This is a genomic window from Acetobacter sp. KSO5 (assembly GCF_044094635.1).
GTDB lineage: Bacteria > Pseudomonadota > Alphaproteobacteria > Acetobacterales > Acetobacteraceae > Acetobacter > Acetobacter cerevisiae.
The window spans coordinates 57,672-385,000 of record NZ_CP172014.1; the positions used below are offsets into that span (position 1 = coordinate 57,672).

General features: G+C 58.6%; 290 protein-coding genes, 4 tRNA genes, 2 other RNA genes and 2 riboswitches (2 of these 298 cut by a window edge). Of the genes, 157 read left to right on the top strand and 139 right to left on the bottom strand.

What is annotated here, in order from left to right; all coding sequences use genetic code 11:
* The 4 genes from ACHQGU_RS00265 to ACHQGU_RS00280 form a co-directional block, all read right to left on the bottom strand.
* A protein-coding gene (locus tag ACHQGU_RS00265; protein ID WP_395495508.1) for an aldo/keto reductase crosses the window boundary here: on the bottom strand, positions 1-927 show its 5' portion. 27 nt of this gene lie to the left of the window's left edge; 927 of the gene's 954 nt are visible here — the first part of the coding sequence; it begins with the start codon at positions 925-927; its stop codon lies beyond the left edge, outside the window.
* A 93-nt stretch (positions 928-1,020) separates the two neighbouring features.
* Positions 1,021-2,082 carry an N-acetylglucosamine-6-phosphate deacetylase gene (gene nagA, locus ACHQGU_RS00270; RefSeq protein WP_395496454.1) on the bottom strand — a complete coding sequence of 354 codons (1,062 nt, stop codon included), beginning with the start codon at positions 2,080-2,082 and terminating at the stop codon, positions 1,021-1,023.
* A 190-nt stretch (positions 2,083-2,272) separates the two neighbouring features.
* Entirely contained in the window at positions 2,273-3,247 is a 975-nt protein-coding gene (locus ACHQGU_RS00275; protein WP_395495509.1) for a BadF/BadG/BcrA/BcrD ATPase family protein, read from the bottom strand.
* Between the two features lie 110 nt (positions 3,248-3,357).
* The gene (locus ACHQGU_RS00280) at positions 3,358-3,798 is read right to left on the bottom strand and encodes a hypothetical protein (protein WP_231866224.1); all 441 of its coding nucleotides are present in this window, start codon (positions 3,796-3,798) and stop codon (positions 3,358-3,360) included.
* 128 nt (positions 3,799-3,926) lie between these two features.
* Here ACHQGU_RS00280 and ffs point away from each other — a divergent pair.
* From ffs to folB, 6 genes are all read left to right on the top strand, one after another.
* Positions 3,927-4,024: signal recognition particle sRNA small type (gene ffs, locus ACHQGU_RS00285), an RNA gene on the top strand.
* Positions 4,025-4,081: 57 nt separating this feature from the next.
* Positions 4,082-6,103: a DNA polymerase III subunit gamma/tau gene (locus tag ACHQGU_RS00290; RefSeq protein ID WP_395495510.1), complete on the top strand. Its 2,022-nt coding sequence runs from the start codon at positions 4,082-4,084 to the stop codon at positions 6,101-6,103.
* A gap of 47 nt (positions 6,104-6,150) precedes the next feature.
* On the top strand, positions 6,151-6,474 hold the full coding sequence (locus ACHQGU_RS00295; RefSeq protein WP_043550420.1) for a YbaB/EbfC family nucleoid-associated protein: 324 nt from the start codon (positions 6,151-6,153) through the stop codon (positions 6,472-6,474).
* A gap of 16 nt (positions 6,475-6,490) precedes the next feature.
* A complete protein-coding gene (gene recR, locus ACHQGU_RS00300; RefSeq protein ID WP_062250342.1) occupies positions 6,491-7,087 on the top strand; it encodes a recombination mediator RecR in 597 nt (198 codons plus the stop codon).
* 23 nt (positions 7,088-7,110) lie between these two features.
* Complete coding sequence (locus ACHQGU_RS00305; RefSeq protein ID WP_395496345.1) at positions 7,111-7,911, top strand: SDR family oxidoreductase; 801 nt, start codon at positions 7,111-7,113, stop codon at positions 7,909-7,911.
* A gap of 5 nt (positions 7,912-7,916) precedes the next feature.
* Entirely contained in the window at positions 7,917-8,309 is a 393-nt protein-coding gene (gene folB, locus ACHQGU_RS00310) for a dihydroneopterin aldolase (RefSeq protein ID WP_043550422.1), read from the top strand.
* A 109-nt stretch (positions 8,310-8,418) separates the two neighbouring features.
* On the opposite strand, the gene ACHQGU_RS00315 is transcribed toward folB, so the two are convergent.
* Positions 8,419-8,748, bottom strand: coding sequence for a TIGR02300 family protein (locus ACHQGU_RS00315; RefSeq protein WP_062141136.1), 330 nt, complete (start codon positions 8,746-8,748; stop codon positions 8,419-8,421).
* A gap of 236 nt (positions 8,749-8,984) precedes the next feature.
* On the opposite strand from ACHQGU_RS00315, the gene aroA reads away from it, so the two are divergent.
* The 4 genes from aroA (at position 8,985) to ACHQGU_RS00335 (ending at position 14,628) form a co-directional block, all read left to right on the top strand.
* Positions 8,985-10,340 carry a 3-phosphoshikimate 1-carboxyvinyltransferase gene (aroA, locus tag ACHQGU_RS00320; protein WP_395495511.1) on the top strand — a complete coding sequence of 452 codons (1,356 nt, stop codon included), beginning with the start codon at positions 8,985-8,987 and terminating at the stop codon, positions 10,338-10,340.
* On the top strand, positions 10,337-10,990 hold the full coding sequence (locus ACHQGU_RS00325) for a d(CMP) kinase (protein WP_062272006.1): 654 nt from the start codon (positions 10,337-10,339) through the stop codon (positions 10,988-10,990). The genes aroA and ACHQGU_RS00325 overlap by 4 nt, the downstream gene beginning before the upstream one ends.
* Positions 10,991-11,271: 281 nt before the next feature.
* Complete coding sequence (gene rpsA / locus ACHQGU_RS00330; RefSeq protein ID WP_043550426.1) at positions 11,272-12,984, top strand: 30S ribosomal protein S1; 1,713 nt, start codon at positions 11,272-11,274, stop codon at positions 12,982-12,984.
* Positions 12,985-13,365: 381 nt separating this feature from the next.
* Positions 13,366-14,628: an L-dopachrome tautomerase-related protein gene (locus ACHQGU_RS00335; protein WP_395495512.1), complete on the top strand. Its 1,263-nt coding sequence runs from the start codon at positions 13,366-13,368 to the stop codon at positions 14,626-14,628.
* Between the two features lie 83 nt (positions 14,629-14,711).
* Here the strand turns inward: ACHQGU_RS00335 and mtnK are convergent, their stop codons facing one another.
* From mtnK to rph, 3 genes are all read right to left on the bottom strand, one after another.
* Complete coding sequence (mtnK, locus tag ACHQGU_RS00340; RefSeq protein WP_395495513.1) at positions 14,712-15,965, bottom strand: S-methyl-5-thioribose kinase; 1,254 nt, start codon at positions 15,963-15,965, stop codon at positions 14,712-14,714.
* 104 nt (positions 15,966-16,069) lie between these two features.
* Positions 16,070-16,669, bottom strand: coding sequence for an RdgB/HAM1 family non-canonical purine NTP pyrophosphatase (gene rdgB / locus ACHQGU_RS00345; RefSeq protein ID WP_395495514.1), 600 nt, complete (start codon positions 16,667-16,669; stop codon positions 16,070-16,072).
* Position 16,670: 1 nt separating this feature from the next.
* On the bottom strand, positions 16,671-17,399 hold the full coding sequence (gene rph, locus ACHQGU_RS00350) for a ribonuclease PH (protein WP_062141126.1): 729 nt from the start codon (positions 17,397-17,399) through the stop codon (positions 16,671-16,673).
* Between the two features lie 150 nt (positions 17,400-17,549).
* Between rph and hrcA the strand changes: the two genes are divergently transcribed.
* The 9 genes from hrcA (at position 17,550) to ACHQGU_RS00395 (ending at position 27,856) form a co-directional block, all read left to right on the top strand.
* Positions 17,550-18,623 carry a heat-inducible transcriptional repressor HrcA gene (gene hrcA, locus ACHQGU_RS00355; RefSeq protein ID WP_062250330.1) on the top strand — a complete coding sequence of 358 codons (1,074 nt, stop codon included), beginning with the start codon at positions 17,550-17,552 and terminating at the stop codon, positions 18,621-18,623.
* A gap of 79 nt (positions 18,624-18,702) precedes the next feature.
* Complete coding sequence (locus tag ACHQGU_RS00360; protein WP_395495515.1) at positions 18,703-21,471, top strand: penicillin-binding protein 1A; 2,769 nt, start codon at positions 18,703-18,705, stop codon at positions 21,469-21,471.
* Between the two features lie 50 nt (positions 21,472-21,521).
* A protein-coding gene (prfB, locus tag ACHQGU_RS00365; protein ID WP_156470181.1) for a peptide chain release factor 2 occupies positions 21,522-22,653 on the top strand; the annotation gives its coding sequence in 2 pieces (ribosomal slippage) (positions 21,522-21,590 and positions 21,592-22,653; 1,131 coding nt in all).
* A gap of 454 nt (positions 22,654-23,107) precedes the next feature.
* A complete protein-coding gene (locus ACHQGU_RS00370) occupies positions 23,108-23,818 on the top strand; it encodes an energy transducer TonB (RefSeq protein WP_086653725.1) in 711 nt (236 codons plus the stop codon).
* An 89-nt stretch (positions 23,819-23,907) separates the two neighbouring features.
* Positions 23,908-24,936 (top strand): MotA/TolQ/ExbB proton channel family protein, encoded by a 1,029-nt coding sequence (locus tag ACHQGU_RS00375; RefSeq protein WP_082779863.1) that lies wholly within the window; start codon positions 23,908-23,910, stop codon positions 24,934-24,936.
* 2 nt (positions 24,937-24,938) lie between these two features.
* Positions 24,939-25,364, top strand: coding sequence for a biopolymer transporter ExbD (locus ACHQGU_RS00380; protein ID WP_062141650.1), 426 nt, complete (start codon positions 24,939-24,941; stop codon positions 25,362-25,364).
* 120 nt (positions 25,365-25,484) lie between these two features.
* A complete protein-coding gene (locus ACHQGU_RS00385; protein WP_395495516.1) occupies positions 25,485-25,925 on the top strand; it encodes an ExbD/TolR family protein in 441 nt (146 codons plus the stop codon).
* A gap of 4 nt (positions 25,926-25,929) precedes the next feature.
* Positions 25,930-27,150: a tetratricopeptide repeat protein gene (locus ACHQGU_RS00390; protein WP_062250442.1), complete on the top strand. Its 1,221-nt coding sequence runs from the start codon at positions 25,930-25,932 to the stop codon at positions 27,148-27,150.
* A 154-nt stretch (positions 27,151-27,304) separates the two neighbouring features.
* Entirely contained in the window at positions 27,305-27,856 is a 552-nt protein-coding gene (locus tag ACHQGU_RS00395) for a GNAT family N-acetyltransferase (RefSeq protein ID WP_395495517.1), read from the top strand.
* A 9-nt stretch (positions 27,857-27,865) separates the two neighbouring features.
* Here ACHQGU_RS00395 and ACHQGU_RS00400 read toward each other — a convergent pair whose 3' ends face one another.
* The 11 genes from ACHQGU_RS00400 to ACHQGU_RS00450 all read right to left on the bottom strand — a co-directional run bounded on the left by ACHQGU_RS00400 (position 27,866) and on the right by ACHQGU_RS00450 (position 44,433).
* Positions 27,866-29,401 (bottom strand): efflux transporter outer membrane subunit, encoded by a 1,536-nt coding sequence (locus tag ACHQGU_RS00400; RefSeq protein WP_395495518.1) that lies wholly within the window; start codon positions 29,399-29,401, stop codon positions 27,866-27,868.
* 4 nt (positions 29,402-29,405) lie between these two features.
* Positions 29,406-32,561: an efflux RND transporter permease subunit gene (locus ACHQGU_RS00405; protein WP_395495519.1), complete on the bottom strand. Its 3,156-nt coding sequence runs from the start codon at positions 32,559-32,561 to the stop codon at positions 29,406-29,408.
* Positions 32,562-32,566: 5 nt separating this feature from the next.
* Positions 32,567-33,742: an efflux RND transporter periplasmic adaptor subunit gene (locus ACHQGU_RS00410; protein ID WP_062250448.1), complete on the bottom strand. Its 1,176-nt coding sequence runs from the start codon at positions 33,740-33,742 to the stop codon at positions 32,567-32,569.
* A gap of 226 nt (positions 33,743-33,968) precedes the next feature.
* Positions 33,969-35,366, bottom strand: coding sequence for a sugar porter family MFS transporter (locus ACHQGU_RS00415; protein WP_062250449.1), 1,398 nt, complete (start codon positions 35,364-35,366; stop codon positions 33,969-33,971).
* 154 nt (positions 35,367-35,520) lie between these two features.
* Complete coding sequence (gene rodA / locus ACHQGU_RS00420; protein WP_062141643.1) at positions 35,521-36,678, bottom strand: rod shape-determining protein RodA; 1,158 nt, start codon at positions 36,676-36,678, stop codon at positions 35,521-35,523.
* A 2-nt stretch (positions 36,679-36,680) separates the two neighbouring features.
* Positions 36,681-38,630 carry a penicillin-binding protein 2 gene (gene mrdA, locus ACHQGU_RS00425; protein WP_395495520.1) on the bottom strand — a complete coding sequence of 650 codons (1,950 nt, stop codon included), beginning with the start codon at positions 38,628-38,630 and terminating at the stop codon, positions 36,681-36,683.
* Positions 38,631-38,649: 19 nt separating this feature from the next.
* The gene (locus tag ACHQGU_RS00430; RefSeq protein ID WP_395495521.1) at positions 38,650-39,216 is read right to left on the bottom strand and encodes a rod shape-determining protein MreD; all 567 of its coding nucleotides are present in this window, start codon (positions 39,214-39,216) and stop codon (positions 38,650-38,652) included.
* Positions 39,217-39,228: 12 nt separating this feature from the next.
* Complete coding sequence (mreC, locus tag ACHQGU_RS00435; RefSeq protein WP_395495522.1) at positions 39,229-40,134, bottom strand: rod shape-determining protein MreC; 906 nt, start codon at positions 40,132-40,134, stop codon at positions 39,229-39,231.
* A gap of 142 nt (positions 40,135-40,276) precedes the next feature.
* Positions 40,277-41,323 carry a rod shape-determining protein gene (locus ACHQGU_RS00440; protein ID WP_043549245.1) on the bottom strand — a complete coding sequence of 349 codons (1,047 nt, stop codon included), beginning with the start codon at positions 41,321-41,323 and terminating at the stop codon, positions 40,277-40,279.
* Between the two features lie 198 nt (positions 41,324-41,521).
* Positions 41,522-43,111, bottom strand: a complete 1,590-nt coding sequence (locus tag ACHQGU_RS00445) for a 2-isopropylmalate synthase (protein ID WP_395495523.1) — start codon at positions 43,109-43,111, stop codon at positions 41,522-41,524.
* 275 nt (positions 43,112-43,386) lie between these two features.
* On the bottom strand, positions 43,387-44,433 hold the full coding sequence (locus ACHQGU_RS00450; protein WP_395496346.1) for a COX15/CtaA family protein: 1,047 nt from the start codon (positions 44,431-44,433) through the stop codon (positions 43,387-43,389).
* A gap of 120 nt (positions 44,434-44,553) precedes the next feature.
* Here ACHQGU_RS00450 and ACHQGU_RS00455 point away from each other — a divergent pair, with 120 nt between their 5' ends.
* The 8 genes from ACHQGU_RS00455 (at position 44,554) to ACHQGU_RS00490 (ending at position 55,396) form a co-directional block, all read left to right on the top strand.
* The gene (locus tag ACHQGU_RS00455) at positions 44,554-45,261 is read left to right on the top strand and encodes a TVP38/TMEM64 family protein (RefSeq protein ID WP_395495524.1); all 708 of its coding nucleotides are present in this window, start codon (positions 44,554-44,556) and stop codon (positions 45,259-45,261) included.
* Between the two features lie 128 nt (positions 45,262-45,389).
* Positions 45,390-46,673, top strand: a complete 1,284-nt coding sequence (locus ACHQGU_RS00460; protein WP_215754001.1) for a multidrug effflux MFS transporter — start codon at positions 45,390-45,392, stop codon at positions 46,671-46,673.
* A gap of 59 nt (positions 46,674-46,732) precedes the next feature.
* Complete coding sequence (locus tag ACHQGU_RS00465; protein WP_395495525.1) at positions 46,733-48,964, top strand: ATP-binding protein; 2,232 nt, start codon at positions 46,733-46,735, stop codon at positions 48,962-48,964.
* 82 nt (positions 48,965-49,046) lie between these two features.
* Entirely contained in the window at positions 49,047-49,580 is a 534-nt protein-coding gene (locus ACHQGU_RS00470) for an adenine phosphoribosyltransferase (RefSeq protein WP_062141636.1), read from the top strand.
* Between the two features lie 144 nt (positions 49,581-49,724).
* Positions 49,725-51,956, top strand: coding sequence for an FUSC family protein (locus ACHQGU_RS00475; protein ID WP_395495526.1), 2,232 nt, complete (start codon positions 49,725-49,727; stop codon positions 51,954-51,956).
* An 81-nt stretch (positions 51,957-52,037) separates the two neighbouring features.
* Positions 52,038-53,030: a quinolinate synthase NadA gene (nadA, locus tag ACHQGU_RS00480; protein WP_395495527.1), complete on the top strand. Its 993-nt coding sequence runs from the start codon at positions 52,038-52,040 to the stop codon at positions 53,028-53,030.
* A 45-nt stretch (positions 53,031-53,075) separates the two neighbouring features.
* Positions 53,076-53,933 carry a carboxylating nicotinate-nucleotide diphosphorylase gene (gene nadC / locus ACHQGU_RS00485; RefSeq protein ID WP_062141633.1) on the top strand — a complete coding sequence of 286 codons (858 nt, stop codon included), beginning with the start codon at positions 53,076-53,078 and terminating at the stop codon, positions 53,931-53,933.
* Positions 53,934-54,154: 221 nt separating this feature from the next.
* Complete coding sequence (locus ACHQGU_RS00490; RefSeq protein WP_395496347.1) at positions 54,155-55,396, top strand: glycerate kinase; 1,242 nt, start codon at positions 54,155-54,157, stop codon at positions 55,394-55,396.
* A gap of 16 nt (positions 55,397-55,412) precedes the next feature.
* Here ACHQGU_RS00490 and ACHQGU_RS00495 read toward each other — a convergent pair whose 3' ends face one another.
* From ACHQGU_RS00495 to ACHQGU_RS00510, 4 genes are all read right to left on the bottom strand, one after another.
* Entirely contained in the window at positions 55,413-56,054 is a 642-nt protein-coding gene (locus ACHQGU_RS00495) for a uracil-DNA glycosylase family protein (protein WP_395495528.1), read from the bottom strand.
* A gap of 146 nt (positions 56,055-56,200) precedes the next feature.
* A complete protein-coding gene (locus ACHQGU_RS00500; RefSeq protein WP_062141657.1) occupies positions 56,201-57,616 on the bottom strand; it encodes a cytochrome c in 1,416 nt (471 codons plus the stop codon).
* 56 nt (positions 57,617-57,672) lie between these two features.
* Positions 57,673-59,901 (bottom strand): PQQ-dependent dehydrogenase, methanol/ethanol family, encoded by a 2,229-nt coding sequence (locus tag ACHQGU_RS00505; RefSeq protein ID WP_062141631.1) that lies wholly within the window; start codon positions 59,899-59,901, stop codon positions 57,673-57,675.
* A gap of 233 nt (positions 59,902-60,134) precedes the next feature.
* The gene (locus ACHQGU_RS00510) at positions 60,135-60,710 is read right to left on the bottom strand and encodes a 2'-5' RNA ligase family protein (protein ID WP_395495529.1); all 576 of its coding nucleotides are present in this window, start codon (positions 60,708-60,710) and stop codon (positions 60,135-60,137) included.
* 86 nt (positions 60,711-60,796) lie between these two features.
* Here ACHQGU_RS00510 and ACHQGU_RS00515 point away from each other — a divergent pair, with 86 nt between their 5' ends.
* The 5 genes from ACHQGU_RS00515 (at position 60,797) to cyoD (ending at position 66,060) form a co-directional block, all read left to right on the top strand.
* Entirely contained in the window at positions 60,797-61,573 is a 777-nt protein-coding gene (locus ACHQGU_RS00515) for a Bax inhibitor-1/YccA family protein (protein ID WP_062141629.1), read from the top strand.
* A 629-nt stretch (positions 61,574-62,202) separates the two neighbouring features.
* Positions 62,203-63,126 carry a ubiquinol oxidase subunit II gene (cyoA, locus tag ACHQGU_RS00520; RefSeq protein WP_043549228.1) on the top strand — a complete coding sequence of 308 codons (924 nt, stop codon included), beginning with the start codon at positions 62,203-62,205 and terminating at the stop codon, positions 63,124-63,126.
* A gap of 5 nt (positions 63,127-63,131) precedes the next feature.
* Positions 63,132-65,123 carry a cytochrome o ubiquinol oxidase subunit I gene (gene cyoB / locus ACHQGU_RS00525; RefSeq protein ID WP_062141628.1) on the top strand — a complete coding sequence of 664 codons (1,992 nt, stop codon included), beginning with the start codon at positions 63,132-63,134 and terminating at the stop codon, positions 65,121-65,123.
* Positions 65,123-65,728: a cytochrome o ubiquinol oxidase subunit III gene (cyoC, locus tag ACHQGU_RS00530; protein WP_043549225.1), complete on the top strand. Its 606-nt coding sequence runs from the start codon at positions 65,123-65,125 to the stop codon at positions 65,726-65,728. Before cyoB ends, cyoC begins: the two co-directional genes overlap by 1 nt.
* Positions 65,728-66,060, top strand: coding sequence for a cytochrome o ubiquinol oxidase subunit IV (gene cyoD / locus ACHQGU_RS00535; protein WP_062250477.1), 333 nt, complete (start codon positions 65,728-65,730; stop codon positions 66,058-66,060). The genes cyoC and cyoD overlap by 1 nt, the downstream gene beginning before the upstream one ends.
* Before the next feature lie 197 nt (positions 66,061-66,257).
* Here cyoD and fdxA read toward each other — a convergent pair whose 3' ends face one another.
* Together fdxA and ACHQGU_RS00545 are read right to left on the bottom strand one after the other, a co-directional pair.
* Complete coding sequence (gene fdxA / locus ACHQGU_RS00540; RefSeq protein ID WP_025826541.1) at positions 66,258-66,590, bottom strand: ferredoxin FdxA; 333 nt, start codon at positions 66,588-66,590, stop codon at positions 66,258-66,260.
* Positions 66,591-66,758: 168 nt separating this feature from the next.
* Positions 66,759-69,353 carry a helicase-related protein gene (locus ACHQGU_RS00545; protein WP_395495530.1) on the bottom strand — a complete coding sequence of 865 codons (2,595 nt, stop codon included), beginning with the start codon at positions 69,351-69,353 and terminating at the stop codon, positions 66,759-66,761.
* Between the two features lie 106 nt (positions 69,354-69,459).
* Between ACHQGU_RS00545 and ACHQGU_RS00550 the strand changes: the two genes are divergently transcribed.
* The 3 genes from ACHQGU_RS00550 to ACHQGU_RS00560 all read left to right on the top strand — a co-directional run bounded on the left by ACHQGU_RS00550 (position 69,460) and on the right by ACHQGU_RS00560 (position 72,098).
* Positions 69,460-70,905: a leucyl aminopeptidase family protein gene (locus ACHQGU_RS00550; RefSeq protein WP_395495531.1), complete on the top strand. Its 1,446-nt coding sequence runs from the start codon at positions 69,460-69,462 to the stop codon at positions 70,903-70,905.
* Positions 70,906-71,064: 159 nt separating this feature from the next.
* Positions 71,065-71,478, top strand: a complete 414-nt coding sequence (locus ACHQGU_RS00555) for a MarR family transcriptional regulator (protein ID WP_062141624.1) — start codon at positions 71,065-71,067, stop codon at positions 71,476-71,478.
* Between the two features lie 170 nt (positions 71,479-71,648).
* Entirely contained in the window at positions 71,649-72,098 is a 450-nt protein-coding gene (locus ACHQGU_RS00560; protein ID WP_062250483.1) for a hypothetical protein, read from the top strand.
* Between the two features lie 26 nt (positions 72,099-72,124).
* Here ACHQGU_RS00560 and ACHQGU_RS00565 read toward each other — a convergent pair whose 3' ends face one another.
* Complete coding sequence (locus tag ACHQGU_RS00565) at positions 72,125-73,234, bottom strand: glycosyltransferase family 4 protein (protein WP_395495532.1); 1,110 nt, start codon at positions 73,232-73,234, stop codon at positions 72,125-72,127.
* Between ACHQGU_RS00565 and ACHQGU_RS00570 the strand changes: the two genes are divergently transcribed.
* From ACHQGU_RS00570 to ACHQGU_RS00580, 3 genes are read left to right on the top strand one after another with little or no spacing between them, the layout of a single operon-like run.
* A complete protein-coding gene (locus tag ACHQGU_RS00570) occupies positions 73,228-75,267 on the top strand; it encodes a polysaccharide biosynthesis protein (protein WP_395495533.1) in 2,040 nt (679 codons plus the stop codon). The two genes, ACHQGU_RS00565 and ACHQGU_RS00570, sit on opposite strands and share 7 nt — an antisense overlap.
* The gene (locus ACHQGU_RS00575) at positions 75,264-76,403 is read left to right on the top strand and encodes a DegT/DnrJ/EryC1/StrS family aminotransferase (RefSeq protein ID WP_395495534.1); all 1,140 of its coding nucleotides are present in this window, start codon (positions 75,264-75,266) and stop codon (positions 76,401-76,403) included. The genes ACHQGU_RS00570 and ACHQGU_RS00575 overlap by 4 nt, the downstream gene beginning before the upstream one ends.
* Before the next feature lie 14 nt (positions 76,404-76,417).
* A complete protein-coding gene (locus ACHQGU_RS00580; protein WP_062141619.1) occupies positions 76,418-76,882 on the top strand; it encodes a hypothetical protein in 465 nt (154 codons plus the stop codon).
* A gap of 83 nt (positions 76,883-76,965) precedes the next feature.
* Here ACHQGU_RS00580 and ACHQGU_RS00585 read toward each other — a convergent pair whose 3' ends face one another.
* The 4 genes from ACHQGU_RS00585 to ACHQGU_RS00600 all read right to left on the bottom strand — a co-directional run bounded on the left by ACHQGU_RS00585 (position 76,966) and on the right by ACHQGU_RS00600 (position 82,075).
* Positions 76,966-78,252 (bottom strand): Hsp70 family protein, encoded by a 1,287-nt coding sequence (locus ACHQGU_RS00585; RefSeq protein ID WP_395495535.1) that lies wholly within the window; start codon positions 78,250-78,252, stop codon positions 76,966-76,968.
* 3 nt (positions 78,253-78,255) lie between these two features.
* Complete coding sequence (locus ACHQGU_RS00590; protein WP_062250493.1) at positions 78,256-79,650, bottom strand: dihydroorotase; 1,395 nt, start codon at positions 79,648-79,650, stop codon at positions 78,256-78,258.
* An 81-nt stretch (positions 79,651-79,731) separates the two neighbouring features.
* Positions 79,732-81,129 (bottom strand): glutathione-disulfide reductase, encoded by a 1,398-nt coding sequence (gene gorA, locus ACHQGU_RS00595; RefSeq protein WP_395495536.1) that lies wholly within the window; start codon positions 81,127-81,129, stop codon positions 79,732-79,734.
* A 31-nt stretch (positions 81,130-81,160) separates the two neighbouring features.
* A complete protein-coding gene (locus tag ACHQGU_RS00600; protein ID WP_373270316.1) occupies positions 81,161-82,075 on the bottom strand; it encodes a ferredoxin--NADP reductase in 915 nt (304 codons plus the stop codon).
* A 241-nt stretch (positions 82,076-82,316) separates the two neighbouring features.
* On the opposite strand from ACHQGU_RS00600, the gene ACHQGU_RS00605 reads away from it, so the two are divergent.
* Positions 82,317-84,683: a helicase-related protein gene (locus ACHQGU_RS00605; protein WP_062141615.1), complete on the top strand. Its 2,367-nt coding sequence runs from the start codon at positions 82,317-82,319 to the stop codon at positions 84,681-84,683.
* A 10-nt stretch (positions 84,684-84,693) separates the two neighbouring features.
* Here the strand turns inward: ACHQGU_RS00605 and ACHQGU_RS00610 are convergent, their stop codons facing one another.
* Both ACHQGU_RS00610 and ACHQGU_RS00615 read right to left on the bottom strand, forming a co-directional pair.
* Complete coding sequence (locus ACHQGU_RS00610) at positions 84,694-85,644, bottom strand: SDR family oxidoreductase (RefSeq protein ID WP_253553810.1); 951 nt, start codon at positions 85,642-85,644, stop codon at positions 84,694-84,696.
* Positions 85,641-86,225: a DedA family protein gene (locus tag ACHQGU_RS00615; protein WP_197056165.1), complete on the bottom strand. Its 585-nt coding sequence runs from the start codon at positions 86,223-86,225 to the stop codon at positions 85,641-85,643. Before ACHQGU_RS00615 ends, ACHQGU_RS00610 begins: the two co-directional genes overlap by 4 nt.
* Before the next feature lie 269 nt (positions 86,226-86,494).
* Here ACHQGU_RS00615 and ACHQGU_RS00620 point away from each other — a divergent pair, with 269 nt between their 5' ends.
* The gene (locus ACHQGU_RS00620) at positions 86,495-88,462 is read left to right on the top strand and encodes a prolyl oligopeptidase family serine peptidase (protein ID WP_395495537.1); all 1,968 of its coding nucleotides are present in this window, start codon (positions 86,495-86,497) and stop codon (positions 88,460-88,462) included.
* A gap of 140 nt (positions 88,463-88,602) precedes the next feature.
* Here the strand turns inward: ACHQGU_RS00620 and ACHQGU_RS00625 are convergent, their stop codons facing one another.
* The 4 genes from ACHQGU_RS00625 to ACHQGU_RS00640 all read right to left on the bottom strand — a co-directional run bounded on the left by ACHQGU_RS00625 (position 88,603) and on the right by ACHQGU_RS00640 (position 91,485).
* The gene (locus ACHQGU_RS00625; RefSeq protein WP_043549210.1) at positions 88,603-90,237 is read right to left on the bottom strand and encodes an NAD-dependent malic enzyme; all 1,635 of its coding nucleotides are present in this window, start codon (positions 90,235-90,237) and stop codon (positions 88,603-88,605) included.
* Between the two features lie 324 nt (positions 90,238-90,561).
* Entirely contained in the window at positions 90,562-91,092 is a 531-nt protein-coding gene (gene nusG, locus ACHQGU_RS00630; protein ID WP_062250505.1) for a transcription termination/antitermination protein NusG, read from the bottom strand.
* Positions 91,093-91,101: 9 nt separating this feature from the next.
* The gene (gene secE / locus ACHQGU_RS00635) at positions 91,102-91,296 is read right to left on the bottom strand and encodes a preprotein translocase subunit SecE (RefSeq protein ID WP_025825930.1); all 195 of its coding nucleotides are present in this window, start codon (positions 91,294-91,296) and stop codon (positions 91,102-91,104) included.
* A gap of 112 nt (positions 91,297-91,408) precedes the next feature.
* Positions 91,409-91,485: transfer RNA gene (locus ACHQGU_RS00640), tRNA-Trp, on the bottom strand.
* Between the two features lie 220 nt (positions 91,486-91,705).
* Between ACHQGU_RS00640 and ACHQGU_RS00645 the strand changes: the two genes are divergently transcribed.
* The 6 genes from ACHQGU_RS00645 to atpC all read left to right on the top strand — a co-directional run bounded on the left by ACHQGU_RS00645 (position 91,706) and on the right by atpC (position 97,444).
* Positions 91,706-91,779 (top strand) — tRNA-Gly (locus tag ACHQGU_RS00645).
* Positions 91,780-92,465: 686 nt separating this feature from the next.
* Complete coding sequence (gene atpH / locus ACHQGU_RS00650; RefSeq protein WP_025825935.1) at positions 92,466-93,050, top strand: ATP synthase F1 subunit delta; 585 nt, start codon at positions 92,466-92,468, stop codon at positions 93,048-93,050.
* Positions 93,050-94,585 carry a F0F1 ATP synthase subunit alpha gene (gene atpA, locus ACHQGU_RS00655; RefSeq protein WP_215753984.1) on the top strand — a complete coding sequence of 512 codons (1,536 nt, stop codon included), beginning with the start codon at positions 93,050-93,052 and terminating at the stop codon, positions 94,583-94,585. The genes atpH and atpA overlap by 1 nt, the downstream gene beginning before the upstream one ends.
* A 16-nt stretch (positions 94,586-94,601) precedes the next feature.
* Positions 94,602-95,501: a F0F1 ATP synthase subunit gamma gene (locus ACHQGU_RS00660; RefSeq protein ID WP_062141606.1), complete on the top strand. Its 900-nt coding sequence runs from the start codon at positions 94,602-94,604 to the stop codon at positions 95,499-95,501.
* 31 nt (positions 95,502-95,532) lie between these two features.
* Positions 95,533-97,005, top strand: a complete 1,473-nt coding sequence (atpD, locus tag ACHQGU_RS00665; RefSeq protein ID WP_043549205.1) for a F0F1 ATP synthase subunit beta — start codon at positions 95,533-95,535, stop codon at positions 97,003-97,005.
* A 28-nt stretch (positions 97,006-97,033) separates the two neighbouring features.
* Entirely contained in the window at positions 97,034-97,444 is a 411-nt protein-coding gene (gene atpC / locus ACHQGU_RS00670; RefSeq protein WP_062141605.1) for an ATP synthase F1 subunit epsilon, read from the top strand.
* Positions 97,445-97,553: 109 nt separating this feature from the next.
* Here the strand turns inward: atpC and queF are convergent, their stop codons facing one another.
* A complete protein-coding gene (gene queF, locus ACHQGU_RS00675; protein ID WP_281701543.1) occupies positions 97,554-98,024 on the bottom strand; it encodes a preQ(1) synthase in 471 nt (156 codons plus the stop codon).
* A gap of 128 nt (positions 98,025-98,152) precedes the next feature.
* Here queF and rnd point away from each other — a divergent pair, with 128 nt between their 5' ends.
* Complete coding sequence (rnd, locus tag ACHQGU_RS00680; protein ID WP_395495538.1) at positions 98,153-99,340, top strand: ribonuclease D; 1,188 nt, start codon at positions 98,153-98,155, stop codon at positions 99,338-99,340.
* A 63-nt stretch (positions 99,341-99,403) separates the two neighbouring features.
* Here the strand turns inward: rnd and ACHQGU_RS00685 are convergent, their stop codons facing one another.
* Complete coding sequence (locus ACHQGU_RS00685) at positions 99,404-100,402, bottom strand: adenosine kinase (RefSeq protein ID WP_395495539.1); 999 nt, start codon at positions 100,400-100,402, stop codon at positions 99,404-99,406.
* A 275-nt stretch (positions 100,403-100,677) separates the two neighbouring features.
* On the bottom strand, positions 100,678-100,812 hold the full coding sequence (locus ACHQGU_RS00690; RefSeq protein ID WP_373320540.1) for a hypothetical protein: 135 nt from the start codon (positions 100,810-100,812) through the stop codon (positions 100,678-100,680).
* On the opposite strand from ACHQGU_RS00690, the gene ACHQGU_RS00695 reads away from it, so the two are divergent.
* Positions 100,811-101,317, top strand: coding sequence for a polymer-forming cytoskeletal protein (locus ACHQGU_RS00695; protein ID WP_062250515.1), 507 nt, complete (start codon positions 100,811-100,813; stop codon positions 101,315-101,317). The two genes, ACHQGU_RS00690 and ACHQGU_RS00695, sit on opposite strands and share 2 nt — an antisense overlap.
* Positions 101,318-101,429: 112 nt before the next feature.
* Here the strand turns inward: ACHQGU_RS00695 and ACHQGU_RS00700 are convergent, their stop codons facing one another.
* Both ACHQGU_RS00700 and ACHQGU_RS00705 read right to left on the bottom strand, forming a co-directional pair.
* On the bottom strand, positions 101,430-102,020 hold the full coding sequence (locus tag ACHQGU_RS00700) for a GcrA family cell cycle regulator (protein ID WP_062141600.1): 591 nt from the start codon (positions 102,018-102,020) through the stop codon (positions 101,430-101,432).
* 143 nt (positions 102,021-102,163) lie between these two features.
* A complete protein-coding gene (locus ACHQGU_RS00705) occupies positions 102,164-102,775 on the bottom strand; it encodes a LysE family translocator (protein ID WP_395495540.1) in 612 nt (203 codons plus the stop codon).
* A 626-nt stretch (positions 102,776-103,401) separates the two neighbouring features.
* On the opposite strand from ACHQGU_RS00705, the gene ACHQGU_RS00710 reads away from it, so the two are divergent.
* On the top strand, positions 103,402-104,517 hold the full coding sequence (locus ACHQGU_RS00710; protein WP_395495541.1) for an S-(hydroxymethyl)glutathione dehydrogenase/class III alcohol dehydrogenase: 1,116 nt from the start codon (positions 103,402-103,404) through the stop codon (positions 104,515-104,517).
* Between the two features lie 51 nt (positions 104,518-104,568).
* Here the strand turns inward: ACHQGU_RS00710 and arsC are convergent, their stop codons facing one another.
* Positions 104,569-104,919 (bottom strand): arsenate reductase (glutaredoxin), encoded by a 351-nt coding sequence (gene arsC, locus ACHQGU_RS00715; RefSeq protein WP_215753980.1) that lies wholly within the window; start codon positions 104,917-104,919, stop codon positions 104,569-104,571.
* 39 nt (positions 104,920-104,958) lie between these two features.
* Positions 104,959-105,420: an Lrp/AsnC family transcriptional regulator gene (locus ACHQGU_RS00720; RefSeq protein ID WP_086653232.1), complete on the bottom strand. Its 462-nt coding sequence runs from the start codon at positions 105,418-105,420 to the stop codon at positions 104,959-104,961.
* 116 nt (positions 105,421-105,536) lie between these two features.
* Here ACHQGU_RS00720 and ACHQGU_RS00725 point away from each other — a divergent pair, with 116 nt between their 5' ends.
* From ACHQGU_RS00725 to ACHQGU_RS00740, 4 genes are all read left to right on the top strand, one after another.
* Positions 105,537-107,009 carry an aminotransferase class V-fold PLP-dependent enzyme gene (locus tag ACHQGU_RS00725; RefSeq protein ID WP_395495542.1) on the top strand — a complete coding sequence of 491 codons (1,473 nt, stop codon included), beginning with the start codon at positions 105,537-105,539 and terminating at the stop codon, positions 107,007-107,009.
* Between the two features lie 196 nt (positions 107,010-107,205).
* Positions 107,206-108,000 carry an SDR family NAD(P)-dependent oxidoreductase gene (locus tag ACHQGU_RS00730; protein ID WP_395495543.1) on the top strand — a complete coding sequence of 265 codons (795 nt, stop codon included), beginning with the start codon at positions 107,206-107,208 and terminating at the stop codon, positions 107,998-108,000.
* Between the two features lie 269 nt (positions 108,001-108,269).
* Positions 108,270-108,656, top strand: coding sequence for a hypothetical protein (locus ACHQGU_RS00735; RefSeq protein WP_062141596.1), 387 nt, complete (start codon positions 108,270-108,272; stop codon positions 108,654-108,656).
* A 190-nt stretch (positions 108,657-108,846) separates the two neighbouring features.
* Positions 108,847-110,523, top strand: a complete 1,677-nt coding sequence (locus tag ACHQGU_RS00740; protein WP_395495544.1) for a SulP family inorganic anion transporter — start codon at positions 108,847-108,849, stop codon at positions 110,521-110,523.
* Positions 110,524-110,841: 318 nt separating this feature from the next.
* Here ACHQGU_RS00740 and ACHQGU_RS00745 read toward each other — a convergent pair whose 3' ends face one another.
* The 7 genes from ACHQGU_RS00745 to ACHQGU_RS00775 form a co-directional block, all read right to left on the bottom strand.
* Positions 110,842-111,045, bottom strand: a complete 204-nt coding sequence (locus ACHQGU_RS00745; RefSeq protein WP_062250524.1) for a hypothetical protein — start codon at positions 111,043-111,045, stop codon at positions 110,842-110,844.
* A 14-nt stretch (positions 111,046-111,059) separates the two neighbouring features.
* Positions 111,060-112,199: a cytochrome d ubiquinol oxidase subunit II gene (cydB, locus tag ACHQGU_RS00750; RefSeq protein ID WP_062250526.1), complete on the bottom strand. Its 1,140-nt coding sequence runs from the start codon at positions 112,197-112,199 to the stop codon at positions 111,060-111,062.
* 27 nt (positions 112,200-112,226) lie between these two features.
* Positions 112,227-113,843: a cytochrome ubiquinol oxidase subunit I gene (locus tag ACHQGU_RS00755; RefSeq protein WP_062250527.1), complete on the bottom strand. Its 1,617-nt coding sequence runs from the start codon at positions 113,841-113,843 to the stop codon at positions 112,227-112,229.
* 54 nt (positions 113,844-113,897) lie between these two features.
* Positions 113,898-115,589 (bottom strand): thiol reductant ABC exporter subunit CydC, encoded by a 1,692-nt coding sequence (gene cydC / locus ACHQGU_RS00760; RefSeq protein WP_395495545.1) that lies wholly within the window; start codon positions 115,587-115,589, stop codon positions 113,898-113,900.
* Positions 115,586-117,283 (bottom strand): thiol reductant ABC exporter subunit CydD, encoded by a 1,698-nt coding sequence (gene cydD, locus ACHQGU_RS00765; protein ID WP_395495546.1) that lies wholly within the window; start codon positions 117,281-117,283, stop codon positions 115,586-115,588. Before cydD ends, cydC begins: the two co-directional genes overlap by 4 nt.
* Positions 117,284-117,548: 265 nt before the next feature.
* Positions 117,549-118,331 carry a sulfite exporter TauE/SafE family protein gene (locus ACHQGU_RS00770; protein ID WP_061487395.1) on the bottom strand — a complete coding sequence of 261 codons (783 nt, stop codon included), beginning with the start codon at positions 118,329-118,331 and terminating at the stop codon, positions 117,549-117,551.
* A 53-nt stretch (positions 118,332-118,384) separates the two neighbouring features.
* Complete coding sequence (locus ACHQGU_RS00775) at positions 118,385-119,311, bottom strand: MBL fold metallo-hydrolase (RefSeq protein WP_395495547.1); 927 nt, start codon at positions 119,309-119,311, stop codon at positions 118,385-118,387.
* A 108-nt stretch (positions 119,312-119,419) separates the two neighbouring features.
* Here ACHQGU_RS00775 and ACHQGU_RS00780 point away from each other — a divergent pair, with 108 nt between their 5' ends.
* Together ACHQGU_RS00780 and ACHQGU_RS00785 are read left to right on the top strand one after the other, a co-directional pair.
* Positions 119,420-120,079 carry a peroxiredoxin gene (locus ACHQGU_RS00780; RefSeq protein ID WP_062141590.1) on the top strand — a complete coding sequence of 220 codons (660 nt, stop codon included), beginning with the start codon at positions 119,420-119,422 and terminating at the stop codon, positions 120,077-120,079.
* Entirely contained in the window at positions 120,076-120,498 is a 423-nt protein-coding gene (locus tag ACHQGU_RS00785) for a helix-turn-helix transcriptional regulator (RefSeq protein ID WP_062141589.1), read from the top strand. The genes ACHQGU_RS00780 and ACHQGU_RS00785 overlap by 4 nt, the downstream gene beginning before the upstream one ends.
* 80 nt (positions 120,499-120,578) lie before the next feature.
* Here ACHQGU_RS00785 and ACHQGU_RS00790 read toward each other — a convergent pair whose 3' ends face one another.
* Positions 120,579-121,799: a cation:proton antiporter gene (locus tag ACHQGU_RS00790; RefSeq protein WP_395495548.1), complete on the bottom strand. Its 1,221-nt coding sequence runs from the start codon at positions 121,797-121,799 to the stop codon at positions 120,579-120,581.
* A 531-nt stretch (positions 121,800-122,330) separates the two neighbouring features.
* Between ACHQGU_RS00790 and ACHQGU_RS00795 the strand changes: the two genes are divergently transcribed.
* From ACHQGU_RS00795 to ACHQGU_RS00815, 5 genes are all read left to right on the top strand, one after another.
* Positions 122,331-122,729 (top strand): hypothetical protein, encoded by a 399-nt coding sequence (locus tag ACHQGU_RS00795; protein ID WP_395495549.1) that lies wholly within the window; start codon positions 122,331-122,333, stop codon positions 122,727-122,729.
* 232 nt (positions 122,730-122,961) lie between these two features.
* Positions 122,962-124,152, top strand: coding sequence for a tyrosine-type recombinase/integrase (locus ACHQGU_RS00800; RefSeq protein WP_395495550.1), 1,191 nt, complete (start codon positions 122,962-122,964; stop codon positions 124,150-124,152).
* Between the two features lie 981 nt (positions 124,153-125,133).
* The gene (locus tag ACHQGU_RS00805; protein ID WP_070324723.1) at positions 125,134-125,364 is read left to right on the top strand and encodes a helix-turn-helix domain-containing protein; all 231 of its coding nucleotides are present in this window, start codon (positions 125,134-125,136) and stop codon (positions 125,362-125,364) included.
* 113 nt (positions 125,365-125,477) lie between these two features.
* Entirely contained in the window at positions 125,478-128,732 is a 3,255-nt protein-coding gene (locus ACHQGU_RS00810) for a plasmid replication protein, CyRepA1 family (RefSeq protein WP_395495551.1), read from the top strand.
* A gap of 73 nt (positions 128,733-128,805) precedes the next feature.
* A complete protein-coding gene (locus ACHQGU_RS00815) occupies positions 128,806-129,099 on the top strand; it encodes a hypothetical protein (RefSeq protein ID WP_395495552.1) in 294 nt (97 codons plus the stop codon).
* Between the two features lie 89 nt (positions 129,100-129,188).
* Here ACHQGU_RS00815 and ACHQGU_RS00820 read toward each other — a convergent pair whose 3' ends face one another.
* On the bottom strand, positions 129,189-129,860 hold the full coding sequence (locus tag ACHQGU_RS00820; RefSeq protein WP_395495553.1) for a hypothetical protein: 672 nt from the start codon (positions 129,858-129,860) through the stop codon (positions 129,189-129,191).
* 517 nt (positions 129,861-130,377) lie between these two features.
* Here ACHQGU_RS00820 and ACHQGU_RS00825 point away from each other — a divergent pair.
* The 7 genes from ACHQGU_RS00825 to ACHQGU_RS00855 all read left to right on the top strand — a co-directional run bounded on the left by ACHQGU_RS00825 (position 130,378) and on the right by ACHQGU_RS00855 (position 135,007).
* On the top strand, positions 130,378-130,713 hold the full coding sequence (locus tag ACHQGU_RS00825) for a hypothetical protein (protein ID WP_048835772.1): 336 nt from the start codon (positions 130,378-130,380) through the stop codon (positions 130,711-130,713).
* Positions 130,713-130,916 carry a hypothetical protein gene (locus tag ACHQGU_RS00830; RefSeq protein WP_395495554.1) on the top strand — a complete coding sequence of 68 codons (204 nt, stop codon included), beginning with the start codon at positions 130,713-130,715 and terminating at the stop codon, positions 130,914-130,916. The genes ACHQGU_RS00825 and ACHQGU_RS00830 overlap by 1 nt, the downstream gene beginning before the upstream one ends.
* Before the next feature lie 28 nt (positions 130,917-130,944).
* Positions 130,945-131,322, top strand: coding sequence for a hypothetical protein (locus ACHQGU_RS00835; protein WP_395495555.1), 378 nt, complete (start codon positions 130,945-130,947; stop codon positions 131,320-131,322).
* Entirely contained in the window at positions 131,319-131,957 is a 639-nt protein-coding gene (locus ACHQGU_RS00840) for a hypothetical protein (RefSeq protein ID WP_395495556.1), read from the top strand. The genes ACHQGU_RS00835 and ACHQGU_RS00840 overlap by 4 nt, the downstream gene beginning before the upstream one ends.
* Before the next feature lie 501 nt (positions 131,958-132,458).
* Positions 132,459-132,839, top strand: coding sequence for a LexA family protein (locus ACHQGU_RS00845; protein WP_395495557.1), 381 nt, complete (start codon positions 132,459-132,461; stop codon positions 132,837-132,839).
* Positions 132,836-134,095: a Y-family DNA polymerase gene (locus ACHQGU_RS00850; RefSeq protein WP_395495558.1), complete on the top strand. Its 1,260-nt coding sequence runs from the start codon at positions 132,836-132,838 to the stop codon at positions 134,093-134,095. The genes ACHQGU_RS00845 and ACHQGU_RS00850 overlap by 4 nt, the downstream gene beginning before the upstream one ends.
* Before the next feature lie 105 nt (positions 134,096-134,200).
* Complete coding sequence (locus ACHQGU_RS00855; RefSeq protein ID WP_395495559.1) at positions 134,201-135,007, top strand: hypothetical protein; 807 nt, start codon at positions 134,201-134,203, stop codon at positions 135,005-135,007.
* Positions 135,008-135,093: 86 nt separating this feature from the next.
* On the opposite strand, the gene ACHQGU_RS00860 is transcribed toward ACHQGU_RS00855, so the two are convergent.
* The 31 genes from ACHQGU_RS00860 to ACHQGU_RS01010 all read right to left on the bottom strand — a co-directional run bounded on the left by ACHQGU_RS00860 (position 135,094) and on the right by ACHQGU_RS01010 (position 162,443).
* Entirely contained in the window at positions 135,094-135,282 is a 189-nt protein-coding gene (locus tag ACHQGU_RS00860; RefSeq protein WP_395495560.1) for a hypothetical protein, read from the bottom strand.
* A gap of 69 nt (positions 135,283-135,351) precedes the next feature.
* The gene (locus tag ACHQGU_RS00865) at positions 135,352-135,708 is read right to left on the bottom strand and encodes a hypothetical protein (RefSeq protein ID WP_395495561.1); all 357 of its coding nucleotides are present in this window, start codon (positions 135,706-135,708) and stop codon (positions 135,352-135,354) included.
* Positions 135,709-135,795: 87 nt separating this feature from the next.
* Positions 135,796-136,173: a hypothetical protein gene (locus ACHQGU_RS00870; RefSeq protein ID WP_395495562.1), complete on the bottom strand. Its 378-nt coding sequence runs from the start codon at positions 136,171-136,173 to the stop codon at positions 135,796-135,798.
* The gene (locus tag ACHQGU_RS00875; protein WP_395495563.1) at positions 136,170-136,736 is read right to left on the bottom strand and encodes a lysozyme; all 567 of its coding nucleotides are present in this window, start codon (positions 136,734-136,736) and stop codon (positions 136,170-136,172) included. The genes ACHQGU_RS00870 and ACHQGU_RS00875 overlap by 4 nt, the downstream gene beginning before the upstream one ends.
* A 185-nt stretch (positions 136,737-136,921) precedes the next feature.
* Positions 136,922-137,206 (bottom strand): hypothetical protein, encoded by a 285-nt coding sequence (locus ACHQGU_RS00880; RefSeq protein ID WP_395495564.1) that lies wholly within the window; start codon positions 137,204-137,206, stop codon positions 136,922-136,924.
* Between the two features lie 32 nt (positions 137,207-137,238).
* Complete coding sequence (locus tag ACHQGU_RS00885) at positions 137,239-138,036, bottom strand: hypothetical protein (protein ID WP_395495565.1); 798 nt, start codon at positions 138,034-138,036, stop codon at positions 137,239-137,241.
* Positions 138,036-139,649, bottom strand: a complete 1,614-nt coding sequence (locus ACHQGU_RS00890; protein ID WP_395495566.1) for a hypothetical protein — start codon at positions 139,647-139,649, stop codon at positions 138,036-138,038. The genes ACHQGU_RS00885 and ACHQGU_RS00890 overlap by 1 nt, the downstream gene beginning before the upstream one ends.
* Before the next feature lie 15 nt (positions 139,650-139,664).
* A complete protein-coding gene (locus ACHQGU_RS00895) occupies positions 139,665-145,787 on the bottom strand; it encodes a phage tail protein (RefSeq protein WP_395495567.1) in 6,123 nt (2,040 codons plus the stop codon).
* Positions 145,788-145,793: 6 nt separating this feature from the next.
* On the bottom strand, positions 145,794-146,510 hold the full coding sequence (locus ACHQGU_RS00900; protein ID WP_395495568.1) for a hypothetical protein: 717 nt from the start codon (positions 146,508-146,510) through the stop codon (positions 145,794-145,796).
* Positions 146,510-146,785, bottom strand: coding sequence for a hypothetical protein (locus ACHQGU_RS00905; RefSeq protein ID WP_395495569.1), 276 nt, complete (start codon positions 146,783-146,785; stop codon positions 146,510-146,512). The genes ACHQGU_RS00900 and ACHQGU_RS00905 overlap by 1 nt, the downstream gene beginning before the upstream one ends.
* An 89-nt stretch (positions 146,786-146,874) precedes the next feature.
* Positions 146,875-147,288 (bottom strand): hypothetical protein, encoded by a 414-nt coding sequence (locus ACHQGU_RS00910; protein WP_395495570.1) that lies wholly within the window; start codon positions 147,286-147,288, stop codon positions 146,875-146,877.
* Positions 147,289-147,389: 101 nt separating this feature from the next.
* Positions 147,390-148,661, bottom strand: a complete 1,272-nt coding sequence (locus ACHQGU_RS00915; protein ID WP_395495571.1) for a phage tail tube protein — start codon at positions 148,659-148,661, stop codon at positions 147,390-147,392.
* 68 nt (positions 148,662-148,729) lie between these two features.
* On the bottom strand, positions 148,730-149,212 hold the full coding sequence (locus ACHQGU_RS00920) for a hypothetical protein (RefSeq protein WP_395495572.1): 483 nt from the start codon (positions 149,210-149,212) through the stop codon (positions 148,730-148,732).
* A complete protein-coding gene (locus ACHQGU_RS00925) occupies positions 149,209-149,619 on the bottom strand; it encodes a hypothetical protein (protein ID WP_395495573.1) in 411 nt (136 codons plus the stop codon). The genes ACHQGU_RS00920 and ACHQGU_RS00925 overlap by 4 nt, the downstream gene beginning before the upstream one ends.
* Positions 149,594-149,941, bottom strand: coding sequence for a hypothetical protein (locus ACHQGU_RS00930; RefSeq protein ID WP_395495574.1), 348 nt, complete (start codon positions 149,939-149,941; stop codon positions 149,594-149,596). The genes ACHQGU_RS00925 and ACHQGU_RS00930 overlap by 26 nt, the downstream gene beginning before the upstream one ends.
* Positions 149,941-150,618, bottom strand: coding sequence for a phage head-tail connector protein (locus ACHQGU_RS00935; RefSeq protein WP_395495575.1), 678 nt, complete (start codon positions 150,616-150,618; stop codon positions 149,941-149,943). The genes ACHQGU_RS00930 and ACHQGU_RS00935 overlap by 1 nt, the downstream gene beginning before the upstream one ends.
* A gap of 39 nt (positions 150,619-150,657) precedes the next feature.
* Positions 150,658-150,882 (bottom strand): hypothetical protein, encoded by a 225-nt coding sequence (locus ACHQGU_RS00940; protein WP_395495576.1) that lies wholly within the window; start codon positions 150,880-150,882, stop codon positions 150,658-150,660.
* Positions 150,883-150,886: 4 nt separating this feature from the next.
* On the bottom strand, positions 150,887-152,224 hold the full coding sequence (locus ACHQGU_RS00945; RefSeq protein WP_395495577.1) for a phage major capsid protein: 1,338 nt from the start codon (positions 152,222-152,224) through the stop codon (positions 150,887-150,889).
* A gap of 1 nt (position 152,225) precedes the next feature.
* Positions 152,226-153,182 (bottom strand): S49 family peptidase, encoded by a 957-nt coding sequence (locus ACHQGU_RS00950; RefSeq protein ID WP_395495578.1) that lies wholly within the window; start codon positions 153,180-153,182, stop codon positions 152,226-152,228.
* 2 nt (positions 153,183-153,184) lie between these two features.
* On the bottom strand, positions 153,185-154,462 hold the full coding sequence (locus ACHQGU_RS00955; protein ID WP_395495579.1) for a phage portal protein: 1,278 nt from the start codon (positions 154,460-154,462) through the stop codon (positions 153,185-153,187).
* 2 nt (positions 154,463-154,464) lie between these two features.
* Positions 154,465-156,189, bottom strand: a complete 1,725-nt coding sequence (locus tag ACHQGU_RS00960) for a terminase large subunit (RefSeq protein ID WP_395495580.1) — start codon at positions 156,187-156,189, stop codon at positions 154,465-154,467.
* Between the two features lie 7 nt (positions 156,190-156,196).
* Positions 156,197-156,670, bottom strand: coding sequence for a phage terminase small subunit P27 family (locus ACHQGU_RS00965; RefSeq protein WP_395495581.1), 474 nt, complete (start codon positions 156,668-156,670; stop codon positions 156,197-156,199).
* Between the two features lie 219 nt (positions 156,671-156,889).
* Complete coding sequence (locus tag ACHQGU_RS00970) at positions 156,890-157,210, bottom strand: HNH endonuclease signature motif containing protein (protein WP_395495582.1); 321 nt, start codon at positions 157,208-157,210, stop codon at positions 156,890-156,892.
* A 116-nt stretch (positions 157,211-157,326) separates the two neighbouring features.
* Positions 157,327-157,755 carry a DUF6362 family protein gene (locus tag ACHQGU_RS00975; RefSeq protein ID WP_395495583.1) on the bottom strand — a complete coding sequence of 143 codons (429 nt, stop codon included), beginning with the start codon at positions 157,753-157,755 and terminating at the stop codon, positions 157,327-157,329.
* Entirely contained in the window at positions 157,752-158,678 is a 927-nt protein-coding gene (locus ACHQGU_RS00980) for a hypothetical protein (protein ID WP_395495584.1), read from the bottom strand. Before ACHQGU_RS00980 ends, ACHQGU_RS00975 begins: the two co-directional genes overlap by 4 nt.
* Before the next feature lie 2 nt (positions 158,679-158,680).
* Positions 158,681-158,968: a hypothetical protein gene (locus tag ACHQGU_RS00985; protein WP_395495585.1), complete on the bottom strand. Its 288-nt coding sequence runs from the start codon at positions 158,966-158,968 to the stop codon at positions 158,681-158,683.
* On the bottom strand, positions 158,968-160,488 hold the full coding sequence (locus ACHQGU_RS00990; RefSeq protein ID WP_395495586.1) for a replicative DNA helicase: 1,521 nt from the start codon (positions 160,486-160,488) through the stop codon (positions 158,968-158,970). Before ACHQGU_RS00990 ends, ACHQGU_RS00985 begins: the two co-directional genes overlap by 1 nt.
* The gene (locus ACHQGU_RS00995) at positions 160,481-160,909 is read right to left on the bottom strand and encodes a hypothetical protein (RefSeq protein ID WP_395495587.1); all 429 of its coding nucleotides are present in this window, start codon (positions 160,907-160,909) and stop codon (positions 160,481-160,483) included. The genes ACHQGU_RS00990 and ACHQGU_RS00995 overlap by 8 nt, the downstream gene beginning before the upstream one ends.
* Positions 160,910-161,113: 204 nt before the next feature.
* Positions 161,114-161,287: a hypothetical protein gene (locus tag ACHQGU_RS01000; RefSeq protein WP_157762973.1), complete on the bottom strand. Its 174-nt coding sequence runs from the start codon at positions 161,285-161,287 to the stop codon at positions 161,114-161,116.
* Entirely contained in the window at positions 161,287-161,763 is a 477-nt protein-coding gene (locus ACHQGU_RS01005; RefSeq protein WP_395495588.1) for a hypothetical protein, read from the bottom strand. Before ACHQGU_RS01005 ends, ACHQGU_RS01000 begins: the two co-directional genes overlap by 1 nt.
* Entirely contained in the window at positions 161,763-162,443 is a 681-nt protein-coding gene (locus ACHQGU_RS01010; protein ID WP_395495589.1) for a hypothetical protein, read from the bottom strand. The genes ACHQGU_RS01005 and ACHQGU_RS01010 overlap by 1 nt, the downstream gene beginning before the upstream one ends.
* Positions 162,444-162,551: 108 nt before the next feature.
* On the opposite strand from ACHQGU_RS01010, the gene ACHQGU_RS01015 reads away from it, so the two are divergent.
* The gene (locus tag ACHQGU_RS01015; RefSeq protein ID WP_395495590.1) at positions 162,552-162,905 is read left to right on the top strand and encodes a hypothetical protein; all 354 of its coding nucleotides are present in this window, start codon (positions 162,552-162,554) and stop codon (positions 162,903-162,905) included.
* 546 nt (positions 162,906-163,451) lie between these two features.
* The gene (locus ACHQGU_RS01020) at positions 163,452-164,231 is read left to right on the top strand and encodes a LexA family transcriptional regulator (protein ID WP_395495591.1); all 780 of its coding nucleotides are present in this window, start codon (positions 163,452-163,454) and stop codon (positions 164,229-164,231) included.
* Here ACHQGU_RS01020 and ACHQGU_RS01025 read toward each other — a convergent pair whose 3' ends face one another.
* Complete coding sequence (locus ACHQGU_RS01025) at positions 164,232-164,765, bottom strand: hypothetical protein (RefSeq protein WP_395495592.1); 534 nt, start codon at positions 164,763-164,765, stop codon at positions 164,232-164,234.
* A gap of 122 nt (positions 164,766-164,887) precedes the next feature.
* On the opposite strand from ACHQGU_RS01025, the gene ACHQGU_RS01030 reads away from it, so the two are divergent.
* From ACHQGU_RS01030 to ACHQGU_RS01060, 7 genes are all read left to right on the top strand, one after another.
* Positions 164,888-165,412 (top strand): hypothetical protein, encoded by a 525-nt coding sequence (locus ACHQGU_RS01030; RefSeq protein ID WP_395495593.1) that lies wholly within the window; start codon positions 164,888-164,890, stop codon positions 165,410-165,412.
* An 18-nt stretch (positions 165,413-165,430) separates the two neighbouring features.
* Entirely contained in the window at positions 165,431-165,664 is a 234-nt protein-coding gene (locus tag ACHQGU_RS01035; protein ID WP_395495594.1) for a hypothetical protein, read from the top strand.
* Complete coding sequence (locus tag ACHQGU_RS01040; protein WP_395495595.1) at positions 165,661-165,915, top strand: helix-turn-helix transcriptional regulator; 255 nt, start codon at positions 165,661-165,663, stop codon at positions 165,913-165,915. The genes ACHQGU_RS01035 and ACHQGU_RS01040 overlap by 4 nt, the downstream gene beginning before the upstream one ends.
* A gap of 15 nt (positions 165,916-165,930) precedes the next feature.
* Entirely contained in the window at positions 165,931-166,275 is a 345-nt protein-coding gene (locus ACHQGU_RS01045; RefSeq protein WP_395495596.1) for a hypothetical protein, read from the top strand.
* A gap of 190 nt (positions 166,276-166,465) precedes the next feature.
* Complete coding sequence (locus ACHQGU_RS01050) at positions 166,466-166,825, top strand: hypothetical protein (RefSeq protein WP_395495597.1); 360 nt, start codon at positions 166,466-166,468, stop codon at positions 166,823-166,825.
* 107 nt (positions 166,826-166,932) lie between these two features.
* A complete protein-coding gene (locus ACHQGU_RS01055; RefSeq protein WP_395495598.1) occupies positions 166,933-167,184 on the top strand; it encodes a hypothetical protein in 252 nt (83 codons plus the stop codon).
* Positions 167,184-167,405, top strand: a complete 222-nt coding sequence (locus ACHQGU_RS01060; protein ID WP_395496348.1) for a helix-turn-helix transcriptional regulator — start codon at positions 167,184-167,186, stop codon at positions 167,403-167,405. The genes ACHQGU_RS01055 and ACHQGU_RS01060 overlap by 1 nt, the downstream gene beginning before the upstream one ends.
* Here ACHQGU_RS01060 and ACHQGU_RS01065 read toward each other — a convergent pair.
* From ACHQGU_RS01065 to ACHQGU_RS01095, 7 genes are all read right to left on the bottom strand, one after another.
* Positions 167,385-168,590, bottom strand: coding sequence for a tyrosine-type recombinase/integrase (locus ACHQGU_RS01065; RefSeq protein WP_395495599.1), 1,206 nt, complete (start codon positions 168,588-168,590; stop codon positions 167,385-167,387). The genes ACHQGU_RS01060 and ACHQGU_RS01065 overlap by 21 nt on opposite strands.
* 550 nt (positions 168,591-169,140) lie before the next feature.
* Positions 169,141-170,154 carry a DNA polymerase III subunit delta gene (gene holA, locus ACHQGU_RS01070; RefSeq protein WP_395495600.1) on the bottom strand — a complete coding sequence of 338 codons (1,014 nt, stop codon included), beginning with the start codon at positions 170,152-170,154 and terminating at the stop codon, positions 169,141-169,143.
* A gap of 24 nt (positions 170,155-170,178) precedes the next feature.
* Positions 170,179-170,877 (bottom strand): hypothetical protein, encoded by a 699-nt coding sequence (locus tag ACHQGU_RS01075; protein ID WP_395495601.1) that lies wholly within the window; start codon positions 170,875-170,877, stop codon positions 170,179-170,181.
* Positions 170,877-173,522, bottom strand: coding sequence for a leucine--tRNA ligase (gene leuS / locus ACHQGU_RS01080; protein WP_395495602.1), 2,646 nt, complete (start codon positions 173,520-173,522; stop codon positions 170,877-170,879). The genes ACHQGU_RS01075 and leuS overlap by 1 nt, the downstream gene beginning before the upstream one ends.
* 78 nt (positions 173,523-173,600) lie before the next feature.
* Positions 173,601-174,140 (bottom strand): DUF3576 domain-containing protein, encoded by a 540-nt coding sequence (locus tag ACHQGU_RS01085; RefSeq protein WP_052403647.1) that lies wholly within the window; start codon positions 174,138-174,140, stop codon positions 173,601-173,603.
* Between the two features lie 416 nt (positions 174,141-174,556).
* Entirely contained in the window at positions 174,557-175,705 is a 1,149-nt protein-coding gene (locus ACHQGU_RS01090; protein ID WP_395495603.1) for a transglycosylase SLT domain-containing protein, read from the bottom strand.
* 148 nt (positions 175,706-175,853) lie between these two features.
* The gene (locus tag ACHQGU_RS01095) at positions 175,854-178,295 is read right to left on the bottom strand and encodes a membrane-bound PQQ-dependent dehydrogenase, glucose/quinate/shikimate family (protein WP_062249529.1); all 2,442 of its coding nucleotides are present in this window, start codon (positions 178,293-178,295) and stop codon (positions 175,854-175,856) included.
* A 1,059-nt stretch (positions 178,296-179,354) separates the two neighbouring features.
* Here ACHQGU_RS01095 and ACHQGU_RS01100 point away from each other — a divergent pair.
* Complete coding sequence (locus ACHQGU_RS01100; RefSeq protein ID WP_395495604.1) at positions 179,355-181,034, top strand: carbohydrate porin; 1,680 nt, start codon at positions 179,355-179,357, stop codon at positions 181,032-181,034.
* Between the two features lie 10 nt (positions 181,035-181,044).
* On the opposite strand, the gene ACHQGU_RS01105 is transcribed toward ACHQGU_RS01100, so the two are convergent.
* Complete coding sequence (locus tag ACHQGU_RS01105; RefSeq protein ID WP_082779384.1) at positions 181,045-181,566, bottom strand: DUF721 domain-containing protein; 522 nt, start codon at positions 181,564-181,566, stop codon at positions 181,045-181,047.
* Positions 181,567-181,576: 10 nt separating this feature from the next.
* Between ACHQGU_RS01105 and mutY the strand changes: the two genes are divergently transcribed.
* Both mutY and hemH read left to right on the top strand, forming a co-directional pair.
* Positions 181,577-182,635 (top strand): A/G-specific adenine glycosylase, encoded by a 1,059-nt coding sequence (gene mutY / locus ACHQGU_RS01110; protein WP_253555790.1) that lies wholly within the window; start codon positions 181,577-181,579, stop codon positions 182,633-182,635.
* Between the two features lie 8 nt (positions 182,636-182,643).
* Positions 182,644-183,681 (top strand): ferrochelatase, encoded by a 1,038-nt coding sequence (gene hemH / locus ACHQGU_RS01115; protein ID WP_395495605.1) that lies wholly within the window; start codon positions 182,644-182,646, stop codon positions 183,679-183,681.
* Positions 183,682-183,719: 38 nt separating this feature from the next.
* Here hemH and nth read toward each other — a convergent pair whose 3' ends face one another.
* Positions 183,720-184,385: an endonuclease III gene (gene nth, locus ACHQGU_RS01120; protein WP_395496349.1), complete on the bottom strand. Its 666-nt coding sequence runs from the start codon at positions 184,383-184,385 to the stop codon at positions 183,720-183,722.
* A 304-nt stretch (positions 184,386-184,689) separates the two neighbouring features.
* Between nth and ACHQGU_RS01125 the strand changes: the two genes are divergently transcribed.
* Both ACHQGU_RS01125 and ACHQGU_RS01130 read left to right on the top strand, forming a co-directional pair.
* The gene (locus ACHQGU_RS01125; RefSeq protein ID WP_395495606.1) at positions 184,690-186,483 is read left to right on the top strand and encodes an ABC transporter ATP-binding protein; all 1,794 of its coding nucleotides are present in this window, start codon (positions 184,690-184,692) and stop codon (positions 186,481-186,483) included.
* A 411-nt stretch (positions 186,484-186,894) separates the two neighbouring features.
* The gene (locus ACHQGU_RS01130; RefSeq protein ID WP_395496350.1) at positions 186,895-189,363 is read left to right on the top strand and encodes a TonB-dependent receptor plug domain-containing protein; all 2,469 of its coding nucleotides are present in this window, start codon (positions 186,895-186,897) and stop codon (positions 189,361-189,363) included.
* A 207-nt stretch (positions 189,364-189,570) separates the two neighbouring features.
* Here the strand turns inward: ACHQGU_RS01130 and ACHQGU_RS01135 are convergent, their stop codons facing one another.
* Complete coding sequence (locus ACHQGU_RS01135; RefSeq protein WP_395495607.1) at positions 189,571-191,217, bottom strand: dihydroxyacetone kinase subunit DhaK; 1,647 nt, start codon at positions 191,215-191,217, stop codon at positions 189,571-189,573.
* A 206-nt stretch (positions 191,218-191,423) separates the two neighbouring features.
* Here ACHQGU_RS01135 and ACHQGU_RS01140 point away from each other — a divergent pair, with 206 nt between their 5' ends.
* Positions 191,424-192,926, top strand: a complete 1,503-nt coding sequence (locus ACHQGU_RS01140; RefSeq protein ID WP_395495608.1) for a CocE/NonD family hydrolase — start codon at positions 191,424-191,426, stop codon at positions 192,924-192,926.
* Between the two features lie 53 nt (positions 192,927-192,979).
* Here ACHQGU_RS01140 and thiC read toward each other — a convergent pair whose 3' ends face one another.
* Positions 192,980-194,854 (bottom strand): phosphomethylpyrimidine synthase ThiC, encoded by a 1,875-nt coding sequence (gene thiC / locus ACHQGU_RS01145; RefSeq protein WP_395495609.1) that lies wholly within the window; start codon positions 194,852-194,854, stop codon positions 192,980-192,982.
* An 82-nt stretch (positions 194,855-194,936) separates the two neighbouring features.
* A riboswitch (TPP riboswitch) is annotated at positions 194,937-195,084 on the bottom strand.
* A 221-nt stretch (positions 195,085-195,305) separates the two neighbouring features.
* On the opposite strand from thiC, the gene ACHQGU_RS01150 reads away from it, so the two are divergent.
* Complete coding sequence (locus ACHQGU_RS01150) at positions 195,306-196,799, top strand: sugar porter family MFS transporter (RefSeq protein WP_062249539.1); 1,494 nt, start codon at positions 195,306-195,308, stop codon at positions 196,797-196,799.
* Between the two features lie 90 nt (positions 196,800-196,889).
* On the opposite strand, the gene ACHQGU_RS01155 is transcribed toward ACHQGU_RS01150, so the two are convergent.
* The 4 genes from ACHQGU_RS01155 to aroQ all read right to left on the bottom strand — a co-directional run bounded on the left by ACHQGU_RS01155 (position 196,890) and on the right by aroQ (position 200,095).
* On the bottom strand, positions 196,890-197,681 hold the full coding sequence (locus ACHQGU_RS01155; RefSeq protein ID WP_395495610.1) for an acetoin reductase: 792 nt from the start codon (positions 197,679-197,681) through the stop codon (positions 196,890-196,892).
* Between the two features lie 154 nt (positions 197,682-197,835).
* A complete protein-coding gene (gene accC / locus ACHQGU_RS01160) occupies positions 197,836-199,179 on the bottom strand; it encodes an acetyl-CoA carboxylase biotin carboxylase subunit (RefSeq protein ID WP_062140967.1) in 1,344 nt (447 codons plus the stop codon).
* Positions 199,179-199,643, bottom strand: a complete 465-nt coding sequence (accB, locus tag ACHQGU_RS01165; protein ID WP_062140969.1) for an acetyl-CoA carboxylase biotin carboxyl carrier protein — start codon at positions 199,641-199,643, stop codon at positions 199,179-199,181. Before accB ends, accC begins: the two co-directional genes overlap by 1 nt.
* The gene (aroQ, locus tag ACHQGU_RS01170) at positions 199,640-200,095 is read right to left on the bottom strand and encodes a type II 3-dehydroquinate dehydratase (RefSeq protein WP_025829366.1); all 456 of its coding nucleotides are present in this window, start codon (positions 200,093-200,095) and stop codon (positions 199,640-199,642) included. Before aroQ ends, accB begins: the two co-directional genes overlap by 4 nt.
* Before the next feature lie 266 nt (positions 200,096-200,361).
* On the opposite strand from aroQ, the gene ACHQGU_RS01175 reads away from it, so the two are divergent.
* Positions 200,362-200,979 carry a septal ring lytic transglycosylase RlpA family protein gene (locus tag ACHQGU_RS01175; protein WP_253555760.1) on the top strand — a complete coding sequence of 206 codons (618 nt, stop codon included), beginning with the start codon at positions 200,362-200,364 and terminating at the stop codon, positions 200,977-200,979.
* A gap of 97 nt (positions 200,980-201,076) precedes the next feature.
* On the opposite strand, the gene ACHQGU_RS01180 is transcribed toward ACHQGU_RS01175, so the two are convergent.
* The gene (locus tag ACHQGU_RS01180) at positions 201,077-202,063 is read right to left on the bottom strand and encodes a YihY/virulence factor BrkB family protein (protein ID WP_395495611.1); all 987 of its coding nucleotides are present in this window, start codon (positions 202,061-202,063) and stop codon (positions 201,077-201,079) included.
* A 447-nt stretch (positions 202,064-202,510) separates the two neighbouring features.
* Here ACHQGU_RS01180 and ACHQGU_RS01185 point away from each other — a divergent pair, with 447 nt between their 5' ends.
* The 3 genes from ACHQGU_RS01185 to ACHQGU_RS01195 are packed head-to-tail and all read left to right on the top strand — an operon-like array spanning position 202,511 to position 204,529.
* On the top strand, positions 202,511-203,641 hold the full coding sequence (locus tag ACHQGU_RS01185) for a type III PLP-dependent enzyme (RefSeq protein ID WP_061490982.1): 1,131 nt from the start codon (positions 202,511-202,513) through the stop codon (positions 203,639-203,641).
* 1 nt (position 203,642) lies between these two features.
* Positions 203,643-203,816, top strand: coding sequence for a hypothetical protein (locus ACHQGU_RS01190; RefSeq protein ID WP_197463929.1), 174 nt, complete (start codon positions 203,643-203,645; stop codon positions 203,814-203,816).
* A complete protein-coding gene (locus ACHQGU_RS01195; RefSeq protein ID WP_215753952.1) occupies positions 203,813-204,529 on the top strand; it encodes a YfdX family protein in 717 nt (238 codons plus the stop codon). The genes ACHQGU_RS01190 and ACHQGU_RS01195 overlap by 4 nt, the downstream gene beginning before the upstream one ends.
* Positions 204,530-204,582: 53 nt before the next feature.
* On the opposite strand, the gene ACHQGU_RS01200 is transcribed toward ACHQGU_RS01195, so the two are convergent.
* Entirely contained in the window at positions 204,583-205,455 is an 873-nt protein-coding gene (locus tag ACHQGU_RS01200; protein WP_395496351.1) for a sulfurtransferase, read from the bottom strand.
* A 293-nt stretch (positions 205,456-205,748) separates the two neighbouring features.
* Here ACHQGU_RS01200 and ACHQGU_RS01205 point away from each other — a divergent pair, with 293 nt between their 5' ends.
* A complete protein-coding gene (locus tag ACHQGU_RS01205) occupies positions 205,749-206,795 on the top strand; it encodes an aldo/keto reductase (protein WP_395495612.1) in 1,047 nt (348 codons plus the stop codon).
* Between the two features lie 13 nt (positions 206,796-206,808).
* Here the strand turns inward: ACHQGU_RS01205 and ccmB are convergent, their stop codons facing one another.
* On the bottom strand, positions 206,809-207,477 hold the full coding sequence (gene ccmB / locus ACHQGU_RS01210) for a heme exporter protein CcmB (RefSeq protein WP_082779376.1): 669 nt from the start codon (positions 207,475-207,477) through the stop codon (positions 206,809-206,811).
* Positions 207,474-208,130: a heme ABC exporter ATP-binding protein CcmA gene (gene ccmA, locus ACHQGU_RS01215; RefSeq protein ID WP_082782806.1), complete on the bottom strand. Its 657-nt coding sequence runs from the start codon at positions 208,128-208,130 to the stop codon at positions 207,474-207,476. The genes ccmB and ccmA overlap by 4 nt, the downstream gene beginning before the upstream one ends.
* Before the next feature lie 263 nt (positions 208,131-208,393).
* On the opposite strand from ccmA, the gene acnA reads away from it, so the two are divergent.
* From acnA to ACHQGU_RS01235, 4 genes are all read left to right on the top strand, one after another.
* Positions 208,394-211,087: an aconitate hydratase AcnA gene (gene acnA, locus ACHQGU_RS01220; protein ID WP_062140981.1), complete on the top strand. Its 2,694-nt coding sequence runs from the start codon at positions 208,394-208,396 to the stop codon at positions 211,085-211,087.
* An 82-nt stretch (positions 211,088-211,169) separates the two neighbouring features.
* A complete protein-coding gene (locus tag ACHQGU_RS01225; protein ID WP_043549388.1) occupies positions 211,170-211,916 on the top strand; it encodes an amino acid ABC transporter ATP-binding protein in 747 nt (248 codons plus the stop codon).
* Positions 211,917-211,978: 62 nt separating this feature from the next.
* Complete coding sequence (locus ACHQGU_RS01230) at positions 211,979-213,475, top strand: ABC transporter substrate-binding protein/permease (protein ID WP_395496352.1); 1,497 nt, start codon at positions 211,979-211,981, stop codon at positions 213,473-213,475.
* A gap of 226 nt (positions 213,476-213,701) precedes the next feature.
* Positions 213,702-214,607 carry a LysR family transcriptional regulator gene (locus ACHQGU_RS01235; RefSeq protein ID WP_062140983.1) on the top strand — a complete coding sequence of 302 codons (906 nt, stop codon included), beginning with the start codon at positions 213,702-213,704 and terminating at the stop codon, positions 214,605-214,607.
* A 44-nt stretch (positions 214,608-214,651) separates the two neighbouring features.
* Here ACHQGU_RS01235 and ACHQGU_RS01240 read toward each other — a convergent pair whose 3' ends face one another.
* The 3 genes from ACHQGU_RS01240 to ACHQGU_RS01250 form a co-directional block, all read right to left on the bottom strand.
* Complete coding sequence (locus ACHQGU_RS01240; RefSeq protein WP_395495613.1) at positions 214,652-215,617, bottom strand: hypothetical protein; 966 nt, start codon at positions 215,615-215,617, stop codon at positions 214,652-214,654.
* A gap of 61 nt (positions 215,618-215,678) precedes the next feature.
* Complete coding sequence (locus tag ACHQGU_RS01245) at positions 215,679-216,962, bottom strand: AAA family ATPase (RefSeq protein WP_062249557.1); 1,284 nt, start codon at positions 216,960-216,962, stop codon at positions 215,679-215,681.
* Positions 216,959-217,552, bottom strand: a complete 594-nt coding sequence (locus tag ACHQGU_RS01250) for a hypothetical protein (RefSeq protein WP_215753948.1) — start codon at positions 217,550-217,552, stop codon at positions 216,959-216,961. Before ACHQGU_RS01250 ends, ACHQGU_RS01245 begins: the two co-directional genes overlap by 4 nt.
* Positions 217,553-217,777: 225 nt before the next feature.
* On the opposite strand from ACHQGU_RS01250, the gene rimP reads away from it, so the two are divergent.
* Genes rimP through rbfA form a run of 5 tightly spaced genes read left to right on the top strand, consistent with a single transcriptional unit; the run spans position 217,778 to position 223,740 of the window.
* Positions 217,778-218,362, top strand: a complete 585-nt coding sequence (rimP, locus tag ACHQGU_RS01255) for a ribosome maturation factor RimP (RefSeq protein WP_062140989.1) — start codon at positions 217,778-217,780, stop codon at positions 218,360-218,362.
* Between the two features lie 30 nt (positions 218,363-218,392).
* Positions 218,393-219,925: a transcription termination factor NusA gene (nusA, locus tag ACHQGU_RS01260; protein ID WP_062140991.1), complete on the top strand. Its 1,533-nt coding sequence runs from the start codon at positions 218,393-218,395 to the stop codon at positions 219,923-219,925.
* Positions 219,926-219,950: 25 nt separating this feature from the next.
* Positions 219,951-220,604 carry an RNA-binding protein gene (locus ACHQGU_RS01265; protein WP_062140993.1) on the top strand — a complete coding sequence of 218 codons (654 nt, stop codon included), beginning with the start codon at positions 219,951-219,953 and terminating at the stop codon, positions 220,602-220,604.
* A complete protein-coding gene (gene infB / locus ACHQGU_RS01270) occupies positions 220,601-223,273 on the top strand; it encodes a translation initiation factor IF-2 (protein WP_062271662.1) in 2,673 nt (890 codons plus the stop codon). The genes ACHQGU_RS01265 and infB overlap by 4 nt, the downstream gene beginning before the upstream one ends.
* The gene (gene rbfA / locus ACHQGU_RS01275) at positions 223,270-223,740 is read left to right on the top strand and encodes a 30S ribosome-binding factor RbfA (protein ID WP_062140997.1); all 471 of its coding nucleotides are present in this window, start codon (positions 223,270-223,272) and stop codon (positions 223,738-223,740) included. The genes infB and rbfA overlap by 4 nt, the downstream gene beginning before the upstream one ends.
* 22 nt (positions 223,741-223,762) lie before the next feature.
* Here the strand turns inward: rbfA and ACHQGU_RS01280 are convergent, their stop codons facing one another.
* The gene (locus tag ACHQGU_RS01280; RefSeq protein ID WP_061502361.1) at positions 223,763-224,215 is read right to left on the bottom strand and encodes an Lrp/AsnC family transcriptional regulator; all 453 of its coding nucleotides are present in this window, start codon (positions 224,213-224,215) and stop codon (positions 223,763-223,765) included.
* 117 nt (positions 224,216-224,332) lie between these two features.
* Between ACHQGU_RS01280 and alr the strand changes: the two genes are divergently transcribed.
* The 3 genes from alr (at position 224,333) to ACHQGU_RS01295 (ending at position 228,681) form a co-directional block, all read left to right on the top strand.
* Positions 224,333-225,496 carry an alanine racemase gene (gene alr / locus ACHQGU_RS01285; protein ID WP_395495614.1) on the top strand — a complete coding sequence of 388 codons (1,164 nt, stop codon included), beginning with the start codon at positions 224,333-224,335 and terminating at the stop codon, positions 225,494-225,496.
* Positions 225,497-225,524: 28 nt separating this feature from the next.
* Positions 225,525-226,784 (top strand): D-amino acid dehydrogenase, encoded by a 1,260-nt coding sequence (locus tag ACHQGU_RS01290; RefSeq protein WP_395495615.1) that lies wholly within the window; start codon positions 225,525-225,527, stop codon positions 226,782-226,784.
* Between the two features lie 385 nt (positions 226,785-227,169).
* Positions 227,170-228,681, top strand: a complete 1,512-nt coding sequence (locus tag ACHQGU_RS01295) for a glucoamylase family protein (RefSeq protein ID WP_395496353.1) — start codon at positions 227,170-227,172, stop codon at positions 228,679-228,681.
* 75 nt (positions 228,682-228,756) lie between these two features.
* Here the strand turns inward: ACHQGU_RS01295 and ACHQGU_RS01300 are convergent, their stop codons facing one another.
* The 5 genes from ACHQGU_RS01300 to ACHQGU_RS01320 all read right to left on the bottom strand — a co-directional run bounded on the left by ACHQGU_RS01300 (position 228,757) and on the right by ACHQGU_RS01320 (position 232,736).
* Entirely contained in the window at positions 228,757-229,149 is a 393-nt protein-coding gene (locus ACHQGU_RS01300) for a VOC family protein (RefSeq protein ID WP_043549369.1), read from the bottom strand.
* Between the two features lie 25 nt (positions 229,150-229,174).
* On the bottom strand, positions 229,175-230,830 hold the full coding sequence (locus tag ACHQGU_RS01305) for a fumarate hydratase (RefSeq protein WP_395495616.1): 1,656 nt from the start codon (positions 230,828-230,830) through the stop codon (positions 229,175-229,177).
* A gap of 42 nt (positions 230,831-230,872) precedes the next feature.
* Positions 230,873-231,421 carry an SspB family protein gene (locus ACHQGU_RS01310; protein WP_395495617.1) on the bottom strand — a complete coding sequence of 183 codons (549 nt, stop codon included), beginning with the start codon at positions 231,419-231,421 and terminating at the stop codon, positions 230,873-230,875.
* 243 nt (positions 231,422-231,664) lie between these two features.
* Positions 231,665-231,996: a transfer-messenger RNA gene (gene ssrA / locus ACHQGU_RS01315) on the bottom strand.
* A gap of 35 nt (positions 231,997-232,031) precedes the next feature.
* The gene (locus ACHQGU_RS01320; protein WP_395495618.1) at positions 232,032-232,736 is read right to left on the bottom strand and encodes an HPP family protein; all 705 of its coding nucleotides are present in this window, start codon (positions 232,734-232,736) and stop codon (positions 232,032-232,034) included.
* 217 nt (positions 232,737-232,953) lie between these two features.
* Between ACHQGU_RS01320 and thyX the strand changes: the two genes are divergently transcribed.
* The 3 genes from thyX (at position 232,954) to ACHQGU_RS01335 (ending at position 234,590) form a co-directional block, all read left to right on the top strand.
* Positions 232,954-233,865 (top strand): FAD-dependent thymidylate synthase, encoded by a 912-nt coding sequence (gene thyX, locus ACHQGU_RS01325; RefSeq protein ID WP_061507791.1) that lies wholly within the window; start codon positions 232,954-232,956, stop codon positions 233,863-233,865.
* A 10-nt stretch (positions 233,866-233,875) separates the two neighbouring features.
* Complete coding sequence (locus tag ACHQGU_RS01330; RefSeq protein ID WP_395495619.1) at positions 233,876-234,151, top strand: hypothetical protein; 276 nt, start codon at positions 233,876-233,878, stop codon at positions 234,149-234,151.
* 154 nt (positions 234,152-234,305) lie between these two features.
* Positions 234,306-234,590: a hypothetical protein gene (locus ACHQGU_RS01335; protein WP_062141009.1), complete on the top strand. Its 285-nt coding sequence runs from the start codon at positions 234,306-234,308 to the stop codon at positions 234,588-234,590.
* 39 nt (positions 234,591-234,629) lie between these two features.
* On the opposite strand, the gene ACHQGU_RS01340 is transcribed toward ACHQGU_RS01335, so the two are convergent.
* A complete protein-coding gene (locus ACHQGU_RS01340; protein ID WP_395495620.1) occupies positions 234,630-235,769 on the bottom strand; it encodes a P-loop NTPase in 1,140 nt (379 codons plus the stop codon).
* A gap of 255 nt (positions 235,770-236,024) precedes the next feature.
* On the opposite strand from ACHQGU_RS01340, the gene ACHQGU_RS01345 reads away from it, so the two are divergent.
* The 5 genes from ACHQGU_RS01345 to ACHQGU_RS01365 all read left to right on the top strand — a co-directional run bounded on the left by ACHQGU_RS01345 (position 236,025) and on the right by ACHQGU_RS01365 (position 242,284).
* Complete coding sequence (locus ACHQGU_RS01345) at positions 236,025-237,170, top strand: OpgC family protein (protein WP_395496354.1); 1,146 nt, start codon at positions 236,025-236,027, stop codon at positions 237,168-237,170.
* Between the two features lie 86 nt (positions 237,171-237,256).
* Positions 237,257-238,822 carry a DegQ family serine endoprotease gene (locus ACHQGU_RS01350; RefSeq protein WP_395495621.1) on the top strand — a complete coding sequence of 522 codons (1,566 nt, stop codon included), beginning with the start codon at positions 237,257-237,259 and terminating at the stop codon, positions 238,820-238,822.
* A gap of 49 nt (positions 238,823-238,871) precedes the next feature.
* Complete coding sequence (locus ACHQGU_RS01355) at positions 238,872-239,897, top strand: aromatic acid exporter family protein (protein WP_231866218.1); 1,026 nt, start codon at positions 238,872-238,874, stop codon at positions 239,895-239,897.
* Positions 239,898-239,983: 86 nt separating this feature from the next.
* Entirely contained in the window at positions 239,984-240,967 is a 984-nt protein-coding gene (locus ACHQGU_RS01360) for a quinone oxidoreductase family protein (RefSeq protein WP_395495622.1), read from the top strand.
* Between the two features lie 576 nt (positions 240,968-241,543).
* Complete coding sequence (locus ACHQGU_RS01365; RefSeq protein ID WP_395495623.1) at positions 241,544-242,284, top strand: hypothetical protein; 741 nt, start codon at positions 241,544-241,546, stop codon at positions 242,282-242,284.
* Between the two features lie 121 nt (positions 242,285-242,405).
* On the opposite strand, the gene ilvD is transcribed toward ACHQGU_RS01365, so the two are convergent.
* Positions 242,406-244,274, bottom strand: a complete 1,869-nt coding sequence (gene ilvD, locus ACHQGU_RS01370) for a dihydroxy-acid dehydratase (protein ID WP_062274259.1) — start codon at positions 244,272-244,274, stop codon at positions 242,406-242,408.
* A 269-nt stretch (positions 244,275-244,543) separates the two neighbouring features.
* On the opposite strand from ilvD, the gene pstC reads away from it, so the two are divergent.
* The 5 genes from pstC to ACHQGU_RS01395 all read left to right on the top strand — a co-directional run bounded on the left by pstC (position 244,544) and on the right by ACHQGU_RS01395 (position 249,114).
* Entirely contained in the window at positions 244,544-245,527 is a 984-nt protein-coding gene (pstC, locus tag ACHQGU_RS01375; RefSeq protein ID WP_062248988.1) for a phosphate ABC transporter permease subunit PstC, read from the top strand.
* Entirely contained in the window at positions 245,524-246,408 is an 885-nt protein-coding gene (pstA, locus tag ACHQGU_RS01380; RefSeq protein WP_062248986.1) for a phosphate ABC transporter permease PstA, read from the top strand. The genes pstC and pstA overlap by 4 nt, the downstream gene beginning before the upstream one ends.
* 11 nt (positions 246,409-246,419) lie before the next feature.
* Complete coding sequence (gene pstB, locus ACHQGU_RS01385; RefSeq protein WP_395496355.1) at positions 246,420-247,235, top strand: phosphate ABC transporter ATP-binding protein PstB; 816 nt, start codon at positions 246,420-246,422, stop codon at positions 247,233-247,235.
* 17 nt (positions 247,236-247,252) lie between these two features.
* Positions 247,253-247,957, top strand: a complete 705-nt coding sequence (gene phoU / locus ACHQGU_RS01390) for a phosphate signaling complex protein PhoU (RefSeq protein ID WP_062141024.1) — start codon at positions 247,253-247,255, stop codon at positions 247,955-247,957.
* A gap of 71 nt (positions 247,958-248,028) precedes the next feature.
* On the top strand, positions 248,029-249,114 hold the full coding sequence (locus tag ACHQGU_RS01395) for an aspartyl protease family protein (protein ID WP_395495624.1): 1,086 nt from the start codon (positions 248,029-248,031) through the stop codon (positions 249,112-249,114).
* A gap of 70 nt (positions 249,115-249,184) precedes the next feature.
* Here the strand turns inward: ACHQGU_RS01395 and ACHQGU_RS01400 are convergent, their stop codons facing one another.
* Positions 249,185-250,534 (bottom strand): hypothetical protein, encoded by a 1,350-nt coding sequence (locus ACHQGU_RS01400; protein WP_395495625.1) that lies wholly within the window; start codon positions 250,532-250,534, stop codon positions 249,185-249,187.
* Between the two features lie 221 nt (positions 250,535-250,755).
* On the opposite strand from ACHQGU_RS01400, the gene rplM reads away from it, so the two are divergent.
* Positions 250,756-251,232 carry a 50S ribosomal protein L13 gene (gene rplM, locus ACHQGU_RS01405; RefSeq protein ID WP_062141030.1) on the top strand — a complete coding sequence of 159 codons (477 nt, stop codon included), beginning with the start codon at positions 250,756-250,758 and terminating at the stop codon, positions 251,230-251,232.
* Between the two features lie 5 nt (positions 251,233-251,237).
* Entirely contained in the window at positions 251,238-251,723 is a 486-nt protein-coding gene (rpsI, locus tag ACHQGU_RS01410; protein WP_043549344.1) for a 30S ribosomal protein S9, read from the top strand.
* 98 nt (positions 251,724-251,821) lie between these two features.
* On the opposite strand, the gene ACHQGU_RS01415 is transcribed toward rpsI, so the two are convergent.
* On the bottom strand, positions 251,822-253,354 hold the full coding sequence (locus ACHQGU_RS01415) for a S10 family peptidase (protein WP_395495626.1): 1,533 nt from the start codon (positions 253,352-253,354) through the stop codon (positions 251,822-251,824).
* A gap of 181 nt (positions 253,355-253,535) precedes the next feature.
* Between ACHQGU_RS01415 and ACHQGU_RS01420 the strand changes: the two genes are divergently transcribed.
* Entirely contained in the window at positions 253,536-254,123 is a 588-nt protein-coding gene (locus ACHQGU_RS01420; RefSeq protein ID WP_062274246.1) for a hypothetical protein, read from the top strand.
* Between the two features lie 71 nt (positions 254,124-254,194).
* Here ACHQGU_RS01420 and ACHQGU_RS01425 read toward each other — a convergent pair whose 3' ends face one another.
* Together ACHQGU_RS01425 and ACHQGU_RS01430 are read right to left on the bottom strand one after the other, a co-directional pair.
* Entirely contained in the window at positions 254,195-255,955 is a 1,761-nt protein-coding gene (locus ACHQGU_RS01425; protein ID WP_062141036.1) for a DEAD/DEAH box helicase, read from the bottom strand.
* A gap of 115 nt (positions 255,956-256,070) precedes the next feature.
* Positions 256,071-258,023, bottom strand: coding sequence for a hypothetical protein (locus ACHQGU_RS01430; protein WP_253555677.1), 1,953 nt, complete (start codon positions 258,021-258,023; stop codon positions 256,071-256,073).
* A 163-nt stretch (positions 258,024-258,186) separates the two neighbouring features.
* On the opposite strand from ACHQGU_RS01430, the gene ACHQGU_RS01435 reads away from it, so the two are divergent.
* The 12 genes from ACHQGU_RS01435 (at position 258,187) to ACHQGU_RS01490 (ending at position 268,295) form a co-directional block, all read left to right on the top strand.
* Positions 258,187-258,588, top strand: coding sequence for a VOC family protein (locus ACHQGU_RS01435; RefSeq protein ID WP_086653239.1), 402 nt, complete (start codon positions 258,187-258,189; stop codon positions 258,586-258,588).
* A gap of 58 nt (positions 258,589-258,646) precedes the next feature.
* Complete coding sequence (dapF, locus tag ACHQGU_RS01440; RefSeq protein WP_395495627.1) at positions 258,647-259,459, top strand: diaminopimelate epimerase; 813 nt, start codon at positions 258,647-258,649, stop codon at positions 259,457-259,459.
* On the top strand, positions 259,456-260,700 hold the full coding sequence (mtaB, locus tag ACHQGU_RS01445) for a tRNA (N(6)-L-threonylcarbamoyladenosine(37)-C(2))-methylthiotransferase MtaB (protein WP_395495628.1): 1,245 nt from the start codon (positions 259,456-259,458) through the stop codon (positions 260,698-260,700). The genes dapF and mtaB overlap by 4 nt, the downstream gene beginning before the upstream one ends.
* 1 nt (position 260,701) lies before the next feature.
* Positions 260,702-261,646, top strand: a complete 945-nt coding sequence (gene ftsY / locus ACHQGU_RS01450; protein ID WP_062141109.1) for a signal recognition particle-docking protein FtsY — start codon at positions 260,702-260,704, stop codon at positions 261,644-261,646.
* Between the two features lie 134 nt (positions 261,647-261,780).
* Positions 261,781-262,080, top strand: coding sequence for an AtpZ/AtpI family protein (locus ACHQGU_RS01455; RefSeq protein ID WP_215755237.1), 300 nt, complete (start codon positions 261,781-261,783; stop codon positions 262,078-262,080).
* A 58-nt stretch (positions 262,081-262,138) separates the two neighbouring features.
* Complete coding sequence (locus ACHQGU_RS01460; RefSeq protein ID WP_061502640.1) at positions 262,139-262,888, top strand: F0F1 ATP synthase subunit A; 750 nt, start codon at positions 262,139-262,141, stop codon at positions 262,886-262,888.
* 53 nt (positions 262,889-262,941) lie between these two features.
* Positions 262,942-263,166 carry an ATP synthase subunit C family protein gene (locus tag ACHQGU_RS01465; RefSeq protein ID WP_003624142.1) on the top strand — a complete coding sequence of 75 codons (225 nt, stop codon included), beginning with the start codon at positions 262,942-262,944 and terminating at the stop codon, positions 263,164-263,166.
* 47 nt (positions 263,167-263,213) lie between these two features.
* The gene (locus ACHQGU_RS01470; RefSeq protein ID WP_081894059.1) at positions 263,214-263,795 is read left to right on the top strand and encodes a hypothetical protein; all 582 of its coding nucleotides are present in this window, start codon (positions 263,214-263,216) and stop codon (positions 263,793-263,795) included.
* 33 nt (positions 263,796-263,828) lie between these two features.
* Positions 263,829-264,323: a F0F1 ATP synthase subunit B gene (gene atpF / locus ACHQGU_RS01475; protein WP_215755250.1), complete on the top strand. Its 495-nt coding sequence runs from the start codon at positions 263,829-263,831 to the stop codon at positions 264,321-264,323.
* Between the two features lie 25 nt (positions 264,324-264,348).
* On the top strand, positions 264,349-265,104 hold the full coding sequence (locus tag ACHQGU_RS01480; protein ID WP_062141049.1) for a glycosyltransferase: 756 nt from the start codon (positions 264,349-264,351) through the stop codon (positions 265,102-265,104).
* The gene (locus tag ACHQGU_RS01485) at positions 265,098-266,777 is read left to right on the top strand and encodes an ArnT family glycosyltransferase (RefSeq protein ID WP_395495629.1); all 1,680 of its coding nucleotides are present in this window, start codon (positions 265,098-265,100) and stop codon (positions 266,775-266,777) included. Before ACHQGU_RS01480 ends, ACHQGU_RS01485 begins: the two co-directional genes overlap by 7 nt.
* Positions 266,778-266,867: 90 nt before the next feature.
* A complete protein-coding gene (locus ACHQGU_RS01490; RefSeq protein ID WP_395495630.1) occupies positions 266,868-268,295 on the top strand; it encodes a hypothetical protein in 1,428 nt (475 codons plus the stop codon).
* Between the two features lie 162 nt (positions 268,296-268,457).
* Here ACHQGU_RS01490 and ACHQGU_RS01495 read toward each other — a convergent pair.
* Positions 268,458-268,533, bottom strand: a tRNA-Thr gene (locus ACHQGU_RS01495).
* A gap of 171 nt (positions 268,534-268,704) precedes the next feature.
* Here ACHQGU_RS01495 and ACHQGU_RS01500 point away from each other — a divergent pair.
* The 3 genes from ACHQGU_RS01500 to ACHQGU_RS01510 are packed head-to-tail and all read left to right on the top strand — an operon-like array spanning position 268,705 to position 272,597.
* On the top strand, positions 268,705-270,186 hold the full coding sequence (locus ACHQGU_RS01500; protein WP_395495631.1) for a paraquat-inducible protein A: 1,482 nt from the start codon (positions 268,705-268,707) through the stop codon (positions 270,184-270,186).
* A 44-nt stretch (positions 270,187-270,230) separates the two neighbouring features.
* On the top strand, positions 270,231-271,886 hold the full coding sequence (locus ACHQGU_RS01505; RefSeq protein ID WP_252353990.1) for an intermembrane transport protein PqiB: 1,656 nt from the start codon (positions 270,231-270,233) through the stop codon (positions 271,884-271,886).
* A 3-nt stretch (positions 271,887-271,889) separates the two neighbouring features.
* On the top strand, positions 271,890-272,597 hold the full coding sequence (locus tag ACHQGU_RS01510) for a membrane integrity-associated transporter subunit PqiC (RefSeq protein WP_395495632.1): 708 nt from the start codon (positions 271,890-271,892) through the stop codon (positions 272,595-272,597).
* Positions 272,598-272,754: 157 nt separating this feature from the next.
* Here the strand turns inward: ACHQGU_RS01510 and purF are convergent, their stop codons facing one another.
* The 5 genes from purF to metH form a co-directional block, all read right to left on the bottom strand.
* Positions 272,755-274,233, bottom strand: a complete 1,479-nt coding sequence (gene purF / locus ACHQGU_RS01515; RefSeq protein ID WP_062141059.1) for an amidophosphoribosyltransferase — start codon at positions 274,231-274,233, stop codon at positions 272,755-272,757.
* 46 nt (positions 274,234-274,279) lie between these two features.
* Positions 274,280-274,804, bottom strand: a complete 525-nt coding sequence (locus ACHQGU_RS01520; protein ID WP_395495633.1) for a CvpA family protein — start codon at positions 274,802-274,804, stop codon at positions 274,280-274,282.
* A 15-nt stretch (positions 274,805-274,819) separates the two neighbouring features.
* Positions 274,820-275,224, bottom strand: coding sequence for a phosphoribosyl-ATP pyrophosphatase (locus ACHQGU_RS01525; protein ID WP_395495634.1), 405 nt, complete (start codon positions 275,222-275,224; stop codon positions 274,820-274,822).
* 32 nt (positions 275,225-275,256) lie between these two features.
* Positions 275,257-277,005, bottom strand: a complete 1,749-nt coding sequence (locus tag ACHQGU_RS01530; protein WP_395495635.1) for a Na/Pi cotransporter family protein — start codon at positions 277,003-277,005, stop codon at positions 275,257-275,259.
* A gap of 87 nt (positions 277,006-277,092) precedes the next feature.
* The gene (gene metH / locus ACHQGU_RS01535; protein ID WP_395495636.1) at positions 277,093-280,599 is read right to left on the bottom strand and encodes a methionine synthase; all 3,507 of its coding nucleotides are present in this window, start codon (positions 280,597-280,599) and stop codon (positions 277,093-277,095) included.
* An 88-nt stretch (positions 280,600-280,687) separates the two neighbouring features.
* On the opposite strand from metH, the gene ACHQGU_RS01540 reads away from it, so the two are divergent.
* The 7 genes from ACHQGU_RS01540 to ACHQGU_RS01570 all read left to right on the top strand — a co-directional run bounded on the left by ACHQGU_RS01540 (position 280,688) and on the right by ACHQGU_RS01570 (position 292,953).
* The gene (locus tag ACHQGU_RS01540; protein WP_395495637.1) at positions 280,688-281,110 is read left to right on the top strand and encodes a hypothetical protein; all 423 of its coding nucleotides are present in this window, start codon (positions 280,688-280,690) and stop codon (positions 281,108-281,110) included.
* Between the two features lie 141 nt (positions 281,111-281,251).
* A complete protein-coding gene (locus ACHQGU_RS01545) occupies positions 281,252-283,507 on the top strand; it encodes a peptidase domain-containing ABC transporter (protein ID WP_395495638.1) in 2,256 nt (751 codons plus the stop codon).
* A 3-nt stretch (positions 283,508-283,510) separates the two neighbouring features.
* A complete protein-coding gene (locus tag ACHQGU_RS01550; protein ID WP_395495639.1) occupies positions 283,511-284,965 on the top strand; it encodes an HlyD family type I secretion periplasmic adaptor subunit in 1,455 nt (484 codons plus the stop codon).
* A 45-nt stretch (positions 284,966-285,010) separates the two neighbouring features.
* Positions 285,011-286,798 carry a tetratricopeptide repeat protein gene (locus ACHQGU_RS01555; protein WP_395495640.1) on the top strand — a complete coding sequence of 596 codons (1,788 nt, stop codon included), beginning with the start codon at positions 285,011-285,013 and terminating at the stop codon, positions 286,796-286,798.
* Between the two features lie 49 nt (positions 286,799-286,847).
* Entirely contained in the window at positions 286,848-289,946 is a 3,099-nt protein-coding gene (locus tag ACHQGU_RS01560) for a glycosyltransferase (protein ID WP_395495641.1), read from the top strand.
* 86 nt (positions 289,947-290,032) lie between these two features.
* Positions 290,033-291,283: a hypothetical protein gene (locus tag ACHQGU_RS01565; protein ID WP_395495642.1), complete on the top strand. Its 1,251-nt coding sequence runs from the start codon at positions 290,033-290,035 to the stop codon at positions 291,281-291,283.
* A 74-nt stretch (positions 291,284-291,357) separates the two neighbouring features.
* Positions 291,358-292,953: a glycosyltransferase gene (locus ACHQGU_RS01570; RefSeq protein WP_395495643.1), complete on the top strand. Its 1,596-nt coding sequence runs from the start codon at positions 291,358-291,360 to the stop codon at positions 292,951-292,953.
* A gap of 29 nt (positions 292,954-292,982) precedes the next feature.
* On the opposite strand, the gene ACHQGU_RS01575 is transcribed toward ACHQGU_RS01570, so the two are convergent.
* Genes ACHQGU_RS01575 through ACHQGU_RS01590 form a run of 4 tightly spaced genes read right to left on the bottom strand, consistent with a single transcriptional unit; the run spans position 292,983 to position 296,490 of the window.
* Positions 292,983-293,576, bottom strand: coding sequence for a membrane integrity-associated transporter subunit PqiC (locus ACHQGU_RS01575; protein WP_062273041.1), 594 nt, complete (start codon positions 293,574-293,576; stop codon positions 292,983-292,985).
* Entirely contained in the window at positions 293,573-294,529 is a 957-nt protein-coding gene (locus tag ACHQGU_RS01580) for an MlaD family protein (RefSeq protein ID WP_062142219.1), read from the bottom strand. The genes ACHQGU_RS01575 and ACHQGU_RS01580 overlap by 4 nt, the downstream gene beginning before the upstream one ends.
* Before the next feature lie 6 nt (positions 294,530-294,535).
* Positions 294,536-295,318: an ABC transporter ATP-binding protein gene (locus ACHQGU_RS01585; RefSeq protein WP_395495644.1), complete on the bottom strand. Its 783-nt coding sequence runs from the start codon at positions 295,316-295,318 to the stop codon at positions 294,536-294,538.
* Positions 295,319-295,320: 2 nt separating this feature from the next.
* Positions 295,321-296,490 (bottom strand): ABC transporter permease, encoded by a 1,170-nt coding sequence (locus ACHQGU_RS01590; protein WP_062142225.1) that lies wholly within the window; start codon positions 296,488-296,490, stop codon positions 295,321-295,323.
* Positions 296,491-296,707: 217 nt separating this feature from the next.
* Here ACHQGU_RS01590 and truB point away from each other — a divergent pair, with 217 nt between their 5' ends.
* The 4 genes from truB to ACHQGU_RS01610 all read left to right on the top strand — a co-directional run bounded on the left by truB (position 296,708) and on the right by ACHQGU_RS01610 (position 301,830).
* Positions 296,708-297,625: a tRNA pseudouridine(55) synthase TruB gene (truB, locus tag ACHQGU_RS01595; RefSeq protein WP_043549312.1), complete on the top strand. Its 918-nt coding sequence runs from the start codon at positions 296,708-296,710 to the stop codon at positions 297,623-297,625.
* 24 nt (positions 297,626-297,649) lie between these two features.
* Entirely contained in the window at positions 297,650-297,919 is a 270-nt protein-coding gene (rpsO, locus tag ACHQGU_RS01600; protein WP_025825010.1) for a 30S ribosomal protein S15, read from the top strand.
* A gap of 306 nt (positions 297,920-298,225) precedes the next feature.
* Positions 298,226-300,376, top strand: a complete 2,151-nt coding sequence (pnp, locus tag ACHQGU_RS01605) for a polyribonucleotide nucleotidyltransferase (protein WP_062273037.1) — start codon at positions 298,226-298,228, stop codon at positions 300,374-300,376.
* A gap of 35 nt (positions 300,377-300,411) precedes the next feature.
* On the top strand, positions 300,412-301,830 hold the full coding sequence (locus ACHQGU_RS01610) for a nitronate monooxygenase family protein (RefSeq protein ID WP_062273035.1): 1,419 nt from the start codon (positions 300,412-300,414) through the stop codon (positions 301,828-301,830).
* Between the two features lie 141 nt (positions 301,831-301,971).
* On the opposite strand, the gene ACHQGU_RS01615 is transcribed toward ACHQGU_RS01610, so the two are convergent.
* On the bottom strand, positions 301,972-302,157 hold the full coding sequence (locus ACHQGU_RS01615) for a YqaE/Pmp3 family membrane protein (RefSeq protein WP_062142215.1): 186 nt from the start codon (positions 302,155-302,157) through the stop codon (positions 301,972-301,974).
* 209 nt (positions 302,158-302,366) lie between these two features.
* Between ACHQGU_RS01615 and gyrA the strand changes: the two genes are divergently transcribed.
* The 4 genes from gyrA (at position 302,367) to ACHQGU_RS01635 (ending at position 306,695) form a co-directional block, all read left to right on the top strand.
* A complete protein-coding gene (gene gyrA, locus ACHQGU_RS01620; RefSeq protein WP_395495645.1) occupies positions 302,367-305,210 on the top strand; it encodes a DNA gyrase subunit A in 2,844 nt (947 codons plus the stop codon).
* Positions 305,207-305,740 (top strand): pantetheine-phosphate adenylyltransferase, encoded by a 534-nt coding sequence (gene coaD, locus ACHQGU_RS01625; RefSeq protein ID WP_395495646.1) that lies wholly within the window; start codon positions 305,207-305,209, stop codon positions 305,738-305,740. The genes gyrA and coaD overlap by 4 nt, the downstream gene beginning before the upstream one ends.
* A gap of 44 nt (positions 305,741-305,784) precedes the next feature.
* Complete coding sequence (locus ACHQGU_RS01630; protein WP_025825020.1) at positions 305,785-306,279, top strand: peptidylprolyl isomerase; 495 nt, start codon at positions 305,785-305,787, stop codon at positions 306,277-306,279.
* 340 nt (positions 306,280-306,619) lie between these two features.
* A tRNA-Lys gene (locus ACHQGU_RS01635) sits at positions 306,620-306,695 on the top strand.
* 88 nt (positions 306,696-306,783) lie between these two features.
* On the opposite strand, the gene ACHQGU_RS01640 is transcribed toward ACHQGU_RS01635, so the two are convergent.
* A complete protein-coding gene (locus tag ACHQGU_RS01640; RefSeq protein WP_395495647.1) occupies positions 306,784-307,707 on the bottom strand; it encodes a LysR substrate-binding domain-containing protein in 924 nt (307 codons plus the stop codon).
* A gap of 141 nt (positions 307,708-307,848) precedes the next feature.
* Positions 307,849-308,004 (bottom strand): hypothetical protein, encoded by a 156-nt coding sequence (locus ACHQGU_RS01645; protein ID WP_395495648.1) that lies wholly within the window; start codon positions 308,002-308,004, stop codon positions 307,849-307,851.
* Between the two features lie 185 nt (positions 308,005-308,189).
* Here ACHQGU_RS01645 and ACHQGU_RS01650 point away from each other — a divergent pair, with 185 nt between their 5' ends.
* The 6 genes from ACHQGU_RS01650 to gcvP all read left to right on the top strand — a co-directional run bounded on the left by ACHQGU_RS01650 (position 308,190) and on the right by gcvP (position 316,986).
* Entirely contained in the window at positions 308,190-310,544 is a 2,355-nt protein-coding gene (locus ACHQGU_RS01650) for a hypothetical protein (RefSeq protein WP_395495649.1), read from the top strand.
* 157 nt (positions 310,545-310,701) lie between these two features.
* On the top strand, positions 310,702-311,166 hold the full coding sequence (speD, locus tag ACHQGU_RS01655) for an adenosylmethionine decarboxylase (protein ID WP_025825026.1): 465 nt from the start codon (positions 310,702-310,704) through the stop codon (positions 311,164-311,166).
* Between the two features lie 93 nt (positions 311,167-311,259).
* The gene (gene speE, locus ACHQGU_RS01660) at positions 311,260-312,132 is read left to right on the top strand and encodes a polyamine aminopropyltransferase (RefSeq protein ID WP_395495650.1); all 873 of its coding nucleotides are present in this window, start codon (positions 311,260-311,262) and stop codon (positions 312,130-312,132) included.
* A gap of 62 nt (positions 312,133-312,194) precedes the next feature.
* Positions 312,195-312,282: riboswitch (glycine riboswitch) on the top strand.
* Between the two features lie 171 nt (positions 312,283-312,453).
* Positions 312,454-313,587 carry a glycine cleavage system aminomethyltransferase GcvT gene (gcvT, locus tag ACHQGU_RS01665; protein ID WP_061491714.1) on the top strand — a complete coding sequence of 378 codons (1,134 nt, stop codon included), beginning with the start codon at positions 312,454-312,456 and terminating at the stop codon, positions 313,585-313,587.
* Positions 313,588-313,644: 57 nt separating this feature from the next.
* Complete coding sequence (gene gcvH, locus ACHQGU_RS01670) at positions 313,645-314,010, top strand: glycine cleavage system protein GcvH (protein WP_062142208.1); 366 nt, start codon at positions 313,645-313,647, stop codon at positions 314,008-314,010.
* A 57-nt stretch (positions 314,011-314,067) separates the two neighbouring features.
* A complete protein-coding gene (gene gcvP / locus ACHQGU_RS01675) occupies positions 314,068-316,986 on the top strand; it encodes an aminomethyl-transferring glycine dehydrogenase (protein ID WP_395495651.1) in 2,919 nt (972 codons plus the stop codon).
* Positions 316,987-317,069: 83 nt separating this feature from the next.
* Here the strand turns inward: gcvP and ACHQGU_RS01680 are convergent, their stop codons facing one another.
* Positions 317,070-318,023: an alpha/beta hydrolase gene (locus tag ACHQGU_RS01680; protein WP_395495652.1), complete on the bottom strand. Its 954-nt coding sequence runs from the start codon at positions 318,021-318,023 to the stop codon at positions 317,070-317,072.
* A 197-nt stretch (positions 318,024-318,220) separates the two neighbouring features.
* On the opposite strand from ACHQGU_RS01680, the gene ACHQGU_RS01685 reads away from it, so the two are divergent.
* Complete coding sequence (locus ACHQGU_RS01685) at positions 318,221-318,514, top strand: hypothetical protein (protein WP_395495653.1); 294 nt, start codon at positions 318,221-318,223, stop codon at positions 318,512-318,514.
* Positions 318,515-318,790: 276 nt separating this feature from the next.
* Here ACHQGU_RS01685 and ACHQGU_RS01690 read toward each other — a convergent pair whose 3' ends face one another.
* From ACHQGU_RS01690 to ACHQGU_RS01720, 7 genes are all read right to left on the bottom strand, one after another.
* Entirely contained in the window at positions 318,791-319,915 is a 1,125-nt protein-coding gene (locus tag ACHQGU_RS01690; protein WP_395495654.1) for a metallophosphoesterase, read from the bottom strand.
* Positions 319,916-319,957: 42 nt separating this feature from the next.
* Positions 319,958-320,527: a TetR/AcrR family transcriptional regulator gene (locus ACHQGU_RS01695; RefSeq protein ID WP_395495655.1), complete on the bottom strand. Its 570-nt coding sequence runs from the start codon at positions 320,525-320,527 to the stop codon at positions 319,958-319,960.
* Between the two features lie 5 nt (positions 320,528-320,532).
* The gene (locus ACHQGU_RS01700; RefSeq protein WP_062142204.1) at positions 320,533-320,997 is read right to left on the bottom strand and encodes a nuclear transport factor 2 family protein; all 465 of its coding nucleotides are present in this window, start codon (positions 320,995-320,997) and stop codon (positions 320,533-320,535) included.
* A gap of 136 nt (positions 320,998-321,133) precedes the next feature.
* Positions 321,134-321,910, bottom strand: coding sequence for a CHAP domain-containing protein (locus ACHQGU_RS01705; RefSeq protein ID WP_062142203.1), 777 nt, complete (start codon positions 321,908-321,910; stop codon positions 321,134-321,136).
* 302 nt (positions 321,911-322,212) lie between these two features.
* Positions 322,213-322,563 (bottom strand): RidA family protein, encoded by a 351-nt coding sequence (locus tag ACHQGU_RS01710; protein WP_395495656.1) that lies wholly within the window; start codon positions 322,561-322,563, stop codon positions 322,213-322,215.
* Positions 322,564-322,646: 83 nt separating this feature from the next.
* Complete coding sequence (locus ACHQGU_RS01715) at positions 322,647-323,288, bottom strand: NTP transferase domain-containing protein (protein WP_395495657.1); 642 nt, start codon at positions 323,286-323,288, stop codon at positions 322,647-322,649.
* The gene (locus ACHQGU_RS01720; RefSeq protein ID WP_395495658.1) at positions 323,282-324,376 is read right to left on the bottom strand and encodes an XdhC family protein; all 1,095 of its coding nucleotides are present in this window, start codon (positions 324,374-324,376) and stop codon (positions 323,282-323,284) included. Before ACHQGU_RS01720 ends, ACHQGU_RS01715 begins: the two co-directional genes overlap by 7 nt.
* A 162-nt stretch (positions 324,377-324,538) precedes the next feature.
* Here ACHQGU_RS01720 and ACHQGU_RS01725 point away from each other — a divergent pair, with 162 nt between their 5' ends.
* The 4 genes from ACHQGU_RS01725 to ACHQGU_RS01740 all read left to right on the top strand — a co-directional run.
* A complete protein-coding gene (locus ACHQGU_RS01725) occupies positions 324,539-324,952 on the top strand; it encodes a host attachment protein (RefSeq protein ID WP_062142200.1) in 414 nt (137 codons plus the stop codon).
* A 156-nt stretch (positions 324,953-325,108) separates the two neighbouring features.
* On the top strand, positions 325,109-325,783 hold the full coding sequence (locus ACHQGU_RS01730; RefSeq protein WP_082779499.1) for an MBL fold metallo-hydrolase: 675 nt from the start codon (positions 325,109-325,111) through the stop codon (positions 325,781-325,783).
* Between the two features lie 34 nt (positions 325,784-325,817).
* Positions 325,818-326,297, top strand: coding sequence for a DUF192 domain-containing protein (locus ACHQGU_RS01735; protein ID WP_062142198.1), 480 nt, complete (start codon positions 325,818-325,820; stop codon positions 326,295-326,297).
* A 52-nt stretch (positions 326,298-326,349) separates the two neighbouring features.
* Positions 326,350-327,329, top strand: partial view of an NAD-dependent epimerase/dehydratase family protein gene (locus tag ACHQGU_RS01740; protein WP_395495659.1) — the 5' portion only. Its footprint extends 1 nt past the window's final position; 980 of the gene's 981 nt are visible here — the first part of the coding sequence; the start codon lies at positions 326,350-326,352; the stop codon is cut by the window's right edge — 2 of its three bases fall inside, at positions 327,328-327,329.

Consider the following 327,329-nt stretch of genomic DNA (forward strand, 5'->3'; position numbering starts at 1 on the left):
ACGGTCTTCTGCCGAGAGGTTCAGCTGAACGGCTTTTGCAAAACTCTCGATATGTTCACGCCGGGTTGCGCTGGCGATGGGGGCTGTGACCCCTTCCCGTCCAATCAGCCAGGCCAGAGCGACTTCAGCCTGTTTGGCATCATGCCGGGCGGCAACGGCATCAAGGGCTGTCAGAATTTTCAGGCCACGTGGGTTGAGATATTTGCCAATGCCAGACCCGCGCGCGCTTTGGGAAAGATCATCCTGCGTGCGGTATTTTCCGGACAGGAAGCCCGATGCAAGGCTGTAATAGGGCACCACGCCGAGCTTCTCTTTGATGCACAGATCCCGCAAAGCGCCATCATAGGAATTGCGGTCATACAGGTTATATTCGGGCTGAATGACTTCATAGCGCGGCAGGTTGTGGGTTTTGGCTACATCCAGTGCTGAACTGAGCTGGCTGGCATCCAGATTGGATGCGCCAATGGCGCGGATTTTTCCGGCTTTCAAAAGTTTGTCAAAAGCGCCGAGCGTTTCTTCATAGGGCGTTTCCGGATCAGCCCGATGAGAGAAGTAGAGGTCAATCCGTTCAACGCCCAGACGTTTGAGTGAGCGTTCGGCCGCTTCCATAATCCAGCGCTCGGAAAGCCCCTTCTCGCCCGGCTTTTCCAAATCCCAGCCGACCTTTGTGAAAATGAAAACCTGATCCCGCTTGCCCGGATTGGCCTTGAGCCAGTTGCCAATAATGGTTTCAGACTCGCCGCCCTCGTTCCCCGGGGCCCAGACGGAATAGACGTCAGCTGTGTCGATGGCGTTAAAGCCGTGGTCAACAAATGCATCCAGAATGCTGAAGCTGGTTTTTTCATCAAGGGTCCAGCCGAACACATTGCCACCAAAAACAATGGGGGCAATCTGGAAGCCGGTGGTGCCGAGGGGGCGAAAATCCATGATTCAGTCTCTCTTTGTTTGTGTCAGGTGTCTGGGTATCTGCATAACGTAACACGCACGTTTCCTGTTCCCGGGGCGCAGGTCTGCGTGGCTTTAGTGAATGCGTTCCCCGCCCACCCAGACTTCCTCAACTATAAAGGTGGAATCCAGCACGACAAAATCAGCGCGCTTGCCTGATTCCAGTGCGCCCCGGTCTGTCAGGCCTAAATAGCGGGCCGGATTGGTGCTGAGCAGAGCAGCAGCTTCCTGCAAGGGTGTGCCAGCCTGAAGAGCGTTGCGCAGGGCCTGATCCAGCGTCAGCACGCTGCCTGCCAGACTGCCATCGGGCAGGCGGGCGGTGCCGTCTTTCACCATAACTTCCTGTCCACCCAACAGGCTGGGGCCTTCGGGCAGGCCGGTGGCCCGCATGGCGTCTGTGACAAAAACCAGCCTGCCTCCCATCACGCGATGCGCCAGCCGGAAGGTGGCGGGGTGAACATGATGGGTGTCAAAAATCATTTCGGCGTAAGCATCGCTGCACATCAGGGCCGTGACGGGGCCGGGCTTGCGGCTGGTAATGGGCGCCATGGCGTTGAACAGATGCGTGCCCCCGGCCACGCCACCCGCTGCGCAGATATGGCAAATGGCGGCATTGGCCTCTTCATAGTCCGCAACGGTATGACCAAGGCTGACGCGAACGCCTGCATCTGCAAATTGCTGAATGGCCGTTTGCGCGTGGGGGAGTTCAGGAGCAAGCGTCACAACACGCACGCACTCTGTGGCAAGTGCTTCAGCCACGCGGTCTGCTGTAGGGGGAATGGCGTAAGGCGGTTGAGCACCCAGCTTGTGCGGGCTGACAAACGGGCCTTCCAGATGCGCGCCATGCACAACCGGGCCGCCGGGGATTTGTGTGCGTACGACTTCTGCGACGGCACGCAGGGCCTCCATCACATCTGCCCAGGGGCGTGTAATGGTGGTGGGCAAAATGGTGGTGGTGCCGTGCTGCGCGTGAAAGCGGGAAAGGGTGTGAATGGCCTGCACACCATCCATAGTGTCCGCCCCGTTGCCGCCATGCACATGGCCATCGATAAAGCCCGGCAGAATATAGCGGTCTGGCACCGCGCTGCGGGCTTCAGTGCTCTCAATCTTTCCGGAAAAAGAGAGGCGTCCGGGCATGATCCGGTCAGGAAGAACAAGATGTCCGTCAAGGTCTGACATGGGTGAGGCTCCTGTTTGCAAAGATTTTATACGGGGGCAGGATTTTGTAGAAATTCTTTGAAGAAAGCGTGTTGTGCTGGTGCTCCTACTTCCGATGGGATGGTTTCCATAGTGTTTTATGAAAAATCAGGGAGTTTTTCTGGATTTGTTAAGTATCCAGCGCATGTGCAAGGCGTGCAATCCATGCGGCGTCAATTGGCCAGCCGGCCAGTCTGGCGGCTTGTATAATCCCTCCGCCAACAGGCGGCAGGCGCGGAGGCTGAGGGGCGCTGCATAACTCTGTCAAAGTGTCGCGCAGCAGGCGACTTTTGAAAACGCTCCCCGCATAACTCCAGGGCAGAGTGTGTTCAGAAAAGCGCGCCCGCGCTGTCCGGACAAGCGTGGCAAGATGCTGGGCAGCCTGCGTGATGAGGGCTCGGGCTTCCGGGCATCCGGCTACCGCCATCTCATCAATCAGGCGGGCGCAGTGGGCCACGGCGGGGCGGGGGCGTTCCTGCTGGCTGTACCAGCCAAGCAGGGCGTCGAGGGCTTCCGGATTTTCATCAGGCCAGTTCATGGTAGCGCAGATCTTCCGGGCAAAGTCTTTTGCGTCCGGGGCACGACCGTCCATGGCCTGACACACACGTTGCAGGGCTTTGCGGCCAATCCAGTAGGCGCTGCCTTCATCGCCAAAAACCGGCCCCCATCCCCCAACGCGGGCTGTCTGGCCTGCTCCATCTGACGCCCAGGCCATGGACCCCGTGCCGGAGAGCAGGAGAACACCAGCCTCGCCCGCAAAGGCACCGATGCAAGCCATATCAACATCATTGGTCAGGCTGAGCGGGGAGACGGGGCAGAGCTGGTGCACATGGGTGCGGAGCAGGCGGCCTGTCTCCCGGTTTTCACCATAGCCTGCAATCCCAAAGGCTGCGGCCTGTAAGCCAGTCGCAAGAGGTGTGACGAGGTTTGTAAGACTATTTTGCCAGTCGGGCTGATCAAACGGATTGCAGCCTTTGGTGATCTGCATTGCCTGAACGGTGGCATCCAGGCCAACACGCACGGCCAGCGTTTTTGTGCCGCCACCATCCACTGCCAGAATAGCCGGACCCTGCGGCAGGTGAGGGGGCACAAAAGGCTCAGGCATGGTCACGGGCTTTGGTCAAAAGGACGCTCTTTGCAAAAGGAAGCTGGTTGCAGAGCATTAAGATTATATCGTTTTCAAAACGTGCGCTATGGGCAAAACTCTACAGTGTGTCACTCGGCCGCAGAGGTGGACTGAGGGCCATCAGGAATACTGCCCAGCCGTTCACAGGCCAGTGCCAGCGTTTTTTCCGGGTTGGGTGTTTCACAAAGCTGCCGGACGTCGGGCGAGCAGAGTTCAATGGAATTTTCAAAATCGGATTCCAGCACGTCCTGCGCGATCGCCAGATCCTGATCATTCGTGCGGGTCTGTTCTTCCTGCAACTGGGCCTGTGTTTTGTGCAGTTCCTTCAGGGAGTCGATACAGGCGGGGCTGGCTGCCTCGGGCTTGTATTGCAGAACGGCCAGTTCCTTCTGGAGTTGTGCGTTCGGCACCGTGCTGCGCACGGAGGATTTGTCCTCTTCCTCGTCAGCATGAGCATACAGGGGGGCGACGGTCAGGGCGGAAGCCAGCAGGACCATGGCGGCATGGGGGAACAGGCTGAATTTGGACACGCTCAGACTCTCTGAAGGGGCAAGGAATGGCTCAGACCTTATACCTCCTAGCCCGGCCCTTCCCGCAAGGCAAAGAGGGAAAAGGGCAGGGTTGGCAGGCGTGGCGGTTTGGTGCTATCTCTCTCCTCGGAAAGTCGGCAGTGGACGAGCGCCTTGCTAACCTGGTCAGGTCCGGAAGGAAGCAGCCCTAGTGAGTTTCGAGCGGGTCATTGTTCGGCTTTCCACCTTTTTCCGCTCAGAGCCTCAGGCCACAGGAGCGTGAGTTTTTTTCCTCGGAACTGTCATGACCGATAAGACCGATGCGCACCACTCCCGGGATGACGGGCTGCCCGATCCTGTGATGGAAGGCCCCGGTCTGTTTGGCGACGCTGCTCCAGCCGTCCCTGCCCCGGCCTCTCCGCCTCAAAACACCTCTCCCTACCGCGTTCTGGCGCGCAAATATCGCCCCACGACGTTTGATGACCTGATTGGTCAGGAAGCCATGGTCCGCACTTTGCGGAACGCTTTCGCGCTTGGGCGCGTGGCGCATGCCTTCATGCTGACAGGCGTGCGCGGCGTTGGTAAAACCACCACCGCCCGTATTATTGCCCGTGCGCTCAACTGTATTGGCCCGGATGGCAACGGTGGCCCCACGGCAGACCCGTGCGGCGTGTGCGCCAACTGTGTGGCTATTCTGAATGACCGGCACCCCGACGTGCTGGAAATGGACGCAGCCTCCCGCACCGGCGTAGATGACGTGCGCGAGATTATTGAGGCCACGCGGTTCCGCCCCATGCAGGGCCGCATGAAAGTCTTCATCATTGATGAAGTGCACATGCTCTCGCGCAACGCCTTCAATGCGTTGCTCAAGACGCTGGAAGAGCCGCCGGCACAGGTCACGTTCATTTTTGCCACCACGGAACTGCGCAAGGTGCCGGTTACGGTGCTGTCGCGCTGCCAGCGGTTTGACCTGCGCCGTGTGCCGCAGGCGGATCTGGCCGCACTCTTTGCCCGTATTGCTGAAAAAGAACATGTCCGGCTGTCCGAAGATGCGCTGGCGCTGATTGCGCGTGCGGCGGATGGCTCCGTGCGTGATGGTCTGTCCCTGCTGGATCAGGCCATTGCACAGGGTGAGGATGAAGCCGAGATCGGCGCCTCCGTCGTCAGTGACATGCTGGGGCTGGCCGACCGGCAGGTGGTGTTTGACCTGCTGGACGCCGCCATGACCGGCAAGCCCGATCAGGCTCTGGCGCTGGCCGATGCGGCGCATGCTCGCGGGGCTGATCTGGGGTTGGTTCTGGGCGATATGCTGGATCTGATCCACACCATCTCCCGCCTGCGGGCCGTGCCGTCCCTGCGGGATTCGGCAGAAATGCCGGAAGCCGAGCGAGTGCGCGGCACCGAGATGGCCGAAGCTTTTCCCGTGCCGGTGCTGATGCGCGCCTGGCAGATGCTGGTGAAGGGCTTGAAGGAAGTGGAAATGGCACCAGACCGCCGGGCTGCGGCGGATATGGTGCTGATCCGGTTGTGTTACGTGGCGGATCTGCCCTCGCCGGAAGATCTGGTGCGGCGGCTGTCCGGGCAGGGGGGCGCTCCGGCTCCCTCTGGAGCCCAGGGCGGGGCTGCCGGGCCGGACGGGAATGCGCCCTCCGCTCTGAGTGAGGCCCGGTCTGACGGCGGCAGATCGGGCGGACAGGAAGGCCCGCCACCCCTGCGGATGGTCGCAGGAACATCCGTGGCGGCGAGCGCGCCCGCTGTTGCGTCTGCCGTTGCGGTGCAGGAACCGGTGGCTGACGCAGCGCCATCCCCCGAGCCGGAAGCTGTGGCCGCGCCGGAACCGCAAGGGCCGGTGGTGCCGCGCACATGGCGTGAGGCAGTTGCTTTGGTCAAAGACCGGCGCGAGGCCCTGCTCCACGGGAATTTGCGCAACGGCGTGCATGTGGTGTCCTTCGCGCCCGGTGCCATTACCATGCGGATGCAGCCCGGCCTGCCTGCGGATTTGCCGCGCCAGTTTCAGAAAGTGCTGGAAAGCGCGTCTGAGATGCCCTGGCGTATTCGCCTCTCTCAGGAGGAAGGCGAGCCGACGCTGGATGAGCAGGGCGCGGAAATTATCCAGTTCCAGCGGCGCACCGCACAGGCGCATCCGCTGGTAAAGGCCATTCTGGCCGTCTTCCCGGATGCTGAACTGGGAGACGTGCAGGATCATGCTCTGGATGAGTATGGTCTGCCGCCGGAAGAGCCCCCGGAACTTGTCTTTGCTCCGCTTGACGCTGAGCTGCTGGACGAGGATGAACGACCTTCCGACCCGGGGCTGTCGATAGACTAGACCGAACAAACAGGCTGCACTGGTGCAGCCAGATAAGGAGAGATGCTGTGAAAAATCTTGCCGGACTGATGAAGCAGGCCACTCAGATGCAGGCCAAAATGGAAGCCATGCAGAGCTCGCTGGAAGCCATGAACATTGAAGGCTCCGCAGGTGCGGGCATGGTGAAGGTTGTGCTGAGCGGCAAGGGCGACATGCGCTCCATCCAGATCGACCCCAAGCTGGCTGACCCGGCAGAAATGGAAATGCTGCAGGACCTGATTATGGCGGCCTGCGCTGATGCCCGCACCAAGCTTGACGCAACAGCAGCGGAAGAAATGCAGAAAGTCACCGGCGGCCTGAACCTGCCTGCTGGTATGAAACTGCCGTTCTGACCAGACGGAGCGCGGCATGGGCGGGCATGAAATAGAGCAGCTGATCAGGCTTTTGGGGCGGTTGCCGGGCTTTGGCCCGCGCTCTGCTCGCCGCATTGCCCTGTTTCTGCTGCGTGACCCGCAGGCGCGCCTTGTGCCGCTGGCCCGTGCGCTGGAGCGTGCGGGAGAGGCCGTAAAAACCTGTTCCACCTGCGGCAATCTGGACACGGTTGACCCCTGCCACATTTGCACGGACCCCTTGCGGGACCCGAGCGTGGTGTGTGTGGTGGAAACGGTGGGAGACCTCTGGGCGCTGGAGCGCGCGGGGGTGCATCGTGGCGTGTATCAGGTGCTGGGGGGCACGCTCTCCCCTCTGGCAGGGATCGGCCCGGAAGATCTGAATATCAGCCCGCTGCTGGAGCGGCTGGAGCAGGGCAGCGTGCGGGAAGTCATTCTCGCCCTTGGCGCGACAGTAGAGGGAGCGACAACCATGCACTGGCTGATGGATAAACTGGCCTTTTACGAGGGCGTGACCGTAAGCCGCGTGGCGCAGGGTATGCCAGTGGGTGGTGCGCTGGATGTGCTGGATGATGGCACGCTGGCCGCAGCCCTTGGCGCACGGAGGCCTGCATGAACGTGCCTGAGTCCAAAGCCTTTGTGCCGCTGAGCGTGTTCCCTATTTCCCCCGCCATGCCGCGCCGGGCTCTGGTGACGGGCGGCAAGGCGCGTCTGGGGCGGGCTATTGTGCTGGCTCTGGCTGAGGCCGGGTTTGATGTCGCCATCCATTACCGGGGAGACCGGGAGGGGGCGGAGGAAACGCTGAAAGCTGTCGAGGCCCGTGGGCGCAAAGGCTGCCTGCTGCAAGGCGATCTGGCGCGGGAGGAAGAGGTGACCCCACTGATCCCCGGCGCCATGGACGCTCTGGGTGGTCCGCTGGGTGTGCTGGTGAATAATGCCTCCACTTTTGAGCGCGATGAGTGGGACAACGCCACGCGGGAGAGCTGGGTAGGGCACATGAAGCCCAACCTGCGCGCGCCGTTTGTGCTGATGCAGGCTTTTGCCAAAGCCCTTCCGGCTCAGGCGGAGGGGATGATTCTGAACATGCTGGATGAGCGCGTGTGGTCTCTCACGCCGCATTTCATCAGCTATACTGTTTCCAAAAGCGCCTTGTGGACGTTGACGCAAACCATGGCGCTGGCGCTGGCGCCTAAAAAAATCCGGGTGAATGCCGTCGGCCCCGGCCCGGCGTTGCCCAGCCCGCGCCAGACCGAAGAACAGTTTGCAAAGCAATGCGCCTCGGTGCCGCTGGGGCACGGGACCTCACCGGAGGAAGTGGCGCGGGCGGCGCTGGCCCTGCTGGCCCTGCCGTCTGTCACCGGCCAGATGCTGGCGCTGGACGGCGGGCAGCATCTGCAATGGTCACCGGCTCTCCCGCCCGGTGCGGTGCTGGAAGAATAGGATACATGACAATTTTTGCTCCCTGGGCGGACCAGCCGCCGTTGCGCCATCTGTTTTTGAAAAACATGGTGCTGGATGCCCATATCGGCGTGTTCCCGCACGAGCAGGGGGTCACGCAGCGTATTCGCGTGTCCGTCTCCTTCGGTGTGGTGGACAGGAATGATCTGGAAGTCGGCGCAGACGACCTGAGTCGCACGGTTTCTTACGAGGACGTCGTGCTGCTGGTGCGTCGTATTGTGCAGGAAGGCCATGTGCAGCTGGTGGAAACGCTGGCTGAGCGTATTGCCGCAGGTGTGCTGGCGGATACCCGCGTGCGCGTTGTGCGTGTGCTGATTGAAAAGCTGGATGTGTTTGAAGAAATTGAAGCCGTGGGCGTGGAAATAGAACGCCGCGCGTAAAAGCCGGGCACAAAAAAAGCCCGGCAGAAGCGGGCTTTTAAAGGTACATCACGATAGCGTGATATCTGGCTGAGCAGGGGCCGGGGAATGCCCGACGCCCTGAGGCCAATCAGGAATCGTGTTCGTCCGAATCCGTGCTGACGTCGATGTCAGAGCTGATGTCATCATCATCATCGTCCAGATCGGACGTGTCTTCCATCACATCATCGCCATCGGTATCGGCATCTGTGTCGATATCGATATCTTCATCTTCTTTCTTGGCCGGAGCCGGTGTGTCTGCATGCGGTGTCAGACTGTCCGTGCTGCGACGCAGGCGGGAGACGAGTTCCGGCTGTTCCGTGCCACATTTCGGGCAAACGGCGGGAGACCTGTGCAGGTCATAGAAGCGGGCACCGCAGGACACGCAGACGCGTTTGGTGCCGAGATCGGGCTGGGACATCTTGCTACCTGTCGATCCTGGTCAGACATTGGGACAAAGCGTGTCCCGGAAAAGGACGATTCCCTTCAAACCGCGGCGCGGAAGGAAAACGATCCAGACGTATTAAGGCGAGGCCACATGCCATTGCACAGGTGTCCTGTCAAACCCTGAAGCACCGGTTACGCATATTTTTACGCAAAAAAGACGCCGTTTTCCCGCGAGCCGGATTGACTTACGGCAGGACAAGCCGGAATGAAATGACCATGACACAGCCTTCTGCTTCCCCCTCCAGCGCTCTGCGTGTTTCCCGCCCAGCTTCGTCCCTCAGCGGCAAAATTGCCGTACCGGGTGACAAATCCATCAGCCACCGTGCCCTGATGTTTGCAGCGCTTGCCAAAGGCGAGACACGCATTGTGGGCCTGCTGGAAGGCGAGGATGTGCTGCGCACTGCTGCCGCCATGCGGGCGCTTGGCGCACAAATTTCCCGGGAAGATGATGGCCGCTGGCATGTGCATGGCTGCGGGCTTGGTGAGTTGCAGGAACCCGCAGATGTGCTGGACATGGGCAATTCCGGCACGGCGGCGCGTCTGCTGTCCGGCCTGCTGGCCAGCCACGGCATTATGTCCGTCATGACCGGGGATGCCAGTCTCCGCCGCCGCCCGATGAAGCGCGTGATGGACCCGCTGGCAGGCACAGGGGCGACGTTCCTTGCGCGGGAAGGCGGGCGTCTGCCGCTGGCCATTCAGGGTAACGCGCAGCCGGCACCACTGTCCTACCGTCTGCCGGTAGCGTCCGCGCAGGTGAAATCTGCCGTTCTGCTGGCGGGCCTGAATGCGGAAGGTGTGACGCAGGTGGAAGAACCTGTGCCGACCCGTGATCATACCGAAAACATGCTGCGGCACTTTGGCGCGCACGTCACGGTGGACGAAATGCCGGACGGTGGGCGCATTATCCGGCTGGAAGGCAAGCCGCGTCTGGTGGCGCGGGATGTAACTGTGCCGGGTGACCCGTCTTCTGCCGCTTTTGTGCTGGTGGCGGCCTTGCTGGTGCCGGGGTCTGATGTGCTGATTTCCAATGTGGGCCTGAACCTGCTCCGCACCGGCCTGTTCACCACCTTGCGGGAAATGGGCGGGCGTCTGGATATTCTGGATGAGCGCACCGAGGGGGGCGAGCCGGTGGGTGACCTGCATGTGCGGGCCTCCTCGCTTCAGGCGGTAGATGTTCCGGCAGATCGCGCGCCGTCCATGATTGATGAATACCCCATTCTCGCCGTGGCCGCGGCGTATGCCTCGGGCATTTCCCGCCTGCGCGGGCTGGCTGAACTGCGGGTGAAGGAAAGCGACCGTCTGGCGTCCACGGTAGCGCTGCTGGAAAATAATGGCGTGCGCACCCGCATTGATGGCGATGACCTGATTATCCATGGCACAGGCGGCCATATTCCCGGCGGCGGTCTGGTGGAAACCCATATGGACCATCGTCTGGCCATGAGTGCCTCTGTGCTGGGACTGGTGACGGAAAAGCCGGTGGATATTGATGATACCGCGTTTATTGACACCAGCTTCCCCGGCTATTTCACGTTGATGAACAGTCTTGGTGCAGGGTTTTCAGCATGATGCGCGGCGGTCCGGTTCTTGCGGTTGATGGTCCGGCAGCGGCAGGTAAAGGCACGCTGGCCAAGCGTCTGGCAGCAGAACTGAACCTGCCTTATCTGGATACAGGCCTGCTCTATCGGGCTGTGGGGCGTCTGGTGCTGGATGCAGGGCAGGACCCGGCGGCTCCGGCAGAAGAGTTTGCCCGCACGCTGAAGGCGGAAGATACCCAGCGTAAAGACCTCCGCACGCAGGAAGTGGCTCGTGCCGCCAGTCAGGTTGCATCCCAGCCTGCAGTGCGTAGTGCACTGGTGGAAACGCAGCGGCGTTTTGCGCAGGCCCGGGGCGGGGTGCTGGATGGCCGGGATATTGGCACGGCCATTTTCCCGGATGCGGATGTCAAACTGTTCATCACGGCCTCTCCGGCTACGCGGGCGCTCCGTCGCTTTTTGCAGTTGGGGGAAGACCCGAAGACGGAGGGTGCGGAGGCACGTCTGGCCGAGATGGCAGCGGCTTTAAAAGCACGGGACGCGGCAGACGCCGGGCGCGAAGCGGCTCCCATGCAGGTGGCGGCCGATGCGGTGGTAATTGAGACCGACACACTCAGCGCGGATGCCGTTCTGGCTGAAGCGCTGCGGGTTGTGCGGGAGCGACTCGGCACCCACGCAGGCTGAGGTCTTGCGAGGGCTGCAAAAAGAAGTTCTCGCGAAATCAATAATTTTACCGCTACCCCCCATCAAAATCCGCCGGATTGTGTTGACAAGCCGCCGGTGGTGGGTGTCTCTGCCCTCAGATGCCTGTTGTTTGCAGCGGGTTTCCTTTTCAGTCAGGGTCGCGGGAGCCAGACGGGCCAGAGGGTCCGTTCCCTTTTCCGCGGCAAGTCGTGCTGCCGGCAGGCGGTGCGCAGGAAGTGTCGGCTGCATTTTTCGGGCCGACGCAGGATTTACAGTTACACATGGCTTCAGCCGCAACCCCGGCCACGGATCATTTCCGTGGCGAAGATTTTGCTTCCCTTCTTGACGAGACCCTCGGCCGCGATACCGGCTTTGACGGGTCCGTTGTGCGTGGGCGCATTGTCCGCCTGACCGACGAATTCGCGATTGTCGATGTTGGTCTGAAGAGCGAAGGCCGCGTTTCCCTGCGCGAATTTGCTCCTCAGGGTGTTACACCCGATGTCAAACCGGGTGACGTTGTTGAGCTGTATGTTGAGCGTTACGAAGACCGTGACGGCAGCATCGTGCTCTCTCGTGAAAAAGCCCGCCGTGAAGAAGCCTGGACGAACCTTGAAAAAGCGTTCGAAGCAAACCAGCGCGTCAACGGCACCATCTACGGCCGCGTTAAAGGTGGCTTCACGGTTGATCTGGGTGGCGCCATGGCGTTCCTGCCCGGCAGCCAGGTTGATATCCGCCCCGTGCGTGACGTCAGCCCGCTGATGGGTGTTCCGCAGCCGTTCCAGATCCTGAAAATGGATCGTGCACGTGGCAACATCGTTGTCTCCCGTCGTGCCGTTCTGGAAGAAACCCGCGCAGAACAGCGCAGCGAACTGATCCAGGGCCTGACTGAAGGCATGATCCTGGACGGCGTTGTGAAGAACATCACCGATTACGGTGCGTTCGTTGACCTCGGCGGCGTTGACGGCCTGCTGCATGTGACCGACATCGCATGGAAGCGCATTAACCACCCGTCTGAAGCTCTGCAGATCGGCCAGCCGGTACGCGTGCAGGTTATCCGCTTCAACCCGGACACGCAGCGCATCTCCCTGGGCATGAAGCAGCTTGAAGCTGATCCGTGGGAAAATGTTGCCCTGAAGTACCCGCCGGGTGCGCGTTACACGGGCCGCGTGACCAACATCACCGATTACGGCGCATTTGTTGAGCTGGAGCCGGGCGTTGAAGGTCTGGTGCACGTTTCCGAAATGTCCTGGACGAAGAAGAACGTCCATCCGGGCAAGATCGTTGCTACTTCTCAGGAAGTCGACGTGATGGTTCTGGATGTGGACAGCGCGAAGCGCCGCATCTCTCTGGGCCTCAAGCAGGTTCAGCGCAACCCGTGGGAGCAGTTCGCGGAAGAGCACAAGATCGGCTCCACCGTAGAAGGCGAAATCCGCAACATCACCGAGTTCGGTCTGTTTGTTGGTCTGTCTGCAGACATCGACGGCATGGTTCACATGTCCGACCTGTCCTGGGACGAAACCGGCGAAGAAGCCATGAAGCACTACGAAAAGGGCCAGGTTGTCAAAGCCAAGGTTCTGGACGTGGATGTCGAGAAAGAACGTATCTCTCTCGGTATCAAGCAGCTTCAGGAAGATCCGGCAGCTGACGTTCTGACGAGCGTTCAGAAAGGTGCCATCGTGACCTGCACCGTCACCGCAGTTCAGTCCAACGGGATTGAAGTGAAGGTTGACGACGTTCTGACCGGCTTCATCCGTCGTGCTGAACTGGCCCGTGACAAGGCTGAGCAGCGTCCGGAACGCTTTGCGGTTGGTGAACGCGTTGATGCGAAGGTGGTCTCTGTTGACCGTGCCGCTCGCAAGCTCGCGCTGACCATCAAAGGTCGCGAAGTTGAAGAAGACAAGCAGGCTATCAACGAATACGGCTCATCCGACAGCGGTGCGTCTCTCGGTGATATTCTGGGTGCGGCAATTCGTCGTCGTAACACGGATAGCTAAGACTTCTGGACCTGAGGACGGGGCGGCCTTCTGGCCCGCCTCGCCTGATGGAAGAGTGTTAAAGCAAGCCTCGAAAAAGGCGGTGTCGGAAACGACGCCGCCTTTTTTTGTGTTCTGCTGCCGGGGAGTGCTCATCCTCGGATTTGTGACTAGCGGGCACAGGAGACGGGGTTGTCTGCTTGGGGCGTGCATGAGAGCGTGGACCACCCTTCAGGCAGGAGTGATGCTTCCATGACGTCTCGCCCGTTTTCTGGCCCTTCTCTTCCCTCTTCTTCCTTGGCGCTTTCGGCGCGGAGTCCGACGCGTGACGCACAAAGCGCTGTGGGAAGAGAGTTGGATGGCGGAAAGAACTCTGGGTTGGAGCGGTCAGGAGGCTTTGAAATGGCAGGGCAGGGTGAGGGGCGGACTCTCAGACGCAGGCGGCTTTTACAGTCCGTAATGCTGGGTGGCTGCGCTCTTCCTGTTGCGGCAGGTCTGTTCCGCCCGTCTGCGGCGCGGGCTGCGCAGGAGGCAGGGAGCGGTGGCGGTACGCCAACAACCGGCGTGAATGGTGATCAGGGTTATGAACCTGCCGGGTCCTTTGAAATTGTCGCGGATTTTTACGGTCCGGGTCCGTCCGGTGTAGTGGTCACGGATTCCGGGCGCATTTTTGTGGGCTTTCCGCGCCATGCCGTGAACCATAAAGGGGCAACGCTGGGTGAACTGGTGCAGGGTCGTGTTGTGCCCTGGCCAGGCGCTGACCTCAGCCTGCCCTCAGCAGCGGCCCCGGCAGACCGGCTTATGTCGATCCATGGCATGACAATGGATACGCAAGGCCGCGTCTGGGCGATTGATGATGGCAAACTGGCTGGCCAGCCCTTGCAGCCGGGGGCGGCGAAACTGGTTTGCTTTGACCCGCAAACCAACCGGTTGGTGCATAAAATTGTGCTTACCGCTCCGGCTCTGCTGCCGGACAGTCATATGAATGATTTGCGCGTGGACATGACGCACGGGCAGGCAGGCACAGCCTATGTGACCGATAGCTCTTTTGGGCACAGTCCTGCGCTGGTGGTGGTGGATATCGCTTCGGGGCGTCAGCGCCGTGTGTTAGCGACGCATCCCTCCACGCAGGCGGAGCCGGGGTTCATGGCGGTCGTGGAAGGAGTGCCGCTGGTCTACACCCCGGGCAAGCCGCTGCGCTTTGTGGTGGGCGGGGCGGATGGCGTCACGCTCAGCCCGAACAGTGACCGCCTGTTTTACGCACCTCTTACCAGTCGTCGGCTGTATAGCCTGCCCACGGCTTTGCTGGCCGATCCGACGGTGAGCGAGGCCGCGCTGGCGGCAGCCGTCAAAGATGAAGGGGAGAAGGGCACAGCCGACGGGCTGGCGACCGATGCGCAGGGGCGGATTTACACGACCAATTTTGAGCAGGATTGTATCTTGCGGCGCAATACGGATGGCTCATTTGACCTGATGGTGCATGACCCGCGTATTCTCTCGCCCGATGGGATTTTCTGCACCAAAACGTATGTTTACTGCACCTTGGGGCAATGGAACCGTCTGGCCAGCTTTAACAGTGGGCAGGACAAAAGAAAGCCGCCCTACCACCTGATCCGTTTCCCGATTGAGCCTATCCCGGAGTATAACACAGAACAGAAAATCTGATTTCTTCCGATCAGTTCATCTGTTTGCGGTTTTGACTATGCCGGGTTTCAGAAATTCATTCCCGTGCCGCTTTGTTGTGCGGCTTACAGCGCGGACATGTGCAGGTAGAGAAGCTCAAGAAAATCTGCCAGAGATTTCAGGGGTTTTTTCTGTTCAAGGCAGTCTTTTGCAAAAAGGAGCGCTGCCTTCTGGCGTGTTGTGCGGGTTGGCTGGTCGGTCAGGACAGAGAAATCTGCAACATGCGCGTAGCCAATGCTGCGGCGGATGATTTCAGCGGCACAGAATCCTGCCATATCCTGAAAAACATTTTGGATAAAAAGAGATTTTTCAAAATTCTGTGTCGATTTGTCTGTGGTCGCGTAATAGAGGGTTGAACGATCCTCTGCCCATTCTCTCTCCTGCCATAAGGCAAGGAAGCGTTTTTTGAAACTTGTCCAGAAGGTCTGGATCATATCCAGATGCAAAGCCTGACCGGCACGGTCGGATGTGGCGAAAAGACTGAGAATAAGATTGCCGACAAACAGTCCCGCATCAAACCCGATAGGTCCATAGGTGGCAAATTCCCCGTCAATAATCCGGGTATCAGTGCCCGTCGTCATGATGGAGCCTGTATGCAGGTCCCCATGCAGCAGAGCCTGCGGAGTGCATAAAAAGCGCAGACGGAGACTATCAATACGGGCCTGCACTGCCGGACTGGTGCGCAGGGCGGCAACAATCGGGGTGAGTTGCGGGTCTGCCCAGTGATTGCGCGGGTGGTCGTGGTACGGGTCCGTCAGAACCAGATCGACCGTAATGCGTGTGAGAGTCTGGTTGCGGGCAAAACAGATCCGGCGGTCCATAATGCGTTCAAACGGTTCCGCCAGCAGGGATGTCGCGAACGTGCTGCGGGCGACAAAATCGCCAACCTGCGCCGCAACAGCAGGGTGATAATGTCCGGCCATCATGGCGGTCCGCATCACCGTATGTCCGGACAGGCTGGGGACAATCAGAATAAACTGTTCAGGGTCAAAATGCAGACACTCTGTGGTCAGGTCTGGCACATGTGGAAAGACGGCGCGCAGATAGGCGGCTTCAAAAAACGTACGGTCCAGCGGCATTTTCCAGGCCGGGTCAACCCGCACATGCGGCAAGGCCTGTTTGAGACAAACACCGCCCTCCGGACCTTCTGCCACAAACACCATGTTGAGGTTGCCATCACTGACTTCCCACACGCGCCATTCGGCTGGTGTGCCGCCAAGGCGCGCTGCAAGAGGGGGGAGGGAGGCAATAACCGTCCGGACGCCTTCAAGGTCCAGAGTGGTGTAGGGAGAAGCCTGCTGCAATTCTGGCGTCGTCATGATGACTCTGTTTTTCCGGGCTTAGTCATGCCGTGTGGGTGAAGGCTGCCCACACAGCAAAGGAAACGCACGGACAGGGCGTGTCACCCTGTCCGAAAAACACCTTAATCCAGACAGGCCTGTTTGAAAGCCTTAAACGCGTGCGCGCGGTGGCTGATGGCGTTTTTCTCGGCTTCTTCCATTTCGGCAAAGGTCCGGTTTTCACCCTTGGGGGTAAAAATCGGGTCATAGCCATGGCCTTTTTCACCGCGCGGTGGCCAGGTGATGCTGCCATCCACACGGCCTTCAAAGCTGCGGGTGGTGCCATCCGGCCAGGCAAGGCACAGCACGCAGATAAACCACGCATCGCGTTCGTCCGAGCCAATGCCCTCTTCAATACGGGCCATGGCGGCAGGGAAGTCCTTGTTCGGGCCTGCCCAGCGGGCGGAGTAAATGCCCGGAGCGCCGCCGAGTGCGCTGACGCACAGGCCGGAATCATCCGCCAGAGCGGGCAGGCCGGTGGCTTTGGCCGCAGCCAGAGCCTTAAGCGCCGCATTGCCGGCAAACGTGGTGGCGGTTTCTTCCGGTTCTGGCAGATTGAGGTCCCCGGCAGACAGCACGGTGACTCCAAAATCCGCCAGCAGCGTGGAAAACTCTGCCAGCTTGCCGGCATTATGGCTGGCCAGAACCAGTTTGCTGCCAGCCTCCAGTTTGCCGTGCGTCATGTTAGCGGTTCTCCGCCGTTTCAACGGCCAGTGTCTGGGCGTCAAACAGAACGGACACGCCGGTGCGGGCCAGAGCAAACAGCTCGTTGAAGGCATCTTCCGTGAAAGGTGCCTCTTCTGCGGTGCCCTGAATTTCCACAATGCGGCGGTCGGCGGTCAGCACGAAATTGGTGTCGGCTGCTGCTGCACTGTCTTCTTCATAATCCAGATCCAGCACTGGGCCGGCTTTGGTCAGACCGCAGGAGACGGCGGCAACCTGCCCGCGCAGCGGCATGTGGCTCAGCACGTTTTTGGCCACCAGCTGGCCAAGGGCCAGACGCAGGGCGACCCATGCGCCGGTAATGGAGGCGCAGCGCGTGCCGCCATCGGCGTTCAGCACGTCACAATCCAGCGTGATGCTCATTTCACCCAGAGCAGCCAGATCCACTACTGAGCGCAGGGAGCGGCCAATAAGGCGCTGGATTTCCTGCGTGCGGCCAGACTGCTTGCCCTTGGCGGCTTCACGGTTGCCACGGGTGTGGGTGGCGCGGGGCAGCATGCCGTATTCTGCCGTGACCCAGCCGGTGCCTTTGCCGCGCAGGAAGGGCGGAACCCGGCTTTCAACACTGGCGACGCAGAGAACTTCCGTCCCCCCGACGCGGATCAGCGCCGAGCCTTCCGCGTGGCGGGCAAAGCCGGTTTCAATGGTGACGGGGCGCATCTGGTTGGGCTGGCGGCCGGAGGGACGCATGGGAAGCTCCTTAAGAAAGATTATTCTCTGCACATAAAGTGCTTTTGGCGGGAGCGAAACCATGGAGCCGTTTCATTGTTTTTCTTGTCATGCAGGACGGAGATGCGCAGAAGCAGAAGAGTCCTGTTGTGAAGGAGGAGCCTGACCCTCATGAAACGTGGTCTGCGACCTGCAAAACCCGTTCTGCCGCCGGGGCTGGATTCCCGGTCCGCCACCATTCTGCGTGAAATTGTGGAGGAATATGTGGCCAGCGGGGAGCCTGTGGGCTCCCGCACGCTGTCCCGTCGGCTTGGGTTGCCGTTGTCTCCGGCCACCATTCGCAATGTCATGGCGTCTCTGACCGAAGCAGGCTTGCTGTTCTCCCCCCATACGTCCGCCGGACGCCTGCCGACGGAAGCCGGGCTGCGCCTGTTTGTGGATGGTTTGTTACAGTTTGGCAGCCTCTCGGAAGAGGAATGTCGCGCTATCGGGCAGTCGCTGGAAGCGCGGGGGCGGTCCTTGCAGGATACGCTGACGGAAGCATCCTCCCTGTTGTCCGGCATGTCTGATGCGGCCGGGCTGGTGATTGCGCCAAAAGGGGAGGGTGGCGTCAAACATATTGAATTTGTGGCGTTGGGCGGCAACAGGGCACTGGTGGTGCTGGTGGGCACGGATGGGCATGTGGAAAATCGGGTGATTGAAACGCCCGTTGGCATGCCGCCTTCTGCACTGGTGGAGGCCGCAAACTATCTGAATGCCCACACGATTGGGGCGACCCTCCCGGACCTGCGGGAGCGGGTCGGGGCGGATATTGCCGAAAATCGCAGCGCTTTGGATCAACTGACAGCCGACGTGGTGGAAAGCGGTCTGGCGATCTGGGGGGGCGGCGGAGATGAACGCGGCGGCACCCTGATTATTCGCGGGCAGGGCAAATTACTGTCGGATGTAGACGGGCAGGAGCGACTGCTGGCCATTCAGGCCTTGTTTGACCGGCTGGAGCGGCAGGAAACTATGCTGCGTCTGCTGGAATTAGCGGAACATTCAGAAGGTGTGCGTATCTTTATTGGTGCGGAAAGCGGGCTGTTTGGCGGCACCGGCATGTCCATGGTCGTGGCCCCGGCGCGGAATGAGGCCAACAGGATTGTCGGCGCGATTGGTGTCATTGGCCCCACACGCATCAATTACGGCCGGATTGTCCCGGTTGTGGATTATACGGCGCGTTTTTTGGGTGAAATGCTCGGTTAAGGGCAAAATTCGCCATCATCTGGTCAGGAAGGGCGACGAGACTGAAGACGGCAGCGCATGAGAATGGTAAAGGACCAGCATGACAAGAACTCCGTCTTCTGGTGAACCCGGGTCTTCTTCCAATAATAATGAGGGAAGAGACGCATCTTCCCGACATGGTCCCGCATGGCGCAGGCCGCGTTTCCGCCAGTGGCGGGGGCTGCTTGGTACCGTCGCGGCTCTGGCGCTGGTGGGCACCACGGGGGCGGTCGTCCTCATCTGGACCCAGTACGAAGGGATTGTGGCCGATCTGCCAACGGTTGAAGGGCTGCGCACCTATCAGCCGCCGGTGATGAGCCGCCTTTATGCGTCGGATGACCGGCTGATTGCCGAACTGGCGGATGAGCGCCGCGTGTTTGTGCCCTCCAGCGCCATCCCGGACCGGGTGAAGAACGCCTTTATTGCTGCGGAAGACCAGAAGTTCTGGACCCACAAGGGCGTGGACCCCATGGCCATTGCCCGTGCTGGTCTGACGGATCTGACGCGCGGCAAGGGACGCAGGCCGATTGGTGCGTCCACCATCACGCAGCAGGTGGCGCGTGTCATGCTGCTGGGCAGTAATGCTGTTTCCATGAAGCGAAAGGCCAAGGAAGCCTTCCTCGCCATGCGGATTGAGCAGGTTCTGCCCAAGGAAAAGATTCTCGAAATCTATCTGAATGAAATCTATCTGGGCAGCGGTGCTTACGGGATTGGCGCTGCGGCGCAGACCTACTTCAATAAACCGCTGGATCAGCTGGATGATGCGGAAGCGGCCTTCCTGGGTGCGCTGCCCAAATCGCCCACCAATTACAATCCGGTTCGTTTCCCTGAGGCCGCCCGTGGCCGGCGGAACTGGGTGCTGGAGCGTATGGCGGAAACCGGCGCGCTGACGCATGAAGCAGCACGCGCTGCCGAGGCTGAGCCGCTGATCCCGCATACGTTTGTGCGCCCCGGTCCGGCTCCCGGCTCCGAGTGGTTTGCTGAGGAAGTGCGCCGCCAGCTGCTGGAAAAATACGGTCAGGATATGACCATGCAGGGCGGGCTGGATGTGCATACCAGTCTGGACCCCGCCCTTCAGCTGACAGCGCAGACCGTGCTGCGGCAGGGGCTGATGGCGTATGACCGTGCGCATGGTGGCTGGCGTGGTCCGGTGAAGCACCTGCAAACCGTCAGTGCCTCTTCATCTGAGGCAGAATGGGTTGCTGCCCTGAATGCGGAAGCTGTGCCGCTGGGCATGCTGGATCAGTGGCGTCTGGCCGTCGTGCTGGACCCGGCACATGGTCGTGTTGGCTGGCTGGAAGGTGCTGTTGTGCGCCGTGGAGCCGCCATGCAGGGTGGCACACCGCAGACGGGTGCGATTCAGGATCGTGATCTGTCCTGGACCCGGCGTTTCAGGCTGCTGAAAGCGGGCGATCTGGTGATGATCGAACCGCAGGCCGGAAGCAGCCGCGTGGCCTTGATGCAGGTGCCGCATGTAGAAGGTGCCGTGGTGACGCTGAATGCCCGCACCGGGCGTGTTATGGCGCTGGTGGGCGGCTGGTCGTTCCAGACCTCGCAGTTTGATCGTGCCACGCAGGCGCTGCGTCAGCCCGGTTCGTCCTTCAAACCATTTGTGTATTTGCAGGCGATGGAGCAGGGTATTTCGCCCTCGCAGTCGTTTGATGATTCGCCGGTGTCGTATGGCACCTGGCACCCGAACAACTACGAGAAGGATTTCTGGGGGCCCACCTCTCTGCATGACGCCCTGCGGGAATCCCGCAATCTGGTGACTATCCGTCTGGCAGCCCATATCGGCATCAAGAATGTGGCGGATCTGGCGACCCGGATCGGGCTGGTGGATTCCATGCCGCACGTGCTGCCCGCAGCGCTGGGGGCTGTGGAAACCACCGTGCTGAAGGAAGCAGGAGCCTACGCTTCCCTTGCGGCAGGTGGCCGGAAAGTCACTCCTACCCTGATTGATGATGTGCAGGACCGTGAAGGCCATGTGATCTGGCGGCCGGAGGGCATTTCTCTGGTGTCCGCGTCTGCGCAGACAGGGGATGCTGCGGCCACGCCGCCCGTACCCGGCCAGCCTTCGGATGCCGATGCCATCTTCCCTGATGCGCCCAAGGGGCAGGACGCAGGCAAGGTTCCCGCACCGGCCGCAGCGCCTGTGCAGGATAATGCCGTCAAGATCATCATGCCGGGGCAGGATGAGATTCCGGAAGTGCAGGATAATCGCCCGCGTGTGGCCTCGGAGCAGAGCGCATTCCAGATTACGACCATGCTGCAGGACGTCATCCGGCGTGGAACCGGCGTGCAGGCCGGGAAGGGGATTGATAACCCCGTGGCTGGCAAAACCGGCACCAGCCAGAACTTTAATGACGCATGGTTTGCAGGTTATTCGCCTGATCTGGTGACGGTGGTGTGGATCGGATTTGATACGCCGGAGTCACTGGGTAAGAACGAAACCGGCGGGGCTATTGCCGGGCCGATCTGGAACAAGGTGATGAAAACAGCACTTGAAGGGCGGCCGAAGCTGGATTTTGCCGCGCCGGAGGGGGTCACGCTGGTGCGGTATGATACGGGTCGTGGTGTGGCGATTGATGCCTTTAAACCGGGCCAGATTCCGGGTGTGAGCGTCAGTCTGGCGGATAACGGCGCCTCGCATGAACTGACGGCGGCGGATACGGGCGCGGAAAACATGCCGGATTCGGAAAGTGATATGGCGGCCGGTGCCGGTCAGTCTGGCACAGGCGCCGCCAGCCCCGGTCAGACTGCAACACCGGGTGCAGCAAAAGCGCCCCCTGCCGCGTCCGGGGGTGACATTGGCATGGGCGGCCTTTATTGAGGCCGTTCACACGTAAGAATTTTATAAAGACCTGATGGAGAGACGGCCCGATGTCGGCTGAGACAGAAGCCCTTAATGACCAGATCAAGCAGTCGGTGGCACTGCTGAGGAGGCATCTTTAACTGGGATGTCGCCCAGGCTCGACTTGCCGAACTGAACAACCGGGCAGAAGACCCGGATTTGTGGAATGATTCCGACGCCGCCCAGAAGTTGATGCGTGAACGCACTCTGCTGGCCGGGCAGGTGGAAGGCGTGCAGAAGCTGGAAACCAGCGTGCAGGACGCCTGTGAACTGGTGGAACTGGCGGAAGCCGAAGGGGACGCGGAGATTGTGGCGGAAGCTACAGCAGCCCTGAAGGCTCTGGCGGAAGAAGCCAAACGCCGTGAGACCGAAAGCCTGTTGTCTGGCGAAGCGGATAGCAACGACTGCTATCTGGAAGTCAACGCCGGTGCAGGCGGGACGGAAGCGCAGGACTGGGCAGAAATGATGCTGCGCATGTACACCCGCTGGGCGGAAGCGCATGGGTATAAAGTAACGCTGATGGAAAGCTCGGAAGGTGAACAGGCTGGCTTGAAGTCTGCTACCATTCTGGTTTCCGGCCCGAATGCCTACGGCTGGCTGAAAACCGAGGCCGGGGTGCATCGTCTGGTGCGTATTTCCCCGTTTGATGCCGCGGCCCGCCGTCAGACGTCCTTTGCATCCGTCTGGGTCTATCCGGTGATTGACGATTCGATCGAGATCGAAGTGAACGATTCCGACCTTAAGGTGGATACGTTCCGGGCATCTGGTGCGGGTGGTCAGCACGTTAACAAGACCGATTCGGCCATTCGTATTACCCATATGCCCACGGGTATTGTGGTGGCGTGTCAGACCGACCGTTCCCAGCATCGCAACCGTGCAACGGCTATGCAGATGCTGCGGGCCCGTCTGTATGAGGCGGAACTGCAGAAGCGTGAGGCTGCGGCAGCGGCAACAGAAGCCGCCAAGACAGACATTGGCTGGGGGCATCAGATCCGCTCTTACGTTCTGGCCCCGTACCAGATGGTGAAGGATCTGCGCACCAACGTGGAAACAGGGAACCCCAGCGCTGTGCTGGATGGGGATCTGGATGCGTTCATGGCGGCGGCCCTTGCGGCCCGGGTTGGCGCAACGCGTTCTGAAGCGAGTGCTAACGCGCAATAAACTGCACGTTTATGAAGTGTTAAAAAACGGGCCTCTTCGGGGCCCGTTTTTTTATATTGCGCGGATATGGGGAACCACGACAGATTCATGAACGTTACAAAGAATTTTTTTTTAAATAAGACTGGGCTCAAAACAGGCAGAGAGGCGTCTGTTTTCGAGGCATCCTTACAGAAAGTGGCTTTTTTCTGCCGATTTGTGCGCGGTGCCTGTTTTATGAGCCTTCTGCTCCCAAACAAGGCAGCGTTCATTTTCGATCAAGAACATTCTTGACATATTTGCTGTCAAATTGCCCAATCAGGGTCAGGAAGATGGCAGCCATGCAGCTCTGTCAGTCTATTCCAGTGCTGAGGCACGAAATGTTGGTGCAGGGCCATCAGTTTTTGATGCCATAGATCAGGTGATGGCGCTGGCCAGTGTTTCTTTGGCTGGCGTGGAAGAAGGAGGATGTAGAAATATGAAGGACCACGCGCAACAGCAACAGAGTCCGGTGCGCTTTGTCATCGGAACAGGAGCTGTTGTCGGTGTTGTTGCTCTGCTGGTTGTGATTCTGCTGCATCTCTTGGCGGTTATGGGACTTATGTACGGCATGGGAACGTCTGCGAGCGTTCCGGTTACGCATCCGCCGATCAAGACCAGAATTCTGCCACCACCGCCACCACCACCGCCCCCACCGCCGCCGCCCCCGCCGCCGCCGGTCATGACGGTTCCGCCGCCGCCGTATATTCCTCCGCCGAAGATACAGCTGCCGCCGCCGCCTAAGCCGCCGATCAAGCATGTGGCCCGGACGCCGCCCAAACAGGCGACGCCTCCGCAGACGACAACGGCTCCGGCACCGCCCGTGTCAAGCGAACCGGCATCCACTGCGGCACCGTCCAACTCGCCGGATACTTCGGCTGGTACATCGCCGCTGAACAACGCCCGGCCCGTCTATCCGCCTGATATGGAGGAAGACAACATTGAAGGCCGTGTGACTGTTGCATGTGATGTGGAGACAACGGGGATGACGAGCAATTGTTCTGTTCAGTCCGTGCAGGGGGGACAATCCTTCGCGCAGGCTGCTCTGGATTACGTTCACAAGGCCCGGTATCGCCCGGCTATGAAGAACGGTGCGCCCGTCAAGGAGCTTCACAAGGTGTATGTGATCAGGTTCAGACTGGATGACTGATCCCGGCGTTTAGCCGAACTCTGCAGAAAACTGTCTGGTGCGGGGAGGCCCCCGTCACCAGGCCGACAAAGATAAGGATTTTTAGGTACATGATCAGACTGTCTCGTCTTCCAGTGTCGGGTCTCGCGGTTCCGGCCCTCGCGGTCATGCTGGGCACGGCGACACCGGTTCTGGCTCTGGCTCAGGATGCCTCTGCTCCTGCTGCATCAGCGCCTGCTGCTACGGATTCCACCACAGCACCTGCCGCTCCTGCCCCCGACGCCGCCGCTCCGGCTCCGACTGACACGGCTGCTCCTGCCGCCCCGACGCCTGACGCTTCCGCCCCGGCTGCCCCGGCAGCTGATGCGCCTGCTCCGGCTGCCGCTGCTCCGGCCACTAAAGAAGAAGCCAACCCGTATGGTCTTGGCGCTCTGTGGTCCAACGGTGACATCATCGCACGTGGCGTGCTGATGATCATGCTGATCATGTCCCTGGGCACCTGGTTCATCATGATCACCAAGTTCATCGAACAGGCTCGTCTGTTCGCTGCTGCTAAAGAAGCCACCAAACAGTTCTGGACGAAGAGCACCATTCAGGAAGGCGCTGCTGCCCTGAAGTCGACCTCTCCGTTCCGCTACATTGCTGACACCGGCATTGTTGCTGCTGAACACCATGAAGGCACGATGCAGGAATCCATCGACCTGAACAGCTGGACCTCCCTGTCCATTCAGCGTTCGGTGAACAACATCCAGAACAGCCTTCAGTCTGGTCTGGCCTTCCTGGGCACCGTGGGTTCCACGTCTCCGTTCATTGGTCTGTTCGGCACCGTCTGGGGTATTTACCACGCTCTGACCGCCATCGGCATTGCTGGTCAGGCTTCCATCGACAAGGTTGCTGGTCCGGTTGGTGAATCCCTGATCATGACGGCTATTGGTCTTGCGACCGCTGTTCCGGCCGTGCTGGGTTACAACCTGCTGGTGCGTCGTAACAAAGGGGCTATGGACCGCGTGCGTGACTTTGCGGCTGATCTGCAGTCCATCCTGATTGGTGGCGTGCGTCATGGCGCCGGTGCAGAAAGCATCGTTGTGCGTCCTGACAACTCCCCCACCACCTCAACTGTCTCTAACCGGGTAGGTTAATCATGGGTATGTCTGTCGGAGACAGCGGGGGCGAAGACGACGTCGTATCGGCGATCAACACAACTCCCCTCGTTGATGTCATGCTGGTGTTGCTGATCATCTTTCTGATCACAATTCCGGTTGCAACCCACACGGTCAAGGTAACTTTGCCGAAGGATATGAACCAGCCGACACAGACAAAGATGTCTAACGTCGTGCTTGCAGTGGCGGAAAACGGACAGGCATACTGGGACGAAACGCCGCTCAAGGGCCGGGCCGATCTTCTGGATCGGCTTGAAAAGGCGGCGGTCCAGAAACCGCAGCCGCAGATTCAGATCCGTGGGGATATCAAGACCCGCTATGAATCTGTCGGCAAGCTGGTCGAGGCCTGCCAGGAAGCTGGTATCTATCATATCGACTTCATTACCGAGCGGCCAAAAACCAACTGACCGAGCAGGGAGGTTCCGCCTTCTCTCCTTCGGGAGGGCAGGCGGGCTTCAGTCCACTATCCCGCGTCCGGCCTGGTTTGGACCGTGCCGTGGAACCAGAGTTTGAGAGAGTGACACCCCATGGGCATGAATGTCGGATCGGAAAGCACGACGGAAGACGAAGGCATTGTCGATATCAACACCACGCCGTTGATCGACGTGATGCTGGTTCTGCTGATCATGCTTATCATCACAATTCCGTTGCAGACCCAGGCCGTTTCCATTGACCTTCCGCAGGGCACCCCCCCGCCTTCCACGGTTGAATCCCCCGTGGTGACGCTGGCTGTCGATTTTGACAACAGCATTACCTGGAACGGTCAGCCGGTTACCAGTGAGGATGATCTGCAGGCCCGCCTGCGTGAAGCCGCCACCGGACCGGAAGACCAGCAGCCGGAAGTGCACCTGCAGCCAAACCGGCTGGCCGATTACAAAACGGTGGTGCATGTTATGGCAGACGCCCAGCGACTTGGCGTGACCAAGCTTGGTATCGTCGGGCAGGAACAATTCGCAGAAGGTCAGTGATCTGATGTCATCTCGTCTTTTACGCGTCGCGCTGTTCGCAAGCGCTGCATTCGCTCTCTCTTACCCCGCAGCTCAGGCTGAGGACGTGCTGGGGGCGGATGTTGGCAAGGCGCTGCAGCAGGCACAATCCGCTCTGTCCGCTCACGACTACACCAAGGCCATGGCCGCGGTGAATGCCGCTGACGCGGTAAAGGGCAAGAGTGACTACGAGTCCTACACCATTACCCAGATGCGCGCCGCTGTGGCGACACAGGGCGGCAATCTGGATGTGGCAACCCAGGCTTATGACAAGCTGATTGCCTCTCCGCGCACGCCCAAGGACACCAAGCACCAGATGCTGATGTCTGAAGCAACAATGGCCTACACCGCCAAGGACTACCCGCGCGCGGTTAAAGCCATTGAGCGCTACCAGAAGGAAGTTGGCTCCAATGCCACAATGGATACGCTTCTGGCGCAGTCCTACTACCTTCAGAAAGATTATCCGAATTCCGTTCGGGTGCTGAAGCAGCAGATCGATCAGGAAATCAAGGCGAAGAAAACGCCGGCAGAATCTCAGCTGCAAATGCTGGGCGCCAGTGCGACCGCCATGAAGGATTCTGCGACCACCACGCATGCGTATGTGCTGCTGGCCACCTATTATCCCAAGCAGGAATACTGGGCGCTGCTGCTGCACGAACTCATCGTGAACCCCAAGATTCCGACGTCACTCCAGCTGGACGTTTATCGTATCCGTCTGGCTGCCGGGAACGTGTCTCAGGCGCGTGACTTTATGGAAATGACGGAAATCGCCATGCAGTCCGGCATGCCGCAGCTGGCGCTGGACCTGATGAATCAGGGTTATCAGGCCAATGTGCTGGGGCAGGGCGCAGAAGCGCCGCGTCAGGCACGCCTGAAAGCCATGGTTGAGAAATCCGTTGCCGACAAAAAAGCCTCCATCGCGGCTGATGAAGCGGCAGCGCTCAAGCAGAAGACCGGTGATGACCTGCTGACGGTTGGCTATAACTACGTCACCTTCGGGCAGGCTGATAAAGGCCTCGGCCTGATGCAGCAGGCGATGAGCAAAGGTGTGACGGACATGAATGTGGCCCGTCTCCACTATGGTCTGGCCCAGCTTGCTGCCGGTAAAAAGGCAGATGCCATTGCCACGCTCAAAACCGTCGATGGCGGAGCTGGGGCGCAGGACATTGCTCAGCTCTGGGTTCTGAAACTCTCTGCGGCCAAATAAAAGAAGTTAACCCTCTCCGGGTGTGGAAAAGGTCGTCTCTTGAAGACGGCCTTTTTTATTGCCCGTAGCGTTTCAGGGAGCTGAGGCAGGCTGGCGGAGCTTTGCTGGCAGATTTCTCTTGTGAGAGCCGCCCCGCAGGTGGCAACAGCGGGGCATGTGTTCTTCTGTTTCTCTCCTTGGTGAAAAGCCTTCCCGTGTTTCAGTGCGTCTGGCACGGTATGAAGACGTCGTATTGCTGCCTGAGATTGAGCGTTCTGCGGCACAGAGCTTCCGCACGATCCCCGCGCTGGCATGGATTGCTGAGGGGGCGTGCCTTCCGATCGACACGCATCTGGCGAGTCTGGAGGCCGGGACGTGCTGGGTAGCCGTGACAGGGCAGGAACGCCCTCTCGGGTTTCTGACAGCCGAACGCGAGAAAGACCGGCTTCATATTCTGGAAGTATCGGTGGAGGCGCAGGCTCAGGGGCGCGGGGTAGGGAAAGCCCTGTTAGCGGCGGCATTTCAGGCGGCACAGCAGACGGGGTTGAAGCGTATCACGCTCACCACCTGTCGGGATGTGCCCTGGAACGCGCCCTTTTACCATAAAATCGGTTTTGACTATCTGGAGGAGGCCGCTCTGGACAGTGACCTGCGGGCTATTCTTGAGGAAGAAGAAGCCTGCGGTTTCCCGCCCGGCACGCGCTGCGCCATGCAACGCTGCCTTTAAGGGGTTTTGTCAGCCTGCGCCAGTCTGGCGCACAACACTGGTTGGCTGCTGGGCAGAGGCCTCCGTATGCTGCTTCCAGCCGCCCCCCAGAGCGCGATAGATGGTGATCAGATTCTGGTATTTGGAGACGGCCACCATAATCTGCATCTGCTGGGCCTGCAGGTAAGAGCGCTGTGATTCCAGTGTGGTCAGATAGGAATCAGACCCGGCGTTAAAGCGCATTTTTGCCAGGCGGAACGCATCGGCGGTGGAGACCACAAGGTCGTCTGCCTGTTTGTTCTCATCCAGATAGGCTTCACGTGCGGCCAGTGCGTCGGCCACTTCACGGAAGGCTGTCTGTACCGTCTTTTCATACGTGGCAATCTGGACGTCACGCGCGGCTTTAGAAGCTTTCAGGTTCCCGCTGTTCATGCCCCACGTCCAGAGCGGGATTTGCAGGGACGGATTGAGCCCCCACGTCGTGGCCGCTGCCGTAAACAGTTTATGGAACTGAAGGCTGGAAACGCCGTCGGATGCTGTCAGTGTCAGGCGCGGGAAGAAGGCCGCACGGGCCGCCCCGATATCGGCCTGAGCTGCCAGCAGGTTATGCTCGGCGGAAACAATGTCCGGCCGCCGTTCCAGCAGGTCTGAGGGCAAGCCTGCGGGCAGGTCTGCGAGAAGCGTCTGTTCCCCTAGAGAGCGGGCCGGGGGCAGGTCTGTCGGGATGGGCGCGCCAATAAGCAAGGCAATCAGGTTTTCGTCCTGCTCGACCTTCCGGCGAGAGTCGGCGCGGAGTGCCGCACTTTGCTGCACCTGCGTTTCCGCCTGACGGACGGTGAGCAGGTTTTCTTCCCCATGCTCATATTTTGTGCGGGTGAGGTTGAGGGTGTCCTGCTGGTTGGCCAGCGTTGTGTCCGCCAGAGCCAGCGTGTCCCGATCCCCTAACCATGTAACGTAAGCAGTGGCGACCTGTGAGATGATGCTGATGGCCATGCTGCGCAGGGAGGCTTCCTGAGCCAGTGCTTTTTCTGCAGAGGCCTGGGTCAGGCTGCGAATGCGGCCAAACAGGTCAATTTCGTATGAAGAAAAGCCGATTCCGCCCTGATAGTATTTAAAGACGCGACCCCCGCCAAAGGCTTCGTTGCTCTGGTTCTGTTCAAGACCCGGAGCAAAGCTGAGGCCCGATGCGCTGGCCGGCGCCTGATAAATAGGACCGCCTGTTGCAGAAATGGTGGGGAAGAGGCCCGCATGCTGCACATCATACTGCCCCTGTGCCTGCGCAATATTGGCTGCGGAGATGCGCAGATCCCGGTTTTCACGCAGGGCAATGGTGATCAGGGCTTTCAGCCGGGGGTCCGTAAAGAAATCCTGCCAGCCGATGTCTGAGGCCGCCCGTGCAAGGCGTGGATTCCCGGTAGCCTGATACGCGGGGTATGTGGTGGCCAGCGGCGGTGTAGGCCGCGTATATTTGGGAATCATGGTGCAGCCGGACAGCAGGCCAGCGGCCAGAGTCAGGCTCAGAGCACGGAAGCGGCGCGAGGAGTGTGAGGGGACGTGTGACGACATGCGCTTACTCGTTTCCGGGAACTGACGGGGCAGAAGACGGGGTTTCCTGACGTTCGCTGAGGCGACGGACCTTGAACAGACGCAGCACCACCACAAAGAAAACCGGCACAAAATAGACTGCCAGCAGGGTGGCCGTGGCCATACCGCCCACCACTGCGGTGCCAATGGCCACGCGGGAGGCGCTGCCCGCGCCGGTTGCGATGGCCAGCGGGAACACGCCGACGACCAGCGCAATGGAGGTCATCAGAATGGGGCGGAGACGTTCGCGAGCGGCCGTCAGCACCGCGTCACTCAGGGACTCGCCACGTTCAAAGGCCATTTTGGCAAATTCCACAATCAGAATGGCGTTTTTCACGGCCAGACCAACCGTGGTCAGCAGCCCCACCTGAAAGTAGACGTCGTTATCAAGGTTGCGCCACAGCGTTGCGGCAATGGCCCCCAGAACGCCCAGCGGAATGACCAGCATCACCGCCAGCGGGATGGCCCAGCTTTCATACAGAGCCGCCAGACAGAGCAGGATGACAACCAGCGCCAGCGCATAGAGCGGGCCGGTGGAGGAGCCGGACGCAACCTGTTCAAAGGACAGACCGGTCCACTCGTAGCCGACACCCGCCGGCAGCTTATTCAGAACGCCTTTAATGGCGTTGATGGAATCGCCCGAGCTGTAACCCGGCGCAGGCTGGCCCAGAATTTCAAAGGCATTCAGGCCGTTATAGTTTTCCACTTTCTGCGGGCCGACTTCCCAGTGCCCTGTTGCAAAGGCATTCAGCGGAGTGAGGGTCTGCAGAGCGTTGCGGATGTACCATTTGTCCAGATCGCTCGGCAGCATGCGGGCTTCCGGCACGCCCTGGATATAGACCTGCTTCACACGGTCATTCCGGGTGAACTGGTTCACGTAGATGGACCCCAGCGCCCCCTGAATGGTGGTGTTGATGTCATCAATGGTGATGCCAAGCGCGTTGGCTTTTTCCCGGTCGATATCCAGATGGTACTGGGAAGCGTCTTCCATACCGTTCGGGCGCACGGCCATCAGGCGTGGATCTTTGGAGGCCAGACCCAGCACCATGTTCCGGGCTTCCAGCAGCTTCTGGTGGCCCAGATGGCCGCGGTCTTCCAGTTCAAGGTCAAAGCCGGTGGCGTTGCCCAGTTCCAGCACAGCTGGTGGGTTGATGGCGAAGATCTGCGCTTTGGGGCTGAACCAGAAATGCTGCATGATCCGCCCGGCAATGGCCGAGGATGTCTGGGAGGCGAGAGGGCGGTCTTCCCAGTCTTTCAGACGGATGAAGAACGCGCCGGAGTTCTGGCCCTGCCCGGCAAAGTTGAACCCGTTGATGGAATAGACGGATTCAACCAGAGAGCCTTCGGACTTGAGAATATAGTCGGCAACCTCGTGGTTGACGGCCTGTGTTTCCGCCATGGGCGTGTTGGGCGGCATGGTGATCTGCCCGAAGATCAGCCCCTGATCTTCATCTGGCAGGAACCCGCCGGGCAGGCGCATGAACAGGAACACGGCCAGTGCTGTGATGACAACAAACCCGAGCATGGAGAGCACAGCCCGGCCGATAAGGAACTGCACGCCCCGCAGATAGCCATTGGTCAGGCGGTTGAACTGGCGGTTGAACCAGCCGGCGGGGCCGGTTGTTTTCTCATGCCCGCCAGCCTTGAGCATGGTGGCGCACAGGGCCGGAGTCAGCACCATCGCCACCAGAACGGACAGCCACATGGCCGCAACAATGGTGACGGAGAACTGGCGGTAAATCACGCCCGTGGAGCCGGAGAAGGCGGCCATGGGCAGGAAGACGGCGGTCAGCACCAGCACGATGCCGACCAGTGCGCCGGAAATTTCGTCCATGGAGACACGGGCGGCATCCACGGGAGAAAGCTTCTTCTCCGTCATCACACGTTCGACGTTTTCCACCACCACGATGGCATCATCCACCAGCAGGCCCACGGCCAGAATCATGGCCAGCATGGTCAGCGTGTTGATGGAGTAGCCCAGAATATTCAGCACCCCGAAGGTGCCGAGCAGCACGACCGGCACGGCGATGGTCGGGATAAGGGTCGCCCGGAAGTTTTGCAGGAAGATCAACATCACGACAAAGACGAGCGCGATGGCTTCCAGCAGGGTTTTGACGACTTCCTCAATGGAGAGAACGATGAACGGCTCTGTATCCAGCGGGTAGACGGTTTTCAGGCCCGGCGGGAAGAACTTTTCAAGCTGGGTGATCTCGGCGCGGATGGCCGCTTCCGTCTGCATCTGGTTGGCACCCGGAGCGAGCTTCAGCGCCATGCCGGAGGCGGGCAGATTGTTGTAGAACGAGTTGGTATTATAGGTCTGCGGGCCCAGCTCCACCTTGGCGATATCGCTGATGCGGACCTGAGATCCATCTGGCTGCACCTTGAGCAGAATCTTCTGGAATTCTTCGGGTGAGGTCAGACGCGTCGGGCCGATGATGGTGGCATCCAGACGGATCGCCTTTTTTGCAGGCAGGCCGCCCAGTTCACCGGAGGAGACCTGGATGTTCTGGGTCTGGATGGCTGTTTCAACGTCCTTGATGGTCAGGCCGTAGCTGTACAGCTTGCCGGGGTCCATCCAGATCCGCATGGCGTATTCCGACCCGAACAGGGTGTGGTCCCCCACGCCGGACACGCGGCTGAGCGGGTCGGAAATGCTGGAGGCGACGTAGTCGGCAATATCACTGCCGGTCATGCTGCCATCGGTGGAGATGAAGGCCAGAACCATCATGAAGTTCTTCACGGCCTTGGTGATGCTCAGGCCCTGAGCCGTCACTTCCGGCGGCAGCTTGGGCTGGGCCAGCTGCAACTTGTTCTGCACCTGCACCTGCGCAATATCCGGGTTGGTCCCCTGCGCGAAGGTGAGGTCGATCTCCATCATGCCCGAGGCGTAGGACTGGGCGGAGATATATTCCAGATGATCCAGTCCGAACATCTGCTGGAGAATGGGGCGCACGACCGTATCGTTCACCGTATCTGCCGAGGCACCGGGATACGTCACGGAAATGGCGATCTGCGGCGGAGCAATGCTCGGATACTGTGAGATGGGCAGTCGGAAAATGGACAGACCACCCACCAGCATGATGATCAGGCTGATCACCCACGCAAAAATGGGGCGATCAATAAAGAAACGCGAAAGAGACATCCGGTTTACTGCCCTTTGTTCTGGCTGGAGGCGTCGGATGCTGCCTGCGCGGCTGCGTCGTCCGTGGGTTTGACCTTTGCACCGGGTTTGATCTTTTGCAGACCAACGGTGACGATGCGCTCACCGGCTTTCAGACCGCCTGTCACCAGCCAGTCCGTGCCAACGGCCTGACCGATCTGGATCTGGCGCAGTTCCACCGTATCATCCGCTTTGACTACCCAGACCTGTGGGTCCCCATGCGTATTGCGGCTGACCGCCTGCTGCGGCACGAGCAGCCCGTTGGGGTCTGCGCCTTCATCCAGCTGGGCATGCACATACATACCCGGCAGCAGCAGCTTGTCCGGGTTGGGCATGAGAGCACGCACCACGACGGAGGCCGTGGACGTATCCACGTTCACTTCGGAAAGCGCCATACGGCCCGTATGTTCATAGGTGCTGCCGTCTTCCAGCGTGAGGGTGACGGGCACCTCACCATTGGCCTGACGGGTAATGCGGCCTTCCGCCATTTCGCGCTTGAGGCGCAGCAGGGTGATGGCGGGCAGATTCACGTCCACATAAATGGGGTCCAGCCGCGTGACGACGGCCGTATTGTCCGTCTGGTTCGCCGTGACGAGCGCACCCACGGTGATAATGCTGCGGCTGATGCGGCCCGTGATGGGCGAATTCATGCGCGTATAGCCCAGATCAACCTGGGCGTTTTCAACCTGCCCTTTGGCGGTCAGAATCTGGCCCTGTGCTTCTTTTTCGGTGGCGAGGGCGTCGTCATAATCCTGATGACTGACGGCGTGCGCCTGCAACAGAGACTTATAGCGCTGGAGTTTGGCGCGGGCAGTGACTTCCGCTGCCTCGGCCTGAGCCAGCTGGCCACGGGCGGTGTCATAGGCCGCCTGATAACGGGACGGGTCAATCTGATAGAGCTGCTGTCCGGCCTGCACGTCTGCGCCTTCAGTAAACAGGCGCTTCTGAATAACGCCGGTCACCTGCGGGCGGACCTGAGCAATTTCGTAAGCATCCGTGCGGCCCGGCAGAACGGTATGCACATTGACCGACTGCGCGTGGAGCGTGATGACCCCGACCTGCTGCGGTGGCATGGCGGGAGTGGCGGCTTTGCGGTTACAGCCGGACAGCGCCAGCAAAGCGACAGCAGAGAGCAGGACCGGGCGGAACGGAAGGGAATGCATTGTCACTCTGGCGGATCCTGCCTTTGGAAAACAAAAAAACGAAAAGGGACACGAACATCGGTTCTGATGCGCCTGATGAGCCTTGCTCAAGGACCGGACTCAGGGCGTGCAGAAAGATGAAGCGTATCAAAAAACAAAATATGGAGGCCTGAAACAGTACTAAGCGTTACCGTTTCAGGCCTAAGCTAAAAGGCGTCAACAGGCTAGTCAAGCCACCTGAAAAGCGTCAGCGGCCAATATCGCGCAGTTTTTTGCCGGCCATGAGGTTTTGCTCGATCACTTCAAGCGAGACCCCTCTTGTTTCGGGCACAAGCAGACGGGTGAACACGAAGAAGACGGCGTTGAGAGCGGCAATCAGGCCAAACGTCAGGGGTGCGCCCAGTGCGTTCAACAGGCTGAGGAAAGAGACGCCGACAATCATGTTGGAGACCCAGTTCGTCAGGGTGGACAGGGTAATGCCCAGATCCCGGCCCTTGATCGGCTGAATTTCTGAACACAGAACCCACATCAGCGGCCCAGCGGACATGGCGTGGGCGGCAATAAAAATCATGATGAGGAAGACGCACAGCAGTTTGGCCGTCTGACTGTCCAGCCCATTCGCATTAAGCAGGGCGAGTGCGCCCATGGCGACGGTCATGGTCGTAAAACCAGCGTAAAGGATGGGTTTGCGGCCCCAGCGATCCACCAGCCCGATGGCCGCTACCGTGGCTAGCACGTTCACAAAACCGATAATGGCCGTGCACCACATCTGCGCAGTGCCGACAAATCCCGCCAGTGCGAAAATTTTGGGGGCGTAATACATCACCACATTGATGCCCGCGAACTGCTGCATGGCCTGAAGCAGCATGCCCAGCAGGATGGAGCGCCGGAAGTTGGCGTTCTGCCAGAGCAGTCCTATGCCACCCTGCCGCTGCTTGAGTTGTTCATCAATGGCGCGGATTTCGGCACGGGCTTCATGCGCGGTGGGGCGGAGGTCGGTCAGCACAGCCAGCGCTTCCTGCCGGCGGCCCTTCATCATCAGCCAGCGTGGGCTGTAGGGCAGGAACAGCACCCCAATGACGAACAGCACACCGGGGATGGCGATTACGCCAAACATCCACCGCCACTGGCCGTGGTAGCTGAACAGCGTATCGCTGATGAAGGCGAGGAAAATGCCCACCGTAATCATCAGCTGATAGGTGGAAATCATGGCCCCGCGTGTGTTCTCACTCGCAATTTCGGACAGGTAGAGCGGGGAGGTAAACGCGGCGATCCCGATGGCCAGCCCCATGAGGGCGCGCCCGACGATCATGCTGGCGACAGACCAGGACAGCGCACAGGCGACAGACCCGATGATGAAAATGACCCCGCCGATGACGAGTGCCCATTTCCGCCCGCCCAGCCGGGCCAGCCAGCCGGCCAGAATGGCCCCGATGGCAGCTCCTGCCATCATGCCGCTGACAATCCATTCCTGCGCAAAGGTGGAGGCATGGAAAGCATCTGCAACAAAATCCAGTGCGCCGGAAATAACGCCAATGTCCAGACCAGACATAAGGCCGCCGGTTGCAGCAAGAATACCAATAATAATGGTGCGGAGTTGAGAGGTGGATTCGCTCTCTGTCTCGACTGAAGGCTGGTTTTGCATGGGGGTTAAGGGTTTCCGTGAAGAAAATTATTATTATTGGCGCATTTGTGCTTGTCGTGACCGGGCCGGATCATCCTTTATAGGGTCACCAGCGTCAGGATGGTCTCGGTAATGCCACAAAATGGCGGATAAATATATCTTTCGTTAAACGGAATCAGGCCTGATCCTGATTTTCGCTCTCTCCAAAGCGGGAATCCCGATGCACCCATGTTGAGAGTAGCAGGCCGAACCCGAGCATGACGTTCAGCATGGCCGAGCCGCCATACGACACCAGAGGCAACGGCACGCCTCCCACCGGAATGGCGCCCATCACCATGGACAGATTGACCAGACAATACAGAAAAAAGTTCATGCTGATGCCCAGAGCCACCAGCCGCCCGAAGCGATTACGGCTCCGGATAGCCATCAGCATACCGCCCAGAATCAGAAGCAGCAGGAGGCCGATGACCGTGACGGCCCCCACATAACCCCATTCTTCTGCAATCATGGTGAAGATGAAGTCGGTCTGTTTTTCCGGCAGAAAGTTCAGCTGCCCCTGGGAGCCGTGCAGATAGCCCTGCCCCCACATGCCGCCAGATCCGAGTGCGATCTTGGACTGAATGATGTTGTAGCCAGCCCCCAGCGGGTCACTTTCCGGGTTGAGGAAGGTGGTAATGCGGGCGCGCTGATAGTCATGCAGGTGGGCATAAGCAAATTTGGCCAGATACGGCACAGGTAGCAGGAGCAGGGTAATCAGCCACAGCCGCATGCCCGCGGCAAAGAACATGGAGGCGCCGATCCCGCCAATAATCACTGCGGTCCCCAGATTGGGCTCCTTGAGCACCAGCACAACCGGAAGCAGCACAAGGAAGGCCGGGGGGATCAGCCAGAGGGGATTACCCATCCGGGCGTAGCTGATGCGATGGAACCATGAGGCCAGCGCCAGCACGAGAGCAACTTTGGCGTATTCGGAGGGCTGAACCTGTAGCCCGCCAATCATCAGCCAGCGTTCTGCGCCTTTCCCCACGTGCCCCATGTGCAGCACGGCCACCAGCAGGATGATGGAGAGCACATAAAGTGGCCCGGCAATACGGACCAGCATCTTGGGTGGCAGCATGGCCACCGTAATCATCAGCACCAGTCCTACAGCAAAGCGGGCAGCCTGTGGTGCAGCAAACGGATAGGGTGTGCCACCGCCTGCGGAATACAACGTGACATAGCCAACGCCTGCCAGCGTGCAGATGAGCAGCACATACAGCCAGCTGATGCTCCAGAGTTTGGAGAGCAGGCGGAAGCTTGGCTCGGCGCGCAGAAGGCGTTTGTGGAATTTCATGATTATTCAGGCGTGTCCGCTGGGGGCGTATCCGCCTCCGGTGTCTCTGCAGTTGCCACACTTTCCGGCGGCGGGGTGAGGTGGTTCACCGGGTCCCGCAGCAGGGTGTCGGTCATGATATCGCGCGCCAGCGGGGCCGCAGCATCAGCGCCGGTATTGCCGTGTTCAATGACGACCGAGACCGCATAGCGCGGTGCGTCATAGGGCGCGAAGCAGATGAACAGCGCATGTGGGCGATATTCCCACGGCAGATTGGCGGAGTTGAAGTGCCCGCTCTCACGCAGCGCGCGCGACACACGGCGCACCTGAGCAGAGCCGGTCTTGCCCGCCATTGTGATGCCGGGCAGCCCCAGACGCGCCTTGGGGGCTGTGCCGTGCTGTTCGTTCACCACGGCAAACATGCCCGAGCGCAGGGCTGCCAGATATTTGTCGGGCATGCCGAGTTCGGGCCAGTGTTCGGGTGTGGCTTCCGGCCCCAGATCCCCATTCATGGCGCGCACCAGATGCGGCTGCACGGCCCGGCCTGTGGCAAGGCGGGACGTATAGGTGGCCAGTTGCAGCGGCGTGACCTGCACAAACCCCTGACCGATGCCGCTGACGATGGTATCGCCCCCGTTCCAGTGGTGGTGGTGTGCCTGCCGCCATGTGGGGGTGGGGATCAGCCCGGTACGGGTGTGCGGGAGTTCAATATCCAGTGCCGTGCCCAGTCCGAACTGGTGAGCCGTTTCGGCGATGCGGTCCATGCCAACCCGGCGGGCCATTTCATAAAAATAGACGTCGCAGGAATATTTGAGCGCCTGATGCAGGTCCACAGACCCGTGCCCCCAGCGGGACCAGCAGTGGAAGCGTGTGCCGCCCACATCCAGATGACCGGGGCAAAAGACTCGGTCCGTCGGGGAGAACAGACCGGACTGTAGTCCGGCCATGGCGACGGCGGGTTTGAAGGTCGAGCCGGGGGGATACACGCCCGCCACCGCCTTGTTGATCAGCGGTGTGCGTTCGTTATTGGTCCACTCAATCCACTGGGCGTGGCTGACGCCACTATCAAACAGCGAGGGATCAAACGAGGGGGTGCTGACCATGGCCAGCACTTCCCCGTTGCGGCAGTCCATGACCACGGCGGAGGCTGTCTGCTCGCCAATGCGGCTCAGCACCTTTTGTTGCAGGCCGCGGTCAATGGTCAGGCCAATTTCCGCACCGGGCACGCCTTCCACCCGGTTGAGTTCGGACATAACGCGGCCCACGGAATTGACTTCCATTTCCACGGAGCCAGCGGTGCCACGCAGTTTTTCGTCCTGACTCTGCTCCACACCCGCACGGCCCACGCGCATGCCGGGCAGGGCCAGCAGGGCAGAGCGGGCCACGTCCCGCTCATTCGGCGGTGCGACATAGCCGATCAGATGCGCCAGTAACTCCCCTTCCGGGTAAACACGCCGGGTGCCGACATCAATCAGCACACCGGGGAGGGAGGGCGCGTTGAGTTCAATCCGCGCCATTTCCTCCCAGGAGAGGAAGTCCCGCAGCATGACGGGGATAAATCGGCGCTGGTGGCGCATTTCGCGCGCAATCCGCGCGCGGTCACGGTCATCCAGCGGAATGATGGTGGAAAACCGCTCGATGGTGCCGCTGACATCGGTGGTTTCTTCCGGCATCAGCAGGGCGCGCCAGTTTTCCTTGTTGTTGGCCAGTGCCACGCCGTAGCGGTCCACAATCCGGCCACGCGGCGGGGCCAGATAGCGTTTGCTCACGCGGTTGCTGGCCGCCATGCGGGCGTAGCGGTCCCCGTCCTTGATCTGAAGTTGATAGAGCTTGTGCGCCAGTTCCCCCAGCGCGCCTGTCTGCACGGCCATGAACAGCAAAGCCCGGCGCGTAAAAACACCGCGGCCGGGGTCCTTCTGGTTCTTGATGGGCATCAGGCGGCAGCTCTCCCGCCTGCGACGCCTCAGCCGCATGACATGCCTCCGGACAGCATCAGGGGTCTTCCTTTTCATCCAGCTTATTCAGAACCCATGAGAACAGGGCCGAAAGCGGAGGATAGACACCGATTGTCAGAAGAGCCTCGAACAAAGCCGGGGCGATGTCCAGCACAGCAAGCCGGAACAGGCAGGCCAGCCCCCACTGCAACAGGCATGCCCCTGCGGCCACGAGCGCAAACACGCTCCAGACCAGCAGAAAGTTCAGGCGCATCAGGCCAAAGCGGGAATAAAACGCCACGCCATGCACCAGTAGCAGGATAAACGCGCTGACCCCGAGCGGCGTGAAGCCCACCAGATCCATGAACAGACCAAGCAGAAACACTGCCACCCCGGACATGCCGGTGGGCCGCCAGAACGACCAGAAAAAGACCGTGGCGATAACAATGGCAGGCAGCAGTTCCGCAGCGCCCGGAATGTTCAGGGGTGCTGAGAAAAAGACAATGATAAGCGCGATAAAGATGGAGGGCAGCAGGCGGCGCGCCCCGTGGTCGAGGCGTTGCCACACAGTCTGGCGGGGCCGGATTTCCGGCTCCCACGCGCTCATGGAAGGATCTGGCATCATCCGCGTCTGCCCTCAGCCCTGACCAAGCAGGGTTTTGAGGGGCAGGGTCAGCGTTTTACGTGGGTGGGCCAGAGGCACATGGCCGGGGGCATCAGGCGGGTCGATCAAGGCCTGACCAAAATCAAACACCCGCAGCAGGCTCAGATGGTCAAGCTGGGCAAACGGCACCACCACCGGCTGGCCGGGATGCAGATAATGCACCGTGCCAATGGGGAGCCCTGCGGGAAAAGCGCCTGCCTGATCACTCGTCACGACTCGTTCACCTTCAATGGGCCGGGTATCCTGCGCGTAATACATCAGCCGGGGGAGGGGCGTATTGTCCCCGCCCATGATGGCGGTAGCATGGCTGGCGTCCAGCATGACGGGCAGGCGGCTGGCAATATCGGTAATCAGCAGGATGCGGGCGGAGCGGGAACCGGTTTCCGTCACGCGGCCAGCCAGACCATTGGCGGCCAGCGCCACATTGCCCACATGCACGCCGCTATCCGTGCCGGCCACAAGCAGGACGGCGCGGGCGTAAATGCCCCCGCTATCCGCCACCACACGGCCCGTGACAAAGGCGGGTGTGGGTTCAGGAATCCAGTGGAGGGCGGTTTTCAGCGCATCGTTTTCCCTCGTCAGGGAGACGGCGACATCATACCAGCGGCGCAGATTTTCATTTTCTGTCTGAAGCCGTGCATTTTCGGACGCCATGCGTCCGGCTTCGCGCAGATTGGTGTTGATGGCCTGCACGCGGTGCTGCGCGGAGGTCATCAGCCCCCACAAAGGAGCCAGACCATCTGCTACAGTCATGCGGGCTTTATCAGCCAGTTTGCGGTCTGCCTGACCGGCAATGATGATGCCAATGGACAACAGGACCAGCAGGGGCAGCACCAGCTTGCCCAGTGCCTGACGCATCTGGATGGAGACGGGAATCATACGGCCTCCACAGCTTTCAGGCGGTCAGCCCCTGTGTGTGCGTTCAGGGCGTGTCTGCGTGTTCTCCACATGGAGTGGCATGCATCCTTTCCATCAGCCGGGCTGACGTTTTGTCCCGCGTTTTAGAAGAAAAACATGACAATCAATACATGGTTGTCAGGACGTTGCGCAGGCGCTTCATTTCTTCCAGCGCACGCCCCGTGCCCAGTGCCACGCAGGACAGCGGATCTTCCCCAACGGTGACGGGCAGGCCTGTGGCCAGACGCAGCACTTCGCTCAGGCGATGCAGCAGCGCACCGCCGCCGGTCAGCACAATGCCTTTGTCCACAATATCCGCCGCCAGTTCGGGCGGGGTGTTTTCCAGCGCGGTGGTGACGGCATCCACAATCTGGCTGACGGGCTCAAGCAGGCTCTCGGCAATCTGGGCCTGAGAGACCTGAACCTCACGCGGGACGCCGTTAATAAGGTCACGGCCTTTCACATCCAGCCAGGGGCCGGGGTCTTCCGGGTCATCCGGCATCATGGCGGAACCGAGATTGATCTTGATGCGCTCGGCGGAGCTTTCGCCAATCAGCAGGTTATGGGTGCGGCGGATGTAGGAGATGATGGCTTCATCCATCTTGTCCCCGCCCACACGCACGGAGCGGGCATAGACAATGCCGCCCAGCGAAATAACGGCCACTTCCGTCGTGCCGCCACCAATATCAACAATCATGCTGCCGGACGGTTCCGTAACCGGCAGACCGGCACCAATGGCAGCGGCCATAGGTTCTTCAATCAAAAAGACGCGGCGCGCACCCGCACTCTCCGCACTTTCCTGAATGGCGCGGCGCTCAACGGCGGTAGAGCCGGAGGGCACGCACACAATAATCTGCGGGCTGGTAAAGGCGCGGCGATTATGGACCTTACGGATGAAATGTTTGATCATTTCTTCCGCGACATCAAAATCGGCAATCACGCCATCCCGCATCGGGCGGATAGCGGTGATGTTGCCCGGAGTCCGGCCAACCATCAGTTTGGCCTCATCCCCCACGGCCAGCAGTTGCTTCTTGCCTCGCACCTCGGCAATGGCCACCACGGACGGCTCATTGAGCACAATGCCGCGTCCTTTGACATAGACGAGGGTATTGGCGGTACCCAGGTCGATAGCCATGTCGGCGGACATGAGACCGAGCAAACGAGAGAACATCCAGCACTCCTGGCTTGAGAGGGTACTGCACGCGCCTGAACGCAGGCGCGCAAACAACCACACTCTAAGATAATCAGCTTCTATATGGGGGCAGGGATTACCGGGCCGCAACCACCCAGACAAGACCCTGAGGCAATAAACTGCCTAAAATTATACCAACCCGGTCTGGTATAACAGAACCGGGCTGGTTAGCAGTTTTTAAGCGGTGAGTTCTTCGGGTTCTGCACGGTCTCGTTTGACCAGCAGTTTGTTCAGTGCATGCACATAAGCGCGCACGGCAGACACCACCGTATCGGCATCCGCACCCTGACCATCCACCAGCTTGCCGTCTTCTTCCAGACGCACGGTGGTGCGGGCCTGTGCGTCCGTCCCTTCCGTCACTGCACCGACGGAGAACAGCGCCAGACGGGCTTCATGCGGGAAGGCGATGCGCAGGGCGTTGAAGGCGGCATCCACCGGGCCGTTGCCAGTGGCTTCGGCTTCAATCGTCTTGCCATCTACCTGCAGGGACAGCGTGACGTTGGAGGGCTTGCCGGAGCAGGAGGTCAGGCTGAGTGCGCCAAAGCGGATATGCTCGTTATCGCGCACTTCGTCGTCCACCAGTGCCACGATATCTTCGTCGTAAACGGCCTTTTTCTTGTCGGCCAGATCCTTGAAGCGGGCAAAGGCGTCATTCAGCTTGGCGTCATCCAGATCGCCATAACCCAGCGCTTTCAGCTTGTCGCGGAAGGCCGCGCGGCCGGAATGCTTGCCCATGATCAGGGAAGAGCGGGACCAGCCCACGCTTTCCGGCGTCATGATCTCATAGGTTGCGGCGTTTTTCAGCACGCCGTCCTGATGGATGCCGCTTTCATGCGCAAAGGCATTGCGGCCCACAATGGCCTTGTTGGGCTGCACGTCAAAGCTGGTGATGGTGGCCAGCATGCGGGAGACCTTCAGCAGGCTTTCCGAATGGATGCCGGTGGTGAAGGGATACTGGTCATGCCGCGTGCGGATGGCCATGACGATTTCTTCCAGCGCAGCGTTACCTGCCCGTTCGCCGATCCCGTTGATGGTGCATTCAATCTGCCGTGCCCCGCCGCGCACGGAAGCCAGCGTGTTGGCAACGCCCAGCCCGAGGTCATTATGGTTATGAGCGGAGAAAATGACCTGATCCGCTCCCGGCACGCGCTCGACCAGCATGGAGAAAATGCGTTCCATGTCTTCCGGCGTAGCGTAGCCCACGGTGTCAGGAATGTTGATGGTGGTGGCACCGGCCTTGATGGCGGCTTCCACACAGCGGCACAGGAAGTCCGGCTCCGTGCGGGAGCCATCTTCTGCGGACCATTCCACATCGTCTGTCAGATTACGGGCAGCGGTGTTACCGGTGGTGATCAGGTCCAGCACCGTCTCCGGCTCCATCCGCAGCTTGTATTTCATGTGCAGCGGGGAGGTGGAGATAAAGTTGTGAATCCGCTTGCGTTCCGCCGGGGCCAGAGCCTCACCCGCGGCAACAATGTCTTTCGCCCCACCCGAGCGAGCCAGTGCGCAGATGACGGCACCTTTGGTGTGCTGCGCAATCTGGTTGACGGACTCGAAATCCCCTTTGGAGGCGACGGGGAAGCCAGCCTCAATCACATCCACACCCAGTGCCGCAAGGGCTTCTGCCATGCGCAGTTTTTCCGCCAGATTCATGGAGAAGCCGGGGGACTGCTCGCCATCACGCAGCGTGGTGTCAAAAATGATGACACGGTCGGCAGGCAGGCGGCCAAAGGAGGGATGATTGATAATGGTGGAGCTGGCTGACATCGGAAACTGTCCTTGAAATCGGTCTTGTCTGGTTTCTGGCATGCAGGTTAGGCACGCCGGTATCCGCTATGGATACAAAGGCTCATTCGTCTTCCCCCTAAGCGCGACAGCACAAGGCCGCCCAGATCGCTCAGGGGCAGATTAGTCGAAGAAGAAGATCCAGACGTGTGGCCACGCCGCCCGCCTGCGCCGCGTTGCGGCACAGCAGAGACTCGGACGTGAACCAGACGGAATTCATGGCGGGCACCATACAGACGGATTTTGTAAAAGCAACTCTAGTTTGCGCGCTGACCGCGCAGGCAATGCAGGGTGTAGAGCATGACGCCCAGCAGAATGGCAGCAAAGGTCTGATGCACTGCCCCGGCCCAGACCGGCACAACCAGCAGCAGGGTGGTCACCCCCAGTGCATACTGGATCAGCACTGCCCAGCCAAGCAGCATGATGGCGTTATGCGCCTTGCTGCCAAGAGTGGCGCTGCGCAGGCCGAGCAGCAGAACCGCGCCAATGCTCAGGGCCGTCAGGGTAGCCAGCAGGCGGTGGTCAAACTGAATGGCGGCCTTGTTGTCCACCAGATTCATCCAGAACGGGGAAAGGCGGGCGTATTCCGTCGGGATCAGGTGTCCGTCCATCAGCGGGAAAGTATTGTAAACAAAGCCCGCATGCGTGCCCGCGGTAAAGCCGCCTGCCACAATGGTGATGCAGATCAGGCAGAGCGCCAGCCAGACCAGCCGCTTGGTGCGGGTACCCTCGGCGGAGGGTGTGACTACCTGCGGGGTGGGCCAGCGGATGGAAAGGGCCGTCCACAGAATGGCGAGATACAGGGCGAGGGCGGCGCTCAGATGCAGCACCAGCCGCACCGGTTCCACCGCCGTGCTGTCCGGCCGGAAGCCGGACGCGACCATGAACCAGCCAATGGCCCCTTGCATGGCGCCCAGAACAAAAAACACAAACAGGCGCAGCGCCAGTGCACGGGTAATCATGCCCCGGATGGTGAACCAGATGAGCGGCAGCAGCAGCACGAGGCCCATCAGGCGGCCCCAGAAGCGGTGAATCCACTCAGCCCAGAAAATTCTCTGGAAACCTGCCAGCCCGAACCCTTCATGCTGAAGGTGATATTGCGGGATGGTTTGATACAGCGCGAACAGCCGTTCCCACTCTGCATGAGACAGAGGAGGGATAAACCCGCTGACAGGCTGCCAGTCCATAATGGACAGGCCGGAGCCTGTCAGGCGCGTCACCCCGCCAATGGCAATCATGCCCAGCAGCATGAAGCAGAGCAGGAACAGCCAGTTGGAAATCAGGCGGCGGTGGTTGGGGGCCATATCGGCATAGCGCGGAGGAGAGGAGGACATGGCACCCTTTGGCCTGTGTTGTGTCTGACTATAACGAGGGTTTAAACCCTGCTTGCGGCTGGCGGCAAGAAGATGGTACCAGCCGGCAGGATGGAACAGACACCTCCCTCCGCCGCGCGGCCTGTTTTCCGGTTTTTGCGTCCTGCTCTGATGCTGGCCTTTCTGGTTTCGGGGGCCGTGCTGCTGCGCGCCGTGCCGGGGCTGAGGCATGTGCTGGAAAGTACCGCTCTGCTGCGGGATGGCGCATGGGGGCGCGTGGTGTTTCTGGCCGGTGCGTCCGTCTGGTGTGCGTTTGGCCTGCCGCGGCAGGTTGCCGGATTTGCCGCCGGGCTGGCCTATGGGGCCCTTGAGGGCACGGTGCTGATTACTGTTGCATCGACAGCCGGATGTGTGGCTGGCTTTTTCTGGGCACGCTGGGGTGGCCGGCACTGGGCGCAGGCCCGGCTTGGGGCGCGCTTTGCCCGGCTGGATGCCATGCTGAGCCGCCAGCCTTTTCTGAGTATTCTCACATTACGTCTGCTGCCGGTTGGATCTGCTTTGTTGCTGAACCTGCTGGGGGGCGTTTCAGGCATTGGGGTGGTGCCGTTTGCTGCGGCTACCGTGCTGGGCGGCCTGCCGCAGAATGTGGTGGCGGTGCTGCTGGGAGCCGGTGTGCGGGTTGACGCTGTGTGGCAGTTTGTGCTTGGCGGGGGCCTGTTTGTTGCCTCGGGCGTGCTGGGTGTGTGGCTGCTGCGCCGGGCGCAGGTAGGCCGCATAGTGCAGCAGGATACAGACCGGGCCGACCAGCCAGACGCATAGGAGCCAGCCTCCCTGGGGTGGCATCACAAAGATGCTGCATTTCTGTTCTTCGTTTTTGCCTCTGTCCTGTCAGGCCGATGTCCTGTTCAGTTCTTTTTTGCCCCTCTTTTTCTTTCCGGAGCGCCACGATGGCATCTGCCACCGTCTCACGAGAGCCTGTTTCTGCCATTTTCCCTAACGGGGTGCCGGGCTGGCTCCCCCTCCTGCTGGGGTTTCTGACTGCCGTTGGCCCCATTTCCACGGATATCTATCTGCCAGCGTTTCCCGCCATGGAGCAGTCTCTGCACACCACGGCGGGCAATGTGCAGATGACGCTGTCTATCTGGTTTGTCGGGCTGGCCATCGGGCAGATTACCATGGGGCCGCTGGCGGATCGCTACGGGCGGCGCTGGCCTATGCTGGCGGGCAATCTGATTTATGGTCTGGCGTCTGCGGTCTGCGCTTTTGCGCCGGACATCATCACCTTTTCCATTGCCCGGTTTGTGGCGTCCATTGGCGCGTCGGCCAGTCTGGTTATCCCCACGGCCTGCGTGCGCGATATTGTGCCGGACCGGAATGCCGGGGCTAAAATGCTGTCTCAACTGGTGATGGTGATGGGCGTTGTGCCCATTCTGGCTCCCATGCTGGGCGGTATGGTTGTGGCTGTTACCTCATGGCGCATCATTTTCTGGGCGTCTGCGGTGTATGGGCTGCTGTGTGTGCTGCTGGTCGTGTGGGTGTTACCGGAAACGCTGCCGTATCAGAGGCGTGTTTCCCTGTCCCCCATGACGCTGGTCACCCGTTATCTCACTCTGCTGCGGGACCGGTCATTCAGTTCCCATGCGCTGATTACCGGTTTTTCCACCTTCATGCAGTTCAGCTATCTGACGGCGGCATCCTTTGTCTTCATCAAGATTTTTGGGTTCACGCCGTTCCGCTTCTCCATGCTGTTTGGCATTTTTTCCGTCTTCATGATCGGCGCATCCCAGCTGAACGGGGTGCTGGTCGGGCGGATCGACTCGGCCAGATTGCTGGTTATGGCGGTGCTGGTGGCTGTGCTGGGCGGCGCGCTGGTGGTGGCTGTCAGTCTGTGGGGGGATTGGTATGCAAGTGCGGAATGGCGCAAACATTACGAAGTGTGGTTCCTTATTGCCACAATGGTGCTCACCCTCGCGCCGACGGGCTTTATTTTCCCTAATGGCATGATGGGCGCACTGGCGGACCACCCCAGTCTGGCAGGGGCGGCGGCTGCGCTGGCGGGCACCATGCAGTATGTGCTGGGCGCGCTGGCCGGGGCCGTGCTGGGGATGTTCCCCACAACGTCGGCTCTGCCTATGGCGGGCTGTATGTTTTTTGGTACATTAATGATGCTGGCCATGTGTGCACTCCGGCCCGGAGGTTTGAGCAGCACCACTGGCCACCAGAGCGACTGAGGCAAACACGGGCGCTGTGCCCTGACGCCGCAGGCAACGTGAAACGGAGCTAGGACGGCATGGCACGGCATCCCGCAAGACGGGCCCATATTCTGGCACTGATTGGTGCCGGTCTGCTTATTGTCACGTTCGGGACTATGGGCATTGAGCTGGGTAACGAAATGGCCCGCCATGGCGATCTGGATCGCCGGAGCACCGCTGCTGGCAGTTACCTGCGCAACCTGCACCATGCGACCAGCGAGGCCCGGATCTGCCATTATGCCTGGCTGGCCAAGGGGCAGGAGCGGGATGAGACCTGTTATGAGCGCGCCATTGCCCAGCTTGGCGCAGCCCGACAGGATTTTACGGCGTTCAAGGCCATTCAGAAGCGGCAAGGCAGTGAGCGATCAGAACCTCTGAGTGCGGTCGATAATGGTCTGACGCAGGTTGCCGGCTGGAAGACAACCGGCGGGGCGATGCCGGAGGGTGGCGAACAGGTTCTGGCCACTCTTGATGATAACCTTTCCGTTCTTAGCCGCGTCAGCACGCTGGATCAGGCAGACCGCGTGGCCAATATGCTGCGCAATACCAGCTGGCAGCGGCGTCTGGGGCTTCTTGGTATTCTGACAGGTGTGCTCAGTCTGATTTCCGCAGGCTGGGTTTTGGACCGGTCTTCTCTTGCCGCAGCGCGGGCGGAAGCATCCTCGCGTGATCTGGCATTGCGTCTGCGCGCCACGCTGGACAGCCTGAGTCTGGGTGTTGCGGTGTTTGGCGCTGATGGCCGCCTGTGGCACTGGAACGAGCAGCTGCGGACTGTGCTTGGGCTGGAAAAGGATTTTCTGAAGCTCGGCCTCTCTTATGAAGAGCTTAGCGCTGTTCTTGTAGTGGGGGGCGTACCCCTTCTGGAGCCGTTCGAGCATATTGAAGCCAGTCTGTCGCGCGGTGAATCTGCGCCGCCGGTCATGGTGGAATGTAACGGGATTAATGGTGCGGATCTGGAACTGTGCCGTACCCTGTTCTTCGCGCCGGATGGTGCAGCGGAGCGCCGGGGCTTTGTGCTGACGGCAGCCGATATCACCCTCCGCCTGCGCAGTGAGCGCGCTCTGGGTGAAGCCCAGAAACTCCGTGCCCTTGGCCAGTTGACCGCTGGCATTGCGCATGACTTTAAAAATCTGCTCACCGTAATCTTAGGCAATCTGGAACTGGCGGCGGATCATGACCAGCCCGATCATGTGGAGCAGCGGCAGGAATATCTTTCTGCCGCCACGCATGCCGGGCGGCGGTCCGAGGCGCTGACGGGCCAGTTGCTCTCCTTCATGCGGCGGCAAAGCACGACGCCGGATTCCTTATCCCTGTCCGATCTGTTCTCTTTTTTGAGCGGGTTGCTGGGGCGGATTATCGGCTCCCGTATTGTCGTGGAATGTGGGGATGTTTCGGGTGTCTGGTCCGTGCGGGCAGATCCAGCGCAGCTTGAAAGTGCTGTGCTGAATCTGGCCATTAATGCGCGGGACGCCATGCCCACAGGCGGGCGTCTGCGCATAGTCGCGCGGAATGTCACCTTCCCCGTCAATGCCGACCTGATGAGCCTTCCGGTGGAAGAGGGCCGCACAATGCGCGTGGTGTCAGACCCCACGCCGCTGACCGCAGGGGACTGGGTGCGGCTGGACGTGATTGATAGCGGCAGCGGCATGACGAAGGAGGTTCTGGCGCATCTGTTTGAACCCTTCTTCACCACCAAGAGTGAAGGCGCGGGCACAGGGCTGGGGATGGCCATGGTTCTGGCGTTTTCTCAGCAGGCGCGTGGGCGCGTCGTGGTGGCAACTGGTGCCTCGTGCGGCACGGAGGTCTCCCTGTGGCTTCCCCGCGCCGTGACGGATGTGAAGGAGGTTGTGCTGCCCAAATGCGCACCGGCGGCTCCGGTGCAGGAGCGACAGATGCAGGTTCTCGTAGTGGAAGATGATGCGGCCATTCGGGATATTGTCGTCACCATTCTCAGCATGGCCGGGCACCGGGTGCTGGAAGCCGGGGACGGCGAGCAGGCGTTTGACGTGGCGGCTGCGGCCAAGGGGCGGATCGATCTGCTGGTGACGGATATTCAGCTCCCCGGCCCGCTGGATGGCGTGACGCTTTCCCGCGTGCTGGCGGGGCGTGATGCTGGTCTGGCTGTGGTCTATATGTCGGGTGAACTCACGCCGGACAGCCCCCCTCCGCCCGGTGCGCTTAAGGGGGCGCGACTGCTGCCCAAGCCTTTCCGCCGAGATGGCCTGATGCAGGCGGTTACAGCGGCTCTGACCGCACGGGCAGGGGCCTGACTCCCATCCTTCTCTCTTGCGGAAGGGGGAGGGGCGGGCTAGAGCGTGTGCCGCAAAACCATCGGAAAGGACACCACGGGCCATGACGCAGCACGAGGATATCGACCTGAAGCGTTATATTCGGAACATTCCGGATTTTCCGAAACCGGGTATCCTGTTTTACGATATTTCCACGCTGATGCGTGAGCCGGATGCCTGGCAGATCACCATGGGCCGTCTGGCACGCCAGATTGCACCGTGGGAGCCTGATATGCTGGCCGCTGTGGAATCCCGCGGGTTTCTGACAGCTGCTCCGCTGGCGGACCGCCTGGGCTGTGGCATGCTGATGCTGCGTAAACCGGGCAAGCTGCCGGGCGCCACCATCTCCCATACGTATGATCTGGAATATGGCAGTGACACGCTGCAGATTCAGGCCGACGCCATCAAACCCGGCCAGCGCGTTGTGGTGATGGATGATCTGCTGGCAACCGGCGGCACGCTCTCCGCGTCTGTCACGCTGCTGCAAAAGGCTGGCGCTAATGTAGTCGGGGCTTCTGTGCTGGTGGAACTGACCGGCCTTGGCGGCCGCGCAAAAGTGGATGCGCCAGTTAAAACCCTGCTGTCTTACGACGAATAAAACACGCTCCGCCCTGCTTTGCCTGTGACGCCTGCCTGTCAGGCATAGCGGGCATAGTAAGGTGTGAATACGTTTTTACTCTGCCCTAAGCTATGAAGGCTGCATGGCAGGTATTTCCGTAAAATACGATTGGCTGAGTGCTGCATGAGGAGTGCAGCGCTTTCTTTAGGCCAGCTCTGGCAGGCGTTTGCGCAAATTGCGCGCCAGACCCTGCTGGGGGGTGGCCCGCCGCGTAAACTGGACCACTTTCGCTGGCTGTATGCGCCGGATCTCCTGTCCTTCGGCTACGCGCTGCGGACCACCATTTCTGCTCTGATCGCACTGGGTATCGCCCTCTGGTGGGAGCTTGGCAGCCCGCAATGGGCCGCGCTGACGGTCTGGATGGTGGCGCAGGGCACGCGCGGCAAATCCATCGCCAAGGCGCGGTGGCATATGTTTGGCATGGTGGTAGGCACCATCTGCGCCATTGTGCTGGTGGCCTGCATGCCACAGGCACCGCTGCTGTATCTGTTCTGTCTGGCCGGAGGGATCGGGGCGTTCTGTTTTATCGGAACACTTCTGCCCGGCCCGGCGGCCATGACCAACTACCGTATTCATGGCATGCGGGCGTCCGGCTTTACCTACGCCATTATCGCGCTGGATGGGGTGCTGGCACCGGATCATATTTTTGAAATCGCCATGGCCCGCGCCACCTACATCACGCTGGGCATTGTGGTGGAAACCACCATTTCTTCCCTGTTTCAATACCGGCTGGAAAACCGTGCGAGAAACAGGCTGGCCAGCAATTTTGTGCAGGCGCTGGGCGGCGTGACGCGCACACTCGGCCGCCTGCTGCAAGGCGACCGGCGCTCAGTGTCCACCTCGCCTGAGGTGTTCTCCACCATTCTGACGCTGAGTGATCAGGTTGAGTTTGCCGAAATTGAGATGGGCAAACACAAGCATGAAGGCGACCACGCCCGCGCAGCCCTTGCCGCCATGACGGTCCTGATGTCGCGCGGGCTGGATCTGGCGGCCTTGTTGCAGGTGCCAGACAGCGAGGGCACCCATTATCAGCAGACCGCTGCGGACGTGAGCCACTTTTTGCAAACGCTGCCGGGTCGTGTGGATCAGGATCAGCCCGTCGCGCCCGTCCTGCGGGAGCTGGATGAATTATGTGCCACCTGCCGCCAGCTTGCAGCCGCCTGTCTGGATGAGGAAATGGTCGCGGCGACTCATACGCCGGTTGATCGGGACGAGGAGCGCGTTGTCTCCCGTCAGGGCCAGCTTTTGCACAAGCTGGGAGAAATGATGGACGAACTGCGGCTGGCGCTTGAGCAGTTCGACATGAGCCGCAACCCGCAGCCGCATGACCACTTCCGCTACGCCATGCGGTCTTACCGGGACTGGCGGATGGCGTTTACCAACAGCCTGCGGGCCTCGGTGACTATCTTCTGTTCCGGGCTGATCTGGGTTGCCACGGCCTGGCCGGATGGTCTGACCTTCATGATGTTTGTCTCCATTGTCTGCGCCCTGTTCTCCACGCTGGAACAGCCGGCTCTGGCGACCAAAGCCTTCCTGCACGGGACTATCTGCGTCATCGGCATGTGCGGCCTGCTGGATTTGTGGGTAATGGCTCAGCCCACCACGTATGAAATGCTGGCCATGTGCCTTTCCATCCCCATGCTGCTGGGCGGACTGGCTTTTGCCTATGTGCCGCTGGTTCTGGCGGCGGTGGCCTATAACCTGTTCCTGCCCATTCTGGTCGGGCCGCTGAATCAGGGCCGAATGGATGAGGTCATGTATTTCAACACGGCGCTGCCGCTCTTGCTGGCCATGGTGTTTGCCATGTGGATGTATCGGGTTTTCCTGCCGTTTGACCCCGATGGTCTGCGGTGGGACATGCGGCTGAACATTCTGCGCGGCTTGCGGCGGCTGGCCAGCCAGCGGGTGCCGGAACTGCCGTCCGAAGTGGTGGGGCGCAGCGTGGATGGCTTTGTGCGTCTGTCCACCATGACACCGGATAAAAAGTCTTTTGTGCTCAATCGCTATCTGAGCGGCGTGCTGTCCGGCATGACCATCGGGCTGAATGTGCTGCGGTTACGGGCCATTCTGGCGCAGGGTGTACTGCCGCCCGGCGCACAACGGGCCACGCAGGCCATGATGAACCGGATGCAGCGGTTTACAGGCCGGTATGGTGGGCAATATGGGCGTACGGCGCGGGCCACGCATCTGGCTGTGCAGTATCTGGTGCAGCGGGAGCAGGTGGAAACAAACCTGTCCGTGCGGCTGGAAATGCTGCGCGCCCTTGCCAGCCTGAGGGTGATTGAAACGGAACTGGAGCAGAACCAGGATTTCTTTGATGCGTCCTCCCCGTATCTGGACAAGGCGTTTTCCTGACTGTGTTTTGACTCTTCCTGTGCCAGCAGGCATGGAAAAGGCGATGCCCCGGCCCCTTTCTGTTCAGACGGATACAGCAAAATGACCGCCTCCCTTCAGACGTCATTCTGGCAAGAGCAGGCAGACAGCCTGTACCCACGGGTAAGCCATGTTATTCCGGCCATGGAGTGGCCCGCTTTTTCTGAAGATATTGCCGCTATTCTGGCCCTTAAGGAAAAGCGTAACGCCGTCATCCTGGCGCATAACTATCAGACGCCGGAGATTTTCCATTGTGTGGCGGACGTCACCGGGGATTCCCTTGCTCTGGCGCGTAAGGCGCAGGATGTAAAAGCCGATGTGATTGTTATGGCGGGGGTGGCCTTCATGGCTGAGACCGCCAAGCTGCTGAACCCGTCTAAAACGGTGCTTCTGCCATCTGTTGAGGCAGGATGTTCACTGGCGGATTCTATCACCGTAGCCGATGTCCGGCTGATGCGCGCCCGTTACCCCGGCGTGCCGGTGGTGACGTATGTGAACACCTCAGCCGATGTGAAGGCAGAAAGCGATATCTGCTGCACCTCCGGCAATGCCCGCCAGGTGATTGAAAGTCTGGGCGTGGATGAAGTGATCATGATCCCCGATGAGTTTCTGGCGCAGAATGTGGCGAAGGAAACCGGGGTGAAAATCATCACCTGGAAAGGCCATTGTGAGGTGCATGAGCGTTTCACGCCGGAAGAAATCCGCCAGTGGCGCGCCGCATGGCCGGGTCTTGTTGTGCTGGCGCATCCGGAATGTCCGCCGGAGGTTGTGGCGGAAGCCGATTTTTCCGGCTCAACTGCCGGGATGTCAGAGTTTGTGGCGTCTGGAAAAGCCGGACGTGTGCTGCTGGTGACGGAATGTTCCATGAGCGACAATCTGGCCGTGGAACATCCCGAGGTAGAGTTTGTCCGCCCGTGTAATCTGTGCCCGCATATGAAGCACATCACACTCTCCGCCATCCGCAAATCGCTGGAACAGATGGAAGTAGAAGTGACGGTCGATCCCAGTGTGGCAGACCGCGCCCGTCTGTCCATTGAGCGGATGCTGGCGGTTTAAGGCGATTTCCCCTCACGATTTTTGAAGAAGAGAACGAGACGCTCCATGCTGCCTGCCCTGCCTGATATCATGCTCGAACCGCTGGTGCGGGCCGGACTGCTGGAAGATCTCGGACGCGGAGGGGATCTGACGACCAGCGCCGTTCTGAAAGGGACAGAGCGCGTCCGGGTGACCCTGCGTTGCCGGGAAAAAGGTGTGCTGGCGGGGCTGGATCTGGCTCGATTGTCCTTTCACCTGATGGACCCCTCTCTGCTGTTCGAGCGTCTGAAAATGGAGGGCGCGCCTCTGGAACCCGGTGATGTAGTGGCCGTGGTGGAAGGCTCTGCCCGCTCCATTCTGACAGGCGAGCGGGTGGGGCTGAATTTCCTCTCCCACCTCAGCGGTATTGCTACCGCTACGGCGCAGATTGTAGCCAGCATGGCGGGCACAAAGGCACGTCTGTGCTGCACGCGCAAAACGCTGCCCGGTCTGCGGGCGGTGCAGAAATATGCCGTGCGGGCCGGTGGGGGGATCAGCCATCGGATGGGGCTGGATGACGCCATTTTGATCAAGGACAACCATATTGCGCTGGTGGGCAGTGTGCAGGAAGCCGTGGCGCGGGCGCGCAAGGCAGCGGGTCATATGGTGAAAATTGAAGTTGAGGTCGACACACCCGAGCAGTTGCAAGACGTGCTGGCGGGGGAGCCGGTGGACGCCGTGCTGCTGGACAACATGCCGGTGCCCATGCTGCGCACCTGTGTTGAGATGATTAAAGGCCGCCTGCTGACTGAGGCCTCCGGTGGCATTACCCCGCTGACGGCTGCGGCCATTGCCGGGACGGGGGTGGATCTGCTGTCCGTCGGCTGGCTGACGCATTCCGTCAAAGCGCTCGATTTTGGTCTGGATTTTGAAAAGACCCTTTGAACGTCAACATCCTCACGTCCCGGTGTTTTGTGTAACCCTTGGGGCAGGTCACGCGTTAGTCGGTAAAATGTGAGTCTGATCCCTTGAGTTCACCTCCGGAACCTCATGGGATGATGCACGAAAAATAAGAGGCAGCCTTTATGTCAGAGTCTTTCAGCACAGCGTCGTCCACCCCGGCGGAAGAGTGGTCGGAAACCCGGGTGCGGGTTTTTCTGCGCGAGATGTTTGATGCCGCCGTGGCGAGCGCCAGCCCGTTCCATGTGCTGGCGCGGTTCCTGCCGGAAAAACCCAAGGGGCGGTGTGTTGTGGTGGGGGCTGGCAAAGCAGCCGCTTCCATGGCGGCGGCGCTGGAAGCCGCATGGCCGGATGTCCCGCTGGAAGGCGTGGTCGTCACGCGGGACGGGCATGCCATGGCGACCCAGTCCATCCGTGTGCTGGAAGCCTCACACCCGGTCCCGGATGAACGGAGTGAGCAGGCGGCCCGGGAGATTCTGAAAACGGTGAAGGGGCTTCAGGCGGATGATCTGGTTATCGCCCTGATCTCCGGTGGTGGTTCGGCTCTTCTGGCACTCCCCGCTGAGGGCATTACGCTGGATGAGAAAAAGCAGATTGCCCGCCAGCTCCTGCATTCCGGCGCGACCATTACAGAGATGAACACCGTCCGCCGCCATTTGTCCGCCATCAAGGGTGGTCGGCTGGCACAGGCGGCTTATCCGGCACGGGTTGTCTCTTTGGTGATCAGCGACGTTCCGGGTGATGACCCGGCCGTCATTGCCAGCGGCCCCACACTGCAGGATAAGACCACGGCGCAGGATGTGCTGCGCATCATCCAGAAATATGATCTGACGTTACCCCCGGCAGCACAGGCCTTGCTGGAACGGGAAGCCAGTGTAGCAAAGCACACGTGTCCGCCCGTGGCGGAGGGCAATAGCCTGACACTGATCGCAACGCCGTTCTTCGCGCTGGAAGCCGCAGCCGATGTGGCGCGCCGGGCGGGTGTAACCCCCATTATTCTGGGAGACGCGCTGGAAGGGGAAAGCTGTTCTGCCGGGGTTCTGTTTGCTGGCATGGCCCGATCTGTCAAACAGCACGGCCATCCTGTGGCTGCTCCTGCTGTGCTGCTGAGTGGCGGCGAAACGACTGTGACCATCAGGCCGGGTGAAAAACCGGGCAAAGGGGGCCGTAATACGGAATTTCTGCTGGCCTGCGCGCAAAGTCTTGCCGGTGAAGCGGGAATCTGGGGTATGGCCGGGGATAGTGACGGGATTGATGGGACGGAAGATGCGGCTGGTGCTTTGATCGGACCGCACACTCTCTCCCGCGGTGTCGCGCTGGGTTTAAGCGCCGAAGATTTTCTGAAACGGCATGATAGCTACAGCTACTTTAAAGAACTGGATGACCTTGTGATGACCGGCCCAACGCTAACTAATGTGAATGATATTCGCCTGATTCTGGTTCTGTAAAAGGCGCTTTTCAAACTCAGTCTTCCAGAGCGTGTCTGACAGCGTCCCGCAGAGCCGGGATGACCACGTTCTGGAAGTCCGGCGTTTTCCGCTCCCACGCCCCTGTTCGCCATGAGGGGTGCGGGAGAGGGAAATTGCCGGGGAGATACGAGCGGAAATCCAAAACCCGTTCAAAAACCTTCCCTTTTCCCAAAGCATAATTCTGCGCGTATGATCCCACAAGCAGCGTCAGGCGCAGATTGGGCAGGAAGGACAGGATACGCTCCCGCCACAGGGACGCGCATTCCGGCGGCGGTGGCCGGTCGCCCCCTTTTGGTAAAACCCCGGGATAACACAGGGCCATTGGCACAATGGCGACCTGTTCTGTGTCGTAAAAAACATCCGGGCTCATATCCAGCCAGGAGCGCAGGCGCTCGCCAGATGCATCATTAAACGGGATGCCGGTATTATGCACACGCGTTCCGGGCGCCTGTCCGGCAATCAGAATCCGGGCGCGGGGCGAGAGGCGCACAACCGGGCGGGGCCCGAGCGGCAGCTTGTGCGCACAGGCCTGACACCCCTGCAGTTCTTTCAGAAAACTGGCGAGAGCTTCATCCTGTTCCGCAGCGGTGCTGTCTGCGGGAAAGCCGGGAGTATGTTTGGAAAAGAGAGAGGCCATGCCAAGGATATGTGGTGGGGCGTTCCATTCCACAATATGCGGCCTTCCCGAAGCGTATCACGCATAAAAAAACACCGCGCTGGCAGGACCAGCGCGGTGTTTTCAGATCTGCCCCGGTTAAGGGGCAGAGTGAGAGAAGAGGCGGCTTACTGTGCTGCGTCTTCACCCGTGTGGGTCTGCGGAGAGAACGTCCAGCCAGCGCCGTAAGGCTGCGGATGGAAGACACCCCACGTTGCCGTGTCGCTCCCACCAAAGCCCCAGGAAGCGGAGGAGATCGGTGCATGATCAACACGCAGCTTCTGGATATCAGAGGCCGTCACGTTAGCAGGAGCTTTGTTGCCCCATGCCGTGCGGATGAAGTTCACGACATCAGCCATCTGCTGGTCAGACAGAACGCTCTTGTAGCCCGGCATGGCGACAGCGGACGGAGCCCAGTTGGTCGGCGGCAGAACCGCACCGTCCACAATGATGTGGGCGACAGATGTCGGGTTTTCAGACACCACAACCGGGTTGCCAGCCAGCGGCGGGAACATACGGGCTACACCACCACCGTCGTTACGGTGACAGATGGCGCACTGGTCAACATACACGCTGGCGCCGGGGGTGCCGGACGTGTTGTTGGAGTCCAGAGCCTGTGCCGTGGACGGGTCATACTTGTAGTCACCCCGTGCCGGCGGAACCGGGGGCAGGGCCTTCAGGTATTTCGCCATGGCGTGCAGGTCAGAATCCGTGAAGTACTGGGTGCTCCAGCCCACCACGTCTGCCATGCCACCAAACACTGCGGAATGGTCGGTACGGCCAGATTTCAGGAACTGATAGAGGTCTTCTTCAGACCAGCGACCAACACCCATAACCGGATCGTTCCGCAGGCTGGGGGCAATCCAGTTATCAATCGGAGCGCCACCGGCCAGGAAGTCTGCGCCGCCAGAGGCATCCAGAGCTTTTTCCTGCATGCCAAAGCCGCGCGGCGTATGACAGGCACCGCAATGGCCCGGACCCGTGACGAGGTATTCACCGCGGGCAATGTCAGCATCCGTGCCCGGAGCCGGCGTGAAGTCCTTGGGTGCCGGAGCAAACACGGAACGCCAGATGGACAGCGGCCAGCGCATGGACATCGGCCAGGAAATGCCAGCCGGTTTGTTGGCATCGGCAACCGGCTTCACACCATGCATGAAGTACGCATACAGCGCCTTCATGTCGTCCTGCGTCATCCGTGCAAAGGACGGATAAGGCATGGCGGGATAAAGCGTGCTGCCATCCTTACGGACGCCGTGGCGAACGGCTTCGTCAAATTCCTTGAACGTGTAGGTGCCAATCCCGTGGGTCGGGTCCGGCGTGATGTTCGTGGAATAGATGGTGCCAATGGGGGTCTGAATAGACAGACCACCCGCGTATTTCTGGCCATGCAGCGCTGTATGACAGGCCACGCAGTCACCCAGACGGGCGACATACTCACCTTTTTTTACCAGTTCATCATCAGTGCTCTGGGCATGGGCCAGAGAAGTTCCTGCCAGAAGCCCGACAGTGACCGCTCCAAGAGCGGCTTTTAGTCCTTTGATCATCGTTTTTACCACTGTATCGCTTGTGTGCCGAATGACGTCATGACTCTGCCGGACCATTACGGCGTGATGCCGAGGGTCGCGTTTTCAGGAATGCCCTTGTCATTCTTGCGAGCATCCACTTCACGCTGATACGTTTCGTTCGCGCGCTTGATGAGGAACTGGCGAATGGCCTCAATCTCATCAGGCTTCATGCTCGTATCAAAACGATCCATGCCGTAGGCTGTCAGAGCACCGCGACCGACAACGTTGTAGAACGCATCCTGATGGCGGATTGAGCCGGACCAGCGCAGATCAGGCAGAACGCCAGCACCTTCCCCGTTATCGCCATGGCAGGCGGCGCAATAGGTCTGGAACTGGAAGTAGCCGTTATCCGTCACCTTGGTGTCATACTGTGCCGGCGGCTTGACGGGCAGGAAGCCCTTGTCGTTCTGCGGCGGCAGAACAGCATTGCCATCCAGAGAGAAGGCCACAACGCGGGAGTGGTTGACTGTCCAGCCGGACGTACGGGCCAGACCACCCAGGAAGAACGGATAGATCCCGCCCCAACCCACTTCCACAGCCACGTACTGCTTGCCTTTTGCCTTATAGGTAATTGGCGGAGCAATAATGCCGCTCTGTGCATCAAAGTGGAACAGATCTGCACCGTTCGTGGCGTCGTAGGCGTGGAATTCGCCGTTAGCCAGACCCTGGAACAGAAGATCACCACCAGTTGCCAGCAGACCGCCATTCCAGGGGCCTTTGTGGTCAACAACCCAAGCAGCCTGCTGCTTCTTCGGATCCCAGGCCACAATCCAGCCCTTCAGATCTTTCATGAAAGCCGTGCGGGCTTCGGGGGTATCGGGCAGACCAGCTTTGGTCATGTCCAGACCGAGGTTCCAGGAGTCCGGGTGCGGCTTGAAGCCACCAACCTGGTTTTTATACAGGAACGGAACCTGCTGCGCCGGGATATAGACCAGACCCGTTTTGGGGCTGTAGGCCATGGCAGCAAAGTTATGCCCGCCCAGATCGCCCGGAATGCCGTACCATTCCTTGCCGTTCAGGGTGTAGAGCGCATCCGGGTTATAGATCGGACGACCCGTCTTGGGGTCCAGACCCTGGGCCCAGTTCTGGTACACATAGTTGTTGCCGGACAGGAATTCACCCGTTTTGGCGTCCAGAATGTAGAAGAAGCCGTTTTTCGGCGCATGCACGATCACGTGGCGTTTTTCACCATTGATCGGCAGATCAAGCGTCATGATCTGCTGGACCGAGGTGTAATCCCACTGGTCCATCGGCGTTTCCTGGAAATGCCAGACGTATTCGCCGGTTTCAGGCTTAACGGCAACAATGCTGCCCAGGAACAGGTTATCGCCAATCCCGTCGGAACGATATTTGTAGTTCCAGGGGGAGCCGTTACCAACAGCCAGATAAACCAGATCGGCTTCCGGGTCATAGACAATGGAGTCCCAGACCGTGCCGCCGCCGCCCTGACGCGTCCAGGCGCCCGTGGGGCTCCAGGTCTTGTAGGCTTTGTTCATCAGCGCGGAATCTGATGCAGCGTGGTCAGGCTGGTTCTTGTTGTTCGGAACCGTATAGAAGCGCCAGTCCATCTTGCCGGTTTCGGCATCGTAGGCGGTCACAAAACCACGGGCACCAAATTCGGACCCGCCGTTGCCGATCAGAACGCGACCTTTTGCAACACGCACAGCGCCGTCAACCGTATAGGAACGCTGCTGGCCCAGAGAGGCATCTTTGGGGATGGTGTTCACGCTCCACACCAGCTTGCCGGTTTTGGCATCCAGTGCGATCAGGCGGCCATCAAACGTGCCAAAGTAGACTTTGCCGTTCCAGTATGCCGCACCACGGTTGACCGTGTCACAGCAGCCTTTGTCCGCAATGTTGCCCGGCGTGCGCGGGTCATAGGCCCACAGCAGCTTGCCGGTTGCGGCGTCGAGCGCCTTCATTTTGGACCAGTTGGTGGTGGCATACATCACGCCGTCCACAACCAGGGGCGTGCCTTCCTGCCCGCGGTTTGTGTCCAGGTCGTAGAACCAGGCCAGCTTCAGGTTGCCAACGTTGGACCGGTTGATGTCCTCCAGCGGGCTGAAGCGCTGTTCCGTGTAGGTCCGGCCATAAGAGAGCCAGTTTTCAGGGTGATCATCCGCATGGATAATCGCTTCCCCTGTGTTGCTTTGGGCGTCAGCGTAGGCAGGCACTGCCGCATACGGCAGTGATGCGGCGCAGATCGTTCCAGCCGCGAGAATTCCTAGCAGCGAACGTCTCTTGGCGGAGGCGGGGCGGGTCATGCGTTAGCGTCCTCGACTGATATTAAGGTGAGGAAAGAAGAAAAAAAGCCGGCAGGCCGGTTTCTCACAATCAGCCAAGAGGCCCAGTTTCTGTCAATCACGCCAGATGAATAGCTGCCTCCATGTTCCTGGAGATTATCTAGCCGTTACAGCAGCGTAGAGGCACCGCCCCGTCTTGTAGCTGGGTGATCACGAACTGTAATAGTTTATGTTATAACACGTGATGGGGGGACTTAAATAATCCTGCTAAAATGATATTCCTCTTCCGGAATAATGAGGGGCGTTTCCTCGTTTTTCCAAGAGCTGAAAAGGGTAATTTCGGAAATGGTGTGTTCAGAAAATGTCTGTGGATGATGCATCTGAATCCACTGACTGACGTTGAGTGAAGGGACGTCCGTAACAGCGGCCAGAGGAATGGTCAGGGGGGTATAAAGTTTGGGGTTTTGCACCCCCGCCCGTTGCATGGCCGAACGGATTTTCACGGAAAGGTGATCAAGCTGTGAGGGCTGTACTTTTATTCCGAGCGAGATTCGGTCCTTGCGTAGGGAAAGTTCAAATCCATCTGTCGTGAAGGAAAGCGGCGTACGCGGGCAAATGTTCCGCAGAGCGTGATCAATTTCTTCCAGAAGTGTGGGATCGGTAATGTTTCCGAGCGCGCAGAACGGCAAAAAGAGAAAAGACTCCGGCACCCAGCTCTTGTCTGGAAAATGAGCCTGAAGCCCAAGCAGGGTTGTTCGGAGTTCCGCAGGGAGTGTCGCGCCAATTATAAGGTACATCGTCAGACCTTCATCATCTCTCAGGCTGGTCATGAAAGGGGTTGCTAACCCTTGACGCAGGGGCAGGGCAGCCACAAGTATAAAGCAACGCCGGCTTGTCCGGACAAGGAGAGGAAAAGATGTCGTTCAGTCACGACTACCGTTCACCCACAGCAGCTGCGGGCTTAAATGCCCAGGCCGGCGCACTGGATGCAGGTCTGCGCGCCTACATGCTGCGCGTTTATAACTGGATGGCCTCAGGCCTGCTGCTGACAGGCATCGTGGCCTACGCCGTGGCCTTTACCGGCTTGCGGAACCTGTTTTTCCATCTGACCCCAATGGCTGGCGGTCTGGCCCTGCGCCCCACGCTGCTGGGGGATCTGGCCATGATTGCGCCGCTCGGCTTTGTGCTGGTGATGTCCTTTGGGGTTAACCGCCTGTCCCGACAGGGCGCGCAGGGTCTTTTCTGGGCTTTCTGTGCGACCATGGGCGCCAGCATGGCCAGCATTTTTCTGGTCTATACCGGTGTCTCCGTTGTGCGCGTCTTTCTGGTAACGGCCTGCACCTTCGCGGCAACGTCTCTGTGGGGCTACACGACCAAGGCTAACCTGCTGAAGTTCAGCTCCTTCCTGATGATGGGGCTGTTCGGACTGGTGATTGCCGGTCTGGTGAATATCTTCCTGAAAAGTTCGGCAGTCTATTTTGTCTACAGCATTATCGGGGTGTTCATCTTCACGGCGTTCAGTGCGTTTGATGCCCAGCGTATCCGGGTCACCTACCCGCAGTATGCGGCGTATGAAGGTCCGGATGAAGCGGCCAAACGCAGCGTCTATGATGCGCTGAGCCTGTATCTGAATTTCATCAACCTCTTCCAGTTCCTGCTCCAGTTCATGGGCGTGCGGAACTCCAACGACTAAGGTTGGAAATAAGAGGTCCAGACTCCTTAATTCGAGGAGTCTGAATAAATCTGGAAAGCCCGGCCTGCAGAGGTCGGGCTTTTTTGTGTGGCCAGCTATGCAGTGAAGGAAAGGGCATCTGCCCATTCAGAATGCGTTCAAAATAAGACTTATGTTGAGCATGAGGAAGTGGCTCACATATCTGTGATTTGAGGTGGAGTGCTATAACACCCTGATTTAGAACAGAAAAAAAATCAGGACATTTTTAGTATGTAATATTTCGTAACAAATAGTGAAGTCTTGTCACCCTCGAAATTCGGCGAAATAACACAGGAACGAAATGTTCTTTAGGGAATAGATCGACTGTGACGAAAGGCTGATGGAACTTTTCGGACATTGAGAATCTGCGCTTTAGGAATAAAGTAGGGCGCAAGGCGTTTTCGCTGCCCGAGGAGCCTGTTGAACTGTCGTTCCGGCTCAGGCTTTTTCATCTCTTTTCCGGAGGAGATGGCCAGTCTGTGCAGGGTTGCCGGCATTTTGGCACCCAAGGGAAGCCGGAGCGCGGTTTCTTGCTGTTGTCGGGCTTCTATGGCAGCAGGAGCGAAGAGTCTTTGTGAGGCTAAGTAGATGTCAGAACCAAGAGGCGTGCGATGAAAAACAAGTTACTGGCGAGAATGGCGCGATTGGGCGGCCTATCGTCAGCGTTGCTGCTTGCCGGGTGTGAGATGGATGTCTTGGATCCGAAAGGCCCGGTTGGCGATGGGGTGAAATCACTGATCGCCACCTCTACAATCGCAATGCTGATTGTGGTCATTCCGACCATCATTCTGTCCGTGTATTTCGCCTGGCATTATCGCCAGTCGAACACCAGTGCAGAATATCTTCCTAAGTGGTCTCATTCTAACAAGATCGAGCTGATCATCTGGGGCGTGCCCTCCCTGATCATTCTCTTTCTTGCGGTGATCACCTACCAGACGTGTCATTCTCTTGACCCGTACAAACCGCTGGAAGCCGAAGCAACCACCAAGCCGCTTCATGTTGAAGTTGTGGCTCTGGACTGGAAATGGCTGTTTATCTACCCGGAACAGGGTATTGCGACCGTCAACCAGCTGGCTATTCCGGTTAACACCCCCGTCGATTTCGTAATCACCTCTGATTCCGTGATGAACTCTTTCTTCATCCCGCGTCTTGGTTCCATGATTTACGCAATGGCCGGTATGCAGACTCAGCTTCACCTTATGGCTAACGAGCCGGGTGATTATCTGGGTGAATCCGCCAACTACAGCGGCCGTGGCTTTTCTGACATGAAATTCCGCACGCTGGCTGTCAGTGGTGATGAATTCAATGCATGGGTTGATAAAGTAAAGTCTTCCTCCGAGCAGCTGGATGGTCAGACCTATCCGAAGCTGGCTGCGCCGAGCGAAGCCAATCCTGTCGAATATTTCGCGCATGTTGAACCCGGAATGTTCAACACGATCGTTGCCAAATACAACAACGGCATGGTCATGGACAAAAGCACTGGCAAGATGATTCAGGTGCAGTCCGCGATGTCCGACATGAATATGAAGGAATAGGATCTATGCTAGGGAGACTATCGTTCTCGGCCATCCCGCTGGATGTGCCGATCCTGGTAGGCACGTTCTTGGGCGTTGCCATTATCGGTCTCGCGGTTCTGGGGCTGATTACCTATTACGGCAAGTGGGGCTACCTCTGGAAAGAGTGGCTGACTTCCGTTGACCATAAGCGTCTGGCTGTCATGTACATCGTGCTGGCGCTGGTTGCTCTGTTCCGCGGTTTTGCGGACGCCATCATGATGCGTACCCAGTTGGCCATGGCCTATGCTGGCAACCCCGGTTATCTGCCGCCGCATCACTACGATCAGATCTTCTCCGCTCACGGAACGATCATGATCTTCTTCCTGGCCATGGCTTTCATGACCGGGCTGTTCAACTTCGTTGTGCCGCTTCAGATCGGTGCCCGCGACGTTGCCTTCCCGTTCCTGAACAACCTCAGCTTCTGGATGACCGCCATTGCATTCATCCTGGTGAACGTCTCCCTGTTCATCGGTGAATTCTCACAGTGTGGCTGGCTGGCTTATCCTCCGCTGTCTGAGTCTCAGTTCAGCCCTGGCGTTGGTGTGGATTACTATATCTGGGCCATTCAGCTCTCCGGTGTCGGCACCCTGCTGACCGGCGTGAACTTCTTCGTGACGATCGTGAAGATGCGCGCTCCGGGCATGACCTGGATGAAGATGCCTGTCTTTACCTGGACGGCTTTCTGCTCCTCTATCCTGATCATGGTCTCCTTCCCCGTGCTGACCGTTGCTGTCGCACTGCTGGGTCTGGACCGTTACTTCGGTATGCACTTCTTCACCAATGATGGTGGCGGTAACCAGATGCTGTATCTCAGCCTGATCTGGTCCTGGGGTCATCCTGAAGTTTACATTCTTGTTATTCCCGCCTTTGGCGTGTTCTCTGAAGTTGTTCCTGCTTTCTCCGGCAAGCCGCTGTTCGGCTACGGCACCATGGTTTACGCAACCTGCTCCATCATGGTTCTGTCCTTCATCGTGTGGGTTCACCACTTCTTCACGATGGGTGCTGGTCCGGATGTGAATGCCTTCTTCGGCATCGCAACCATGATCATCTCGATCCCGACTGGTGTGAAACTCTTTAACTGGATGTTCACCATGTATAAGGGTCGCGTTCAGTTCCATGCTTGCATGTACTGGGCCGTGGGCTTCATGGTGACCTTCACCATCGGTGGTATGACCGGTGTGATGATGGCAATTCCGGGTGCTGACTTTGTTCTGCATAACTCCCTGTTCCTGATTGCTCACTTCCATAACGTGATTATCGGTGGTGTGTATTTCGGTTACATCTGTGGCATGAACTTCTGGTTCCCGAAGGTCATGGGCTTCAAGATGAACGAAACCTGGGGCATCCGTGCTTTCTGGTTCTGGTTCGTTGGCTTCTACTTTGCGTTCGTTCCGCTGTATGTGCTGGGCTTCGACGGCATGACCCGTCGTATGAACCACTACGACAATCCGGAATGGCACATCTGGCTGCTGATTGCTGAAGTCGGTGCTGTGCTGATCCTGTTCGGGATTGTGTGTCAGCTGACCCAGCTTTACGTGACAATTCGTGACCGCAACCTGCCCGCTAACCGTGATGTCACGGGTGATCCGTGGAATGGTCGCGCTCTGGAATGGTCCACGTCTTCTCCGCCGCCGCCGTACAACTTTGCTATTGTCCCGCACGTTCATGAACTCGATGCGTTCATGCACGATAAGGAAAACGGCATTGATACGCGTTGTGCTGGTGGGCCGTATGCTCCGATCCACATGCCGAAAAACACGGCTGCCGGGTTCCTTATCGGTGTGTTCAGCCTCGTATTCGGCTTTGCTGCAGTATGGTATATCTGGTGGCTGGCAGCCATCGGCCTGATCGGTGTGATCGGGACGGTTATTGCCCGTAGCGCCAACAAGGATATCGATTACTACATCCCTGCTGAAGAAGTTGCCCGGATCGAGAACGAGCATTCCCGTAAACTCATGGCACAGGCAGCTGAGTAATGGCGCACGACACAACTGTTCAGACCGCAGGCCACGACGAACACCATCACGAGTCCCCGGTGGTGTTCGGGTTCTGGGTCTATCTGATGACCGACTGCATTATCTTCGGCTCACTTTTTGCCGTGTTTGCAGTCCTGCATAACCAGGTTAACGGCGGCCCGAGCGGCCGTGACCTGTTCGAGTATAGCGGACTGGCGCAGGAAACAGCCCTGCTGCTGATCTCTTCCATCACTTATGGGTTCGGCATGATTGCCGCCCATAAGAATGAGGTCAACAAAGTCATCATGTGGCTGGGTGTAACGTTCCTTCTGGGTCTGGGCTTTGTTGGCCTGGAACTGAATGAATTTGCACACATGATCCATGAAGGTAATGGGCCGGACCGCAGCGCGTTCCTGTCTTCCTTCTTCACACTGGTGTCCACGCATGGTCTGCACGTAACGTGTGGTCTGATCTGGCTCGTGACCCTCATCGTTCAGCTGATGGGCACGACTGAGATCCCGGAACGTATGATGAATAAGCTCACCTGCCTGAGCCTGTTCTGGCACTTCCTGGATATCGTCTGGATCTGCGTCTTCACCTATGTCTATCTGGCGAGCATGATCTGATGAGCGATCTTCACACATCCCCTTCGGGTGAAAGCCACGGTAGTGTATCCTCATACATTATCGGGTTCGTTCTTGCGGTTATCCTGACGGCAGCGTCCTTTGGTCTCGTTATGAGCCACAGCCTGTCTCCTTCAGGTACGCTGACGGGTCTTGCGGTTCTCGCCTTCATTCAGGTGCTCGTGCACCTGCACTACTTCCTGCATATGGGCAGTGGGTCTGAACAGCGTTGGAACAACATGTGTTTCTTCTTCACTGTTGGTTTCGTCGTGATTCTGCTCATCGGCACCATGTTCATCATGAACAACACCGCCCTGCACATGATGTCCCGCTAATAAGGGACAGCTCTGCCGGTCTCGCACCGGCAGGGTCTTGTGTTTGGTAAGAAAAAAGCCCCGGAATTACTTCCGGGGCTTTTTTTGTGCCTGGTGCCAGACCGGGGGCCAGCCGGAGAGGGGCCCATAAAAAACGGCGCGGACCACCCGGTTGGGGGTCAACGCGCCGTTTTCAAAGCACCCAAAGGGTGGGAGCTTTAGCCTTTATGGGGCTCAGGGGAGAGCAGGCCAGCTTTGTCCGGCTTGTCTTTCCATTCTTCCGCATCAGCCGGGGGTGTGCCCTTGCGGGTGATGTTCGGCCATTTGGTAGAATAGGATGCGTTGAGTTCTGCCCATGCTGTCGCGCGATCATCACTGTCCGGGAAAATCGCTTCTGCGGGGCATTCAGGCTCACACACGCCGCAGTCAATGCATTCATCCGGGTTGATCACCAGGAAGTTTTCACCGGCGTAGAAGCAGTCAACAGGGCAGACTTCCACACAGTCCATGAATTTGCAGCGGATGCAGTTTTCAGTGACCACGTAGGTCATTGCCATCTCCGAAGATTTCTGGGGGAGCGGATCGGGTCCGGTCCCGGGACAAATGGCATGGTCATTCCCGGCCATGCCATCAAGGATGGCGAAGATATGAGGGGCTTTTTGTTCCGTGGCAACCCGCTTCTATTAGGTATTACTGTTTCTTTCTGAGCAGAGCTGCCCTTAACGACGTTTTTGCAACACTGCCAGCGCCGCAAACGGGCCTGTATTGTCCTGCCTGATCTGCCCGCGTGCCCGTGGACCGTTTTTGCGGCCTTTGCGTTCAGGGGCCGTTGGGCGGGGCGGTAAAAGCAGAACGGGTGTGGCGGGCCCGAATTGTTTTTTGCTCAGAACGGACGCTTTCTGCACTCTTAATCCCAGATCCGTCAGCACCATCGGCAGGTCTGCCGCAGGCACACCCAGACGGGATGCCATGCCGGGCTGGAGCGGACAGCCGCCGGAGCGGGTGGCAAGCTCAGAGAGAGTCTTGTGTGTCTCGTGTGCAATATCAAGCCGGATCAGGAAGTCAGCCGCAGAGTACCAGCCAATTTGCAGCAGCACGGCACGATCCTGCGCGGAGAGTTTGGTTTCGGGTGGCAGGCGGCAAGAAACCGCGCCCGGTTTGGGGAGCGGTGGCACGGGCTGGCCTGTATGGAGTTGCACCAGCAAGGCCCGGAGCGTCATGGGGCGGGGGCGGAGCAGTTGCGGGCAGAACAGGAGTCCATCCCCCAGACGCAGGCCCAGCTTGTGCAGGAAATGGCTGTCTTTTTTGCTCAGCTGGCTGTTTGCCGGGAGCGTCATCACGCCGCCCTGTTCCGTCAGGCCGTGCACCAGCCCGCGCAGTGTGGGTTTATCTGCAACGGCATGGGCCGCCCGGAAAAGGGGAGCGAGTGTGTTGTGCAGGGTGGACTCGACAAAGGCTGTCAGCCGCATGCGGATGCGTTCGCGGTGGGACGGCTCCAGAAACTCCGCTGTGGTGACATGCACGGCAGGTCGCAGCAGTTCCTCGCCTTTTTGCAAATGCCCGATGGCATCGCCAAACCAGAGCAGGGTGCCGGTGGTCGAGTCCAGCGTCAGGCTTTCATCCGGTGTTTGCAGAAATTGCGTCACACGGCGCGGGATCTCGCTCCGGGCCGCGCGGCGGGCGGCGCGCATCAGCAAGGGCTGGTCGGACCGCGCTGCTTCCTGATCGGGGATAAAGGCAAAGCCCTGCATATGGCCAACGGCATGGCCTTCCACGCTCACTTCTCCGGTGCGGGTAATAGCGGAAAGGAGGGGTTTGCTATCAGCTTCCTCCAGTCTGCGGGCCAGACTGGTGGCGCGTTTGTCCACAAAGCGGGCGGCCAGCCGTTCGTGCAGCAGGTCGGAGAGGGTGTCTTCAATCGTGCGGGTGCGGCTGCGCCAGAGCTGCGGGTTTTCCACCCAGTCCGAACGGGTGGAAACATAGGCCCAGATGCGGATGCCCATCAGCCGCTGCATCAGGGCGTCAATATCGCCCTCGGTGCGTTCCAGATTGGCTAGCCGGGGTTCCAGCCAGCTTGAGGGCAGATGGCCTTCCTTAACCAATACCGTGAAAATCTGCGCGCACTGGCGGATGTGACTGTCTTCCCCCAGCTTGCGGAAATCCGGGATCTGGCAGACTTCCCACAGCAGACGAGTCCGGCCCGGTTCTTTGGTCAGGCTCTGGATAGCGGTGTCGCGCATCAACGCGCTGAGCACGATGATGTCTGAGGCCGGTTCCGCCGCCCGCAGGCCGGGGTAAGGCGGCTTCTGGCAGAGACTGGCATACAGGGCGCGCGGGGATGAATAATCCAGCGCACTGTTGCGCCAGTAGAGATGATGGAGCGCTTCGAACTGATGGTTTTCCACCGCCTCGGCAATATTTTCTGGCAGGGGGGGGCAATCGCCTGTGGTGCCAAACGTGCCATCCTGCGCGCCGCGTCCGGCTCGTCCAGCAATCTGGGCAACTTCCGCCGCGGCCAGCATCCGGCGGCGGGAGCCATCAAACTTATAGAGCCCGGCAAAGGCCACATGCTGGATATCCATGTTCAGGCCCATGCCAATGGCATCTGTGGCCACAAGGTAATCCACTTCCCGCTTTTGGTAGAGTTCCACCTGTGCATTGCGCGTACGGGGAGAGAGCTGCCCCATGACCACGGCACAGCCGCCGCGCCTGCGTCGAATAGCTTCGGCAATGGCGTACACATCGCCAGCGGAGAAGGCGACAATGGCGGAGCGGGGCGGCAGGCGGGAGAGGCGCGTAAAACCGGTATAGCTCAGCTCCGACAGGCGAGGCCGCGCTTCAATCTCAATGCCCCGGATGAGCGTGCGGAGCAGCGGCGCGATAGTCTCGGCACCCAGAAACAGGGTTTCGGCCTGCCCGCGTGCGTTCAGCAGGCGATCCGTAAACACGTGGCCGCGTTCGGGGTCCGCACAAAGCTGGATTTCATCCACGGCGATAAAGTCCACCGGGCGGTCCATCGGCATGGCTTCCACCGTGCAGGAAAACCAGCGGGCCCCTGAGGGGATGATTTTTTCTTCCCCGGTAATCAGCCCCACCGCGCGCACGCCTTTCAGCCGCACCATGCGTTCATAGTTTTCCCGCGCCAGCAGGCGGAGCGGAAAGCCCATGATGCCCGAGGTGTGAGCGAGCATTCGCTCCAGCGCCAGATGGGTCTTGCCGGTGTTGGTGGGCCCCAGTACAGCGCGAACCGGAGCATCCTCAGTACTGGCGGGGGGCCTCAGGCGGCTGGCCTGGCGGCTTGGGGTATCCATCATCCTGCCATGGTCCGCTGGTATGCGTTCAAAAGCAACCCGTTCCCTTCTGCGGGGGCATTGCGCCGAGGGGGTTCCCGGCGCAGGTTTGAGTAAGGAGGAACTGTCCATGTCCGTTCGTGAACCAGACTGTCTCGTCGTATCCCGTAGCCGCCGTAAGGCAGGGGAGAAAGCCACCCGCACCGTGCAGGGCGTGCGTGGGGCTGACCCGAAGGCTCTTGCCTCCCTGCTGGGGGCAGAAGGGTCCGCTTTTGCACAGGCCTGTGGCTTTACCGGTAAGCCGGGCCAGCTGGTGCTGGTGCCGGATGCCAGCGGCGCACCGATAGGGCTGTTTGGCGTGCCGGAAAAAGGGCAGCGCGACCCGTATCTGTTTGGCGCTCTGGCGCAGGATCTGCCGGACGGAGACTGGGACGTAAACGTGCCCGCCGATATTGCGCGGGATGATGTGATTCTGGGCTTCTGTCTGGGGGCCTATCAGTTTTCCCTGAAATCGGCCGGGAAGGCTGCAAAGCATGCGGGGCCGCGTCTGGTGGTGACTGCCGCTGAGCAGAAAGGGATGGCCGTTGAGACGGCACGCTCTGTCTGGCTGGCGCGGGATCTGATCAACACGCCCGCCAATCTGCTTGGGCCGTCTGAACTTGCCAAGGCCGCCCGCGAGGCGCTGACGCCGCTTGGCGCGGACGTGGAGATCATCAAGGGCGCTGCGCTGGACAAGGCCTACCCCCTGCTGGCGCATGTGGGCAATGGTTCCGATCGCGGGCCACGTGTGGCGCTTGCGCGCTGGAAAGGGAGCAAGGCCGGGAAATCCGCGCCGCTGCTGTCTCTCGTCGGGAAAGGCGTGTGCTTTGATTCCGGCGGGTATGACCTCAAGCCGTCCTCCGGCATGCTGCGAATGAAGAAAGACATGGGCGGGGCCGCGAGCGTGCTGGCGCTGGCCCGTCTGATCATGACGCAGGACCTGCCAGTGCGACTGGAAGTCCGGTTGGGGTGCGTGGAAAACAGTGTGTCCGGCCATGCCATGCGGCCATTGGATGTGGTGAAGAGCCGCGCTGGCCTGACGGTGGAAATTGGCAACACGGATGCGGAAGGCCGGCTGGTACTGTGTGACCTGCTGAGCGAAGCCGGTGAACATACCCCGGACCTGCTGATGGACATCGCCACCCTGACCGGTGCTGCCCGCGTGGCGCTGGGGCCGGATCTGCCTGCCTTGTTCAGTAATGATGAGGGTGTAGCGCAGTCCATTCTGGCCGCCGGGCAGCGGCAGGCTGACCCGCTCTGGCGGCTGCCTTTATGGCAGGGTTACGCCGGATGGCTGAAAAGCCCGGTTGCTGACCTTAACAATATTTCCTCCAGACCTATGGCCGGGGCAGTAACAGCGGGACTGTTTCTTGAGCGTTTTGTAAATGCTGGCCAGCGGTGGGCGCATATCGACAGCTATGCATGGAATGATAGCGGCAGGCCCGGACGGCCTGAAGGCGGGGATTCTCCTGGGATTCGCGCACTTTTCGACGCGGTGTGTAAAATTTTTGAGACAAAACCCGGCGCGATGTCGTAAAGAAATGTCACATTCCTGGAACTATTTTTAGAGTACAGGTTTTAAACATGTACACCGGCTCCTATATAGGCCTCACCAAGTATGCCGGAAGTAAAAATGAAAAAGCCGAAAGCTGGCCGCAAGGGCAGTGATTGGACCTTTGGAAAGGACTAGAATCTGATGGCACAGACTGCCGCCAAAGCCGAAGAGCTGGTTAAAACTCTTCGCGATACCATCGTCTCGCTGGTGCGTGGCGAAGGCCCTGATCTCTCTGCAAGACAGCTTGCGGTTTTCCTGACCTGCTATCTTGATGAGTCCGGTCACACCGTGCGTGGTCTGGCCTCCAGCCTGAACGTCTCCAAGCCCGCCATTACGCGTGCGCTCGACCGTCTGGGTGAGCTGGATCTGGCCCGTCGTAAGGTTGACCCGCTGGATCGCCGCTCCGTTCTGGTGCAGCGCACCCCCAAAGGTGCGGCTTACCTGAAGGAAATTCGCTCCATCATGGGTGAAGCGGCTGATGAGGAAGCCAAAAAGGTGCGTCAGGAAGACAAACCTGTGCGGCGCGCCACGCTGCGTCGCGTCGCGGCAGCCTGAAGACGTTGTCGGCCTGTCCGTCGATTCTTTTTTGCAGAAACGACAGACAGGCCTGTTCTTAGAAACTTTTATCTGTATCGGGCGTTTTTTTCTCAGTGCTTCCCAAACGTCTCCGGCTTTCTGCCGCAGGGGGATATGGGAAGAGAAACAAAGAGATAAGGAACGTTCCAATGCGGTTTGCTTCTGTTGCCGCTGTGGCGGCACTGGCGTTTTCTCCCATCAGTATGATGCCTGCGGCTCATGCTGCTGATGCGATGGGTTCGCCCACCGGAAAAATTACCCTGAGTGCTAAATCCGCTGACGTTGGAGTGGGCTATACGTGGGGTGATGGCAGGCTGACCTATGGTGGCCACACCTACAAATTCTCTGTGACGGGCGGCACGATTGCGGCGGTTGGTTTCTCCACCATCGAAGGCAACGGCACCGTTTACAACCTGCACCGCGTGCAGGATTTTGACGGCACCTACGGCGCAGCCCATGGGGAAGCGACCCTCGGCAGCGGTCTTGGCGGGCTGGTGCTTGAGAACAAGAACGGCGTCCGGATTAAAATCGAGACAGCCACCAAAGGTGCACGTCTGGCCAGCTCTGCTGAAGGCCTGACCCTGAAGCTGGAAAAATAAGAGCCTGACGCCAGAAAATGCGTCGCTTACCAGGGGCCGACCGGGTGACGGCGCGTTTGCAGGACCGCGAGGCCTGTCCAGAGGAGCTGGGGCGCCAGAAGCAGCCCCAGCGCACTGATAAAGCCGGGGACAAAGGCCATGGGCGCGACCCACCAGGCAACCCCGGCTCCCCACACCACAAATCCCCATTCCGCCAGTGTGATCAGCGCAGCATTGATGCCGCTGCGGTGGAGCACCTGATACAGATGCCCCCGATGCGCCTGCACCAGAGAATGTCCGGCAAGTTTGCGGCGGACCAGCGTGAACAGCACATCATAAATCAGCGGAAAAAGCAGGCACGGCCCCAGCACCCATCCGGAAGGCTGGGACGTTGCGTGGGCCACATGCAGGGTCGCCGCTCCTGCCAGAAGTCCACAGCTCTGGCTCCCGACATCCCCCAGAAAAATACGGGCCTTTGGGTAATTGAAGGGCAGGAAGCCGCACAGGCAGGCGCACAGCAGCAGCGCAGGCCAGAAGAGGTCCGGCACGCCAAAGGCCGGGCCGACCAGCGCAAGAATGCCACACCCTACGGCCAGAGAGCCGGAAATTAGCCCGTTCAGCCCATCCATGAAGTTGATGGCGTTGGTGATGAACACCAGCCAGAGCACGGAGAGCACCGCTCCGACCACCGCACCACCCCATGCGGGGGGCAGCGGCAGGCTGGTGCCGCCCGCAACCACCAGAACAGCCGCCAGACACTGAGCCGCAAATTTGATGGAGGGCGGCCACTGATACAGGTCATCCAGCCAGGATACGCCTGCCAGCAACGCGGTGGCGAGCGCCGTCATTAGCACGGGCGCACTCAGGATCGGCTGGCCTGTTACCCCCTGCAAAATGGGAAACAGCACAAAAAATGTGGCCATCACGCCTACACCGCCGCCCTTTGGGGTTGGGGCTTCATGCGCGCTTCTGTGGCCCGGATGGTCCAGAACCGCCACGCGGATCATCATCCTCACCAGAAAACTGGTGAAAAATACTGCGCTGAACAGGCAGAAAACCGCCAGAAAAAGAGAAGAAGGGACGGTGGGCATGGTCTCGTCTGGTTGTGCTGCTTCTAGGATGGCAGGTGCTAGGCTATAGGTGCAAGGTAATGGCACTGCAACGCTCTGAGTCTCTGCACCGTAGCCCCCGGCTGCGCCCGCTCAACAGAATCATGGTCAACATCCTGCTGGACGGGATGCTGGCGGCTCTGGCTGCGCCGTTTGCACGGTGGCTGGCCGCGCCGCAGGATGGGCTCTTGCACCCGCTGTGGTTTCTGGCCAGTGGGGCAATTACGCTGGTCGTTAGCGGCCTGCCTTTCAGAATGCCGCAGCAATACTGGCGGTTTTCCGGCGTGTCGGACTTGTTGGGTATTGCTGGCGCCTCAGTAGCGAGTTCGGTTCTCTTTTCTGTCGGGCTGGTGTGGGCCGGCTTCCGGCTGCCCAGCCCGACCTTTCCCATTATTTACGCGCTGGTGCTGCTCATCATGCTGGGGGGGCTGCGTATAGGCTACCGATTGGCGCATCGTCTGGCGGCCCGCAAGGCGGACCAGCGGCGGGTGGTGCTGGTCGGGGTGGATACGGAGGCAGACCTGTATCTGCGCGCTCTGGAGCGTAATCCGGCGGCCGGCATCCGTGTGGTGGGGATGGTCGCACTCGGCACGCATCAGGCAGGCCGTAGACTGCATAATGTGCCGATCCTTGGACATGTAAACGATATTGAGGCGATACTGGACCGGCTGGAAAAAGCCGGAACACTCCCCGAGTCGCTGGTGGTGACGAGCCCGTCCTTTCGTGGGGCGGCGCTGACAAAAGTGCTGGATGCGGGCGCGGTGCATGGCATTTCCGTACTCCGCACCCCGGCTCTGACAGACCTGACTCCGGCGGAGCGCGTGGAACTGCGTCCCGTGCCGATTGAAGATCTGCTCAACCGCCCGCAGGTGCCGCTGGACCGGGCTGGCATGGAGCGCCTTGTTGGCCATAAAACTGTGCTGGTGACGGGTGCTGGCGGCAGCATCGGGTCCGAACTGGTGCGGCAGATTGCCATGCTGGAGCCGGACCGGCTGATCCTGCTGGACCATGGCGAGTTTGAACTCTGGCAGATTGAAACAGAACTCGTCGAATGGGCCCCCCACGTCCCGCGTGAGGTTGTGGTGGCGGATGTGCGGGATGAATCCCGGATTGAAGAGGTTATGGCGCGGTTCCGGCCGGAACTGGTGTTCCATGCCGCCGCCCTCAAGCATGTTCCGATTGTGGAAGCCAACCCGGCTGAAGGCCTGCTGACCAACGTGCATGGTACGCGCGTGGTGGCCGATGCCGCCGCCCGTAACGGCGCGCGGGCCATGGTGGTGATCTCGACCGACAAGGCCGTGAACCCTTCCAGCCTGATGGGCGCGGCCAAACGGGCTGCGGAGATGTATTGTCAGGCGCTGGATATCAAGGCGCGCACTTCTGGCAACCCAAATGCCATGCGCTGCATTACCGTGCGGTTTGGCAATGTGCTGGGCTCTACCGGTTCAGTTGTGCCGCTGTTCCGGCGGCAGCTTGAGCGGGGCGGCCCGCTGACGGTCACGCACCCGGAAATGCGTCGCTATTTCATGACCGTGCCGGAAGCCGTCGGGCTGGTCCTGCAGGCCAGTGTGCGCGGCACCTGCGGTGTGGATGGTTCCGGCACGGATGCCCTGCTGCGGGATGGCGGGATTTTTGTGCTGGATATGGGCGAGCCGGTGAAGATTGTGGACCTCGCCCGCCAGATGATCCGCCTTGCCGGACTGCGCCCGGAAGAGGATGTGGGCATCCGTTTTACCGGCCTGCGTCCGGGTGAAAAACTCTATGAAGAACTGTTTCACGGACGAGAAGCGCCGGTGCCCACAGATGCACCGGGCCTGCTGATGGCTACCCCCCGCGTGGTGGATCTGACGGACGTGACGCAGGCAGTGGACCAGATTGCAGCCTGTGCGCGCAAAGGGGAGGTGAAGGCAGCCCTGCGCATTCTGTCATTGCTGGTGCCGGAATTCGATCATAACCCCACAGGAGAAGTGCGGTCTGTTGCACCGCCGGGTGTGGCAGAGGCCGCAGCGCGCTCCGGGGCGATACAGACCAGAGGCCCGGACAACGGGCCGGATGGCAGCAGGAAACAGGTGGCATCATGACCGATAAGACAGCAGACAAACCGATTGCGTTTCTCGATCTTCCTGCACAGCAGAAGCGTCTGGGTCCGGCCCTGCGCGCCCGCGTGGATGCGGTGCTGGACCATTGCCGCTTTGTGATGGGGCCGGAAGTGGCCGAGCTGGAACAGCGGCTGACTGGCTGGTGTGGTGCTAAGGAGTGCGTCGGCGTCTCTTCCGGCACGGATGCGTTGCAGATTGTCATGATGGCCGAAGGGATTGGCCGGGGGGACGCCGTGTTCCTGCCCGCTTTTACCTACACTGCTACAGCCGAAGTCCCGCTGGTGCTGGGGGCTACGCCGGTTTTTGTGGATGTAGATCCCAACACCTTCCAGATTGACCCGGACCATCTGCGCGCCCGTATTCGCGCCGTGAAGGAAGCTGGCAAGCTGACGGCCCGCGCCATTGTGGGGGTCGATCTGTTCGGCCAGCCTGCGCCCTGGCCTGAACTACGCAAGATTGCGGAAGAAGAAGGCCTGTTCCTGCTGGCGGATTGCGCGCAGTCCTTCGGCGCGGATCTGGATGGCAAACCGCTCGGGCGGGAAGCAACGGCCACTACGCTGTCCTTCTTCCCCTCCAAACCTCTGGGCGGCTACGGGGATGGCGGGGCTATTCTGACGGATGACCCGGAACGTGCCGCACTCTATCGGTCCCTCCGCACCCACGGGGAAGGCGGCACGCGGTATGAGGTGCTGCGCACCGGCATGAACGGGCGTCTGGACACCTTGCAGGCTGCGGTCCTGCTGGCCAAGCTGGATGGGTTCAAAGAAGAGCTGGACCGGCGTGACGCGATTGCGCAGGCCTATGATGCAGGCCTTGCGGACGTGGTGCAGGTGCCTGTGCGGGTGCCGAACAGCAAGAGCGCATGGGCTATTTATGCTATTCTGCTGAAAGACCCGGCAGAGCGCGCCCCGCTTCAGGCGCGCCTGAAAGAACGGGGTGTGCCCTCCGCTATTTATTATCCGCTGCCGCTGCATAAGCAGCCGGCTTATCGGGACCATCATGACGGCACGGCATTGCCGGTGTCGGAAGATCTGGCACAGCGTATTCTGGCACTCCCCATTCACCCGGAACTGACTGATGATGATGTCGCCCGCGTGATTGCGGCGGTGCGCGGTTAAGGAGAGTTAGGGGAATGAGGAAGGAAACCGCGTTTCTTATCGGGTTTCTGGTGCTGACGATTGGCACGGCATCGTTAATCTGGATGGTGGCGCTGCCCAATTTCAAACCGGTGGTGTTCCCTCAGATCGCTAGTGGCGAGATTGAGGTTGGCCCGATGCGGCACAAGCGGATGCTGAGCGCGGAAGAAGTGAAATCCGTGAATGACTGGCTGAGCGAGCATAAAAGCGGGTGGGGTCCGCTGGGCCGCACGCCGCCGTCTTCCGGCGATTCGCGCCTGATGCTGAAAGACGCCAGCGGCAAGGATGTGCTGGCTCTTACGCTCTGGACGGGCATTAGCGCTGCCGACTGGAACGATACGGTGTTTGTGGAAGCGCCAGATGGCTCCAAGGTCTATACGGAAAACTTTTCCGATAAAGCCTTCGCCCCCCTGCGGGCGCTGGTAGACCTGCACGTTTTTAAACGGTCTGCCTTTCCGTAAAACAGAAAGGGCGCGGGAGATAGTCTCCTGCGCCCTTCTTCAAACACTCTGGGTTTTTCCGGCTACGGATGAGTTGGGCGGGCTCAGGCTGCACGGCCTGACATCAGAGCCAGTCCTTCGGCGACGGAGACGAATTCGCCTCCGGCATCCACGCGGTCTTTCCCAAAACGATTGATAAACAGATTGCGCACCGCAGGCACAAAGGATGTGCCACCGGTCAGGAAGACGCGGTCGATATCGGACGCGGCAAGGTTGGCATTTTCAAGCGCCTTATCTACTGCGCCGCCAAACCGGGCGAGGTCCGGGGCAATCCACTCTTCAAATTCCTGCCGGGTGATGGTGCGTTCCACCTTCAGCCGCTTGTGCTCGAACTTCAGCACCGTGCTGTCTGCGGAGGAGAGTGCGCTTTTGGCAGCCCCCACGGCGCGGTAGAGCGCCTGCCCCTGCTGGTCATTCACCAGATCAAGCAGCGCGCGGAGTTTTTCCGGTTCGGCGGCTGTGCGGGTGACGTCCTCAATATCCCGCAGGGTCTGTGGCGTCCGCATTAGCGCCAGACGGTGCCAGTGGCCAAGGCTTGCGTACCATTCAATCGGCACGGGCAGAGGCTGGCCGCCCATAATCCGGTAGGTGCTGTCCCGCCCGAGCAGGGGCGCGATGACGGTATTGATAATGCGGTAATCAAACTGATCCCCCGCAATGCCTACGCCAGCATGCCCCAGAGGCGTAGCGCGGCCGGTTGCCGGGTCAAACCGCAGGACGGAGAAGTCACTCGTGCCGCCGCCAAAATCGCCCACCAGAATGGTGGTGGGTTTTTCCAGCCGCTGGGCAAAGCGCCAGCCTGCGGCTTCCGGCTCCCACGCAATACCAATCGGGCCGAAGCCTGCTGCGGTAAAGCTCTCGCGCAGGCGTTGCTCGCCCAGCGCATCATCCGCGCGGTCTCCGGCAAAATGCACAGGCCGCCCGACCGTGACCTGCACGGAGGCCGGGTCAATTTTCACGGCCTGCATCAGATGCGTCAGAAAGCGCGCAATCAGCATTTCCAGCGTCATGCGACGGCTGAAAATCTGGGTCTCGCGGAAGGATTTCTGCGCGAGGTAGGACTTCATGGACATGATCATGCGGCTTTCCGCAGGATCTTCCAGATAGGCATCCACCGCCGCGGCACCAATGGCCTCATGCAGCTTCAGGCGGCCGCGTTCTTCATCATGCCAGAAGCACAGCAGCGTGCGGCAGGTGTCGGATTCGCCGTGGTGGGGGAAGGTAAACCGGGCGGTCTCTGTCCGTCCGTCCGGGTGAGCCAGCACCACCACACTGTTGGTGGTGCCGAAATCAAGACCAATTTTCAGGCTGTTGGAAGGCGTCGTCGTCATGTTTCAGCGGGCAGCCTGCGGTCTGTCGGTTGCATCAAAACGCAGGGGTTCGCCAAGGGCTTTGTCCGCCAGCGTGCCTTCCCACATCACCTGATTGCCACGGATAATGGTGCCCACCGGGCGGCCCGTGACGGTCTGGCCTGCAAAGGGAGACCAGCCACAGCGGGAGGCCATCCAGCTCTGTTCCATGGTCCAGCGGGACTTGAGATCCACAATGGAGAAGTCGGCATCATATCCCACGGCAATGCGGCCCTTGCGTACCAGCCCGAACAGGCGCTGCGGCCCGGCGGAAGTCATGTCTACAAGGCGGCGCAGGGTCAGGCGGTTATTGGCCACATGGTCCAGCATCAGCGGCAGCAGGGTCTGCACACCCGGCATGCCGGAGGGAGAGGCCGGGTAGGGTTTTTCCTTGGCGGAGAGCGCATGCGGGGCGTGGTCGGACCCGATAATGTCCGGCATGCCCTGACTGACCCAGTGCCACAGGCCATCCCGATGCGCGCCGGAGCGGATGGGCGGGTTCATCTGCGCCAGTGTGCCCAGGCGGGGATAAGCGTCTTCCCCGGCCAGCGTCAGATGCTGCGGCGTGAGTTCGCAGGAGGCGATGTCCCGGTGTGCGGAAATCAGTTCCAGTTCCGCAGGGGTGGTGATGTGCAGGATATGCACACGCCGCCCGGTTTTACGGGCAAGATGCAGAGCACGGGTTGTGGCGCGCAGGGCGGTCTCATCATCACGCCAGACAGGGTGGGAGGACGGATCACCTTCCACGCGGTAGTCCATGCGTTCCTTCAGGCGGGTTTCATCTTCCGCATGAATGGCCACGCGGCGCATACCGGAGCGCAGAACGCGTTCCAGCATGTCATCTTCTGAAATCAGCAGATTGCCAGTGGAAGACCCCATGAACACTTTGATGCCTGCGGTACCCGGTAGCTTTTCCAGCTCACCGCACTCATCTGCGTTGTCCACAGTGGCACCCACGTAAAACGCGTGATCACACCACATGCGGTGCTTTGCGCGAGAGAGCTTGTAGGCCACCGCTTCCGGCGTGGACGTTGGCGGGCGCGTGTTGGGCATTTCAAACACGCCGGTCACACCCCCCAGCACAGCGGCGCGGCTGCCGGTTTCGAGGTCTTCGTTAGCCTCGGCACCCGGCTCACGGAAATGGACCTGCGTATCAATCACGCCCGGCAGAATGGTCAGGCCCGTGCAGTCTATTGTGCGCCCGGCGTCAGCCTGCCCGCCAATGGCGGCAATCAGCCCGTCCCGCACATACACATCCGTCTGCACGGTGGCGTCCGGCAGCACAACGGTGCCGCCTTTCAGAACCAGATCGTAAGATCCGCGGGCGTGAGCGGCAACGCTGCCCGGCGTGGGGCCAGACGGTGTGGGGGAGGAGGACATGGCGTTTTTCCTGTTCTGGCGGCTGGAAAAAGAAAAGCGGGGGAAGGCAGGGGTGTGGGGCTGCGCCGGAGCGCAGCCGGGTCAGGACGCGGCTGGCGTTTCCCGCGTACGGGTGCGCATCGTCACCAGTTCCTCAGCGGAGGTGGGGTGGATGCCGATGGTGCGGTCAAAATCCTGTTTGGTCAGACCCGCAGTAACGGCGACCGCCACGCCTTGCAGCATTTCCGGGGCATCATCCCCCAGAATATGCACGCCCACGACAATCTGGCTGCTCTGCTGCACCACCAGCTTCATGACCGTTTTGCGCTCCTTGCGGCCACTTAGCGTGTGACGCATGGGCGTGAAGCGCGTGAAGTAGATATCCACCGCGCCATGGTGTGTGGCTTCCGTTTCCGTGAGGCCAACGGACGCCATCGGCGGGGAGAAAAAGACGGCCTTGGGCGTGGTGTCGAACGACCATTCCCGCGGCGGTGCCTTGCCGAACAGGCGGTCAGCCAGATTATGGCCCTCGGCAATAGCCACGGGGGTCAGGTTGATGCGGTCCGTCACGTCCCCAATGGCATACACGCCGGGTTCCGTGGTCTGGCTGTTGGCATCCACCTTGATCTGCCCGAGGTCGCCCACGGCAATGCCGGTATTCTCAAGGCCAAGCTTTTCGATCTTGGGTTTTCTGCCGGTGGCGAAAAACACGCAGTCAGCTTCCAGCGTATGGCCGTTATCCAGCGTGACGGTGTAGGTCTCGCCCTCTTTGGTCACACGGCTGGAGGAGCAGCGCGGGTGCTGGGTGATGCCGCGCACGGTAATGGCCTCAGCCATGGCGGCGCGCATATCCTCATCAAACCCGCGCAGGGGGAGAGCCTGCCGGTAAACCAGATCGACCTGAGAGCCTAACCCTGCAAAAATCCCTGCAAATTCCAGTCCGATATACCCACCGCCAACAATCACCACGCGCTGCGGGCGGGTGGGCAGATGGAAAGCTTCATCAGACGTGATGGCCAGCTCCGCCCCCGGAATATCCGGGCGCAGGGGTGTGGAGCCGGTGGCGATGACAATGTTTTTTGCCGTCACAGTGCGCGGCGCTTCGTTCGGAGCGAGCGGAGAGGCTTCAACACGCACGGTATGGGCATCCACAAAGCGGGCATGGCCCGTCAGCAGGGTGATGCCTGCCTTCTCCAGCATGGAGACGTAAATGCCGTTCAGGCGGGTAATTTCTTTATCTTTGGCGGCAATCAGCGTGGCCCAGTCATGGGTGCCACGGGTGGAGGACCAGCCAAAGGCGTGGCTGTCATCCACCAGATCGCCATACTCACTGGCCTGAACCATGAGCTTTTTGGGCACGCAGCCCAGATTGACGCAGGTGCCGCCCCAGTGGCGACTTTCCACCACGGCAACGCGCGCACCATGCCCTGCGGCAATACGGGCGCAGCGCACCCCGCCGGAGCCTGCTCCGATGACAAGAAGATCAAATTCATGCGTCATGGCGCAGGCTCCGTTTTTTAGTTCACTAACCTCAGCGTTCAGCGAAGGCCTTTTCCACTACGTAAGAACCGGGGTTGGACATGTTGCCTTCATCAAACCCACGGGCCTGCAGCAGGGCTTCCGTATCCGCCAGCATTTCCGGTGACCCGCAGATCATCACACGATCATGCTCGGGGTCCAGTTCCGGGATGTTCAGATCCGTGAAGATCTTGCCGGATTCGATCAGCTTGGTGATGCGGTCCGTCACAGCAAAGGCTTCACGCGTCACAGCCGGGTAGTAGAGCAGCTTGCCGGAGATGTCCTCACCCAGAAATTCGTGTTCCGGCAGTTCATGGCGGATGTGGTTGGCATAGGCCAGCTCACCGGAAATACGCACTGTGTGGCTGAGGATGACATGCTCGAACCGCTCATAGCAGTCCGGATCTTTGATCAGGCTCATGAACGGTGCCAGACCCGTGCCGGTGGACAGGAAATACAGGTTCCGGCCCGGACGCAGGTTGTCCAGCAGCAGCGTGCCGGTCGGTTTGCGGCCAATCAGAACCGTATCACCCACTTTAACGTGGCGCAGGCGGGAGGTCAGCGGGCCTTCCGGCACGGCAATGGAGAGAAACTCCATCTCATCCGCATAGTTGGGGGAGGCAATGGAGTAGGCACGCAGCAGGGGCTTGCCGTTCAGTTCAATGCCGATCATGGCGAACTGGCCGTTTTCAAACCGCAGGCCGGGGTCACGCGTGGTGGTGAAGCTGAACAGACGGTCCGTCCAGTGATGCACCGTCAGCACCTTGGCCGGATACAGGTTGCCGTATTCCTTGGTCGGGGGGGCAAGGTGCCAGACACCGTCCTGACCTTCTACCGGCAGGAGGCCTGTCGGGACTTCAGAGGCCGTCATTTTCGGCAGAATGTCGGAAAATGTTCCGGTTGACGTTTCAGACATGGTTTCAGACATGGGCCGCTTATACTCCGCTTGCAGCAGATCGAGAGGATATGCCCCGTAGCCGGCCTGTGGTCCCGGTGCGGACTCTTGAACGGCACGGAGGCGTGCTTCTGGTCGTGGCGCGTTTCTAAGGGGCTGGAAAGCATGACGCCAGTGCAAATTCATCACGCGACGCTTTCTGGCAGTGCACAGGTGCGGTTTTATTGCCTTTTCAGCCATTGTTCCGCCCGCGCGGATGCCGCATGAATACGCTATGACATCAGAGACTTTCGCATCCCCCGCCCGTGAGGCCTTTGTGCGTGTTTCAGCCCGCACAGGCCTGAGTATCGAACCACGGGAAGAGCAGGACGTTCTGCGCCGCATTGCCCGCGCTCTGGAGCCCGGCGCGCGCGATATTGAGGATGAAACCTACCGCACCATTCTGTGCACCGCCCGGCGCAAGAAGCGTGTCTCCCGCCTTGTGGATCTCACGCGGCGCAGCGGCCGCATCTGGGTTTCCCGCGATGAAATTGAAGAAGCCGTTGGAAACATAGAAGAACCGGAAGCGGATGACCGCGTGCTGGAACGCGCTCTGGCCCCTGTCTCCCGCGCCCGGCTGCGGTCTTATGGTGCTAACCCGCGAGCAGTATTTGAGACAGTTCAGGCTGATCTGGTTGATACCGGGCGCGTGCTCTCCCCGGCCCAGACCGACCTGCTGCTGATGGCCATTGCGCTGGCGTTTGACCTGCCGGAGGGCGACCCGTTTCTGGACACGGCCCGCCGGGAGGAAGCCCAGCGCCAGAAGACAGCCAGTACCATTGAGCGCACGGCACGTGAAAAGCGCGAGAAAGAAGAATCGCGCCTGCGCACGTGGGAAGAAAGTCTGGTGCCGTTTCAGGAGGTGCCGCGCCTGCTGCGGTGCTCCCATAAGGAAGCGTTGCGCTGGATTGCAGAAAATCGTCTGCCCGTGGCCCGAAAGGTGCGCGAATCGGGCGACCGGGAACGCTGGGAGTTTGATCCGGCGGAACTTATCGCCCTGCGCGGCAAGCTGGGGGAGTGGCGCAATGGTGGCGCTCCGGCTGTTGCCGGGGCAGGGGGCAAGGCCCCGGATATGGGCCGTAAGGTGGCCAATTCCGTCATTGCCCGCGTGGCGGCGCTCGACCGTTATGCGGCCCATTTCCGCACCGCACGGGCGCTGAACCGTCGTATCACTCTCGTCACCGGCCCGACCAACAGTGGCAAGTCCTACACGGCGCTCAATGCGCTGGCGCAGGCCGACAGTGGACTGGCGTTGGCCCCCCTCCGTCTGCTGGCGCATGAATTCCGGGAGGCACTGGCCTCTCGTGGGGTCGAAGCGTCCCTCGCAACCGGGGAAGAACGCATTCTGGTGCCCAGCAGCCGCCATCTGGCGGCCACGGTGGAGATGTGCCCGTTCTATAATCCGGTCGATGTTGCGGTAATTGATGAAGCACAGATGCTCTTCGATACCGATCGTGGTGCAGCCTGGACAGCGGCCATCATGGGGGCTCCGGCCCGCCACCTGTATGTGCTGGGTGCACCGGACTGTATCCCCATGGTGCGGCGTATTGCCGAACTGTGCGGGGACCCGCTGGATGAAATTTCTCTGGAGCGCAAAAGCCCGCTGAAACCCGCCACGCAGCCCGTGCGGTTGCAGGATCTTCAGGCTGGTGATGCGCTGATTGCGTTCTCCCGGCGCGAGGTGCTGGACCTCCGCGCAGCCCTCATGCAGCACGGGCGGCGTGTGGCTGTGGTCTATGGAGCGCTCAGCCCGGAGGTCCGCCGAGCCGAAGCGCAGCGCTTTAACTCGGGTGCGGCCGATATCCTGATTGCGACCGACGCCATTGGCATGGGTCTGAACCTGTCCATCAAGCGCGTGGTGTTTGCTGCCCTCAAGAAATTTGACGGCAAGCAGACGCGAGACCTCACGGTGCAGGAGGTCAAGCAGATTGGTGGCCGTGCCGGACGCTACGGCAAGCATGAAGTGGGCACTGTATCCGTGCTGGCGGGGGCGGGCAGCCCGTCCTTCATCCGTCGCCAGCTGGAGGCGGACCCGGAAATGCCGGAAGATCTGCGGCCCTTCGTGCAGCCAGACGCAGATATCGTGAAGGCGGTTGCGGCGGAAATCGGGTCGGAAAGCCTGTATGGCGTTCTCTCCCGTATTCATCGTGCCGTGTTGCGCAAGGATGACCCCAATTACCGTCTGGCGGATATGGAGCAGGCTTTTGCCATTGCGTCCGCTCTGGAAGGGGTGGACGGGCTGGATCTCACCACCCGCTGGTCCTACGCCATGTGTCCGGTGGATGACCGCGATAACGGCATCCGTCGTCTGGTGGGCTGGGCAGCCGATCACGCCGCAGGCCGCCGCGTTCTGCCGCCGGGTACAGGCCGTCTGCCACCGAGTGAGCGTGCCAGCCGTGAAGAGCTGGAACGCGCGGAAAAACGTCATAAGCGACTGGTCGCATGGCGCTGGCTGGCGCTGCGATTCCCGGAATTTTACCCGGACCGGGAAGATGCGGAAGAAACCACACGCCGCCTGAATGAGTGGATTGAAAACGTGCTGCGGCAGCAGAGCCGCACGCGCAGTTCCTCACCGGGCAGCAGTTCCCGCCGGCGGGGTTAAGGCCGGGACGTTACCAGGCCACGCCCGTCAGGCGTTCGGACACATCCCACAGGCGCGCCGCCGTGCTAACTTTCTGCGCGGCGGGAGGCACTTTGGCCGGGCCGGGGGGGCCACGTCGCTCCCCTGTGCCCTGTGGACCGTAATAGTCCCCATCACGCGCAGCCGGAGAGAGGGCCGCATAAAGTAGCGGTTCTGCCCCGCGCGCTGCGGTCTGTCCCATCACGCGCAGAACTGCGGTGCCAATCACCTGTTCCGCCTTGCCGACAGCGCCGGGCAGGCTGGAGGCCGGACCATTGGCAATAATGGATGTGGAAGACCAGCCGGGGTGAGCAGCGCGGGAATGGATGTTCCACCCATTTTCTCCCGCACGCCGGGCCAGTTCCCGCGCAAACAGCAGATTGGACAGCTTGCTCTGCTGATACGCGCCAAAGGGGCTGTAACGGCGGCGGGACTGCAAATCATCAAAATGGATTGCGCCCTTACAGGCTGCCAGACTGGCGACGGTCACCACCGTACCGCCACCGGAAGCTGCTTCCAGCAGGGAACGCAGGCGCGTGGTCAGCGCAAAATGGCCCAGATGGTTGGTGCCAAACTGCATCTCAAACCCATCAGCCGTTTCCTGCCTGCGGGCAAGGGCCATCACGCCGGCATTGTTCACCAGAAAATCCAGCGCGCGGGTGCGGGTGGCGACCTCAGCCGCACAGGCCGCAATGGAGTCCAGTGAGGCAAGATTGAGTGTCAGCAGTTCAGCCTCGGCACCGGGGCAGCGGGCCTGCAGGGCGGCCAGAGCGGCTTCCCCGCGCGCAGCACTGCGCACCGGCAGCAGCAGGCGTGCGCCACGCGTGGCCAGACCACAGGCCACTTCAAACCCAAGGCCGCTATTGCCGCCGGTTACCAGAGCCACGCGGCCCTTCAGGCTGGGCTGGCGGTTGGTCACGGACCATTCATGCTTGCCGATCATGAGGGCATAATCCGCAGGCGTTCATCTTTTTCTGCTGCAGCCAAGGCTTCCTCCGTCAGACGTTTCTCATTGCGTTTCAGGAAAAGGAACGAAGCAATAATGATTGTCGCGGCGCAAACCCCGAAGACAATTCCCAGCGGCCCGGAGAGCCGTAACACTTCATTCCCCAGCAAATACGTGCAGATGGCGTACCCTCCTGCCCAGCAAATGCCGCCCAGCGCATTGTGCCACAGGAACGTATGCCAGGGCATATGGTTCGCTCCTGCCAGCAGGGCCACAAACATGCGCAGCACGGCAATAAAGCGGCCAAAGAACACAACAGACCCGCCATGTTTAAGGAACACATAGCGCCCCAGTAGCAGGCGGTTGGGGGTCAGGCCGAATTTGGGGCCGTATTTCTGCAACAGCTTCAGCCCCAGCGCCCGGCCAATCAGATAGCCAAAATTGTCCCCCATGATCGCCCCGATCACGGCGGCAATCACCACGCCACTAATGTGGAGTTTATGCGTGGTGGCGCAGAACAGCGCCCCGGTGATGATCAGGCTCTCGGCAGGCAGCGGAAGCCCCATACTCTCAAGCATGACCACGACCCCGATCACGGCATAACCGTAATGGGAGAACAGGCTGTTCAGGTAATGCAGTGAAAAAATGGATTCGAGAGAGTGTAACAGGACAAAAAATCCACTTCTGGCTGGGTAGGCGTCAAAGGGGGCAGCAGGAACAGTTTCCGTTGCAGACTGTCAAGCCTCAGTGTGTTGCGGGTTTTGTCCCCTTTTCCAGCCAGACGCCTGTATCTGTTGCGGGAATTACGGTTTGATAGACCTTAAATGTGTTTCCCGGAGAGCCTTATATGTCTGATCTGCCTTTTTCACCCTCTGCTGGGCCGGAAGCCCCCGTGCCCATGCCTTGCGGCACCTGGCCGTCCCGTGTGACGGCGGCACTGGTGGCGGGGAAAACGCTCTCGCTCTCTGAAGTGACCGCAGACGGCAACGTCGTGTTCTGGCTGGAGCGCCGCCCGGCAGAAAAAGGCCGCTCCGTCCTGATGCGCTGGGCCGAAGGGCAGGGCGTGGCGGAGGCGCTCCCCTCAGGCTTTGATGTCGCGACCCGTGTACATGAATATGGGGGTGGTCCTTATGCTGTGCGGGCAGGGCGCATTGCGTTTTCGGACAAGCGGACAGGCGCGGTCTGGCTGGTGGCGCAACCGGGAGTGCAGCCAGTGCAGATCGCCGGAGAAGACGGACTGCGCTATGCGGACCTGCGGTTTGACCCGACGGCCAGCACTGTTCTGGCCGTAAGGGAAGATCATCGCGCAGAGGGTGAAGCCAAAGCCGCTCTGGTCGCGCTGAAACTCCCAACAGCAGGCGCGCAGGCGGAAGAGATCGTGCTGTATAGTGGCCCGGATTTTCTGTCCTCTCCCTCAGTCTCACCCGATGGTACGCGCATGGCGTGGGTGGAATGGCAGCACCCGGACATGCCGTGGGATGCCACGCGGCTGTGCCTCGCAGAGGTCGTGCGAGATGCGGAAGGTCGGATGGCCGCTCTGAACAACAAGCAGGTTCTGGCAGGCGCAGAGCAGCGCGAATCGGTGCTGGAACCCCGCTGGACTGAGGACGGTCAGTTGCTGGCCATTTCCGACCGGTCCGGTTGCTGGACCGTATGGGCTGTTCAGTCTGGGCAGGGGGCACCCGCTCTGACGCCCTGCACCATGCCGGAGGGCGAGATTGGTCAGCCTGCATGGGTGTTTGGCCAGCGGAGCTATCAGCCCTTGCCGGAGGGGGGATGTCTGGTACTGGCGGTGCGTGATGGCCGCACAACCTGCCTGCATCAGACAGCGCAGGGGCAGGCTCTGGCGTTTGCTGCCCACCCGGACCAGTGCCCCGTTCCGCTGGCTGATGGCCGGTTTGTCTGGCTCGAAGTGCCTGATGATGCGCTGCCCGCCGTGGTTGTTGGCAGCATGACCAAGGGTGTGGAACAGGTGTTGCAGCGTGCCGCAACGCTCGATCTCGCTCCGACCGATATTTCCCGTGCTGAAACCATCCGCTTCCCCGTGCCGGGGCAGCAAGGTGTTCTGGGCCACGCGCTGTTCTACCCGCCCGCCAACAGTCGGGCCTGTGTGCCGGAGGGCATGCTGCCACCCATGATCGTGCAGGTGCATGGCGGCCCCACGGCGCGGGCGCAGGAAGGGTTTTCCTTTAAGGTGCAGTGGTGGACCTCTCGTGGATTCGCGGTGCTGGACGTCAATTACGGCGGCTCCACCGGATTCGGGCGGGCATGGCGTGAGCGGCTGAATGGCGCATGGGGTGTGGTGGATGTGGCGGATTGTATTGCTGCCTGCCGTCATATGGTGGCCACAGGCCGCGTGGACCCGAAGCGTCTTGCCATTCGCGGGTCCAGTGCCGGGGGCATGACGGTGCTGGTAGCGCTGGCCGAATCGGATCTGTTTGCTGCCGGTGTCAGTCTATATGGCGTGACGGATCTGCGGGCGCTGGCGCAGGAGACGCATAAATTCGAGGCGCGGTATCTGGATGGGCTGATCGGCCCCTGGCCGGAGGCAGAAGCCGTTTATCTGGCGCGCTCACCGCTGTCTGTAGCGCATAAAATCAAGGCGGCGGTCCTGCTGCTGCAAGGTTCTGATGACAAGGTCGTGCCGCCCGGTCAGGCGCATGCCATGGCGAAGGCATTGGAAGAGGCAGGTTCTCCCTGCACCCTGCATGAATTTCCCGGTGAGGGGCATGGGTTCCGTCAGGAGGCCACTATTCGGAAGGCGCTGGAAGAAGAACTGGCGTTTTATGGCCGTGTGTTCGGGTTCGAAGCGTGACAGCAGCCTGAATACGCGTTTGTGATCATACAAAGCGTGAAACAGGTGAGACGTTTTCTGATCTGCTGACGTTAACGCTGAAAAAAGAAAAAGGCCGAATCATCCCTGTGGACGATTCGGCCTTTTTGTATCCGCCGGGCTTAGTGTTCGTAGCGCGGGGTGTAGATCAGACTTTCAATCCACGCCCGGATATCCTGCGGGCGTTCCACCGTGGCGGCACCCTGATCGAAAATGAACTCCGCAATGCGCGTGGCGGAGGTGATGGACACTTCCAGAATCTCGCTCTGTGGCGGGAACAGGCGGCCCCGTTCCTGTGCTGCCGGATCAACCTGATCCGCGAGCGCCTTGGCAGCCTTGATCACCATGTCATCGGTAATCAGATCCGGGCAGGTGGCGTAAACAGCCAGCCCCAGAGCCGGGAAGATGTAGAAGTTATTGGCCTGACCCGGATAGAAGGTTTTGTCGTTCAGGGTGAATTCCGGATATTGCAGGCCAGCGGCAAACAGTGCCCGTCCTTCGGACCATGTATACGCCTGCTCCGCTGTGCATTCCCCGTTTTTAGCGGGGAGGGAGAGGGCGAAGATGATGGGCCGCTCGTTCAGGGCGGCCATTTCTTCTACAACCTCCTGCGTAAAGGCTCCACCACAGGTGGAGACGCCGATCAGAATGGTCGGCTTCACGGCTTTGACCATAGCCAGCAGGTCGCGTGAGGGCGGCATGTCCCTGGCGTAACGGGCCTGCTGAGGGGAAAGGTCGGTGCGGGATTTTTCCAGCAGACCATCCACGTCCATCAGCGTCATGCGGGAGACGGCTTCTGCCTCGGACATCCCTTCCTTCTGCATGGCGGTCACCAGCATGTTGGCAATGCCCAGCCCGGAAGAGCCTGCACCAAGGAAGAGCACCCGCTGGTCGGTCAGAGGTTCGTTCTTGATGCGCAGGGCGGTGATGAGCCCGGCCAGCGTGACGGCGGCTGTGCCCTGAATGTCATCATTATAGCAGCGGACGCGCGGATAATATTTTTCCAGATACCGGATGGCATCCGTGCCTTTCCAGTCTTCAAAATGCAGGCAGCAGCGCGGGAAGACGGTCTGCACAGCCTGCACAAATTCTTCCACAAATTCGTCCAGCACGTCCTGTGAGGGTGGTTCACGGCGCAGGCCCAGATACAGCGGGTCTGCCCGCAAGGCGCTGTTGGTGGTGCCAATATCGAGCTGGATGGGCAGCAGCGGTTCCGGCGGCACTGCGCCGCAAGCGGTGTAGAGGTGCAGCTTGCCGATGGGGATGCCCATCCCGTTTACGCCGATATCGCCGAGGCCCAGAATGCGCCCGCCCGTGGTCACGCAAATTACGCGCACATCGTCCACCGGCCAGTTGCGCAGCACTTCTTCGATACGGCCCTTCATCTCCAGGCTGATATACATGCCACGGGGGCGGCGGTAGATATGGCTGAACTGCTGGCAGACGGCCGCCAGTGTCGGCGCATAGATAATGGGCACGTATTTGGCCGGGTTGGACATCAGAACCCGGTAAAACAGGGTTTCGTTCTGGTCTCGCAGGCCGCTCAGATAAATATATCGCTCAAGGTCGCTGGGCTTGGCTTCCAGATGCCGGTGGATGCGCTCAACCTGCCGGTCCAGACTTTCAACATGCGTAGGCAGAAGCCCTTCCAGCCCGTACTGCCGCCGCTCCTCAGCCGTAAAGGCTGTGCCCTTGTTCTGACTGGCGTCATTCAGGAGGGACATTCCCCGGAGATGAGGGATAGGGGCTTTTGGCATTATAAACCTTTCATACATGTGAGACGTCAGAACGCATCGCTTGCAGAAAATCGCAGAAAGATGCGAGCAGTGCTCTTCTTATTGTGAAAGTAACAAAATTTTTTGCCCGGAAGTCTGAGAATTTCAAGACGGAGCCATGTTCGGTGCAGAAAATTAATAAAAATGCCAGCACCGTTCCGTCCTTCCCGGCAGCCGGAACTGTCTGCGTATTGGGCCTGAAACGTGGCATCATGCAGGGCGTTCAAAGGCGCGGACCATAAAAAAAAGAGGCGGCACAAGGCCACCTCTTTTTGAAAACTTTTCAGATCCGGAGATCGGATAAAATCAGAGTTTTTCAACCTGACCATATTCCAGATCGACCGGGGTCGAACGACCAAAGATGGAAACGCTGACTTTCAGGCGTCCCTTTTCTTCATCAATCTCTTCAATCACACCGTTGAAGGAGGTAAACGGCCCATCCGCCACGCGGATCTGTTCACCAATTTCAAAGGTCACGGCAGAACGCGGATGCTGGATGCCTTCCTGCGCCTGCTTGATGATACGCTCAGCTTCTGCTGCGGAAATGGGGGTCGGGCGGTTCTTGGTGCCAAGGAAACCCGTTACCTTCGGGGTATCCTTAACCAGATGCCAGGACTCATCCGTCATTTCCATCTTCACCAGCACGTAACCGGGGAAGAATTTACGCTCGGCATTCACTTTCTGGCCGCGACGCATTTCGATGACTTCTTCTGAGGGAACCAGAATTTCATCAATATGGTCAGCAAGACCCTTCTGTGCTGCCTGCTCGCGAATATGCTGGGCGATTTTTTTCTCGAAGCCCGAATAGACGTGGACCACGTACCAACGTTTGGCCATGTCGTTTCCTCAGCCTCCCAGCCCGAACAATTGACGCACGCCGAGACCAATCAGCTGGTCAACGACAAAGAAGAACACAGATGCAAGCCCTGCCATGGCAAGCACAGCACCTGTTGTAATGAAAGTAGCACGTCGGGACGGCCATGTGACCCGTTCGGCCTCGGCACGCACATCACGCAGAAACTTACCGGGACTGACCGACACGAACTATCCTCTCTCCGCTGCCCGGTCCGATCTGGTTTGGACAGACGGCGCAGCCAATATCTTTCTGTCAGAAAACGCCGCAGGCTTTGCGGGCTTTCCAGCCAGTGTTGTCTGGCAGGGGTGGAGGGTCTCGAACCCACAACCTCCGGTTTTGGAGACCGGCGCTCTAGCCAATTGAGCTACACCCCTGCAGTGCGACAAGCCGACGCGGAAAGCAGGTATAACGGAAATCCGTCAGCCTGACCACCCATACGCGGCCCTTGCAGGAGGCGGAACAAAATATGTTGCGGCCCTAAAGTCAAGAGGCAGAAAACAATATCGTGCCAGATTGTGAAAAGAAGGCACAAAAACTCCCCTCATCACGGGGTTGCGAAGTGCTGCGTTTTGGGGGTAAGAAGCCTCTTAGAGCGCGGGCGTAGCATAGTGGTAATGCTGTAGCCTTCCAAGCTACCGAGGAGGGTTCGATTCCCTCCGTCCGCTCCAAAATAAATTTTCCTGAAAATTTAAATTTTTCCGCAAGCCCTGCTGAAATCAGAAGTGCCTCGCCGCTGTTGCGCATGGTCGCGTCTTTCTGTTTTCACCGTGTCGGGTGGTCCAGCACGCCGTTCTGCCGTGACGTTTAAGGATTCGGAAAGGGCGCTAACCGAAACGCCCCATAGCGGGTGGCGGGGCCGGTTGGTGCTGTCCTCTCAAAATCTCCTGGCCAAAACGATAGGCTAAGGGGGGGGGCGGCAATCTGTTCAGTGGCCCCGTGGGATGTCTTCTGATGGGAAGCCCATGCGTCCGGCTACTGCGCAGCGCGGCTGTTTGGGGATGGATTCGCTGTAAATCCGGTCGTGCATTCTTCGGCGTGGTCGGGACGGTCTTCTATGAGCTGGCTGGAGAATATTTTCAGCAAAGATTTTCCGCAGGTATCTCAGGGCTCCAAACACGCAAAAATACGGGCAAAGCAGTCTCTCCTAAGATGTTTTTCTGTCGAAAAGGTCATTTTCATACGGTCTGACAGAGGGAAACCAGGGGCACGGGTTCATTTTGGAAGAGGCTGCCGGTTGCGTGGCAGGTTTCAGCATGCTAGAGGCCGCGCCGACGCATGCTTGTGGCTAGATACAGCCAGAGGCGGAGTCATGTATGTGGAATGCCGGCGCGCACAGAAGGAAAGAGCCTAAAGAGTGGTGGCCTCGGGCGTAACGACAGCACAATCGGTTGCTTTTGCTTCCAACGGTCTCGAAGGCCGTTATGCAACTGCGCTTTATGAACTCGCAGCGGAACAGCAGCAGCTGGATGCAGTGCTTGATGAATGTGCGGCACTTGCCCGCCTGATCGATGAGAGTGCCCCTCTGCGCACTGTTCTGGATGATCGGCGGCTTGATATCCGTGTCTCCCGCAAGGCTGTTCTGGCCGTGCTGGACGCACAGGGTTTTTGCCAGACTCTTAAGAATTTCGTGGGTGTCGTTGCTGACAACCGCCGTCTGCCGAATTTGCGGCAGATCATGGCGGCAGTCGATGCCCTCGCTTCAGCCCGCCGTGGTGAAGTGGTTGCGGATGTCACATCCGCCCAGCCGCTCACAACCACGCAGCGCGCCCAGCTTCAGGTTCGTCTGGCCGAAGCCGGTTATTCCCGCATTACTATCCGTGAGCGTGTCGACTCATCCCTTCTCGGCGGCCTTGTCGTCCGTGTTGGGGCCAAGCTTTATGACGCCAGTCTTCAGACCCGCCTGTTTCGTTTGCATTACGCCATGAAGGGAGCCGCGTGATGGAAATCCGTCCCGCAGAGATTTCGGATATCCTCAAGCAGCAGATTGCTTCGTTCGACAAAGAATCCGATGTTGTCGAAACCGGCACTGTCCTGTCTGTCGGCGACGGCATTGCCCGTGTGTTCGGCCTGCAGCATGTGATGGCCGGGGAGCTCGTTGAGTTCCCGGGCTCCGGCCAGAAAGGCATGGCGCTGAACCTTGAGAGCGATAACGTTGGTATCGTGATCTTTGGTGATGACACCAACATCCGTGAAGGCGACACTGTCAGCCGTTCCGGTGTGGTGGTTGAAGTCCCCACAGGTAAAGGTCTGCTGGGTCGCGTTGTTGACGGTCTGGGTACCCCGATCGACGGCAAGGGCCCGCTGGCTGACGTTGAAATGCGTCGCGCTGAAGTGAAGGCTCCCGGCATTATGCCGCGTCAGTCCGTCAGCGAACCGATGCAGACCGGCATTAAAGCCATTGACGCCCTCGTGCCTGTTGGGCGCGGTCAACGTGAGCTGGTGATTGGTGACCGTCAGACCGGTAAGACGACCATTCTGACCGACACGATCCTCGCTCAGAAAACCGTTAATGACGAAGGCGACGACAAAAAATCCCTTTACTGCATTTACGTTGCTATCGGTCAGAAGCGCTCCACGGTCGCACAGCTCGTGCGTCTGCTGGAAGAAAAAGGCGCGATGAAATATTCCATCGTCGTCGCAGCAACGGCGTCCGATCCGGCTCCCCTGCAGTACCTGGCACCGTATGCTGCCTGTGCAATGGGTGAGTATTTCCGTGACAACGGCATGCATGCTCTGATCTGCTACGATGACCTGTCCAAGCAGGCTGTGGCTTACCGCCAGATGTCCTTGCTGCTGCGTCGTCCGCCGGGCCGTGAAGCGTATCCGGGTGACGTGTTCTACCTGCACTCTCGTCTACTGGAACGCGCTGCAAAAATGTCCGACGCCAACGGCGCTGGTTCTCTGACGGCTCTGCCAGTCATTGAAACGCAGGCTGGTGACGTGTCCGCCTACATCCCGACCAACGTGATTTCCATCACCGACGGGCAGATCTTCCTTGAGACCGATCTGTTCTACCGTGGTATCCGTCCAGCCGTGAACGTTGGTGGCTCCGTGTCCCGCGTTGGTTCTGCCGCACAGATCAAGGCGATGAAGCAGGTTGCCGGCAAGATTAAGCTGGAACTGGCTCAGTATCGTGAAATGGCTGCCTTCTCTCAGTTCGCGTCCGATCTGGACCCGGCAACGCAGAAGCAGCTTGCTCGTGGTGCCCGTCTGGTCGAACTGCTGAAGCAGCCCCAGTCTTCTCCGCTGACGGTTGAAGAACAGGTGATTGTGCTGTTTGCAGGCACCCGTGGCTTTATCGACGGCATCCCTGTTGAGAAAGTGGTGGCCTGGGAACACGCTCTGCTGGCTGATCTGCCGAACGGTGGGAAAGATATTCTGGCAACCATTGGTAAGGAGCGTCAGTTGTCCAAAGACACTGAAGCCCGCCTGACGGAATATCTGACCACCTTCAACCGCAACTTCGGCGGCTGAGGAGCAGGACTTATCCATGGCTTCCCTCAAGGAACTCCGCGCTCGTATCGGAAGTATCAAGTCGACACGGAAGATCACCAGCGCGATGAAAATGGTCGCGGCCGCAAAATTGCGCCGCGCCCAGGCCAGTGCTGAGGCTGCTCGTCCGTATGCTGCCGCCATGCGGCGGATGCTGGGTGAACTTGCTGCTGCCACGAAGGGGGAAGAGGGTGCGCCGCGTCTTCTGGCCGGAACGGGGCAGGATAAGGTTCATCTGCTGATCCCGATCACCAGTGATCGTGGCCTGTGCGGTGGCTTCAACTCCAACGTGCACCGCCTGACGCTCCAGACCATTAATAAGCTTCAGGCTGAGGGCAAAACCGTCAAACTGCTGCCGGTTGGCCGTCGTGCTCTGAACTTCTTTAACCGCGAGCATGCTGACCTGATCATTGATAAGGTCATCGGGTTCAGTGGTAAGGACGTTCCGTTTTCTGTAGCAAGCGGCCTTGGTGACAAGGTGAATGCGCTGCTGGAAGCTGGCGAAATCGACGTTTGCACGCTTGTGTTCAACAAGTTCCAGAATGCGATGACGCAGACCCCGGCATGCCTGCAGCTTGTGCCCATGGTGATGGATGATGCCGCGGCGAAAGCCGATGCTGCCTCCACCACGGCAGACGATGCAGCGCAGTACGAATTTGAACCGGATGAAGCAACGCTTCTGGCAATGCTCCTTCCGCGGAATCTGCAGGTTCAGATCTACGCTTCGCTGCTGGAAACAGCCGCAGGTGAGAACGGCGCCCGCATGACGGCCATGGATAACGCCACGCGCAATGCAGGCCGGACCATCGACAGTCTGAGCAAGGTCTATAACCGGACCCGTCAGACCAATATTACTAACGAACTGATCGAAATCATCTCGGGCGCACAGGCTGTCTGAGCCCGCTCGTTTGCCCCGCAGGAGCTGACCCATGTCGGATACCACAACCCAGACCCAGGCCCCTGCGGCCACAAAGACCAATTCTGTTGGCCGCATCACCGAGATCAGAGGGCCGGTTGTTGACGTGCAGTTCGAAGGTGAACTGCCGAAAATTCTCAACGCCCTTCACGTCAAGCTGGGTGAACAGACTCTGGTGCTTGAAGTGGCCCAGGAAATTGGCGAGCACGAAGTGCGTTGCATTGCCATGGACACCACCGACGGTCTGGTCCGCGGCGCAGAAGTGTCCGATACCGGCACGCAGATTTCTGTGCCGGTCGGCCCCGAGACCCTTGGCCGTATCCTGAACGTCATCGGTGAGCCGATTGACGAAAAAGGTCCGATCAAGACCGCACGTCGCGCCCCCATCCACCGTGATGCCCCGTCTTTTGAAGAGCAGGCTGCTGCTTCTGAAATCCTGATGACGGGTATTAAGGTTGTTGACCTGCTCTGTCCGTACCTCAAGGGCGGTAAAGTCGGCCTGTTCGGCGGCGCCGGCGTGGGCAAGACCGTTATTATTCAGGAACTCATCAACAACATCGCCAAGGCGCACGGTGGTGTGTCCGTGTTTGCCGGTGTTGGTGAACGTACCCGTGAAGGCAACGACCTGTATTACGAAATGCAGGACGCTGGCGTTATCAAGCTGGACGAAAACAACAACACCGAGGGCTCCAAAGTGGCTCTGGTGTTCGGCCAGATGAACGAACCGCCGGGTGCCCGTGCACGTGTTGCTCTGTCCGGCCTGACGCTGGCTGAATACTTCCGTGACGAAGAAAGCCAGGACGTGCTGTTCTTCGTGGATAACATCTTCCGCTTCACGCAGGCTGGTTCTGAAGTGTCCGCTCTGCTGGGCCGCATTCCGTCCGCAGTGGGCTACCAGCCGACGCTGGCTACGGAAATGGGTGCGCTGCAGGAACGTATTACGTCCACCAAGAAGGGCTCCATTACGTCCGTTCAGGCCGTGTATGTTCCCGCGGATGACCTGACCGATCCGGCTCCGGCTGCGACCTTCGCCCATCTTGATGCCACGACCGTGCTGAACCGCTCCATTGCTGAAATGGGCATCTACCCGGCCGTTGACCCGCTGGACTCCACGTCCCGCTCTCTGGACCCGGCTATTGTGGGTGAAGAGCATTACAACGTGGCGCGTGACGTGCAGCGTATCCTGCAGACCTACAAGTCTCTGCAGGACATCATCGCCATTCTGGGTATGGATGAACTGTCTGAAGACGATAAGCTGATCGTGGCCCGTGCACGCCGCATCCAGCGCTTCCTGTCTCAGCCGTTCCACGTGGCAGAAGTCTTCACGGGGGCACCGGGTAAGCTGGTTTCCGTGGCAGATACGGTTCGCTCCTTCAAGGCGATCTGTGCCGGTGAGTATGATGACCTGCCGGAAGCTGCGTTCTACATGGTTGGCACGATTGAAGAAGCCGTTGCCAAGGCAGAAAAAATGAGGGAATCGGTCTAACAGCCGGTTCCGGGAAGGAACAGCATTCATGCCGATCCAGATCGAGATCATCAGCCCTGAAAAGGTTCTGGTGTCGCGTGAAGTAGATATGGTGGTCATGCCGGGTGCGGAAGGCGATATCGCCGCCATGCCCGAGCGTGCCCCTATGATGCTTCTGCTGCGTGGTGGTGTTGTCTCACTGTACGAAAATGATGCCGTGACGGACCGTTTCTTCGTCGGTGGTGGCTTTGCGGACATGACGGCAACGCGTTGCACCATTCTGGCTGATAAAGCCGAGCCTGTGAGCGAAATCTCCATTGATAACGCCACAGCAACGCTCGAAGCGCTGACGGAAGCCTGGGACAAAGCCGACAAGACCGATATCTCGCGTCTGGATGTGCTTCAGGACAAAATCCTGTCTGTGCGTGCTGAAATCGAAGCCGGGTCTTCCGCTTCCTGAATCAGAACCGGGTTCTGCCCGGTCTTTGAGACAGACGACGCTAAGGCGCCGACCAGTTTCAAAAAAAGCCACCCTTGCGGTGGCTTTTTTTATGCGCTTGTTCTGAGTGTCAGCCGCGACCGCGATAGGTCGGCACGTCCTGTGACGGAATCCAGACATCAGCCGGCGGTGCGCCAGTCTGCCAGAACACATCAATCGGAATACCACCGCGCGGATACCAGTACGCGCCGATGCGCAGCCAGACCGGGTTGAGGCGTTCAACCAGAGTAGTGGCAATCTGTACGGAGCAGGCTTCGTGAAACGCGCCGTGGTTGCGGAAGCTTGTCAGGAACAGCTTGAGAGATTTGCTTTCCACAATCCACTGGTCCGGCACGTAATCAATCACGATATGCGCAAAATCCGGCTGGCCGGTGACCGGGCAGAGCGACGTGAATTCCGGAGCTGTAAAGCGCACCAGATAATTCTTACCGGGGTAGGGCGCGGGCACGCGTTCCAGAACGGCCTCTTCCGGGCTGGTCGGAGCGGGGGTTGCGCGGCCAAGCTGGGTGAGGGCGTCACTGCCGTCATCAGGGCGGGTCATGGCGTTTCTTTCCGTTAGGGTCTGTGTGTGTCTCATGTCGAAGCTGTGCGGGGTTTCGTCAAGCTTTTCAGAAAGTCAGGCGCTGCTGTCCGCTTCTTTTTCCTGTCAGGTGGTGTATGAAGGCAGACATGGCCAGAGCTTCCTCCCCCGCATTTCCCGAACCCCGCCTCATATCCACAACGGACGATCTGGCGACAACTCTTACCCGCCTGCGTGCAGAACCGTATCTGACGATTGATACGGAATTCATGCGTGAGCGCACCTACTGGCCGGAACTGTGTCTGGTGCAGATTGGCGGCGTGCAGGAAGTGGTGCTGATTGACACCATGGCGGACGGCCTGGATCTGGCGCCTCTGGCGGAACTGATGGCCGATGAGTCCGTGCTGAAAGTTTTCCATGCTGCCCGGCAGGATCTGGAAATTTTCCTGCACCTGTTTGATGCCTTGCCCACACCACTGTTCGATACGCAGGTTGCGGCCATGGTCGCCGGTTATGGGGATCAGGTTGGGTATGACAGTCTTGTCGGCTCGATCACGGGTCATGCGATTGATAAAAGTCACCGCTTTACCGACTGGTCCGTACGTCCGCTTTCTGCTGCACAGCTCACCTATGCCGCAGGCGACGTGACATGGCTGCGCTTTGTGTATGAACGGCTTGTGAAAAAGCTGGAGCAGGAAAAGCGGCTGGACTGGGTTTCTGCCGAAATGGCGGTGCTGACAGATCCGGCCACGTTCAGGGCCGACCCGGAAAAACAATGGGAACGTCTGCGGGCCCGCACGAGCAACCGCCGTATGCTGGGCATTTTGCGCGCCGTCGCAGCTCTGCGGGAGCGGGAAGCGCAGCGCGTAAACGTGCCGCGTCAGCGTTTGCTGAAAGATGAAAGTCTTCTGGAAATTGCCGCCACAGCGCCAACCACAACGGATGCTCTGGCCCGCGTGCGGGGGGTGTCTCGTGGGCTGGCCGAAGGGCGCACGGGGCTTGGCCTGCTGGACGCCGTGAAACAGGCGCAGGCTCTACCGGATGCGGAGCTACCGCGCTTGCCGAAAAACCGCAGCAAGGATGCCCCTCGGGCGTCCGCAGCTCTCATGGCTTTGCTGAAAGTGCTGCTTACCAGCTGCTGTGAAGAGCATGATGTTGCGCCCAAGCTCGTCGCATCCATGGATGATCTGGAAGCGCTGGCACTTGATCCGTCCGCTCCGAATCCGGCTCTGGCCGGCTGGCGGAAAGCGGTATTTGGGGATGCCGCTCTGGCCCTGTGCAATGGTGAGATTGCGCTGGCCGTAAAAGGCGGAAAAGTCGATATTCTGACCCGCTGAGGCCTCTGCCTTCCGCAGTAACAGGGAAGGCAGAAACGACAGCGAACAGCAGATAAGGGCTTTTTAGAAGCCCATTTCCTGCCAAAGATTGGCCAGCGGGCGTGCGCCCACATGCGAGATAATTTCAGACGCCGCGACAGAAGCCAGACGGCCACATTCTGGCAGGGTGCGACCAGAGGTCAGACCAGCGAGGAAGCCCGCGGCATAAGCATCGCCCGCGCCCGTTGTATCCACGACCTGCGTGGGGACCGGGGCGACGGTTGTCATCTGCCCGTCATGAATGACCACGCTGCCCAGACCTGAGCGGGTAAGTGCCGCAAAGGTGGTGTCTTCCAGCGTATGGCGGGCTGCTGTCTCAAAGTTTTCTGTTTCATACAGCGCGCAGATTTCATCTTCATTGGCGAAGAGAATATCGACGTGGCCTTTTACGAGATCCAGAAACGCCTCACGGTGGCGACCAACGCAGAACGGGTCAGACAGGGAGAGCGCAACCTGACGGCCATTCTGATGTGCGAGTGTTGCAGCACGGCGGAATGCTTCCTGCGCATGCGGCGGGTCAAACAGATAGCCTTCCAGATACACGATTCTTGAAGCCGCAATTACGTCCGTCAGCACATCATCCGGCGTGAAGTGTGTGCATGCACCAAGATAGGTCGCCATGGTGCGCTGGCCGTCCGGTGTGACCATAACGACGCAGCGTGCCGTCGGCAGGTTTTCAGACACATGGCCGTCCAGCGGTGTGGAGGGGAAGGTAATGCCGTTATCGCGCAGATCCTGCGCAAACTTCTGGCCAGCCGTATCGTGCGCAACTTTACCCAGATACGCCACGCGTGCGCCAAACTGTGCGGCTACAACACAGGTATTTGCAGCAGAGCCACCGCCCATCACCTGTTCCACTTTCAGGTTTTCGGTCAGGCTGTCGGCACGGGTCGCATCAATCAGCGTCATGCTGCCGGGGGTCAGATTCTGCTCAAGCAGAAACGCGGGTTCGACAGTGGCAAGAATGTCCGTAATGGCGTTGCCAATGCCGAGAATATCGTATTTTGCCTCAGAGCCAGTCATGACGATGTCTATTTTCCTGAAAAAATGAGCAGATCGGCTCTTTCGGTATCGCGCTGCCATAAAAAGGGCAACAGCAAGCGCTAACGGATGCTTGCCGCACGGTCTGTCAGCTGTATAACAAATTGGCTGCCAGCTTGATGGATCGACGCGGGCAAGTACAGACGTATAACCGCTGTCGCAGATACGGCAGCCAGCATGGCGGGGGGATTCTTGTTTAAAAGACGCAAGCCTGAAGATAACCGACCGGCCGGGCAAAATGCCGGTCAGAGTACCAGTCAGCCGGGCGCTGCGCGTCCTGCCGGAGCATTTGGTACACTTTTCCCTTCTTCTTCTCCCGCGGGTTCGCCTCCGTCATCCGGCAGCGGCACGGCACCTGCTTCCCGTCCAGACGCAACAAAGGAGACCTCCATGGGTCGTGCGCCTCTCCCCCCCGGTTCCCCTCTCTCTCCCAACGCTGGCGTGCCCCCCATGCCGGGTGCCGCTGCACGAGGCATGAACCCGCAGCAGCCGAAAAAAGAAGTTCCGGACCAGCGGACCCTCGTTGTCGGCCGCGGTATCAGCGTTCAGGGCACCGTGCAGGATGCTGAGCGTCTGGTTGTGGAAGGCACTGTGGAATCCAGCATGATTTCCGCTAAGGAACTTGCTGTCATGCCGGGCGGTCTGTTCCGCGGTGGTGTGGAAGTTGAGAACGCGGAAATCGCCGGGACGGTTGATGGCACGCTGACAGTGCGTGGCAGCCTGACAGTGCGTGCAACCGGCCGCCTGCTGGGTAAAGCTGCCTGCCGCCGCCTGAAGGTGGAAGATGGTGGTCAGATCACCGGTCAGCTGGAAATGCTGAGCGATGACAACAAAGCACCGAAGCCTGCTGCTCCCGCAACGCCTGCTGCGGATGCACCGGTTAAAGCTGAAGGCTGATCTGGTTCTGATCAGACGGGGGTGAAAGCCCCCGCTTTCAGTAAGACATAAAAAAGCGCGCCCTTTGCTGATGCAAAGCGGCGCGCTTTTTTATGGAACGTGCGGTGTGACGTCAGGCGACGTTATCGCGCCGGTCACGCAGTTTGACGTAAGCAATCTGTGCATGTTCTGCACAATAGGGCTTACCCGGCAGTGGTGTGGCTCCACAGAAATGGAAGCCCGGTGTGCCGGGGTCGCCAATCGGCCAGCAGCAGGACGGCCCACGGCGTTTTTTGGGTTCCGGGTCAGAAATGCTGCGCAGGGACGTTTTGGGCTTTGCTGAGGCGCGTGGCGCTGCCGGAGCTTTAGCTGGTTTAGCTTCAGCCTTGGGCTGTGGAGCAGGCTTGGGAGCCGGCGCGTCCACAGCCGGGGCCGCAGTTGTCGCAGGCTTGGCGTCTGCTACAGGGGGCGCAGCCTGAGGTGCTTTTTCCTTGGCGGGTGCAGCTGCGGCAGCCGGAGCTGCTTTTGCAGCACTTTCCGTGCCAGCGACTTTGGTTTTGTCACTCCGCCGGATGGGAGACGGACGCGGGGGCAGACTCAGACGATGCGCTTTGCCCACCACGGCGTTTTTGGTGATGGAGAGCCGACGGCCAATTTCTGCAGTTGAGAGGCCTTCCGCCCAGAGCTCTTTGAGCCGGGCGATCGTTTCATCGGTCCACTCCATGCACAGGCACCTTTTCGTATTGTCACGGGTCAGTGAAGCCAGATGCTTCAGTGCCGGGCATATTAAGGGCAGAGCAGGGGTATCTCAAGGAGAAAGGCCAGAAATTCTTGAAATCAGGCGGGTTTCTGGCTGTTTTACCGGCCTTAGTGCGTACCGGCTTCCATCATCAGGGGGTAGAGGGAGGCCACCAGCAGGGCGGCCATGGTCAGGTTGAACCCGCGCAGAATGGCAGGCTGGCTCAGCCAGCGGCGCATGAGGGCACCAAAGCTGGTCCACAGGCTGACGCACGGGATGGCAGTGAGGCCACAAATGATGCAGGCCAGAGCTAAGCCAAACAGAAAATTCTCATGCGGCAGATAGGCGGAGACAATGCCAATAGCGATAATCCACGCCTTGGGGTTAACCCACTGGAACCCCGCTGCCTGAAGGAAACTGATGGGTTGGCCTGCCCCGACCTCAGTTGAAGCCGGTGTTGCTGTGGCAATTTTCCATGCCAGCCACAGCAGATACGCCGCACTCAGATATTTCAGCCAGATATACAGCAGAGGAAAGCGCTCAAACACGACACCCAGCCCAAGCCCAACCAGCGCGACCATCAGTACAAACCCAAGGGCAACACCGAGCATATGTGGAATGGACCGCCGGAACCCGTGGTTCAGGCCCGAGGCAGCCAGCATGGTATTGTTCGGACCGGGCGTGATGGAGGCCACCAGAGCGAAAGCGGTCAGGGGGCCGAAGGTGCTCCAGAAGGACATGAGGCGCAAAACTCCGTTTGCAGAAGGCGGAAGAGCCATCATATTCAGGAAAATGCTCTTATGCTACGCTGGTGGTTCAGCCGCAGCGGCCCGAAAGGCCCGGTTGAGCAGTAACTGACAAGCCGGATTGCAGATCACTTTCGGCGCGCCGGCAGCCGCTTGCCATCTGTGCGGTGGATGGCAGAAAGTGCTGGGATCAGCCGCCATACTGATCGTCATCCTATTTGCGTCTGACGGTCAGTATGGCAGATCACCAAAAATTCTGGTCCGTTTTTAAGAAACCACTGTGATAATAAAAAGGTATTGTTTTCTTATTCAGTAAAAATTTCCGTATTTCCTCAATGAGATCTGCGTATTCTGCGCAAGATGTAAAGTAAGCCTGAAAAGCGTTTGCGAGGAAAATATCGGATAACGAAAGACGTTTTTCAAAGAGTTCCTGTTATACTGTAACGTCTGGGCGTCTTGTTGTGTTTCCGATACAGTTGTGCCCTGACAGAAAAGCAGATGTGACCAGAGAACACGTGCAGCACGGTAGCTCTCGGGGTCAGCTTGGGGCTATTCTGAAAAACATACAGCGCATCTGAAAGACGGTGCGCACAAACAGACACAATACACAGGGGATGAGCATGGACGTACGGGCAGCCGTAGCCTTTGAAGCGGGGAAACCGCTGGAAATTGAAACCGTGCAACTGGAAGGCCCGCGTGAGGGTGAAGTTCTGGTGGAAATCAAGGCAACGGGCCTGTGCCACACGGATAAATACACTCTCTCTGGTGCGGACCCGGAAGGTCTGTTTCCGGCTATTCTGGGCCATGAGGGGGCTGGCATTGTGGTTGAGGTCGGCCCCGGTGTGCGGCACCTGAAACCCGGTGACCACGTGATTCCGCTCTACACGCCGGAATGCCGGGAATGTAAATCCTGCCTCTCCCGCAAGACCAACCTGTGCACGGCTATTCGCTCTACACAGGGAAAAGGCCTGATGCCTGATGGGACCTCGCGTTTTTCCTTCAAGGGGCAGCCGATCCATCATTATATGGGCTGTTCCACCTTTGCGAATTACACGGTTCTGCCAGAAATCGCGCTGGCTAAAATTCGGGAAGATGCCCCGTTTGATAAGGTCTGTTACATCGGGTGTGGCGTGACGACTGGCATTGGGGCGGTGCTGTTTACGGCCAAGGTCGAGACGGGCTCCACAGTCGTGGTGTTCGGGCTGGGTGGCATTGGGCTGAATGTCATTCAGGGTGCGAAAATGGTTGGGGCTGATCGCATTATCGGTGTGGACATCAATCCGGACCGGGAAGCCATTGCCCGCAAATTCGGCATGACCGATTTTGTGAACCCGAAGGATCTGGGGCCGGATGGTGATCTGGTTGGTTATCTGATTGAACTGACAGATGGTGGCGCGGATTACACGTTTGAATGTGTGGGCAACCCGACTCTGATGCGTCAGGCGCTGGAATGTGCCCATCGTGGGTGGGGTGTTTCAACCATCATCGGTGTGGCTGGGGCCGGGCAGGAAATAAGCACGCGACCGTTCCAGCTTGTTACGGGGCGCCGGTGGATTGGGTCCGCATTTGGTGGGGCACGTGGACGGACCGATGTTCCAAAAATTGTTGATTGGTACATGGATCATAAGATCAATATTGATGATCTGATTACCCACAAGCTCCCGCTGGAAAAAATCAACGAGGGCTTTGATATGATGGCGCGCGGGGAGAGTATCCGCACAGTTGTAGAATATTAAAACGTGTTTCAGCCCCGGCCTTTTTGTGCCGGGGCTTTTTTAATGCGTCGCTCAGGGCAGAAGGCGCAGCACTGTGTCCGCAGGGCGGCATGCCGCAGCCCCTTTATTCGTCACGACAATCGGGCGGTTGAGCAGAGCAGGGTGTTCAGCAATCGCGTCCAGAATCTGATCATCCGTGACACTCGGGTCTTTTAGCCCCAGCTCTTCATAGAGCGGGCCTTTCTGGCGCAGCAGATCACGCGCTGTCAGCTCGGTCTGATTTACAAGCTCAGCCAGCTTTTCCCGGCTGGGGGGTGTTTTCAGATACAGCACAATTTCCGGCTCAATCCCGGCGTCTCGAATGAGGCCAAGGACCGTGCGGGACGTGCCGCAGGCGGGGTTGTGGTACAGCGTGACAGTCATGAACAGCGTCCTTGTAGCAGGTGAAAAAGAAAGACAGCCTCAGACGGGCAGAGGGCGATTATCGGCAATCGCTTCCATCGCCATGTAGGAGGTGACGGTATCAATGTCGATTTTTTCTATCATTTTGCGATAAATGGCATCAAAGGCATTCATGTCCCGCGCAACCACCTTCAGCATGTAGTCATACTCACCGGCAATCCGATAGAAATCGACAATATTGGGGATGGAGAGGATGATCTGCCGGAAGCTTTTCAGCCACTCCTGTGAGTGGTGGCGCGTTTTGATGAGGACGAGCACAGTCAGATCCAGCTCCACCGCAGCACGGTCCAGCCGCAGCGTTTGCCCTTGCATGACCCCTGCTGCGCGCAGGGCTTGCAGTCGCCGCCAGCACGCATTTTGAGACATGCCGACCCGCTCTGCCAGATCCCGCTGAGATAGCGAGGCATCCTGCTGCAAGGCACGAAGGATTGCACGATCAAAACTATCAAGTTTATGGGTCATAACCGATCATATGATCGAATATGACGGGATTCAATCATGAAATAGGGAAACTTTTTTGGATTGGTGTTTCTTATGATGGCGGAACAGCCTTTTCCAGTCTGCGTGGTTCCAGAATTATGATGACACCTTCCCCCGAAAACTTCTTTTCCCATTTTGCCAAAACCCTGCAGGGTGACGATGTGATTACCCGCCTGCGGGATGATCTGATTGGCGATAACCTGACCATTCCCGGTCCGTTTGGTCCCAAAAAGCTGGTCTATGCGGATTACGTTGCTTCAGGTCGGGCTCTGGGTGTGATTGAGCAGGCCATCGCCACGCAGGTGCTGCCCTACTATGCCAACAGCCATACGGAGGCCTCGTTCTGCGGGCAGGTGATGAACCGTATGCGGCATGAGGCCCGGCAAATCATTGCGCGCCTGTGCGGCGCTGAGCAGGGGTTTGCGACAATCTTCACGGGGAATGGTGCAACGGCAGGCCTGAACCGGCTCGTGCATCTGCTGGGAGTGCGGGATGCTGTGCGGGCCGACGAGTGCCCGCTTGTGCTGATCGGCCCCTATGAACACCATTCCAATATCCTGCCCTGGCGGGAAAGCGGTGCGGAGCTGATTGAAATTGCGGAAGCGCCGGATGGCGGCCCGGATCTGGCCCAACTGGAAGCCCTTCTGGCCGCAGCGGATCCAAACCGTCTGAAAATCGGCGCGTTTTCGAGTGCCTCAAACGTCACAGGTATTGTAACAGATACTGACTCTGTCACACGGCTTCTCAAAAAATATGGTGCGAAATCTGTCTGGGATTATGCCGGGGGTGGTCCTTACCTGCCGATTGATATGAAGGCCGGGACAGATGCGGAAAAAGATGCCGTCGTGCTTTCTACACATAAGTTCATTGGTGGCCCCGGCGCATCCGGTGTGCTGATTGTGCGGGAAGCTGCTGTCGCAACACAGGAGCCAACGCTACCCGGTGGGGGCACGGTGCGGTTTGTCTCTCCGTGGGGGCATGACTATTCAGGCAGTGTTACGGCGCGGGAAGAAGCTGGTACGCCGGATGTCGTGGGCAATATTCGGGCCGCTCTGTGTTTTCTGGTTAAGGATGCCATTGGCGCGGCGTTTATGGCGGAGAGAAATCACACGCTTTATCAGCGGGCCTATGACGCATGGCATGCCAACCCTTATCTGGAAATTCTGGGAAATTCGCAGGCAAAACAGCATCTGCCTATTTTCTCATTCCGCGTGAAGGATACAGACGGAAAGCTGATTCACCACCAACTGTTTACGCGGGTGCTGTCAGATCTGTATGGCATTCAGGCGCGGGGTGGATGTGCCTGTGCGGGACCGTATGCACATCGGCTTCTCTCGCTTGGTCAGGACGAATCCATGCGAATGCATGAAGCAATCCGTGCCGGGCAGGAAGTGGAAAAGCCGGGCTGGGTGCGTCTGAACTTCAGTGTGCTGATGGATGATGCCAAAGTGGCGTATATTCTGAAATCCGTGAATGAACTGGCTGAAAATGCCAGTATTATTGCGCAGTCTTATCTCTGTGACACCGCAACTGCACGCTTTAAATATCAGGAGACACTGGCAGCGGAATAAAGCCCGGTTGGCAGATATGTTTATTTCACGATGAACTTTGCCCCCTATTTCCTGTTCACTCAGTCAGACGTGCGTGCAGAGCTCAGCCACACCTTGTCGCTTTCTGCACCACAAGGTCAGTTCCTTACCTATCCTGCGTCAAAAGGAGCTGGTTACCGGGAACCGAGTGAACACTAAAGAGGAGCGCAGTCGCATCATGAAATTTGATCTTAAAGGCCGGAAAGCCATTGTGACGGGGTCTACCCTGGGGATTGGTCTGGCAACAGCCAAAGGGCTTGCAGCAGCCGGGGCAGACGTTGTGGTGAATGGGCGCAAGCAGGAGGCTTGCGAGAAAGCTGTTGCCGCCATCAAAAAAGATGTGCCGGATGCCCGGGTGACAGCCTGTGTGGCTGACTTAGGAACGGCAGAGGGATGTGACTCTCTTGTTTCAGCCCATCCTGTCTGCGATATTCTGGTGAATAATGTCGGCATTTTTTCACCCAAAGATTTCTTTGAAACATCCGATGAGACTTGGACGCAGTTTTTTGATGTGAATGTCATGTCCGGCGTGCGGCTCTCCCGCGCTTATCTGCCTGCTATGGAAAAGAAGGGCTGGGGGCGCGTTATTTTCATCTCTTCTGAATCTGCACAGAACATTCCAGTCGATATGATTCATTACGGCTTCTCCAAAACGGCGCAGCTGGCCGTCTCCCGTGGTCTGGCCAAACGGATGGCCGGCACGGGGGTAACGGTCAACGCTGTCCTGCCCGGACCGACGTTATCCGAGGGGGTGCAGGCCATGTTTAAGGAAAAAATGCAGGAAACCGGGAAATCTCTTGAAGAGATCAGTGAAGAATTCGTGCGCACCCAGCGCCCGTCTTCTCTGATCAGACGCCCGGCCAGCGTGGAAGAAGTTGCAAACATGATCCTGTATGTAGCGTCTCAGGAAGCGTCTGCTACAACGGGCGCCGCTCTGCGGGTTGAAGGTGGCATTCTGGAAACGATTTTCTAATATTGAAAAAGTCTTTAAATTAAAATCATCTTCCCCATGGCAGGAGAGAACTGCCATTCGGGGAAATAAGGGGGCGTATGAGTTCATGACATAATGTTCATGAACTCATACGCAACGTCTGCGCCGTTTCCTCGTTAGAAGTGTAAGGTTTTACAATGGGCGAGCACAATCAGTGCCGAAATGACAAGCGCGCTGGTGTTTCGTCTTTACACAATGCGGTGTAGAGACATCCTGATGCTTTCGTCCACTTTCCTATAAAGGGGACTATCATGACAGCTTCCACCACAGATAAAATCAGCTCTACCCTGACGGCTGTGGCCGATACGGTAACGGCGGCCACCACGGATAAATCCGGTTTGTCTTCCGCCCTTATTCATTATCTGGAACACAACAATAACGCCGGGCAGGCAATTGTACGTCGGCATGCAGAACAGCATGGTTTGCAGTCCGTTGTGTCCCACTGGGAAAACCACGCTGTTGTGGAACCCACGACGGAAGACGTTGTGCAGAAGCTTCTGCCGTCTGAGGTGATTGACCGACTGGCGGCAGAAAGTGGTCTGTCCCGCGGCGCTGCGATTACAAACCTGCAGGAAGTGCTGCCGCCAGCTTGCCGCACGGACAAGGTTGATGCGCAGCGGAAAGCACGTCAGGCCTAAAAACTCTCTGCCCGCAGGTTTATCCTGCGGGTCGCCTTGCAGTGTCTGAGTGCTCTTAAAGCTATCTCGTTCCTTTATTGGAGCGAGGTGGCTTTTTTTATGGGGGGATGCGTATTTTTAAAAAGGTGACGCCGTGTAGGAATGGCGGCAAAAAGCCTTGAGAGATCAGAAGACCAGTAAGGTGGGCAAGATGCTGAAAAACCTGTTCAGACGGTGGGGGCAGGGAGACCGGGCCAGCATTGTGCGCGATAGTCTGGCGGGGCTTTCTCTTGCCTGCATGAATATCCCGCAGGTGCTGGGGTATGCCCGTATTGCCGGAATGCCTGCCGTAACCGGGCTTTATACAGTTTTGCTACCGCTGGTGGCGTTTGCTGGTGTCGGGTCTTCGCGGCATCTGGTCGTGGCGGCAGATTCTGCAACCGCGGCCATTTTTTCCAGTGCTCTGGCACGCATGGCCTCGCCGGGCAGTGCGCATTACATGGCGCTTGTCAGCATGGTCGCGCTGTTGAGCGCCGGGTTCCTGCTGGCGGCACGGTTATTCAGGCTGGGCTTTCTGGCCGATTTTCTCTCCCGCACGGTGCTGGTTGGATTTATGGCGGGTGTTGGCCTGCAGGTCGGCATTGCCATGACGTATGACATGCTGGGCTTACAGGCCACAGCGCATAATCCTTTTCTCCAGTTTGTAGAGTTGCTGAAGGCGCTCCCGCATCTTGCGCCGTTAAGTGCGGCAATCTCGCTTGTTATGTGCCTGCTTTTATATGCCGGAGAGAAATTTGCACCGCACAAGCCACTGGCGCTGGTTCTGGTGGTTGGAAGCATTTTCGCCAGTTGGGCTATGGGGCTGGAGGCGCGAGGGGTTGCTCTGGTGGGGCCTCTGTCTGGGGGCTTGCCGTCTTTGCATTTCCCCAGGGTGGGGTGGAATGACATGCTCAGCCTGCTGCCGGTGGCGACTTCCTGCGTGTTCGTCATTATTGCGCAAAGTGCGGCAACATCCCGCACGTACGCTTACAAGTTTCAGGAAGATGTTGATGCAAACAGGGATATTCTGGGGTTAAGTGCTGCCAATGCAATGGCCGCCTTGAGCGGCACTTTTACGGTCAATGGCAGCCCGACGCAGACAGCCATGGCCGTGCAGGCCGGAGCCCGTAGCCAGAAGGCACAACTTGTTTTTGCCTGTGTCACGCTGGTTGTTTTACTCTTTCTCACGGGTCCCCTGCACTATCTGCCACGGTGTGTGCTGGGGGCTATTGTTTTTAGTGTTGCGATGGGGATGATTGACCTGCGGGCCTTATGGCGCATACGGCAGGAAAGCCCCGGAGAGTTCGGTCTGGCGCTGATCACCGCTGCTACGGTTGTGGGGGTGGGGGTGGAGCAAGGTATTCTGGTGGCGATTGTGCTCTCCCTGTTCCGCCATGTGCGGCATAGTTATGAACCACACACTATGGTTTTGCAGGAAGATGCCCAGACCAAGCTTCTGGAAGCTTCCCCAGTCAAGGCTGGGGTTGAAACGGAACCGGGCCTGATTGTGTATCGGTTCTGTGCAGATTTATTCTATGCAAACTGTAACCGCTTTGCAGATGATATCCGGTTTCTGATTAAAACAGCACCCACCCCTGTTCGCTGCATTGTGGTAGATGCCAGCGCCATTACGGATATTGATTATTCTGCTGCCAGCCTTTTGCGTACCGTTTTGCAGGAATTACAGGCAAAGTCTGTTTTGATTGCTTTTGGGCGGGTTAATCCGTTTTTACGGGCCGATATGGACCGCCACCGGATTAGTGCTGTTTTGGGTGAGGGCAATATTTATGCCCAGCTCCATACCGCAGTGGCCGCGGCCCGCTCTCATGCCCGGTGCGAAAAGGCATGAGAGCGGCAGCTTGTGAGGCTTTTTTGTCAGAACAGGCTCAAAGAGGAGGCATGCGCTCCGCTGGTAAGCCATGTGTGTAAAATACCATAAAAACCCAACAAGAAAACAGAATGAATCATTAAAAACTTATAAAATAAAAAGAAGTTTCTGAATGATACAAAAACCCCACGCCAGAGGTCCGACGTGGGGTGAAAAAGGTCTTTCTGCATACACTCCGTTACGGGAAGAGCTTACGCACAACCCGATAAGCAATGATGTAAAGCAGAAGGTAAAATGCGGGAATAAACAGAATTATTCCTTCAAGATCACCTAGCATGATTAAACCTCCTGATCTGAAGAGGAGCCGATTTTGCCGTCCTGCTGCGCATCCAGCAGGATTGCGCCGGCACCGGAAATGAGAATGATCATGATGGTACCAATCACCCAGGCGAAGTACCAGGGGCCCTGATCCCCCACAAAAACGGCAAACAGCAGGGAGACGACCAGAGCAGCGGCCAGACCGGCCAGACGTAACAGTTGCATGGTAAAGTTCCCTTTTAGTAGCTGTGGCTATCGTTAACGATGTCCGCCGTGTGAACTTTGCCGCGCATCACGTAGTAGCACCATGAGGTGTAGCAGAGGATGATGGGCACAAAGATCAGCGCGACAACCAGCATGCAGGTCAGGCCATAAGCACTGGCGGAGCTGTTCCAGATGGTCAGGCTCTGGTCCGGTGCGGTGGTGGAGGGCATGAAGAACGGGAACATCGCCGCAGCAACCGTGCCAATGGTGCCAATCCATGAACCAAGCCCAATCCACCAGGCGAGAATGACCTTGTTCATGCGTGCAGCCAGTGTTCCGCCAATCATGCTGGCCAGCCCAAGCAGGGGCAGCAGCCAGAGGACCGGATGGGCGGCGTAATTATGCAGCCAGCCACCGGCAACCATGGCGACGTGCTGGCCGTGCATGGGGGAGGCCGGCATAGCCGGGTCGACCGGGGCGGTGAAAACAAAGCCCTGCATGCGGGCAATAAAGAAACCACCAATGATAAACAGTATCGCTGCCGTCAGGCCGCCGCGCAGGGCGTAGCGACGGGCACGGTCATAAATCGGGTTTTCTGCCCGCAGCATCAGCATCACGCCACCCTGATACACACTCAGGGCAACGGACATCAGACCGCACAGAATGGCAAACGGGTTCAGCAGATATGAGAAAAAGGAGCTGTCCTGATAATACTGTCCGGTCCAGCCAAAATGGTAGCCAACACCATGCAGGATGTTCCCGAAGGCCGCGCCGTAGATGAACATGGGCAGGAAACCGGAAATCAGAAACACCCAGTCCCAGCTGGCGCGCCAGAGGTGGGAGTCCGCCTTGGAGCGATATTCAAAGGCGACAGGCCGCAGGATCATGCTGAACAGCAGCAGGATCATCACGACATAAAAAACGGAAAAGGACGTGGCATAGAGGGTGGGGAAGGCGGCAAAAATCGCCCCGCCTCCCAGAATAAACCAGACCTGGTTCCCATCCCAGTGCGGGCCGATGATGTTGAGGGCCGTGCGGCGCTCTCCATCATTCCGCCCTACAAAGCGGAGCAGGGTGCCAACGCCCATATCCATGCCGACCATCAGCCCGAGGCCGATCAGCAGCACGCACAGCAGAGCCGCCCAGATCAGTTTGAGAAGTGCATAAAGTTCCATATCAGGACCTTTCTTTCAACAAAAACATCAGTGACCTGAGGCGTGCGGGGTGCCGACAACAGCGCAATGGGCGGCATACGCATCATCACTGTGCGGGGCGTCATGAGCTTCCGGGCCAAGGCGTGCGAACTTGAACATCAGATACAGTTCTGCCGCGATAAAGATGCTGTAGAGCAGCGCAAAACCTGCCAGAGAGAACACCATGTAGGACGTGCTGTGCGTGGAGGCGGACAGGAAGGTCGGCAGCGTGTTGAACACCGTCCAGGGCTGACGGCCAGCTTCTGCAGTAATCCATCCGAATTCTGTTGCCAGAATAGGCAGCGGGATAGACCACATGCAGGCCTTGAGGATGAGCTTGTTCCGCTCCAGCTTGTTCTTCAGGCTCAGGTAAGCGGAAATGGCAAACAGCGCGAAGAAATACAGCGCAAGAAACACCATGATACGGAAAGACCAGAAAGTAACAAACACATTCGGCAGAATGTCGGGTTTCGTCTGTTCCACAACGCTCTGCAGGGCATCTGCCGGAATGGCCGTTACGTCCTGATTGGGGGCGTGGCGGGTGGCCAGAAAGCCAAAGCCGAGGTCGGCTTCATGCGCCTTGAACGCATCCAGATCAGCCTGCTGGTGTGTTTCCTGATACCGGCGCAGGGCAGAGACAGCGACAATCCCGGATTCAATGCGCGGTGCGGCAGCATCTTCCAGTTCGTGCATGCCACGGATAGGCGTGTTGAAGTCATGCGTAATAAGCGGTGTGAGAACAAACGGGACACCAATTTCAAAATGGTTTTCCTGTTTGGCATCATCCGGGAGAGCCGCCAGAATCCACGGTTCATACGGCGGTTTGCTGGTGTGCCACAGGCCTTCAATGGCAGCGATTTTGGTCGGCTGTTCCATATAGTCTTCACGGCCCAGAACATCACCCAGCGTGATGACGGCAACAGTGGAGATAATGCCGAACAGTGCTGCCATACGGAAAGATCGGGCTGCAAACTGCCTGTGCTGACCACGCAGCAGATAAAATGCACTCACACCCATAACAAGCAGAGCCGCAGAGACATACCCGGCAACAGAGGTATGTACGAACTTGGCCTGTGCATCCGGGCTGAAGATCAGTTTTACAAAGCTGTCAAACTGCAGGCGCATGGTGTCCGGGTCAAAATGCGCACCGTGCGGCACGTTCATGCCGGCGTTCGCAATCAGAATCCACAGGGCAGAGAGGTTGGAGCCGAGGGCCACCAGATACGTCACGGCCAGATGGGCCTGTTTGCTCAGGCGGTCCCAGCCAAAAAACATAAGGCCCACAAAGGTGGATTCCATAAAGAAGGCCATCAGACCTTCAATGGCCAGCGGCGTGCCGAACATGTCCCCAAAAAAGCGGGAATACATGGACCAGTTGGTGCCGAATTCAAACTCCATGGTAATGCCGGTGGCAACGCCGAGGGCAAAGTTAATGCCGAACAGCTTGCCCCAGAACATGGCCATGTCTTTGTAAATTTTTCTGCCGGTTACAACATAGACAGTTTCCATGGCAGCCAGCATGAATGTCAGGCCCAGCGTGAGGGGGACAAACATGAAGTGGTAAAGCGCTGTCAGCGCGAACTGAAAGCGTGAAAGATCAACAACAGTCGGGTTGATCATGTCCATTTTAAAAATCCTTTATCATAGGCACTCTTAAGCGGGATCTCTGGGGTTATCGTCTCATGGCACCTCCTCCGCCGGGCAGATCTGGCCGCCTGCAAGCGTGAGTGTCCGGTCCATAAACGGGATCAGGGTGCGCCGATGCGTAATGCACAGGATGGTGGCATCCGGCCTTGCGGAAATCAGGCCGTGCATCAGGGCGTATTCGGTTTTCTGGTCCAGCCCTTCTGTGGGTTCATCCAGAATAAGCCATGGGGTATTGCGCAAAAGCGCCTGCGCGAGAACAAGCCTTCTGGCCTGACCACCGGAGAGTGCGAGACCTTCATCCCCAATCAGTGTATCCAACCCGTGGGGTGCGTGCTGCACAAAATCTTCCAGCTGCACAGTGCGCAGGACCTCAGCCATCTGCGTGTCATCCGCGTTCGGGTTGGCAAGCAGGAGCGTGTCCCGAATGGTGCCGTTGAACAGGTGGAAATCCTGTGCGGCGACGCTGATGGTTTTTGCGAGATCTTCCGTTGAAAAATGACGAAGATCCTGACCTCCCAATGTGATCTCACCGCCCTGATACGGATAGAACCGGCTCAGGAGGCTGATCAGGCTGCTCTTTCCAATGCCGGATGCCCCGACAAGCGCCACACGCTCCCCCTGACGGATGGTGAAGCTGGCATGCTCCAGAACCCAGTGCTGGGTATTAGGATATCGGAAGGAAATATCGCGAACGATGAGATCCAGAGGGTGGTGCAGAGCAGGTGCGGGCGCGGTAGAGGCAGGGACGCACGGCGCAGTATTGCAGGAGGCTTGCAGCCGTTCCGCGGCAATACGAGCGCGGATGAAGGCCTGACAGGCTGCGGGCAGAGGCTGCATAACATCAAAGGCAGCCAGACACCCCAGAGCCAGCATCGGAATTTCCGGTGCAGAGAGTGCGCCCAGATGAAAAGCCCGAACCGCCAGCATGACGACGTAAAGGGTTGTCAGCAGACCGATAAAAGTCATCAGGCTGCGTGCACCGCTTTCCAGTGCGGCAAGATGCCGTTCTGTGGCTTGCAGGGTTTTCTGGTGGCTATCCAGTGTCTCAATGCGGGCTTCACTGGCCCCCAGAGTCAGATACTCCCCTAAGCCTGCAAGCGTGTCTGCAAGTTCAGCCTGAAAGGTGCCGCGTTGCGTGGTAAGGGCGCGCAGGCGCGGTGCTGAGAGGAGACCGACGCTCATGGGGACCGGCAGAGTGCAGACCAGCAGGCCAAGAGCCAGAATAAGTCCTGCGCTTTTCAGGAAAAGTCCGGAAATAAGCGCAAAGACCAGACCGCACAGAATGGCGCGAGCAAAAGGGATGAACGTTTCTGTGTAGGACTGGCCGACGCGGTCGGTGTCCGACACAAAGCGAGAGAGCAGATCGCCACCCCGTTTGTCGGTCAGTCCGGCCGGGGCCAGTGGGGCGAGTTTTGTATAAACCCAGACCCGCAGGCGGCCCGTCAGGCGCAGACTGGCATCATGCGTGACCAGCCGTTCCAGATACCGTGTGACAATGCGCAGCGTTGCAAAAAAGCGCACCCCGGTGGCGGGCAGTATCATGTTGAAGGCTTGCTGTGCCGCAAGCCCCGCAGCCCCGGCGCAGGCCGCCCCGGCCAGCAGCCAGCCGGATAGGAACAGCAGCCCGAAGTTGGCAAGGGCTGCAACACAGGCCAATGCCAGACCGAAGAAAACAGGCCAGCGTAGAGCGCGCGTGAAAAGTCCTGAGACGGTAAGCGGATTCATGCGCAAGCCCTCTGCGGTGCGGAGAAGAGTTCTCCGTGTCCGTCACTGATATGCAGGCACTGGTCAGCCAGCGCGACCATGTCGGCATGGTGTGTGGCAACAAGTACAATCCGGTTTGCAGAACAGCGCCGAATGGCGTGGGCAACACGCAGGGCACTGGCCGGGTCCAGATCGGATGTTGGTTCATCCAGACATAGGATATCCGGATTGCGGAGCAGGGCACGTGCCAGAGCCAGCCGCTTGATCTGGCCACCGGAGAGGCATGCACCTCTTTCCCCGACAGAGGTTGCAAAACCGTGCGGCAAAGCCTCGATAAATTCCAGCGCATCGGCCTGCTGAACAGCGGCATGCAGTTCCGCATCGGTTGCGTTGGGTTTGGCCAGCCGCAGAGTGTCGGCAATGCTCCCCATTGTCATCACAGGGCGCTGCGGCACCCATGCGGTGCGGCTTTGCCAGACTTCAAGAGGGGCACCTGTGGTGTCATACGCGGTGATCTGACCGGAAGAGGGCTGTAAAAACCCCAGTATCAGACGTAGGAAAGTTGTTTTCCCGGTGCCACTTTCCCCGGTGATGACGGTCAGGGTTCCGCGTGACAGCGTGCAGGAAAGCGCCTGAAAAGCTGGCGCTTGTCCCGGATAGCCTGCTGTCAGGTCGGAACATATCAGGTGGGCTATCGGGTGATTCCGGGTGTGTGCCAGCCGGGGCTGGCTTTCCGGTTGCGTCATCTCCGGCAGGGTGAACAGGTCAGCAAGCCTGGCTGCCGCTGCCGTTGCGTTCTGGCGGGCATGGTAGCTGGCGGAAAAAGCCCGGAGCGGCATGAAATATTCCGGTGCCAGCAGCAGAACCAGAAAAGCGGACCGAAAATCAACCGTGCCAGACAGAAGCCGCGCGCCAAAAACCACAGCGACCAGTGCAATGGACAGGCTGGAGAAAAATTCCAGAACAGCCGAGGTCAGGAACGCAACTTTCATGACGGAAAGCGTACTGGCCCTGTGGGCGTCGGTTGCGGCGGCCATACGGCTGATGCTGGCCTCTGTCTGGCCCAGAAGGCGCAGCGTGCTAAGCCCGCGCAGGGAATCCAGAAAGCTGGAGCCCAGCACAACCAGCTGCATCCATTGCCGGTCCATGATGCTCTGGGCGCTATAGCCAACCAGCGCCATGAAAACCGGAATCAGCGGGCCGGTGCAGGCCAGAATGACAAAGCTCCAGCCGTCCAGATGGAACACCATGGCCAGAATGAGCAGTGGCAGCACGACCATCATGGCGGCACGGGGAATGTACTGCGCAAAATAGGGTTCCAGCGCATCTACCCCTTCTGTCAGGGTGGTGAGAATGCGTCCTGCCGGAAGGGTCGTGCAGCCGACTGGTCCCGCACAAAACAGATGCCGCAGGGCATCGTGCCGCACATGGGCGGCAATGCGCAGTCCTGCTTCTGTCCCCGCCATATCGGCAAGCCATTGCAGAAACAAACTTCCGCCGAGGCAAGCCAACAGCAGGAGAAGGGTATGCTGCTCTGCGGCAAAGGATGCGCCTTTGAACGTCAGATCATCCACAAGTCCGGCCAGCAGCGTGAGGTGCAGTACAAACAGGACCGCCGCCATGCCACCCAGCGTGACGCTGCCAGCCAGCCAGCCTTTGGCCCGCCGGGCCATGCCAGCAGTCTGCCAGTCGTTTTTGGGTTGCTTGGAATGCATGAAGGTTTGCCTGCCTGCGGGAAAGGAGCACAAAGGGATAAACTTTCATAATTAATGAAAGTCATATTAAAATATTTACGAAAGTATCTGACGTCAAGGGTGCGGCAGTCTGCGCGACCTGCGGGGCGGCTGCGTCAGGGCTTGAAAAGCTCAGCGATTGCGGAAGGATTGCCAGGAAAAGACAAAAAAACGGGGCCTTGAAGGCCCCGTCGCTCTCCTCATCGAGAAGATGATATTTAATTTATATTATTAAGTGTTGGGTTGCTTATCGCCCGAACAGGCACTGCCAGATCATGTAAGTCGCCACGCAGAAAATTACGCAGGCGAAAAAGATGGTCAGCGCCCCTTTGGACTGCGCCATGGAGCGCGCCACGCGGGTGCCCACCAGACTGCCAATGGCCCCCCCCAGAATGAACAGCCCGGCCAGAGACCAGTCCACATAGCCCGAGGCCATATAGCTGGCGGCCGTGCTGAACCCGAAGGCTGAGACTGCTACCAGTGACGTGCCAACAGCATTCAGAATCGGCATGCCGGTGGAGGCAATCAGGCCCGGCACAATCAGAAAACCGCCGCCAATGCCAAAAAAGCCGGAGAGCAGACCTGTGCCTGCGCCATAGCCTGCGACTTTGGCGGCGTTATCGCGGTTGCAGCTTGCGCCGGGGCAACCCTCGTTCCTGCGGCCACGGAGCATGAGGATGCCGACGCCGATCATAAGGATGGCAAAGCAGAGCAGGAGTTTTTTGCCATCGACAGCCTTGCCGAGACTCGCGCCAACAAACGCCCCCAGCACGCCGCAGGACGCAAAAATGGCAGCGCATCGCCATTTGACCGTATGAGCGCGGGCATGCTGCGCCAGCCCGACCAGCGCGTTGATGGCCACGGCCAGCGCGCTGGTGCCAATAGCGACATGCGGGTTGGAAACGCCCACCAGATAGACCATCAGCGGCACCGCCAGAATGGAACCGCCCCCGCCAATAAGCCCAAGAGTAAAGCCGACCAGTGAGCCGGAAAAAATTTCCAGCCCGGTCTGTAAAAGGGGATCTGACATTTTACGCTTTGTGCCTCAGGTGAAAAAAACAGGGGTGCTGCGGTCTGTAGAGCTTAGATTTTGTTGACGGGGATCTTGATGTAACTGACGCCGTTTTCTTCCGGTTCCGGCATATGGCCGCCACGCATGTTGATCTGCACGGACGGCATAATGAGGTTGGGGAGAGAGAGCGTGGAGTCGCGCTTGGTGCGCATGCTCACAAAGTCCTCTTCTACCACGCCGTCATGCACATGGACGTTATGGGCGCGCTCGGCCCCAACAGTCGTTTCCCATGCAAATTCGGTGCGGCCCGGTGCTTTGTAGTCATGGCACAGGAACAGGCGGGTCTGTTCCGGCAGAGTGAGCAGGCGGCGGATGGAGCGGAACAGCATCCGGGCATCCCCACCGGGGAAGTCTGCGCGGGCGGTGCCGTAATCGGGCATGAACAGCGTATCGCCAATAAAGGCGGCATCCCCGATCACAAACGCCATGTCAGCCGGGGTATGGCCGGGCACATGCAGAGCGGTGGCTTTCAGATTGCCGATCTGAAACTGGTCCCCATCCCGAAACAGGTGGTCAAACTGGGAGCCATCCCGGGCGAAGCGGGTGCCAGCATTGAAGATTTTGCCAAAAACCTCCTGCACCCGGATAATGTCAGCCCCAATGCCCAGTTTCCCGCCAATCTGCTCCTGTAACCAGGGAGCAGCGGAAAGATGGTCGGCATGGGCATGGGTTTCCAGCTGCCATTCAACTTTCAGCCCCTCTGCCCGCACATAGTCCACAATTTTCTGTGCGGAGTCGTAGCACGTGCGGCCGGACGCGGCGTCATAATCCAGAACGCTGTCCACCACGGCGGCGGCCTTTGTTTCCGGGTCATGCACAACATGGCTGGCCGTAAAGGTCGCTTCATCGAAAAAGGTTTTAACAACTGGCTTTTGAGCCGGGTTGCGTTCAGCATTCAGGATCTGGGCTGTCGCTGCGGCAATAGGGGCATCCGTCATGAGGTGCGTCCTTGTTAGTTTCTAAATTAATTTAAAAGTGTATCTTCATTTTCATTAAATACGAAACCATCTTGCGTCAAGGATAGTAACCCGCGTAAGTAACGCAGCATGAGCGATCCTACGTTTGAAGCATGTCCCCTCTTTCAGGCTCCGCCACCCCTCAAGATTGGCGATATGGCCCCGGATTTCGTGGCGAGGACCACGCAGGGCGACCTGACTTTAAGCAATCTGCGCGGGCATTGGGTGATTCTGTTCTCCCACCCGGCGGATTTCACACCCGTTTGCACAAGTGAGTTCATCGCTTTTGCCAAAGCTGAGCCGCAGTTCCGCGCCATGAACTGCGCGCTGGTAGGGCTCTCCATTGATAGTCTGCCCTCTCATCTCGCGTGGGTGGATGCCATCCGGGCGCAGTTTGGCGTGGTGATCCCCTTCCCGGTGGTGGAAGACCCTTCCATGGTCATCGGCCGTGCCTACGGCATGCTGGATAGCACGGCCCAGAGTAGTGCCACCGTGCGGGCTGTTTATGTGATTGACCCTGAAGGCATCGTGCGGGCCATTACATGGTACCCCATGACAGTGGGGCGCTCCGTGATGGAACTGATGCGCCTGCTCGCGGCTTTGCAGCGTGTAGCAGAAGGCGATGTGCTGACCCCTGAAGGCTGGATGCCGGGGGATGATGTGGTGAGTCCCGCAGCTCAGACGCAGGATGCCGTGGCCGATGCCGGGCCGGCTTGGTTCATGGCGTTGCAGCAGGATGCAAAGGTATGAGTTCCCTCTCGTTCGACATGGCCAAGCAGCTGGTGGAACGATTGAAGCTGTTTGCCCAGCCCCAGCGCCTGATGATTCTGGACGCTTTGCTGGATGGCGCTCTGGCGGTGAGCGAGCTTGAGAGCACAACCGGCATTGGCCAGCCTACTCTGAGCCAGCAACTGGGCACCTTGCGGCGCGCCGGTATTATTGTGCCGCGCCGGGAATCCCGCACCATTTACTACAGCCTTGCCAGTGATGAAGACGTGTTGCGCGCACGGGCTTTGATTGGCCTGCTGCGGGAAGACCGCTTGGCGCTGCCGCTTTTGCAGGAAGTGTCCGAGCGGCGCGCAGCACTGCCCGCACGCCCCAAAACGCAGGAAGAAGGCGGAGCGCAGTTTGCGTTCATCCGCCCCGGTTTATCTGCATCCTCATCCTGACGCGCTGGCTTTGCTGGGGATGAACCGAGCCTGAAGGGGCAGCCCTCATAGTGTAAGGCTGCCCTTAGAAGTGAAGGCGCTCAGGCGGGAGTGCTGCCTGATACCTTGGGGGCCGCCAGCCGGAAGAGCGGCCCGGTCAGAACAGTTGAAATCACCGCCAGCACCATCAGGGATGCAAAGGCGAATTCTGAAATCATACCCTGTTCGTGCAGAATGGTGGCTGCGACAATTTCCATCAGGCCTTTGCATTGCAAAAGCGCGCCAATGCTCAGCCGCTGCCTGCCATTAAGCCCGGCAGCAGGAGGGAACAGAGAGACCGCACCAATTTTGGTGACGACCGAAAGCACCACCAGCATCAGTGAGGCAATGACGGACGGCCAGGTCAGGGCGTCGCCATTGATATGCAGTCCGCTATGGCCGAAGAACATGGGGGCAAGCCAGATCAGCGAGAACGTACCGACTTCTTCCACCTGCAGGCGGCGAACCCAGCTGGGGGGCATGATGGCTCCGGCAAAATACGCCCCGATCAACTCATGCAGGCCAAGCTGCATACTGGCCCAGGAGCCTGCGGCCAGATAAACGGGCACGGCCAGCCAGATGACCCACAGCGGCGGATGCTTTAAATTGCGGGTGGCCCAGCTTCCGGCCAGCGCCAGCCCAACCAGCAGCGCGATGGCCACGAATTCCAGCCCGGTCCAGCCTTTCAGACTGGCGGACCCTCGGGCGGCAAATTGCAGGGCAGCGAGCCCGACCCACAAGGCGGCATCATCCACCACAGCCAGTTTGAGGGCCAGATGGCCGATGGGTCGATGGGCAGGGGAAAGCTCACGCACCACGCCAATCAGCACCGGCAGGGCGCTGACTGCCATGCACAGCCCGACTGACATGGCCCCGATCAGCGGGGTTGTGTGCGGGGGCGTCCAGCCACGTAGGGGCAGGAAAAAATAATAGACCAGCACGGAACCAATCACGAAAGGCCCGGCCAGCGCCACCAGTGCCCCGGCCAGCAAGCGGCCGAGGGACGGAGAGGGCAGAGGGTCATTCTGATCTTTTTCTGGCGTCTGCCACATTTCCAGCCCGGCAGTGAAGGCGAGAATAAGCACCGCCACCCAGCCGATGGAATTCCCGTAAAAGGACGGAATACCGAGTTCCTGCACAGGCGCATGGGTAACAGCGAAAAGAATACCAACAAGAATCGGGATGACGGCAATAGGAATAGCTTTGTTAATCAGGCGCCAGAATCCCCATGGCACCAGAACAAATATAAGCACATCAGCAACAAGCGCTAAGATTTTCGGCATGCGTTGATCCTGCCTTTCTTTTTAGTTATTCGCTTTATTATATGAGAACAGATGGAAAGTGAAACAATATTGAAAAAAGTTAATAAATTGATGTAAAGCTCTATCAGTTCTGATCTCACAGGTTCTTTTTGTGGTCTGGTATTTTCGGATATCATCGCGATACCCGGTTTTGCTGGAGTTTATGGTTTGTGAGCAGAGAGTGTATTAAAAAAGATGTTATAATTTGGAAAAAGATCTTGCTGGTTTTGCAAGAGGCCAGCCTTCGTGAGGTGGTTTGAACCAGAGCCATTTGGCTGCTAGTCTCAGTCGGATATCAGTATTACCAAAAGGTTTTTCTGTTTTTTGAGAAATGATGCGTAGGGTTGATCTATTGTGCCAGATAAAAATTCTGAAAAGACAAGTAGAGCGCCAGAGCGTCTTCTGACTTATGATGCCCCTCTTCTGCTGGAAGAGGACAAGCCGACCAGATTAGGAAAACTAAAAACCCGCGTAAAAACTGTTGGGCAGAAGGTTGGGGCAGTCCGCCAGACTGTGATGGACAAATATAAGCCCAGAGCGGCCTCTTCCAAAGCCTTCCTGAAAAAGTATAAGCTTTATCTTGATAAAGCGGTTCTGATGGTCGCCGTAGCGGCAGCCAGCGAAGTTCTGAATGACCGCGAGAAAATGGAAGCCGTTTACCGGTGGGTGCTGAAACTGGTGCCGTCATCCATTCGGCTCTTTCTGCCAGAAAAGCTTCTTTTTAATGCCATCTGGTTTGTCAAAGATGACCTGATTAAGAAATTCTATGACTACCGAGAAAGACTAGCCTCTTCTGGCGAGAGTAAAGAAGAAATACAGCGCCTGACGGATGAGGCCGATCAGTCTATTAAGGAGATGGATCAGGCCAGGACCGAGGAGCAGCCACCACGCGAGGCGTCTGTGGAACACTAAGTCTGTGTTGGATGTACGATTCAGTAAATCTGGCAATTTCAGAGGTTATACCCGGAAAACAGGCTGTTGGTGTCCGCGACGGGCGCCAAACCATCCTATCCCATCCTTTCTAAAGATGTCTTAAAGCCTTTGAATTGATTGATAAAATTATTTTCTAGGTAGCCAGTCCTATCTCAAGCTATCCACGGAACGCCGACTTTAAGGGGGGCGGGAAGATGGGTGAGATAGATTAATGAAGGTAGCACCACATAGGCTAAAGGCCCGGCAGGTTGAGACGCTTAAAGAGGGCGCACTATCTGACGGCGGCAACTTATGGGCCGTGGCACGAGGCGGTTCCAAGGCATGGTCCTTCCGGTTTAAGTCCCCAACCACAGGGAAGCGCCGGGAGATGGGTTTCGGACCTACATATGACATCTCTTTAGCCACAGCCCGGACCATGGCAGCGGATGCCCGCGCACTTTTGCGGGAGGGAATCGACCCGATAGATGCCCGCGCCCGAAACAGAGAGGTCGGGAGAACCTTTGCCGAGGCCTCTGAGCGATACATTACGGAGCAGACCCCCGGTTGGCGCAACGCTAAGACAGCCCCTATCTGGCGGAGCGTGCTTACCCGGTATGCTTATCCTTCTCTCGGCGAGAAGATCGTCGCTGCCATAGACACAGAAGACGTGCTTGCAATCCTCCGGCCAATCTGGTCCGAGAAAAATGAGACCGCAAACGGTGTCCGAGGGCGCATCGAACGCATTCTTGACTATGCCCGGAGCCACGGGTGGCGTGAGGGAGAGAACCCGGCACGGTGGCGAGGTCACCTATCCAACATCCTCCCAGCCCCCGGAAAAGTGACACAGGCAGGACACTTTGCCGCTCTCGACCGGAAGGATGTGCCTCGGGTCATGGCAGCATTGGCTCAGTCAGAAGGTGTGGCGGCAAAGGTTGCTCGCTTCATTTGCCTGACGGCAGCCCGGTCGGGAGAGGCGCGGGGCGCTGTTTGGTCTGAGGTAGATCTCGAAAATAAGGTTTGGACTATCCCGAAAGAGCGGATGAAGGCGGGGAAGGAGCACCGGGTGCCACTCTGCGAATCAGCTGTGGCAATCCTCCGGGAAGCCATCCCTCTCCGAGATGTGGGACGAGGCGATCTTGTCTTTCCCGGTCAGAAGGCAGGAAAGCCCCTGTCCGATGTCGCCGTATCAAAGGCTCTGCATATCGCCGCCGGGACTAAGGGTGTCACGATACATGGCCTCCGGTCTACCTTCCGGGATTGGGCTGCTGAGGAGACCGATTACCCACGTGAGGTGGCCGAGATGGCTCTGGCTCATACCGTGGGGTCAGCAGTTGAGCGGGCATACCGGCGAGGGGATCTCTTTGCTAAGCGCCGGCAGATGATGGATGACTGGGAGAAGTGGATATTCCGCCATCAGGCATGAATAGCGACTCTTTCCCAAGTCGCTCTTAGGTTTTTCTTGAAATAGAACCCTCTAAAAGCGGCTTTCATGTTTTGAGCGTGGTGGGCACATATAAAGCAGATTTGGTAGAGAATAAGCGGTACGCTGTTGGATGGGCGATCTCAGAAATGGAAATCTGAGAAGGAGGTACACTCCTATCGCTTATTTGAATACAATAGAAGTGTAGACCTATCGAGTGACACCGAAAATAAGATGTGTAGTGCAAATTTAATGCACGTAAGATTATTTAACTACTCGCAGCTTTTGGCGATGTTGTTCGTGTACTGCGGCGTTAGCTGCGTCGAGCGCTGCTTTAATGCCAATCGCAACGAGCTGGCTTGGCCCATTTACAGCTTTTGCCCGGACAAGTAGAGCTGCACCCCCACTTACCATTTTCCCGCTATCGGCCATGACCTTTTTATACAGAGGGTCAGTGCCGGAGTTATCGTTCACATTTCCCATTGAACCGCTCCAAAAACACGAGGTGTGACTTCGTTACCACAAGCTCTTTTCTGTGCCTAAATGCACAGAAAAGAACCTTCTGTCATAGGTGGGAATGCCGCTTTTTGATTGCAAGAGGTTCGACATAATGTTTTGACGCTACCATTGATTTAATGAAAACGTCGAAACCAACTAAGGTCTGCTATGCGGCGTAAGCTGATAAGCGTGGTCAGTAAATCACCATTGATCGCGCCTCTTTTACTCCGTCATGAAGCGATTGGTCGCATCGGCCTCTAATGGTGCTTTCCAGCCCGCTGGAGTCCTTCTGGCCGCAACCGGGTATAAACCCCTCTGCCGTCCTCTCACAGATACCAGCGGCCTGCTGCGGTTTCGGTCTGCTTTCTTTGTGTTATGCGACCGTGTAAAGTAATTGTCCGTGTAAAAACAATAAAAATGAATAGCGTATCAATACAGGTCAGAATTATAATAGCTCCAGAGCGATAATCCCCATGGAGATATGATATGATCGAAGAGACGCAAAGGCCGGTCTATGCCTCTATTTCAGGCATCATGACCGCCTTTTCTATCAGCGAGGCCACTGTGCACCGTTTGCTGAATGCCGGTGCCTTTGGGTCGTGCAAAATTGGCCGGGCGCGACGGATTAAGGTCGCTGATGTAGAGGCTTATTTTGAATCGCGTAAGGATCAGCCTGATGCTGTCGGCACCCGGATCGCTCGTCGGCACGTCAAGTAATAATGAAATAACGGCAGAATACGGGCCACGGTAAGCTACCGAATATAAAATGAAACCCCTCTTGCGACCAACAAGAAGGGCTTCCAATAAGATGTAATTGAGAATTATTAGATATGAATATACCTGAGACAACCGAAGAACACAAGTCAAACCTTAGCGATTCCGAGCGGATGTTTCGTCTGTTCACAGGTAATCCGGCGGGGCACGGCACCTATGTGGCGGAGGCTTCCGGGGCGACCACATCCCGGCAGAAGGTCGAGATCAAGAAGACTGCTCGGACCATTAAGACCGCTCCGACAATTGACCTCTGGCAACAGCACCTTGATGGCACCCGGCCCCTGGGTATCGTTCCCGTTATGCCGGATGGTACTTGCTATTGGGCCGGTATCGATATCGACAAATACGACCTCGTCCATACGGACATCGTCAAGGCACTGGCGGAAAGAGATTTGCCGGGTATCGTCTGCCGGTCGAAGTCGGGCGGGGCGCATATCCTGTTCTTCTTCAGCGAACCGATAAATGCCGGGAAGGTAAAGGCTAAGCTGAAGGGGGTGGTGGCCGATTTGGGTTGGCCTGCCGATACAGAGGTATTCCCTAAACAGGATATCCCCAATATCGGGAACTGGCTTAATATGCCTTACTTCGATGCCGAGCACGGGACGCGCTATGCAGTCCTTGCAGACGGCAGGGGGATGTCGCTCTATCAGTTTCTCAAAGTGGCTGAAGCGGGCCGGATCACAGAGGCGCAATTCAATATCCTGAATGCGGCAGAGGTAGCCCCGTCCTTTCAACGGGAAGCAATACCTCTGCGTGAACTGACTGACGAAGAGAAGGCTCTTGTCGAACGGACCGGGGGCACAGAAGCGGCTCTCGGAGAACTCGACGCAGCGGTTGCCCGTATCACAGATACTGCTGAGGGCGGTCGAAATAGTCGTGTTTTTGCCTGCTCCGCAAGTGTCGGAGAGCTTGTTGGTGGCGGAGAGATAGACCGCGCCTTTGCTGAGAAGAAACTGATTGCAGCGGGAATTGCGACCGGATTGCCTCCGGGGGAAACCATCCAGGTCGTCCACAATGGGCTGAACACAGGGATTAGGAAGCCCCGTAACGCTGTAATCGTTGATTGGAAAAAAGCCGGGGTATTGTCCCGTCGGGTTCCTTTCCTTGTAAATATAGACAGCGCCGCTCAAGGAAGCCCGGCAGCGCGTGTGTGGGTAGAAAGACTGGTTGCGGAGCGTAAGGCGTTCATTCTCAGCACAATGAGCATTCCGCCAGAGGCACGGCAGAGGCACCTTTATGAACAGATAGCCTCGTTGCCTGACTTGAAAGCGGAGGACTACCGGGGGGTCATCATTCTGCGTGCACCCATGGGGCAGGGAAAAACCAAGGTTGTGGGAAGACGGTTTGCTGACTGGGCCAAGAGCCGTCCTGCTGCTGAGGTGCCTGATCCTCTGGGCGACGGTATGCGGATGCAGAAGCCGGGATTCATTGCGCTCTGTCACAGGGTCACGCTCACGGGGAGTCTGTCCGGTGTTCTTGATGTCACCTATTATAAAGATGCTGATGGGCAGGAGAGTGATCTGGCAACATGCCTCCCGTCATTGAAAAAGTCGGAGTTTGCCGGAGTAAGGGACGCCTGCGAGTATATTTTCATTGACGAAGTCTCGCAGGTTCTTCGGTTTCTTGCTTCTGACATCAACGACAGAGCCATTTACGAGGCGTTAAAGGATGTGGTCCGTCAGGCAAAGTGTGTGATTGCAGCTGACGCGGGAGCAGATGCCCGGACCGTCCGCTTCCTTGAGGAATGCCGACCGGGAGAAACCTTTCGTATCATTGATGTGATCCCAGAACAGCGACCTGAGCTAGATGTCGAATATCTTGTGCATAGTGGTCGGGGAGCCGCCTCCGCCATTTGGGGTAGAATAGATGCTGAGTTGGATGCAGGCGAGCGGCTATGGGTTTCATGTGAGAGTGTGAAAGAAGCCAAGGCCCTGACAGAGCATCTTGCTAATCAGGGGCGCAGAGTATTGGGTATCTGGGCAGAGAATAAATTCAACCGAGACCAAGAGACTTTCCTCCTCGCGCCGGAGACCGAAAGCCGGAAATATGATGTGGTCGTGCACTCTCCGGTAATTAGTTCCGGCATTTCTATTGAACATGGAAAGAACGAACATTTTACCTTCGGGGTGTTTATTGGGGCAGGTTATACCGCAACCCCAGCAGATGCGGCTCAGATGATGCGGCGAGTTCGTTATCTGAAAAAGTTGATTGTCTCTCTTCCGGAAATAAATAATCTCAAGCAGCGCGATGACCTTGAAGGCTACCTGAATGGGCAGCGGGAAGCGGCGCGGCTGGCCGGGGTAGATGTCCTCTCTTATGATGAATTTCGTGCGGAGGTGTCTGTTGATGATGCGAACAGTAGAGCAGACTTTGGCAACGGGCTCCTCTGGGTGTTGGAGGAGATGGGAGCCAGTATTCGTAGGGGTAATGCGGATACGGATGCAGTCCTTGCGGAGGAACGCACAGCACTTCGGGTAGAGGATGAGGCAACCTATGTGCTTGGCGTGCAGAACGCGTCAGTGATTGATGGTGATCGCTTCAATGAGTTGAAGCTGACGGAAAAGATTACTGAAGAACAGCGATACGAGATGGAGGCATTCCGTATTAGGGAAGGCCTGAATGTTGCTGACCTTGATGATGCGACTATTGCGCTGTGGGATCATGGCCGTGGGCTGGGTGTTCTGGATCGCATGGCATCGGCCATGGGGAAAGAAGTGCCGGACAGCGGGGAGATGACCATCTCGAAGCGAAAGCTGTGGAGCCAGATACGGGAAGCCTATGGACGCATTCTTGCCGGGGTGGACCTGAAGGAAGGGGTGCGGGTTAGCAAGGAAGAGGCGCAGGAGATAGCAAACCGGGCTTGGGATGAACGGTTCTTGATGGCACATCTCGGGGTTGTGCCAGTGAGGTGGCGAGTGGATGCGAAGCGGCGCTCTGCTTATCTTGAAGTCAAGGATATTTTCCTCAGGTTGGGACTGACCTGCAAGACCATCCGCAACCGACGTGCCGGGACCGAATCCTACGCGGTGGCCGGGGTCGATACGGTGTGCCAGATGGCTGGGTATCGATGGGCTTCCGAACGCTGGGACGGGCCGCTTTTCGGGGGTTCTAATATAAGAGAATTTAAAAAACCGGCCCGTCAGACTACGCCGGAACAACTCCCGCTACTGCTCCCGGCTAACGATGACCAGAACCTTTGGCCGGAGTTTACGGAAAAGCCGTCTGCAATCTTCCTATGGATGGAAATCAACCCGGCGGACCTCCCGGACTTCATCCGGCGCGATCCCGCATTCTGGCAGATGGCAGCGTAATCAGACGGACAAATTCCATTTCGATACAGCAACTGGCGTAGTAAAATAATCCTTGTGAAAAGGAGAACATGAGATGAATGAAGATACTGTCCTCATGGCGCATGCGGGAATAGAAAGACTGACTCAGTGTGATGGCGACCCACGCTTCGAACGCGCAGACAGGATTGCCGATGCCATTCCGGCATTTCACAGAATATACGCAGACCCCGACCGGATGGACCTTTGCGTTCCCGCTGACCAATATTTTGGCTACATGCTGGGGATCATGAATAGTCTTCCGGAATGGCTGCGAGGTGGCTTGATGGACGCACGTGAAGCCCAAATACACCGCCGGTTGGCTCTGCTGCCACGTAAGGCAGCCGGATGATCGGGGCGGCGGAATGGGAGGCACCCCAGCGAGAGCGTAAGCAACCCGCAGGGCTCCTCCTGCCTCCGGTTCGGTAAAAGGGTAGCGCCTTACGTGGACCATCCTTCCTGCGTCTGCTCTGTCCTTTGGGAAGTCTGTAACGCTGCGAAATATGCCTTTAGGCACTCTCGGTCTCCCCGGCTTATTCGGGAACCACTGAGATGGACCGTCCCTATCGCTTTGCAGCCCCATAGGGTGCCTTTGCGGGCAAGCACCCGGCCTTTCTCCCCGTGCAGAGACGGTTCGCTCTGAGTCAGCCAGTTAAACGTCCCTAGACCAATAACAATCAAGCACTCCGGTCGAAGTGCCCGCACAATACGTTCTGCATTTTTACGGCTGAAAATCTCAAGATCAATGCGTAGTGTTTTCGGTATTCTATTCCAATCTGCGATACTTGGAGATCGAAAGAAGATTGCGTTAAGCCCGGTGCATCGCGCCACCACTTCCTGCTCCCAAATAGCCCTTACTTGTTTGGCAAGAGGCCAGTCCTCGGTTGCGTAGTCACAGGCTTCAGGCCACGTCTCATGATGAGTGGCACAGTCAATTGTTCGTCCACCCGGCTGATACCCAAGAAATAGAAACGGTGCATCGACCACCGGAGGGCCGTATAAGATGCGAAAGCCAAGGGCGTATTTACCAAGGGCTTCTTCACACTGATGATAGTAATCATTGGTGGCCGCATACACCCTTTGGCATATGTCCTCGGCAATCTGGTTGTGCATCGCTTTGCCTTTCTGTTGGCAAAGGCGAGCATTTTCCGGTGCGGGGGTCAAGGGTGGCGTTGCAAGCGCCGTAGCAGACCGCTGGGTCGGTTGTAGAAAGGGATAGACCTAAGTCCTTCGGAAATTCCTGTGAGGAACCTGTGGCCTGCTGACATCCTCTAGCGCTGATGCACGATAAAATGGGTTAGTAAACATTACCTATTTTCGACCATACTTACGCCACTCCCGCCCTTCTGTTCACTGCTCTGATTGGTTGTTACCAAGAGGGGTTCTAAGGCTGGCTGTTACATATCTATTCTCTTAACTCACTGTAAAAGAATGCTAATCATGGGAAAATTGGCTTCTAGAGTCGGCTCCAAACCTTCTGCAGTGTTTATCATGAAAAATAAAAATTCTTTTTCATATCAAATAATATCAAAATACGTTTCGATTACTTTCTAATAAGTACACGCTAAATAGAGGGTGGTTAGACCCGATTACCATCGTGTTAGGGGATGATTACAATTGGAGGCCCTAGATGGCAGTTTCAAAAATCAAGAAAGAACTGGGACCTTTTACCAAAAGCGACAGCCGATTGATCGCTGATGGCAGAAGCGCGCCGGCTCGTCGGTATCGTAAATATATCAAGGCACTTAAACAGGATTTTGGAGAAAACCTTCAGCCGACTCAACAGCTTCTTGTCGAACGCACCGCCATGATGCTCACCCGGTTGCATTACCTCGATAATCGCATTCTCATGGATGATGAGTTCGGACAGCACGATAATAATCAATATATCGCGTGGCAGAACGCCGTGCGTCGGAATCTTGCCGAGCTGGAAGCAACCCGCAAATCAGTATTGGGAGTGTGGTGATGAGTGTTCCCGGCGATGACTACGTGCAATGGAGCCAAGGACAGCTTCCCGGTCTGACCGGGAAAGAATCCCATATCGAACTGGTTAAATACCATCTCGAAGCAGCTCAAACATTTCTGGAAGAAGCAGATTCTGCCCCAGATGTCGTGGGATTGGTGATTGAAGCGCTCGATCTTCTTTATGGCGTTAGGCCCGGGGACTAGCCGATGCTACGATTTCTGAAGAAAAAGCATGGATTTTCGCATGGCTTTTAAAAAAGCGAGATCTAATTCTGTTCGCCGTATCCGAACTTTTGATGCGCCAATTACGGCCTTTTTTCGACGGAAGCACGAACGCACAGGAGGTCGCGGTAGAACCAAAGACAAACCGATGCCTATGTGGACGCAGCATGTTGCCCAGACCAATTCAAAGGTCAGCATCCCGTCCATTCGGAAGAACGGCTCTTCTGCCGTGGGCTTGGTTCTGAAGAAACAGCAGGACCGGGCAGAAGAGATCAACAATCCCACCCCAGAAGCCAATAGGCCTCAAACTATCCCCCAGAAAGCCGACGAAAACGCCACCCGGCTTCAATACATCATTCGCCGCGCTAAGGAATATTGGAATAAATGATGAACAAACTACAGACCAATCTGGCAGCGGCTAAGAACCGCTATCAGGATACTCTCAAGGCTTTGGACGAAGTCGGTGCCAAGCAAGTCAAGGCTACTAAAATCGTCTCCGCGCTTCAGGCTGAGAAGGACTCTCTTGCGGACGTCCAGGAGCAGGTCAACAACATTCGGCTTGATGCGATGGAAACAGGAAAGACCACGGTTTATCTCCCGGTTGAGTTGTCAAAGAAATATGAGCGGTTGCGGGAGATTGACGAAGTCCTTCCTACAGCCCTCCGCCGGAAAGAATCCCTTGTAAAGGAAAGAGCGGTCACTGAGGTGGCTGTAGAGGATGCGGGGGAGGCTATTCGCCGGGAAGCCGGTAGTATCCTTGCAGCGGAGCAGGCAGACGTCTGGGAGCGAGCCAAAGAGCTATGGAGCGAGTATGTTGAGACGATCCGAGAGGTTCTGGTTCTTGGTTCTACCGGGCATGGGCGTTATCCGTGGTCGGAGATAGTTGAAAATCTCAACTCTCTGACGCCTTCTGCTTACCGGGAACTAAACGGGGAAGGGGTAGCTAAAACCAATGTTGGGCGAGAGAAGGTCCGGCAGAGGTATGCTGACCTCATCGCTCCGGTGGGTGCGGCCCTCTCCTGAAAGAAAAAACCCCTCCGCCGTGATGGCTGCGGAGGGGTTTCATCGAAGATTCACAGAAAGAAACCCGACCGGGAAGAGCCGGTCGTTAGCCCCTTTATAGCCCGACAAGCGCCCTGCGACTAATTCATATTTTTACGGCGAGTAGATAGTTGGCCTTGCGTCTGTGCTGTTTAGCGAGCGGAGTCGTAAAGGTGGGCGTTAAGAGGGGCGGGTGATACGGTTACCCAATTAAGTTATTGTTTTATAAGGGTATTTTTCCAAAGATTGGTGTCCGCGACGGACTTGTTTTTTAATATGTAAGTAATTGTTATATATGAATATTGTATTATAATTTTGATATTGTTACCCCGTAAATTACCCCAATTTCCTTTTGCGCTTTCTACTCCATATTAAAGCATGAGAAATCATTTTTAATATTTTCGAATCCTGATTCGCTGGATTCAAGCTTGACCACCACTCTGGTACTGTTCTCTTTATGTTCTTGTAGTGGAGGGCATGAGCATGAGCGCATACGCAGGAGACCGGACAACAGGATTCGCCTCCCCCGCAGCAGATGCGATTGAGGGGCCGATTGATCTGTCTGACGTGCTGGACCTGCGCAGGCCCAGCCGTTATCCCGTGCGTGTGCGTGGTGCCACCTTTGCAGCGCGAGGCATACTGGACGGTGACGTGCTGATAGCAGACACGTCCGGTCAGCAGATATCCGGGCAACTGGTGATCGCCTGCGCAGCAGGACAGGTTCTGCTGGCGGAGCTGCGGGCACAGAAAGGCCGATGGTGGCTGGTTTCTGGTGATGATAGCCGGGAGCCAATCCGCGTTGACCCGGCGCAGGATGTGGATATCTGGGCCACTGTGACGGGCGTGGTGCGCGAAAAGCCATGACGGTCTACGGCCTGATTGATTGCAATTCGTTTTACTGTTCGTGCCAGAGGGCTTTTGAGCCGCGCCTGAAGCGCCTGCCTGTGGTAGTGCTGTCCAACAACGACGGCTGCGCGATCGCCCGCACTGCTGAGGCTAAGGGTCTGGGCATCAAGATGGGAGATGCCTGGCACCTAATCCGCAATGAGCGCAAGCTCTCTGGTGTGCAGTGGTACTCCAGCAATTATCCGCTCTATGCCGATATGAGCCGCCGGGTCTATCAGGTGCTGCTGGAGCATGTGCCCCGCGTCGAGCCCTACTCTATTGATGAGATGTTTCTGGATCTGACCGGGTTGCCGGGGGATTTGTCGGAGCGGTGCGAGGCGATCCGGGGCCGCGTGGAGCAGATCACCAAGATTCCTACCTGCGTCGGCTGGGGGGGCACAAAGGCCATTGCCAAGTTGGCCAACTACATTGCCAAGGATCGGCCCGAAATGGAGGGGCTGTGCGACCTGACCGACGAGCGGACGCGGATGCGATTCTACCGTAATCTGCCTGTCAGTGAGGTCTGGGGTATTGGCCGCCGACTGGTGCCGCGATTGCATGACGCGGGAATCCGCACCATTGCACAGTTTGTAGAGGCTGAGCCTGCGCAGATACGCAAGATTATGGCGATTACCGGTGTCAGGTTGCAGACTGAGTTGCGCGGGGAATCTTGCCTCCAACTCTCTGAGGTAGCCGAGCAACGGAAAGGACTGGCTTGCACGCGGTCCTTCGGTCAGCCGATCACGACTTACAGTGATATGCGCGAGGCTATCGCGGGGTTTGCCGTGCGGGCCTCAGAAAAGCTCCGGCTGGAAGGTATGGACGCCGGGCATGTCAGCGTTTTCGTTCAGACCAATCCACATAAACGAGCGGATGGATGGTACGCCAATCAGGCAGCCATCACCTGCGCGCCGACGAATAATGCACTGACGCTTGTCGGGACCGCCACGCGGCTTCTGCGGGCGATTTGGCGAGACGGATTCCGCTACGCCAAAGGCGGGGTGCTGCTGAATGACCTCGCGCCAGCAGGCCAGCAGGCGTCGCTCTTTGCCGCACCAGAGGAGCAATCCCCTGCCCTGATGGACGCCATGGACTCCATCAACCGACGCTTTGGCAGAGAGGCAATTAAGCCACTTAGCACTGGGGTTGAGCGCGCTTGGCGGCCTCGGCAGGGAATGCTTTCTTCCCGGTTCACTACCTATTTTCAGGAAATTCTCGAAGCAAATAGTTTCTAAGCATTCAGGAATTTGGGAAGCATATCAGTCTTGATTTGTTGATATCACTGTTCATGAAAACATCATGTAAGATGAACTGATAAGATTTTTATACGAGGAAATACCATGAGTAACAATGCTCAATTCAAAAATGCCAAATACTCATTTTCTTTTTTACTCAATATATCGAGTATAGATTCTCTTTCTGCTCAGTTGGTAAGTCCTGATTTGAGTTTATATTGCAACAATGTGGATGATAGTGATAATAATTATTATTTTGAGTCTCTTCATTTAAATGACTGTCAAAAAGGGAAGGAACTCAATGACAGAATGGCAGCACTTCAAAATCTGTTTTATGGGGCTTTATTAACATATCATTCTATGGAGTGTCCAAGGCCAGTAATTCAAAATGCATATGAATACAGCGATGATACAAGACAAGACGCTATTGGTATACAGTTTTCAAATGAAGGTGATGCTGAGGTATTGCCTTTTTCAGAAGACTATATAAATTCAAAAAATGATTTTAATTTTCTTGAATTCAATGAGAAAAATCCTATATGTTCTGCAATTTATCTTGCTAGGCATGATGAAACAGTAAGATCTATGCTCAAGAAATTAGGGTATGACGGGATTTGTTTTATTTCTTTATACGCATTAACGGACTGGATGAAATCATGCGGATGGAAGACGACAGATATATATCAACATGCCGGTTGGGACAAAGACAAACTATCTAATTTTACAAATACCGCTAACAACACTTATGCTTCTGGAATGGAGTCTAGGCATGGATATAAAGGTAATAAAAAAAGTGAGAATTTTGTTCCTATGCCATTGGAAGAGGCAGCAGAAGGCATACTGAAGGCTTTTCGAGCGCTCATTCAAGAAAGATTAGCTTTATCCAAAAATAAAAAAACAAAAGATCAGTAATAATTATTCTATTTTAGAAGCTTTATATTGCAATAAGCAATCTAGTGAGGGAGGGGAGATGAAACTCCTCCCCCTCTAAAAGCTATTTAACTGTTTTGTACTTTATCATTGGCTGCATCAAGCGCAGCCTGAGCTGCTTGCCACTCTTCTGCCGTAGGGGCGCGGCCTTCTTTGATGGGGGCCAGCAGGCTCTTGATGTCAGACACGATGTCCGGCGCTGCCTCTGCAAGCTGCTCGATGGCGGAGACGGCGGCGGCGATGTATTCGGGATTCATAGTGTTTTTCCAGAAAAAATAGAAAGAGGATGGGTGTCGTTATTACCGACACCCTTTGGAACTGGCTGATTAGTGGGCCGGGATGAGCTTCTGCGCGGCCTGAAAAGCTGCCTGCGCAGCCTCAATCTCAGCCTCAATCAGCGGATCACCGGCCTCAGCGGCGGTCTGGAGCGGCTTGATCTTGTCATGCGCCATCTGGAAGGCTGCTTTGATCTTGGTGACCACAGCAGGCTTTGCTGCCGGGTTGCGCTCATAGGCTACGGCGAGATCCGCAGAGGCGTCATAGGACTTGCCCAGAGCATAGACCGTCTGCTGCCGCTGGACTGCTGCCGAGACATTGGCATCGCTTTTGCAGGCGGCCAGATTGACGCAGGACAGGAGCAGCACACCGGCCAGTGCGCCGCGATAGGTGGATTTCAGTTTCATTTTGCGGTTTTCCCAATAAAAAAGCCGCCTCAGAGGGCGGCATGAAAAAGGGTCGGACTATTATTCCGCCCCTTATGAACTGGCAGGTCAGGCAGGCTTGCTGGTGGAGGATGCCTGCGCGGTGATGACAGAGGCAGCGGTTGCCAGGAGCGCGCCACCCGGCACGGTATCGGCAATGATCTGCGTTGCGGCCTGGCCAATGTCCCGGTGCGTGCTGAGGGCATGGACCACCTTGAGCAGATCATCACGCTCACCAGCAATCCGGTTGAGGATGGCGGACTGAGCGGAGCCAGCCTTGCCGCTATTATCACTCGCCAGGAGCGGCAGGCAGGTGCCCAGCAGAGCAACAGCCGCAGCATCCGGAAGCACCCGGAACCACGAGGCAATGCCCGTGCCAATGATGATGCCGCCTGCAATCAGCGTAGTGGGCTGACGCAGGTAAGTGGAGAGTTTGGAGAGGGTCATACGTTTGCTTTCACGCGGGCCAGCTCATTGCGGTTGAGCTGGTCTGTGGTGGTGGTCGGGGGAGTGGATGGTGAGGGGCTGGCAGCAGGCACATGGCCGGACGTGGCCCCGGTGTAGATCAGCCACTCTGCATGCCTGCGGGCCGTCAGGCCGGGCAGGGTGATCAGGTGGCCGTCCTTATGAGCATGATCCCACAGCAGGAGCTGCTCACCGGCTGCAATATCCTGCCCGCTATTGAGCAGACGGAGCAGGGTAGATCCGGCAATGGCGGATGTGCCCAAGTTAAACTGCCAGTCCAGCAGCGCACCCTCCTTATTGGGGGTGAGCGCCACATGCACGAGCTGCCGCAGTTTGTAGCGCAGGCCTGCCAGCGTGAGCATGAGCAATGCCTCTGCCTGCACCGCCGTGATGGCGGGCGTGAGGCGCGTCACGGCGGCCCCGTTGGCCAGGCAGCGGTTGCCGTAGCCGATGGTCCAGTAACCTGCCGGACAAATGTAGGGCTTGAGGCGCAGGCCCTCGTACTCGCGGGCGAGACCCGCCGCGATGGAGATAGAGTCATTCATTGGGGATTCCGGATACAAAAAAAAAGCCGCGTCATGCGCGGCCGTGGGTGGACGAGTTTACAGGTTACTCAGGCGTATTAGTCCAGCAGACCATAAATCCAGCGGTAATCTGGCATTATGGACAGACCTACCGCCGGACTAGTTTTCTGGTCTGGTTGACAGAATGCGGCATTGCGGTTGACAGATTACGGTGCAGTGCCCCAGCCCAGCAGGTGCAGGACGCCCTGGACAACACCCCATCCGACACCGATGCCGCCCGTAATTAAAAATTGACGCCATCCGCGCATGGTTTTTAACTCCGCCTGAATGGTCGCGATGCCGGTCTTGATACTGGCGACATCAGCTTTTGCCTCAAGGTGGTCAGCCTGCGTCAGAGCTAAATCCCTCTCCACGACGCGCAGACGCCCCTCGACCATGGCAAACTCCCCCCTGTAGATAGGGTCACCCAACGGGTAATTTGTCTCAGGCATTTCTTTGATCTTTCAGGCATACAAAAAGCGGCTCAAAGCCGCTCGGTCATGGTGAATGTTGTCTGCTGCCGCAGCGCAGCCCCGTAGGGATTGCTGAGGTCTCCGCGCTGGATACGGCCATACAGGGCGCGCATGTTCAGCGTGGGTGGGTCCGCATCCGGGTCCGGGATAAACAGGACGTTGGTGCCGGTAGCGGCCATATAGGCGATCTGCTCCACCACCGGGACGTCCGCCAGATCCAGAGACTCATGATCCACCACAGCCTTGCGTCGCATCCAGCCGGGCGAGACAAACTCAGCCCCGGCCATGCCGGTATTGACCGTCTGCCCGGTGTCCATCCCGGTGGTGGATTTGGTGCTCATGTTGCGCACCGGCTGCCAGATCGGCCCGACATAGGCCAGTGCAATGGCAATATAGCTCTCTGCCACTGTGCCGTTTGCGTTGACCGCAATCAGCACCGTATCCGCCATGACTGGAGCCGGAGCCACATGCACCGCCTGCGCGGGACCAATCCCGCTCAGGGTGGTCAGGCTCCCCTCCCACCAGTGAACGGTATTGCCTGCCAGTTTGGCCGAGATCTGTACGGTTGCACCCTGACCCATATTGGTGCGGCCAACAAAAAAAGCCTGCACAGACTGGGGGGCTGACCACGTCGCCTGAAACCACGCGGTTTTATTGGTGTCACCCACAGACCAGAACGCGGCCGTGTTGTTGCCCTGATCCGTCGCCACCTGACTGACAGCAAACTGTGGCAGCCCATAGTAGGATGCAGATCCTGTCAGGCTGGCCATTTTGAGCAGGTTGCTCAGGCCAAATGCACAGTTTGCCATCAGACCAGCACCGTAAAGGTTATTTCACCGGGGTTTGAGCCGCGATAGGATTCGCCTACCACCAGTCCGCCTATGCCGTTGCGCAGGCCATCCACATTGGCAAACAGCATCATCTCAGACCCTATCCTGTAATCAGAGATCCTGGCGAACGGGATGGTGACGTAAAACAGCCGCCTGTCCGGATACGTCCAGAGCTTATTGATGGCATCCGCGACCACCTGCGCCGCTGCGGCAGTCTGGAAGGCCGTCAGCACATCCGGCGGGGTGACAACTTCCAGTGTCGGCGCATCCGTGCCGACCGTAACGGCAGACCGTTCAGATCCGAGCGTCGCGCTGATAGCTTTGGGGCTCACATTGTTGCCGCTCAGCACGGTATAATTGCGGGCATAGGTGCAGCGCCCGCAGGTAAATGGCAGAGCCAGTTCTGATGGCAGATCCGTCTGCCGGATCTCAATCACCTCATCCGGCCGCACAGCCAGCTTGCCCCAGAGCGAGGGAACCAGCGTCAGGAAGGTTGGCGTGATGCCAATCAGCCGCAGCGTGCCGTCCCGGTCATAGGTCAGCTTGCGCAGGGTGCCCTGCAACAGCGTCGTGATCATATCGGCCCCGGTGTAGCTGCTGCTGCCACCCCAGTAGGCCCCGGCATCACTCGCCACCGCGCTGCCTGCCGCTGCATCAAACGGGTCTGCCCAGTCCGAGGCGATTGTGGCGGCCGGGATGCCGATATCCTGCACCAGCACCTGCCGCACCAGATCATGCAGGCGGGAGACATGCGTACCATCCGGAAACAAACCGGTGGCGCTGATGGTTATGGTATAGACCGGCGTGCCACCCAGCCGGATGAACGTGCCCCGGCTCCCCGTCTCGACCACATAATGCCCGGCCGCCGGATCTGTGCTGGTGATGTCCGAGACCATCCCGCCATAAGACCAGCTGCCTGCCGTGGAACTGCCGGACCACGCCCCCGGCACGCCGCCTTCAAACACGGTCAGATTGGGGATTGAGGTACCAGAAACATTGGCGATCTGAACAGGCGCATCAGAAATCTGATAGATCTGGTTGACGCTATCCACACAGACCGGCGTCATGCCGGCGGCAAAGCCCCGCAGCTTTGGCTTGGCCTTGCCCGTCAGCGTTGTGCCCCCTTCCACCCCGCCTGTGCCGGCATAGGTTTTCAGCGGCAGCGCCCGGCTCAGCGCCGCCGGGCCGGAGAGCGTCAGGGTGCCCTGCGTTGCCCCGGTGCGCCATGAGGCAGCGCTGCCGGCAAACAGCGGTACACAGGCAGAGGCATCCGGGTCCATCCACCAGCCCCGGCCCGGATCATACGTGCGCAGGCCCGTGCGTAGTGCAATGTCGGCCGTGTGATTTTTGACATTACATGCATCCGTGACCCCCGGCTCCAGATTAACGGTCAGTTGCCCGAATGTCTGGGTCAGGCCAGTGCCGGACAAGGTGATATCCAGCTCCCGGTCCATGTCCGGACACGCCGATAAATACGGCGGATACGGAATATGCGCCGTGGTATCCACATACCCGGTATCAGACAGATAGGTGGTCGTGCGGGAGGCCGCCGGCCCGAAAGCCAGCGACCCCAGAAAGCAACGCTGTTGCATGGTTTTTTCCTTAAATCAGGCCGCAGCCTTGCTGTTCTGGAAGCGGATCTCGGACAGGAGCTGCCGGACGGCCGCCAGCAGAAGCTGCTGATTGCCTGCCAGCGTAGTTGTCTGGTCCTCAGTGATCTTGCGCATGGCGTCCGCCGTCAGATCCCCGGTGCCGATATTGCCGAGGGCCTGCAGCATGGTCACGATCTGCTGGTAGTCAGTCGTGTAGCCAATGCCCCCGCCATTGAGCGATTTGCTCAGAGACAGGAAGGTCTGCATGTCACTCTGGATGGACCCCAGTGCTGTGCTGTTGCCCCCCAGTGCGGCCTGATAGTCTGCATGCAGATTATCATTGGCGGCCGCATACTTATCCGCAACCGACAGTGGCGATGCATCAGACGTGCTCAGCCCTTTTGCATAATCCGCCAGACTGCTGAAGGTTGATGCAAGGGACTGGGTAGCCTGATCCTGTATCTGCTGCTGCTTTTCGGCTGCTTCCTGCGCCGCCTGCGCGGCTTTATCCGCAGCCTCTTTGGCTGCCTCAGCCTGTTTATCCGCTGCCTCCTGCGCGGCTTCCGCTGCCTTGTCCGCATAGGTTTTCTGGATGGCGATCCGTTCCGCCCCAAGCGTTTTTTCAAGATCGGCCATCTGGCTGGCGTAATCCTGATTACTGGCATAGGTATCCCCAAGATAACTCTCCCAGTTATCCCGCAGTTGCTGGATCTGCTGTGCGGCTGACACGTCAAAATTGACCAGATCCGCGTCTTCCTGATCGCCTTTTGCAGCCAGATAGCGGGCATTAACCGATGCGTCCGCCTGAGAGAGCGACAGGTTTTCCCGCTGGATCGTCCTGGCGGCAATGGCGTCGCCTTTGTCCAGGATCACCTGATAATCCAGCCCATACGCCTTGGCCTGATCTGCCGCCTGCTTGTATTGCTCCCGCAGATCCGCGACCTGACTGACAATGCTCTGCGACCCTGCATCCGTGATATCCAGCAGGGATTTAAAGCTGCTGATCATGCTTTGCAGCGCCGACGTGGACACTGTTTTGCCGTCAAACCCGGACAGCACCTTGCCGAGGTCACCCGTATAACCGGTGATGTGATCAACCGTTACGTGAGTCTGATCATCAAATTTACTGACAGAGACGTGCAGGCTGTCCAGCGTCTCGGCAAGCTGCTTGATAGATGCAATCGCCTGCGTATAGCTATCCACACTGTCAAAGCTTTTGGGCATGAGCTGCTGCAATGCCAGATTGGTGTTGGCATCATCACTATGCAGCTTAACGTCCGGAAGAAGATCCTGCAGGCTGGTTGTGCTGTGCTTTTTGCCTTTATGGTAATGCCCGACCTGACCGTAATCCCCGTCCACCACAGAGATGCCTGCATCCATGTAGGCGGCGTTGACGCTAGCCAGATCTGTATTGAGGCCGGCAGTCACATCGTCGTCTGCATGCTTGCTGCGGTTTGCACCCGCAACAAGCTGACCGCCTGATGCAGAAACCGCATCGTAGGACCAGTGAGGCTTATTAAACAGGCCACCAATGATGCCACCGATAGCACCAAGCACGGTACCACCGATCATGCCCCCGATTGGCCCCCCGAAAACGGTCCCGGCGACAGTGCCGATGCCGCTCCCGATAGCCGCACCAATCTTGCCGCCCTGACCGCCGCCCGTCAGGTTAGAGGCCATTTTGCCGACAGCGTAACCTGTCGTCAGGCCGCCAATTGCACCACCGGCCAGAGACGCAGCCCCCCCGAAAGTTCCTGCAGCCTGCATGCCACTGCCGCTCATCAGGCCGCCAGTCCCGCTAAACATTTGCGAGATCCCGCCGAACCCACCGGCCGCTGATTGCGGCACGGATGATCCGTTGACGCCAGACGCATATGTTCCGCCGTCAAAATTCTGCAGGCCAGCAAGGCTTTCTGTTTTTTCGGTCTCGTTTGCACTGATCCCCGTGCCAGCAAAAGCCTTGGCAATGTCCGCTTCAGAGACACCGGAAGAAGCCGTTGCCGCGGTAGACGTCTGAGAGCCTGACCCGGACAGGATGCCGCTGATATCGGACAGTGTGGTGCGGGACTGGCCGTCAATCGCGTTGAGCATCGGGTTGATCAGCGCAAACTTGACCAGCAGAGAGGCAATCTGCGTTTCCACACCCTTAAGCATGTTCTTGAAGGACATGCCGCTGGATGTGCCCTGCACAAACCCCTGCGTGATATCGCTGCTCAGCTCGTCCGCCATGCCGGAGATGCTGCCAGTGACGTCCTGCAGGACCTGCTGCTGATGCTCGTATTCTGCCGAGGCCTGCGCGATTTGCGTTGTCAGGTCGACATAGTCCTGAGCCTCCTGCGGCAGGATTGCACCATACTGCCGGTGCATCTGGATTTCCGCCTGCATGCGCGCCAGCATGACCTGACGGGCCTGAGCGTTCATTCCCAGACTATCCGTCTCCGCCTGCACCATAGACAGGTTATCCTGCAACCCGGCGTTCTGCTGGAGCTGCTGCGCCCGTTGCTGGGCATCGCTCAGGCTGTTGAGAGCCGTCACACGTTTATTGACGGCATCAATGAACTGCTGAGACTTATCGTTACCGAAGTCATCCAGCGCCTCATTATAAGCCTGCTGATAGTTTGTGGCGTGCTGGATCTCCTGCGCGGAAGAGCCGGCCACAGACGCAATGGCCTGCTGAGCCTGCGCCTGCCGCTGTACCGCCACCGTGCCATCGTCATAGGCGGCAGCAAGCTGGCGCTGCTTTTCTTTCAGGGCATCAGTCAGGGCAGCCTGATCGACACCGGTGCCACGGGCCTGTGTGCCAAACTGAGCCACAACCTCGGCCATGCTCCGCCAGTAACCCGTCTGGGAGTTAAGGCTTGCACCCTGATCCTTGAGCCCCTGTGTAATCTGCTCCTGAGGGGTCAGAGTATTAGCCAAAGCGATGCGGGCGTTCGTGATGTGCTCTGCTGTTTCGGACCAGTCCTTTCCAGCTTTTTTCTGAGTATCCTCCAGCGCCTGCTGCTGCTGGATATAGGCCGCAATCTCCTTCCTGCTTTCTTCGACGCTCCCGGTGCTGTAACCACCGGCATCATTGGCGGCCCCGCCCGTCAGAGAGCGTTGGTCGTCAATAACGGAAGCGGATTTTGCATTATCATTCGCAGCACCTTCCGATTTTGGCGCAACATTGCTGTATGTCTGGTCCTGCCACTGTTTCCCGCTGCTCTCCGCCATGGCAATCATTTTCATGATGTTGGCGATACCGGGTGACGCACCGAGCTTTTCCGCTTCGGCATCAATGTGTCCGGATATCACCGGCGGAAGCTGAGAAACAACCTGCTGACCCAGCTTGCTGATATAGGCATCCGCGTTTGCACTTCCGGGCGTAGCGCCGCCATAGAGAGACAACGCGCTCCGGACATTTCCCGTCTGTTTCAGGAAATTCTGGAAGCGCGTAATCCCCTCATCAATATTGCCATCCAGCGTTGTGGGATCATATTTGGATTTATAATCCGTGTTGATCTGCATCAGGCCAACCATCTGCGGATGGTCTTTGTTGACCGTCAGAGATGTCCCGGAGACATCCCCAGACGCAGAAACCGGCGCTGTGCCCGCTGCATATTTAAAATCACCCTGAGCATACTTGCCTTGCGTGAGATTAAGCAGATCCGTAACGCCCTCAACCAGATACTGACCAATGGCCAGAGACAGGTCTTTGATTTTATCCGTTGCAGGATCAGCAGCTTTTCTGAGGTTTTCCATCGCGCGCTGGAACGGTGTCAGGCTGTCCTCATACGCCCCTTTGGTGGCAGCCGTCAGCTTGTCCATCACCAGTGCATAAGCATCGCCCTGTCGCCCGGCAGCCTGCAGGTTTTTAACCTGCTCCACCAGCGCCTGATCAACACCCGGAAGGTGCTGCTTATACAGCGCCTCGATCTCGGCGGCCGGATCTTCCATGGCGGTTTTAACCGCCTTCAGCCCATCCTCAAGAGACCCAAATACGGCGCCAATATCCCGCGCCATACCTGCGATGGACTGTATATCGGCTGACGTGCCGCTGAAATTATAGGTACTGCCGATGCTAGTGGCGGCCGTGCGGGCAGTTTCGTCTGTCCAGCCGGACTGACTGCCCAGATCTTTGGACGCAGAGGTAATGGTGCTGGCCATAGCAACGGCATCCGTGCGCGTGGCCCGGAGCTGCTGGCTCAGCTTTGCCAGTTTTTCCGATTCACTTTCCGCGTATTTGCCCATCTCATACAGCGCCAGACCACCGGCGGCACTTGCTGCAACCAGACCCGCCGGACCAAGAATAAATGAGCTGACGCGGGAGACAGACGCACCAAACCCGCCCATGACCTGCACCATGTTTGGCACCTGATAAAAGGCAGCCTGCATGGCACTGCCACCAGCCATGATCTGGTCAAAAAATTTATGGACCTCATCTGCCAGCTGGCCAACCTGATAAGACTCAAGCTTGACCAGACTGCCACCCTTGTTCTCTGCTTCCGTCAGAGTGTCGTTTGCCTGAGCGGTCTCCAGCAACGTGTCACGCTGTTTCTGGAGGACAGTCACCCGCTGCTGGGCATCCTGAAGGATGGCATTTTTGACAGAGCTGTCCATCTGGCTCTCAGGCACCGCATCAGCCTGCGCCCGCAGATCATCCAGACGGCTTTCAGCTGATGCGAGCTGAAGCAGTGTGCGCGCCAGCTGGCTGCTGGAACGGGCCGTGCGCAACATGCTGGCAGCACTCCGGTCAGCACCGGCTTGCAGCCCCGTAAAGGCAGATGCCTCGGCGCGCTCCAGATCCGCCATTTCGCCTGCAGTCAGTCCGGCCGCATTTTTGATGGCAGCCAGATCTGCCTGCATAGCCTGCGCCTGCGCGCCTGTGGACGAGACAGACGGGGCAGATATGGAAGCTGCAGAGGAACTGCCTGCCACACCCGGAGCGCTGGCCTCAGACGCATTAAGAGCATCCTGCGCCGCCTTGAGCTGACGCACCCGGCTCTGCTGCTCCGTGAGGTCGGCAGACGTGCGCTGGATCTGCGCGTCAATCTGCGCCAGGTCCTGCGTCAGTGTGGAGGTATCAAGACCACCAGCCATGGCTTTCTGGGCCTGATCCCGCAGATTTTCCTGCAAGCCGCTCAGGCGCGTCAGCTCTGCGGACAGAGCGGCTACGCGGGTGGCCGCACGGGTGCCCAGCGTGTCAAACGCCTCCACCGCACCGGCAGCGCCCTCTCTCAGCGTACGGGTGGCCGCACCGGCCGATGTCTCCATGCCATCCAGTGCAGAGGATACCGCGCCAGCCTCGGTTCTGAGGCTGTCCAGCCCCTCGCTGATTTTATCAGTCTGGCGGCTGACATCCCCCATATCAGGCGTCTCGACAGTGACCGTGCTGCTGGCGCTCAGAGACAGATCAGGCGTGCTGATACCCTCCATGGCCTTCTCCCCGGCCTGTGCCATCCGGGTGACGTCCTGTATCCCTTTTTCAGCCGCGTCAGAGACATCATGCAGAGCCGGCACAACCGCTTCCGCAGCGTCTTCCATGCCGTGCAGGTGATCAGAGACGCCTGAGAGAGCAGACGCCTGATCCTGCGTCTGTGCGATACCGGCGGCCGTGGCGGCGTTGCTTTTGGTCTGCGCCTCGGTCTGCCCATCCAGAGCAGCCCGCAGGCCATTAAGGATGGCATTGCGTTCACCCAGCGCGCCGTTCCATGCGTCTTCTGAGACGGCAGCAGCGCGCAGGCGTGCCTGTACCTCTTCCAGTTCACCGGCAACACGGCCGATTTCCGCATCGACTTTTTCAAGGCCCTGTGTGGCCGCACTGGCATCCACACCCTCAGACAGCGCTTTCTGGGACTGAGTGCGCAGGGTCTCCTGCATGCCGCTCAGATGCGTCAGCTCTTTGGTCAGCTCGCTCACGCGGGCAGCTGCACGGGTGCCCAGGTCATCAAACGAGGTGACGGCACCGGCAGCGCCCTCTGCCATTGTCTTTGTGGCCGCCCCACTGGCGTCGCCCATGCCGGACAGGACATCGGTCAGAGAGACGCCACGCGCCTCCACAGCCTCAAGATTGCGCAGCGCGCTGGCTGCACCGTCAGCAGTTTCGTCACGGGTGGTGACGATAACGTCCAGCTGTTCGACCTGTGTCTGCCCTGTCATGGGATTTTACCATTTCTCTGTCAGGATGAGGGTCGGGTAGAGCATCTGCTCACCAGCCTGCCGGTCTTTACGGCGGCTGACATAGGCAGCATGTTTGCGGCCCCAGCCCTCTTTTTTGTTCCATGAAATTCCGGATGCGATACCTGCGCTCCGCAGGATGTAAGGCACGGGCTCGCCCCGTGCGTCCCGGCCGCCTTGCAGCGGCTTGAAGGCCCGCAAAGCCTTGACCCGCTTATAACGGCGCATCAGCGATTGCCGGACGGACTCCACAATGCGGGGCGGCACGCGGATCTGCTGGCCGCCCACTTCAATTTTGCGGGCATACGGCATGGTGTTGACGATCCAGACCTCTGATCCGGCCGGGATCTGAGCCGGGGATTTTGTCCATGCTTTTCCGTCCACCAGCACAGACCAGCTATCGCGGAACGCGCCGCTGCTGACGGGGGAACAATTACGGCACTCAGCCAGTGCCCACGCTGTCGCCTGAGCAATCGTGCTGAAAATGTAGGTGACCGTGCCACCATGCAACCGCACAGCTTCTTCTGGCTTGTTCAGGCCGCCATCGACCCGGCGCACATACTCTGGCGCGGCAGCCCCTGAGGCGATCAGGGCATCCCGCTCCTGCCGGATACGATTGCCAATCAGGCTTTTGAACTGAGCGCCGTCCATCGTCCGGCTGACCATCAGCTGGATACGGGCATTCAGTCTTTCCGCAATCGCCATCAGCTTGATACTCTTGCTTTGAACTTTGCAGTCCAGTGCTGGATGTAGACGCCATCCATTGCCAGCAGGACACGATCAAGCAGGATCATTTCCGCTTGCGACAGCTCGTGACATTCAGCCCAGCGGGCAATGGCAGTCCATGGGATGAGGCCGGGGCGTCCCTCTATGACAGAGCCACCCATGGGCATGCCAAACCCCTGAGCGATATGCGGACGCTCGGCTGAGAGCCGATGCCATGCCCGCCAGATCCACTGCCATTCCGGGAGAGGGTCCACCGGGACAGCGTCTGTGCCTGCAAAGTCCGGACCTTCCAGATCTGCGCGGTCATACGATCCCCACTCAAGCCACCAGCCGAGCGCCGCTGTCAGTTTCCCTCGGCGTCCTCAGCCTGCTTTCCGGCCTCAGTTGTGACCAGACCAGCCGCCTCCCAGCATGCCCCCATCAGTTCGCGGAAGTCCGGATTGGGCAGGAGCCCCTTGAACTCTTCCAGAGAGACTGCGCGGTGCTGTTCTTTGTCATGATACAGGCCGCGCACATCCAGCACGAGAAAATCACACAGCAGTTCCGCATTGAGCTGACGGCGGACCGCATTGGGAATGGCAGAGACGTCACCGCGGTATTTTTCCGCGACTTTGCGCAGGCGGCGATTCTGCGCATCAATGAACTGATCGGTGAAGCCACGGCTTTTGATTTCAAGGCCGGGGTATTTGTCGATTTTCTTCCACTCACCATCGTTGATGGCGGCGCTGTCAGTTTTGAGATCTGCGAGAGTGGCCATGTGGGCCTCCATGAAAAAAGGCCGCTCAGAGGCGGCCATGTGGGTGATGTCGATTTTTCCCACCAAAAAGTAGGCGGGCAATCAGGGTGTTATGGCGTCAGTCAGTTACTGACGCGCGTAATGGCAAACGTGCCACCGCCGGGAACAGGATTTGCCGTAATGGAGACAGTGGCCACCACAGTCTGGTTTTTCCCGGAAATGGGGGTTTTCGGGTTGCGGATAATGCCGTTGAGCACTGCAAACTGGTAGCCCACGCCATCACTGCCCTGCACACCAACTGTGACCAGACCAGTTTTACTGGCTGCCCAGTCTGTAAACTGTTTGTAGTCGCGAAACAGGTAGGTGATTTCCATCGCGGCCTTGAAGCTGCCCAAACGCACACCGCAGGCCCCCACATGACCCATGCCAGTATCCTGCCCTGACCCGTCGCGTGAGAGCGTGATGGTGGCAGACTGGATGCAGCCAGACGGCGCATTGCCGAAAATGGAGCAACCAAGAAATCCCTCCACGGTGTCAATCAGCGGGGTGGCGGTGCGCGGCGTGACTGATGCGGCATTATCCGTATCTGAGAGCGTCAGATCAGAGCCCACCAGATCAATACTGATGGCGGCAGGCTGTCCCTTTTGCAGGGAGATCTGCACCTGGTTGATCATCGTCCCGGTATACAGCTCCCATTTCCCAGACAGGGCTTTACGGAAAGTAAAGGTTTTCCCAATTTTTCCGTTGATGATGTCAGGCACAGAATAGGTGCTGTTCGGGCCAAGACTAAATGCGCCAGTCTCGGAAAGGCCATATGCTTTTTTCAGGGGTGCGGCAGCAAAGCTCAAAGCACCGCTACCAAAAACAAAGACAGCCTTTCCAGGCACACCTTGTGTGTCAATCTTGGTATATTTGACGTTGATTACAAAGCCTTTGTCAGGATCTGAAATCACTAGACTACCACTTGCCGGGAATTTTTTAGCCGCATCAACATCTGACACAGACAGGCCATCAACTCCGGCCATGAAACCGCCATCGTTAGAATAGAGAGTATCGCTGCCGGAGCTGTTGCTCATGGTAGCGCCCGCACCTTGCCAGTCAGACGTCATCACCCCCGCCAGCATGTCCTCAAATGTGAGCACAGACAGGATACCACTGATGCTGCCCTGCGTGGTCCGGCCGGTGAGGACGGACTGGGCCATTTCCGGGACATCATTGATTTCGTCGGGCTGGCTTTCCGTTTCGTTGACGGCCAGTGAGCAATCCGTATAGCGGAGCGCCTGATAAGCCCCGGTCGGAGGCTGGTTGTAGGTTGTCTCCAGCGCATAATCGACTGCGCTGGTATTGGTTTCTGCACCGGCTGCGTAACCGGTGGTAGCGCCTGTGTAGGCCATACGGCCCTCCATAAAAAAAGGCCGCTCAGTGGCGGCCTGTGAAAACAGATGAAGACGGGAGAGGCGCGTTAGCCTGCCGGCGTGACAGAGCCTCCGGAGCTGACGGTGGAACCGCTACCAGAGGTTGTTCCTGCGGCCGATGTAGTGCCGCTACTGGATGCCGGTGCTGGTGTTGTGGCCGGAGCAGGTTTCGCACCCTGCGGGATCAGGCCAAGCCGGTAGCCAAAAAACCGCTCCAGAGAGAGGGTCATGCCGCTGGCGTCCGCGCCAAATGAACCAAACACCTGTCCGCTGGGGGCAAATGTGCCTGTCGGGCCTGCGGGCTCGGCCAGCACATCATACATCTGGCCAGTTTCTCCGGCAGCAGGCGGCAGGCTATCGGGCAGACCGGCAACGGCCTTGTAGGGCCAGACGCCAGTGCGGCAGCCTGCCGGAGCAGTTTTTGCGGCAATGGCAACAGCAGCAGAGGTGCTGGCAGCGTCAATCTCGACAGCGCCAAGCTGGTAGGTGCCTGCACCGGCTGCGGTTTCATAGAGAGCAAAGAATTTCATGTGAGAAGATCCTGATACTGGTAGTCAATACCGAGGGAAAAGCGGATACGGTTGCCCGCCTGATTGAGGTCTGGCGGGTCAAAACTGTGCTCGTGGTAGTAGAGACCTGGCGGCAGGTTAGTGGCTGCCCGGAAGGCATTGGACATGGCCTTGCGGCTGGTCAGCGCCGGGAGTGAGCCGGTGCCTTTGGGCACCATAAGGTGCAGCCAGACGGTGCCGTCCTCCACGTTGACTGGCTCACCGGCCCCCGCACGGTCAGACGTGCTGGAGGCGGTTTCCATTACCCAGAACGGCCCGGCAGGCACGTCCTGATTCTGAGCGGCCTGATCCAGCACCTTCAGCCCGTCCGCCTGAGCGGCGACCGTGGCGCGGTTCCATGCGTCAGACCAGACTGCCGGTGTCGTCATGGCTCTCGCCTCCTGCTGCAATGAGTGTCCAGCCGCAGAGGGTCTGCCCGTCATAGACCGGCGTTGCGTCTGTCAGCGTGTAGGTTTTGGGGCCGTCCTGCACGGTGTCATCCTTGGCAGGGTGGCCGTAGGACGCCAGCGCATCTGCCATGACCTGACAGACAAAAGGGGCTGACCCCATGCCGTTGATGATCTGGGAGGCCTGCGCAGGCGGAGCATAGCCCTGCATGGTCACGCCACCCGACTGGCCCGGCCGCCGGATGGTCATGGGGCGGCCTTTGCCGTTGAGCTGGCGGCGGCGGCGTTCTGTGCGGTAGCCCATCAGATCGGCCCGTCTGATGCCAGAGGCAGATTGTCGATTACAGCCAGAGCATCAGGCGGGATTGAGCCCGCGAGAGGATCAAGAGCCTGATAGACTGTATTGCCCACTCCCTGCTCAGCTTCAGACTTGATCGCCTGATCACGCCCGGCTGAATGGTAGAGACTGCAAACAGTGCTAAGGCAGGCCCCGGCAATATCATCCGGCAATGGCAGAGGTTTGCCGGGCAGCATGCCGGATGCTGTTCCGGGGTCATCCATACCCGGCACGAGGTAGCCAGCCGTGTAGCTGACTGTGACCTCATGCGGATAATGCCGCGCAGGCCAGCCACGCCAGCAGGCTAGCCCCGGCGCGCAGATACGCGCCAGGTTGCGAGATACATCCATCTCATCCAGAGGACCTGCCCAGGGCTGGCCCTCCACTGTGATGGACTGGATACTGACAATCGGCCCGTTAGAGAGGTTAATCCCCTGACCATGGCGATGGATGCGCAAGCGCTCCGCATAACCCTGTAGAGCCAGAGGCCTGCCGAGACGCCTGACCAGCAGAGACGAGGCCTGACTGATCAGGATGGTCAGAGCAGGATCTTGCTCATCATTGGAGATAGCCAGGAGAGATTTTACGGACTCCAGCGTGACCAGAGCCGTTTTTCCTTCTGGTGCGGTGACTATGACTGTCACAGTGCTTGCCCCATTAAAAAAGGCCACCCGAAGGTGACCTTATTTCTGTTTTCCCGCGTCATCTTCGGACGGCTTTTCGTCGCCATCGGTTTTCCCCGGCGGCGCATCCTGCTTTGCAGGCTCGGCAGGCTCAAACGGCTCTGCGGTGCCCTTTTTGGCGGAGACAATGGCATCCGCCACCCCATCCGGGAAAACCGCAATATCGCCCGCGTTGTAAACACTGCCGATACCGCTGCAACGGGCGGTAAACTTCACTTTTTTCATGGCTTTACTGTCCTGCCACTGCACCGGGGAACCATGCCGCGTCAGTCAGGCAGGCGATGGCGGTATCATACCGAGCACCCATATCCACGGCCTCAATCACACGGATCAGGGTTTCGTCATTCTGGAATGCAGACCGGGCTTTACCATCAGCATCCACGTAACTGGCATCCGTGCTGACAGCCAGCGTGGTCTGCAAAGCATCGCCAACCATGATCTGGCTAAAGTCAGCAAAATAGACCTCTGACTGGTTACCAGCAGTGCCCAGATTGTCTGGCACGGACGTGGTGCAGGCATACGGATACGCACCAATCCGGCCCTCAGCAATTTCCGGGAACGCCAGCGCGCCAGTTGAGGTCTGGAGCTGTGACAGAAATTCCACCAGCGTAGGGTTGATGATGTAGCCGGCGTTGGTCATGGGCACATTGTTTTTGGTGAGGCCGAGACGCAGCTTTCCCAGGTCATTGCGGACATTCTGGACATTGACCGTGGCATTGGCCGCAATGATATTGGCTGCATTTGCCAGATACCGCAGGCCGTTAGGCGCAAACTGAGAGCCCTGACCACGGATAAACTGCTGGTCCTCTGCCAGAGCAACCTCACGCACGACGTCATTCCGGACCAGCGTATCGGTCTGGATGGAGTTATAGCGGAGCAGATCGTTAGAGATCGGCACGAGTGCTGCCAGTTTTTTTGCTGTCAGCGCCACGACGCCCACAGTCGGAGCAGAGGTCGGGATTGCGCTACGCTCACCAACCCACTGCGCACTGGAAACACCTGTCTGCTTACGGGTTGTCAGGTTACCGTTGGGCATCGGCACCGAGAGCGCACCCATTTTGCGGACAGCGACCATGGGACGCAGCGCATCAATCAGATCGGATGAATAGGCCGTGTTGACCAGGAAACCGCCCTGAGTATCCACAGACTGCTGCATGTTATCAGCGGCAGAAATGGCAAAAGCGGTTCCCCAGGTCTTTTCCGCATAATCGGAAACAGCAGCCATGCCGCCATGCCCTTTGGTCGCGGCCACAGCCTGCGTCAGACGGGCAAAACGGATGCCGGGCTCCAGCGCCACAGCGGGCTGGGCAGGGACGGTTGCACCGGGATTGCCAGCCGGGAGAGGCGCAATCGGGCGCGCAGAAGCGGCACGGCGGCGCTCCATATCCTGCTCACGATCAAGATTTGCCGTCAGACGGTCATCTTCCGCGCGCATGGCGTCATACTGAGCCTGCTCAGCTTCTGTCAGGTCACGGTCATTGTCTGCCGCCGCGGTTGCCAGCAGGGCATCCATTGCGGCGATGTTTTCCGACTGCCGGGCGCGCAGTGCGGTAATACGGTCGGGCATATCAGCTTCCTTGTGCTTTTTTCCGGCGGGTTTCCAGATCGGCCATTGCCTGCGCACGTCTGGGGTTTGATTTTGCCGGTGAGGGGAGGGGTTTTGCTGCACCAAGACGGGCGATGGTATCCGCCAACGTCCCGGTGCTATCGGCCATACCGGCTGATATGGCGCTTTTCGCCACCTTCAGTCCGCCCTGGCCGAAATTCTGTTTGACAGCATCCGTGCTGATGCCACGGCCTTTGGCAATCGTGCTGATAAATACTGCCTCAATATCGTCCAGCACCGCGCGGATCTCGGCCTGACCATCATCAGACGAGAGGTCTGGCCGCTTATTGGGGGCGTTGGAACTGACGATATCAAATGCCATGCAGCCGTCTGCATCCGGCTGGACCTGCTGAGAGCCAGACATCACCACGCCGATGGAGCCGACCATTGCCGTGGGGTCCATCACGATACTGCCTGCCTGACTGGCCAGCCAGTAAGCCGCAGAGGCAGCCATGCCCGACACATAGACCGTGACTGGCTTGCTGCTGGCCGCAATCTGCTGAGCCATGGCGTTGATTCCTGTGGTGACACCGCCAGGACTATCCACAACCAGCAGGATCTGGCTGACAGCATTACTGGACTGGAGCGCCGCAAAATCAGACGACAGACTGGCCAGATCAGATGCGCCGGAATACGCGGTCATCATGTTGGCGCGCGGGAAAATCGGCCCCATGACGGGCAGCGTTGCCACGCCTTGACGGTTGAGGGTGGCGCGGTTTGTGCCTGTCATCTTGTCGCCTGTGTCAGCCACGGCGGAGAGGATCTGCTGATACCGCTCCGCATGGCCATCCGCACGCAGTAGCTCCACTGCTGGAGCCTCCAGAGCGCGGGCCGCAATGGCTTCAATCGCGCCCAGATGCGAGGGGAGGATCGCCCAGGGCTGCGCCCTGATCGCCTCCAGTGCATAATATCGTGTCATGATCAGGCTCCGGGTGGCTGAGCCGGGGCAGGCTGGCCAGCAATACCCATGTTGACGGGCTGCCAGCGCTGCTGACCTGTATCGTCACCCACCGGGTTGAGGTTAAAGTTACTGCGGGCCTCATCTGTGCTGACGACACCGGCATTACGCAGTGCAGAGATACCCTGCGCACGATCCAGGAATCCTCCCTTAACCAGGTCAGATGGATCATGGGAAAACAGGCACCCAGAGGCCGCAAAGGCATGCGTTGCGCTATCTGCCACCCGCGCAAAGTGCGGGCCAAGGTGGTAAATGACAAATTCCAGAGATTGCTGCTCAATATTGCCAAAAGTCGCCTTGGACAGCTCAAAAATCAGATGTGGCGGCACGCCCCAGGCGCGGGCAATATCCAGCACCTGCATGGTGCGGGTTTCGACGAGCTGCCCGTCTTTGTTATTGATGGGCATGTAGCTGGCCGTGAGTCCATTACCGAGAACAACAGGCTCACCCGCATTGTGGACACCTGCCGTAACAGCCTTCCAGTCAGCCTTGATGGCCGCCCGCACCTCAGGCTCAACCTTTTTATCGGTCGTCAGCGTTACCGGCGGCTGGCCATTATTGCGCCAGTAATTCTGGACGTAGGTGGCTGTGGCTATACTTTCGCCAAAAGCCTCCCGCATGTAGGCAATGGGGTTGAGCCCCTGCAAGCCATTGCGGCTCATGCCTGTAACAGCCCAGATGTCCCGTGACGGGAAACGCTGGGAGGTGCCGTCTGGCAGCGTCGCATCGTAAAACATGGTCTGGCCAGTTGCCTGGTCAAACGACTGGTAGGCCTGCACGGCAAACGGGTCCAGCCGGGTTAAAGCGACAGGACGCATAAACCGATCCCGCGAGACGTAGGCGTAGAAATTGCCCGCCATCAGAATATCGCTCATCAGGATTTCCCGGAAAGCGTATCGGCTCTGGGCATCATTAGGCCGCCCGTTCATGAGGCCATAGAGCGGGTCATTCAGGAGACGGTGCGTGCCGCCATTGTCATGGCTGCAATAATGCAGCGGGACCATGGCAAACACGCCCGACAGAATACGCACGGCTTGCATGACGGCTGGCAGGGAAAGCGTGGTGCGCTCATTGACCATCACACCAGAACGGGACGGACCGCCTAATGAAAATTCGTGCCACGGGCCGCCAGCCTGGAAACTGTCTGCCGGATTAACATCCCCGGACGAAGCAGACAGGCGCGGCTCCTGCCGCACTTTCGGCAACGCATTGCCGACGCCCAGCATACTGAGAAAACCCATTATTACATCCCATTATATCCGAGTTCGGAGTCATCCTCCCTGAGCGCGCTACCAATCCCCATGATGAGCGCAACTGCGCCATCAATCTTGTTTTCTGGCCGCTCTTTGCGGGGGTAGATGTTGTCTTTTGCGTCTGTGTGGCAGACCACGTTAGAAATGCACCACGCCAGGACGGGATTGCCGTCATGGTGCAGCCGCCCAGAGAGGACAAGCGCCTCCAGTTCCTTCATAGCCTCAGAAAAATTCTGGACAGTCTGGCGATATTCCACCATTGGCACGTCTTTTTCCGTCATTCTTTGAGCCAACTGGGTGGCTTGCCACGGGTCATACGGGACGCTTCTGAGGTTAAACGCCTCTGCATCCGACTGGATGTCTGCCTCAATCAGGGCGAAATCAATCACATCGCCTTCTGTAGCCTGTATCCAGCCATCGGCCACCCACCCCTCATATTGGGCATTCCCGGACTCACTAACTTGCCGCTCCGGCAGGTAAAACCCTGAGAAAATGTAATAGTGAGCCTCGCCCCCAATCTCACGCTCGAACACCTTAAGTCTGGCCGCCAAATCGACCTTACTGGCCAGATCCAGCGGCATGATTGCGCTCTCGCCCGCAAAATCCTCAACAGAGAGGCTATAATCTGCACACCGATCCCACGCCCGCATATCCATCCATGCCTGATCGGCGTTAACCCACAGGTTGAGATGCTTGGTTTTGAAACCATTTTGCGCACTGGCCAACTGCATGGCTTTATGCGCAAGGCCAGCCACATAGTCCGGCATGACCGAGATACCCCAGTTCGGGTTGGCTTTTTGCCACACCCGCTCATCTGTCCAGTCGTCCTCATCATCCAGCGTGTAGATAATGCCGAACTGCTGGTCATCATTCGCCACGTCACCCTTGAGCGTGTAGGGGTTATCAGGCCACTGAGCCAGAACACCGCGCAAAATCTGCGTGATATAGCTGCGGATCTCATAACAGACCCCAGATCGGTTAAAACCAGCGGTTGTGATAGCCCAGATCAGGGACTGGTCACGTTTACCCGCCCCGGTTTCGATAACCTCATACACTTCCCGCGTTTTATGGGCATGCAGTTCGTCCAGGCATCCAAAATGGATATTCAGGCCGTCCTGCGTCTCACCATCACGCGAGAGCGGCCGGAAAATGCCGTCATTGGCACCGCAGAGGATGTAACGGACCTGATTATCCAGTCCATAATGCCGCACCATGTCCCGGCGCTTTTTGGTCATGCTACGGGCATCACCAAAAACAATCTTTGCCTGGTCACGAGTAGTGGCCGCAGAATAGACTTCTGGGCCTGCCTCGCCATCTGCCGTGAGCATGTAGAGCGCAACACCGGATGACAAAGTGCTTTTGGCGTTACCACGCGGCACCTCGATATAGACACGCCTGAAGCGCCGGAAGCCCGTTTTCTTATGGACCCAACCGAAGACCACAACCAGAATAAAGCACTGCCAGTCCTCCAGCTCTATCAGCTCACCGTTGCGCGCCTTTGGCCCCTTGATATGGGGCATCAGTTCCAGAAATTCGCAGACCCGCTCAGCAGTCGGCTTAACAAATTTATAGTCGAAGTCTTTCTTTTTGGAACGCTCAAGATCCTGCACATGGCGAATACATGCCGCCACGACCCACTGGCATGCCGGTATCTTTTTGGCGACCACAGCCCTGATGTAACGCTGCGCCTGCGCTACATAGGGGTGCTTGGCCATTGAAGAGCTATCCTTGCTGGTCGAATTTCTGGAATGGGCTGAACAGCTCTCCCTGGCCAATATTGCCCAGGCGCAAACGCGCTACTGGAGAGAGACCAAATTCAGAGCCGACAGAGCGCATGAGCCGGATTGTCTCAGCGACAATCGCAACCTCAGGCAGCGCACGGCGCATGATGCCTTGCTTGCCGAACGTCTCGTATGTGTCTTTGCCCTCTTCCTTCAGGGCATCTTCTGCACGTCGCCAGCGGGCATAGGTCTGGCAGTATTGTTCTACGGCATGATGGTCTAGCACCGTAAACATCTGGAGCTTGACCAACTCCGGCACCAGCTTTTCCCATGCCTCGACCGCGTAAGCGTCAAGATGGTCTGGGGGTGGAGCATATTCTGACGGGAGCTTGAGGCCGTCCTCGCGGATAGCTCGTTTTCCGGGATTGCCGCCGACAACTTGCAAGTGAGCTGGCTTTGGTTTCCGACCTTTCATGTTGGCATCCTCATGCGTGTCCGCAGGAGGGTAACTATCTGACCTCCCTGTGACTTTTTCCTTCAATTTCGCGGGTATGAAAATTTGCCCATGGCGCGGTCCGGGTGCTCGAAATCCCTAGAGATTTGATACCCCCCACCCCAGCCGTGGCCGGATTAGGCCAAAACACCGAGAAAATGGCTGTTTTCCGCCATTTTTTAGCAGGGTCCAAGCGCGATTTTAGCTGTTCCAGGAATGGTCCCGGCTCGTCCTGGACGAGTGATGAGACTGACAAAGCGTGCGTAAATTGGCCAAATTCAGCCGTTTTTCGGGGTTTTTTCGCACGCTTTCGATGTGATCGACATTGAGCCGGTCGGTCGGAGTGCGGCATCCCGGCACACAGCAGCGGGGATGGAGAGCCAGATGCATGGCTCTGACCCGTTCCCAGTCTGCATCATAGCCACGCTGACGGGATGTGCCGCGCTGCTGGTCAAATTCCTTCCGCCGCTGCGCCTCAGGCTTCCACCCACGCGGGCGGTGCATAGGGCTGCGCTTGGGCATTTTTCAGGCTCCGAAATGGGCAATAAAAAAGGCCGCGCACCCCGTAGGCTGCACGACCCCTAATCATGACGCTCAAAACACTGCATTTTGGGAAGTTTGGGAAGTAAAAAATGCACTCAGGTGTAATTTTTTTTCGTGATCACGCTGAGACCCGCAGAAAACCAACCTTTTGCCGTATGGTGGCTTATGCCCATTTTGCTGCCGATCACACGCCAACTGTAGCGGTGGCGGTGTGATATCGGGTTGATCATCATCCACAGCAGCACCACGCGGCGGTGATTCTCGGCAGGGATGCCTGCCACCCAGTTAAGCGCCTCGTCCATGCGGCTGATCTTGGCGGCGGACGGAATGGGAGGCCGGATGATTTCATCTCCCGTGATGGAGAGAAGATCATCCAGATCCATCAGCGTATCACGCCATGCAGACACACGGGTGGATGGAGCCAGATCACGAGCGGGCAGGGATGCCAGCGTGACCCCAGCCTCAAACAGACGCGCCTCAGCATCCGCCACGATTTCAGCGGCGGTTTCCGGACGCGGCCTCATGCAGCAGACTTGGCGAGGTAGTCAGCGATGACTGGCTGCGGGCCTTTGCCACCATCACGCACCCAGTTGCGCATTGCCTCTTCCCAGTCACGCTCTGCTGCCTGCTGGACAAAGGTTTTCGGCGCTTCCGGCACCGCGCCGGAAGCAATGGCCTCACAGACGGCCTTGGCAAAATAGCCCATATGTGGGGCAGGTTTGCCCTTGCTACGCTGGCGCTCTGCAATGCGCGTGACCTCAGCAATGACGACACGCTCAATTTCATCTGCCGTCAGGCCCCTGCGCAGACCATCCGCCGCCCACTGCCGTGCCGCTGACCAGTTTTGCAGGCTACGGGCGGGATCAAACCCGGCGGCGTCAAACGCCTTTGGCCCGATGCGATTATACACCGCGTCAATCTCAGCAGCAGATGGATCTGCCAGCTTAGCTGTATGATAACTATCGTTATCAGCTTTAGCTTTAGCTATAGGCGCGTGGGTTTTGCTTTCGGTCACTGATTTCCCTCCTTTAATAGCCATTGGCGGCAGATGGCGCTGCGTCGGGTCTGTGCGCTCAGTAATGCGATTTTTCGGCGGTCTTCCGCCCTTTGCGCCATTGGCACGGTTGGCGAGTGTCCGGCGGCTGGGCTGCTGATCTGGCCCATATGAGAGCGTTTGCGTGGCATCATCCCACGCCAGCAACTGGGTTTTGCAATGGGTTTCCAAGTGGGTTTTGATTTGGGTTTCCGTCATGCCAAACCCGATGCGCGCCACGTCCGCGAGAGACGGCACAGGACCAAAGCCGAATGTGACGGCCCCATCCGTGCCGAGATCCCGGATAAGTTTCATGAGGTAGACCCAGATACCGATCGCCTCAAACCCAAGGGCTTGCAGGCGGATATCGCTGACCGCATCCAGAATTGCTTTTTCGATGCTCTTACGTGCCATAATCAAAACGCCTTGAGTCTGTAGCCACCGTCCAGCGGCTCTAAAATTCCGCGCAGCACCAGATGCTCCAGTGCGTGCGCAAGGTCATGCTGGTCTGCTGAGAGCAGACGGCACAGTTCATCCGTCTGCACCGCGCCGCCAGAGCGCGGCTGCCGCAGCTCCGGCATCACATCGCCAATGTCAGTGAGCTGGAGCCATGCCGCGCGGGCTGCCAACGGCAAAAGCACCCAGCGACGGTCTGCCATCACTGAGCGCGCATGCTTACCAAATCTCTGCCGTGGAGCTGCCATTATCCGCCATCCTCTGCCACAACCCATGCGGGACTGAGGGCATCCTCATCCACATCCCGAAACCATGTGGTATAATTGGTAAATTGCAGGCGGCATGTGCCTTCCGGACCTTGCCGGTTTTTGGGGATCAGCACGTCCGCCTTGCCTTCCGCTGCCTGCACCCGCTGGACGAGATCACTCTGCCGGTTGGCAAAATCCTCGTTACTTTCGCGGTCTTTGCGCGTCAGGCCAGCGTCTGCCTGCTTTTTGAGATAGTAGTGCTCACGGTGCAGCAGCAGGATGACATCTGCATCCTGCTCCAGCGCGCCAGCGTCCCGCAGATCTGACATCATCGGGCGCTTATCTTCCCGGCGCTCTGTCTCACGGTTGAGCTGCGCCAGGACAACCATGGGCACCTGCAATTCCGTCGCCAGTTGCTTGAGCTGGCCTGAGATTTTGGTGATGCGCTCATAACTGCGCTGATCCTCATATGTGGAGCCTGCGGACATGAGGCCGACATAATCCAGCACGATCAGATCCAGCCCTTTGCGAGAGCGCTTCATGCGCCGCGCACGGGAGCGCAGTTTGGCCACGGTAATGCGGGATTGCGTGTCGATTTCCAAATTCAGGCTGGCGGCGGCGCGCTCACCGGCCTCCAGATCCCGCCATTGCCAGTCAGACAGGATTTCCCGCGTGCCGTCACATTCCTCCGGCACATCATACCGGCGACCCGTAAACACGGCCTGTGTAGACAGATTGGCCCACGCGGCACCGGCACGCGCGCCGAGCTGCGGTGCTGTCATTTCCCCAGACCAAAACAGCACACTACTCCCGGCGGCAGCAGAGCGGACAGCGATGCCGAGCCCGAGCGAGGTTTTACCCATAGCAGGCCGTGCGCCGAGCAGATACATGCTGGACGGCATAAGGCCGCCGGTCATGCGGTCCAGAGCGCGATACCCCCACGATGCACCTGCCAGCCCGCTGCCACGTTTTGCGGCAGCAATGGCGGCATGACGCGCCTGCTGCATAGAGTCCATCAGGCTGGTGGTCGGCTGGGCCTCATCCGTGCCACGCGCTAACTCCAGCAAGCCGTTTTCCAGCGCGTCTACAATGCCTGCCGCGGACTCATCACCCGGACGGCAGCAGCGGTCCAGCACATCCGAGCAGGCCTTATACAGGCAGCGCCGCACCCATGCGTCCCGAATAGAGCGGGCATAAGACGGCGCGGACGGTATGCCCATATTTGACGTGAGCAGGGACGCCAGCACCTGTGGCGCGGACTGCCTGCCAAGCAGAGCATCCCCTAGCAGGTGCGGCATGACGGTGGCGAGATTTGCCTCTGACCCTGCATTGATAACATTCCGGCAGATGGCAAAGATCCGGCCATTGAGGCCATTGTAAAAATACTCAGGCTCTACAATCTCATCCACCAGATGATAAGCCTTGTTATTGACCAGTATTGAGCCAAGCAGATACTGCTCAGCATCAATATTTGCAGGCGGTTGACGCAGGGCATCACCAAACATGCTGCCATCAGCCATGGTTTTCTCCCTTTTTAGCGTAAAACCGCCGCACTGGCGCACCAAAACCAAGCATTGACAGCACTGGAGCAAAGCCGCGCAGGCCATTCTGGATGTTGCTTAAGTGGGATTCATGGATGCCAAAAACCTGTGCGGCGGCGCGCTGGGATTTGCAGGTGCGGATAAAGTTATTCAGTTTTTCTTGCACGTCCTGCGGCGTGGCAAGTTTGTGTGGGTCACTCGTCAGCGGATAACGCAGAACCTGCACCAACCCGAGTGCCGCGACAACATCCGGGCTGAAACCCCGCAGATTTTGCGTATCCCGCACTGCTTGCACCGGGATGTTGTGCTCGCGGGCAAATGCCGCTGCGCCACCGGCAACACGTATGGCGCGGTTCATAATGCCGCAAAATCGTGTGCAGTCCATCATCTTTTCAGACATTTTTCATCCGATCGCGGTTATATCGCCAGACAAGAGACATGCCGCTGGATACTCTGACCTGCTCTGACAGGTCCGGCCGGACTTTGGCGGACTGGCGGAGATCACGGTCATTCCGTGGCCGAGAGGCGACGATATGGCGACCCGGCAAAGCTGGCTGCCCATAACTCCGCACACAGACCGAAAGCGGCCTTTTGGGAAAATTATTCATATTTTCTTGCTTTTCTGCCGGTCTAGCTGGAGCTGCTTGCGGCGCGTGTAGATGGAGCGTTCGGACAGGCCAAGCCTGCGGGCCTGCCGCTTGATGCTCAGGCCGCAGCGGTCAAAATGGCGTAGCTGGACGTCCATGGTATGGCTCCATTCAATTGCCGCACGCGCCATCAGGCCGCACCTGACTGGCTGCTGACGATTTGCGGCTTGTTGTCTTCCACAATTTTGTGGAGAGCATGCTCCAGCCGATCCATTGCCAGACGAGATGAAACGAGATGCTCCAGGATGGCGCGGGCCTCAGAAACATCGACTTGCCCATCCTCAAGGCTTTCAATTCCTTCCTGCAAAACCTCGCTAGAAAATTTCGAGAATTTGGCGAGTTCTTTGGGAATGTGACCCGTGCCGGAAAATTTGACCGGCACCAGACGATAACCCTCTGCCGCTGCCATCGCGGCGAGGATCAGAGGCTCCTGCGCACAGGAATCCAGATCCACAGCAACGTCTACCGGCGCGCATTGAGGGCTGTTGCGGTTGCCATAGTCACTCAACTGAGACCGGCCGACGCGGCAGATTGTGACCGCTGCATCTATCCCGCCAATCTGCTGGATTGCCTTTTTGGTGGCTGTTTTGATGGCAGGGACGGACATCAGACCGCACCCCGCCAGTGTTCCATCCCGCGCCAGACAGCCGACATGGAGACCTCATGCTCTGGTATCAGCGCGCCATTCAGGCGCGGGAGCTCAAATGCTATGGGGCGTTCTGCTACAGCCGCATCCTGCACCGGGTTTTTAATGCCCGTGTATTCGGTGCAGATCCTTTTAGCCTTGCCGGAGTAGCTTTTTTTGATGGTCTGGATTTTGATGCCAACCATCAGGGCAATGTCCTGCAATGGCAGGCCCTGTAACATCAGAGCCGCAATAGCCAGCACATTCTGCCCGAGCATGCTGTTTGGCTTTGCCAACTGCTTAAAGCCGATACGCTGCACCAGCGGCACATCAACATCACACGCGAGAGACGCGAGGCTTTTCTCACCGCCTTTTTGCGCATGGTAGAGATAGACAATCTCCCTGATTTTGCTGGCATAGATGCCGCCAGTGAGCGTGCCATATTTGATGCCGAGCGACACAGCGCAGCTCTTGAAGGTATGGCCCATAATGAGCATGCGGGATGCCGCGATGATGCGCTCTACTGACTGCGCGGAGAGACCTGTAAGGGCCTGATCCCTGATGCGGCTGAGGAGCGCCATATCGACCAGATCCTCTCCCCGGACTGCATCCGGCTGACAGGCTGAGGCCGCAGGCGCACTGGTGGCATTATGAGTTTTCATGCGGCACCTGTCTGAATTTTGGGAAAATGCAGGATGCGGGTGAGCGCATTGCCGCACCCACCCACTACGTCCATCATGGCGTTCCAACCAACATGAAAGGACGATTCTGTGGCAAAGAGCCTTGAAGAGCTGGAGAAAGCGCTCAACAGCCTGCGCAGCCGAATTACACGACTGGAAGCGGAACGTCGTGTCTCACAGTATCTTTTGATTGCTGTCGTTGCTGACAATCTTCCAGAGAAAACAACTGACAGCGACTTTGAAGACCGCGTATCCCGCTTTGCCAAACGTGCCGAAACAGCACTGGCAGATGGAGAATACGAAAGAGAGAATGAAGCAACACGGGAGGCCATAAAGCGCACCCGGACGTTGCTGCTCAATATCTGGGCTGACAGGAAATGGCAGCAAGACTTTAGAATGAAGCGCGCCATTAACGCACCTGTCCGCACGAAGAAGCCGGAGTGAAACCAACGGCAGCCGTCAGCTCATCATGAAGAAGTCTGATGTTCTGGTAACGGGTCTCCAGATCAGAACGGATTTCATCGCATTCAATATGCGGAATGCGATGAAAGAGACCATCCATGACCGCAAAGACCTCTAAAAACGCAAGGCGAGCAGCCCACAGAGAAATACTGACGTGCTGAGCAGAACGGCCCCGGACTGCATCCGGCTGACAGGCTGAGGCCGCAGGCGTACTGGTGGCGTTATGAGTTTTCATGCTGCCTCGCTGGATTGGGTTTTTTCTGGACGCTTGATACAGGCGGGCCATTCACAATTATCTGGCCAGTTATCAGAGAAAAACTGGGTGACGCGGACCAGAGTATCTACGTGGCAGCCGCTACCAGCCCTCATTCGCGCGAAGAAGCGGCCATTGCATCCACAGCAGTTTGCAACGCGGGCCTCAGACAATCCTTTGGCTCTGGCATATTTTTCTGCCAAGGCAATTAATTGATGCCTATAATTCATAGCGCCCCCAAATACGACAAATATGTCGCATGCGGCACGTTAATCATGTCGCACGACAAAATCAAGCGTTTGCGACATAATTATCGTATGAAATACAAGACGCTTGTTGATCGAATTGAAACTGCGCTTAGGGATTCAGGAATGTCAGAGCGGAAGCTCTGCTTGACAGCGGGTGTGGGTGAACATGCTATCCGCAATATCCGTAAGGGACACGCTCCAAAGGCAGACAATTTGCATAAAATTGCAGCCACCTTGAATTTGCCAGATGCATTTTTACTGGAGGCAGCCGCGCTGCCTACGCCCAGACATCAAGAAAAAGCTATTTTTACAGAAAGCATGTCATCTTTGGGAATGGTTTATGTGAAAGGGTTTGTGCAGGCCGGCCTTTGGCAAGAGGCATTAGAGTGGCCGGTTGTAGACTGGAAACCCGTCTACGTACCATCAGACATACGCTATCAGGATACACCCCGCTTCGCATTACAAGTAAGAGGCGAGAGTATGAATAAAGTATACCCAGAAGGCAGTATCGTTATTGCAATTAGACTTTGGGATATTGCCAGGCCACCTAAATCAGGAGAGCGGGTTGTAGTACTGAGAAGGTCAAAATCATCTAACGAAATGGAAGCAACAGTTAAGAAATATGAAATCTCCAGCAACGGAGAGCATATACTTTGGCCAGAAAGCACGGATCCGCATTTCCAAACACCTATAATAATGGATGAGATGGCAACCCAATATACGGGGGATGGGCTAGATGCAGATCACGGCTCAGCTTGTGATATCGAAATATATGCAATCGTAATTGGTAGCTATAGACCCGAATGACTATAGAATACTCTCTGCGTTACTTTTCGGTTTAATGCTGTAAGCCACCGTAGTGTTCCATGTATGTGTAGAGGGGAATGAGCTTATCAACATAGCAATCCGCAAATTATTTTTTTCGTCCCAAATATAGGTTCGAAAAATATTTGATGTTCTAATAATATTAGGCTTGCTGTATTTCTCGTATAAACCCTCTTTTATTGACATTGTGCACCCAAGGTTATGTTTTGATATATCATCTGTAGATAATTGAACAGATACTAGTTTTCGTTTACTGAAATTAAAATTCACAGTCATAGAGCAATTGTCGAGCTTCAGGCCTTTCCATCCAAAGAAATCATAATTTATAGTTTTAGATATATTGTGTATATCTATCATCGTTTCGGTATAATGATGCGCCTGTGGAAATATTTTTACTACATCTTTTTCAGACATTCCATATTGTACGCCTTTCCATAGCTCTTGCGCTGATGAGGTGACAGGAGTCGCAGCAGCAAACCCCAAACCCAATAGAAATTTAGTAATAATTTTTACCATCTGAGAAGCATAATAAAAAAGCAGCTAAACTTCTTACGATAAGAATGTCGTATTCGTTCTTGACATACGACAAAAATGTCGCAAATGTCTCATTCATCGCCACCGACGCGATGGAGGAACACATGCAGACCCAGACACCACAGCAGACCGCCGAGGCAGGCCCCAGTGAGCTGGCCGCCCAGCAGGATGCTGACCTTTACCGCCATATCCTTTTCATCTTGGTTCCCACCAGCAGCAGCGCATGGGTGCCAACGCTAGACACCTCATGCGACTGGATGGAACACGCCCGCCGGGATGCGCCAGTAGGGGTTGATCCGGTATCTCTGGCCAAAACCTGCTTTGACGAAAGCTTTATGGCGCTCACAGGCTTACAGCCCGTTACGGATGGAGAGCCACGGGATGTCTGGACAAAGTTTGTCCATCGGCAGATCAGCCGGAAATGCCGGGAGCTGAACCCGGAGAAATTCCGCAGGAAGCCCAGAAAAATTACGAAAATTTCCGCTGCACACAACAAGGATTACAGCCCCCCTTATCTGTATGCTCTCTGCGATGATGGGACAGTCTGGATGAAAGAGCCACGCTGCAATTGGAAAATTGAAGCCAGCATCCCTCAAGATGAATCTCACCTAACAGTAACAGCCCAATAAAACCGAGGCAGATACCAAATGCAAAACGTAAATCAGTTTGATCAGCACCGCGCTGCATTGGAGCAGTGCGTCCATAGTGGCGTGCATGATGCCGAGATCCGTCAGGCCATGCTGCGCCACATTGCAGCGATGGGTGCCGCAATACACGCGGAGGAACGCAACGCGGATGCCGCAATGCGGACCACTCACCAGATCCAGCGCAGAGGCATGCTGAGCCGGTTTGTGCTGGATGTGCGGGAGTGTGCGGCGTGAATAACAACCTATCTCCACTTATTCTTTCAGAAGAAGAAGCTGCAAAAATGCTCAATATTGCGGCTCGCACACTACAACAAAAGAGATTGGATGGAACAGGACCGGCCTTTATCCAGATTACTAAGAGGCGGGTTGGTTATGCTGTTTCAGATTTAAATGAATGGATGAGCACATGCAGATTTAAAACTACCAAAGAGTCTAAAAATTTCTATGAGAAATCTTTGGAGAAAATGAGAAATTATCCTGATTGAATTGGAAAATTCATAATGCCCAAATATAAAATTACATTAAAGCCACAGCATAGCGGCGGATATCTGGCTATCCTGACAGACGAGCACGGCAATTTTGTCGAGTTTGCGAAATGCCAGAGTGAGCAGCGCGAGGGCAAGCGCCACATCACCGGCTCCAGCACGCGCGGGCTGATGGGATGGGCGTTTGATCTGTGGTCTATCGGCGGCGGCCTGTTTCGCGCCACTGCCACAGATAACCGTGACTGGCTCATTGTTTTTAACGACTGCGAGACCGTGATGGATGATGGTGAGACGACCATTGAGGGCTGGAGCAATGACGTCCGGACGCTGGAGCCAGCGGCAGAGCAGGTGGCGGCATGAGCCAGGAACTGAAGGCTTGCCGGTGCAGCGGAAAATTGCCCGTAGATATATTCCCGCTTCCGGTGGCCCTATTCAGGCCAAACCTCGGAAGATATTGGGCGGCATGCTTACATTGCGGGGAATGTGGCCCTGCGCGCTCTACTCATGACGAAGCCATCACCGCATGGAACACCCGCGGAGGAGAGCAGGCGTGAGCAACTTACCCGGATCTCGCCATTCTGTTCCTAAGAATGCCAAATGCGACATACATGCAGATCGAAATGCAGTTGCAAACATTCAGGGAGAAACAGATAGTTTTGGTGCTGAATATATTCTTATGTGCCAAGAATGTTACGATGAATACAAGCAAGAGTCTAGAAAGCCCGACATTTCTGATTGCAACTGGTGCGAAGCTAAACAGATCGCTGTTAAGCCCAGAAGAGACTACGAAGAAGGCATGAGCGGTCCGGTGTATTATGTCTGCCAAAGCTGCATCGACAGAGATAATGCGAGAATAGCTGAAGAACTTAATGATCGTGATTCCTATCATGGTGACGGGAACTGGCACTGATGGAAAATTCACCAAGCCCCACCAACTGGCCCAACCCTGAGCGGCCCGGCTGGCCACCAAACCCTGATAAGGATGGCCTGTATGCATTGCGTGCAGGAGCAGCTTTCATGGCGCGCTACTGGTCTGCAACCCGACAGCATTACACGTCAGTGCCAGGCTGGAAACGCGGGATGTCTCCATTTGATGCGTCATCATTTGATTTTGCCGGAGAAATCCTCACCCCCACCCAGATCAGCGAGATGCTGGCGGGGGAGCGGGAGAGGTGCGCCACGGCATGCGATAAACTTGCAGATGATTTCTTACCCTGTCACCCATCAGAATATGCGCGGGAGATTCGCAACCTAGGAGCCGCGTCATGATGCCGCAGGAGCAGATCGGAGCAGATAGCCCGCAATCCTCTCTGTGCCTGCTGGACATCAAAGAGGTGGCAAAGCGGACCAGCTTAAGCCGTACGACTATCTGGCGCAGGCTTAAAGATGGAAAATTCCCTGACCCGCTTAGGCTTTCTGAGCAGTGCGTACGGTGGCGGGAGGATGATATTAACGCATGGGTGATAGGCCTACCGGCGCGGCAGAAATAACAATTCTGCCGCAGGCGGGAAGTCTTCTAGCAGGATATCCGCCCAGTCCTGTGCCAGGAATTTACGCCGCGCCATGTGCTTTGCGCGATTATAAACCCCCTCAACCCTGTTTGACGGGACATGCGCCAGCATTAAATCAATCACGGCCCGGTCTGCCGGGCTACGCTCGTTCATGATGCTTGAAAAAGAGGCGCGGAATCCATGCGGAACGTGCCGCCCTGCATAGCCTGCACGGTTGAGCAGGTAGCTTAGGGCATTTTCGCTCATTGGGCGCAGCGCCCACCTTGCCCCCGGAAAAATGTAGGGGCTTCCGCCAGTAATCGGTCTGACAGCCTCCAGCACATCCAGAGCCTGCCGGGATAGCGGCACAGTGTGCGCTCTGTGCGTTTTGGCACGCTCAGCCGGTATCACCCATTCATCCCCATCAATATCCGCCCATGTGGCCAGCCTGACCTCGCCAGGACGAGCTGCTGTGAGCGCCAGCCAACGGATAGCCATGCGCGTGACGGCGTGAGCTGGCGTAGCATCCACTGCCCGCAGCATTTCCCGCAGGCCGGGCAGATCAATGATTGCTGGCTGAGGCCGAGTCTGGACCGGCGCAAATGCTGCTTTGATGACGCCTGCCGGGTCAGCCTCTGCTTTGCCACAGGCAATGGCGTGGATATAAATGGCCGATATCCTCTGCCGGACCCTGCGCGCAATTTCTGGCGCGCGACTCTGCTCTATGTCGATCACGGCATCACGCACCATCTGTGGCGTGATGTCCCGCAGCGGCAAATTGCCAAGGCGGGGAAATACCAGCCGCTCCAGACTATCCAGTACAGATGCGGCGTGACGCGGCCGCCATGTGGGGCTGATCAGCGCAAACCATTCCCGGCCTGCTGCCTCCAGCGTATTATTCTGCTCCGCCGCTACCTGAGCGCGCCGCAATTTTTTTGTGATTGCAGGATTTAGGCCCGCCCGCAGATCGGCCCTGGCACTATCCCGTGCGGATCTGGCCTCAGCCAGTGAGACCTCAGGGTATGGGCCAATGGAGAGCGTTTTTTCCTTACCCTCAAACGTATAGCGGTAATGCCATAGCCTTGAGCCATTGGGCCGGACTAGCAGATGCAGCCCGCGCTCGTCATAGAGCTTATATTGCTTGTCCCGAGGCTTTGCCTTACGGATTGCTGTATCAGTTAGCACGTTACCCCACCCCGTTACCCTGTTTACGGGAATCCGATGCCCCGTTTGTTACCCCAAAAATCGCGGGATTGGATGGCATCGGATGAAACAGGATGCAACGGCGAAAAGCAAGAAAACCTGAGATTTCTGCGGGTTTGAAACGGGATGATACTGGCTGAAATAAGTGAATGGTGTCCGCGACGGGATTCGAACCCATGGCCCCAGGATTCATCCCACTTCGGCTTTCACCGCCACCCGGTTTTGCTCCCTTTCAAAGGGGCCGGGTGTTCGTGGTCTGGACTGTCCCTTTGCCTTAAGCCGTTTCCGGCCCGTAGGCACCGCCCGTCCAGTCTCTACACCTTCCGGCCCTGTTGCCAGAGCGCGGCTTGGCTCGGGATCGGCACGGCAAAAGCTTGCCAGAGCGTTCCCCGAATTTGAGCGGATACACCATGGGGTTTCCCGTCATGGCGCCCAATTACCTTAGGAATCCTGTGCTCTATCCTGCTGAGCTACGCGGACACACCCCACTGTCTATACTGAAAGCCCCCAGCAGGAGCAAGGGGAAGGCGGCTTAGCGGCGGGATGCCAGAACGGCCCGTGCCGCCAGCCCTGCCACAAAGCGTTTGCAAAGCAGAGCATCTGGCGCGCCGGTCTGTTTGCAGGAGAGTTCCAGCGCCTGCGTTTCCTGCACGGCCTTGGTCAGGGCGGGCAGTGGCCAGAGCTCCACGGCCCGGTTAAAGCCGTTGGCACGCTTGAAAAAGACTGGCGGACGCAATCCCTTGATGGCGTCACTCCGGCTGGCACCATCCGCCATGGCGGCGCGCACACGTCGCAGGCGGTGCAGATGGGATAGAAAGGTGCGGGCAATGGCAATCGGGCTGATGCCCTCCGCGAGTGCGCGTTCAATGGCCAGATCGGCTTCCGTGCGGCGGCCTTCCGTTGCGGCAAACGCGGCATCTTCCACGGAGACGCTGCCAGCATCCCCAATGCAGACATGCACATCCTCCAGCGAGAGTGTGCCGGTATCGCCCGCATAAAGGGCCAGTTTTTCCACTTCACTACGGGCTGCGCCCCGGTCGGCTCCAAGCCGGCCTGTCAGCCAGTGCAGGGCATCCTGATCAATGCGCACGGAGTGGCTGGCTAGCATCTGGGTGATGGTGGCTTCCAGCGTGCGGCCTTCTTCCGGGTAGCAGCCAACGCTGGCGCAGTCCGGACGTTTTTCCAGCAGGGCGCGGAGTTTGGAACGCGAGGGCAGGCCGGGGGCTTCCAGCACCACCAGCGTATCGGTGTTTTGCTCCAGCACATGGGTCACGGCTTTAAGCAGCCCATCTCCGGCATCACGCACGCGCACGGCGCGGCGGCCACCCATCAGGGAAAAGGCCGTGGCCTCTTCTTCCAGCCGGTCGTGCGTTTCCTTGTCCAGCACGGCCACGCGGAACGGGTCATCCAGTGATCCTGCAATCTGTTTGACGGCATCCTGCGCCCGCTCACGGATCAGCCCTGTATCCTCGCCATGCAGCAGGATGACCCGCCACGCGCCGGGGTCTCGGGTTACGCGCGGCAGGGTGCGGGCATCAATCTTCATGGGGCTGTGTCCTGCCCTTGGCCGTTACAGGCCACCGGTCGGGCTGGGGGCGCCACGGCCTGTGGCCATATCCGGAATGGCGTCATCCCGTTCCTGCTCCATGGGCGCATCCTTTTCAGAATTCGGGATGGCATTAGGCATGGGGTAGAAGGCTTTGGGGCCCTGCGAGCGCGTCTGTGCCGGCGCGGCCTGCGTGCGGAACCATGTTGCCACCTGCTGAGTGACCTGATCCGCCAGCGTTTTTGCCACGCGGCCAGTAGCCGTCTCGTTGTTCAGAGTTTGGGCAAAATATTGTTCGTATGTGGAGGTATAGCCATCAAGCGCTGTGGCATCCCCCTGCGCCAGAAATTTGGGATACTGTTCGACCGTGTACAGAGCCCAGTGCGCATGGCCATTCATCCGTATACGCCCGGAGGTATTGTCCGAATGGGTATCAATAGATTCTGAACTGATGGAAGGCTGGACAACCAGTTTGTAACCATCCGGATCTTCCGGTCCGTCACCGGCCATATTCTGTTGCAGCGCAAGGCGCACCTGCTGCCCCATCCGTTCAGGGATGTTGGCAACATAAACGCGCTTGAGTTCCGCGTTGATCTGCGGTGCGTCCTCGCGCTCACCGTAAAGCGGCTGAAAGCCACACCCGCCCAGCGCAAGAGGAGCCCCCAGCAGCAGAACTGCCAGAGAGCCATTCAAAAGAGTTTGCGTGAAGCGGGGTCTGGACATCAGCCTGCCGTTACAAAGTTGACGATACGGTTGGGCACGTGAATGCGTTTGACAATCCGCTTGCCTTCCAGCAGCCGCGCCACATTGGGTTCGGCCTCTGCACGGGCAATCACGGTCGCACTGTCTTCATCCGGTGCCGCATCAATCTTACCGCGCAGCTTACCCATAATCTGCACCGCCAGCGTGACCTGTGTTGCGGCCAGCAGGCTGGGGTCGGCTTCCGGCCAGGGCAGTTCCACCACCATGGTCTTACCCGGCTCCAGCTGCGCAAACATTTCTTCCGCCAGATGCGGCATCATGGGGGCGCAGAGCTGACAGAGTGCCCGGGCGGTTTCACGCCGCGCAAAGGCCATGCCGGGCAGATCGGGCGTTTTTTCCGCATCCGCCAGAGCGGAGGTCAGCTCATGGATGCGGGCTACGGCCACGTTAATGGTGAAGGTTTCCAGCGCTTCCGTCACGGCCGCAATGGTGCGGTGGGTGGCACGGCGCAGAGCATCTGCCTGCGGGGCGATTTCTGCCGGGCAGGCGTCCTGCGCCGGCACGGTTTCTGCCACGGTGCGGACAAGACGGAACAGGCGCTGTGCAAAGCGGGCGGCACCGGAAACACCGGCTTCCGTCCATTCCATATCGCGTTCCGGCGGGCTGTCAGACAGCACGAACCAGCGGGCAGTATCCGAGCCAAAGCGTTCAATAATGGCCTCGGGTGAGACCGTGTTCCGCTTGGACTTGGACATTTTTTCCACGCGGCCAACGGTCACGGCTTCCCCCGTGTCGCGTTTGACGGCACCATCCGGGCGGAGGTCCACTTCTTCCGGATACAGCCAGTTCCCGGCTGCATCCTTGTAGCTTTCGTGGCTGACCATGCCCTGCGTGAACAGCCCGGCAAACGGTTCGCTCAGATCCAGATGCCCGGTCTTGCGCATGGCGCGGGTGAAGAAGCGCGCATAGAGCAGATGCAGAATGGCGTGCTCAATCCCGCCAATATACTGGTCCACCGCCAGCCAGCCATCGGCCGCAGCGCGCACGGTCGGGGTGTCGGCATGGGGAGCCGTGAAGCGGGCAAAATACCAGGAACTGTCAACAAACGTGTCAAACGTGTCGGTCTCACGCACCGCAGGTTTGCCGCACTTGGGGCAGTCCACATGTTTCCATGTGGGGTGGTGGTCCAGCGGGTTGCCCGGTTTGTCGAACGTGACGTCTTCCGGCAGTTTGACCGGCAGCTGCGCGTCCGGCACGGCCACGGGACCGCAATGCTCACAATGGATCACGGGGATGGGGCAACCCCAATAGCGCTGACGGGAAACACCCCAGTCCCGCAGACGCCAGTTGACCACGCCTTTGCCCACGCCCAGCTCTTCCAGCCGGGTAATGGCTTCCTTGCGGGCCTCCTCGGTGGTCAGACCATCCAGAAAACCGGAATTGATCATCGTGCCATCGCCGGTAAAGGCGTTTTTGGTGATGGCAAAGTCCGCCTGATCTTTGCCCTGCGGCAGGACAACCGGGGTAACCGGCAGGTCGTATTTATGCGCGAAGTCCAGATCGCGCTGGTCGCCCGAGGGGCAGCCGAACAGGGCGCCGGTGCCGTAATCCATCAGCACGAAATTGGCGATCCAGATCGGAAAGCTCTTGTCCATGAACGGATGGTTGACGCGCAGGCCAGTATCAAAACCGCGCTTTTCAGCTGTTTCCACAGCTTCGACAGAGGTGCCGAGGCGGCGACATTCCGCAATGAACTCCGCAGCCTCTTTATTGCTCTGGGCAACATAAGCGGCCAGCGGATGGTCCGGTGCGATCGCCAGAAAGGACATGCCGAACAGCGTATCCGGGCGGGTGGTGAAGACCTCAACCGCGTTCAGGTTGCTATCCAGCCCCTGCGGCGGCTGATGCAGAGAGAAGGTGATGTGCGCACCTTCCGAGCGGCCAATCCAGCGTTCCTGCATGACGCGGACGCGGTCCGGCCAGCGGTCCAGCGTTTTCAGGCCGTCCAGCAGGTCTTCCGCAAAATCGGTGATTTTGAGGAACCACTGGGAGAGCTTCTTCTTCTCGATCAGCGCGCCAGAGCGCCAGCCGCGACCGTCCACAACCTGCTCGTTGGCCAGAACGGTCTGGTCAATCGGGTCCCAGTTCACCCAGCTTTCCCGGCGTTCCACCAGACCAGCCTGCAGGAAGTCCAGAAACAGCTTCTGCTGCTTGCCGTAATAGTCCGGCAGGCAGGTGGCAATTTCACGGTCCCAGTTCAGGGAGAAGCCAAGGCGCTGGAGGGTGGCGCGCATGGCAGCAATATTTTTCAGCGTCCAGTCCTGCGGGTGCACGCCGCGTTCTCGCGCTGCGTTTTCCGCCGGCAGACCAAACGCATCCCAGCCCATGGGGTGCAGCACGGCATAGCCGCGGGCGCGTTTGTAACGGGCGACCACATCCCCCAGCGCATAGTTGCGCACATGGCCCATATGGAGCTGCCCGGAGGGGTAGGGGAACATTTCCAGCACGTAGTATTTGGGCTTATCCGCCGGGGGGATGTCCGGCACGGTGAATACACCGGCCTCATCCCACGCCTTCTGCCACCGGGGCTCAACGCTCTGAAAATCGAAGGACGCCCCTGTGGAGGGCTGCGCCGGGGCAGTGGACGTGTTGGCAGGCTGTGTCATGGAACTCGCGCGGGTGAATTTTTAAATCAGGAAAAAACCGGCCCGCAAAGGGGCCGGGAACAGCGAAATGCCGGGACGTTAGTCGTCCCGGTTGCCGTTATCGGCGCGCAGTTTACGTGCGCGGGAGAGAATGCGGGCCGCAATATCAGACGCCGTATTGGCGGCAGGCGGTGTATCCACCCATTCCGTGCCCTGCTGGACCTGACGGAACACCGTAAGACGCAGCGCATCGGAGCGCAGGCGGCGGTCGAGGATGAACGCCGTCATTTTAAAGCGTTCACCGTGGGCTGCGGGCGGGGTGTACCAGTCCGTCAGGATAATGCCGCCTTCCGCATCCGCCGTGGCGACGGGCATGAAGGAGAGCGTGTCCAGCGTGGCGCGCCACAGATAGGCGTTCACGCCGCCTTTCAGCACATCCTCACCGCCAGATGCGCCCCGGTCTTCATGCAGAAGATGGTTGCGCGGGGCGGTCAGATCACTACTGGTGCGCGGGCCGCTGGAGCAGGCCGGCAGCAGCAGAAGGCCGGAAAGGGCAACGCCAGCCAGCCAGAAAGCAGGCCGTGAGCCGCTGGAGGCAGAACCGGAAGCGGAAGGGCAGGGCATGGGACGACGTGGCATAATGTCGATACGGCTCCTTCGGCGGTGGGGCGCCGATGTTCCCCGGCCTGCCTGATGCGCAGGGTCAGGTCCGGTTCATGGTCGAATGGGTCTTGGTTCTCTTCATATCCTGTCGGGGCAATCCCGCCAAGCGTCTGCTTACGCTCTCTGCGGACAAGGGGCGCAGGGGGCTGTGTCGTCCTGTAGAAAGCCTCCCTTTTTCAGAGCATCCGTCAGCAGTTTCATAAGATGCGGCGGGAGATAAGCGTAACGGGCTTCAATGCGGGATGCGGTCAGAGCCGGCTGAGGCGCTCGGCATACTCATTCGCCTGTTTATACTGGCCCAGCGCGGAGGCCGCTGCGAGCGCAAGCAGCAAAGACTGTGCGATTCGGGGTGGTAATCAGCAAGAGCGATCTTAACAAGAAATAGAGAAAATTTACTGATTAACAACCAGAATACAGGATAGCCCCTGCTGCCGAAGCTGGGAGCAGATCGGCCCCGTCTGTGTGGCGGACAGGCCCGCCAGCCGTGTGCGCCAGATCTGGCGGCCATTCGTGGTGGGAATCAGCTCAATGCGGTTGACCGCACTCGCCAGCCCACCGGAAGACTGTCTGGCCAGAGCTGTCGCCTGAAGAGCACGTTCCTGCGTGGAGAATGCGCCAATCTGGATCATGGCATTGCCCCCTGTATCCTGTTGCCAGACCGTGGCAGTTGTCGGGGTCGTATAAGATGCCGGTGTAATTACAGGCGTTGTGAGAGCCTGTCCAGCGGCCTCAGTGCCCGCGGCGGAAGAGACAGCAATATCTCCGTCTGAGGTGTAGGGGGCCGGGGGCGCAAGGTCATCAGCAGGCAGTGGCGGAGCCGTAGCAGTTCCGACCGTGCTTGCGGCGGGTGTGCTGGCAACCGCCACCGTGGCCGGAGCGGAGGCGGCAACGACGCGATAAGCCGGAGGGCTGGCCGGAACGGCGACCTGCTGCGGTATGGCAGCACTGGGAGCCGTGGCATACGCCATCTCGGTTGTGGTCGTCATGGCCGGAACCGGATCATTCAGATGCGGGCTGACGGACGCCAGATAGGTCCGCGCGTAGGACGGCAGGCTTGTGCCACGGCTGCGGTGGTTTTCCTCGCATTGCGGGCCGCAGTTATAAGCGGCGACAAAGCCCGGAGAGCCGAAACGGTCATAGAGCTCACGGATATATCCGCTGCCCGCCATGATGTTGTCATGCGGGTTGTACGGGTCGGACCCCAGATGGTAGCGTTTGGCCAGCTCTCTGTAAGTGTCAGGCTTGATTTGCATCAGGCCGACCGCCCCATGTATGGAGCGGATGGGGCGACCATGCATATATTGGTGCCCACCGGACTCCTGCTGCATGATGGCGCGAATCCAGGACTGCGGGACGGAAAACCGTGTGGAGGCTTCCTGAATGTAAGGTCCCCATGGGTTAAGAGCCGCACCGGGGGCGCGGTATGTGGAGCGTGTTGGCCCGGCACAGGCAGAGAGAGTTGCCAGCCCGCCAAGAAACAGCGAGCAGAGCGTACGTTTTCTCTTTTGTGCTGTTCCGGGGAGAAGAAAAGTCCGAACCATGCGCGCATGGTGCCTTTCCTGAAAGCCGGATGCAATCACAACCTTGAGCAGGCCTATCATCACGCTTTGACTCCGGGAGGTCGGGCAAAAAAAATCCCCACATAAAGTGGGGATTTTCCTGGGTTCGGGTCAGTGAGTTTTTGACCGCTTATTTGGCCGCACCATCATCCGGCAGCGTGTAGGCAATAATGTAGTCACCCACATCAGGAGAGTGGCTCATGCCGCCGGCAGAGATCACCACATATTCCTTGCCCGTTTTGGGGGAGCGGAAAATGAGGGGGGCTGCCACAGCGCCAACCGGCAGACGCTCACGCCACACTTCCTTACCCGTGCCGGAATCTAGCGCACGTAGATAGTAATCCTGTGTGCCAGCAAAGAAGACCAGCCCGGACGCGGTGGAAGTGGGGCCACCCAGAGTTGGCATGCCCATGGGAACCGGCAGATGGGTTTTGATGCCCATCGGACCCAGATCCTGCGTTGTGCCCATGGGCACCTGCCACAGCAGCTTTTTGGTATGCAGATCAATGGCGCTCATGGTGCCGAAGGGCGGCGTGTTGCAGGGCACCTGCAGCGGAGACTGCAGAATATCAATGCGCACACCAGCATAGGACCCCGCCACCTGCGGGCGCATGGTGCCCATGAAGCCCGGCACTTCGTCGGTTGAGGCTTTATATTTCTTGGCTTCCTCAAGGTTCACCAGAGACATACGCAGGGGCATCCGCATGTCATTCACAAACATGACGCCGCGTGCTTCATCAATGGAGATGCCGCCCCAGTTCATGCCGCCCAGCAGGCTGGGCCATTCGATATAGGGTTTTTCACCCGGCGGCGTGAACGGACCTTCATAAACCGAATCCTTGAACATGATGCGGCAATAAAGCTGGTCAAACGTGCTGACGCCCCACATGGAGCTTTCCGTCAGCGGATCAGCCCCGATGGTGGGCATGCCCACAGAGAACGGCTGGGTGGGAGACAGATGTTCGCCCTGCGCTGAAGGAGAGGTTGCAACGCGGCGTTCCTGAACTTCCGTCACCGGCGTGCCGGTGCGACGGTCCAGAACAAAGATGTGTCCGGTCTTCGTGGTCTGGATCAGTGCCGGGACTTTTTCACCCTGCGCGTTGGTCACATCATACAGAACAGGCTGCGAGGGTAGGTCATAATCCCAGACGTCATGGTGAACTGTCTGGAAAACCCATTTTGTTTTGCCGGTAGAAGCATCCACGGCGACAACAGCAGCGCCGAATTTTTCCTTGGCGACCGTCCGGTCTCCGCCCCAGTAATCCGGCGGTCCGTTGCCGGTGGGCAGATAGACGAGATTCAGCTCTTTATCGTAGGTCGGGATGGTCCACACATTGGGGGTTTCCAGAGTGTAGGTCTGATCGTCCGCAGGTGCGCCCGTGTTGTCCGGGTCACCAACATCCCAGGCCCAGGCCAGAGCGCCGGTCCGCACATCATAAGCCCGCACAACGCCGGAGGGTTCGCCGTGAACAATGTCACGCACCCAGCCGCCGATAACGGCAACGTGGCCCATAACAACCGGGGTGGAGGTGGGGTGGTAGCGTTTACCCGCTGCAGTCGGGCCCATCTGTTTCTTTAGGTCTACAACGCCGTTTTCACCAAAGCCGGAGCATTCCGCACCGGTGTGGGCATCCAGCGCAATAAAGCGGGCATCCACGGTAGAGACCAGAATACGCTGATGACACATGGGGGCCGCATCATCCGCTGCTTTTTCCTCAGCGGTCAGGCTGGCGTCTTTTGTAGCATCGTAATAGCCAACGCCACGGCATGTAACATGTTCAGCAGAGTGTGCCTTGGGGTCAAACTTCCACAGCTCTTTCCCGGTGTCGGCTTCCAGAGCCGTAATCAGGTTTTCTGGCGTGCAGGAATACAGCACGTTGCCAATCTGCTGGGGGGTGTTTTCATCAACCCCTGCACCGGGACCATGCGTTCTTCTGCCCGTATGATAAACCCACGCAACTTTCAGCTTGCTGACATTGTCTGGCGTGATCTGGGTGTAGGGTGCGTAACGCGTACCCTGAGCATTACGCCCAAAGAATTCCCAGTCCTCTGGTGCATCGGTTTTGCCTGCCTGAGCGACCTGCGGGTTGGCTGATGCTGCATCGGGGTTGCTGATCTGCCCGTGCGGGAAGAAGGCCTCTGCCAGCGTTACCAGCAAACAGCCGACAATGCCAAGACCACCAAAAACGCTGCCCCGCCGGATGGGGGAGGACGTTGCGGGGAATGTCGCGACGGCCCACAGGCTGAGGGTGAAGAGAATGGCAGGCACAACCAGACGCGGCAAAAGGGCCCAGTAGCCAATTTCCGGCGTGTCACACAGCGCCCATACAAAGGTGGCGGCAAAAACAACGGCCGACACAACCAGAGTATAAGGATGTTTCAGAAAAACCAGAACGGCCAGGGCACAATAGGCAAGGCCCGCCAGAAGGTAATACGCTGAGCCGCCGAGCATCAGAAGCTTTATGCCACCGTAAGCAAGCGCCAGACCAGCAGCAAGGCTGATGACAGAAAAGACGGCACGATAAATGCCACCTAGCGGAGAATGGTGATCTGCGGGTTGACCGTCACCCATGCTGTCACTCCAGTATTGAAATCGTCCTGACAGCAGGGTGCCGGGCCGAGGTTACGACTAAATCCAGATACACTGGCTTATGATAAGAGCTTTTCTCTGTGCACTATGGGCTGTGGAAAGAGTCCTTCATCATTGTTTCCAGAGGAGCGGAAAATGCTCTGTGTCCAATATGTCTGATTCTGTCAAGAAGGTCTTTGGGGAAAACCCACCGAAAAACGGTGAATTTTTATAAAATTTTTCCTAGCACAAGGTCATTCGCCCTGAGAGTAGCTTTTTTGTGAAATGGCAGGTTCTTTTCTGCTCATTCTTCTTAGTGCTGGACAGGAGGCATTTCCGCCCTATTTCGGGGGTAACGTTCCGGTGAGAAGCCTCGCTCCTTTTCGTTATGCTCTTTCTAGATAGATAGCATTTCTGGTTCAGTATAAAACAAGATAAGTCATTGATAAAATTATAATTTGCATGAGAAATTCAATAGAGCCGAACGCTATATGCACGTTATATCCATATGGAAAAAATATGGAAAATCCCTCTTTCATATATTGGACATTGGATGAATTTCAGCGCCTTAAAGGATTCATGCACAGCAACAGTCAAACGCGATGTTTTCAAGGGTGTCTCTCAGGTCATTCTTGATGCGTCTCTTTTGCTCTCTAAGGAAGATTTGGAAATAACAGTACGGTATTCTTGTTTATAATATCTTACGTTTTCTATTTCCATTTTGATATGAACCGATGTTCCGTCGGATCTTTTTGAATGCGTGCGCATAATCATATATAAATAAAAAACCAAAACTCCAGATAAATTACTTAATAGTTAGATTCTATATTTATTAATCATAACGCTTTTGTGTTTTATATACTGTTATTTTCCCAAATCATTTCAGAAAAAACATGCTATCGCATTTTGCCGCCTTTCTGGTGAGAGTCGGCATTCTTGGCGGAAGGCGGGCCCTGATGTGTCAGGGCCCGTTTTAAAAAATGTTGGGTGACCTCTCCAGCTTTCCACGCTTTAACCGGGCACTTTCTGGCCAGAGTGCTAAAACTTATCCATGGTCAGATAATGTATCGCAAACGCTGCAACAGGTTTCCTGTATTCAAACCGTTTTCTGCTTTACGGGGAGTAACGCTTGCAGGAAGCCTGCTAATCACTCTCTCTTCCGGTGTCGCGCACGCTGAAGACGCCAGCGTCTTATCGTCTCCGACCAAAAAAACCGTTTATGTTGATGTTCTTTCCGGAACACCATCCCAGGATGATCTGTCTCAGCCGGATGCTCGTGTGCTTGTGCGGCCTAAGAACTCTCCGCTTCCGGCAAGTGGTGTTCCGGTTGCCCCCTGGCCCGGGCTGGCGACGATGGATATTCCCAGTGTGGATGAATATCAAAGTGCCAGGACCTTTCATAAACTGGAGCTGGATGATCTGACGGGCAAAGAAGGGCCATCCTGGCTGCTTCCCTCAGAAGTGGATGCTCAGCGCCGCACGGATATGGATGACCCGTATTATGTCCCCACCGCAGGGAGCGGGCATCTGGTTCCGCAAATCATGCCATTCCGTGAAAGGCTTCAGAAAAAAGGCTTTGTTTTCTCTTTTACGTATAAAGGGGAAGCTATGGCCAATATCCATGGTGGCATGCAGCGTGGCATGGATTATGTGCATGAGCTGACCCTGCAAATGAACTTTGATCTGGGGAAACTGGCGGGCTTGAACGGGTGGTCTATCCATACCCTGCTCATGAACCGTGCGGGGCGAGAGGTATCGCATGACCGGGTTGGGGATTATTATGTAAACCTTATGGAAGTTTACGGACTTTCCGGGCACGTCGTGGCCCATCTGGTCGATTTTTATGCGGAAAAGAAGTTTCTCCAGAACCGTATGGATATCACGTTTGGCCGCATGTCTCTGACGCATGTTTTTGCAACATCCCCTCTTATCTGCTCCTTTATGGTGACATGCTCGGCACCCGTGGCTCTGAAAGTCGATCCGGGATTTGCCGTTTACCCAAAAGCGACATGGGGTAGCCGTGTGCGCTTTCGTCCAACGCGCGATACCATGGTGCAGCTAGGTGCTTATCAGGTCAGTCCGCTTGCCAATAACCCCAGCGGGTGGGCATGGGGGAGTGAAAACACCACAGGTCTGATGCTGCCAATAGAGTTTACATGGCAACCCTTCCTGACGCGAAACCGCCTTCCGGGACATTATGTTTTTGGTTATGCACATGATACCTCGCGCTACCCGGACGTTATGGGAACGTCTCCGGCCAACAAGGTTGTCGCTGCGGGGCGACTGCATAGTGCGCCAATGGATATGTTCTGGTTTGAGGGGGACCAGATGATTTACCGTAAAGGGGGCCGTAATCAGATGGCCGGGGGTTACCTCATGGCGGGCTACATTCATAACACGCCGCGTGTTTCCTCCATCTCTGATGAAGCCTATGGAGGCCTGTCTTTCAATGGTGTCATTCCGGGTCGCCTGACTGACAGGCTGGGAATTTTATATTCCTGGTATCATGTCAGTCATCGGAAAGAGCTGGGGCAGATGTATGCGCAGGATGCCGGTCTTTCTCTGGGCGCTCAGGTTCTGGCACCGCAGACGGACTCTCATGTTATTGAAGCCTATTACGCAATCGACGTCGTTCCCGGTGTGCTGGTTCAGCCTGAATTTCAGTATATGATTCGTCCGGGCGAAACCTCTCGCAGACCAGATGCCGCACTGGTTGGATTGAAAGTAATTGCCAACCTGTAAGGATTGTTCGTTAACGCCCCGCTTTTTTCTGCACGATATGCGCGCCCAGAGATTCCAGCGCCTCCTTTAACGGGCTGTCTTCCATCTCCGGCAGATGGCACGGGCGCGTGGCGGCCTTGGGCGTGCGGCGGGCGGTAATGCGTTGTCCGGCTGCCGGGTCCTGCACAAAACGCAGCCGCGCCACCAAAGCCTGCCCGCACCATGTATTGATGCGCGCAATCAGGGCATCGCTCAGATGCTGGAGTTCCATGGCGACTGGCCCGGCACATGCAATGCTCAGAGTGCCTGCAGATAATTTGCGGGGCGTTGTGACGGCAGCATGAGCCGGGCCCACAATATCGGCCCAGTCTGTAAACAACTGCACGCCTGCCGGGGAGCGTTTCTTGAAAGCCGGGGCCGTAACATTGGGCAGCAATGCGGCCAGACTGCGGGCCGTCATGGCCCGGCGTGGTGGTGCGGGCGGCGTTTGCGCTTTTTTGGTGGTGGCAGTTTTGCGCCCTGTTGTCTTGCCGGAGGGACTCTCCTTCGTCATAACACTCTCCGTGAAAAAGCCATCCGCCCGATCCCTGCTCGACTGGTATGACAGACATCGCCGCACTCTGCCATGGCGCGCCGAAGTCGATCAGCATGCTGACCCATACCATGTCTGGCTGAGCGAGATCATGCTTCAGCAGACAACGGTCAAGGCTGTTGGTCCCTATTACCATCGTTTTCTGGAAAAATTTCCCACCGTGCAGGATCTGGCGGGGGCGGATCGGGATGCTGTGCTCTCCGCATGGGCCGGGCTGGGCTATTATTCCCGCGCCAGAAACCTGCATGCCTGCGCGCAGCAGGTTGTAGCTCTCGGCGGCTTTCCGCAGGATGTCGCCGGCCTGCGCGCTCTGCCGGGGGTAGGGGCTTATACAGCGGCGGCGGTGGCGGCCATTGCGTTCGGCGTGCCGGTGGTGCCGGTGGATGGCAATGTGGAGCGCATTACCGCTCGCCTATTTGCGGTGGAAGAGCCGCTACCCGCCGCCCGCAAAACACTGGCGAAGCTGGCTGAAGGGCTGAATGCGGACCGGCAGGCACAGGCACGTCCTTCCGATTTTGCTCAGGCGTTGTTTGATCTGGGGGCGTCCCTGTGCTCGCCGCGTTCTCCGGCCTGTGCTCTGTGCCCGTGGCGGGAGAGCTGTGCCGCCCAAAAAGCCGGCATTGCCGCCACCCTGCCACGTAAGGCCCCCAAGGTTGCGCGGCCTGTGCGTTATGGCGCGCATTTTCTGGCGGTGGATGCAGCGGAGCAGGTCTTGTTGCGGAAAAGGCCGGAAACCGGGCTACTGGCAGCCATGACGGAACTTCCCGGCACGGAGTGGCGTTCGGAGCCCTGGTCAGAGGCCGGGGCACTGGAACAGGCGCCCTGCAAAGCCTCCTGGCAGGCTTGTGGCGTGGTGCGGCATGTGTTTACGCATTTTACGCTTGAGGTCACAGTTTACGCTGCGCGGGTGCAGCATTTTTCCAATCAGGCCGTGCAGTCGGGTTTTCTGGCGCCGGTTGGCAGTGTGGCCGGGCTTTCTTTACCCTCCGTCATGCTCAAATGCATAAAACTGGGGCTTAAAGCTCTGTAAGAGGTTTCATGGTCTTCCACCACATTCCCTCCCGTAAACAGCCCAACGGCAAAGCGCGGCATGAAGGCCGTCCGGGTATTCTGCTGCTCAATCTGGGCACGCCAGATGATACGGGGTATCGGGCCGTGCGGCGGTATCTGTCCGAATTCCTCTCTGACCGACGGGTAATTGAAGGCTCTCCGGTGCTCTGGCAGCCCATCCTGCAAGGTGTGGTGCTGACCGTCCGCCCCGGCAAAAGCGGCAAAGCCTACGAGCGCATCTGGGATAAAGAGAAGAATGAAAGCCCGCTGCGGGGTTACACGCGCGGGCAGGCGGAGGGGCTGCACGCCCGGTTTGCGGCTGATAATGTGCCGGTCGCCTGGGCCATGCGCTACGGCACGCCGTCCGTTGAGGCTGGAGTGCGTGAACTGCTGGAACATGGGTGTGACCGTATTCTGGCCGTGCCGCTCTATCCGCAATACAGCGCGACCACGACCGCGACCGCGAATGACCAGCTTTTCCGTTTTTTGATGACGCTGCGCAACCAGCCCGCCATCCGCACGCTGCCAGCGTTCCCGGATGATCCGACTTATATCGAGGCTTTGGCCAGTTCCGTCCGTAAGACAATGGCCACACTGGATACGCCACCGCAAATGGTGGTGGCATCGTTCCATGGTCTGCCGGAAGACTACGTGAAGAAAGGCGATTCCTACCTTGCGGACTGCCAGCGCACCGTAAAAGCGCTGCGTGAGGCGTTGGGGATGGATGAGACTATGTTGCCGCTCACCTTTCAGTCCCGCTTTGGCCCCACCAAATGGCTGGAGCCCTACACCGCGCCGTTTATTGCAGGCCTGCCCGAAAAAGACGTGAAGCGCATTGCTGTCATCACGCCCGGCTTCATGACCGACTGTATTGAAACGCTGGATGAAATTGGCAACGAGGTCTGTGAAGACTTCATCAAGGCAGGTGGGGAGGAATTCACCCTGATCCCCTGCCTGAATGACAGCGTGGAAGCCATTGACGTGCTGGAACAGCTCACCCGGCAGGAACTGGCGGGCTGGTTATAAGGCGCTCCTGAACACCTCGTCGGGGCAGTAAGACACTCTTACAGTGTCTGACGCGGCGGCTTGATAACGGGCCGCTCTGTTTTGACAGGATACAGGCACGGCTCACTGGCGGCACAGCGCCAGCATTCCGGCTTGCGGGCTTTGCACACGTAGCGGCCCTGCAGGATCATCCAGTGGTGGGAATCGCGGATCATCTCTTTGGGGATGCGCCGTTCCAGCGCGGCTTCCACCGCTTCCACTGTCTTGCCGCGCCCTAGTCCTGTGCGGTTGGCGAGCCGGAAAACATGCGTATCCACCGGCACGGTCGGCTGATGGAAGGCGACATTCAGCACCACATTGGCAGTTTTGCGGCCCACGCCGGCTAGCGCTTCCAGCTCTTCCCGCGTGCCGGGAACCTCGCCTTTGTGGCGTTCCAGAAGCTGGCGAGAGAGTTCCACTACATTTTTTGCCTTGTTGCGCCACAGGCCGATCGTGCGGATCAACTCACCCACGCCATCTTCCCCCAGCGCCACCATGGCTGCCGGATTGGGAGCTGCGGCAAACAGGGCCGGGGTCACGCGGTTGACGGAGGCATCGGTTGCCTGTGCGGAGAGCACCACCGCAATCAGCAGCGTGAACGGCGTGCTGTAATGCAGTTCCGTTTCTGCATCCGGCCAGGCGCGCTCAAGGTCTGTCAGAAACTGCACAATTTCTGGCCGCGTCATGTCCCGCGGAGCTGTGACCTTGCTATCTGCGGCGGTGGGGGCAACAGGCTTTGCGGCCTTTGCTGTCTTGCGTCCGGCAGCGGAGGATTTGGGAAGGTGAGCCTCTGCCTCGGCAGGGGTGCGTGTCTGTCTGGCCATGCGCAAACTCTACCGCGTGCGGGGCGTTGGCGTCTATCTCCGGTCGGCCAGAACAAAGCAGCGCTCAGTGCCGGAATGTTTGCTAAATACGAGGCCGCACGATACAGACACAGAACCAGACCTCAGCCGAGGTTCGCTGTTTTCTCCCTTTTTTCGGATTATTCTGATGAGTACCTCCTCTTCCGATACGGGTCGTGCCGTACGGGGGCCAAACCTGTTTGTCGATGTTCTGAAGTTTGTCATGCAGCGGTGGATGGAATTCCCCCGCCCGCTGATAGTCACAGTCGCCGGGGTCATGTTTGCGACCCTGCTGGATGTGCTCATGCCAGTTCTGGCCGGCCGTCTGGTGACCGATGTTGCGCAGCCTGCGGCTGAGTCCAGCCTGATCCGCGATGCTTTGTGGATGCTGGCTGGCATGGCCGCCTGTGGCGTGGGCAATGTTCTTGGTAAGCGCGCGGCGTATCTGGGCATTACGCATCTGAGCACGCAGGTCATGCAGAAAATTGTCGGGCAGGCCTTTGCGCATGTGCAGCGCCTCTCCACGGACTGGCATGCCAATACCTTCGCCGGTTCCACCGTACGGCGGCTGACGCGCGGCATGTGGGCTGTGGACATGCTGGATGACACACTGCTACTGATGCTCATCCCGGAAGCCTGTCTGCTGGTGCTCACCACACTGGTGCTGGCATGGCACTGGCTTCTTATGGGTGTGCTGCTGGGTGTGCTGTCGGCAGTGTTTATCACCTGCTCGTGCCTGCTCACACTGCGTTATGTGGCGCCCTCGGCCCGTCAGGCCAACCAGTGGGACAGCAAGATGGGCGCCGCTTTGGCGGATTCCATCACCTGCAACGCCGTGGTGAAAGCCTTTGGCGCGGAGGAGCGGGAGGAAGCCCGGCTGATGCAGGTTGTGTCTGAATGGAAAAAGCAGACCTGCCACACATGGACGCGCGGCACCAACAGCGCCAGCATTCAGAACCTGATGGTCACGGCCATGCGCGTTATCCTGTCCGGTGCGGCTGTCTGGCTGTGGCTGGACGGCAAGGCGGGGCCGGGGGATCTGGCCTATGTGCTGACCATGACGTTTCTGGTGCAGGGCTATCTGCGGGATATTGGCCAGCAGGTGTCTGTGGTGCAGCGCTCTGTAAATGAAATGGAAGAACTGATTGAACTGTGGCGGACCGAGCCCGGCGTGAAAGATCTGCCCGTTGTGCAGCCTTTTACCATTCGGGAAGGGGAAATCCGGTTCGAGCATGTGTCCTTCCAGTATCCCGGTCAGACACGGCCCATATTTACAGATCTCAGCCTGACGATTGCGCCCGGCAGCCGCGTAGGGCTGGTCGGGCCGTCCGGTTCCGGTAAGTCGACCTTTACCAAGCTGTTGCAGCGGCTTTATCCGCTGAATGGTGGGAAAATTCTGATTGATGGCGTGGATATCGCCACGGTGAGTCAGTCTCGCCTGCGGTCGCAAATTGCCATTGTGCAGCAGGAACCCACCCTGTTCCATCGCAGTCTGGCGGATAATATTGCTTATGGTCGCCCGGATGCCACGCAGGCGGAAATTGAAGAAGCCGCCCGTCTGGCCAATGCGTCAGATTTTATTGCGCGCCTGCCTGATGGGTATCAGACGCTGGTAGGGGAACGGGGCGTGAAGCTCTCTGGCGGTGAGCGCCAGCGTGTTGCCATTGCCCGCGCCTTTCTGGCCGATAACCCCATTCTGGTGCTGGATGAAGCTACGGCCAGCCTTGATTCAGAATCTGAATCTCTGGTGCAGGACGCCATGCAACGGCTGATGGAAGGCCGCACGGTGATTGTGATTGCGCACCGTCTGGCCACGGTGGTGGATCTGGACCGCATTCTGGTGTTCGAGCGTGGGCAGGTAGTGGAAGACGCGCCCCACGCGGAACTGGTGCAGAAGCCGGATGGCCTTTATCGCAGGCTCTATAATCTTCAGTCTTTGTAACAGAAACTTTCCGGAGCAAGGGGCGTTGTCTCCTCGCTCTGGTCTGCCTCGCTTAAGAGCAGGGAAGGTGCGGCCTTGTGGTGGCACTCTGTTGCAGGATCACCACACCTCCTGAATAATACGAGATAACCCGCCCCAACCCTAATTGCGCATCAATAAGAGTGTTATAAATAAACACGCAATATATGTGTTTATTAAACATGTGCTTGGGAGCGTTCTGCTGTGCGCAAAGGTTTTTCGTCAGAGACTATCATTCGGGTCCGTTCAGCACAGGGGCGCGTACCGGTTTGTGGTCGTGGTTTTTCCTCTGCTCTGCTGGCTGCCACCCTGTTGTCCGGTTTTGCCGGAGGGGAGGCTTTCGCAGCGGAGGAACAACCGTCCGGGAAGGCCGTAAAGCACACAGCTCAGGCTGTGCCGCATAAAACCACGGGACAGGCCGTTCGCCCGGCAGCGGTGCATCCGGTCTCCGGCCCGGCGATTTCAGGCACAGCCCCAACCGCTGCGCCCGCTACGCTGACGCCGCAGCAGGTGCGCACGCTGCGTGGGTCAGTTGCGGCGCCCGGCCCGGTTGCGGCGGAGGGTGAAGAATCCGTCATTGTGACCGGCACGCGCGAGACGGGCGGACGCAAGGCGCGTGAGAGCCTTTCCCCGATTGATGTCGTCTCGGCCAAGCAGTTGAACCAGACCGGCCAGCCTAACCTGCGGGAAGCGCTGGCTCAGCTTCTGCCGTCTCTCACCATGCCGACCGGCGGGTTTGATAGTGGTGCGCTGACGGATTCCATCAGTCTGCGGGGCCTGAACCCGAATGAAACACTGGTGCTGGTGGACGGAAAACGTCGCCATACCACAGCTAATATCTATGCCGACCCCGGCCCGCAGCAGGGCTCCACGGCTGTCGATATCGACATGATCCCCATGGCGGCTATCGACCATGTGGAAGTGCTGCGCGACGGGGCTTCCGCCCAGTATGGGTCAGACGCCGTGGCGGGGGTGGTGAACATCATCCTCAAAAAGCAGGACCACGGGTTCCATGCGGAATCTATCTCCGGCATTACCGCTGCGAAGGATGGTTTCCAACAGGGCGTGTATCTGGATGGGGGGGCACAGCTCGGCAGCCGTGGCTTTGTGCATGTGAGCGGCGATTTTTATCATACCGATCACACTTTCCGCAGCGCGCCCGATGCACGCACAGGCCAGAAAAACAATTACGTGCTGGGCCAGCCGGAACAGACGCGTGAAAGCGTTGCCATCAAGGCCGGGTATGATCTGACAGATAGCATTCAGCTTTACGGCACGGGCACATATGCGCATCGGCACGCGGAATCCTACCAGAACTATCGTCTTGCCAGTTCTCTGGCCAGCTATCCGGGGTATGCGGCTATCTATCCGAATGGTTACTCCCCGCTGGAAACAATCGAAGAGAATGACTTCGAGCTGACTGCCGGTGTTAAAGGAAAACTCGCTGGCTGGAACTGGGATCTTTCCACGGTTTACGGGCGCGATTTTGACAATATTGGTCTGACTAATTCCGCCAATCTGGCTATTGAGAAAGATACAGGCCGCACCCCGACAAACTTTGACGTGCAGGGCTTCAACAATTCCCAGTGGAGCAACAATTTCGACCTCTCCCGCAAGTTTAAATTCTCAGGCTGGCCGCATGAGATCAACGTCGCGGGTGGGGCGTCCTACCGGTATGAAAGCTATTCCATTGGCACGGGCGATGCGGACTCTTTGTATGGTAGCGGGTCCGATGCCATGGCGGGGACCAACCCCGGTAATGCAGGCAACTTTAGTCGTGATGTTGTGGCCGGATATATTGATGTTTCCACACATCTGACGCGCCACTGGCAGCTGGATCTTGCTGGCCGCTACGAGCATTATACGGATGTGGGGGACACAGAAACCGGCAAGGTTTCCACCCGGTATGAGGTCTCTCCGCGTCTGGCCTTCCGCGCGACTATCTCCAATGGCTTCCATGCGCCGACACTGGCGCAGGAACATTACAGTGCACTGGCGATCTCTCCCACCGCAGCACGAGGCCTGATTGCCGTGAACTCTCCGGGTGCTCTGGCCAACGGGTCTTCCCCGCTCAAGCCGGAACGTTCAACCAACGTCAGTGGCGGGATTGTCATGGAGCCGTTCCGCAAACTGCATGTGACTGTCGATGTGTATCAGATCAACCTGCGTGATCAGATCATGCCCGGTGGGCAGGTTTATGGTGCGCAGGCCGCTTCTGCGCTGACCATGAACGGCTTTAGCCTGCCGAGTGACGTTAACACATGGTCTGCCTCTTCCCTGTCCACCCACTGGTTTGCCAACGTGGCCAGTACCCGCACGCAGGGGCTGGATCTGACGGCGACCTACCCAACCCAGCTTGGAAACGTTGGGCGTATTGACTGGGATGTAGCGATTAACCTCAACCGCACCCGCCTGTCCCATCAGGGGACGGATGCGCAGGGCAATCCGTTGATGAATGCGCAGAGTATTGCGTATCTCACCACAGCCTATCCGCGCAGCAAGATGATTTTTGGCGGCCGCTTTACCAGTGGAAAGTGGACAGTGGGTGTGCATGAAATCCGGTACGGCCAGACCACGTCTCAGCTCACCTATTATGGGGGTGCAGGGAATACCAGCTCTCTGTCCAGCACAAACTTCCTACAGTTCCATAACACGCCGAAATTTATTACCAATCTGGAAGTCACCTACCGTGTGCATCCCAGACTGGCGCTGACACTTGGTGGCAATAACCTGTTTGATGCCCGTCCCAGCCGCGTGCCGGATAACAACCGCTATCTGGGGGCGCCGCAATATTACATGAGCACGTCCCAGCTTGGCATGAATGGCGGCTTCTATTATTTGCGGGGAGATATCAATTTCTGATCTCAAAGGGGATCAGGCTGCTTAAAGGATCTGAGCAAATCAGGACGATTTTTTAAGTGTGCTGCAAGTTTGTTCAGTCGGCTTGCAGCGGGTGCTTTAAGCGCGTGAGGTATCCAGATTTCTTATGAAAAATGCCTGTGCATCATGGAGGAAACCCCATTTTGCGCAGGCATTTTTTTATGCTGCTTGCTGAGGGCTGAAGGTGGATCAGCCCATGCTGGCCAGAGCCTCAAACATCCGGGCAATAGCTTCCGCGCCGGGGTCGGGGATGTTGGCTAGTTTGGCGTCCGGCACATAGGAGGCGCGGCCTGCATTGGCGTGCGTCATGCGTTTGGTGGCATCCGCGCCGTCACGCGCAGCCTGCGCGGCTTCTGCCAGTGCGCCACCAGCGGCCAGAACTGTAAAAGCCGGGTGCAGAGCATCAATCATGGTACGGTCTCCCGGTTTGGCCCCGCCATGCTGCTGCATGGTGGTCAGGCCTTCCATGAGGGCCCTGGCCCATGTGTCCGAACTCCGTCCGGCGGCGGAGAACATGATGGAGAGCAGCACACCACTGGACCCACCGGCATGCCGGGCCAGAATAGCGCCGAAAGTAGCAAACAGCTCCTGCGGGTTTGCCAGAGGCAGGCGATCCACGGTCTTCAGGATTTCCTGAGCACCTTCCGCAAAGGTAGACCCGGCATCCCCATCTCCAATCTGGGCATCCAGCGCATTCAGGGCTTCCGCATTGCCAATCAGCGTTTTGGCAGCGTGGTGGATCAGTGCTTCAATTTTAGGGGATGCAGAGGGCGGGAAACGGAATGTTTCCGGCAAGGCTGGCAGAGGGCGCACGGTGGGGGCTGCAAACGGAGCAGCGCCCGGCCACGCCCACGGTTCCACCGGCGCGGTCAGGGCGGCAAGGATTTCTGCACTCAGCGGAACGGCAGTCAGGGAGAAACCGTTCATGTCCAGCGCCGTCATCATGGGGGCCGGACCAATAATCAGATCCGTGTTTTTGGCCAGATCAGTTTTGGCAAAGGCGTTGAGCAGCAAGGTCATTTCAATGGGTGGCACACTGCCCAGCATGTTCAGAAGCAGGGCGTAGCGTTCGTGTTTGCCTGAGGCATTTTTGGCGGGGAGAGCTTTGGCGAGTGTATCTGCGGCCAGCGCCATCAGCGTGTCCGCCTGTGCCAGCGTAATCTGCTGCGCGCCCGGTTCTCCGTGAATGCCTAAACCCAGTTCCGCCTGCTCCGCTGTCAGTCGGGTTGTGTGGGCCGGGTCATAAGCGTTGCAGTCCGTCAGCGAGAGGCCGATGGAAGAAATCTGCGCAGCGGCACTGCGAGCCCGCTCGGCCACGCGGGCCAGCGGTTCACCCTGACTGGCGGCATAGCCTGCAATTTTATGCACCAGAACGGTGCCAGCCAGACCACGGGCAAAGCGATTATCGGGCAGGGCAATATCATCCCCCACCACAACGGTTTCGACCTGATACCCCATGCTGCGCGCCTGCTCGGCGGCCAGTGCAAAATTCAGGCGGTCCCCGGTATAGCTTTTAATAACCAGCAGGCAGCCTGCTTTGCCAGTCACGGCCAGAATACCTGCCAGAATGGCATCCACGCTGGGGGAGGCGAAGAGCGAGCCACATACGGCGGCATCCAGCATGCCTGCGCCGACAAACCCCGCATGGGTTGGCTCATGTCCGGCCCCGCCACCGGAAATAACGGCGACATGCTCAGGGTTGCGCTCTTTTCTCAGCACCACGCGAATATCGGGATATCCATCCAGCCGGCACAGATGCTGCCCCATGGAGGAGCGGAGCAGGCCATCCAGAGAGTCTGTCACAAGTGTTTCGCGTGTGTTGAAAAAACGCTTCATAGAAAACTGGTCCTGCAAGTGTGCCAAAAACAAAGACTAAATTTTTAACTCTTTGAGAGATTTTTAAAAGACAAATGCAGGTAATTTTTTAAGTGATATGCAATTTTGATGTAGATTTTGGTGTGTGAAAATTTCCGTGGCACGTTTTTTGACACTCAAAGACTTTATGAAATAATGGACTAAACCGATATTAAGGTACCATCATTATGCGGCTGTATAAAAAACTATATTATTCTCTTTCTCTTGCCTCTCTTCTGGTAACAGGCGTGGCGTCTCCGGCTCAGGCAAAAGATGTCACCTTCCCTTATCTCTCCATTCCTCTGCATGAAACCATTTTAGGAGTGCGCGGCCCTGCTGATGGTAATGCGCGGTTGCAGGTGACGGTTTATCTGCCCGATGGGCGTGGTCCATTCCCAGTTGCCGTGATTAATGCCGACGCTGATCATGTGTCTGATACGCAACCGGGGGAACGGCTGGGTTATACATTCCTGACCGGGTATTTTCTCTCGCGCGGTTACGCCGTTGCACAACCGATGCCGCAGGGGTTCGGTGGATCTTCCGGTAAGCCACTCTCAACTGGCTGCGCGCTGGATCAGACCGGACTTCTGAACGCTCAGGACATCAAAGCGGTTCTGCACAATATGTCTGCCATTGTGGAACTGGATATGTCGCGGATTATTGTGGCCGGGCAGAGTTTTGGCGGCTGGACCAGTCTGGCACTTTCCACTCTGCAGATACCGGGCCAGAAGGGGCAGATTGTATTTTCCCCGGCTTTTCTGGCGCGTTCCTGCCAGCAGGGAGATACGGCGCTCATTCAGGGAGCGGAAAAACTGGGGGCTGCCAGTCACCAGATGCCAACCTTGTGGGTCGAATCTTATCCCGATAGTCTGGTGCCAGAGGCCACATGGCGGCAGATGCAGGCCGCGTACCAGAAAGGCGATGCGCATGTCAGCGTTCTGGATGTGCCTACGATTAAGAAAGACAGTGGGTCACTCACAGGAAATCCAGAGAATTTCTCACTCTGGATACCGAAGATGGATGCCTTTTTGCAAAGGCTTGGTCTGCCTGCGCAGGACGTCCAGCCGGGATATTTACCCTCCATCTCAAACGCGCCGCCTGCAACGCATTTTGCAAAAATTGATGATCTGGAGGCGTTGCCGATACAGGATGACAAAGCAATTGCTCAGTATAAGATTTTTTTGAAAAAGCCGTTCCCGCGTGCTTTTGTGATTGGCGATAATGCTGCGTCATCAGAGTCCGGCGGGCTTGACCCTCGGGTAGGGGCCTTAAAGCGGTGTGCCCAGATGAGCAGAAACTGCCAGATCTATGCGTATAATGACAAAGTGGTCTGGAAGGGCCCCTTGCATGGTCAGGTCGCGGTCCATTCTATCGTCATGACGCATCAGCAAACGGTGGGCGTTTTTCAGGTTTCTCTTGATCAGAGCTGTAAGGAGCAGTTTGTTCCTAAGGTTAAAATTGTCAGACCGCCGCTGCATGGTAGCATAGGGATTGTGCCGGATACTAAAGGCATTCCCTCTTATCAGCCGCCCTCACCTCTGGCACGGTGTACGCAGCCTGTGCACGGGTCATTAGTGCAGTATCGTCCATTTTCCAATTATGCTGGGCAGGATAGTTTTGTGTTTGAAGAGCAGGCAAACCGGGACAATACCCGGCATTCTACAACAGTTATGAATATTTCTATTCACTGAGTAGAAGGCTTCCCCTCTGCGTAACCGCAGAGGGGAAGGGTAGAAAAATAGTTTTATTCCGCAGGCACGTAGACGGTACCGCCTGCTTTGCGGAATTCCTCGTTTTTCTGCTCAATGCCTGCCATACGGGCGGCATCTTCCTTCAGATCCTGACTGATCCGCATGGAGCAGAATTTCGGACCGCACATGGAGCAGAAATGTGCGGCTTTATGGGCTTCTTTCGGCATGGTTTCATCATGATACGCACAGGCCGTATCCGGATCGAGCGACAGATTGAACTGATCCTGCCAGCGGAAGGAGAAGCGCGCGCGGCTCAAAGCATCATCCCGCAGTTTTGCCGCCGGATGGCCTTTTGCAAGGTCTGCTGCATGAGCGGCAATGCGATAGGTAATCACACCGGTTTTCACATCATTGCGGTCCGGCAGGCCCAGATGCTCCTTGGGGGTGACGTAGCAGAGCATGGCGGTACCAAACCAGCCAATCATGGCCGCACCAATGGCTGAGGTAATGTGGTCATACCCCGGAGCGATATCGGTCGTCAGCGGGCCAAGCGTATAGAACGGGGCTTCGCCACAGTCGCGCAGCTGCTTGTCCATGTTCTCCTTGATCTTGTGCATGGGCACATGGCCCGGCCCTTCGATCATCACCTGGCAGCCCTTGGCCCAGGCAATCTGGGTCAGTTCGCCCAGTGTTTCCAGTTCGGCAAACTGTGCGGCATCATTCGCGTCGGCAATGCTGCCGGGGCGCAGGCCATCGCCCAGAGAGAAGGAGACATCATAAGTCCGCATGATGTCACAAATTTCTTCAAAATGCTCATACAGGAAGCTCTCGCGGTGGCCGTTCAGACACCAGCTGGCCATGATGGAGCCGCCGCGGGAGACAATGCCGGTCACGCGGTTAGCGGTCAGCGGCACATGCTGGAGCCGCACACCGGCGTGGATGGTGAAGTAATCCACCCCCTGTTCCGCCTGCTCAATCAGCGTATCGCGGAAGACTTCCCAGTTCAGCTTGCTGACTTCACCACCGACTTTTTCAAGCGCCTGATAAAGCGGCACGGTGCCGATGGGAGTGGGCGCGTTCCGCAGAATCCAGTCACGAATATTGTGAATGTTACGGCCTGTGGACAGGTCCATCACCGTGTCCGCACCCCAGCGGATGGACCAGACGAGCTTTTCCACTTCTTCCGCTGCGGAGGACGTCACTGCAGAATTGCCGATATTGGCATTCACTTTCACAAGGAAGTTGCGGCCAATAATCACCGGTTCCAGTTCCGGGTGGTTGATGTTGGCCGGAATAATGGCGCGGCCACGGGCAATTTCGTCCCGCACAAATTCCGGGGTCACAAACGTCGGAATAGCGGCATCAAAGGAGTTACCATCCGCAAGCCGTGCTGCGGCATCGTCAGCCGCTTTCTGGCGGCCCAGATTTTCCCGGTGCGCCACATAAATCATCTCTTCGGTGATGATACCGGCTTTTGCAAATTCATACTGCGTGACGGGTTTGCCTGCCTGCCCCTGCAGCACGGTATGCGGAGCCGGGCAGGGGGCGACGAGCTGTTCGCCCTGTGCGTTGCCATTGTCTTCCGGTTTGACTGCACGCGGGGTGGCCTGGACCAGATTGCGCTTAGCCAGCCAGGCCGCACGGGGTTTGGGCAGGCCAGTGCGGACGTCAATCTGCTCGGCATCATCCGTGTAAGGGCCGGACGTATCATAGACACGCAGCGGCGGTTCATTGGCGGACGGGTCCAGCATGATTTCACGGAACGGCACGCGGATGTCCGGATGCGCTTCCGGGCTGGAATAGACTTTTCTGGAGCCGCGAATGGGGCCGGTTGTTACCTGGCCGGGGGCCGGTGCGGCAGTATTAGCAGGTTTCGGGTTGCCCGTGACGGCCTGTGTGGCGGTCTTGAGGGTGTCAGTTTGGGTCACAGCGTTCTCCTCTGCCCAGAGGAGGACAGAGGCCGGAAGCGGGCCGCTACAGGGAGGACCGGTGTACGGTCCTGCAGCGGTGAACATCTTCTGGCACCAGTCCCTCCGCCGGTATGATCCGGATCAGGTTCCCCACCAGAAGCAGCATGCCTCTGGTGGCAGGGTCACCACGCGTCCTTGCGGACAAAGTGGACTCTCAGTTCCTTGCCGGAACCCCCCTTGGTCTATGGTCTGGAGCAGATAGTGTTCCGTGTGTTTCTGTCAAGAAAAAACCGCTTGGGCTGAGGTGTTTTGCCGGGAACGTCATGTGCCATGTGGCGTTTTGCAGCTGTCATTCAGCCTGCTGCAAACCCTCTGTTTGCAAGGGGATTGAAAAGACCTGATGGGCTGCAAAATAATAAAAAATTTCATTTCCGATGCAATCGTTGCAAAAGTGTGGTATTAAGAAGGCATGCAAGCAGAAAGAAACAAAGCTCAGGAAGCAATCGCGAACGTCGAAATCTCCCCTCATGCTCACCGTGTCTTATGGATAGCTGCAATTGTTGCTGCCATATGCGGTGGTCTTTATGGATATGATACGGGTATTATTTCCGGCGCTCTTCTTCTTATTACAAAAGATTTTCACCTGACGTCTGGTCAGGAAGAAATGGTGACGTCCGCCATTCTCGTCGGGGCTGTTGTCGGCGCACTCTGCGTCTCGTGGCTGTCTGAAAAGTTTGGGCGGCGTAATTCCGTTATGGTCGTAACAGGCGTGTTTGTGCTGGGTGCCGTCGCCTGCTCCCGCGCACCGGATGTGACGGCTCTGATTATTGCCCGTGTTTTTCTGGGGCTTGCCGTAGGCGGGGCCACGCAGGTGGTGCCAACCTATATCTCGGAGCTGGCACCTGCCAGTAAACGCGGCAATCTTGTCACCATGTTTAACGTCGCCATTGGCGTTGGTATTTTTCTTGCCAACCTCGTCGGTTTTACCATGCGGGATGCATGGGGCTGGCGGCCGATGATTTCCGTTGCGGCGCTGCCGGCAGCGTTTGTGTTTGTGTGCATGTTCTTCCTGCCCAAAAGCCCGCGCTGGGCTGCTGAGAATGAAGGGCTGGCGTCCGCTGTTGAGCATCTCAGCCGCGTGCGGAACTCCCGCAAGGCTATTCGTCGGGAAATTCGGGAAATTCATGAAAACGCCTCTGGTATTGATGAAGATGAGCGTGGCTGGAAAGGCCTGATGCTGCCGTGGGCGCGTCCGGCTGTCATCGCGGCTCTGGGTATCGCCTTCTTCACGCAGGCCGGTGGTCTGGAGATGATGATCTACTACGCCCCGACGTTCCTGTCGGACGCCGGGTTCGGCAGCTCTGCCGCTCTGATGGCCAGCTTGGGCATTTCCATTGTCTATCTGATCATGACCCTGCTGGGCTGCATTTTTGTGGACCGTATTGGCCGCCGTCGTCTGGTGCTCATCATGGGGCCGGGGTCTGTCATCAGCCTGCTGGGTCTGGGTATCATGTTTGCTATCCACCCGGACAAGGGCAGCGTGGGGAGCTGGGCGATTATCGCGTTCCTGCTGCTGTTCATGATGTTCAATGCCGGTGGTATTCAGGTTGTGGGCTGGCTGCTGGGGGCCGAGTTGTTCCCGCTGCCCATGCGTGCTGCCGCGACCAGTGTGCATGCCGCCATGCTGTGGGGGGCCGATCTGCTGGTGACCTCTACGGCGCTGACGCTGGTGCAGATTGTCACACTGGGTGGCACCATGTGGATCTATGCGGGGGTCAATCTGGCGTCCGTGCTCTTTGTCTACTTCTTTGTGCCGGAAACCGCCGGGGCAACGCTGGAGGATATCGAGATTGCTCTGCGGCGTGGCGAGTTTAAGCCGCGTGTGGGGCAGGACCCGCGTATTCGCTCCTACGATGATGAGGAAGACGAAGAAGAAACCGCTCAGGCCCCTTCAGCGGCCTAAGAGGCATTCCCTTTTACGGATGACGGAAGAAAGGCTCCTTCGGGGGCCTTTCTTTTTGTCCGGGTGGTCGCTTGCTGGGGGGGTAGCGCCTCAGCGGAAAACGAGGCCGCCATCAATCATCACGGACTGGCCCGTCATGTAGTCTGCGTCTGCGCTGGCCAGATAGGAAACAAAGCCCGCCACGTCGTCCGGTGTTTCCACCCGGCCAAGGGCGATGCCTTCCACATATTTTTTATAGGTCGCGCCAATTTCAGCCCCGGTGGTCTCGGCCATGCGGCGGTCGATTTCCGTCCACATGTCTGTGCCCACCACGCCGGGGCAATAGGCATTGACGGTAATGCCGGAGGAGGCCAGCTCTTTAGCCGCAGCCTGCGTGAGCGCCCGCACGGCAAATTTGGTCGAGGAATAGATGCCGAGAAACGCATATCCTTCATGCCCGGCAATGGAGCAGGCATTGATGATCTTGCCCTTGCTCTTCTGAGCTTTGAAGGCCTGTGCAGCCGCCTGAATACCCCAGAGTGTGCCCTGCACGTTGATGCGGAAAATGGTCTCCACATCCTCGGGCGTAGCATCCAGCAGCGAGCCGACATGTGCGATACCGGCATTGTTGACCATGATATCGACATGCCCGAACGTCTTGCTCGCTTCCTGCACCACGGCAAAAACCTGATCGCGCTGGCTGATATCGGCTGTCTGCACGAGGGCTTTGCCGCCAAGCGCCTCAATTTCCGCAGCGACGGTGGCCAGCTTGTCTTTCTTGAGGTCCGTCAGCACCACAGCGGCGCCGTCGCGGGCCAGACGCAGGGCAATACCCCGCCCGATTCCCTGAGCGGCACCCGTGACAATGGCGGTTTTCCCGGCCAGTTTTTCTGAAAGAGACATCGTGTGATCTTCCTCTTCAATGCGCGTTTTGCGCAGCGCCCACGCTGGAAAAACCAGCGATAGTGAACAAGGGCTGAAGGAAAGATGTCACGGAATTGTGTCCCCGGCCAGCGGCTCCGGTAAAGGAGGCACAGGCCGGGGGCAGGCGGGCCTTTTAGTGCGGGCGCGCAGTAAACTGTTCCAGCCAGTGGATGGTGTAATCCCCCTTCTGGAACTCAGGGTCAGCCAGAATACGGCGGTGCAGCGGAATAACGGTCTTGATGCCTTCCACTACAAACTCATCCAGCGCACGGTGCATACGGGCAATGGCTTCGGCCCGTGTGGGGGCGTGGACAATCACCTTGGCAATCATGCTGTCGTAATACGGCGGCACCTTGTAGCCCGTGTAGAGCGCGCTATCGATGCGCACACCCAGACCACCCGGTGCGTGATACACCGCCACAGTGCCGGGGCAGGGGGCGAAGGTATCCGGGTCTTCCGCGTTGATGCGGCATTCAATGGCATGGCCAGAGAACGTCACGTCAGACTGCGTGTAGCCGAGCTTCTCACCAGCGGCGAGGCGGATCTGCTCACGGACCAGATCGACATCGCACACCATTTCCGTCACCGGATGTTCCACCTGCAGGCGGGTGTTCATCTCAATGAAGCAGAACTGGCCGTCCTGATACAGGAATTCCAGCGTGCCTGCGTTCCGGTAGCCCATTTTGGAGAGGGCGTCCGTCACCGTTTTACCGATGGCGTTCCGCTGGTCCGGCGTAATGGCCGGAGAGCCAGCTTCTTCCAGCAGTTTCTGATGGCGGCGCTGCAGGGAGCAGTCACGTTCCCCAAAATGCACGACATTGCCGTAGTTATCGCCCAGAATCTGGAGTTCGATATGCCGGGGCTTATCGAGGTATTTTTCCAGATAGACCGCATCATTGCCAAAAGCTGTGCGGGCTTCCGTACGGGCGACGCTCCAGGCTTCCTCAATCTCGCTGGCGTCATGCGCGACTTTCATGCCGCGCCCGCCACCGCCTGCGGTTGCCTTGATCAGCACCGGATAGCCGACCTGTGCGGCCACGGTCCGGGCTTCGTCCAGGCTCTTCAGCTCACCATCGGAACCGGGGACCAGCGGCACACCCAGCGCTTCCATGGTGGTCTTGGCGGTAATCTTATCGCCCATCATGCGGATATGCTCCGCCGTCGGGCCGATAAAGGTCAGTCCGTGGGCTTCCACCGTTTCCGCAAAATCTGCGTTTTCAGACAGAAAGCCATAGCCGGGGTGAATGGCTTCTGCCCCGGTGATGGTAGCGGCAGACAGAATGGCGGCCACGTTCAGGTAGGAATCCCGCGCGGCAGGCGGCCCGATGCATACGGCTTCATCCGCCAGACGCACATGCATGGCGTCTTCATCCGCTGTGGAATGAACCGCTACGGTCTTGATGCCCAGTTCCCGGCAGGCGCGCAGGACACGAAGGGCAATCTCGCCGCGATTGGCGATGAGGATTTTGGAAAACATCACTCGATAATGGCGAGCGGCTGGCCAAATTCCACCGGGTCGCCAGAGGCAACGAGCAGGGTTTTCACCGTGCCGGCTTTGGGGGCTTTGATCTGGTTGAAGGTCTTCATCGCTTCAATCAGCAGCAGGGTCTGGCCAGCGCTGACAATCTGCCCTTCGCTGACAAACGGGGGAGAGGACGGGTCGGGCGTGAGATACGCCACACCCACCATCGGGCTGTTAACAGCACCCGGATGGCGGGAGAGGTCCGCAGGGGCTGCCGGTACAGGGGCGGCAGGAGCTGCCACCGGAGCCGGAGCAGGGGCTGCAACAGCCGCCGGAGCCGTAGCCTGCACCGTTGCGGGGGCACGGGCCACCCGGATGCGGCTGTCTTTCTCCGAGACCTCGATTTCAGTCAGTCCGGTGTCGGTCAGAATTTCGGCCAATGCCCGAATGGCATCTGCGTCCACGAGCAATCCGCTCATTGGTCATCCTCATCTAGAATAAGATCTGTCATTGCCTGCAATGCCAGAGAATACCCCGCCACGCCTAGCCCACAGATTACGCCAACAGCGGCGCGGGAGACATAAGACATGTGACGGAACGGCTCACGACGGTGAATGTTGGAGATATGCACCTCGATCACGGGCAGGTCCGTGGCCAGCAGCGCATCCAGCAAAGCCACAGAGGTGTGGCTGTATCCCGCCGGGTTGATGATGATGCCGCGCGCACGCTTGCGGCATTCCTGCACCCAGGAAATCAGCTCCCCTTCAATGTTCGTCTGACGGAAGTCGATGGCCAGATCCAGCTTGTCGGCTGTCTGAATGCAGATCTGCTCCACATCATCCAGCGTGGCGCGGCCATAAATTTCAGGCTGGCGCTGGCCAAGCATGTTGAGGTTCGGGCCGTTAAACACAGCGATGAGGGGTCTTTCCATAGTGTTCCGGGCCGTAGCACGATGCCGGACAGCATCCAAGAGAAGAGATGGCCTGCACCCCTAAAACCTGATGAAAAACCTGCCTGCCCGGCGTCTGTTGCTTCGGGAAGCGCGGACTGGAAAGGGCACGCATGCCATGTTTTTGCCATTTGGGCAGGGCATGCACGGGGAGAACCAAAAGGTTTGCAGGGTAGAAAGCGGTTGCTTTTTACCCCTGGCACCGGCTTTATTGGCCGGGTTCAACGGAAAACGGAGTAAACAAGCGGATGTCAGCCCTGCGCCGGGCACTTCTGGGAAGTGTGTTTGTTATGGCCTCCATGGCCTCTGTCTCTGCTGCCAAGGCAGCTGATGAAGGACAGGGGACGACCAGCTGGGCCGACTCCGTTCAGCGCGCTCTGGCCGCGCGGGAGGAGCAGGACCCGACGTTCAGCACTCCGGAAACCGGACAGACTGCGCATGCGCGCCGTTTCCAGAAAGGCATGGCCAGCTGGTATGGCGGTCGTTTCCATAACCGCCGCACTTCCTCAGGCGCTTTGTTCAACAAGGCCAGCCTGACCGCAGCGCACCCCACAGCCCCCCTCGGCAGCAAGCTGCTGGTGACGTCTGAAGAGACGGGCCGCTCTGTTGTGGTGACGGTGAATGATCGTGGGCCATATAGCCATAACCGGATTATTGATCTTTCACAGGCCGCGGCTGCGCGCATCGGCATGCTGGGCGCTGGTGTTGCCCATGTGAAGATTGAAGCCGCCCCGATTGAAGTCGCATCCGCGCCTCAGGATGGTAGCGAATCGCTGGAGTCCAACACGCTGGAGATGGCCGCAGCCCAGCCCCGGGACGGGGTGCGGGTTCTGCATCGCCCCCGTGTGAGAGCCACACGCCACTAAGATCTGACGTTTTTAAAGCGTATAAAAAAGGCCGGTCAGGTGATCCTGAACCGGCCTTTTTTGTGTGCGCCCAGAGTGGGCGCGTATCGAGGGAGGATCAGAACGTCAGCGGTTTGCGGCGTTCGCCCCGGGCGTAGATTTCCATCTCGGCGTTCAGTTCCGCCCCCATTAGCACAACCCACGCGCTGACAAAGAACCACATCATGATGGCAATCACCGCGCCGAGAGGTCCGTAGGTCGCGTTGTAGCTGGCGATGTGGGCCACGTAATAGGAGAAGCCAAAGGCCACGATAATCCATGTGCAGGTGGCAAACAGCGCACCCGGCATCACCCAGCGCCACAGGCCCGGCGCTTTACGGTCCGGCCCAAAGCGGTAGAGCGCGGACATGGCCAGAATCTGGAAGGTGAACATAATGACCGGGCCGCTCCACTGCGCCAGAAACTCAATGGAGCCGGGTGGGGTAGGGATGTGCAGCCATGCGGGCAGATTAAGCAGAAGCGGCAGGGCCACCATGAGCGCCAGTGTCAGCGCGGCACCCAGCACGGCGGAGAGCGTCATGGCGAGTGCTGTGAGCTGGAACACAAAGAAGTTTCGGTTTTCCTGCGTGTTGTAGGCAATGTTCAGCGCCGACAGAATGGATTTGGTGGCGGCTGAGGCGGACCAGAGTGCAACACTCAGGGAGACGACAAGGTTGACCGTCAGAGAGCTGTGCGGTTCGGCCACCAGTGTCTGAATGCGGTCATAAATCAGTGCGTAAGCCCCCGGCGGCAGCAGATTCCGCAGCACTTCCAGCTGGGGGGTGACGGTCTGCACATCAAACGCCAGCCCATAGATGGAAATCAGTGAGCTGATGGCCGGGAACAGAGAGAGAGTGGTATAAAAAGCGCAGCCGGCGGCCACCAGCGTGGTGGGGCCGGAAATCAGGCTTTTGAACGTCAGCGTGAAAATGATTTTCCAGTCCTGCCACCGCAGGGCTGAGGGGCGGGAAAACCTGGGGCCCTGGTCTGGGGCGTCCGCCCTCGATCCCTCAGCAGGGTTCAGATCGTGCTGATGCGGAGCGGCGGGATCACAGAGAACCTGCATCGTGTTTGAAGCATCCTTTTTTGGCGTGTGGCATCGCGCCTGAGGGGGCCGAACCGTGGAATGCCGGGCGCTGGGCCGGGCTTGCTGTAACGGGCGGTTCCCTTCACGGAAGAAAAAGGCGTTCTGCAATGCTCAAGGCGCTGTGCAGACGTGAAGAAACCGAATGAAGCCGGTTTTATAGTCCTTGAGGCCCCTTTTCCACGTTTTTTTAAAACAGGCCTTTTTTTGACTTGCACTTGTGACGTTCTGGCCTCATATGCACCCCCCTACGCAGCAACGCACGTGCCACTGGCCCTCTGAGGTTACGCAACGACGTCAAGCGTTCTGGCAATCGGGGTTCCGCTGTTTGGAGCCCTTCTCTGGTCGCTGGTCCGTTAGACCGTTTCGCAACTCCTCCTCGCGTATTTATCAAAAGCGATGGAGCCTTATTTTGGGGGAATGGGTGGGATGAATCCCAAAATTGCCCGTTTTTTCGCTGAGCAAAAGCCAGCAACACCTTGCCTCGTCGTCGATGTCGATCAGGTCGAGGCTCGTTATCATGCCCTGACAAGCGCTCTGCCGCATGCGCGGGTGTATTATGCCGTCAAGGCCAACCCGGCCATGCCGATTCTAAACCGGCTGGTGGGGCTTGGGTCCTGCTTTGACGCAGCCTCCTGGGAGGAAGTGTCTCTGTGTCTGGAAGCGGGTGCCGCGCCGGATGCAATTTCCTTCGGCAATACGGTCAAAAAAGTCTCCGCTATTCGCGCAGCCTATGAGGCTGGCGTGCGGATGTACGTATTTGATTGCCGGGAAGAGCTGGAAAAGCTGGCGGCGCATGCCCCCGGCTCCCGCGTCTATTGCCGCCTTCTGGTGGATAATGACGGCGCGGAATGGCCCCTTTCCCGCAAGTTTGGCACCACGCTCGACTCCGCGCGGGAGCTGATGCTTCTGGCGCGGGAACTGGGGCTGGACCCGTATGGTCTGTCCTTCCACGTCGGCAGCCAGCAGCTCTCCTCCGATGCGTATGAGGTGGCGATTGCCCGTGTGGCTGCCCTGTTTACAGACCTCAGCGCGGCCGGGCTGGACCTGCGGATGGTTAATCTGGGCGGTGGTTTTCCGGTGCGCTATCGGGCCGATGTGCCGGAAATTGACCACTTCGCGCAGGCCATCAGCCACGCCATGACCACCCATTTCGGCAATGCACTGCCGGAAATGCTGGTTGAGCCGGGCCGCTTTATTGTGGGTGAGGCCGGGGTTGTGCGCTCAGAAGTCGTGCTGGTCAGCCGCCGTGGGCGGGAAGACGGGCCGCGCTGGGTCTATCTGGACATTGGCCGCTTTGGCGGTCTGGCGGAAACGGAAGGCGAGGCTATTCGCTACGCCATTCGCACCCCGCGTGATGGCTCGCCCACCGGCCCGGTCGCTATCGCCGGCCCGACCTGTGACGGTGCGGACATCATGTATGAAAAGACAGCCTATGAGCTGCCTCTGGGGCTGGAAGCGGGTGAGCAGGTGGAACTGGATGCCACCGGTGCCTATGTGTCCACCTATTGCTCCACCCGGTTCAACGGTTTCCTACCGCTGACGGAACATTATATCTGATATGTTCCAAGGGGGTGGCTGGTCTCTTATGGGCCTGCCGCCCTTGTTTTATGCCTCTCCGGCTCTGACCAGACAGGACGGCAGCCCAGCCTTGTGCGGGCCTGCCTTTGCAGATGTGCTGATCTGGCTCAACACTCCTGCGACCTTTGATGATGAGTCTGGAGAGATCTCATGAAAAAAACAGGACTGCTGCTGGCGGCCCTTCTGGCCTCTGCAACCTCTGTGGTTCCGGGTTTTGCTCAGACCACCAGCACAGCAACGCCCACCGCGTCCGCTCCCCCTGCGGTTGCCGATGCGGCGGCGCAGGATTTTGGACGGCTTTCTGTAGACGGCGGTACTGCCTCGGAAGATATCGGGCTGGCGCGTCAGGCGATTTTTGACGGGGATCTGGACGCCGCTGGCCGTCTGATTGCCGATGCCAATATGGCGCTGGAACGTGCGCGTGTGGACAACACGGCTTTCCAGAAAGCGGAAACCGAATTGCAACCCAGCAAGACAAAAGCAACAACGTCCACCCATGCAGCATCCGCCAACAGCACGCCAGTGGCCTGGCTGCCGATTGATGGCGAGCTGGTGCTGGATGAGGCGATCGAGCCGACCCCGGAAAAAAATGCAGCCGTTGCGGCGGCTAACCGTCACCTGCGGGCCGGGAATACGGCGCGGGCCGGGGATGTGCTGAAAGTTTCCGGGATTGATGCGGACTATATTATTGCCGCAGTGCCGCTTGAGCAGACCCGCAAGGATGTGGCCAAAGCGGCCAAATTCATCAAGAGCAATCCGTATAAAGCCAGTGAAGCATTACGGGACGCGGAAAACGCCGTGCGTTATGCGTCCGTCAATGTTCAGGCTGTGCCGCAGCAGGCTCCGGCCGCTCCGCAGGCAAAATAAGACGCTGCTTTGAGAGCAAGCCCCGGTTACGTATCTGTAACCGGGGCTTTTTCTTATGCGTTTTCTAAAGGAGCGGCAGCTTTGGGGATGCCACCCTCAATCGGCAGCTCAGGGTTACGGGACCATTCGTTCCAGGACCCCATATAAATCCGCAGCTTTTTGAAACCGGCCTGAGAGAGCGCAACATAGGTGTTGGCGGCCCGTGCACCTTTGAAGCAGTAGATGATGATATCATCATCTGGCGTCAGACCACGGGACGCAGCGAGGTCAAGAATGTCTTCTTTGGGCCGAAAAGAGGCCTGTCCGTCAGAGACTTTCATGAAGTCATACCATTCGATCCACACAGCACCGGGGATGCGGCCTTTGCGCGGGGCGAAATCCACACCGTAAGGGGAAGAGCTTTCTGCCAGCCACTCCACTTTGTCCCGGTTGTCCAGCAGTTTAACGTTCGGGTTCGTCAGGGCATGCAGAACATCCTGATAGGTCGCCATCAGGTTCGGCTGAATGCTGATCGGGAAAACTGTCCGTTCCGGCTTGGTGGTTTTCGTTGTCAGAGCGCCACCAGCCTGTTTCCATGCCATCAGGCCGCCATCAAGAATGCCCACTTTCGGGTAGCCCAGATACTTCAAAATCCAGTAGCCACGGCATGACCCGCCATAGCGCGTATGCAGAGCGTCTTCGTAAATGATGGCTGTTTTCTTGCCGTCGAGACCATAGTCCGAGAACAGGTCAACAAATTTGTCCTGAAGGGTCTTGAGGCCATCGTCTGTCGTTTCTGCAAGATAGGTGAAAATATCCGGCATATTGACAGCACCGGGCAGGTGGCCTGCCTCAAAATCCTTGCGGTCACGCACGTCAATAAAAACGGCGTTGCCCGTGGAGATGAGCTCCTGAACCTGTTTGGGTGAAAAAAGGACAGTGTCCAGCATTCGGTTTCTCCACAACTGTTTGAGATCGCAGACTCTAACAGCCCCGGTAAGACACCTGTAGGCCTGCACATGCGGTGCCGTTATGAGGCAGGCAGGACGCTATCGGGTTTGTGAAGAGCTGGGCGGGTTTCCGCGCTCTGTCCGGTAACCGGCTAAACATTTTTTCAGGATTCAGACAGTTTCAAAGCTGGTCTGGTGGACGTGTGCGGCTGTTCTTCTCAGGGGCTACGCTGGGAGGATTAGCCTTTTCAGGATAGAATTTTCTTTAAACACTCCGAAGGGATTAGGGCATGCAGTATCGTGAACTTGGCCGTACCGGCATTCTGGTCAGTGAAATCTGCCTGGGCACCATGACGTTTGGCCAGCAGAACACGGAAGCGGAAGGGCACGCGCAGCTGGATCTGGCGCTGGAGCATGGCGTCAACTTTATTGATACCGCCGAGCTTTATTCCATTCCGCCGCGGGCTGAGACCTATGGGGCGACGGAAACCATTGTGGGCAGCTGGCTGAAAGCCCGTGGCAGCCGCGACAAAATTGTTCTGGCCAGCAAGGTTGTGGGGCGGAGTTCCTCTCCGTGGTTCCGGGCCGGTGGTGAGGAAGCACGTCTGACCCCGCGCCAGATTCGCTATGCGCTGGAGCATTCCCTGCGGCGGCTGGGCACGGATTATCTCGACCTCTATCAGCTGCACTGGCCGGACCGGAAAATTGGTTTGTTTGGTGAAGGTGGCACAACTTTTACAACCGTCTCGGACGCTGAAGAAGTGCCGCTGGAAGAAACGCTGGGCGTGCTGGGGGACCTCGTGGCGGAAGGCAAGATCCGCCATGTCGGCCTGTCGAACGAAACAGCATGGGGTGTGGCCAAGTCTCTGGCCTGCGCCAGAGAGGGGGCGCCACGCGTGGCGTCCATTCAGAACGCCTATAATCTTATCAACAGAACTTTCGAAATTGGTCTGGCGGAAATGGCCCTGCGGGAGAAGGTTAGTCTGCTGGCATATTCCCCGCTGGCGCAGGGCTATCTGACCGGAAAATATCTGAACGGCGCACGGCCTGCAGGGGCGCGTACCACGCTGTTTAATCGCGGGCAGCGTTATGAAAAGCCGGGCGTGGATGTCGCAGTGGAAGCCTACATGAACCTTGCGAAGGCTGAGGGGATCGACCCTGTGCAGTTCGCACTGGCGTTTGTAACGTCCCGCCCGTTTGTGACGTCTAACATCATCGGCGCAACCAGCGTGGAGCAGCTCATGACGGCTCTGACCTCAGTAAAGGTGCAGATCACGCCGGAGCTGGAAGAGAAAATCAACGCCATTCATCAGGTGCATTCCAACCCGGCTCCGTAAAGGGAGGCCGGGGTTATTCCACCGCGGCCCGTAATCCGGCCCCGGCAGCCAGCGGGCAAAGGGGAATGGCGGCGGCCAGAAAGGCCCCCAGCAATTCCAGATCCGGTGCCCATGGCAGGCCGGTGCGGGCGGCATCAATGGCGGCGGCGCCAAAAATCAGTGCTGGTGTAATGAGCGGTAGCACCAGAAGAGGCAAAAGCACACCGCCGCGTCGGGCTCCCAGCACAATGGAGGCCCCCATGCCGCCGATAAGAGATAGCACCATGGACCCCAGCAGCAGCCCCGCCAGCAAAATAGGCAGCGTGGACGTGGGCAGGCCGAGCATGATGGCCAGTGGCACCGCAGCCAGTAGCAGCGGGACGCCGGTGGTCAGCCAGTGTGCGGTGATTTTAGCGAGGGCCACCAGTGAAGGCGGCAGCCCCAGCAGCAGAAGCTGATCAAGTGATCCGTCTTCCAGCTCCGCGCCAAATAAACGGTCCAGCGGCAGCAGGGCTGCCAGCAGGGCGCAGACCCAGATAATGCCGGGGGCCATATGGCGCAGCAGATCCGGTGAGGGGCCAAGGGCTAACGGAAACAGCGTGCCCGTCAGAATAAAGAAGAGGACTGCGCCCAGCGTGTCGGCCCCGTGCCGCAGAGCCAGCCGCAGGTCCCGGGCAACCAGAGCGCAAAACAGGCCCATCATGCGGCATCTCCTGTCAGGTCAGTCTCGTCAGAACCCCACCAGCCACGGCTCTGGTCCGGCATACCGGGCAGCGCCAGATGGCTGACCTCTCCTAAAGGCAGAGGCACATGCGTTGTGGCGACCACAAGGCCGCCCTGTGCGCGGTGGGTGGCGATAGCCTGCCCCAGCAGTTCTACAGCTGCGGCGTCCAGCCCGAGGCTGGGTTCATCCAGCAGCCACAGTGGAGCCTGCGCCAGCAGCACGCGGGCGAGGGCCGTACGGCGCTTCTGGCCAGCAGACAACAGGCGGGCGGGCAGAGTGGAAAGATGCAGGAGATCCACGGCTTTCAGGGCGGCATCCATGTCACCGCCTCCGGCGCGGGCGAACAGGGCCAGATTTTCCCGAACGGTCAGACTGGGCTTTAACGCATCCTGATGTCCCAGATACGCCACGCGGGCCGCATGAGCCGTGCGGTCCTGCGTGACGGGCTCGCCATCCCACAGCAGAGCGCCACCATCCGGGCGGCGTAATCCGGCCAGAACCCGCAGAAGAGTGGACTTGCCAGCGCCATTGGGGCCTGTGAGCAGCAGCGCGCCGCCGCGCTCCAGCGTCAGGCTGACATCATCCAGCACCAGCCGATCCCCCCGGAAAACCGAGAGAGACTCTGCCACCAGCCGGGGTGTGGCATCAGAAGAAAGCTCGGAGATGGGACTTCTCCTTATTGTTACCAGTTAAACACCGCCAAAGCGGGCCTGCTCGCGTTCTCGTGGTCGCCAGCCCGCTTGTGCCGCGCCAGACTGCCGGTATGTTCTAACGTCATCGGGATATCAAGCCGGCCGCCCGGAAGACCGGGTGAGCGCAAAACGCCGCACCTGGCGGCGTGCCGGCTCCGGAACGTATCACCAGCCATCGGCTGTGATCGGGGAGAAGGGTAACTATGAAGACGGTTGGGCACGATTCACTCAAGACAGGTCGCACGCTCTCGGTTGATGGCAAGACCTATCATTATTTTTCCATTCCGGAAGCGGCAAAGACCATTGGCGACGTCAGCCGTCTGCCTGTTTCGCTGAAAGTGCTGCTGGAAAATGTGCTGCGCTTTGAAGACGGCCATTCCTACAGTGTGGATGATGCCAAGGCGATTGCCGGCTGGCTGCCGGAAGGCCACAGCAGCAAGGAGGTGCCGTTCAAGCCCTCTCGCATTCTGATGCAGGACTTCACCGGCGTGCCGGCAGTTGTTGACCTTGCTGCCATGCGCGACGGGATTGTGAAGCTGAACGGCAACCCCCAGAAGGTGAACCCGCTGGTGCCGGTCAATCTGGTGATTGACCACTCTGTGATGGTGGATGTCTACGGCTCGCAGGACGCGCTGCAGAAAAACATCACGCTGGAATTTGAGCGCAATGGTGAACGCTATGCGTTCCTGCGCTGGGGTCAGGAAGCGTTCGAGAATTTCTCTGTTGTGCCGCCGGATACCGGCATCTGCCATCAGGTGAACCTGGAATATATCGCTCAGGTTGCCTGGACCGCGAATGTGGACGGCAAAGAGTATGTTTATCCGGACTCACTGTATGGCACGGATAGCCACACCACCATGATCAACGGCCTTGGCGTGCTGGGCTGGGGTGTTGGCGGCATTGAGGCTGAAGCCGCCATGCTCGGCCAGCCGATTGCCATGCTGGTGCCGGACGTGATCGGCTTCCGCCTGACGGGCAAGATGCCTGAGGGGGCTACCGCGACCGATCTGGTGCTGACAGTCACCCAGATGCTCCGCAAAAAGGGCGTGGTTGGCAAATTTGTTGAGTTCTTTGGCCCGGCTCTGGACCACCTGCCGGTGGCTGACCGTGCGACCATTGCCAACATGGCTCCGGAATATGGCGCAACCTGTGGCTTCTTCCCGGTCGATACGCTCACGCTGGACTTCCTGCGTGAAACCGGCCGTGACGAACACCGCATTAAACTGACGGAAGAATATCTGCGCGCGCAGGACATGTTCCGCACGGCAGAAACGCCGGAACCGGTCTTTACCGATATTCTGGAACTCGACCTGTCCACGGTTGTGCCGTCCATCTCCGGCCCCAAACGCCCGCAGGACCGTGTGGTGCTGAAGGAAGCCAAGACGGCGTTTGAAAAAGAACTGACATCTTCTCTGGGCGTGCCGGCGAACGACGCGAACAAGAAAGTGCCGGTGGCCGGGACCAATTACGAAATTGGTCAGGGCGATATCGTCATTGCCGCGATCACGTCCTGCACCAACACCTCCAACCCGGCGGTGCTGATTGCCGCAGGTCTGGTGGCCCGTAAGGCACGCGCTCTTGGCCTGAAGCCGAAACCGTGGGTGAAGACCTCTCTGGCTCCCGGTTCTCAGGTGGTGACGGACTATCTGGACCGTTCCAAACTGTCTGAAGATCTGGACGCACTGGGCTTCAACACGGTGGGGTATGGCTGCACCACCTGTATCGGGAACTCCGGCCCGCTGCCGTCTCACATTGTGGACGCCATTGAGAACAACAACCTCGTTGCGGTGTCTGTTCTGTCTGGTAACCGTAACTTTGAGGGCCGTATTTCCCCCAACGTGCGCGCCAACTATCTGGCCAGCCCGCCGCTGGTGGTTGCCTACTCTCTGCTGGGCACCATGCGGAAGGATATCACCACGGAGCCGCTGGGCACCTCCAAGGATGGCAAGCCCGTCTATCTGAAAGATATCTGGCCTTCCAACAAGGAAATCGCGGATCTGATCGGCTCGTCCATCAACCGTGAAGAGTTTATCCAGCGCTACAAGAACGTGTCCAAGGGCACGAAGGAGTGGCAGGACCTCAAGGTGGCCACGGGGTCTGAAACCTACAAGTGGGATTCCAAATCCACCTACGTGCAGGATCCGCCGTACTTCAAGGACATCACGCACGAACCTACCGCGCCGGGCAACATTGAGAACGCCCGTATTCTGGCGCTGCTGGGTGACAACATCACGACCGACCATATCTCTCCGGCCGGTGCCATCAAGAAAGACTCTCCGGCTGGCCGGTATCTGATGGAACACGGTGTGGAACCGCGGGATTTCAACTCCTACGGCTCACGCCGCGGGAATGACCGCGTGATGGTCCGTGGTACCTTTGCCAATATCCGTATCAAGAACGAGATGCTGCCCGGCACGGAAGGGGGACTGTCCAGGCACTTCCCGGATGGCAAGGAAGGCGCGATCTATGATGTCGCCATGGAATACAAGAAAGAGGGCACCCCTCTGGTTGTGTTTGGTGGCAAGGAATACGGCATGGGGTCCTCCCGTGACTGGGCGGCCAAAGGCACTCTGCTGCTGGGCATCAAGGCTGTGATTGCAGAAAGCTTTGAGCGTATCCACCGCTCCAACCTTGTGGGCATGGGCGTCCTGCCTCTGCTGTTCAAGGATGGCGTGACGCGCCAGACCCTGAACCTGAAGGGTGATGAGACCATCACCATCAAAGGGCTTGAAAAAATCACGCCGCGCATGGACGTCACCATGACGATTACGCGGGCTGATGGGTCTACGCAGGATGTGGAGCTTCTGTGCCGCGTCGATACACTGGACGAAGTTGAGTATTACCGGCATGGTGGCATTCTCCAGTATGTGTTGCGTGGGATGACCAAAGCTGCCTGACGATTTTCTTGTTCCATCGGAACATCAGAATGCCGGCCCGGATAACTCCGGGCCGGCTTTTTGCCTTGAAAATGAACCTGTTGTGCTCGACGCACAGGATATTCACAAAAGCTTTGGGGACGGTGCCATTCTTGGGGGCGTCTCCCTTCAGGTACGCAAGGGGGAGCTGGTTTCCATCATCGGCCCCTCAGGGTGCGGGAAATCAACCTTTCTGCGCTGCCTGAATTTTCTGGAAATTCCCGACCGTGGCACCATTAACGCCATGGGGGTGACCATTGCGCGGGACGGCGGCCCCTGGCGGCGTGCGGATGAGCATGTGGCCCATCGGCTCCGCACCCATGTGGGCATGGTTTTTCAAAGTTTTAATCTTTTCCCGCATCTGAGCGTGCTTGATAACGTCCTGCTTGGCCCGCGTGTTGTAAAACGCGAGACCGGACCTGCCGAGCGCGATGAAGCCATGGCTCTGCTGGAAAAAGTCGGGCTGGGCCGTGTTGCGCAGCGTTACCCTGTTTCTCTCTCCGGCGGGCAGCAGCAGCGGGCGGCCATTGCGCGCGCGCTGGCCATGCGGCCGGAGATCATGCTGTATGACGAACCGACCTCGGCACTGGACCCCATTGTGGCGGAGGAAGTGCTGGGCGTGATGCGCAAGCTGGATGATGAAGGCATGACGCAGATTATTGTGACGCATGATATGCGTTTTGCGCAGGTGGCTTCGGACACGATTGTTTATATGGATGGCGGCCACATTATTGAATCTGGCCCCCCGGAAACCCTGTGTGTTAATCCGGCGGATGATCGGACACGGCGCTTTTTGAGGACTGTTTTGTGAAACACGGCATGCGGCGCCATCTGGCCCGTTTTCTAACCGTTCCGCAGTGGATTGTGTGCGCAATGGTTCTGGTGCTGCTGGCCGGGGCAGGGGGCGTGGCCCCTCAGGCGGCCCATGCGGAACAGCCTTTGCGCTGGGCGGCCGATGCCTCGGCGGACGTGCCCTACACTTTTCATGATCTGAATGATCAGTCCCGCCTGACCGGCTTTGAATATGACCTGATGCAGTCTTTGGGCGAGCATATCCACACGCCCCTGCAATTTGTGCAGAATGACTGGGATGGTCTGATCCCCGGCCTGCAGCGCGGCCTGTATGAGATGGTGATCTGCGGGATTGAGATCACGCCAGAACATGCCGAAGGGATTGATTTCAGCGCGCCGTATTATGTGACGTCTGAGCGGATTGTGGTCCGGCGCAATGGTCCAGCTCTCACCGGACTCGATGCGTTGAATGGCCATGTTGTCGGCACCATCAAGGCCACGCAGGCGGAGCGCATTCTGGCTAATCATCCGCAGGTGCAGGTTCGCACCTATGATGAAGAGACCAATGTTTTTATGGATCTGGTCAACGGTCGCACGGATGCGGTGCTGATCGACGGCCCGATTGCCCAGTATTACGGTGCGACTAATCCGGACCTTGTGGTGGTGGGCGAGCCGATTGGCACGGTCTCCTACGGGATTGCCTTTGCCAAAGGGAAGAATGCCGCGCTGCGGGAGCAGGTGAATACCGCTCTGGAAGCCATGAAGAAAGATGGCAGCCTGCACCGTATTCTGGCGCGCTGGAATTTGTGGACGCCGCAGACAGCGGCCTGGGCTGAAGATGCCTCCACACCAGAAATCGAGCCGACGAGCTGGAATGATTACGTAGCCGCGTTGCACGGCTCTTCCGGCTGGCACGCTAAAGTGGCGCGTTATGCCAGCTTCCTGCCGCTGCTGGCCAAAGGGGCCGTACTCACCCTTCTGGTCTCTCTGTGCGCCATGGTGCTGGCTGTGGGATTGGGGCTGACGCTTGCCTTGCTGCGGCTCTATGGCCCGGCTCCGCTGGCCACGCTCTCCTCGCTCTATGTGGAGATTGTGCGCGGCACGCCGCTGTTGATCCAGATTTTGCTGATTTTTTACGGTCTGCCGCAATGTGGCCTGAACCTGACCCCGTTTGTGGCCGGAGTGCTGGCCCTTGGGCTGAACTACGCAGCGTATGAAGCGGAAAATTATCGGGCCGGGTTGCAGTCCGTCGCGCGCGGGCAGATGGAAGCAGCCCTCGCGCTGAATATGACGCATGTGCAGGCGCTCCGCTACGTAGTCGTGCCGCAGGCCTTCCGGCTGGTGATGCCGGTCATGACGAATGACTTCATTTCCCTGCTGAAGGATTCCTCGCTGGTCAGCGTGATTACCCTTACAGAACTGACGCAGACCTATATCCGCCTTTCCTCGACCTATTTTGACTATTTTGGTACGGGTCTGATGGTTGGCGGGGCGTATCTTCTGCTGGGTCTGCCGTTTGTCCGGCTGGCTCGGATGGCGGAGAAAAAACTCTCTCAACCCCATATCAGGCGGCGTTAAACCCGCCCGCCAATGCGCTTAGGGCATGGCGGGGCCGAGAACTCACTATATTGTCTCTCTCAGGAGCATGCTTCACAAATGACACAAATAACCTGATAGGTTTGGGTTATCATCTGTTTCTGTCTGAGGGTGTAGGACGCGGCGCAAGAACCGGGCTGTCCGGTCCGATTATCCTGAGGGTGGCGGCGGGTTATGGCGGAATTTCTGCAAAAAAGTCCGGGATTGAATGGATCTTCTTTCAGCATTGCACAGCTTTGTCCGCGTGGCGGCCACAGGCTCCTTTTCCGCTGTTTCGCGAGAGACAGGGGTTAGTCAACCGACGATTTCCCGCCATATTGCGTTGCTGGAAGCGCATTACGGCACAACGCTGTTTGCGCGTACCACTCGCAGCCTGATGATGACGGAAGATGGGCGCAGCCTGCTTCCGCATGCGTACGAAGTGCTGGAAATTCTGGAAACGGCAGAAACCGTTCTGGGCCGCCGGAGGGCGTCTGTCTCCGGTCTGGTCCGGTTAGGGATGACAACGGCCTTCGGGCTGTATTTCACCAGCCGTCTGGGTGAGTTGCTGGAACGGCACCCAGATCTTTCCGTCGAGGTTGTGATCCGTGATGGATTTGGCGATCTGGTGGAAGAAGGGCTGGATCTGGCCGTGCGTGTCGGGGACATTGCCGAAGGCTCTCTGATTGCCCGCAAGCTGGGTGTCGTCCGTAAGTGGCTGGTCGCCTCTCCGGCCTGTCTGGCCCGCTGTGGCACGCCGGAACACCCCAGAGATCTCCCGGAATATCCTGCCATTGTCTATAACTATGGCGGCGGCCGACATGACTGGCACCTGTTCCGGGATGAGGAAGAAAGCGTTATCGCACCGTCTACCGTATTCCGTGCCAATAGTAGTGAGGCCGTTCTGTCTGCCGTTCTGGCGGATATCGGGATTGGCCTGCTGCCGGAATTTCAGGTGCGTGAGGGTGTAGAGGAAGGCAAGCTCGTCCGGCTTTTCCCGGACTGGCGCATTCCCAATCTGCCCTTCTATGCCGTGCATACCGGGCCGCGCACATTGCCGCTCCGCACCCGGACAGTTCTGGATTTTCTGGTAGAAGTCTCTTCAGAAGTCCTGCGGGACGATCTGTCTAGCTGACCGGACGTTGTGGGCGGGCCACTGCCGCCCACTGCACCGCCCTTTTAGCTATGAAAGCCGGGGTCTGTGGCAACGGCTGGCGGCAGAGGAACGCTGCTGTCCATCTCGCCTTTGTAGCTCTTGCGCAGGTAAGGCAGCCAGCCTTTCAGCCAGCTATCGGTCCGGCCTACAAAATCAGCCACCACAGGCGCGTCCGCCATCCCACCATGTGACCAGTTCTCCGGGGAGCCCGGCACAGTCGCTTTCGGGCCGGGCAGCGCCGGGCTGATCAGGGTGTGAATGGTCGCAAAATCCACGCCTTTTCCAGATTTGCTTTTTTCAATGCGCGTCCATGCCGCATCCACCAGCACCGGCGGGAGTTGAAAGCCCATCATGCCCAGCCGTTGCAGGGCAGGCGGGATGAAGAGCGGGCTGCTCATCATACCCTGCAGAGCCTGATTGGATGTGAGGAACAGATTGTTGGCCACCTTGATGGGGGACGTCATCCAGCATTCTGTCCGGTTGCCATCCTGCGGCAGGTCTCCCACCGTAAAGTTGAAGGTGTTATGGCACTGGGCTGGCAACTGTTCTGTTTCAGAGGTCGGGAGAGATTGCGTCGTGGCCTGCGCAATGATGAAGCCGGTAACGGCCCCCTGTTCTGAACGCACGAAGATGGAGGTCAGCACCTCTCCGTGGTCAACGTCATCCTGATAGTTCAGGACCGGATGCCATTTGCCCGCAGGGAGCGGGAGCTGCCGCCCGGCAAAGGGAATTACGCCTTCAAACTGCGCATCCATCGGCGGCTGCGAGATCATGCGCCGTCCTTCATCTGCGTTGGGCTGTGCATCCGTGCTTGTGGCCGCGCGGCCCATCATATGGCCGACTTTGGAGGTCAGGGTGCCATAATAAGGCAGCCGGTTGACCAGCCATGGGGCCGGGAACAGCACGGAAAACACCCCGCACACACCGGTGGTAATCAGGGCGGTGCGCCACAGGGGCGCCCGTTGCCAGAGGCGGGTAAAAGCGGACATGCCGGGTTGCTCAGTTCACACAGTTCAAAGGCGGAAGGTAAGGCCAGTCAGGAAGACTGGCTTACGGCGTCAGGCGGGCATGAATGGCGTCACCATTATCAGGCGTACCATCCGCAATCTTGGCGGTAATCGTGCCGTCGTCTTCCCGAACGATGCGCACCATCTCTGCCCCTTGCTGGCGGGCCACAATCAGCGATTCACTGATCATATCTTCAATGGAGCGCACCAGATCACGCGCGGAGGCCGAATCGCCCATGCGGCTCTGGCGGCGCATCACGTCAATCAGCAGGCCAGCATCAATGCCGCCGGTTTCCACTTTCAGGCCGTAGCTTTCAATCATACCTTCGATTTCCAGCGCGGAAACGCGGGCAATATCCAGTCCCTTCAGGGCGCGGAACACAAAAATGCGGTCCAGACGGTTGAGCACTTCCGGTGCAAAGCCTGCCTGACGCAGTGCCTCGACCGACTCGGCGCGCATGCGGTCCGGGTCGTTGTGCAGGCGGTCAGCAATTTCCGTCAGCGCATCGGTGGCGATGTTGGAGGTCAGCACAAAAATGCAGCGTACGGTGGAAATCTGCTGCCCGGTGGAGGCTTCCGTCACATGCCCGTCGTTCCAGGCTGTCAGGAACTTTTTGAACACATCCGGGTGGGCTTTTTCAATTTCGTCCAGCAGTACCACGGCGTCCGGCTTTTCCTTCAGGCCGCCGGTCAGCTTGCCGTAGGTATCAGACCCCACATAGCCTTTGGGGGAGCCAAAAAGCTGGGTGGCGGCGTGGGGGCTGCTCATCTGCGTCATGTCAAAATGCAGCAGAGGGCGTTCAAGCTGGCGGGCCAGCTGTTTGGCCAGATAGGTTTTGCCGGTGCCGGGTGGGCCTGCCAGCAGGAAGATGCCGACCGGTTTGCCGCGCACCTGGAGCGCCAGACGGCGGCGCAGCTGCGTGGCAATATCCTCACACACCTGATCCTGCCCGATAACGCGGGCGCGCAGGTTGGCAGCCAGTTCCTCGGCATCAATTGTTGTTTCCCGCTGTTCCCGCGCCAGCATTTCTTCCAGCGCGTTGCGGTTGGTCAGTCTGGCGAGAACGTCCATCATCCACCCCCGTCGGCGTAAAAGGCCCTTGCGTGCGAGCCGTTCAGCGCGTGTTTCAAATAACAGCCCCCCGATTGTCAGCACTCCACCCAGAGCAGCCAGCACCGGCCATGCAGGCGCGCACCACTCCATGAAGTGGGTCAGGGAGGCCAGCGAGAGGTGCAGGCTGATGGCCATCTGGACACTGGCAAGCACCAGAAAGATGACCATCATCAGCGGCATCAGCCGGTTAAGGGCCGGGAGCAGGCCTTTCATTGCGCAATCACCGTCAGGCCAAGTGTGTCACCCTGATGCATGATGGGCAGGGCCTGCGGGCCAAACATGGTCACCACACCGCTGCCTATCCCGACATTACCGGGGTCAGACGACGGAATGATATCAACATTTCCGGCGACTGTAATGGGAAGAATGAGAACCGTTGGTTTAGGCTGAAGCAGCACGGTCTGGCGTGTGGTTCCACAAATCACGGTCACAGTGCCTCCTGCTCCGGTTGCATCAAAAATCGGCATGGCCACCAGCCGCAATTCCCGCCGTTTGACGGCTGCCAGAATATCGGCCTGTTCTTTTTCAGAAAAGCTGGACATGGCCAGCGCATCAGCTGCCTTGTCCGGCGCAATGAGGGAAAACTGCACGCCGGGGCGCGGCTGCGCAGTCCCGCTATTCTGGTCCGCAGCACCCCCGGAAAGAGGAGCGGTGCTCCCCCCGGTGCTGGAACCAGAATAATGATAACCGGCCCCGGCTACCAGAGCGCAGGTGGCAAGCGCCACCATAAGGAGGCGGAAATGGGAGGGTTTTTCCTCTTTTTCCGTCTGTGCCTTGTATGCGGGGTCAGGCGAATGAGTCATGAAGCAATCAGACATACCCGGGCAGGAAAGTGCAAGTTCTGAGCTCTTAGCAAAGCCCGGAAAAGAACGCATGCCCATTAATTTCTTTTTCACGAATTCGCGGGCCGGGGCGGCTCGACTCTGTTTCCGCCCTTGCAGCCTGGCAGTGTATCCCCTACATGAAGGATCATCCTTTCATTGAATCAGAATTTTGGGGGGTGGCCTTGACGGGCCGCCTTTTTTGCATTGGACGCTGATCTGCCTGCTCATTCCGGTCTTGAAGCCCGGCTTGTCGCCCTTGTGGCGCCAACGCTGGAAGACCTGGGATATGAAATTGTCCGCGTTGCGGTGCTGGGGCGTGAAAGCCCGACCGTGCAGATCATGGCTGACCGTGCCGATGGTTCGCTGATCAGCGTGGAAGACTGTGAACGTATCAGCCATGCAGTAGGCGCTGTGCTGGACGTGGAAGACCCCATTCCGGGGGCGTGGACTCTTGAAGTCTCGTCTGCGGGAATCGACCGGCCGCTGACCCGTGCCAAGGACTGGAACCGGTTTGCCGGGCATCAGGCCAAGGCCGAAGTGCTGGTGCCGATTGATGGCCGCCGCCGGTTTTCCGGTGTTGTGCTTGGGGCGGAAGATGGTATTGCCCGGCTGCGGCTGGATGATGGGACCGAGGCCGCGCTGCCGCTGGAAGAAATCCGGCGGGCAAGACTGGTCCTGACAGATGCCCTGATCGAGGCGAGTGCGCAGATGGCGCGCCCGACTGAGACGGGTGAAGAAGAAAAGAGCAAGGCCGGGGAAGAAGATCCGGCCGGGCGCAAGTTACACTGATCAAGCCGCCTGCTTTGGAGAGCTGAGAGTATGGATACCTCTGTTTCCCGTCCTGAACTGCTGCTGGTTGCAGATGCTGTCTCGCGCGAGAAGGGAATCGAGCGCGAGGAAGTTCTGGAGGCCATGGAGCAGGCCATCCAGAAGGCCGGTCGTGCAAAATACGGGCACGAAAAAGATATTCGCGCGACAATCGACCGCCGCACGGGGGAAGTCCGTCTTTCTCGCTGGACGGAAGTTGTCGACACGGTAGAGAACGAAGAAACTCAGATTCCGCTGGCGATTGCCTGCAAATTCCAGCCGGAAATCAAGGCTGGTGAGTATCTGGTTGATCCGCTGCCGCCGATTGATTTCGGCCGTATTGCCGCCCAGACCGCCAAGCAGGTGATTGTTCAGCGCGTGCGTGAATATGAGCGCAAGCGCCAGTACAATGAGTTCAAGGATCGCGTGGGCGAGATCATCAACGGCACCGTCAAGCGGACCGAGTATGGCAACCTCATGGTTGAAATCGGCTCTGCAGAAGCGCTGCTGCGCCGTGATGAACTGATCCCGCGTGAAACGTTCCGCAACTCGGACCGCGTGCGTGCGTATATCTATGATGTGCGTGACGAACCGCGTGGCCCGCAGATCTTCCTGTCCCGCACGCATCCGGCCTTTCTGGCCAAGCTGTTTGCGCAGGAAGTGCCGGAAATCTACGACGGCATCATCGAAATCAAGGCTGTGGCGCGTGACCCCGGCTCCCGTGCGAAAATGGCCGTGATCTCCCGCGATGCGTCCATCGATCCGGTCGGTGCCTGCGTTGGTATGCGTGGCTCCCGCGTGCAGGCCGTTGTGGCCGAATTGCAGGGTGAAAAAATCGATATCATCCCCTGGAGCCCGCAGGCTGCCACCTTCGTGGTGAACGCTCTTGCTCCGGCTGAAGTCAGCAAGGTGGTGATGGATGAAGAAGCAGGGCGCGTTGAAGTCGTGGTGCCGGATGAGCAGCTTTCGCTGGCCATCGGGCGTCGTGGCCAGAACGTGCGTCTGGCCAGCCAGCTGACGCGCTGGGATATTGATATCCTGACCGAGGCTGAAGAATCCGAGCGTCGTCAGGAAGAATTCCGTCGTCGGACCAATCTGTTTGTGGAAGCGCTGGACGTTGATGACGTCATTGCAGGGCTGCTGGTCACAGAAGGGTTCCACACGATCGAAGAACTGGCCTATGCTGACCCTGACGAGCTGATTGGCATCGAAGGGTTTGACGAGTCGGTCGTCAGTGAGCTGGTTCAGCGCGCTGAAGGCTATCTGGTGCGTCAGGAAGAAAACCTTGATACCAAGCGCCGTGAGCTTGGGGTGACGGACGATATTGCCAATCTTGGGGTCTTCACAAACCAGATGCTTGTGACGTTGGGCGAAAAAGGTGTAAAAACCCTTGACGACCTCGCAGACCTGGCTGGTGACGAGCTTGTCGAGATTCTCGGATCCGATGCCATTGAGGAAGATGCTGCCAATGAAATCATCATGGCGGCACGTGCTCACTGGTTTGATGGAGAAGAGGGTAAGCCTTCCGGTCAGGAAGAGGGCTAAGCAGGTCTTTCGGGCCTGACGAACAATGAGTGGTGATTTGCCCGAAGCGTATGATGATGAGAAAGGTCCCCTGCGGCGTTGCGCGGTAACGCGTGAGCAGGGGCAGCCTGCCCTGATGATACGGTTTGTGGTATCACCCTCTGGTGTGGTGGTGCCGGATCTGGACGCTCGCCTTCCCGGTCGGGGAATATGGTTGAGCGCCCGGCGGGATGTGATAGAACAGGCCCGCAAACGCGGTGTGTTCGCACGGGCTGCGCGGTGTCAGGTTACGGTGCCGGAGGATCTGTCTGCTCAGGTAGAGGCAGGTCTGCACCGGCGGATGGTGGAACTTCTTGGGCTGGCACGGCGTGCCGGGCAGTCCATAAGCGGTTTTATGAAGGTGCGGGAATGGGTCACACAGCGTCGTGCTGCCGTGATTGTTCATGCATCGGATGGAAGCGGAGATGAACTTGGTCGGCTCGTGTCGGGCGCCAGGGACCTCCCCGTGGTTGAGGCGCTTTCGACGGAAGACCTTGCAAAGGTTTTTGGGCGGGAGCGAGTTGTGAATGCGGCGCTGGCGGCCGGGGTTCTGGCCTCGCGTCTGTGTTGTGAGAATAAGCGTTTTTCGGGGGTTGCCGATGGTGGCTCCCGGGTTCGTCGGACCTTTCCGGCGGATGGGTGTGAACAGGCGGGTCAATGAGCGAAGGCAAGGATCAGGATCAGGGTAAGGGGCGTCTGTCCCTTCGACCGGCAGGGCGTTCGGAAGTCGGACGGACGGTTGATGCCGGGTCCGTGCGGCAGAGTTTCAGCCATGGGCGCTCGAAGGTTGTACAGGTTGAGGTGCGCAAAAAGCGTGGCCCCGGTACTCCTGGTAGCGCTGGTGGACGAGGTGCCGGTGGACGGGCCGGGGGTGGTCGTACCCTGACGGCTGCTGAACTGGCCATGCGCCAGCGTGTGCTGGCGGAACAGACAAAAGCAGCCGCTGAGGCTGAACGGCGCGAAGCCGAACGGCGCGAACAGGAAAAGATTCAGATCCTGTCCGCTGCTGAAGAAGCGCGTCGTCGGGAAGAAGACGAAAAGCGCGCTGCAGAAGAGCAGGCCGCAGCTGAAGCTGAGGCAGAAGATGCCGAGCGTAAGGCTCGCATCGACTCCATCAAGCAGATTGAGCCGAAAGGCCCCGTTGTGTCGGCTGTGCCGATCCCGGGTGAAGTTACACTGGCTCCGCCGGTCAGCCGCCTGAAGCCTCTGGCTGAACGCGCCATTATGCCGGCGCGTCCGCTCAAACCGGCAACGCCGCGTCCGCAGCCTGCTGCTGGCGCCGGTGCGGAAGCCCCGGCTGCACAGACCCTGCGTCTGCGTGGTCGTGGTACAGAGGGTGAGGACGAACCCCGTCGTGCTCCCTCCCGTCGTCCGGGTGGTGGGGCTCCGCCAAACCGCAAGAGTGCTGGTCCTCGCAAGGGTGATTCCGGGCGTCGTGCAGGCCGTATTGACGTGCAGGCCGCGATCGAAGGTGATGATGATAAGACGCGTTCACTCGCATCTGTTCGTCGCCAGCGTGAGCGTGAACGCCGTCAGGCTGAACTCGAACGTCTGCGTGCCGATCAGGTCCGCGTGGTGCGTGATGTTATTCTGCCGGAAACCATTACCGTGCAGGAACTCGCCAACCGTATGGCCGCCCGTCAGGGTGAAGTCATCAAGGCACTGATGAAAAACGGCGTTATGGCGACTGTCACGCAGAGCATTGATGCCGATACGGCTGAACTGATCGTTGAAGAATTCGGCCACCGTGTGCGCCGTGTTTCCGAAAGCGACGTTGAGCTGGGCATTGAAGGTGTTGAGGATCAGCCCGAAGAGCTGAAATCTCGTCCGCCTGTTGTGACCGTGATGGGCCATGTTGACCATGGTAAGACCTCCCTGCTTGATGCTCTGCGCACCACGGATGTGGCCGCAGGGGAAGCCGGTGGTATTACCCAGCATATCGGTGCCTATCAGGTTACTCTGAAGTCCGGCGCGAAAATCACGTTCCTGGATACACCTGGACATGAGGCGTTTACCGCCATGCGTGCCCGCGGTGCATCTATTACAGACGTGGTGGTGCTGGTGGTTGCAGCGGATGACGGCGTAATGCCGCAGACGATTGAAGCCATCAAACACGCCAAGGCTGCGAATGCGCCGATTATTGTGGCCATCAACAAGATCGATAAGCCGGGTGCAAACCCGGACCGGGTGCGGCAGGAACTGCTGAACCACGAGATTGTTGTGGAATCCATGAGCGGTGACGTTCAGGACGTTGAAGTGTCTGCCACCAAGCGTCTGGGTCTGGACCAACTGGAAGAAGCCATTCTTCTGCAGGCCGAGATTCTGGACCTGAAGGCAAACCCGGATCGTTCTGCTGAAGGTGCGGTGATTGAAAGCCGTCTGGACCGTGGCCGTGGCTCCGTGGCCTCTGTGCTGGTGCAAAAAGGCACCCTGCATAAGGGCGATATTGTTGTGGCGGGTTCCGAATGGGGCCGTGTGCGTGCGCTGATTGATGACCGCGGTCGTCAGGTAGCGGATGCAACACCTTCCATGCCGGTGGAAATTCTGGGCCTGACTGGCGTGCCGTCTGCCGGTGCACCGTTTGTGGTCGTGGAAAATGAAAACCGCGCTCGTGAGATCTGTGAATTCCGTCAGCGTAAGCTGAAGGAGCATCAGGTTGCTGGTCAGGTTGCTGCGCGCGGCACGCTGGACCAGATGCTGGCCCGTATTCAGGCTGGTGAGCAGAAAGAAGTTGCGGTTCTTATCAAGGCCGACGTGCAGGGCTCTGCTGAAGCAATTCAGACAACAGTCCTCAAGCTGGCGCATGAAGAAGTTGCTGTGCGGGTGCTCAACGCAACGGTGGGGCAGATCACGGAAAGTGATGTGCAGTTCGCCAAGGCGTCTGATGCCATCATCATTGCCTTCAACGTGCGTGCCACGGCGCAGGCCCGCACACTCGCCCAGCGCGAGGGTGTGGAAATTCGCTACTACTCCATCATCTATCAGGTGGCGGATGACGTGGAACAGCTGGTGCGCGGCAAGATTGCGCCCAAGCATCGCGAAAAGTTCCTGGGTTATGCCGAGATCCGCAAGGTTTTCGAAATTACCAAGGTCGGCAAAGTGGCCGGTTGCTACATTACAGAAGGCGTGGTCAAGCGCGGCTGTGGTGTGCGTCTGCTGCGTGATGGCGTGGTGATCCATGAAGGTGATCTGAGCCAGCTGAAGCGCTTCAAGGACGATGTGAAGGAAGTGGCCAAAGGCTACGAGTGCGGTCTGTCTTTCGCGGGTTACAATGACCTGCGCGAAGGTGACGTGGTCGAGTGCTTTGAAAGCGAACTGGTGCCTGCATGAGCCGTCGAAACGGATCAGGCAAGGCAGGGATTGGAGGGCCGGCGGGGTATCTCGCCGGTCTTTCTCCTTTAGGGCCGTCTCAGCGCCAGTTGCGCGTGGGCGAAGAAGTACGGCGTGTGCTGGCGGAACTGTTCGCCCGCACCACCTTCCGGGACCCGGATCTGGCAGATGCCACGGTGACGGTGACGGAAGTCCGGCTTTCTCCTGACTTTAAACACGCCACTGTCTTTGTGGCCCGTCTGGGTCGCAGTGATATTGACGCGTTGCTGCCTGCGCTCAAGCGGGTTGCACCCTGGCTGCGTACACAGATGTCGCACAAGCTGCGTCTGCGTGCTGCACCAGAACTGCACTTCCAGCCGGACACCACGCTGGATGTCGCCATGCATATGGATTCTCTGCTGAAATCCCCGGATGTTCAGCGCGATCTGACGGCTAAAGATCAGGCCGACGAAGAACCGGAAGACTAAGACTTCCGGGGCTTCTGACTGTTCAGCTCTTCCAGGGCTGAACAACGGGGCGGATTGCAAAATTGCTTTGAATCCGCACCACACCCGGCATCCGGGATAATTCTTCTTTATGAATACGCTCATAGTCTGACATATCGCGCGCTTCTACGCGCAGCAGGTAGTCAGCATCGCCTGTCATCAGGTAGCATTCCTTCACGTCCGGGCATTCCCGCGCGCGGCTTTCAAAGCGGCGTAGGCAGTCGTCTGTCTGGCGTTCCAGCGTGATCTGCACAATGACGGTGGACATGCTGTGGACCGCGTTTTTATCAATAATGGCGCGATAACCCTGAATAACCCCTTCCTGTTCCAGAATTTTTACCCGACGCAGACAAGCGGACGGGGAGAGGCCAACTTTCTGGGCCAGCTCGGCATTACTCATGCGCCCGTCATGCTGAAGGTGGCGCAGAATCGAGTCTGTCAGGCGGTCGAAGATCATAAGGCGATATCCTGCTTTTTTACGCATTTTATAGAGAATTATGCTGCATATGTCGCATTTTATGCGACTGATCGACAGGATATGCCATCGGCTTTTTGTTAAGGTTTTGGGATCGAAATGTCCTGGGTGGTTGCTGTGGCGTCTTCCTGTGTTTCTGTTTCTCCCAACTGGCCGGCTCATCGGGCCGGCGCTGTTCTGACGATTGATCTCGCGGCCATTGCAGCAAACTATCGTCTGCTGGATGCCAGAACGCCCGGCGCGCTCTGTGCGGCCGTGGTGAAGTCTGATGCGTATGGGCTGGGTGCCGCACAGGTCGCCCCCGTGCTGGAGCAGGCCGGGGCGCGGCACTTCTTTGTGGCGCATGTGGATGAAGGTCTTGCTCTGCGTCAATGGGTCTCACCCACAGCACAGATTACGGTTCTGCATGGGGCACGTCCTGAGGCTGCGGAAGACTGTGTGCAGTCTGGTTTGCGCCCGGTTCTGAATTCTCTGGAACAGGTGAGCCAGTTGCAGGCGCTGGCGGACAAGCTTGGTCGCCCGCTTGATGCAGCTTTGCAGCTGGATACCGGTATGTCCCGCTTTGGGCTTTCCGGGGCGGATGTTCGCATGCTGGCGCGTGAGCCCGAGCGGTTGCGAGGCATTTCGCTCAGCCTGATTATGAGCCATCTGGCCTGTGCAGATACGCCTGAGAACCCGGCCAATGCGGAACAGCTTCAGACCTTGCAGACCTATGCCGCTCTGTTGCCAAAAGCGCCGCTCAGTCTCGCTGCCTCCTCAGGTATTTTTCTGGGGCAGGCGTTTCACCAGAGCCTCGTCCGTCCCGGTGCGGCTTTGTATGGCATTGCGCCCAACACATCTGGCCCCAATCCGCTGGCGCCTGTTGTGAAACTTCAGGCGCATATCCTGCAAATTCGTCAGCTCTCTAAAGGAGACCGGGTGGGATACGGGCTGACATGGCAGGCGGATGGCCCGCGGCGGGTCGCAACCATTGCCACAGGCTACGCGGATGGCTTTGCGCGGCAAGGGGCTGGCAAGGGCTGTGCGTGGTTTGGCGGCCAGCGTTTGCCCATTCTCGGTCGTATTTCAATGGATTCCATGACCGTGGACATTTCCCATATTCCGGAAGGGCAGATTACCGCAGATGATACGGTGGATCTGCTGAATGCCTCTTACGGGGTGGATGCCGTGGCTGAGGCGGAAGGCACCATAGGGTATGAAGTGCTGACCTCACTCGGGCGACGCTATCATCGCGTTTACGAAAAGACCGAACAGAACATCTGAATTTTCAAAAAATTAAAAGGTGGTTGCCATGAAGGTTATTGTTCTTGGTGGTGGTGTTGTGGGTGTGACATCTGCCTGGTATCTCGCGCAGGCGGGGCATGAGGTCACGGTGGTGGAACGCCAGCCGGAAGCCGGTATGGAAACCAGCTTTGCCAATGCCGGGCAGGTGTCCCCCGGCTATTCTGCACCGTGGGCTGGCCCGGGTGTGCCGTTGAAATCCATCAAATGGCTGATGATGGCATATCGCCCATTTGTGTTCTGGCCGATGCCGGACCCGCATTTGTGGTCATGGCTGGTGCAGATGCTGGAAAACTGCACGTCTGCGGCTTATGACCGGAACAAAGGCCGCATGGTGCGTCTGGCGGAATATAGCCGCGACGTGATGATGGACCTGCGGGCAAAAACGGGCATTGAATATGATGACCGCCAGCAGGGCACCCTGCAGGTCTTCCGCACCCAGAAGCAGCTTGATGGTGCCGCACAGGATATCGCTGTTCTCAAACAGTATCAGGTGCCCTACGAAGTTCTGGATCGCGCTGCCTGTGTGCAGGCTGAACCCGGGCTGGCGGATGCCGCCAACAAGATTGTCGGTGGCCTGCGTCTGCCGGGTGATGAAACGGGGGATGCCTTCAAGTTCACGCAGCGTCTGGCCAAAATGGCGGAAGAAGCGGGTGTAAAATTTCTGTATAACACCCGTATTAAACAGCTGTTATCCGAATGTGGCCGGATTACCGGGGTGGACACCAGCAACGGTGTGCTGACGGCAGATTCCTATGTTTTGTCCCTGGGGAGCTTCTCTCCGGCTCTGGTGCGCTCTCTGGGAATGAAGCTGCCGATCTATCCGGTAAAAGGCTACTCTTTGACAGCAAATATCACGCAGGCCGACCGTGCGCCGGTTTCCACCATTATGGATGAGACCTTTAAAATCGGCATTACCCGTCTGGGTGATCGTGTGCGTGTGGGGGGCACGGCAGAGCTTGCCGGGTTCAGCCGCCGCCTGCGCGCTCCGCGCCGGGCGACGCTGGAACATTCCGTAACGGATCTGTTCCCGGAGTGCTGTGATGTGCCGGGTGCGTCCTTCTGGACAGGCCTGCGCCCCATGACGCCGGATGGCACGCCCATTATTGGTCGTACCGGGTTGGAAAATCTGTTCCTCAATACCGGTCATGGTACGCTGGGCTGGACCATGGCCTGTGGGTCTGGTCGGGTTCTGGCGGATGTCATGTCTGGCAAGAAACCCGATATTGCGTATGAAGACCTGAATATTTTCCGTTACGGTCTTTCATAAAACCTTTGTCATGATTTGCTCATTTTTGTGCCTGCAAGCGGGGCATGCAGGCCATGCAGAAGCGTATGGTCTGCGTTTTTTCAAAAAACTGTAAAACCGGTCAGGCAGAAAAAATGTTCTTCTGAAAAAACATATTTTCCGCTGGCGTATGACATGGATATGCCCCTTTTGGTTGGTGAGATAGCCAGCGAACAGGGATGTTCATGTTGCTCTTGATGCTTTCATAGGGTGGGCTTTGGTCGTTATGCTGCCAGACTGGTTTTTCTTGCCTTCGCGCTTTGTCTCGTCTTTCCGCCGTGCCTGCCGACCGGTTCCCCTCTATGCCCAGAGGCTGACCCTTGGAGTTAGCCTGCTGGCTGTTGTCGGTGGGCTGACTGCACATCCTGTGGTTGCACAGGCAGCGGATGTACAACAGTCCTCCCCACAAAGTGCGGCGGCCATTCCCGCCCCACCGTCCGCTAGCCAGCAGCGACAGGCTGCCCGTCTTTCCACCAGCGTGGTATTCAAACCCACCCGCACTGATATGGCGCTGATTGAGGATCTGGAGCACCGCACGTTTCTCTGGTTCTGGGAAGCTGGTGATGCGCAGACCGGGCTGGTGCCGGACCGTTATCCGTCTGACCAGACGCAGGCCAGTGTGGCGTCCATCGGCTTTGGTCTGACCGCCTATGGCATTGGGGCGGAACGTGGCTACATTACCCGCCAGCAGGCCATAGAGCGCACGCTGAATACGCTGCGTTATCTTGCGAAATTGCCGCAGAATGACAGTGCAGAAAATGCCTCAGGCTATCACGGCTTTTTCTATCATTTCCTGAACAACAAGACCGGCCTGCGTTTTAATAAAGATATTGAACTGTCCAGCATTGATACGGCTTTGCTGATGCAGGGTATTCTGTTTACGGAAAGCTATTATACACAGAATACGCCGCAGGAAGCGGAAATTCGTAGTCTGTCTAATAAGCTTTATCAGAATGTTGACTGGGCGTGGATGCGTCGGCCAGATATGCGGCTGAGCATGGGGTGGTCACCTGAGCATCAGTTCCTGCCCAATTACTGGGAAGGCTATAGTGAAGGCATGATGGCCTATATTCTGGCCCTTGGCTCGCAGAAGCATCCGCTGGAACCAGCCTCATGGCAGGCATGGCTGACGACGAATGATCGGCGCTGGGGCGAGTATTACGGCCAGACGATGCTGAATTTTGCACCACTTTTCGGGCATCAGTACACCCATTCCTGGATTGATTTCCGGGGAATTCAGGATGACTGGAACAGGGAAAAAGGCATCGACTATTTTGAAAATAGCCGCCGTGCCACTTACGCCCAGCGCACCTACGCCATGACCAACCCCGGCAAATGGCAGGATTACGGGAAAGATGTTTGGGGCCTGACGGCCAGTGACGGGCCGGGTGAGCTGACGCAGACAGTTGGCGGTACGCCGCGCCACTTCATGTCCTATTCCGCACGTGGGACAGGGCGTGACTATACGCAGGATGATGGTACCATTGCCCCGACGGCAGCGGGTGGCTCCGTAGCCTTTGCGCCGGAAATTGCCATTCCTGCTCTGCGGGAAATGAAACATCGCTACGGTAATCATATTTATAGCCGCTACGGGTTTGTGGATGCGTTCAACCCCAGCTTCCATACCGCAGACAAGTCGTTTTGGTCTGACACAGCCTATCTGGGCATCGATCAGGGACCGATTTTGCTGATGATTGAAAACTGGCGCAGCGGACTGGTGTGGAACACCATGAAGCGGAACCCCGCTATCCGGCAGGGCTTGCTGAAAGCAGGTTTCCGGGGTGGCTGGCTTGGGAACGAGGCAGAGGTTTCTGCACCCGCAAGCCAGCATGCCAATGCGCAGCATTCGGCTCAGAGTGGGCAGCAGCAGTCGGGCTGACTTTCGTTTGCAAAGTTAGTCAGGTGAGACCGGGTTATTATCACAGCCGGTTCCAGACTTTGATGGGAGAGACGCTTATCCCTGATAAGACGCAATCTCGATCAGATTCTGGTCCGGGTCGTGGCAATAAACGGATGTGATCGGCCCCAGTGCGCCCAGCCGGGCTACGGGGCCTTGCACAACGCTGACGCCGCATTTTTCCAGATGTTCAACCACGTCGTCACTGGTTACGGCGGTGACAAAACACAAATCGTTCCCGCCGGGCAGGGCATGCACGGCGGTCTCCCACCCGGTTGCGTCCTGCGGGCGAAGGTTGAGCTTCTGCCCGCCAAAACGCAGAGCTGTGCGGTTATTGCGCCCATATTCCTCGCGCTCCATGCCCAGCACACGCTGGTACCAGGAGGCGGAAATTTCGAGGTCTCTTACGGTCAGGACCGCATGGTCCATCCGGTCAACAGTAAAGCGCATGAGGTCAACACAGCTCCTTTAATGTTCAGCTGAGTTCAGCGTAGAAGTCATTCCCCTTGTCGTCGATAACAATAAAGGCGGGAAAGTCCTCGACCTCAATTTTCCACACGGCTTCCATGCCCAGTTCGGGATACTCGAGCACTTCAACCTTACGGATGCAGTCCTGCGCCAGCCGGGCTGCCGGCCCGCCTACGGAGCCGAGATAGAAGCCGCCATAGGTCTGGCAGGCGTCCTTCACAGCTTTGGAGCGGTTGCCCTTGGCCAGCATGATGTAAGAGCCGCCACCAGCCTGAAGTTCAGCCACGTAGGAATCCATGCGTCCCGCCGTGGTGGGGCCGAAGGAGCCGGTTGCCATGCCTTCCGGCGTTTTGGCGGGGCCAGCGTAATAAACCGGATGGTCTTTCAGATACTGCGGCAGGCCTTCACCGCGTTCCAGCCGTTCCCGGAATTTGGCGTGGGCAATGTCACGCGCCACGACGACGGTGCCGGTGAGGGCAAGGCGGGTTTTGACCGGATAGCGCGAGAGTTCCTTGCGGATTTCATCCATCGGACGGTTAAGGTCGATTTTTACGGCCTCGCCTTCCAGATGCTCATCTGTCGTTTCCGGCAGGAAGCGGGCCGGGTCATGCTCCAGCTCTTCCAGAAAGAAGCCCTCTGCCGTGATGCGCGCCTTGATCTGCCGGTCTGCCGAGCAGGAGACGCCCATGCCCACCGGCAGGGACGCACCGTGGCGCGGCAGGCGGATTACGCGGACATCGTGGCAGAAATATTTGCCGCCAAACTGTGCGCCAATGCCCAGCTTGCGGGTGAGTTCCAGAACCTTCTGTTCCATCTCCACATCCCGGAAGGCATGGCCTGTCATGCTGCCGCTGGTGGGCAGGCTGTCATACCAGTGGGTGGAAGCCAGTTTGACGGTCTTGAGCGTCTGCTCGGCAGACATACCGCCAATCACAATGGCCAGATGGTAAGGCGGGCAGGCGGACGTGCCGAGGGTTTTGATTTTTACATCCAGCCAGTCCAGCAGCTTCTGCTCGGAGCCGAGCAGGGCGCGGGTTTCCTGAAACAGGAAGGTCTTGTTGGCTGAGCCGCCGCCCTTGGCCACAAACATCAGGTCAAACTGTTCATCATGATGCGTGGCGGGGCTGGCGAAAATATCGCACTGCACGGGCAGGTTGGTGCCGGTGTTCTTTTCCTCAAACATGCTGAGGGGCGCCATCTGTGAATAGCGCAGGCTGGTGCGGGTGTAGGTTTCATACACGCCTTTGGAGAACGCGACTTCCTCATCGCCTTCCACCCACACGCGCTGGCCCTTTTTGCCAAAGACAATGGCGGTGCCTGTGTCCTGACACATGGGCAGCACGCCGCCTGCGGCAATGCAGGCGTTTTTCAGCAGGTCCAGCGCCACGAAGCGGTCATTGTCCGAGGCTTCGGGATCCTTGAGGATGCTGGCGAGCTGTTTGAGGTGGGCAGGGCGCAGGTAATGCGCGACTTCATGAAAGGCCTGCGCCGTGAACTCCGTCAGAGCTTCCGGCGTGATGTGCAGGATGGTCTTTCCGCAGCATTCCGATGTGCTGACACCGGCGATATCCACCTTCCGATAGGACGTTGTGTCCTCCCCCAGCGGAAAAATGGGGGAATAGGTGAAGGCGGGTACCGGGGGGCGAGGGGGCTGGCTGGTCATGATGTGCTGAACTCTCCGTCGGCCTGCCCCGAAAAGTGGGGCTTAACCGGGTGATGGCCCCTTCTTGCGAAAGGCGTCAAGACTGACAACCTGTGAGGAGGTGTCACTTTCCGCTGAGCCTTCAGCCTCTTTCCCGGCCGACGGGGCTGGGGTGGCGTCTGTTTCGGGTGCGGGCTCTTCTGCCGGTTCCGCCGCCATGAAATGCAGGCTGAGATGGATGGAGGGGTCTGCAAAACCGGTAAAGGCGCGCACGGGAATTTCCAGAATGGAGCCCGCACCGCCAAAGGACAGACCGACAGAGGCCTTGCCGGCTGTGCGGTCCACGTTCAGATCCCAGAACTGGTGCTGCAGCACGATGGTCATCTCATGCGGATACTGTGCACGCAGACGATCCGGGATCACCACGCCGGGGACGTCCGTGCGGAATGTCAGGTAAAAGTGATGTTCGCCCGCAAGGCCTTCACGACTCACATACTCAAGCGCGCTCAGCATCACGCCGCGATAGGCGTCTTCCAGCCATGTTTCATACGGCAGCAGGCTTTCGGGCGGAAAAGTGCCATTTTCCGGGGTGTTATCGTGGTCATCCGCCATGAAAGCTCTCCTCGCTCGCGCCGGTTGGACGTGCCGACGTCTTGAATATCACTCTACCGTCAGCCATGCGTGAAAGAGGGGGGAAGTGCAAGGCGGCAAGTTATGATTCTGCAACACGGCAGGAGGCCGAAGGGTCTGCCGGATGACGATCAACTATGCTTGACCTGTGCGCGACGGGGCTTTTTGGGGTATTGCCGGGTGCGGGACTGTAGGGGCTGAGTCCGGCTCATCTCATGGCTGTAAAGTGGGAGGGCTTCTGTTGCCCGGTGCCCTCCCGAACCGCGCTTATCGCTTATGCAGCGACAGCGAGCACCTCAGTGTTATCATTGGCACTTGTAAGTTTAGCCCGATAACGGCGGTACAATGCCGGGCAAAAGGAAGGTCTTTACCACGCGTGTCGAGCCTGTTTCGTCCCCATCTATCCGAGCCGCAAGGCCGGATTGAATTGGTGGAGACGCCGGGTACTGCCCCCGGGTCCACAACGATTATTCCACGTTCCGTTTATCACCATAGCCAAGGAGCAAGCCCCTCCGGCACTGATGAACATAAGGAGCACGGGGGCGGATTGCAAGAGCAGAGAAAGAGGACATCTGCCCGCAGCACGACGCGTTTAGTCTGGCGCAATACGGACGGCGCCTCGCCCGTCCCTGTGTTCCTCAGCCAGTGTGAGCAGGCGCTCCAGATCTTCGAGTTCAATGTCAAAGGCTTCACCGGTTTTATGAAGTGCGGCGAGGATATCCTCCCGACGCAGTTCGGTTGCGGTTTCTGTCGTGGGTGAAAGGGGCATGGCGTGATGAGGGTAGCTACGGCCAGAAAGCCGGTGAAACGCTATGCCCACACAGACCAGAATGAGCGAATTAAGCCCAACCGGAACCAGTGGAAACAGGAGGGCAGCGGTCGGTCCGGCTGAAGAGGGATGTAGCAGAACGGCTGTTAAGGCCGCGGCCCCACCGGGAGGGTGAAGTGAACGAGTCGCAGTCATCACCATGATGGCCAGCCCGACAGCCAGCCCCGCAGCAAGCATCTGATGCGGGATGGCGATGCTGACCAGCACCCCGATTGCGGCGGACAAAACATTTCCCATGATAACGGCATACGGTTTTGCCAGCGGACTTGCCGGAATAGCAAAAACCAGAACGGAAGAGGCGCCTATGGGAGCGACAATGGCGGGGAGAGCCGCGGGCGCTATCAGACCTGTCAGCGTCAGGCTGGCAAGGATGCCACAGACGGCCCCCAGGCCAACAGCCAGAGATAAGAAAGACGTGTAGCCGCCCCGTGCCGTAAACGGCAGCACGGAGGAGAAAAATTGACCCATACCTGAAGTATCCGTTCGACTTCGTTATAATTAATTTTGTGTTTTTATTGAGAGTAAGGAGGTCAGTGCTTTCTCTGCCTGCGTGTCATACTCTGGTTGATGCCGTCTAATTGAATAACATTATTAATTTATAAATTTCTCTTATGATGAGGCGGGAGAGCGCTGTTGCGTGAGATCAGGCATTTTCGCCCAGTGTATTTTGCGCTAGGGAGAAGGCATGTCACTGACCGATGCCCAGCGCGCCGAAATTGCGGCGCACGCCCAAGAAACCAGCTCCACTCGCCGCCCCACGGTGCCGGCATTGGAGGCCATGCTGTATGAACCGCAGGAAGTGCTCGACCACGGATTCCTGCGGGTGATCGACTATATGGGGGATGATTCCGCCATTGTGCAGGCAGCGCGTGTCTCCTATGGGCGCGGCACCCGCAAGGTGTCTGAAGATGCCGGGCTGATCCGCTATCTGATGCGGCATCGCCATTCCTCGCCGTTTGAAATGTGCGAGATGAAATTCCACGTCAAACTGCCGATTTTTGTGGCGCGGCAGTGGATCCGTCACCGGATGGCCAGCGTGAATGAATATTCTGCCCGCTATTCGATTCTCGACAGCGAATTCTACATCCCCGCGCCGGAACACATGGCCGCCCAGAGTGCCGTGAACCGTCAGGGCCGTGGCGATGTGCTGGCTCCGGATGATGCGGCAGCGGTGATGGACATCCTGCGGGATGACGCCATCCGCACCTATCGCAATTATGAGACCATGCTGAGCACGGAAGGGGACGGCTACGGTCTGGCCCGTGAACTGGCGCGCATCAATCTGACGGTCAACACCTATACCCAGTGGTATTGGAAGATCGACCTGCACAACCTGATGCACTTTCTGGCCCTGCGGCTGGACCCGCATGCGCAGTATGAAATCCGCGTCTATGCAGAAGCCATGCTGAAGATCCTGCACGCGTGGGTGCCGCAGACGGCGGCGGCGTTTGAGGATTATCGCCGCGGTGCGGTGACGTTCTCTGCCGGAATGCTGAAAATTGTGCGCCGCATGCTGGCGGGTGAGCAGGTAGAGCAGGCCGGCTCTGGCCTGAGCAAGCGCGAGTGGGATGAAATGATGGCGGTCCTGAAAGGCTGATTTCCAGCCCATGAAGGACTCTTCATTCCATGACGAACCGTTTGTAGAGGATGAGGGCGCAAAGCCAGCATCCTCCCCTTTTCTGGCGACGTCGGATGACCTGAAAGGGCTGCGTCCGCCATCCGACCGCCTGCCAAACTTCACGCCCTTTATTGTGGTGGCGGCCCTGCTGGTGGGTGTGTGGGTGTATCTGTTTTTTACGGCTCCGAAGGATATGAAGCCCCAGCATTTGCATGTGTGTGAAACCCAGGGGCCGGATAGCCATAAGACACTCTGCCTTCACTAAAATTTGACAGAATCGTCAAGTTCCTTGCTTTCTGTGCAGGTCAGCCTCTCAGCATGAGGTGTGGTGACGCGGCGGCACTCTTCTGTATCGTCACAAATGTCATCGTTTTTGGCGGCTGACGGGCTTTTTTGTACAGAAGATGGATTGCAGTGAGATGTCTATTTTATCATCAAAATTTTTACGCACGCTCTGTCTGGCCGCAGGTGGCGCGGCGCTGCTCGGCACGCTGACCCCGGCCCATGCAGAGGATTCTCTGCGCCAGCAACAGACGGAAGCCTGCAAGGGCGATGCGCTCAAGCTCTGCGCGCTGGCGATCCCCAATGAAAAGAAGATTACCGCCTGCATGGAGCGCAAGAAGGACAAGCTGAGCCCGAAGTGCCGCGCGTTCTTCGATAATAAACCGGCCAGCGGTAAGAAAGTGCCTGCTAAAAAACACTAAGCCTGAGCGGGGTGAGGCGGGCGCACCCGCCTCGTAAAGTCAGCCTGCCGTGGTGAGTTTGTCTTTAAGGGCAGCAGCCGTGGCCTGAGCAATGCGGCGGAAGGCTTTAGCCCCTTCGCTATCCGGTGCGCTGGCCACAATCGGGGTTCCGGCGTCCCCTGTAGAGCGGATATCTGCCAGCAACGGCACTTCCCCAAGGAAGGGCACGCCCATGGTTTCAGCTTCCTTCTTCGCGCCGCCGTGGCCAAAGAGTTCTGTGTTGTGCCCGCAGTTCGGGCAGCAGAAATAGGACATGTTCTCAATCAGGCCGAGAACAGGCACCTTCATTTTCTCAAACATGCTCACGCCGCGTCGGGCGTCAATCAAGGCAATGTCCTGCGGGGTGGAGACAATCACAGCTCCGGCCAGTGGCACTTTCTGCATCAGGGAAAGCTGGGCGTCCCCCGTGCCCGGCGGCATGTCCACCACCAGAACATCCAGCGGGCCCCAGTCCACGTCTGTCAGAAACTGATTGATGGCGCCCATTACCATCGGGCCACGCCAGATCATGGCCTGTTTTTCATCCACCAGCATACCGATGGACACAGCACTCAGGCCCCACACCTGCATGGGTTGCAGGCGGCCTTCCCGCACTTCCGGCTTGGCTTCCGTGCCGAGCATGCGGTGCAGGGAAGGGCCGTGAATATCGGCGTCCATCAGGCCCACGCGCAGCCCTTCCTGCGCCAGACCAATGGCCAGATTGGTGGCCGTGGTGGATTTGCCCACACCGCCCTTGCCTGAAGCTACGGCAATGATGGCTTTCACATTCGGCAGCACGGGCGCGTCCGGGGCCGGGGCGGGGCCACCAAACGGACGATGCCCACCGCCTCCGGCTTTAGGTCGTGCCGGGGCGGAGGGGGCCGCACCGGGGGCGGAAGGGGCGCGATGGGCGGTGAGAATGACGGTGGCCGTCTGCACGCCCGGCAGTTTTTCCAGCGCGGGTTTGGCCTCGTTGCACAGCGGGGCAAGGGTGGCGGCCTGTTCTTTGCTGACAGCCAGCGCGACACTCAGCCGTCCCTCTTCCAGCCGGAAGCCGTCCAGCTTGCTCAGGGCCAGCAGGGAGTGGCCGGTTTGCGCATCCCGTACGGAATCCAGCACACGGGCAACGTCATCATGATGGAGGGGGGAAGAGTGTACCACTGTTTTTCGTCCTGACTCTGGCTGTCTCTGCGGCACAAGAGGCCTGTTGCCCTGTTGGCAACAGCATGAGGCTGCTGCCGTCAAGGGGGAAGAGCGGGGGCTGTTTTGCGGTTCCCCATCGTTTTGACGCTTTTTTCGGTCATTCGGGGCGCGTAAAGAAGGAAATGGTCGCCCAATATCTGGTGTGCGCCAGAGTCTGATGGAAAAAGGGGCCGATCCGTTATTATGAGCGCCATGCCGCACGATCCGTCCATTATGGAAAAACCGGTTCCATCCCCCGCCGTGCTCCCGTCCGCGCCGCCGGTGGCCCGCTCCGTGCGGGACCATCGGATTGACGCCATGCGGGGTGTGGCGCTGCTGATGATGTTTGTGGACCACATTCCGCAAAACCTGCTCAACCGCTTTACCATGCGGAATATTGGCTTTGCCGATGCGGCGGAAATCTTTGTTTTGCTGGCAGGCTATGCGTCCTGGCTGGCCTATGGGCGGGGCTTTCGGAAATACGGGGTGGCCGTCTGTCTGGGGCGTATCTTTCGCCGCTGTGTGCAGCTTTATATCGGCCAGACCATTATGGTGGTGGTCTATGTCATCACGGTACGGGTCTGGCGGCATTATACGCTGGTGCCGGTGGATTTTCTGGAACCGGAACTGGCGCATGGCCTCAGCTGGGTCTGGCGCGTCATGATGTTTGATGCACTGCCCAGTAACCTGAACATCCTGCCGCTTTATATCATCCTTCTGGGCGGGTTTCCGCTGTTTTATGTGCTGATGCGCATCCACCGCTCTCTGGCGCTGTTGCTGTCCGGTGCCATGTGGATGCTTGTCAATCTGGATCCCGGCCTGAACCTGCCCAACTGGCTGGACCCGGATGGCTGGTATTTCAACCCGTTTGCCTGGCAGTTCCTGTTCGCCCTCGGGGCCTCTGCGTCGGCTGAGACGGAGCGGCGCGGGGCGGACTTCCCACGTCTGGATATTCTGGCCGGGTGCTGTGTGCTGTATCTGGCGTTCTCCGCCCTGCAGGCCTTCCCTTGGGCGCAGTGGGGACTGCCGGATCTGCGGCCTTTTGGCACAATGATCATGCCGGAAAAAAGCTGGCTCTCCCCCCTGCGCCTGCTGGATGTGATGGCCATTTTCTATCTGGTGCAGTCCTCCGCCGCAGCGCGGAAATGGGCGGCGGAAAGCCGGACCGGCCAGCTTCTGGCCCGCGTGGGGCGGCATTCACTGGAAATTTTTGTGGTGGGCACAGTGCTGGATCTGTATGCGCGCCTGCTGTTCAGCACCTTTGGCGATGGCTGGCTGTTGCAGATTGTCGTGAATGTGGCAGGCCTGAGCATTCTGTTCGCGCTGGCCGCCTGGCTGGATGGCTACCGCAAACGCCAGCGGGCTGCGCGGCCAGCCTGATGTTCGAAACAGGCTGACGGTGGAACAGGATCGTGCGATAGACTAAGGTCCGATGTGATTTCTGACGTTTGAGAGTATTGTCGCCCATGCGCCTGTCCAGTCATCTCCTTTGTGCCGGTTCTCTGTCCTGCCTGCTGCTGGCGGGGGTTTCCGGCCCGGTTGCTGCATGGGCTGCGGAGGGGGCTGCTCTGCCGGCAGCACCTCAGGCGGTAGCTCCGGTTGCCGGGCGGCTGAACGGAGCACCGGACAGTTTTGCTGATCTGGCCGCGAAGTTGCTGCCTGCCGTGGTCAATGTCTCCACCACACAGACTGTCAAAAGCGGTTCTGATGAGGATGATGAGGACGGCGATGGCGGGGATGACCAGCTCCCCCAGATGCCGAACTTCCCGCAGGGCTCACCCTTTGAGAAATTCTTTCATGACTTCATGAACCGGCAGAGCAGCCCGGACGCACCGCCGCGCCGTATGCAGGCACTGGGCTCTGGCTTCATTATCGATCCGGCGGGCTATATCGTGACGAACAATCACGTCATCCGCCATGCCGACAAGATTACGGTCACGCTGCAGGACAATACGGTGCTGACCGCCCGCGCTGTGGGGCATGACGACCGGACTGATCTGGCTTTGCTGAAAGTGGAAAGTAAGAAGCCACTGCCCGCTGTCCATTTTGGGGATAGTGACAAGCGCCGGGTGGGGGACTGGGTTCTGGCCATTGGCAACCCGTTCGGCCTGTCCGGCACGGTGACAGCCGGGATCATTTCCTCACGCGGGCGCAATATTGATCAGGGTCCGTATGATGACTTCATCCAGACGGATGCGCCCATCAACAAAGGCAACTCCGGTGGTCCGCTGTTTGATATGGACGGCAATGTTATTGGCGTGAACACCGCCATTTACTCGCCATCTGGTGGTTCGGTCGGGATTGGCTTTTCTATTCCAGCCAACGAGGCGCGCGGGATTGTGGAACAGCTCCGCAAAACCGGCAAAGTCTCCCGTGGCTGGCTGGGTGTGCGCATTCAGAACGTGACGCAGGATATTGCGGATGGTCTGGGCCTGAACCCGGCACGCGGCGCGCTGGTGGCCGGGGTGGAAAAAGATGGTCCCGCCGCTAAAGCCAAACTTCAGACCGGTGATGTGATTCAGACGCTGGATGGCCAGCCGATTGAAGGCAAGGCTCTGCCGCGTCTGTCTGCCCAGTTGCCGGTGGGCACAGTGGCGCATCTGGGTGTGTGGCGTCATGGCAAGATGGTGGATGTGCCCGTGACCATCGGCATGCTGCCGGAACCGGCCGCCGAGCCGGAAGCTAAACCCGCGGCGACGCCCAAAGGGGCTGCGGAAGTCAGCCTCTCCAAACTCGGCTTCTCCGTCGGGCCGCTGGATGCCGCTGCCCGCCAGAAATACAGCCTGCCGTCCGGCCAGAAAGGGGTGCTGGTCACCTCCGTGAAGGACGGTGGTCTGGCCTCTGATCGTGGCCTGCGGGAAGGCGATGTGGTGACGGAGGTGCAGCAGGCGGAAGTGACCAGCCCGGCAGATCTCAAAAAACGGATTGAAGACGCCCAGAAAGCTCACAAAAAATCCGTGCTGCTGCTGGTGCATGATGCCGATGGCCTGCGCTGGGTGCCGTTCCCACTGAATGGTGAGGATACCCCCTGAGCTGGTTCTGCGTTTTCTGCCGGTCTTATAAAAGCAGAGCGGGCTTTTGATGCATTTTAAAATTTTGTCTGCCCCATGGCTTGGGAACCCGGTTGTGCGGCAGACCATCAGGCTTCTGGTGTCTGTCGGGCTGTGCGGGTTTGTGACGTGGATCACCAATCTGCAGGAACCGGGCTGGGCGCTGATAACCTCAGTGATTGTCACCCAGAGCAGCATTACAGAAACGCTGTCCAGCGGGCGGTATCAGCTTGTCGGGACGTTGATCGGTGCTGCGGCCAGCATTCTGCCCATCACGCTCATGCTGTATCACTGGCCGCTCTGGGAATCCTTTGCGATCGCCTTTGTGCCGCTGGCCATTCTGGCATCCTGGAAGCCGGGCACACGGATGGGGGTGGTCACGCTGATGATCGCGACCCTGTTCGCCACGCCGAATGACCCCTATCTGCTGCCGGTTGAGCGCGTGCTGTCCATTCTGATGGGCGTGGGTGTTTCCATGCTCGTGACCTACGTTGTGCTGCATGAGCAGGCGCGGCGGGATGCCTTCCGCAATGCGGCGACCACTGTGCGCCAGATTGTCGAGATGCTCACGCAGGCCCACAATCATGAAATGGACTGGGCGCAGATTCAGGATCTGAATGACGCCAGTGTGGCCTCTCTGCGCAAAGTGCAGAGTGCGGTGGAGGAAGCGCGGCGTGAACACTGGCGCCCGCTGGAAAAGCGGGACCCCATGCTGGCGGAACTGCCCAAGGCCTTGCGGCAGTTGCAGATGGATGCGCTGGTGGTCACCCGCGCTGTTCTGCTGGCCGAGCATCAGCCTGCGCAGGGGAAGGACGAGGCGACAGACCCGCTCAGCCCCGCCCTGATGCGGGCGTTTGACTGGATTATCCAGCGCTGCGAGAGCGAGGTTGTGGCCCGCACGGGTGAGGAATATCGTGTGGCGGCCGGGGTCATTACGGCGCTGCCGGATGATGACGCGCAGGGTGAGGAAATCATGCGCTTTGTCATGGGCGTTCTCCGCACGGACCTGAAAACCCTGATCCAGCTGCTGGCGGAAGACGACACCAAAAAGGCCTGAGGCTGGCTGACGGGTGGGATAAATCTTTCAGGTTTTGACGAACTCAGGCCCGGTTGAGGCTTTTTCAGCGCAGGGAGTATTTTGCCATGAGTGATGAAACCAACACCGTTATCCGGGTGCATGAAACGGGTGGCCCGGATGTGCTGAAGGTGGAAAGCCTGCCCGTGCCTACGCCGGGTGCGGGGGAAGTCCTGCTGCGGCAGGAGGCGATTGGCGTCAACTTCATTGATACCTATTTCCGCTCAGGCCTTTATAAATTTCCGTCTCTGCCAGCCATTCCGGGCTCGGAAGGGGCCGGCGTGATTGAGGCCGTGGGGCCGGATGTAACAGACCTCAAACCCGGCATGCGGGTCGCCTATGCCGGGGTGCCGGGCGGGTATGCGCGGTATCGGACCATTGCGGCGGATCGTCTGGTGGAGTTGCCTGAAAGCGTGTCGTTCGAGACGGCTGCGGCTGTGACTCTCCGCGGGCTTTCTGCGCACATGCTGCTGCGGCAGGTTTATCCGGTGCGCAAGGGTGAGACCATTCTGGTTTACGCCGCTGCCGGAGGGGTTGGACAGTTGCTCTGCCAGTGGGGCAAGCATCTGGGCGCACGGGTTATTGGCGTGACGTCCACGCAGGAAAAGGCTGATCTGGCCCGCGCCTGCGGTGCGGCGGAGGTGCTGGTGGGCACGGACAATCTGCCCCAGCGCGTGCGGGAGCTGACAGACGGCGCCATGCTGCCGGTGGTGTATGACAGCATCGGGCGGGATACGTTTGAGGCCAGCCTGTCCTGTCTGGCTCCGCGTGGCCTGATGGTTAGCTACGGCAACGCCTCCGGCCCCGTGACGGGTGTGAATGTGGGGACGCTGGGCGCGCATGGCAGCCTGTATCTCACCCGGCCTTCCTTAATGACTTATATTGCGGACAAATCTGAGCTTCAGGCCTCAGCGGCAACCTTGTTCAGCGCGCTGGCGCAGGGGGTGCTGCGGCCTTCAATCGGGCAGCGTTTTGCGCTGACGGAGGCCGCAGAGGCCCATCGTGCTCTGGAGTCGCGCAAGACAACCGGCAGCACCATTCTGCTGCCCTGAGGTCCCTTGCGGCCTCCGGCCAGCGCGGGCCGGGAACGATGGGGTGTGCTGGGCGTTTTTTAAAGAGGTGCGCGCGAAGGCGCTGGCATGCGGCTGTTAGCGCATGACGGAGTGCCGCGGATCGGTTAGATTGAGACGTCTGCCCGGCACATCGGGTGGACGAAAAAGAATGCAAGGATAGTCTGATATGCCGAAATGTCCGGTAAAATGCCCGAAATCCCCCTGTATGCGCGGTCTGCTGATTGCTGGCCTGGTTGCTGCGGCGGTTTATTTCTTCCGCAAGAAAAAGTGCTGCGGCTAAATCTGATTTTCTGACCAGACATGGCCAGACCCAAAGCCCGCCCGGTGCAAGCCGGACGGGCTTTTTTTCTGCCGGGTTTAAAGGGCAGGGGCAGCCAACGCTCCATTGAGGTAGAGCAATGTGCTGGCCGTGGGTTGTGTTATGGTGCCGGCCCTGTATCAGACTAAATTCAGTGTAACTGCTGTCTGCATCCCTGTGTTGTCAGACTGATTTAAGAAAGGATAAGGGCGTTGCATCCTATCGTCTCCCGTCTTGCTTCTCTGGCTGCAGGGTCCATGGCTGCATGTGCGCTGACAGTTGGCGGCGTTGTTGCTGCTGGTCTGCCGTCAGCAGCCCATGCGCAGGCTTCTGTTCTGCTCAAGAACCAGTCCGCCAAGGCCGTTGTGGAAACTGTTGACCATGATGCCCGTGAGCTGCTGCTGCGTGAAGCTAATGGTCACCTCATCACTATCGAATACGGTTCTGCCGTGCGCGATCTGCCGCATGTCAATGCGGGTGATAAGTTGAGCATCCGCTTTGTGGAAACGCTGGGCGCTGTGATTGCACCGCCGGACAGCCCGCTGCCGGAATCCACGCTGACGACCGCCAAAGGCTACGTGCATGGCCACCCGCGCGGCGTGATTGCAGCCTTCCGTCGTGAACGCGCAACTGTGCAGAGCATTGATCTGACAACCCACACCCTCTCCTTCGTGACGACGGATGGTGAGTCTCACATTGCCGTGCTGCGCATCAAGGCGATGCAGGACTTCATGGCGACGCTGAAGGTTGGCGATGTTATCGACATCACCCGCACGGAATCCATTTCCTACGTCATCCTGAACGACACGGCTGCTCCGGCAGTGGACCCGAATGCGCCGGTTCAGGCTCCGGCTGATGCAGCCAATGCCGCTGCGGGCGCTGCGGCAACGGTTCCGGCCGTGCCTGCCGTTCCGGCTGCACCGGGCGTTCCCGCTGCTCCCGCCGTGCCGGCAGCCCCTGCTGCGCCGTCTGCTCCGGCAGTGTCTCCGGCTCAGTAAAGCTTCTGCTCTTTTCAGGGTATGTAAAAAAGGCGGCCCTTTTTGGGGTCGCCTTTTTTGTTGGGATGCTGGGAGGAGAACTGGGAAACCGGCACAGGGCCTGCCTCCCTGATAATCCGTCTTACCGCGGCACGCGGCGGGTCAGTTGGCTCAGGTCACGCACGGCACCGCGGGCGGCGCTGGTGGTGAGGGCTGCGTAGGCTTTCAGGGCGGTAGACACAACGCGGTCGCGTTTCGGCTGCCATGCGGCATCACCCTTGTCATCCATCCGCTCACGCCGGGCAGAGAGTTCGCTATCCGGCACGGCAACGGACAGGCGGCGATTGGGAATGTCGATCTCAATCCGGTCGCCTTCTTCTACCAGACCAATCACGCCGCCTTCCCCGGCTTCCGGAGAGATATGGCCAATGGACAGGCCCGAGCTGCCACCGGAGAAGCGGCCATCGGTAATCAGGGCGCATTTCTCAGCCAGCCCTTTGGATTTCAGATAGCTGGTCGGGTAGAGCATTTCCTGCATGCCGGGGCCGCCTTTGGGGCCTTCATACCGAATGACCACCACATCGCCGGCTTTGATTTTGTCGCTCAGAATGGCCGAAACGGCGTCATCCTGACTTTCAAAAATGCGAGCCGGGCCAGAGAAGGTTTCAAGACCAGCTGCGACACCCGCTGTTTTCACAATCGCACCGTCTTCGGCCAGATTGCCATACAGCACAGCCAGACCGCCATCCTGATTATAGGCATGGGCCCCATCACGAATGGCCCCGTTTTCCTGATCCGTATCCAGCTCTTTATACAGGCTGGCCTGAGAGAACGCTTGCGTGGTGCGCACACCACCGGGGGCGGCACGGAAGAAGTCACGGGCGTTGGCGTTACTTGCTCCCTCAGCGGAGCGGATGTCCCACGCAGCCAGGCCGTCTTTCAGGGACGGGGCATGGACCATCGGGATTTCGTTATGCAGCAGGCCGAGGCGGTCGAGTTCGCCCATGATGGCGGGAATACCGCCAGCCCGATGCACGTCTTCCATATGCACATCCGGGCGGGACGGGGAGACCTTGCACAGATGCGGCACCTTGCGGGACAGGCGGTCGATATCCTGCATGGTGAAGGGCACTTCGCCCTCATGCGCTGCGGCCAGCAGATGGAGAACGGTATTGGTGGAGCCGCCCATGGCGATATCGACAGACATCGCGTTTTCAAACGCTTTCATCGTGGCGATGCTGCGTGGCAGCACGCTGGCGTCGTCCTGCTCGTAATAGCGGCGGGCCAGATCCACAATCCGTTTGCCTGCTTCCACAAACAGCTCGCGCCGTGCGGCGTGCGTCGCCACCAGCGTGCCGTTGCCGGGCAGGGAGAGGCCGAGGGCTTCCGTCAGGCAGTTCATGGAATTGGCGGTGAACATGCCGGAGCAGGAGCCGCAGGTCGGGCAGGCTGAGCGTTCAATGGTCTGCGAATCCGCTTCGCTCACGCTCGGGTTGGCGGCGGCGACCATGGAGGTGACGAGGTCAGCCCGCTGTTCGATATCATCCAGCGTGACGCGGCCAGCTTCCATCGGACCACCGGAGACAAAAATCACCGGAATGTTCAGCCGCATGGAGGCCATCAGCATACCGGGGGTGATCTTGTCACAATTGCTGATGCACACCAACGCATCCGCACAATGTGCGTTGACCATATATTCCACGGCATCGGCAATCAGTTCACGCGAGGGCAGGCTGTAGAGCATACCGCCATGGCCCATGGCAATGCCGTCATCCACCGCAATGGTGTTGAACTCACGGCCAATACCACCGGCTTCCGCAATGGCCTCGCACACCAGCTGGCCCATGTCCTTAAGGTGCACATGGCCGGGCACAAACTGCGTGAAGGAGTTGGCGACGGCAATAATCGGCTTGCCGAAGTCGGAATCCTTCATGCCTGTGGCGCGCCACAGGCTGCGTGCGCCAGCCATGTTGCGGCCATGGGTGGTGGTGCGGGAACGGTAACCGGCCATTGCGGGGGTCTCTCTGGTCAATACAACAAAAGGGTAGAAATGAACGGCCTAATCTCAGGCAGGCCGACAATGCGGGCGCGCATCCTACGCCATAAGTGGTGCTGTGTCAGGGTGTGGGGAAGGGGGGAGGGACATATTCGGTGTAAAAGTGCTACAGTTTCATGACATTTGTTGCGTATGGGGGAGATTGTGAACGCCTCTGGTTGCAGGCAGCCGGGGGGTTCAGTATTGCTCCCCATTCCCGACCTGTAGATCGGAACGGAGTGCAGATGGACGGAACCGCAGAGCAGCCCACACAGGCTGAACCGCCTCAGATAACCCGGCGCTGGGATGGTGACGCCCTGTTCAGAACGCTGGTCGTTCTGACAGGCATCAGCGTGCTCATTGTGCTGGGCGCCATCATCACCGTTATGGTTACAGGGGGGTGGAAAGCCTTTTCCACTTTTGGGCCGAGCTTCTTTGTCACCGCCATCTGGAACCCGGTCACCCAGCATTTCGGGGCTGTGGCCCCGGTGTTCGGCACGCTGGCCAGCAGTTTTCTGGGGCTGGTGATTGCCGTGCCGCTGGCGTTTGGCACTGCTTTCTGGCTGACAGCACTCGCACCGCCGACGATCTCCTCCGTTATTGGCATGGCCGTGCAGCTTCTGGCTGCTGTGCCTTCCATTATTTTCGGCATGTGGGGCTTTTTTGTGCTGGTGCCGGTCATGGCGCATTACGTGCAGCCCACCGCCCGCCACATGTTTGGGCATGTGCCCGTGCTCTCCGCGCTGGTGAGCGGCGCACCGTTTGGCACGGGGCTGCTCACAGCCGGGCTGGTGCTGGCCGTTATGGTTGTGCCGTCTATTACCGCCGTGATGCGCGATGTTTTTGTGTCCATGCCGACTGTGCTGCGTGAGAGCGCTTACGGGCTGGGCGCGACCCGCTGGGAAGTGATGCGTCAGGTTGTGCTACCCTGGTCCCGTCAGGGTGTTGTGGGCGGCATTGTGCTGGGCATGGGCCGCGCCATGGGGGAAACCATGGCAGTGACGTTCGTGATTGGTGACAGCAACCATATCGGCTGGTCCCTGTTTGCACCGGCTAACACCATCGCCTCCCTGATTGCTCTGGAATTCCCGGAAAGCCCGGCAGGCAGCCTCAAGCTGTCCTCGCTGATGGCGCTGGGGGCCATTCTGATGGCAATTTCCTTTGTGACCCTTTGGGTATCCCGTATTTTTCTGGCGCGGGGTGAAGCACGCGCAGGAAAACGCTCATGACGCGCCCGGTATTCTCGCAGGCCGCAGACCGGCCTCAGCGGTCCGGCGTTCTGGCTCTGCGCCGCAAGATCATCGACAAGCTGGCAACCGGCATGAGCTGGCTGGCCATGCTGATTGTGGTGTTTGTGCTCGGCTCCATTCTCTGGACCCTGCTTAAAAACGGCCTGCCGGGTCTCACGCTCTCCCTGTTCACCCATTCCATGGGCGCGCCGGGGACGGGTGGTGGTCTGGCTAACGCCATTGTCGGCAGTCTGCTGCAAACGGGCCTGTCCATTCTGCTGGGTGCGCCTGCCGGCTTGCTGACGGGGATTTTTCTGGCGGAATACGGGGCGGACAGCAAACTGGCCCGCACCGTGCGGTTTGTGTCGGACATGCTGCTTTCTGCGCCGTCCATTCTTATCGGCCTGTTTATCTACATGGTGCTGGTTGAGCCGTTCGGTCACTTTTCCGGCTTTTCCGGTGCGGCGGCGCTCTCACTCATGGCCATGCCGATTATTGTGCGCACGACGGAAGACATGCTGCGGCTTGTCCCCGTTTCCATGCGTGAGGCTGGCATTGCGCTGGGTGCGGCAAAATGGCGCGTTATTCTGTTTATCTGTGTGCGGGCCGCGCGCGGCGGTATTATGACCGGCGTGCTGCTGGCCATTGCCCGCGTGGCGGGTGAGACGGCGCCCTTGCTGTTTACCTCGCTGGGGAATTCCGAATGGTCTCTGGATATGCGGCGGCCGATGGCCAGCCTTCCGGTGGCGATTTATCAGTATGCAGGCTCCGCTTATCAGGACTGGATGCAGCAGGCATGGACCGGTGCCCTGCTGGTTACGGTGGGTGTGCTCATTATTAATATTGTGGTGCGGGTTGGCATCCGCGGAGGACGGACATGAACGAGAACACCATGCAGGCTACGCCGTCGGCTGACGTGGAAGTGGAGGCATCAGCCTCTGCCGTGTCAGGTCGCCCGATTGCCATCCAGGTGAACAATCTGGATTTCTATTACGGCAAGACCCACGCGCTGCATAACATTACGCTGGGCTTTCCCGAGCGGAGCGTAACGGGGATGATCGGCCCCTCCGGCTGCGGCAAATCCACCCTGCTGCGGGTGCTGAACCGGATGTATGATCTGTATCCGGGCCAGCGCGCCACGGGCGAGGTGCTGTTCTCCGGCCAGAATATTCTCGGTAGCGGGCTGGACCTGAACGCCCTGCGCTCCCGCGTGGGCATGGTGTTCCAGAAGCCAACCCCGTTCCCCATGTCGATCTATGACAACATCGCCTTCGGCATCCGGCTGCATGAGCGTGTGTCCCGGTCCGAAATGGACGGGCGCGTAGAAGATGCCCTGCGCCGCGTGGCCCTGTGGCCGGAGGTGAAGGACCGTCTTCAGGCGTCCGCCACAGCACTGTCCGGTGGCCAGCAGCAGCGTCTGTGCATTGCCCGCACCATTGCTGTGCGCCCGGAAGTGATTTTGCTGGATGAGCCGACCAGTGCGCTGGACCCGGTTTCTACCGCACGCATTGAAGAGCTGCTGGACGAACTCAAAACCGAATTCACCATCGCCATCGTCACGCATAACATGCAGCAGGCTGCCCGCTGTGCGGATCAGGTGGCCTTCTTCTATCTGGGTGAACTGGTGGAAGTGGACAGCACGGCGCGGATGTTCACCGCCCCGCGTGAAAGCCGCACACAGGACTACATTACCGGCCGCTTCGGCTGAACAGGGAGGACACACTCATGGGGAACGAACCCGCGCATACCGTCACCCGATATGATCAGGAGCTGGACCGTCTGCGTGGGCTGGTGGCCCGCATGGGTGGTCTGGTGGAACGCCAGACAGCGCGGGCTATTGCCGCCGTGGTGGACCAGGATGAAGAAGCCGCTCTGGAACCACCAGAACTGGATGTGGAAGTGGATGCTCTGGAGCGTGAGGCAGAAAGCCTTGCCATCCGCATTCTGGCCCTGCGCGCACCCATGGCGGTTGACCTGCGGGTGATTATCGCCGTGCTGAAAATAACGGGCGATTTCGAGCGGATCGGGGATTACGCCTCCAGCATTGCCCGCCGGGCGCTGAAGGTGGAACCGCTGGATGGGGCTCTGTCCTTTGGTGCGCTGCGCAACATGGCGCGTCTGGTGCAGGAAAACCTGCACAGCGCCATTGAGGCCATGGTCAATAATGACAGTGAATGCGCCATGCAGGTCTGGGGCTCCGATACGGCCATTGATGAGCTCTATACCGCCATGTTCCGTGAACTGGTGACTTACATGATGGAAGATCCGCGCAAGATCAGCCCATGTATTCACCTGCTCTTCGTGGCTAAAAATTTAGAACGTATTGGGGACCACGCCACCAATATTGCAGAGCGTGTTTATTACGCGGTAACCGGGGAAATGCTTCCCGCGCTGCGTCCGCGTGGCGGGGCCGCAAAAAAGAACGGCTGAGGCGACCTGAGTGTGTCCTGCCGTGCAGACTGAGAGAAGGGCAGGGCGTGCATAAATCAGGTTGGATCGGCATGGTGTCTCTGTTGACGCTGGCCGGATGTGCAGAACAGAACGGGGTGTGTCAGGTCTCGACCCTTGGGGACCTCCCCGTTCTGAATAAACAGGGCTCGCCGATCGTCGGTGTGACAATCAACGGGCATGATGCCGCGATGATTGTGGATAGCGGGGCCGATATTTCCATGATCTCGGAAGAGGCCAGCAAAAATTTCGGCCTCGTGGATACCGGGCACGTCCTCAATATCAGCGGTGTGACGGGAGAGATGCTCTCCCCCATCATGCAGGCGGACAAGATGGGACTTGGGTCCGGCACGAGTGGTGAAGTCTATCTGACGCAGGCCAAACGGTCTTTTGGTGGCACGATTGCAGGGCGGCCTGTTGTCGGGTTGTTTGGGGCCGACTTCCTTCAGTCTTATGATGTGATGTTTGACCTGCCCGGCGGGAAGATTGCGCTCTATCAGCTCAGCGGATGCAAAACCCCAACACCCACGTGGGAAGGGCCGTCTTCAAAGGTCGACTGGTATCGTCTGGGAACACATGAGCTCCGTATCGGCACGACCATACGTTTGAACGGGAAGAAGATTGACGCCATGCTGGATAGTGGTGCCTGGCACACGTCCGTGCTGCCATCTCAGGCGCGGAAAGCAGGCGTTTCAAAGGACGATCTGGCGCAGGATATTACGTTCACGTCCACCGGTGTTTCCGGGAAACGCAGAGACGGCAGCCATCTGCACCGTTTTGCCAGCCTGCAGATAGGGGATGAACTGTATCCGAACCCGCTGCTTGGCATCTCACCCATTGAAACGAACGGTTACGCTCTGCTGGGGGCGGATTTCCTGCGGCATAACCGGGTGTGGGTGTCCTACCGGCATGAGCAACTCTATATCCAGCGCCTCCAGCCACCGGAGCAGGATCATACGTTTGATCTGCGCATCAAGCCGAAAAATGCGCCCGCAACAGGTGCTGAGTCGGCGGTGCCTGTGTCCGCCCCCTTTCCGCGTATTTCTTTAAGGGACCCGGCCTCTTCCGGGAACGTGCCCGCGGCAGCCAGTGCTCCTGCGGGCGCACCCGTTACAGCGCCACCAACTCCCACGCCATAAAGCTCGATACATCGCGACGGGGCCTGAAAGGGTCCGTCAGGCTCATCTGACAGACCGCTGAAGCAGAGTTTTAAGGCGCGTGAACTGTCAGGCCCAGTTGTTGTGCGATCTGCGGTGCTGAGGGCAGCATGCTCAGGCTGGCGGCAATGGCCATCAGCGGCACAGGTTGCTGCGGGCGTAGCGTGATGGTCAGCGGGCCGCTGCCCGGATGGGCCAGATAGCGGACAAACTGTGGCACGGGTCCGTTCGGGTCACTACCCTGCGGGACCAGATCGGTCTGGAGGGCGGTTGTGAACTCCTGCGGCGTCACGCCCCGCGCTCTGGCGGAGTTTTCCAGCACTTTCGGCACCAGCCCGTGGTCCTTGTAGGACAGGTTCATGCTCATCACCTGCATATCGGCCGCACCGGCAGAGAGCAGAGCGAGGGTATTGGCCTCGCTGAAGTCACCATCCAGCGTCAGGCGGCCCATATCCGGGGCGTCCAGACTGAAGGTGTCGATGTGCAGTTTTTCGGCTTTGTAGTCATGCGTCAGGTTCAGCACCAGTGACCCACGGAAATGGTCATAGCCCAGCGTGGGCAGCAGGGAGAGGTTGGGCACAGCTGGCCACAGCTCCAGCCCCTGAACGCTCGAGACTTCCTGTTCCGATGCTTCGGAATGGGTCGCGTGGGAAGACACCTTGGCGACATGCATCAGCGGGCCTGTGCCATCAATCGCCAGCCCGTCGACCTGAATGTCCCGCACGCCGTTACGCGGCGTATAGGGCATGTTGTAGGTGAGGTTATTATAAAGGCCCGCCAGATCCACGCCGTCCACCAGCACGGATTTGGCGCTGATCTGGCGTTGCGGCGCAACATTGGTGGCCAGCCGGACACCTCGGGCGTCCAGATGGGAGGCTTCATCATTGCCGTAATCATCCACCGTCAGGCGGCTGGCCGAGATGTCGGATTGCAGGCTGCTGATAAAGCCGTGCAGCTTGCTGGCATCCACATGCTTGATTTCCAGCCCCTGCGGCGGCGTGCCGTGCTTGTCATCCCCGCTGGTGGGCAGCGTGACACCCTCCAGCGCGAGATCATCCATCCGCAGGTTGCCGGAGGTGTCTGTCAGCTGAAACTTGTGGAAGACAAGGTGACCGATTCGTCTGGCGTCATCCCCGCTGGTGCTGACCTTGGAAATTTCCGCGTCGTCCGCCGTAATGCTCTCCTGCCCCTGCCGGAACACCAGCGCGGTAAACTTCACACTCCGGCCCAGCAGGCCGGGCCATGCCTTTTTATAGGTAAGGGATGCGTCCGGCCCTAAGGTCTGGCGGAAGCTGTTGATGCTTTTTTCCAGCATAACATGCTCGGCATGGCGCGCGGCCAGCCATCCAACACAGGCAAGGGCTGCAATGCCAGCAACCGTAACAGGAACATGTTTCTTCACCAGGTAGGAATCCTGCTTGTTTTTACAAAGAAAGTCTTCAACGCATCTCCCCGTGTAATGCACGGGTGGGGGTGCTGCAAGTCTGGGTGCGGTAATATGTTACCGTGTGAAAAACTGTTGATTTTACGGGGGTGAACGCCGATTGCTCTTGACGAAGTGCTTTTGCGCACGCATAAGGCGCCCATCTTCAAAGCTTATAGTCTTAACGGAATCACACTCTCATGAAGACCACCCTCTCGCTGAAACCCGCGGAGGTGACGAAGAACTGGATCCTGATCGATGCCGAAGGCCTCGCTCTGGGTCGTCTGGCCGTCATCATCGCGAACCGCCTGCGCGGCAAGCACAAAGCTCAGTTCACCCCGCATGTTGACTGTGGTGACCATGTTGTTGTCATCAACGCCGAAAAAGTGGCGCTGACGGGCAACAAAGCTGGTCAGAAGCTGTTCCACTACCACACGGGTTACCCCGGCGGCATCAAGACCCGCACCATTGCACAGCGTCTGGAAGGCAAGAATCCGGACCATGTTGTGGTGAAGGCTGTTGAACGCATGATCACCCGTGGTCCGCTGCAGCGCCAGCAGATGCGCAGCCTGCACGTCTACGCCGGTGCAGAGCACCCGCATGACGGCCAGCAGCCGCAGAAGCTGGACGTTGCGGCTATGAATCGCAAAAACGTCGTTAACGCGCAGAAAGGCTGAGCATCATGTCTGAAACTCAGGAACGTACAGGCACGCTGGCTGATCTGAAAGACGTGGTTGCCACGGCTCCGGAAGCCCCTGTCTATGAAGTCAAACGCGATGCGCAGGGCCGCTCCTACGCAACGGGCCGTCGTAAAGACGCCGTGGCTCGCGTGTGGATCAAGCCCGGTAAAGGCGACATCACGGTTAACGGTCGTCCCGTTGGCACGTATTTCGCTCGCCCCGTGCTGCGCATGCTGCTGACGCAGCCCTTCCTGGTGGCTGACCGCTACAACCAGTTCGACGTGGTTTGCACCGTCGTTGGTGGTGGTCTGTCCGGTCAGGCTGGCGCTGTTCGTCACGGTATCAGCCGCGCGCTGACGCACTACGAACCCGGCCTGCGCAGCATTCTGAAAGCTGCTGGCTTCCTGACGCGTGACTCTCGTCAGGTTGAACGTAAGAAATACGGTCGCGCCAAAGCACGTCGTTCCTTCCAGTTCAGCAAGCGCTGATCCGGCAAGGGCGTCCGCTTACAGCAACGTCAGAAGAAGGCGGGAGAGGGAAACCTCTCCCGCCTTTTTTGTGTTCTGGCGGGTTTGGTCCGGCTGGCTCAGGGAGCGAGAAACGCCTTCACATCCCGCGCCAGAGCGGCCCGGCTGTCCGGGCGGGTATAGAGCATGTGGCCGCCGGGATAGGTGTGCAGGCCAATGCGGTTACGGCCTACCGGGATATGCTCCGCTACCCAGCGTGCGCTGGCAAACGGGCAGGCCAGATCATAATAGCCATTGGCAATAAAGATGCGCAGGGTCGGGTTTAAGGCCAGCAGGCGGCGCAGGACGGGAATCTGGTGCGCCATAGGCTCGCCATCGCCCCGGAAGTCCCATGCGGCATTTACCTTCATGCTCAGCAGTTCGTAAGACAGGTCCGTCCGATAGTTGAGCGTCTTGCTGGCATACTGTTCAAACGCGCTGCCGTAGGCACGCCCAAAACCGGAAAGGGTGGGGTCCGGGCTGTCACCATTATCCACACCTTCTGGGAAGGGGTCCGCAATGGAGACGGTCGCGTCATATAGCGTGTAGAGGCGTCCGTCCCGGCTGCGGACATCATGCGCCATCGGCTGCGGCTGGCCGCGTTCCTTGGCAATGACGTCCTGCGGCAGGCCGGTGTGGTTGGCGACGTCTTCATAAAAATCACGCGCGGCATCCCCTGTTGGCGGGGTGTTGGCCAGCGTGGAGAGATACGGGCCAAGCGCGTAATGATAGGCCTCATCCAGCTGATGTGCGGCCGTCTCCGGCGTCAACTTGTGCTGCATGGCCAGTTTGGCTGCTTCAAAAGAAGGCAGCGTGAGGGCTGAGGCCAGAATACTGTTGCTGGTATCCAGAAGCCCCATATCCAGCGCGGGCGAGATCATGATGATACCGTTCACCATCAGATTCTGCTGCTGCGCCAGGGCTTCCGCCACCTCAATGGAGCGAATGCCGCCGTAGCTTTCTCCAACCAGATAACGCGGAGAGGTCAGGCGCCCATTGGTGTTGGCCCAGAGCTGAATGGTCTTGGCAAAGGCTTTGGCATCCTGCTTAACGCCATAAAAGGTTTTGTCGGCTGTTTTCGGGTCGGTCGGCGTGGACCAGCCGGTGCCGGGGGCATCAATAAACACCATGTCGGTGTCGGGCAGCCAGCTATCCGGGTTGAGCGCCAGACGGGCATTGGCGCCATCGGTCGGGTTGCCTGCGGGGAAGGTCAGCGCTGTGGGGCCGGCGGCACCCAGATGCAGATAAGCCGTAGCACCCCCCGGGCCGCCATTGAAGAAGAAGGAAACCGGGCGCTTTGCCGGGTCCGCGCCATCCTGCGTATAGGCCACGTAAAAGATGCGGGCGGTGGGTTTGCCAGCATCATCCCGCAGCACAAGCGTGCCCGTGTGGGCCGTGTAGCTGATCTTGTGGCCAGCAAACGTATCTGTGTGGTGGGTTATTGCGTCATCCGGCAGCAGAGCGGCAGCCCCGGTGAACTCTTTGGGGGCTGCTTTGGGGGCGTCTGCATGGGGTGCGGTTGGCGGCGCGGCAGGGGCGGCGTAGACCGGGGCAGCAGACAGACAAAGCGCCGTAGCCAAAGCAAGTCCGGCCCGTTTTTGAGGTCTGCGCATGTGTTTGCAGAGTAAAGAAGGCTTGATCATCAGGGTTTATTCTCCAAACACAAAAAAACAGATGTGGGCATGAGAGCAACTCTGCCCTGCTGAGGCAGAATGGGCCATTTTTTGACAAAATTCCCTGTCTAAAACATGCCTGTCTTCCTGAGAGCACTCAGGACCTATGGAAGGAATATTTATGCAGTTCATTCGGAAAATCGCCATTATGGGGTTGCCGCTTGCAACGGCTCTGGTTTCAGCCACAGCCGCCTACGCTGATCCTTGCCTCTCTCTGAGCTCCTGCGCGCAGCAGCAGGTGCAGCAGGGAGTGGAGAATACGCGGAATGCCGTCAAGACTGATACCAACCAATTTTCATCCAACCTGAAAAATGCCCGCCAGTCCGCGCAGGATCAGGCGAAGGCCCGTTGGAACAATGCCAGCGATGCGACCCGCCAGAAGTGGGAAGCGCAGCGTAACAAGGTGACCAACGCGGAGCAGAACGCGAAGGATAAGTGGAACAACGCGAACGAAGAGACCCGTAAAAAATGGGAAGCGCAGCGCGACAAGGTGACCAACGCGGAGCAGAACGCGAAGGACAAGTGGAATAACGCGAGCGATGAGACGCGCAAGAAGTGGGAAGCTCAGCGTGACAGCGTAACCAATGTTGGCAAGAACGCGCAGAACAAATGGAACAATGCCGGGCAGAATGCGAAAAATGCCTGGAAAAGCCAGAAAGACCGCATCAATTCCGACTGGAAAGATGCAACCACGGTGCCCCAGCTGTAAGGCTCTGAGCGTTTAGGCAAGAAAAAGGCCCCTTCCTTTCGGGAGGGGCCTTTTTTGCATCTGATCAAAGATCAGAAGGCTTTGCGTTTCCGGCTGGACGGACCGCTTTTGCTAAAGCCGCCACCGCCGCCACCTTTACGGGGGGGGCGACCACCCGGGCCACCGGCACGCGGCGGACGGCCACCATCACGGCCTGCACCACCACGCGGCGGAGCAGAGGGCTCTACCGTGATTTCATCAGCATCGGCGCCAGCAGCGCAGGACTGGAAGCGCTCGGCTTTATCCTGTGCAATTTCCACCAGCGTGTGGTCGGGCTGGATGCGGATCGCTCCGATATCCTGCTTGCGGATGCCGCCCAGACGGCAGAGCATCGGCACCAGCCATTTCGGGTCTGCGCGGTCTTCACGCCCAACAGACAGGCGGAACCATGAGCCTGGCTCACGCGGGCCACGGTGGTCACCGTCTTCGTCATCGCGGCGCGTGCGTTCACGCGGGGCTTTTTTGACAGAACCCGGAGAAATAACGCGGACGCTGGTCGGTTCCGGCAGGTTGGCGCGCCACATGGCAATCAGAGCCGCAGCCAGCTGATCAGCCGAATGGGTTTCCGTCAGCTTGGTGATCAGCTCATGCATGCCACCGGCTTCCGGCACGGCAATGGAGAGCTGCGGAGCAGACAGCAGGCGCTCGGCGTCAGCCTTGGCAATGTCTTCCGGTGTCGGTGCGCCACCCCATTCTGCCGTAACCTTCGCCCCTTCCAGCAGGCGTTCAGCCAGCCTTCTGCGTGAGGGCGGAACCAGCAGCACACAGGTGCCTTTGCGCCCGGCGCGCCCGGTGCGGCCTGAACGGTGCAGCAGGGTCGCAGGGTTGGACGGCAGGCTTGCGTGGATCACCAGACCGAGGTCCGGAATATCAATACCACGGGCGGCCACGTCGGTCGCAACGCAAACGCGGGCCTGACCGTGACGCAGGCTTTCAATGGCGCGGCTGCGTTCGTTCTGCCCGAGGTCACCGGAGATGGCGACGGAGGAGAAGCCACGCTGCGTCAGGATTCCCTGCAACTGCCGCACGGCTTCACGCGTGTGGCAGAACACAATGGCGGAGGGAGACTCCATCTGGCGCAGCACGTTGACGATGGTGTTCGCCATGTCGGACTGGTCCGTCAGCACGGCGCGGTAGGTAATGTCCGTGTGCGGTGCGCTGCCGCTCTGCGTATCAATGCGCAGGGCGTCCGTCTGATAACGGCGGGCCAGATTGGCAATGTCCCGCGCAATGGTGGCGGAGAACAGCAGGGTGCGGCGTTCCGGCGGGGCGGCTTTCAGCAGGGTTTCCAGCTCATCGCGGAAGCCGAGATCAAGCATTTCATCGGCTTCATCCAGCACGACGGCGCGCAGGCTGGACAGCTTGAGCTGCCCGCGGGAGAGATGGTCACACAGGCGGCCCGGCGTGCCGACAACAATGTGGCAGCCAGCGTTCAGGGCACGGGCTTCCACGCGGGGCTCCATACCACCAACGCAGGAGACGATGCGTGCACCGCTGGAGGCATAGAGCCATTCCAGCTCATTACGCACCTGCAGGGCGAGTTCACGCGTAGGGGCAATCACCAGAGCCAGCGGCGCGCCCGGCGGGGGGCAGCGGCCGTTGTCATCCAGCAGGGTGTTCGCCATAGCCAGACCAAAGGCCACGGTTTTACCGGAGCCAGTGCGGGCTGAAACAAGAAGGTCCCGACCTTCGGCGTCAGGTGCCAGAACGGCAGCCTGAACTGGAGTTGCGGATTCGTACCCGCGAGCGGCAAGAGCGCTCGCAAGAGAGGCGGGGGCATTCTGAAAAGGCATTCTACTTTAGGTCCAGGCAACAAGATGTATGGGGGGATAAAGGTTCCCCGCATGAATGGCCAGAGGCCTGGCCGGAGAACTTTTGCCCTAAGCGCTTATCGGTAAGCGTGGTGTGTTACTGGAACGGCAGGTAACGGAAGTCCAGAAATATCTGACTCATGCTTGTATCCGGACCACCGCCCTGACCCTTCCAGGCGTCCCTGCGGGAGTAGGCTAGCTGGGCTCCGGCTTCCACCGTTCCGTAGTGTCCTTTGAAGAAGCGATACCATGCACCCACGGTCGCTTCCATCACGCTGCGGGTGTTGGCCGTGCAGCCCAGAGTGGACAATTCGGTCTCACACCCGAGGTTGGAATAATTGGGGTTTCCGTAGCCGTACGCCCCGCCGCCATAGTTGGAATAGCGGCGTCCGGCTTCCTGATAGCCAAAGAAGCCATACACATCCACACGCGGCGTGGGGTGGGCAATCACGCCGCCCGTGGCCTGAATGGAGGGGATGGGGGCAACATCGCCATCGGCTTTCAGTGTGGCATCAGGCAGCAGCACGGAGCCGTAGCGGCCTATGCCAACGCCAGCCAGCCCGGCCAGACGGACTTCCACCTTATGCGGCAGAACCGGCAGCACCATGGAGCCACCGCCGCCGCCCGCAATGGCGGTATTGTTGTGGCCCTGCCCGAGGGAGGCCACGCGGTCATGCGGGAAATGCAGGATGCCCACGGCCTCGTAATGGCCCCAGTGCGGATCCCACGCCACCTTGCCGATGACATCCGGTGCAATCTCGTTGGAGAAGGGGGCATCATTGGTCAGGCCCGTACCGTTGCTGCTGACGGTGGCGGTTTTGCCATTTGGCAGCGTGACGGTGCCGTCGGAACTGGTAAAGCCAGTGGTGTCATACAATGTGGCGGAGTTTTCGATGGAGAGCCCCAGCCACAGACGATGCTGGAGGAAATCCTTCACAAAACGGAACTGCAACTGCCGCGCCCATGTCTGGCCTGCCAGCATGGAAGACTCGACGGTTTCCGGCAAACTTTCCTGACGCGGAATAATACCGATACGGCCCGGCGTGAGCATGCTCCATGCCTGACCGGCCAGGAAGTGGAAGTTCAGGTCACTGTTATCATACGCCAGATAGGCCTGCCGCATACGGAAGGCATAGCTGTTGCTTTCATATGCATCGGTCGTGGCGGCACCGGCCCCAAAGTCCATTTCAAAAAAGCCGGAAATGGTGGAGTGCGTATCCACATTCCCACGCGCCATGAGCGAGATACGGCTGTAGCGCGCGCTGCCTTCAAAATTATTGGTGTGGTAGCGGGACTCGTTAGGATACGGCATCGCCTGCCAGTAATTGAAGGTGCCGGACGCGATATGCCGGTTTTCCACCACGGCGGCAGCATCCAGAAAACCACCCAGAATGAGGGTGACCGGCCCCATATGGAACACGCCGTGGTCACCCAGCGCACCGGCGGCCTGTCCGCCCGCTGTTTCACGCGCATGCGGGCCGACGCTGTTTTCGGCAATGCGGGAAATCATATCTTCCGCGCGGTGGCCAATCACAGCTTCCACGTCCGGGTGATCATCCTGCCCCGAGAACACAGGCTGCGCATCTGGCCCTGTGACATGGCGGCCAGTGGTGTGCGGTGTGTTCATGGCGGTTGCGGTCGTACCGGCAGATTCAATGCCCACATCTTCAGACCCGGTTTCCGGAGACCAGCCTTTATGGCCCGTGCCGCTGCCCGTGGTCGTGTTCCGCGCTGTTGTCAGCGTATGGTGGCTGCTGCCACTGACTGCGGATTGTGTGGCGGAACTGCCTCCACCATGCGTCAGCGCGGCCCGGTGGGCGGCAATCTGCTTTTGCATGCCCATCAGTGCTTTCTGGAGGGCTTTCTGCTGCTCCTGAATTTGCGCCATCTGGTGTTCCAGCGCTTCGAGAGAGGCCGTTTCATCTTCTGCTGCGTAGGCCGTGCCGGAAAGCTGCATGCTGAGCAGCCCTGTCGCCAGAATAGTGCCAACACAAAGCCATGTCCGCATCTGGCGAGATGCCGGCGCAGGCAGAAGAGAAAAGGTGGTCATTTCTTTAAATATTATCCCCGGAGCAGGTTCATTTATTGTTTGAAACCATTTTGCCGAGCCTTGCGTAAAGACTATTTTTTTAAAAAATAATTTCAGCAGGACCGACTTCCGCGTTATGAGCACTGCAAATTTTGATGAAGCCGAGTGTCGGGGGGACTGTCTTGTGGCAAAAATGATCCATTCCATGCTGCGTGTTCTTGATGAAGAACGTTCGCTGGCATTTTACGAGACTGCCTTTGGCCTCAAGCCGGTCGATCGGCTGGTGTTTGACAGCTTCACGCTGATCTATCTGGCTAATGACGAGCAGACGTTTGAGCTGGAACTGACCATCAATCACGGCCGCACCGAGCCTTATGCGCTGGGGGATGGATACGGCCATCTGGCTGTTTCTGTTGAGGATCTGGCCTCCGAGCATGCCCGGCTGGATGCCGCAGGTTTCTCGCCCACGCCCATCAAGACGCTGGAAACCGATAACCGCATTATCGGCACCTTCTTTTTCCTGACCGATCCGGACGGGTATAAAATTGAAGTGCTGGGCCGTGGTGAGCCGGGGCGTTTTCTCTAACTTCCATAGCCCTGTTCCATCATGGCATTAGGGGCTGATCTGCCTTATAAGGCGCGGTATGCAGACCTCCTTCTCCAAGATGCACGGGCTTGGGAATGACTTTGTCATTCTCGACGAGCGTGCCGGCCATCTGTCCCTCACCCCCGCGCGGATTGCAGCCCTTGCAGACCGCCGCAGAGGGATTGGCTTTGACCAGCTGGTAACGCTCCGTCCGGCCTGTGCGGAGGGGGCGCATGTGTTTGTGCGCTTCTTCAACCCGGACGGGTCAGAAGCCGGGGCCTGCGGTAATGCGTCCCGCTGTGTGGCGGATCTGGTGTTTCGTCAGACCGGCAACCGCACACCCGTGCTGCAAACACGGGCCGGAACCCTGCCAGCCCGGATTGAAGAGAACGGGCTGGTGACAGTCGATATGGGCACCCCAAAGCTGGACTGGCAGGCCGTGCCTCTTGCAGCGGAAATGGACACGCTCCATCTGCCTCTGGATGGAGACCCGGCTGCGGCCTCCATGGGGAACCCACACGCAACTTTTTTTGTGAAAGATTTTTCGATGCTCAGCCATGGCAGTGCGCTGGAGCATGACCCGCTCTTCCCTGACCGCGCCAATATTGGTTTTGCCCGCATAGACAGCCCCGAGAGCATGCGCCTGAAAGTGCATGAACGCGGGGCAGGGGTGACGGAAGCCTGCGGGTCCGGCGCATGTGCGGCGGTGGTCAATGCCGTGCGGCGCGGGCTGGTGGAGCGCCGCTGCACGGTGGAACTGGATGGCGGTATTTTGCAGATTGAATGGGCTGAAAATGGCCACGTGCTGATGACTGGCCCTGCCGCAACAGCGTTTGACGGGATGGTGGATCTGGCCACCTACGCCTCATGACCCGCCCGGAAATTCTGACATTTGGGTGTCGGCTGAATACGTGGGAAAGCGAAGTCATGCGCGAGCATGCGGCGGCGCTGGAGGACGTGATTATCGTCAACACCTGTGCGGTTACGGGCGAGGCCGAGCGGCAGGCTCGTCAGGCCATCCGCCGTGCACACCGGGACAACCCGGACGCCCGCATTGTGGTGACGGGCTGTGCTGCGCAGATTGACCCGGACCGCTGGGCCACCCTGCCGGGTGTGACGCGCGTGCTGGGCAATGAAGAAAAGCTGAAAGCGGAAAGCTGGGCCCCCGCCGCCATGAACGAGCCGCTTGCGGTGTCCGACATCATGGCCGCGAAGGAAACCGCCGCGCATCTGGTGACGGAGTTTGCAGGCCGGACGCGGGCTTTTGTGCAGGTTCAGCAGGGATGTGACCATCGCTGCACCTTCTGCATCATTCCCTTCGGGCGCGGGCCGTCTCGCTCCGCGCCGGTTGGTGTGGTGGTCGAGCAGGTCCGCGCGCTTGTCGAATCGGGCTACCGGGAAGTGGTGCTGACCGGTGTGGACATGACTTCATGGGGCGGAGACCTGCCGGGCACCCCGTCGCTCGGGCAATTGTGCCGCCGTGTGCTGGGGCTGGTGCCACAGCTTGAGCGCCTGCGTCTGTCCTCGGTCGATCCGGTGGAAATTGACGAGGATATCTGGCGGCTGCTGGGGCATGAGCCGCGCTTTATGCCGTATCTGCATCTCTCGCTTCAGGCCGGGTCGGACCTCATCCTCAAGCGCATGAAGCGCCGCCATCTGGCGGAAGATGCTGCGCGGGTGATTGAGCGTGCCCGCAAACTGCGCCCCGATATCGGGATTGGTGCGGACGTAATTGCCGGATTCCCGACTGAAGATGAGCCGCTGTTTGAAGAAACACGCGCTTTTCTGGAGGCGCAGGGCGTCCCGTATCTGCACGTCTTCCCCTACAGCGAGCGTCCGGGCACCCCGGCGGCGCGGATGCGTGCCGTGCCGGTGCCGGAGCGTAAGGCTCGGGCTGCACGGCTGCGGGAAGTCGGGGCGGCGTCAGCCCAGCGGTATTACCAGGGTCTGCTCGGGCAGACTTTGCGCGTGCTGATGGAAACGCCCACGTCCGGGCATAGTGAACAGTTTGCTCCCGTCCGTCTTGCGGAGGGTGAGGCGGAAACGGGTGAGATTATCAGTCTGAAGGCTGTTGCGGTGGATGCCGCGGGTCTGCTGGCGGAAAGGGTTTGAGATGGCGCTAGGTTTTTTTTCACGGCTCAAGAAGGGCCTCTCCCGCTCAACGCAGAAGCTGGGCGGCGGCCTCACATCCGTCTTCACCAAGCGCAAGCTGGATGATGAAGCGCTTGAAGAGCTGGAAGACCTGCTGATTACGGCAGACCTCGGCCCTGCTGTGGCAGAGCGGATTATCGACTCGTTCCGCAGCACCCGTTTCGGCACAGAAGTGACGGATGAGGAAATTCGCACCGCTCTGGCGGATGAAATTGCCAGCGTGCTGGAGCCCGTCGCTATCCCGTTCGAGCCGGACCCGGCACACAAGCCGCATGTGGTGCTGGTGGTGGGCGTGAATGGCGTGGGGAAAACCACGACCATTGGCAAGATGGCCCGCTCTTTCAGCGATCAGGGCAAGAAAGTGATGATGGTGGCAGGCGATACCTTCCGCGCCGCCGCTGTGGAGCAGTTGCAGGTGTGGGGTGAGCGCACCGGCTGTCAGGTGATTGCCGGGGCGCCCAATGCGGATGCTGCCGGTCTGGCGTTTGAAGGTCTGAAGCGGGCCAAGGCGCAGGATGCGGACCTGCTGTTTGTGGATACGGCGGGCCGTTTGCACAACAAAAGCGCGCTGATGGAAGAGCTGGCCAAAATTATTCGCGTCATGCGGAAATTTGATGAGACCGCCCCCCATTCCGTCCTGCTGGTGCTGGATGCCACCACCGGGCAGAACGCCATGGAGCAGGTGCGCGTGTTCCGTGAGCTGGTGAATGTGACAGGCCTTGTGGTCACTAAACTGGATGGCTCGGCCCGTGGCGGGATTGTGGTGGCGCTGGCGGATAGCTTCGGTTTGCCGGTGCATGCCGTGGGTGTGGGGGAGCAGGTGGAAGATCTCCGGCCCTTCTCCGCGCAGGACTTTGCCAAGGGCCTGGTCGGCTCGGCTGAAGCTGAGGCCGAAACTGCATCCTGACGCTGGCGGAAGAGTCCGTTAGTGCGCTTTTTTTGCATGCGTGACGGATTTTCCGCTCAGTGCTACGGATGCTTCCTTGACAGGATATGGCAGCGCCGTTAGCAAGCGCCTGCACCCTTCTGGGAGTGCGAAGTATGGGTGAAGACAGCGACGAGTCTTTTGCTAAGCGATTGAGGGAGGCGGAACGCCGCTCCGGTCGGATAGAAGAGGACGAAAAAGCCAGTAAGTCTGAGAAGGATGAACAATCCCTCCCGGCACTGGCGCTCAGAGCCGGGACGGAAATGATTTCCGCACTGGTGGTTGGGGTCGCTGTAGGGTGGGGGCTGGACCGTTGGTTCCACACCCGCGCTATTTTCCTGATTATCTTCGCGCTGATGGGCGGAAGTGCAGGAGTGCTGAATGTCTGGCGGCTGGTAAAGCCACCGGAGCAGTGAGTTGGAAAGCTGAAGGCCCGGCAGGATAGTCCGGGCACAGTGGAGTAGGAGAACGGTTTTGGCGGGCGGTTCCAGTATCGACGTACTTGGTCAGTTCGAGCTTCATCCCGTTCTTGGCGGGCTTGGTGAGGCGCTGCGCTTCAGTCAGTCACCTCTCTACATGATCCTGGCTGCGTGCCTGGTTCTGGCGTTCCTGTATTTCGGTATGCGCCCTGCTGCTGTGGTGCCTGGTCGTTTCCAGGCTGCTGCCGAGGTGTGCTACGAATTCATTCACAGCATGGCGGTGGACACCATCGGGCCGGAAGGCACGGCGTTCTTCCCGTTCATCTTCACGCTGTTCTTCTTTATTCTGGCCGGGAACTACATCGGCCTGCTGCCTTTCTCCTTCACCTTCACCAGCCACATTGCAGTGACCCTCGGCCTTGCCGTGATGGTGTTCCTGCTGACGGTGATCGTGTCGCTCAAGGTGCAGGGTTTCCGCTTCTTCGCGCACTTCATGCCGGCTGGTGCCAGCATGTTCCTCGCGCCGCTGCTGATCCCGATTGAGATCCTGTCCTTTCTCTCTCGCCCCGTGAGCCTGTCCATCCGACTGTTTGCAAACATGGTCGCCGGACACGTCATGTTCGATATTTTCGCAAGCTTCGTCATCATGCTCGCCGGTTTTGGCGTGGTGGGTGATGTGTTTGCGATAGGGCCTATTGCCATTAACATGGCGCTGGTGGCTCTTGAGTTGCTTGTTGGTGTGCTGCAGGCCTATGTGTTTGCCATTCTGACGTGCATCTACCTGCGGGAGGCCGTGGCTCACTGAGCTGCTTTGCCCGTTTCGTTTGAACTGTACTTTTTAACAAGGAAGTGACTGATATGGACATCGCTGCAGCCCGGGAAATCGGTGCAGGTATCGCCGTAATCGCCCTCGCCGGCGTTGGTATCGGCCTCGGCAACATCTTTTCAACGCTGGTGAGCAGCATTGCTCGCAACCCCGCATCTCGTCCGCACGTGTTCGGTCTGGGTATGCTGGGCTTCGCGCTGACAGAAGCTATCGCGCTGTTCGCGCTTCTCATCGCGTTCCTGATCCTGTTCGTCTGAGAAAACGGTAGGAAAAGGGAGGCCTTCCTGTGGGTGTCATGATGAAGATTGTCCGTGCCGGTTTACTCGCTACGGTATCCGGCGTGTCTCTTCTGGTAATGGCTGCACCTGGTGCACACGCCGCAGGGATGCCTCAGCTTGATTTTCACAACCCCCTGGTTACCGGTCAGGTAATCTGGGGTGCTGTGATCTTCCTGGGCTTTTACCTGGTGCTGAGCCAGGTCATGCTGCCGCGCGTTGGCCGCGTTCTGGAAGACCGGAGCAAGCGTATCTCGGGTGACCTTGATGTTGCGCGCTCTGCAAAACAGGATGCAGATAAAGCGGTGGCGGAACTCCAGCAGGCGCGTAAAGACGCCATGGCTGAAGCTCAGGCCAATCTGCAGAAAACGCTGGACGCTGAACAGCAGGCTGCAGATCAGAAGCTGGCAGAAATCAATGCCCGTCTTTCAGCCGAAATTGCTGATGCTGAAAAACGTATTGCTGCCGAAAAAGCTCAGGCTTTCGGTACGCTCAAAGAAATTGCTGCTGATACCACGCAGGCGCTCGTTTCTCGCCTGACAGGTGTCACGCCCGACGCCCAGCTTGTGGCGCAGAAGGTTGACGGCGCGATCGCGCACCAGAATATCTGACCGGCTCCGGGAGAACTTATAGTCATGTCTGGCATTTTTCACGAAGCAGGTTTCTGGGTCGCTGTTTCCTTCGTTCTGTTTTTCGTCTTCTTTGGCCGCAAGGTCTGGGCACCCATCACGACTATCCTTGATAGCCGTGCAGCCCGTATCCGGCAGGAGCTGGACGAATCCGCTCAGCTGCGCCGGGAAGCCGAGCAGATGCTGGAAGATGCCACGCGTGAGCGTGAGCAGGCTCTGGTTGAAGCCAAAACCATGGTTGAACAGTCTCTGCAGCATGCAGCAGAACTGGCTGAAAAAGCCCGCGCAGAAGCAGAAGCTGCTGTGCAGCGCCATGAGCAGATGGCACGTGACCGGATTGCTGCCGTAGAACGCGCAGCCATCAAGGAAGTGCGTCAGGCTGCTATTGATGTGGCTGTTGAAGCCGCACGCGGTGTGCTGGGTCAGTCTCTTGACCAGCAGAAGGCGGAAGCTCTGGTTGATCAGGCCATTGCTAACCTGCCGACCGCTCTTGCACGTCACGCTGCCTGAGCGCGCGTTTGCTGATTGATCTGGCTTGAACGCGCTCTCTTCCTCCCGGAGTGGTAACGCTCCGGTTCTGAGCATTGTGATTGCCGTTCTGGATGAGCGGGATAACCTCCCGTTTGTCTGTCAGGAACTGGCGGAAGCCCTTGAGCATCTGCCGGAAACTGAAGTTGTTTTTGTGGATGATGGCAGCCGGGATGATACCGTGGCCGTCCTCCAGAAAATGCGGACCGATGTCCTTCCCGGTCTCCGCGTTCTCTCCCATGACCATTGTTGCGGAAAATCTGCCGCTCTGCGCACCGGCATCACTGCCGCACGGGGCGAGTGGATTGCGACCATTGATGGAGATGGTCAGGATGACCCGCGGGAACTGATTGATCTGCTGCGGCTGGCTCGTTCCGCCAACGGCACGCCGCCGCTTGTGGTCGGTGTGCGGAAAAAGCGGAAAGATGGCTGGTCACGCCGGTTTGCAACCCGCTTTGCCAACGGTCTGCGTCGCCGCCTGCTGCGCGATGAATGCCCGGATACGGGTGCGCCGATCAAACTTTTCCAGCGTGATGCGTTTTTAAAGCTGCCTCAGTTTGAAGGGCTGCATCGCTTCCTGCCCGCGCTGTTTGCGTCTTACGGCGTGCCGTTGCTGTGCCATCCGGTCAAGCATCGTCCGCGGCTGCATGGGCAGTCCAAATATACGAATTTTAACCGTGCTCTGGTGGGTATTCGGGATCTGCTGGGGGTGATCTGGCTGCGGAACCGCACTCGCCTCCCGCGCTCGGTCCGCGAATGCTAAATCCACGCTGGGGCCAGCAACGCCTGTCCGGGCGTGCGCTGGCTTTGCTCGGTTTACTCGCATTTTTCCTGTTTCTGCCGGGGCGCGCGTCCACGCCGCCGTTCGACCGTGATGAGCCGCGCTATATGGAAGCGACGGCGCAAATGCTGGAGAGCGGCAATTTTGTGGATGTCCGCTTTCAGGACAAACCCCGCTATCTGCAACCCGCCGGAATTTACTGGCTGGAAGCTGCGTCCGTTGCCGCTACCGGCACGCTGAAAAGCCGCGCCGTCTGGGCGTATCGTCTGCCCTCTCTGCTGGCCATGACGGCCGCAGTCATGCTGACGGCCTGGATGGGTGCCACGCTGTTTGGCCCCATGGCCGGGATGGGGGCGGGGTTGCTGCTGATGGTTTCTGTGCTGGTGACGGCAGAGAATCGGATGGGCACCATCGATTCCACTCTGCTGCTCAGTGTTCTGCTGGCGCAGGCTGGCCTGCTGCGGGCGCTGTGTGACCGTGAGGCCGCACGCCCCACGCCGGTAAGCACAGCTCTGCTCTATTGGGGCGCGATCGGTTGCGGCCTGATGTTGAAAGGCCCGGTGATTCTCATTCCGTCTCTGGCTACGCCACTGTGTCTGGCAGCTGTGGAACGGAATTTCAGCCTCTGGCGCAGGCTGCGCCCCGCATGGGGCTGGCTGGTGTCTCTGGCTATTCTGCTCCCGTGGTGCATCGCGATTGGCGTGGTCAGCCATGGTGAGTTTTTCCGCCGTGCTGTGGGTACCAATTTTCTGGGTAAGGTGGCCTCTGGCCAGCAGGCGCATGGTCTGCCGCCGGGCTATCATCTGCTGGTCTTCCTGATTGCATTCTGGCCCGGCTCATTTTTTGCGGCGGCGGCTCTGCCTGCTGTCTGGAAAAGCCGGAAGCTGCTGCCAGTCAAATATCTGCTCTGCTGGATTATCCCGCATTGGGTGGTATTTGAGGCCATTGCGACCAAGCTGCCGCATTATGTGCTGCCGACTTATCCCGCCATTGCCATTCTGACGGCTGGCATGCTGGCGCAGGGTGCGCCAGTCTGGGCTGGCTGGCCGCGTGCGGTCTGGGCGCGTCTGGCCTTAGGGGCTTATGGCGTGCTGTGGACCGTTGCCGGCGTTGCACTGGCACTGGCTGGCCCCGTGCTGCTGTGGAAGCTGGAGCATGTGGTTTCTCCCGCAGCGCTGATTCTGGCGGGCGGCAGTCTGCCACTTATCGCCCTGTCCGTTGTCTTTATCTGCCGTTCGGAACTGCGCAAGGCCGTGCTGACCAGTGCTGCCTGCGCCATGCTGCTCTATACCGGGCTGTTTCTGGTGGTTGTGCCCCACCTGCAGAGTATCTGGCTGGCCCCGCGCCTGACGGCTCTGGTCGCGGCGCATCATCCCTGTGCGCAGACAGAAGTTTCCTCCGTCTCATTTTCCGAGCCCAGCCTTGTGTTCCTGACGGGCGGTAAGGTGCATCTGGAAGGCCCAGAAGACGCCGCACGTCGGATGCTGGGGAATGAGGCCTGTGCCGTAGCGCTCGTCGATGTGCAGAAAAGCGAAGCCTTCCTCGCTACCCTCGGCCCCGCCCGCAGCCGTGTGCGCACGTATGGTTCAGTGACCGGGGTAAACTATTCCAACGGCCACCATCTGACGATCAGCCTGTATGGGTTGAAGCCGTAAGAAATACCCAGTTTTTACGCATATGAAAGTAAAACTGTTAGTCTCTGAAAAACAATAATTGATAAATATAAGCCTTAAAGGATAAAAAAAATGCTGAAATTTGAGGATAAAAAAAATTATATCTTGATGATTTTTCCAGTATTTTTTCTTTGTATCTGCAATTTTTTTATTTTTAATGCAGATGATTTGTACGCGCATTTTTCTGCTGAAGCGAAAGATTCTCTTGTAGTGGGAAACTATGGTAATTACAGGTATTTTATATATGCTCTGAGTTGTCTGCTTCGTTGGATGAGTATAGATTATTTTGATAATATTATTGTTGTTTCATTAATTTATTCATTTGGTCTTATTTATTTTTGCTGTCAGTTTTCTCGCTATGTGGGAATGAACCAGAAATATACGATCTTTTTCTGTATTGCTGTGGCTTTTCATGGCTTTATGGCCGATCTGTCATCTTTTACTATGGCCTATTGGAATTATGGTATTTCATGGCTTGCCATGGGTGCCGCGCTTTATTGTCTCCGGACAAATAAGGGTTTCCCGGGAACGTTTGCAGCAATCATGCTGTCAGTCGTTGCTCTGACGTCTTATCAGGTTGCGGCGCAGTTGCTCATCCTTGCAGCAGGCTGCGCTTATCTTCACGCTACAATTTTCAAACCAGAGGCCCGTCCGCCTTGGGGTGCTCTTCTGCGGCCGGTGTTTGTGTACGGGGCCTCCTGTGCGCTTTTTCTTATCATGAAAAAGCTTTTAGGGCCTGAATGGGGGCGTCCAGTTCACTTTGCGGCGCTCATTCATAATATTAACCCATATTTTATCAATGTATGGGATGAATTTTTTGGCGGAAAATATTCTTCTATTTTCCCAATACATGAAAGATTTTTCTATTTTATTTCTATTGTATTTATTTTTTTATATCTCATTTTTGGAATTATCAGAAAAAAAGAATATCATTATTTTGTTTCAGTTATAGTTGTCATGGTTTGTCTGGCGTTTGCAGAAAACCCGTTTAATTTGCCGTTTGATGTATTCTGGCCGTCTCCGCGGTCTTTGACCTGTGCTTCTTTTCTGCACGCTGCGCTGCTTGTTTTCGCAGTGGAAATCGTCACCTCTTATCGTCCGCATTTTCAGAAATTTTTTCTTTATGCAGGTGCATTTTTCCTTCTGCTATCGGTCAATAATCAGGCTCGTCTCTTTATGGAAAGGTGGCAGCAAACGCAGCGTGATATTGAGGTTGGTAATGGTATTCTGAACGACATACAGCGGGTTGCTGGTCTTTATGATGGTGAAAAAATCGCCGTTATCAGCTCTTGGCGGAATGTGGCGCAATTGCATACGATCGCAGTCATGGATTATGCGTCTTCCGCATTTTCAACAGGATGGAGCCCGGTACCTCTTTTGCGGAAGTTAAGCGGAGCCGATCTGCAGTATGCTTCTATGCAGAGTTCTGTGTGTCACCGTGTTCCTGTGCGGTGGGATGTCTTTAAGGTCGGAGACGTCGTCGTGGTATGTATGCAGTAGCCAACTGTATGCATTTTGCACGGCAGGAAAGGCCTGCCGTGTTCACGATCCGGATAAAATCTGAAGGTCTCTTGGAGTAGCAGCTTTTGAGAGCGAAAATTGCTGTGCAGGCAGCCTTGGTGTGCTCTGGCTGTAAATAAAATTTTTAAGGAAAACCGAAAGTGGTGCCCGCTGGAGGATTCGAACCACCGGCCCCATCATTACGAATGACGTGCTCTACCAACTGAGCTAAGCGGGCATACTCACTTTCGAGGGGCTGAGTATCATAGCACTTCAGGAAACGCAACGGGGGAAGGTGCGGAAATCAGAAGATATTTTGCAGCCGGCATGGCCTGTGATGACCTCGCATGGCTGCAATCTTGTGACATGACTATTACGCTCAGGTTTTTTTCGTTCTAAGGTCACAACTATGAGCGTGTCGCAATTTACCGCCCTGATGCGTGAAGCCGTGATGCCTGTTCAGGATACATCGGTGGATAACACCCGGCACGTTCAGGTTCTTGAAGGTGTTATGGAGTGTCCGTGTTGCGGGCTTGTCCAGAAACTCCCCGAGCTGAAGCCCGGTACGCAGGCGCGTTGTCCGCGCTGTAACCAGTCGCTCGACCGGCGGAACAAGACTGCGCCGATCGCAACACCTCTGGCGTTCTGCATCACCTCGGCGGCCCTGTATGTGGCCATGCTGTTTTCCACCCTCATGATGCTGGACCTGTATGGGCGGCAGCGCACGGTGGATATTCTTACCGGGCCGATTGAACTCCTGCATGAAGGCTGGGGTGAGGTGGGCGTACTGGTGGCCATCGCCACCATTCTGGCCCCCGGTATCGTCATTGCCATGATGGGCATGATCCTGACTGCTGCCCTGCGTCCCAGCCTGCCCGCCTGGGTGCCACATCTGATGAAGTGGTATGAGGCGCTACGTCCCTGGTCCATGGTGGAAGTGTATATTCTGGGCGTGTTTGTGGCCTACACCAAGCTGGTGGATCTGGCGTTTGTGCAGGTGGGAGCTGCCGTTTATCTGGTGGCCGGGCTGATGGTCTCCATGGCTGCCACGGATGCCACACTGGATACGGAGATTATCTGGCGGCACCGCAAGATTGATTCCTTCATGCGCCCTATGAGGGGACCGCGCGTGCCCCTCACCTTTGTGGCCGTTGGTGAGGATGATCCGCTGCTGCCGTCTGCCAACCGTGTTTCCTGCCTCTCCTGCGGGCTGGTGCTGGAGTTTGACCATCCGGTCCACCCCACGGAGCCTTCCGGCTATTGCCCGCGCTGTGGGCATGTGGTGCGGCATCGCAAGGCCAACAGCATGAGTCGCACCGTGGCCCTGCTGGTTTCAGCCATTGTGTTTTATCTGCCGGCCAATATTTACCCGGTCATGACCGTGATCCGCATGGGGGCCGGGACTGGCCATACCATTGTGGAAGGCGCAATAGAGTTGTGGGAGGACGGGATGATCCCGCTTTCTCTGCTTGTCATTTTTGCCAGTGTGACGGTGCCGGTGCTTAAAGTGATTGGCCTGTCTTACATGGTAGAGACCACGCGGCGGAAGTCGCACAGGCATCTGCCATTCAGGTCCAAAGTATATCGTATTATTGATATTATTGGCCGCTGGTCGATGATTGACGTATTTATGGTCTCTATTCTTGTCGCAATGGTGCGTTTTAACCATATGGCAAGTATTACAGCCAACGGTGGTATGGTTTGCTTTGCCGCTGTTGTGGTGCTGACAATTTTTGCGGTCCACACATTTGACCCGCGTCTGATGTGGGATGCCGCAGGCAAAAATGGTGATGCGGCTTATGCTCGCACCGCAGGCAAAGGCCGGCGGCGTGGTCACACAGCCGTACAGGCCAGTGCGTATCAGGATAACATGGAGCCGGACAGGGCGTGAACGGACAGAATCATTATCAGTCACCCGACGAAAATGACAGCACAATGCCAGATGCTGTCGTGCGTCGTATCCGGTTTTCCATCATCTGGATTATTCCCGTCCTCTCAGTGCTGATTGCGGGCTTTCTGATCTGGAAGAGCTTTGCCAATAACGGGCCGGAAATCACCGTTGTGTTTGACACTGCCGATGGCCTGACAAGTGGGCAGACGCAGGTGAAGAACAAGGCCGTGGTGCTGGGCACGGTGGAAGGCATCTCTCTGACGGAGGACCTGCGGCATGTGAATGTGCGTATCCGCATGAATGCCGGGTCCGGCCCCATGCTGACGGACAAGGCGCGCTTCTGGGTGGTGCGTCCGCGCATCAACGGCGCCAGCATCACGGGGCTCGAAACCCTGATGTCCGGCGCATACATTGCGTTTGACCCCGGTCTGGAAGGGAATAACGCGGATACAGCTCAGCGTAAGACTGAGTTCCGTGGTCTGGAAGCCCCTCCGGGCGTGCGGTCTGACCAGCCGGGACGGACCTATACGCTTATTACGCCGTCCATCGGCTCTATCGGGCAGGGTGCCCCTGTCTTCTTCCGCGATGTGGATGTGGGGGAAGTGCTGGGCTACACCATGCCGCCGGGGGGGCGCGGGCCGATCCTCATCCAGCTTTTTGTGCGTGAGCCGTATGACCATTACCTGTATCCGGATACCCGTTTCTGGAACGTCTCCGGCGTGCAGGTTGGTTTTGGGGCAGGTGGGCTGAAGGTGCAGATGCAGTCTCTTCAGGCCCTGTTCTCCGGTGGCGTGGCCTTTGGCCTGCCGCGTGACAAGAACAGAACGGCGCATGATGAAGCTCCGGCTGATACCGTCTTCAAACTGTATGACAGTCAGGCCGACGCCGAGAGCGCGGGCTATCATGAGCGCGTGCCTCTGGCGACGTACGTGACCTCTTCCGTCAAGGGGCTGGCTCCGGGCAGTCAGGTCACCATGTTCGGTATTCAGATTGGTAGTGTGACCAGCGTGAAGCTGGATCTGGACCAGAAGGCCGGCCATCCGCGCGTGCGCATTGGCATGCAGATCCAGCCGGAACGCGTGCTGGCTGCTAACGAAATTCATCACGGCGCGCTGACAGACATGTTCAAGACGCTGGTGGCCAACGGTCTGCGGGCCTCGACCGACAGCGCCAGCCTGCTGACGGGCGAGACCATGATCTCGCTGAACTTTGTGAAGAACCCGCCTCCGGCTACCACCACCATGGAAGGACCGACGCTGGTTATCCCCAGTCAGGCGGGTGGCATGAGCGGGATCATGGATTCCCTTTCCACCGTGGCATCTCGTCTGGCCGATATGCCGTTTGAGCAGATTGGGGTGAACGCCAACAATCTGCTGGCCAATGCGGACAAGACGCTGACCAGCCCGGATGTGAAGCAGTCTCTCTCCAGCCTGAAAGAGTCTCTGAAGAACCTTCAGGCCATGAGTACCCAACTGCGGAGTGGGATGGGCCCGCTGATGCAGCGTCTGCCGGAAATGACCAATCAGCTTGATCAGACCCTGCAGAATGCCAACCACCTGCTGGCGGGCTATGGCGGGAATAGTGATTTCCATCGCAATCTTCAGGCCATGGTCATCCAGCTTGGGCAGGCCGCGCGGTCTCTGCGGTTCCTGTCTGAATTCCTGACCAACCACCCCACTGCGCTGATATCGGGACGGTAAAGCATGACGCACTCTTCTTCCTCACGCTGCCTTCAGGCTTCTCTTCCTCGTCGTAGCCTGCTTCTGGGGGCTGCCGGACTGGGTGTGATGGCAACAACGCTCACGGCCTGCTCCAGCGGGGCAGGGCCGACGCTCTACACGCTCTCTGTTGTGCCGGGGCAGCCTGCGCCGGGTGGTCCGCGTTTTGTGGAGGTGCGTCAGCCCACCATTGCCTCCGGGCTGGATCGGGACCGTATTGTAACGGCAGATACCGGCTACAAGCTGACGGTTTCTGCCAATGATGCGTGGGGAGATTCGCTGGCCGGGCAGATTAGCCGCGCACTCGCGGGGGATCTGGCCCAGCGTCTGCCGGGCACCAGCGTGTTCGCGGAAAATGATGCTGTCTCCACTGAGCCGCAGGCCTACGTCGAACTCTCTGTGACGCGGTTCTCCACCGGCCCGTCCGGTGCCGTGCAGATTGAGGCCGCGCTGTCCGTCAAAGGCGCGCAGGCCGGCGCACCGGATACCAGCGGGCAGTTCTATATGCAGCGCGTGCTGGTGCAGGCGCCTGCGGTCTCTTCCGGGACGATGGCGATGGTGCAGGCGCTCAGCCAGCTTCTCGGTCAGCTGGCGGATCAGGCCGCAGCGCAACTGCGGATGATGCCGCCGGTGCCGGAAAGCGCGACGACGGACTCTGGGACCGCCGGCTCTGCGCCTCATCATCGGAAGTAAAATCCGGGGTTTCCCCCGTCGCGCTCGTCCCATCAGAGGCGGCGCGCGCTGCGTCTGCTCGGTGTAAGGCCTGATGATCAGGCGGAGCACCCAAACCCCGGACAATAAAAAAGGCGGCCCCATTTCGGGCCGCCTTTTTTTGGTTCTCGGCTCAGCCTCAGGCTGAATCGGGGCCGAATTCCCGATCGTGGTCGATCAGGGGAATGGGATAGTCCCCGGTAAAGCAGGCATCGCAATAGCGCTCACGGTAGGCGCCGCGGCTTTCATGGCCCATGGCGCGGTAGAGACCGTCCAGTGAGATAAAGGCCAGACTATCCACACCAATCAGTTCCGCCATGGTGGCAAGGTCATGCTGGGCGGCCAGCAGATGGCTGCGTTCAGGCGTGTCGATGCCATAGAAGCAGGAATGTTTGGTGGGCGGGGAGGAGATGCGCATATGCACTTCCCTGGCCCCGGCAGCACGCACCATGTCCACAATTTTGCGGGAGGTTGTGCCACGCACAATGGAGTCGTCCACCAGAATAACCCGCTTGCCATCAAGTGCCGGGCGGTTGGTGGAATGTTTCATCTTCACGCCCAGATTACGGATCTGGTCCGTGGGTTCAATGAAGGTGCGGCCCACATAATGGTTGCGGATAATGCCTAGCTCAAACGGAATACCGCTGGCTTCTGCATACCCCATGGCGGACGGCACGCCGGAATCCGGCACCGGCACCACCACATCGGCGTCTACGCCGCTTTCCTGCGCCAGTTCCTTACCGATCTGCTTACGCACGGCATAAACGGGCAGGCCTTCCAGCACGGAGTCCGGACGGGCGAAGTAGATATATTCAAACACGCAGAAATGCGGCTTGGTATCGCCAAACGGACGCAGGGAACGGATGCCATTATCGTCGATAATGACCAGCTCGCCCGCTTCCACATCCCGTACAAATTCGGCACCGATGATGTCGAGGCCGCAGGTTTCCGACGCCAGAACCCAGCTGCCTTCCTTACCATCTTCACCCGGCAGGCGGCCCAGCACCAGCGGACGCACACCCATGGGGTCACGCACGCCCATGAGGGCATCCTGAGAGAGCACGACCAGAGAATAGGCACCCGTCACGCGCTTGAGCGCGTCAATCAGGCGGTCTTCCACAGTCGCGTAAAGAGAAATGGCAATCAGGTGGACAAACACTTCCGTGTCCATAGTGGACTGGAAGAGGCAGCCACGGCGGATGAGTTCCTGACGCAGGGAATCAGAATTGGTCAGGTTGCCGTTATGGGCCACGGCCAGACCGCCAAAGGCGAATTCGGCAAACAGCGGCTGCACGTTGCGCAGCAGGGTCGCGCCGGTTGTAGCGTAACGGTTATGGCCAATGGCGCGGTCCCCTTTCAGGGTCGCCATCACGCGGGGGTCATTGAACACATCGCCAACCAGTCCCAGTCCGCGGTGGGAGTGGAAGCGGCCATCGTAGGAGACAATGCCGGCGGCTTCCTGCCCCCGGTGTTGGAGGGCGTGCAGACCAAGGGCTGTCAGGGCGGCAGCGTCTTTGGCATTCCAGACACCAAAGACGGCGCATTCTTCATGCGGATGGTCGTCATCATGGCACGAGGCACCAGCAGGTGCTTCAGGAAGGGTCGGGTGGGAGAGCATCGGTGCGCAGGGCCTCCGCAAATAGCCGGCATAGGGCCGCAAGAGATCACAAGGTGGCGTCATGACCCGTGGAGAGATTCGGTGCAACCCCTTTCGCACTGAAAACCGGCAGGAATGGTTGGATATAGGCTGCGCCGAGACGAATATAAGGGGTTAGTCGCCCATTTGCCTCAAGGCTGGCCATATCTTCCGGCATCATGAACCACTGGGCGACCATAAACAGCAGCACGACAAGTAAGCCGCCGCGTATGACCCCAAAGCCACACCCCAGCGTTCGGTCCAGACTGCTCAGAGCCGTCAGATGCACCAGCCGGACGATAAAGGCTGAGAACAGGGCCGCGGCAATCAGCAGCCCAAGGAGCAGGATGACGAACGCTGCGGCATGGGCGGCCAGAGGGTTGGACAGGTAAGGGGTCGTCCACGGAATAAGCAGCGGATAGAACCGGCAGGCCAGCAGAATGGCCAGAATCCAGCCGCCAAGGCCCAGCGCCTGCCGCGTAAAGCCGCGCCACAGACCATGCAGGGCAGAAATCCCCACAATCACAAGAGAAATAATGTCGATGGCTGCCATGGGGGCAAACGTCTCTCAGGGGAGCTTGCTGGTGGAAATCCGCCAGGGGCGGACGGCTTTGCCGTTCAGTTTCTTGCGGTGCGGCGGCTGGTTGAGGCGCAGGAAGAGGTCGCCCACCTCAATCCGGCGGAGGAGTTCGGTCCACACATCTGTCGGATCCACGCCTTCTTCTGCCCAGACGGCTTCCAGACTGCGCATGAAAGCAGCGCTTTCCCGGATAATGTCGGCGTGCTTGCGGGCAATAAAGGCCGCCGTGCAGGCCGTGGCATGCTGCCCCATTATCTGGCTGAGCCGCCTGATCATGGCCTGCTGCTCGGGTGAGGGCGCAGGCTGTGCTGTGGCCGTGCGGGTCCCTGCCGGGGCAGGCGCTTGCCCGGAAGTCAGGGAGGGACGAGCTTTAGGATCGGACACGTGCGGCATTCTGCAATGATGGGCGGGAGAGGGGAGGCTGGTCAACCTTCCTGCGGGGGATTGGTGGCTGGGTGGTGCGGCAGAGCCGTCTGCGGTGCAGGCTGCTCGGGAGGTCCCTGTACAAACAGCTCATCCTCGCCCGGTGTCATGGGGTAGGTGGAAGCCGCGACAATATGGGTGTTCACACGCCGCAGGTCGCGCAGCAGGGTGAGCTGATACGTCACTTCTTCATCCTGCAGGGAGACATCGCTGCCTTCTGCGGCGGATGAGGCGTCAGAAGTCTGTTTGCGCAGGCGCTCGAAATAGGCCGTGGTGGCCTCAATTTCCAGATCGCGGAAAAAGTCTTTCTGGCCGTTCAGCGGGTTGGGCATACCGCGTTCCGTGCCCAGCAGCACGGTGGCGCAGACATTCAGATTGGTGGTCAGCTGGGTGGCCATGGTCAGCACCGGAGCCAGCAGATCTTGCGGGAGCTGTAAGCGCTGGCGGGCCATTTTCTGCACCATGGGCACAACGCTGCGCTCCACAATGTCCTCGGCGTGCAGGAGCTGGGTTGTGAAGGCCAGAATATCTTCAGCCCGGTCCATTTCCCGCTGGTTGGCAGTCTCCGGGTCCAGCCCGGCCAGATAGGAGCGGATGGCGTTGCCCAGATCTTCCATGGCGTTACCGAGCGGGCGGGCCGCTCCGGCGCGGGCCGGGTCGGAAGAGGTCAGACCATCCCGCATGGCATGGAGCATGGCGGCCAGCAGGTCGCACAGCCGCATGGCCTCTCGCGTAGCGCTGCCTACCGCCAGCTGAGGGGCTTTATCAAGCAGCAGGCGGTCCAGATAGAGCGGGGTGCCCGGTGTTTGCTGGGCTGTTTGCGGCGGGGTCGGGATCAGTCGCATCATCAGGCGGGCGTAGCTGTTGAGCAGCGGGATCATCAGCAGGGCCAGCAGGATGTTGAACAGCGTGTGGAAGTCCGCCACCTGACGCGCAGCATCCGGCTCCATCCGGGCCACAAGCGCACTCAGCCAGGGCAGAACGGGCAAGATGACGCCAGCTCCCAGCACCCGCACCAGCAGATTGCCCATGGAAATGCGGCGGGCGGTCAGATCCGTCCGGCTGCCTTCCACGACCGGGTTGATGGAGGTGCCGATATTGGCCCCCAGCACCAGCGCTAGTGCGGTTTCCACCGGAATGGTGCCGCTGGTCGCAAAGGTGGTGATGAGCATCACAGTCGCCACGGAGGAGTGGCTGATCCACGTAATTACCGCGCCCAGCAGCACAGCGGCCAGGTCGTGCGAGCTCATGGCCCCTAGCACAGCCGTCAGTTCCGGCCGGTGCGTGTAAGGGCCAAGCAGCACGAGGAACTGCCGCAGGGAGATAAGGATCAGCCCCAGACCGATAAAGACGCGCCCGGAATCCCGCCATGTGCCTTGCCCGCGCCGGAACAGCATGACGCCGGTCAGCACAAAGACGGGGGCAATAGCAGCGACATCAAAAGAGAGCAGCTGAACAATCAGCGTGGTGCCGACATTGGCCCCCAGCATGACGGCCAGTGCGGGGGCCAGTTCCAGCTGCCCGCGGGCGGCCAGACCGGTAATCATCAATCCGGTTGCGGTGGAAGACTGGAGGACGGCCGTAATGCCAAGGCCAGTCAGGAAGGCCTGAAACCGGTTGCCCAGCATACGGGAGAGCAGGCTGTTCAGCCGTGCGCCACAGGCTCGCTGCACGCCGGTCTGCACCATATGGACGCCCCACAGCAGCAGGGCGACGCTGCCGGCAAGATCAATAAGGGTCAGCAGTTCCAAGGTAGCAGTTCCCTTCTGGTTCAAAGGTCAGGACCGGGGCGCCCGGCTTACCCCTGACCAGAGGGGTGTTACAGACCCGGGCAGGTCTCAGATGGTGAAGTATTTCGCATGTTTGTTAAGGATAACAAGTGCGGAGGTCGATTGTTCCGGGTGGAGCTGATCCCCATCCGTAAGCGACACCCCAATCCGCTCTGCATCCAGTAACTTCAGGATGGGGTGCTGGTCTTCCAGCCGCGGGCAGGCCGGATAGCCGAAGGAATAGCGAGACCCGCGATAGCCCTGCTGGAGCAGCGTATCCATGTCGCGCGCATCATCGGCAGCAAAACCCAGTTCCGAGCGAATGCGCTTGTGGGTGTATTCCGCCATGGCTTCTGCCATCTCGACCGAGAGGCCGTGCAGGTAGAGATAGTCCTGATAGCGGTTTTCTTCAAACCAGTCGCGCGCAATGTCGGACGCCTTCTGGCCTACTGTAACCACCTGCAACCCGACGACATCGCGCTCGCCATCGTTGATATCGCGCACGAAGTCGGCAATGCACTCACCATCCTCGCGCGGCTGGCGGGGTAGGGTGAAGCGGGCAGCTTCCGTCGTACCGTCTTCTTCAAACAGCACGAGGTCGTTCCCGTCGCCAGCGGCTTTCCAGTAGCCGTAAGAGGCCTGCGGGGACAGGATGTTTTCCTTGGCTGACAGGTCCAGCATGCGGCGCAGAATGGGGCGCAGATCCTGTTTGGCCCATTTCAGGAACTCATCCAGCGAGCGGCCCTGTTTCCGGAAGCCCCACTGGAACTGATACAGCGCGCGCTCATTCAGGAACGGCAGAATGGCTTCCGGCGTGGCGGTCAGCACCCGCGGGCCCCAGAAAGGCGGGGTCAGCTGCGGTTCCTCCGCCGTCATCCGTTCGCGCCGGGCGCGGGCGGCGGCGGGGTCGATGGGCGTAAAGCCGCGTGTTTCTGCCTGCTCCGGCGCACGGGCGTTGCGGCGGGTCGCCTTGCCCTCGCGCTTTTTGCTGACAGCCGCCAGATAATCGTCAAAGCCTTTCTGCGCGATCTGATCCATCAGGGTCAGGCCGTCAAATGCATCACGTGCATAGGCCACGCGCCCGGTGGGGGCGTAGGCAGCCACGCAGTCTTCTTCTACGTAATTGCGGGTTAGGGCCGCACCGCCCAGCAGCACTGGCACATCCAGCCCGGCGCGGGAAATCTCTTCCAGATTTTCCCGCATGATAACGGTGGATTTCACCAGCAGGCCGGACATGCCAATGGCATCGGCCTTTTCCTTACGAGCGGACTCTATCATGTCCGCTACCGGCACCTTGATGCCCAGATTGACCACACGGTAGCCGTTGTTGGTCAGGATGATATCGACCAGATTTTTGCCGATGTCATGCACGTCACCCTTAACGGTGGCGAGCACGATAGTGCCGCGCTGCTGGCCTTCTGCGCGCTCCATGTGGGGCTCCAGATGGGCCACGGCGGCTTTCATGGTCTCGGCAGATTGCAGCACGAAGGGGAGCTGCATCTTGCCGGAGCCGAACAGCTCGCCCACCACCTTCATGCCATCCAGCAGGACCGTATTGATGATTTCGAGCGGCGGCATCTTGGCCATTGCTTCATCAAGGTCCACTTCCAACCCCTTGCGGTCGCCGTCCACAATGCGGTCGCGCAGGCGTTCTTCCACGGTTTCTGCGCGTTTGCGCTTAACGGCTTCCGACGCCTTCCGGTCAGCAAACAGGGCCAGCAGCTTTTGCAGCGGGTCATAATCTTCCGTCCGGCGGTCAAAGATCAGGTCTTCCGCAACCTTCACTTCTTCCGGGGCAATCATGTGCAGCGGGCGGATTTTGGACACGTGCACAATGGCGGCGGTCATGCCTGCTTTTACAGCGTGGTCCAGATAGACCGAGTTCAGCACGGCGCGGGCCGCCGGGTTCAGCCCGAAGGAGATGTTGGACAGACCCAGCACAATCTGAATATCCGGGAAGGCCTCGCGGATCATGCGGATGCCTTCCAGCGTCCACTGGCCCAGCTTGCGGTCATCTTCCGCACCCGTGGCGATGGTGAAGGTCAGTGGGTCAATCATCAGGTCCGACTGCGGCAGGCCGTATTTCTCGCAGGCAAACTCAACCAGACGGGAGGCAATGCGCAGTTTGTCTTCCGGGCGACGGGCCATGCCGACTTCATCAATGGTCAGCGCCACGACGGCCGCGCCAAACTTGCGGGCCAGACGCATGCGGTCCGTGGCCGGGCCTTCACCATCTTCAAAGTTGATGGAGTTGATGATGGGCTTGCCGCCATGCAGCTTCAGGGCCGCTTCGATCACTGGCGTTTCGGTGGAATCAATCACCAGCGGTGCGTTGACGGAGGAGGTGAAGCGTTTGATGACTTCATCCATTTCCGCCCGCTCGTTCCGGCCGACAAAAGCGGTGCAGATATCCAGCGCGTTGGAGCCTTCCTTGGCCTGCTCACGGCCAAGGGCCACGCAACCGTCCCAGTCATGGGCTTCCTGCAGTTCGCGCCATTTTTTGGAGCCGTTGGCGTTGCAGCGTTCGCCAATGGAGAAATAGGCGTTTTCCTGCCGCAGCGGCACCTGAGAATACAGGCTGGCAACAGATGGAACCCACACGGATTTTTTGGGCACAGGAGCCGGGCGATGCTGGCCGGTGCCTTCCGCGCGGCGGCGCAGCATGGCGTCGAGCGCTGCAATATGCGGGGTGGAGGTGCCACAGCAGCCGCCCACCATGTTCAGCCCGTCTTCCACAATAAAGCGCTCGACCCACGTGGCCATATCTTCAGGGGAGAGGGGGTAGCGGGTCTGGCCGTCCACCAGTTCTGGAAGGCCGGCATTCGGCTGGACGGAAATCAGGCGCGGCCAGTTTTCGGACAGCCAGCGGACGTGTTCGGCCATTTCCTGCGGGCCGGTAGCGCAGTTCAGGCCCATCAGGTCTACATCAAGGCTGTGGATGACCGTGGCAGCCGCAGCAATATCCGGGCCGACCAGCAGTGTGCCGGTGGTTTCGACCGTCACCTGCACAAAAATCGGGGTGGGTGTGCCCATTTCCGCGCGGGCAATTTTCATGCCGTTGACGGCTGCCTTGATCTGCAACGTGTCCTGACAGGTTTCAATCAGGATAGCGTCTACGCCGCCTTCAATCAGGCCGCGTCCCTGCTCGGCAAGAGCGGCTTCCAGCGTATCATAATCCACATTGCCCAGAGACGGCAGCTTGGTGCCCGGGCCGACGGAGCCCACCACATAGCGGGTGCGGCCATCGGCAAAGCTTTCCGCGGCTTCCCGCGCCAGAATGGCGGAGTTGCGGTTGATCTCACGCGTCTTGTCAGCCAGATCAAATTCGCTCAGAGTGATCGGAGAGCCACCAAACGTGTTGGTTTCCACCATGTCCGCCCCGGCCTCATAATAGCCGCGGTGGATTTCCCGGATCAGTTCAGGACGCGAGAGTGTCAGGATTTCCGTGCAGTTTTCCTGCCCCCAGTAATCCCGTTTCAGATCCAGATCGAGCATCTGAATGCGTGAACCCATCCCTCCGTCACACAGCAGGACCTGATTGCGCAGAGCATCGAGAAGCGGAAGACGAGAAGACATGGCACCCATAAATCACAAAAAACGGGAAGAAGAGCCTCGGTCGGACGCCGGCCCGGAGGGTAGAGTGTTATTCCAGAGAGCGGCATCTGTGTCTACCAGTCCTCTGCTCTGGAAAGGGCCCGAGGACCGGCGGATACGGTTGCGCCTGTTGTCTGTGGAGATGGCAGAGGGGCAGGCACAGGCCGGTAGTCTGGCGGTCTTTCTTGGTGTTCAGCCCTCCCCGGCGCAGCAGGCCGGATGGGGAGACGTGCGGACATGGATCCCTCAGGCGGCCGGTGCAAACCATGGGAGCGGGTGTGCCTGCTGTCAGGAAGGTGGTGAACTGGGGCGGTTTCTGATCAGTCTCATGCAGGCGCGGGCGCGCGGGGAATGTGTTTTTTTTCAGACGCTTTCCCTGATTTGTCTCCCGCAGGATAAGGCGGGTTTGATGCAGGCGCTCCAGTCTGACCCATTGGTTTTTTCTCTTTATGGGCTGGAGGCAGTTTCCAGCCGTTTTTCCTGTTATTGTTGAAAAAATAACGCGGCATGGCGGGATGCAGGCTGAGAAACACTTTGAGGTCGTCCCCACACCCTGTCATAAGAGCTTTTGTCCGGGAGCTGGCGATCTAAGGCGTTCGGACCGCGTATTAAGGTTTTGCCAAAAGGGTTGTTCGTGAACCAGACTGACCATGTGCCTGATGTTTCTGGCCCTTCTTCTGATCCAGGCCATGAGAGTGCCTCCCGCCTGAGCCCAGCCATCATTCGCCTGCGTGCGGTTGTTGCCGCTGCGCGTTTCCATGGGCTGGAACTGGATATCCGCGATTTTGCGGCAGACCCGGAAGAAGAAAGCCCGTCACCGGCTACTCTGGTACGCTGGCTGGAAGAGCAGGGTGCGGTCGCCAAGGGGATGCGCATCAAGTGGCGTTATCTGGTCAAAATGACCAATTCGCCCCCAATTGTGCTGATGTTCCGTGATGGTTCCGCTGCAATCATGGTAGGGGCAGATCCGGGTAAAGGTGTCGTCTGGCTACGTGATCCGCTGAAAGATGAAGCTGCGGCCCCCATGCCGGTCGATGAGTTGCGTTTGAGCCGTATCTGGACCGGTGATATTCTCCTGATCAAACGGCGTCGGGATCAGTCTGAAGCGGATGCACCAATCAATCTGACCTGGCTGGCCAAAATGGTCCTGCGAGAAAAGCGGTCTCTGCGCGACATTGCCATTGCGTCCATGACGCTTAGTATTCTGCAGATTTTCCCGCCATTGATTGTGATGCAGGTCATTGATCGTGTGGTGAATTACAAATCCATGTCGACGCTGGTTTCGATCAGTGGGATTATTGTCGTTTTTTCAGTCTATGAAGTGCTGCTGTCTTATGGGCGGCGGGAGCTTTCCATGGTGCTGACAACCCGTGTTGATGCCCGCCTTTCCCTGCATGTTTTCAGTCGTCTGGTTTCTTTGCCCCTGGAGTATTTTGAACGCCAGCAGGCGGGTAATATCCTTGGTCGTGTGATGGCTATTTATAAAGTCCGCGACTTTCTGACCGGCAAACTTATGTCGACCTTTCTGGATCTGTTCACGCTGGTCGTTATCTTGCCGTTTCTGTTCTATCTCAGCTCTACTCTTGCGTGGATGACAGTTGCCGCCGCTGGTTGTATCGGTCTAATCGTCGTGATCTTCATGGGGCCAGTTGCGCGTGTCATGGGTGAGCAAATGCAGGCCGAACGTGAGCGCGGGGCGATTTTATACGAGACGGTTGCCGGGATCCGGACCTTGAAGACGCTGGCGCTGGAAAATATGCGTAAACAGGTCTGGGACGAGGTAACGGCGGTTGTGATTCGCTGGAAACTGGCGGTCGGACGGATGTCTAACTGGCCGCAGACTCTGGTGATGCCACTCGATCTGTTTATTAACCGTGGTATTATTCTAATCGGGGCTTATCTGGCGCTGGTTAATCCATCGGCTGTCGGTGTCGGTGGCCTCGTGGCGTTCATGATGCTGGGGGGGCGTATTGCAGCGCCACTGGTCGGTTTTGCAAAGCTGCTGGACGATTTTAACGAAGTGACGACGTCTTTGAGTGAGGCTGCTTCTGTGTTGAATCAGCCGAGCGAAACCAAAGCGCTGACCACGGGGATGCGGCCTCCTATCAAAGGTGCTTTGTCGTTTGATGGGGTGGACTTCACCTATCCGGGCTCGACCTCCAAAGCTCTTAATGATGTGAATTTTGAAGTGCCTGCCGGGACCATGCTCGGTCTGGTTGGGCGAAGCGGTTCTGGGAAATCCACTATTACTCGACTGCTTCAGGGCGTCAGTCGGTCCTACACTGGTTATCTGAAGTTGGATGGGATTGATCTGCGTGAAATCAACCTGACGCATCTGCGGCGGTCTTTCGGTGTGGTGCTACAGGATAACTTCCTGTTCCGGGGCACCATCCGTGACAATATTACGGCAGGCCGCCCCGGTTATACGATTGATGACGTCGTGCGTGCTGCACGTCTGGCTGGTGCCGAAGAGTTCATTGAACGTATGCCAGCTGGCTATGAGACTTTTATTGAAGAAGGGTCCACCAATATTTCTGGTGGTCAGCGTCAGCGTCTGGCGATTGCACGTGCCGTGATTACTGATCCCAAGCTGATGATTCTGGATGAAGCCACGTCAGCACTTGATCCGGAAAGCGAAGCCTTGGTGAATGCCAACCTTGAGCGGATCGGTAAGGGGCGCACCATGGTGATTGTCTCGCATCGTCTGTCTTCTCTGGTAAACTGTGACCAGATCTGTGTGATGGATCATGGGTCTGTGGCGGATATTGCGCCTCACGATGTTTTGCTGGAACGGTGTGATATCTATCGTACTCTGTGGATGCAGCAGAACCGTCATACGGAGGGGAAAGCGAAGCCCGGCTCGTCGTCTCTGGTCGCGGAAGGAGAATAAGCCATGAGTGAACAGGATATTGTGGCCTCAGGGCAGACGACCGGTTCCGACGTGAGCACGGAAAGCGAGCCTGATTTTCTGCGTCAGGCGGATGACCCCTATGCGCAGGGTGATATGCCTCCGGCTCTGCTGGAGTTCCATTCTCCAACGGCCGCGTTGGTCAATATGCCGCCTACGCCTTCAGCGCGGTATATTTCCTGGCTTGTCGGAGCGTTGGTTATTTCATCCGTAACTGTGATGACCGTTTTTCCGCTTGACCGGGTGGTTTCGACGGAAGGTCGCCTTGTCTCGACAGAACAGACCCTGCTGGTTCAGCCTCTGGATACGTCCATTGTCCGCTCAATTGATGTGCGGGAAGGCGATTTTGTTCATAAAGGAGATGTCCTTGCTCATCTGGACCCGACGTCGTCGGGTGCCGATATTGAGAATATGCAGGCGCAGAGTGAACAGTATCAGGCCGAGGTTGATCGTCTGATCGCAGAGACACAAGGCAAACTCTATTCTGTCGATCCCAGAAATTCGTCATCTGTTCAGCAGGCTGAGGCTTTCATTCGGCGTAAGGCTGAATTTGATGCCAAAATCAGCAATTACGACAAGCAGATTGCCAGCCTGCAGAATGACCTACAGAGCGCTCAGGCAAGTGCTGCCATGTATGCTGCGCGCGCCAAAGTGGCGGCGGATGTCCATAAAATGCGGATGCAGCTGCAGAAGGACCAAGTGGGAAGTAAGCTGTCCACTCTCAGTGCGCAGAATGAGTTAATGGAAGTGGAACGATCCCAGATTGCAGCTCAGCAGCAGGCTGGGAGTACGCGGAACAAGTTGGCGGCTCAGGTTTCTGAGAAAGAAGGCTATATTCAGAATTGGAAGGCCGAAGCCTACCGTGATCTGGTTACAGCGCAACATCATTTGTCTGAAGCGAAAAGCGCGTATCAGAAGGCCGTGCTGCACAACAGTCTCGTCACGCTGAAAGCAGATGAAGATGCCATTGTGCTGAATATCTCCAAAGTGTCTGTTGGTGCGGTGTTAACGGCGGGTCAAAAGGTGATGACCTTGGTTCCCGTGGGTAAGGGGCTGGAGATTGAAACCGTCATGTCTGGTAAAGATGCAGGGTTTGTAAGGCTTGGCGACAAGGCATTGGTCAAATTTGCGACTTTCCCATACCAGCAATATGGTGGTGCAGATGCTACTGTGCGGACGATTAGTGCGGACTCCTTTGTCGGAGGGGCGGGAAGCGGCGGTCAGCAGGATAATGACGTCACGCCTGATAGCAGTAGTAAGGAATTTTATCGTGTCCGTCTGCGTGTTGATCGGTACACGCTACACGGCGTGCCGAGCTTTTTCCATCCTCAGCCGGGCATGCCAGTGACAGCCGATATTCGTGTCGGTAAACGGACTATCATGCAGTATCTGCTGAACAGCTTCATGCCGTTGATGACGGACGGCATGCGTGAGCCTTAAGGATGGTTTGCTGGACTCTGATCCTGTTCAGGGAAGGAGTGTGTTTTGCTAAAGAAACTGATTAGCCGGCTTTTCGGGCAGGGTAATGAAGCGCCTGTTGATGGTCGGCTTAGCCAGGCAAAGGCTTTTCTGGAGCAGGAAGAAGCGACAAAAGCTTTTGCCATTTTCACGGTCCTTGCCCGGGAAGGAGTGCCGGAAGCCCAGTATCAGGTGGGGCAAGCTTATCTGAATGCGCAGGGTGCGCCGCCTAACCTGATTGAAGGCGCGCGCTGGACCCGGCGGGCGGCCCTCAAAGGCTGGAGCAGAGCTGCCTTTATTCTGGCCACACTGTATCTCCATGGTCTTCCCAAAGAGGTTGAAGAAGGAGAGAGCCTTTCTTCCGTTTTTGAGGATTATAAAAAGCGCGAAAAGCCTCAGCCAGATTATTACAAAGCTGCCCGCTGGGCAAAGCAGGCCGCCGAAGCCGGTGATATGGATGCGCAGGCTCTGTATGGCTATATCCTGAGCGCAGGTCCTGAGGATATTCGCGATCAGGAACAGGCACTCCTCTGGTATCAGAAGGCATCCGATGCCGGATGTTTGCAGGGGCATCTGGGACTGGGGCTTGCGGCCCTCAAAGATGCGCAGACATACGATCAATATGCTCAGGCCGCAGTCGAGTTGCAGAAGGCCGCAGATGGTGGTCTGGGCACAGCGCTCTATCTGATGGGCGTGATGACCGAGCGCGGCACAGGTGTTCCGCAGGATTATGTGCTCGCCGCGTCCTATTTCGGGAAAGCTGCTGAGAAAAATGTCCGTGGTGGGCAGGCAAAATACGGCATTGCTCTCATGGCGGGCAAAGGCATTGAGCGGAACAGAGATCGCGGTGAAAGCTGGCTGCGTAAAGCAGCCCTGGCGGGTGATGCTGAAGCGGCGGCCATTCTGGGTGACTGGTATGGGCGCGGGATAGATCTGCCCCCCAACTATGCAGAAGCCATTTCCTGGTATCGTTTTGCCTCTGAGCTCGGACATGCGGCCTCCAGTCACACGCTTGGCGCGATTTATATGGCAGGTGTCGGCGTCCCGAAAGATCCGGAAGCGGCGGCCTACTGGTTCAAACTTGCGGCCGAGCAGGGTGACAAACACGCTACGGCTGATCTGGCTAATCTGGTGCTGGAAGGAGAAGCCCCCAAAGAAGACGGACGGGCTCTTATGGAGTTCTATAAGCATGCCGCCGAAGAGGGTGACTTGCTGGCCGCCTTTAACTTTGGTGTCTGTCTGGCGCAGGGCGTCGGCGTCGAGCGTGACGAGGAAGAGGCCCTGCAGTGGCTGCATAAAGCAGCGGAAAAAGTCGTCAATGCCCAGTACTGGTATGGGAAGATGCTGCTGGAGGGGCGTGGCGTTACACGAAACCCTGAAGAAGGTCGGGCGTGGATCCAGAAAGCGGCAGAAGCGGGTATGGCAGAAGCCGAAATTGCCTATGCTGATTTGCTGGTGACCGGAGTAGGCGGCTCCAAAGACCATCCTGAGGCGCTGCGTCTGTACAAACAGGCTGCGGAAAATGGGACGGTCTCGGCTATGTTCTCTGTCGCCGCGTTATATGGCGGCGGCCATGATGTGCCGGAAGACCGGGCGCTGGCGCGGGAATGGTTCCTCAAAGCAGCAGAACAGGATCACCCTGCAGCCCAGCTCATGATTGCGCGATACTATGCCAATGGTCTGGGTGGCGAAAAAGATCTGGAACAGGCGCGCGTGTGGTACCGGAAAGCCGAAGCAAAAAATCTGGCGCAGGCCAGTGCGGAACTGGCAAGTATTGGTACCGGAGGCACAGCCCCTCTGCCAGCAGACAGCTGATACTCTGTCATAAGGAGTATTGAGCGGTGAGCAGAGGGCAGGTCTGCTGATGGCGCAGCCAGGTGAGACACAGGGCGAGCGCTCGGGTTTTGTTACTCAGGAAGATCGGGACGCATGGGAAGAGTGGGCCAGTGCACGGGCTCAGGCGACCTTTCAGAAAGGTAACGACGCCTGGCTGGCAGGTCGTGAGGCCGAAGCCTGGAACTGGCTTGAGCGTGCCAACAGACAGGCGCGGGATAACCCGCATGTCATGCTCGCACTCGCGCTGGCGCGTCAGGCTGTCGGGGATGTTGCCGGTGCCATTGATCTTCTGAATTCTCTGCTGGAACGCTTTGATTTTCGTGAAGGCTGGGTTCTTCTGGCGATGTTTCAGCAGGCGCTCGGCAACGGTGGCGCAGCAGTTTCTGCGTTGGGGCGGGTTTTGTCTCAATTTGCCTGCACACCCGATAGTGCAAAACTGGCTGATAAAATCACGCAGCTGAATGGTCTCGCAGGATGGTGCGGCTTGCAGGGCGATGGCACGCTTGTTCTGGGCGGGGCTGTTGCCAAACAAACACCGGTGGTGTGGCTGGATGGTCAGCCCGTAAAAGCAGTGCGTAAAAAAGCGGGCTGGCTGTGTCCGTCCGGGTGGAGGCAGGCGAGGTCTCTGGACGTTCGCCTTGCGGATCTACCGTTTCTGGTGGGTAATCCTATTCTGCCTCAAGCTCTTGCGCGGAGTGAGGGGCTCGTTGAAGCCGGGCCGGATGGACTAAGCGGCTGGGTCTGGCTGCCGCATGATGCGGATCGTGTTCCTGTGGTGCAGATACAGGATGTACGCACAGGAAAAATCCTGCATACGATAAAAGCAGAGAGCCTCAGTAACTCTGTCAATTCCGATGTGCCTCTGGCTCGCTATCGTGCCTTGGCTTTTCCATCTGTGGGTTTGCCGGATGGCCCCGTGCGGGTGGTGGGGCCAGATGGGCGGGATCTTGCCGGGAGTCCGCTGGATGTCGGGCTGGAACGGCGTTCCGCCAGACAGGCCATGCAGGCTCTGGCTCAAACGTTCTCTATTGAGAAAAAGAAAAAGGTTAAAACACGCCAGGAATTTCCGAATTTTATCCCGGTTCCTGTGCAGGATGAGGTAACGGCAACGCCGCAGGTCTCTGGCCGGCAAGCGGAAGTGGCGATTGTCATTCCCATCTATCGGGATAAAGTCCGCACACTGGCTTGCCTTGAAGTGGTCAGGCAGACCATCTCTGCTCGAAAAATTCCAGTCGTTATCGTCAATGATGCGGCACCGGACCCTGATCTGGTTCTGGCTGTTGAGGCTCTGGCCGCACAGGCTGGCTTCCGCGTTCTGACGCATGCACGGAATTGCGGCTTTCCGTCAGCAGTGAATACCGGTTTGAGGGCCGTGGCCGGGCACGATGTCATTCTGCTGAACAGCGATACGCTGGTGGCAGACGGCTGGGTAGAAGAGCTGCGGCGCATTGCTTATGCGTCGGAAGAGACAGGTACAGTCACCCCCTTTTCCAATGATGCCAGTATTTTGTCTTATCCCTCACCGGACAAGAAAAACTCTGTGCCGGACCTTGTGCAGACGCAGGATTTTATGGCGCAGGCGCAGGCGGCCAATGCCGGACAGGCGGCAGAAATCCCGACAGCAAATGGGTTCTGCATGTATATCCGGCATGATTGTCTGGCTCAGACCGGCGTGTTGCGAGACGATGTTTTTGCGCAAGGTTACGGTGAGGAAAACGATTTTTGCATGCGCGCCCGCGCCTTGGGCTGGCGGCATCAGGCCGCTCTGGGTGCGTATGTGGCCCATGTTGGCTCAGCCTCGTTCGGCGGAACGCGTACGGGGCTGATGCGGCGCAACGAGGCGATCCTGAACCGCCTGCATCCCGGCTATCATGAGATGATTGCGGCATGGATTGGAAAAGATCCTTTGTTTAAGGCGCGCCGTCGGTTTGACCTTGTGCGCTTTCGGGCCAGTGCGCCGCAGAGGACTACGTCCGGACGGAAAAGCCGGAAGAGACGGGCTACCGTTCTGGTCACGCATGATTATGGTGGCGGGGTTGAGCGTGTGGTGGGTGAGCGGGTGAAAGCCCTGTCTCATCAGGGGCTACGCCCCCTTATCCTGCGTCCCACAGGTGGCGGCTGCCTGCTGGAAGACGGGTTGGCCGATGCCGACACGTACGCCTCACTCCGTTTCCGGTTGCCAGAAGAGTGGACGTTGCTGACCCGCCTTTTAAAGGCGGAAGGCGCTGAGGGCGTGGAGGTGCATCATATGGCCGGGCATAACCCGATGCTGTATGGCCTGCCTGACGCTTTGGGCTGTCCCTATACTGTCCATATTCACGATTATATGTGGTTTTGTCAGAGAATTTCTCTGATGGGTCTGAAAGATCGGTATTGCGGCGAGCCAGACGTTGCCGGGTGTGAAACCTGTATCGCCCTGCTGGGCCGGAAGGTTGAGGAAGACGTTCCTGTTACGTTTTATCGCACGCGCGCGGCTAAATTTCTAAAAACAGCACAGAAGGTTTACGCGCCCTCACACGATACCGCCAAGCGTATGCAGACGCAGTATCCCGGCCTGACCTGCCACGTACGGCGGCTGGAAGATGATGTTGTGCTGTGTGCAGAGGGCGAAGCACTCGTGCAGGCTGCGCTGCCTGTGCCGGAAGAGCGTGTTCCCGGTGTAGCGGTCATGGGAGCAGGGCGGGGTGAGCGCGTCCGGGTATGTGTCATTGGCGGGATCGGGAAGGAGAAGGGGTATGACGTATTGCTGGCTGCAGCGCGGGATGCCGCTCTCCGTGCCCTGCCGCTCGAATTTGTGATCGTTGGCCATACGCCTGATGATGAGACTCTGCTGCGCACCGGTCACGTTTTTATCACCGGGGAATATCAGGAGGATGAGGCTGTTCCGCTGATTGCCTCCTTGCAGGCGGACTATGCATTTTTGCCGTCTGTCTGGCCGGAAACCTGGTGTTTTACGCTGGGGCTGGCCTGGAAAGCGGGCCTGAAGGTGGCTGCTTTTGATCTTGGTGCCCCGGCTGAGCGTATTCGGGCAACAAAACAGGGTATTCTCTTAGAGGCAGATCTTTTAGAAGAAGGTCTGAATGATGTATTGCTCCAGCTTGGACGCAGTGGTGCATTGAGGGCCTGAATGTGTCTGTCTAATAACCATTTCTTTACTGGCCCATGATTTTTTGATTTACAGTTTACCTGTATCGTCACGATGGAAGAAATTGAATGTCACAGACTACCCAGGCGCCTGCTCCCCAGCGGATTTCTGATCTCAAGGTATCGGGCCATCTGATGACGCTCCAGACGGGCCTGTTCTGCGTATTTCTGGCACCTGGGCAGCAGCCGCCAACGGCAGCCGGTCTGCCCGGTGTGCGTCTTTCCCAGCCCCCAGTGCGGGATGGGGGCAACATCAGCATCGTGACGTTTGATGAGGATGGCTGGCTGGGCGGCCAGAATGGCGCAGCATTGATCCGTGTACAGCAGGGGCCGGCTCAGGTTCTGGTTACCGTCTATCAGGAACTTGGTTCCCCGCATGATGCTCCGCGTCTGCAGGTTGTGCAGCTGAGCCACAATGCTAATGCTGGCCCCGTTGCGCAGCATGCGCCCGTAGCCCCGCCGGCGCAGGCTCCGGCAGCCGCCCCGGCTCCGTCCGCTCCAGCATCTTCCACTTCTAATCCGTATGCGGCAGAAATCGGTGCCCATATCCAGCGGCGGGGGGATGTGATGTCCCGCGTTGGGGAATGGATGGGTAAACCGGGTAGTCACGCATGGATTGAAGGCTTTGGTGTTGCGCCGTCTGAGATGATTGGCACGGATGACATTGAATATCAGGCTGTTCTGGGTAAAGGCTGGCTATCTCCTTGGGTCGCTGGCGGCAAATATTGCGGCAGCCGCGGCATGGCGCTCCCTATTCTTGGCCTGTGCATTCGCCTGAAAGGCAAAGCCGCTAAAAAGTATATCTGCCGTGTGACGGCGACTTTTACCGATGGCACCCGCGTGGGGCCCGTCGATAATGGTGAGCCGATTGAAACGGCAAGTCTTGCCCCGCTGGAAGCCTTCCTGCTGGAAATTCTGCCGCGTGAAGAAGGCGGCCGGGGCAAAGGGCGTCGCGGTGGCAAGAGCCGGAATGCCGCTGCTGAAGCAGAAGCCGCCGCAGATCTGGCAGCACTTCTGGAAGAAGAGATTGAAGAAGCTGAAGTTCTCGAAGAGCTTGAAGAACTGGAAGCAGAAGCAGACGATTCTGAAGAATTTGAACTGTTTATAGAAGAAGAGCTGCCCCCGGCTAAGTCTGCGCGTGCGCCGCGTGGTGGCCGTCCGGCAGGCAAAGGGCGTTCCGCTAAAGCTGCGGCCTCTGAGCGTGCACCGGCAAAGCCAGTCGGTCGGTCCCGGAAAGCCGCCGCTGCGTCTAAAGCAGCTCCTGCCAAGGCGGCACCGTCAGGCCGTGGCCGTGGGCGTAAACCAACGTCCCGGCGTTAAAAGTCCCCTTGGGCCCGGTTTGAAAAAACCGGGCCTGTCCGGGAAAGTGGTGGCATAACAATACAGGTAATCCCTTGAAGTATCTTTTTATTCACCAGAACTTCCCCGGACAGTACCTCCATATCGTGCGTCATCTGGTTCAGGTCGGTGGCCACGAGATTGTTTTTATCAGCGAAGATAACGCTAATCTTATTCCCGGAGTCCGTCGGGTTATTTACCGTATGCCCCGTCATGCCACGGAGCATACGCATCCTGGCGCACGGGAGTTCGATCTCGGGCTGGTGCGGGCCGATGCTGTGGCAAAAGCGGCCACCACACTCAAAACGCTTGGGTTTGAGCCGGATATCATCATCGGTCATCATGGATGGGGTGAACTCCTGAATATTCAGGACGTGTTCCCCGAAGCGCCGGTGCTGGGCTATTTTGAATTCTATTATCATACAGGGCCGGGCTTCGATATCGGGTTTGACCCGGAATTCCCCGTGAATCCCGCCATGATGCCGCTGGTGCGCGCCAAGAACGCCATCAACCTGCAGGCGCTGACGTCCCCCGGTTACGGGCAAACGCCAACCGAATTCCAGAAAGGTGCTTATCCGGACTGGGTGCAGGACAAGATTACTGTGCTGCGGGAAGGGGTGGATCTGGACCTGTGCTGCCCGGACCCCACGGCGCATCGCCGGAAATTCAGCATCAAGGACGTGCATGTTTCTCCCAAAGAGAAGCTGATTACCTATGTCTCACGGGATCTGGAGCCGTATCGTGGTTTCCATGTTTTCATGCGGGCCTTGCCGCGCATTCTCAAGGAACAGCCTGATGCTCGCGTGATCATGGTCGGGGGCGATGGCGTCAGCTACGGCGCACGTCTGCCGTCTGGCACATGGCGGGAGAAGATGCTGGCAGAACTGGCCGGGCAGCTTGATCTCTCTCGCGTCCATTTTGTGGGCAAAGTGGCCTATGAGGATTTCCTGCGGTTGCTCCAGCGGTCCGATACGCATGTTTATCTGACCTATCCGTTCGTCGCCTCCTGGTCTCTGCGTGAGGCCATGGCTTCTGGATGCGCCATTGTGGGCAGCGCCACGGCACCGGTTGAAGAATTTCTGGAAGATGGCGTAACCGGGCGTCTGGTGCCGTTTACCGACCCAGACCGGATTGCCGATGGTGTTCTGGAGCTGCTGAACGACACGCGCACCGCGAAAAAAATGCGGCAGGCGGTGCGGGCGAAAGCCGAGCAGACGCTGTGCATGAAGACTTATCTGGCACAGTATGAAGAGCTGATTGCCAGGCTGATTGCGGCGCATAAACCTGCTTCTGTGCAGCATGATGCGGCTGTTCAGAGCAAACCACCTCGCAAAGCCACAGCAACGGCTCGTAAGGCAAGCGGCAACGCCAAAGTAGCCGCCGCTAAGGTTGTCGAGTCTGCGCCGGTTAAAAAGGCGGGGCGGCCTGCGGCAAAAGCACGGCAGCCGGTGGCCCGCAAAACGGCTGCTACAAAAGGCGCTGATGCAAAAAAGTCAGTCTCTGTGCAGGCTAAGACAACCCGTGCCAGTAAGCGGACCGCTGAGCGTGTCAGTCAAACAGAAGCGCGTGTGTCAAAGTCTGCCAAGGCCAGTCCTGCCCGTGCAGCGCGCACCGGTGGCCGCAAGAAAAAGGCGGATCTGGTTTCGTCCTGATCCGCCACCGCGTTCCCTCCTCAGCCTGTTCAGGCGTGAGGCGGAACCGACTGGTTCACATGGTTGGCCAGCTCGATAATCATCTTGCGCATCAGCGCGGCAATGGCGGCGTCATTGCTGACATCCCCGGTTTCCGACAGATGCACCCGGTCACGGATCAGCGGTTTGTTCGGGTCCTGCGGCAGGACCGCCCAGTTTGCGTCCATTACGGCTGAGCCGTTGGCATCGACATCCAGACGCGAAATATTGACCTGCACACGCAGCGTTGCGGCATCTGCCAGCGGCTGGTCGGTAATCAGCTCATTGGGGTGAGAGACGGCAATCTGGTTAGTGATCAGATCCGTAATGCCCAGAGAAAGCCGCGTAGCCCAGCGGGATTTGGGGCTGCGCACAATTTCTTCACCATTCCGCAGCACGATATCCTGCGAATCCAGATAATCCGGAATAACCGTGCGGCTGATTTCAACCGTGGTGGCACGGGCAGACAGATGCGGCTGCCGTGCATCCTGATCAGACGGCATCCCCAGCGTGTAAAGCCGCAGCGGCGGGGAGGCGCAGGAGGTCAGCAGCGCGCAGCCGGAAAGCAGGGCCACGCAGGAGAGGCGGCGCAGGGTGAGCATCATGGACGGCGTCCCATCAGCAGGAGTTGCGGGTTGCGTTCAACATCGCTGGAGAACCCGCGCAGAGAGGCCGCAGCTGCGGCAATGTCGCGCAGGGCGGCGTCCAGATTGGCGCGGTCAATGGAACGCGGGGAAAGAATGGTCTGGAGTGTATCCAGCGTCTTGGTGGCGGAGACCAGAGTGGTATGCACATCCGCGCCCCGGTTGGTCAGCTGGTCCGTGCTGGTTTGCAGCAGCTTGTCCATTTTCAGCAGCGTGACATCCAGTTTGGCCTGAAGATCCCGAATAGCGTCGGTCGCGGCCTGCACGGTGTCATGCGAGCGGTCCGTGGTGACTTTCACGCTGGCAATCAGCGGCGGCAGGTCCGTGTTCATCTTGTCGCTGAGCGTCTTGATAGACAGGAGCGTGGCATCGGCGTGGCTGGCAATGTCCTTCACCGGCAGGTCGCTCAGCGTATCTTTCAGTTTTTCCATGGTGGAGAGGCGGGCGGGAATTTCCAGCTCACCCGTAATGCGCGGGTGCAGAATGGCAGGCGTGGATTTGTCAAAATCCAGCTCGATATTGGACTGCCCGGTTACAAAGCTCTGCAGATTCAGTTCCGCCCGCAGGCCGTTGGCAATCATCTCCTGCATGCTGACCTTGGTGCCACCCGGCACGTCGCGCACGATATGGATCTGGTCCGGTTCCAGCGTGAGCTCAACCGGGATGTAGGCTTTGCGGTCCAGCGGGTCAAAACGCAGGGTAATGCTTTTGACAGACCCCACCTTAACACCCCGGAAATTGACAGGCGCCCCCACAGCCAGACCGGTAATGGAATTCTGGAACACCACCACAGCCTCGCGCGAGGGCGCGAAGAAGCGCATGTGCCCAAACAGCATGATCACGGCCAGCGCCAGCGCGCCACCACCCAGAACAAATGCTCCGATCAGGGTTTTACGGTTTGTGCTTTCAGCCATGAACGTTCAGCCCTTCGTCTCATCCGTCGGGGAAATCTCCGCCTGACGGTTCATAAAAGCCATTACTTCCGGAATGGTGCAGTGGTCCCGCAAATCTCGGGGGGCCCCGCGTGCAATGGGTGTGTGGGTTTTGGCATCCAGAAAAATGCCGTCATCTGCAATGGCGAACAGGCTTGGCAGTTCGTGACTGACAATCACAATGGTCGCCCCCAGCCCGTCCCGCAGGGTCAGGATCAAATCATCCAGCCGGGCGGAGGTAATGGGGTCGAGCCCGGCGGAGGGTTCGTCAAAAAACAGAATATCCGGGTCCAGAGCAATGGCGCGGGCAAGACCTGCGCGTTTGCGCATGCCGCCGGAAATTTCGGAGGGCATCAGGTCAATTGCCTGTTCCATGCCCACAAAGCCCAGCTTGAGTTCCACCAGACGGCGAATGACATCCGGCGGCAGGGGCGTGAACATTTCCATGGGCAGGGCGACATTTTCACCCACCGTCATGGAGCTCCACAGGGCCGCACTCTGGAACAGCACGCCAAAGCGATGGTTGATTTCCGTGCGGCGCTTGTCGTTCTGTGCCCAGTAATCTTCCTGCCCGACCAGAATCTGCCCGGCAGTGGGGCGTAAAAGGCCAATCATGCTTTTCAGCAGGGTGCTTTTCCCACAGCCGGAGCCGCCCATGACGGCAAAGATCGAACCGCGTTTAAGGTCGAACGAGACATTCTGCTGGATCACCTTGGGGCCAAAGGACAAGCCCAGATCCCGCACGGAGATAATGGTGTCTGCTGCGCTCATGTTCAGATCCCCAGCACGGTGGCCATGACGGCGAAGATGGCATCCATGGCGATGACGCCCACAATGCCAATCACCACGGCCCGTGTTGCGGCAATCCCCACATCCGCTGCACTCCGCCCCGCCCGCAGGCCCACCCGGCAGGCGGCCAGCGCGATAAAGCTGGCAAAGAAGAAGGATTTGACGAAGCCGAACACAAATTCGGTCAGGGAAACCCCTTCAAAGGTGGTGTTCAGATAGCCGAGGGGGGAGATGTCCATCATGCTGACGGACACCACAAACCCGCCGAAAATCGCAATGAGCGTGCCGTAGATATACAGCAGCGGCATCATCAGCCCGAGGGAGAGAATGGAGGGCAGCAGGATGTAGCTGGACACCGGAATGCCAAACACCTGCAGGGCGTCAATTTCCTCATTCCCCAGCATGGTGGAAATGCGCGCGGCATAAGCGCCGCCGGTGCGGCCGGCCATGACAATGGCGGTCATGATGGCGGAAATTTCACGCGCGCAGGCAATGCCCACCAGATTGGCGACGTAGATTTCCGCCGCAAAGCGCCGCAGTTCCACCAGCCCGACAAACGCCAGAATGGCGCCCACCAGAAAATTCACCACGCCCACAATCAGCAGGGCGGAGGGGCCGGCGTTCCAGATATCGGTGGCCAGATCCTTCAGGCGCATCCCGCTTTTGCCCGTCAGGGTTTTGCAGGCGCCCTGTGCGGTCTCCAGCGCCAGTTCCGTCACGGTGCCGGTTTCATTCAGCACATTGAGGCTTTTATCGCCCACGCGCTCCAGCAGGGGAGGTTTCTTGCGGTCTGCGGCCTTATTGGGGGCAGGGGCGTCCGGCAGCAGGGCCAGCAGGCGCTGGGCGGAAGCGGGCAGGCCATGGGGGTCAAACTGCAACCCGGCATGGCTTGCGGCCTGCTTCACATCCCACAGGAAGGCAATGAAGGCGGAATCCCACCCGCTCACGCCCTGGCTGTCAAACGTCAGGGTGCCGTGGCTCTGCGCCTGTGCCAGCCCGTCCGTTGGAAAAGGGGCCATGCCGCCATCCTGCACGCTCCACGTGCCCCGCAGCACAAGGCGGGGGGCAGAGGAGTCCCCTTCCAGCGTCCAGACAGGTTTTTCAGGAGTTTGCGCCGGATGCGGAGGGGCAGCGTGGGGGGTAGGATCGGTCATGATGTGTGGCGACATTAGGGCACGGTTTCCGGGCTGACCAGCCCCGCCGGTGGGTGTGGCGGCCATGTTCTGGGTGAAGAGCTTGCATGGATAGGGCAGGGAAGGCGCGCGGTGGGCTGTCGGCCAGCCATTGCGGCAGGGCAGCGGGTCCGCTAGATGCAGCCATGCTTTACCGGTGTTCTGGCCGGTTTTCTGAATTTTACGACGGGAGTTCTTCATGCGACGCAGACGCGGCCGCCCGCTGGATGGCTGGCTGGTGATCGACAAGCCTTCCGGTGTGACATCCACCCAGATGGTGGGTCGGGCCAAACGGATTTTTGATGCGCAGAAAGTCGGGCACGGCGGCACGCTGGACCCGCTGGCAACCGGCCTTCTGCCGCTGGCCTTTGGTGCGGCCACCAAAACTGTGCCGTACATTATGGACGGCACCAAAATCTACCGCTTCACGCTCAAGCTGGGGGAAGCGCGGGACAGTGACGATGCTGATGGCAACGTGACAGAAGTGTCCGACGTGCGCCCGACCGATGATGAGCTGCGTGCTGCTCTCCCGGCCCTGACGGGGGATATCATGCAGGTGCCGCCCGTGTTCTCCGCGCTGAAGGTTGCGGGGGAACGCTCCTATGACATGGCGCGTGAAGGCCGTGCGCCGGAACTGCCGCCCCGCCCGGCGCGGGTGGACCGGTTTGAGCTGATTGAGCGGCCCGATGCGGATACCGCGATCTTTGAGGTCGAATCCGGCAAGGGTGTGTACATGCGCGCGCTGGCGCGTGATGTGGCGCTGGCCTGCGGCACTGTGGGCCATATAACCGCGCTGCGCCGCCTGCGCGTGGGGCCTTTTACGGAGGCTGATGCGATTGTTCTGGACAAAATTGTCCTAAACGACGACAACCCCCATGCCTCACCGGAGCTGCTGCGTCCGGTCTCGACCGCGCTGGCCGACATCCCGGCGGTGGCCCTGACCAAAGACGAAGCAGTGTCCTTGTTGCACGGACAGGCGCTCAGCCTTGTCGATCTGATGGATCGTCTCCCCCAGATTGATAATGAAGATGCACCGATCCGGGCCATGGAAGGGGGGCGCGTACTGGGCCTTTGCCGTCGTGAAGACGGTTTCCTGCGTCCTGTGCGGATTCTCTAGAACCTTCTTTGTATGGAGACAGTGATGTCGATTACCGCAGAACGCCGCACGGCAGTTATCAGTGAATACCAGACGACCCCCACCGACACGGGGTCTCCGGAAGTGCAGATTGCAATTCTGACCGAGCGCATTGTTAACCTGACCGAGCACCTGAAGACCCACGCGAAGGATTTCCATTCCCGCCGTGGTCTGCTGATCCTCGTTGGTCGTCGTCGCAGCCTGCTCGACTACCTGCGTCGTAAGAGCCAGAGCCGTTACGAAACGCTGATCGGTCGTCTCGGCCTGCGTCGCTAAGACCAGAGTTGAAGGCGTGAAGGGTGCGGTTGCCGGGTGATGCCGCAAGCCGCACCCTTTCCCTTTTTCGGGCTATTGTGTGATGATAGCCCTGCGCGCGGAGGCCATGCTGGTCCTCGCGTCTGAATAATAATGGCCACAGGTCTGAGTGCGGGATCATGATCCCGGCGGGCCACGGCGTTTCCGACCACATGGCGCCTGGGTGGTTTTGCCACCAGTCACCATGCCGTCCGAGGCGCTGTCCGCTCCTTCGGTTCTCCCCCCGCCTGTTCGTGTGGCCTTGAGTAAAATGTAAGGCAGAACTGTATGTTCAATTACTACCGTAAAGAAATCGAATGGGGCGGTCGTCCGCTGGTTCTGGAAACGGGCAAGATTGCTCGCCAGGCCGATGGCGCCGTGGTTGTCACCTATGGTGAGACCGTTGTGCTGTGTACCGCTGTCGGTGCAAAATCAGTCAAGCCGGGTCAGGATTTCTTCCCGCTGACCGTCAACTATCAGGAAAAAGCCTACGCTGCGGGTAAAATCCCCGGTGGCTTCTTCAAACGTGAAGGCCGTCCGTCCGAGAACGAAACCCTCGTGTCTCGTCTGATCGACCGCCCGCTGCGTCCGCTGTTCCCGGAAGGGTTCCGCAACGAGGTTCAGGTCATTGCCACCGTGCTGACGCACGATATGGAAAATGACCCGTCCATCCCGGCTCTGATCGGCTGTTCCGCAGCGCTGACGCTGTCCGGCATTCCCTTCTTCGGCCCGGTTGGCGCTGCGCGCGTTGGCTTCAAGGACGGTGCGTTCATCCTGAACCCCACCCTTGAGCAGATGGCTGAAGCTGATCTGGATCTGGTCGTCGCCGGCACGGAAGAAGGCGTGCTGATGGTCGAATCCGAAGCGTCTGAACTGTCTGAAGACGTGATGCTGGATGCTGTGACCTTTGGCCATGCTGCGTTCCAGCCGGTGATCGAAGCCATCATCTCTCTGGCTGAACACGCTGCAAAAGCACCGTGGGACCTGCCGGAAGTCTCCAAGGAAGCGCAGAAGCTCCGCACCCGCATCGACAAAGTGGGCCGCAAGCTGATTGCTGACGCTTACAAGGAAAAGAAGAAGCAGGCGCGTTACGAAAAGATCGGTGCTGCCAAGGAAGCAATTCTGGCCAAGCTGGCTGACGAAGAGCTGGACGTGGACGCCGCCAAGCCGATGCTGAAGGATCTGGAAGCCGACGTGGTTCGCACGTCCGTGCTGAAGACCGGCATGCGTATCGACGGCCGTGATCTGGTAACGGTGCGTCCGATTGTGTCTGAAGTCGGCATTCTGCCGCGCGCTCATGGGTCTTCTCTGTTCACCCGTGGTGAAACGCAGGCGCTGGTTGTGACCACGCTGGGCACCGGGCAGGATGAGCAGGTGATTGATGCGCTGCAGGGCGAATATCGCACCAACTTCATGCTGCACTACAACTTCCCTCCCTTCTCTGTGGGTGAGTGCGGTCGTATTGGCTCTCCGGGCCGTCGTGAAATCGGGCATGGCAAGCTGGCATGGCGCGCTATCCACCCGCTGCTGCCGAGCCGTCAGGAATTCCCGTATACGCTGCGCGTGGTGTCTGAAATCACGGAAAGCAACGGTTCGTCTTCCATGGCGACCGTCTGTGGTTCTTCTCTGGCTCTGATGGATGCCGGCGTTCCGCTGAAGCGCCCGGTGGCTGGTATTGCCATGGGTCTGATCAAGGAAGGTGAAGACTTCGCCGTTCTGTCCGACATTCTGGGTGATGAAGATCACCTCGGGGACATGGACTTCAAGGTAGCTGGCACCGAACAGGGCGTGACCGCTCTGCAGATGGACATCAAGATCACGTCCATCACGCCGGAAATCATGAAGATCGCTCTGGGTCAGGCCCGCAATGGCCGCCTGCACATTCTGGGTGAAATGAGCAAGGCGCTGACGGAAGGCCGCACAGACGTGTCCTCCACGGCTCCGAAAATCACCACCCTGACCGTGCCGCGCGAAAAAATCCGCGATGTGATCGGCTCTGGCGGTAAAGTTATTCGTGAGATTGTTGAATACTCCGGTGCGAAGGTCGATATCGGAGATGATGGCACCATCACCATCGCTGCAATGTCTGACGATCAGGCCCAGAAAGCCATTGACCGCATCACCGGCATTGTGGCTGAGCCGGAACTGGGCCGCGTTTACAACGGTAAGGTTGTGAAAACGGCTGACTTCGGCGCGTTCGTGAACTTCATGGGCGCACGTGACGGTCTGGTTCACATTTCCGAACTCACGCAGGGTCGCGTTGGCAAGACGACTGACGTTGTCAAGCAGGGTGACGAAGTGAAGGTGAAAGTGATCGGGTTTGACGACCGGGGCAAAGTAAAGCTGTCCATGCGCGTTGTTGACCAGGAAACGGGTGCTGACATCACGGAAACCGTGGGCGCCAAGCCTGCGCGGGCTCCGCGTCGGGATGCTGAATAAGATCGGCGCTTGCCAGACAACACGATAGGACAGATATGAAGGCGATCAACGCAGTTCGCATGGGGGGCGTGGACGTCCTGCCGCTGGTAGAAGGCGGCAAGGGGGTTTCCGTTTCAACAGGCGTTTCAGCCGGAGCATGGGCTGCAGCGGGCGGGGCCGGTACGGTCTCCATTGTTAATGCGGACAGTTACGATGCAGCCGGAAACCCGGTCCCGCAGATCTATCATGGCCGGACCCGTCGGGACCGGCATGAAGAGCTGGTGGACTACGCCATTCGAGGCGGCATTGCGCAGGCTCAGATTGCGCATGACGTCGCAGGTGGCCGTGGGCGTATCCATGCCAATATTCTGTGGGAAATGGGTTCGGCGGAACGCGTGATCAGAGGCGTTCTGGATGGGGCCAAAGGCCTTATTCAGGGTGTGACCTGTGGCGCGGGCATGCCGTACCGGCTTTCTGATATTGCTGCGGAATATGGGGTTTACTATTACCCCATCGTCTCTTCCGCGCGGGCGTTCAATGCCCTGTGGAAGCGCGCCTATAGCAAGACGTCCGACCTGCTGGGCGGCGTGGTGTACGAAGATCCCTGGCGGGCTGGCGGTCATAACGGCCTGTCCAACACGGAAAACCCGCTACAGCCGGAAGACCCGTACCCCCGCGTGGCGGCTCTGCGCAAACTCATGCGCAGCTTCGGGCTGGATGAAACCCCCATTATCATGGCGGGTGGCGTCTGGTGTCTGGAAGAATGGGAAGACTGGATTGGGAATCCGGAACTGGGGCCGATTGTGTTCCAGTTCGGCACACGTCCTTTGCTGACGCAGGAAAGCCCGATCCCGCAGGCGTGGAAAGACCGTCTGCTCACCCTGAAAAAGGGTGACGTCTATCTCAACCGCTTCTCCCCCACGGGTTTTTACTCCTCTGCCGTGAACAACAGCTTCCTGCAGGAACTGCGCGGGCGTTCAGAGCGGCAGGTTGCGTTCTCTCCGGAAGCACTGGGTGCCCATAGTGCATCCTATGGTGTGGGTGCCCGTAAGCGCGAAGTGTTTGTGACGGAGGAAGATCTCCAGCGCATCCACGGCTGGGAGGCTCAGGGCTTTACGGAAGCCATGCGCACCCCGGATTCCACGCTGATTTTTGTAACGCCTGACCGGGCGCGGGAAATCATTGCGGATCAGGTTGCGTGCATGGGCTGTCTGTCCGAGTGCAAGTTCTCCAACTGGAGCCAGCGTGCGCCGGATTACAGCAACGGGCACAAGGCGGACCCGCGGTCCTTCTGTATCCAGAAAACGCTTCAGGCTGCGGCCCATGCCAGCGGGCCGGATGCGGCGGATATTCTGGACCACAATCTGATGTTTGGCGGCACCAATGCGTGGCGCTTTGCAACAGACCCGTTCTACGCCAATGGCTTTGTGCCGACGGTGGCACAACTGATCGAACGGATTATGAGCGGGCGTTAAATCCCGTTTTCCCGGAACGAGGGGCGGGGGATGCCTTCCTCTCTTTCGGGGATTTCATAGTCCCCAGTGCTTACAAAAAGGCCCGTCAGACACACTCTGGCGGGCCTTTTTGTTTCTGGTTTTTCCAAAGGATAGTGCGTCTTACCGGCGGGAGCGGGCAATCTTCTGGTCGGTCTTGTACTGGCTAAGCGCATAGACGGACCAGATGGCCGCCGGAATCCAGCCGATAATGGTAACCTGCAGGATCAGGCAGATAATGCCGGCAAAAGGCCGACCGATGGTGAAGAACTGAAGCCAGGGCAGCAGCAGAGCAAGAAGAAGGCGCATGAAAATCTCCTGTAGGCAGTATAAAAGCCAGTCACAGGCAGGATGACGGGGCGACGGTCGGAAAACAAGCCCGGAGCGCGGCCCTAGGTGCCTCGGCCTTTGTGTGCTAGAAGAAAAACACAGGGGAAACAGCCTGTTTGCCCTCAAGTAATTCTAAGGCGTGCCCCGCGTTTGGGCAGGGTGCGCGGCCATGACAAGACGGATGGACCTTGACCGAGATTTCTGACCAGCCGGGATCGCCGGTACCTTCTGACCTTCTCCCCGTCACCATTGAGGAGGAAATGCGTTCCTCCTACCTCGCTTATGCGATGTCGGTGATTGTCAGCCGCGCCTTGCCGGATGTGCGCGATGGTCTGAAACCCGTGCATCGGCGCATTTTGTACGCCATGCACGAAAGTGGCTTTACGCACGATAAAGCCTATCGCAAATCGGCCCGTGCGGTCGGTGAAGTGATGGGTAAATACCATCCGCATGGTGACGCCTCTATTTATGACGCCATGGTGCGTATGGCGCAGTCCTGGTCCATGCGCGTCAAGCTGATTGACGGGCAGGGGAACTTCGGCTCCGTCGATGGGGATAGCCCGGCGGCCATGCGTTATACGGAAGCGCGTCTGGCCAAGGCTGCAACCTTCCTGCTGACCGATATTGATCGTGATACGGTCGACTTCCAGCCGAACTATGATGAAAGCGAGCATGAACCGACGGTTCTGCCTGCCGCTTTCCCGAACCTGCTCATCAACGGTGCCACCGGTATTGCCGTGGGTATGGCCACCAACATTCCGCCGCATAACCCGTCGGAAGTGATTGATGCCACGCTCGCGCTGATCGAAAAGCCCGAGATGGAGCTTGAAGAACTGATGGAGCACGTGCCGGGACCGGACTTCCCGACCGGCGGCATCATTCTGGGGCGTGCAGGGATTCGCAGCGCGTTCGCCACGGGTCGTGGCGCGGTGATTATCCGCGCCCGCGCCGAGGTTGAGGAAATCCGTAAGGACCGCAAAGCCATTGTGGTGACGGAAATCCCGTATCAGGTGAACAAGGCCACCCTGCAGGAGCGCATTGCCGATCTGGTGCGCAACAAGCAGATTGAAGGCATTTCCGACATCCGCGATGAATCTGACCGCTCCGGGATGCGTGTGGTCATTGAAATCAAGCGCGATGCCACGCCGGAAGTGGTGCTGAACCAGCTTTATCGCTTCACCCAGCTTCAGACCTCCTTTGGTGTAAACATGCTGGCGCTGGATGGCGGCAAGCCGCGCCTGATGGGCCTGAAAGACGTTCTTCAGGCGTTTATCGCCTTCCGTGAAGAAGTCATTCTGCGTCGCTCCCGCTTTGAACTGAATAAAGCACGTGATCGCGGGCATATCCTCGTTGGTCTGGTGATTGCCGTCGCCAATATTGATGCGGTGATTGCGTTGATCCGTGCCGCCCCGGACGCTGCCACGGCGCGTGAATCCCTGATGGCCGCAAACTGGGAAGCCGGAGATGTCGCTCCGCTGCTAGCGCTGATCCATGATGACGGCAACCAGATTATTGATGGTAAGGTCCGCCTGACGGAAGCGCAGGCGCGCGGTATTCTGGAACTGCGCCTGCAGCGCCTGACCGGGCTTGAGCGCGACAAGATTCAGGGTGAACTGTCTGACGTTGCTGTCCGCATCAATGAACTGCTGGAAATCATCGGTAGCCACATCCGCCGTATGGAAGTGCTGCGCGAGGAAATGATGGCGGCTCGTGCCGAGCTGGCCACGCCGCGCGCGACCGAGATTTCCGATTATGCGGGTGATCAGGATGATGAAAGCCTGATTGAACCCGGTCAGATGGTTGTCACCATTACGCGGGAAGGCTTCATCAAGCGCACCCCGCTGGATGTGTATCGTGCTCAGAACCGTGGTGGCCGTGGCCGCACCGGCGCCGGGACGCGTGGTGATGATATTCTGGTCCGTTCCTTCAATGCGCATACGCACCAGTGGGTGATGTTCTTCTCCTCTGGCGGCAAGGCCTATCGGGAAAAGGTGTGGCGTCTGCCGGAAGCCAGCCCGACTGCCAAGGGCCGTGCGCTGGTCAATCTGCTGCCGGATCTGGGGTCGGACAGCATTACGGCTGTGCTGCCGCTGCCGCATGATGAGGAGCTGTGGGAATCCCTGCACCTCGTCTTTGCGACGGCAAGTGGTGGCGTGCGCCGTAACCGCCTGAGCGATTTCCGCAACATCCGCTCTTCCGGCCTCATCGCCATGAAGCTGGATGAAGGCGATAGCCTGATTGGTGTTGCGACCTGTCGGGAAGGGCAGGATGTGTTCCTGGCCACCCGCAAGGCGCGCTGCATCCGCTTCCAGATTACGGACGAGACGCTGCGTGTGTTCGCAGGCCGTGGGTCTTCCGGCGTGCGCGGTATCCGTCTGGCGGAAGGGGATGAAGTTATTAGCCTCGCAGTCCTCAACCATGTTGAGGCGACGGTGGAAGAACGCTCGGCTTACCTGCGGATGGCCAACGCCAAACGCCGCGCTGAAAGTGCTGCCGAGGGTGAGGATGAGTCCGAAAACGCAGTCGTTGCGACGGATGAGGATGAAGCCGCATCCGGCACTGAGTTGCTGACGCCCGAACGCTTCGCTCAGCTCGAATCTGCGGAAGAAATTCTGCTGGTGGTGAGCGATGGCGGGTTTGGTCGCCGGTCTTCCGCGTATGATTACCGCGTAAGCGGACGTGGCGGGCAGGGCATTACCAACATGACCTTCTCTGCCAACAAGCGCGGGACGGAAGTTGCGGCAACCTTGCAGGTGCTGGATGGCACGGACGTCATGCTGGTGACCGATGCTGGCCGCCTGATCCGTGTGCCGGTTGATCAGGTGCGTGTCATGTCCCGTCAGGCGAGCGGTGTCACGCTGTTCCGCCTGAATGAGGATGAGCGCGTTACCAGCGTCTTCCCGGTGATGGATGATGAAGAAGAGGGCGATGTTGAGGTTGTCGAGGGGACTGCTTCCGCCCCGGCGGCTGGTGAAGCGCCGCAGGCTGGCCCCGCAGAGGAAGGCAGCGCATCGTCCGGTGACGACGCATGACTGAGGGCGTATGTGCCACCCCTCGGCGCATAGGCTTTTACGCGGGGACGTTTGACCCCGTGACCACCGGGCATCTGGACGTGATCGAGCGTGCAGCCCGGCTGGTTGATCGTCTGGTGATTGGCGTTGCGAAAAATCCGGGCAAGAATCCGCTCATGCCGCTGGAAGAGCGGGTGGCCTGCGTGGAAGAAGCCCTGCCAGCTATTGCTGAACGGGTGGGGGGAGATCTGAAAGTGGTCTCCTTCGATTCCCTGCTGGTGGAAGCCGTCAGGGCGCACGGCGCGTCCCTCATTTTCCGGGGCCTGCGGGTGCTGACGGATTTTGACTATGAAATTCAGATGTCCGGCGTAAACCGCCGTCTGGCTCCGGGCATTGAAACCGTTTTTCTCATGGCGTCTGAACGAACACAGTTTATTTCGTCACGTCTTGTGAAAGAAATTGCCGGGTATCACGGGGATATTTCCGAATTTGTGACCCCCGGCACCCAAAAACGCCTGCTCGCCCGGCTTAAGGCGCGGGCTGCGGGGTAACAGGGCCTCAGGCACTGTTACCAAAGTGTTCAAGGAGAAGTTTTATGACTGCCGACACAGATAAAAACGATCTGATTTATATGGATGTCCCCGAAGGCCGCGTGGTCATCCGCCTGCGTCCGGACATTGCTCCTCTCGCGGCTGAGCGTATCCGTACGCTGTCTGCTCAGGGCTTTTACGATAACGTGCCGTTCCACCGCGTTATTTCCGGTTTCATGGCACAGGCTGGTGATCCGACGGGCACGGGCATGGGCGGCAGTGAACTGCCGGACCTGAAGGCCGAATTCACGCGGGATGCCAAATTCCTGCGCGGCACGCTGGGGATGGCCCGTACGTCTGACCCGAACAGCGCCAACAGCCAGTTCTTCATCATGTTCGAACCGTCCCCCCATCTGGATGGCCAGTACACCATTGTGGGCGATGTGATTGAAGGCATGGAACATATCGACAAAATCAAGCGTGGTTCCGGCGGTTCCGGCATGGTGAAAGATCCCGATCGGATCAAAAGCATGCGTCCGGCTTCTGCTGAAAACGCCTGATTTCAGAAACCTGTTTCTGATGTCTGAAAAGCGCGGCCTCTCCGGAGGTCGCGTTTTTTTATGCGTTCTTGCGTGGCCGGAGGCCTGCACTCAGAGGACTCTTTTTTGCGGGCTGTTTCAGGGTGGGCGGCCGCCAAAATGGCCCACGCAGGCATGGCCGCATAGGGCGGTCAGCAGGGCCAAAGCATGGCCTCCGCGGCTGAAATGAGAGGAAAAATCCTATTTTCTTGCCAGAATAGGGTCTCATCGCTTGACACAATAGGAATGATCCGTTTAGACAGCCTCCAGCAAACACGTCCCGCAGCTCAGGCTGCCGCGATGGTTTGTGAACCAATGGTGTGAGCCGGTAGCTCAGTTGGTAGAGCATTCGACTTTTAATCGAATGGTCGAGGGTTCGAGTCCCTCCCGGCTCACCATTGCTTTTTCTTTCCAGAAAATCCCAATATTTCAAATACTATAAAGTAGCGTTGCAAAAAACGCCTTACCCGTAGTGCGTCTATAGTCTCAGGGGATCTCCTTGTCCCACGGCGGCACCGGGCCGTACTGAGCGGCGAGGAAATCAATCATGGCGCGCACTTTCAGTGGTGTGGTCAGGCCGGGCGCGTAAACTGCGTGCAGTGGCGGTCCCGGAGTTGGCGGCACGTCCAGAGTCAGGGTTTTCAGGCTGCCAGTCTTCAGAGCATCGGCCACAATAAAGGTGGGCTGATAAACTATCCCCTGCCCGGCAATGGCGGCCTCACGCAGCACATCGCCATTATTGGCGCAGAGCGGGCCGGAAATGGCCACGGCGTCTTCGCCATCTTTCCCAAAATTCCAGCGTGAGGCGCTGGCTGTGGTCTCGCCCAGCGTGTAGCCCAGACAGGCATGTTGGCTCAGCTCTGCCAGTGTGGTCGGGGTTCCGGCCCGTTTCAGATAGGCCGGGGCTGCACAGACGACCATGCGGATATCGGCCAGCTTGCGGACGCGCAGGCTGCTGGGGGTGAGCGAGCGGATCCGCAAGGTCAGGTCCCAGCCTTCTTCAATCAGATCAACCGTGCGGTCATTCACGCCCAGCTCAACCGTGACCAGCGGATACAGGCGGCTAAATTCCGGCAGGAGCGGGGCCACATACCGGATAGCGAAGGAAACCGGCGCATTCAGCCGCAGGCGGCCACGCGGTTCACGCCGCTGTTCGGTGACGGTTTGTTCAATCTCTTCCAGTTCAGGCAGAATTTTCTGGCAACCGTCCAGAAACAGACGTCCGGCTTCCGTCAGGGAAAGCTTGCGCGTGCTTCTGTGAAAAAGCGTGCTGCCCAGTCGGGTTTCCAGCGCATTGATGTGCTTGGTCACCATGGTCTGGGAGAGGGAGAGGGCGCGTCCGGCTCCGGTAAAGCTGCCGGTTGCAACAACTTTTACAAAAACCTGCATGCTTGTAATGCGGTCCAGCATAAAAACTCACAGGCTAAAGGTCAGCATATCCGCACCCGTTGTGGCGTGCGGTCAGGGCAGTTTTCCCCGGCTGATGCTTTGGCGCAAGCCCCGGGCGGCGGCGCAGGCTATCGCCCGGGTGTTCGTATGCCTTAAGCGCTGTTAGCGCAGCATGGGGCGTGGCGGCGGATGGTTATGGCTGTTGTTGTTCCAGTCCGGGCGCGGCCCGTGGTCGTGGCGGTGGTGATAATGGCCGCCCGAGCAGCTGGTGAGCATCAGCGGAGCAATAAGACACAGCGTAAAAAGAATATGTTTCATGAGACCCTCCATCAAAAAATATTCAAAGCGAATAAAGGCAACTGTGCGGCATTCTTTTTGTTTTTCGGGACGATCACCTTTGCTCTTTGTCAGGTCCACGGAATGATGCAAAAAAAGAGGCATGTCCTGCCATGCTGGCGGACCATGCAGGGAGTGTTGGAAAGCGCGTGTCGGGAAACAGAAGGATGCGCAGGATTGCCACCTGCCTTGTACTGACGCAGGCCCTTGCTCCTCAGGTTGGTCTTCTGGCGCCGCGCGCCGTGTTTGCTGCGTCAGACGGGGTGGATGGTCTGCATGCAGCCCCTGTTCAGCCGGTGCTGCATGACGGGCTGACCCCGCAGGAGGGTGATGCCTCTCACGCCAGTCTGTTTTTGCCGTTTGATGCGCAAACCGGCGTGGCCGCATTCTGGTCCGGGCCGGATTTTGTGGTGGTGGCCGACCGGCCCGTCCCGGCTCTGGCGCACGCTTCTGGCGGTGGTGGCCTGTTTTCCAGTCTGGATGTCACGGTGCTGGATACAGCCACCCTTATCCGCCTGCATTTACCCTCCCATCCGCAGCTTTCGCTGTCCCACCAGTCTGATGGCTGGGTTTTGCAGGGCGATACCACGTCTCGGTCCGGCTCCTCATCCGGCATGACCTCCCACGTCGCACAGATGTTCAAACCAGGGGCGGTGCTTTTTCCGCAAAAACAGCCTGGCCGGATTATTGCTCTGCCTGATCCGGCATCTGGTGGCCGTTTGCTGATTGCGACCTCTCGTGTTGGGAGTGGGGGCATCGCGCAGGGGCGGCAAGGTGTGGGGTATGGCGTGCGGCCTTCGCTGGAAGGTGTGGTGATTGCCGCCGATTCCAGACAGATCACGTTGCGCAGCACGCCGGAGGGAGCGGTGCTGGATGCTGTTGCGCTGCATCCGTTGCCGGTAGGGCTAGCGTCAGATAGCGCACAAACAGACCCTCACAGGCAGGATTGGGAATGGCTGGGCCTCTCTCATGCCGGAAATGGTCGTAAGCCCTCCACGCGTCTCGCGGCGGCACAGACCGCGTTTGCCGCAGGCCAGCCCTGGCAGGCTCTGAAAAGTCTGGAGGCAGTTCCTTCGCCAGATGAGGCTGCGGGGGATGAGAAGACAAAAACAGCGCAAACATTTCTGCAAGCGGCAGCCTCTCTGCTGGCAGGGCGCATCTGGCAGGCGCAGGCTTTAAATGGTGCTCAGTTTGGCGATGCTCCGGCCACCCGCGTCTGGCGTGGCCTGTATCTGATGCAAACGGGCCAGAACAGCCAGAACGCTTCGGTTCTGCTGGCGGCCGGGTTTGCGCAGTTGCAAGCCTACCCGGCCGCAGTGCGTGCGCTGATTCTGCCGCAGGTCGCGACCTATGTCGTTCGGTTTGGCGATGCAGCTACGGTGGATCTGCTGGGAACCCTACCAGATGATACGAGCTATGATCTCCCACGCGCTCTGTTAGAGGCGAGGGCAGGCCAAACGGAAACCGCCCGTGTGGCGCTGGAAAATCTGACGGCCTCCTCGTCCAGCCAGACGACCGCCTATGCCCGCGCGGCGCTGGTGGCGCTGATGCTGGATAAGGACATGATTGCCCCCACTATGGCGGCGGAAGCCTATGGCAAATTGCTGGAGAACGATGGCCAGCCCGCAGCCCTCCCCACCGGGCCGAAAGCCACCATCAGGCTGGGGCAGGCGCATGCTTTGACGCTGGCTGGCCAGCCACAAACGGCGTTGGCGGTGCTGGATAGCGTGCAGACTGGGCCGGATGCCCCGCAGGATGTGCTGGCTGCGGCGTATCAGGTGGTCCTGAAGGCGCTGATTTTCCCGGAGGGAGCCCCCAAAAGCCTTACCGCACAAGCCGCAAACTCTGCGCCTTTGAGTGCTTCTGCCCGTTTTGCGCTGGTGGCGTCTCATCTGCGGTTTGTGGAGGATGGGGCCGGAAAGGCGAAATTGCTGCTTGGATATGGTCGCCTGTTGCTGGCAGCCGGTCAGCCGGACACCGCTGCCACGGCGTTTGCTCAGGCCGCTGCGATGCTGGCGGACCCGGTTGCGCGGGCCGAGGCGGAAGATCTGCTGGCGCAAGCCGGGTTGCAGGCCCATCGCCCGGCGTTGGCGCAAAGGGCACTTGAGCGGGCCACAGCTCCCGCCATGCCGGATGATCTGGCCACACAACGCGCGTATGATGCCGCCCGTCTGGCGGCAGAGAGCGGAGACACCGCCAAAGCCCTGACCCTGCTGGCGCAGGATGAAACCGATGCCGGGCTGGATCTGCGTGGAAAACTGTATGAATCGGAAAAGCGCTGGCCGGAGGCAGTGCTGGTCATCGGTCGTCTGGCCACGCGCGGCCTGCCGGAAGAGGGCGTTCTGACGGAGCCGCAGCGCGCTCTGGCCCTGCGTCTGGCGACCGATGCCGCTGCGGCGGGGGATTCGGAAACGCTGCTGCGCCTGAAGGGCTGGTTGGCTGGCCGCACGCTGGGCCGGGAGCGGGATGCTTTGCTTGCTATGCAGATACGGAGCATCAAGGCCCATAGCCCTGCGCATTGAGAAGGGCTTGAGCCGTTTTGTGACGGTTTTTAGAAAAAAAACGGATGTGAACGAGATAAAGCTTGTCATGGGGGACACGAGTCCTTAGTTACTCGCGCTCTTGGCCCAAGGGGGCGATCCCGCCCAACAGGCTATCTACTGGTTTGGGGGTACGTCGATGAACGCACTTGCTCAACTGGGGATGGTCTCGGAACACCCGAGCAATAACCAGGCAATTTCTGTTCCGGTCTCGTCTGACGATGATCGCAAGGATTACTTCGTCGTAAAAGATGGCGAGAAGTTTGCAGGTACACACCTGCTGGTTGATTTGTGGGATGCCACAAATCTGGACGATCCTGAAAAGATCGACCGCACCCTGTGTGAAGCAGCTCTTGCTGCAGGTGCGACCATTCTGCACAGCCATTTTCACCACTTCACGCCTAATGGTGGCGTGTCTGGCGTGGTTGTGCTGGCCGAAAGCCATATTTCCATCCACACATGGCCGGAGCGTGACTTCGCCGCCGTGGATATCTTCATGTGCGGGGCGTGTGACCCCAATCTGGCGATTCCCGTGATGCAGCGCCTGTTTCAGGCCAAGCGTCTGGAAGTGGATGAACAGCGTCGCGGACGCGTCGCCCTGTAAACACGGCACAGCCCTGTCTGTGTGATGTGTTTTTCCGGCAGGGGTCAGAGCAGATGTTCTGGCCCCTGACCGCTGAATCAGGACTAAAAAATCATGGCCGATCAATGGATTGAAGAAACCCTGTATGACAACTGGGGCCAGCGCTTCCGTGTCAAACAGGAACTTGCCCGCACCACCAGCCCGTTTCAGGACATTGTGGTGTTTGAAAGCGAGTCGCACGGGCGCGTGCTGCTGCTGGATGGGGTGGTGCAGATTACTGAAGGCGATGAATTCGTTTATCAGGAAATGCTGACACACGTGCCGCTGTTCACGCATGCAGCGCCCCGTAACGTGCTGATTATTGGCGCGGGCGATGGTGGCGTGCTGCGCCGGGTGCTGGAGCATCCGGGTGTGGAAAAAGCCGTGATGGTGGAAATTGATGGCGCCGTCATCGAACTTTCCAAAAAATATCTGCCCAATATTGCCGGTGATGCGTGGAATGACCCGCGTGCCGAGGTGATTGTGGGCGATGGGATCGACTACGTAACCCGTGCGGCGGATGCATCCTTCGATGCCATTATTGTCGATAGCACTGACCCGATTGGCGTGGGCGAAGTCCTGTTTACAGATTCGTTCTATGAGCATTGCGCCCGCGTGCTGACGGCCGAAGGGCTGATCGTCAATCAGTGTGGTGTGCCCTTCATGCAGGCGGATGAACTGCATGAAACCAGCCTGCGTCGCGCGAAATTCTTCCCGCATGTGTCGGCTTATGTGGCGGCTGTGCCGACCTACGTTGGCGGATTCATGACGCTGGGCATCGCCTCCAAGGGCAAAAGCCCCGCAGGGCAGGATGTGGCCGCTGTGCGCGCCCGTGCTGAAGCTGCCGGTGTTTTGGGAAAAACCCAGTACTGGACGCCGGAAATCCACGTCGGTGCGTTCAATCTGCCGCCCTATATCGCAAAGCACCTGCCTGCGGATATGGCGTAAAACATTACCAGAGACTCACGGGAACCTTGATTGACTTGCTAACGCAATGATGTCACGGTTCTAACCGCGCAGAGGGAGAGACCGGTCCTGCACCGGCGCCGAAGGAGCAACCGCCCCGGAAACTCTCAGGCAAAAGGACCCTGCGCGGTTAACTTCTGGAGAGAGGCGCCTGTGCGTCCGCCGACGGGATAGCGATCTCAGGCAAAAAAACAGAAGGGGCAGACGGATTATCCTGGTCCGGGGCCCTTATGTTGTCTTGCGTCGTTGGTCTTTTTGCAGCGTATGAAAACCGGCCCGGTCCTCTTACGGAAGGCTGCGGCCATGAGCGCTGATACTCTCCTTCACACTCCCCTCTTTACTCTGCATGAAGAAGCTGGCGGCAAGATGGTGCCGTTTGCTGGCTATGCCATGCCGCTGAATTATGCCGATGGCATTATGGCGGAGCATCGGCATGTGCGTGAGCATGCCGGCCTGTTTGATGTCTCCCACATGGGGCAGGTCCGTCTGCGTGGACGCTCTGGTGATGGAGAGGCCGCAGCTCACGCGCTGGAACGCCTCGTGCCGGCCGATATCGTCGCCCTTAAAACCGGGCGGCAGCGTTATACGCAATTCACCAATGAAAAAGGCGGTATTCTGGATGACCTGATGGTCGCCCGCATGGGGGATTCCCTGCTGCTGGTCATCAACGCCGCCTGTAAGGATGCCGATATCGCGCATCTGCAGGATGAGCTGGCCGATTGTCTGGTGGAAGTGCTGGAAGACCGCGCGCTTCTCGCCCTGCAGGGGCCGGAAGCCGAAGACGCACTGGCCGCACTGGCTCCCGCCGTGCGGGACATGAAGTTCATGGATGTGCGTGATGTGGATGTGGATGGCGCGCTCTGCACCATCTCCCGCTCCGGCTACACGGGTGAAGACGGGTTTGAAATCTCGCTCCCCGCCATGGATGCCTCCCGCGTGGCTCGCAAACTGCTGGAACAGCCCGCTGTGAAACTGATCGGCCTTGGCGCGCGTGACAGCCTGCGTCTGGAAGCCGGGATGTGCCTGTATGGCTCCGATATTGATGAAACGACGACCCCGGTTGAAGCCGCGCTCGAATGGTCCATTCAGAAAAGCCGTCGCCGTGGTGGCGCGCGGGAAGGGGGCTTCCCCGGTGCTGATGTGATTCTGGCGCAGCTGGAAGAGGGCGTCTCCCGCCGCCGTGTTGGCCTGCTGCCGGAAGGCCGTGCCCCTGTGCGTGGCGGTGCCCCGCTGTATGCCGACGTTGAATTTGCAACGCCGCTTGGCAAGGTCACGTCCGGCGCCTTTGGCCCCACGGTGGAAGCCCCTGTTGCCATGGCCTACGTCGCCACGGATTACGCAGCCCCGCAGACGCCGATTGTCGCGGAACTGCGTGGCCGCGCTGTGCCGGCTACCGTCCACGTCCTGCCGTTTGTTCCCGCCCGTTTCAAACGGTAAGGGCAATGTTTTTCCTCAGGTTTTTTAAATTATCCGTTTTTATGGAGTGCTGACCCAATGACCCTGTATTTCACCAAAGAACATGAATGGCTCCGCGTAGAGGGTGAGACCGCCATTGTCGGCATCACCAAACACGCCGCCGAAGAGCTGGGTGAACTGGTGTTTGTTGAAACCCGTGATGCCGGCACCGTGGTGCAGGCGGGTGAGTCCATCGCTGTGGTGGAATCCGTTAAGGCAGCGTCTGACATTTACGCGCCGGTGGACGGTGAAGTGCTGGACAACAACCCGCAGCTTTCTGATGACCCGGCCCGCGTCAGCTCCGACCCGGAAGGTGAAGGCTGGATTGTCAAATTCCGTCTGTCCAACCCGGACCAGCTGGATTCCCTGATGGATGCAGACGCCTACGCCGCCTTTATCGCCTGATAAAACGGCCTCGGGAAACGTCATTACTACTGCTTAGCTTTTTCAGGATACCCCCGCATGTTTTCCATTGCTTCCGGTCCGGGCCGCGCGACTGGCCCTTCTGTTGACACTCTGCCGGCCTTCGCGGGCCTTCAGCCGGAGGCAGGGTCCTTCGTTGGTCGCCATATCGGTCCTACTGAGGCTGATCTGGCTGTCATGCTCAAAACCGTGGGGGCAGCCTCTCTGGAGGCTCTGACGGAGGAAACCATTCCGTCTGCCATCCGCGCTACAAAGCCCATGGGCATTGGCGCTGGCTGGAGTGAAAGCGCTGTTCTGGCCCGCCTGCGGGAACTGGCCGGGCAGAATCAGGTCATGACGTCTCTCATCGGGCAGGGCTATTACGGCACCATCCTGCCTGCCGTTATCCAGCGGAACATTCTGGAAAACCCGGCATGGTACACGGCGTACACGCCGTATCAGCCGGAAATCAGTCAGGGTCGTCTGGAAGCACTGCTGAACTTCCAGACCATGATTACGGAACTGACGGGTCTGGACATTGCCAACGCCTCACTGCTGGATGAAGCCACGGCAGCGGCGGAAGCCATGGCGCTGGCGCGGCGTGTGGCCAAATCCAAAGCCACAGCCTTTTTTGTGGATGCTGACTGCCACCCGCAGACCATCGCTGTTCTGAAAACCCGTGCTCTGCCAATGGGTATTACGCTGGTTTACGGCAACCCGCTGACGGATCTGGTGCCGACAGACGTGTTTGGCGCGCTGTTCCAGTATCCCGGCACGTCCGGCACGGTGGCAAACCCGCGCAGCGTGATTGAAGCCCTGCATGCGGCGTCTGGTATTGCCGTCATGGCCGCTGATCCGCTGGCGCTGACCCTGCTGACCTCCCCGGGGGAACTGGGAGCGGATATCGCCATTGGTTCCACGCAGCGTTTTGGCATTCCCATGGGCTTTGGTGGCCCGCACGCCGCTTATATGGCAGTGCGCGATGCGTGGAAGCGCAGCATGCCGGGCCGTCTGGTGGGTGTATCGGTCGATAGCGCAGGCCGTCCCGCCTATCGTCTCGCACTCCAGACGCGTGAGCAGCATATCCGGCGTGAAAAAGCGACCTCCAACATCTGCACCGCACAGGTTCTGCTGGCCGTTATTGCCGGGATGTATGCGGTTTATCACGGGCCGGAAGGTCTGCGTGCCATTGCCCGCCGCATCAACGGCCTGACCGCCACGCTGGCTGCTGGCCTGCGGGCGTTGGGTGTGACGGTGGAAACCGACGCCTTCTTTGATACCATTACGGTGCAGGCCGGTGCAGGCGTGCAGGACATTCTGGCCCGCGCCCGCTCCGCTGGCATTAACCTGCGCGATGCAGGTCATGGCCGCATTGGTATCAGTCTGGATGAAACCAGCTCCGCGCAGACTGTTGCCGCTGTCTGGTCCGCCTTTTGTGCGGAACAGGGGCGGGTTGATCAGATGATGGCGGCACTGGCTCCTGCTGGCAGCGTAATCCCGGAAGAAGTAGTTCGTAAAAGTGCATTCCTGACGCAGCCGATTTTCAGTGCATGCAGTTCCGAGACGGATATGCTGCGCTATCTGCGCCGCCTGTCCGATAAGGATCTGGCGTTGGACCGCACCATGATCCCGCTCGGCTCCTGCACCATGAAGCTGAACGCCACGGTGGAGATGCTCCCCATCACATGGCCGGGCTTCTGTGACATTCATCCGTTTGCACCCAGGGATCAGACGGAGGGTTATCAAACCCTGTTTGATGATCTGGAAAAATGGCTCTGCGCCATTAGCGGCTATGATGCCGTGTCTTTCCAGCCGAACTCCGGCGCGCAGGGTGAATATGCCGGTCTGCTGGCCATCAGTGCCTATCACCGTGCTCAGGGTAATGCGCACCGTACGGTCTGCCTGATCCCGGCGTCAGCTCATGGCACCAACCCGGCCTCTGCCCAGATGGCGGGTATGAAGGTGGTTGTGGTGAAGTGTGATGCTGGCGGCAATATCGACCTTGAAGATATGCAGGCCAAGGTGAAAGCGCACGCAGCGGATCTGGCTGCGGTGATGATCACTTATCCTTCCACACACGGCGTGTTTGAAGAAAGCATGCGCGAAATCTGTGATCTGGTGCATGAAGCCGGTGGGCAGGTTTACGTGGATGGCGCGAACATGAACGCGCAGGTCGGGCTGGCCCGTCCGGCCGATTACGGCGGGGATGTCAGCCACTTCAACCTGCACAAAACCTTCTGCATTCCGCATGGCGGCGGTGGCCCCGGCATGGGGCCGATTGGCGTGCGCGCGCACTTGACACCGTTCCTGCCCGGCAACCCGGCGGACGCGAATACCGAACTGGCTGTGAGTGCGGCTCCGTTTGGGTCTGCGTCTATCCTGCCGATCTCATGGGCCTATATCCGCCTGATGGGGGATGAAGGTCTGCAGCGTGCCACGCAGTTTGCTATCCTGAACGCCAACTACATCGTCAGCCGTCTGGTTGAGGCCTATCCGGTGCTGTATCGTGGAGCCAGGGGCCGTGTTGCGCATGAGTGCATTCTGGACCTGCGGCCTCTGAAAGACGCTGCGGGTGTCACGGTGGATGATATGGCCAAGCGTCTGGTGGATTATGGCTTCCATGCCCCGACGGTCAGCTTCCCGGTGGCAGGCACGTTTATGATCGAGCCGACGGAATCCGAAAGCAAAGCCGAACTGGACCGCTTCTGTGACGCCATGCTGGCGATCCGTGAAGAAGTCCGGGCGATTGAAGGCGGCAAGATCACGGCGGAAGAGTCCGCTCTGCGTCACGCCCCGCACACGGCCAGCGTTGTGACGGCAGAACCCTGGGCACATGCCTATGCCCGTCAGGATGCCTGCTTCCCGCCGGGTGTTAAGGCTGCCACCAAATACTGGCCGCCGGTTGGCCGTATTGATAACGTCCACGGGGACAAGAACCTGATCTGCTCCTGCCCTGATATTGCAGAGTGGATGGAATAAATCCTGCTCCATAAAGCAGTTCTGAAAAAGGCGGCACCGTAGGGGTGCCGCCTTTTTTATGCTCGCGTTTCCGGCTTAGCGTGTCAGGTTTTTGCCAGAAGCCGGCGCACGCCTTCTGTCACGTCCCGCTTCGCTCTGTCGGTCAGCGGGGAAGCCAGCATGTCGAAACCATGCACAGCGCGGGCATAGACGATGAGGTCCGTCGGCACCGCCGCTTGCCACAGGCGATGTGCAAACGTGACGTCCTCATCCCGGAAAAGATCAAGCGAGCCTGTCGTGATGATTGTAGGCGGCAGGCCGGAAAGATCCTGCATGAAGGCGGGGGATAAATAGCCAAACATGGGGTCATTATCAGCAAGGTTTCCGCGCACGGCAGCCCATGCGTGCTGGTTTTGCGCACGTGTCCAGACAAACTCTCCGGTTGTCGGGTCATCAGAGGGGGCGTCTGGTCCGCCAGTGCGCAGGTCCAGCATGGGATAAATCAAAAACTGGCCACAGAGCGGGATCTCCCCACGGTCCCGCGCGAGCAGAGCCGTTGCAGCAGCAAGGCAGCCCCCGCCACTATCCCCCATGACCATAATGCGGGTGGCGTCCACGCCCAATGTGCTGGCCTGATGATGCAACCAGACAAGCGCTGCATAGACGTCTTCTAACCCGCCGGGAAAAGGGGTTTCCGGAGCGAGCCGATAGTCCACAGACACAATTAACGCTCCTGTTTCCTGCGCCAGCCGACTGAGTGTTCCGGCCTGCATCTCAGGCGTGCCTGCAATCATCCCGCCACCATGGATATAGAGAATGGCAGGCATCGTCTGACTCTTTTGAGGAGGGTGGAACAGAAGCACACGCACATCGGGCGCGTCTTTTGGGCCGGCTATCAGGCGTTCCTCATAAGACACAGCATCAGAGTTCAGGAGAGCGGTTGTGCCCTCAGCCAGCGTGCGGCGAAAATCCATCAGGTCGTCATGATCCGGATCGAACGCCGGGAAGGCCCCCACTCTGTCGCGTTGCGCGGCGTCAACCAGATGAACGGTTATCATAAGGACCTCTCTTTGTGTTATTTAAAGGGTATTTCTATAAGTTTCTGAATGAATGCATTCAATAAATAGAGCAGCCATCCCCATTGTAAGCAGTAAAACGGAGGATTAAGTGTCACAAATCTGTGTCTCGGGGCGGGTACGTGATCTGCTATTCTGACGAAATCATAAAAATGATTGGCTTCATAAGGTAACGTGCAATGGCAGATCCCCCGCGTAAGCAGGCTCGCAGTTCTGGAAAATGGTTTGCTGCCAAACGGTATGGTTACGGGGCAGGGCTTCCCATCGTCTGGCAAGGATGGGTTGCGCTCACCGTGTTCCTGAGCGTCACTCTTGGGACGACGTTCGGGATGCTCTTTCTGCGCCCGGACAAGCCGCTTCTGGTCTTGTCTGTTGTGACTCTTATCAATGTGATTGCAGTCGCTTTTTTCCTCTGGATCTGTAAATCCCGAACAGAAGGCGGATGGCGCTGGAGATGGGGTGATAAAGACTGAAGCAGGTTTTCAGATCATAAAATTTAACGGAATTACGACGATGCAGGCCCGTAAAGCACGACAGCCCGCGATGAAGCCCATTCCATAGAGATCATAACGACTTCAGAGTCTTCGCAGGCAGCGCAAACTTTCGGCTTCCAGCAGGTGGATGTGTTTTCTCCTGTTCCGATGCGCGCGGGTAAGGTTTACGTGACACGCTCTGACAAAGATGTCTGGATCGGCGGCGATGTTGTGACCTGCGTGAAAGAGCAGATTTCTTTTCATCAAAAGCGATTTTCAGGAGTGTGCAGGCCCTGTCCGCAGGCAGAAACGGGTCATTTCTGGTGGGCAGAAAAGGCGCAGGGCAAAGCCGGGCCATAAGCCTGTGCCGTTGCTGACGTAGAGCGTCATGCCGCCTACACTATAGCGGCCAGAAACAAAACCGTTATTGCCACGCGCCACCATGCGGGCGAGGCCCGGAAGCATGCCACCATGGGTATGGCCTGACAGTTGCAGAGCCACCCCTTGGTCGGCGGCATTCTGTGCGGTGCGCGGTTGGTGATCCATCAGAACGACGGGCGCGTTGGCCGGGCGGCCAGCAAGGGCTGCTTCCAGATCCGGGCCGGTCTGGCCATGGGCCGGGGCGGAGAGGTCGGTCACACCGGCAAGCACCAGATGCGTGCCATTGCGGGTCAGGACCGTATGGGCATTGAGCAGCATGGTCATGCCAAGGTCGGAGAGATGCTGCATCCACTCGCGATAATCGAAAAAATATTCGTGGTTGCCGGGAATCGCGAACACACCATCTGGCGCATGCAGATTTTTTAGCGGCGCAATATCAGCCCGACGCATGGCCACGGAGCCATCAATAAAATCCCCTGTCACAACGATCAGGTCGGCTCCGGCTGCATTGGCACGGTCCACAACAGCCTGCGTCCAGCGCGCCGGGAAGAGACGGCTAATATGCAGGTCACTGAGCTGGAGCAGCCGATAGCCCTCAAACGCAGGCGGCAGGCCGGGAATTGTAACCGTAACGTCCCGCACCGGGGGCACCCGAATCGCTCCGGCAACCGCAATGGCAGCCAGCACGCCAGCGACACCCGCCGCAGCAAGACGCACGGAATCGGGAATAGAGACAAACTGCCAGCGCACCAGTGCGTCGATCAGCGCGCCCACATCCAGCACAATTTGTAAAAGCGCTAAAAACAGGATCGCTCCAAAAGCCCAGTTGAACAGAATAATCAGCGGGCGTGGGAATTCCGGCACAAACACGGAGCCGGAGGAAAGTTTGCTCCAGTAGAGATACTGGGATGCTCCCAGCATGAGGAGTGCCAGAGGGATTTTGAGCGCCAGAGGCAGAGAGAGCGGCCAGAGCCAGTTCAGGATCACAATCAGGCACGGCAAAGAGGCAGTCAGCAGCAAGACGATTGGTGTCCTTAACGAGCGAGGCAACAGAGCAGGGGATTATCCCTCGCTTTTGCCCGGCTGTCTGCCTTTCATCTCATCCAGAACCCGATCAAACACATCTGGCTTTCCAAGCGCACGAGCCAGCACAATCGCGCCCTGAATCCCCGCGACAATCTGCTCGGCCTGTTCCCGCGCCGCCTGTTCCGTCTGGTGGGTGCGCTGCAAAGCGGTGGTCAGGGCCTGAACCCAGCGGGCAAAGTAGTCCCGGATTGCCTCGGCAAACCGGTCCCGACTGTCACTCAGCCCCAGCAACCCGACCAGACAAACCCTCTGGCCAGAAGCAAAATAAGCGCGCACGGCCACAAACATGGCGTCAATCGCCGCGGCCGGGTAAGCGGAAGTGAGCAGGGGCTGGAAAATCTCCGTTTCAAACCAGTGGTCAATACTGGCCAGAACAGCGGTCATCATCTCTTCTTTCCCACCGGGGAAGAAGTGATACAGGCTCCCCTTGCCCAGCCCGGTAGCCTGAGAAATCAGGCTCAGGCTTGCTCCCTCATAGCCATGCTCCCGAAAGACTTCCGCCAGAAGCGGAAGACTATCGGCTTTTTCAGCAACCGTGCGCGCCATGGGTCTTAAAGGCCCAGTTCAGTCAGGGAGGGGAAATCGTCCGGGCGGCGCGGGCCGGTCCAGAGCAGTTTGCGGTCTGTCTTAAGGATCGGCATGTCATTGATGGAAGCAACGCGCCTGCGCATCAGGCCGTTCTCCTCAAATTCCCACAGCTCATTTCCATAGGAGCGGAACCACTGGCCGGTGCTGTCGTGCCATTCATAGGAAAAGCGCACAGCCATCCGGTTCAGCCGGAAGCCCCAGAGTTCTTTGACCAGCCGGTAATCCTGTTCCTTCTGCCATTTGCGGGTGAGGAAGGCGATAATCTCCTCACGACCGTGAATGAAATCGGTCCGGTTGCGCCAGAAACAGTCCGGCGTATAGGCCTGCGCCACATGCGCAGGATCCTGACTGTTCCAGGCATCTTCTGCGGCGCGGACTTTCTGGGGGGCCGTCTGTTCGGTGAAGGGGGGAAGGGGAGGTTTGATCATATGTGCGACTCTGTACCGTTTGGTTAAGAGTTTACCTATCAGTACAAAATGTAGTTATGCAAGCGTCATGTAGGCACAAAAAAACCGCCGCCGGAGAACCGGGGCGGTTTCAGAGGATGCGCTGTAAGGAGAAGTCTTACTGCTGTCCATCAAACGTAATGGAGTTGTCCTGCGCACCGCTGGTGATCGGGTGTGCATTTTCCGGAGCCTGCGCCAGCTGGGTTTCGCCGCCCTGCATCTGGGTCTTCTTGGCCCATGCCGTCATGACATCGTTGCGGGGGTTGCTGTTGCCACGCTCACCGGGAGCGCGCGCATAAATAAAGCCGTAGGTCGGGTAGATGGACCCGTAGGTGCCGGAGCGGTTGTTCAGGGCAACACGCACAGCGGACCAGTCATTGTTCGGGGAGACGTCAATCACCGGCACGTTGCGGCTGATGCCAGCCTGAGCCCAGTGAGACTGATCAATGATGATCGTGCGGCTGTTCACAACATTCCGCACCACGGCCACATGGCCCAGCGGCATGCGGCGAATGCCACGGAAGTTCAGCACGCTGCCTTCTTCCGGTGCGTTGCCGCGTTCATAAACGCCAGCGGCATTGTGCCACCAGTCCCGCGCATTCCCATGCAGCACGACGGCGGAAGCAGACTTGGCATAAGCAACACACTGAATGACGTGACCGCTACCATAGCCGAACCGACGGCCAGAAGCCGGGTGCCAGCGGCCACCGGCGTAGCGGCCTGCCGCGTGGTAGGATGCGGTGGAAAAGGTGATTTTATGAACGGAACCATTCCGGTGCCCGTTGCTTACAGTATGACGAGCCTTTGCAGAGGCCGGCTGTATGAAGGCAGATAACGACAGAAGAGAAACAACGGCCATCGCGAGGTTGAATTTTCCGGGCCGTCTCTGTCGCATTTCAGCGTGCCTTCCCTGCATCACGGTTCAGTCAATGTGGAATTCAGGTATAAACATCTGCGCAAGTCAGGCAAGCGCTCATTGCGGGGCAAATTCGCATGAGGTTTGGTTTGCTGAATCGATGGGTCTAAAAACGGAAAAATAGGAATAAAATCCTATCACCTGCCACGACAATGCCTGAATTTCTTTATTTTGGGGCAGACGGAAGAAAAGTTGCCGATCTGTTCCAGCTCCATGGATTCGACCCTGCTGTGGCATAGATGCCACGCCGAGCCCCCTCCACGGAGCCGGAAAAGGCAGGCTTATTTGGTCGTCACAACCATGATTTCGACCAGAATGCGCGGGTCAGCCATCATAGCCTGCACGCAGGCGCGGGCCGGGGCACCGTTTTCCGGCAGCCATGCGCTCCACACCTTGTTCAGGGCGTCACGGTCCTTGATGTCTTTCAGCCAGATCTGGGCCTGAAGCAGGCGGGTGTTATCCGTGCCATGCTGTTCCAGCAGGGTGTCCAGCTGTTCCAGAATGTCACGGGTCTGGCCTTCCGCATCGGCGTCCAGATTACGGGCCACAACGCCCTGCGTGAAAATAAAGCCGTGATACTCAACCGCAGCAGACAGAATCGGGTTGGGGTTCGTGCGCAGAATTTTGCTCATAAGGATCTCTTCAGGTTTTCAGCGCATGCGCTGGCCGGCTCCGTGCCGACAGACCCTCAGTTTTCAGGGCGCGAGCCGTATGGTCAACCGGGGGCCTGTGCAGAACGGGCATAGGCGGCCAGTCGTTCCGGGGTGTCAAAATCTACCAGCTCCTCCGCACGGGCCAGAACCCGATGCACGGCAGGGCCAAGAGCGCGCAGAATCGCCCGGCCTCCCTGGTCGCCCTGCACGGCGGCAAGAGCTGCAAACTGCGCCGCATCCCACACAACCGGATTGCCGGGTTTGCCGTCCCCCCGGTCTGGCGCTGTGGCAGGCGCTTTAAATTGATCATGGTCTCGCAGCAGCGCGTTCAGCAACGCGACGGAAACCAGCGGCATATCGCCCAGACACACCAGCAGGGCAGACGCATGCGCCGTCTGCGCGACCTGCACCCCGACTCGCAGGGAGGCGGAAAGTCCGTCCTGTGCGTCCTGCGCAATGCGCGTTTCAAGCCGGGGTGTATTGAGAAAGGCGTCACTTATAAGAGAAGAGAGGTCAGGCCGGTTTGGCGGAAGAATGACCACCACCTTGCTCACCGCACTGGCCAGAACGGTAGCGGTTGTGCGCACCAGCATCGGCACGCCCTGTGCATCCCGGGCCAGCAGTTTATGAGCCGGTGCAGTGCGGGAGGAGCGTCCGGCCGCGAGAACAATGGCGAGCGCGGCGGCTTGCGAAGGCGTTACCACCCCGGATTGTTCGCAAGGGCCGCCTTGCGCCGCACCGCGACAATCTGGGCCAGAATGGACAAAGCAATTTCCTCAGCACCAATCGCACCAATCGCCAGCCCGACCGGGCCGTAGATTCGGCTGATCTCCTGCTCGGAGAATCCAATCTCTTGCAAACGCTCAACCCGGCTGGCCTGTGTTTTGCGGGAGCCGAGCGCCCCGACATAAAAAGCCGGGCTCCGCAGAGCGACTTCCAGCGTCGGGTCATCCAGCTTGGCGTCATGCGTCAGGGTGACAATGGCCGTCATATTATCCACGCCAAGCTCTTCCAACGCATCATCCGGCCATTCCGTCAGCAGCGTTTCCCCAGGAATAAAGCCGGGGAAGCGTTCCGGGGTAGCCAGCGCTGTGCGCGGGTCAATCACCACGGGAGAAAAGCCTGTCATCCGGGCCAGAAGAGCAAGATGCTGAGCAATATGCACAGCGCCCACAATCAGCAGGCGCGGCGGCGGGGTCAGCGGCTGCAAAAACCAGTCCAGTCCGTCTGCATCCGGTTCATTCCTGCAGCGGCCAGAATTGAGACAGGCCAGAGCCGCGGGAATCAGCTCCGCCGGAAAGCCCGGGGGCGTGGTTTCTGTCGTCAGGTCAGAGATTAAAAGATGTTTTACACCATCCAGCGTGCGGGCCAGCAGCGCGCCGGTCCGGGCAGTCTGTTTGGCGCAGGCTTCGGCCAGCAACGCTTCCGGCAGCGTGCCGGAGGGGCAGGCGGGGGAGTGCACAGCTTCCACCAGCACATCCAGTTTACCGCCACAGGCCAGCCCCACTTCCCACGCGCGCGCACTGCTTACGCCGTAAGACAGCACTTCCGGTGGAGCGCCCTCCATAATGGCTTGCGCGGCCGTAATCACGTCGGTTTCCACGCAGCCGCCGCTCACGGAGCCTTCTACCCGGCCTGTGTCACTAATGGCCATCAGGCTGCCTGCCGGGCGCGGGGAACTGCCCCATGTGCCCACCACGGTGGCAAGGGCCACAGCATGGCCTTCCCGTGCCCATAAAAGAGCATGGTCCAGTGGGGTGAGCGGCTGAGGTGCGGAAAGAGGGACAGTCATAAAATCCAGTCTATACCAGCCCTTGCAGGCTGTGCCCACGGAAGGAACGTGGGGTCAGGCCTGCCTTTGTGGCAGGTTTCCGTGGGGACGGGGTCTTGATAGGCAGGTGAACAACGCCCATGTCATAACATGAGTGCTATTAAGAGACTGAGGAGTGATTTCATGATTGAATCAAGAGACGGACGCGTCATTTACGTTGTGGCTGATGGCGGGAAAGTCCGTTTCCTGCATGATGGCGAAGGCAAAATGCACGATGTGCAGGACTTCGACAGCGAAAAACATGAAGCCACTCCGGGCAAAATGCCCACGGGTGCCACGCCGAAAGATGCAGCTAAAGACGGCTTTGCCCGCGTTGTGGCTGACCGTTTGAACGCGCTGGTGAACAGCGGTGAGAAGATTGATGGCTTCGTGCTGGCTGCTCCGGCTCCGGTGCTGCATGAAATCCGCCAGCATCTGAGCAAGCCTGCTGCTGCCAAGCTGATCAAGACCTTTGACAAGGACTTCACCAACATTCCGGCACACGACATGCGCAAGCATTTCGATATCCCGGCAACAGGCTGGGTTCTGCCGTCCTGATTTCTTAAATCAGGAACGAGGTCTGAAAAAACTGCCCATGCTCAGCATGCGGCAGTTTTTTTATGGGAAAACCCTTTTAAGGTAAGGGGAGAGGCTGCGAGCAAACCGGCCATGGTCCCCATAGAGACGCATAGTTACAAGAAGGAGCCTGACGTCTTGCATTTAGTGTATCCCGACATGCAATTGCAGGTTCTGCCTGTTACCCCGTTCCGCCAGAACTGTTCCCTGTTGTGGGATGAAAACACCCGGCACGCACTGGTCGTGGACCCCGGAGGGGATGCGGACGTCCTGATGGACGTCATCCGCAAGCGGGGTCTGACGGTGGATGCGATTCTCCTCACCCACGGTCATCTGGATCATGCCGGTGGTGTTGCTCCCCTGTCCCGCGCTCTGGCCAAAGAGCAGGGCAAAGCGCCAACGATCATTGGCCCGGATAAACGGGACGATTTCCTGTTGTCTTCCATTGTGGATCAGGCGCGCCATTTCGGCCTGTCTGATATGGAAAATGCAACAGTGGACCAGTATACGCAGGACGGAGACCGTCTGGAGCTACTGGGGCGCACTTTTTTAGTTCGCCATATTCCCGGTCACACACCCGGCCATGTGGTGTTTGTTGATGAAAAAGCCCGTTTTGCTTTTGCCGGAGATACCTTGTTTCGTGGTACAATTGGTCGCACGGACTTCCCTTATGGAAATAGTTCCCTCTTAATAAGCAATCTAAAAGAGAAATTACTTCCCCTTGGGGACGATATCGTCATTATGCCCGGGCACGGTGGCTCGACCTCGTTGGGAGAGGAACGGGCGAACAATCCGTTCCTTCGTGCCGGCTAACAGGAGTTTGTGAGTGAAACAGGGTATTTGCGGTATGCTGGCCGCCTGCCTGACAGCGGGTGTGCTATTAGGGGCCAGTCCGGTTCGGGCCGAAGATATGGGGGAGCCGACCCAGGCTCAGGCAACGCTGCCGAAAGAAAACCTCACAATCGCCTCGGCGAATGGTCGTCACGTCTTTTCGGTAGAACTGGCCACAACGCCGCGCCAGCAGCAGGTGGGGGAAATGTTCCGCACCACCCTGCCTGCGGATAACGGCATGTTGTTCCTGTGGGCAACTCCGCAGCCGAGCGATATGTGGATGGAAAATACGCTGGTCCCGCTGGATATCGTCTTTATAGGGACGGACCACCGGATTCAGGCCATTGCGGAAAATGCCGTGCCGCGCAGTCTGGCCCATATCAGCAGCCACGGTCCGGTGGGTGCAACGCTGGAACTGGCAGGCGGGGTAACCGCTAAGCTGGGTATTACTGTGGGCGATAAGGTGGAAGCACCGTCTCTGGAGAAAAAATCCTGACGCAGAGCGTTCTGTCCGGGGGTGCGTACAGCCCTGGCAGCGGGGGTGTAACGTGACGTTTTTAGTAACCGGAGCAGCCGGGTTTGTTGGCTACCATGTCAGCCAGGCGCTTCTGGAAAGAGGAGAGCGGGTTATCGGCATCGATAACCTCAACTCATATTATAGCCCCGCTCTCAAGCAGGCTCGCCTCGGGCGGCTTGGGCAGGCGCCGGGATTCGTATTTCATCAGCTCGATCTGACACAGCCTGACGCGCTGGATACTCTGGCTGCGCAGGAGCCCGATATTCGGGGTATCTTCCATTTCGCGGCACAGGCTGGCGTGCGCTATTCCATGCGGGACCCGTATGTGTTTGCGGACAGTAATGTGCTGGGCCATGTGGCCGTGCTGGAATTTGCCCGCAAACTGAAGCGGCTGGACCATCTGGTCTATGCGTCGTCTTCATCCGTCTATGGGCGAAACACCAGTATGCCGTTCAGGGAGACAGACCGGGTGGATGAACCCGGCTCCTTCTATGCTGTGACCAAACGGGCCGGAGAACTGGCCTCTTCCGCATACGGTCATCTCTATGGCCTGCCGCAAACCGGGCTGCGCTTCTTCACGGTCTATGGGCCGTGGGGGCGTCCGGATATGGCCTATTACAGCTTTGCCCGCGCCATTGCGCAGGGGGAAGACGTCACGCTCTATGAGGGTGAGGGGCTGGCGCGGGACTTCACCTATATAGCTGACGTGGTGGCCGGCGTTCTGGCGGTATTTGAAAAACCGCCAGCCGCAGGTGAGGCGCGGGTGCTGAATATCGGTAACCACAGGCCGGAATCCGTGCGCTACCTTGTCTCTCTGCTGGAAACGGAACTGGGCCGGAAAGCAAACCTGCGCCTGTTGCCACGGCCCCAGGCAGATGTGGAGAAGACGTGGGCGTCCATTGACGCCATTCAGTCTTTAACCGGCTGGCACCCTACAACCGTGCTGGAAGAAGGTGTGCAGCGCTTTGTTTCCTGGTTCCGCACCTACGAGAAACTCACGATAAACGCCTA

What these genes read in the sequence shown, in the direction of transcription:
- ACHQGU_RS00925 (WP_395495573.1), bottom strand. Translation starts at nt 149,619, where the DNA reads ATGACGACACCGGCAGTCTGGTCTGACGCATGGAACCGCGCCACGGTC.
- pnp (WP_062273037.1), top strand. Translation starts at nt 298,226, where the DNA reads ATGTTCAATTACTACCGTAAAGAAATCGAATGGGGCGGTCGTCCGCTG.
- ACHQGU_RS01490 (WP_395495630.1), top strand. Translation starts at nt 266,868, where the DNA reads ATGCTGAAATTTGAGGATAAAAAAAATTATATCTTGATGATTTTTCCA.
- mreC (WP_395495522.1), bottom strand. Translation starts at nt 40,134, where the DNA reads ATGATTCCCGTCTCCATCCAGATGCGTCAGGCACTGGGCAAGCTGGTG.
- ACHQGU_RS01525 (WP_395495634.1), bottom strand. Translation starts at nt 275,224, where the DNA reads ATGCCGCACGTGTCCGATCCTAAAGCTCGTCCCTCCCTGACTTCCGGG.
- ACHQGU_RS01640 (WP_395495647.1), bottom strand. Translation starts at nt 307,707, where the DNA reads ATGCTGGACCGCATTACAAGCATGCAGGTTTTTGTAAAAGTTGTTGCA.
- ACHQGU_RS00920 (WP_395495572.1), bottom strand. Translation starts at nt 149,212, where the DNA reads ATGAAATTCTTTGCTCTCTATGAAACCGCAGCCGGTGCAGGCACCTAC.
- rpsO (WP_025825010.1), top strand. Translation starts at nt 297,650, where the DNA reads ATGTCGATTACCGCAGAACGCCGCACGGCAGTTATCAGTGAATACCAG.
- ACHQGU_RS00880 (WP_395495564.1), bottom strand. Translation starts at nt 137,206, where the DNA reads ATGCCTGAGACAAATTACCCGTTGGGTGACCCTATCTACAGGGGGGAG.
- ACHQGU_RS01235 (WP_062140983.1), top strand. Translation starts at nt 213,702, where the DNA reads ATGGATCTTCTTTCAGCATTGCACAGCTTTGTCCGCGTGGCGGCCACA.
- ilvD (WP_062274259.1), bottom strand. Translation starts at nt 244,274, where the DNA reads ATGGCCGGTTACCGTTCCCGCACCACCACCCATGGCCGCAACATGGCT.
- ACHQGU_RS00475 (WP_395495526.1), top strand. Translation starts at nt 49,725, where the DNA reads ATGAGGAGTGCAGCGCTTTCTTTAGGCCAGCTCTGGCAGGCGTTTGCG.
- ACHQGU_RS00990 (WP_395495586.1), bottom strand. Translation starts at nt 160,488, where the DNA reads ATGGCTGATGGCAGCATGTTTGGTGATGCCCTGCGTCAACCGCCTGCA.
- ACHQGU_RS00700 (WP_062141600.1), bottom strand. Translation starts at nt 102,020, where the DNA reads ATGGAGTGGACCGATGAAACGATCGCCCGGCTCAAAGAGCTCTGGGCG.
- speD (WP_025825026.1), top strand. Translation starts at nt 310,702, where the DNA reads ATGAACGCACTTGCTCAACTGGGGATGGTCTCGGAACACCCGAGCAAT.
- cydC (WP_395495545.1), bottom strand. Translation starts at nt 115,589, where the DNA reads ATGAATCCGCTTACCGTCTCAGGACTTTTCACGCGCGCTCTACGCTGG.
- pstC (WP_062248988.1), top strand. Translation starts at nt 244,544, where the DNA reads ATGGACGGAACCGCAGAGCAGCCCACACAGGCTGAACCGCCTCAGATA.
- ACHQGU_RS01580 (WP_062142219.1), bottom strand. Translation starts at nt 294,529, where the DNA reads ATGGCTGAAAGCACAAACCGTAAAACCCTGATCGGAGCATTTGTTCTG.
- ACHQGU_RS00930 (WP_395495574.1), bottom strand. Translation starts at nt 149,941, where the DNA reads ATGGGCTACCGCACAGAACGCCGCCGCCGCCAGCTCAACGGCAAAGGC.
- ACHQGU_RS00815 (WP_395495552.1), top strand. Translation starts at nt 128,806, where the DNA reads ATGAATGAAGATACTGTCCTCATGGCGCATGCGGGAATAGAAAGACTG.
- recR (WP_062250342.1), top strand. Translation starts at nt 6,491, where the DNA reads ATGGGCGGGCATGAAATAGAGCAGCTGATCAGGCTTTTGGGGCGGTTG.
- hrcA (WP_062250330.1), top strand. Translation starts at nt 17,550, where the DNA reads ATGAAACGTGGTCTGCGACCTGCAAAACCCGTTCTGCCGCCGGGGCTG.
- ACHQGU_RS01500 (WP_395495631.1), top strand. Translation starts at nt 268,705, where the DNA reads ATGAGCGTGTCGCAATTTACCGCCCTGATGCGTGAAGCCGTGATGCCT.
- ACHQGU_RS01345 (WP_395496354.1), top strand. Translation starts at nt 236,025, where the DNA reads ATGGAAAAACCGGTTCCATCCCCCGCCGTGCTCCCGTCCGCGCCGCCG.
- ACHQGU_RS00825 (WP_048835772.1), top strand. Translation starts at nt 130,378, where the DNA reads ATGGCAGTTTCAAAAATCAAGAAAGAACTGGGACCTTTTACCAAAAGC.
- nagA (WP_395496454.1), bottom strand. Translation starts at nt 2,082, where the DNA reads ATGCCCGGACGCCTCTCTTTTTCCGGAAAGATTGAGAGCACTGAAGCC.
- metH (WP_395495636.1), bottom strand. Translation starts at nt 280,599, where the DNA reads ATGTCTTCTCGTCTTCCGCTTCTCGATGCTCTGCGCAATCAGGTCCTG.
- ACHQGU_RS00395 (WP_395495517.1), top strand. Translation starts at nt 27,305, where the DNA reads ATGTGTTCTTCTGTTTCTCTCCTTGGTGAAAAGCCTTCCCGTGTTTCA.
- ACHQGU_RS01025 (WP_395495592.1), bottom strand. Translation starts at nt 164,765, where the DNA reads ATGGTAAAAATTATTACTAAATTTCTATTGGGTTTGGGGTTTGCTGCT.
- ACHQGU_RS01020 (WP_395495591.1), top strand. Translation starts at nt 163,452, where the DNA reads ATGTCGCACGACAAAATCAAGCGTTTGCGACATAATTATCGTATGAAA.
- ACHQGU_RS00730 (WP_395495543.1), top strand. Translation starts at nt 107,206, where the DNA reads ATGAAATTTGATCTTAAAGGCCGGAAAGCCATTGTGACGGGGTCTACC.
- ACHQGU_RS00870 (WP_395495562.1), bottom strand. Translation starts at nt 136,173, where the DNA reads ATGACCCTCTCCAAACTCTCCACTTACCTGCGTCAGCCCACTACGCTG.
- ACHQGU_RS01695 (WP_395495655.1), bottom strand. Translation starts at nt 320,527, where the DNA reads ATGGCGCGCACGGTTGCTGAAAAAGCCGATAGTCTTCCGCTTCTGGCG.
- ACHQGU_RS00375 (WP_082779863.1), top strand. Translation starts at nt 23,908, where the DNA reads ATGATCAGACTGTCTCGTCTTCCAGTGTCGGGTCTCGCGGTTCCGGCC.
- ACHQGU_RS00450 (WP_395496346.1), bottom strand. Translation starts at nt 44,433, where the DNA reads ATGGCCCCCAACCACCGCCGCCTGATTTCCAACTGGCTGTTCCTGCTC.
- ACHQGU_RS00470 (WP_062141636.1), top strand. Translation starts at nt 49,047, where the DNA reads ATGACGCAGCACGAGGATATCGACCTGAAGCGTTATATTCGGAACATT.
- ACHQGU_RS01125 (WP_395495606.1), top strand. Translation starts at nt 184,690, where the DNA reads ATGAGTACCTCCTCTTCCGATACGGGTCGTGCCGTACGGGGGCCAAAC.
- ACHQGU_RS00830 (WP_395495554.1), top strand. Translation starts at nt 130,713, where the DNA reads ATGAGTGTTCCCGGCGATGACTACGTGCAATGGAGCCAAGGACAGCTT.
- ACHQGU_RS00560 (WP_062250483.1), top strand. Translation starts at nt 71,649, where the DNA reads ATGCGGTTTGCTTCTGTTGCCGCTGTGGCGGCACTGGCGTTTTCTCCC.
- ACHQGU_RS01420 (WP_062274246.1), top strand. Translation starts at nt 253,536, where the DNA reads ATGCAGTTCATTCGGAAAATCGCCATTATGGGGTTGCCGCTTGCAACG.
- ACHQGU_RS01010 (WP_395495589.1), bottom strand. Translation starts at nt 162,443, where the DNA reads ATGAAAACTCATAATGCCACCAGTGCGCCTGCGGCCTCAGCCTGTCAG.
- speE (WP_395495650.1), top strand. Translation starts at nt 311,260, where the DNA reads ATGGCCGATCAATGGATTGAAGAAACCCTGTATGACAACTGGGGCCAG.
- fdxA (WP_025826541.1), bottom strand. Translation starts at nt 66,590, where the DNA reads ATGACCTACGTGGTCACTGAAAACTGCATCCGCTGCAAATTCATGGAC.
- ACHQGU_RS01630 (WP_025825020.1), top strand. Translation starts at nt 305,785, where the DNA reads ATGACTGCCGACACAGATAAAAACGATCTGATTTATATGGATGTCCCC.
- ACHQGU_RS00855 (WP_395495559.1), top strand. Translation starts at nt 134,201, where the DNA reads ATGAGTAACAATGCTCAATTCAAAAATGCCAAATACTCATTTTCTTTT.
- ACHQGU_RS00410 (WP_062250448.1), bottom strand. Translation starts at nt 33,742, where the DNA reads ATGCATTCCCTTCCGTTCCGCCCGGTCCTGCTCTCTGCTGTCGCTTTG.
- ACHQGU_RS00810 (WP_395495551.1), top strand. Translation starts at nt 125,478, where the DNA reads ATGAATATACCTGAGACAACCGAAGAACACAAGTCAAACCTTAGCGAT.
- ACHQGU_RS01240 (WP_395495613.1), bottom strand. Translation starts at nt 215,617, where the DNA reads ATGTCCGCTTTTACCCGCCTCTGGCAACGGGCGCCCCTGTGGCGCACC.
- pstA (WP_062248986.1), top strand. Translation starts at nt 245,524, where the DNA reads ATGACGCGCCCGGTATTCTCGCAGGCCGCAGACCGGCCTCAGCGGTCC.
- purF (WP_062141059.1), bottom strand. Translation starts at nt 274,233, where the DNA reads ATGCTCTCCCACCCGACCCTTCCTGAAGCACCTGCTGGTGCCTCGTGC.
- nadA (WP_395495527.1), top strand. Translation starts at nt 52,038, where the DNA reads ATGACCGCCTCCCTTCAGACGTCATTCTGGCAAGAGCAGGCAGACAGC.
- gcvP (WP_395495651.1), top strand. Translation starts at nt 314,068, where the DNA reads ATGTTTTCCATTGCTTCCGGTCCGGGCCGCGCGACTGGCCCTTCTGTT.
- ACHQGU_RS00845 (WP_395495557.1), top strand. Translation starts at nt 132,459, where the DNA reads ATGAGCGCATACGCAGGAGACCGGACAACAGGATTCGCCTCCCCCGCA.
- cydD (WP_395495546.1), bottom strand. Translation starts at nt 117,283, where the DNA reads ATGCATTCCAAGCAACCCAAAAACGACTGGCAGACTGCTGGCATGGCC.
- ACHQGU_RS00770 (WP_061487395.1), bottom strand. Translation starts at nt 118,331, where the DNA reads ATGTCAGATCCCCTTTTACAGACCGGGCTGGAAATTTTTTCCGGCTCA.
- nusG (WP_062250505.1), bottom strand. Translation starts at nt 91,092, where the DNA reads ATGGCCAAACGTTGGTACGTGGTCCACGTCTATTCGGGCTTCGAGAAA.
- ACHQGU_RS00400 (WP_395495518.1), bottom strand. Translation starts at nt 29,401, where the DNA reads ATGTCGTCACACGTCCCCTCACACTCCTCGCGCCGCTTCCGTGCTCTG.
- arsC (WP_215753980.1), bottom strand. Translation starts at nt 104,919, where the DNA reads ATGACTGTCACGCTGTACCACAACCCCGCCTGCGGCACGTCCCGCACG.
- cyoD (WP_062250477.1), top strand. Translation starts at nt 65,728, where the DNA reads ATGAGCGATCTTCACACATCCCCTTCGGGTGAAAGCCACGGTAGTGTA.
- ACHQGU_RS01230 (WP_395496352.1), top strand. Translation starts at nt 211,979, where the DNA reads ATGGTTCTGGTGCTGCTGGCCGGGGCAGGGGGCGTGGCCCCTCAGGCG.
- ACHQGU_RS01360 (WP_395495622.1), top strand. Translation starts at nt 239,984, where the DNA reads ATGAGTGATGAAACCAACACCGTTATCCGGGTGCATGAAACGGGTGGC.
- ACHQGU_RS01150 (WP_062249539.1), top strand. Translation starts at nt 195,306, where the DNA reads ATGCAAGCAGAAAGAAACAAAGCTCAGGAAGCAATCGCGAACGTCGAA.
- ACHQGU_RS00790 (WP_395495548.1), bottom strand. Translation starts at nt 121,799, where the DNA reads ATGCCGAAAATCTTAGCGCTTGTTGCTGATGTGCTTATATTTGTTCTG.
- ACHQGU_RS00615 (WP_197056165.1), bottom strand. Translation starts at nt 86,225, where the DNA reads ATGCTTGAGAGTATGGGGCTTCCGCTGCCTGCCGAGAGCCTGATCATC.
- ACHQGU_RS01045 (WP_395495596.1), top strand. Translation starts at nt 165,931, where the DNA reads ATGCCCAAATATAAAATTACATTAAAGCCACAGCATAGCGGCGGATAT.
- ACHQGU_RS00405 (WP_395495519.1), bottom strand. Translation starts at nt 32,561, where the DNA reads ATGTCTCTTTCGCGTTTCTTTATTGATCGCCCCATTTTTGCGTGGGTG.
- alr (WP_395495614.1), top strand. Translation starts at nt 224,333, where the DNA reads ATGTCCTGGGTGGTTGCTGTGGCGTCTTCCTGTGTTTCTGTTTCTCCC.
- ACHQGU_RS00980 (WP_395495584.1), bottom strand. Translation starts at nt 158,678, where the DNA reads ATGGCACGTAAGAGCATCGAAAAAGCAATTCTGGATGCGGTCAGCGAT.
- aroA (WP_395495511.1), top strand. Translation starts at nt 8,985, where the DNA reads ATGACCATGACACAGCCTTCTGCTTCCCCCTCCAGCGCTCTGCGTGTT.
- ACHQGU_RS00585 (WP_395495535.1), bottom strand. Translation starts at nt 78,252, where the DNA reads ATGACGACGACGCCTTCCAACAGCCTGAAAATTGGTCTTGATTTCGGC.
- ACHQGU_RS01645 (WP_395495648.1), bottom strand. Translation starts at nt 308,004, where the DNA reads ATGAAACATATTCTTTTTACGCTGTGTCTTATTGCTCCGCTGATGCTC.
- ACHQGU_RS00370 (WP_086653725.1), top strand. Translation starts at nt 23,108, where the DNA reads ATGAAGGACCACGCGCAACAGCAACAGAGTCCGGTGCGCTTTGTCATC.
- ACHQGU_RS00875 (WP_395495563.1), bottom strand. Translation starts at nt 136,736, where the DNA reads ATGAATGACTCTATCTCCATCGCGGCGGGTCTCGCCCGCGAGTACGAG.
- ACHQGU_RS00860 (WP_395495560.1), bottom strand. Translation starts at nt 135,282, where the DNA reads ATGAATCCCGAATACATCGCCGCCGCCGTCTCCGCCATCGAGCAGCTT.
- ACHQGU_RS01505 (WP_252353990.1), top strand. Translation starts at nt 270,231, where the DNA reads ATGCCAGATGCTGTCGTGCGTCGTATCCGGTTTTCCATCATCTGGATT.
- ACHQGU_RS00490 (WP_395496347.1), top strand. Translation starts at nt 54,155, where the DNA reads ATGTTTGATGCCGCCGTGGCGAGCGCCAGCCCGTTCCATGTGCTGGCG.
- ACHQGU_RS00805 (WP_070324723.1), top strand. Translation starts at nt 125,134, where the DNA reads ATGATCGAAGAGACGCAAAGGCCGGTCTATGCCTCTATTTCAGGCATC.
- ACHQGU_RS01560 (WP_395495641.1), top strand. Translation starts at nt 286,848, where the DNA reads ATGGCGCAGCCAGGTGAGACACAGGGCGAGCGCTCGGGTTTTGTTACT.
- ACHQGU_RS00550 (WP_395495531.1), top strand. Translation starts at nt 69,460, where the DNA reads ATGTCCGTTCGTGAACCAGACTGTCTCGTCGTATCCCGTAGCCGCCGT.
- ACHQGU_RS01330 (WP_395495619.1), top strand. Translation starts at nt 233,876, where the DNA reads ATGAAGGACTCTTCATTCCATGACGAACCGTTTGTAGAGGATGAGGGC.
- ACHQGU_RS00835 (WP_395495555.1), top strand. Translation starts at nt 130,945, where the DNA reads ATGGATTTTCGCATGGCTTTTAAAAAAGCGAGATCTAATTCTGTTCGC.
- ACHQGU_RS00910 (WP_395495570.1), bottom strand. Translation starts at nt 147,288, where the DNA reads ATGGCCACTCTCGCAGATCTCAAAACTGACAGCGCCGCCATCAACGAT.
- ACHQGU_RS01700 (WP_062142204.1), bottom strand. Translation starts at nt 320,997, where the DNA reads ATGATCAAACCTCCCCTTCCCCCCTTCACCGAACAGACGGCCCCCCAG.
- ACHQGU_RS00705 (WP_395495540.1), bottom strand. Translation starts at nt 102,775, where the DNA reads ATGTCCTTCTGGAGCACCTTCGGCCCCCTGACCGCTTTCGCTCTGGTG.
- rph (WP_062141126.1), bottom strand. Translation starts at nt 17,399, where the DNA reads ATGCGTCCCTCCGGCCGCCAGCCCAACCAGATGCGCCCCGTCACCATT.
- ACHQGU_RS00695 (WP_062250515.1), top strand. Translation starts at nt 100,811, where the DNA reads ATGGGTCGTGCGCCTCTCCCCCCCGGTTCCCCTCTCTCTCCCAACGCT.
- acnA (WP_062140981.1), top strand. Translation starts at nt 208,394, where the DNA reads ATGAAGACGGTTGGGCACGATTCACTCAAGACAGGTCGCACGCTCTCG.
- ACHQGU_RS00850 (WP_395495558.1), top strand. Translation starts at nt 132,836, where the DNA reads ATGACGGTCTACGGCCTGATTGATTGCAATTCGTTTTACTGTTCGTGC.
- ACHQGU_RS00440 (WP_043549245.1), bottom strand. Translation starts at nt 41,323, where the DNA reads ATGTTCTCTCGTTTGCTCGGTCTCATGTCCGCCGACATGGCTATCGAC.
- queF (WP_281701543.1), bottom strand. Translation starts at nt 98,024, where the DNA reads ATGACCCGCCCTGATGACGGCAGTGACGCCCTCACCCAGCTTGGCCGC.
- ACHQGU_RS00950 (WP_395495578.1), bottom strand. Translation starts at nt 153,182, where the DNA reads ATGACACGATATTATGCACTGGAGGCGATCAGGGCGCAGCCCTGGGCG.
- ACHQGU_RS00510 (WP_395495529.1), bottom strand. Translation starts at nt 60,710, where the DNA reads ATGACCAGCCTGAGAGATGATGAAGGTCTGACGATGTACCTTATAATT.
- ACHQGU_RS01075 (WP_395495601.1), bottom strand. Translation starts at nt 170,877, where the DNA reads ATGTCCAGACCCCGCTTCACGCAAACTCTTTTGAATGGCTCTCTGGCA.
- ACHQGU_RS00385 (WP_395495516.1), top strand. Translation starts at nt 25,485, where the DNA reads ATGGGCATGAATGTCGGATCGGAAAGCACGACGGAAGACGAAGGCATT.
- ACHQGU_RS00610 (WP_253553810.1), bottom strand. Translation starts at nt 85,644, where the DNA reads ATGATCGGCAAGCATGAATGGTCCGTGACCAACCGCCAGCCCAGCCTG.
- ACHQGU_RS01035 (WP_395495594.1), top strand. Translation starts at nt 165,431, where the DNA reads ATGCAAAACGTAAATCAGTTTGATCAGCACCGCGCTGCATTGGAGCAG.
- ACHQGU_RS01610 (WP_062273035.1), top strand. Translation starts at nt 300,412, where the DNA reads ATGAAGGCGATCAACGCAGTTCGCATGGGGGGCGTGGACGTCCTGCCG.
- rpsA (WP_043550426.1), top strand. Translation starts at nt 11,272, where the DNA reads ATGGCTTCAGCCGCAACCCCGGCCACGGATCATTTCCGTGGCGAAGAT.
- ACHQGU_RS00390 (WP_062250442.1), top strand. Translation starts at nt 25,930, where the DNA reads ATGTCATCTCGTCTTTTACGCGTCGCGCTGTTCGCAAGCGCTGCATTC.
- ACHQGU_RS00710 (WP_395495541.1), top strand. Translation starts at nt 103,402, where the DNA reads ATGGACGTACGGGCAGCCGTAGCCTTTGAAGCGGGGAAACCGCTGGAA.
- ACHQGU_RS00970 (WP_395495582.1), bottom strand. Translation starts at nt 157,210, where the DNA reads ATGCCCAAGCGCAGCCCTATGCACCGCCCGCGTGGGTGGAAGCCTGAG.
- folB (WP_043550422.1), top strand. Translation starts at nt 7,917, where the DNA reads ATGACAATTTTTGCTCCCTGGGCGGACCAGCCGCCGTTGCGCCATCTG.
- ACHQGU_RS00460 (WP_215754001.1), top strand. Translation starts at nt 45,390, where the DNA reads ATGGCATCTGCCACCGTCTCACGAGAGCCTGTTTCTGCCATTTTCCCT.
- ACHQGU_RS00455 (WP_395495524.1), top strand. Translation starts at nt 44,554, where the DNA reads ATGGAACAGACACCTCCCTCCGCCGCGCGGCCTGTTTTCCGGTTTTTG.
- gcvH (WP_062142208.1), top strand. Translation starts at nt 313,645, where the DNA reads ATGACCCTGTATTTCACCAAAGAACATGAATGGCTCCGCGTAGAGGGT.
- nusA (WP_062140991.1), top strand. Translation starts at nt 218,393, where the DNA reads ATGGATACCTCTGTTTCCCGTCCTGAACTGCTGCTGGTTGCAGATGCT.
- ACHQGU_RS01305 (WP_395495616.1), bottom strand. Translation starts at nt 230,830, where the DNA reads ATGACCAGCCAGCCCCCTCGCCCCCCGGTACCCGCCTTCACCTATTCC.
- ACHQGU_RS00985 (WP_395495585.1), bottom strand. Translation starts at nt 158,968, where the DNA reads ATGGCAGCTCCACGGCAGAGATTTGGTAAGCATGCGCGCTCAGTGATG.
- rodA (WP_062141643.1), bottom strand. Translation starts at nt 36,678, where the DNA reads ATGAAATTCCACAAACGCCTTCTGCGCGCCGAGCCAAGCTTCCGCCTG.
- ACHQGU_RS01005 (WP_395495588.1), bottom strand. Translation starts at nt 161,763, where the DNA reads ATGTCCGTCCCTGCCATCAAAACAGCCACCAAAAAGGCAATCCAGCAG.
- ACHQGU_RS01365 (WP_395495623.1), top strand. Translation starts at nt 241,544, where the DNA reads ATGGCTGCATGTGCGCTGACAGTTGGCGGCGTTGTTGCTGCTGGTCTG.
- ACHQGU_RS01085 (WP_052403647.1), bottom strand. Translation starts at nt 174,140, where the DNA reads ATGCCACGTCGTCCCATGCCCTGCCCTTCCGCTTCCGGTTCTGCCTCC.
- ACHQGU_RS00590 (WP_062250493.1), bottom strand. Translation starts at nt 79,650, where the DNA reads ATGTCCTCCTCCCCCACACCGTCTGGCCCCACGCCGGGCAGCGTTGCC.
- ACHQGU_RS01685 (WP_395495653.1), top strand. Translation starts at nt 318,221, where the DNA reads ATGGCAGATCCCCCGCGTAAGCAGGCTCGCAGTTCTGGAAAATGGTTT.
- ACHQGU_RS01320 (WP_395495618.1), bottom strand. Translation starts at nt 232,736, where the DNA reads ATGGGTCAATTTTTCTCCTCCGTGCTGCCGTTTACGGCACGGGGCGGC.
- ACHQGU_RS01105 (WP_082779384.1), bottom strand. Translation starts at nt 181,566, where the DNA reads ATGACGAAGGAGAGTCCCTCCGGCAAGACAACAGGGCGCAAAACTGCC.
- truB (WP_043549312.1), top strand. Translation starts at nt 296,708, where the DNA reads ATGCGACGCAGACGCGGCCGCCCGCTGGATGGCTGGCTGGTGATCGAC.
- atpC (WP_062141605.1), top strand. Translation starts at nt 97,034, where the DNA reads ATGCCGATCCAGATCGAGATCATCAGCCCTGAAAAGGTTCTGGTGTCG.
- cydB (WP_062250526.1), bottom strand. Translation starts at nt 112,199, where the DNA reads ATGGAACTTTATGCACTTCTCAAACTGATCTGGGCGGCTCTGCTGTGC.
- rplM (WP_062141030.1), top strand. Translation starts at nt 250,756, where the DNA reads ATGAAGACCACCCTCTCGCTGAAACCCGCGGAGGTGACGAAGAACTGG.
- ACHQGU_RS00275 (WP_395495509.1), bottom strand. Translation starts at nt 3,247, where the DNA reads ATGCCTGAGCCTTTTGTGCCCCCTCACCTGCCGCAGGGTCCGGCTATT.
- ACHQGU_RS01355 (WP_231866218.1), top strand. Translation starts at nt 238,872, where the DNA reads ATGCATTTTAAAATTTTGTCTGCCCCATGGCTTGGGAACCCGGTTGTG.
- hemH (WP_395495605.1), top strand. Translation starts at nt 182,644, where the DNA reads ATGGTCTTCCACCACATTCCCTCCCGTAAACAGCCCAACGGCAAAGCG.
- ACHQGU_RS01565 (WP_395495642.1), top strand. Translation starts at nt 290,033, where the DNA reads ATGTCACAGACTACCCAGGCGCCTGCTCCCCAGCGGATTTCTGATCTC.
- accB (WP_062140969.1), bottom strand. Translation starts at nt 199,643, where the DNA reads ATGAGCGGATTGCTCGTGGACGCAGATGCCATTCGGGCATTGGCCGAA.
- ACHQGU_RS01650 (WP_395495649.1), top strand. Translation starts at nt 308,190, where the DNA reads ATGCGCAGGATTGCCACCTGCCTTGTACTGACGCAGGCCCTTGCTCCT.
- ACHQGU_RS00755 (WP_062250527.1), bottom strand. Translation starts at nt 113,843, where the DNA reads ATGGACATGATCAACCCGACTGTTGTTGATCTTTCACGCTTTCAGTTC.
- ACHQGU_RS00620 (WP_395495537.1), top strand. Translation starts at nt 86,495, where the DNA reads ATGTCTGATCTGCCTTTTTCACCCTCTGCTGGGCCGGAAGCCCCCGTG.
- ccmB (WP_082779376.1), bottom strand. Translation starts at nt 207,477, where the DNA reads ATGATGGGCCTGTTTTGCGCTCTGGTTGCCCGGGACCTGCGGCTGGCT.
- cyoB (WP_062141628.1), top strand. Translation starts at nt 63,132, where the DNA reads ATGCTAGGGAGACTATCGTTCTCGGCCATCCCGCTGGATGTGCCGATC.
- ACHQGU_RS01190 (WP_197463929.1), top strand. Translation starts at nt 203,643, where the DNA reads ATGTTCCAAGGGGGTGGCTGGTCTCTTATGGGCCTGCCGCCCTTGTTT.
- ACHQGU_RS01735 (WP_062142198.1), top strand. Translation starts at nt 325,818, where the DNA reads ATGCTGGCCGCCTGCCTGACAGCGGGTGTGCTATTAGGGGCCAGTCCG.
- rpsI (WP_043549344.1), top strand. Translation starts at nt 251,238, where the DNA reads ATGTCTGAAACTCAGGAACGTACAGGCACGCTGGCTGATCTGAAAGAC.
- ACHQGU_RS00785 (WP_062141589.1), top strand. Translation starts at nt 120,076, where the DNA reads ATGAGTTCCCTCTCGTTCGACATGGCCAAGCAGCTGGTGGAACGATTG.
- ACHQGU_RS01155 (WP_395495610.1), bottom strand. Translation starts at nt 197,681, where the DNA reads ATGTCTCTTTCAGAAAAACTGGCCGGGAAAACCGCCATTGTCACGGGT.
- ACHQGU_RS00575 (WP_395495534.1), top strand. Translation starts at nt 75,264, where the DNA reads ATGACCGATAAGACAGCAGACAAACCGATTGCGTTTCTCGATCTTCCT.
- aroQ (WP_025829366.1), bottom strand. Translation starts at nt 200,095, where the DNA reads ATGGAAAGACCCCTCATCGCTGTGTTTAACGGCCCGAACCTCAACATG.
- ACHQGU_RS01465 (WP_003624142.1), top strand. Translation starts at nt 262,942, where the DNA reads ATGGACATCGCTGCAGCCCGGGAAATCGGTGCAGGTATCGCCGTAATC.
- ACHQGU_RS00605 (WP_062141615.1), top strand. Translation starts at nt 82,317, where the DNA reads ATGACATCAGAGACTTTCGCATCCCCCGCCCGTGAGGCCTTTGTGCGT.
- ACHQGU_RS01090 (WP_395495603.1), bottom strand. Translation starts at nt 175,705, where the DNA reads ATGGTTCGGACTTTTCTTCTCCCCGGAACAGCACAAAAGAGAAAACGT.
- dapF (WP_395495627.1), top strand. Translation starts at nt 258,647, where the DNA reads ATGCAGACCTCCTTCTCCAAGATGCACGGGCTTGGGAATGACTTTGTC.
- ACHQGU_RS01510 (WP_395495632.1), top strand. Translation starts at nt 271,890, where the DNA reads ATGACGCACTCTTCTTCCTCACGCTGCCTTCAGGCTTCTCTTCCTCGT.
- ACHQGU_RS00580 (WP_062141619.1), top strand. Translation starts at nt 76,418, where the DNA reads ATGAGGAAGGAAACCGCGTTTCTTATCGGGTTTCTGGTGCTGACGATT.
- ACHQGU_RS00900 (WP_395495568.1), bottom strand. Translation starts at nt 146,510, where the DNA reads ATGGCGATTGCGGAAAGACTGAATGCCCGTATCCAGCTGATGGTCAGC.
- nadC (WP_062141633.1), top strand. Translation starts at nt 53,076, where the DNA reads ATGCTGCCTGCCCTGCCTGATATCATGCTCGAACCGCTGGTGCGGGCC.
- ACHQGU_RS01720 (WP_395495658.1), bottom strand. Translation starts at nt 324,376, where the DNA reads ATGACTGTCCCTCTTTCCGCACCTCAGCCGCTCACCCCACTGGACCAT.
- ACHQGU_RS00780 (WP_062141590.1), top strand. Translation starts at nt 119,420, where the DNA reads ATGAGCGATCCTACGTTTGAAGCATGTCCCCTCTTTCAGGCTCCGCCA.
- ACHQGU_RS00840 (WP_395495556.1), top strand. Translation starts at nt 131,319, where the DNA reads ATGATGAACAAACTACAGACCAATCTGGCAGCGGCTAAGAACCGCTAT.
- mtaB (WP_395495628.1), top strand. Translation starts at nt 259,456, where the DNA reads ATGACCCGCCCGGAAATTCTGACATTTGGGTGTCGGCTGAATACGTGG.
- ACHQGU_RS00885 (WP_395495565.1), bottom strand. Translation starts at nt 138,036, where the DNA reads ATGGCAAACTGTGCATTTGGCCTGAGCAACCTGCTCAAAATGGCCAGC.
- ACHQGU_RS01100 (WP_395495604.1), top strand. Translation starts at nt 179,355, where the DNA reads ATGTATCGCAAACGCTGCAACAGGTTTCCTGTATTCAAACCGTTTTCT.
- ACHQGU_RS00360 (WP_395495515.1), top strand. Translation starts at nt 18,703, where the DNA reads ATGACAAGAACTCCGTCTTCTGGTGAACCCGGGTCTTCTTCCAATAAT.
- ACHQGU_RS01265 (WP_062140993.1), top strand. Translation starts at nt 219,951, where the DNA reads ATGAGTGGTGATTTGCCCGAAGCGTATGATGATGAGAAAGGTCCCCTG.
- ACHQGU_RS00685 (WP_395495539.1), bottom strand. Translation starts at nt 100,402, where the DNA reads ATGACTGGCTCTGAGGCAAAATACGATATTCTCGGCATTGGCAACGCC.
- ACHQGU_RS01180 (WP_395495611.1), bottom strand. Translation starts at nt 202,063, where the DNA reads ATGCAGGTTCTCTGTGATCCCGCCGCTCCGCATCAGCACGATCTGAAC.
- ACHQGU_RS01335 (WP_062141009.1), top strand. Translation starts at nt 234,306, where the DNA reads ATGTCTATTTTATCATCAAAATTTTTACGCACGCTCTGTCTGGCCGCA.
- ACHQGU_RS01300 (WP_043549369.1), bottom strand. Translation starts at nt 229,149, where the DNA reads ATGCGCTTTACTGTTGACCGGATGGACCATGCGGTCCTGACCGTAAGA.
- infB (WP_062271662.1), top strand. Translation starts at nt 220,601, where the DNA reads ATGAGCGAAGGCAAGGATCAGGATCAGGGTAAGGGGCGTCTGTCCCTT.
- ACHQGU_RS00800 (WP_395495550.1), top strand. Translation starts at nt 122,962, where the DNA reads ATGAAGGTAGCACCACATAGGCTAAAGGCCCGGCAGGTTGAGACGCTT.
- ACHQGU_RS01140 (WP_395495608.1), top strand. Translation starts at nt 191,424, where the DNA reads ATGCGGCTGTATAAAAAACTATATTATTCTCTTTCTCTTGCCTCTCTT.
- ACHQGU_RS00915 (WP_395495571.1), bottom strand. Translation starts at nt 148,661, where the DNA reads ATGGCCTACACAGGCGCTACCACCGGTTACGCAGCCGGTGCAGAAACC.
- ACHQGU_RS01520 (WP_395495633.1), bottom strand. Translation starts at nt 274,804, where the DNA reads ATGGCAGCCATCGACATTATTTCTCTTGTGATTGTGGGGATTTCTGCC.
- ACHQGU_RS01615 (WP_062142215.1), bottom strand. Translation starts at nt 302,157, where the DNA reads ATGCGCCTTCTTCTTGCTCTGCTGCTGCCCTGGCTTCAGTTCTTCACC.
- ACHQGU_RS00720 (WP_086653232.1), bottom strand. Translation starts at nt 105,420, where the DNA reads ATGACCCATAAACTTGATAGTTTTGATCGTGCAATCCTTCGTGCCTTG.
- holA (WP_395495600.1), bottom strand. Translation starts at nt 170,154, where the DNA reads ATGAAGATTGATGCCCGCACCCTGCCGCGCGTAACCCGAGACCCCGGC.
- rnd (WP_395495538.1), top strand. Translation starts at nt 98,153, where the DNA reads ATGGCCAGAGCTTCCTCCCCCGCATTTCCCGAACCCCGCCTCATATCC.
- ACHQGU_RS00505 (WP_062141631.1), bottom strand. Translation starts at nt 59,901, where the DNA reads ATGACCCGCCCCGCCTCCGCCAAGAGACGTTCGCTGCTAGGAATTCTC.
- ACHQGU_RS00895 (WP_395495567.1), bottom strand. Translation starts at nt 145,787, where the DNA reads ATGACAGGGCAGACACAGGTCGAACAGCTGGACGTTATCGTCACCACC.
- ACHQGU_RS00975 (WP_395495583.1), bottom strand. Translation starts at nt 157,755, where the DNA reads ATGAGGCCGCGTCCGGAAACCGCCGCTGAAATCGTGGCGGATGCTGAG.
- rdgB (WP_395495514.1), bottom strand. Translation starts at nt 16,669, where the DNA reads ATGACGCACGGCAAACTGGAGGCTGGCAGCAAACTGGTTCTGGCCAGC.
- ACHQGU_RS00690 (WP_373320540.1), bottom strand. Translation starts at nt 100,812, where the DNA reads ATGGAGGTCTCCTTTGTTGCGTCTGGACGGGAAGCAGGTGCCGTGCCG.
- coaD (WP_395495646.1), top strand. Translation starts at nt 305,207, where the DNA reads ATGACTGAGGGCGTATGTGCCACCCCTCGGCGCATAGGCTTTTACGCG.
- ACHQGU_RS00515 (WP_062141629.1), top strand. Translation starts at nt 60,797, where the DNA reads ATGTCGTTCAGTCACGACTACCGTTCACCCACAGCAGCTGCGGGCTTA.
- ACHQGU_RS01415 (WP_395495626.1), bottom strand. Translation starts at nt 253,354, where the DNA reads ATGCGCAGACCTCAAAAACGGGCCGGACTTGCTTTGGCTACGGCGCTT.
- atpA (WP_215753984.1), top strand. Translation starts at nt 93,050, where the DNA reads ATGGAAATCCGTCCCGCAGAGATTTCGGATATCCTCAAGCAGCAGATT.
- ACHQGU_RS01175 (WP_253555760.1), top strand. Translation starts at nt 200,362, where the DNA reads ATGTCAGCCCTGCGCCGGGCACTTCTGGGAAGTGTGTTTGTTATGGCC.
- mtnK (WP_395495513.1), bottom strand. Translation starts at nt 15,965, where the DNA reads ATGACGACGCCAGAATTGCAGCAGGCTTCTCCCTACACCACTCTGGAC.
- ACHQGU_RS01030 (WP_395495593.1), top strand. Translation starts at nt 164,888, where the DNA reads ATGCAGACCCAGACACCACAGCAGACCGCCGAGGCAGGCCCCAGTGAG.
- ACHQGU_RS01135 (WP_395495607.1), bottom strand. Translation starts at nt 191,217, where the DNA reads ATGAAGCGTTTTTTCAACACACGCGAAACACTTGTGACAGACTCTCTG.
- ACHQGU_RS00600 (WP_373270316.1), bottom strand. Translation starts at nt 82,075, where the DNA reads ATGTCTGAAACCATGTCTGAAACGTCAACCGGAACATTTTCCGACATT.
- ACHQGU_RS01000 (WP_157762973.1), bottom strand. Translation starts at nt 161,287, where the DNA reads ATGGCGCGTGCGGCAATTGAATGGAGCCATACCATGGACGTCCAGCTA.
- ACHQGU_RS00745 (WP_062250524.1), bottom strand. Translation starts at nt 111,045, where the DNA reads ATGCAACTGTTACGTCTGGCCGGTCTGGCCGCTGCTCTGGTCGTCTCC.
- ACHQGU_RS01290 (WP_395495615.1), top strand. Translation starts at nt 225,525, where the DNA reads ATGAAGGTTATTGTTCTTGGTGGTGGTGTTGTGGGTGTGACATCTGCC.
- ACHQGU_RS00445 (WP_395495523.1), bottom strand. Translation starts at nt 43,111, where the DNA reads ATGTCAGCCAGCTCCACCATTATCAATCATCCCTCCTTTGGCCGCCTG.
- phoU (WP_062141024.1), top strand. Translation starts at nt 247,253, where the DNA reads ATGGGGAACGAACCCGCGCATACCGTCACCCGATATGATCAGGAGCTG.
- accC (WP_062140967.1), bottom strand. Translation starts at nt 199,179, where the DNA reads ATGTTTTCCAAAATCCTCATCGCCAATCGCGGCGAGATTGCCCTTCGT.
- ACHQGU_RS00820 (WP_395495553.1), bottom strand. Translation starts at nt 129,860, where the DNA reads ATGCACAACCAGATTGCCGAGGACATATGCCAAAGGGTGTATGCGGCC.
- ACHQGU_RS00380 (WP_062141650.1), top strand. Translation starts at nt 24,939, where the DNA reads ATGGGTATGTCTGTCGGAGACAGCGGGGGCGAAGACGACGTCGTATCG.
- ACHQGU_RS00740 (WP_395495544.1), top strand. Translation starts at nt 108,847, where the DNA reads ATGCTGAAAAACCTGTTCAGACGGTGGGGGCAGGGAGACCGGGCCAGC.
- ACHQGU_RS01055 (WP_395495598.1), top strand. Translation starts at nt 166,933, where the DNA reads ATGGCGCGCTACTGGTCTGCAACCCGACAGCATTACACGTCAGTGCCA.
- ACHQGU_RS01485 (WP_395495629.1), top strand. Translation starts at nt 265,098, where the DNA reads ATGCTAAATCCACGCTGGGGCCAGCAACGCCTGTCCGGGCGTGCGCTG.
- ACHQGU_RS01350 (WP_395495621.1), top strand. Translation starts at nt 237,257, where the DNA reads ATGCGCCTGTCCAGTCATCTCCTTTGTGCCGGTTCTCTGTCCTGCCTG.
- ACHQGU_RS00570 (WP_395495533.1), top strand. Translation starts at nt 73,228, where the DNA reads ATGGCACTGCAACGCTCTGAGTCTCTGCACCGTAGCCCCCGGCTGCGC.
- ACHQGU_RS01395 (WP_395495624.1), top strand. Translation starts at nt 248,029, where the DNA reads ATGGTGTCTCTGTTGACGCTGGCCGGATGTGCAGAACAGAACGGGGTG.
- ACHQGU_RS00890 (WP_395495566.1), bottom strand. Translation starts at nt 139,649, where the DNA reads ATGCAACAGCGTTGCTTTCTGGGGTCGCTGGCTTTCGGGCCGGCGGCC.
- nth (WP_395496349.1), bottom strand. Translation starts at nt 184,385, where the DNA reads ATGACGCGGCCAGAAATTGTGCAGTTTCTGACAGACCTTGAGCGCGCC.
- cyoC (WP_043549225.1), top strand. Translation starts at nt 65,123, where the DNA reads ATGGCGCACGACACAACTGTTCAGACCGCAGGCCACGACGAACACCAT.
- ACHQGU_RS00960 (WP_395495580.1), bottom strand. Translation starts at nt 156,189, where the DNA reads ATGGCCAAGCACCCCTATGTAGCGCAGGCGCAGCGTTACATCAGGGCT.
- ACHQGU_RS01680 (WP_395495652.1), bottom strand. Translation starts at nt 318,023, where the DNA reads ATGATAACCGTTCATCTGGTTGACGCCGCGCAACGCGACAGAGTGGGG.
- ACHQGU_RS01425 (WP_062141036.1), bottom strand. Translation starts at nt 255,955, where the DNA reads ATGCCTTTTCAGAATGCCCCCGCCTCTCTTGCGAGCGCTCTTGCCGCT.
- thyX (WP_061507791.1), top strand. Translation starts at nt 232,954, where the DNA reads ATGTCACTGACCGATGCCCAGCGCGCCGAAATTGCGGCGCACGCCCAA.
- ACHQGU_RS01585 (WP_395495644.1), bottom strand. Translation starts at nt 295,318, where the DNA reads ATGAGCGCAGCAGACACCATTATCTCCGTGCGGGATCTGGGCTTGTCC.
- pstB (WP_395496355.1), top strand. Translation starts at nt 246,420, where the DNA reads ATGCAGGCTACGCCGTCGGCTGACGTGGAAGTGGAGGCATCAGCCTCT.
- ACHQGU_RS00940 (WP_395495576.1), bottom strand. Translation starts at nt 150,882, where the DNA reads ATGAAAAAAGTGAAGTTTACCGCCCGTTGCAGCGGTATCGGCAGTGTT.
- leuS (WP_395495602.1), bottom strand. Translation starts at nt 173,522, where the DNA reads ATGACACAGCCTGCCAACACGTCCACTGCCCCGGCGCAGCCCTCCACA.
- ACHQGU_RS01245 (WP_062249557.1), bottom strand. Translation starts at nt 216,962, where the DNA reads ATGAAAGGCCTGCTCCCGGCCCTTAACCGGCTGATGCCGCTGATGATG.
- ACHQGU_RS00500 (WP_062141657.1), bottom strand. Translation starts at nt 57,616, where the DNA reads ATGATCAAAGGACTAAAAGCCGCTCTTGGAGCGGTCACTGTCGGGCTT.
- ACHQGU_RS00555 (WP_062141624.1), top strand. Translation starts at nt 71,065, where the DNA reads ATGGCACAGACTGCCGCCAAAGCCGAAGAGCTGGTTAAAACTCTTCGC.
- ACHQGU_RS00290 (WP_395495510.1), top strand. Translation starts at nt 4,082, where the DNA reads ATGACCGATAAGACCGATGCGCACCACTCCCGGGATGACGGGCTGCCC.
- ACHQGU_RS00965 (WP_395495581.1), bottom strand. Translation starts at nt 156,670, where the DNA reads ATGAAAGGTCGGAAACCAAAGCCAGCTCACTTGCAAGTTGTCGGCGGC.
- gcvT (WP_061491714.1), top strand. Translation starts at nt 312,454, where the DNA reads ATGAGCGCTGATACTCTCCTTCACACTCCCCTCTTTACTCTGCATGAA.
- ACHQGU_RS01185 (WP_061490982.1), top strand. Translation starts at nt 202,511, where the DNA reads ATGAATCCCAAAATTGCCCGTTTTTTCGCTGAGCAAAAGCCAGCAACA.
- ACHQGU_RS00335 (WP_395495512.1), top strand. Translation starts at nt 13,366, where the DNA reads ATGGCAGGGCAGGGTGAGGGGCGGACTCTCAGACGCAGGCGGCTTTTA.
- cyoA (WP_043549228.1), top strand. Translation starts at nt 62,203, where the DNA reads ATGAAAAACAAGTTACTGGCGAGAATGGCGCGATTGGGCGGCCTATCG.
- ACHQGU_RS01280 (WP_061502361.1), bottom strand. Translation starts at nt 224,215, where the DNA reads ATGATCTTCGACCGCCTGACAGACTCGATTCTGCGCCACCTTCAGCAT.
- ACHQGU_RS00945 (WP_395495577.1), bottom strand. Translation starts at nt 152,224, where the DNA reads ATGCCCGACCGTATTACCGCACTGCGCGCCCGGCAGTCGGAAAACATC.
- ACHQGU_RS01705 (WP_062142203.1), bottom strand. Translation starts at nt 321,910, where the DNA reads ATGCGACAGAGACGGCCCGGAAAATTCAACCTCGCGATGGCCGTTGTT.
- ACHQGU_RS01590 (WP_062142225.1), bottom strand. Translation starts at nt 296,490, where the DNA reads ATGACCGATCCTACCCCCCACGCTGCCCCTCCGCATCCGGCGCAAACT.
- rbfA (WP_062140997.1), top strand. Translation starts at nt 223,270, where the DNA reads ATGAGCCGTCGAAACGGATCAGGCAAGGCAGGGATTGGAGGGCCGGCG.
- ACHQGU_RS00430 (WP_395495521.1), bottom strand. Translation starts at nt 39,216, where the DNA reads ATGATGCCAGATCCTTCCATGAGCGCGTGGGAGCCGGAAATCCGGCCC.
- ACHQGU_RS00545 (WP_395495530.1), bottom strand. Translation starts at nt 69,353, where the DNA reads ATGATGGATACCCCAAGCCGCCAGGCCAGCCGCCTGAGGCCCCCCGCC.
- ACHQGU_RS00315 (WP_062141136.1), bottom strand. Translation starts at nt 8,748, where the DNA reads ATGTCCCAGCCCGATCTCGGCACCAAACGCGTCTGCGTGTCCTGCGGT.
- ACHQGU_RS01550 (WP_395495639.1), top strand. Translation starts at nt 283,511, where the DNA reads ATGAGTGAACAGGATATTGTGGCCTCAGGGCAGACGACCGGTTCCGAC.
- ACHQGU_RS01725 (WP_062142200.1), top strand. Translation starts at nt 324,539, where the DNA reads ATGATTGAATCAAGAGACGGACGCGTCATTTACGTTGTGGCTGATGGC.
- ACHQGU_RS01430 (WP_253555677.1), bottom strand. Translation starts at nt 258,023, where the DNA reads ATGACCACCTTTTCTCTTCTGCCTGCGCCGGCATCTCGCCAGATGCGG.
- ACHQGU_RS00660 (WP_062141606.1), top strand. Translation starts at nt 94,602, where the DNA reads ATGGCTTCCCTCAAGGAACTCCGCGCTCGTATCGGAAGTATCAAGTCG.
- ACHQGU_RS01095 (WP_062249529.1), bottom strand. Translation starts at nt 178,295, where the DNA reads ATGGGTGACGGTCAACCCGCAGATCACCATTCTCCGCTAGGTGGCATT.
- ACHQGU_RS01455 (WP_215755237.1), top strand. Translation starts at nt 261,781, where the DNA reads ATGGGTGAAGACAGCGACGAGTCTTTTGCTAAGCGATTGAGGGAGGCG.
- gorA (WP_395495536.1), bottom strand. Translation starts at nt 81,129, where the DNA reads ATGACGCATGAATTTGATCTTCTTGTCATCGGAGCAGGCTCCGGCGGG.
- ACHQGU_RS00325 (WP_062272006.1), top strand. Translation starts at nt 10,337, where the DNA reads ATGATGCGCGGCGGTCCGGTTCTTGCGGTTGATGGTCCGGCAGCGGCA.
- mrdA (WP_395495520.1), bottom strand. Translation starts at nt 38,630, where the DNA reads ATGCGGCTGAGGCGTCGCAGGCGGGAGAGCTGCCGCCTGATGCCCATC.
- ACHQGU_RS01310 (WP_395495617.1), bottom strand. Translation starts at nt 231,421, where the DNA reads ATGGCGGATGACCACGATAACACCCCGGAAAATGGCACTTTTCCGCCC.
- ACHQGU_RS00955 (WP_395495579.1), bottom strand. Translation starts at nt 154,462, where the DNA reads ATGGGTTTTCTCAGTATGCTGGGCGTCGGCAATGCGTTGCCGAAAGTG.
- ACHQGU_RS00735 (WP_062141596.1), top strand. Translation starts at nt 108,270, where the DNA reads ATGACAGCTTCCACCACAGATAAAATCAGCTCTACCCTGACGGCTGTG.
- ftsY (WP_062141109.1), top strand. Translation starts at nt 260,702, where the DNA reads ATGGCGCTAGGTTTTTTTTCACGGCTCAAGAAGGGCCTCTCCCGCTCA.
- ACHQGU_RS01195 (WP_215753952.1), top strand. Translation starts at nt 203,813, where the DNA reads ATGAAAAAAACAGGACTGCTGCTGGCGGCCCTTCTGGCCTCTGCAACC.
- ACHQGU_RS00775 (WP_395495547.1), bottom strand. Translation starts at nt 119,311, where the DNA reads ATGACGGATGCCCCTATTGCCGCAGCGACAGCCCAGATCCTGAATGCT.
- ACHQGU_RS00465 (WP_395495525.1), top strand. Translation starts at nt 46,733, where the DNA reads ATGGCACGGCATCCCGCAAGACGGGCCCATATTCTGGCACTGATTGGT.
- ACHQGU_RS01250 (WP_215753948.1), bottom strand. Translation starts at nt 217,552, where the DNA reads ATGACTCATTCGCCTGACCCCGCATACAAGGCACAGACGGAAAAAGAG.
- ACHQGU_RS00625 (WP_043549210.1), bottom strand. Translation starts at nt 90,237, where the DNA reads ATGCCAAAAGCCCCTATCCCTCATCTCCGGGGAATGTCCCTCCTGAAT.
- ACHQGU_RS01205 (WP_395495612.1), top strand. Translation starts at nt 205,749, where the DNA reads ATGCAGTATCGTGAACTTGGCCGTACCGGCATTCTGGTCAGTGAAATC.
- atpD (WP_043549205.1), top strand. Translation starts at nt 95,533, where the DNA reads ATGTCGGATACCACAACCCAGACCCAGGCCCCTGCGGCCACAAAGACC.
- ACHQGU_RS01060 (WP_395496348.1), top strand. Translation starts at nt 167,184, where the DNA reads ATGCCGCAGGAGCAGATCGGAGCAGATAGCCCGCAATCCTCTCTGTGC.
- ACHQGU_RS01710 (WP_395495656.1), bottom strand. Translation starts at nt 322,563, where the DNA reads ATGAGCAAAATTCTGCGCACGAACCCCAACCCGATTCTGTCTGCTGCG.
- ACHQGU_RS01575 (WP_062273041.1), bottom strand. Translation starts at nt 293,576, where the DNA reads ATGATGCTCACCCTGCGCCGCCTCTCCTGCGTGGCCCTGCTTTCCGGC.
- ACHQGU_RS00495 (WP_395495528.1), bottom strand. Translation starts at nt 56,054, where the DNA reads ATGGCCTCTCTCTTTTCCAAACATACTCCCGGCTTTCCCGCAGACAGC.
- ACHQGU_RS00725 (WP_395495542.1), top strand. Translation starts at nt 105,537, where the DNA reads ATGATGACACCTTCCCCCGAAAACTTCTTTTCCCATTTTGCCAAAACC.
- ACHQGU_RS00865 (WP_395495561.1), bottom strand. Translation starts at nt 135,708, where the DNA reads ATGAAACTGAAATCCACCTATCGCGGCGCACTGGCCGGTGTGCTGCTC.
- ACHQGU_RS00995 (WP_395495587.1), bottom strand. Translation starts at nt 160,909, where the DNA reads ATGTCTGAAAAGATGATGGACTGCACACGATTTTGCGGCATTATGAAC.
- ACHQGU_RS00415 (WP_062250449.1), bottom strand. Translation starts at nt 35,366, where the DNA reads ATGCAAAACCAGCCTTCAGTCGAGACAGAGAGCGAATCCACCTCTCAA.